Raw genomic sequence first — 461,373 nt, forward strand, 5'->3', positions numbered from 1 at the left:
TTGCAAAATATAAATAACTCAACTGATCCAAAACTAACAGAATTTTGGGACTATTTTACAAGTAAACTTAGATCTCAATTAACATCCGTCAGTTATTCAACTTGGGTTGAAAGTGCGAATCCCTTATACATAGATGGAAATAACATTTATATTTCAGTCCCAACAAAACTTCACAAAGACTACTGGGAACGAAATTATACCGAAAAAATTGCTATTTACTCATATGAACTAAACGGAATTGAACTCAACCCAATTATTGAAAATGATGATGAAGCCACAAAAAAAGAGGAACAAGAAATTGCTCCTCAAGTTGAACCGGCCACCGAAACTGCTCAACCAAAACATATATTCCATAATTCACATTTGAATCCGAAATATACTTTTTCATCATTTATTGTTGGTAGTGGAAACCAAATGGCTCACGCCGCAGCCCTTGCCGCAGCTGAGGATCCAGGTGGTGTCTACAATCCACTATTTATTTATGGAGGCGTTGGTTTAGGAAAAACCCATTTGATGCAGGCTATTGGACATCAAATGATCAAACTTGATCCAACTGCTAAAGTAAAGTACGTTACCAGCGAAACTTTCGCAAACGACTTTATTAATTCCATCCAAATGAGAACACAAGATGACTTTCGTCAAGAATATCGCAACGTCGATCTACTACTAATAGATGACATTCAATTTTTTGCCGAAAAAGAGGGTACTCAAGAGGAATTTTTCCATACTTTTAACGAATTGTACGAAAATGGTAAGCAAATTGTCATGACTTCTGATCGCTTGCCAAACGAAATCCCTAAATTACAAGCCAGATTGGTTTCCCGTTTCACTAGTGGTTTATCAGCTGATATCACTGCTCCTGATCTCGAAACTCGAATTGCCATCCTGAGAAATAAAGCCAAAGCTGAACACCTAGAGATTCCAAATGATACTTTGTCTTACATCGCTGCACAGATTGACACAAATGTCCGTGAACTTGAAGGTGCATTGATACGTGTTCAAGCTTATTCAACAACCAAAAACACTGATATAACTAAATCCGTTGCTGCTGATGCTTTAAAAGCCTTCAAACTATCTAATGATAAAAAAGGTTTATCAATCGCAAAAATTCAAAGCAAAGTTGCGAAATTTTATCATGTCTCCGTCCAAGATTTAAAAGGTAAGAAACGTGTAAAATCAATTGTTGTACCTCGACAAATCGCCATGTATCTAGCTCGAGAGCTGACAGACCGGTCACTTCCGCAAATTGGTATGGAATTTGGTGGAAAAGATCATACAACTGTTATGCATTCTTGTGATAAAATATCCGAATTGGCTTTAAAAGATGACGATTTAAAACGTTCCATCAACGAACTAAAAGATGATCTTAGAAATTAACATGTTCATAACTTTTGAGTTTTCCCAGAGTTATCCACACCTGTTAATAACATTCAAAAATCTTATAAATTCTAAGTTGTAGTGACTTATCCACAGTTTTAACAGGCCCTACTACTACTTCTATATTTATATTAATTAATTAAAAAAGGGAGTTACCTATGAAATTTTCTATTGATAGATCAAAATTCATTAACCAAACAAGTAACGTTCAAAGAGCAATTTCAACAAAGACAACTATTCCAATTTTGACCGGAATGAAATTAGACCTTTCTGAAAGTGGTTTAACTATTACTGGAAGTAATTCTGATATTTCAATTACTTCATTCATCTCAAAAGAAAATTCTGAAAATGATTTAAAAATTGAAAATACTGGTTCAATAGTTCTACCAGCTAGATTTTTCAATGAAATCATTAAAAAACTTCCTGGCGACAATTTTGAACTTGAAGTTTTAGAAAATAATCAGACTTTAATCAAATCAGGTGTTTCTGAATTTACTATTAACGGATTAGATGCCGTCAATTATCCACACCTTCCAGAAGTTGAAACTGATAATCAATTAGTTCTTCCAACAGATGTATTTAAAGAAGTTGTCAATCAAACTGTTATTGCTGTTTCAACACAAGAAAGTCGCCCAGTTTTAACTGGTGTTAACTTTTTGATCAGCAATGAAGGTCTAACTGCCGTTGCCACAGATAGTCATCGTCTTTCTCAAAGAAGAATCAATATTACTAGTGATGAAGATTATAATTTGATCATTCCTGGTAAAAGTTTGACTGAACTAGTTAGAACTATCAGTGATAGCGTTAAAGAAATCTCAATGTCGATCTCAGAAAATCAAGTCTTATTCAGTTTTGACAACATTATGTTCTACTCAAGACTATTAGACGGTAGATATCCTGAAACCGATCGTTTAATTCCAGAGGAATCAAGTACTAAATTGACTTTCGATTCTTCAAAATTATTAGCCTCAGTTGAACGTGCATCTTTGCTTTCACATGAAAGTAGAAATAACGTGATTAAATTAGAAATCAAAGCTGTGGATAAAAAAGCTACCCTTTATGGTAATTCTCCAGAAGTTGGTACTGTGGAGGAAGTTTTGGATTTCGATAATCTTGAAGGGGACGATTTGGAAATTTCATTCAACCCTGATTATTTGAAAGATGCTTTGAGATCATTCGGTAGCAATACCACAATCGAAATGAGTTTCACTTCTCCATTGCATCCATTTACGTTGAGACCAGTCGAAGATCGTGATAATTTCGTGCAACTCATCACGCCAGTTCGTACATTTTAATGTGAAATTAGCTAAATAGGCTGAACTTTTCGGTTCAGCCTATTTTTTTTTGTATTATATATTTAAACGCCGTAGTTTAGCGTAAGAACTTTTTTTGGACAATTTTAGTGGGTGGATACTCATTATCCGAAAAATTGCTCAAAACGGCTGATATTTCGTTCTAAGTTGTTTTTTATTGTGAAAACAACTATAATATTGGTATGTCATTAATGGATAAATCTAATAAATAGGGTGTTATTATGTCAGAAAAAATTAAGCTTGAAACTGAATTTATTACTTTAGGTCAACTTTTGAAAGATGAAGGCGTCATTGAGACTGGTGGCCAAGCCAAATGGTTTTTGAGAGAAAATTCAGTCTTACTTAATGGCAGTCCTGAGGATCGTCGCGGTAAGAAGTTGCGTTCTGGCGATGTAATAGTTGTCGGTGATCAAACTTTTGAAATTGAATAAATGTTTGTTAAAGAACTAAAACTTCAAAATTATCGTAACTACGAATCCTTGCAGGTCGAATTTTCGCCGAACATCAATGTGTTCTTAGGTGAGAATGCCCAAGGCAAGACCAATTTATTAGAGGCTATGTACTTTTTAGCTTTAACAAGAAGCCATCGAACATCAAATGACAAGGATTTAATTAAGTGGGGCAGTGATTTTGCTAGAATCTCTGGAACCGTGATAAAAGATAACTCTAGTCGCTTAAAATTAGATTTGGTGATTAGTAAATCTGGTAAAAAAGCTAAATTGAATAATTTGGAGCAACGTAAGTTGTCGACTTACATTGGCAATTTGAATGTAGTTCTTTTTTCACCAGAAGATCTTTCGATCGTTAAAGGTAATCCAGGAATCAGACGGAAATTCATTGATATGGAATTTGGTCAAATGTCGACGCAATATTTAAAGACAATGAGCCAATTTCGTTCGGTTTTAAAACAACGTAATGCGTATTTGAAGAAACTTCAGCATCATCAAGCAAAGGATTTGATCTATTTAGATGTTTTGTCCGATCAATTTGCAGCTTATTGTGCTGAAGTAGTTTTTTCACGCTTACAATTTTTACAAAAACTTCAAGGCTATATTGAAAAGATTCATGCAAACATAACTGAAGATCATGAAAAACTGGAAATTACTTACAGTACATTTTTCAATACTGATGGTAAAACACTTGAAAATATTTATGAAATTTTCAAAAATGTTTTCAAGAAAAATTATCAACGCGAGATTCAACGTGGTGTAACTCTGGCAGGGCCGCATCGTGATGATATCAAATTTTTAGTTAATGGAAAAAATGCTCAAGATTTTGGTTCACAGGGTCAACAGCGTTCGGTTGCACTGAGTTTAAAATTAGCTGAAGTTGAATTGATGAAGGACCAGGTTGGCGATTATCCGATTCTTTTATTAGATGATGTGTTGTCAGAACTTGACCACAAACGTCAAACCCATTTACTGTCGTCGATCAAACAAGGAATTCAAACGTTTATCACGACAACATCAATAGATGATGTAGATCCTAATTTGGTGAAGAATCCGAATATCTTAAATATAAATAATGGCAAAGTTCAACAGGAGGAGATTTAATGGCTGAAGACAGAAAAGCTGAGCTAGAAAAAAGAGAAGAACAAGTCGAAGAATATGATGCTAGTCAAATTCAAGTTCTTGAAGGACTAGAGGCTGTTCGTAAACGTCCTGGTATGTATATTGGCTCTACTAGTAAGCAAGGTTTACATCACCTTGTTTGGGAAATTATTGATAACGGTATTGATGAAGCTTTAGCTGGCTTCGCAACAAAGATTGAAGTTACTGTTGAACCTGATAACTCCATTACTGTTACTGATGATGGACGTGGTATTCCGGTTGATATTCAAAAGAAGACTGGTAAACCAGCTCTTGAAACAGTTTATACAATTTTGCATGCCGGAGGAAAATTCGGCGGTGGCGGATACAAGGTATCTGGTGGACTTCATGGTGTTGGTGCCTCAGTTGTTAACGCCTTGAGTAGTGAACTAGATGTGCAAGTTGTTCGTGGCGGAAAACGCTATGGCATCGACTTTAAACGTGGTAAAGTCAACAATGCTATGCACATTATTGGTGATGCTAAAGAATTTGAACATGGTACGAGAGTTCACTTTGTGCCAGATCCTGATATTTTTACTGAAACGACTGTTTACGATGATAAAGTTTTAACAACTAGAATTCGTGAACTAGCTTTCTTAAATAAAGGACTCAAACTTACATTTACAGATAAAAGAGCTGATACAGCTGAAAAATTGGTATTCCATTATGAAGGCGGAATTAGAAGTTACGTTGAATTTATGGATAAGGATAAAGAAGTTCTCTTTGATGAGCCAATTTATCTTGAAGGTGTTCAAGATGGTATTACAGTTGAAGTTTCATTGCAATATACCGATGAATATCATACTAATTTGATGACTTTCGCTAATAACATTCATACCTATGAAGGTGGTACTCACGAAGTTGGTTTCAAGACAGCTTTGACACGTGTTATTAACGATTACGCTCACAAAAATAAAATGTTGAAAGATACTGAAAAATTATCTGGTGAAGATGTTCGTGAAGGAATGACAGCTGTTGTTTCAATCAAACATCCAGATCCACAATTTGAAGGTCAAACTAAGACTAAACTTGGAAATAGTGATGCCAGAACAATTACTGATCGTTTATTTAGTGAACATTTCTCTAAATTCTTGATGGAAAATCCTGACGTTGCTAAGAAAATTGTTGAAAAAGGTTCTCTTGCTACCAAAGCTCGTCTAGCTGCTAAGCGTGCTCGTGAAGTAACTAGAAAGCAAAATGGATTGGAAATCAGTAATTTACCAGGTAAGTTAGCCGATAACGCCAGTAAAGATCCTGAAATTTCTGAATTATTCATTGTCGAGGGTGATTCTGCCGGTGGTTCCGCTAAAACTGGTCGCTCACGTTTAACACAAGCCATTCTACCTATTAGAGGTAAAATCCTGAACGTTGAAAAAGCTTCAATGGACAAGATTTTGGCTAATGAAGAAATTAGAACATTGTTCACAGCTATGGGTACAGGTTTTGGAGAGGATTTTGATATTTCCAAAGCAAGATATCACAAGATCATTATCATGACCGATGCCGATGTCGATGGTGCTCATATCAGAACTTTACTTTTGACATTGCTTTATAGATATATGCGTCCGGTCGTTGATGCAGGATATGTTTATATTGCCAAGCCACCTTTGTATCAAGTACGTCAAGGTAAGATGATGCAGTACTTTGATACTGATAAGGAAAAAGACGATTTTGTTGAACAATTACCACCAAAGCCAGAACCAAAGATCCAACGTTACAAGGGTCTTGGTGAAATGGATGCTGATCAACTTTGGGAAACAACTATGGATCCCGAGAATAGAAGATTGGATCGTGTTAACCTCGATGATGCTATCGAAGCTAATGAGATTTTCTCAATGTTGATGGGTGATAAAGTTGAACCTAGAAGAGAATTTATTGAAGAAAATGCACGATATGCTGAAGTAGATTATTAAGGGAGGATGGCAATTTAATGGCAGATCATAGAATAGAAAATGTTAACTTGACAGAAGTCATGAAGAATTCCTTCGTTGACTATGCTGCTAGTGTTATCGTGTCGCGTGCTTTACCTGATGTACGTGATGGTCTAAAACCAGTTCATCGTCGTATTCTTTATGGTATGAATGAGTTAGGTGTTACACCTGACAAACCATATAAGAAGAGTGCCCGTTTCGTTGGTGATATTATGGGTAAATATCACCCTCATGGGGACTCGGCTATTTATGAATCAATGGTTAGAATGGCACAGGATTTCAGTTATCGTTATCCATTAGTTGATGGACACGGAAACTTTGGATCTATTGATGGTGATCCACCCGCTGCTATGCGTTATACCGAAGCAAGAATGAGTAAGATGGCAGTTGAAATGTTGCGTGATATCAACAAAGATACTGTTGATCTTGTTCCTAATTACGATGGTGAAGAAAAAGAACCAATGGTATTGCCAGCCCGATTCCCTAACCTTTTGGTTAATGGTGCAACTGGTATCGCTGTTGGTATGACAACTAATATTCCATCACATAACTTAAAAGAAGTTATTGACGCACTTCATATTTTGATGAGAAATAAGGACGCTACTGTCGCTGACTTGATGAAAGTTATTCCTGGACCTGATTTCCCAACAGGCGGAATTATCATGGGTCGTTCTGGTATCAGAAAAGCCTATGAAAATGGTAAAGGAACAATTATTCTACGTGCTAAAGTCGATGTAGTTACTAAGAAGAGTGGCGCAGAACAGATTATTGTTACTGAACTTCCTTATATGGTTAATAAAGCTCGTCTTGTTGAAAGAATTGCTGAATTAGCTCGTGAGAAAAAGCTAGAAGGAATTACTGATTTGAACGATGAATCAGACCGTGAAGGTATGCGTATCGTTATTGATATTCGTCGTGATATGAGTGCTTCCGTAGTGCTTAATAATCTTTACAAATTGACACAACTTCAAATTTCATATGGTATCAATATGGTTGCTATTGTGGGTAAGACTCCTAGAGTCTTCTCATTGAAGGGCATCTTAGTTGAATACTTGAAGCATCAAGAAATCGTTATTAGACGTAGAACTGAATTTGAATTAAGACGTGCTAAAGCTCGTGCTCACATTCTTGAAGGTTTGAGAATTGCTTTGGATCATATTGATGAAATCATCAGTATCATCCGTGGTTCCCAGACTTCAGCAATTGCCAAACAAACGTTGATGGATAAGTACAAATTATCTGACAAACAATCACAAGCTATCTTGGATATGCGTTTGGTTCGTTTGACAGGTTTGGAACGTGACAAAGTTGAAGCAGAATATCAAGATTTGTTAGTTAAGATTGCTGACTTTGAAGATATTTTGGCTAAACCAGAACGTGTTGATAAGATCATCTATGATGAATTGTTGGAAATCCAAGAAAAATTCGGTGATGATAGAAGAACTGAAATTCGTGCTAGCGAAGTTGCTAATATCGAAGATGAAGATCTAATCGAAGAAGAAAACATTCTAGTTGTATTAACACACAATGGCTATATCAAACGTTTGTCTGCGGATGAATTCCGTGTTCAAAATCGTGGTGGCCGTGGAGTTCAAGGTATGGGGATTCATGATGATGATTTCATTGAACAAATGATTTATACATCAACACATGACCGTCTCTTGTTCTTTACAAATGCTGGTAAAGTTTATCGAATCAAAGGTTATGAGGTTCCCGAATATGGCCGTACAGCCAAGGGAATTCCGGTTATTAATCTTTTGAACATCGAAAAGGGTGAAAAGATTCAAACTGTTATCAATGTTGACCGTGATGTTGATGTCGATAATTCATATTTGTTCTTCGTGACTAAATATGGAACAGTTAAACGTACTCCGGTAACTGATTTTGCTAATATCAGACACTCTGGTTTACGTGCAATCACTCTTAGGGATGAAGATGAATTGACTAATGTCTTCTTAACAGATGGTGATAAAGTTATTATTATCGGAACTCATAAAGGTTATGCCGTAACATTTAAGGAAAGTGATGTTCGTCCAATGGGAAGAACTGCTGCTGGTGTTCGTGGTATTAAGCTTCGTGAGGAAGATTATGTTGTCGGTTCTTCAATTGCTGAAGAAGGACAAGAAATTCTAACTATTTCCGAAAAAGGTTATGGTAAGAGAACTTCCGTCGGCGAATATCCTGTTAAGGGACGTGGTGGTAAAGGTATTAAGACTGCTAACGTTACTGAAAAGAACGGTCCAATCGCTGGATTGACAGTAGTTGATGGCGATGAAGATATCATGTTGATTACTGACAAAGGTGTTATGATTCGCTTTGGTGTTCATAGCGTTTCACAAACAGGACGTGCAACCTTAGGTGTTAGATTAATCAAGGTTGATGATGATTCAATCGTTTCAACTATGGCTAAGATTGCTGATGACTCAGATGAGGAAGACGATGATTCATCTTCTGATAATGAGACACCAACTAATGACGAAACATCTGAAACAGATAATAATTAAAAATCAATCGTTTCTGCGTAATTTAGATATGTATCCTAATCGGGACGCGTGTCAGGCAGAAACGATTTTTTATTAGAATTTTTTCTAGTAATTGGTAGGGATTTATGATAAACTCATAACTTGTGAGTATAAAATTGCAGTTAATTTATGCTCCTTGTTCTTTAATTAGAACCATTAGACCATAAGGAGGTGTACAGTCCATGGCTGAAGCACATTACGAAATTACATATATCATTAAACCTGATATTGAAGAAGACGCAAAGAAGACATTAATCGATCGTTACGATAAGATTATTGCTGACAACGGCTCAAAAGTAATCGACTCAAAAGACTGGGAAAAGAAACGTTTAGCATATGAAATTGCTAACTACAAAGAAGGTATCTATCATATTATCAATGTAGATGCTGAAAATGATGAAGCAATTAACGAATTCGACCGTCTTTCAAAGATCGACGATAACATTCTTCGTCACATGATCGTTAGACGTGAAGATTAGTTTTGTTTCACGTGAAACATTTTAAGGAGGCAGATAAATGATTAATCGAGTAGTTCTAGTTGGACGCCTGACACGTGATCCTGAATTAAGATACACTGCCAATGGGGCAGCGGTTGCCAGTTTTACAGTTGCTGTAAACAGACAATTTACTAATTCTCAAGGTGAACGTGAAGCCGATTTTATTAATTGTGTTATTTGGAGAAAAGCTGCCGAGAATTTTGCTAATTTTACTAACAAAGGTTCTCTTGTTGGAATTGATGGACGTCTTCAAACACGTAACTATGAAAACCAACAAGGTCAAAGAGTTTATGTAACAGAAGTTGTCGTTGATAATTTCTCATTACTTGAATCTCGTTCAGAATCTGAAAAGAGAAACTCTGGCAATGGTTCTTCTAGCAACGCTAATTCAAATCAAGCACCTAGCTATAATCAACCAAGTCAATCAAATCAGTCTCCATATGGAAACAATAATAACCAAAGTAACAACAATAGTAATAACAATAATCAATCTAACAATTCAAACAATAATATGAGCGATCCGTTTGCTGACAATAGTAAACCAATCGACATATCAGATGACGATTTACCATTTTAATATAGAAGGGAGCAATTATAATGGCCCAACAAAGAAGAGGCGGACGTAGAAGACGTAAAGTTGACTTCATCGCTGCTAACCATATCGAATACATCGATTACAAAGACACAGACTTACTTAAGAGATTTATCTCAGAACGTGGTAAGATTTTGCCAAGACGTGTTACAGGTACAAGTGCTAAGAACCAACGTAAACTTACTGTAGCTATCAAGAGAGCAAGAATCATGGCTCTATTACCATTCGTTGCTGAAGACTAATTCTTCACAATTAATTAAAGATCACATTCAGGTGGTCTTTTTTTTATGCCCTCTTAGCGACTATGTCGCTTAGAGGGCATTATGTATGCGTTCGATAGAAACACAAGCAGTCACACAGTATCTCTATTAAAAGAAGTTATTAAGTGGATGTATGAAGTGAAGATAATAAAGAGAGTTAGACCTAAGAAGGGTTTAACTCTCTTTATTTTTTATAAATAAAATGATAGCGGTTACTAAAATGTCATATATAGTTGACATGAAGACTGATATGCCTTATATTAAAAATGTCAACTATATATGACTTTTAAGAAAACAGGTGAATCAATGAATCGGGTTCGTGAATATCGACGTGCTAAAAAATTATCGCAAATGGCCTTAGCGGAAGAAATTGGAGTTGCGCGTCAAACGATTAATTTAATTGAGAATAGTAAATATAATCCATCTTTAGATTTGTGCTTAAAATTAGCTTGGGTTTTGGATACTGATTTGAATACATTGTTTTGGAGGGATGAAGATGAAGAAAGTTAATGACCGAGTATTAAGATGGTTCTTTGGAATACCAGGTGTAATAGATGAACAAGTGAAATCAGAAATTGGCAAGCTTTCCGTAGAAGCATTGATAGCAGTGTTCATTTTTGAAGTACTGTTCAATATTGGGATTGGTACTTACATATATTTCGGTACAATAAAAGATCTTGAATCATTCCTCCTATTCATAATGACATTACATTTATTTTTAGTAATAGGTATTATCACATTCTTTACCAGTTTTAGACTGAAACGCAGGGGCATTCTTAATCAAGAGGTCACAACTAAAGAGGAAAAAAGAAATGTAATCAAATCAATTTTTAATAAATATCTGACAAAGCTGCCAATGACGTTTCTTCTTATCTGGTTGTTAGTAACATCCCTTGATTTTAATGGTCAAAACTTTATGAACACCTTATTGAGTTGGTCATCTATCCGTCAGGCTTTACAACCATCAGTAGTTTTAACGATTATCTTTATAAGTATTGATATATCTAAGGTTAGATTGCTAAAAGATGAAAGTTAAACTATACCTAAATTTTTACAAGCTCAGAGGGGGAAGATATGAATAAATTCGATAGATTCGTAATTAAATGGTTTTTAGGTTCAACGGCAGTGGTCGATGAAAGAACTAAGGGTGAATTGGGAATGGCCGCAATACGTGCAGCGTTTGCTTTCTTTGTATTTGAAATGTTGTTTGCTTTGGGATCGACTATCTATTTAATAAATGCGGATGTAAAAAACTATGAAAATACGTTATATGTAACTATGCTTATTCAAATAATTATGACCTTCGCTATTCTTATCGGATTCATTTCTATTCCACTGGCAAAGAAAAAATTGGGTAATAAAGAAATCAGTCCTGGTAAGAAAAAGAAAACAATGAAGACCATCAAGAATTATTGGATCAAAATGGCACCAATGGAGTTTTTGATTTATTGGTTAGTAAGTGTAGCGTTAAATGCAAATAGGAATAGTTTTTTTAATAATTTGTTTGATCCACGTCGAATTACAGACGCATTGATATTCACTGTGATTTTTAGTATATTTATGTATCTCAAAGAGCGAAGAAGTATTAATGTCGTTAAAGACGACAAATAATTGAAAAACACCGACATTTCCTTATTTATCTAAGGAGTGTGGGTGTTTTTGTTCCCAAGACTGATGTTATATATGAAGAAAGAAAAGGTTGGCTGTGATAAAATTAAGAGGTATATCTAAGAGGGGACTAATATGAAAAAGATAAAATCTAATCTGAAATTCTTCCTTTCTCGAGTTGACCATTCGACTCAACTAACGGCGATCTCTTTGATCGTGATGTTGCTATCGATTTTAGTAGTTGGATTGTTCCATGGTTCCATTAGTGGTTATATTCAAGCTATTTTGGTTATCATTTCATTAGTATTGTTTGTTTATTTGTTTTTATTATTAGGTGAAAAGGCCGGTAAGTACACAAATAACTTGCAGTATCGGATTGATCGGGGAACGGATAACAGTTTCGTTGAGTATCCATTGGGAATACTTTTGTATGATACTGATAAACAGATTCAATGGGTTAATCCCTACTTTGTAGAGAAGACGGGCTTTAATCCGTCAAACAGTATGAGTGTTAAAGATATATCAGCGGAATTGTCGAAATTGATCGATGAAGATAATCATGCCGATAGTAAGACAATTCAAATTGACGATAAGTACTTCTTAGTACAAGTCCAAAGTGAATTGAAAGTAATATATTTGTTTGAAATCACACATTATTCTAAAATTGAAAAACGTTATGAGGATAATCGTTCAGTAATCGGTCAAGTTTACTTGGATAATTATGCAGAAATAACACAGTCAATGAGTGATCGTGATGTATCTAATTTGGATAATTACATTACTAATGAATTGTCCAATTGGGCATCTAAGGAACAAATGTTTTTGAAGCGAATTGATGACGATCATTTCTTCATCATGGCCTATACAGGACGTATCTTTGATATGGAGAAAAATGGCTTTAAGATTCTCGATACTATTCGTGAGTTTACATCTCAACAGAACGTTCCACTTACTTTAAGTATGGGCTTCTCTTACGGTGTAGATGATTTGCACAAACTTAACGATGAAGCACAAAAGAATCTTAACTTGGCACTTGGCCGAGGTGGAGATCAGGTCGTAGTTAAGGAAATCGGTGAGAAGGCTCGTTTCTATGGTGGAAATACTGATCCAATGGAAAAGAGAACTCGTGTCCGTGCCAGAATGATCAGTGAAGCCTTACAAGAGTTATTGAAAGATAGCGACCAAGTTATTGTCATGGGTCATTCACACCCTGATATGGATGTTTTGGGGTCTTCATTGGGTATTAGAAGAATTGCCATGATGAACAATACACCATGTAAAGTTGTTATCAATCCAAATACTTTGCATTCTGATGTTAGTCGTCTATTGGGAATGATCGATAAAGATCCTGAAATCAAGAAGGACATCATTACACCAGATGAGTCAATCGCTATCAGAACATCGAAGACTTTGATCGTAATGGTGGATCATTCTAAGCAAAGTATTTCTATCAATCCTGATTTGTATAAGGGTGAGAACGAAAAGATCGTTGTCATTGATCACCACAGAAGAAGTGAAGAGTTCCCTGAGAATCCAATGTTAATTTACATTGAACCTTACGCTTCTTCAACAAGTGAATTGATTACTGAAATGCTTGAGTATCAACCAAAGAATAAGAAGGCCATCGAGAAGATCGAAGCAACAGCCTTATTAGCTGGAATTACCGTTGATACGAAGTCATTTTCACTCAGAACTGGTACTAGAACATTTGATGCGGCCAGTTACTTACGTTCAGTTGGTGCTGACGAGACAGTTATTCAAAATGTTCTAAAAGAAAATATTGATTCATTTATTCAGAGAAATCATCTAATCGAAACAGTAACAATGGTTAATGGGAACATGGCGGTTTGTTTTGGCGAAGAGGATAAGCCTTACGATCCAGTTATTGTTGCCCAGGCAGCTGATACATTGTTATCATTAGATAATGTTGAGGCTTCATTTGTAATTAGCAAACGTCCAGATGGTCGGGTTGGTATCTCAGCTCGTAGTTTGGGTAATGTCAATGTACAAGTCATTATGGAAAAACTTGGCGGTGGTGGACACTTGTCTGATGCCGCAACTCAGATTCCGGATTCAACAGTAGATGATGTTAAACGTCAATTAATTGATGTTTTGACAAGTTCCGACAAGAAATAAGGAGGGTCATTATGAAAGTTATTTTCCTAAAGGATGTTAGAGGTAAAGGTAAAAAGGGTGAAGTAAAGAACGTCGCTACAGGCTACGCCCAAAACTTTTTGATTAAGAATAATGAAGCTATCGAAGCTACTAAGGCTAATATAGCTAAATTGAAGGCTGAACAAAATCGTGAAGCCAAAGATTATGAGGCTGAAAAAGCTGAAGCTAAAGTTCTTAAAGGTGAAATCGAAAACGACAAGACTGTTGTTGAAGTTCTTGCTAAATCAGGTGCCGATGGTCGACTATTTGGTTCAGTAACAACTAAGAAGATTGCTGACGAACTTAGCAAACAATATGATATTAAAGTTGATAAACACAAGATGGAACTAACTGATGGTATTAAGTCACTTGGATATATTAATGTACCTATTAAGTTATTCGAAGGTGTCGAAGCCACAATTAGAGTTCATGTTGCTGAAAAGAAGTAGGATATAAATGAATAATGATATAACTTCAAGAATACCGCCCAATGATAGGGATGCTGAGCAAGCCGTATTAGGAGCGGTTTTTCTGAGCCAAGATGCTTTGATTGAAGCTATGGAATACGTTGAGGCTGATGATTTTTATCAACATGCCAATCAATTAGTATTTCAGGCCATGATGAATTTAAATGATGAAGAAGAACCAGTTGATGTCGTGACAGTTCAAAATGAACTAGATCGTCAAAATCAAATTGAAGATATTGGTGGGGTGAGCTACTTAGCTGAATTAGCTAATGCAGTTCCTACTGCTGCCAATACGTCTTATTATGCCAAGATTGTTAAGAACAAATCTGTCTTGAGACGCTTGATCAATGCGGCTACTAGCATTGTCTCTCGTAGTTTTGAAGAAGATGAAGATGTCGACAGTATCATTGATCAGTCTGAAAAGGACATCATGGATGTTTCTGAGAATAGAAATCATAAGGGATTCAGACGAATCTCGGATGTTGTAAAGTCTTCTTTCGAAGAGATTGACAAGTTATATGATCAGGATAGTGATGTTACAGGACTTTCAACAGGCTATAAGGATCTTGATGCGATGACAACTGGTTTACATAAAGACGAATTGATTATCTTAGCCGCCCGCCCAGGTGTTGGTAAAACTGCCTTTGCTTTGAACCTAGCCCAAAACGCAGCGACTAAGTCGAATGCTACCGTAGCTATCTTTTCTTTGGAAATGGGTGCTGAACAGTTAGTTAACCGTATGCTCTGTTCTGAAGGTAGTATTGATGCTAATTCACTAAGAACTGGTAAATTGGATGAGAATCAATGGAACAGTTTGGTTGTGGCCATGGGAAGTCTTTCTCGGACTAATGTCTATATTGATGACACTCCTGGTGTTAAGATGGCCGAAATTAGATCTAAATGTCGTCGTTTGTTAAAAGAAAGCGGCAAATTGGATCTTGTGATCGTCGATTATTTGCAATTGATCGAAGGTACTGGTCAAGAAAATAGACAACAAGAAGTTTCTGTTATTTCTCGTGGTATGAAAAAATTAGCAAAAGAACTTCATGTACCAATAATCGCGTTATCACAGCTTTCCCGTGGTGTGGAAGCGCGTCAAGACAAAAGACCAATGTTGTCAGATATCCGTGAATCTGGTTCAATTGAACAGGATGCTGATATCGTTGCCTTTCTTTATCGTGATGATTATTATCGTGATGAAGATGGGGATGACAATGATAATCAAGAGGATCCTGAGGATCAAGATGTAGGTGAAGTTGAAGTAATTGTCAGCAAGAACCGTTCGGGTCCTCGAGGAACCGCTAAGCTATTGTTTGTAAAGTCTTATAATAAGTTTTCATCAATAGCAAATATTCCAGAAAATTAAATAGTGTAGGTGTAGAAGAAATGACGACAGTTGTTGTAGTAGGTACCCAATGGGGCGACGAAGGTAAAGGTAAGATTACTGATTATTTTAGTGGCGAAGCTAACATTATTGCACGTTACCAAGGTGGAGATAATGCTGGACATACCTTAAATATCGATAATCACGTTTACAAGTTAAGATCTGTCCCATCAGGAATTTTGTATTCAGATAAGACTAGTGTTATTGGAAATGGTGTTGTTTTGAACCTCGAATCACTACAAGAAGAGTTAGGTCATCTTCATGATCAAGGTGTAGATACAACTAATTTAAAGATTTCTAATCGTGCACAGTTGATTCTTCCTTATCATATTGAATTAGATAAGTTACAAGAAAAAGCTAAGGGTGATTCTAAAGTTGGTACAACTAACCGTGGAATCGGACCTGCTTATACTGATAAAGCTTCACGTGTTGGTATTAGAATGGCTGATATTCTTGATAAAGACTTGTTTAAGGAATTATTGACAGAAAATCTTAAGCAAAAGAATGAACTATTCACAAAAATTTATGGTGTTGAACCAATGAATTTTGACGATATTTTTGAAAAATATTATCAAATTGGTCAACAACTTAAAAATCGTGTTATTGATACATCTGCCTATTTAAATAAAGAATTAAAGAACGGTCAAAATGTTCTATTTGAAGGTGCACAAGGAATCATGCTTGATATTGATCATGGTACTTATCCTTATGTAACTTCATCAAATCCAGCTGGTGGTGTAACTACTGGTGCCGGTATTGGTGCTCCTTTGATCGATAATGTTATCGGTGTAGTTAAAGCTTATACATCCCGTGTTGGTGCTGGTCCATTCCCAACAGAACAATTGAACGAGGAAGGCGACTTCTTACGTGAAGCTGGACATGAATATGGAACAGTTACACATCGTCCAAGACGTATCGGTTGGTTAGACTTAGTTGTTCTAAAACATTCATGTAATGTATCAGGTGTAACTCACTTGTCATTGAACTGTTTGGATGTTTTGACAGGACTTAAAGAAATCAAGATTTGTACAGGTTATGATTTGAATGGCAAGATCATTGATGAATATCCTGCTAACTTGAACGTCCTAGCTAAGTGCAAACCAGTTTACAAGACATTCCCAGGTTGGACAGAGGATATGACTCAAGCTAAGAGTTTGAAAGAATTACCTCAAGCAGCATTGGATTATCTTGACTTTATCAAAGATCAATTAGGTGTTGAATATGCCACTGTTTCAGTTGGTCCTGATAGAGAACAAACAATTGAAGTAAATGATGTCTGGAAAGATTAAAAAATATATAAACTAACTAAATTCAACGGTAGAGCACTGAGGAGAAATCCTTAGTGCTTTTTTTGAGCTTATTTTTTGTAATTATATCCAATGATGTTATTATAAATATAACAAGTTAATAATAAAGTAACAATAATGAGAGAAGGATATATTTATGACAACATACGGAGTAACTGGAGCAACAGGACACTTTGGACAAAATGCAATCAAGGAGTTGGCAAAATTAGTGCCAGCAGCCAATATCGTCGCCTTAGCTAGAAATACTCAAAAGGCAGAACAAATTGTCCCTGAAGGTGTAGAAGTTCGCTCAGGCGACTATACAGATGAAAAACAATTGGAAGAATCATTGAAGGGAATCGATCGTTTATTATTTATTTCATCACAACCAGGTGGACCAGTAGCTAGATTGACTCAACATGAAAATATTGTGAAAGCGGCTAAGAATGCCAAAGTAGGTTATATTGCCTACACTAGTTTTCCCCACGCTAATATTTCAGAGGCACCACTTGCAAGTGACCACAAAGCTACGGAAAAATTGATTTTAAAAACTGGAATTGATCATTCATTTTTACGTAATAATTGGTATCTAGAGAATGAAACAGCAACTATCAAAGCAGCATTTAATGGAAAACCATTTGTTTATGCAGCCGGGGATGGTAAAGTTGGTTGGGCTTTGGAATCTGAATATTCTGAAGCTGCTGCCAAGGTTCTAACTTCAAATACTCCGAAGGATATCTATGAATTTTCTGGAACTAGTCGAACATACCAAGATTTAGCAAATGCCATCAAGGGTGATTTCGATGTAAAATCCTTAAGTATTTCTGATTTTCAAAAGGATTTACAGGACTCAGGGATGGATGAAGGAACAGCTGAGATTGTGGCTTCAATTCAAGATTTGATTCGCCAAGGCAACTTGGATGAAAATAGTGACGATTTACCAAAAGTTTTAGGTAGGGAATTGACACCTTTGACCAAAGCGTTGGAGATTGTTAGTGAAAAATAATTGTCATCCCTTCTTGAAATGTCATACTATACTAATGAGTATTTACTAGGAGGAGAATATTATGAAATTTTCAAGTAAGTTAAGTGATGGTGTTCATATCCTAGCCTATGTGGACATTTTACGAGATGGTGATTTGTCTAGTAATGCTATTGCCAGTAGTATTGAATCTAACCCTAGTCTGGTTAGAAGAATGATGTCACGTTTAAAAAAAGCTGGATTATTGATGAGTCAACCAGGAAAGGTAGCACCAAAGTTGGGACGCTCAGCTAAGGAAATTAGTCTATTAGATGTTTATCGGGCCATTGAAGATAATCAAAAATTATTACACATTGATGAGAAAACTAATCCTCAGTGTATTGTTGGCGGGAATATTCAAGACACTTTAACAGGAATTTATGATCGTATCCAAGCTGATGCTGAAGATAGTATGTCTCAGATAAGTTTGCAACAGATTATCGACGGGATTTTAGAGAATAATGAAAAAAAGAAGCTATCTAATTCAAAATAGGTCATTTCATTGGTTAATTTAAACGGTTCTATTATTATCTTTTTTGAATTTTTTAATAAATAACGGCATTCATTTAGAATAAACGTATGTAATTACGTTTCTAAATGGATGCCGTTTTTAGATTTGTTCAAAACACTTTTCATGAAAACTATTTATTTAGTGTATCAGTTGAAATGATGCCTTTCTGAAAATTAATAAAGCGACTGCTGTTACGGCTGTAAGTTAACGTATAATAATATGTGTTATCTTTGCTTAATTGTTTTAAGTAAATACGAGTGTATCTGGGGATATCGGAAATTTGATAACCAACAATTGCAAAATTGCTGACACGGGAATTAGCATTACGAGCTAATTTAAATAGGCCAGTGTTACTTTTATCAGGGTTTAATCCTAAGTTAATAGATATCTGATTGAAGTTACCAGGATTAGCTGCGTTAGTAGCGGTAAGATTGGAATTGATAATGGCTGTTTTGAGACGCTGTGTGAAACTTTTGGCCTGATCAACACCAGCTTTACCCATATCAATGTCTTCAAGAAGATATTGTGGTGGATATTTGTTAGATTGGGTATTTAGATATTTGGCAGAGGTAATTGAATCGCCTTTGTGGTAAATTCGATAGCGATAACTAACAATGGTTTTAGTATCATCGTAACGATTGCAACTGATAGTTATGTACTTTCCGTGAATATCTTTACCAAAGTTGAGAATAGTCATATTAGTTATATAGCGATGAGGTTTCTTATTGACCCTTTTTAATAAGGCTTTTTCTTGATCATTGGACAAAAATGATAACTCATCTGTACTATGATAGTCATCATTGATAGTGCTAAGAATATTTAAGGCTTGTTGTTTATTCTTAGTCATATCGCCATCGTTTAAAGATACAGCTTTAGGGGCAATATCCTCATCAATATTTTTGGGATTAACGATCAATGAAAATGGGATAGTGATCTGTGCGATGCCATTAACTGTCTTGTCTTTGATCTTTCCGAGATTGAGGGCATAACTAGTGACGATCATTACTATCAGCACTAGAATAATTATCCATTTAATATATTTTTTGTTTAATTTTTTCAAAATATACACCCTTTATTTGCATAATAATTTACTATAATAATAACAAGATGAACTAGATATTTGGGGAAAATGATGAAAGATAAGAAAGATTTAAAAAGTAAGACGAAATCAGAACATTATCTATTAGTGAGTGCTGGTATTGTTGGTGCGATTACGGCTGCCATCTTTTTCATTATGCTTTCACGTGGAGTAGTCAATGCAGTAGTAACTTCAAAGATATCTAGTCAATATCAGGATAAAGAATTAGAGGTACTGAAAACTAATTTGGATTATCCTACTTTAAACTTTATTGGTAGGGTCATTAAGGTTAGTGATGGGCATGTGATTACACCTAGCAATATAAAAAAGTATCAACAACTGGAAGATTATATTCAAGCAAGAAAAAATCGTGCCAAAGACGTAGCCGCATTGTATGACGGTAAAAATAATTATCAGGATGATGTGACAAGTCAAAAAATCAATGATTTAGATGCGGCGCTTTTAAAAGAAAAGAATCAGGATGTTTATCAAAAGCAGCGTAATAAGTTAGATACGATTCAAATTTGGTTTGAACAAACTGAGGATGCAGATAAGTATCTGGATAAAACTTGGCAAGAATTCAATAATGATAACTCTAGTTTGAGTTTTAAAAAGATCTCAATGGTTAATACATATTTTAAATTAATTAAAAATAAGACGATTGAGAATCGTTGGAATGAAGCTGTCAACAAAATGGACCAGTATTTCTCTAAACACCAAGGTGAGAGTTCTCGTGTTGAAGCAGTTAAACAGGAGCTAGAGGCATTGAGAAGTGCTCCTCTGACGGAGAAGTATACACCGGCTAATGTTGATATCGTTTCTAGTTTGAATTTCTCAAGCGGCGCTTCAGATAGTTTAACTCAAGCAGGAATAACTGGGAAGACTGCTTTGTACTATAACACTAGCACTAATAAGTTAGCTTTAATGACTAAAGTTAACGGAAAGTATGTAGCCGAAGATGGTTATATTAATGTTACTAGTTCACAGGTCGGTTCCGGTAAATATACGATTAAAAAACTAATTAGTAATGGTAATTCAGATGCAATAATTACGGATAATACTAATAGCAATTATGGACAATACGTTACTAATGCTAGTGATAGTGATCTGGAAGATTTGGGAATAACCAATCCTGATAATACGACAGCTGACTTTAATTCGGCAACACCAGTCTTCTGGTTAAAGAACAATTCTGATTTGAATAAGTCAATTTACTTCACCAACAGTTCTACATTAGGCTTCATTTATGCAGGAAGTTCAAGTTATAACGAAGGTATGCAAATTAGTTCGTCAGACTTGTCTAATTTGATGTCACAAATCTCAACTGGAATAACATTCTATGTTAATTAGGGGCTAATTATGCGTAAAAGAGAAACTGGGTTACGAGAAAGAGTAACTAGAAAAAGACGAAAATGGCCATGGATATTACTAACAATTTTATTGTTACTAATTCTAAGTGTTGGAGCATTTTGGCTAAAGTATGGTTATGAAATAAGAAATACAATTGCGGATGGATATTCTTACAGTCAAGGATTGAAAGTGTCAGATTTTCATCCAAGTAATTCTACCGTTATATATGATCGTAACGGTAAAGAAATTAAGAAATTGTCCCGTTCTAGTTCTAGCTATACACCAATTAAGGATATTAATCCTGATATCAAAAAGGGACTAGTGGCGGTAGAAGATCAAAGGTTCTATATTCATCATGGTGTCGATATGTATGCCATTATGAGATCAGTTGTTTCGACCTTACTACATCGGCGAACAGAGGGTGGATCGACTTTAACACAACAATTGGTTAAGAACGTCATTCTGCAAGATCAATCACAAAATTTAAACCGTAAGCTCAAAGAAATGGTTATTGCTCAACAACTCGAAAAGAAATTTAGTAAGCAACAGATATTAGAGTTCTATATCAATAATGTTTATATGGGGCATGGATCATACGGTTTCAGTGCTGCGGCAGATTATTATTTTTCCGAGAATCAGAAAGATTTATCGATTGATAAATTAGCTTTGCTAGTGGGAATACCTAATAGTCCTCTTTACTATGATCCAGTTAGTGCGCCAAAACGTTCATTGAATCGCCGAAATACGATTCTGTATGTCTTTTATCAACGTGGATTGATCTCAAAGCACACCTACGAGACAGCAAGTAAGCGACCTCTTGGATTGAAAGTCAATAAACGTAAGTATGATAATGATGTTTCAAATAATTATGCTTTGAACTATGCCGTTTATAATGCCACCGAAGAATTAATGAAATCTTCTGGTTTTACGATGGAGTATGCTTTTAAAGACAATCAGGCCAGAAATGATTACTTTGCACGTTATAGACAAGAGTTTGAACGTGCCCGTGGTAAGTTGCTTGATGGTGGTTATACAATTAATACTACAATTGATATGGATGTACAAAATAAGATTGAAAGTTTAGTTAATAAGACATATGAATCTTACACGGGTCGGTCTGCTAATGGAAAATTAACACCACAAGTTTCAAGTACCGTTATAGATAATAAAACGGGTGACGTTATAGCGGTGATTGGTGGAAGAACAACACAAGATGATCAAATGAATCGGGCGATAAATGGATATAGTCAACCCGGATCAACTGCTAAACCGCTTGTAGCTTATGCTCCTGCTTTTGAAAGGGGATATTTACCACAAAGTACGGTCGTGGACTCGGCTATTGCTAATGTTCATAATTGGTACAGTGGCTACACTGGTAAGACGACCGTTCGTCATGCCTTAGAGAACTCAATTAATACAGTCGCCTATAAATTGGCGCTACAAGATACGAGTTATTCTTTCTACGATGATTTGACTAAGATGGAATTTGCCCGTCTGCGTCCAACGGAAGATAAGAATGCCATTGATGCGTTGGGTACGTTTAGTACCACTACCACTGAAATGGCTTCAGCATACAGTTCGTTTTCTCGAGGTGGACAATTTATTCATCCAAGTAATTTAACGAGTATTTATGATAATGACAACAATCGTTATATCTATCAAAATACTCATATGAAGAAAGATATTTATACTAAAAATGCTAGTTATATGATGATTAATACCATGCAATCAGTGATTAGTAACGGATTGGGTAAGGCCGCCGCATTAGATAATTATAAGTACACGGCTGGTAAAACTGGTACCAGTGATAATAATAAAGATTCATACTTTGTTGGTATGACACCTGACTTTACAATTGCTAATTGGACTGGAAATGATGTGCCATCTACTTCGTTGACTAGTAATGAACAGACATTGTCAATGCAGGCTTTTAAAGCTGAAGGTGAATATTTGGTTAGTCAAATGAAAGAAAAAGAAGAAGATTTTAAGAAGCCAAATACAGTTACTGTTAGTGGAAGTAATTTGTCAGTCAATCAGAGTAATGAGCAACCAACGATTCAAGATGTTATTGATAGTGATTTCTCTAAATATATTTCGGCTCAAGAACAAAAAAATACTGATCGTCTCTATAACCTCGATTATCGAATTATTTATCACTTATCGAAGAAAGAAGAGTATAAGCGAGAGGATAAGGTTCAATCATCCATCGATAAATATACTGATAATCCAATCACTAAGGAATCTCAATATGATAGCAAGTTAAGTGAATTGCAAAAGATTCGTTATTTGAATGCTAATGTTAAACGTCAATCGGCTAAAAATGACTTTAATCAACAGATCTTACAAATGCAAAAGGAATTGAACTTGAGTCAAGCAATGTTCCAAGCTGCTAAAGATAACAAGAAGATTGCCAAGTATCAATCTGAAAAAGAAACTATCGAAACCCAACGTGAACAAAAACGTCAATCGATGGTTGATAAGTTGATGCCACAATATAATTTTCAATTGCAAAAGGTTAAAGATGCTTATAAGAATAATGATTCTGATAAAGAGGCTCAAAAGCAAAAACTGGTAGACATTATGAATGAGATCAGAAGCTATGGTGGTAATGTTCCTGATGTTAAAATTACCGTTAATAGTAATTCCTCTTCAGATAGTAGTTCTAGTTCTTCCAATTAAAATAAATATGATTGGACTCAAAAAGGCGACCCTCGTGTGAGGTGTCGCCTTTTTGAACAACTATAGTTTTATGTTGAATAGTGGTAATGAGTTTTACGACTTGTGCAACTCTCTAATCAACATTTGTCCTTTTAGCAATGGCTGGTAAGATCAATCCTAATAGAATTAATGCTAATGGAGTGATGATGTTCAATGCTAATTGGAACCACCATGATGATGGATCTTGGGCCATATTCATTTTAGGAACCATACCCATGATACATGCGAAGGCTGTTAGGAAGAAGGCCCAAAGTCCAACTCCAAAGCCGACGTATCTGTTTTTAACGAACATATAATCAGATTTATATTTGTCCAATTGCTTAGTTAGCATCATATAGGCTAAGAATACCCATAGATAACGCATAGGCATAACAATTGAGTTAAGATTCAACAACCAGTTATATAGATCATTCATACCATTGATACCTAAGGCAGGCACGATGATAAGAATAGAAACTAGAATGGCTGTCATCTTGTAACCATTGATAGCAATACCACATTTGTTTTTCTTCAAAAGAGCCTTTGGAATATATTTCTTATCGGCATCTCCTAAAAGCATACGCAATGGGGCATCGATTGAAATGGCTAAAGCAGCTGCGCTGGCTAATGTGTTAGTAATTGCAAATGCCCATACGAACAAATTACCAACGTGGAAACTGTTACCTAAGAATTGGAAAGCTTGATAAGCACCGTTGGCCATAAGGTCGGCAGGAATGTGGTTAGAATTAACAATCATACCGATTGCGAATGAACCTAGAACGGCTGAAACGGCAACCATAACAGCTAAGATGATCATACCTAGTGGGAATTCTCTGGAAGCATTCTTAGTCTTATTAACATAAGGTGAGATCTTCTCAGCACCACCAACGGCGAAGACTAGCATTGAGATGGTTGTGAAGTACTGTAAATCGAATTTCGGTATATAAGTGTGAATATCAGTCATGTTAGGTGTGGCAATTTGTACATGAGTGATAAAAGGTGCACTGACACCAAGGATGATGAACAACATTGACATAGTAAACATAGCAATCCCGGCGATGCTACCGATACTATTTAATGTTGAGGCTCCTTTGCTGGCAATCCAAACGAAAACAAGGAAAATAATCAAACTTAATCCTTGTACGATGATTGGTGAAGAATCCTTGATAAAAGATCCATTACCTTTGAAAAGCCAACTTAGACTGACCATAATAATTTGTGGTTTTTGAGCTAAATAGGGAACGTGAACAACCCAATAAGTCCAAGCGGCAAAGTAAGCTAGTTTGTTGTTAGATAAAGTCCTGATCCAAGAACTAACACCTCCACCAGCTTCTTGAAACGCTGATCCTAATTGTCCCACCATCAAAGTGTATGGAACAAAGTAAAGAATCATAATTAAAATCCATGACGTTATAACAGCTAAACCTTGATTGGCAAAGTTGTTGATAACATTATTCAGACCCCAGACAGTAGTGAAACCAAGCAAAGCAATATTCCACCATCTGAAAGCCTTAGCATTCTTTGCATCTGACATAATCAAATCCTCCTACAAATGTGATTATACAGGAAACTTAAAGCAAAAAGGTTAGGAATAATAAGATGTTTTTTTGAAAATATCCTAGTATTATATTTGTGTAACTTTTTTTTAATAAAATTGACAGACAGTATTAAAAAATTATAATTTAGGAATACGGCCGTTACATATTTCTTTTTGATACATGGAATTAAGACTGTATAATTGTATTCTATCTACTATATAATGAAAGTGAATTTGTAGATAGCAAATTAAACGGAGTTAATTATGGATAACAACAATAATAATGGTTTACGAGGACGTCGAAAAAGAACGCGTAATAGCGCTTTGGCGTCTAACAATAATGGAAAAATTAAACGTCCACTTCTTAAGATAATTGGATTGGTCGCTTTAGTTACTTTCTTTGTAATGGGAGCATACGGTTTTAGAATTTATGCTCAAGCTCAGAATTCTTTGGGCAAGACATATAAAGCAATAGATGGAAAGAACGCTTCCGCTAAGATAGTTAGTAAGAAGCCTGTTTCAATATTGTTGTTAGGTGTAGATACAACGGATAACGGTGTTCGTGATACAGAAACAAATTATCGTGGTAATTCTGATACTATGATTATCGTAACGGTTAATCCTAAGACTAATAAAACGACAATGATGTCTGTACCACGTGATACGATGACACAGATTTGGAAGAGTGCCGATCATAATACGAAGAAAATTCAAAAAATAAATTCAGCATATAATATTGGTAATGAAGAAAGTGCTGTAGTTACAACTGAAAAACTTTTAAACGTTCCAATTGACTACTACATTAAGGTTGATTTCAATTCCTTGAAGGAAATTGTTAATGCCGTCGGAGGTGTAGATGTTGACGTACCGTTCAGTTTCTCGTATGGTGATACAGGTGAAAAGAAGTCACACTTTAAAAAAGGTAAGATGCATTTAAATGGTAAACAGGCCTTGGATTACTCAAGAATGCGTTATGAAGACCCACAAGGTGATTATGGACGTCAATTGCGTCAACGTCAGGTTATAACAGCTATTATTAAGAGTGCTGCTAGTGCAAAGACCTTTACACGCTATCAGAAGGTTCTAGACAGTATTTCTAGTTCAATGACAACTAATTTAAGTTTCAGTGATATGCAATCCATGTTCTTAAATTACAGTGGAGCAGCCAAGAGTATTGGATCTGACCATCTACAAGGATATGGTTCGATGATTGATGGTTCATCTTATGAAATAGCACCAACTAAGGAATTAAGACGAGTATCTAATAAGTTACGTAAGCAATTAGGCTTAGCTGAAGAACAATTGAATAATAAAGAAACCAGATTAAACGCGTATAATGAGAAGTTAGGCTTTTCATTTAATTACACAGGTAACCAACAGCAGAACTATACAACTACGATATCTTCTACAACTAGTTCTAAAGAATCAGGAAGCTCGTATGGTTCAAGCTTTGGAGAATCAAGTCATTCTACTGGTGGTTATGGTAGTAGTTCTAATGGTTCTAGCGGATCAAGTGGTTCTAGAGGCTTCGGTGGCTATTAATTAGTTAAATAATAAGCGGGGATGACCCCATTTGAATAAAGGCTGAGACAAATGTTTTCAGTCTTTTCTTATTGTATAAGGGAGAAAAATATGAGTGTTTTAGAAGTACACGGATTAACACAACAGTTTTTGGATAAAAGATTGTACGATTCCGCAGATTTACAAGTAAATAAAGAAGATCATTTAGGTATTATTGGTCAAAATGGTGTAGGTAAGAGTACCTTCATTAAGATTTTGACTGGTCAGATTGAACCTGATGAAGGCAAAATTACATGGAAGAAACATATGACGGTTGGTTATTTGGATCAACAGGCTAAATTAGCCTCAGGGATGACCATTTATGAGTATCTTCAAACAGCGTTTTCAAAATTATATGAAATTAGTGATCAATTAAACGAGATTTACATGAATGATCCAAGTGATGAAGATTTGGAAAAGGCTGGAAAACTTCAAGAAATCTTAGATGCCAACGATTTTTACGAATTGGATACAAAGATTGAACAGGTGGCAACTGGTTTAGGACTAGATGCTATTGGATATGAGCATGATGTTTCCAAACTTAGTGGTGGTCAACGTTCAAAGATTATCTTGGCTAAAATTTTATTGGAAAAGCCTGATATGATTTTGCTAGATGAGCCTACTAACTACTTGGATACTAACCATATTGACTGGTTAGCTGATTATTTGAATGACTTTCAAGGAGCATTTATTGTTATTTCCCATGATTATGGCTTCTTAGACCGCATTATAAACTGCGTGGCTGATTTTGAGTTCGGTAAGATCACTAAGTATACAGGTAGTCTCAAGCAAGCTCTTAAGCAGAAAGCTGCTAATAAAGAAACATATATGAAGGCCTACGTTAAGCAACAGGAGAAGATCTCTAAGACTAAGGCTTATATAAGAAAGTTTAAGGCTGGTTCTAGATCAAAGAGTGCTAAGAGTAGAGAGAAACAGTTAGCTCATATGGATGTGTTGACACCTCCAGGGAATAAAACTGCTTCCAGCTTTGGCTTCCCATACGTAGAAGTACCAAGTTCAAGAATGTTATTGGAAGTTAATGATCTAAAAGTAGGATATGATGGTAAACCTCTATTTGATAAGGCCCTCAATTTCTCTATCGTTAGTGGAGAAAAGATGGTTATTAAGGGATTTAATGGTATTGGTAAGTCTACTTTGATCAAGACTCTTTTGGGTATTCTCAAACCTATTGAAGGGAACTATGATTTCTCTGAGGTTGCTAAGATAGGTTATTTTAAACAGGATCTTGTATGGGAGAATAATCTTGAAAGTCCATTTAAATATATTAGTGACAAGCATCCAGACCAAGGTGGTAAAGAGGTTAGACGTGTTCTAGCTAGAACTGGTTTAACTAATCAGCAAATTATGTCACCATTACGTTCTCTTTCTGGTGGGGAGCAGACGAAGGTTAAGATAGGTGATTTGATGTTTAATACTTCGAATTTCTTATTTATGGATGAACCTACAAACCATCTAGATGATGAGAGTAAAGCTGCGCTACGTAAAGGTCTAAAGAATTATGATGGATCATTGATCTTAGTAACCCATGAGGAAGACTTTTATAGTAGTGATTGGATAAATAAAGTCCTAGATATTGAAAAGATAAAAGAAAATTAGAAGTTTTCAAAAAAGTATGAAAAAGTACTTGCATTGGTTTACCATTAACGGTAAGATATTATTTGTTGTCGCGATAGAGCAGACGCATCGATAATTGAATGATGATTTCATTCAATTGAATAATTATTTTAAAAGGTTCTTGACAAATTGTTACTGACTTGATAAAATAATTAAGTTGTCGATAAGCGTAAGCACTTAACCGACTGGTAGACCTTTGAAAACTGAACAAAGTTTTAACACTAAAATTGTGTAGGCCAACATTTATTTGTTGGATTTACAACGAAGTCAATTCGCTAGTATTTTTATTTATGAGTCACAAACTTTTAATATGAGAGTTTGATCCTGGCTCAGGACGAACGCTGGCGGCATGCCTAATACATGCAAGTCGAACGAACCATCCTGATGATTGAAGCTTGCTTCATGATTCAGACCTTGGTGAGTGGCGGACGGGTGAGTAACACGTGGGTAACCTGCCCAGAAGTGGGGGATAACATTTGGAAACAAGTGCTAATACCGCATAACAACTTAGATCACATGATCTTTGTTTAAAAGATGGTTTTGCTATCTCTTCTGGATGGACCCGCGGCGTATTAGCTAGTTGGTGAGGTAATAGCTCACCAAGGCGATGATACGTAGCCGACCTGAGAGGGTAATCGGCCACATTGGGACTGAGACACGGCCCAAACTCCTACGGGAGGCAGCAGTAGGGAATCTTCCACAATGGACGAAAGTCTGATGGAGCAATGCCGCGTGAGTGAAGAAGGTTTTCGGATCGTAAAACTCTGTTGTTGAAGAAGAACATATGTGAGAGTAACTGTTCACGTACTGACGGTATTCAACCAGAAAGCCACGGCTAACTACGTGCCAGCAGCCGCGGTAATACGTAGGTGGCAAGCGTTGTCCGGATTTATTGGGCGTAAAGAGAATGTAGGCGGTTTATTAAGTTTGAAGTGAAAGCCCTCGGCTCAACCGAGGAAGTGCTTCGAAAACTGGTAAACTTGAGTGCAGAAGAGGAAAGTGGAACTCCATGTGTAGCGGTGGAATGCGTAGATATATGGAAGAACACCAGTGGCGAAGGCGGCTTTCTGGTCTGTAACTGACGCTGAGATTCGAAAGCATGGGTAGCAAACAGGATTAGATACCCTGGTAGTCCATGCCGTAAACGATGAGTGCTAAGTGTTGGAGGGTTTCCGCCCTTCAGTGCTGCAGCTAACGCATTAAGCACTCCGCCTGGGGAGTACGATCGCAAGATTGAAACTCAAAGGAATTGACGGGGGCCCGCACAAGCGGTGGAGCATGTGGTTTAATTCGAAGCAACGCGAAGAACCTTACCAGGTCTTGACATACCATGAAAAGCTTAGAGATAAGTCTTTCCCTTCGGGGACATGGATACAGGTGGTGCATGGTTGTCGTCAGCTCGTGTCGTGAGATGTTGGGTTAAGTCCCGCAACGAGCGCAACCCTTATTATCAGTTGCCAGCATTCAGTTGGGCACTCTGGTGAGACTGCCGGTGATAAACCGGAGGAAGGTGGGGACGACGTCAAATCATCATGCCCCTTATGACCTGGGCTACACACGTGCTACAATGGTCGGTACAACGTGCTGCGAACTCGCGAGGGCAAGCAAATCACTTAAAACCGATCTCAGTTCGGATTGTAGGCTGCAACTCGCCTACATGAAGCTGGAATCGCTAGTAATCGCGGATCAGCATGCCGCGGTGAATACGTTCCCGGGCCTTGTACACACCGCCCGTCACACCATGAGAGTTTGTAACACCCAAAGTCGGTGGGGTAACCCTTCGGGGAACTAGCCGCCTAAGGTGGGACAAATGATTAGGGTGAAGTCGTAACAAGGTAGCCGTAGGAGAACCTGCGGCTGGATCACCTCCTTTCTAAGGATATGGTACTTTGGTACCAACGGAAATACACAATTGTTAAAACTTTGTTTAGTTTTGAGGGGTCTACCCTCAAACTCGTACCTTGAAAACTGGATATTAAGAATTAATGAATTAAAGAAACACCGAAAACTGCGCGGCAATCTTTTTGATTGCCAGCTGTGACGAAAGTCATGGCAAATTGTTTTAAATTACTTTTTGTAATTTAATTTAGGTTAAGTTATAAAGGGCGCACGGTGGATGCCTAGGCACTAGGAGCCGATGAAGGACGTAACTAACGACGATACGCCTCGGGGAGCTGTAAGTAAGCTTTGATCCGGGGATTTCCGAATGGGGGAACCCAAATATCGTAATGGATATTTACTTGCCTGTGAATACATAGCAGTCAAGAGGAACACGCAATGAACTGAAACATCTAAGTAGTTGCAGGAAGAGAAAGAAAATTCGATTCCCTGAGTAGCGGCGAGCGAAACGGGAATAGCCCAAACTAAAGAGCTTGCTCTTTAGGGTTGTAGGACTGATGTTGTGAGAACAAAAGGTTATGATAGTCGAACAAGTTGGAAAACTTGGCCAAAGAGAGTGAAAGCCTCGTAAACGAAATCTGATCCACTCCATTCAGTATCCTGAGTACGGCGGAACACGAGAAACTCCGTCGGAATCCGGGAGGACCATCTCCCAAGGCTAAATACTCCCTAGTGACCGATAGTGAACCAGTACCGTGAGGGAAAGGTGAAAAGTACCCCGGAAGGGGAGTGAAATAGATCCTGAAACCGTGTGCCTACAAGTAGTCAGAGTCCGTTTATGGATGATGGCGTGCCTTTTGTAGAATGAACCGGCGAGTTACGTTAACATGCAAGGTTAAGATGAAAAGTCGGAGCCGTAGCGAAAGCGAGTCTGAATAGGGCGACTAAGTATGTTGATGTAGACCCGAAACCAAGTGACCTATCCATGTCCAGGTTGAAGATGCGGTAAAACGCATTGGAGGACCGAACTCGTGTATGTTGAAAAATGCTGAGATGAGATGTGGATAGCGGTGAAATTCCAAACGAACTTGGAGATAGCTGGTTCTCTCCGAAATAGCTTTAGGGTTAGCCTCGAGGTTTAGGATCGTGGAGGTAGAGCACTGTTTGGACTAGGGGCCCGTCTTGGGTTACTGAATTCAGATAAACTCCGAATACCATTGATCTTTACTCGGGAGTCAGACGATGAGTGATAAGATCCACCGTCGAAAGGGAAACAGCCCAGATCACCAGTTAAGGTCCCAAAATTCATGCTAAGTGGAAAAGGATGTGGAAACGCATAGACAACTAGGATGTTGGCTTAGAAGCAGCCATTCATTCAAAGAGTGCGTAATAGCTCACTAGTCGAGTGATTCTGCGCCGAAAATGTACCGGGGCTAAGCATGATACCGAAACTGTGGATGTGTCGTAAGACACGTGGTAGGAGAGCGTTGTAATTGCATTGAAGCCATACCGTGAGGAGTGGTGGAGTGATTAGAAGTGAGAATGCCGGTATGAGTAACGAAAGACCAGTGAGAATCTGGTCGGCCGTAAGACTAAGGTTTCCTGGGGAAGGCTCGTCCTCCCAGGGTTAGTCGGGGCCTAAGATGAGGCCGAAAGGCGTAATCGATGGATAACAGGTTGATATTCCTGTACTAGTTTATTTTGTTTGAACGATGGAAGGACGCAGGAGGATGATGTGTGCACGCTGATGGATATGCGTGTCCAAGCAGTAAGTCTTGATATGAGTCAAATGCTTATATCTCTAAGGACAAGCTGTGATGGGGAGTGAAATTTTAGTAACGAAGCACAATAACTCACACTGCCAAGAAAAGTTCCTAGTTAGAAATAAACTACCCGTACCGCAAACCGACACAGGTAGTCGAGGAGAGTATCCTAAGGTCAGCGAGTGAACTCTCGTTAAGGAACTCGGCAAAATGACCCCGTAACTTCGGGAGAAGGGGTGCTGGTGTAACAGCCAGCCGCAGTGAATAGGCCCAAACAACTGTTTATCAAAAACACAGGTCTATGCTAAATCGTAAGATGACGTATATGGGCTGACGCCTGCCCGGTGCTGGAAGGTTAAGAGGATCAGTTAGCTTTTGCGAAGCTGAGAATTGAAGCCCCAGTAAACGGCGGCCGTAACTATAACGGTCCTAAGGTAGCGAAATTCCTTGTCGGGTAAGTTCCGACCCGCACGAAAGGCGTAATGATTTGGGCACTGTCTCAACGAGAGACTCGGTGAAATTATAATACCCGTGAAGATGCGGGTTACCCGCGACAGGACGGAAAGACCCCATGGAGCTTTACTGTAGCTTGATATTGAGTTTTTGTGTGACATGTACAGGATAGGTAGGAGCCGTTGATCTCGGAACGCTAGTTTCGAGGGAGGCATTGGTGGGATACTACCCTTGTTATATGAAAACTCTAACCTACATCACTTAGCGTGGTGAGGGACAGTGTCTGGTGGGCAGTTTGACTGGGGCGGTCGCCTCCTAAAATGTAACGGAGGCGCTCAAAGGTTCGCTCAGAATGGTTGGAAATCATTCGTAGAATGTAAAGGCATAAGCGAGCTTGACTGCGAGACTGACAAGTCGAGCAGGGACGAAAGTCGGACTTAGTGATCCGGTGGTACCATATGGAAGGGCCATCGCTCAACGGATAAAAGCTACCCTGGGGATAACAGGCTTATCTCCCCCAAGAGTTCACATCGACGGGGAGGTTTGGCACCTCGATGTCGGCTCATCGCATCCTGGGGCTGTAGTCGGTCCCAAGGGTTGGGCTGTTCGCCCATTAAAGCGGTACGCGAGCTGGGTTCAGAACGTCGTGAGACAGTTCGGTCCCTATCCGTCGCGGGCGTAGGAAATTTGAGAGGAGCTGTCCTTAGTACGAGAGGACCGGGATGGACATACCTCTGGTGTACCAGTTGTGCCGCCAGGCGCATCGCTGGGTAGCTACGTATGGACGGGATAAACGCTGAAAGCATCTAAGTGTGAAGCCCCCCTCGAGATGAGATTTCCCATTCCTTTATGGAAGTAAGATCCGTTAGAGAATATGACGTAGATAGGCTGCGGGTGGAAGTGTAGCGATACATGGAGCTGAGCAGTACTAATAGATCGAGGACTTAACCGAGTAAGAGTTTACAGCAGTTTGAAGTGTTTCAATTTTAATTCATAGTCTTAATATCTAGTTTTGAAGGTACGAGCAACAATAGTGTGGTGGCGATAGCGAGAAGGATACACCTGTTCCCATGCCGAACACAGAAGTTAAGCTTCTCCACGCCGAAAGTAGTTGGTGGGAAACTACCCGCGAGGATAGGTAGCTGCCACGCTAATGGTAAAGGGATCAACTTAGGTTGATTCCTTTTTTTGTGTCTTTAAGTATCTTACAATATGTAAATAGTCGAAGAGACCAGTCAAGATGATCCTAGCGGATAACTTGACTGGTCTCTTTTGATTTTTTGTATAAAAACCAATAATGGATATATTTAAAGCTTAAAGGTTAAATTGAGTTGTTAAATCTGCCACATGATTTTTACTTATATTTTTAACTTTCAATCAATTCAGAAATGCGTAATGCAGTTTATATTTAATAAAATTCCACTAATAATTTTTTGTTTTAAATTTACTAATTGTTAAATGATTATCCATCACAGTTTTACGATTGATATCAACCTTTTCGGTTACAGAGATTTTTTAATTTTTAGTCTATAAGAGCTGCATAAAGGTTTTAGTGAAGATTAAGGATCGCCATAAAATCGGTATGTGAATCAAAATCTGATTCAAAGGGAGATAAGGCGTTAATCGAAAGCACTAACCGGACTGAAAAAGTAAATAGTTCAATTCTTATTTATGATAGTAAAGGGACCATATTGATCAATACGTTTATGACTAAAAGTCTTAATTAGGAAACGTAATATCAATCTCAAATGTATTTATATAACTCATACATATGTAAATCGTTTTTTGATACTAGTATGCTTAAAGAAATTTTTTCAGATGAAAAATCTTTATAGATGATGGATTCTATCTGGGAAAGTCTTTTAATCAATATTATTAAAAATGTATTTACTAGTGTTCACACCACAATTAGTTTTTTGATCTCGGATTTGAAAGTAATTCTTGTCAGGGATGTTACTTATAATGAAATTCATTTCTAGTTAGTTGAGACTACTCGTGATAATTGGATTAAGGAAGATAATTAGAGATTGAAACAATTCCAACCAGAGAACATTGTTATGGAATATAGATTTTCTTGCATGATGATTTTGTAATTTTTAATAACCCAATTCAATACCTTGAAAATTTCAATCTTTTAATTGAAAGTGTAAAATTTTTTGAGGGCGAATTTTATAATCAAGTTAGCCACTTTAGAAAAATGACAAAATAAAAACACCAAGACGTAAAAATCAGGTATCATTGGAGTTCTCACACAAACAATGAAAGAGGTTTTTCGTCTTGGTGCTAGAACAGAATATCATAAATCGTCCTAAAGGACATCATTTAACTGAAATTGAACGTGGAAAGATTGCTTCCTTTCATTCAATTGGCTACTCGAATCGCCAGATAGCTAAAGCTATCGGCGTTTCACCTCAGACTATTAATAATGAAATTAACAGAGGTACTGTTGAGCAGATCAAGAAAGTTAATGGTAAAGTTCAACACTTGAATTGCTACTTTCCTGACACTGCACATCAAAAGTATGTAAAGAACCGTAAGCTTTGCCATCGTCCTTCTAAATTCGACCAAGTCACAGCCTTTTTAGGCTTCTTTGTAAGCCAGTTCATAGATAATGGATGGTCACCTGATACGGCCGTTGGACGAGCTAAGAACGAAGAATTATTCTTAGTAGATGAAATGGTTTGTACTACTACACTTTACAAATATATTGATGAACAACGACTTGAAATCCGGAATATTGATCTGGTAGAAAAGTCAACTAGACCGACTAAGCAACATACTTCAAAAAAGCATAAGCGTCTACTTGGTCGTAGTATTGAGAAACGCCCTAAAAGTGTTGATAGCAGAGAATCCTTTGGGGACTTTGAGATAGACACGATTGTGGGCAAAAGAAATGGCCATGAGAGTGTCGTCTTAACGCTCATAGAGCGTAAGACACGCTTTGAAATAATGAGACTTATTGACGGTAGAGATGCCGACTCTGTAGATTATGCTATGAAAGAGATCATAAAGAACTATGGTGATCTTATCAATTCAATCACTGCAGACAATGGCCCTGAGTTCTCTAATCTATCATCTGATATGGCTGGCGTTGCGGATGTTTACTTCACACACCCATATACATCTTGTGAACGTGGAACAAATGAAGTACATAATCGAATGATACGTCGTGACTTGCCCAAAGGGCTGTCACTGGATACAGTCAGCCCAAAAGTAATAAGAGACATAGAATTTAAGCTCAACAATATGCCTAGAAAGTTATTGAACTATAAAACGCCACAAGAACTCTTTGCTAGTTCCTGTGGCGCTTAAAGACATATTTATAAACTTCAAATACTGATATCACTTGGATTCAATTTATTTTGTCCAAGTGGCTAACTTGTTATTGAAATTTTCGAAAATTTTTTGAGTTTTATTTAAACGGATGATGAGAGACTATTCTAGTTTTGCAAATCTGAATCATTATAATGTGCAGTGCATTTACAATGGTTATTGATGGGATTATGATTTATATTATCGATGAAAGTATCTAATTAATCACAATAAAACAATTCAATAATATAGTATAGTGACGAAAGTTTACGTTTTGGCTAGTTGTGAGCTGTATGAATAAATATTGAATTCAATTGGACTTTCTGTTTGTATGTATTTAGCTATTATAGTAGAAATAGGATTGCCTCAAGCTAATTAAAAATTTTAGTTTACTGGTTCAATCTAAAGGTATTCGAATTACCGATATGTTTTTATGAAGAAAATATCTATGAACGACACACTTCACTGGAAGATTAAGGGCAATAATAGTTAGATACCTGAATTTTAATTATATAATTAAATGGATTATGCAAAGTTTGTTTATATCGTCTGTAAAATAATCCGAATAATACGAATTAATTTATAGGGAACACACGGCCGTCGGGTAACATTGAAGTCCGGAAATATATTAATATTTGTCTTTAAAAAAACCTACAAATTATTTGCATATTTTGGTTGACGTATCGTTCTGTAATTGGTATTCTAATATACGTTGTCTCACAGATTACCAACTAGACCAATTTAAATGATTGAAATTAGTTGTTGACAGAGATGATGAGCAAATGGTATCATAATTAAGTTGTCGCTTGGCGATGACAATTCAACAAGAAATGCTGTTAAATCAATTTTCTTGTTGACATCATATTGTTTAAATGATATGATAATTAAACTATTAAGCTAGTTAATAGCTGGTAGACCTTTGAAAACTGAACAAAGTTTTAACACTAAAATTGTGTAGGCCAACATTTATTTGTTGGATTTACAACGAAGTCAATTCGCTAGTATTTTTATTTATGAGTCACAAACTTTTAATATGAGAGTTTGATCCTGGCTCAGGACGAACGCTGGCGGCATGCCTAATACATGCAAGTCGAACGAACCATCCTGATGATTGAAGCTTGCTTCATGATTCAGACCTTGGTGAGTGGCGGACGGGTGAGTAACACGTGGGTAACCTGCCCAGAAGTGGGGGATAACATTTGGAAACAAGTGCTAATACCGCATAACAACTTAGATCACATGATCTTTGTTTAAAAGATGGTTTTGCTATCTCTTCTGGATGGACCCGCGGCGTATTAGCTAGTTGGTGAGGTAATAGCTCACCAAGGCGATGATACGTAGCCGACCTGAGAGGGTAATCGGCCACATTGGGACTGAGACACGGCCCAAACTCCTACGGGAGGCAGCAGTAGGGAATCTTCCACAATGGACGAAAGTCTGATGGAGCAATGCCGCGTGAGTGAAGAAGGTTTTCGGATCGTAAAACTCTGTTGTTGAAGAAGAACATATGTGAGAGTAACTGTTCACGTACTGACGGTATTCAACCAGAAAGCCACGGCTAACTACGTGCCAGCAGCCGCGGTAATACGTAGGTGGCAAGCGTTGTCCGGATTTATTGGGCGTAAAGAGAATGTAGGCGGTTTATTAAGTTTGAAGTGAAAGCCCTCGGCTCAACCGAGGAAGTGCTTCGAAAACTGGTAAACTTGAGTGCAGAAGAGGAAAGTGGAACTCCATGTGTAGCGGTGGAATGCGTAGATATATGGAAGAACACCAGTGGCGAAGGCGGCTTTCTGGTCTGTAACTGACGCTGAGATTCGAAAGCATGGGTAGCAAACAGGATTAGATACCCTGGTAGTCCATGCCGTAAACGATGAGTGCTAAGTGTTGGAGGGTTTCCGCCCTTCAGTGCTGCAGCTAACGCATTAAGCACTCCGCCTGGGGAGTACGATCGCAAGATTGAAACTCAAAGGAATTGACGGGGGCCCGCACAAGCGGTGGAGCATGTGGTTTAATTCGAAGCAACGCGAAGAACCTTACCAGGTCTTGACATACCATGAAAAGCTTAGAGATAAGTCTTTCCCTTCGGGGACATGGATACAGGTGGTGCATGGTTGTCGTCAGCTCGTGTCGTGAGATGTTGGGTTAAGTCCCGCAACGAGCGCAACCCTTATTATCAGTTGCCAGCATTCAGTTGGGCACTCTGGTGAGACTGCCGGTGATAAACCGGAGGAAGGTGGGGACGACGTCAAATCATCATGCCCCTTATGACCTGGGCTACACACGTGCTACAATGGTCGGTACAACGTGCTGCGAACTCGCGAGGGCAAGCAAATCACTTAAAACCGATCTCAGTTCGGATTGTAGGCTGCAACTCGCCTACATGAAGCTGGAATCGCTAGTAATCGCGGATCAGCATGCCGCGGTGAATACGTTCCCGGGCCTTGTACACACCGCCCGTCACACCATGAGAGTTTGTAACACCCAAAGTCGGTGGGGTAACCCTTCGGGGAACTAGCCGCCTAAGGTGGGACAAATGATTAGGGTGAAGTCGTAACAAGGTAGCCGTAGGAGAACCTGCGGCTGGATCACCTCCTTTCTAAGGATATGGTACTTTGGTACCAACGGAAATACACAATTGTTAAAACTTTGTTTAGTTTTGAGGGGTCTACCCTCAAACTCGTACCTTGAAAACTGGATATTAAGAATTAATGAATTAAAGAAACACCGAAAACTGCGCGGCAATCTTTTTGATTGCCAGCTGTGACGAAAGTCATGGCAAATTGTTTTAAATTACTTTTTGTAATTTAATTTAGGTTAAGTTATAAAGGGCGCACGGTGGATGCCTAGGCACTAGGAGCCGATGAAGGACGTAACTAACGACGATACGCCTCGGGGAGCTGTAAGTAAGCTTTGATCCGGGGATTTCCGAATGGGGGAACCCAAATATCGTAATGGATATTTACTTGCCTGTGAATACATAGCAGTCAAGAGGAACACGCAATGAACTGAAACATCTAAGTAGTTGCAGGAAGAGAAAGAAAATTCGATTCCCTGAGTAGCGGCGAGCGAAACGGGAATAGCCCAAACTAAAGAGCTTGCTCTTTAGGGTTGTAGGACTGATGTTGTGAGAACAAAAGGTTATGATAGTCGAACAAGTTGGAAAACTTGGCCAAAGAGAGTGAAAGCCTCGTAAACGAAATCTGATCCACTCCATTCAGTATCCTGAGTACGGCGGAACACGAGAAACTCCGTCGGAATCCGGGAGGACCATCTCCCAAGGCTAAATACTCCCTAGTGACCGATAGTGAACCAGTACCGTGAGGGAAAGGTGAAAAGTACCCCGGAAGGGGAGTGAAATAGATCCTGAAACCGTGTGCCTACAAGTAGTCAGAGTCCGTTTATGGATGATGGCGTGCCTTTTGTAGAATGAACCGGCGAGTTACGTTAACATGCAAGGTTAAGATGAAAAGTCGGAGCCGTAGCGAAAGCGAGTCTGAATAGGGCGACTAAGTATGTTGATGTAGACCCGAAACCAAGTGACCTATCCATGTCCAGGTTGAAGATGCGGTAAAACGCATTGGAGGACCGAACTCGTGTATGTTGAAAAATGCTGAGATGAGATGTGGATAGCGGTGAAATTCCAAACGAACTTGGAGATAGCTGGTTCTCTCCGAAATAGCTTTAGGGTTAGCCTCGAGGTTTAGGATCGTGGAGGTAGAGCACTGTTTGGACTAGGGGCCCGTCTTGGGTTACTGAATTCAGATAAACTCCGAATACCATTGATCTTTACTCGGGAGTCAGACGATGAGTGATAAGATCCACCGTCGAAAGGGAAACAGCCCAGATCACCAGTTAAGGTCCCAAAATTCATGCTAAGTGGAAAAGGATGTGGAAACGCATAGACAACTAGGATGTTGGCTTAGAAGCAGCCATTCATTCAAAGAGTGCGTAATAGCTCACTAGTCGAGTGATTCTGCGCCGAAAATGTACCGGGGCTAAGCATGATACCGAAACTGTGGATGTGTCGTAAGACACGTGGTAGGAGAGCGTTGTAATTGCATTGAAGCCATACCGTGAGGAGTGGTGGAGTGATTAGAAGTGAGAATGCCGGTATGAGTAACGAAAGACCAGTGAGAATCTGGTCGGCCGTAAGACTAAGGTTTCCTGGGGAAGGCTCGTCCTCCCAGGGTTAGTCGGGGCCTAAGATGAGGCCGAAAGGCGTAATCGATGGATAACAGGTTGATATTCCTGTACTAGTTTATTTTGTTTGAACGATGGAAGGACGCAGGAGGATGATGTGTGCACGCTGATGGATATGCGTGTCCAAGCAGTAAGTCTTGATATGAGTCAAATGCTTATATCTCTAAGGACAAGCTGTGATGGGGAGTGAAATTTTAGTAACGAAGCACAATAACTCACACTGCCAAGAAAAGTTCCTAGTTAGAAATAAACTACCCGTACCGCAAACCGACACAGGTAGTCGAGGAGAGTATCCTAAGGTCAGCGAGTGAACTCTCGTTAAGGAACTCGGCAAAATGACCCCGTAACTTCGGGAGAAGGGGTGCTGGTGTAACAGCCAGCCGCAGTGAATAGGCCCAAACAACTGTTTATCAAAAACACAGGTCTATGCTAAATCGTAAGATGACGTATATGGGCTGACGCCTGCCCGGTGCTGGAAGGTTAAGAGGATCAGTTAGCTTTTGCGAAGCTGAGAATTGAAGCCCCAGTAAACGGCGGCCGTAACTATAACGGTCCTAAGGTAGCGAAATTCCTTGTCGGGTAAGTTCCGACCCGCACGAAAGGCGTAATGATTTGGGCACTGTCTCAACGAGAGACTCGGTGAAATTATAATACCCGTGAAGATGCGGGTTACCCGCGACAGGACGGAAAGACCCCATGGAGCTTTACTGTAGCTTGATATTGAGTTTTTGTGTGACATGTACAGGATAGGTAGGAGCCGTTGATCTCGGAACGCTAGTTTCGAGGGAGGCATTGGTGGGATACTACCCTTGTTATATGAAAACTCTAACCTACATCACTTAGCGTGGTGAGGGACAGTGTCTGGTGGGCAGTTTGACTGGGGCGGTCGCCTCCTAAAATGTAACGGAGGCGCTCAAAGGTTCGCTCAGAATGGTTGGAAATCATTCGTAGAATGTAAAGGCATAAGCGAGCTTGACTGCGAGACTGACAAGTCGAGCAGGGACGAAAGTCGGACTTAGTGATCCGGTGGTACCATATGGAAGGGCCATCGCTCAACGGATAAAAGCTACCCTGGGGATAACAGGCTTATCTCCCCCAAGAGTTCACATCGACGGGGAGGTTTGGCACCTCGATGTCGGCTCATCGCATCCTGGGGCTGTAGTCGGTCCCAAGGGTTGGGCTGTTCGCCCATTAAAGCGGTACGCGAGCTGGGTTCAGAACGTCGTGAGACAGTTCGGTCCCTATCCGTCGCGGGCGTAGGAAATTTGAGAGGAGCTGTCCTTAGTACGAGAGGACCGGGATGGACATACCTCTGGTGTACCAGTTGTGCCGCCAGGCGCATCGCTGGGTAGCTACGTATGGACGGGATAAACGCTGAAAGCATCTAAGTGTGAAGCCCCCCTCGAGATGAGATTTCCCATTCCTTTATGGAAGTAAGATCCGTTAGAGAATATGACGTAGATAGGCTGCGGGTGGAAGTGTAGCGATACATGGAGCTGAGCAGTACTAATAGATCGAGGACTTAACCGAGTAAGAGTTTACAGCAGTTTGAAGTGTTTCAATTTTAATTCATAGTCTTAATATCTAGTTTTGAAGGTACGAGCAACAATAGTGTGGTGGCGATAGCGAGAAGGATACACCTGTTCCCATGCCGAACACAGAAGTTAAGCTTCTCCACGCCGAAAGTAGTTGGTGGGAAACTACCCGCGAGGATAGGTAGCTGCCACGCTAATGGTAAAGGGATCAACTTAGGTTGATTCCTTTTTTTGTGTCTTTAAAAAATGTTTTTTCAGAAATTATTAATATAATTTTTCAAAGTATTTATTTCAAATTAGCCAATGTGTCTATTTTAAGGAGCTTTTTATTTGGAAAATAAAAAGCCTTCAAAAATATCTTATTATTCCCTATGAAACAATGGTTAGCTTCTTCAAAAAGATTGATTCTTTCAACCTAATTTTTTACTTTTTATGAAAATTGTTTTTTTCTGAATTAAGGAACGCTCAAGGACTATACTTATTTAAAATAAGGCGTAAAATAACTTATTGGTATAGATAATAAAATATATTCATATTTCTATAAATATCTTGTCTATTTATTTAAGTTCTGAAACATTGTAGGTTACTTATTTAGGAAAATATTTATGATAATATAAATAAAAATTATAAAACTTTGGATATATTCTATTATAATAGAACTAATTATATCTATGGGGGTGGAGTTCTTGGATAGCTTTACTGACTTATTTTTATCAAAGTCCGAAATTGAAAAAATACAATTATTTAATAAAATAAAGTTAATAAGAACTAATCAATTAGCTAGTGCAGATCTTATTGGAACATATCGTAATCGTGATATTAAGGTAAAGGATATTAACTTACGAAAAGCTGCCTATCAAATGAATAAGAGTTACGGCAGTGTCTACAATACTTTTTTGGGGATTCAAGAAGATTTCAAACGAATCTTGAAGAAGAGCAAGTATTCGACTGAAGAGATGTTTGACGTTACCAGAGATGCTTATCATGCTTATTTAACGACTAATTCTGATGGTTATCTATTTTTAGATGCGATTGTAAAAGAAAAAGAAAGTTCATTTAAACATTTTTATCAAACACTTGATAGTAGTAAGGCAACAGTTTTACGTCATTTAAAGCCAATGAGAGGTTATTTAAAGCGTTTCGGTGTCAGAATAGCTTATGAACCAATGCGCTTTGTAGGTGATGAGGAATCAATTCGTTTGGCTATTGCGGCGTTATATTGGAATGCCACTAGGGGATATGTATGGCCATTTGAAGATTTTACACAGAAGACAGCTTTTAAAGTCGTTGATATTGCTTTGGACAAATATCGTCTCAAACCAACTAATCATATTACTAAGACTTTTTATGCTTATGTTGTCATGGCTCATTTGTACCGTATTTTGGCAGGTAATCATGTTAAAAATATGGATGCTTTGAATGTTATCAATTATCCTTTCCCTAATATTTTTGAAAGCGCCGGTTCAATGCTTGAGGGAGATACCGGTAGCAAAAAAGTTCGCGAATTGAAGCGTGCTATTAAAGAAGATGTTAGTTATGAGGAGCAAATGTTCCAATCAGCTGACTTTTATATTCTATTGATGTGTGTTCCAGCCACTTTTGAGGTTTCAGAAGATTATCTTCAATCTGTTTCTAAACAATTGGTTAGATATAATCCATTGTTTGCTAACTTTATTGATGATTTCTTGGAGTTAATTCCAATTGATGTTGAACAAACAATCTCTGACATGGCGATGTCACATAGTGAATTTTTGAGATATAAATATAATTTAACTACATGTATTATTGGTGTTCTAGCATTAGATCACAATTATATTGAGATTTTGAATCTATATTCAGGTTTTGGTGATGCTATTAGTAAATTAAATGATGAGGGATTAGAGAGCAAAATTTATTCAACTGTCCAACATTTAATGCTTCGTGATAAGTATCAATCATTGGATGGAAAAACAAAACAAATTTCAGAAGCTATTTATGCAATCGCATATAGATTCTTCTCACTTTATAATAAGAATATTCAAGTTAAAGTTTATCTTGAATTAGAATCATTCTTCCTAGTTTATTCAGACTTATCAGTGACATTACAATCATTACCATACGCTAAGATTGTCAGTGATCCTACAGAGGCTGATATTATTGTTACAGCTAATAGTGCTAATCCACCCGAAGATCAAATGGGAAAAGATGTATGTATCTATCGTTGGATGTATAACGGTGTAGATGGACAAATGGGCGGTTTATTAAACTTAATTTATAAAATCTGGACGGAAGAGAAAGTTAACGAAAATCCAAATCTTTAGTGAAAAAAGTTGCAACAAATTTCAGAATATATTATGATGAGACTTGTGCGATGAGTCGAGAGCCGTCGAATTAGGACGGCACTTATGAAGGTAGGGTATCGAGCACTACTCACCGGATTTGTGAGGGATATCTATAGAAACTGGATGTGAACCGGAATCTATTTACTCATTTTGAGTACTACCAAAAAAACCATGGTTAATTTATACCATGGTTTTTTTTATAGGAAAATTTATAGAAGAGGTGAAAAAATGCGAGCACAAAGAATGTGGTTACTACTTTTAAATATTGCGTTTAATTTGGTAATGGGTTTTATTTTACCAGTTAATACAATTTTTATTCATAAAAATTTGCATGAATCCTTGGTAACGGCGGGATTTACATTAATGGTTTATTCAGCCTTTATGATGATTGGAAATGCCATGGGTGGCGTTATGTTCGATTGTTTCTCTAAACGTGGTACTTTATACATTGGTTACATAATTTCTATTGTATCTTTGTTAGGTATGTCAGTTCATCATGTTTGGCCAACATATGCTATTATGCTATTTATTTTAGGATTCGGAATGGGACTAATTTATACGGCAGTTAACGCTTATACAGCTTTTGTGGCGGAACAAATGTCGGGGAATAGTCGAGTAATCTTTAATAATATGTATTTAGCATCAAATATTGGTATTGCCGTGGGTTCAACTGCAGTTGGATTCATATTCAAGTGGAGCATTTTCTTTACTTTCTTTATACCAATGTTGTTATTTGTTTTGAGCTCAATTATTTTACTATTTAAGGCTAATTTATTGGAACACGTTTCAGAACACGATGATTCTGATGAATTAACTAGTTACGATAATGATAACGTTGATCCAAAAATTGAAATTGGATCAGGACGGTTCAAATTAAATCTTTTCATTATCTGTGCATCAATCTTTATCGTTTGGTTAGGCTACTCACAATGGGACAGCAACTTGTCTGCTTACATGCTTAATCAAGGATACACAACACGTGAATACGGACTTGTCTTTACTATTAATGCTGGCTCGTTGTTAATTATTCAACCAGTTATGAATCGTGTCATCTCAAAAATATTTAAACTTTTAAAGTATCAAATTTTTATTGGAACTGTAATCATGGGTTCATCTTTCTTGCTATTACCAGGAGCTAAGACTTATTTAGCATTTGTAACTAGTATGTTGGTTTTAACGGTTGGCGAATCAATGGTCTTTCCAACTATTCCAGCTTTATTGAGTAAGATGTCGACGAATAAGAATCGTGGAACTTTCCAAAGCTTCTATAGTATCTTTGGTTCTTTGGGACGTGCAGTTGGTCCTTATGCTGGTAGTTTGATTATTACAGCACTATCATTCTCGACATTATTTGTCGGTATTACTATATCAATGATTATCGTAGCTGTGGCTATGATAGGCGTTAAAGAATTAGCGTAAGTGAGGGAATATCATGATAATTTTACTTTTGATATTGTTATTACTAGTCGTTCTAATTTTGAACGCCTTTTTTTTATTCATTCAAAAAAGAGGCTCAAAGGCTTTGGGAGCGGAAGCTCCGAAAGTTAAAATGGATGAAGGATTAGTTGAACAAACAGAAAAATATTTAAAAAAACCAAAACAAGAATGGCAAATAAATTCGAAATTTAATCACAGTAAGTTGTATGGATGGTTCACCGATAATAAAAGTTCTACAACGGTTATTTTGGTTCACGGATTTGGAGTAGATCATAAATCGTTGGATGTTCACGCTCAATTATTTGATAAATTAGGCTTTAATACATTACAAATTGATAATCAGGCTGCTGGTAAAAGTGAAGGTAAGTATCTAGGTTTTGGTCATATTGAGAGTTTAGATCTATTAGAATGGATCAAAGAAGTTAATGATAAACATCCTGATAGTAAAATTATTTTATTTGGTGCATCTATGGGTGCGGCTACTGTTATGTTGACGACACAGTATCAATTGCCAAAGAATGTTAAACTGGTGATTGAAGATTCTGGATATACGAGTGCTTCGAACATCTTGAGTTATCACTGTCAAAAAAGGTATCATATTAAAGGTAGATATTTGATTAAGGGAATTTCACTAGTCTCAAAAATACGAGCTAGTTTTTCATATGCACAGGCAGATTGTACAAAGGCTTTGGCTAAAAATACGTTACCAATTTTGTTTATGCATGGAAAAAATGATTTTACTGTACCATTTGAAATGCGTGAAAAGTTATTAACATGTGGAAAATTCCCGAGAGAATCTTATGAAAGTCAAGGGGTTCATATACGGAGCTACTACGTCGATTCTAAAAAATATCAAGGTGCTGTGGAAAACTTTTTGAAATTGTACCTCTAGGAGAAAATAATGAAAATTAAAGTTACTGATTTTATCGAAAATATTCAAGATGAAAAATTTAAACAAACTAAACTAAATATAAGCAAGGATGATTTACTACAAGAAGATCTTTGGTCATTAAATAAAGCTAAAGAACAGTTGGAAAAAGATTTAACTGATAATGAGCTTTCACAAGTGATTATTCATGTTGCCGATGCGGAATTTCCAATTGATTTTTATTTAGAAACTGGAATTATCAATTTACCATTTGCTGACGCTAAGAAAGTAACACATTTTTTTGATGATGATGCTGAAGTTGAAACAAAAATTTATCTCTCAACTAGTTGTGATTACTTGAATGCCTCTAAGTTCCATATTGATTTAATTTCTGAAAATAGCTTAAAAAATGATGAAATAAAGCACACAATGGATATAATGAAAGGGAACTATGAAACTTCTTTAGAGAATTTCTCTAAAAAAGATGAAGACGAAAAAGAGGAAAAATAATGAATTCAATGCTACTACTTTTAGTAATGGGAGTAGGAGCTGGAGTTCTTGGTGCAATTTTGGGGATTGGTGGCGGAATGATCATTACGCCAGTTCTAACTATTATGATGGGATTAGATATTAAGTATGCGATTGGTGCTAGTATCATCTCAGTTATTGCAACAAGTTCTGGCTCTACAATTGCGTACTTAAAAGACGACATGTTAAATTTGCGTGTGGCCATGTTCTTGGAAATTGCAACAACTGTTGGTGCCATCATGGGTGCCTTGTTAGTAGGTGTATTTTCCAGTAATTTCTTATATGTCTTATTTGGATTCTTCTTACTTTACTCAACTTACAATATGATTCGTAAGTTAATGGATAAAAAAGGTGAAAGTGTTTATACCGGTCACGATCCAATTGTCGATAAGTTTAAATTATCGAGTACTTATTATGATAAAGCGGAGCAAAAACAGATTGATTATTCAATGAAAAATGTTCCGGGTGGATTTATCATGATGTGGGCTGCTGGATTAGCTAGTGGTTTGTTGGGTATTGGTAGTGGTGCTTTTAAAGTTATCGCTATGGATACAATCATGAAAATGCCTTTAAAACCATCAAGTGCTACAAGTAATTTGATGATGGGTGTTACTGCTGCAGCTAGTGCGACAGTATATTTCTTTAATGGTTCAATTCGTCCCGATATTGCTGCGCCATTGGCAATTGGTGTTTTAGTTGGGGCAACAATTGGTGCCCGTTTAATGCAAGTCTTAAAGCCAAGGATCATCAGAATGATTTTTATTCCTATTATTCTTTACATGGGAGTACAAATGGCTCTTAAAGGATTTGGGGTGAATATCTAATGAATAATAATACACATGAAGAAACACGACAGGTTGAATTAGTAATTGGAAAAATTTTACGTATCGGTGTGGTCACTTCAGCAATCGTTATTTTAATAGGTATGGCCTTATACTTTATGGGTGGCAGTGGTTATGCTTCAGGTGAATTTCCACGTCGATTTATGGCAATCTTTGCTGGAGTTGCGGCTGGAAAATCATATGCTGTTATTATGCTAGGTGTTTTTCTACTTATTTTGACACCAGTATTACGAGTAGTTGTTTCAATATATGCTTTTTATAAGGAGCATGATAATTTATATGTAATTATTACTACGATCGTTTTGGTAATCTTAATCTTTGCCATGTTTATGGGATATCGTAGTTAGAGAACAATTGTAGTCTAAAAAGGAGTGTTCATATGGACCCACATTGTGTGGATCGATATGAGCACTCCTTTTATTATTGCAAACGTATATTTCAGTAAGAATTGGGAGATTCTCATGCTTTATTTTTATTTGAAAGGGAGTCGATTAGTGACCATGATATCGTACCCTTATAGATTCCAGCCTTGTTGCCTTTTTTCGCCGATAATAATATTCCACTATTATCAGTCCACGTATCAGCAATATTTTTGACTTGAGTATCATCAGTATCCTTTACATGTGTAGCAACGGGAAATTCTTTGTCAATATCATGATCTTTTCCATTAGCATCTCGATAAAATAAGTTACCTAATAATTTATTTTTATCCTCTGAAACTAAATCACTGGCTTTGGCCTGAACAGACCATTGGCTTCCTTTTTCTCGACTATCAACAACATTAATTTGCCATTTTCCAAGTCGTGGTAAGATTTCGTCAATGAAGGAGCCATTAATAGGTTTGAAAGAGACTATATTTTGTACGTAGTCAAACGCTAAATTACCACCAACAGTGATTTGACGTGTGCTAGTATTCCCGTCTTGATCTTTGACGTAAAAAGAAGCAGTATTGATTTTGTCTAACGAATAACTGGCTATAGGAAGTTCAAAATTACCAGATAAATCAGCAGTAATACTTTGTGTTTCTGTAGAATTATTATTTAATTTTTGATAAACTGTCAGGTTTTGATAGTAAGGATTATTATTGCTACCAGCATAGGTTACTTGTGCTGGAATATAAACATCTTGATTTTCTTTCACTTTAATAATATTAGGTGAGTCACTATATAGATTTAATTTTCTATATCTAATTTTGAATGGAATAGTGTTAGCATCGGTAATAAGATTATCACCTTCAAAGGAAGCATGAGCCGCAGGAACAGTCAAAGTTTCCGTGGCATTTTTTTCAGTTTTACCATGTAATTCAATAATAGCAGTTCTACTTTCAGGTGTGAGTTTATCGGGTAAGAGAAAGTTAAGTTTAGTGGCGTTAGAGTTGCTAAAGACACTTGGATTTATTTGATGTGGTTTATTGTCTGCTGAATTTGGATAAGTTATTGTACCACTAGTGAATTTAATATGGTCAGGGACATCTACCTTTGTACTAATTTTGTCCCAATTTTTAGTCCAACCTTTATAGTTTAATGTGTAAGTATATCTAATATCACTATTGGGATCGACAGTGTTATTACTTTCAGTAATTTCAGTTCCACCTTGAGAATCATCATAAATAGCTGGAACTGCCTCAGCATCAACGAAAGAGGGGATAGATTCGAAGACTAATAAGTTGTTCTCAGAATATTTACCGGTAGAACCGGTAAATCCCCAATAAAGTTTAGTGTTATTTTCTGTCAGTCCAAAATTCTTTGTATCAATATTGAAGGATGTTTGAACTACTTGATTAGGGTCAGTAATGGGGATTCCTGATTTGGGATCCTTATCATTGTAAGCATAAGTTATAGTTCCTTGTGAGTGGTCGGTATCACTTTTAGGCGTCCAAGTGATAGTGACATGATGCCACTTTCCGTCTACTAAATTGGAGTGGAGTTTATAATTTTTTCCATGATCCATGGTAAAGAATCCAGGGTAGTCGCCATCACTTTTATAAGTGGTTGCTAATGCGGGATAATTACCGGCAATGTGACGATCACCGTTATTTCCATCTCCAACGTTCAAATCGAAAGAAACCCCTTCACCAGTACCACCAATACTTGGTTTATACCGATTGACAAAAGTATCGAATTCTAAGGCCCAACTTTTTTGAATAGCAGTTTTGGCGAGCCTATCCGGAAAGCTTTGATTTTCGTGATCCCAATCAGCTCCCCAAACACCTAGGGCTTGTCCATTAACAGGAATTCCATCCGCGGAAAGTGCAATCGAGTTCTCTTTGTTTTTGTCATTTTGAAGAACAAAGGCCATACCATCACCAACAAATCCCGTAGAGCTAGTAGCGGGTCCAAAGTAAAGCCACATCGATGCCCTTTGGGGATGTTGAATATCAAAATAATTATCAGAATTCATGTTACTCCAAACGGCCCCAGTTTGATATTTATCATTAGTCATTTTGATGACACTGGTTCCTTTAGTATTGGGATCGGGATTAGTCGACTGAGTAATTTGAGCATTATTAGTCATACTTGAATTAAACATGTTATTTGAAGGTACGATGACAGGTCTACGTAATCGTTTTTCAGCCGCCGCTTGGAAGTTAGCAACGACGAAGGCGTCATTATTCCAATTTAAACCTTTGGGTGCTGTTGACAAAGCATTTTCATAATCTTTATTGTCATCAGCTCTAGCTATTTGAACGTAGGTAAATGAATAAATTATGAATAGAAATGTTGCTCCGATAAAGATTAATAATAGTTGTTTCAAACCATTATAATTAGTCATGAATATTCCTTTCATCTGACAAAATCATTTTACAAGAAAATTTTAACAAATAAATGAATATTTAACATGCTATATAGGGCTAAAACGTATTGTGTTTTTATATATATAAAATAAATAAATGATATTCAAGAATATCATTTATTTTGTGGTAAGTTTATTTATTGTTAAGTGAATCAATTAGTGACCAATTTATTTCACCAGAGTAATTACCAGCCTTATTTTGAGAATTGGACAACAAAAGAATTCCATCTTGAGAATTCCAATTTTCAGTTATGCTTTTCTCTTGAGTATCATCGTTATCTTTAGAGTTTTCGGCTATTGTTAGATCATTATTTAAGTATGATACTTTGCCAGTAGGATCTCGATAAATTAAAGCACCATCAAATTCTTGATGAGTTTTTGAATCCGTTAATTTGCTAGCATTAGCTTGAACGGACCAGGAGCTACCTTTTTCTCGGCTATCAATTACGTCGATTTGCCAATTATTCATACGAGGAATGATTTCATTTGGAGAAGTAAGATTCATGGTTTTAAAATTCAATTGTGGTGACACTGATCCAAATTGAACGGTTCCTCCTACGTTTATCTGCTTAGTGATAACGTTAGTTTTATTACCTAAATTATCTACGACGTAAAATTTTACGATATTTATTTTAGAGGACAATTGATCACTGCTTAAATGAAGCATAAAACCTGTAGCGGGATTGGAATCATTTAGTTTAAAACTAGGTAAATTCTTATCATTTATTGATGAATAGACAGTCATATTAGAACTGACTAAAGAAGTTCCGTCGTGATATTCCAATTCGGCGGGGATATCAACATCTTCGTGTTGACCAATTTTTTTAATGTCTGGAAAATTACTTTTTAGAGTTAGGTTACGTGCCTGTATGAAAAAGGGAATTGTGTTAGTATCGGTGATTAAATTATCACCCTCAAATGAGGCATGCGCGCTAGGAACATTGAGCTTTTCAGTAGCAATTGTTTCTGTGTGGCCCTTGAGTTCCACTATTGCTTTTCGACTGTCTTGATTGAGCTGTTCTGGAAGGACGGTTTCAATAGAGGCGGGGGCGTTAAGAAATTTATCGCTAGGTATTTGGTAAGTATTTCCAGTTGCGGGATAGCTGACTGTTCCACTTGTAAAATGAATGTTTTTAGGTACGTTCATTTTGGCATTAATACCATTCCAAGTCTTGGTCCAACCCTTATAGTCTAGATTGTAAAAATAGCTAACATCATCGTTGGGATAGACTTGGCTATCGTTTTTTTCAATGTCTCGATTCTGAGTATTGTCATGGATTTTGGTGGTAGCTTCTGCGTCAACAAATGAAGGAATCGATTCAAAAATCATTAGGTTATTTTCGTAATATTTACCAGTAGAACCGGTAAATCCCCAATAGAGTTTACTATCAGATTGAAGATTGAAGTTGGCAGTGTCTAAATGAAAGCTAGTACTTTTTATATTATTGGCATCAGGCATAGAGCCATCAGGATTTTTGTCATTATAACTGTAAGTCATTGTTCCCCCTGTGGGTGTCGTTTGACTGTTTACACTGATATCTGGAGACCACTTGATAGTGACGTGATGCCAATTACTATCAACTAGATTCTCTATACCAATAAAATTATCATGATGCATGGTGTAATAGTAAATTGGTGGATTGGTATTACCAGCTTTTTGTTTTACATAAGTTTTATACGAAGCAGGAAATCCGGTAGCAATATGTTGGGAATAAGTTCCAGGATTATTAGCATCAAAAGAAACTCCCTCACCAGAAATTTCATTGGCACCAGTTAATAGATTTTTATAAGTATCAAATTCCATAGCCCAACTGTTCTGAATAGCTGTTTTAGCAATATTTTCAGGATATAAATTTGTTTTATCCCAATCAGCTCCCCAAACACCTAGTGATTGACCATTTACAGGTATTCCGGTAGATGAGAGAGCAATAGCGTTTTCTTTTCTTTTGTCATTTTGCAGGACAAATGCCATTCCATCTCCGGGTACTTCTCCACCAGTGTTACCAAAATATATCCACATTGAGGCTATTTGTTCGTGACTTAAATCAAAGTAATTTCCTTTTTCAAAGTTACTCCAAACAGCACCAACTTGATAAGTACCATTGGTCAAACTGATAACACTAGTATCTTTGGTTGCTGGATTTTTTGAACGAACAATAGTGGCATTATTGTCGTAGCTATATTTTTTACCCGAAGGGCTGTCGATTGGTGCGTTGACTGGTTTAGGTGGAAATTTAGCAATCACAAAGTTGTTATTATCCCAATTAAGTCCCTTAGGTGTGGTAGCAAGGGCGTGTTCGTAGTCAGAATCACCAGTATCGGCTCCGGCGACTTTGGTAGAATAGATATCTAAAAACAGAATTAAAATACATAAAAAAATAGCAAAGATTAAAAATCTTTTTCGATAAAAAATATTCATATGGATCCCTCTCAATAGAAAATATCCTTATTTCATACAAATTGTACCAATGTGTTATGTATAACCTCAATTAATTTAAGTATTTTTATTGTTATTTGAGTTTAAAAAATATAAATATTTGATTATAAATTTTATATTATATGTGAGATATTTTAAATTAAGTTGTGCGAAATAGAATAGTTTACAATTCCTTAAATTAAGAATAAAATAGACCTAAAATGGAATAAGGAGGGATGATTTATATGGCAGAAAAGATTGCAATTGATGCTACTAAGCCAATCCCCTTGGATGATCACTTATGTTTCTCTCTCTATGCAACTTCCCGTGCAATTCAGAAGTTATATCATGATGGATTAAGCAAAAATAAATTAACGTATCCACAATATTTGGTATTGGTATCACTTTATGAGTACGATCATGTCACAGTTAAAAGACTTGGTGAATTACTCTCACTTGATTCAGGAACTTTAACGCCTTTGTTAAAGCGTATGGAAAAAGAAGGATTAGTAACTCGTCAACGTAGTAAAGATGATGAACGAGTTGTTAATGTAAAATTGACTGACTTAGGAACCTCTAAGCGTAAAGATATTAATGAGTTACCAGAAATATTGGTAGCAAAAAGTAATTTCACCGCTGATGAATGGAATACTTTAGAAGATTTATCTAAAAAATTATTTATGAATATAACAAAATAAGGATTCACCTTAATTGGTGAATCCTTATTTGTATAGCTTGTTATTTTAGTTTTTTAACTTTATTGAAAAGTGAATCGTTGTCTGGTGTTTTGTTGTCTCCAGTACGTCCAATATCATAATCGGAATCCTTCATAGCTTCAACCTTACCCATTAGATAACCATTACCAACTTGTGAGAAGAAGTCGTGATTACTTGTTCCAGTAGAAATACCGTTCATAACGATGGGATTAACATCTTCGGCATTACCATCAGGGAATAAAGGCTCTTGTCCTAAATTCATTAGGGCCTTGTTAGCGTTATAACGAAGAAAAACAAGAACTTCATCAACCCAACCGACTTCTTTATACAATTCTTTAGTATATTTCTCTTCATTGTCATAGAGAGTATAGAGTAGATCATACATCCAGTCTTTTAATTCGGATTGTTTATCTTCACTTAATTCGTTGAAACCTAATTGGAATTTATAACCAATATAAGTTCCGTGAACTGATTCATCACGAATAATCAACTTAATGATTTCAGCGACATTAGCTAGTTTGTTATTACCCAGATAATAAAGTGGTGTGTAGAATCCAGAATAAAATAGAAAACTTTCTAGGAAAACACTAGCAACCTTCTTTTGTAGAGGTTCACCATTTTGATAAATATCATTAATAAATTTAGCCTTTTTTTGAAGGTATTCATTATGATCTGTCCAATCAAAGATTTCTTCGATTTCTTCGGCACTATTCAAGGTACTGAAAATAGATGAATAACTCTTAGCATGAACTGATTCCATGAATTCAATATTATTGAATACAGCCGTTTCAGCTTGAGTACGAGTATCCTTTAGCATTGCCTGGATTCCGTCTTGTGATTGAAGAGTATCCAATAGTGTTAAACCACCAAAAACATGTCCAACAACAGTTTGTTCAGCAGGACTGAGGGTACGCCAGTCGTCTAAATCGTTGGAAAGAGGAATACGTGTATCCAACCAAAATTGTGAAGTTAACTTTTCCCAAGTTTCCTTGTCGATTTGGTCTTCTAGTTTATTCCAATTCATTGATTTGTAATATGTATCAACCATTATAAAAATTTCCTCCTAGATAGAGCAGCTTTCGCACTCGTTACTGCCGATTTCGTCATTATTTTCGGTAAATGTTCTGACGTAGTAAAGTGACTTGATACCCTTGTAGTAAGCGTAGTTACGTAAAATACTTAGATCACGTGTTGTTTGCTTAGTATCATCTGCAGCCTTCCAATCATAAAGACCAGCAGGAATTTCTGAACGCATGAAGAGTGTCAAACTCATTCCTTGGTCAATGTGTTCTTGGGCAGAAGCATAAGTGTCAATAACTTTGCGCATATCAGTGTCATATGCTGACTTGTAGTATTTGATAGTATCATTACTCAAAAGTGGTGCTGGGAAGTACAACTTACCATTTTTCTTCTCTTGTCTTTCTTCAACTAATCGAGTAATAGGTTGCAAACTAGCACTAGTGTTGTTGATGTAAGAGATAGAACCAGTTGGAGCAACGGCCATACGATAAGCGTTATAAATTCCATCACGCATAACGTTGTCTTTTAGTTTTGACCAATCTTCTGGTTGAGGAATGAAGATATCATTGAAGAGTTCTTTGACAGCGTCAAGTTTAGGCGCAAAGCTCTTATCTAAATACTTCTCGAAATAAGATCCGTCCGCATATTTTGATTTTTCAAAATTGGCAAAAGTCTCGTGGCGTTCTTTAGCGATATTGTTGCTTTCAACTAATGTCCAGTAATTAATTAACATGAAATAGACATTGATGAATTCAATTGCTTCAGGGGAGCCGTATTCGAGGTGTTGGCTAGCCAAAAAGGTATGAAGTCCCATTGCACCTAAACCGATAGAATGGTTCATCTTGTTACCATTTGCTACTGGTGGTACAGCAGTAATATTAGAAGCGTCACTGACAAAAGTTAGAGCTCTAGTCATGGAACGAATTGATTGTCCGAAGTCAGGACTTTGCATCATATTCAAAATATTAGTAGAACCGAGGTTACAACTAACATCAGTTCCCAATTTAACGTATTCTTGAGCATCATTTAGTTCAGAAGGTATCTGGACTTGTTGAATTTCAGTACAAAGGTTACTCATGATGATTTTACCGTCTATAGGGTTGTCACGGTTAACGGTATCAATGTTCAAGACGTAAGGATAGCCTGATTCTTGCTGTAACTTACTGATTTCGTCTTCTAGCTCACGAGCTTCAATCTTATATTTTTTGATACGGTCGTCTTTGACCATATTGTCGTATTCTTTAGTAATATCAACATATGAGAAAGGAATGCCGTAAACTTTTTCAACTGAATAAGGGCTAAAGAGATACATGTCTTCGTTGTTACGAACCAATTCGTAATACTTATCAGGCACGATAACACCTAATGAAAGAGTCTTAACACGGACCTTTTCATCAGCATTTTCTTTTTTAGCAGACAGAAAGTCGATGATGTCAGGATGGAAGACGTTCAAATAAACAGCACCAGCACCTTGTCTTTGGCCTAATTGATTACTGTAACTGAAACTGTCCTCCAACAACTTCATAACTGGTAGCACACCAGATGAAGAGTTATCAACGCCTTTAATTGGTGAACCTGATTCACGTAGGTTGGATAATGTTATACCGACACCACCACCGATTCGTGACAATTGAAGGGCACTGTTGATTGTTCTACCAATGCTGTTCATATCATCTGTTACTTGTAATAAGAAACAAGAAACGTATTCTCCACGGCGCTTACGACCAGCATTTAAGAATGAAGGTGTTGCAGGTTGATAACGTTGAGCAATCATTTCAGTGGCTAAACTCTTAGCCAAGGCTTGATCTCCATGGGCATACAAAAGGGCATTAAAAAGAATTCTCATCTCGTAATTTTCAAGATAGAGATCACCATCATTAGTCTTTAGGGCATATTGGTTATAAAACTTATATGCAGCCATAAAAGATTGAAATTGGAAATGTTGATCTAATAAGTAATCATAAAGACTAGCCACGAATTCATGTGGGTATTCGTCGATAACTTCTTTTTCAATAAAATTGTTATCGATTAGATAGTTAATGTGATCCTTGAAGGAAGCAAACTTCTTAGTATTTGGCTCAACATTTTCAGTGAAGAAAGCTTTAACGGCTTCTTTATCCTTGTTAAGCGGAATCTTATCATCTACGGGGATGTTGATTTCATTATTCAATTTAAAATAATGAAGTTTGGTTACATCTAGGTTATTTAATCCCAATTTCATTCACTACTTTCTTAAAGTTTTCGACGTCTTTTTGAGTACCATTGAATTCAAATTCAAAGACAACCGGAACGTCTAATCCATGGGCAATATCTTTTGCGGTGTGGTTATATAAAGTATTGAAGTTACGATTGCCACCACCAGCGACGCCAATACAGTTTTGTGCGTTATCTTTATACTGTAAAAAGTCGATTACAGGATCCATCATGTCGTCATCATAAGCAGGTACGATAAGAATAAATGGCCGACCCATTTGGTAAAAGGGGTCGGCGTCGGTTATTTCATATCCATCTATTCCTAGTTTATTAACGAACCTTCTAGTTTGTCCGGTGATAGAATAATAAGCTATTTTTTTCATGATTAACCTACAAGGTCTTTAAGACTGTCTGGGCGAAAACCGACGATAGGATCGCTGACAGAGTTCATAACGACAGGGACGCTCTTAAAACCTTGTTGTTTTAAAAGGTCTAGGTATTCTGGATCTTGATTGATATTTCTTTCTTCAAAGGAAACGTTGTGCTCCTTTAAGTATCTCTTAGTCATTTTGCATTGCATACAGTTGTTCTTGCTATATACGATTACGTTATTCATAGTGATTAACTCCTTTCAACTTGCTATTCCCAATTAGTATAATCATTTGAAATATTAAACACAATATATAGTATTCGACATAACGGCCAATACACGATATGGCGTGGTTATACTGTCATTATAAAAAATCGACAAACGTATGTGCCCACACAATTTTGACCGTTTTGTATCTCAATTTCAAATATTTTTTCGATTCGTGGTAAAATTAGCGTAATGACTATTATAAAGTTATGAAGTGTTTAAGACAATTAATTTAGTTGGGAGAAAACTATGAGTTCTTGGAATTTTGTGGGAATTATTGCATGGATTATTGTAATTGCACTATTAATCTTTGTTGTATTTAATATTAGAAATCGTCATTTAAAAATTCTTGTTCAACAAAAGAAGAAAATTACTGGAGTAACAATTTTAACAGATCTATTGGAAATTGTTGTCGTCATTTTAGCTGTTAGTGGGATGTTATACACTAGCTTATTTACCAAGGTTGATTTGAATGATAAGGATAACATTGTCGTTAGTTACAAATATAATCCGATGATCGTTCAGACAACGAACGATGGACAAGGCTATTACGTTAAAATTAATAAGCAGGAATCTAGTTCATCAACAGATGTTTATCAATATTGGTTGAATAATTCTAAATATACGGTCTCGAGTCAAAATGCTACTGTCTCGGATGCAACATTACCATTTACTGTTTCTGGATTGCGTTTGAATTGGCCAGTTAAGAAAATTAAGAAACTTGATTCTAAGTATCAGGATGCTTATGTTATAACAATGCAGGCTAAGTATAAGAATAATTTCAGAAATGGTTTAGGCTTAAAGGCCAACCGTTTTGCGATGGAATATCGTGTCTTAAGAGTACCTGCTAGTTCATTTATTAATGTTGAAAAATAAAGAAAACAGTTTGAGATATAACAACTTTATTAATTAAATATGGCAATATGAACGCGGAACATAATATGTCTTTTCCGTTCAAAACAAATAGGAGCAAGTAATCGAGTACGATTACCTGCTCCTATTTTCCTTAATGCTCATAGGCGGAATATGTCATATCCGCTCTTTATTTGAAAAAATTGATATTTTATAATTACTTAGCTTTTTTGATTTTCTTGATACTTACAACAATCTTGTTGTTTAATTCAGTTTTATTAGCATTATCTTTAGGATCATTTTTTACAATTTCCATTAAAGCAGAGTGCTCGTAAATTTTTTCAACTTTGCCTTGGAATGGGTAATCCATATCTTCATCAACGGAGCAGTCGTAAACAGTTCCAACCTTTAAATCTTCTATTTTCATATGTAAAATCTCCTCGGATTAATTACTTAACAGACTAGTATATTAATATAGTAGAAGAAATATTTCAAACATAGGGGTTCTATAATGGATAAAAAAATTATTGTAATTACCGGTGCAAGTGGTACCGGCAAGACTACCATTAGCAAATATTTGAAAAATACTTATCGTATACCAAGTGTCATCACTCACACTACTAGATTACCACGTGACGGCGAAAAAAACGGTATTGATTACTATTTTGAAACGGAAGATTCCTTTTTTAAGAATCATTATTTAGAAAAAGTTGAATATAGTGGTCATTGGTATGGATCTTCAGAGGAAAGTCTCAATAAAACTTGGGAAAATTATGATGCTGCAAGTATTGTAGTTGATACACAAGGAGCTATCTCTTATAAGGAAAGATACGGTGAAAATGCTATTGTGATATTTTTAGAAGTGGACTATGACACAGTTGCACAACGGTTAAAATTACGTGGGGATGATCATAAACGTCTTATTTCACGTATAAATAGCGATGAATTCCTGAGAGATTTAAGAATTCCTAAAGAATTAGAAGGAAAATCCTATAAAATTGTTAATAATGACATCGAAATCACTAAAAAAAAGGTCGATCAAATAATAAAAAGTGAAAAAGTAAATTAATTTGTCTTTTCACAAGAGGGTTATAAATGTTGATAAAACAACGTTTATAACCCTTTTTTTGCTAAAAATTTCAAAGTGTAACATTCTTATACAATTGTTGTAACAGTTCTGCAATATTCGGAGAGTAATATAGTGGTCGTTGAGTGATAAGAAATTAATAAATAATAAAAATTTAAACAATTAAAAAATATACCAATTCATGGGGGATTTCAATTTTGAATAATAACGTTAAAAAAAGTCTAATTTCATTTACAGCTGCTGCAGCAATGGCAGTTACAGGTTTAGGTCTATCAAACGCTTCTTCAGCTAAGGCTGCAACAACTGTCCAAAATGCTCCTTCAGTTGTACGTACAAAGAACAATTCAGCACTATTCAGCACACCATCTTCAGATTCAAAGATTTCTAACCGTATTCTTGGAACAAACACAAGCTGGCGTGTAGCTAAGGCTGTTGTAGATGACAATGGTACAACATGGTATCTTGTAGGTAACAACGAATGGTTAAGTGGTGCTGATGTAACAACTGCTAGTCAAGCAACTACAGAAGCTGCTGCAACAACAACTACTACTTCTACAACACAAGCAACTGCTGCTAATGTTATTAGTACAGCCAAGAAGTATTTAGGCACACCTTACGTATGGGGTGGTAAAACACCAAGTGGTTTTGACTGCTCAGGTTTCACATCATATGTTTACAACGAAGCAACAGGTAAGAACATTGGTTCATACACAGTAGCTCAAGAAAGTGCCGGTACACAAGAAGCTGTTTCTCAAGCATCAGCCGGAGACCTTCTATTCTGGGGTGGCAAAGGTTCAAGTTATCACGTAGCTATCTACTTAGGTAACAACCAATATATTGCTGCACCACAACCTGGTGAATCTGTAAAGATCTCATCAATCTCAAGTTACTTCATGCCTTCATTCGCTGTTAAGGTTCTATAATTCAAAATTGAAATAACCTTTTAAGACCACTTCGGTGGTCTTTTTTTTTGTACAATCGTATCATATGGTCTGTGTATTGGCAGGATCTTTTTACTTTAAATTTGATAAAATACAATTAGAGGTATTAATAATTATGAAGAATATAATCGATGTCATATATAATAAACTGCCACATATGTCAGTCACAGATAAAAAAATTGCACAAGTTATTTTGAAGAAGCCCCAAGACGTGGTTGACTATACAATTTCTCAGTTGGCTATTGAAGCTGAAGTTAGTGAAGCCTCTGTCTCAAGATTTTGTAAAAGCTTAGGTATTGACGGATTTCATCAATTAAAAACACGTTTGGCTCAGGTTTCTGATGATAGTAACGTATCATTTACAGTTGATGATGATATTCAGGCATCACTCAAAAATATTGCTGAAAAGAAAGATTCGGAAATCAGTAATACTTTAAAAAATTTGCCGACTGATAAAATTGCTGATGCTTTATCAATAATTAAAAATGCACGTTTAATTCAGGTCGTAGCCGAAGGAAATACTTATCCAGTAGCGATAGATGCAGTCTACAAATTTAATCAAATTGGATTGCTGGCAATGAGTGATGCAGCCTTTGAAACCTCGATTGCTCAAACACTGAATATGTCGCTTGAAGATATTCTGTTGGTTATATCAAATTCAGGTGAATCTAAGTCATTAATAAAGCAGATGGATGTGGCTCAAAAACGAGGTATCAAAGTTCTTGCCATAACTAACCGTTCTGATTCGCCAATCGCGCAAAGAGCAGATTTACATCTAAAAACTTATGTACGTGAACAAATATTTCAATCTGAGTATTATTTTTCAAGAATAGCGGCTTCAACTATGATCGAGGCTATTTTCTTATTATTGATTGGTCAGGATAAGGAAACTTTGGATAAAATTGCTCGACATGAGGAATTAATATCAGATCGTAAAATTTAATATCTTGCTTGACAGGGTATTTTTTTTATTTTATTATGAAAATGAATTTCAGAGAAAACAGTAACATGAAAATATATTTCTGATGAGGAGCCTAAAAATGGAGAAATTAATTGAAAAGGCGTTAAAAATGATTGAACCAAATATGATCGTCAGTTTTGGTGGCGGTAGAACGGTAGGTCGGTTGATAAAATCGATTGATACTTCCAAAATTTCGGTGGCTAGTCCTTCAGAACAGACACGTAATCTTTGTCAGTCTTTAAATATCCCCGTCATGCCATTGGAACAAATTAACCAATTTGATTTAGCATTTGACGGCTGTGATAGTTTGGACAGTCAATTAAATGTTTTAAAAAGCAATGGTGGTATTCATACATTTGAGCGATTGTATGCCAATCTAGCAAAGCGTTATATAATTATGGCTCCACAGACTCGTTACACAGAGAAATTGAATCCTCAGGTACAATTAACGTTAGAAGTTTTGGATATGGCAATACCACAAGTACTTGATGAGGTCTCCATGCTAGGTGGAAATGCCGAAACTAGGCAATCTCAGGATATGGCTGGGATGGTTCGAACACCAAATGGTAATGGACTGGTAGATTGTCATTTTGACGACTGGGATAATATTGATTTAATTAATTCTAGATTGTCACAGATGACAGGTGTATTGGGAACGTCTTATTTTAAGAATGTTGTAACAGATGCACTTTTAGCAACGGATGATGATGTAAAACATATCAAGAAAGAAGATTTATAGCTATGAAAAAATATAATTGGGGAATGATTGGCACTGGATGGATTGCTCATGAAATGGCAGATGCTCTAAAGGCTGTTAATGGTGAAATATATGGAGTTTCGAATATGAATGTCGAAAAAATGGCCAAATTTGCCCAAGAAAAAGGGATTCAACATCAATACAGCAATCCAACGGATATGATTAATGATCCTAATGTTGATGTTATTTATATTGCAACGCCGCACACATTCCATTACCAATATATTAAAGAAGCATTGAATGCAGGGAAACACGTATTCTGTGAGAAGGCTATTACGGTTAATGCAGAGCAATTTGACGAAGTTCAGAATTTGGCCAAAAAGAAAAATCTAATTTTAACAGAAGGATTTACGTTGTTGCATATGCCACTTTATCAACAAGTTAAGCAATTGATTTCTGATGGTAAAATTGGTCAAGTAAAATTAGTGCAAGTTAATTTTGGCAGTTTAAAAGACTATGATCCTAAAAACCGTTTCTTCAATAAAGAACTGGCTGGAGGGGCATTATTAGATATAGGTGGATATGCTACGGCATTTGCCAGAAGTTTTTTGAGTAAGCAACCAACAAATATTTTGACGACAGTAAAATATTTTGAAACAGGTGTTGATGAACAATCAGGAATTATCCTGAAAAATGATGATGAACAGATGGCTGTTATGGCTTTGTCAATGCGTGCTAAACAGCCAAAAAGAGGAGTGATCTCTGGAACAAAAGGATATATTGAGATCAGTAATTACCCTCGTGCAACTGAGGCAGATATTACTTATACAGCTGATGCTCATACGCAAACAACTGACAAAATTGTTGTTGGTAGCGATGACAAGGCTCTTCAATACGAAGTTACGGATATGCAGAAGTATATTGATAATGGTCATGATGATGGACAATTAGCTTTGTCGCATGACGTAGCTCACATCTTAAATGATGTTAGAAATGATTGGGGAATGAAGTATCCCTTTGAATAAGTAAAAAAATCAGCTTCATTTGGCTTGAGAATTTTTCTTATTATTTGATTAAAACAATTCAAAAACCTAAAACAGCATCCATTTAGAATTCTAAATGGATGCTGTTTTAAATTTTTAATAGTGAATGTTTTGAATCCATTCATTTGGTCCAACTTTACAATAGGATATTCCACGGGGAAGCTGGATTCTTTCGTCACTGGCCCATGTCCCAGCAGCTAGTCGGCGTCCTGTATAAGTGAATTCGTAAGTTTTGGAGTTAAATTTCCAAATATTATGGCCTATAGAAATTGTAATGGGGCGATTGATACCCTTATTGATCAGAGCAACATCATCAGTACTGACCCATTCGTTAGTTGCGACTCGATAATAATGATCGTTACCAGAATTCTTCCCAATTTTGTCGGTCAACCAATCGGTTTTAGCTTTAAGTCTAGGCTTCTTTATCCGAGTGAAGTCATAGGTGAAATCATCTTTTTGTTCACTTCTGGAAACCATAGTGGTTTTTTTAAATGTATGAACAAAACTAACAGCTTTAACTTCAGTTGTATTTTGAAAAGAAAATATTCCGACTATTGCTAAACATAAAGTAATTAATAAATTACGTTGTTTCATTTTATGAAACACCTCAGTTATAAATTAAGCCCCCATTCTATCACTAAATATAAAAGAAGAACATGTTACTTAGTATCGTGCTCTTGATGCCATTGTTCGATGTATTCTAACCGTTGCTTAAAGAGACGTTCTTTACCTTGCTCTGTTGGTCGATAGTAGGTGCTATTTTCAACTTCTTTAGGTACTGTCTTCATAGTTGTTAATTTATCAGCATAATCGTGAGCCAGCTGATAATCTTTTCCATAACCAAGATTCTTCATAAGTTTCGTAGGAGCGTTTCTGACTTGAAGAGGTACAGGAAGATTACCATACTTCTTAACGTCTTTCTGAGCTCTTAATAAAGCTTTATAAGTGGCATTGGATTTAGGGGCAACCGATAGATAGATTACGGTTTCAACTAAATGGACGTTACACTCAGGCATACCGAGAAATTGACAGGCTTGAAAGGCATTGATTGCGACATTTAAAGCATTAGTATCGGCCAGACCAATATCTTCACTGGCAAAACGAACTAGTCGTCTAGCAATGTAGAGGGGATCTTCGCCACCTTCAAGCATTCGAGTGACCCAATAAATGGCCGAGTCAGTATCACTATTACGCATTGATTTATGCAGGGCTGAGATGATGTTGTAATGCTCTTCACCATTTTTATCGTAACGTAAGGACTTGGTATTGAGTAATTGACGAATATCTTCCAAATTTACTTTGGCGGTTTTGTCATGAACCGTCGAATTGATGACAGCCATTTCTAAGGTATTCAAGGCTACTCGGGCATCACCATTAGCATAGTTACCAATCAATTCTAATGTGTCATCATCAATATCAACTTCTAATTTGGGAAAAGCTTTGGAATTGGCAAGAGTCTTCTTCAATAGATCAACTAAATCATCTTTAGTTAAAGACTTTAAGACAAAGACCTTACATCTTGATAACAAGGCAGAATTAATCTCAAAAGATGGATTTTCAGTTGTGGCACCAATCAAGGTGATACTACCTTTTTCGACGAAGGGAAGGAAGGCATCTTGTTGTGCCTTATTAAACCGATGAATTTCGTCGATAAAGACAATAGTCTTTTGTCCCATTTCTCGATTCATTTCAGCTTCCTTCATGACTTTTTTGATATCATTGATACCACTAGTGACAGCACTAAAAGTAATGAAGTTAGCTTTAGTTTTTTTAGCAATGATTTCCGCTAGGGTGGTTTTACCTACCCCAGGAGGTCCCCAGAAAATTAATGAAGGGATTTTATCTTGGTCGATGATTTCTTTAAGAATTTTGCCATCACCGATTAAATGTTGTTGACCGACAAAACCCTCTAGTGTTGTTGGGCGAACCCGATTAGCTAGAGGGCTATTGTTGTCGTTGCTTTTATTAGTAGCAAAGAGTGATTCCTGTTGCATTTTTTACCTTCTTTATTTGATAGCGTGCTGAATTTTTTTCTCATTGTATCCGAGTAAAATCAAAAACATGATTATATACAAACCTAATGGAATCAAAGCGTAATTCAAATTGATTGCCGAAATAGTACTGGCACTCTGAGTTTTATTGGAAACATAGCCTGAGATTTGAAGTGATTCAGCAGTGATTAAACCACCAAGTCCTAATCCTAAATTAACACCAAAATCGTCTGTCGACGCAAGAACACCTTCGGCTTGAATTCCCATTGAAGTACCATAACGAATCGTGTCCGCAATCATAATTGAAACTAAACCGATAATGAACCCTCCGCCGATTCCGTTGACGAAGATACCACTAAAGATAAGTGCTAAGTTCTTTGAGTAAGCACCAAAAGTAATAATTATTTGTCCGGTAAAAGCGATGATAATACCCAGTAACATTGTTTTCTTTTTACCTAATTTGACGGAAACAAAATAGATAGCAACGACTCCAATTAGGGCCGTTAATGTAAAACTGTTGGCTATTGAAACTAGGTTTTCATCGTGAAGGACATATTTGAAATAGTAAATAGTTGTCTGATTCTTAATGGAAGTAGTCAACCAATAAAGAAAGATAACAATTGAAATAACGATCCATGGCCGGTTCTGCTTAAGCATTCCCCAGACTTTAGAAATAGGTTGATGATTAATACTATCGTCAGTATAGCGTTCTCGAACATGGAAAAACGTGTTCAAAATTAAAGCTAAGGAAATGACACTAAAAAGGATAATCGTTCCCAAAAAGCCCTTTTGTTGGTCACCTTTACCAAAGATACTGACTAGGGGAATGGTAAAGACGGCTACAATGATTTGAACGGAACTACCAGAAAATTGTCTGATAACGCCCAACAACGTTGTTTCCTGTTCATTATCAGTCATAGTAGGCAAGATGGAAGTAATTGGTAAGTTAACAGCAGTATAAAAGAATCCTAATCCTAAATAGGTTACATAGGCCCAAATCAATTTTCCTGAATGTGGTAGAAAATTAGGTGTAACGAAAGTTAGGATTGCGAAGATGACATAAGGGAAGGAATACCATAGAAAGAAAGGTCGACTCTTACCCCAACGAGAATGGGTATTGTCGATCATAATTCCAATGATCAGGCTTTCAAAGACATCAGCTGCTCTGGCTACGACGAAAAGAATGGCAACTTCACTAGCTGTCAGTCCAAAAACGTCAGTATAAAAGAAGAGCAGATAGGTGGTCATCATTTGAAAGACTAAATTATCGGCGGCATCACTTAGGCCATAACTGATTCTTTCAGTTAATGAGGTGTTCCATTTGTTCAAAGGAGACCTTATTTCTGTGCAGTTAAGCGACGGTAGAGTTCACGGCCGACAATATCGTTTGTCCACATCCAAGCAATGTGACCGAGTGCTTCAGAGATATGTTCTTCAGTAGGTTGATCCTTAGGACTTGGGACAGTCTTCATCATAGGCATGATCCCAATATGGAAAGCAACCCAGATGGCTAATCCGAAAATTGCTCCAGAGCCTTTTCTGATAAATGGTTTATATTCTGCCAAAACTTCATAAATGATGGCAAATGATGTTGAGAAACCAAAGTGCATCATAAAACTTGCCCAAGGCATTTGGTGACCAGAATATGTGTAAGTTCCACGAGTGATTTTCTTAGGAATACCCATTTGTTCCATTAGAGTTTGAGGAGGATTCACTGCATCACGTTCGGCTGTACGTGGTGGCAAAACATTCTCCCAACCTAATTTAACAAATCCAGAAACTATTCCAGCAGCTGTTCCGGCGATGACGGCAGCCTTCAAGTTGGCTTTTTGTTCTTTATTCAAATGCATATTAATACCCCACTTCTATCATTATTTTAATTTTAGTATAAATCAGAGTAGAGACTAATTCAGGTAATTGGTCTTGCCAGAGTGGTAAAAAGTAGACAATGTGGAGTTTTAAACGCTTTGGTCATAAATTCTTCACATATTGTTATAAATTAATTCGTAATTTGGAAACCGTATATTCATAAATTCCCGTTATTATTTAAGCATAGTCAAATAACAAAGAGGTGACCGGATGAACAAACAATCCTTTTAGAAATAATCCTTTTTTAAATATACTTATTGAAAACATAAAATGAATAGAAATAAACCCCTTAAAACTTATATACAAAATTAAAACCCTTATAAACTCAAATAATATATCTCCCCCCCTAAAAGATATATTTCAATATAAAATTTGAAAGAAGTGACCCAATGAAATTGGAAGCTGTATTAATTAGATGATGAATTTTAGATTACTCACTTAACAAATAGAATAATCCCCTTATATTAATTAAAACCCTATTTTTTTAAAAGTTTAATCCCCTTATAAACACAATTAAAAAACTTTATTTATCTCCCCCCCTTAAGATAAAAAGTTAAAATAAGATATTTATCCTACATATAAATATCGTAAATAAAAGGTCTGCTTTATTGGCAGACTTTTTTTGATGTTCTTAAAATTTGTTTTTTGGGGGATGTACTTAGATTGTCGTCCTCCGCAACAATAAAATTTGGCTGGAACGCCATGGGCCGAATTGGAGCTAATTATTTCACACTTCGTGCAAAATAATGGATCTTCAAGCTCGACCTTTCCCTAAGCAATAAATTGCTAAGGAAATCTCATGGCTGAGCAAATTTTATTGTTGCTCCGGACTGAATCCCACTTTGTTAATTAGTTATTAATTGGATTATGTAGAGTTAGAAAAAAGGTAACCAATAGATCCGTTTATCAGTCTGGAGTAAAAGTTGAAAATGCGGTCAGCTTTTGCGGAAGACGGAATTCTTAATCAAACTTTCGAAATAACTATTAGATTTATTCGTTCTTTTCTAAGTTTGCTAAAGGATAGGTATAGGGTAGGTGAGCGGTTTGGAGTACTTGGTCCCAAGCAACTGGATAGCCTGCTCCGTGAGCACAAAAGACTGAATCGGGTGTGTTTTCTAAATCTGAAACTGGTTGATACTGTGCTTCCTCAATAATTTCATCAGCATTGTGACAAGGACGGTAACCGAGTACGATACATTCTAATTGTCCTTGCCCATGTGTGTAGGCCCGAACTTGTTTACTGTAACCTTGCATTTGAGATACTGGAGCAATTCCAGTTAAAACATTGGTTTGATTGTTGGTTACTTCTGGAGTATCAAAAGTTCCATTCATTTTTTGAATATCATTCATAGCGCAACCAACTTGATCTTGTTCAACTTCTAAACGAAATTGGTACCATGGTTCCAATAATTGGCAACCATCGTATTGTTTGAGCATCATCAAACCTTGTCTAACTGCTCTCCAAGTTGCTTCGCGAAAATCACCACCGACAGAATGGACATTGCTAGCGCGGCCACTAATGAGGGTTATTTTCATGTCAGTAATTGGAGCACCGATTAGGACACCGAGATGTTCTTTAGCACTTAAGTTAGATAATACTTGGTGTTGCCAGTTGCGACCTAAGGTATCAAGGTTACATTGTGAATCAAAGGTTAGACCACTACCTGGTTTAGCTGGCTCTAATAGTAAATGTACTTCGGCATAATGGCGTAGAGGTTCAAAGTGACCGATACCTTCAACTTTTTTGGTGATGGTTTCTTTGTAGAGGATACTACCTTGACTGAAGTCAACGTCTAAGTTAAATCTTTGTAAAAGTAATTGTTGAAGTACTTCTAATTGGACTTCACCCATTATTTGTACACGGATTTCTTCTAGCTGATTTGACCAAGTAACGTGAAGTTGTGGATCTTCATCTTCTAGTTGTCTTAAAGCGGTTAAGCAAGTATGTAAATCATTATCTTTAGGATCAACGGTATAAGTTAAGACGGGCTGGATCGTGGGATCACTAGCGTTATTTTCTTTACCTAGTCCTAAACCGGGAAAAGTATTCGTTAGACCAGTTACTGCACAAATCCCACCAGCAGGAATATTTTGTTGCAATTCAAACTTGGCACCATTATAAATGCGGACCTGATTAGCTTTTTGATCTTCAAATAAGACATCCTTGTTATGTAAAACTCCGCCGGTCACTTTGATCCAAGTTAAACGTTCATCATTTTCATCATGTGATATTTTAAAAACTTTGGCTCCAAAGTCATTATCATATTGAGTTTCGTTAGTCCAGTTTTCGAAGCCCTGAAGAAATTCGTCGATTCCGGAAATTTTCAAAGCAGATCCGAAGTAGCAAGGAAAAATTTGGCGTTTCTGGATCATTTGACGAATAGTGTCGTCTGTCAGAGTTCCTGATTCCAAAAATTGATTGAGGATATTATCATTTTGGAGAGCAATTTCTTCGTAGGTATCATCTGATAATTCATTAGAAAAAGTGATGCAGCCAGCTGAAAGTTTGTTCTGTAAATCTTCAAGTACTTGGGCTTGATCCACTCCAGTGGCATCGATTTTATTAACAAATATAAAGGTCGGAATATGATAGTTTTGCAATAAATTCCAAAGAGTTTTGGTATAACCTTGGACGCCATCCGTAGCCGAAACTACCAAAATGGCATAATCCAGGACACTCAAGACTTGCTCTGTTTGAGATGCAAAGTCGACGTGTCCAGGAGTATCCAAGAGGGTTAACCTCAAATTTTCGTATTGTAAATTAGCTTGATGAGAGAAGATAGTGATACCACGCTTCTTTTCTAAATCGTCGGAATCCAAAAAAGCATCGCCATTGTCAACACGACCTAATTTACGTAATTGACCAGTCTTATAAAGTAAAGCTTCGGAAAGGGTAGTTTTACCAGCATCAACGTGAGCTACGATTCCAGTTACGATATGTTTCATATGAATGAATCTCCTCTTAAAAAGAACTTATTATATATTTTACTAGCACTTTTGTCTAAAAACGACGGTTCGTCAAATTTTCTTCACAATTAATTATTATTTATTTCGTAATTTACTAATCATATATTCATAAATTCCCGTTATTATTTAAGCATAGTCAAAAGCAAAGAGGTGATCGATGATTATAAAAACTTCTCCACGAAATACTAAATTACTTAAAATGAAAAATTAAACTATAAAATAAATAATCTTTTTAAACTTTAATCTCCCTAAAAATAGATATATCTCCTCCCCAAAGATATAGAATTTTATAAACTTAAACAGAAAGAAGAAATTGTTATGAAAAAGACAAATACAAAAAGAGCTCGCCTTATGGCAAGCTCTTTTCTTTGTGTCAATAACATGAATTAGATTTGTAGGATCTGATTCATGTTATTTATTATTTTTAAAACTAGCAGCTTTTTCATCGTTGCAGTATAAGAAGTGTCCGGGAAGTACTTCTTGTAGTCTCTGATCGTCTTCAAATGGACGTTTGTGATCGAAATCGATTCTAGTTCTCTTAGTTTCAATTTCAGGATCAGGAACGGGAATAGCTGATAGCAAACTTTGTGTATAGGGATGAAGTGGATTGTTGTAAATTTCATCTGAGTCAGCTAATTCAACGATCTTACCACGATACATAACAGCAATACGATCTGAAATGTATTTAACCATTGAGAGATCATGGGCGATGAATAGGTAAGTTAAACCTTGTTTCTTTTGAATATCTTGCATCAAGTTAACAACTTGAGCTTGAATAGACACATCAAGGGCTGAAATAGGTTCATCAGCGATGATGAATTGAGGGTCAACAGCTAAAGCTCTAGCAATACCGATACGTTGTCTTTGTCCACCAGAGAATTCGTAAGGGTAACGAGTCATATGTTCAGGGTTCAAGTTAACCATGTCGAGTAATTCACGGACACGTTTGTCACGTTCGTCGTCATTTTTAACTAAGTGGTGAACATCAAGTCCTTCAGCGATGATATCTTTGACTTTCATTCTAGGGTTCAATGAGGCATAAGGATCCTGGAAAATCATCTGCATTTCACGACGAAATTCCTTCATCTTAGAACCATGACTCTTGATTTTACTGATGTCTTGGCCATTGAAATAAATATGACCATCAGTTGGGTTGTAAAGTCTGATAATACTACGACCAGTAGTACTCTTACCAGAACCAGATTCACCAACTAAACCGAAGGTTTCACCTTTATAAATATCAAAGGAAACATCATCAACGGCCTTAACCATGTTAGGTTTACCAATGTTAAAATATTGTTTTAAATTTTTTACGGATACAATTACTTGTCTTTCGTCAGCCATTATTTCACATTGCCTCCTAACTTCTTAAATTTTTCATAACGATTAAGGATACTTGCTGGTGGTGTCACCTTTGGAGCATTTGGATGAAGTAGCCATGTTGCGGCGTAATGATGTTTAGAAACTTTAAAGAACGGTGGTTGTTGTTCTTCATCGATTTCCATAGCGTAAGCATTACGAGGTGCAAAGGCATCACCCTTTGGTGGATTCAAAAGATTTGGTGGTGTACCAGGAATAGAGTTCAAACGATCTGATTCATTGGTATCTAGTGTTGGCATTGAATCTAGTAGACCCCAAGTATAAGGATGTTGAGGGTTGTAGAAGATGTCGTTGACTGAACCAAATTCAACCAAACGTCCGGCGTACATAACTGCTACACGATCAGCGATACCAGCCACAACACCTAAGTCATGGGTGATAAAGATGATTGAAGTACCAATCTTTTGTTGTAATTCTTTTAATAAATCAATGATTTGAGCTTGAACAGTAACGTCAAGGGCTGTTGTTGGTTCATCGGCGATTAGAATTTCTGGGTAATCAACGATGGCAATAGCGATAACGATACGTTGTCTTTGACCACCTGAAAATTGGTGAGGGTAGTCATTCATTCTAGCTTTAGGATTGGGAATACCTACTAAACGTAGAACCTCTTCAGCACGCTTGAGAGCGTCCTTTTTAGAAACGTTATTGTGGATCAACAATGGTTCCGCAACTTGCTTACCAATTGTCATAGTAGGGTCAAGCGATGTCATAGGGTCTTGGAAGATCATGGAAATCTTATTTCCACGAAGTTTATCCATTTCCTTATCAGTTTTTTGTAAGAGATCGTCTCCATGATAGAGCACTTCTCCCTTTGAAATTGTTCCGTTCTTAGCTAGTAATTGTAGAATCGAACGAACTGTGATGGACTTACCAGAACCAGATTCACCAACAATTGCTAAGGTTTCACCGGCGTTTAAGTGGAAGCTAACACCACGGATAGCATGAACGACACCATTATAGGTATCGAAATCAACATGCAAATCTTTTACTTCTAAAATTTTATCCATTGTGATTTCTCCTTAGTTAGTTTTCTGATGATTGTGGGTCAAAGGCATCACGTAGACCATCACCTAGAAGGTTTGTGGCAATCATGATAACACTCAAGATAATAGCTGGAGCCCACATTTGATATGGTAAGAATCTAAAGGCTTTTTGACCATCTGATAGAAGGGTACCTAATGAAGCATTTGGAGCAGGAATACCAATACCAATGAAACTTAGGAAAGCTTCGAAGAAGATGGCATTTGGAATAGTAAACATTGTTTGAATAATGATTGTTGATGAAAGGTTAGGAATTAGATGCTTTGTAGCAATCTTCATTGAAGGTTCGCCTAAAGTTCTAGCAGCTAAAATATATTCTTGTTCTTTCAATTGGAAGGTTTGCGCCCGGACCAGACGAGCCATCGTGACCCATCCAGTGATGGCAATCGCAATAACGATTGATGTCAAACCTGGTTTTAGGATGATCATCATTAAGATAACAACGATCAAGTTAGGAATAGATGAAACAATTTCAACGATACGTTGCATGAATGTATCAGTTTTGCCACCTTTCCAACCAGAAACGATACCGTAAGGTACACCGATTAGAAGGTCAACTAGAGTAGCAAGTACAGCAACGACTAATGAAAGTCTTGTACCATAGATAATTCTTGATAGAAGGTCACGTCCAAGGTAATCAGTACCTAAAATGTAGAAGGTACCCTTAGGAGCATCAGCTTGTTTATAAGCATCAACCATGTGTCCACCCATATTTTGATAACCATTCATACCAGGGATATTAAGGTTACCCAACTTAGGAGGCAAGTTAGACATGGTAACTTGTTGTGCATTTGGATTATGTGGGGCAATGATTGGAGCCAAGATTGAAATAACGACAATGATTGAGATTAGCGCTAAACAAACAACGGCAACTTTATCTTTGAACAAACGACGACGAACATCCTGCATATATGTAAGTGAAGGAGTACCAATTTTTTCTTGGTCTTTATTATTTTCGTCATGAATTAATCTGAATTTTTCCTTAGGAATTTGAGGAATCTGTTCCATTATTCTTTACCTCCGTTTCCTAGTCTGATTCTTGGATCGATGAGACCGTAAAGGATATCAACGATTAAGTAAACTATGATTAACAAGAATGAATAGAAGATTGTAAGCCCCATGATTGTAGGGTAATCATTTGTAGTAATTGATTTAACGAATTGTTCACCAATACCAGGAATTGAGAAGATATTCTCAACAACCATGGAACCAGTCATAACTGAAACAGCCATAGGTCCGATAATAGTAACAACTGGGATCAATGAGTTACGAAGCGCATGCTTAGCAACAACACCCCAACTTGAATTACCTTTTGACTTAGCTAATTCAATATAGTCACTACTCATAACATCCACCATTTCAGTTCTCATGAATCGAGCAACAGTACCTAATGGTAAGGCTGATAGAGCAAGTGTTGGTAGGATACTTGATTGGAAGTTATCCCAAAGAGCAACTGGGTAAATCTTCCATTTGTAGGCTAGGTAGAACTGAAGTAAAACAGCTAAAACGAAAGATGGAATTGATAGACCAAGGATTGAAATGAATGTTGCAAGTGTATCAACCCATGTATTTTTACGGATAGCAGCGAGGGCACCTAGAAGGATACCACCGATAGTACCAACGACCATGGCTTGGGCACCAATTTGCATTGATGGAGCAAGTCTTTGACCGATTAATGCTGTAACAGGTTCGTTATTGAATTGGAAAGAAGTACCAAGATTACCTTGTAATAATCCCCCAATGTAACGAATATATTGAACAAATACTGATTGATCCAGTCCATATTGGGCTTTAACGATCTTCAGTTGCTCCGCAGACATACGGTTTTGGTTGGAAAACGGAGTACCAGGAAGCATCTTCATCATGAAGAAAGTTATCGTCGCAATAATGAAAAGGGTCAAGAATAAATAAAGAATTCTTTTGAGAATATATTTAGCCATTATTTAATCTCCCTCAACATAATTATTTTTTGTAGGCTGTAACTAGATTATAACTACCATTTGGTGTGATTTGGTAACCCTTAACGTTACTTCTAGTTAAGTTAGCTTGATATGATTGATACAAAGGAATAGCGCCTTGTTCATCAGTTAAGATCTTAGTTGCTTGTAAGAGATCTTGCCATCTAGCTTCTTCATTTGTAGCGTCGGTAGTCTTAGATTTATTAATCAAAGCATCATATTGAGCATTTGAATACTTACCATTGTTTTGAACATTACCAGTTGTAAAGATATCTAGGAATGTAACAGGATCTGGGTAATCAGCGTTCCAACCAGTAACAACAATATCGAATTTACCAGATGTTGATTTATCTAGACGAGACTTAAATGGTACGTTTGATAAAGTGATCTTGATACCTGGCAAATTCTTTTCCATTTGTCCTTGAAGGTATTCGTTTTGTTTCTTGGAATTATCTGTATCGTCACCTAGGAGAGTGAAGCTAAGATTCTTTTGACCAGTTTCTTTGATTCCTTCCTTCCAAAGCTTTGTAGCTTCTTTAGGATTGTATTCTGTGTATTGATTTGATGATTGAAGCATCTTTTCTTTAGTGAAATCAACCTTGGTTGTTGGGTTGTATGACATACCGACAGGAACAATAGTATGTTCGATACCACCAGTCTTACCAAGAACATTGTTAGTTAATTGTTCACGGTTGATCGACATTGAGATAGCTTGTCTGATCTTGGCATTTCTGAAGAATTTGTATTTCTTTTGATTCAATTCAAGATAGAAGTTAGCTGTTTGTTTATCCATTGAGAAAGTCTTGTAACTGGATACTTGACGAGCTGTATCTCCACCAAGTTTTTCGTAACGGTTGATTCTGTTAGCATCGTAAAGGTTTAAACCAGTATTGGCATCCTTAACAACGTAATATTTCAAAGTCTTTAATCTAACAGCTTTAGCGTTCCAATACTTGTTGTTCTTAACTTCAGTCCAACTATTTTTAGAAACATTCCAGTTAACTAGTTTGAAAGGTCCGTTGAAGACCATACCAGTACTGCTCAAACCATATTTTTTGCCAGCTTTTTCAACTGCAGGTTTGTATTGAGGGTAGAAGGTTGAACTAGCCATCAAAGTATTAAAGTATGGAATAGCATTTTCCAAAGTTACTTCAAGTTTATATTTACCCAATGCTTTAATACCTAAAGTATTTACAGGCTTCTTACCGGCATTGATCTTGTCAGCATTTTTGATACCGGAATAAATATAAGCGTATTGTGAAGCAGTTTTTGGATCAACGGTTCTTCTCCAAGCATAGACAAAGTCATTAGCTGTAACAGGTTTGCCGTTTGACCATTGTGTATGTCTTAAATCGAAAGTATAAGTCTTACCGCCATTAGTTGGTTTAACGACTTTCTTAGCAATAGCTGGTTTCAAATCTTTACCATCGTATCGATAGAGACCTTCCATTGTGTTGGTTAAGTGTTGAGCACCAATAGCATCGGTGTTCATAGATGAATCCATGGTTGCAATAACATCTCCGGAGTTAATTGCAAGTGTGTTTTTACTGTCTTTTTCAGTAGCGGAACCACAACCGCTTAAAACTAATACGAATAGAAATATCGGTAACAATGCAAGTAAATACTTCTTAGATTTCATTGTTTAACCTCCCTAAAATTATTATTCTTAGAATGTACTAATGAACATTAAAAACAAATCGCCCTTAATTAGAAAAATTCTAATGTTTTATAAAATAATAATACATTATGTCTAAAAATGCAAAAAAAAATAGAGCCATCTATTTGTGAGATGACTCCATTTCGATGTAATTATTAAATCTTTCTAATTCTTCAGGACTTAGATTGGCGGTAATTAAAGATCCGTCGTTGGTAAATTCTTTTTTTGTTACTTGAGAATTTCTTAAAATTTCTTCAGTAACTTTTTGTTTGTCATAAGGAATTAGAAGGGTTGTTTCTTTATAATTAGCGAAAATCTTTTGTTTGATTAGTTGAATTAGAGTTTCAATTGACTTGCTATCGAGAGCGGAATAATAAATATTATCGCCTTCGATAGAAGGGAATTGTTGATCAGGTTTAAGATCAGCTTTGTTGAAAGCATAAATCATCGGTTTGTCGACCACGCCAACTTCTTTCAAAGTCTTTTCGGTAACTTCAAGCATATTCTTCCAGTGTTCATCACTAATATCAATAACTTGAATTAGAATATCAGCGTCCTGAGCCTCTTTTAGAGTAGTCTTGAATGATTCAACCAAGTTGTGTGGTAACTTGCTTACAAAGCCAACAGTATCAGATAACAAGAAACTAGTGTTGTCAGCTAGATCAATTCTGCGGACACTAGTATCTAGTGTGGCAAAAAGCATGTTTTTTTCAAAGACTTTACGGTCGTCAGAATCCTCTTTGTTAAAATTCAATAGACCATTCATAGTAGTCGACTTACCGGCATTGGTGTAACCAACCAGAGAAACCAAAGGTAGGGATGTATTAGTACGGCGTCTGCTTTGAACGTTAACAGTTTTATCAACTGTCTTTAATTCATTACGTAAAGCTGTGATACGTTTACGAATAACTCGACGATCAAGTTCCAGTTTTGATTCACCAGCACCACGGTTAGCCAAACCGCCAGAGGCAGATTGTTGATCCAATGGATTACCTGATGGATGAATTCTAGGAAGCTGATATTGTAATTTAGCAATTTCAACCTGAAGTTTAGCTTGTTTAGTTTGAGCTCGATTAGAGAAGACTTGCAGGATCAATTCGGTACGATCCATGAAACTCAATTTAGTTTCTTTTTCCAAGTTTCTAATTTGTGATGGTGTTAATTCGTCGTTTAAAACGATAATTTGAACATCGTCCGCATTGGCAATTTCCTTGATTTCAGTAACTTTACCAGAACCGAAGTAAGTTGCACCGCTGACAGAGTCAGATTTTTGAGTAATTGTATCAGCAACTTCCATATTGTTGGCTTCGACTAATGAAGCAAGTTCTTGCATTGTGTACTCGAAGTCAGGTTGTAGGTGACTAACTCCTGCCACAATAACGCGTGTTTTTTCGTATGTTAATTTAGATTCAGTCATAAATCCTCCTGGTGGCACTATTTACCCCAGGGATAATAATGCCTTTTTATTATTTGTGTGCAATGATATTTGTTCTTAAGCGCATGATCTCAATACCATCCTTTCAATAAACTGTTTAAATAATAACATGTAAGTTCATTTCACGCTATATAATAGGTAGAAAACGATTACTTAATTAAAATATGAATTAAAAATTGACTACTTAGAGTATAATTACAAATATATTTGTATTGGGGGAGCTTAATTATGAATGATAAGACTGAGAAATTAATGAGGTTAGTTGACACAGCCGCTCAAGAAGATGTTGTTAAAGCGGACAAAGATCTTTATGGTGCGATGATGAAAGCTTATAAAGATTTGAGTGAAGATAAGAATATTGTAAGTGTCAGTGGCAAGTTGAGTAGTCAAATTAATCGTTATTTATTAACACATCAATACAAGGCACCTAAGTCAGTTGTTGAATTGGGGACGAATTGTCAAATCAAGCGCAACTTTGTCCCGAAGAAAACTTCAAATGGACTCTTCCAGCCTAAGACCTTACGTGGTCGGTGATTTAAATCCCTGACAAACTTGTCGATATCTTGGTCAGTCAGTTGGTCTAGGTCGGTTCCTTTGGGGAAATACTCACGGATAAGTCCGTTGGTATTCTCATTGGTTCCCCGCTGCTGAGGCGCATGAGGATCTGGGAAATAGACTGGGATACTTAGCTCTTGACTAACTTCGCGGTATCCTGCGAATTCAGTTCCACGATCCGGCGTAAGCGTCCGAACTTGTTTGGGCGTCACAGTATGCAAGAGGTCAATCATCGCTTGTGTGACGTTCTTCGCGTTTACTTTGGGAACCCGCTGGGATAATAAATACCGAGATTTGCGGTCCACCAAGGTTACCAGGGCCGAACGCCCGGTTTTACCGCGAACGGTATCACCTTCCCAATGACCAAACCGGCTTCGATTCTCACATGAAACAGGTCGTTCATGAACGGAAGGGACGTCGTTAAATCGTCCTCGACGTTCCTTAATGGTTCCCTTGACCTTTCGGGTTTTACCACGGTGACGGAGCTTACGGGCAAAGCCACGAGCCCCGTGATTCTTACATTTGATGCCTAAATTATCGCGTTCAATCCCACGATAAATGGTGTTATAACTGACATGCCATTCACTGTTTTCGTGGACTAAACGACCGGAAATTTGTTCCGGGGACCACTGACGTTTAACAATACAGTGAAGGACAAAATCCCGTAACTTCAAATCAGTTAGAAGCTTAGGACGGCGGCTTTTTAGCCGCCGTCCCTGATAGTTCTCTTGGGCTTTGACGGCCGAGTATACCTTACGACCACCATTGCGCTTGATTTCGCGCGATACGGTGGTTTTAGAACACCCAATTTTCTCCGCAATAACTTGATAGGTATCGTTTAAAGTGATGCCCAACAGTATGCATTCTCGGTCTTTTAAGGTAAGATGGTTGTACGGATTCATAGCCTAGGATCTCCTTTAGATGATTGTTGTGGTGACTTCATTTTACAGGACTCAGGCTATGAGTTCTTTTTTATTTTCTTCTTACTCGTTGCACTTCAATTGTAAATTCGTCGGACAAAAATTACAAAAGCCTATCGCTGATCGTTGGGGCCATGTTAATCCAATGAATTTGGGTTAATAGTTTCGAAATGGGATGTGCTTAAAATTATGTCGTCCGTAGAAAATTTGTGGGCCGCTGGAACGTGGTGGACACGACTTGAAGCTAATTATTTTACACTTCGTGCAAAATAATGGATCTCCAAGCTCGGTCTTCTACTAACCTTGCTTCGCAAGCTAAGTAGAATTTCACCACTTAGGGCCCACAAATTTTCTACTACCGACTAGATAGTGGAATTTATTACTTATTCAGAAATAATTTGAAAATTTAAAAGAGCATCTATTTAGAGACGTAATTACGTACGTTGATTCTAAATAGATGCTCTTATTTTGGTTTTAAAATTTAGAAAAGGGATAATAAATAGAATCGTTTACCAGTCTGGAGTAAAAAATGAAAATGCGGTCAGCTGTGAAGTCATTGTTAGCGGCTTTGCCGGTTACAATGAGGCTGATCTTGAAGATCCAAAATGCCGCACAAAGTGCGGTATTTTTAGCTCCAAGTCATGCCCACAGCATTCCACCAGCATTTTTATTTTTTGCGGAAGATGGCAATTTTAATCAAAAACTTCTTTTACTATAAATAATGAAGTTCTATAATCGTAAATCGTTTTTTTTCTTAGGCTTGGGTTTACGGAAGAATCCCATTAGGAAACATATAATAGCTGAAATAATAAAAATAGCATCAATGAGGCCCCAGATTTGTTTGGTGGAGTGATCAATAAAAATAATTCCGACAACTAATAGGATAACGCCGTACCAAAAATTCATCGTTTTGTAAAATTGTTTATTCATTAAATATTCTCCTGAACCGTAATTAAGGTATACTTTAAATTATACACCATCGGGTAATAGTAAATTTTGGTATCTATTGAAGTAAAAATCGGTTATATTAAGTGGTGGGTGAGTAAATAAATGGATCATTCAAAACAAAGATTATTGCTTTCATTATTGGTTGAGTTTAGTAATTCATTTTCTAAACAAATCAATGAGTCAGCAATTAATCAAAAAATGGAACATTATATTAAAGATACTGTTCGAGAATTTGTTGAAAAACAATATCGTGGAACTATTTTTGATAAAGAATTCAAGCAAATGGTTGAAGAAGTTAATAATGCCAGAGATAATGAACATCTAGTTTTTAATTACTACACTGAAAAACTCTGGAAGGAGATAGCGCAATTGTCACAGAAGACAACTAGCTTCTCTAATGCCTATTCGATTATTGATATTCTAGGAAAAAATAAAGATGCCTTCTTTTAATTCAAAGAGGACATCTTTTTTTGATTAATTTTAATAACCTAAACTAACGTTGTGATTAGCTTTATTAACAATTTTTACTGAATTGAGACTGTCGAGGAATTTATTCAATTTTTCGATAGTTTCTTTTGGATTGTAGACAAAGTCTCTTGAATAATCGAGGTTGACTTTTTGACCATTTTTCAAAACTACATCTAAGCTGTTTTGGCTTTTAGCAATGGCGATAGAACTAGAGAATAGTCCTAGAGCTCCAGAAAAAGGAACTGCCATTGGTGTAGTGGCCTGTTTTAAATCGCCATTAACAGTGATTGATTGAATGTCCTTAACGGAAAATGATTTTAAAGGGCTTGATAGAGGCAATAGCATCATTAAGAGAACATTGTCAGGATTATTAACATCGTTGTATTTAATGGTTCCGTCGTTAACTTGCCAATAGTTGAATAATACTGATGAAGCTCTCCAATAGTGTCCCAAGAACACTAATAGAAAGAATGCTGTTCCAAAAATAAAACCGATACTACCTGATGAAAAGATATCACTAAACATGAATCCTAGTACTAAACCCATTATAAGACTTACAATAAGAGGTCTGAAACTAACTTTTTTCCCGAATTTCAACATAATAAACATTCCCTTCAAAATACATTAAATGGCCTGAATCTATGACTAAAACTTTGGTACTTTTGATAGCTTAAATATACATCTTTATTATAATACAAATAAAAAAATATCATGAACAACCGTTAATTTATTCTTGAATAAAAATATTAAATTAAAAATTTAAAGGGTTTCTTTGATGAGGCTCTTGAGTTTGCGAGATTTTCCAATCGAAAATTTTCTGGTTTCACCATTAGAAAAACCAATTTCTCTATTAGCAAAGTTGATGTGGTGAATGTTTTCAGGATTAATGAGACAAGAACGACTGATTTTAAAGAGAAAATCATACTTATCTTCTAGGTCAGTTAATTTTCCATAAAATTCAAATTTACCATTAGTTGAAAAAATATTGAGTCGATGAGGAATGTCAGAAGCCTCTACAAAAATAACTTCGGATTTGTCTAAGTTGTAGACTTGTGTGCCGACTTCAAAAGAGAAACCTCGTTTTTGGACAGTTCTAGTTTCATCAATTAACTGTTGGGCATAAGTTAAAGTGTCGTAGATTTCCTGACGAAAATTCTCCAGTGGCTGATCCTTTTCGATGAAGTCTATTGCGGCAACTTTTCGTTTTAAGGTTAAAGGTGCCAGTTCATCGTGGGTGGTGACAAAAATAATTTTTGCTTGAACATCAACTTTGCGAATCTCTTCAGCCAATTGGATACCATCAATTTTATTCTGTAAGTCGATATCTAAGAAATAGATACCACTTTGAGGTTCTTCTTTCTCAAGATAAGTGAGAACATCGTTGGGATTGTTGGCAGTTAACTCGATTTTGAATAAGTCACTGTGAAAAAGGATATAGTTTTTAATCAAAGTATGAAGTTGTTCAAGTTGAGCAGCATCGTCTTCACAAACAATTATTGGATACATAAGTTAATCCTCCTTGGTGATTAAAATAATATTGAAACGGAACCATTTTTGGCTTTGGTTAGATTGGATGAATAAATTAGAATATTTTTTTCGAAGTGTCTTGATGTGTAATCTATCAAAGTGCTTTTTCTCTTCTGTTGCTGTATTAGGCTGATTGGCAATGGAATTATAAATTAGAAAAGCCAATTGTTGGCCTTCTTGGTTAATACTGAGGTAGATTTCACCGTTATCTTGTTTTTGTGTGAAGTAGATGGCGTTATCAATAGCAGTGTCGAGTAGATTGATAAAATCAAAGATATTGATTGGTAAGTCGTCTAGGTCTTGATTGCAAGTGAAGTGGCAGGCGATATCTTTTTGATTGATAGTGTTGATTTTACTGATCAAAAGACTCTTCAAATAAGAATTGTGAACATTTTTAATATCTTGGAATAGATCCATCGACAGATTATTCAAATAATCATCAGAATAATTTTCCAATTTATCTAGAGCTTGATTCATTGCCTTGTGATCTTGTTCATCAACGACAGTTTTTAAACTGAATAGCAAATTTTTATAATCGTGCTTAAAATGACGTAATTTTAATTGATCACTTTCAAGTTGGTCAGTATAAATTTTGAGATTCTTAACTTGTTCTTCGGCAAATCTATCTTGATAGACTTTGCGATTTCTCACTCTACGATAAAGAAAGACTAGGATGACGAAAATGGATTGGATAACAATGAATAATAGAGTTCCTAAAATGAAATAAGGGTAATTTGTAAAACTTTGAACGAGAATTAGAACAGTAAAAAAGATTAGATAAACGTACCCTAAAATGATGGTTGTAAGTGGTGTCTTCTTATCTAAACGCTTATTTATATTGAATAAATTGTAAATTAGAATAAAAATAATTGAAATGACGATGATTGATAGATAAATGATAGTTAATTGAGGAAAAGAATTGGCATCTAAATTATCAACAGTAACGAGAACAGCAAAGATAACCGTGGATATAAAAATAGCTATGATTTTAACAGCTGCGGTGATAATGAAGACATTGAGCAAGTAATAGTCAATATCTTTAGATTTGCGAAGGTAGAGGTAAGTGAATATATCTAGTGGCAACTTAGTAAAGGGAAGCAAACTTTCTATAATTGTGAAACCGATAATGAAACTAGGATAGAGAATTAACTTTTTCTTATTGGAAAGGCGATTTTGATAGAGATTACTGAAAAGAAAGAAGAAAAGAAACCAGTTGGAGAAGATGGTGAAAATTCGTGGACTAATAATTGACATCTGCATCACCTCCTAAATCAAGTAGTGTGATGTTGAGATTGAACCAGTCATTATTTTTCCGATATTGAACGAATAAATTGGGATACTTTTTTTTAATATCTTGAACGTTGACCATTCCTAGACCGGAGTGGTTCTTTTTGGTGGTAAAACCCTCTTGCATCATAGTTTGAATTTTAGTTTCGGAGTGAATCGTGTTGTTGATTAAGAAGGATAACTGTTGTTTTTCTTTAACGATAGCGATTTGAATCTGAGCACCGGTTTGTCCTTTAGTAGCTTCGATGGCGTTATCGATTGAAATACCTAAAAGTCGAACGAGGTCAAAAATATTAATATCAACCTCCTCAATGGTATTGCGACATTCAAAGTGACATTTGATATTATCCTGATGAATCAGGGTTAATTTACTGATAAAAAGACTCTTCAAATAGGGATTTTGCACGTTGTTTAGATCCTTGAATAATTGCATTGAAAGATTGTCGAAGTAACCGTCAGAGTACACTTCTAGTTTTTCTAAAGCTTGTTTCATTGCGGTATAATCACCATCACTGGCAACAGATCGAAGTGTTGCGATACCATCTTTGTAACTGTGTTCGAATTCACGAAGATGAAGATGATCTTTTTCAAGTTGGTCGGTATACATTTTTAAATTTTTTAGTTGTTCTTTCGTTAATTCTCTTTTGTACGCCAGTTGTTGCGTTTGACTAGCTTTACCAAAGAGAAGTGCGATAAAAACACATTGAATAATAATGAATGCGAAAACACCGATGGTTAAATCGGAATAGGCCTTATTTTCTTGAATAAAGTGCATAAATACGTAAATTGCTATAAATAGATAAATTAATAAAAAACTGAGAAGCGATGAATGATCAATCTGCCATTTTTCTTCAATATCAAAACGTTTATAAAGAAAGATGAATACTACTGCGGTAATAAACTTGATTGAAAAGCTGGCGACTACAAAGAGCAGTATGCCTGAAATTGCATGAGTGGAGATCTTATCTACAATTATTGTATCGGCTAAGGTTTCATAAATTAAACGTATTAGGGATGATAATAGAAGGGTATTTATTAGAGTTAAATTCCATTTTTTATGATGCCAGAGAACTAGATAGACAAAGAAAAACGTGATTAGATATGAATAATCTTTCAAAAGCATTTCTGACAAAAATGACACTAAAATGAATGCCAGTAAATAATATTTTTTAAAATGAAATAGTGAATAGAAAACACTATAAAAAATAAGCCATGCCAATAATTTTCCTATAGTGTAGATTATTGTCCCCACCTGTAATACCCCCCTTTATATCGATATATTAATTATTGCATAATATTTAAAGAAACAATTTTTTTGTCGCGAAACGCACGAAATTCATTCATGAATCAAAACTCCCCAATTCAGGATATTGTTCACACTTATCTTTAAAGTAGTGCTATATTCTGGTCAATTAAATGAGAGGAAGTAATATCATGAGCTTTACGATAGGCAAATATATAGTGGGTATTGTGGTAATATTACTTGGTATTTATCAACTTCTTAATTCACGTAAGTATGTTCATGAGATTCAAAAAGACGGTAGTAAGACCACTTCTCATTTTGTAGGATATGCGGTGTGGTCTAGTTTCGTCGTTGGAATATTGATTATAGGTATGGGGATGTCAATTTTATCTATGAGATAGTTACGTCTAAAAAGTAATACGCAACAAAACAATTTCAAGTTGTTTTGTTGCGTATTTTTGTATCTCGAAAAATGGTCTTTTGATAGCATAAAAAGAAAAAGGATGAATCTCATGCGAAGAGGCTTTCGATTGTTGGCGTTAAGTTTAATAGTCTTGATAACTGGCTGTAGTGAGCAAGTAACTGGTAATGATTTGCCTGAAAAAATCAATTTAGAAACTAATTTTAAAACTGGTCTCGAGCAAAAACGATACGACTGGCGACGTCAAATTAGTCAAGTTCAGACAGTTAAACGGCAATATTCTGAAATTACCGATAATTATAAAGGTATTACTTTGGCCCAATTCAAACGTCAAAATCGTTATGTGGTTAAAGGAAAAGTTTTAAATTTACAAAAAATCAAATGGTTATCGCCACAGCCGGAAACTAAATTAACTTTAAGAGTTGATCAGGTAATTAGTGGCAATAAAGGCTTGAAAGGGAAGCGGATTTATCTGAATTTTCCTGGTGGCTTTGGTCGTGAACGTGACATTTACGCCCAATCGACGAATCCAGATAACGAAATCTTCTATCAGGTTCCTAACGCACCGATACCGGAGATTGGTTCCAAGATTATTTGTGGTTTATTAAGTGATGAACATCATACTAATTCGCGGTTAGATCGACTTTATCTTTCAGACGTTGAACATACTTTTTGGGTGAAAAGAAATGGGCAATACGAGTTGAATAATCCAGCATTTAAAAAAGTAAGACGTAATTTGGCTATTTTTCAACTAACGAAAGAATTTAATCGAGACAGTGTCAGTAAATAAGTTGTTTTGTTTCAGGTGATAAATTTAATTTTGCAGATGGAAAATCATTTAAAAAGATTTTTAATTTACCAATTGTTTCAGTGGGATGATCAACGTAATCGCGTGATAGATTCAAATTAATAATTTGACCATTATTTAGGAGTAGTTTCACTTCTACTGGATAGTGCATCATGACCATGAGGTTGTAGAGAAATCCACCTTCAGTAGCAACAAATAGTGCTGATGAAAGTAAATCATTGGTCATGGGCAATCCAGTGATTTGAATCGATTTAATTAGTTTTTTATCAATTACTTTATAGGTGTTCAATTTAGGAATCAGCATGAGTAGAAGACGTTTGAATGGATTGCTTTTATCGTTATAACGTATAAATCTGTCACTAGAGTCCCAGTAATTAAAGATAGTTGGCAAAACAATTAGGTAGTGACCGATAAAAACTATTCCAAAAACGACAATAGCAATTCTGATACCTAGAGTTTTAGAAATATTAAATCCAAACAGGCTGCCACACAATAAGGCCCAAAATAGACTCATCAATAAAGGCCGATAATTTAGTCTTTTTCCAAATTTCAGCATAAGAGATCAGTTCTTTCTAAACCATATCCATACCCAATTTGCCCCTAATTTACCATAATTATTTGGTTTAGGTTTCATAAATATAAAGGACATTCTGTATAAGAAATTCGTTAGAGAATCTTGCTTAAATAGTTGCATAGCGGGGTATATTTCGATACTGTATTAGTGTACTAGTACAGCAAGGATGTGTATCTGATGGAATATATCGAAAACATACCAATCTATTTACAAATTAAAGACTACTTGGAAGAAAAGATTATTACAGAGAGTTATTCACTGGGGGAACAAATGCCTTCAGTTAGGCAATTGGCCTTGGAATTGGCAGTGAATTCTAATACGGTTCAGAAGGCTCTCAAAGTAATGATCGAGGAGGGCGTCATTATTACATTACGTGGTAAAGGCAATTTTGTAACTGAGAATGCGGCAATAGTTGAAGAATTGAAGAATCAAATTGTTAATGAAACATTTGATTCAGCCTACGACAAGCTGCATTTGTTAAAAATGGATAATCAAGAAATAACTAATAGTTTTTCAAATTACGTAAAGCAAAAGGAGAAGAAACTTGAGTAATGTATTGAAAATTGAAGAACTTAACTATAAAAAAGGTAGCAAAATAATTCTTGAGGATGTCAATCTAAAATTAGATAGTGGCAAAATTATTGGGCTCCTAGGTGAAAATAGCGCGGGAAAAACCACTTTGATGAGAATAATTGCTGGAGTTAATTCCGTTCCAGAAGGCGTTATAACGGTTAATGGTAATACTAAAAAAGTTCTCATTAAAGAAAATGTTAGTTTGAATGATCATCTTGATGGTTTTAAAGCTACTAACAAAATCAGTGAAATCGTACATTTCTATGATGCGGTTTATCAAGATTTTTCAATTACAAAGTATGAAGATATTGCTAATTTTTTAGGATTAGACATGACTAAAAAGTTAGCGGCATTGTCTACAGGTACCAGAGGAAAACTGGTTATTGCTTTGACATTGGCTAGATCAACTAAATTGTATTTGTTGGATGAGCCTCTAAGCGGTATTGATAGTATTTCACGTAAGAAAATCATTAGCAGTATTATTCGTTGGAAAGACGATGATTCGACCATTATTATTAGTGATCACTATGTTACAGCTATCGCCAGTTTATTAGATGAAGTAGTAATTATTAAAAATGGCGAATTTTATAATCAAGTTAGCCACTTTAGAAAAATGACAAAATAAAAACACCAAGACGTAAAAATCAGGTATCATTGGAGTTCTCACACAAACAATGAAAGAGGTTTTTCGTCTTGGTGCTAGAACAGAATATCATAAATCGTCCTAAAGGACATCATTTAACTGAAATTGAACGTGGAAAGATTGCTTCCTTTCATTCAATTGGCTACTCGAATCGCCAGATAGCTAAAGCTATCGGCGTTTCACCTCAGACTATTAATAATGAAATTAACAGAGGTACTGTTGAGCAGATCAAGAAAGTTAATGGTAAAGTTCAACACTTGAATTGCTACTTTCCTGACACTGCACATCAAAAGTATGTAAAGAACCGTAAGCTTTGCCATCGTCCTTCTAAATTCGACCAAGTCACAGCCTTTTTAGGCTTCTTTGTAAGCCAGTTCATAGATAATGGATGGTCACCTGATACGGCCGTTGGACGAGCTAAGAACGAAGAATTATTCTTAGTAGATGAAATGGTTTGTACTACTACACTTTACAAATATATTGATGAACAACGACTTGAAATCCGGAATATTGATCTGGTAGAAAAGTCAACTAGACCGACTAAGCAACATACTTCAAAAAAGCATAAGCGTCTACTTGGTCGTAGTATTGAGAAACGCCCTAAAAGTGTTGATAGCAGAGAATCCTTTGGGGACTTTGAGATAGACACGATTGTGGGCAAAAGAAATGGCCATGAGAGTGTCGTCTTAACGCTCATAGAGCGTAAGACACGCTTTGAAATAATGAGACTTATTGACGGTAGAGATGCCGACTCTGTAGATTATGCTATGAAAGAGATCATAAAGAACTATGGTGATCTTATCAATTCAATCACTGCAGACAATGGCCCTGAGTTCTCTAATCTATCATCTGATATGGCTGGCGTTGCGGATGTTTACTTCACACACCCATATACATCTTGTGAACGTGGAACAAATGAAGTACATAATCGAATGATACGTCGTGACTTGCCCAAAGGGCTGTCACTGGATACAGTCAGCCCAAAAGTAATAAGAGACATAGAATTTAAGCTCAACAATATGCCTAGAAAGTTATTGAACTATAAAACGCCACAAGAACTCTTTGCTAGTTCCTGTGGCGCTTAAAGACATATTTATAAACTTCAAATACTGATATCACTTGGATTCAATTTATTTTGTCCAAGTGGCTAACTTGTTATTGAAATTTTCGAATTATTAAAAATCAAAAGATTAGAGATTTAATTCCGGTTGAGCAAATTCAATCTGACTATCATTTGGGAATCGAAGCATATTATGAAAAAGTTTATCTAGGGGAAATACAATGACAAGAATGCGAACCTTAAATAACCAATTATTCTTCAATCGTTGGAAGATGATTAATCTAGTATTTTTATTCGATTTGATGGTTCTCGGCATCATTATATTAATAGATATGATATCTAACAAGATGACTTTCAAATTAGTTAAGCTTGATAAATTGTATATGTACTATATGTTGATTGCTTTTTTTGCGTATGTTGTTTCTTTTGTGTTATTAGCGAAAGACAACGAGCGAGTGCTTTTTAGTAATAAATATCGGATGATTCCAATCACGGAATGGAAATTATACTTCAGCAATATTTTAAGCTCTCTTTTGACATTGGTTTACCTCTGGTTTTTAGAAGGCATAGTTAATACTATTTTTAGTTCTATTCAAGTAAATCATTTTTTGATAGGTAATGCTTTAACTAATATTTTATACACAGGATCCCTTTATAAGTTATCTAATGTAGATATGACTGTCAGATCTTTTATTATCGGCTTTCTTTCAATTGTTTTGATCTGGAGTGTTGTTACATTAGTGCACTTTTTAATCAGTTTAATTTCAGACAAGTTTGCTTTGAAAAAAAAGAAAATTATTAAATATGTTTTATACTTCTTGCTTACCTACTTATGTCTTATGATTTTCAATTCTACAGCATCGGCTGTATTTACTCTGATGTACGGTGATGGTTTTAATGTTTTGGAAAAAATAAATAGTATGTTGCTGACTAGTATCTTTATATTTATCGGTTGGATCATAGTTTTGACTTTAATGAATATCTATTTGTTAAAGAAACATATTGAGACGGATTACTAGGAGGCCAGTTATGAATAGTTCTTTAGGTGTAAGCAAGCATTTAATATGGAATAAATTTAAGTTAATGAGTTTTATTTTGTTAGTTAATATCATTGAGTTGGTTCTATTAGTGCCCTTGGATTGGGGATCGATGTTTTTACAAAGTTATCCCTTGGACAAAGTGATTTTTAGTTCACTGATAGTTTATTTGTTAGGGGCGTTATTCCTAATAAGGGAGAATGAACAGGTCTTTCTTAATAGCAAGTACAGTTTGGTTCCCGTCACAGAGATAAAAATCTATTTTAGCAATTTGATTACGACCTTTTTAGCTTATTTATATTTTGGGATTTTAGAAACAGGTATTTTTTTTACAGCTTTTTGGCTTATTGATAGTGATAGTCTGATTTTTCATTTGCAAAGTATTGTAAAGATGGGACAGATCAGTTTAATAAGTAAGGTTATTACTATGTCTTTACTAGCAATCATATTAATTTGGACCTTAAGTACCTTTGTTCATTTAGTGTCGCAATTGTTACCTTTACAAAATCAGAAATTAACTACAGTCATTTTTTATTTGTTAGTAGCGGTACTGGTCTTTTATATTGGTTATATTAATGTGTGGAATTTAGATACCATGCGGGTTGATTGGTATATTGAAGTGAAAAATCATATTTTTGGTAGGACGATTGGATTTGATTTAATTGGAATAGTTGTCTTTACCATTCTTAATATAACGATATTGAAAAAGCATAGTTCCATAAAATAATATTCATTCATGATTAGGAAACCCCATATTGAGGTAATTATTTTATTTTTTAATGGTCAATAGGGTAATATGGAATCAATCTGAGAGAAAGGAAGAAAGATATGTGAAGTTCAATAACGATTTTTATAAAAGTAAATATTTTTGGTTAGGATTAGTTGGAAGTTCATTCACCACAGTTTTTCCATGGGGTAATGTTTGTTCAGTTCAGGGGATTTTTTACTTAATAATAATTGTTATAGGGACGACATCGATGATTGGATCAATTTTTAATTTCTCTAGATACTTTTCATAACGGATGTATAACGATGATGAATGCAGTAGAATGGAATTAATGAAGGAAGCTGATTCCATGAATGGAAAAATTATCGGTATTTTAGCAATTTTAATTGGAATTTGGCAAATAGCCATCGCTCAGAAAATGTATCAAGATATCAGAAGAACGGTTAAACAACCTAAATTGACCATTTTTTTTGGAGTGACGGTTTGTCTAATTATTGGCGTTATATTCTTGATGGTTGGCGGATCACTACTGCGATAAAGCAAATAGCGATTTCTAATCGTTAGCGTGATGAATCTAAATGATTCGTCACGCTTTTTTTATGTTTTGACAACCGATAAGTGCGTGTAAAAAAGACTGGTTCGACAATATAATCTGGGTGTGATCAAGAAACAGTTGGGATTAAATTTTGAAAGAAGGTAATTTCTATGATCAAATTTGGTAAAAGAATAAATTATAGACCCTTAATGATTAGTTTAGTTTTAAGTTTGTTGCCGGGATTCATAATTTCAATGATGTTAAGTAAGGTTGGTGGTTTGATATTAGGTATCGCTATTTTCTTGATATCATTTATTGGTTATTACTTCAGGATTCTGCCAGTTCTCTTCAATTATTGGGAAGTCGGAAGTAGTTATGTTCAATATATAGACCTAAATAGTAATTCAGAACGTTTCAAAGCTTTGTTACTGCCATTTTCAATTCATGAAAAGACGATTGATTTTAATTCTATTAAGTCAGTAACTATTCAAGGTAATTTATCTGAATCAGAAGAAATGCCGATGGCGATCCCATATAGCGGTTATTTGGCTGTTATTACGGCAATTCTTTCAATTATTCGTAATCCAGTCGATATAACTTTTACATTGACCGATGGAACTGTAGTTACTGTCAGTGCCGCGCGTGACTTGGTTTATGGGAAAGATAAAGCTATTGAAAAGTTAGAGGAAACATTTGATCAGATGTCCGCAGCAAAAATCAAAGTTATTGATCAAACTAATCATAAAGTTAAATTGATTTAATAGATAAATCAAAGGTCATTCTCGTGTCCTTAGTGGTTATAATTTAATTAATGAAAAGGGTGTGGGAGAAGTGAATTTAGCCAAAAATATCGTCAAATATCGTCAAAGAAATAAAATGTCGCAAGAACAGTTAGCTGAGGCTTTAAATATTTCTAGGCAGTCAATTTCCAAGTGGGAGACAGGTGAAAATTTACCTAGTATTGATAATTTAATTTCTTTAAGTGGATTATTGGATATTTCTTTGGATGAGTTGATAACTGGGGAACCGTATCTCCATTTTCCATTTGACTATGGTAAACCCAATAATCATTGGCCACAGATCATTTTAGTGCTAGTTATGGTTATTTTTACGGCAAGTTTAACTACACTTTTTGGTAGAACTTCGTTAATAAAAATATTTGATATTATTTTTGGAATCCTAATTTCTTATACTTTTGTGACAAGAATGAGTTTCTATGATTATAAGAGATATTGTAATTATTGGACTTTGCAAAAAAATGGAATTACTTACGCGGTAGATAGTGAAGACGATATTTCTTTTGGAAAAGACTTTCTTATGCCATTGATGGGGCTTTTGAATATACGTTCAACTAAATTCATACCTTATAAACGAATTAAGAGTATGGAGATTTATTTAAAGTTGTACGGATATAATCCCAGTAAAGAATTGACGTTAATGGGTGGTGCTGGAATTTCGGCAAGTTCCATGGTGGAACAGTTTGAATTAAGGATAACTTTACTGGATGGTAAAAAAGTTAATTTGAATCTTAATCAGTATTATTGGAAAGACAGTAAGGAAAGAAAAATGTTAGGTACAATTGTTACCTTTCTCAAGCGAAAGCATTTTGAATTCATTGATACACAGGGAATTGCTGAGCTTTTACGAGATGGTGATGGCAGTTTGACGCAAGAACTTTATGAACAACGAGATGAAAATTAAAAAAGAACGCTAATTTTAGCGTTCTTTTTGATACCACCATTTGATATAGTTAATTTCTTTTTTTCTGATTTGATAGCCATGTTTTTCGTAAAATTGATGAGCAGATTCTCTTTCGAAACCGGAGACAAGACGGATTCCCAAACTACCTTCGGATTTGGCCCATTTTTCGGCGGTTTCTAATAAAGCTGAACCTATTCCAATATGTTGATATTGGTTATCAACGGCTAGAGTAATGACATTCTTGAGACTTTGATGATAGGTGTTTTCATAATCACTCATTTGAATATATCCGACTACTAGTTCGCCTTTGCAGGCTACGAATAATTTACTATTAGGTAAAGATAGAATTTTGGCGACTTGTTTGATAGTTTCGTCTAATGGAAAATCATATTCTAGGCTATCACTATTGATGCGGTGAATCGCTTTTGCATCATTGATACTAGCTTCTCTAACATTCATTTTTGGGCCTCCCAGCTCTATAGTAATTAGTTATGTCCCATCAGATAAATTGCTAAAACGACGAAGAAAGTAGAGATGATTCCTAAATACCAGATAAGAATTACTTCAGATTTAGGGAACTTATGATGAGTTCTCATGCCAGTACGAACTCCTTCAATCATTAAGGCGACAGGCGAATAGACACAAAGAGCAGTTAAACTAAAAGCAAACATATTGACCCAGGCGTGACCGGCATTCTTTTGAACAAGGCTGAATAAAAGTGTACCCATTAAGATAATTGTTGGAGTTACTTCAATTGTTTTACGCATAATTTTTTCCCCTATAATATCGTTTATCTTTATTAGGCTCTCAATAGATATTTTTAGCAACTAATTTTGAACGAAAAATGAATTCATTGTGTACATAACTTTATACGACCATCAAATAGGTAGTTAAGGACAGAAATGAGATAGAGATTATTGCTAAATACCAAATGAGACGTGATTCGGAACGTGAAGATAATTTATGCTTTTTCACTCGGATACTCTCTATTACTAAGGCCACGGGTGGATAAATGCATAGTCCCAATAAACTAAAGGCAAATGGATTGATCCAAGGTTTTCCAGCAGATCTTTGAATAAGGCTAGAGATTAATATGATAAACAGAATGAAAGTCGGACTAACTTCGATAATTTTACGCATGAGGATCGCCCTCTTGAGATAATTCTTTATTTTCACCGCTATTAAGTATCTAGAAATCTTTTTAAGCAAACTATACCGTCTAAAAAGTGAATCTGTTTTGTATATTGTTTAAAATGTAAAACATGTTATACTAAAAATGTAAAAAGTATTTGACATTTTTACGGAGAATACAATGAAAAATATAATTAAACAAAAGCGAAAAGAATTGAAACTATCACAAGATGAGTTAAGTAAATTAGCAGGTGTGACTAGGCAAACTGTTAATGCTATTGAAAATGATAAGTATGATCCCTCTTTGAGCCTAGCTTTTCAGTTAGCTGCTATTTTACATATTCGAGTTGATGAATTATTCAGATTTGGAGATGAACGTGATGACCAATACTAGAAAATACTTCTTCAGGAGAGCTATTTTGGTAACTCTTTTAGCTGCATTCTTTTTACTATGGTTATTGTCTAGAGTGACTTTGAATCAGGATCTGTCACCGGTTTTCTTTGTACTGATAACAGTGCTCTTTATTTATCAACAGAAACGTTTAGATAAGGGTGGAAGTACTAATATTTTTAAAATAGCTCGGGATGGCTTTCCTCAGGGATTAAAACATGATGATGAGCGTGAAGCTAAGAATGCTTTGACAGCAAGTTTCTTTAGTCAAAGATTCACGGCTGGCTTCATTATTTTGGTAATTGGGATCTCATTGATTCTGGCAAGCTATAAAGTGATTGATGAAAATATCTTCAATATTAACGCCTTTGGTATCTTAGGAACCACAATATTGATAGTACAAGAGTGGAGTTTTTACTACGAATATAGTCGTTTAGACAAATAAAAAATTTAAAAATAAAAAAACAGCATCTATTAGGATAGACATGCATTCTGGCCTTTAAAACCAAGTGCTTGTGTTCTCAAATAGGTGCTGTTTGTTTATACTTTTAGTTCTTTCTTATTAAAGTTATCCATATCGGTAATTAACTGATTAACTTTTTCAATACTGCCAATGTAAACACCACTAGCTAGTGGGTGTCCGCCACCGCCGTATTTTTCAGCCATGCCATTAATTGAAATTGACTTAGAACGTAAATTGACGCGGAAACGATTCAAATCTTTTTCACTGACAACAATCCAAGTTTTAACTTTGTCGATTCGACCGATTAGAGGGACTGCATGATCTAATTCGCCATCGTCTAAATGAAATTGATCCAAAGTATCCTTGCGAATCACAATATAGCCGAAACCAGAATCAGTTATTTGTAAGTTATCCAAAATGTAGGCTTCTAATCGAGCCACTTGAAGTGACATTTGGTCTTCTTGCAAACTAATTTTAGAAATATTGATACCAGTTTTAGCTAATTTAGCAGAAGTGATCAGTGTACGGTAGCTGGTTTCACCATTTAAGAAACGGACAGTATCACCGATAATTCCTGAATATAGTTTGGCAGCAATCTTTTTAGTGAGTTCAAAATTAGAAATTTTTTCAGTAAAAGAGAAAATCATTTCGGCACAACTAGAGAAAGTATCATCGACCCAATTCATATCACCGAAAGGGTCAACATTGGGATGATGATCAATTTTAATGATTTCAGCAGCTTGTTTATAGGCACCATTATTGTCAATTCTTCGCGCGTTAGCAGTATCCACTGTAATAACTAAGGCATCTTTGAAAGTAGAATCAGGAATATTTTGCATTTGACCAATCCAATTCAGGACTGGCAAATCGATTCCCGTGACGTAAATATTTTTTTGAGGGAAGACTTCATGAAGAATGGCGGCTAAGCCAGTTTGTGAGCCAATCGCATCTGGATCTGGATTGCGATGTCTGAGAATAATAATTGTACTATACTGTTCAACCTTTTTTAAAATGTCATTAATCATAAGACTACACCCCAACGATTATTAAATTAATTATGAATCAAACTTACCTAAAATTAACCTTTAATCGTTAGGTAAGTCAATAAAAAAACTTTAAATAAAAGAATATCCTAAAAGATACTATAGCACTTAGTCTAACAACGACTTACAAAAATGTAAGGAAATGTAAGAAGAATCGCACGACCCAAATTACCCGAGCAGTTATGATAGATATATCAAATGGAGGGAAGAACAAATGCAAAAAATTGTCGATGTACAAAATGTTGAAAAGATTTATGGAAAAGCTGGGGAAAAACAATTCAAAGCTTTGTCCGATGTTAATTTTGAAGTTAAGCCTGGCGAATTCGTTGGAATTATGGGTGCTTCAGGTTCAGGTAAAACAACACTTTTAAATATTCTATCTACATTAGATACACCAACAAGTGGTCAAGTTGAGATTGCTGGTGAAGATATTACTAAGTTGAATAATAATCAAATGGCTGACTTTCGTGCCAATAAGATTGGTTTCATTTTCCAAGATTTTAACTTGTTAGAAAATTTAACAGCCTATGAAAATATTGCTTTGCCATTAGCATTACAGAATACAGCTGCTAAAAAAATTAAGCCAGCTGTTCAAAGTATTGCTGAAAAATTAGGTTTAACTGATATTTTGAATCACTATCCAACTGAATTATCCGGTGGTCAAAAACAAAGAGTTGCCGCCGCTCGTGCTCTGGTTCATGAACCATCAATCGTTTTTGGTGACGAACCTACAGGTGCTTTGGATTCTAAGAGTGCTCGTGCTTTGTTAGATACTTTGACTAAGATCAATCGTGAAGACAATGTATCGATTCTTTTAGTAACACATGATCCATTTTCAGCTAGTTTCTGTGATCGTATTTTATTCATTAAAGATGGTGAGATTGGTCAAGAATTAAAGAAAGAAGAAAATTCGCGTGCTGAATTTTATCAAGAAATCCTAGATTCATTAGGAACATTTGCAGAATAGGGGAGGAAAATATGTTAAACAAATTAGCTTTAAGTGGAATTAAGCACCGTCTCCGTGACTACACCGTTTTATTTTCAGGTTTGATGATTGCATCGGCTATCTTCTATATGTTTATGTCTCTAGCAACTAATCAGGCTTTTCTAAGCTCCAATTCTCCGGCCGCTGCTACTAGTTTCATCTTCGGTTTCGGAATTGTTTTACTAGCAATTATCACAATTGTTTATGTTAATTACGCTAATACTTTCTTACTGAGTATGCGTCAAAAAGAGTATGGGATGTTTATGATGCTCGGTGCCAAAAGTAGTAAGATTTCACGGATGATTTTTGTCGAAACATTTGCTATTGGTGCCATTTCAACATTGATCGGTTCGGCCATTGGTATTTTTGCCACGGGATTTGTAGGTAGATGGTTAATTGGTTTACTAGATATGAGAGTTAAACACTTCAGCAGTTTCTATTTACCAGCTTTACTTTGGACTTTGTTATTCTTTATCGTGATTTTCATGTTTTCAGCTATTAGAAATTCAGTATCTCTACGTCGTACCAAAGTTCTTACTTTATTAAATCGTGACAGTCAGCCAGTTAAAATTAAACGTAACGGCGTTATGAAAGCAATTCAAGCTTTACTTGGTTTGATCTTGCTGGCAATTGGTTACTTGACTATGTACTTTTCTGGTCATAATCCTGGGTTTATCTATCTGGGCATTCCAATTGCCTTGGTAACAATTGTTGCTGGTACTTACTTTACAATCAATGCTTTTGTTACGGCAATTATTATTATGTTGAAGAGAAATATCAAGTACTCACAAAAAGGATTGAATAATTTTACTCTTTCACAGTTAAGTTTCCGTATTAATGATTACACTAAGATTCTTTCAATGGTTTCAATCATGTTTGCTTTAGCTTTAGGTGCTATTACTGTTGGTTTAGGTTTTAACAACCAAATTGATAACGTCGTAAATGGTCAAAACTATTATGATGTTCAAGTGACGAATCCTAATGCTACTCAAGAGAAGAATATTAAACAATTAAGCATTCAGAAAAAAGATACTTATAATTTTAAATCTGACGGTAAAGCTGTTTACTATCGTAGCAGTCAATTTAAGAGTCAACCAATTGGTTATGCCAATATGAATGTTGATACAATGGTATTCCGATTAAAGAAATCTTCAGATCCAGCTAAAAATTCAAATGCGGCTTATGAGTTAATGAATACACGTCTTCCCAAATATAGAACTATGGAAGCTAAATTTGTTAGTGATGCTCAATACGATAGTATCAAAGGACAAGAATCAACAACTGTATTGATTAAAACCACCTCGTTCAAGAATAATCTTGCTATGATCAAACAGATTTCAAAAGATGAAATTAAACGTTTCCCAGAACTTAAAAATGCTGGTGGTGACAAGTATTCTGCCTATACATTAGTTAATGGTTTCTTTTCTGGACTAGAATTCATGGGATTCTTCTTAGGAATTGCTTTCTTGGCTATGTTAGCTAGTTGCCTGATGTTCAAGATTCTTTCTGGAGCTAACGGTGACGTTAAACGTTACAATATGCTTTACAAAATTGGTACGAGACAAAAAGTCTTACGCAGTACAATCAATAAGGAAATTGGTGTGTTATTCTCAGTTCCAGCCATCTTAGGTATTATTCATGTGTTAATTGGTTTACAACTATTCGTTAAACTTTTGTATAAACCTTATACAAATATTGAGATACCATTTGCAATTTTCCTAGTTTTATATTTAGGATATTACTTCTTAACAAGATATCTTTATAAGAAGATCGTTCTTAAATAACAGTTTCAGTTCCTTCCGGGGAACTGCGATCGACGGGTATTAACCTTTCGATCGCAGCTTTCCGGAAACGGAAAGCACTTCCCCCCAATAAATAATTTCAATTGTTAGACATGTCTAACACCCTTAATAAAGTAGAGCAGGGATCACTCAACAAATCCTCAAATCTACAATTTAAAAATGAGGCTGTGACATAAGTCTCAAAAAATAAAAGCTGATGAATGAGATTCTTATTTCATTCATCAGCTTTTTCTGTATCATTATGGTAGATTGCAACAATTAATCGAATTTTTCGGACAAGTCACCAAAGAAGACTTGGAGTGGCGTTTTCCACCCTAAACATTTCCGGGGACGCCAGTTTAAGTACTTTGAGATCATAGTCAGCTCTTCGTCCGTAACGCTCTCAATTGGCTGGTTCTTTGGAATGTGTAGCCGAATCTCGCGGTTCAACCGTTCGTTGGTTCCGCGTTCATGTGGCGCATACGGGTGGGCAAAATAATGGGCAATTCCGCAGGCTTCAATTTCCTTGAAGCCTGCGAATTCCTTACCGTGATCACTGGTGATTGACTTGACCAAGCCGCGCAACTCCTCGTTAAGCTCTAGGATTGCCTTAGTCATAGCTTTACTATCACGTCCCGGTAAACGACGAATAATCATTAGTCGGGACTTACGATCAGTAAAGGTAGCTAGGACCTCGCCCCTGGTTTTTCCTGATAGGATGGTATCGACTTCAAAATGACCAATCTCTTGACGCAGGTTAGCCTCGTCCGGGCGTTGGTTGATAAACTTCGCCCCACGTGTGTACTGACCACGACCGTCGTGGCTCTTTCGGTACCGCACACCGTGGTCTGGAAGGACCTCGCGTTTGATGTCCAACCAGCCCTTGTCCAGCCAGTTATAGAGGGTTTTGAATGGCATTTGGAGAATATGCGCGATGACTTCAAAACTCCACCGCTGTTCGAGAATGATCCCACGGACGAATTCTCTTAAATTCTCTGTTAGAAGAGTTTTCCGCCCCCGGTGAGTTAGCTTCTTTTCGCGGTCTTCCTGAGCTTGATCAGCGTCATAGTATCCCTTAGGACAGCGCTTTAGTTCATAGTTGATGGTTGAAGGAACTACACCAACTTCTTCAGCAATTTGTTTTTGTGAGTAACCAACCTTAAGCAGCGTTTGGATGACAGTTCTATCCGATAATGTTAAAATGTGACTCATGGGTAATGGACTCCTATTGTTTATAGTTTTGTCACTTAAAACAATACCGGGTCCATTGCCCTTTTTCTATCCAAATTTTTCGTCTGGGTAGAATTCTATTTAATCTTACAATCTACCTTATATAAAAAAAAGAGAAGATACCTCGCACGCATCTTCCCAAAATTTATCACTCCAAAAGGAGATCAAAAACCATGAATAATTATAACATAGACCAAATGACATTAAGTATTCCTTTAGATTACAAACCAAAAGAAAATCATCCAGCTAGATTTATCAACGATCTTGTCGAATCGCTTAATATTGAAAAAGTCTATTCTAGCGGGAGGCCGCGAGAATATGACTTACGTGCAATGCTAAAATTGATACTTTTTGCGTACTCTCGCAGTGTAATGACTAGCAGAAAGATTGAAGAATTTGCTGAAGAAAATATCGTTGCTAGATGGCTTACACAATATCAAGTTCCCTCATATAGAACCATATGTAGATTTAGAATTTCAGATGAGATTGAAACTTTACTTGATGATAGCTTGACGAATTTAACTAGTGTTTTAAAACAAAATGGTCTGATTGATGAAGTGTCCTTTATTGATGGTACGAAAATATTGGCAGATGCCAATAAATTTTCGTTCGTTTGGAAAAAGAATACCATCAGATTCGATGATATGAATAAATCTCAAATTCAAAACTTATTGTCCGAAATAAACGAGGTACGATTAGGTATCGTCGAAAATCCTTCGGATCTTTCTGACGATGCTCTAGAGGAAGTACAAATAAAACTTGAATTACATCTTGAAGATTTAAACGCCAGAATAGAAGCTAATCCTAAAAAATCTCCTAATCCTGATAAACAAGAACGCCGAAAATTAAAATCATATTCCCGAAAACTTGATAACCGTATTGATAAAAAATCTGAACACGAAAAACAGATGAAGAAATTCGATAAAAGAAATAGTTATGCTAAAAGTGATGAAGACGCAACATTTATGAGAGTCAAGGAAGATCCCATGCTGAATGGTCAATTAAAACCTGCATACAATGTTCAGATAGCCACTAGTAATCAATTCATTACAGGTGTTGGAATGTTTCAAAATCCAACTGATACAAGAACATTGATACCATTTATAAAACAGCTTGAAGAGAACCATACGCTTGGCGACGTGATCGTCGCCGATGCGGGATATGGTTCTGAAAGTAACTATCAATTTTTAGATGATAACTATAAGAAATACGTTATTCCGTACTCTACTATGCTCAAAGAGAATTCAAAGAAATGGAAAACAGATGAAAAGAAGGTAATGAATTGGAATTACTACGAAGACGATGATTATTATATAAATCCTCAAGGTGTCCGTTTCAGTTTTAATGCATATCGAATAAGAACTGATAAATATGGATTTAAACGTTACTTTAAAGAATATATTTCCGAGATATTTGATGATGATCACAATAGGATTCCTCAGGCGTTCACGCCTGGTGGGAATCGTAAAAGAATATACATCAATCCTTCATTGGAATATTTTAAAGCTAGCATGAGAAGTAAACTTTCGATTCCCCAATATGCTGATATTTATGCACGTAGAAAAAATGACGTGGAACCAGTCTTCGGAAATATGAAGGCTTGTTTAGGTTTCAAAAGATTCCATGTTAAAGGATTGAATAAAGTTAAAAAAGAAATGATGATCGTAGTAATGGCATTGAATATCAGGAAACTGGTATCAATGTCATTTTTTATTTGTATTTTTAGAGAACAAAAAAGTTCGATGTGGAATTTTTTCAAATTCGCATCGAACTTTTAAGATAAAGAGACTGTTTTGTCACAGCCTCATTTTTCTGTAATTATGATGGAAAAACGTCTTGTTCGAAAAAAAATATTTAAAATTATTTTATCAAAATTATAGTTATGATAACATTAATCTAATAGCTTTTTAAGGCTATATTTCAAGAGACATCTTGTCCAATAATAATTTCACAAAAGAAATATTTGTTGCAAAAATGTGAAATACAGATTAAAATTTTCCTAATAAACAAAAATAAAATTTAACAATAAGGGAAAGGGGAACTAAATTATGTCAATGATTGAATTCCGCAATGTGCAAAAATATTATGGAAATTTCCATGCATTGAAAGATATCAATTTAAAAATTGATAAGGGGGAAACCGTTGTATTAGTTGGTCCCTCTGGATCAGGTAAAAGTACACTGGCTCGTACAGTCAATGGTCTAGAAACAATTCAAGAAGGACAGTTGATCGTCAATGGCCGTGATATTTCCGACAAGAAAACTGATATTAATCGAATTAGAAAAGATGTAGGGATGGTTTTCCAGCATTTCAATCTCTACGCTAACAAAGATGTACTAGAAAATGTCATGCTAGCTCCAAGAACTGTTTTGAAGCTCAGCGAAGAAGAAAATAAAAAAACAGCTATGGCTTTATTAGATCAAGTTGGATTAGCTGATAAAGCTCACAACATGCCTTCACAGATCTCTGGTGGTCAGAAACAACGTGTAGCAATCGCCAGATCACTAGCTATGAAACCTCGTTGCATGTTGTTTGATGAACCAACAAGTGCTCTAGATCCAGAAATGATCGACGATGTATTAGGTGTTATCAAATACGTTACTAGTCAAAGTGACATGACGTCCTTGATCGTTACTCACGAAATGGGTTTTGCTCAAGAAGTTGCGAACCGTGTTATTTTCATGGACAACGGTCAAATTCTTGAAGATGATCCAACAGATATCTTCTTCAAACAACCAACTAATGATCGTGCTAAGCAGTTCTTGAGTAAAATCATTCAACATTAAGGAGGAATTGATGATGAAACGTCTAAAATATTTAACTCTAATTTTCACCTCATTGCTCCTAGCGTTGGTTTTAAGTGGCTGTGGCTCTAAGCCGCTTTCAGATCAAAATGTTTTGACTAATGCTAAAGAAAGTAAAACCATTACTTGGGGTGTTAAAGCCGATACAAGATTGATTGGTTTAATTGATGTAAAAGATGGTAAGGAAAAGGGATTCGAAATTGACTTGGCTAAAGCTATTACTAAGAAAATGTTAGGTAAAGATGGCAAGGCAAAGTTTGTAACGGTTACTTCACAATCTAGAATACCGTTGTTGAAGAATGGTAATATCGACGCCATCATCGCTACAATGACTATAACGCCAGAAAGACAAAAAACAATTGATTTCTCTGACTCATATTTTGATGCTGGACAGTCAATTTTAGTTAAAGAAAATTCACCAATCAAAAAAGTAGAAGATTTAAACGGTAAGACCATTATTGGTGTGGTTGGTTCTAATTCAGTTGAAAATGTTAAAAAATTTGCTCCAAAAGCTCGGGTATTACAGTTACCTGATTATGCACAAGCCTTGACGGCCTTGAAATCAGGCCAGGGAGATGCTTTGACGACCGATAACGTTATCTTAGCTGGTATGGCCGTGAATAATCCTGGCTATGTCCTAAGAGGTAAAGCCTTTACTACAGAACCATATGGTATTGGTGTCAATAAAGGTCAAAAAGATTTTAGAGAGGCAATCAATAAAGCCTTGAGTGAAGTAGAAAAAGACGGTACTTACAACAAATTGATTATGAAGTGGTTTGGTAATGTACCTGGATTCAATTACAAGGAGGTGCTACGTCATGATTAATCTTTTAACTCATAATTGGAGTTCTTTTATCACTGGATTTGGTTGGACGGTTTTATCCAGTGTTTTGGCTCTGTTCTTCAGTTTAATTATTGGTTCTTTAGTAGCCATCCTTGAGGTACTTCCCAATAAGTTTTTCAGAATCATTGGAAAAATCTATGTAGAGATTTTCCGTAATATTCCACTGTTAGTTATCACAATGTTTTTCTACCTAGTTATCCCGCTCTACGTAGTCAAAATTAATGGTTTTACGGCAGGGACGATTGGATTGACAATTTATACATCTGCCTTCATTGCTGAAACAGTTAGAGCTGGTATCAATTCAGTTGATATCGGACAGATGGAGGCCGCTCGATCACAAGGTATGACTTTTTGGCAAGCTATGCGTTATATCGTTCTACCACAGGCCTTTAAGTTAGTTATTCCACCGTTGGGCAACCAATTTGTAAATTTGGTCAAGAATTCTTCAGTTTTAGCCTTCGTGGCTGGATTCGATTTGATGTATCAAGGAAATGCAATCGCATCACAAACATTCGATACAGTTAATACTTATCTGATTGTTGGTTTGTTCTACTTGATTATTACTTTGCCAATTAGTTACTACATGCAATATCTTGAAAGAAAACTAGCTTAGGAGGAGAATATTATGCAAAATTGGATGAATGCTTATTCATGGGTCAACATCAGATTTCTTCTCCAAGGTTTAGAAATCACGATTTTGATCTCCGTTGTATCGGTGTTACTCAGTTTTATCATCGGTTCGGTTTTAGGAATTATTCGTTATTCCAAAATCCGTTACGTTTCTAAAATTGTTGGAGTGATTATTGACGTAATTCGTAATTTGCCGTTACTATTGATCATTTTCTTCGTTTACTTCGGTTTACCAGCCTTTGGATTCAAACCGGATACGATTCCAGCTGCTATTTTGGCAATGACGGTCTTTGAGTCAATGATGATTGCTGAAATCATCAGATCCGGAATTATGGCGGTTGATATTGGACAGATGGAAGCCTCAAGATCAATGGGAATGACTTATATTCAAGCAATGTGGCATGTTGTTTTACCACAGGCTTATAAGAAAATGATTCCAGCAATGGTTAGTCAGTTTATCTCTTTGATCAAGGATACTTCTTTGGCAACTATCATTGTGGTGCCAGAGTTAATGCAACATGGACAAGTAGTTTACGGACAAAATCCAAATTACATTATTCCTGTCTTTGTCATGATGGCTCTAATGTACTTCGTAGTTTGTTACGCTTTGTCCTTACTATCCAAATATATTGATCATAAAATGGCCTAAAATAATTTATTAGTTGACAGAATAAAAAAAGCCGTTTATAGTGAGTGTCAATCAAATAAACAAATATAAGTGTCTGAATCAAGTAGTGATGTATCTGGGTGTAAGAAAGCCGGTGGTTGATGCGAACCGGTCAGGATGCATTTATGAAATACCAGGCATGACTTGGTTTTCCAAGCGGAAAAAGAGATCCGTTATTCTCAAGAGTGGAGAGGTGTTTTTGAATACTTCTCAAGCTGGGTGGTACCACGGTAAATCGTCCCTGTTGCATTGTTGCAGCAGGGACTTTTTTTATACCAAGGGGTAAGTAAAATGATGATAAATACATGCGGGGGCAATCCTCGATATTAATTCTTCAAGTAAATTACGATAAAAATTTGGAGGAATTAATTATGAGTAAAAAGAGTATAGATTTTAAAGAAGCCATCATCATGTTGGCAGTAATGTTAATCATTTTAGGAGTAGGAGTTATCAAATTTGGTCTTTCGCCACAGACTCCCGTCCTAGTAGTAATTGGATTGTTAGTTTTATGGGCCAAACTTCGTGGCAGTAGTTGGGATGATATTTCCGATGGAATTGTCAGTGGAGTTAAGAATGGTATCATACCAATCTTTATCTTTATTCTGATTGGTGCTTTGATTGGAACTTGGATCGCAGCCGGAATTATTCCGTCAATGATGGTAGCTGGTTTCCATATGATTTCTGTTCGTTGGTTTATTCCATCAGTATTTCTAGTTTGTGCTTTAATTGGAACTTCAATCGGTAGTGCTTTTACAATTATTTCTACAATCGGAATCGCACTTTTCGGTATGGGTCAAACTTTAGGCATGAATCCTGCTTTAGTTGCCGGGGCTATCATTTCCGGAGCCATCTTCGGTGACAAGACTTCACCACTTTCAGATTCAACTAATTTAGCCGCTGCTATTGCGGAAGATGATTTATTCGATCATATCAAGAACTTGATGTGGACTACTATTCCGGCATTCCTTATTTCTTTGATACTTTACGCTGTGATTGGTAACAGTGGCACCAACGCCGGTATGGGTAAAATTAATACAACATTGAATGTTTTAAATAGCAATTTCGTAATTTCATGGTGGGCTATTTTACCAATCGCGTTGTTATTCATCTGTGCCATTATGAAAGTTCCAGCTATCGCTACTTTAATTTTGAATGTTACCGTAACTGTAGGTATGATCTTCATCGAAAAACCCAATACACCGGTTAAAGATATTGCTGGTTTTATCGAAAATGGTTTCGTATCTAAGACAGGAAATGCTAGCGTTGATGCCTTATTAACTCGTGGAGGAATTACTTCCATGATGGGTACAGTCTCATTGATTTTCTTAACATTGTCCTTAGGTGGACTATTAATGAAGTTTGACGTTATTCAAACAGCTATGGCTCCATTGGCGGAACGTCTTAAGACACCAGGTTCCGTTATAACTGCTACAATTCTCTCTGGAATTGGCGTTAATATCTTTGTTGGTGAGCAATACTTATCAGTTATTTTACCTGGTAAAGCCTTCAAAACGACCTTTAATAAACGAGGTTTAGATAATTTAGCTTTAAGCCGTGTACTAGAAGATGGTGGTACTGTAATTAACTACTTAATACCATGGGGTGTTGCTGGTGCTTTTGCTGCCAATACCTTAGGTGTACCAACATTGTCATTCTTACCATTCTGTTTTTTCAGTCTACTTTCACCAGTTCTTTCCATTATTAGTGGATTCACAGGAATTGGATTAAGAAAGCTTCCTGAAACTAAAAAGGCGAGCAATGACAAAGTAGTTACAGCTTAATGATTTAATTTTATTCATTTGTTAGGGAGGATATTATGGAAAAAGAATTGACTCAAAAACAAGAGAATGAAATTCAGCGGCAATTTGATATTTTGGTATCAAATACAACTAGTGTCGTTGAGAAAGCAGAATTAAAAAATAAGATTAAAATTTCAGTAGTTAATAATAAACCATTATAAAAGGTAGATTGCAACAATTAATCGAATTTTTCGGACAAGTCACCAAAGAAGACTTGGAGTGGCGTTTTCCACCCTAAACATTTCCGGGGACGCCAGTTTAAGTACTTTGAGATCATAGTCAGCTCTTCGTCCGTAACGCTCTCAATTGGCTGGTTCTTTGGAATGTGTAGCCGAATCTCGCGGTTCAACCGTTCGTTGGTTCCGCGTTCATGTGGCGCATACGGGTGGGCAAAATAATGGGCAATTCCGCAGGCTTCAATTTCCTTGAAGCCTGCGAATTCCTTACCGTGATCACTGGTAATTGACTTGACCAAGCCGCGCAACTCCTCGTTAAGCTCTAGGATTGCCTTAGTCATAGCTTTACTATCACGTCCCGGTAAACGACGAATAATCATTAGTCGGGACTTACGATCAGTAAAGGTAGCTAGGACCTCGCCCCTGGTTTTTCCTGATAGGATGGTATCGACTTCAAAATGACCAATCTCTTGACGCAGGTTAGCCTCGTCCGGGCGTTGGTTGATAAACTTCGCCCCACGTGTGTACTGACCACGACCGTCGTGGCTCTTTCGGTACCGCACACCGTGGTCTGGAAGGACCTCGCGTTTGATGTCCAACCAGCCCTTGTCCAGCCAGTTATAGAGGGTTTTGAATGGCATTTGGAGAATATGCGCGATGACTTCAAAACTCCACCGCTGTTCGAGAATGATCCCACGGACGAATTCTCTTAAATTCTCTGTTAGAAGAGTTTTCCGCCCCCGGTGAGTTAGCTTCTTTTCGCAGTCTTCCTGAGCTTGATCAGCGTCATAGTATCCCTTAGGACAGCGCTTTAGTTCATAGTTGATGGTTGAAGGAACTACACCAACTTCTTCAGCAATTTGTTTTTGTGAGTAACCAACCTTAAGCAGCGTTTGGATGACAGTTCTATCCGATAATGTTAAAATGTGACTCATGGGTAATGGACTCCTATTGTTTATAGTTTTGTCACTTAAAACAATACCGGGTCCATTGCCCTTTTTCTATCCAAATTTTTCGTCTGGGTAGAATTCTATTTAATCTTACAATCTACCAAAAATAAAAAAATAGAGCAGAAATGTTCTGTTTTTTTATTTTGGGTTTGACAGAATGCCAATTAATCGTAAGCTTAAGACTGTTAAGCTTAGAAAGACAAGCAAATTTAGGGAGATTATTATGAAGAAAATTAAAATAGCTATTTGGGGAATTAACGTTGTTTTAATTGCAATTATTCTTTTTCTAGTTTTGGGAAACGGCTTCAAGAATAATGACAATAAAAATAATTACAGTACTTATACTGTTCAACGTGATAATACTAATTATTTCAATGGTATTGTCCAAGAAACGGACAAAAAGGTAGTCAGCGACGAGCCTAAGTCAGAAGACGAAACTTTAGTCGCAACACGTGTTACAAATGGTCAGCACGTAACTAAGGGTCAGGTGTTATTCAGCTTTTATAAAGATATGAGTAGTGATATCAGTAGTGTTAACGCCGAGATTCATCAGGCACAATTAGCCATTCAAGAGTACAATTCGTCAGATAAAAAGACGGATGATCAGATTGAATTAAGCAAGAATCAAGAAATGTTGACAGAAGCTCAAGCTAAATTAGCTAAACTTAATCAAGCACAAAATCGCCAAGTGACTGCGCCAATTGATGGTACTTACTACAAGGACGATTCTGGTCGTGAGTTCATTTATGGTGCTCCTGTTATTCAAGGTAACGTCAACGAGTATAGTCTAGATAAAATTAAAGTTGGTGACGATGTAACAGTAGTTGAGAACGATGGAACTAAAATTTCAGGAAATTATGAACAGAAGGATAGCATTCCTTACAGCACACATAATGTTTCCTATTATCATTTCCGCGTTTCAACAGACGAGAAATTGCCATACGGGATGCATGTTCAATTGAAGACTGAATCAGATGGCTATAAGATTCCGGAAAGTGCTGTTTGGTCAGGTGATACAGTTTATCTTTTGAAGAATAATAAGAAACATAAACGTATTCTTACCATGACGAAAAAAGGTCACTATTACTATGTAATGGACGGAATTAAAACTGGCGACAAATTAGTTTTGAAATAGGACGGTGGAGTAATGCTAAAGGTTACTAATATAGGTAAAGCTTATGGCAAATTCACTGCTCTAGAAAATATCAATCTGGAAGTAGCCGATGGAGAGTTCCTGGCTATTATGGGCCCTTCTGGATCAGGTAAATCGACTTTGATCAATATCCTAGGATTGTTGGATCAAAGTTATACTGGTGAATATTTGCTAAAAAATAAGAATTATAAAACAGTCAGTGATAACTTTCTGTCACGAATCCGAGGCGACCAATTGGGATTTGTTTTTCAGAATTTTAAACTATTGACGACTTATAATGTCTACGAAAATATTGAAATACCGCTTATTTATAGTAAGAAAGAACAGAATAATAAGCGTGAATTAATTGAAGACGTGATAGAAAAAGTTGGTTTGAAAGGTAAAGAAAAGAATCGTCCTTCTGAATTATCTGGGGGTCAACAACAAAGAGTTGCGATTGCCAGAGCCATTGTCAATCATCCTAATTTGGTGATTGCTGATGAACCAACAGGTGCCCTAGATTCGAAGACTAGTAAGGAAATCATGGATATCTTTACTAAACTAAATCAAGATGGCACGACAATTATCATGGTAACTCACGATAGTGAAGTAGCTGAATACGCCATGAGAACTGTATATATTCGTGATGGTCGTCTATACAACGATGAAAAGAGCGTGAAAAAATCATGACAGATAAAATTTTGATCGCTTTTAAATCAATTGGGAAGAATAAGAATCGTAATTTTCTAACTATGTTAGGAATCATAATTGGAATTGCCAGTGTTATTTGTATTTTGGCAATTGGGGATGGCTTTGCACATACTGTGACTAAAGGTATGGGTAATCATAATACTCGTAACAAAGTCGTTATTATGTACCAACCAACCACAGATGATAATACTGATGGAGGATTCACTAATAATGATGAAGCCGTTTTGGAGAAAATACCTGGAGTTGAACAGGTTAAATTAGCTAGTAGTGTCGTTGAAGCGGGTGCTAAAGCTCAATATAAGACTAAGAATGTAACAATGAGTTTGAATAAACAACCCAAACATTTGAAATTAGTAAAAGGTGATTATTTTCAAATGAGTGGGGCTTCAAACGGAGTTTATATTTCAGAAGATTTGGCTCACAAATTATTCAAAAAGAATGTGCTAAACCGTTTGATTTCAATTGATGGCACAGTTTTTGTTGTTCAAGGAATTTATCACATCAGTGATATGAATTATCGTCCAGATGCTTATGTTTCTAAGACAATCTTTAAGCAACTCTTTGCTAATCAAATTTCCAAAGATGAAGCTCGTTTGTCAGTTGAACCTAAGGCTAATAAGAAGTGGATCGGCAAAAGAGCAGTTAAACAGATGAAGAAGATGGGTGAACAAAAGAATATCGGTACCTATAAGGTTTCTAACCCAGATCAAGTAAGTAAACAATTCACAAAAATTTTAAATGATATTACTTACTTCATTGCCTTTATTGCTGGAATATCATTATTGATTGCTGGTATTGGAGTTATGAATGTAATGTACATAACGGTGTCGGAACGCCGTAAAGAAATCGGGATACGTCGAGCTTTTGGTGCTACTTCGAATGATATAAGAAATCAATTTTTGATTGAAAGTGTTGTTTTATGTGTAATTGGGGGAGTTATAGGAATTATTTTCGGATACTTATTAGTAGCGATAATTAATGCATTCTTACCATTCAAAGCCGTTATAACGGCTTATGCATTAATTCTCTCCTTATCAGTATCGACTGCAGTTGGATTGATCTTCGGATTCATTCCATCAAATAAAGCTGCTAAATCAGAATTAGTAGGACTCTTGAAAGAAGAATAGGGGAAAATATGAAAAGATTATATGAATTAGATAAGGTGTCACGCTTCGGGATATTCCTGATATACTTCTTTATGACAGTTGCCAGTATGCTAGTGACTGATTCTAATTTGAGCCAGATGCCAGCAATGGGTAAGTATTTGAAATTAGTTCTCTTTGCTTTAGGAGCATTGATAATTTTTGCAGTTATCTATGGTTTGTTTGTCCTATTGTTAAAGAATAATAATAATTACAAACCAGCTTTATTAGTTAACATGGCGCTATGTTTGGCTCTAGATGGATTGTTGTCAGCAATAGTTTATCTTATTGCTGGTAAAAGTAATATTTGGGTCAACGGGATTGTTGGGTTTATTAGTTTAGGTGGATTAGCACTTCTTAACTGGAAGACTTTAGAAGTACCACAGTCTGATAAAATCAAAATCACAGTTTTAACAGCAATCGTGTTTGTTCTGTCATTATTTTAAAAGGTGAGATAAATGAATGATTATTCGCAAATTAAAACAGAGTTAGATCGTTTAGATATTCAATTTCAATTAATCGAACATCCAGCTGTTTTTACGGCTGAAGAAGCTGATAAATATGTTGCCAATATTCCTTGTATGAGAACTAAGTCATTATTTTTAACCGATAAGAAAAATACGGATTATTACTTAGTTTTTGTAAAAGATAATCAGCGTTTGAATATGAAAAAATTTGCCCAGATAGTAGATAAGAAGCATCTCAAATTTGCGTCAGATCAATCTTTATTAGAAAAATTGGGAATTAAATCAGGCTCCGTTTCTATTTTTAGTTTATTGAATAATGAAGCTAAGGATGTACAAGTTTATTTTGAAAAGTCAGTTGTAAGTGGATTACCATTGACCTTTCATCCGAATGACAATACGAAAACAATGTTGTTAAAACCAGAGGATCTATTCAAATTTTTGAAGAGTATCGGATTTTCTTATCAAATAATTGAATTGTAAAAAGTCAGGACAGATTGTCTTGGCTTTTTTGCTACAGTCAGTCCATGAGATAATGCCTACAAAAAATTCCGAAGAATATTGCGCTGGACAGTTTCAAAAATTAGTTGATAAAAATTTTTCCTTATGAATTTCTAACAAATAATTCTGTATTTTATATAAACAAAAAGCGGTACAATAACGCTTTCTTCCATGCGATAATTGGTGCGAGGAGAAAATGCGATGAGAAAAACACTAATGATTTTGACCTTGTTAGTATTCGTATTACCGCTTTCCGCGTACAGTGTTAATACAATTAAGAATTCTTTGCATCATGATTCTAATACTAGTTGCATTACGACAAAAGAAAACCAACGTAAATGGAGAAGACAAACTGCTAAGGCGAATATTATTCATAGCGAAGGTAATGGCAGGGAGAAAGTTCCTGTTGGAATATCTTTAGATGATTTGAAAAATTATAACCAAGCTGTCATCGAGGGAACTATCTATAATCTGGAGAAAATGCGAAGTCCACAAAGTATGGCTTACACCAAGGCTTCAGTTCATATTGATAAAGTTATTAGTGGCGACAAGTCCTTGAAAAATAAGATCGTCTATTTAGCTTTAGATGGTGGTTTAGTCTCATTCGATGATTGGTATAGTGAAAGTAAACATAAAGCGTATGGTCACAATATGTTGGTTAAAAATGATGCATTTCCTTTGCCAATAATTGGATCCAAAATTATCACAGGTTTGATTCCTAACAACTTGGATGAACCAATTGAACTGAATAATGATTTAAAACGAAGTGGTTTTACTAGTAAGAATTCCTTTACTATCAATACACCACAGTATAATTTCTGGGTAAAAGGACCTAATGCCAAAGAGTATCGTTTAAATAATCCGACATTACGTAAAAAGAACATTAATGGTGATTATTTGGTGGAATCTTTACAGCAATTGACCAAAGAAATTAATAGAAAATTTAACGATGAGAAGCCAAAAGAGCACCAGTAATCATAGATTACTGATGCTCTTTATTTAGTTGTTCATTAATTCATTTAGCAATTCTTTAGCTGACTCGTGAAGACTATCTTTAGATTTGTCATAACCTAGGTGGGTATAAATTTCTCCAACATAAACTTTATCTTGATAGAGCTTATTGAAGACTTTATCGATGATCGGACGTGTACGTTCCTCTTCTTGTACTGGTCCAAATGGATTAGCAAAGAAAGTTGTACTCATTCCGATTTCGTCAGTTGTTCCTAAGGCCTTACGTTTTCCAGAAATGAAGGTAGCCTTAGCTTTTTCTTCATCGGGGAATTGATGCAAACCGATTTCAGCATCGTAATTGTTAGCGTAAACCCACATGTCGATAGAATGATGCTCAACTACGTGTTTATAGGTATTGGCTGGTAAAATTACTCGAGCATTTTTTAATTCTGGATTCAAGTAGATGCCTCGATCCATATTATTGAATGCTACAGAACTGCTCAAATCATCAAGACGGACAAAGGCACCTGTTTCAGTACCTTGAGCGTAAACATTACCTTTTTCATCAAAGGCAAAACTACCCATGTCATCAAAAATTGTTTCGATATTAATGATTTTATCATCGGCTACCTCTTGAAGAGCTTCGATTGATTCAGACTTGCCAGCACCGGAATCTCCAAAAAAGACAACTGATTTAGTTTTACCATTTGAAAAACTAATTTTGACCATCGAGCCGTGAATTGGTAAGTGATTTTCGTAAATCATGTGGAGATTATGAAGAGTTAAACACATCTTCTTCATATAGCCAAAATAAGTTGTTTTATCGTTATAAGGGACTTCACCGATCCAAATATTGTTAGCTTCATCATGATAATAATGACTGACGTCACCTTCAGTTTTATTTAAACCGAATAATAGAATTTCATCAGGCTTTTGACCAGCGATACTTTCCCTGTCGGCTACTTCAAATAAGTTAGCTAGAGCAATGCCACTAACAAAATAATCACGATGGAAGTAAATGAAAGTCAAACTTTCACCAATTTTGGCGGGGAAGCAATACCAGTCCTTTTGAGTACCGTCGAATTTTTCAATAGGATTATCGAATACTTCACTGAAAGTACCTTCACGTTTATTACTCTTAGTGTGCATCATCATTGGTGGACGAAGCATTAAGGTATCTAAAAACCTGATGCTTTCGAGTGATTGATACTTTTGAGGAGTATCCCATTTAATTGTTTGTGTAAGGACACAGGCATTAGTTCCGGCATTTACTTGTCGATAAGTGCGATTAGTAAATCCTTGAAGTTTTTCCTCAATAGCACGGTAAAGATGAATAACGACCTCATTAAAGTGATTATCAATATTCATAAAGTCGCTTTTAGCAATGGCACTATCGTGTTTATTGATCAAAGAAACTCTGAAGTAGGAACGATAGTATGAATAAAAATCTTCAATACTTTTCAGAATTTGCTCATTATCATATTTTTCATAGTTATCTTTATCGTCGATCAAAATGGCTTTCAAAATACTGATATAAGTTTTGGCATCTAAGCCTTCGACCTTGTTGGTAATGGCTAATTGACTTTCGTCTAAATATAAATGAACGAGATTGTAAAAGCCTTGGCTATTAATTAATTGAAAAACATCTTGAATGTATTCCTCATTATAATTAATCACAGCAACTGAACGATCTGGATTTATGTAAAAGGCATTAGATTCAATAGCCTTGGATGATAATTCTGACATACTAGGTTCTCCTTTCAATTCATGAACTTAAGTAACATTTTATATTAATTCTCTGTAAATCGATAGTATAAAATTAAAACGAATTTAATGGAAATCCTATTTTGTGACTGATTTGTAGGCAAAAAGCTGTGGAGATTATTTTTATTCGAAGAAAAAAATTATTTTATTAGAAAATATGTAATACTATCAAAACCCTAAATAAAAATAAACAGCATCCATTTAGAAGCACAATATAATGTGCCAATTCTAAATGGATGCTGTTTTAAGTTTCTGGATTATTTGAGACAAATAACAATTTGATTGATTATTCACCTAATATTTGGCTGTAACTTGTAACGGTATTAATACCATTATCACGTTCAAGCATTGTTAAACTGGAATTCTTAGGACTTTGTGTTAAGTCAAATTTACCATGACCATAACGCTCTGTAATAGAACGGATAGTTGTTCCATGTGTAACTAGTAGAATCTTGTCACCATCTTTAGCAATTTGATCAATTTTTTCAAAACCGCGATCAACTCTAGTCCAGTATTCTTCAGCATTTTCAGCATCATGGAATGGATCGGCTTCTTTCATGAAATCTCTTGTAGCATCAAGTCCATATTTGGAAAGGATATCACCAAAAGTTCTTTCACCATGTGGTTGACCAACGATGAACCAAGCTTCAGAAGAATTCATACCTTCGAAGTAGCCGTAGAATTGTTCTCTGAATTCCATTAATTTAGTGGGATTAAGTTGTTCACGGTTTTTATTGTCATCAACGATCAACTTGCAAGTGTCAATTGCTCGACGTGCGTCTGATGAAAAAGCAGCATCAAAGTCAACATCTTTTAAAGCTTTAGCAGCTTTCTTAGCAACTTCTAGACCCTCAGGTGCAAGGGGAGTATCAGACCAACCTTGCATTTTATTGTATTTATTAAACCAAGTTTTACCATGGCGAATCATGTAAATTTGGTATTTAGCCATTAGTGCCCTCCTCAAAGTTTGTAAGTTAATTTTACTACACTAGAGAAGAGATTGATTGTATTTTGTAACTCGGTTAACACCATTATCACGTTCTAGCATTGTTAGACTGGCATTTGCCGGTACGTCATTTAATTCAAAATCACCGGCTTTGTAGCGATATGCTAATCCTAAAATAGTAATACTGTGAGTCACTAATAGAATTTTGTCACCATCTTTGGCAATTTGATCAATTTTTTTAAATCCACGTTCGATTCGATTCCAATATTCAGTGGCATCTTCAGCATCATGTAGTGGATCAGCTTCTTTGACGAAATCCATTGTTGCATCAAAACCGTAATTTTGAACGATTTGAGCGAAACTTTTAGCATGATGTGGTTTACCAATGACAAACCATGACTCATCAATTCCACGGCCTTCGTAGAAACCATAAAATTGTTCTCTAAATTCTGACAGTTCTTGGGGTACTAGGTCGTTTCGGTTTCTTCTGGTAATAATCCGACAAGTGTCAACGGCACGCTTCATATCTGAAGTCAGTGCTGCTGCAAAATTCACATTTTTCAAGGATTCAGCAGCCTTTTGGGCAACTTCAACGCCATCGTCGGTCAATGGTGTATCGGACCAACCTTGCATTTTTTGATATTCGTTATACCAAGTTCTTCCATGTCTAACTAAATAAATTTGATATGCCATTATACATGCCTCCTAGTACAACAATTCTACTATAAACGAAGCTCATCTTTAGTAATTTTGCTTGTGATTGTGTAAAGTAAACTTATGAGTGGATTTGGAGGTAATCATATGAAAGTAGCTGTGATTGGAGCAAACGGTAAGGAAGGTTCTTTAATTGTTAAAGAGGCAAAAGGGCGTGGGTTGGATGTCACTTCCATTGTTCGTGATAGCAAAAAATCGCCAACTGATAAGTATTTAGTTAGGGACGTCTATAGCTTGACAGCTGATGATGTTAAAGACTTTGACGTATTAGTCGATGCTTTAGGCTTCTTTGACCCTAATGTTAAAGAATATGTACCAGCCACGAAACATTTAATTGAAATTCTAAATGGTAGTAAAACAAGATTATTGGTTGTTGGTGGAGCAGGATCACTCTATCTTGATTCAGATCATACCAAACAACTTTACGAACAAGATGATTTTCCTGAAGCGGTTAAGCCTTTGAGTGAGGAAATGGGCAAGTCGTTGGATGAATTACGTCAAAGTTCAATTAATTGGACTTTCATTAGTCCAGCTGCCAGTTTTGATGCTAAAGGTGAACGGACAGGTAAGTACGTTTTAGCTGGTGAGGAATTGACCCTTGATAAAAATGGTAAATGTGAGATTAGTTATGCAGATTTTGCAATCGCTATGGTTGATGAAATCGTTAATGCAAAACATCAAAAAAAACGCATTAGCGTTAGATGGTAGGTAAAAAATGAATATTCTTGTAACTTATATTAGTATGACAGGACGCAATGAAAAGATTGCTAAACATCTTCTTGATTATTTGGAAGAACACAATGCTGATGTGACTCTCGAACAAATGATTGAAACAGATGCTTTTGCATTGGACAGTTATGACGCCGTTATAGTAGAAACTTATACTTATAACGATGGTGAGATTCCAGATGAAGCGCAAGATTTCTATGATGATTTAAAAGATGTTGATTTGAATCATACCAAGTTTGCTGTTTTAGGTTCTAGTTCTAAACAACATCTTCATTTTGGACGTGCAGTCGATTACTTTACGATGCAACTTAATTCCAGCAATGGTGAGCAAGTTGCCGATTCAGTGAAGATTGATCAGGATCCTGATGAAGATGATTTTAGAAGGGTGGATCAATTAGCAGATTATGTTTTAAAGAGTTTGAAGTAACAAATAGGCGCGATAATCAAAATTGATTATCACGCCTATTGTTTTATACGTAATTTTGAAATTCAGTTTTGTTATGAACTTTTTCAGAGAAATCAGTAAAGATTTGTTTTGATAAATATTTGGATGTAAGCTGATTCCTGAGACAACTTTTAAGAGAGGGTATAATGAATAAATCGTCTCTCAAAAGGAAGGAATTTTTACATGCCAACTCGTTACGACAAAGAATTCAAACAAAACATCATCAACCTATATAAGCAAGGCGAATCAGCTGCCCAACTGGCCAGAGAATATGGCATTGGCTATTCAACCGTTCATAAGTGGATCCAGGGCCAAGCCAAAACTCAATCCGGTAAATCGCCAGACGAAATTAAAGCGATGGAAAAGCGGCTGGCTTCCCTGTCTGAGGAGAACGAAATCCTAAAAAAAGCCCTGGGCTTCCTTGCGCAGAAGTAACCAATATTTTTGATTACATTCACCAAGAAAGCCATCACCACCAGGTAACTAAGATGTGCCGAATCCTCGGTGTTTCCAGAGCTCAGTATTATCGTTATCGATCCCCAAAGCCTTCAAAACGCCGGGCCGAAGATGCGGACTTAAAACAACGGATTCTGCGGATCTTTGCGGAATTTAAGCAGCGATACGGTGTTATGAAGATCCACCATGAATTGAATCTGGAACTTCAACCACTGCAGCGTCGGTGCAGCCCAAGACGGATTTCCCGGCTCATGAAGGAACTGGATATCCACTCCGTTACCGTCAATAAATGGAAAGCGGCTTCGGCTTCCAAAACCAAGGTTGAACAGCGTCCCAACTTGCTTAAGCAGGATTTCTCGACCACTGGTTTAAATCAAAAATGGACCGCTGATATGACCTATATTCAAACGAAGCGTAATGGCTGGTGTTACTTATCAACCATCATGGATCTGCACTCAAGACGAATTATCGGCTATTCATTCTCAAAAAAGATGGATACTGATTTAGTCTTAAAGACCCTGGAAAGCGCGGTTAAAAATCGAACCATTACTGGGGACCTGATTATCCACACAGACTTAGGATCACAGTACACCAGCGATGATTACAACCAACGGTTAACAGAACTACATATCCGCCACTCTTACAGCCGTAAGGGGTGTCCATACGATAATGCACCAATGGAATCTTTTCATGCTTCCCTCAAAAAGGAATGTGTTTATCCAGTGCCGGTCTTTGAGAATTATGAAACTGCCGCTGCTGTCCTTTTTGAATATGTGCATGCTTTCTACAATAGGAAGAGAATTCATAGTTCACTGGGCTACCAGACCCCCTTACAAGTTGAAATCGCAACACTTGCGAGCCAAATGGCCGCCTGATTTAATGCTTTCCAGGGTTCAAATAAGTTATTAATCACGATTAATGATTTATTTGAGCTGTGGAAGGTAAACGCGGTTCTGAATGTCTCTTAAAACCTGTCTCAAATATTGACTTCAATCCACCCTTCTTGATGCGACATTATGATGACACCTTTTGAGTTCAAAAGTTTAATAATGTACATAATGGAAAAATAAATTTAAAAACATCAAAATTTTACAAACAATTCATCTTTTGTCCACCTTTAACACTCATGATAGAGAAAAATGTTATTAAATAGATTTTTATATAAAAGTTAAACTATACTTAAAAAATATATTTGGCTAATATAATATTTTTAGAAAAAAGTGTTTAAAGACAATAGTTATCAGTGTTAGCTATTGTATAATACAAATTGAGGTGATGAAGGCATGATTAATACACCATATACTTTCCAGGATACTGATGCGTTTAAGAGTACTGAACGCTTAATTATTAAAGGCCGTTTTTTTGCGACCGCAGTTTCAGATTCGTTTAATACATTTAAACCTAAAAAAAGAAATATTCATAAAATATTAAATATCAAAAACAAATTATTAGTTCCCGAATTATTGGAAGTTAAACGCCAAAGAATGTCTAAGTCTGTTTTTGCATTCTTCCGTGGAACTGTTGACGTGATGCATTACGATCTTTCACGAAATGAGAATAGTGGTATTCGTGTTTTGGTCGGTGGGGATGCTCATTTAGGAAACTTCGGTTTCTATGGTTCGTCTGAAGGACAGCTATTGTTTGATATGAATGATTTTGATGAGGCTCATTTAGGTCATTGGGAATACGATTTAAAACGCTTGTTGGTGAGTGCACTTTTAGTTGCTCGTTCACATGGCTTTGATGAGAATGATGTTCAAGAGTACCTCTTAACAGTCGTTGATACTTATTTTGATACCTTGAAGCACATGACAAAAATTTCGGAAATGAAACGTTTTATCTTGCCTAATACACTTCAAAATATTACGGAGATATTCGGTAAACTCAAGGATAATGAAGAATATTTCCAAGAATCTTTTAACAATATGATTGCTAAAAGTATCAAGAAGGCGCAAAAGAGTAATTCTAAATTAGTTATTGAAAAATATACCGAAGTAAACGATGGTCAGCGCCGTTTTGTTGAAAATAAACCGGTCACACAACACATAAGTAAAAAAGATTATAAGAGTGTTGCACGTGGATACGAAAAGTATAAGAAAAACCAACGTAGTGATGTTAGACTGTTTTTAGAAGACTTTAAAATTATTGATATTGTTCGCCATAGTGTCGGAGTTGGCAGTGTTGGTACACTTTGTTATTTAATTTTATTGAGAGATTTGGATAGTAACTACTTAGTTTTACAAGCCAAACAGGCTTTACCTATCTATAATAATGACGAGTTGTATTTTGATAGTAAAGTTAGTCAGGGTCAGAATATTGTTAACAGTCAATTGATCTTGCAAAGTGCGTCTGATCCGTTTTTAGGGGCCTTTGATACTGAGCAATATAGTTTTTATATGCGTCAATTCAAGGATATGAAATCATCTATTAATTTAGATAAACTAGATTTTGAATCTTTCAAGGATTATACAAAAGTCTGTGTTATTCTCCTTGCCAGAGCGCATTCACATTCACCAAACTATCCTTTGATTATAGGATTTGGTGAAGAGTATGCTGATATAGCTAACTCACTAATGAATTTTACTAACAGTTATGCTCAACAAGTGGAGTACGACTTTGAATCATTCCAGAAGGATTTAAAAGATGAAGGGTAGTCATTTTAATGAAAAGGAAATTTTATAATCGCGATTTAAGCTGGATACTATTTGATAATAGAGTAATTGATCAGGCCTATGATAGTGATGTACCACTTTTAGAAAGACTACGTTTTTTGTCCATTGCTTCAAACAACTTAGATGAATTCTTCCGAGTAAGAATGCACAATATTGATAGTATGGTTATTAATAATAAAACTGAAAAGAGAACAGATTTAACTGGTGATGAAGTTCTTAATTTGGTTTATGAATTTAATTCTAGAAATATTGCTAAGCAGTACAAAAAATATGAAGCATCAATGCAAGATGCGCGTAATAGAAAATTGTTCTATATATTAAAATACGATGAATTAAAGGATTCTGAAAAGAAAACTGTTAAAAAATACTTTAATAAAAAAATCTTGCCACGGATTGATATGCAAAGATTCTCCAAGACTTACAAATATCGCCGTAATCTGAATTTATTGATGGAAACGCCACATCACATTTATACTAGTCCGATTCCTGAGGATTTGGATCGTTTAGTGGAGACTGGCATTGAAAATCACTATATTTTGATTGAAGACGTTATTCGTAATGTTGCGACCGATTTGATTAGAAAATATAAGATCAAGAAGACTTATGTTTTCCGAGTTACTTACGATCAGAACAAACCATATGACTTCTTAAGTAAAGATATGACTGATGATGAATACTTGAATAAGATGATCAATTACGTTGATACCAGAGAATTGCGTAATATTATGCGAGTAGAATTCGCCTGCAACGGCGAAAGCCATAGTCGTGAGTATTTTGCCAAACTATTTGATATCAGTAAGAAAAGTGTTTATAAGATACCAGGGCCAGTTGATATTAAATTCTTGAATACACTTTTCAAGCGTTATCGTGATCATAAGGATTTGATTTTTCCACCTTTCAAGGCATTAAAGTGGAATCCATCTAAGAACATATTGGATTATTTGAAACATTCCTCATTGCTAGTTCAATATCCATATGATTCGTATAGTGTCTTCATTGATTATTTGGAAGCAGCCGTCCATGATTCTAAGACAACTAAGATTCTTATCACAATTTATCGTACGGAAAAAGATTCTGATTTGTTGAGACTTTTGAAAGAAGCCGCAGAAAAAGGTATCGAGGTTACCGCTATTGTTGAACTGAAGGCTAGATTTGATGAAGTTCATAATATTGAGGTAACCAAATTTCTACGTGAAGCTGGCGTTCAAGTTTTATTCGGTGACAAAGTTAATAAAGTCCATTCAAAGATTTGTTTGGTATTACATGGCGACAATAGAGGGTATGTTCAAATTGGAACGGGAAATTACAATGCAATCACTGCTAATGGTTTTTCCGATTTGAGCTATTTTACAAGCAATCAAATGTATATCGATGATGCAACAAGATTCTTTGATTACCTAATTAATGAGACCAAAGTTGAATACAATCTATTAGTAACATCACCAGATGGTATTAAGAAAATGATAATTGAGAATATTCGCTTGGCTACTGAAGCATATTTGCGTGATGGTCAAGGTGGAGTCTTCATGAAGGTCAACGGTTTAACTGACGTTGAGATCATTAATGCAATCTACAAGGCTGCTCGACAAGGGTTACCATTTAGAATGATTGTTAGAGGTCCATGTTCATTGAAAATCGGTATCTGTGGACCAAAAGAAGATATCCGTGTGAAGAGTATTGTGGGGCAGTTGTTGGAGCACAGTCGGATTTTCAAATTCCAATATGGTAGTGATCATACTGATGTTTGGATTTCGTCAGCTGATATGATGACCAGAAACTTAGATCGTCGTGTCGAATTAGCTGTTCCAATTGTTGAGGAAAAATCAAAATTGAAATTAAATAAGATTATCAATACCTTCTTGAAGGATACAGAGAATTCTTATTGGTTAGATTCCGATGGTGATTATGTCAAAGAAGAGAAAGATAATGGAATTTCTGCACAACAGACTTGGCTAAGCCGCTTGAAGTGGAGAAAGTACATTAAAACAAATTAAAATTTGGGGATTTTTATAGAATTCGTCATGAGTTCTATTTTTTTTTGCTTTTAATTGATTGTATAAAAATAACCACCCATTTCTGGGTGGCTATTTTTGTTAGATTTGAAAGACTAAGTTTAACATGTTTTCTTAGTTATTGCTAAGTTTGGATTTTTTGTTTGATAACAATAATAACCAAACTTCTATGAAATATAGTGGAAACGCGTTCCACAAGGGCAACCTCCTGTGGTTTGCTACGATACCGAAATCACACGCCAAGTGCGCGTGTAATTCCGATATCTAGGCAAATCCTCGGAGGCTGAGCGCCCTTGTTCCACGCTCTAACGCTCTAGTCTTTGAAATTGCCGCTTTCAACGTCTTTGATGAATTGTTCCAAATGGTCGAAGTATACTGGAGCATTATCGATCATATGATGGTGTCCACCATTTGGTGTTGTTACTAGACGTGCATGTGGAATTTCTTTTTGCATAATCTTAGCTGTTGCGATTGGCATTGTTTCATGTTCACCGAATGTCAACAATGTTGGTACTGTGATTTCTTTAAGGTGCTTTCTGAAGTGCCAGTCTTTTAACTTACCTGTAATAACGAATTCGTTGTCACCTTGGAATGTGTTGTAAACAGCTGTAGCTGTTGTGTCGATTAAATGTCTGATGGCTGTTGGTTGTTTACGATCAACGTATTCAGCATTTAAGATATCAACGTAGCTTTGGTATGTAGGATCTGAGAGATCGTTTTTAGCTTCGATATCTTGCATATATTTAACTTTGTCAGGACCTAATGTGTCTAAACGACATTGGTTAACGCTCTTAACGTATTCGTCAATTTCATCAACCATACTTGAAATGATGGCACCTTTAAGGTGTTGTCCATATTTAGCAGCGTACATTTGAACTAATGCGCCACCCCATGATTGTCCGATTAGATAAAAGTTATCTAAACCTAGCTTTTGTCTAACTTCTTCAACTTCTTCTAGGAAGTAATCGTATGTCAGATATTTTTTAGCGATTTCGGGATCGCTATAGTCGGGTTGATCTGAATACCATGATCCTAGTTGATCGTACATAGTTACTTGAACGCCTAAGTCGGCTAATTTTTCACCGAAGTTTTCCCAATATTCGTGGTTTCCACCGGGTCCACCATGAAGGCAAAGCAATTTGATATCGCCATGACCTTGAGTGTTAGTCCAAAGATGGTAGCCATTGTCTAATGTTAAAATTGTTGTTCCTTGTTTCATAAGATAAGTCACCTTCCTGCAAATGATAGTTATAAGTATATATCTATATCTAAGGTTATTTCAAATATTCTATAATATAATTTTAATAATTCTAACAAAAATCTTATTTTTATTATGAGAAATTATAGTGTAAATATTTTAAATGGATATAACATATATGATAAAATTGGTATACGTTTATAAAGGGGCGATATGATGAAAAAGTGGGTTATTAGTCTATTGTCTGTGGGGATGCTTTTGGGAATATTTGGTGTGTCAGGAATTAGTGACTCAGACTCGCCAAATACGGTTGAAGAAACAGTTCAAGCAGATACTAATAGTAATAATGAACGAACAATTAATTATGCGGTTTATCCGGGGAATTCTAGTTTACTCTCACCAATGGATGCATTCTTCACCAAAAGTGCAGATATAACATCTAATGATGATGGTAGCTACAAGGTTACATTGACAGCGGAAATTTCAAATTTAACTAGCTTAAAAGTAACTACAATTGATAACCAACAACCAAGTGTTTCAAGTACTTACACTAAAAATGCTAAAAAGTATGTTGATATTAGTTTTAATATTAAGAGTTTAAGCGAATTAGATAAGCCAATTTCAGGAACTATACAGACAAAATTGCTAGATCTAACTGTTGATAAATCAACGGTCAGTTTTAAGTTTGATTCCAGTAGTTTGGACGGTCAAAAATCTAATACATTTTTGAATAGTTTGAAGTCGATCACTGATGCAGAAGACGAAACTAAATCAGTTTTAAATGACGCGCAAAACACAGCTAATAATATCAAAGGTGATTTGAATGGTGCTAATGATATTATTACTACACCTGATACTACTAGTTCACAAACAACGAATACTACTACTGCTAATAGTGACGGTAGTCAAGCAACCAATAATAAAACGGTTATTAAAGAATTAACTTATAAAGTTGCTAAAAACGATGGTGATGGATCGATGATTTCACCATACTTTACAAATACAGCTAAAGTGATGCAAAATCCCGACGGAACTTATTATGTCGAGATGACGATCAAGTACCCGAAGAAGTTCGGTAATAACGCGATTCAATTGAACTATATTAATCATGAGAAACCGACTAATTTAAGTTTTACTAGTTCAGGGGACAGTAATTATCTTAAATTTGATTTTCCAATTAATAATTTGGGTGATTTAGGCGAAGTAATCTCAGGTAACGCGACTTTAAACTTACCAGACTTTAATCTTGATAAGGATTTGAATTTCGATTTGAACTTTGACGGTTTCAATCCTTCAGATATTTCAGGAATCGTAAGTAGTTCTGATGTTTCTGGATTGTTGTCAGATTTGAGTAGTTTAAGTAATGCTAAGAATGTCAAGACTGACAAAGCCACTAATGACAATAGAGTACTTGGTACGTTACCTCAAACTGGTGAACAAACGAATGCAGCTTTGGGTATTATCGGTGGCTTGATCTTGGTACTCTGGATTGTTTTATTGAAAGCAACATATTTGAAGAAATAGGTCTATAGTAAATTTTTGAAATAAAATAACAGCATCTATTTAGGACGTGATGTAATACGTTTATCCTAAATGGGTGCTATTTTAGATTTTTGAGTCAATAAAGTAGTCATGTGCCAAATTTTTTACATAAAATTGTATGATTAAGAAAAAATCAATTTGAGGGTACTGCGATGGATAGTTTAGATGAAAAAGATGTTGTGGCCCTATGTGGTCAAGTAGGAGCAGTGCTTCTAGAGAATGGGGCTGAAACCTCACGGGTGGAAAATACTGTAGAGTATATCGGTCGAGCAGTAAATTTACCGATAATTTGTCATGCAACGATGACAGCTGTTTTTGTAAACTCAGAAAAGAGTGCTACAACGAGAATCTTTAAGGTTCGTGTAGGTGATTTCAATCTTCAAAAAGTTGATCGTATCAATACGCTGTCACGTGAGTTTTCACAACATAAAATGACCTTCAAAGAATTAAAAGAATCTGTGACCGAAGTTGAGTACGATACGTCAGATTTTAATTTATTTGAGAAGTGTTTGGGAGCAGGTTTAGTTTCAGTCGCACCAATGTTGTTATTCAAGGCAACTTGGTTTGATCTGTTTCTGTCATTTTTTGTCGGTATCTTAGGATATTTAGTGGCAAGAGTTGTTGGACAACACTCTAAAATCCCTTATATAGCTGTAGCCATGGGTGGTTTGAGTATCAGCATCTTAGCACATATTTTGTTAGATATGGGAATTGCTTCAAGTGCTAACAATATCATTATCAGTGCTTTAATGCCTTTGGTACCGGGAGTTCCAATGACTAATTCATTGCGAGAAATTATTGAAAAAAACACTATTTCTGGTTTAGTCAGGGCAACTGATGCCATTATGGCAGGAATTTCAATTGGTAGTGGTGTGGTTATCGGTCAAATTTTGATTAAAGCTGTCTTAGGAGGGTAAAATGCAAATATTATTAGGATTTATTTTTGGTTTTTTATCTAGTGTTGGTTTTGGCATTGTGACCAATAATCCTAGAAGAACTTTGATGCCAGCAGGATGGGTAGGGGCAATTGCTTGGGTCATTTATATTGTTGCTGGTTGGTATGATCACGGAGTAATTATGCCTAATCTTTTGTCAGCAGTTGTGATTGGTTTGTTAGGTAATTTGGCCGCTATTCTAGTCAGAGCACCAGTAAATATTTTTTATGTACCTTGTTTGGTTTCACTAGTGCCAGGAGCAATTATTTATGACAGTATGAAGAATTTTACTTTAGGGTATGATAATTTAGCTGCACACGGATTGATTAAAGCTTTAACAGTTGGACTCTCTTTAGCAATTGGATTCATTATTGCCGAAGCCATTTCTAATAAAATCTATCCACCTTTAAAAAAATATTTAGAACAAAAAAACCGCTGATATTGTGTCAGCGATTTTATTTTCCTGAAGGGGGAATTTGTTATTCAGATTCTTTAGAATCATTAGTCTTATTATTGTTGGACTGTTGTTTCTTCCATTCAGCATTAGTCATCAAATCATCAACGTTTAAAGTGATTTTATCGACTTCTTTACCAGTCATTTCTTTGACTGAACGAGAAATGCTGTTCACGATTCTATCAAAAATTTGGGGTGCTGGTTTGCCATATTCTAGAATGGCTTTTAATTCGAATGATAACTTGTCGTCATCATTGTCAACGTCTACACCTTTGGTAGGATTATCAATAAAACGATCAGTTAAGTTACTGATGGCACCGCCATTTAGAGAGAGTACACCATCAATTGAATTGGCTGTTTGGCTAGCGATTTTCTCTAAAACTTTATCTGAAAAGTTTAATTCTTTTTGAATTGAATTTTCTTGATGATTGTTTGCTTGAGCGTTAGTCATATTTTTTTCCTCTTTTCTAATTTACACGGTTACTTTCGTTATTTTTATTCTGCTGCTGCCATTCTTTTTTAGTCATGACATCACTGATGTAAACATTAGTTTCGATTACTTTAAGTCCGGTCATACTTTCGATAGCAGAACTAACTTCATGGAGAATATTTTCAAAGACCTGATGTGCATCTTTACCATATTCAAGAATAATTTCTAAGTCTAAAGCAGTTTGTTTCTCACCGACATCAACATCGATTCCTTTAGTGATATCTTCTTTACTACGAATCTTATCGGCAATATTGTCAAAGACATTACCATTCATGGAGAGAATACCGTCGATATCGCGGATTGCCATTCCAGCAATTTTAGCAATTACGTCTTCGTTGAATTTCAACTTACTATTCTTTATTAAGTCGGCGTTTAGCGGTTGTACTGCCATGTTATTACTCCTTTATTTGTAAAATTTTGGTAATTTTAGATCTTAATGAAGATTTGTCTTCTGCGGACCCAGTTATGGTAGCGATTAAGTAGCCGACCATCCCGGCCAAGACTATTAATAATAAATTTCCAAAGCCGAGAATTATCCAAATGGCAACCAATACGCTTCCAATAATGGAACCAATTATGCCTCTTTTCATATTCTTATCCTCACACAACTTTTACTTTGCCACGATTCAAATTAGGTTTTAAATCAACAGTTGTTTTCTTAATAGGAATACTTAAATGTTTGGCCAATTGTTCATTAGCGATACGTTTAATATTTTCACCTTGTCGATGTAAGTTTTGTTCTTCAGTACTAAACGCTGAAATAAACATTTTGGCTTGACGATTCTTGCCTAAAATTTTGAGATCAACATCTACGTCAGTGAGATTAGGAATTTCTTTGACCTTATTTTTAACCATTTTTTCAATGGAAGACTTAGAAATCCGTAATTTACCATTAGCAGAGTCGAAACTAACTTCTTGGTGTTTGACCGGTACGAAAATTCCATACATCAATAGAACCAAGAAGATCAGAGTAGAGATACCGGCTAAAATCAGTGAAGTGTAGAGTAGAAAGTCTCTTGGAAGTTGAAAACTTTTGATTACTTCTACCACTGGTTTAAGCGGATAAGCCAAGGCAACGAACCAAAGTACTTGTAGTAATCCTAGTATAGAAGCAACTATTAGAATACCTTTCGATATTTTTTTCATAAGTTTCCCCTTACTAACTTCTTCTCATACTACTGAAAAGCCAAGTGGTTAATAATACAACGACTATAGCTCCAACAATAGCTGGTACGATTGCCATACCTGCAATACTTGGACCCCAAGCTCCGAGAATTGTTTCACCGAGCCAAGCTCCAACTAAACCTCCAATAATGTTACCAACCCAGCCCCAAGGCATATCTCGGTTGATAATCATACTAGCAATAGCCCCAATAACGGCGCCAACTATAATGACCCATATAGTATGTAGCACTTTAACCATCCCTTTCTTTCAAGAAAATTAATATTTTCTTTTATTTATAGATTCATCTTAAAGAATTACTTGTGAACTTGTCCACAAATAACTAATCGAAACCATAAAAGAATATTAATTAAAAAAATTTGAATGATTTTAAGTAAACTTGATGGACATCAAGTTTTTTAATTACCTTAGCCAGTAGAATATGTCTTGTAAGTTGAGAGAGCGAAACGAAGATGTTCAACTCTTGAGGATTCTCTCAGAAGATTGGATAAATACGAGAAGGGAAGATTAAAATGAATAAGTTAAATATATGGATACAGAAACATCAAAATAAAATGACCGCTTCAATTGCCATTCTAATTGCAGTGAGTTTGGTTGCTAAATTTTTATTGAAACTACCAATACTTAGTACAGCCGCAATGATTATTGCCAGTATAATCGGAGCTATTCCAGTAGCTCTACATGCAATATCTGCATTACAAAACAAGGTTATTAGTATTGAATTACTAGTAACAATTGCAGTTGTTGGAGCTTTTATCATCGGGGAATATGAGGAGTCAGCGGTTGTTACATTCCTATTCCTCTTTGGTAATTACTTAGAACAAAAGACTCTAGAGAAGACTCGTTCTTCAGTTAAAAGTTTAACGAAGATGGCACCAACTACAGCCGAACTGGTTAATGAAGACGGAACAACTGAAGAAGTCGACGTTGATGATTTGGATGAGGGTGATCATGTTGTTGTTAAGCCCGGTGGCCAAATTCCTGTTGATGGAAAAATTATCGATGGTACAGGTTATATGAATGAAGCTTCAATTACTGGCGAATCAACTCCAGTTGAGAAGAGTATTGGTGATAATGTATTCGCTGGTTCGATCACTGATAACGGGACAATAACTATTGAGACGACATCTGTGGGGGAAGATACTACCTTTGGTAAGATCATCGAATTAGTTGAGGAAGCGCAAGATAGTCAGTCACCTGCTGCTCGTTTTATTGATAAATTTGCGACATATTACACGCCAGCCGTGTTGATTATTGGTATCTTAGTTTGGGCAATCACGCAAAATTTCCCATTAGCTATCACTGTTTTAGTTTTAGGATGCCCTGGTGCCCTGGTTATCGGAGCTCCCGTTTCAAACGTTGCTGGAATTGGTAACGGTGCTAAAAATGGTATTTTGATGAAGGGTGGCAATGCCGTAAATACCTTCTCCCATGTTGACACCTTGGTATTAGATAAGACAGGTACTTTAACAACCGGAAAGATGTCAGTTACTGATGTAACAAATTTTGGTAAAGATAAGAATGAAATGATGGCTTTACTTTCAGCCGTTGAAAATACCTCAGACCATCCTTTGGGCCAAGCTATCGTGAAGTACACTCATGATTTAGGTGTCACAGATGACGTTAAGTTACCTGAATTAGATACCGTCAAGGGTCAAGGTTTAGTCGGTCAAAGTGATGAATTTAAGATTTTAGTTGGTAACGAACGTTTAATGAAAGCTAATAACGTCCAAATCACTAAAGAACAAAGAAAAGCTATTAACGCTCGGATGAATGATGGAGATTCTGTCGTATTGATGGCTCTTGATCAAGAATTACGTTTAGTAGTCGGTGTGAACGATCAATTGAGACCAGATGCTAGAGAAGGACTTCAAGCATTAAAGGATGCTGGATTGAAACGAATCGTAATGCTAACTGGTGATAATAAAGTCGCTGCTCAACGTATCGCTGAAAGATTGCCAATCGATGAAGTACATGCCGAATTATTACCTGAAGATAAAGTTGAATTTGTTAAGAAATTTAAAGAACAAGGTAGTACCGTAGCCTTTGTTGGTGATGGTATTAACGATAGTCCTTCACTTGCAACAGCCGATATCGGAATTGGGATGGGTACAGGAACAGATGTTGCCATTGAAACATCAGATATTATTTTGGTTAAGTCTAGCTTTGATGCTTTAGCACATGCCTACAAGTTATCTAAGAAAACTGTCGCTAATACAAAAGAAAATATCATTATTGCGGTTGGAACAGTTGCCTTACTATTACTTGGTTTAATCGTTGGTGTAATTCATATGGGTAGTGGAATGTTTGTCCATGAATTAAGTATCTTAGTAGTTATTTTCAACGCAATGAGATTAATTCAAAATAAATCTTCAAAACTTGATTCAAATCAAGTTCTTAAAACAGCAAACTAAGTAAGATAGTGTTTGTAAGTTAGTTGAGCAAGTAATTGTCAGAGATTACTTGCGAGCTATAAGTGTTTCAACTTGGAGCATTTATAGCTCGTAGGTATTCGACGACGATGCTGGCGAAAGATTTAAAAATATGGAGGAATCAATTATGGCAAAAGCAATTTTACAATTAGGTGAATTAACATGCCCATCATGTTTAACAAAGATTCAAAAGGGTGTTGAAAACCAAGATGGCGTTTCAAATGTCAAGGTTCTCTTCAACGCTGGTAAAGTTAGAGCAGATTTTGATGAAGATAAGACTTCCGCAGATCAAATTTCCAATGTAATTACAGACTTAGGATATGAAGTTAAAAAGGTTAAAGTTAAGGAGAGTAAATAATGGCAGAACAAACAATCGACGAAAAGTTTGCAGCAGAACAAAAACAAGTTGATGCAGATCACCACAAACCAACCGCAGGGGCAATGACAGGACATATCGTTTCTAATCATTTCTTACTAAATATCAAATTGCACCAAATCAAATGGTTCGTTAAAGGTGCAAATGCTGAAAACTACAAGGCTGTTTTAAAACAAACAATTGATGAAAATAATGCTTGGTATGATAAGATAGCCGATGAATTGCTAGATGAGGGTGAATTGCCACCATCAACAATGAAAGAATATACTGAATATTCAATGCTTGAAGAAGACGGTAAGAATAAGTACATGAAGGCTGAAGATATGATTCAAACAGTCGTTAATGACTTTGCTACAGACAACATGTTTGTGACACGTGCAATTAAGTTAGCTGAAAATGAAGATCGTCCATTCATGGCTCAAGTTCTAGTTCAATTACTTGGTTTTAACAATCACCAAATCAGAATTTATCAGGCACTTCTTGGTAATTCAGCTAAAGAAGGCTTTGAAGAAGAAGACGATGAAGACTTCGATTAAGGAGAAATAATTAATGGCAAAATTAGCGCATGATCATACAGCAGAAGATTGTGTTGAGTTAGTTCCAATATTCAAAACCTTGTCACAAGAGGATATTGAGACGGTAGCTACCTTAGTTACCCATCATCACTACAAGAGTGGCGAGTATATCTTTTCCGCTGGGGATGTCGCTGATTCATTGATTATTGTGGCCCACGGACAGGCTAAAGTTTTCCAAATGTCCACGAGTGGTAAAGAACAAATGTTGCGAGTTTTGCAGACAGGCGACTTTGATGGAGAAGCAACACTATTCTCCGATGCCGAACACAGTAATTTTTCTCAGGCCTTGATGGATACGGACGTGTGCCAGATATCTCGTCCAGACTTTCAAAAGTTAATGCAAAAGGCTCCAACCTTAGCTGTTAATATGGTCAATGCTCTAGGTCGCAGAATCGTTCAATTGGAACAACAGACTGCTGAAGCTACTACAGCTAGTGTAGAGAGTCGCTTGGCTAATTATCTGTTAGAAACCAGTGCTGGTTTAGACGAAGACGTCTTTACCCTGCCACTTAAGAAAAAAGATATCGCTACTTACCTTGGAACTACTCCCGAAACAATTAGTCGAAAGTTAAGTGCTTTGACTAAACAAGGTATGATTGAAAAAATTAGTAATAATAAATTTAAGATTTTAGATGCAGATCGATTAATGATGATCGATTAGAGAGCGAAGCAGGGGCGTTCAGCTCCCGAGAATCAAGACTACTATCTCAGTCGACGGCGAAGCGTCGGCAGAGATAGTTGACTTGACCGGAAGGAGTTGCCCCTGCGTAGCTCGTTTCCACTATGTTGCAAAGAATAATGAGTATTAAAAATAAAATGGACCGAACAAAAGTCACCCATGAAAATGGGTGACTTTTGTTGTTTTATCTTAAATAAAAAGACTTAATATTAAAAAATGATTAAAAATGTTTTTAAAACTGGCAAATTACAAGTTTAATCCGAACAAGCCCGGAATCTTTCAATGGCAGTCTGTTGATGATGTATTTTTAATGGTCGTTGATTAATTAGTTCAAGTGCTGCTAGGATCTCATCAGTCGTTACTTGGCTAAAATTGGTCTTTTTCGGGAAGAACCAGCGTAACCGTCTATTAAAATATTCATTGGAACCTCGCTCCCATGGTGAATATGGATGGCAAAAATAAACTTTGATCTGATAATCCTGTTCTAAGGCCTGATAATTGGCAAACTCTTTACCATGATCAACAGTAATGGATTTTACTTGGGGACCGAAGGCCCCCATAAACTTGCCAAAGGCGGTGTTTAGAGCCTTAGCCGTTCTATTAGGGGCTTTGATGGCCCATAGAAGTCGGGTCTTACGTTCTACGAATGTAACCAGACATGATCGTGACTCACCTCGACTAGAAAGCACCGTATCTACTTCCCAATGACCAAAAGCTAACCGTTGATTAACAGTTGTTGGCCGTTGTTCGATGGAAGTCCCACTTGTAAATTTCCCACGATTTTCGCTCACTCGGTGCTGGCGGACATTCCGATTGGGTAGATCAGTCAATTTGAAGGGGAGCCAGCCACGATTAAGCCAATTATAAATTGACGCAGTGCTCAAGTTATAAGCGGCCGCAATGGTTTCTGGTGACCAGGTTAATCGTAAGTGATTGGTAATTAAAGTCGCTAATGCTGCCGTCAGCATCGAACGACGACCGCAATTCCGCCTTTTGCGATCTGCATCTTGCTGAGCTAATTCTGGATCATAAGGTTTAACCCGGTCCAACTCATAGCTAATCGTAGCTTTGGTGACGCCTAAGGCGTCAGCCATTACTTGGTAAGATTTATTCCCCTCATTGACCAGTTGTGCTAGTGCGCCACGTTGAAAACGTGATAAAGTAGATGTACCCAAAGTAATCACTCCCTATATTGGTTGGAATTAGCTACTACCATTGTAAGTGATTGCTTTGGGCTTTTTAATTTCTGTTCGGATTAATTATAGAATTTGCCAACTTAATAAATATTATAAATGCTTTGATACAGGAAAAATAGACGAATAGTAATATTAAAAATTATAATTGTTATTGAAAACATATAAACTATCTGCTAATATTCTCTAATATAAATTTAATATTCCTAATGCATTTCTAATTTTACCTCTAATCTGGTTTGTTAATGAATACATTACCAATGTTTTTGAAGGAGGATTTTTTATGGATCTAGATGAAAAAGATACAGCGACGACTTTGGTTGAAGAACCCAAAGTCAGTGAAGGAACGTTTGACGATTATTCGACACAACGAGTACCTGAAGCAGAACGAGATCCAATGTGGAAAATCCTCATGGTTCAAATTGGTGGGTTTGTTTGTCTAAGTCAATTCATGCTGGGTGCCGAATTGGGTTATGGAATGAGTTTTAGAGATGCTGTTTTATCAACCGTAATTGGAAGTGTAATTCTACAATTTATTGCATATGGTTTAGGACTAGCCGGACAAAAGGAAGGTTTAGCAACTAGTCTTTTGTCTAAATGGTCAGGGTTTGGAACGATTGGGTCAGCCGTTGTTGGATTAACTTTTGCTATTAGTCTAATTGGCTGGTTTGGGATTCAAAATTCTGTCTTTGCTCAGGGAATTGTTTCAATTGTTGGTAAAAATGCTAATTTTGGAATTGTTTCAACAATTACGGGATTAGTCGTAACATTGTCAGTAATTTTTGGTTTCAAGGGTTTAAGTTGGACAACTAATATTTCTGTACCAGCTTTTCTAGTTGTCTTAGGTGTTGCTATTTATAACATGATGCAGGGACATACGATTACAGGGTTGGTTACTATGGCTGCTCCAGGGGCTGCAATGACATTGAGTTCAGCTATTACAATGGTTACTGGTAATTTTATTGTTGGTGCCATCATTATGCCAGATTTAACTCGTCGTTCAAGAAATGGACGAGATGTTTTCTGGATTTGTGTTATCGGAACTTTGGTTGGTGAATTAGGAGTTAATGTTATTGGAGTTTTGATGGCACATGCTGTTGGCACAAGTAAAATCATGCCTATTATCTACCAATTAACCGGAATGTTTGGAATTGCCTTGATTGTACTTTCATCAGTTAAAGTTAATGATTTGAATTTATATTCTGCTAGTTTGGATATTGTTAATTTCTTTAAACAAGTTTTTCATATCAATCTAAATAGAGCATGGGTAACAATTGTTGCTGGTTGTTTAGGAACATTTCTTTCAGTTATTGGTGTTATCGATAAGTTTTCTTCATTCTTGACCGTTTTAGGAGTTGTTTTTCCACCAGTTGCCTCAATCATGTTCGTGGATTATTGGATTCTTAAACGTGATAGAAAAAGTTTGGATGAGAGTAGGGTCCAAGGTAAGTTACCAGAGGACACCGAGAAATTTCCCATTGTTACCATTGTGGCATGGGTTGGTGGTTCATTGATTGGTTACTTTGTAACTTGGGGAGTACAGTCATTGACCGTTATCGTGGCTTCAGGATTGATTTATTACGTAGGAATGAAACTATTCGGAAAGAAAGCTACTACTGAAAAAGCTTTAAACTAATAATTAATGAAAGAGACGATATAAATGAGTAGAGAACTTTTTGCAAAGGATATTAAAGAAATCGCTATTGGAGCGGCCTTATTGGGATCTGGTGGTGGTGGTAATCCCTATATTGGTAAACTGATGGCTATTTCAATGATTAAAAAGAATGGTCCGGTCACATTACTATCTCCAGAAGAAGCCCCTGATGATGAGTTATTTGTATCTGCGTCAGGTATTGGAGCCCCAGCGGTATCAATGGAAAAATTTCCTAATGGTAAGGAATTTAAACAATCATTTGAAATGATGGAAAACTATTATGGAAAAAAGATCTATGGAACATTCCCTATTGAAGCCGGTGGTATTAATTCTATGATGCCTATTGTCGCTGCTAGTGATATGAATATTCCAATGGTAGATGCTGACGGAATGGGTAGAGCCTTTCCTGAATTGCAGATGTCAACCTTTGTCTTGGCAGGACATGAAGTTACACCAATGGTTTTAGCGGATGAACGAGGTAATACTAGTTTGATCAATACAGTTAATCCTGTTTGGGCTGAAAAAATTGGTAGGGCAGTTACTGTTCAGATGGGCGCAACTGCAACTAGTGCTAGTGATGGGTTAACAGGTAAAGAGTTACGTGAGGCTGGAGTTCTAGGAATTGTAACAACTAGTCAGAAGATTGGTCATCTGATTGAGAATTCAAATGAGTACGATTCAGTAGAAAATGCCTTGAAAGAATTACTAAAAATTACACATGGATATCGTTTGTTTACTGGCAAAATTGTTGATATCAAACATGTAACTAAAGATGGATTTAATTTTGGAGAAACTAGTATTCAAGGATTAGAAAGCAATACAACAATGACTGGTAAGATTTCTTTCCAAAATGAAAATATTATTTTTAAAGTAAATGATAAGGTATTAGCAACGGCACCTGATCTGATAACAATGGTTGATATTGATACATTACAACCTGTTACTAATGAAGAGATTCGTTATGGTAAACGAGTTCATGTTTTGGGTTTGCCCGCAAATGAGAAATGGCGCACTCCAGCCGGTATTGCATCAGTTGGACCACGTTATTTTAAATATGATGTTGATTATGTACCAATTGAAACTAGATACCAAAGTTTTGTAGAAAGTGGGGATGAACAACATGTATAAACTAGGAATTGATGTTGGCGGGACGAATACAGATGCGGTAATTTTAGATCATAATTTGAATGTTGTCTCCAGTATTAAAACACATACTACAAAAGATATTGAATCAGGTATCGATGAAGCGATTCATCAAGTCATTTTTCAAAGTAAAATTGATGTTAATAATATTAGTGAGGCCATGTTAGGAACAACTCAAGCAACTAATGCTATTGTGGAAAGGCATAATTTAGGAAGAGTAGGAGTTATTAGAATTGGTTATCCGGCTACTGCTTCGATTTTGCCTTATACTGAATGGCCTGATGATATTACGAAAATTTTATCCAATACTTATTCCCTAGTTCATGGTGGTTATGAATTTAATGGCGATGAAATTTCAGCATTTGACGATGAAGAGATTGTAGATGTGTTACAGAGTTGGCGAGGAAAAGTCGATGGTATCGCGGTAATTGGTGTTTTTTCTTCTATCAATAATGACCAAGAACAAAAGGTTGAAGAATTAGCTCATCAAATTTTGGGAGCGGACATTCCGGTATCTTGTTCATCCTCAATTGGTTCAATTGGATTAATTGGCCGTGAAAATGCAACTGTATTAAATACGGCTTTATTCAAAGTTATTAAACTGGTAACTGATGGTTTCTTTAATGCCTTGAGACAGGAGGGGATTACCCAAGCAAAACAATACCTCTGTCAAAATGATGGGACATTAATGTCAATGGATTATGCTAAAAGCCATCCAATTTTAACAATTGGTAGTGGCCCAACAAATAGTATTCGTGGTGCAGCATATTTATCAAAGCAAGAGAATGCTTTAGTATTAGATATTGGTGGAACCACATCTGATATTGGTGTATTGGTCAATGGTTTTCCACGTGAATCATCTAAATCAGTAACCGTTGGAGGAATCCAAACCAATTTCCGTATGCCAGATATTTTGTCAGTTGGTCTAGGTGGAGGAAGCATTGTTCGGCGATTAGACGATGGAACAGTGACCATTGGACCTGATAGTGTAGGTTATGAAATCACTGATAAAGCTAAAGTATTTGGTGGTGATATCATAACTACAACTGATATTGCAGTTAAATTGGGGATGTGTTCAGTAGGTAATCCCGAATTGGTATCTGATCTAAATGATGAATTTGCTCAACAGGCAATGGCTAAAATTAAGGAAATTCTGGAAGATGGAATTGATCGTATGAAAACTAGTTCCAAAGATGTCTCAGTGATTTTAGTTGGTGGCGGTTCAATTGTCGCTCCAGAGAATCTTAATGGTGTAGCAAAAGTTTATACTGATCAATATGGTGGAGTAGCTAATGCCATTGGAGCAACTATTGCTCAAATTGGCGGCGAGTATGAGAAAGTTTACCAATATGTAGAAATTGAACGAGCAATAGCGATTAAAGATGCTGAAAAACAAGCGGAATTGCAGGCGATTGAAGCAGGTGCGGTAAGTGAAACAATTAATACTGTTTCGATTGAGGAAGTACCGTTATCATATGCGCCAGGTGATACTACTAGAGTTAAAGTTAAAGTGGTTGGTAGTAATCATTAATAAAAATTTTAAAATGAATTCTAAAAATGGAATGAATCGACTATGTATAGTTAAGTTGATTCATTCCATTTTTTAGTTATGTGTTTTAATTATGATTATTCATAAAATTATTCAGTTATTTTTTTATTTTATTATAACACGAACTATATTTCGAATTATGCTGACATTGTTCGTAAATAGATGCTATCTTTAATTCAATAAATTAAATAAAGGTAGGAAGTTTATCTATGTTTACCCCTGAGGAAATCTTAGAGAAAAGCATTAATGCCGGTGTGGGAAAATTGAAAAAAACACTGGTTGCCAAAATGATACTTGGTTTTATCGGTGGAGCTATGATTTCCATTGGGTTCTTGGCTTATGTTAGAGTTACTGCTTCAATTCCGAAAGATTTGGCTAGTGTTAAATCATTAGTCGGCGGAACAGTTTTTCCTATCGGATTGATTGTTATTCTGTTAGCTGGTGGAGAATTGGCTACGGGGAATATGATGGCAGTTGGAGCATCGTTTTTATCTAAGAAAGCTTCAATATTAGATTACGTAAAGAATTTATTAATAATTACATTATTTAATTTTATCGGAGCAATTTTTGTCGCTTATTTCTTTGGTCACGTGGTCGGATTGACTCATGTTGAACCATTTAGACAAGCTGTGATTGCTGTGGCTGCTAGTAAAACTAGTGCTGGATTTTGGTCAGCGTTTGTATCAGGAATTGGCTGTAACTGGCTAGTTGGTTTGGCCGTTTGGCTTTCGTTTGGAGCTAAAGACGGAGCTGGCAAGATTCTTGGTATCTGGTTCCCAATTATGATTTTTGTGGCCGTTGGTTTTCAACATAGTATTGCCAATTGTTTCATTATTCCTGCGGCTATTTTCGAAGGTGGAAGTACATGGAGCTTATTTTTGAAAAATTTTGTTCCAGTTTACTTAGGTAATATTATCGGTGGATTGATTTTCGTCGCTGGATTTTATTATCTCAGTTACAAGAAAGATAAATAAGAACAGATTAGTTTCCAAGTGTTTTTTTTTAGATTTTTCATAGATTAGATTTAGAAATGTTTTAGATGAGTAGCAAAAAACCTCGGTCCATTTTAGGACACGAGGTTTTTTGCTTCTATTATTATTTTTGTAAGTCAGATAATTTTTCGAAATCTTCATCGCTTAATTTTACGTTAGCAGCACTTAAATTGTCTTTTAAGTGGTCTACTGAACTAGTTCCAGGAATAGGAATAATATTGTCAGAACGTTTCAACAACCAAGCTAAAGCAATTTGTGCAGGGCTAGCATTATATTTCTTAGCAATCTCGTTTAATGGACTATTAGCTTGAATAAGATTACCAGTATCAAGAGGGAACCAAGGTAGGAAGGCCATATGGTTCTTTTTAGCATAATCGACAATGGCATCGTCATCTTTATGATGACCAACGTTGTACATATTTTCTACAGCATCGATTTTAGCTATCTTTTGAGCAGCCTTTAATTCGTCAAGTGATACTTGGCTGATACCGATATGTTTAATTTTACCCTCATCTTGCATTTTCTTTAATTCACCAATTTGATCCTCAATTGGAATATGTGAGTCAATTCTGTGCAAGAATAACAAATCTTCGTGATCACGGTTGAACATACGTAATGAAAGTTCTACTTCTTGGCGAAGGAAGGCTGGAGTCCCAACAGGAACCCATTCATTTTCACCTGTTCTAACTTGACCAACTTTATCTGAAATAAAAATCTTATCTGAATCAGAATATTCTTTCAATGCTTTTGCCAAATATGAATCGGCATTCCAAGGTCCATAAGAATCTGCGGTATCTACAAAGTTAACACCTAAATCAAAAGCATTTTTGATCAATTCAACAGCTTGGGCAGGATCTTTATATGGTCCCCAAACGCCTTTACCAGTTAATTGCATAGTACCGTAACCTAAACGATTAACGATAAAGTTATCGTCAAATTTAAAAGTACCCGCATTAGTAGCATTAATCTTATCCATTAAAAATCCTCCTATTTGCTAAATAATTTACACTGTTACGTTAATCAATTTGTTCATTTTATACAAACATTTGCTCCAAAAAAATATAAATTTGAGCAGGCTGTATATGATAACTTAATATTTTTGAATTACTAAAAAAATAGTGGTAACATTATATAACTTTAATTTAAGAGGTTATTATGACAGATAAATCTATGGTTAATGAACTAGACGAAAAAAAGCTTGAACAAGCACATTTAGAAGATGTGGTTGGAAAGATTAAAAAGTCTGAGGGTCAACTCCGTGAACACATGGAAGTTGCTGAAGAAGATTTAAAAGTTATCAATAATGCTTTTGATGACATTCATTTAGGCATAGATGGAGATTCAATCTCTATGGATGCCGCACTTTCTATTCATCAGCAACAACAGATGTTGGACGAAAGAAACAATAGTTGGCAACAATCCAAACAACGTTTGGGTATTTTGAAGAAGTTGGAAAAGAATCCATTCTTCGCCCGCTTAGATTTTCAAGAAAAAGGAGAACCTAAGAAGGAAACGGTTTATATCGGTTTAAGTTCCTTCACTGATAAAAATGATCATTTCTTAGTTTACGATTGGCGTGCTCCGATTTCTTCGATTTACTACGATGGTAAATTGGGCAAAGTCACATATATGACACCCGATGGGGAACAAGAAGTTGATCTCTTTTTGAAGCGTCAATTTCTAGTTGAAAACGGCAAGATCAGAGCTTACTTCGATACCCAAGAAACAATCGGTGACCAAATGTTGCTGGAAGTCTTGGACGGTAAATCTTCAACTCATATGAAGGGGATCGTTAAGACAATTCAAAAGGAACAAAACAAGATTATTCGTGATACTAAGTCGAAACTCTTGTTTGTTCAAGGTGCAGCTGGTTCTGGTAAGACCTCAGCTATTTTGCAAAGAATTGCATTCCTATTATATAGATATCGTGGAACGTTAACTTCTAGTCAAGTTGTTATGTTCTCACCAAATTCGCTTTTCAACGACTATATCAAAGATGTTTTGCCTGAAATGGGTGAACAGAATATGGTGCAAATGACTTATAAACAATTCTTAGCACGCCGTTTGCCCAATTTGACCGTTGAAAGTTTAGCTCAACAATTTGAAACGGTTGTTGATGCTGACAATAAGAATATTGGAAAATTTGTTTCGGATGTTGAGTTCTTCAATATTATGACGAACTATAGTAAGTTGTTGGACCAAAGTGGGATGGCATTCAAGGACATCAAATTCCAAGGGAAAGTCTTCATTTCTAAAGAAAAGATTCAAGAAATCTATTACAGTTACGGTCCTCAATACAATTTGGGTAATCGATTAGATGCGACTGTTGACCGTTTGATCAAATTACTTCACCGTAAGATTGGTGCAGAAATGCGTTCTAAGTGGGTTGCTGAAAGAATTGAAAACTTGAGTAAAGAACAGTTGCAAGCACTTTACAGTACAGCTGACCAAGAGTTTAAAAATGGTGATGAAGAAAATAGATTTTTAGCTCGTAAGATCGTCACAGCCATGTTGCAAGGTGTCTACAAGAATATCAAACGTTTGAGATTCTTGAATGTAGCAGCCAATTATCTTAACTTTTTAAAAGCCGTTCCGCAAATTGCAGATTTAAGTAAGTGGGATATTACCGAAGAACAGTGGAAGAATTACGTTGATAACTTTGTTAAATCATTTACTAATAAACAAATTTCAATGAACAATTTGAGTCCATATTTGTACTTGTATGACTTGGTAACAGGTCGTCATGGTGAATTGGAAATGAAGTTTGTCTTTATGGATGAAATTCAAGATTACACACCATTCCAATTGGCTTATATGAAATTCAAATTCCCACGTGCTCGCTATACCATGTTAGGGGATTTGAATCAGTCAATCTTTACTAAGAAGAACAGTCAAACTCTGCTTTCTGAAGCTCAGAAATTATTTGAAGCTGATGAAACTCGAGTTGTTCAGTTGGTTCATTCATATCGTTCGACAAAACAAATTACGGACTTTACGAAGGCAATTTTGACAAATGGTCAAAAAATCGAACCATTCAATCGTGATGGGGACTTACCTAACATGTATTGTGCGCAAGATGAACAGGAATCGTTGCAACAGGTTAAAACACAATTGGCTGAAAATGACGAACACAATTTCACAACAGCTATTATTGCCAAAACTTTGGAAGACGCTGAGCATTTGCATGATCAACTCAAAGAAAATGGCGTTAAATCTACTTTGATTCGTTCGGAAAATCAGCGTTTGGCCGCTGGAACGATTGTCTTACCATCATTCTTGGCTAAGGGTTTAGAGTTTGACGCGGTTATCATGTGGGATGCTTCAAAGGACAAGTTCTCTGAAGATGAGCAACAGTTAGTTTACACAATTGCTTCACGTGCAATGCACAAGTTGACTATCACATCAATTGGCGAGTTTTCACAACTACTTCAACGAGTACCGGAAGAATACTATCAGTTGATGAAATAACCGAGGTTCTATAGTTAGGTGGGGTGGAAGATGCCGTCCTCCGCAGAAATTGGGAATGCATTGGAACGCTATGGACACGATTTGAAACTAATTATTTTACACTTCGAGCAAAATAATGGATTTCCAAAGTCGGCCTTATTGTAACCGGCAAAGCCGGTAACAATAATTTCATAGCTGAACGCATTCCCAATTTTCGCTCTGGACTGAATAACGAGTTTTATCCTTATATCTTAATCAATTCAGAAATCAAAATAGCATCTATTCTGGAGTACTGACCTCTACTTTTTAGCAGGGATTAGAATTCAGAATGGATGCTATTATTTTGGATTAAAAATTTAGAACATTAAATCTCAATAGAACTAATATTTAGATCGGAGCAACAAGCGCTATTGGTCTCAGCTGTGAAATTCTACTTGGTGATTTATCACCTAGTAGAAGACTAGTATTTGAGACAATTGTGAATTTCAATTGGCTCAAATCTATGTCCACAGCGTTCCAGACCAATAGCGCTTGTTGCGGAGGACGGCATACTTAACAACAATAACAACAACTACACCGCCTAAAATCACTAGTTGTTCTTAATAATATCCTTAAAGAAATCAACTGTAATATCGAATAATGGCTTTAAAATAGCTAAGATTAATAACAATAAATCCACAAACAATAGTTGTACTAACCATGTGACTGACATATTAGTTGTGAAGTGGAAGTAAAGTGCAAATAATCCTAGGAATACTGCCACGAAAACAAAAATGTAAGTAATCGCTAGTCTTGTGATTCTTTCTGAATTTGTTTCTTTATTTTCCACGGCTTTTTCCCCCTCAAATATAAATAAATAGTTTAATTGTTAACGCTTACATTATAACATTTTAGGGCTTTGTATGTATATTTTGTAAAATATTTAAAGGATTAAAAACTTGCACTCAACCTTTCGAAATAGGTATAGTTGAGAGTATTGTAATTGAAAATTTTGATTGGAAGTGAGAGAGTGACCCAGTCAACTTACTGGAATCGCATTGCCGAAAAAGCTAAGAAGGAAAATCGTCCTTTCTTCAGTTTGGCACCAATGGAGGCTGTAACCGGATCAGTCTTTAGAAGAGTAGTTCAAAAAGCCGCTGCTCCGGATGTTTTTTATACTGAATTTACCAACGCTTTAGCCATCACGCATCCTTTGGCTAAAGAAGCAACTAAGGGAAGATTGTATATTGACCCTAAAGAGGACCCTAAACCAATTGTTCAACTATGGGGTAACTCTGGTGAAGATTTCGCCAAAGCAGCTGTAGAAGTCAAAAAGCAAGGTTATGAGGCAATTGACATCAATACTGGTTGTCCTGATATTGCCGTAATCAAAAATCATAGTGGAAGTGACTTGATTCGTCATTTTGATACTGCTAAAGAAGTTATCGAGGGCGCTCGTGAGGCTGGATTACCAGTCAGTGTCAAAACTCGTTTAGGCTTCAGTGAGATTTCTGAATATAAAGAATGGATTCCTTTCTTATTGGAACAACAAGTTCCAGTTTTAACAGTTCACGTTAGAACTAAGGAAGAAATGAGTAAGGTTCCAGCTCACTATGAATTGATTGACGACTTAGTTAAGATGCGTGATGAAATTGCACCAGATACGTTGTTGCAAATTAATGGTGACATCATGAATTATCAAGAAGGAATCAAGTTGGCTCAAGAACATCCTGGTGTAGATGGAATTATGATTGGACGAGGGATTTTCTCTGATCCGTTTGCTTTTGAAAAAGAACCACAACAACATTCAAGTACTGAACTTTTGAATTTGTTACGCTATCAGCTCGATTTGTACGATGAATTTGTAGCTAAGGGAATTCCAGGTCATTTTGCACCATTACAACGTTTCTTCAAGATTTATGTTCGTGGAATGAAACATGCCGCGGAAATCAGAAATGATTTGATGCAAACAAAGACAACTGATGATGCCCGTAAAGTTATTGATAAAATTGAGAATAATGAATATTAGAGCGGGACATAACATGTTCAGCTTTCGAGCATTAAAGGAAATAGGACCAGGTAATCGTATTTGATTACCTGGTCCTATTTGTTTTAAGCGGAAAAAGTTATGTTATGTTCCGCGTTTATGCTGCATATTTAATTAAATATGCAGTTTTGTTTAACTTAATAAGGTTAGAGTGACGCGATTCAAACAATTTATCATAAGTTGGATTTTTTTGATAAAATTCGTTGCTACAAAACTTACTGCAATGCTATTCTGACAATAAATTGATGAGAGAGAAAAATTGATATATGAATTCCATGAAAAAAAATATATTTTGGTTAACTGTATCTTTTAGTTTAATTGGCAGTTTCATTAATACATTTCTTCCCGAATTATTTGGGTATAAATTCATGATTATTGTTCAATCACTCCCGATTGTAGTAAAAATACTAATTCAATTAATTGTACTTATATTAGTATTTTTAACTTTTCCTTACAAAAACAAGGAGAAATAAAGCTTGTATTAATTGTTTTCGGAGGGTTTTGTAATCACCGATATTAAAGAGACTGAATAATGTTTTTTTTAATCTACTGAGAATTGAAACATTCATATTATGAAAATAATGAATACTAAAAAAGCGAAGTCACGTGACTTCGCTTTTTGTTTAACTTAATAAGGTTAATGTGACACGGTTCAAACGTTTCGACAGTTCAAACAATTTGTCATAAGTTGGATCTTTTTGATAAAGAGCAATCTTATCTTTCAATTGTTTCTGTTCGAATTGTGAGAAGTAGAATTTCAAGTCATGATTACCATAGAGAGTAGCTAGTAAGGCAAAGGCTTCGGGAGAAATTTTATCTGCCGTCAAAATTTCCTTTCGAAGATCAGCTACCAATTCACGTTTCACACTGCGGTTAGGTAAGTAGTTATTTGTTTTAAAAACTAATCCGGTAACTGCTTTGGTTACATCGACTTTGTTGACGAGTGAGTCACCAATTTCGTTGTAAATGATTCGTGTGATTTTTTCATTTGTAGCCATGGCTCTCAAAACATGAGTGACACTTTTACCTTGATTCTTGTTGATGATCTGGAAGAACTCGTTGAGGTACTTCTTGTCGTCAGGCAAAACTTTGTTAATGATGACACTGTTGTCAGTTAGATCGATGATATCGTTTAAAGCTAAGTCAAAAAATGAGCTTTCAGCTAGATAGGCACGACGTCTGGTATTCTTAAAGATTCGGATACTACCTTTTTCATTACACGATAAAATAAAATATTTTTGAGGAATATTTAACTCCATAAAGTGCTCCTTCAATTCGACACTAACTCATTTTGTTTGGCCAGTGTGGCTTTAATTTCTGGTATTAATTCGTCTTCTAAAAGATTATAACCTTGTTTGGTAAAGTGCAAACCGTCTGTCTGTAGCAAATCGTCCAGATTAGCGCTATTTGCCATATCATGAAGCAAATCGATATACGATACGTCTAGTTGTTTACTCAAATGTTCCGTCACCAGTTCAAATTGGAGTTGACGAGTCCAAGGTTGCTTGGGATTCTTGCGCCAGTCCGCAAATGGTGGAGAAAGTAGAATAACTTTTTGACTACCTAATGTATCAATCATACTCATTAAGTTGGCAGCAAATTTGCCAGGCTTAATTTCATCGTCTACCGAAATATCGTTGATACCAAATCCTAAAATAATGATTCTAGGGTCTAATTTTTTTACGCGATCAACTCGTGTCATAGCATTATTGGTTTTGTAGTCGGCAATCGACATATTAATAACCTCGTAGCCTTGAAAGTCTTTACGAATGCGTTTAGCCAACGTATCAGTAGCTTTGCCATCGCGTAGACCCATCAGGGTTGAGTCCCCAAATAATACTATTCTCTTCATATATTATTTCCTTTTGGCAGATTGCAAGAAATAACTTGAACGAATTTAGTGACGTAAATTAAGCAAGAAGATCTCGATTGGTGTATGCCAATTAAGACATTTAAGTGGCCGTGAATTCAAATACCAATTAATTTGAATCAGCTTGTGATCGCTTAACTCTTCAATGGCTTGGCCTTTGGGAATAAAGCGTCGTAAAACTCGGTTACGGTTCTCATTACTACCGCGTTCATGTGGTGAATAGGCATGGGCAAAATAAACCTGTGTACCAGTTTGCCGTTCAATTGTCTGATAGTTAGCGAACTCTTTACCATGATCTACGGTAAGCGTCTTGAGCTTGTTTTGAAGTTGACTAGCTAGTTCAAGTACGGCTTGAGTCATGGACTGACTGTCGCGACCATGGAGCCGTTTAACAATTGTCAGGCGACTCTTACGCTCCACAAAAGTAGCCACAGCTTGACCTTTACATTTGCCAGAAAGTACGGTATCAGCTTCAAAGTGGCCGAATTCCTGGCGAGTTTCGACTTTATGAGGACGCTCCTCAATGGAGCGGCCGTGACTGAACGTACCACGCTTTTCTTTAGCACGATGACGACGAATTCCATGATCAGGCAAATCGGGCAACTGTATATCAAGCCAGCCTTGATCAATCCAGTTATAGACCGTCTTGTAGGCAATCCCAACCACATGGGCAACTTGTTCAGGGGACCACTTCTGGACTTGAATCTTTTCCTCGACCAAGTGTTTAAGGTTTTTAGTGAGCGAAGACTTCCGCCCCCGTTGACTAACCTTTCGTTCAAAGTCAGTTTGCGCTAGCTCAGCCTGGTACTCACTATTTAGCCGGTGAAGTTCGTTAAAGATGGTGGTCTTACTAAAGCCTAAGTAGTTAGCGATGTATCGCAAGGAACGTCCTTCATTATGAAGCGTTTCAATGACAACACGGTTCTGGAATGATAAAATAGTGGTGCCCATTAAGGTCCTTCTTTCTAATGGAATGTTGTGGTAACACCATTAAAGACCTTGATGGGTTTTTCTGTCCACTTAAATGTTCAACTTAAATTTTACAATCTGCCTTTTTTAAAAAAGTTCTATACTATACTAGAATACCAGAAAATAAATAAAAGTTAATTACTATATTAGGTAGGTTTAACAATATGCAAAGTTTAGCTAACTATGATGAGTTCTCAAGAAAAGAGTGGGAAAACTTTCATGGTGAATATAAGAAACAAGCCATTACTGATGGAGAATTGCGGAAGATCAAGTCTCTAGACGATGAAATTTCAATCGATGATGTCCGCTCAGTGTACGCTCCGATTCGCCATTTACTACATATTTACTTAAAGAACTATCGCAAATTAACCAAGTTAAAGAATGAATTTTTAAATAATAAAACGCGCAAGGTTCCATTTGTAATAGGTGTCTCCGGTTCGGTTGCTGTGGGAAAGAGTACGACCGCTCGATTGTTGAAGATTATGTTAGAGCGTTCTTATCCACAATATAAAGTGGCACAGATGACAACGGATGGTTTTTTGTATCCCAGTAAAATTTTAAAAGAACGTCATTTAATGGATAAAAAGGGATTTCCAGAAACATATGATATGTCCAAACTGTTAGATTTCTTAGGTGAAGTCAAAACTCGTGGTGGTAAAATACGATATCCTTTATATTCACATAACATTTATGATATTATTCCTGGAAAATACGAAGAGTTAGATAATCCAGATATTTTGATCGTTGAAGGGATAAATGTATTACAATTGCCTCAGAACGAACAGATCTATGTCAGTGATTTCTTTGATTTTTCAATTTATATTGATGCAGAAGTCGATGATATTGAGGAATGGTTCTTAAATCGTTTTGAGACACTTTTAGATTTAGCGAGAAATGATCCTAACAGTTATTACTATCAATTCACTCAGATTCCTGAAACTGAAGCGATGAAAATGGCAAGAAATGTGTGGAATACGATTAATTACCCTAATTTGCGTGATTATATCAAGCCAACTATGAACCGAGCTGACCTTATTTTGCACAAATCTGAGGATCACCAGATCGATAAAATTTATCTCAGAAAATATTAAGCGTTAACAATATATGACATGGAACTAATTTTCGTATACAATAGAATAAATAAAAAAAGTGGGGGAAATTGATTTGAGCAAGCAATGGCCAGATGCTGATAGCATCATTGTTCTAGACTACGGTAGTCAATACAATCAATTGATTACTCGTAGAATCAGAGATATTGGCATATACTCTGAATTACTACCAAATACTATTACTGCTGCAGAAGTTAAAGAAATCAATCCTAAAGGTATTATCCTTTCTGGTGGACCTGATAGTGTCTACGACGAAGGCGCCTTTACAATCGACCAAGACATTTACAAGTTAGGTATTCCTATTCTTGGTATCTGTTATGGTATGCAATTGATGTCTTATAACCTTGGCGGTAAAGTCGAATCAGCAAGCAACCGTGAATATGGTCACGCTGATATTACAGTTACTGATAAAGATGCTGTACTATTCAAAGACTTACCTGAAAAACAATACGTTTGGATGAGTCATGGTGATCTTGTTAAAGAAGCTCCAAAAGGCTTCAAAGTAGTTGCTACAAGTAAAAATGCACCTATTTCATCAATCGCTGATGATGAACGTAAGATGTACGGTGTACAATTCCATACCGAAGTTAGAAATACTGAATTCGGTTCAGAAATCTTGAAGCATTTTGCATTCGACGTTTGTGAAGCAGAAGCTAACTGGTCAATGGATGATTTCATTGATCAACAAATTCAAAAGATTCGTGAAACTGTTGGTGACAAGAAGGTTCTTCTTGGTTTATCCGGTGGTGTTGATTCTTCTGTTGTTGGTGTATTGTTGCACAAAGCTATTGGTACACAATTGACAAGTATCTTCGTTGATCACGGTCTTCTTCGTAAGAATGAAGCCGATCAAGTTATGGACAGTTTGAAAGGTAAGTTTGGTTTGAACATCATTAAAGTTGACGCTCAAAAACGCTTCTTAGACAAACTTGCTGGCGTAACTGATCCAGAAAAGAAACGTAAGATTATTGGTAACGAGTTTATCCAAGTGTTTAACGATGAAGCTCAAAAGCTTGATGGTATTGACTTCTTAGCACAAGGTACACTTTATACTGATGTCATTGAAAGTGGTACAAGTACTGCTCAAACAATTAAATCTCACCATAACGTTGGTGGACTTCCAGAAGACATGCACTTCAAGTTGATCGAACCACTTCGTACATTGTTCAAGGATGAAACCCGTGAATTAGGTGAAAAACTAGGTATGCCACACGAATTAGTATGGCGTCAACCATTCCCAGGCCCAGGCCTTGGAATTCGTGTTATCGGTGAAGTTACCGAAGAGAAGTTACAAATCGTTCGTGATAGTGACTGGGTTCTTCGTGACGAAATCGCTAAGAACGGCCTAGATGAAAAAATTTGGCAATACTTCACAGTCTTGCCAGGTATCAGAAGTGTTGGTGTCATGGGTGATGGTAGAACATACGATTACACAATCGGAATTCGTGCCGTTACATCTATTGATGGTATGACAGCTGACTTCGCTAAGATTCCTTGGGATGTACTTCAAAAGATCTCAGTTAGAATCGTAAACGAAGTAGATCATGTCAACCGTGTAGTTTATGATATTACTTCTAAGCCGCCCGCAACTATTGAGTGGGAATAAAGAGCCAAGTTAACTTGAAGGCGGATACCTATATATCAGCCTTTATAACTCGGAACTAATGGCAAAAAACATGTAAATTAACATGGTTTTCAGCCAAAATTATTGTAAAAAATTAGAGTCTAAGACAAATCATGTTGATAAGGCTTAAAAATATAGAGCATCTCTGATTAATTTCAGGGATGCTCTTTTTATGATAAATATTCTTATATTCTAAATGTTTAATTTTCTTAAATAAATGAATATTTTGTTATGTTAAATCAAAATAGAATATACCACTCTGATTAGCTAAAATAAAACTATCAAAAATAAAAGGGGATTTTACATGAGAAGAGGAAACTATTCTGCAAAAAAGAAGTGGTATCAAAAGAAAAGAGGATGGATAGTTATCGCGGCTATTATTCTAGTATTTGCTGGAATAAATGGAATTAAGAATACGAATACAGATAAATCGGATAAAAATAAAGTGTCACAGGTTGCTAAGGATAAATCTAATTCGAAGAAATCAACTAAAGAGGTATATTCTGAAAAAATAGAAAATACTGAAAAATCAGCAGAACCGCAAAAACCTGTTGTACCAACTGAATATAAATCAGCATTAAGAAAAGCTGAATCTTATGCAGATAATATGCATATGTCAAAATTAGGAATACAAAAACAATTGACATCAGAATATGGTGAAAAATTTTCAACTGAAGCGGCTCAATACGCTATGGAGAATATAAAAGCAGACTGGAATAAAAATGCTTTGTTTAAGGCTAAGTCGTATCAGGAAGACATGTCAATGTCACCAGAATCAATAAGAGATCAATTAACATCAGAGTATGGAGAACAATTTACTGCTGAGGAAGCAAACTATGCTATTAGTAATTTGAAATAAATTGATTTTGGGTAGGAAGGAAATATTCAAATAGTTCATAAAAAATGTAAGTATTAATCAATTTATAAATACTTCGTCTGGCGATATGACAACCGACATCAAAGTAAAATAGCAATTCTGAAATTAATTCAGAATTGCTATTTTTTTATTTTAATTATTTAGAGATTAAGTTAATCTAACCTGTTATCAGAATTGTTAGGAATAGCATCTTTAACAAAATTTTTATTTTTGCGGGCATGAATTAATAAGTACCAAATCAAACCAATAATGATTGTAATACCCATTAGGCAGAATAATCCTCGATAACCAGTCAGTGGTTCAATTATACCTAAAGCATAAGGGCCAACTCCCAGACTTAAATCAAAGAGAATGAAGTAGGTGGCTGTTGCTTGGGAGAGTCTTTCGATAGGAACACTTTTTGCAGCGACGGTTTGACAGGTGGATTGAAAATTACCAAATCCTAAACCAATTAGAAAGGCAGATACCAAGATCATCCAACCAGAACTGGCTGTGGCCAAAAGCATCATTCCTAACATATTAATAATTGCTGAAGGAATGATAACCGCATTTTCACCGAAATGATCAATAATTCTGCCGGTGAATGGACGAGAAATTAAAATTGCGGCGGCGTAAATCAAAAAGAAGACGGATGAGTAACTAGCTAAGTTTAATTCTGTTGTATAAAAACTTAAATAAGCTTGAATAGCTGCGTAGCCTAAACCAACAATAAAAATTGTACTAGCGATTGGTAAAGCTTTAGGTTCAATAAAATCATGAATAGTGATTTTAGGATGCCTATTTGTGAAATGAAAAGCAATTTTACTGCCATTAACAAAGAGACAAAAAATCAAAGCTAGAATTGCTAGAATAGTTTCCATCATAAACATTACATTAAAATTAAAATGTTGTTCTACTAATAATCCAGCAAAAGGTCCAACAGCAGTTGCTAAAATTGTACTTAGACTAAAGTAACCGATTCCTTCACCAGTTCTTGCTTTGGGAAATAATAAAACGACAGCAGTATTAGTTACGGTGCTGACCAAACCGATGGCTATACCCTGAATCAAACGAACAACTATTAGAAAGAGAATTGAATTAGCCATTTGATATAATAAAGTTGCTGGAATTAGAAGAATGGTACCAGCGACCATCAATTGTTTGTTACTGAAGATATGTGTCAAGTAACCACTGGAGAAACGGGAAATAAGAATTCCTATGACGGTGATACCGACAATTAGTCCTGTGATACTAGTAGGAGCTTGGAATTTTTTAACTGAATATAGACCAACGGTTACCATTAAACTATAGTATCCAGTCATAACGAAAAGATTGGTTAATGCAAGTAGCCAAAAGTCACGGCTAAAGAGTGATTCATGATTATTCAATATAAGAGCCTCCGTTTTTCTGAAAACAACAGATTCTATCTTACATAATGGAGTTAAGTCCATGTCAAATAAAAAATTATATTCAATTGGAACGTTTTCCAAAATAACTGGGTTGAGCCCAGATACAATTAGATTTTATGAAAAGAAAGATCTTATCCATCCTGAACATGGTCCCAGACGGTTGCGACAATATACTGATGCCCACGTGGATCATGTGGCATTGTTGCTAAGACTAAAAGCGGCTGGTTTTACTTTGGATGAAATTCATACTTATACCAACTATCGTGGTCAAGGGCCAGAAACCATACCAACACGTTTGAGATTGATGAGGGAAAAAGTTGAGTCCTTACATGAAAAACAGTCCGACATTGAGGCTAGTATCAAATATTTAAATGAAAAAATGGAATTTTTAAAAAAACAGCAACAAGATAATTTAATAAAGTGAACAGAAATAATAACTATAATGTCTGACTTGTAGTTCTAGGTCCTCCTTAATTAGAAGTAAATTTAAATTTTTTGATTAAATAATAATAAAGTATGTTATTCTTTTTGTAGAACATATGTTCGTATAGGAGAAAAACATGATTTTACATAAAATTAAGAGTATTCGCACAAATAATTTCAATGATCCAGAAATGTTTTCAAAAGTTATGGATCTGTGGTCTAAGTCGGTGGTTAATATACCAGAAAATAAAATTAGGTACGGTATTTATCATAACTATCAATCTGATTATAGGGGCGACTATTCCTTAACTACAGCAATTGAAGATAAAAATGATATGTCTGGGATTTTAATACCTGATTCTAATAAGTACATTACTTATACTGACGATTCAAATGATGTTCCCAAATTGTGGAAACAAGTATGGTTAGACGAGGATAATAAAAAAATTATTAGAAAATATGATTATGATTTTGAAAAATATTATCCTGATGGAACGGTTGAAGTATATATATCCGTTAAGTAAGAATTGTAAAAATAGGTCTTGGGTTCAAGTGGAATACATTATTGAATAAATCGAAATATATCAATAATTCATTAAGTGACCATGTAGCAATAATTTTTGCTAGAACAATACCAAATGTTTATAGAGCAATTCTATCAAAATTTATTTAAAACGATTATGAATTCAAAATCGATAGCTTTTTATTAGTAACTTCAACTGCAAGAATATACAATATGTTTAACCAGAAGAACCGGAGGATAGACATATGACACGTAAAGTTATTCTATTCATCGCGGAAACTTTAGATGGATATATTGCAGAAGAAAATGGCAACATCGATTACTTGATTGATAATGATTTTACATCTGGTGAAGACAACGATCGTGAATATGAGAAATTAGTTAAACATGTGGATTCAGTAGTCATGGGACGCAAGACTTATGACCAGGTGGCTAATAAATTGTCACCAGATAGTTATCCCTATGATGATTTTGATAATTATATAATGACTCGCCAGCCAATTGATGATGTCGGCAATCTGCACTTTGTAGATGGTGATATTGTTGATTTGGTTAACGGACTAAAGAAGAGGTCGTCTTCAAAAGATATCTGGATCATCGGTGGCAGCAGTATCATTGCCCCATTGGTTAACAGTGATCTAATTGATGTTTATCAAATAGGAATCGTTCCTATTATTCTGGGAAAAGGTATTCCTTTGTTCTCAGATAAAACAAAGTTTAAAGAATTAAGTTTGGTATCGGCTAAAAAAGTTAACGGTATCGCTTATCTTGAATATAGCAAGTAAAAAATAAGAGCATCTCTGATTGAAGTCAGGGATGCTCTTTTAGTATTTAAAATAATTAAGTTAAAAGTGTACCGATAAGATAGGTTACGATCATCGTTCCCAAACCAACAAGCAGATTTCTTAAAATACCTTTGATGACATTTGATTTACCCAATCTACTACTGATATATCCTGTGAAAGTCAAAGCGATAATTACTGAAAACATAGTTCCTGAAACTTTATATGGATAGGGAATAAAAGTAATTGCCATCAGCGGTAATAATGAGCCAATAATAAATGAGAAAAATGATGAGAAAGCTGCCTGCCAAGGGCTGAAGTAGTCTTTGAATTCAATATTGAATTTGGATTTTAACGTGGCAGCTAGAGGATCTTGTTCCATTAGACTAGAAGAAACTTGTCTTGATAAATCTAGACCTAACCCTTTATTTTCATAATAACTGGCCAGAGCATTTTCTTCACGATTAGGATTTGCAGCAATCATTTCTTCTTGCAATTTAACCATATTTCTTTGGGTATCTCTTTGAGTACTAACCGAGACATATTCGCCTCCGCCCATTGATAGGGCTCCAGCAAACATACCAGCTAATCCAGAAATGAATAATGTCATTTGACTTTGTTGTGCACCAGCTACTCCAGTCACAATTCCGGCTACGGAAATGATACCATCGTTAGCTCCTAAAACACCGGCTCGAACTACGTTTAATCTTTCGGATAAACGTAATTTTTTAATTTCCCTGGGTACGATTGAATGTAGTAAATAATTACTCATAATTGGTCTCCTTCTGTTAGATCATCGGAAATTATAATGTCAATGCAAACGTTTAACTAAATATATTATATTTTTGAATAGAAAGAAAGATAAATTTTTAAAAGGCAAGTAATATGCTCAGTAAAAAATCATAAAATTGTGGGAATGATTTCACATATAAATATTAACTTAAAGGCATTTTTAGAGGTTTAAATAATCTACTAAAAATGCCTTTTCTAGTAGAAGAAAAATTTTTTAATAAATTTATCTAGAAAGACGACAAGTGTAGTCGAATAGGCTTTTTTCACGTAAACCTATCCCTAAGGTCAGAGTCTCATTTTAAATTTTGAAATGTTGTTAAATCGGTATTCCTGAAATTTAATGCAAAAAATATTTCAAAAAAATGTTCTTTTTAAAAATGATTGTGAAAATTTCTACATGTCAAGCAAAATGCTCTCACTGACACAATTATTTCTAAAAAAATAAAATTTTAATCAAAAAGCCTATTCTAAGGCCTTTAGTGAGAGTGATCTTGTGTTTTAATACTCAATTTGAAATGGAGTGTTGACTTGAACCGTAGGGGTCATAAATATAATGGCACCATAACAAAAATGCAAACGCTCACAAAGGAGAGATTATCATGAAATATGACGCACTTGGAATGATTGAAACTAAAGGTTTAGTAGGTTCTATTGAAGCGGCCGACGCAATGGTGAAAGCAGCTAACGTATCTCTTATCGGAAAAGAATTAGTTGGTGGAGGACTAGTTACTGTCATGGTTCGTGGTGATGTCGGTGCTGTTAAGGCCGCTACCGATGCTGGTGCCGCAGCCGCTCAAAGAATTGGCGAACTATTATCAGTTCACGTAATTCCTCGTCCACATGCAGAAGTTGAGAATATTTTACCAACTCCAAACACAAAATAAGGAGTAAGTGACAATGGATATTAATAAGGAATCTATCAATGGACGCATTAATCTTGCGGATAGTAAGAAAAATGCATTAACTAAAAAATTCCACACTACAGGATTAATTAATGGTGCAATTTCTGGATTAACATACGGTATCTATTCAACTCTGGTAATGGTTGCTAGTGGTTATGATCCATTAGTCAGTGCCGCTGGATTTTTGGCAGCACCGTTTGTCTGTTCAGGACTAAATGATTTTATTGCCGGATTGTGGTTGTTGATCTACAACGCTAAAAAAGGTCGTTTGAAGGAGTTAGGCAGAACTCTCAAGACTAAACCAGGCAAGATGTTGGTTATCGGATTCCTTCTTGGGGGACCAATTGCTAACGGTGCTTACTTAGTTGGTTTAGCAATGGCTGGTGCTTATGCAATTCCAATTTCTGCCACATGTAGTTTGTTCGGTGCTTTGTTTGCTTGGATGTTTTTGAAGCAAAAGCCAACCAAACGGGTTGTTTTGGGTATGGTGCTCTGTGTATTTGGCGCAATTATTATTAATTTTGTAAAACCTGAAGGGGCACCTAACTTCACTCTTGGAATTATCTGTGCTTTGATTGCCGCCGTTAGTTGGGGACTTGAAGGTGTTTTCTCTAGTTTTGGTGGTGCAATGATCGATACTGACGTTGCTGTTAACTTGAGAGAATTAATTTCAGGTCTAGTAGTTCTAGTTCTTATGGTTCCAGCTGTAGGAGCTCTTAAATTGCTTGGTGGAACAATTTCAGCCGGAATTCCACTTGTTTGGTTAGCTGTAGCTGGACTAAGCGCAGCCATCTCATTCGTTACTTGGTACAAAGCTAACGCAACTGTTGGATGTGCAATCGGAATGTCACTCAATGTTACTTATGCTTTCTGGGGAGTTCTATTCTGTGTTCTATTCTTAGGCCAGACTTTGACTCCAACAATCGTCATTGGCTCAATCGTTATTGTTCTGGGTGCCATTATTGTAACGATGAATCCTTTAGATCTATTTAAAAAGGGAGGCGTTGAACAATGAGTTTACCAAGTAGAATGGCCGTTTTGAATTATATGAATAGTCACGAAGCTGTTGATGTTAAGGCAGTTATGACAGCTTTGAAACCACTATACGGCAATGAAAAACAGTTTAACGAAGAATTATATATGGAACATTTTATGGCTTTAGAAGCCAATGGTTTGGTTGAGTTGGATAGTTATGAACTAGATAAAGACGACAACCTAATTATGAATTATCGAATCAACGCTGATGGTCGTGATGCTGTTGCAAAATATGTTGATAAAAAGTATAGCAACTAAACTAAGAGGTTGAATTTATGAGATATAAAGGTGATGAAGCATTGGGACTCATAGAGACAGTCGGTTTGGTCCCTGCATTGAAAGCGGCTGATGAAATGTTGAAAGCTGCAGAAGTTGAATTGATTTCATATGAAAACATAGGATCCACTTTAGTTACGGTTATTGTAAAAGGCGATGTTGCGGCAGTTAAGTCTGCTGTAGAAGCTGGTGCCAAAGCAGCGTCAGAGATCGGTAAACTTACAGCCAGCAATGTTATGCCACGTCCGATACCGGGTGTTGGCGACATTGTTTCAGTTCATGATATTGATCAATAACTTAGGAGTAAACAGATATGGAGAATTATAAAGCAATAGGATCAATTGAAACATTTGGTTTGGTGTTTGTTCTACAGGCTGCGGATGCTATGTGTAAAGCTGCGGATGTCGATATTGTCGGATATGAAAATGTTGCTTCAGGATATATTTCTGTAATTGTTCAAGGTGATGTTTCAGCCTGTGAAAGTGCAGTAGCCGCGGGAATCAAAGCTGTAGAAAATATGGGTGCTGAAGTTTATAGCTCGGTAGTCATTCCTAGTCCTCATCGCGACCTAACAAAAATAATTGATCGATATGCATTGAATAAACTATTGCCTGAATAATAAGGGAGCAATAATTATGCAATTAATAGACAATGATTTGAAGTCATTACAGGAAGCAAGAATCGTCTCGGAGACAGCTAGGGATTCGTTTGGAATGTTAAAAGGATATGGTCAGGATGAATTGAACCTTATTCTAAAAAAAGTAATCGATGATTTAACTAAAATTTTGCCAGATTTGCTAAAAATTGAGTACGCCAATAAATCTATCGGATCATGTGAAGATAAGTTAGATTTGTACAATCAGTTCATTGAACTATATAAGAAAGATATCGACAATAAAAAAATTGTTGGACCACTTTTATTTAATGATAAGAATCAAATTGAAAAGATGGGTGTGCCCTTAGGTCCGGTAGTTACACTCCTACCAATTGAAAATACCGTTTTATACAGTATTTATGCGTTATTGATAGCTATTAAATCAGGAAATACTTTAGTAATGGTTCCACATCCGAAGATGTCATCAATTTCTTCAAAAATATATCCCCAGATCCAACTGATCTGTACTAACGCAGGATTACCGCAAGGATTTCTCGGATATATGAACAATGTGACTTTCAATGGTGTAAAAGAGTTAACTGCCAGTTCAGAAGTGGCTGCTGTGATCAATGTTGGTTGTGCTGAATATTACGATCAGGTCAATATTCCAAGTAAACCAGTATTTTACGCAGAGACAGGGTCAACGCCAGTCTTCATTCAAAAGACAGCTGATATTGCAAAAGCAAGTTCGCAGATTATTAAAAGTAGAGCTTTTGATAATGGATTAGCTCCATCTTCAGAACAATTCGTTGTTGCTGAAAGCTCCATTTCTGAAGATGTCAGAACACAATTGATCAACGACGGAGCTTACTTCATGAATAAAGAAGAAGAAGCTAAGTTGAGACAAACATTGTTCCGTAAGGGTACAGAGGTTAGTGAAGAATATATCGGCAAAACTGCTAAATGGATCGCCAATCGATCAGGATTTTCAATTCCAGATGATGCTTTGGTATTAGTATCTGAACAGCCTTATATCTTCGAAGATGATCCCTTCGCTGTGAAGTTAAAATGTCCAATCATGGCCTTCTATAAAGAACCTGATTGGCGTCACGCTTGCGAAAAATGTATTCATCTTTTAAAAGAAAAACGCAATGGACACACGCTAGTTATTCATTCTAAAGATGACAAAATCATCAAAGAATATGCTATTCAAAAACCAGTTGGCAGAATGATTGTTAATGATTCCGCCTATCTAGCTGGTGTAGGGATAGGTTCAAGTTTTCCACTTTCAATGTTTTTAGGTGGTCAAACGACCGGTAGAGGTTGCACTGCTAAAAATATTGTAGCTGAAGACTTAACTTATCAAAGAATGATTTATTACAACGGTGATTCCGAAATTTCATCTGACGATAAAAATTTTGAAGAAGATGTTCTAAAGAAGTTCCTTAATAAGATTCTAGAAAATTAATTCCACGAGAAGTGAGGGAATGATATGAATATTAAAGATTTTTCAGCAAAGTTATCTGAAGCTACTAAAGACTTAAGCGATGAAGAACGCCAAGCATTAGTGAAAATGTTTAGTTCAGTTTCAAATGAAGTATCTAAAGATGCTGAAACAACGCCTAGTAAAGTTGTTGTTGAAGATGAAGAAACTGAAATTCCAGACGGAATTACAAGTAGATTGAAGGCTCTAAAAGACAACTATTTGAAGCAAGTTCCTTCAATCACAACTTATCGTGCACGTGCCATTACTAAGATTGCTAAAGAAAATCCTGGTATGCCAAAGATTATGTTACGTGCCAAATGTTTCAAGTACTGTTGTGAAACAGCACCTTTAGTTATTCAAGATAATGAATTGATCGTTGGTGCCCCAAATGGAGCTCCTAGAGCTGGTGCCTTTTCACCTGATATCGCTTGGAGATGGATGGAAGACGAAATTGATACGATCGGTACAAGACCCCAAGATCCTTTCTACATTTCTGATGAAGACAAGAAAATCATGCGTGAAGAACTTTTCCCATATTGGAAAGGTAAGTCAGTAGATGAATATTGTGAAGATCAATATCGTGAGGCCGGCGTTTGGGAATTATCAGGCGAATCATTTGTATCTGATTGTTCATACCATCAACTAAATGGTGGTGGAGATTCTAACCCTGGTTACGATGTTATCTTGATGAAAAAAGGTATGGTCGATATTCAAAATGAAGCAAAAGCTCATCTTGAAGAATTGGATTATGAAAATCCAGATGATATTGACAAGATTTACTTCTACAAGTCAGTTATCGACACAACTGATGGTGTAATGATTTATGCCAAGAGAATGTCAGAATACGCTAAGAAAATGGCTGATAAAGAAAGCAATCCTAAGAGAAAAGCTGAATTGCTAAAAATTTCTGAAATCAATGCCAAGGTACCTGCACACAAACCAGATACTTTCTGGGAAGCTATCCAAGCTGTTTGGACAGTTGAATCACTACTTGTTGTTGAAGAGAATCAAACGGGTATGTCAATTGGTCGTGTTGATCAATACATGTACCCAATGTTTAAACATGATATTGAAAGCGGTAACATGACTAACTATCAAGCGTTTGAACTTGCTGGATGTATGTTGATTAAGATGTCAGAAATGATGTGGATCACAAGTGAAGGTGGATCTAAGTTCTTCGCTGGTTACCAACCATTCGTTAACATGTGTGTCGGTGGTGTGACACGTCAAGGACTAGATGCAACTAATGATTTGACTTACTTATTAATGGATGCCGTTCGTCACGTTAAGGTTTACCAACCTTCACTAGCTTGCCGTATTCACAGTAAATCACCTCGTGCATATCTAAAGAAGATCGTTGATGTTGTTAGAGCCGGAATGGGATTCCCAGCATGTCACTTTGATGACACGCACATTAAGATCATGCTTGCCAAAGGTGTCTCACTTGAAGATGCTCGTGATTACTGTTTGATGGGATGTGTTGAACCACAGAAGTCTGGTCGACTATATCAATGGACATCAACAGCTTATACACAATGGCCTATCTGTATCGAACTTGTTCTAAACCATGGTGTTGACCTGTGGTACGGCAAGAAGGTTTGTCCAGATATGGGTGATCTATCGAAGTTCAAAACATACGAAGAATTCGATGCCGCCGTTAAGGAAGAAATTAAGTACATTACTAAATGGACTGATGTTGCAACTGTTATCTCACAAAGAGTTCACAGAAGCCTAGCACCTAAACCATTAATGTCAATTATGTATGAAGGTTGTATGGAACATGGTAAGGATGTATCTGCTGGTGGCGCAATGTACAATTACGGACCAGGTGTTGTTTGGTCAGGATTAGCAACTTACACAGATTCAATGGCTGCAATCAAGAAATTAGTCTTTGATGATAAGAAATACACACTTGAAGAATTAAACAAGATTCTTGTTTCTGATTTTGAAAATAACGATCAAGCTCGTAAGGATTGCTTAGCTGCTCCTAAGTACGGAAATGATGACGACTATGCTGATTTAATTGCTGCCGATATCATTGCTTACACAGAAGAAGAGCATAAGAAATATAAGACATTGTTCTCAAACTTGAGTCACGGAACATTATCAATTTCCAACAATACACCGTTTGGACAAATGACAGGTGCTTCAGCTAATGGTAGAAAAGCTTGGACACCATTATCAGATGGTATTAGTCCTACACAAGGTGCCGATTATAAAGGACCTACAGCTATTATCAAGTCTGTTTCGAAGATGTCTAACGATTCAATGAATATCGGAATGGTTCATAACTTCAAGATCATGTCTAGTTTACTAGATACCTCCGAAGGTGAAGAGAGCTTGATTATGTTGTTGAGAACAGCCTGTGCTTTAGGTAATGGACAAATGCAATTTAATTATCTGGACAATAAGACATTGATTGACGCTCAGAAACATCCAGAACAATATCGTGATTTGATTGTTCGTGTTGCTGGATACAGTGCTTTCTTCGTTGAATTATGTAAAGACGTTCAAGATGAAATCATCAGTCGTACGGTACTTACTCACTTTTAATTAACAATCAGGAGATGAAAACAATGGATACAAATGTGGATGGTGGCATTGAACGTCAGGCAATGATATTCAATGTTCAGAAATATAGTTTGTATGATGGACCAGGTATAAGAACCATTGTATTCATGAAAGGTTGTCCATTAAGATGCAGATGGTGTGCTAATCCTGAGGGTATGAACCGAAAATACGAAGTTATGTTCAAAGAAAGTTTGTGTAGCGATTGTATGGCATGCGTTGAAGCCTGTCCCCGTGGGATCCACTACATAGATGAGAATGGTCAACATCGTGTTAGACGTGATATTTCTTGTATTGGTTGTCACAAATGTGAAGAAGTTTGTCCAATGAATGCACTCCATATTACCGGAGCCATTAAAACCATACCTGAATTAATGAAAGTTATTCATGAAGATGATGCCTTTTATCAACAATCAGGCGGCGGCGTAACTTTGAGTGGTGGTGAATGTACTTCACAACCTGATGCCGCATTAGCTTTATTGAAAGCCTGCAAAGCTGACGGAATCAATACAGCTATTGAAACTTGTGGACACAGTCGTATGAACAAATTGATGGAAATGGCTGATTATATTGATTTGTTCTTGTATGACATGAAACACATGGATCCAGTAAGACACAATGAGTTAACAGGAATAAGCAATGAAAGAATTTTGGCCAATTTGAAAGAACTTTTCGAACGTGGTTATCAAGTTAAGATCAGAATGCCAATGCTAAAAGGTGTTAATGATAGTGAAAAAGAAATCCATCAAATTATTGATTTCTTAATGCCATATCGTGATTACCCTAACTTCCAAGGTATTAATTTATTGCCATATCATAAGCTCGGAGTTAACAAGTACGGACAACTAGGAATTGATTATCCAGTCAAAGGTGATCCAAGTTTATCCGACGAAGATTTGGACCGCATCGAAGGTTGGATCAAAGAATACGATTTTCCTGTAAAAGTTATAAGACATTAATACTAGATGAAAGGAGGGAATCATATGAATAAATTCAGTATGAAAACAGAAATAATCAGTGGAAATAATTCAATAAGTGAACTTTCCAATATGCCGATCAAAAATGCTTTGGTTGTCTGTGATCCATTCATGGTCAAGTCAGGTAAGATTTCGGCAGTAACAGATGCACTAGATAAATTAGACGTTAAATATGATATTTTTTCCGAAGTAGTTCCTGATCCTTCAATTGATGTAGTTTCAGGTGGATTATTCAAAGGAATATCATTGAAGCCTGATACGATCATTGCTCTGGGCGGTGGTTCAGCAATGGATACTGCCAAAGTAATCAAGCATCTCATGGACAATATCGAGATCAAGTTGATCTGTATACCTAGTACCAGTGGAACTGGTAGTGAAGTTACATCCTTTGCAGTTATCTCAGACCCCAGCGTCAATGGTAAATATGCTTTGGTAGATGAAGATATGATTCCAGATATTGCTATATTAGATCCAAGTTTAACTATGAGTGTTCCAGCAACAATCACAGCTGACACGGGGATGGATGTAATCACACACGACTTGGAGGCCTATATATCACTGAATAGTACCAGTTTCACTGATGCGTTGGCTGAAAAATCTATTCGAATTGTTTGGAATGAATTACCTAAAGTTGTCAAAAATGGTAACGATGTAGAAGCACGAAAGGTCGTTCATGATGCATCTTGTATGGCGGGGATGGCTTTCAGTGGAGCTTCATTAGGAATTTGTCACAGTTTGGCTCACGCCTTAGGTGGTCGCTTTCATAAAGCTCACGGAAGACTGAACGCAATGTTATTACCTTATGTCATTCAATATAATTCTGGAATTGATGGATCTGAAGAAACTGAAGCATTACACCGATATGCACAAATTGCTCGAGTGTTAAATATTTCATCATATACAGATAGATCAACTGTTAATTTATTGATTGGTAATTTGAAGAGATTAACTGATCAACTTTCAATTCCTAAAACAATTGCTCAATTAGGAATTGACGAAAATGAATATAAATCAGCAGTTCCAGATATGGCTAAAGCAGCATTAAAAGATAGATGTACGGTAACTAATCCTGTTGTTCCTACACAAGAAGATTTAGAAAATATATATCTTAAGTTAGTTAAAGGAAGCTAAAGATATGTTTATTACGGAAAGAGAATTACAGGGTCTCTATCACAAAGCAGAATTTTCAGAATATATGATTTCCAAGAACGACAGGTTAACGCCTGAAGCCAAGAGTTTTTTAACCGGTAAAGGAATAAAAATAATCGAAAAAGATCATTCAAAAGACATCCAAAAGAAGCCAGAAACATATAATCAGACAGCTACTGAAGAACTTTTAAAGCTGGATTTACAAGCTGCTATCGTTGAGGCTTATGAAATAGATGTCAAATTAGGCAACGGTATTTATGAAGTATATGAGTTGCTTGATCAAGAAATGCCACCAAATTTACAGATATATTCATGTGACGCAAGTGAAGTACTTAGTAAACCTATAACAAAAGAAACGTTAAGAAACCCTAAGTATAAAGTGATTATTTTACTTAAGAAGTGTTTATCAAGAATATGTGAAATTCAATTAGATTCGAAAGATCAATTGAATTTAGTAAAGATAGAGCTGGTCGATCAGATTCGTAAACTAATGGAGGATTAATTATGGGTGAAAGTATGCAGGCTTGTAATAATTTAGTTTCAAAATTTGAAGCCGTTGTTGCCAATCCAGTAATTGATGAAAGCAAAATATATTACACAGGTGTTGATCTAGGAACTGCTTGTGTAGTTCTAGTAGTTATGAATTCTGAATATGAACCAGTTGCAGGGGCATATGAATATTCAGATGTTGTAAAAGATGGAATGATTGTTGATTATTTTGGAGCCATTACTTTAGTAAAAAAATTGAAAAAGAAATTAGAAGATCTGCTTGATACAGAACTTGTTTATTCTTCCGCAGCCATTCCACCGGATACCGAATCACTGGATGGTGGAGCAATTAAAAATGTAATTCAAAGTGCAGGTTTTGAAATTACATCTATCTTAGATGAACCAACAGCCGCTAATAATGTTTTAAACATTAAGAATGGAGCAATTGTAGATATAGGTGGTGGAACGACTGGAATTTCCATTTTAAATAATGGAAAAGTAGTCAAAATATCCGATGAAGCAACTGGTGGAACTCACTTAACTTTAACTATCGCTGGAGCAATGAGTACTTCGTTTGAAGACGCGGAACTGTATAAGAGAAATAAGAATAATCACAAAGAGTTATTACCGATTTTAAAACCAGTTATTGAAAAAATTTCGACTATCATAACGACTCAGATTGCTGGATATGACGTGAAAGATTTGTATTTAGTAGGCGGAACTGCTTGCTTAAGCGGTATTGAAAAGATCATTGAGAAGAAAACAGGAATAACAACACATAAACCAATAAATCCCATGTTTGTTACTCCTTTAGGAATTGCCAAAAGTTGTACAAATGAGGTCATAGATTAGGAGGCAGTAGATATGGAATGTAGAATTATCAAGTCACCTAGTGAAGGAACCATGGCGATATTGAATCGTCGTAAGGGTTCTGGAATTAGAGACAAAATCGACAACATCGACGCCGTCGGTTTGGTTCAAGGAAGATTGATCGAAATGGTTGTAGCCTCGGATATTGCTGAAAAGGCTGTTGGTGTTACCACTGAAGATATCAGGGGTAGCTGTCCTCAGAATATGATCATGCTCGCCATCTTTGGCGATACCGCCTCCGTTACTTCAGCAATCGAAGAGATTAAGAAAACATGGGAAACTGAGCAATGGTAATAGCTAAATTAATAGATAACGTCTGGGCAACTAGAAAAGCTGATAATATGAATGGTTTAAAACTAATGTTAGCGGAGATAACTGGCGGTAGAAAAAACGGAGAACAAATTGTGGTTTGTGATGTAATTGGCGCCGGTATTGGGGATAGAGTCATCGTAGCCAGTGGCACTGCAGCAAGACAGGCTTTGGGGGATAACAGTATACCAATAGATTCAGCTGTAATCGGAATTATTGATGATAGCTGTAAACCAGTCTGAGGGGGTGTTGGTAAATGAAAAAGGCACTATGTGCAAGCACTATTGAAAGCGCTTACTCGAATGATCAAACAAACATTGAGATTGATCAAAATACCATCATCACACCTTTAGCCAAAGATTTAATTGAAGAGTATGGCTTAAATGTAAAAGTAATTGAACCAGAAGAGAAGAAAAATACGAGTTCTAAAAATATTTCCGAAGAATTGATCGTATCAATAATAAAAAAGATATTGAAAGATTCTTTGAATAACCGGTATGTAATGAAATTTGATTCTAATGGATTAAAAGTTATCGACGGAAGCAGCATACATTTTACTGATATTCCTAACTGTATAAATGGTGGTTCCGGTCAATATTGCAGTATTTTTTTCGGAAATTCTAATAAAACAAAGTTTGGCCTAGTCAGACTAAATCATACCGAACTAACTAAAACCATTGGAAATGATACTTATCTGTACATATCTAAAGGAGCATTAGACATCTCCATTGATGAGAATTCGTGTGTATCAAAAGAGGGCGATATCATCTTCATTTCTAAAGGAGCCAACGTTACTGTCAAAGCTCTTAAAGATGTCGAACTTGTTTATTCCTTAACTGAATAATTCATATAAATTGATGGAGGTAATTATGCAAGCATTAGGGTTAATAGAAACCAATGGACTAATCGCCGCTATTGAATCCAGTGATGTCATGTTAAAAACAGCTGAAGTTGACTTAGTGTCAAAAGAATTCGTCGGTGGCGGATTGGTAACAGTATCAGTTGTTGGGGATGTCGGAGCTGTAAAAACAGCCGTTGATGCTGGAGCCAGTGCGGTCGAACAACTGGGAGATAATTTCCTAGTTTCGAAACACGTCATTGCCAGACCTGATTCAGAAATCGAACCACTTTTGGATGATCCAAAGGCAAAAAAAATTCCAGAAGAAGTTGTTGAAGAAGATTCAGTCGAAAGCGAAGAAGAGATACCAAAGGAAAAACCAGTCGGTTTTAAACCAGAAGAACTAGAACCAAAACGAATTGCTGAACTTAGAAAAATAGTAAAAACTAAAACGAACTTGAACATATCAGATGCCGATTTACAAAAGATGAGTAAGAAGCAGATTATTACTGAAATATTGAATTCTGATAAGGAAGGTTAGTAATTATATAGGAGAGCGAACATGGAGAATTTTGATAAAGATTTAAGATCAATTCAAGAAGCCAGAGACCTTGCCAGAGCGGGCCATCAAGCCGCAATTGATATTTCAACTTTTAGTCAAGAACAAATCGATGCCATTCTAAAAGCAATGAGCGTTGCTGGAGAAAAACATGCTGTTGAGTTAGCTCAATTGGCAGTTGAAGATACTGGCTTTGGTAATGTTGCCGACAAGACTTATAAGAATCATGCCGCAGCAACTTTGCTATATGAACAAATCAAAGATGAAAAAACAGTTGGTATTATCAGTAAAGATACTGAATTGAAGACTATGGATGTTGCAGAACCAGTTGGTTTGGTAATGGGAATCGTACCATCAACTAATCCGACTTCAACTGTTATTTTCAAATCGATGATTGCTTTGAAAGCTAGAAATGCAATTGTCTTTGCCCCACATCCAGCTGCTGCTAAGTGTACTTTTAGAGCCGCAGAAATCATGAACGAAGCTGCTAAGTCTGCTGGAGCACCAGATAATATCATCACTTGTGTTTCTAATTCAACAATGGGTTCAACCAATGAATTAATGCATGCTAAAGAAGTTAAATTGATTATTGCTACAGGTGGTCCAGGAATGGTTAAGGCAGCCTACAGTTCAGGGAAACCTGCTATTGGGGTTGGAGCTGGTAATTCTCCTTCCTATATTGAACGTAGCGCCGATGTAAAAGAATCCGTTTCACAAATTATCGCAAGTAAATCATTCGATTACGGAACAATTTGTGCATCAGAACAATCCATTATCTGCGAAAAGTGTAATAAAGATGAAGTCGTCAGCGAATTAGAAAAACAGGGCGGATACTTCATGGATGATGCCGAAACAGAAGCTGTCTGCAACTTGTTATTCAAGAATGGTGGACACGCAATGGATGCTAAATTCGTTGGTAGATCACCACAAGTTATTTCTAAAGCAGCTGGTTTCGAAGTTCCTGCCGATACAAAGATTTTGATTGGTAAACAATCTGGTGTTGGTGAAGGCAATCCACTTTCATACGAAAAACTAACTACAGTATTAGCATTTTACGTTGTGGAAGATTGGAAGGAAGCTTGTCAATTAAGTATCGAACTTCTTCAAAACGGAATTGGACATACAATGAATCTTCACACTAATCGCGAAGATATTGTCTTGAAATTCGCAGCTAAACCAGCTTCAAGAATTCTTGTAAATACTGGTGGTAGTCAAGGCGGAACAGGTATCAGCACTGGTTTACCAATTTCCTTCACGTTAGGTTGCGGAACATGTGGTGGAAGCTCTGTTTCAGAGAATGTAAGTCCTAAACATTTACTTAACATCAAGAAAGTAGCCTTTGGTTTGAAAGATGTAACAACTTTGGTTGAAGACGATAAAAGTTTTAATCATCCCGAGCTCAAAGATGTTGTTAAGGAATGTGTAAATAAAACTCAATGTGACAGTTCACTAGAACATGTAACAAAAGATATGTCAGATAAAGAATTAAAAGTACTAACTGAATTAGTTAGAAAAACATTATCTGAAATGAATGCGTAGGTGTCGACATGGAAGACTATGAAGAATTATTAGGTAAATTGGTTGAGAAATTATCTGGACCAAATGTTTCAGAAGATGTGATTGCGGAAATTGCTAAAAAGGCTACAACAGATGAAAAAACAATTCCAGTTGGAGTATCTAACCGTCATATTCACTTATCACAAACGGATTTAGATAAGTTGTTTGGAAAAGGTTATCAGCTAACTCCTTTAAAAGATCTATCACAACCTGGACAATATGCTAGTAAAGAAACAGTTATTATCTGTGGTCCTAAAGGATCAATCAGTAAAGTAAGAATTCTTGGTCCAGTCAGAGCTAGAACTCAGGTTGAAGTTCTAAGAGGTGATACTTTTAAATTAGGTATCAAAGCACCACTTAGAATTTCAGGTGACTTACTAAATTCAGGACAAGTTACTGTTGTTGGCCCTAAGGGATCAGTTGAATTAGACGAAGGTGTCATTGTAGCCCAACGTCACATTCATATGTTGTCAAGCGATGCTGAAAGATTCGGTGTCAAGAATGGTGATATCGTTACTATCGTTATCGAAGGCAATCGTGGTGGGGAACTCAACAATGTAGCCATCAGAGCCAATGATAAATCTGGTTTAGAGTGCCATATCGATACTGAAGAAGCAAATGCTTTAGGAATGAATTCTAAAACTAGGATTCGTATTAAATAAAGAAAAATTTGGAGGAAATTATAATGAAATCTGATGCATTAGGAATGATCGAAACAAAAGGACTAGTAGGTTCAATTGAAGCAGCCGATGCTATGGTAAAGGCAGCTAATGTTACTTTAGTAGGAAAAGAATTCGTTGGTGGCGGAATTGTCACAGTTATGGTTAGAGGCGACGTTGGAGCTGTTAAAGCTGCTACAGATGCTGGTGCCGCAGCCGCTCAAAGAATTGGTGAATTGTTATCAGTTCACGTAATTCCTCGTCCACACGCAGAAGTTGAAAATATTCTACCAAAGACAACAACTACAGCTGAATAAAAAATATTATTATAAGTAGTCAATTTTTTCTCAAGTTATAACTCCATATTCACACTCCGAAAAATTAGAGCTGAACTAGCACATTCAGCTCTTGAATAAAAAGCCAGCAACTCTTTCAAATCAGAGTTGCTGGCTTTTGCTTTAATTTAAATTTACATCCTGTATTGCATTAGAATAAGTCCAATCTAAGATAGGATTATTTCATTGGCTCCATAAGTTTAAAGACACATTGATTAATCCTACACCATTGGCAATCAGAGTTGCAGTACGCTTATTACCGTCCCAGAATAAAGTTTTCATCTGATCCGGTTTATAAAACGATGATTTTGATCTTCACTCAAATGGTATTTATCATCGTATTTCACGTTACCCACCTTTAATATAATGATTTATATTGGAACAACAGAATATGAATTAGATTAATTTTCAACGATAGGTATCAGAATTTCAGTGACAAACATGTTGATATCAGTAGTAGTCCAGTAGTCGACGACGAATCTTTCATATACATTTGGACCGCAATTGTAGCCATTTTTCTTAGCCCAATTTTCCATATCAGCGTATTTTTTATACATTTGAGAGTGGTCACCAATGTAATAAGATGAAATGAAAGTTTTTCCGCCAATATTTTCCAATGGTAGGTTACTGTCATTATTTCGGACAGGCTTTTGCATGATAGTAACTCGGTTAGCTAATTCTAAAGATTTCTTTTGACAGTCATCAAAAGCTAGAATTACAGGACCGGTGATTTCAGCGTTGTTCTCCTCTAAATACCTGATCCAAGGAACATTGATTACAGACTCTTTATAATCATAATCAAAATCTTGATCTAAAAAGAAGTATTGAGATGGTTGAATATATTTGATATTGATAGATTCAAATTTATTACTGGTCACATTCATTCCTTCATGAATCAATTCCAACCAATCCATTAAGGCTTGACGAGAATTTTGAATTCTTTTTTCTTCGTCTTCTAAAAATGATATTTGATTTAAAAAATTTCTTTCATGGAACAAGCAACTATTGTTGTCACCAACACCATTCATATCCTGTAATTTAAATCCCATCTGTTTGTAATATTTGAGGATTGGCATTAGTTGAATAGTGGAGTCGCTGTAGTATCGATACCCGTTGGATGGACAAATGTAGTCTGGTTTGAGAATGCCTAATTCTTCGTAGAAAATTAAAGTTTTGCGGGAAACTTTGCATATTTTTGCTGTTTCACCTATGGTATGCAAATTTTTTGAGTCGACCATTATTAACCTCCATGATAAAAACCGTTCATAAGTGTATTATATAACAGTACAGATGTAAACGCTTACAAGTTTTTCGAGACAAATTATATTTAGACTGAATATATAATGAATATTGACTAAATCTGTTTAAAAAAATGGTCATGATTTTTGGCATATAAAAAATATAATATTAGTCTATATTGCCTGTTCTTCTTTGTTTAGCGTTGCTGTAAAATGATAAATAAGAGATGGTATGTGGTCGTCTTTGGTGAAAATGCAAAGCAAAAAGTGATAGCTGATGTTATAAATAATGTCTTTAAATCGCTCAAAAGTGCATTAAATCACGAACTGATGACACAGAAGAATCATTTTTAAAATTTGTGAACCGATTACTATCGAAACAGGAGAATAAAAATGGCGGAATTGTTAATAAAGGAACTTCATGTTGAAGTTACAGATGAAGAGAAAAAAACTAGCAAAGAAATTCTCAAGGGCGTTAATTTAGAGATGAAGACTGGTGAGATCCATGCCATCATGGGACCGAATGGAACGGGTAAATCAACTTTGTCTCAAACCATTATGGGCCAAAAAAATTATCATGTGACTCACGGTGATATTCTGCTAGATGGTCAAAGTATTTTAGATATGCCGGTCGATGAACGTGCTCGTAAAGGTTTGTTTTTAGCAATGCAGTATCCAGCTGAAATTCAAGGTGTTACGAATGCTGAATTTTTACGTGCTGCGATCAATGCTAGACGACCAGAAAATAACAAAATCTCAGTTATGGACTTTATTAAGGAATTAGACAAGAATTTGGAATTGCTAGATATGAGTGAAGCTATGACAGAGCGTTACTTGAATGAAGGCTTTTCCGGTGGTGAAAAGAAACGTAATGAAATTTTGCAATTATTGATGATCAAACCAAGTTTTGCCTTATTAGATGAAATTGATTCTGGACTTGATATCGATGCGCTTAAGGTTGTTTCAAAAGGTGTCAACTCCATGCGTGGCGATAATTTTGGAGCTTTGATCATCACTCATTATCAAAGATTGTTGAATTATATCAAACCGGATGTTGTTCATATTATGATGGATGGAAGAATTGTAAAGACTGGTGATGCACAGTTGGCTCAAAAACTTGAAGATGAAGGTTATGCTGGCTTGCGTGATGAATTAGGACTTGATGTGAATCTGATTGACGACTAAGGGGATATTATGACACTAGAAAAATTTGCGATGACAACAGATGAGCCAACTTGGTTCACTCAAAAAAGACAGGCATCTTTTGAGTTGATTGATAAGTTGCCCTTGCCTAAAATGCAACGTTTTAATTTTAGTAGTTGGCAATTGGCGCCATCGACTGAGGCGATTATTAAGACCAATGTGCCAACAATTTGTGATGATTATATTTTGATGGATATTTTTGATGCTATGACAGCGTACCCAGAAATGATCCAAAAGTACTTCATGAATAAAGTTATAAAATCTGACGAAAATAAGTTGACCGCTTATCATACAGCATACATGAATCAAGGTATTTTCTTGTATGTACCTGAGAATACGGTAGTTCAAAAGCCAATTGAAATTGAATTGAAACAGAATTCCAATCAACCTTTTGTTTCACATATTTTAATTGTGGCAGGTGAAAACTCGAAGTTTTCCTTTATCCAAAGAACTAGAACAGAGGGCGATGCCAAAAGTGTTGCTAACTGTGTAGTTGAAGTAATGGCAATGCCTAATAGTGAAGTGAGGTATGCGGCAGTTGATGAAATGGGAGAGAATGTTACTTCTTATTTAAGTCGTCGTGCCTATGTGGATCAAAATGCTTATGTTGATTGGTCAATCGGTTTGATGAATTCTGGCGATACAGTAGCTGATTTTGATACTGATTTGTTTGGTGAGGGTGCTCATTCAGAAATTAAGGTTGTTGACATCACTTCAGGACAGCAACAAGAAGGTGTGAATACTCGAGTTACTAATTATGGTAAACATTCCATTGGTAACATTAACCAACGTGGAGTTATCATGGATCGTTCACGATTAATTTTTAATGGAATTGGTCACATTATCAAAGGTGCTTCGGGTGCTAATGCCGAACAACAGAATCGCGTTATGATGATGTCGAGTAAAGCCCATGGTGATGCTAATCCAATCCTTTTGATTGATGAAAATGATGTTTTAGCCGGACATGCGGCAAGTGTCGGTCAAGTTGATCAAAGACAGCTCTACTATTTGATGAGTCGAGGAATTGATAAAAAAACAGCACAAAGAATGGTTATTCGAGGATTTTTGGGTGACGTATTAGTTTCGATTCCTTCCAAAGCTATTCGCGAGGAATTAGTTCAAACGATCGAGAGGAAATTAGCCGATGGACAAACAATTGCAACAAATTCGTAAGGATTTTCCGATTCTCAATCAAAAAGTAAACGATGAACCATTAGTATATTTAGATAATGCCGCTACTAGTCAGAAACCCAATCAGGTTATTGATGAGGTTGTTCGTTATTATAAAAATGATAATGCTAATACTCGTCGGGGCGTGCATACCTTAGGTGAGAGGGCTACTGAAGAATTTGAGACTGCTCGTCAAAAGGTACAACAGTTTATCAATGCTAAGGAGAGTCGAGAAATTATTTTCACTAAAGGTGCAACTGACAGTTTGAATTTAGTCGCAAGTACCTATGGCGAAGACAATATTGCAGCTGGTGATGAAATCGTCATTTCCATTATGGAGCACCACAGCAACTTGATTCCTTGGCAACAATTAGCTAATCGTAAAAAAGCTATTTTGAAATATATCGGTTTAACAGCTGATGGCCAATTGGATATGGAAGATGCTAAAAAGAAGATTACCGATAAAACTAAAATAGTTTCCATAACTCATGCCAGTAATGTTTTGGGTGTGACTAATGATATTAAACAATTAGCACAAATTGCCCATGCCCATAAAGCTATTATGGTGGCTGATGGTGCGCAAGCAGTTCCACATATGCCAGTGGATGTTCAAGATTTGAATGTTGATTTCTATGCTTTCTCCGGACACAAAATGTTAGCTCCCATGGGAATTGGTGTTTTATATGGTAAAGCTGATTTGTTAAAAGTTATGTCTCCTTACCAATATGGTGGAGAGATGATTGATTTTGTAGAGAAATATCAAAGCACTTGGACCGATATTCCCTGGAAATTTGAAGCGGGGACACAGAATGTATCTGGTGCAGTCGGACTAGGTAAAGCGATTGACTACTTGAGCAGTATTGGTATGGAAAATGTTGAGAACTATGAAAAAGATTTGGTTGCTTATGTTCTGCCTAAGTTGCTTGAGATTGATGGATTGACTGTTTATGGTCCCCACGATGATGATCATCACAGTGGCGTTATTTCATTTAATTTACAAAACTTACATCCCCACGATGTAGCGACCGCCCTGGATATGGATGGAGTAGCAATTCGAGCCGGACATCATTGTGCTCAACCACTGATGAAATATTTGAATTTAGTAGCGACCGCTCGAGCAAGTTTTTACATTTACAATAATAAGCAGGACGCTGATGAATTAATTCAAGCAATCTGTGACACAAAGGAGTTCTTCAAAGTATGAGTTTAAATGGTTTGAACAGTTTGTACCGTGAAGTTATCTTGGATCATTCTGAACATCCACATCATAAGCAAAGTTTGTCTAGTGCGACGAACAAGATTACTTTGAAGAATCCAACTTGTGGTGATGTGATCAATTTAGAAATTAAATTAGATGGCGATAAGATAACTGATATTGGCTTTACTGGTGAAGGCTGTACGATCAGTCAGTCCTCTGCTAGTATGATGACCGATGCAGTCCTCAATAAAACAACAGCTGAGAGTTTGAAAATGGCCCATATTTTTTCGGATATGGTCATGGGTAAAGAACACTCTCAAGCTGATTTAGATAAATTAGGCGATGCTGCAATTTTATCCAGTATCATGCAGTTCCCCGCTAGAATTAAGTGCGCCACATTATGTTGGTGGGCATTGAGAAAGTCGTTAGGAGATGAAGACGATGATTGATTTAAATGATTCAGATTACGAATATGGTTTTCACGATGACATCAAACCAAAATATTCAACTGGTCGAGGCTTAACTGAGGAAACTGTTAGACAAATATCAGCTGAAAAAAATGAACCACAGTGGATGTTAGATTATCGCCTGAAATCCTATGAAGCTTACAAAAAATTACCCATGCCAACGTATGGTCCGGATCTTTCAAAGCTTGATCTGAAAAATATGCTTTATTATCAAAAAATGACTGATAGAAAGTATCGTGACTGGGAAGATGTTCCCGACAAAATGAAAGAAACCTTTGATCGCTTGGGTGTTCCAGAGGCTGAAAGAAAATACTTAGGTGGATCGTCAGCTCAATATGAATCTGAAGTGGTTTATCACAATATGCGCGAAGAATTTGCTAAATTGGGAATCATTTTTACTGATTCAGATACGGCCTTAAAGGAATATCCAGAACTATTCAAGAAATGGTTTGGAAAATTAGTGAAACCAACTGATAATAAATTTGCGGCCTTAAATGGAGCTGTTTGGTCAGGTGGATCGTTTATCTATGTACCGAAAGGTGTTAGAACCGATATCCCAATTCAATCATACTTTCGTTTGAACTCGGAAAACTCTGGTCAGTTTGAAAGAACATTGATCATTGTTGATGAAGGGGCTAAAGTTGATTACGTTGAAGGTTGCACCGCACCAAATTATTCATCTGACAGTTTACATGCGGCAGTAGTTGAAGTTAACGTGCAAAAGGATGCTTATTGTCGTTATACTACGATTCAGAATTGGTCAGACAATGTTTACAGTTTGGAAACCAAACGTGCCGCTGCCGAAGAGAACGCTACGATGGAATGGGTTGATGGCAATTTAGGTTCTAAGGTTACGATGAAGTATCCGAGTGTTTATTTGAATGGTGAAAATGCCCGAGGCACGATGTTGTCGATTGCTGTGGCAAGTAATGGAATTCATCAAGACTCTGGTGCCAGAATGATTCACAATGCTAAAAATACTTCTAGTTCAATTGTTTCAAAATCAATCGCTAAAACTGGTGGTTCAGTTGATTATCGAGGTACGGTCCGTTTTGGAAAGCACTCTGATGGCTCAAAAGCTCATGTGGAGTGTGACACAATTATTATGGATGATCAGTCTTCATCTGATACAATACCTTATAATGAAATTGATAATGCTAACGTTTCAATGGAACATGAGGCTCGAGTTTCTAAGATTTCAGAAGAACAGCTTTATTATTTAATGAGCCGTGGAATTTCTGAGGAAAAGGCTACTGAAATGATTGTTATGGGATTCGTGGAGCCATTTACAAAAAAACTCCCAATGGAATATGCCGTCGAATTAAACCGTTTGATCAGTTTTGAGATGGAAGGTTCAATTGGTTAAAGGATAAGATTATGACAGAAAAAAAGGATCTAGTTATGGAGGCTTTAGAGGATGTGATCGATCCGGAATTAGGAATCGACATCGTGAACTTGGGTTTGATCTACGGAGTAAATATTGAGCATGAGAATAAAGCCGTGGTGACAATGACCTTGACGACAATGGGATGTCCTTTGAGCGATATGTTGCATGATTCGATTGTAGAGGCTGCCGAAACAGTTGAGGGAATCAGTGAGTGTGAGGTTGAGTTAGTTTGGTATCCAACTTGGGATATCTCCAGAATGAGTCGTTATGCTCGAATTTCACTGGGAATCTTTGGGGGATAACCGATTTAACTGGATTTGTGGTTGATTGCCCACAATTTTTTTACTATCGACTGATTTCCCTGATTCTAATGTTATTGATGTTTTGAAATTTTTGAAGAAATTTAAATCAAAAGAACGACCTCCATTAAATATTCAAGATATATTCTTTACTTGAATCCCTTAATAGAGGCCGTTCTTGTTTTATTAAGCTAAACATTTTATAAAATTATTAGCTTCAAGTCACGCCCATAGCGTTCCAACACATTCCCAATTCTTACGGAAGACGGGAAGTTAAGCACATACAAACTATAGCCTACCTTCAAATTGACTTTTGATTTTTATTTCAGAGATGTAACAAAATTTACAAAATATTAAAAGAGTTGTAATGAAAACGTATAAAGAAAATTCACAAATAGCTCGTATAATTGACTTTATTAAATTTTTACGATTAATGGGATGAGGTAATCTTATACGAGTCAAAAGAAGAAGATTCAAAAAATATTTGAGAGTTCTTTTGATTGCAACAATAATAATCGTTGGTAGTTTGAGTTATTTCTTCAATAATTCATATGCATCAACTATTATTGACAATTTTAAAACTGAGCAGGCAATTAAAAAGAAACAAAAAATTATTCAAACCAATCTGACTAACTATCTGAATACAGTTACCAAGGATGGTACTGCTAGTGTTAGTTTTTACAATTTAGGTGCAGAAAGTGGCAGTGCCGCGGCTAATAGTAAGTATGCCAAACTTTATCAAGCTGGTAGTTTGGAAACTGAATCGAACGCTCATGCAGTTAAAACAGCTGCTAGTACATATAAATTGTATTTAACAGCTTACTTGATGAATCAAAAGTCGAATGGTAATTTTAGTTGGACGACTGAAAATACTGATAATTTTGACAAAATGATCGTTAACAGCGAAAATGATTTTGCGGAAGCACAAATTGACAAGTATGGTGCTAGTACGATCAGTACCTTCATTAAAAAACAAGGTTGGTATCCATCAGTTTTCCAAGATGGACAGGCTGCCAAAACAACTAGTTATAGTTTGCAACTACTGCTAGAAGATTTAGTCACCGGAAAAGGTGCCTATGAAAATGAATCTGATCAAGCAAAAATTTTGGATTTAATGGGTAAGCAAATTTACCGTACAGGAATCCCTGCTGGAGCATCCGCCGCTGATAGTGGAACAACTGTCCAAGACAAAGTTGGATTTCTGAATGATACTAACAACGATGCCGGCATTGTGACGTTACCAAATGGACAAAGATATATTTTAGTAGTTATGACGAATGGCCATAATCAAAGTGGTTTGAGCGGTTTTTCAAGAATTGCTGAAATCACAAAGAATGTACAGAAGATTGTTTATGGCTCAGATGCCGGAAACAAAATTGAAAATTATTCTTAACAAAAAGTCGAGGTTATCCTCGGCTTTTTTTGTCTAGAAGATTTTGTTATCTATATAGTAAAAGTGGTACGATTCAATTTTTATAAAGGGTACGTATTTATTTTAAAATTGATAGGGTTTACAATGGACTCATAATCTTTAACAAAATGTTTTAAATAAATTTTGGAGGCATTAATTATTATGGCCTATAAAACTATCAATCCTTATACAAATGAATTAGTAAAATCTTATCCAGATGCAACGGCAGAGGAAATTGAATCTGCCTTGAGTACTGGGTATGCACTTTATAAAAAATGGCGGAATGAATCGGTTAGCAGTAGAGCTGTTACATTACATACAATTGCTGATCTATTACGTGAAAACGAAGATGAATTAGCTAAAATTGCTACAATCGATATGGGTAAACTTTACGCTGAATCAAAAGGTGAGGTGGAACTTTGTGCAATCATTGCTGACTACTACGCTGATAATGGTGCCGATTTATTGAAACCTACACCAATTAGTAGTCGCAACACCGGTGATGCGGAGATCTTGCACCAAGCTACTGGTGTTTTGATGATGGTTGAACCATGGAATTTCCCATACTATCAAATTATGCGAGTCTTCGCTCCTAATTTTATGGTTGGGAATCCTATGATTTTGAAACATGCTTCAAATACACCGGGATCAGCTGCAGCCTTTGAAAAGATAGTGCTAGAAGCTGGAGCACCTAAGGGAAGTTTGACAAATCTTTTTGCTAGTTATGATCAAGTTAGTGGTATTATTGCTGATCCACGTGTTCAAGGGGTCGCATTAACGGGGTCAAAACGTGGCGGTCAATCAGTTGCTGAAACGGCTGGCAAGAATCTTAAAAAGAATTCAATGGAACTCGGTGGATCTGATGCTTTTGTAGTCTTGTCAGATGCTGATGTTGATAAAGCTGTTGATCTTGCTTGGAGAGTTCGTATCTACAATGCTGGACAAGTATGTACTTCAGATAAAAGATTTATCGTAGCTGATAATTTGTACGATGAATTCTTGAAGAAACTTAAAGAAAATTTTGAAAAATTGGTTCCAGGAGATCCCATGGACCCTAAGACTACGATTGCTCCTATGAATTCCAAACGTGCTAAAGAAAAACTTCAAAGTCAAATTGACAGGGCTATTGCCGGTGGTGCTAAAGTTTATTACGGTAACCAACCAATTGATTTACCAGGTCAATTCATTCAACCAACTATTTTGACTGATATAGATAAAGATAATCCAGAATTCTATGATGAAATGTTTGGACCAGTTGCCCAAGTCTTCAAGGTAAGTTCCGATCAAGAAGCCATCGATTTAGCTAATGATTCCAAATTAGGACTAGGTGGAATAGTTGTTTCGGCCGATCCACAACATGGAAAGGCTGTTGCCGAAAAGATCGAAACCGGAATGGTCTTTGTTAATTCGTTCTTAGTTTCTCTTCCAGAGTTACCGTTTGGTGGTGTTAAAGGTTCAGGTTATGGTCGTGAAATGAGTCAACTAGGATTAACTGCCTTCACAAATGAAAAATTAATTGTAACTGCACAAGATCCAGATTGGAATAATCCGGCTGGTGGTTTAGCAATCTTTAAAAAATAGCTAATAAATAATACTTGATCGAGAGATCGGGTATTTTTTTTTGAAAGTATTGTCGGGCAAACTACTGATATGATCCAATAGGTACTTTTTGGTTAGTGTAGAACTAAAAAGTGGGTACTATTTTTTTGATTTAGCAGGGTATATATTAACAACATGTTCTTTACAGATAATTGGAGGAAACAAGATGATTAATTCATTGAATGATCGCGTAACACTAAATAACGGTACAAAAATTCCTGGATTGGGATTAGGTGTATTTCAAATTCCGAATGAAGACACGGCTAAGGTTGTGGCTGAAGGAATTAAAAATGGTTATCGTCTAATCGATACTGCCCAAGTTTATGGTAATGAGGCCGGTACTGGAGAAGGTATTCGTCAAGGATTAAACGAAACTGGTTTATCACGTGAAGACTTATTTGTAACTTCAAAAGTTTGGAATGATCATTTAACGTACGATCAAACCGTTGCAGCCTTTAATTCTAGTTTGAAAAAATTAGGCTTAGATTATTTGGATTTGTATTTGATTCACTGGCCTGGCAATGATTCATTTAAAGAATCCTACCAAGCGCTTGAGGATCTATATAAGTCAGGAAAAATTAAGGCCATTGGCGTAAGCAATTTTGAAATTCATCATTTGAAGGAATTGACAGAATATGCTGATATAACTCCTGTTTTAGATCAGGTTGAATCACATCCAAAATTGAATCAAGACAAATTGCACGAATATGCAAAAACTCAAGATATTAAGATTCAAGCTTGGTCACCACTTATGCAAGGCCAAATTTTGAAAGATGAAACTTTAAAAGCTATTGCTGACAAGCACAATAAGACAGTAGCTCAAGTGATTTTGAGATGGGATATTCAAAGAGATGTACTACTAGCTGTTAAGTCGGTTCGTTCTGAAAGAATGCAAAGTAATGCCAATGTATTTGACTTTACATTGGATGATTCTGATATGGAAACTATTAATAATATGAATGAAGATTTCCGAGTTGGTCCAGATCCAGATGAATATAATTTTGAAGGTTAGTTATATAAGACTTTGCTATTAGGATTGGTCAGATTAAAAGGCGTTGCTGGAATTTATGGCTGTACGATAAATAGAGTTGATAGGCATTTTGCCATCAACTCTATTTTTGTATACCATTTATTAATAAAACTATTTTAGAACATCAAAAAGACACCATCCATACCTTTAGATGTTCTACCCTCTACAGCTTCACAATGAAAGGAATTTGAATGATGTCCCTAAGTAATAAGTCTATACGAAACGCTCTTGAAATGAAAGATGAGAATATTATCTTTACTGAAGACTCAAAATTTATGTTAGTTAATGGCATCAAGTCCTTAGTCTATTTTGCAATGCTAACTAAACAGATTGACCGTTGTCTTAACTGTGGCCTTGCAGGCCACTTAGTTAAGAATGGATTTAATAAAAATATGATAGTCGCTCCATCATTATCATTACGTCCAACGTATATAAGTCTGAAACGTCAAAAGTATAAATGTAAATCTTGTAACTCTATCTTTGTAGCCAAAACTAGTTATGTTTGGGAATATTGTCAAATCGCACAACCTGTTAGACAAATGATCTTATCAGAAACTGCTTTTAATACATCATTGAAGGATATCGGCAGACGTTTTAACGTCTCCGATAAGACCGTTCAACGTATCATCGATGAAGAAGCCAAGATGCACAAGAAATCACTTCCTGAACATCTTCCTAAGCACTTGGCATTTGATGAATTTATGTCTACTGACAAGATGAGCTTTATTTGGTTAGATAGCGATAATCATCGTACGGGTGATATCTTGCCCAGAAGAACTTCATATCAAATCAGTAAATACTTCAGTCGATTTCCTTTGAAAGTCAGAAGACAGGTAAAAACTATTTCTTTGGATTTAAATGCCGGATACATTAATTTAGTACCAAAGTTGTTTCCAAAGGCCAAAGTCGTTGTTGATAGATTTCATATCGTTCAGATGATGAATCGTTCTCTCAATTCAACTAGAATACAGGTAATGAAACGAATGCCTAAAAGAAGTAAAGAATACTTGTTCATGAAGAGAGATTGGAAAAAATTCTTGGAATCATTCGATTCCATCGAAAAGATAAACCCTAAGTATCAGTACAGTGTTGGTTATTATGAAACGGATCTAAATTTAATCACAAAGTGTTTAGATTTGGACGAAGGTTTCGCCAAGTCCTACGAAGTATATCAAGATATTTTAAAGGCTATTAGAACAGGCGATACTGATACAATGAATCAGATACTACTCAATTATCATCCACTCAATACCGCTATGGATCAAACAATGACATCATTAAGAAAATATCGTAAACAAATATTAAATGCACTGAAGCTTAAATATTCCAACGGATTTTTAGAGGGAATCATTGGAAGAATAAAAAAGATAAAAAGTAGTGCCTATGGATATCGTAGTTGGAACAACTTTACTGAACGTATAAATATTCAAATGTTTTGGCTTCGAGCAAGCTCATCAGCCAAATAAAAAAACAGCTAGACCATTTATGGTCTAACTGTTAACTTGAACCGCCATCAACTTGATTTGACGAACAGCCGAATTTATTCTAGCAACGCCTTTTAGAATTAATTACTGATGTTTACGATTGTTCCACCAGAAATAACCAAAGAACCAGATAATACTGAACACGCTCAAAATGGCGGTTATCATCAAGATGGATTTTTTCATACTTGAAGGTAGGCAAACCTTGAAAATATTTGACAAAGTGATGATCCAAATCATAGGACCAGCCGCAATCATGACTGGACGCCATTTGGCTTTAACTAAGAATAAGGCAGCGACGGAACCTATGATAACAAGGCCGTTGATAATAATAATTAAGTTATTAGTAATGGGAATGTTAAACATAACCGGCTTAGTAAATTGGATGACGGTAAAGATTAAGACAGTTAAAAGACTGACTATCCAGGCGCTCGCAAAACTGACAGCCTTGTGTTCAAAAATTTTGGCGTAAATAGTTTGATGGATGAACCAGAAAGCTGCGAAGATAAGGAATGTCATGAAAATTCCGTTTAAAATGAAAGGTACGAGATTCAATTGTTGTTCCTGACCATTCAGCTGAATAATCAATGTCCAAATGGCTGTGATACTAAAGAGACCGCCCAAAAATTTCAAACGATCACGAAGACTAATTTTGGTAAAACTAGCGGTTAGTTGATTGGCAGTTTCAGTGGGAGCCTGTCCGAAATAGTCTTCAGCGTTAGATCCATCATTTTGAGCATCAATAATATCTTGAAGAATCTCTAACAACTTATTTTCAACTTCGTAGTCGTCATAGAATAACCCAGCAGTGCGGACGTAAATTAATAAGTTGCTGTAATATTTTTCGTTAGCAGGATTGAGCTTTTTACGTAAATCATTGTTACTGGAAATTAGTTCCTGTACCTCATCAGATTTAGTCATCTTGTCCACCTTTTTTCGAAATGATTTGATTAACTACTAACTCTAGTGACTGCCATTGGTCGGCAAATTCAGCCATCTGTTTTTTGCCTTGTTTAGTTAAGGAATAATATTTCCGTGAAGGTCCCTCCAAAGAAGGCTTACGTTGACTGTTTAAATCACCGCGTTTTTCTAGTTTTTGAAGTAGCGGATAAACGGTGCCACCGATTAAATCGGTAAAACCTAATTTATTTAATTTTTGGACTAACTCGTATCCGTAAACTTCACCGTCAGAAATAACAAATAAAACACAGCCTTCTAGAATACCTTTGAGTAATTGAGAATTGTTCATGCTTATGACCTCACTATTATGTAATACATACTACTCAACAATATCTAATATGTAAAGCATAGTAGTATCTTTGGTAAAATAGGCCTGAAAATTGTGAAGTGGGGAAGAAATGATGGATAGTGAAGAACTTTTAAAATCAGATATTATTGATAAACATGTGCGACAGAATTTAGGACTCAGTTGGCTTAACTTTGCCGTTCTATTTTGTGCCACAATCATTGCCTGTGTGGGTTTAAATATGAATTTGACGGCTGTAGTTATTGGAGCTATGTTGATTTCACCAATTATGGGACCCAATCATTGGAATGGGTTATGGTTTCGGTATTCGTGATACGAAACTGATCCGAAAAGCAGCGACGCTCTATCTAATTGAGTTGGTGGTTGCACTGTTGGCGGCCACGATTTATTTTTCACTATCGCCAATTAAAGATGCCAGTGATCAAATTATTGCACGAACTCAACCAGCTATTTGGGACGTTTTAGTGGCCTTTTTCGGTGGTGTTGCCGGGATTATCGGTTCCGCTAAGAAAGATCCGGGAAATATTTTACCTGGAGTAGCGATTGCAACAGCCTTGATTCCACCTCTATCAACGGTGGGATATGGATTGAGTCAATTCAAATGGTCCATTGTTTTCAGTGCTGGATATCTGTTTTTGATCAATACCTTTTTCATTGCTTTGGCAACGATGATTTGTACTTTGATCTTTAATTTTAGGACCAAAAGAGCAACTGGTATACCTCTTAAAAATCAGATATTGATTATTGCGGCGGCAATAATCATTACTATTCCCAGCTTGATTTCGGCTTCGACTTTGGTCAAAAAGACCTACAATGAGACCCAATTGACCAGTCTTGTCGATAATGAATTGCCAGAATTGTATGTTGTGAATAAGCAAATCACTAATGGAAAAATCAAATTGGTCGTTATCGGTAGTCATTTGAGTCACGCTGAGATAAATAACTTAGACGATAAGTTAAGCGACTATCAATTAGGGAGTTACAAATTACAATTTCAACAATTATCTAAGGGGAATTACTTAAGTGTGAACGCCTTTAAGAAGTATGTTGATCAGGAAAAGAATGACAGTACACAGAATACAGCAACTGATAATAGCGATAAAAACTTGTTGAAACTGAAGCAACAATTAACTAAGAAGTATCCAGATGATATTTCTAAAATTTATGTTGGTCAATTGGCAAGTAAAACAAAGAGTAAAGAATCAATTATCTTGATTAAGTTGAATAAAGATAGTGAATCAAAACAGGATGAAGTTAAGAAGTATGCAGAGAACTTAGCTGATAAGTTGGGGATTGAAGCGACTGTTCACTTTACTTTAGATTAGAATTTAGGTACTAAAAAATGCTTTCGATGAAAAATCATCGAAAGCATTTTTAATTGCAAGACAAGATAGACATTGTACTTTGCTGAATAGTAGAAACAAGCTCTCTATGCAGCAGCTTCTGCTTCTTGTTCTTGTTTTAGCAATTTGTTGTCGTAACGTTTGATAAATGGGAACCAAACAACGAATGATACCAAGGCACAGACGATAGAAAGGACAGCACCTTTCCAACTAGCAGTACCAATAAATCCACTCAAACCAACTGGTGTAGGCCATGGTTGTTGAGTAATAATCTTAGGAACTAATTTGGATGTGATAGCAAAGTAACTAACAAGTCCTGAAACAATTGGAGCACCTAAGAATGGAATAAATAGATCAACGTTATAAACGATAGGTAAACCGAATAGTAAAGGTTCATTGATATTGAAGATAGCTGGAACAAGTTCAACCTTACCAATTTCCTTTAGTTGAGCTGATCTAGAGAAGAATGCTAACCAAATGGCAACACCTAAAGTAGCACCAGAACCACCAATGATAACGAAAGCATTCAATGGATCACCGGCAAAGAAGTTGCTGGCACCTTTAGTATTAGCAATCATATTGGCTAAAATAATTGGTGTATAGAATGAACTCATGATTGTAGCACCGTGAATACCGAACCACCATAGGAAGTGGATAAGGAAGATGATAATCAAGAAGCCCCACCATGTATTTGTAATATCACTGATAAATGAAAATGGAATGTATAATACCTTGAATATATCAGTTCCTAAAAGAACAAAGATCAAGTTAAGTGCCATAACAACAAAGGCAACACAGGCACCAGGAATCAATGAACTGAATGAGTTAGAAACACCAGCTGGAACTGATGCTGGCATCTTGATTTGCCAGTTATGTTTAACAGTAAAACGATAAACTTGAACTGTAATCCAACCAACAACTAAACCGGTAAAAATACCTACAGCAGCGATTCTTGTAATACCACCAGTAGATACGGCGTAACCACCACCGATGATGTTATCTGGTTTTAGAGATTGTTGAAATTGAATAACACCGTTTTTCCAAATTAATTGGGGAACGGTAATGAAGAATGCCATTAAAAACATAAATAAAGCATTTAGTGGAACTAGATTCAAATTCTCTTCTTTTGCATAAATTTTAGTATAAGAGAATGTGAATTGACCTGCGAAGATCAAAGCCAAAATACCCATTGTAGCATTATAACCAGTTTGGAATAGATTAGAGAAACGACCTAAACTGCTTGCATATACTGCTGCAAACCCAGGAATTGGAAAGGCCTGGGGTAAAACATTCAAAATAAGAAAAATGGAACCAATAATGGTGAATGGAATAACACTATAACCGGCATCCATGATGGCTCTAACAAATCTAGTAGCCGCAAATTTACCAGCAAGGTTAATCATTCGATCCTTAAAAGAACCTGTATCCTCACTTGACATAAAAATCCCTCCTTCAAAAAGTTACATTCATTATACTAATGCAAACGGTTTCAAATGTAAACCGGTTTTACTAATAAAATTAATAAAAAATCTTCCATACTCCAATTGTATCAAGATGTCAAGGCTCATTCGAATCTCTTTGTGATCAGAATTGGTATACCTGTGATAAGTGGAATTTTATATGAAAAAAAACTTCTATACCGTTTTGACAGTATGAAAGTTTTACGAATGTATATTTGAATTATTTCATTTGTCAATAATATTTATAATCAGGATAGTGATTATTTTTTAGTTAATGGAGACACAAAAAAAGCGCTAGGTGACCACACCCAACGCTTCTTTGGATACAAGATAACCGAGAATAGTTACCTATAAATGCTGTATCAATTTAAGTATAACAGAGTCAATGTGAAAAGAATAGCCATTTTTATGTAAATATCGGTAAGACTTTTTGTATTCTATTACATATTTATTAACTAATTTTTTCCGATAGATATATAATTGTAGAAAACAAGTCGGGGGTCAGAAATATGGCACGCAAAGTTATTCTATTTATTACACAAACATTAGATGGCTATATTGCCAATTCTGATGGCAAGATTGACTTCTTATGGAATGATAAATTTTCAACAGGTAGTGTTGTAGACCGTGAGTATGAAAAATTATCCAAACGGGTTAATACTGTTATCATGGGTCGGCATACATATAACCAAATCGTTAACGGTATGTCACCCAATGATTATCCCTATGCCGGCTATGAAAATTATGTGATGACGACGCATCCATTGCCAGATGAAGATAACATTCACTTTGTTAACGGCGAGGTGGCAAAATTAGTCAGTGACTTGAAGGCTAAATCATCCAAAGGTGATATTTGGATCATCGGTGGCAGCAACGTGATAGCACCGCTAGTGAATGCTGATCTAATTGATATCTATCATATAGGCATTGTGCCCATTATATTGGGTAAGGGAATTCCACTATTCTCCGACCGAGTTGTTCCTAAGGAATTGAGTTTGGAATCTGTAAAAAAAGTGAATGAGATTGTGTACGTTGAATATTCTCGTTAGAAGTTAAAAAGATGTTATAAAAAATAGAGATACCGTTGTTAAGCGGCACCTCTATTTTTTTATATTATTTTAAAATATTGTTATTTTTTTGATTATTAAACTATCTAAAAAATTATAAAATAATTTTTTTGAAAGTGCTAAAATCAAAGCTATATATAGTATGTAGGATTATGCGTTTGATTTGAATTCGGGGAGGTTCTTTTATTCATGAATAAAAAAGCAAGATATATAAGTGGAGCTGTCGCAGTAGCACTTCTTACCGCGGGTTCACCAATTATAGTTCCTATGTTGAATCCAGTAGGCGTTGTTAAAGCGGATACGGATATAATTAAGGGACATAATGTCACGAATGAAAGTTTGTCACCTAGTGATATGTTAACCACTTTCAAAAGTCAATTTGATGATCGCTATGTCGCTAGTTCACAAAGTATTACTTCAGTTTTAAATAGTTTAGCGGAAGATTCAGAAAATAACTTCAACTATTTCGATTTGAATAATCCTAAGTATATACATGATTTTCAAAATAGTGGTCACATAGCAATGCTTAAGGATACTAGTAAGACGCCGATACCATCGAGCTATTTTTATTCAGGAAGTAACAATAATTACTATTATCGCGATATGTTAGTTGCTATGACTATAGCTGATAAAGATGGAAATAATATAGATATTTCCGATACAGATAAATTAAAGAATCTAACTATGAATGATTCTGAATTTCCATTAACAGCAACAATCCATATAAGTGAGAGCAAAGATAGCGATCTTGCTCCATTGACATCCCTTGCTACAGTTACTGATCCATCGTTATTGGAATTTAGTTTCAAGATTTCTTTAAGTAGATTTGATATATCTAAAAATCAAAGTATGGTTCCAATTACTGTGGGTTCTTCATTATCATCTTTGTCAACAGAGGGTAACGGACTTAAGATTACTGATAATTATACCAATGATCCTAAATACACAAGTAGTCTAACCAGTGCTGAAAAACCAATGCTTGGTCAAAGTTTGTTTACTAGTAGGGAAAAGGCCGCAGAATATGCAGCAGAGTCGGATTTTGATCCAACCAGTACAGATAAGGGTAATGCATCACCGGATCAGTTCAGTGATGGCAAGATTATTTCAAATGGAACTTACTATCAAACGGTTTCTTATAACCTTAGTGGAGCCGATTCAGCTATTGAAGATATGTTAACAGGTGACAAATCTGATGTAACAGGTGCTGCAGTGAGTCCTTATCAAACATTTATCAATGGAAGTAACACGGCAGCGACTCCCGGAACGGATTATGTTTTGAATCGTGATACGAAGACTATTACGGTAATTAGAAAATTATCTACTAATGCAACGATCAATGCTAAATTATCAATTCCACAAGTTAAAGTTAATTCTTTAATAAGTGATGCAAAGCCAACAGCAGCTGACTATTTGAGTGATCAATCAGGTGAAAATACTGCAAATGATATTCCCACAAGTAATGTTGAAGTAGGATCAGAGTACTACACTGACCCAAGTTTAAAATCTAATTATAAAGCTACAAGTGATGAAGTTTCCGCAACTAATTTCCTTAAACCTGGTAAATATTACCGTACAATCAAATTTACATTAAAAAATGGCAGTATTAGTGATTACGATGCTCTTCCTTTAAGTATAGATTCTGATTCTAAGGGGAATACTGTAACTTATGTTCAAGAAGTTGATGTTAGAAATGATGCTACAGCAAATTATGATAATCCATTGGATGCAAAAATTGGAGATACAAGTAATACCGTAAGTAAAAATGATACATTGATAAGTACTGATTCTTCAACTGGATTAAGTACTAATCTGATACAGGATAATGGCATAAGTTTTGGCAATAAATATTATCGATATACTCCTGGAAAGGAAGAGACATTACAAAATGAAGTCTTGAATGGCAGTAATGATGATTCACTGACTGATGGCGTAGTAGATAGTAGTGGAAAATTTGCTAAATCAGGGGATTTTTTGAGAACGATTACTTATACTCTTGTTGCTAATTCTGTTGATACGAATACATTTGATACTACTAATTCTAAATATAAGTTGGGTACAGATTCAAAAGGAAACGATACGATAACCTATGTACAGAAGGTTCATGTTTCTCAAATACCTGTAATAGTTAGTATTAAAGACTTGATTGTACATCTATGAGCTAAAAATTATAGTGATCAATTAGAGCTGGCTAGAGAGAGCATAGCAGAAAATGATATAACCACTGATGGGAGTTCTAGCTCTTCGTTATTGGATCCAGCTAACGACCCAGACCCAATTGAGAGTAAATTACCAACAGGAATTGTTTTAGGTGATGATTACTATACAGATCGTAGTTTGAAGTCTAAATCTTCTACAGGATTGTCTTCGGCAGGAACTTATTATCGTAAAATTACATTTTATCTTACCGCCGATGTTAATACACTTTCTTTTGGTGATAATATTCCGTGGGCAAAAGATGAGGATAAGAACAGTGTAACGTTTGTTCAAAAAATTAGAGTACTTACAAATGTAGTCACAGCCTCTGTGCCTTGTTTTATGTCGCAAATAGGTAAAGAGGTTATGTCTCAAACAATGGAAGATCAGTCGATTACTACAGAAGCTGATGCTACTTTAAGTTTGACGACTGATTCAGTAAGTATTGCATATCTAGAGAGCAGTGATAATAAGTTTTATAGTAGTGAAGATAATGCTCAAGAAGGAATAAATGCGATAACTTTTAGTCGGTTCAACAATGTATTCACAGTTCCAGGAACGTATTATCGTAAAGTTATTTTTCATTTAGAGGCCGGTACGGATGCGAAAAATTATGTTTTTCCTAAGATAAATGATTTGGATCCAGTGTTCTCTACGGCTGATGATGGTAAAATTCCAACGGTTGAATATTTACAGAAAATTGTAATAAATTCACCAGAACTAATAGTGCAGACTGATCATTACGCATCTGATATTGTAACTATAGGTGAAGATATGAGTAAAGTAATGGATGACAGTATACTTACTTCTTTAAGTGCTAATGGGAGTGTTATTGCAAATGGAACGGTAGGAACAGAATATTTTGATGACGCTACTCATGCCGTGAAAAATGAAGATCCGGTAAGTGGTACTACTTTTACAGAGGCTAAACCTTACTATCGTAGAGTTACTTTCAAATTACCGGGTGATATAAGCAAATATACTTCGTTTTCTGGTGAAGAGGGTGTTGACTATACAATAGATAAGAGTAACAACACCATTACTTACGCTCAAAAAATAAATGTGATAGATCCTAGGGTAACAGTAACGATCCCCGATATATCAATTAATGTTAATGCTCCAGTGTCATCGATTGATGATGATACAAAAGGCATAAGTTTCATATCAAATGAAACAGGTAAATCAATAGTTAGTCAGGATAAGATATTTGTATATTCTCATAGGGATCCGACGAGTGACAGTGAACCTGATTATTATTTCAAAGATTCGAGTCTTACAGATATAATAAAAGATATACAAAATCAGAATTGGATGTTCAAAGACGGTAATCGGGTCTTTACAGCCCCAGGAAAATATTATCGTCTGATTATGTTTACTGCTGAGAATTTACCTGACTATTATACGTTTAGCGATACTAATAATGGTTCGACGGAAAAATCAAATAATAATACTACGGTAGGCTATTATATTCAAAGAGTTAACGTAGGCTATCCAGTAACGGTGAAGATTGATGATTCTGTTTCCTCTAAAGTTGGTAGTGATATAACATCAGTTGATGCTGGTAATTATGATTTAATTTCAAGTGAAGAATCAGGAAAATCGATTGTAGATACTAGTGCTACTTCATATGGGACAGAATATTATGATATTTTTGATGATGTAAAAGATATTTTAGATAAAAAGGTTGAACCTATTTCGGATGTGACAGATGGTGAAAAATTCACTAAATCTGGAACTTATTATCGAGTAATTAAATTTGTACTAAAGTCTGGCGAAACCCCTAGTAATTATTCTTTTGGCAATGGTAAATTGTCTAGTGATGGTAAAAGTGTTGAGTACATTCAGAAAGTGAATATTGCGACTGGTGAAGTTACAGCTGTTATTGATCGGGGAGAAACAAAGTTTGGTGAAACCTTACCTTCTGACAGTTTAGGCGCGAAAGTCGACTTGGTACTCAGTGATGGAGGGGGATCGATAATGTCCGATGGCAAGATTACGTATGGTAACAAATATTATAAGAGTATCGATGAAGCATTGAGAGGTAAGAACCCACTGGATACGGTTTCTAATGCTGCAGATCCTTATTATCGAACAGTAACCTTTACGTTAAAGAATCCTGTTGATTCATATACGTTTAGTGGTGATCACCTTATTGATAAAGATAATAATACAGTAACTTTTGCTCAAGAAATTAAAGTGGAACCTGCTAATGCAGTGTTCTCAGTAAAACCGTTAGATGATATAGAAACAAAAACTTCGACAACAGATCAAAAGGTAACTCAAACTGATGGTTATACTTTGGTAGGGTCAACGTCTGTTAAAGTTGGGAATATATATTACAAGTCACGAGATGGTGCACTAAAAGATGCTTTAAACCCTGGAATGGATAAATCACTTATAGCGACTGATGCTACAAGTGGAAACTACCTCAATGAGGGAGATTGGTATCGTCTAATATACTTCACAGTCAACGATGATTTCTTCAACAATTATGAAGTGTCAGATGACAATATGAAGAAGGTCGATAATCATACGGTGGTTTATGCTCAACCAGTAAACGTTAGTCATTCTACTGCAGTAACAAAGCCTGAAATTACTAATGGAAAAGCAATTGTTGATAATAGTATTAATACTGTTCAGTCTGGGGTAAATAAATTATTAGATAGCAATAACGTAGTAATTTCAGAAAACCCAAGCTTTGGCTCAGATTATTATGATAATTATGATGATGTTTTTGATGCTGATGCCGCAAAGTCAACTCGTGTAGTTAATGGGGAATTCAAGAAAGCTGGAACCTATTATAGAAAAATCACCTTTACATTGACTGATGATGCTTTAGCAGCTAATAACTTTGATGCAAATGCACATGTCTCTGGTAATACTGTATCTTATGTTCAAACAGTGAACGTTGCTGCTAAAACTAATATCAATATAGATGCTGATTCAACTGTTAACGTAACAGCTGGTTCTGCCGAAAGTACATTGACCAATAATTACAAATTAACTGATGACGATAATAATAGCGTTGGAACTTTATCAACATCAAATAAAATTGCTTATTACGGAGAATTATCTGATGCGTTAGCTCAAAATACAAAAACTGATAGTGACGCTATTAGTGGTGGTAATTTCAATGCAGGTAAGTATTACCGTCTACTAGTCTTTACACCAAATGCTGGAGTGAATAAGGACAATTATAGTTTGAATAACTCTAATTTGGCTTGGTCCGCAGATGGCACAAAGATACTATTTGCTCAAGAAATTAACGCTAGTGCAAATGCAGTTTCGAAGTACAATATTTCTACACCTAAAGTGACAATTGGCTCTTCAGAAGAAGATTCTGAAACTTCAAATGGTAATCAAATATTTGATCATTCTGGTAAAGAAATATCTGCCAGTGTTACTTTCGGAAAAGACTACTATGCTAATTCGGGAGACGTTTTTGATAAAAATGCTAAACCGGTAGATGGAGTAGTTGTAGATGATAATTTTGTCAAAGTAGATACGTATTACCGTGAAATTATCTTCCACTTAAGTCATGCAGATATAGTTAATAACTCATTTGGTAATGCTAAAGTTGATACAAATAACAACACTGTATCTTATGTTCAAGCTGTGGTTGTATCACAATCAAATGTAGCCAGAATCAATGTAAATCCAATATCAGTTAAAGTTGGAACATCAGTTGATTCGGTTAAGAATACAGATACATTAACTGATGTAACTAATAACTCATTAGGAACAGCCACTGTAGACAATAGTAAATTCTATGATAAAGCTACAGATGCTTTGAGTGGTACTAATGAAGATGTTAATGCAACAACTGATGGTCTCTTTAACAAGGGAACTTACTATCGCTTGGTAACATTTAAGACAGTTTCTGATTTTGCCAAGAATTACACTTTGAGTGATACAAATGCCAAGACAAATGCTGACGGTTCAGTCACTTACGCTCAAAAGATCGATGTAAAGGCTAGTGGTGTTGTAAAACATAACTTCGGAGATATTAGTGCAAATATTGGTGAATCAACAGATAAAATAGCTGTTGCAACTGGTACATTAACTGATGCTTCTGGTAACGAGATCAAAGCGTCAGTTTCTGCTGAGTCGATTTACTATGATAATTATGATGACGTCTTCTCAGGTACTGGAAAAGTAACCGAGGGTATTAATGCCGATAAACAATTCACTAAAGCTGGAACTTACTATCGTAAGATTAGTTTTAAACTAGATAGTTCAGTAGATATTAAGAATTATGACTTCGGTTCTGATGCTCATGTTTCTGGCAACACTGTATCCTTTGTTCAATCAGTAGTTGTCGGTGAAAATGCAGCAAGTATAACAGTTGGACCATTAAATATTAAGACTGGTACAAGAACCAATGATCAATCAGTTACAAGTACTGATGGATACGTTCTAAGAGCTGGAGATGATAGCTTTACTGATCCAACATTGGGGATGACTTACTATAAGAGTATTAACGGAGCTTTGGGTAAATCTAATGGTGATGAAGTTGATCCTAATGCGGTAACCGCCGTAACTGATGGTGCTTTCAATAAAGGAACTTATTATCGTCAAGTAGTGTTCAAAGTTGGTAATGATTTTGTTGATAAATATAATTGGGCTGATACTACAAATGCCATGTATAAAGATGGAACAGTAATCTATGCTCAACAAATTAATGTCAAAGATAATGTCGTTTCAAAACATACAATTGAAGATGCTAAAACTAACGTTGGTGATTCAGTCACTGCCGTAACTTCAACTGGTAATGCTTTGATGGATGCATCTGGAAACAAACTTGATGCAACTGTTTCATATGGAACGGACTATTACGATAATTATGATGATGTCTTTACACCAAATGCAGCCAAGACTAAGGATATTGCTAATGGTGCCTTTACTAAGGCTGGTACATACTATCGTGTAATTAACTTCAAGGTTAGTCCTGAAGCTATCGCCCAAAATGATTTCGGTAGTGAAGCCCATATTTCTGGCAACACTGTATCCTTTGTTCAAGCTGTTTCAATTGATAACAAAGTTAATATGGCTGTTAATATCAATGTCACTCCAACAATCACAGTTAGTGCTGATACGGCTACTAATGATTCTAAATTGACTAAGACAACTGGATATACTTTGAGCAATAATTTAGGTACTGTCCTTGCTACGGTTTCCGCGGGAGATAAGTACTATACAGATGTTCAGAGTGCTTTGAAACAAGGTGACACTGGTTTGGCTGACGTTAACGGCCAATTCACGAAGGCTGGCACGTATTATCGTGTTATTACTTTCAAACCTTCCAAAGCTATTGATGCTAATAGTATTTCTAATCCAAGTGCACGTGTGAATGCTGATGGAACCATCAGTTATGTTCAAGCTGTTACGGTTACGAAGAATGCTGCTAATATCAATTCTTCAGTTGGTGAATTAGATCTAAGAGCGAATGCTGAAAAAGATAATCCTGCTTTGATTAACACTAAGGAATACTCTTTGAAAGATGTTGCTGGTAACTCCTTGGTTGATAAGACTAAAGGCACATATGGTGTCGAACTTGGTCAAACATTCTACACAGATAGTGGTTTGACTCAAAAGACTACTGATGCTAGTGGTGCTAGAATTTCTAAAGCTGGAACTTACTATCGTGCTGTGAAGTTCTATCTAACTTCTGGGGCTGCTGCTGCTAATCAATTTGAGAGTATTGGTGGAACTTATGATGCAACTGACAACAGTGTGACATTTGTTCAAATGATCAAAGCTTCAGCTGCTCCAGTTACTCCATCTAACCCAGCTATTGCCAAAATCAATAATGTGACTGTCGATAATGGTACTTCAATGACTGATAAAGCCTTACAGAATACTGATGATGTTTACATTGTTGATAAGAATGGCGACTCAATTATTGCTGATGGCGGCATTAAATTTGATACGACCCTTTACGATAGTGTAGGTAGACCGGTAACTAATTTGAAGACTGCTGGTACTTATAGCCAAGTAATCACGGTTAAGTTGGAAAGTAATGTCAGTGCTTATACCTTTGGTGAGGGTTATAAAGTTGATCCAACCAATAATACGATATCTTATGTCCGTACAGTAACTGTTAAAGCTGCAAGTTCTACTGGTGGAAATAGCGGTAATACGGGTGGCAGTACTGGCGGTAACAGTGGTTCTTCAACTGAAACTGGTGGTTCGACCGGTGCTGAAACTGATGAAGATGATGATTGGAATTACTCACCAATTCAAGGTGTAGTAACAACTAAGACTGATCATCTATTCTACACATTGAACAATCAAGATAATGACAAGATTCCTAATCGTGTATTAGGTAAGGATTCGTCCTGGAAGACCGATCAAATCCGTGTCAATAAAGCTGGAGTTACACAATATCGCGTTGCAACAGGTGAATGGATTTATGCCGACGATGTAGTGCTTAATCAAAATAGCTCTGAAGATGGCGATTGGACTTATACTCCAGTTCAAGGTGTGGTAACAACTAAGACTGATCAAAAGAAATATCAATTGAATAATCATGAGAATACGGCTATCGCAAATCGTGATTTGAAGGAAGACTCTTCATGGAAGACCGATCTTTATCGGACAAACAAAGAGGGCGTAAGACAATATCGTGTTGCAACAGGCGAATGGATCGATGCGGATGATGTTAACTTCAATCAAAATGAAGACGACTTTTGGACATACGAATCTGTAAGTGGTGTCGTTAAGACAAAAGCTGGTCAAACTGAATATCAATTGAATGATCATGAGAATAAAGCTATCGCTCATCGTGATTTGAAAGAAGAAACATCATGGAAGACTGACCTATACCGTACAAATGAGGCAGGGGTCAAACAATATCGTGTCGCAACGGGCGAATGGATTGATGCTAATGATGTTGACTTTATAAATAATAATAAGAATGATGAAGGTTGGATTTACACTTCAATTAGTGGAATCGTCACAACTAAACCTAATCAAGCAAATTACCAATTGAATAACCAAAATAATTCCGCCATTGCTGGTCGTGAATTGGTTAGAGATTCATCTTGGAAGACCGATCAATATCGGACTAACCGAGAAGGAATCAAACAATATCGAGTTGCAACAGGTGAATGGGTTGATGCTAATGATGTTGTCTATGAAGATGCCGTTGATACTGGTGTTTTCAGGGATGGACGCAAAATTAGTGGTGTCATTAATCTAGATAGAACGAATATTTTCTATGATCTCTATTCTAGAGAAAACGAAATTATCGAAGATTATTCTCTAGGTGAAGAAACATCATGGAAGACTGATTACAAAGCTCAAGATGTCAATGGTGATACTTATTATCACGTTGGCGACAATGAGTGGATTAAGGCTGAAAAGGGTGTTCATTTTAATAATTACGCTTGGTATTAAAGAGTAAAGTAGTTTTTGAGTATTAAGAAAATAGCACTAGGTAATTATCCGATTACCTAGTGCTATTTGTTTTTGGTAGAAAAAGTTATGTTTAAATAAAGTATTCTTTGTAATCTTTCACGTAATCTGTGATTGTACGAGGTGCATGACCAAGAATCTTATTAGTTTCATCAGTAACTGTTTTGGCATTGCCTAATTGAGTGATTAAGTAAAGCATGACCATTACGTTGACAAAATCTTTTTTCAAGCCACGTTGCAACATTGTTTTGCGGAATTTCAATAAACTAGGTTTGCTGTAAGTTATTTTAACGCCAAGGACTTTAGTCATAATTTCAGCTATCTCATAGTAAGTGAGAGCGCTAGGACCAGTGATATTCAATTTCTGGTGAAGATACTTGTCGTTTAAAAGTGCAATTCCAGCAACTTCGGCGATATCTCTAGTATCAATGAAACTAGTGCGAGACTTACCGGCAGGAATAAAGAGGTCATGATTCTTAACGATATCCTCTCTATGTGTTGTATTTAGATTTTGCATGAAAAAGCTAGGTCTAATAAAGGTATAAGGTAAATTTAATTCTTCAATCATGTTTTCGATTTGATGATGCGGTGTTCGTTTATTCTTTTCGACTCCAAAGAGTGAAATGAAAACAATCTGTTCAATATGCTGTTTTTGAGCATATTTTAAGAAAGGTAACATATCAACTTTAGGATTGGCCAATTGTGGTGGTCTAACGAAGAAAACTTTTGATACGCCTTTGAAAGCTTGAGGAAAGGTCGATGAATCTAAGAAATCGAAATGTTTCAATTCCAAATTAGGGATGTTATCGAACTTAGGACGATCTTTAGTTAAATTGTGTACTCCCGCAGTAATTTCGACTTTATTAGTAGAGCTCAAATACTTAATAAGTGGAAATCCAATATTGCCATTCCCGCCAATGACTAAAATTCTCTCCATAATTTTGCCTCGTTTAATAATTTCTTTTATATGACTAACATTAGTCGTCTTAAAAAAATTATCAATATAAGTAACAAAGTACTTGCTATAAAACGCGTTCGAGGGTCTACATTATAGATGAATTCAGAAAGGAAAGTGACAAAGATGTTTGCATATGTACAAATTTTTAACGGTAAGAATAATGTTTCGTATGGTTATGTTGATCTTTCTTTTTCAAAAAATGTGTTATCTGTTTCGGCTTTGAAGGGAAATCTACGTGAGCATAATATAAAGATCACTGCATCAGAAATTAGTGATATTTCGTCAGGTAAGTATCAGAGTTGGAATCAAATGAGTTTCATGTATCAAGGTTTGAAGTATGTCTTCATTTACAGTGGTTATGGTGGCTACAATTATTTGGAAGATCACCTTATGACTGAAATGATAGAGTAAAAAAACCAGTGTAGTTTCCATCTTTTTTGATGGATGCTGCACTGATTTTTTTTAATAACCATGGTTCTATGTTTAATGGTGGAAACGAGCTACGCAGGCCAATTTCTTCCGGTTTGCTACAGTCCTGAAATTGCCCGCACGGCTCGCGGGCGATTCCAGGACTTAGGCAAATCCTCGGAAATTCCCGAGCCTGCTCCGCTCTCTACTGAAATGAGCTACACAAGGGTAACTCCTTCCGGTTAAGTCAACTTTCTCTGCCGGCGCTTCGCTACCGACTGAGAAAGTAGTCTTAATCCTCGGGAGCTGACCGCCCTTGTTCCGCTCTCTACTGAAACGAGTTACACAAGCCAGATTCCTGTGCTTTGCCTGACTTCACAAACTGTCTGCTTCGCAGCCAATTCGCAAAGTCCTGCAAATGCTCAGAATCTAAGCGGGCTTGTTCCACTCTCTGATTTTTATGCTCGGTGCCAAGCGGCGTAGCCGATTGTTGGGAAGATTCCTATTAATCGGCTGATTTGCTCGCGGTCGAATTTGAATTCGATGGCTGGTAATAATGCATTGACGGCATCTTGAGCTTGATCACTTACTTCGGTTACTCCGATTAAATGACCGTCTTTATCATGAATTTGTTTACTTTCAGCGATTGGTTCTTTGTCTACTTGGTAGTACCAGTAGTTGGCTAGGTCATTTGTACTGATTTCGTAGCCCTTCTTTTCGGCTTCATCGACTGAAATTCCGGCTTGGGCAATCCGTGGTGATGTGAAGACAACTGACGGGATAACGGGATACTTGATGGCATCGGTTGTTTGTCCGGAAAATAGTTTCATTAGATATTTGGATTCGAAGTAGGCAGCTGGTGTGACTTTTGGTAGGTCATTGGAAACAACGTCTCCGGCAGCATAAATATTATCTACATTTGTTTGCAGATGGTCATTTACGAAGACTCCAGTTTTATCAAATTTAACACCAACTTTGTCGAGGCCTAATTCATCTAAGTTAGGAATACGGCCAGTTGCGTCTAAGATCCAATCGGTATCAAGGGTTTGATTGTCACCATAAGTTATTTGATATCCGGAATCAGTTTTGGTGAAGGCCTGAACGTTAGAATTTTCAATAAATTTAATGCCGCGTTCTTTTAAGTCGTTAACTACTTTTTCAACGTAAGGTTGATAGAATTTTCTCAATACTTTATCTGAATGAAGCATAACGGTAATGTCAGCACCAGTTTCGTTGGCGATGGTAGCGAATTCCATCCCGATATAGCCAGATCCGACAATTGTAATTTTCTCAGGTAAAGTCTTGAGGTTTAAAAAGTCTTCACTGTCATGAGCTAATTCAGTGCCAGGAATATCTAGACGATGTGGTCTGAGGCCAGTTGCGATAACGATTTTTTCAGCTGTGACTTCAGTTTTGCCATCAACAATTACAGTATGATTATCTTTAAATTGAGCGTGGCCATGAATAATTGTAGCGCCAGCATTTTCCAAACGGTCGGTTAATCCTTGAGGTAACACATCGATAATTTCTTGTTTATGTTCAATGTTTTTAGTCCAATCAATCTTTAAGTCGCCTTTGAGGATACCATTCATCCGTTGAGCTTCGCGGGTCATCTTGACGGGTTCGTCAATTGTGATTTTAGCATTACAACCACGGTTGGGACAGGTTCCACCAACGAGTCCGCTCTCGATGACGCCGACGGAGACACCGGTTTCTGCTAAAGGGGCACCACCATCAAAAGTTGCATGACCAGCACCAATGTAGAGTACATCATAATCGAATTTTTTTGACATTAAAGTATCCTCCAAAAAATTATTTTATACTTCCAATGTAAAACATTTCGTATACCATGACAATTAATATGGTAGCCGCTTATGAAATTTCTTTGGCAGAAGTAGTGGGGTAGGATTAAAATGATCAAAAAGGAGAGTCAGAATATGGATGTTGAAATAAAACGTGATGGTTTAACTTTACGTGGGACATTAGTTAAACCACAAACTGAGGAATTCAATTTAGTAGTTTTGATGCATGGTTTTACTTCCAATCGTGGAGTTGATCCAGATCAACTACTTTATCAATTGGCACAACGTTTTGAAGCTGAAGGTATGGCTACTTTGCGTTTTGATTTTAATGGTCACGGACAAAGCGATGGTCGTTTTCAGGATATGACGGTTTTGAATGAAATCAGTGATGGTAAAGCCATTTTGGATTATGCTCGTGGTATTAAGGGTGTTAAGAAGTTGTATCTTTTGGGACATTCTCAAGGTGGAGTTGTTGCTAGTATGATTGCTGGTTATTATCATGACAAAATTGATAAATTGGCACTTTTGGCACCGGCCGCAACTTTAAAAGATGATGCCCTAAAAGGTGATACACAAGGTTACACATATGATCCACAAAATATTCCAGATACTTTACCAATCAAAAAAGGTTTAACATTAGGTGGTTTTTATCTTCGAACAGCCCAAACCTTACCGATTTATGACGTTGCTAAAGAGTATCAAGGTCCAGTTTGTTTGTTGCATGGTTTGAAAGATACCGTAGTCGATAAAATTGCTTCAACTAGATACGATGACGTTTATCAAAATGACCAGTTACATTTGTTAGATGATGCTGATCATGGTTTTTCTATTGGAAATTCTCGTCAAGAAGCCTTGAATATAACGACTGAATTCTTTTTAGAGAGAGCGGAATAAGCCCGGTTAGATTCTGAGCATTTGCAGGACTTTGCGAATTGGCTGCGAAGCAGACAGTTCGTGAAGTCAGGCAGAGCACAGGAATCTGGCTTATGTAGCTCGTTTCCACAATAAAGCATAGAACTTTGGTTATTTATAAATAAAAAATCAGTACAAAAAAACTCAGCGTAAGACCATCAATATGGTTAATACACTGAGTTTTTTTAGTCTTTAAACTTTAAGATTTTCTCAACAGGCTCACGTTTTGATTGATAAGTGTTGATTGTAGCATCTTTAGGATAACCAATAGAAATACCAATAACCAAAGTTTCGTCGTCAGGAATTTCCATTGCCTGGCGGATAACGTCTGGAAAACGGACGCTGGTGTACGTTGGAATTGTATCTAGTCCCTTATCTTTAGCCGCTAACATCAAAGTTTGGGCAAATGAACCGGCATCGAAGACGGACCAAAGTGAAGACCCTTTAGGAATCGTAAGAAAAATTATTGCGGGTGAATGATAAAGATTAGTGCTGACACCACTCATTTTCTCGTGAGCTTCATCAAAGTTTTTAAAATGGTGGACAATTTCATGACGCCATTGTTTCATATTGATTTGAGTCTCGGAACTCCAGTCATCACGGTGCATGACTGGGAAGTCGGGATTACCTTTTTCTGAATCTTTTTGGACGTAAGTATCCTTAATATTTTGGAGAGTTTTGCCTGTAGCGACGTAAACTTTCCAAGGTTGGGAATTGACCCAAGAAGGGGCACGTTGGGCGAGCTTAATAATTTCTGTTAAATCTTTTTGAGTGACTGGTTGATCTTTGAAATCACGAACCGAGTGACGATGATTAACGACATCTGTAAAATCCATATTTTTCTCCATTTCTTTTTAGTATTACTAAAAGCTATAGTAATCCATTATTAATAAGTATTTAACATTATAATAGTCAATCCGTATAATGAAATCAATGAGTTAGGAAATGAGGTAGTCGTTTGGAATCAAAATTAAACTTAGATACGCCAGCATATGATGAGATTCAGAAAAATATCGATGTAAATCAAAAATTAGTTCAAGAATTGAATACTGGTGCGCATGATATTGATGAAGTTCGCAAAGTGGTCAGTCAAATCATTAATGAGAAGGTTGATCCATCGACTGAAATTCGTTTACCTTTTTACACCGATTATGGACGTAACTTGCACTTAGGTAAAAACGTCTTCATTAATGCCGGCGTAACTTTCACTGATTTAGGTGGAATTTATATTGGAGATAAGGTTTTGATTGGACCGAATGTGACGATTGTTTCAGTTAATCATCAGATTGATCCTAGTCAAAGACGACATCTAGATCTAAAACCAGTTTACATTCACGATAACGCTTGGTTGGGCGCAAATGTCACTGTCACGCCGGGAACAATTATTGGTGAAAATGCGATCGTAGGGGCTGGAGCTGTGGTGACAAAAGATGTTCCTGCTAATACGATTGTGGCTGGAGTACCAGCTAAAATTATTAGAAAAATTGAGGTAGAAAATTAATGAGTTTAAAAGATAAAGTAGTTGTAATTATGGGAGCTTCTAGTGGTATTGGTGCCGCTACCGCAAAACTTTTGGCTAGTGAGGGTGCTAAAGTAACTATCGCCGCTAGAAGAATGAATCGTTTGGAGGAAATTAAAAAAGATAATCCTGATGGTGATATTTTAGCAGTAGAAGCTGATGTTACTAAGGCTGATGAAGTTCAAAATGTTATTGATAAAACTGTAACTGAATATGGTTGTGTTGATGCTTTGTTCAATAATGCAGGAATCATGCCAGTTAATAACTTGGACCAAATTGCTCGTGATGAATGGCAAAATATGATGGACATCAATGTTAAAGGTGTTCTAAATGGTATTGCGGCAGCTCTACCAATTATGAAAAAACAAAAGAGTGGTCATGTGATCACCACTTCATCAGTTTTAGGCTATGAAGTTTTGCCCGGTTATGCGGCTTATTCAGGTACTAAGTATGCCGTTCGTGCAATTATGGAAGGACTTCGTCAAGAAGAACATCAGAATAATATTAAGACGACAATTATTGCTCCAGGTTCTGTTAAGACTGAACTATTCAATTCTATTAATAATGATGAAGTACGTAATGGTTTGAAAGGGGCTATGAAGCAACCTGGTTCAGAAATGATGGCCCTTCAACCAGAAGAAATCGCCCAAGCAGTTGCTTTTGTAATTGATACACCAGCTAATATGGCTGTAAATGAAATGGTAATTCGTCCTACAGGACAAGAAGTATAAACAAACTTATAATAGAAACGGTTACAAACAAGGAGGATTTTTATGACAGTTTTTGATGAAACATTTACGATGAATAATGGTGTGAAGATTCCTAAATTAGCATTAGGTGTTTGGGAAATTCCTGACGATCAAACAGCTGATGCTGTAAAGAGTGCGGTTAAGATTGGCTACAGACATATTGATACTGCTCAAGCATACGGCAATGAACGTGGTGTCGGTGAAGGTGTTCGCAATGCTGGAATACCTCGTGACCAACTTTTCGTTAATTCAAAAGTTGCGGCCGAAATCAAAAATTACGATGAAGCTAAACAATCAATCGATGAAACTTTAAGCAAGATGGGCTTAGATTACTTGGATATGATGATCATTCATAATCCACAACCTTGGAAAGAAGTTAACCAAGGTAACGACCGTCACTTTGAGGGTAATTTGGAGACATGGCGTGCAATGGAAGACGCCGTTAAAGCAGGCAAATTAAAGACTATCGGTGTTTCAAGTTTCCAGAAAGAGGACTTGGATAATTTGATTAAGAATAGTGATACTAAACCTGCCGTCAATCAAGTTCAAATCCATATTGGTGATACACCAACTGACATCATCAAGTATTCACAAGATAACGGGATTGTTGTTGAAGCATTCTCACCAATTGCCCACGGTGCTGCTATGAACAATGATTTGATCAAGAAGATGGCTGCTAAATATAATGTTTCAGTACCACAATTGTGCATTCGTTATGACTGGCAATTAAATGTTGTCGTTTTACCTAAGACAGCTAATCCAGATCATATGAAGTCGAACGCTGATATCGACTTTGAAATTTCGGACGAAGACATGAAGACTTTGGCAAAACTTGACCAAATGGAATATGGCGATGCTAGTGTATTCCCAGTCTTTGGTGGGAAACTATAAAGAACTATTAGTATAAAAAACGTTTATATTAACTCATGTATATGGGAAGTAAAGTGCCTCATAATTGTTAGAAGAGAAATCTAATAATTATGAGGCACTTTTTTTGATATTTTTTCTAGTACAGTTAAATTTCACGTATCTTAAAAATAGTTAATAATCAAAATCACTATTTTTCTATATTGAAATCTCAATTATAGTGATTTAAAAATAATAACTTTTGTTTATATTTCAGTCGATAATGAAGAAAAGGCATAAAAAAATAAAATGATTTTAGAAAAATGGTGTATTCAAACTCCAATTAAGTCAAAACAGTGTTTGTTTTATAAAATTAAGTCATTTGAAATGTATAAGTTTATCGAAATATTGGTTATATTTTTTTTGATAGTGGTAGATTGCAACAATTAATCGAATTTTTCGGACAAGTCACCAAAGAAGACTTGGAGTGGCGTTTTCCACCCTAAACATTTCCGGGGACGCCAGTTTAAGTACTTTGAGATCATAGTCAGCTCTTCGTCCGTAACGCTCTCAATTGGCTGGTTCTTTGGAATGTGTAGCCGAATCTCGCGGTTCAACCGTTCGTTGGTTCCGCGTTCATGTGGCGCATACGGGTGGGCAAAATAATGGGCAATTCCGCAGGCTTCAATTTCCTTGAAGCCTGCGAATTCCTTACCGTGATCACTGGTGATTGACTTGACCAAGCCGCGCAACTCCTCGTTAAGCTCTAGGATTGCCTTAGTCATAGCTTTACTATCACGTCCCGGTAAACGACGAATAATCATTAGTCGGGACTTACGATCAGTAAAGGTAGCTAGGACCTCGCCCCTGGTTTTTCCTGATAGGATGGTATCGACTTCAAAATGACCAATCTCTTGACGCAGGTTAGCCTCGTCCGGGCGTTGGTTGATAAACTTCGCCCCACGTGTGTACTGACCACGACCGTCGTGGCTCTTTCGGTACCGCACACCGTGGTCTGGAAGGACCTCGCGTTTGATGTCCAACCAGCCCTTGTCCAGCCAGTTATAGAGGGTTTTGAATGGCATTTGGAGAATATGCGCGATGACTTCAAAACTCCACCGCTGTTCGAGAATGATCCCACGGACGAATTCTCTTAAATTCTCTGTTAGAAGAGTTTTCCGCCCCCGGTGAGTTAGCTTCTTTTCGCGGTCTTCCTGAGCTTGATCAGCGTCATAGTATCCCTTAGGACAGCGCTTTAGTTCATAGTTGATGGTTGAAGGAACTACACCAACTTCTTCAGCAATTTGTTTTTGTGAGTAACCAACCTTAAGCAGCGTTTGGATGACAGTTCTATCCGATAATGTTAAAATGTGACTCATGGGTAATGGACTCCTATTGTTTATAGTTTTGTCACTTAAAACAATACCGGGTCCATTGCCCTTTTTCTATCCAAATTTTTCGTCTGGGTAGAATTCTATTTAATCTTACAATCTACCATTCTTAAAAATAATTGATATCATTTACTATCAAATGACCTTAAATAGCTAATTGTGAGGTAGAAAAAAGCTGAGAATAATATTCCCAGCTTTTTTAAGTATTATATTTCGAAAACTCCATTATTGAATGGTAACTCAACAACAACGTTATCAGTTAAAGTGAATTCTTTTACGCTTTCAAAGACTTTCTTAAAATCAGTGGCTTCATCATTGCTGAAAAGTTCCATGATTTTCTTCATGATGTCAGCTTTATCCATTGATGTGTGGAATTTGTAAAAGTCTAAAACTTTTCCAGTAGAGTTCATGGCAACAAAAGTACTACTATTCTTATTAGTATATAAGTAACAAACGTTATCCAAGTAACCAGTAGCTTCCTTTTTGTAAAGTTTTAAGTTATCCAATCCAATATTTGATAATTTAACAAACTTAGTTTGTTTATCCATTGCTATACCTGCATTTTCTATTTTATTTGTAATATCTATGTATAAGTTATTTTGAGTGCGTTTAGAGCTTTTGTCAAATTGAAGGAGTTAGCATTACCTAGTTTGGAATGCAAGTGGTTTACATAATTTGTAACACAATTGTAACTTATGAAGAAACTTTTAACGTGATATATTAAATACCTGTTGTTAAATATGTAATTAAATATAGGAGTGTGCAAATGCCACGTAATTTAAAAGAAGAAATTGTATTCACAGCCATTATGGCCGGATTGATGGTGCTAGTAATGACGGGATATAATGTTGCCATGGCTCAGGGGCTCAGCAGTGGGTTGCCAATGGCAATTTTAAGCGCCTATCCACTAGGTTTAGGTGTAGCTATCGTATTGGATCTACTAATTGTTGGACCAATCGCTAAAGGATTAGCTTTCAAATATATTATTAATGATTATATGAAGAAAAATACTGTTTTGATCGGTATCACAATCTCAGTTTTGATGATTTTTGGTATGGTAACTTTGATGTCATTCTTCGGAATCGCCGTTGAAGGCAAACTATCTCAAGGACATGTTCTAGCTACTTATGGTCATACTTGGATCTTTAACTTGATTGTTGCTTTACCTCTACAACTATTGATTGTTGGACCAATTGCTCGTGGAGTATTAGGTAAAATGCAAAAGACAGTTGCTAAAGTTGAAGAAACAGAAGCAGAAACAAAGGCAGCTAAAGAAGAAATTTAATTTAGATCCGTTAATCTAAAAGGCTTCATTACATTCAATTGTTGAGTGTGATGAAGCCTTTTTCTATGAAATTAAATTAATTCCGAAATCACGTTGAGAACTTGATAATTGGCATATTTTCCCAATTCAGTGAGAAAATCATCAAGTTCAGAATTAGAGTGAAAGGCACCGTGAATCATGTAATTCATTTGGCCCGATATTTTGTAGTGATGACGGATAAAGTTTCGTTTGGAATCAACGAAATTGAGATATTTTTTATTACTGCGGAAATCCATCTTAGTTTGAATAAAGACTTGAAAATTGTAGCCCATTTTGTCTAAATCAACTTCAATGGTATATTTTTTAATGATTTTTTCATCTTCAAGTTGTTCAATTCGAGCAGCAACAGCTGGTGGAGTGAGATTAACGAGTTTAGCTAATTTGTTTTTCTTAATGCGGCTATCTCGATTGAGATGTTTTAAAATTTTAAGATCAGTATTATCCACTTTATTCAATTCTTTCTGTATTTAAGATTCAATATATATTATACGATAGTAGATTTTTACAAAAGAAATAATAATTTTTACTTAGCTTTGTTAAAGGCAGTCATTAGACGGAATCCGATGGCTGCTATTTTAAATTCTCCAAAAATTGCTTGAATGAGTGTGTAATAATGTAATCTTTTCGGTAAATAAAAGAAATTGGCAAAGTTGAAAATTGTTCCGGTAGTTCGACTTTCTTGAGAATTCCCTGATTGAAGTAGGGTTGGACAACTTTTTGCGGTAGGAGACTGATACCTAAACCAGCGCTAACACTGGCAATAATAGCATTTAGGTAATTAAATTCGATAGGATGATGGATCATGATCTGCTTTGAATCTAGCCAACTTTCCAAAGTTTTGCGATAAGCGCAACCGACTGGAAAAACCAATAAAGAAGAATTTTCAACGTCGATATCGGATGTATTAGCGGTCACTAAACAGAGCTTCTCAGCCATCAAAGGTAGACTAACAAGTTTTTGATCACTAACTTTACCACCAATAATTGCACCATCTAGTTCGTAATTGAGAACTCTTTGCGCACTTAACAAGGTCGTGCCAGTCTCGATTGAGAGTTCAACTTGAGGATTCTGCTGATGGAATTTAGACAGTATTTGAGGCAGAAAAGTCGAAGCCGCAGTTTGTAAAGTGCCAATTTTCAAATTACCATGGATCTCTTCGGGATGTTGCAATTGATTGATAGCATCGTCAGTTAGGTTGACTATTTTAATAGCTTTGGCGTAGAAGTCTTTACCATTGTCAGTCAGAGTAATACCACGATTGGTTCGAAAAAATAATTTAGTATTCAATTCGTTTTCCAATTGTCGTAATTTGGCAGAAATATTTGATTGCGCGTAGCCCATTTCTGCGGCAGCACCGGAGATACTGCCTTTTTGAGCGATAGTAATAAACATTTGTAGAGTATTTGTATTCATAGTTAACTCCTGATATATGAATTTTGGTACGGCTAGTTTCTCGTTGTCATAGTTTATTATATATCCAAGCGACCATATACTGTTCTTGTAAGTTAATTCAAACAAAAAATGAGGTCGCTAAATATGAGATTTTCAACAGTCAAAGTAAACGGGTTAGATGTTTTTTATCGTGAAAGTGGTGATAACAGTAAACCAACATTCTTGTTATTACATGGGTTTCCAACTGCCAGTCATATGTTTAGAAATTTGATGCCAATGTTAGAGAATGATTTTCATGTGATTGCTCCAGATTTCATCGGATTCGGTCAATCAGCTGCACCAGAACATACAAAATTTGATTATACTTTTGCTAATTTAACTAATTATGTTGATGGATTCTTAGATGCTATGGAAATTGATAAATTTTATCTTTATGTGTTTGATTATGGTACACCGATTGGTTTTAATATTGCTGCTAAATATCCAGAAAGAATTTTGGGAATCGTTAGTCAAAACGGTAATATTTATCAAGAAGGATTAGGTAAGAAATGGGAAGGCCGTAAGGATTATTGGCAAAATCCTACACCAGAATTACGTGAGAGTTATAAGTCAGCATTCCAACCAACAACGATTAAAGGTCAATATACTGGTGGTGAAAAAGAGAGTAGCGTATCTCCGGATGGTTATACTTTGGACATTCACTACACAGAATCTCCCGATTATGCTGAAAGACAATCGGATTTGATTTTTGATTATCAAAGTAACGTGGCTAATTATCCTAAGTATCAAAAATATGTTAAAGATTATCAACCTAAGATCATCGCAGCTTGGGGTAAAAACGATCCTAGTTTCGTCTATCAAGGTGCTCAAGCCTTTACCAAAGATGATAAGAATGCAGAGGTACATTTGTTAGATGGTGGTCACTTTGTTTTGGAAACACATTGGCGAGAAATTGGTCAATTGATATTGAATAAATGGGCTAAATAAAGAATAAATATAGCAGGTAATCGTATTTTGATTATCTGTTTTATTTTTTAAGCAGGAAAGACCATATTCCAAACTTTTTTTCGTATTTATAAGTATAGGGAGTTGATTGCAAATTAATATCAATATATACTTCGTATATACGGAGGCGATGATATGAGTGTTAAAGCAAGAAAAGTAGGTAATTCTAAAGTTTTTACTATACCTCAAAATATAAAACCGACCGATGGAGAATATGAAGTATTTCAAGGTCGTCATGGTTCAATCGTGTTCTCCCCCAAGAAAACCAATATTTTTAAAGATAAAAAGTTCCTTAAAGAACATGATCTTAAACAAAAAGAAGAATTCAACGATGAATCAATAGGAGAGGAAGAAATTGACTGAATATATTCCTGAAAAACAGGACGTGGTGTGGTTAAATTTCAACCCATCATCAGGTAAAGAAATTGGGAAAAGACGTCCGGTCTTAGTTTTGAGTAATAAAGAATATAGTAAGGTTACAAATTTGGTTTTGATTTGCCCAATAACTCATGCCAAGAAGAATCATTTAAGAATGACAGGCTTGCTTATTCCCATTACGGAAGTTCCAGGAATAGATGGATTTATAAATCCTCTACAGATACATACCTTTGATTATCAAGCTCGCAAGATTGATAAAATTGGAGAGTTAGATGATAGTACCTTTTTTGATGTTATTAGAATAGTTAATGACATAATTGAATAAAAGCAAAAAGAGTAACGTTTCTTAAAATAAGTTTTTACTCAAATTGGGTTAAAGCGTGATTGTGCTTAAATTCCCATCTTCCGCAAGAATTGGAAATGTGTTGGAACGCTATGGGCATGACTTGAAGCTAATAATTTCACCTTCGGCAAAATTATGGATCTCCAAGATCAGCCTTATTGTAAGCGGCAAAGCCGCCAACAATAATGTCATAGCTGAACACATTTCCAATTCTTACTCCAGACTAAATAACATTTCAATTATTTTTCTTGAAGTAAGCATGTTCAGTACGTGATTTTGTAAAATGATTTAATTTAATAAGATGAAAACAGCCTCTATTAAGGGATTCAAGTAAAGAATATATCTTGAATACTTAATGGAGGCTGTTCTTTTAATTATCCTGTTGTAGTTTAGAATGTCTGATTCCATAGGCAAAGTAGAAAATCACACCTAAAATTAACCAGAATGAAACGGATACTTTAGTTAAGTTTGGTAACATGACAATGAAGTAAACACTGAATAGCCCTGAAAGTATTGGTAATACTGGATATAATGGCATCTTGAAATCGTCGTTTGGAATGTCTTTACGATGTCTCAAAGGAATAACGCCAAATGAGATAAAGGCGAATGCTAATAATGTTCCAGCATTAATCAATGAAGCTAATTGTGTTAGTGGTACTAAAGCTGCGAAGAATGTTTGAATAATGGTTGCGATGATAATAGCGTTGGTTGGTACGGCGCGTTTGGAACTAACATGGCCTAAGAACTTAGGTAGTAGGCCGTCACGTCCAAGCGCATAAACTAATCTAGAACCACCGAAAAACATAGTGATCATAGCTGTAAAAATACCAATCAGAGCGCCTAAAGTGATAATTTTATTCCAAGCGCCTAGATGAATAACTTTCAACGCATAGGCTGCGGGATCGTCAACATTTAATTTAGTATAGTGAACGATTCCTGTTAGAACGAAAGAGAAAGCTACGTACAGTACAACTGCTACAATAACAGTTCCAATAATACCTTTGACAACGTTCTTACCGGGGTCAACAGTTTCAGCTGAATTAGCTGCCAAAGCATCGAAGCCGATGAAAGCAAAGAAAACAGTAGCAGCAGCAGTAGAAATACCACCCAGACCGAATGGTGATGAATGAAATTTAGCTGGATAGAATGGTACGTAATTGGATGTCTTAATATAAAAGACACCGACTACGATGAAGAGAATGATGATTGCCACTTTAACGACTACGGCAATATTTTCAATTCGTTTAGATAAGTCAACACCGTGAAAAATAATGAAAGAAACAATTAAAACGATAAGACCAGCAGTTAAATTAATAACGCCACCTTCTAAAGGTCCAGCTTGTAAGGCTTTAGGTAGTGTAATGCCAAAGGCAGCTAAAATGTTGTCATTAAAGTACGAGGCAAAACCGGTAGCCTCGGCTGAAACTGCCAAAAAGTATTCAAGAATTAAAGCCCAACCGAGTAACCAACCGACGAATTCACCATAGATAACAGAACCAAAGGAATAGGCTGAACCGGCAACTGGCATAGCGGACGAGAATTCAGCGTAAGCCATACCGACCATTCCAGAGACTAGCGCTGCCACCAAGAAAGCAATAACAACAGCTGGTCCTGCATGTAGTGCTGCTTCGTGCCCTGGTAGGATGAAGATCCCTGTACCAATAACGGCACCAATTCCAAGTGCAACTAAGTCTTTAGCGTGTAAAGTTCTTACCAAGTGAGAATCGGCTTTGACATAGTTTTCAACACTTTCTTTTTTAAAAATATTTTTCATGAAAATCCCCCTAATAAAAAAGAAAAACGTAATTTTTATTATTACTCAAATATTAAATGAGTACAACTTATTTTTTAACTTTATTAAAGAGAAATTAAGAAAAATTGACATCTGATGAGCAAGATATGTGAAAGAAAATCGTATTTCGTGAGACAATATAGTTGTAAATTATATTTCCAAAAGAGTATGATTTATCAAATTAAGATAAATTAAAGAGCTAATGGAAAGGATGACATTATGTTACAAATCATGGGGTTATCATCAATCGTATTATTAACACTGATTTTTAAAAAATTGGAGAGTACTCCAGCAGTGTCTCCAGTTAGAATTAATCGTAAATAATTGAATATATTGAATACAGAGGGAACTTCGTTAACGTAATTTGTTGATGAGGTTCTTTTTTAGTATTGGTTGATAATTTTTTGAAGTTCATTCAAGTAGGAATTTTTTAAAGCTTGAGGATAATTAATTTTGACGTTATTACCTAATGAAAGAAGATATTGAATCATGTAGTCGAATTCTTCCTGATTGTAACCGCCATAGAGGTAATATTGACGGTCAACTTGTTTCAGTTTCATATTAGGGTAGTTATTCTTTTGAAATAATTCGACACCAAGCGGAGTCAAACTACATTCAAAGGGGATGTTATGGTAGTTTTTTTCATAATCATCCTGAATTTCTTGCATTTGTGTATGAGTTAGAGTTGTTTGGGTATAGTTGGGTGAACAGTTTTTCATTTGGTCACAACGATAAGTGGCCCAGTTTTTACTTTCAAAGTTGTAAATATTACAGAACCAAATTCCGTGACGATATAACAAATCAGATACTTGAATTGTTTGTTTTCTATTATGGAAGGTTAAATTCAGAGCATTTTCTTCCAAAATTGACTGCAAAATAATATTTAAATCCAGCGGAGCCGAAATAGAAGGTATCTTATAATATTGAACTGATTTTTGTAACTTGATGACGGCCTGCTGCTGAATTTTAGTTAGAGTCGCCATCAGTTTGTCAGAGATATGCTTATAAGGCTTCTCAAATGGGGTGGCAGAGAGGGAACTTAGGGCGTTGAGAGCAAAGAAAATAGCATTGATCTCTTCGAGATTGAAGGTTACGGGGATCAATAGTTGGCGATTAACGATGTGAAAACCACCATAGCGGCCATTTTCGGTGTAGAAACTTAGGCCCATGTTTTCGAGATCAGTGATATCACGCAAGGCCGTTCGTTTAGAGATTTGAAATTCGGTTACTAGGTCATTGATATGAAAAATTGATTTGTTGCTTAGAAAAATTAATTCTTGGTTGAGTCGTTCAGCTTTATTCATTTTTATTTCCTTAATGGTGTCATAGATTGTCACCATTGAATTGTAGTATTAACTTATCAATTAAGACAAGGACAAATTAAAAATGAAAACATTAATTATTAACGCTCAACCAGATTTTCGTAATGGAGATCATTACTCAATTAAACTTCAACAATTATTTCTCAAAAAATTTCAAGTAACCTTCCCTAAAGAGACGGTCGATTTAATCAATCTTTATGACATGGAGATTCCTCAATTAACTACGGATCAACTTTTAGGTATTTGGGAAAAACAAGCTAATCACATTACTTTAAATAATGAAGAAAAACGAATTTTTCAAATAAATCAGGATTTGATTCAACAATTTAAATCCCATCATCGTATTGTTATTGTCTCACCGCTCCATAACTTCAACGTGACTTCTAAAATGAAGGATTACATTGACAATATTCTAGTGGCACATGAAACTTTCAAATATACAGCCGAAGGTTCAGTTGGTTTGATGACAGACAATTATAGAGTGATGTTACTTCAGGCTAGTGGCTCGATTTATACAAACAATGACCGTTATACGCCATTGGAGTTCTCAAGAATGTATTTGCAAGGTATCTTCGAAGAACTCATGGGCTTCGATAATTTTTTGATTGTGCGTGCTCAAGGGTTACAAACTAATGGTATTGACGTAAGTAAAGCTATGGAGCAGGCCAAGAATGATTTGAATATTGAATTTGCTAAATTTTACGAGCAATAAAAGTGTTCTTTTACGCCTGAACCATGGCATAATGAAGCTAGATTCGACAAATTATAAAGTGAGGTTGATTAGATGAAGCAATTTACACTTGAGGAATTAAAAAAATATAATGGTGAAAATGGCCAACCAGCTTATGTAGCTATCGATGGAGTTGTTTATGATGTAACTGATGTGGAACCTTGGCAAGGTGGAAAACATCATGGGAACGTTGCTGGTAATGATTTGTCTGAGGCTATTATGAAATCACCACATAAACATTCTGTTTTAGCAAAATTAAATGAAGTTGGAAAATTGGAGGAACGCTAATAAGCGTTCTTTTTTATTACCATTCATAAGTTAAACTTATCAATTGGCTTTAAATTTGAAATTGGTTGAAATACGGTTTGCCTGTAAGATATCACTTGTAAGTTAAGTTGATGAAGCAAGTAAGAGGTAAGTTGTATAAATGAATAATGAAGTTATCGTATTGTTTGGTGCCGGTTCAATCGGTGAAGCAATTATTAGAAGAGTCTCGGCCGGTCGTAAGTTATTACTAGCTGATTACAATGAAAATAAATTAACCGAGATGAAACAACATTTAACGGAAGCAGGCTTTGTAGTAGAAACAATCAAGGCAGATCTTTCTTCCAGAGAGTCTATTAAAGAAGTAGTTGCAAAGGCCCAATCTCTTGGCGATATTATGGGATTGGTCAATGCAGCTGGTGTTTCACCTTCACAAGCTAGTCCTGAACAAGTTTTGAGAGTAAATCTTTATGGAACTTCGGTTTTATTGGAGGAATTTGGTAAAGTAATGGCTCCCGGCGGAGCAGGAATCGTGATCTCATCACAATCGGGTCATCGTTTGCCAGCTTTGTCACTAGAGGATAATCATGCTTTGGCAATGACACCAACTGAAGAACTATTAAATCTATCAATTTTACAACCAGATGTTATCAAAGATTCATTGGTAGCTTATCAATATGCTAAACGGACCAATGTTTTACGAGTGGCCGCTGAATCAGTTAAGTGGCAAAAACGTGGTGCTAGAATCAATGCAATTAGTCCTGGTATTATCATGACGCCGTTAGCCATTGATGAATTGAACGGACCACGTGGTGCAGGTTACAAGCAAATGTTTGATTCAATGGTTACGAAACGTCCAGGTACGCCAGACGAAATTGCTAATTTAGCTGAATTATTAATGGATCGTCGTGGTGCCTTTATTACGGGGAGTGATTTCTTGGCTGATGGTGGTATTACCGCTCAATATTGGTACGGCAATGTTTCAGAAGTACGTAATAGTGGAGCACAAAAATAAATTTTTGAGGAGATTTTAATTATGAAAGCAGCGACCTTTGTAGAACCAGGAAAAATGGAAATTAGAGAATATGCTAAACCAGAAATTCAAAAATCAACTGATGCAATTATTAAAATTGTTCGTGCTTGTGTTTGTGGATCTGATCTTTGGTGGTATCGTGGTATTTCAAAACGTGAACCAGGTTCAACTGTCGGACATGAAGCCATTGGTATCATTGAAGCCGTTGGTTCAGAAGTTAAAGATGTTAAAGTAGGCGACTTTGTGATTGCTCCATTCACCCATGGCTGTGGTCATTGTGCTGCTTGTCTAGCTGGTTTTGATGGTGATTGTTTGAATCAAGAAGCTGGTGGCAATGGTGGTTATCAAGGTGAATACTTGAGATTCACTAATGCTAACTGGGCTTTAGTTAAGATTCCTGGTCAACCAGAAGATTACTCTGATGATATGCTTAATAATTTCCTAGCTTTAGCTGACGTTATGGCCACAGGCTTCCATGCTGCAACTAGTGCCGAAGTTAAAAAAGATGATACTGTCGTCGTTATGGGAGACGGTGCCGTTGGTTTGAGTGGTGTTCTTTCAGCTCATCTATTGGGTGCTAAGAGAATTATTGCCATGAGCCGTCATGAAGACAGACAGAAGTTAGCTAAAGAATTCGGTGCAACCGATATTATTCCTGAACGTGGAGATGAAGCAGTTGCTAAAGTTATGGAATTAACTGGTACAGGTGCAGATGCAGTTCTTGAATGTGTTGGAACAGAACAGTCTGTTGATACAGCTGTTAAAGTAGGCCGTCCTGGTGCTGTCGTTGGACGTGTCGGTGTACCTCAAAAAGCTGAAATGAATACTAATAATCTTTTCTGGAAGAACATTGGTCTACGTGGAGGGATTGCCTCAGTAACAACTGATGATAAGAATATATTGTTGGATGCTGTTTTGAGTGGCAAGATCAACCCCGGAAAAGTCTTTACTAAGAGATTTACACTTGATGAAATTCAAGATGCATATGAAGCAATGGATAAACGTACGGCTATCAAATCTTTGATTGTTGTAAGTGATAAATAGGAGAAAATAATGAAAAAAGTTTTAATCATTGGAGCAACTGGTACAATTGGCGGTGCTGTTCGTCAAACATTATTGAATGATACTGACAATCAATTAACTTTGTTTGCTAGAAGCGCTAGTCGTTTGAATACTAGTGACCGCGAAACAGTTTTAGCTGGGGATGTAACGAAAGATAGCGATTTGGATAAAGCTATTGCTGGTCAAGATGCCGTCTTTGTCGCTTTAAGCGGTAATTTAGGTCAATTTGCTAAAAAGATTGTTGCAGCAATGGATCGCAATAATGTTTCACGTTTGTTGTTCATTACATCAATGGGGATTTATGACGAAATACCGGCCTCAGTTGGTGCTAGTGGTAATTTGAGAAGTAATTCAATGTTACGTTCATATCGTGAAGCGGCCGATGTAGTTGAAGGTTCTGATTTGAACTATACTGTTATTCGTCCTGGCTGGTTTACTAATGGTCCTGTTGATTATGAAATCACGAAGAAGGGTGAACCCTTTGGTGGACATGACGTTTCGATCAGCTCAATTGCTGATTTTGTAAAGAATGCGATTGCTGATGATAGTTACTATTCACACGATAGTGTTGGTTTGAATACAAAATAAGAAAAAGTAGCCTCTTTGACAGAGACTACTTTTTTTTAGGATAAATTAAATGGTAACAAATATAGTCAAAAGCGGTGACTAATAACGTAATTGAGAAAAGCCATCCAAATGGATCTTTGAAATTAAGACTGATATCGAAATTGTAAACTCCATGATTGATGGCAACATTCTTTATAGCGTATGCAATGATTAAAGCCCATAACACTGTAGTTAAGATAGAAGTATACTTACGCATATTATCATTTCCTTTTAGTGAAATTGTTTATAATATTAATAATAGTTTAGGAATATGTAAATTAATAGTAAAAGTTGAGGTGTAAAAATGTTTCAACAGATGCAATACCTTATATCAATTGTAAAAAATCATAGTTTTACGCAAGCAGCGGTTGATTGCAATATTTCGCAATCGGCCATTTCACAACAAATGAAAGAATTAGAGAGTCGTTTGGGCGTGAAATTGTTGAATCGGAAAGGGCGTAGCTTTGAAGTAACTGAAGCCGGCCAGTATTTTTATACACATAGTCAAGATATTTTGGCCAATGTGGATCAATTGATTAAAAATACTGTCAAGATTGAAAAGAATGACGAAGTAGAACTTCATGTTGGTTATTTGAGAAGTTTTGGAACAACCGAATTTTTACAGACAGTTTCTAAATTTACGCAAGAATTTCCTAAAGTTAAAATCAAGATTAGCAGCGGGACACATGAAGAACTCTATGAACTGTTGCGTACAGGTAAACTAGATTTGAATTTCTCAGATCAACGTCGAGCTTTATCGAATGAATATCAAAATGAATTTTTGACGTCTAGTGAATTTATGGTTGCGGTAAATCATTCTTTGCCAGTCGATGATAGAAAAATTGATATTGCCGATTTGGCTGATATACCATGTATCTTGATTCTAGATGGTAATCAACAAAAAGCCGAGGAAGAGTATTACCGAGACATTTTAGGAGTAAAAAGTGAATTTGTTGTGGCTAAGAATTATGATGAAGCCCAGATGTTGATTGCTTCTAATCAAGGGTACTTGATAATTAATCGTCGAATGCGTAAGCAATTGGATCAAGATATTGTGAAGATGATTCCTTTAATAAAAGGTGATCGCAAGTTAATTCAAAATTATTACGCCTATTGGCAAGCCGATAATTCTGGGTATTATATCGAAACGTTTGCGGATTTATTGAAGCAAAGTTTTGCATAACTTTTACTTATGAATAGGCCTTAGTTTTAGAATAGTTTAGATATAAAAATGTTGGTATCATGCTCTTTGTAAGTTAAGGAAGCGTGATAGAAATGACAGATAAAGAAACAATTATGCAATTATATCGTGATGAAAATACGGCAATGGTAAAAAAGGATATTAACCGTTTAAATGAAATCTTAGCTTCATCAATGACTTTGACTCATATGACTGGTTACGTGCAACCAAAATTAGAATGGATCGATCAGATTCAAAACGACGAAATGCAGTATTTATCTTCTAAAGAAGATGACATCAAGAATATTGAGATTAATGGTAGCAAGGCTAGTTTAGTGGGTCAAAATCAGGTTCAAGCTAAAACCTGGGGTGGAGGTGTAAACACTTGGCCTCTACAAATGAAAATGTACTATGAGAAAAAGAATGGCGAATGGATTATCACTAATCAAGTTGCCAGCACATACTAAAAAAGATAGCTGATTGAAATTAGCTATCTTTTTGATATTATTTAACGATATTTATTTTAATACGATCCAAAGGAATTTCACGTGGAACAAACTCTTCATCAGTTTGTCCTAAAGTTAGTGCAAAAACACCTTTGAATCCAGTAGGTAGAACGTTGTTAGGAATTGAACCAACACTAGACATATTGTAATTAGCACCTAATCCTTGATTTTCAGCGGCCAATTCCATGTTGTGAACGATAGCCCCAGCTGAGACATCCTCCATGGCATCAGGGTCTTCAGCAGAAACCACAATAACGGTTGGAGCATCATAAATACCACTCATTTTACTTAATACACTTGAGTCCTGAATGACTGTTAGACGATAATTGTTGTATTCACCCATACCAACGGGACTAGCATTAGCGGCAAGTAAAATTTTATTTAAATGTTCATCAGTAATTTGACCGGTGTAATGACGAACAGCCTTGCGTGAACGGATCATTTTTTCAGTTTCCATATATCAACACTCCCTTATTATGTTTCTCTTTCTATAATAATATAAATAAATTTATATGGATCAAAATGCTGCAATCAATTTTTTTTGACAAAATTCGGTTATAATTGTTTCATTTTTATAGAAAGTCGTATAAAGTTAATATTATAGTAAATTAGAAAAATATTAAAAATAAATTAGAGGTAGCTCATGTCTGAAATTAAACATTTTTATGAAACATTTCATCCAGCACACTACGATATTTTTATAGATATCGATCGTGATGCTAAGACCATTTCCGGAACAACTAAGATTAATGGTGATGCTAAAGAAAAGACAGTCTCAATTAACCAAAAATACTTGAATATCAAATCAGTTGAAGCTGATGGCGAAACTGTACCTTTCAAAGTTGATGACGAGAATGAAGGAATTCACATCGATCTTGAAAAGACAGGTGAAACTACTTTAACAATTAGTTATGATGCTAAATTGACTGATTCAATGATGGGTATTTATCCTTCATATTACGAATTGAATGGCGAAAAGAAACAAATCATCGGTACACAATTTGAAACAACTTTTGCTCGTCAAGCCTTCCCATGTGTTGATGAACCTGAAGCTAAGGCTAAATTTGATATCGCTATCAAATTTGACGAACAACCTGGCGAAACAATTTTGGCTAATATGCCAGAAATTCGTAACGAAGATGGTGTTCACTACTTCGATACAACTGTACGTATGTCAACATATCTTATTGCCTTTGCCTTCGGTGATCTTCAATCTAAGAAAACTAAGACTAAGAGTGGTGTAGAAGTTGGTGTCTTTGCTACTAAGGCCCATAAGGCTAAGGAATTAGACTTCACTCTTGATATTGCTAAACGTGCAATTGAATTCTATGAAGACTTCTATCAGACACCATATCCACTTCCACATTCATGGCAATTGGCACTTCCTGATTTCTCAGCTGGTGCTATGGAAAACTGGGGACTTGTAACTTATCGTGAAGCATACTTATTACTTGATCCTGATAACACATCAATTGATACAAAGATGTTAGTTGCTACTGTTGTTACTCATGAATTGGCTCACCAATGGTTCGGTGACCTTGTAACTATGAAGTGGTGGGATGATCTCTGGTTAAATGAAAGTTTTGCCAATATGATGGAATACGTTGCAGTTGATGCTATTGAACCTGACTGGCATGTTTGGGAAATGTTCCAAACATCTGACGTTCCTGCCGCCTTACAACGTGATGCAACTGATGGTGTTCAATCAGTTCACGTTGAAGTTCAAGATCCAGCTGAAATTGATGCTTTGTTCGATTCAGCCATTGTTTACGCTAAGGGTGCCAGAATGCTCGTTATGGTGCGTGCTTTACTTGGTGACGACAACTTACGTAAAGGTTTGAAGTTATACTTCGAAGCTCATAAGTATGGTAATGCCAAGGGTGCTGACTTGTGGAGTGCTCTAGGTGAAGCTTCAGGTATGGATGTTGGTAAGATTATGAACTCATGGCTAGAACAACCTGGTTACCCAGTAGTTTCAGCTAGTGTAGTTGATGGCAAACTTACATTGTCACAAAAACAATTCTTTATCGGTGAAGGTAAAGAAGTTGGTCGTCAATGGCAGATTCCTTTGAACAGCAATTATGATGTTGCTCCTAAGATTATGGCTGATCAAACAATTACTTTAGGCGATTATGAAGAACTACGTAAAGCAAATGGTAAGCCATTCCGTCTAAATGTTGGAAATAACTCACACTTTGTTGTTAAGTATGACGAAACACTTCAAAAAGATATCTTCGATAATATCGATTCAGTTGATACTATTTCTCAACTTGGATTGCTTCAAGATCTCCGTCTTTTGGCTGATGCTCGTCAAATTTCATATGCTGATGTTGTACCAATGCTTGAAGATTTCTCAGAGAGCAAGTCATCAACAGTTACAGCTGCAATGTATCGTATTGCCAATAACTTGAAGAAATTCGTTAAACCTAATACTGATGAAGAAAAAGCTTTGCAAGCCCTCTATGCTAAATTGAGTGCTAAACAAGTTGCTCGTCTTGGCTGGGAACCTAAGGCTGGAGAATCAATTGATGATCAATTGACACGTCCATACGCTTTGAGTGCTGCTTTGTATGCCAAGGATGAAAAAGCTATCTCTGAAGCTCATAAGTTATTTGTTGCTAACAAGGATGACTTGGCAGAATTACCAGCTGATATTCGTCTCTTAGTAATTAGAAATGAAGTTAAGAATTATGGTAGCGAAGAACTAATCAATAGCTTGTTGAATGAATACAAGACAACTTCAGATCCAAGTTACAAGAACGATTTATCTGTTGCTATTCCAAGTACAACTGACAGCAAGTTGATTGGTGAAATTGTTGATAAGTTCGAGGATGCTGATATTATCAAACCTCAAGATCTACGTGCATGGTATCGTGGTATTTTGAATAATGATGAAGGTCAACAGGCTGCTTGGGATTGGATCAGAAGTGACTGGCAATGGTTGGAAGATACTGTTGGTGGTGACATGGAATTTGCTACATTTATCACTGTCACATCATATGCCTTCCATACACCAGAACGTTTCGAAGAATTCAAGAAGTTCTTTGAACCTAAGATCAATACACCGGGATTGACTCGTGAAATCACAATGGATATCAGTATCATTGAGACTAAGGTTAACTTGGTTGAAGATGAAAAAGATGCTGTTAATGTAGCTATCAAAAATGCTTAATTTTTGATTATAAAAGATTAAAATATTTAAATAAAAAGTTTGGAGAAATGACAAAAAGGGCTCTTTGTCAAATCGTATTGATGAATAGTTTTTGTATAGAAGGCAACCTCATGTAGGTTGTCTTTTTTTATGCGCAAATGAGTCTTATTCTCTTAAGAAAATGGTCAAGATTTCTGAAGCCATAACTGATATGTTTGAGTTTTTTTATCTTTCCAATGGTCCCTTCAAGAGGACCATTGGAGTACGGCATTGTGCAACTATTCTTTACATAATTTAAATTCTTACGTAACGTTGAAATAGATGTATCCATAGCGGTATTATTCTTTTTATATCCATAGATGGTTTCTTTGAGTAATGATATATCGTGTTCATGTATCGCTTTCTGAATACCTTGATAAATATCATAAGTATTTTTAAAAACTGGTAGATTGTCAGTGGCTATATCAATAACGTTTCGCGTTGTAGTATATTCGTTGATTCCAAAAATATATTTTACTTTCTTGTCGTCTACATCTGCCTCAGGCAGATGATAGAGACGCCAATTAGACTTAAGTGCTTTATACAAACGGGAATGTTTATCATTTATTTTTTTAAGACAACTGATTCTAACTTGATCCAATGCCCGGCTACATAGCTGAACTATATGAAATCTATCAACTATTATTTGAGCATTGGGAAAAATTCTATGAATGACCGACTGATAATTAGCATTCAAATCAATAGAGACAGTCTTAACGGCTTGCCGTTCTGACAAGCTATAGTTATTTATAAAGTGTTCAATAACTGTTTTAGAGAGTCGATCATGAATCAGCTCAATTAGATGATGTGTTTGTGCATCAATAGCTATAAAAGTAAATATACCGTTAACTGAACGAAATTCATCAAAACACAGGTTTTTTGGAAGACAATCACATCTATTTGGTAATTTGGTATTGTCATATAAGACTCTGCTTACTGTATTTACTGATACTCCGATGATCTTAGCTATTGATGTTAAAGTAAAGGATTCCTTTGCCATAACGAATATTCTGTTTTGAACTTGTTTAGTCATAGTATGATTTTTGATTAATAAATCACTGTGGGCACCGCAGGTGCCACCACAGTTCTTACAAATATAACGTTGTTTATTGAGCATCAAATGATACTCAATACCGTTAAAACTGGCTAATCTAGCATTAGTTTTTCTTTTTCCATTTTTGACTAATGAATTTAAACCACATTGTGGACATCGATACAGTTTATAAGTTAAATCAGCGTTTACGATCTTTATATGCTTTATAACGCCACGATTTTTAATCGTAGCGTCCTTGACTGAAACATTACTTATATTATTGTCTTTTATATCGAGTGCACATAGTATAGAATTGTCTTGGGACATTATTGTTTTCTCCATGTTTGATTGGGTTTGGTCGCTTAAATCTTAACATGAGAACAGTGATGTTCTTTTTTTATTTTCTAGAGATTAAAAAACTGGTATTGATTATTCATCAATACCAGAAAGTATAGAACCAGAATTTTCTCAAATCATGATTTTTTTTGTATATGAAAACGTATAAATGGAAAATTTATAGTTTAAATATATTTTCATTAGATATAACATTGGATTATTAGGCAAATTTATAAAAAAAATAATAGCTATGGAATTTATTTTCTATGTGATGGAAACAAAGGTAAGTATGAGGAAGAACTTTTTTAAAATTTTATTCTTGATAGTTTCATTGGGTTTGGCTATCAGAGGCGGCGAAATAGTAGTTCAGGCTGGTACATCGCAACAAGATGCTATGCAGGAGGCACGAGATGGCTTAGCTATGGCTCCAGATAATCTTGGATTGAATGAGACACAGTTTTCGTATGGTGATTTTTCAGGTTTTGGTAGTAGTGCTAGAAATAGTGCTATTTTGCAAAACTCTTCGATGCATTCTACTGGAACGTCTTATGATCCATTGATGGCGATTAGAATGACTAATTACATCAATCAAGAAGGTGCTATTTGGTCTAATGTTGATAATGGAAATTACGTTAATATCAATAATAAGCAGACTTTATCATGTTGGTTATATTTTGGACCATCACAACACATTCATAGTGGCGATTCGTTTGGTGATGGAATGGCTTTTGTACTACAAAATCCAGCTAATGGTATTTCATCATTTTCCCACAATGGTACAACTATTGGGACAGGTGAAACCTTAGGAGTTTGGGGTATGGATACTGACAAATCGATTGACTCAATTCAAAAGATTGCTGATACGGCTATTCAAGATAGTTGGGCTCTGGAGTTTGATACGAATGCTAATAAATCGAAAGTTTCTAATGATGATTTTGATGATGAGAGTGATATTACAGGACAACACATTGCTTATGGTTATCCAGGCGATGCTAGTACATATGTTAAACACTCAGCAGATTTTATTGGTTCAAGTAACTACTATTCTATGAACCATTCTGGTGTTCGAAATATTACAACATTGCATGATGGCAATTGGCATCATTTAACAGTTTCTTGGGATCCAACTACGTTTAGAATTACTTATAAGTATAATGATAAAAATTTGGATGGATCCAAGAGTGATACACCGCTAATATCAACTAGTGATCCAGTTCATGCGACTGAATTTGGTGGAAAGAGTGCCATGACTAATAAGCTGCAATGGGGGTTCACGGCTACTAGTGGTTCAGCTTATGAGCCTAATTTGATTGCGTTGGAATCTATTCCTTCATCTGTTGAAGGGACAGTTACTTCAGATATCACTGATAATACTCAAAATAGAACTTTTTCTGAGACTGATACTAATCGAAATGTTAATTCGGGTGATAGTTTGAGCTTTAATTACCATCTACGTTTTGATAGTGGAGAAAATAAGTGGTTGAATGATGTGGCACAAATTACTTTTCCAAGCAATGTTACTTTTAAGAATGGTGACGCTAATCAAGTACTAGGTTATGTAACTTATAATGATGGTAGTGATGCTAAGGCTGAACCAATTTATGCTAGTGAAATTGATCAAGATACTGGTAGACTTAAACACAGTATAGCTAAGGATCTATATGTCAGTTCTGATGGAACTTATCGACCTTCTGAGGCTACGATTACGGTAAATGGAGTGGCTAATGACGTTACTAGTACTACTAAAGTTGATTCTGTTAGTGCCCATTTTGATAGTGATAATTTAATTACAGATACTGATACACCTGATTTTACTATCAAAAAGGCTAAGGCTATCGGTTTAACCTTGGATCAAAGTAATCTAACAGTTGATAATAGTCATGACGCAAATATTACTGGAACGGTTTCATATGTTGATGGCAGTACTGTTAACAATTCTGATATCACGGTTCATGAAAATTTGAATGGTAAAGATAAAGACTTAGCTACTTCCAAATTAGACAGTAGTGCTGCCAGTGGTAAATTGAATTTGAATATTCCATCCGCTGATTTAACCCAAACGACTAATACTTTAAAAGTTTATGTTGAAGATGCTGATGGAAATGTTTCAACTACATCGACGGTGGTTATTACGAAAAAGGGGAGTTTGTCATTAAAAGTTGACGACTATTCTTTTGGGACTATTAATCAGGCTACAGCATCAATGCTGATTCCTAGAAAAGGTGACTGGAACATCGTTGTAAATGATGGTCGAGAAAATGGAACAACAAATCCTTGGCATCTATCAGCCACTACTTCTGGCTTATACAATGGTGACACAGCTTTTAATGGCAATTTAGTTTTCAAAAACTCTAGTGGCTCAGAACAATCATTAACAGGTTCAACGGGTGTTAATATTGCTAACGGTTATAAGAGTGCTGACGGGAATCAAGTTACTAATGTTGGAAAATCTTGGAATGATTCAGATGGTATTTTATTGAAGACGACGGGATTTAATTCAGCTGGACAATATACTGGAAAAATGAATTGGGTTCTTTCAGAACGAAAATTACAAGAACAAGTTAGCCACTTGTCCAAAAAATAAATACGAAATATATCAGTGCCAGAAAAGTGCATTTCTAAACTCCACAGAAACTAGTGAATAGTTCCCGTGGAGTTTTGTAGTTCAACAACTTTCTAGGCATATCATTGAGCTTTGATTCAATAGAGGATACTAAATCTGGAGCAATAGAATCGAGATTAGCAAATTCAGGACCATTATCTGCGGTTATCGAGTTGATAATGTGACCGTAATTATGTTTGATCTCTTCCATAGCGTAATCAACAGAGTCGGCATCTCTACCGTCAATAAGTCGCATTATCTCGAATCTGGATTTACGCTCAATAAGTGTTAAGACTACGCTCTCGTGACCATTTCTCTTACCAACGATAGTATCAATTTCAAAGTCACCAAAATCTTCTCGCAAGTCAACGCTCTCAGGACGTTCCTCGATACTTCTACCCAATAGACGCTTATGTTTCTTCGAAACGTGTAGCTTGGTAGATCTATTCATTTTGTCGGTTAAGTCTATATTACGTATCTCTAAACGTTGTTCATCGATGTACTTATAAAGAGTGGTAGTTGATACCATTTCATCTTTAAAGAATAACCCATCGACACGTGATCTACCTGCGATTATATCTGGAGACCACCCCTGTTTGAACTGTTCTACAAAGTAGCTTAGGAATTGTTTAACTCGATTAAACTTAGAAGGTCGATGACACTGCTTACGCAGCGTGTCATAACGTAATTGAGCGGTATCAGGGTAATAATCATTAGAGAAATATTGTTTTCCATTAACCTTTTTAACCTGTCTTACGGTCCCTCTGCGGATCTCATTATTAATAGTTTGAGGGCAAACGCCAACGGCGTGAGCAATCTTACGATTTGAGAATCCCAAAAGGTGAAGCGAAGCTATTTCACCACGTTCAATTTCAGTTAAATGGTGTCCCTTAGTTCGTATTATGGTATCATTTTCTTGCATCAAGACGAAAAACCTCTTTCATTGTTTGTGTAGGAACTCCAATGATACCTGATTTTTTCGTCTTGGTGTTTTTATTTTGAGCTTTTATTGAAAGTGGCTAACTTGATTATAAAATTAGCCATTGGGTTCTTTCAGAATCGATTTAAAACAAAAAAAGACTCGAAAACATAGCATATGAGGGCTGACGTTTTCGGGTCTTTTCTTTGAAATGATGATATTACTAGCTTATTAAGCTATATGCAAATAATTTGATTCAAGTGGAAATAAAAAACGTAAAACTAGATGATAGTTTTACGCTTTTTATTTAGTTATTATTTCCAAAAATTTGAATGATACTCAAGAACAAGTTAATGAAATCAAGTACCAAGTTAACTGATGCAAGTAATGCAATAGCACCAAGGCTCTCTGATGTAGCATTGTTTTGATAAATACGTTTGATATTTTGAGAATCAAAAGCAATGTAGAACAAGAAGAGGATGATGATAATTCCACTAACGAGCATCATTAAGGCTGTACTCTTGAAAATGAAAAGATTAATTGCTTCAACCACGATGATTGAAATAAGACCAATCATTAAAGTACGGCTCCACTTAGTCAAATCTTTCTTGGTAACGAAACCAATAAAAGCTGAAACAACGAAGATAGCCGATGTAACGGTTAACGTTTGAATGATACTCTTAGCTGAATACATGTAGAAAATTGGAACACCAATAAATGATAGTGTGAACAAGAATCCTAAGTAAGTTAAAAAGGTTAAGAAATAAGATCTTGTTGCGAAACGACTACATAAACTGATGAATCCCATCGGAACACCGATCATTAGAATTAATGAAATAATACGGTGATTTGCCATACCTTGGAACAGGGCCATGGATAAAGCAGTGTTCTTAGCGATTGCTTGAGCACAAATCATCCAAAAAGCAATTCCCAAGCCAGTGTATAAGTAAACTAGGGATGTGAATCTAGCCAAACCAGTGGCTTTTACTTTGTCTATACTTTGCATAGTTTCCTCCTTAAAGACTCTATAATTATTGTACAATAGCATAACATTTATTGATATTAGTAGTAAATATTATGGAATTATTATTTTGATTCTTATTAAGAAGTATGCCATCCTCCACAGAAAAACCGATTGGCTGGAACGATGTGGACATAGATTTGAGCTAATTGAAATTCGCAATTATCTCAAATACTAGTCTTCTACTAGGTGATAAATCACCAAGTAGAATTTCACATCTGAGCCATCGGTTTTTCTGTTCCGGATTAGATTTATTTTTTATCTATTTTCAATGCTTTAATGGGTTACTTTGCAATAAACATTGGTTTAGTATCTAAGACAGTGGTGGAATAAAGACTGTTAAAAGTAGAAGGGAAACTGACAATGGCAATTCTAATAAATGACGATAAGAAATTATTTACACTTCAGACTCGAAATAGCACCTATCAAATGAAGGTGGGCGAATTTGGTTATCTTTATCATCTTTATTATGGAAAGAGAATTGATCATCAAGATCTTTCATATTTGCTATATGATGGGCCTTCTCACTTTACGCCTTATCCGTATGAATCAAAGAATCGAGTTGGTTCCTTAACATTGATGCCGCAAGAATTTCCAACTGTTGGAACAGGAGATTTAGGTAGTGTAGCTTTGGATGTTGAGAATGCTGACGGTACGCGAATTATTGATTTAAAGTACAAAGGCTACGAAGTTTTAGCTGGTAAATACAGTTTGACCGAGTTACCTTCGTTTTATTCTCATAATAATGATGCACAAACGTTAAAAATTACATTGGTAGATGTTATCTCCGATATTGAAGTTGAACTCTACTATGGAGTATTCGAAGATAAGGATGTTATCACACGAGCTGTGGTAATCAGTAATCTTAGTGAAAATGCAATCCAGCTAAAAAAGACTCAATCCCTATCACTCGATCTTATCTCAGGTCAGTATGACTTAATCCATTTTCACGGTCGTTGGGCAGATGAACGTAATTTTGAACGTGTCTCTTTGACTCATAATGTAACGACCTTTGGATCGGACTATGGAATATCAAGTGCTAAAGAAAATCCTGGTTTTATTCTTTTAAATAAAGATACGACTGAAGAAACTGGCGATTGTTACGGATTTAATCTAGTTTATAGTGGTAATTTTCAAGCAACAGCTGAATTGGGTACTTTGGAACAGAGTCGTGTTACTTTGGGACTCGGTGATAATGAATTCTCATGGCAGTTGGATCCAGGAGCAATGTTTGAGGTTCCTGAAGCGGTTATGAGTTTTTCTAGTACGGGATTGACGCAACTATCACATAACTTTCATGATGCGATACGAGAAAATCTTTGCCGTAGTAAATATATCAACGGTCCACGTCCAGTTTTGATCAACAATTGGGAAGCAACTTATTTTGATTTTACTGGTAAAAAATTATTAGAGATTGCGACTGCAGCCAAGGATATCGGTGCAGACCTCTTTGTTATGGATGATGGATGGTTCGGGAAGCGTTCGGATGACAATAGTTCTTTGGGAGATTGGTTTGTAAATGAACAAAAATTAGGTTGCTCGTTGAATGAATTGGTTACGAAGATCAATGCCCTAGGAATGGAATTTGGAATCTGGTTTGAACCGGAAATGGTTAATGAAGATAGTGAACTCTACAATGCTCATCCCGACTGGGTTTTGAATTTTCCACACCGCAGACCACTATTGAGTAGAGGGCAGATGGTTTTGGATATGTCGAAAGAAGCGGTTCAAAATTATCTTTTCGATCGGATATCTGGTGTTCTAGATAGTGCTAATGTTAGTTATATTAAGTGGGACATGAATCGCCCAATCACTGAATGGTACTCTAAAGATTTGACTGATAGTCGTCAGGGAGAACTACAACATCGCTATGTATTGGGACTTTATAAGTTGTTGGGTCGATTAACTCGGAGATATCCAGATGTTTTGTTTGAAGGTTGCTCTAGTGGTGGAGCTCGATTTGATCTGGGGATGTTAGCGTATGAACCTCAGATTTGGACTTCGGATAATACAGATGCTATCAATCGCTTAAAGATTCAATATGGTACTAGTTTCTTCTATCCTATATCGACGATGGGGTCACATGTTTCGGCTAGTCCTAATCATCAGAATGGACGAGTAACGCCATTTGAAACTCGAGCCAATGTAGCAATGGCGGGAACATTTGGCTATGAGTTGGATGTTACTAAGATGAGTGATGCGGATAAAAAGCAGGCTAAGGCTTATACTGATTTCTACAAAAAGGTTCAAGAAATGACCTTCGAAGGTGATTATTATCGTCTAGTCAGTCCGTTTGATCGTGATAATGATGCTGTGGCTTGGCAAATTGTTGCTAAAGATCAATCGAAAAGTTTGGTTACGATTGTGGCAACGGATGTAGTTGGTAATCCTCCGTTCGTCTATATTAAATTACGTGGTTTGAAGTCTAATGCTAAATACAAAATCAAAGATAATATTTACAGTGGTGATGCTTTAATGAATGCTGGATTGAAATTGATGCAACCAAAGGGTAATTACCCTTCAGAACAAATTTATATTGAAGAAGCTTCCAATTCTAAATGAGTTGGAAGTTAGGTTCTGCCGTCCTCCACAACAAGAAAATTTGGCTGAAACGCCATGGGTCGACTTGGAGCTAACTATTCCGCACTAAATCCGTAATCATTATAAAATTTAAATAATAAATAGGAACGGCCTCTATTAAGAGATTCAAGTAAAAGATATATCTTGAATGATTAATGGAGGCTGTTCTTTTAGTTTAAGATAACCACTTAGGTACGAATTTAAACCACATAAACCAATAGTGTGTACATCAGAATAGGGATGTGGTGTAATACATTTAACGAAAGGGTTGTTCGATGTGAAAATAAAAGTAGATATTTCGCCACAATACTTGGAAAAAGAAATTGTGATTCGTGCGAATAAAAATGATGATGAAGTTCAAGAAATTTTACATAACATCAAAGAAGTTGAAACTAGATTTCACAGTCTCAATGGTTATTTGGACGATACTATCTATTCACTGCAACTCAGAGAAATTTTATTTTTTGAGACTAACGATCGAAATGTCTACGCGCACACTAAAGACAATGCCTTTTTAATTCATTATCGGTTATACGAATTGGAACAGAATTTGCCGGATAATTTTTTGCGGATATCTAAGTCAGCTATTTTGAATGTTAATGAAATTCTCTCGTTAACGCGTTCGGTAACTGGTAATGTTGTTCAATTTCGTGATTCTTACAAGCAAATTTACGTTTCAAGGCGATTTTTAAAGAGTTTGAAGATCAAATTGAATCAAAGGAAGGTTTAATTATGAAAAATAGAAATGGAATCTTTTGGGGCTTATTCTTATTATTAAGTGCCGCCATTCTAGTTGTCAGTCAATTGCATCTAATTACATACACGTTCAGTTTTTGGACAATCATAGCAACGATATTTTTAGCAGCAGTTTTAATTAAGAGTTTAGTGTACTTTTCAATTTCAGGAACGGTTTTTTCCTTAGCGTTCTTGGGAATCCTGTATGCGAAGCCTTTAGGAATTACGGCGATTGTTCCTTGGACAATATTGGGAGCTGCCTTGTTAATAACAATTGGTTTATCAATGATTTTGAATCCATTATTGAATAGACATCGTCCCTGGATGAGATACAGAAAAGCCTTTACTAGAGGTCATCGTGGTCCTTTTTTTAGCTATGAGTATAAATCCGGGCCTGATATGAAAACAATCGATAAGCCAGATGTCGATGTTTATGTCAAAATGGGTAACAGCGTTAGATATGTGAAGTCGGATGATTTTAAGACAGCTAATATTGATGTGAATATGGGCGAAGCTAAAGTTTATTTTGATCATGTGACTGTTAAGGATACGGCGATTATTAATGTTAATGTTTCTTTAGGTGGAGCTGAATTATACATTCCTAGTAATTGGAATATTATCAAGGGCGTAAATAACAATATGGGAAACATCACGGAAGATGGTGTTCGCAACGTTGATGAAGATAGTCCAGATGTTACAATTTCAGGATTAGTTTCCTTAGGTAATTTAAAAATTAGTTATATTTAAAAATAGAGTCGCAATTATGCGGCTCTATTTTTGTGAAACGACGAAATATTAAAATAGGAGAGCAAAGTTGATGTTCTATTTTAGCAAAATGGCAAAATATTAAAATAGAAAAGCAAAAGTAAGTTTCTATTTTATAAAAATGGTAGTCTAATAAAATAAAGAAGAGGGGGAGAACTGATGGAGAACTTCACAGTCTACAATGAAGAAATTGATGAATTACCGATAGTTATTGATTTACCACATAGTGGGACGCAAATCCCCGCTGATATTCAAAAAAAGATTATTCCAGATCGACTTTTGCCTAATGTTGATTGGTTTTTATCTGATTTATATGACTTTCTACCACAAAGTGGATTTACTACTTTACAAAATAATGTGCATCGCTATATGGCAGATCCAAATCGAGACCTTACTATGATTGATCAAAATGGTGATTATCGTTACGAAGCAGTTTATAGTAAAACGACTTTCGGCAAGGATATCTATCAAGATCCGTTAACACCAGATCAAATATCTCAACGAATCGAAACTTTTTACAAGCCATATCATCAACAATTGAAAAAATTAATTGATCATAAATTGGGGAAGTTTGAAAAGGTATATTTATTCGATCTCCACAGTTTTGCGGAATATCCACATGAAGACGTTAAAACAGATGATGTTGTCTTGGGTAATCGGTTTGATACGACCTCTGATATTAAATTACGTCAATTTATGACGGAACAATTCAATCAAAAAGGTTATTCAGTTTCCAATAACCATCCGTTCACAGGTGGTTATATCACGCCACATTACGGTCAGAATCCGCGTGTAGAGTCGATGCAAATTGAGTTGGCCTATCATATGTATATTGAAAATCGTTACTTTGGTGAAGAAGAACTGTCCGGAGTTGATGTGGGTACATTCACAACAGCTAAGAATAGTTTGCAAAATATTTTTATGGAATTGCTTAATTATATTTTATCCAAATAAAAAGCTCGTACTCTGTTCAAAAGCAGAATACGAGCTTTATTTTTATAGTAGGTGAATATTATTTTCGTCACATTTCTTACGTAAGTCTTCAGGCCAAACTGCAGCTTGAACTTCACCAACGTGAGCTTTACCAAGTAACAACATGCAAAGACGGGATTGTCCGATACCACCACCGATTGTGTATGGTAATTCGCCCTTCAATAAGGCTTGATGGAATGGTAATTTAGCACGATCTTCAGCGTGAGCCATCTTTAATTGTTCCTTCATTGATTCTTCAGAAACACGGATACCCATACTTGAAATTTCAAGGGCATGTTGTAAAGGTTCATACCAGAAAAGAATGTCACCATTTAATTTCCAGTCATCATAATCAGGAGCACGGCCATCATGACGTTTGCCACTCTTCATAGGTCCACCGATTTGCATTAAGAAGACACAACCGAGTTCTTTACAGATGGCATCTTCACGTTCCTTAGGAGTTTTGTCAGGCCAACGGTCTTCTAGTTCTTGAGTTGTAACAAAGTGAATTTCGTCAGGTAGGTGATGAACTGCTTTAGGGAACTTATACCAAACTTCGTGTTCCATATGTTTGATAACTTTGAAAATTTGTTTAACCGTACTTTCCAAAGTTTCAGTTGTACGTTCATCTTTAGCGATGATTTTTTCCCAATCCCATTGATCAACATAGATTGAATGAATGTTATCGAGGTCTTCATCTTTTCTGATAGCATTCATGTTAGTGTAAATACCTTCATGCATGTCGAAGTGGTAACGTTTCAAAGCTAGACGTTTCCATTTTGCTAGAGAGTGAACAATTTCGATAGTTTCACCGGGAATACCTTTCATCGTAAAGGAAACAGGTGATTCGACACCATTAAGGTTATCGTTCAAACCAGTACCTTTTTCGACCATCATTGGTGCGGATAAACGGGATAAGTTTAATTCTTTACCGAATTCATCTTGAAAAGTTTCACGAATATATTGAATCGCTTTTTGAGTTTCTTTAACAGATAGTTTTGGATCGTAATCCTTAGGTATAATTAAGTCCATTTTGAGTCCTCCAATTGATTGATAGTTCCATTTATGCAAAATAAAAAAGTCTTTCATCCTAGTTATTAAATTAATAATAACTGGGACGAAAGACTTTTCGCGGTACCACCCAAGTTGCCTATATAAAAATAGACCACCTCAATAAGAGCACAAACATGCTCCACCGATGGTAACGTACCGGTTAACGTCTGTACTTACTTTGACATAGTCATTTCGGCCAGAAACATAAGAAAGTGTTATTCAGTAATTCCATTTACTAATTGGGTTCTCACCATTCCCAATTCACTGTCAGTGTGGAAAAACTTACTCTTCTTTCTTGTCGTTTTTTATCTTGTGACACTTATATTAGCATTAAATTTGAAAATGTAAAATAAAAATTTGATAAAAACTAATTTTAGAGAGACTAATTAGAATTGCTCTAATGTAGAGAAATTGTAAAAACTAACTTTTCAAATATCTAAAATTTTAGATTTACAGTTGGCCTACCAAACCTATCCCAATCACCCTAAGTCAAAGGAACTATTAGAGGGATATTCTAAAGTAGTGAATGATATACATCAGAGTTTAGAAATGTCTCAAAAATTAGTTGATGACGTTCAAAACTTGGTTAAATAGTTAGAACATATAGTCTGGAATCACGGTCAGGATAAGGATAGTCAGTGTGAAAATTTTCTAAAGTGACTTGTTGAAAGCCTTTTTTTTCATAAAAATAGTGTGAACGTTCTTCTTTTTCTGGTGTATCCAAAACAATACGTTGGAATGACTTTAGTTTGGCATGGGTCAATAAAGTTTGATAAAGTTGGGCACCTAAATGGTGAGGTTGACCACGATATTGTGGATAAGTGAAGAATTTTTTTAGGACTGCAGTTTTATTGTCTAAGGGCAAAAAAGCAATGGAACCTACAATTTGATTATTGTCTAAAGCAATCCAAAAATTACCGCCATTTTTTTGATAGTAGGTTGGAATTTGAAAAATATCGTCCTGTTCAGCCATTTTGATATCTAACTTGGCTTCGATGTTTTGACAATAATTAATTAAATCGACTAACTGAGCTTGATTCTTAGGATTATTTTGATAAGGAATTATTTGCATGGAAAGCCTCATTTCTTAATGATGGTTCAATTGTAATATGAGATTCTTAATATGTATAATTGATATTAAGAATAGATGTTATCAAAATAACTGATAGTTAGGACAAAATTATGGATATACGTGAGTTAACCACTTTTAAAATGATCTCGGAGACACGCAATTTTTCAAAGGCAGCTGAATTATTAGGTTATACTCAGTCGAATATTTCAATGCAGATCAAAAATTTAGAAGCAGAATTAGGAACTAAATTATTCGAATACCAAAAGCGACAGGTCATAATCACGCAAACTGGAATAGAACTTCTACCATTGGTGACGAAGACATTAGAGAATTTTTCTGAAATCAAGACTTGGAATCAAGAAGTAGAACAGACAGGGATTCTAAAAATTGCGGCACCAGAATCATTAACTATTTCTATGGTGGCACCGATGTTGAAGGGGTTTAAACAGAAATATCCTCAGGTTCAAATTGAATTGCAAAATGCGACTTGTTTACATAATGAAGAAACATTGTTGCGTGGTGAAGTGGATGTGGCTTTCATGATGTGGCCTAGTCGTCCAAGTAAGAAACTGATTGATCATGATTTAGGCGAACAAGAAATGGTTTTAGTGGTACCAACTGATAGTAAAGTTTCATTTCAAAAATTGCTCAATGATAGAAATACTCAATTTATCATCAATGAACCAGAGTGTAGTTATCGCAATCAATTTGAGACCGCTGTTTGGCAACAACATCAACGTCAATTTAGAACTACTAGCCTAGATGGTATTGCGGCTATCAAGGCGGCGGTGGTTAATGGATTAGGATTTAGTTATTTACCATTAACAATGGTAGAAAATGAAATAAAGAATCAAAAGTTACGAATTGTCAAAACTGATATTGTGAATCATGTTCATGCTCATTTGTTGACTAGAGATTATAAAGAGAAATCCAATTTGATTTCTGAATTTATTAAAATGTTTTAGATAGAAAAAATATGGCGAATTTTATAATCAAGTTAGCCACTTTAGAAAAATGACAAAATAAAAACACCAAGACGTAAAAATCAGGTATCATTGGAGTTCTCACACAGACAATGAAAGAGGTTTTTCGTCTTGGTGCTAGAACAGAATATCATAAATCGTCCTAAAGGACATCATTTAACTGAAATTGAACGTGGAAAGATTGCTTCCTTTCATTCAATTGGCTACTCGAATCGCCAGATAGCTAAAGCTATCGGCGTTTCACCTCAGACTATTAACAATGAAATTAACAGAGGTACTGTTGAGCAGATCAAGAAAGTTAATGGTAAAGTTCAACACTTGAATTGCTACTTTCCTGACACTGCACATCAAAAGTATGTAAAGAACCGTAAGCTTTGCCATCGTCCTTCTAAATTCGACCAAGTCACAGCCTTTTTAGGCTTCTTTGTAAGCCAGTTCATAGATAATGGATGGTCACCTGATACGGCCGTTGGACGAGCTAAGAACGAAGAATTATTCTTAGTAGATGAAATGGTTTGTACTACTACACTTTACAAATATATTGATGAACAACGACTTGAAATCCGGAATATTGATCTGGTAGAAAAGTCAACTAGACCGACTAAGCAACATACTTCAAAAAAGCATAAGCGTCTACTTGGTCGTAGTATTGAGAAACGCCCTAAAAGTGTTGATAGCAGAGAATCCTTTGGGGACTTTGAGATAGACACGATTGTGGGCAAAAGAAATGGCCATGAGAGTGTCGTCTTAACGCTCATAGAGCGTAAGACACGCTTTGAAATAATGAGACTTATTGACGGTAGAGATGCCGACTCTGTAGATTATGCTATGAAAGAGATCATAAAGAACTATGGTGATCTTATCAATTCAATCACTGCAGACAATGGCCCTGAGTTCTCTAATCTATCATCTGATATGGCTGGCGTTGCGGATGTTTACTTCACACACCCATATACATCTTGTGAACGTGGAACAAATGAAGTACATAATCGAATGATACGTCGTGACTTGCCCAAAGGGCTGTCACTGGATACAGTCAGCCCAAAAGTAATAAGAGACATAGAATTTAAGCTCAACAATATGCCTAGAAAGTTATTGAACTATAAAACGCCACAAGAACTCTTTGCTAGTTCCTGTGGCGCTTAAAGACATATTTATAAACTTCAAATACTGATATCACTTGGATTCAATTTATTTTGTCCAAGTGGCTAACTTGTTATTGAAATTTTCGATAGAAAAAATATTATTAATGATGCCTAACAATTACTGATTAAAATTTTGGTAATTGTTAGGCATTTTTTATATTATTAAGGAAGATGCTTGAATTTAATATTTATTCATTGTAATATTAGCTACTAACGTTTTAATTCAACTGAAGAATCATCGGAGGGTCTGTTTTTGAGGCTGGACAAGATGCTAGGTAGCTATTGCTACTAAGTGTCTTGTTTTTTTTTACTGGATTGGAACTAAATAAAAGGGGGGAATTTAATGAAAGTATTAATGCCATATATCAGGCGTTATCGAAAAGATGTTTACATTGCGCTTATCTCAGTCATAGCCTTAGTGTTTGCGACACTTTGGCAACCACGATTGTTGCAAGTAATTATGAATGCAATTTTGAAGGGCGATAAGGATACTATTTTTCAACAGGGAATAATTTTGATTATTTTAGCGATAATCGGAATTATTGCTGGGGTTGTCAATACGATTTATTCGGCTCATGTTGCATTGGGTGTAGCGACTGATTTACGTTCAGATTTGTACGATAAAGTGCAGTCCTTCGCTTATGCAGATGTGGAAAAGTTTTCGGCGTCAAACTTAGTTGTTAGAATGACAAATGATATTAATCAGATTCAGCAAATTGTCATGGCGACTTTTCAACAAGTGAGTCGGATTCCGTTGCTGTTTGTCGGAGCCTTCATTTTAGCCATGATCACAATGCCACAACAGTGGTGGGTCTTGATTGGTATGATGATTATTGTCATAGCAGTTAGTTTATACACGTATAAAAAAATGAGTGGCTATTTTGCGAAAACACAACAAGATATTGAAAATGTTAATACGGTAGCTCGTGAGAATTTGATGGGTATTCGTGTTGTTAAGTCATTTGTGCAGGAACCGCATGAAATTAAAAAGTTTTCAGCTGCTTCGGATAGTCTGACGAAAGTTACAGCTAAAATCGGTTATACTTTTGCCATTTTGATGCCAGCATTCTTCTTAACAGCTAATATTGCCGTAGTTTTGGCGGTTTATCTAGTTGGACAAAATATAACAATTCATCCTACTTATTTAGCTGCGATTACTAGTTTTATTTCTTATTTAATGCAAATCCTATTTGCAGTCATCAATGGTGGTTTCTTAATGATTGCGGCTTCTAGAGCTAATATTTCTCTAGGACGTATCGGTGAAGTCATGAAAACTGATCCTAGTATGTCATACGTTGAGGGTAATTCTGATCCAGTTGAAGGTGATATTGAGTTTGATCATGTGACCTTTACTTATCCTGGCGATGATGCGCCAACATTGAGGGATGTTAGTTTCAAAGTTAATGCTGGTGAAATGATTGGTATCGTTGGTGCAACTGGATCTGGTAAGACGACATTGGCTCAATTAATTGCCCGTTTATATGATCCTGATTCCGGTACGATCAAAGTTGGTGGAGTTGATGTGCGCCAACTTTCTGAAAAATCTTTACGTAAAACGGTTGCTTATGTTTTACAGCGTTCGACATTGTTTTCAGGAACTATTTCAGCCAACTTGCGCCAAGTTAAAGAGGACGCTACACCAATTCAAATGCAGTGGGCAGCCAACGTTGCTCAAGCTTCTGAATTTATTGAACGGTTACCTTTAACTTATGATGCACCAGTTGAAGAACGTTCTTCTAACTTCTCCGGTGGTCAAAAACAAAGACTATCGATTACCCGTGGTGTCATTGCACAGCCGAAGATTTTAATTTTGGATGATGCTACATCAGCTTTGGATGCTAAATCAGAAAAATTAGTTCAAGAAGCTTTGGATAGAGATTTAACTAAAACTACTACAGTAGTGATTGCTGAAAAAATTTCTTCAATTTTACGAGCAGATCGAATTCTGGTTTTGGATAGCGGTCGTATTGTTGGAAATGGTAATCACAAAGAATTAGTAGCTCATAATTCGGTATATCAAGAAATCTATCGTACGCAAAAGGCTAGAGAGGGGGCAAGATCATGAGAGATTTAAAGAATGCAGGAAAGTACTATTGGCACTATTTAAAAAAATACTGGTTTGGTTTTCTCATGACGGCAATACTGATTGGTATTTCAACCGCATGTATTGTTATTGCTCCAACTTATCTTGGTCGCGCGGTTTCTGAGTTAACAACCTACTTGCAACAGTGGACGAATACTGCGACTCGTGGGAATGCCAGTTTAGGTTCTTTCCATAAAACTTTGTGGGTTTACTTGGTCTTATACTTGGGTGATGCCAGTACTTTATTGATAGCCAGTATGATTTTGGCTAGAATTACAGCTTATTCAACTGGTACCATGCGTGTCGGGTTATTCCGCAAGATGCAACGAATGCAAGTACAATATTTTGATTCTCACAGTGATGGGGACATTTTGGCACGCTACACTTCTGATTTGGATAACATTTTTAATGCGATGAATCAGGCTTTAATTGAAATTTTCTTATCCGTAGCCCAATTTGTCGGTATTCTAATTGTTATGTTTAATCAAAATGTGACAATGGCCTGGGTAACGATGGGATCAACTCCAATCGCCTTAATCATTGCGGCAGTTGTTATGAAAAAAGCAGGTGTGGCGGTTAATCATCAACAGGATGATATCGGTAAGATGAACGGTTATATCAATGAACAAGTTACCGCCCAAAAAGTTATTATTACTAATGGTTTACAAAAGGATTCAATCGCTGGATTTAGAAAACATAATCAAAAAGTTCGTCAATCGGCTATGTCCGGTCAAATTTGGTCAGGTGTTTTGAATCCTTTGATGCAGGGCATGGCCTTGTTGAATACATCCATCGTTATTTTCTTTGGCTCATGGTTTGCTTTAAACGGAACTTTATCAACTGGTGCTGCTTTAGCTTTGGTCGTTGTTTTCGTTAACTACGCACAACAGTATTACCAACCAATCATGTCATTGACTAGTTTGTACGGAATGATTCAATTAGCTATCACAGGTGCTCGTCGTGTTGATGAAGTTAGAAGTCAACCAGATGAAGTTCAACCCGCTGACGGTAAATCATTAGCTGGAATTAAAAATGAATTGCAAATTGATGATGTTCACTTTAGTTACTTACCGGGTAAAGAAATTTTACATGGAGTTTCAATTTCTGTTCATAAAGGTGAAATGGTAGCTCTAGTTGGACCAACGGGTTCTGGTAAGACAACTGTTATGAATCTCTTGAATCGTTTCTATGATGTGGATAGTGGAGGAATTACGATTGATGGAACTGATATTCGTGAATTTTCTTTGAAAGAACTACGAAAGAATGTTGGTATCGTCTTACAAGATCCACAATTATTCTCAGGAACGATTGCGGACAACATTCGATTCGGTGACCCTGAAGCAAGTATGGAACGTGTTATCGATGCTGCTAAACAGGCTAATATTCATGAGTTCATCGCCAGTTTGCCTAAGGGTTATGAAACAGAAGTATCTGATGAGCAAAGTATTTTCTCAGCTGGTCAGAAACAATTGATGTCGATTGCCAGAACGATTTTGACTAATCCCCAATTATTGATTCTGGATGAAGCTACTTCAAATGTTGATACTGTCACGGAAGCTAACATTCAAGCGGCAATGGATCGAGTTATTCAAGGTCGGACTAGTTTCGTTATTGCTCATCGTTTGAAGACAATTTTGAACGCTGATAAGATTGTTGTTCTAAAAGATGGTACGATTATTGAACAAGGTAATCATGATAAATTGTTGGCAGAGGATGGTTTTTATGCCGGACTTTATCGCAATCAAATGGTGACAGATTAAATTACGTAAATAAAGAACAAAATGGCCAGTGACTCGAAAAAGAGTTGCTGGCTATTTATTGTGGAATAGAGTATAAAAGTGCCTTTTTTACTGGAAACCCGTAAACTTGAGAAAAGGTTAAGAGGTAAGGGAGATGAAAAGGAAACGTCAAATTCTAATTAGTACTCTTTTTAATATGATGCTGATTTTCACCGCCATGAGTTTAGATCAATCAAACTTTGATAAAAGTACTCCTGAAAATGAAATTATATCTAAAGTTATTCCTACGGTAACCACTGCAAAAGCGGCAGTTACTCCATATCACGAACCAACTTCTGATCCAATAATTTTGTTGTTTATTTGGTTGACTTCGGGTTACAATTTGCAACCAGAAAATCAATATACTTATGTGAATAATTCTAAAACTCTGTATACCGACTCAGGTCGATCAGTTGTTGATGCCTTGTTAGGTTTGTTGGCGAGTCCACATTATACTTGGTATCAGTCGACCGATGGGCAGAATTGGACACAAATGTCACAGACAACCAAAGAGTTAACAATAACGCCAACTAAAGTAGGAACGGTCTATTATCAACAGATGACACGTTGGTATGGTTTAATTCCAGGTTTACTGGATACCATTGTTTATTCTAAAGTGGCCTTTATAACTACTTTTCCAAGTCCTATTAATGCTACTGCCTTGAGCGTGAAAGCTAATGATAATTATTTATACAATAATCAGTCCAGTGCGGCTACAACCTATGTAACTGGGACTCCAACACCTAATAATGCAACGGGAAATATAACTTGGAAGGTTAACGATACTAGTTTAGCAACGGTAGATAGTAGGACGGGACTAGTAACGGCTAATACCAATAGTAAATCTGGAACAGTTCGAGTGACTGGAACAATGAGTAATAGCGATGGCACCAGTGTTAGTGGTTATGTCGATATTAAGATTGGTGGAGGATTGGACGATCAAACAGTCGATGAAGGTAAGAAAGCGACTTTTACGGTACAAGGGAAATTCGATGAAAAACCAACTAATGTTGTTTGGCATAAAGTAGATATTGCGGGTAAGGATACTGTCGTAACTAACAATAATAGTGATGTTTTAACGTATACAACTGCTAATACAGTTTATGCTACTGATAATGGAACTAAATACTATGCAGTTTTGACCGTGACAAGTGGTGATAGTACGACGACCGTTACTACTAATAAAGCTAATTTGAGTGTTAGAAAAAATGTCGTTCCCGATATTTCCATTAATAATACTATTTTCAACAGTAATTATGAGGACCACAATAGTGAGAATACAATCATAAATAATGTAGCCGAGAATGATAAAGTGATTCATCGAATCACGGTCAAGGATAGTAATTTGAATTCGGCTTTGACAAGGGCTGAAATACAAATTAAGTTACCTAAGACTTCGGTAATTGATAATGTTAAGGTGAATAATCAAGATTTTACAGATTATATTAGTGTGTCTGATCCGGATAATAATCAGAGTACAATTCTGATTTTGCGTAATTTAAATTTCGTAACCACAAAGGATTTCGCAATTGAAATCAATTCAACAGTTGGGAAAAATGAAATTTTATCGTTCAATTCTAATGTGAGTGTGAATGGTTATGATACTGATGATAATCTGCTAGGACAGTACCTGCCAGCTCAAAGTTTGCAATTGAATTTTGCTGACAATAGTATCAATTTACAGGCGAATGATTGGAGCTATAAAACAATTAATTCATATACGACTGATACTTTACTTGATAGGGATAAGATTGAAAGTAGTCATTTGGAAGTAGATGATAAACGCCGTAATAAACAGGCTTTAACTTTATATTTGTCACAAAAAAATCCTTTTAAATCTGATGGAAAAGTACTAAATTCCGAGATGCGTTATTATCAACAAGATGGTAGTTATGAAGTTCTGAATGAAAATGGCACGCTAGTTTCTGAAACTGTTAATGGCCAAAGACTTGATTCAGTTGCTTGGCAAGAACATGAAGGACCAAAGTTATATATCAGTGATGGAGTCCATGAAGCTGGTAATTACACTACCCAATTGGAGTGGTCACTAGTCGAGTCAATTAGTTAGAGCGTGGAACAAGGGCGCTTAGCCTCCGAGGATTTGCCTGGATATCGGAATTACACGCGCACTTGGCGTGTGATTTCGGTATCGTAGCAAACCACAGGAGGTTGCCCTTGTGGAACGCGTTTCCACTATATTGCATAGAATATTGGTCATTCATTAAATAAAAGCAAAAATAAAGCGAGTAATCAAAATACGATTACCCGCTTTATTTGTTTTAAGCTCAAAAGACTACGTTAGCCTTTGTTAATAGCCTCTTTGAATTTGATACTTAATGAATTATCAATGTAATGAAGTTGTAGAACAATTTCAAACCGTAAAGAATGATTACTGCACCACAGACCATGTTAATAGTCCGTAAAACTTTGGCGTTGAATTTATCTTTAAACTTAGCGATGACTAGATTTAATCCGATAAACCAAACAAATGAAGCGATGACGACACCGCCAATGAAGATTGGATAACTATTGACTGGTAATGTGACTTGAAAAGCCCCCAACATCAGTGATCCATCAATGATTGCTTGTGGATTGAACCAAATCATAACAAATGCTGTTGAAATGGTTTTGAACATGGTTAATTCGGTATCTTTACTGCCAATTTCGGAAGCTTCAGCCCGTAAAAGATTAATCCCCATATAAATTACGATTAAACTTCCGAAAAGAAGAATAGCAATTTTAAGCCATTCAAATTGCTTCATGATTGCTCCAATGCCAAAGAAACAGGCAATTGACAGAGCAATGTCAAAGAAAGCCACAAAAAAGGCAGCGATGTATGAACGGCGGCGTGATTGAGTTAACGCATTATTGATTACAAATAAATTTGCTAAACCAATCGGCGCTTCAATCGCGAATCCCATAGTTAGTCCTTGTAGAAAAAAGTTCATAATTTTACCTCCCTTGCCAACCAAATTATGGTTTATAATTTAAGCACAATAATGATTATATAAGTGTTTTTAAAAATAGTAACCAACCAAGTTATTTTTATAAACCCAACCAAAGGAGAAACAAATGCGAAGAGAATTTCCAGTCGTGATCGATTGGCAACCAGACAAAAAAAGTTCAGTGCCGATTTACCGTCAAATTGTTAAATATGTTTGTGATAAAGTCGCCAGTGGACAGTGGCAAATCGGTACTAGATTGCCGTCACAGCGGGATTTAGCCAAAATGTTTCACGTGAATCGGAGTACTATTTCAACGGCTATTGATGAATTGACTTCATATGGAATAATCTCCGGTAAACATGGTGCCGGAACTCAAATTATCAGTAATACTTGGTCGTTGATGTTGCCAACAGCTTTAAATTGGAAAAAATATATTTCTGCCGGCTATTTTCAAGAGAATACGCGTCGTATCCAACAGATCAATCATTGGGAATTTGCTCCTAAGATTACTCGTTTAGGAACAGGGGAGTTGGACCCTCGACTTTTCCCTCGAAAAATGTGGTCACAAATCATGCAAAAATTGAGTACCGAAATAACATCTTTAGGATATGCGGAACCCTTAGGCTTGTTAGAGTTGCGGACAGCGATTGCTAAACATATGCAAAAATTAGGCATCAATGTTGGAGTAAAAAACATTTTGATTACTTCTGGTGCGTTGCAAGCTTTGCAACTGATTGCTTCATGTTTATTGGAGGATGGCAGCACTGTTTTCACCGAGGCACCAAGTTATTTGAAATCACTTCAAACTTTCCAATCCATGGGCCTAAATTTAAATGGTATACCTATGGATAGAGACGGAATGGAATATTGGCGTATTGAGAAACGTTTGAAAGATAAGGAATCAGTTTTGTATACAATCCCGACTAATCATAATCCCACGGGGACCACGATGTCAGATTTCAGACGTCATGAATTGATGGAATTCTGTATACAAAATAGACTCCCAATCATAGAAGATGGAGTCTATCAGGAATTATGTTTTGACCAGCAACCGACCGCTTTGAAAGCTATGGATAAAAACGGAATGGTCATGTATTTAGGTAGTGCTTCAAAAGCTTTGGCACCGGGATTGAGAATTGGTTGGGTCATTGCCTCTGAACCAGTTATTCAGAGATTAGGAGACACCAAGATGCAGATGGATTATGGAGCCAGTTCCTTATCGCAATTGGTATTCGCCGAATTTTTGAATAGCGGTTTGTATGATGAATATCTAATTGATTTGAAAAGAGAATTGAAGAAACGCCGAGATAATACCTTGAAAATTTTGGAAGATAATTTTCAGGGAGTTGCTACTTGGAATAAGCCGATTGGTGGATTTTATATCTGGTTGACGTTTAAAGATGATATTGAGGCTGAAGATTTGTTTGATAAGGCCCTGGACGAAGGGATTCTTTTGAATACTGGAGATATTTATGATTTCAAACGAAATCATTCTATTCGATTGTCATTTGCTTATACCACTTGTGAGGAATTTAGTGCGGCTATGGGGAAGTTGAGAATGCTCTTATGAAGTAGGATGTCTTTTATAGTGTTTCTCGGCTAAGGTGGATGTAAGCTGATTCCTGAGACAACTTTTAAGAGAGGGTATAATGAATAAATCGTCTCTCAAAAGGAAGGAATTTTTACATGCCAACTCGTTACGACAGAGAATTCAAACAAAACATCATCAACCTATATAAGCAAGGCGAATCAGCTGCCCAACTGGCCAGAGAATATGGCATTGGCTATTCAACCGTTCATAAGTGGATCCAGGGCCAAGCCAAAACTCAATCCGGTAAATCGCCAGACGAAATTAAAGCGATGGAAAAGCGGCTGGCTTCCCTGTCTGAGGAGAACGAAATCCTAAAAAAAGCCCTGGGCTTCCTTGCGCAGAAGTAACCAATATTTTTGATTACATTCACCAAGAAAGCCATCACCACCAGGTAACTAAGATGTGCCGAATCCTCGGTGTTTCCAGAGCTCAGTATTATCGTTATCGATCCCCAAAGCCTTCAAAACGCCGGGCCGAAGATGCGGACTTAAAACAACGGATTCTGCGGATCTTTGCGGAATTTAAGCAGCGATACGGTGTTATGAAGATCCACCATGAATTGAATCTGGAACTTCAACCACTGCAGCGTCGGTGCAGCCCAAGACGGATTTCCCGGCTCATGAAGGAACTGGATATCCACTCCGTTACCGTCAATAAATGGAAAGCGGCTTCGGCTTCCAAAACCAAGGTTGAACAGCGTCCCAACTTGCTTAAGCAGGATTTCTCGACCACTGGTTTAAATCAAAAATGGACCGCTGATATGACCTATATTCAAACGAAGCGTAATGGCTGGTGTTACTTATCAACCATCATGGATCTGCACTCAAGACGAATTATCGGCTATTCATTCTCAAAAAAGATGGATACTGATTTAGTCTTAAAGACCCTGGAAAGCGCGGTTAAAAATCGAACCATTACTGGGGACCTGATTATCCACACAGACTTAGGATCACAGTACACCAGCGATGATTACAACCAACGGTTAACAGAACTACATATCCGCCACTCTTACAGCCGTAAGGGGTGTCCATACGATAATGCACCAATGGAATCTTTTCATGCTTCCCTCAAAAAGGAATGTGTTTATCCAGTGCCGGTCTTTGAGAATTATGAAACTGCCGCTGCTGTCCTTTTTGAATATGTGCATGCTTTCTACAATAGGAAGAGAATTCATAGTTCACTGGGCTACCAGACCCCCTTACAAGTTGAAATCGCAACACTTGCGAGCCAAATGGCCGCCTGATTTAATGCTTTCCAGGGTTCAAATAAGTTATTAATCACGATTAATGATTTATTTGAGCTGTGGAAGGTAAACGCGGTTCTGAATGTCTCTTAAAACCTGTCTCAAATATTGACTTCAATCCATTTGAATCTAATCTAATAAATAAGGACTTCTATAGTGTTACGGCTTATATTCCAAATTATTGGAAACAAATTGACAAATACTTTAATGAATTAGATATTAATGGCAAATCTATAGTAATTGATTATTTGGAGAATTATTCTATTAATGGTTTTTCTCTTTCCGAACATATGATAAGTATCTTGCTAAATAATTCATCTCAAAAAAGTGAAGATTTTAGAATAGATTATTATGAAAAGTTTCTTAGAGGTATATATTCTAATGAATATTATGATTTTAGAGTCGAATCACAGGATTTAAATGCTTTATGGCTTATAGATCATGTGTCTAAAAATCATAGTGTATATCTAGGATTCATTGATAAACAAATTTTTGGATTTAATGAAACTTTATTTGAAAAATTAATTCAAAATTTAGATTCGATGGACAAAACATTAATGCTTAATGATTATCGTTATTTAATCGATGAAACGGGAGTCGGATTACTTAAATACTTAATAGAAAAGGACAAATTAAATCTTACTGATGGACAATTATTGAAGTTTAAGAAAACAAAAATAGTTCAAAGAATTTATTGTAATTTAATTTTGAATGGATTTAGAGTTTCAAAAGAAACAAGAGATGAAATCGTGAGAAATATTAGCGAAACATACAAATTTTATGGTAAGGAAATGAACATATTTCTATCGAAATATAAGAAAAACTATGATAAGAAATCTGATTTTTATATTGATGGTATTTATTCTGACGCAAAGTTGACAATTAATGAATATAATGATTTTTTACCTATAAGGATTTCAAAGAGTAATGAAGAGATTGATGGGCTTATATCAAAACTAAAAGAAGTTACCTTTAAGAGTAATGCGGATATACAAATTGACATAATGGATCAAGATAATGAAATAGATAAGTCTTTAAGTAATTCGAAAATATGGATAGAAAACAAAGATGGAGTTATTTACTTTCTAAATGAAATGATCAATGACGATAAATTAAGAAAAACGTATAGAAGATCAATCATGAAGTCAGTAATTTATGGTTATACTACTGATCACATAAAAATTGAATTCATAAACAATTATTTTGATATAGAAAAAAGCAATAATAAAGATATATTTGATTTTTTGGATGAGGAACTATTTACAGAAATTATAAAAAAAGAAGACTTTGATAAAATTGAAGGTCGCTTTATGTCCTTTAAAATGAATGAGTTAAATACAAAGTATAGTAACACCGATACTATAGAGAATAGGAACATAAAATTAGATGAATTTATAAATACTGATCTAGGTCACTATACTCATATTATTAAACAAATTTCTACAGATGATTTGAAAAGAAATGAAACCTTAATAAAATCGAAAATAGGATCTGTAAATAATAAATATAGACCTTATTTGAAGGGAATGTTTATTGAATTATTTGATGATGAAATTAATTTTGAGTCAATAAATACATTTTTGGGTTTTTCTCATAATTATGAATTTGTTTTAAATGGTAAGTACATTAGAAAATTTTCGAATCTGGTAAAAAAATGCTTTTTTGAAAATAAAATAAGAGATAACTTTGCTATATATAATATGAGTATAGCGCTGGTTGAGAATATTGATCCATTAGAGAATAATCAACATATTGTGACTTTGAACAAAAAACAAAGTGAGTTTGATGAACAAATATTTAAGCGTATATTAAATTTATTCTTTAAAAAGAAAATTAAGTCAAAATTTAAAGGCAATTGGGTAGAATTCTTTTTAAGGGAATGCGGGTATACTCAATCTCTCATTAATTTTATAATATATTCTGCGAATGATATCGATATTAGCAATTTAAGGATATTAAAAGATTTACTTAAACAGAATATGAATAAAAAATTAAGTAAAGTCAGAAGTACCTCTTTCTATAGTATTCAAAATATAAATTTGTTGGATGTAGAAAAAATAGATATTATTATTGATTTGTTAGAAATACTGCTTCAAGAAAATGTTATGAGGGAGGATACTTATTTTATGAATTCAATGAATTCCTTTTTAAAGACGTTGAAATCGGATAGATTAGATAAACAAATAAATAATGTGATAGATATTTTGACGAGATTTGTTCCTTCAAGTGAGATAGAGGAATTAAAAAGTGAATATTTATAAATTATTGTCAAGGAAGGGATCTACTTTGGAATGTTAACTGTATACAAGCCGTTAGATTATTCTTCAGTCAAAAAATGATACAATCCCAAATCCAATTCATGCTCCAATCGAAGTGTAAATTCAACTAATTTGGTTGGCTTACCATCGCTGTTTTCTTCAACAATATCTTTTGCAGTAAGAATACGTGCGGAACCAAGATAGTAAAAATCTTTACCATCGATTCTATCGTTGTTAGATTTTCTCACGAATAGTTGGATCATCCCAAAACCTTTATGTTTGAGAATTTCACTCTCGACTGTACTGGACATTGAACGTCCACTTTTAGAGAACAAAGGTAGGGTTGAACGATCCGAAAAGGTATTTTCATATACCATTTTATTTTGAACTTTCACAGTTTTCTTTAAAGATATGAAAACAGGAAGAAAACGCCCATCATCTCTCAAGCCATAACCACCGATGTTTATATAGTTAGGCTCATTTTTCCAGTTCAACATTTTGATAATATCAGGACGGTAATATTTTTCGCCAATGGTAAATCGATTACGATAAATTGCTGGATTCTGATGTACATCCCAAAGTTTAGCGTCTAAGGTATCTTCAAAATATTTTCTAAACGCTTGTGATTGCAACATTTGTTGGAGTTCAGAAGTAAATTTCCATTTATCACCGATACGGTCAGTTAATACAACTTGGCCGTATTTTTTTTGTTTTACTTTTGAAAAGTAACTGAAATCTAAGACAGAAGCTACGTTGTCTAAGGTTTCACTGTCACAGAAAATATTTTGAGATTGAAGTTCAGATAGGATTTCTTCGTCAGTTAAAGTATGTTGGAATAACAATTGTTTCAAAATCCACGCTTCAACAGGACGTTTAGATACAGTGATTTCCGCAGAAATAAATTTTAAAAATGAATATTGTTCTTTAGTAAGTGAAGCAGAAAAATTAGCTTCAAATTTATTTTGCATGTCATAAACAGTCTTGAATTTATCAATTATATCGGGAACGTCAACACTGCCTAGTTTGGCGAAATCTAATAACATAGGTGACCGCAAGCCAATTTTATCTTTAAGACTTTGATAGGCAGTTTTGAAGCGATTCATGTCATTCAATTTAGCTTTTGAAACAGCGGCCAAAATTCGATTACGAGCCACTTCTTCAAAATGGATTGTGGAAACACCAGAAATGCTGGGGCTAACAATCTGTTTGAGTATTTTTTCTTTATTACTAGTGTGAGAGCGGTCAAATGCCATTGGAATCATATAATTTTCATCATAATTACCGATAAAATCTAAAATCGTCACGAATTCTTTATGAGCAAATTTACGTAATCCACGGCCTAGTTGTTGTAGAAATATGATGCTGGATTTTGTAGGACGCATCATGACAATTTGATTGAGGATAGGAATATCCACGCCCTCGTTAAAAATATCAACTGTGATGATGTATTGGAGTTTACCATCAGTCAATTCTCGAACGGCTTTTTCCCGAGCTTCAACCGCATCTTCAGCGGAGACAAATTGAGAATTGATACCTTTATTCGTGAGTTTAACAGCCAATTCACGACCTTCAGCGACACGACTAACAAAAATTAATCCGTGTACATTATCGCCACGAGGACCATAGTAATTAGTTTTGTCGATAATGTAATTTACACGTTCATCAGATACTAAATATTTCAAACTAGTTTTGTCATCGATAACTTCACCGTTTTTCTCATAGTCAGTTACACCGATGTAGTGAAAAGGTACAAGTAGGTCGTTGTCCAATGAGTCTAACAGTGAAATCTCATAAGCCAACTGGTAATCGAAATACTTGTAGACGTTGGTTCCGTCAGTTCTTTCAGGAGTAGCCGTCATTCCCAACATGAATTGTGGTTGGTAAAAGTTCATCAAACTTTGGTACATTGATTCTTTTTCACCAGGTTGATTTTGGCTAACACGATGAGCCTCATCGATAATAATGTAGTCGAATGCAGTGGCTCCCAATTGTTCACGGACCGATTTTTTAGAAATCATGTTAACCGTTGCGAAAAGATAACGCGCAGTTACTTCTTTTTGATTACCGCTGAGAATACCATAGTCGTTGTCAGATCCACCTAAAATTTCTTTAAAACTGGACATAGCTTTACGCAGAATTTGTTCACGATGAACGACGAATAGTAGTCGCTTAGGATTAAATTGTTGGACATCAAAAGCGGCTAAATAAGTTTTACCAGTTCCAGTCGCTGCCACAACTAGTCCCTTTTTAGCATGTTCGACATCTCGTAAGTGTTTCAGAGCTTCCAAAGCTGGCTGCTGCATTTCGTTAGGAACAATTTTGTCTGCTGATTCAATTTGTTTCTTATTTCGATAAGTTGAATAGTTAGGTTGCCAATTTTGGCGGTAATCTTTTATCCATGATGATGTCAAAGGAACGGCTTGTTGCCAAAGAATATCTAGTTCGTTTTTAACATTATGAATAACGTCACCACGTTCAGTCGAAGTGATACGCAGGTTCCATTCGAAATTCTTTTTCAAAGCGTTTTGCGTTAGATTGGAACTACCGATTAGGGCACTTTCGTAAGTGTCATGATTGAAATAATAGGCCTTCGTGTGGAAGCCATCTTGATCCAGAACCTTAACGTCGAGATTAGGGATTTGTAATAGATCATCGAAGACATCAGGATTGTTAAAACCTAAATAAGTTGAAGTGATAAGTTTTCCACGGACACCGTGTGTAGCAATGTCAGCCAGAATACTCTTAAGATCCAATAGACCACCCGAAGTAACGAAAGCCACAGCAATAGTAAAAGATTTGGCGTTACGTAATTCGTCTTCCAAAGTATCAAGCACGGTCCCATTTTGATTAGTTATCAATGCTGGTTGATAACGAGATAATGATTGTGTCGAGTTGTCAATAAAGCCAAAGTTTATGCCTTGGTTAATTTCATAATCAGTGTCCATATAATTTCACTTCCAATTTGTAATTGTTCTAATAGACAAGTATATCAGAGCAGTTAAATTTTATAGATGATTTGTGTACAATGAAGGGCAGAGGAAGTGTATTTTATGAATCAAAATGAGAACTCCCAAACCAATTATTTTATAATAGATTCCAGCTCCAGTATTGAACACAATGATGTGGATTTTAAATACTACAGCTATCAAAATCATAATAACAATCAGCTTCACAAAGGTGATCTAATCATTTATCGTCGTTCTGGCAGCGCTTCAGAATGGGGCAATGAATTTTACCTTTATGGTGCCGGAAAATTTGGCGAAGTTGTAAGACAAGATCCGGCTACTGGCAACGATATTGTCACGATTGAGCAACCTTATCTATTCTCCCATCGTCTCATGAAACAAAATTTACGTACCTTCGATTGGACATTCCGAAAGTTCAAAGGTAAATGGTCTAATTTTTTCAATATGAATGGCATCACGCAGATAAATGAGCATGATTATATGGGTTTATTAGCGCGTCAAAAAAATATGGTGTCTGAACCAAAGTTGTCGGATGCAGAGGAATTATTGGCGGTAAAGTGTTATCGGGCTGAGAAGAATGAATTGTATTTTATCAATGATGAAGCTAAGGGTGTTAAAGCTTACAATGCAGTCCAAAAGTTTTTTGCGGATAAAGTAAAATTTAATTATCATTATAAATCGGCGGTGGCAGGTCCAGTGGATGAGGATGATTTGGTTGTAGCAAGAATTGTTCCTTGGGAAGCCAATAAGGAAATTCGCTTGGATCCACGTAATGGAATTAGTTTTACCAAAATGTTAGCTGAAGCCTTTACAGCAGGATATTTCACCTTTAACGATAAGGGACATATTGTTATTTCTAATGTTGCGTCACCGGAGGTAGAGACTAATAAATTATTAAATAAATATAAGAATAGAAAAATACATATGAACTACCAATATTCTCCTAATAAAGAATATTTAGAATATCATCGTGAACATGTTTTTAAAAAATAACCCTATTGACGAACAACGAACTTCCTTGTATTATATGGACAACAACTTTTAATTAAGTCCAGTGAGACTTGGAAAGTACAATCGCTTATGGGGAGACCCTAACTAACTTTCTTTGTCGCACTGGCAAGGGAAGTTTTTTTATATCTTGAATTTTTAATCAGATCCAGAGAGGTCTCAAAGGTTCAGTCTAAATAATCAATCTAAGACAAAACTTGAGGGATGCTGGATAAAGCATCCCTTTTTCTGTCTCAAATATTGTGAAAGTTTGGAGAATATTATGAAAAGATATCTAGTTTTTGAAGATGGTACATATTTTGAAGGTAAGGCCTTCGGTAGTGATGTTGAAACAATTGGTGAGTTAGTTTTCACAACCGGTATGAGTGGATATCAAGAAGCTATCACTGACCAATCTTACAACGGACAAATTATTAATTTTTGTACACCAATGATTGGTAATTACGGAATTTCTAAAAAGTTTAACGAATCACCTAAATCATACATCAAAGGTGTTTTAGCCCGTGAAATTGCGGAGGTTGTCGGTAATTACCAAAGTGAAATGACTATCGATCAATTTTTGAAGGAAGAAAATATTCCGGGAATTCAAGGAATTGATACACGTGCTATCACTTTGAAAATTAGAAAAGCTGGAGCTTTAAAGGCAGCCATCGTCGACAGTTTGAATTCAGGATTGATTGACCAAATCGCTGATTGGCAATTGGATAGAGACCAGTTGAATAAGAGTATTACCGAAACTTCACAAGTATTTGCAGGCAAGGGCAAGCATGTCGTGATGTTAGATTACGGCTACAAACAAAGTATTGTCGATGAATTACAAAGACGCGACGTTAAAGTAACTGTTGTGCCAGGTAATGCCTCAGTTGCGGATATCGAAAATTTAAAACCCGATGGAATTCTCTTGAGTAATGGACCTGGAGATCCAATTGATCACACTGATATTTTGAGTAACATCGTGGAACTCGAGAAGAAGTATCCAGTCTTCGGTATCTGTATGGGACATCAACTTTTATGTTTAGCCAATGGTGCTAAAACTTTTAAGATGAAATTTGGACATCGTGGTTTTAATCATCCTGTTAAAAATTTAGAAACAGGCAAAATTTATTTCACTTCTCAAAATCATGGTTATGCCGTTGATCCTGAATCCATCGCTAATACAGATTTGAAAGTGACCCAAGTTGAATTGAATGACCAAACAGTTGAGGGGGTTGAACATACTAAATACAATGCCTTTTCAGTTCAATTCCATCCGGATGCAATGCCAGGACCACACGATGCTGACTTCATCTTTGATAAATTTTTGGAAAGACTAAACAAATAGTTGGAGGAAAAATTAATTATGCCAAAAAGAACAGACCTTAAAAAGATTATGATCATTGGTTCTGGTCCAATCATCATTGGACAAGCTGCCGAATTTGATTATTCAGGGACTCAAGCTTGTTTAGCCCTTAAAGAAGAAGGTTATGAAGTTGTTTTGATCAATTCCAATCCAGCTACGATCATGACCGACAAACATATTGCTGATAAAGTTTACATCGAACCAATTACTTTGGAATTTGTGGAAAAAGTTTTAGTTAAAGAGCACCCGGATGCTATTTTACCAACATTAGGTGGTCAAACTGGGTTGAACATGGCTGTTCAATTGCAAGAATCAGGAATTCTTGATCAATTAAATATCGAAATTATTGGAACTAAATTAAATACTATTAACGAAGCCGAAGATCGTGAAGAATTTAAACGCTTAATGCAGAAGCTACATGAACCAATTCCCGCTTCGAAAACAGCCTATACTTACCAAGATGCCAAGGATTTCACTGATCAAATTGGTTTCCCCGTGATTATCAGACCAGCTTTCACAATGGGCGGAACCGGTGGTGGTGTTGCGCATGACGATGTTGAATTAAAGGAAATTGTTGAGCGTGGATTGAAAGCTTCACCATCAACTGAATGTTTGATCGAACAAAGTATTGCCGGCTTCAAAGAAATTGAATTTGAAGTAATGCGTGATAGTGCGGACAATGCTTTAGCCGTTTGTCATATGGAAAATGTTGATCCTGTAGGAATTCATACCGGTGATTCCATCGTTGTTTCACCAATTCAAACTCTTTCAGATACTGAAGTTCAAAAGTTACGTGATGTTTCGCTAAAAATTATTCGTGCGTTAAAAATTGAAGGTGGATGTAACGTTCAACTAGCTATCGATACTAAGACAAGTAACTATTACATCATCGAAGTAAATCCACGTGTCAGTCGTTCTTCAGCTTTGGCTTCAAAAGCAACTGGTTACTCAATTGCCAAGATTGCTGCCAAAATTGCTGTCGGATTAACACTAGATGAAATCACTAATCCAATTACAGGAAAAACTTTTGCACAATTTGAGCCAGCTTTGGATTATGTTGTTTGCAAGATTCCGCGTTGGCCATTTGATAAATTTTCTAAAGCTGACCGCACAATTGGAACGCAAATGAAGGCTACCGGTGAAGTGATGGCCTTGGGTCGTAACTTTGAAGAAGCACTTCAAAAAGCTGTTCGTTCTTTGGAAATTGACCAACATGATTTAATCATGGATTCACTCAAAGATAAGTCTACTGAAGATTTGGAAACATACGTCCAAACACCAAAGGATGATCGTCTATTTTACCTAGCTGAATTATTACGTCGGGACGTTTCTTATGAAAAAATCAATCAACTAACAGCCATCAATCCTTTCTTTTTAGCCAAAATGAAAAATATCATCAACTTTGAAAAAGAATTGACGAATGGATCATTGACCAAGGAGATTGTAACCGATGCCAAACGTTTAGGTTACTCGGATAGAACAATTGCCCGTCTGAATGATTTGCCAGAAGATGTTATTCGTTCCTTTAGAATTCAAAGTGGAATTTTGCCAACCTACAAAACTGTCGATACTTGCGCCGGTGAATTTGAGGCTGAAACTCCATACTTCTACAGTACTTATGAAACTGAAAATGAATCAGAAAAAATGTCTAACAAGTCAGTTCTAATTTTAGGTTCAGGTCCTATCCGAATCGGACAAGGAATCGAGTTTGACTATTCGACTGTTCACTGTGTCAATGCGGTTCAACAGATGGGGTATAAAGCAATCGTTATTAACAATAATCCTGAAACAGTCTCAACTGACTATTCAATTGCAGATAAATTATATTTTGAACCACTAACCTTAGAAGATGTCTTGAACGTCTGTGACTTGGAAAAACCAATCGGTGCTATCGTTCAATTTGGTGGTCAAACTTCAGTTAACTTGGCCGAACCTTTGAAAGAAAATGGCATCAAGATCTTAGGTACACAAGTTGAAGATATCAATCGTGCCGAAGATCGTGATTTATTTGACCAAATTATTAAGAAACTAGAAATCCCTCAACCAATTGGTGGCACAGCTACTTCACCAGCAGGTGCATTACAAGTTGCTCAAAAAATTGGTTATCCGGTTTTGATTCGTCCAAGTTATGTTTTAGGTGGGCGAGCAATGGAAATTATCAAATCAGATGCCGAATTGAACAAGTACATGAAAGAAGCTGTACATGTATCAAATAATCATCCGGTTTTGATCGATAGTTACTTAACTGGACGTGAATGTGAAATTGATGCTCTAAGTGATGGCGAAAACGTCTTGTTACCAGGTATCATCGAACATATCGAACGCTCTGGAGTTCATTCAGGAGATTCAATGGCTGTTTATCCGCCACAAAATATTCCAGATTCAGTACAAGATCAAATCGTCGAGTATGCTAAACGTTTGGCAAAAGAATTGCACTGTGTCGGAATTATGAATATTCAATTTGTTATTCACGATAATCAAGCCTACGTAATTGAAGTAAATCCACGTGCCAGCCGAACAGTTCCATTCCTAAGTAAAGTTACCGGAATTCAAATGGCCAGAATTGCTACTAAATTAATTTTAGGAGCCAACTTCAATACACTAGGATTAGAACCAGGACTAGCACCAGAATCAAGATTGATTCATGTTAAAGCACCAACATTCTCCTTCAATAAATTAAACGATGTTGATAGTGCTTTAGGACCAGAGATGAAATCAACCGGTGAAGTTATGGGATCAGGAATCGACTATACCGAAGCTTTGTATAAAGCCTTTGAAGCAACTAATCAACATATCAAAGATGCCGGAAATGTTTTAATCACCGTTAATGATACAGACAAAAAAGAAGCATCTACCTTAGCAAGAAGATTTGAAGAAGTAGGTTTCCAAGTTTTAGCAACCAAAGGAACCGCCGATTACTTCAATAAATTAGGCATCAGAGCTAAAGCCGTACCAAAAGTAGGCGAATCATCTAAAGATATTATCTATGACATCACACACAACAAAGTACAATTGTTGATCAATACAATCGGAGACAAACGAACACATACCTCAGACGGATATATCATCAGACAAAATGCCGTCTTAAATTCAGTACCACTTTACACATCATTAGATACAGCCGACGCTATTTTAAGAGTGTTGGAGAAAAGATTTATCGGCGTAAACGCATTATAAAGAGAGCGAAGCAGGCCCGGGAATTTCCGAGGATTTGCCTAAGTCCTGGAATCGCCCGCGGGACCGTGCGGGCAATTTCAGGACTGTAGCAAACCGGAAGAAATTGGCCTGCGTAGCTCGTTTCGATAGAGAGTGTAGTAAGCCCGTTTAGATTCTGAGCATTTGCAGGACTTTGCGAATTGGCTGCGAAGCAGACAGTTTGTGAAGTCAGGCAAAGCACAGGAATCTGGCCTACGTAACTCGTTTCCACTATATTGCAAAGAACAATGGTTATTTAAGAATTGTCCAGAGCTAGCCAAAAAAAAATCCTCAAAATAATTCTCCCCAAAAATAAAAAGTCGTCCAGAAAAGGACGGCTTTTTTTTGCGTTACTTATTAACAATTTCAACCTTACTACGACCATCACCAAGTTTCTTAATCAAAACCTGTTGACCAATAGTTTGTTTCATAGATTCAATATGACTGATAACACCGACCATACGATTTTGACCAATAGTTTCCAAAGCAGTCATAGATTTTTCAAGGGTTTCATCATCAAGTGAACCGAAGCCCTCATCAACAAATAAGGCATCAATTTGGACTCCGTTAGAAGATGATTGAACGACTTCACTAAGTGAAAGGGCAATAGACAAAGCGGCAATAAAGGTTTCACCACCAGATAAAGTGTCGGATGAGCGTGATTTGCCGGTTTCGTTATCAAAAATATTGATATCTAGGCCGTGATCACGCATTTTATCGCTAGGATCATCAGACAATTCAAAAGTATAACGATTGTTAGAAAGTAGATTGATAAAATGATCGTTAGCGTAATTGAGAACTTTTTGAAGGTAGTTCTGTACGACGTAAGTTTCTAGTTTCAATTTACTGTCGTTGTTACCTTGACCGTTCACAATATTGTAGAGATCGGATAATTGACTGAATTTCTTCGCAAAGTCGCCTTGTTGCGCAATGATATCTTTAATACGTTTCAAGTTCTTGTCAGCATCTTGGAAAGTTCGTTTAGCATTGGCAACTTGAGAAATTAGTTCATCCTTTTGGGTTTGTAGACCAGTTAAAACTGTTCGAAGAGTCTCTAAGTCAGGTTTTTCTTTGTCGGCCAACGCAGTGGATAATTCATCGATTCGTTTTTCCAAACGAGTTTTTTCTTGTTTGTAGTTAGAAATTTTAATCTGCAAATCGGAAAGAACGCCATCATTTATTTCGGTAATCCAAGTACGTAATACTTTGATGTCGTTAGTTTTAGCATTAGAGTCACTTAAAACTAAATCGATGCTCTTTTGTAATTTCTCAATAGTGACTTTTTGTTCAGCAGCTTGTTTTTCAACATCATCTAACTGGGTTTTGTTGTTGGAATACTTAATCTGGCTATCTTGAGCTAACTTTTGCGTTTCAGTAACTTGTTCTTGATAGTCCCTAACAGCCGCATCTAAAGCTTTAATCTCTTGAGTGATTTCCTGACTAGAACGTGTTTCATCGCCAAGCTTAGCAAGGATTTGTTTGAGATCTTTTTGGTTAGCTTCCAAAGCTGTTTTTTTGGTGGCCAAATCAAGTTTAAATTCATTTTGTTTGTCAGCAACTTTCTGACTGTCTTTAGTTAATTTCTCAATTTCAGCAGTTAGCTTGTTGGCAGCAGCTAATTGTTCAGTAAGAGAGGCAATCTCTTTTTCAAAAATTGATTTTAAGGATGATATATTAAATTCGGTATCAAAAGTTAATTCAGATTTATTTGTCAGTTCCAAATAAGTTTCGTTTAATTTTTGAGTAGCAGTTTTAAGGTTATCTTGAGCGGTGTTTAATTCAATGGTTGTCTCGGAGATATTGTTATTAAGTGTTTCCACTTCTTTTTGGGCAGAAGCAAATTGATTCTGTGATTTATCAACTTGTTCCATTGAAGCTTTTAATTCGATTTCATCGGCGTCGATAGTTTTAATCATATGAGAATGATCAATGGAACCACAGACAACACAGGGTTCTCCATCGACTAGTTCTTTTTGAAGTTGAGCAATCATTAGAGCCTGACGATGACCTTTTTTCTCTTCAAAATCAGCTTGAGACTGTTGAAGATTTTCTGTTTTCGACTGTAGTTGTGACTTTAACTCATCTAAATGAGTTTGGAGACGATTGACGTCCTTTTTATCGTTGAACTTTTGATTCTCCAAGGGAGTGAGGATTTCGACAAAATTATCTTTTTCATGTGTTAAGGCATCTTTTTGTGTTTGAAGTTTATCACTATCGGTTAAGGACTCTTTTTTAGCGTCAATTTGTGAAGTGATTTTTTGAAGCTCTTCATCCTGTTCAGATAAATTTTCTTGTAAAACTGATAATTCAGGTTCTTGTTTAGTGATTTCCTTACGAATTCTTTCAACCCGTTCAATGTCAGGAATCAAAATTGCTAATTTCTTACTTTGTTTTTCTTTTTGATCAAAATCATCTTTTTGAGCAGTTAATTCTTCGCTTTTATTTGTAGCTGATTGGTAATCTTTTTGAGAGAGTTTCATTTGGACAGTTAATTTTTGACTTCCATCATTGATCTTTTTCAACTCGTCATTCTTACTGTCGAGATCACGTAAAGTATCCTTCAAACCGTCTGCCCATTGTAATTCCGAGACATGTTGTTGCTGAGCAGAAATTTCGGTTTCCTTATTGACGATATTCAATTGATAATCGTGCTTAGCAGTATCTAAATCGGAGAACTGTTTGTCCAAATCTTTGGCACTTTGAAAATTTTTGTCAGCGGTTTGAACTTGTTTGTTTAGTTCAGTAGCCTGTTTTTCCACAGAATAAAATTCAGCTTGTCGCTTGTCTACAAAACTTTCAAGTACGACAATTTTTTGTTCATCAGATTCATGACTTAGCTGTTCTTTTTCTTCATCGGTCCAATTATCTGAGTCTAACTGTGCGGCCAAATCAGTGGCAAAAGTTTCATTCTTCTTTTTGTCGGCAGAGTAGAGTTCTTTTAACTTGCTGGTAAAATCAGAATAGAGTTGAGTACCAAAGATCTTTTTGAGAATGGCTTCTTTAGCATCAGTTTTGGATTTCAAAAATTCAGAGAAGTCGTTTTGAGGTAAAAGGATGATTTTCTTAAATTGTTCAGCCGAAAGATTGAGAATTTCGGCGATAGCAGTTCCGACATCACTGGGCTTAGCGGCAATACTATCAATCTCAGTACCGCCAACTTTATCCACAATAGCCAATTTGGCAATCGGCTTTTTATCCACAAGATTGTCGCCACGCTGACTTTTAAGCCACTGTTCCGGACGACGAACGATACGATAGAGATTATTTCCCTGTTCAAAATAGAAAGTCACTTCGGTTGCCTTATCGTTGGGAGCAAATTGACTGCGCATTTCTCGAGCATCACGACCATCAGTTGTAGTACTACCAAAGAGAGCAAAGGTCATAGCATCGAAAATTGTTGATTTACCAGCCCCAGTGTCACCACCAATAAGGAAAATGGGGGCTTCGTCCAGTTTTCGAAAGTCGATACTGGAGTTTTCATGGGGTCCGAAATAATTCATCTGTAAGTAAATAGGTTTCAAAATTATTTCTCCTTTCTTAAATCAACAAAAATTTTATCCACAATATGTTTCTGAGTTTTAGATAAATCGTTTCCAGTTATGCTGTGGAAAAATTGATCAACTGTTTCATCAGGACTCAATTCACTAATGTTTTGCACAGCCTGATCTTGTTTATCTTGATAGACGTTCTCGTAATCGAGTTCAACAACTGTTCCATAGATTTCCTGTAGTTGGGCGCGGACGTTGATGTGTTTGCTACGGTCGAAATTTTTTACGGTGATAGCAAACCAAGCACTGTCGATTGGTTGTTGTTTATAAAAAGTAGGATCAGTTAAAGTGTTCCATTCCTCCTCCAAAACAATCAGGTCAGTTTGAGGTTTGATTTCTTTGAAAGTATGGGTGATTTTGTCATTGTCAATTTCGACAATATCGACACCTTTACCCTTATTTTTAATTCGAGCTTCTTTGACGTTGAATTTTACGGGACTACCAGAATATCGAATAGTTTCACTTGGGGAAGCAAAACGAGTGTGAATGTGTCCCAGCATAACGTAATCAAACATTTGAAATTGGTCAGCGGTTAAAGTGGCGAGTCCGCCAACAGTTGAGGTAGTTTCACTAGTTAATTCGATTTTATCTTCTTTGTTTGGTGTAACTGCAAAGTGAGTAATGAGTAAGTGCTTTTTATTGGAATCGAAATTCTTTTGCATGTCTGTTAAAACAAGATTCATGGCATCAACAATTGAGTGAATTTTTTTTGTGTCTTCTTCCAAAACGCCTTGTTGATGGTAGTAAGCTCGAACATCCATTGGATCAAAGAATGGCAACATAAAGATTTGAACTTTAGGAGTCTCAATAGGTTCGAAAGCTTCACTGACTAAAGTGTTGAGATGAAAATTGTTATATTCCATCCAATCACGGCCATAATTGAGTCGTTTAGCACCATCGTGATTTCCTGAGATAGCATAAATGGGTAGATGATGTTCAATATTGATTTCTTTAAACATTTTATTCAAAGTTGTGACGGCATCGACATTGGGAATGGCACGGTCATAAATATCACCGGCAATAACAATACCGTCGACGTGTTCTTCTAAGGCGATGTTTAAGATTTGTTGAAAGGCGGCTTTTTGTTCATCGAGTAATGAGTAGCCATTTAAAGTCCGACCAATATGCCAGTCGGCAGTATGTAAAAGTTTCATAATTATTCCTCCATGAAGATTATGTTCTATTTCCTTTTTACGTCGAAAAATTGCATTTATCAATATCAAATTACGAAAAAGATTTTTAATTCGTACTTGTCTTTTGTTCATTGTGAACGTAACAAGTATGTTGAAAAGCAATTAAACAATCGGAGGAAATATATGATGCATTTAATTTTACAGATTATTAGGTGGGGTTCATTGGCTCTTATAATTGTTACGTTTTATAACTTATATCGGAATTGGAATTTTGACCCAGAAGCGGAAGAATTGAAAGATAAAACAGCAGAAGAGCTCACCCAGGCCAAAGATAAATTTGAAAAGGATAGGGGGAGTCAGATCAGCGGAGCTATAGTAGCCGCATTAATGTTTGTTGGGATACCGTTTCTTTCAATATATACTAACACTGCCTCTATCGTTGATAATGAGTATAGTGTGACTGGAAAGAGGCCTTATAGTATTCATATTGTTTCGAAAAATCAGATGTACTATCGTTTTTCTAATGGTACGCAATGGCTTTACTACACGAGAAAAGGTGATACATTGTCAATTACGGATGATGATGTTCAAACTTTGTTTACTAATGGCGACACTATTTCGTCAGTTAAATTCAAATTGAGCGATAATGATAAGATTGCTAAGGAAACGGTTAAAGATCCGGTTTACGGTGATACTAAGGTTACTTTGAAGTTGATTGAATAGGAAAGTGTGACAAAACGCTGTCAGTTTTTGAACATTAATGTAAATAAGGACGGTAACTCGATTTTGAGTTGCCGTCCTTATTTTGGATAGTTTTGTTCTGTTCTGAATAACCATGGTTCCATGATGAATAGTGGAAACGAGCTACGCAGACCAATTTCTTCCGGTTTGCTACAGTCCTGAAATTGCCCGCACAAATCGCGTGCGATTCCAGGACTTAGGCAAATCCTCGGAAATTCCCAGGTCTGCTTCGCTCTCTAATCGTTTAGATTGTAACGTAACTTCATATGTTCTGATCCCATTGTAACCATATCTCCGAGTAACTTGGTTTGTTTTTCAAAGGCTACGTCGGCTAATTTCTTGTTGGCTGCTTCTAGATACTTTTTGGCATCACTTTGATTGGCGATTTCCTTATCGGTATCATTTTGGATCTTACGATATGTACTCATAGCATCTAATTCATAATCGTTTCTCATATCAACATATAGATCGTAATCTGTATCGCCTAATAGGGCAGTGGTACAGCTTAACCAGTACATATTATTCATGTCGAATTTACCTGTGGCATTTTTATATTGTGCTGGGGTGTCTTCGACGTTGGCATAGAATGGAACTACGGTATTAAAGGTATTTGCACCATATGCTAACCAGTGGATTCCGGCAATCTCTGCGGGAACGTTATTTCTGATTTGGAGAATGTGTACGTCATGATTTCTGTTGATACCGATTGGTCTGAAGAGTTTCTTTTCAGCATCAGTACCTGATCCGTAAACATCATACTTAGTATTTTCAAAGTGGGAACTTAAAACAAATTTTACATCTTCGATAGAAATTTTACGGTTGGCGTGGCAGATGAATGGTAGGTCTTGATTCATTGGGTCATCTGGGGTGTCATCAGGACTGAAGAACTTTTGTCCAGACCAAGCACGTGGATTGTTATAAACGGTATCTTTGACTGATGAACTACCTAAGATATGTCTTAAGTTATATTTGTCAAAATCAGGATTCAAATTGTTTTGATCGATAAGATCTTTCAAATCATCTGAACAAAGTGTATCGGCTGAATCGAAATCGAAATTGTCGATGTTCATACGATTAGGTGCAACGACATAAGCGTCATCAGGGATACGAACGGCTGCCCAGTGGTGTCCACCGATTGTTTCTAACCACCAAACTTCTTCATTATCAGCAAAAGAAATTCCGTTTGGTTCGTAAGTTCCATATTCTTCTAGTAAAGCGCCGAGACGTTTAACACCATCTTTAGCACTGTGAATATATGGAAGAACTACTGTTACAAGGTCTTCTTCACCAAGTCCATTTTCAACAAATGGATCTAATCCCAAGACACGTGAATTAGTAGTGATAGTTTCAGTCGCTGACATAGCAACATTTTCACTGTTGATTCCGGCAGCGGGCCAGATTCCGTTTGTCAAAATTGAGTTAGGAATTGAAGTGTAACGTAGAGGATTGTCAGGTAAAGATACGTTGACTTTACTGATGACTGATGTGTAATCCTTAGGTTGATCTTCAGGGTTAACTACAACAAAACGTTGAGGGTCAAGTGCCTCATGACCATCGTCGTTTCTAGAAATAATTGTTGAACCGTCAATAGAAGCTTTTTTACCAACTAAAATTGATGTACATGAACCTTTAATACGCTTTTCCATTATTAAATCGCTCCCTTTATGGTTATTGATATCTTAATTATAACTGGTTTAATAATTGAAACCAAATGGACTAGTTATTAATTTGCGCATACCTATCATAATATTCATTAATGATCGTTTGGGTGAAATTTTTAATTTGATCAGATACCACTACTTCTGGTTTAACTAACAAAGAGTGAATCTGATAAGTAAAATACTCTTTTAAGTACTGTTCTCCCTTTTCTAAGCTTATCTGGTTAGTTCTAACATTATTTAAAATACCGTGAATATTGATTTGATTTTGAAAAAGTAGAAATTCTGCAGAAACATCACTAATGAGCAATTGTTGCTGTTGAGCTACCTGATAATATTTTTTCAAGGCCTGAAAGTATTCTTCGTAACCTTGGTTAAATTGACGATACATTTGCGGATAAGCTTGTTTTAATTGTGTTTTGAATAACTTCGTGGTTGATCCCATTAATAAGAGCGAATTCAGAATGGTTGGTAATAAATTTTTGCCTTCAACTTTTGTGGGAATAGAATTTTTTTGTAAAAACTCTAAATGCCGATGAACAACCGATTGAACGATTTCGTCTTTATTTTTAAAGTAGATATAGAGTTTAGCACGACTGATGCCTGCCATTTTTGCTAAATCTACCATTGAAAAGTTATCGAACCCTTGTATAAGAATAATATGATTAAATTTGATAATTAGTTCTTCTTTTGGTGTCATGCAATAATACCTCCAAAAATAATTATATCATTTATTTGACAATATAGACACTTTATAGTATTGTTTGTCTAAATTGAATGAACAGAGGACATAAATTATGAAAAAAGTAGTTGTAACAGGTGGTACAGGATTCGTCGCAGGATGGGTGATCGTCGATTTTCTCAATGCAGGATATGAGGTCAGTACCAGCGTGCGTTCAATGAAGAAGGCAGATCGTCTAGAAAATGAAATTGCTGGAGCTGTTTCTAAGGATGAAATGAAGAATCTTAGTTTTTTTGAAGCAGATCTAACTAGTGACAAGAATTGGGTAGAAAATATTAAAGGTGCCGATGGCGTGATTCACGTTGCTTCACCAATGGGTAATGGAACTCAAACAGTTGAAGAATTAGTAAGTGTTGCTAAGAATGGAACATTGACAGTTTTAAAAGCAGCCAAAGAAGCTGGCGTTAAAAGAGTAGTAATGACTAGTTCACAAGCAGCATCTACTCCTGAAAGTGGCAGTACTGCTATTTTGGATGAGAGTTTTTGGACAGATGTTAAAAATCCAGACCTAGATCCTTATCGTATTTCAAAAGTTGAGTCTGAAAAGGCTGCTTGGAAATATGCCAAAGAAGAGGGGATAGAATTAACAACAATACTTCCGGGCGCAATCTTTGGCCCAATTTTGTCAGACAAAGCTGTCAGCTCTAATCGAATTCTTTTGCAAATGTTAAATGGATTACCAATGACACCACATGTTCCATTAGAAATTTCAGATGTTAGAGATTTGGCAAGATTGCACCGTTTAGCCTTTGAAAATTCTGTTGCCATTGGAAAAAGATATCTAGCCGCTTCTCAAGTATTACAGATGGCAGATGTGGAAAAGATTTATCAGACTAATTTTCCATACAAAAAAATCAAAATCAGAATGATGCCTAATACAGTGACTAAATTATTATCTCGTTTCATTCCTAGTTTGCGAGCATTGGTACCAATGTTGGATCGTAAATATCGTCATACGACCGCCGCTGCAGAAAATGATTTGGGTTGAACACAGCATAAACCAGTAGAAACAGTCATGGATGCGGCCAAAACTTTGATCAAATTTGGACTTGATAAATAGTTTCAAAAAACAATTGACCTAGACCACACTCTAAGTACTATTGTTAAATCGTTGAGAAAAACGAAAGGAACTTAAAAACTTATGAAACAACTAAATATTGGTAACACAAATTGGAAAGCTTCGGCTGTTGCACTAGGAATCATGCGCATGGAAGCTTTGTCAGCTACAGATGCAGCTAAAACACTTGAGGCTGCTGTTGATAGTGGTATTAACTATATTGATTCAGCCGATATCTATGGTATGGGCAATTCCGAAAAAGTTTTCGGGCAAGCTATGAAAGAAGCAAATATCTCGCGTGATGATGTTTATATTCAATCAAAAGGTGGAATTGTTTTTGATCCAGCTCGCAGTCACGGAAGTTTTGTTTTCGGTAAAAGATATGATTTTTCAAAGAAGCATATTATTGAAGCTGTTGATGGAATTCTAGATAGAATGCAAATCGATTATCTAGATTCATTCCTATTACATCGTCCAGATCCATTGATGGAACCAGAAGAAGTAGCTGAAGCTTTTGACGAATTACAAAGAGACGGAAAAGTAAGACACTTTGGTGTATCTAACTTCAATCCCCAACAATTCCAAATGTTACAAGAAGCCGTTGATCAAAAATTATTGATTAATCAATTACAATTTAGTATTGCTCACACAGGAATGATCGATTATGGAATGCACACAAATATGACCGATGCTCGTTCCGTTAATCATGATGGAGGACTACTAGAATTCTCCAGAAGAATGGGGACAACAATCCAAGCATGGTCACCATTCCAATATGGGATGTTTGAAGGAACATTTATAGGCAGCGACAAATTCCCAGAATTGAATGCTAAGTTACAAGAATTAGCAGATAAGTATGGGGTAAGTAAGAATGCCATAGCAGTAGCATGGATCTTAAGACACCCAGCAGGAATCCAAGTGTTGATAGGAACAATGAATCCAGAACACGTAATTGATAGTGCAAAAGGTGCAGATGTAGAACTTACTAAACAAGAGTGGTACGACGTATACTTTGCTGCCGGCAATGACTTGCCTTAGAGAGCGAAGCAAATCCTCGTGGGTTCCCTTGCGCAGCTCGTTTCAATAGAGAGCGAAGTAAGCCCGTTTAGATTCTGAGCATTTGCAGGACTTTGCGAATTGGCTGCGTAGCAGACAGTTCGTGAAGTCAGGCAAAGCACAGGAATCTGGCTTACGTAACTCGTTTCCACTATAAAACATAGAACAATAGTTATCTAAATAAGAACATCAAAAAAAACGCTAAACTTCCTCTCAAAAAATAAGGAAGTCTAGTGGTTTTTAATTTATTTAGGCAAATCAATTCCAGCACCAGTAATGCCAGAGAGATACTTCTCCAACAAAACATTTTTAACATGAAATTGAGCACCTGGTTTAGTATAAGTAGCGACCTGAATAACCAAAGTGCCGTCAGGTTGATTGGAAAATCCAACAATATAGGGTTTTTTAGTAATCTGCAATTTTTTCAAATCCAAATCCTGATTGATCTGATTAATGATTTTAGTGATTTCCTCAAAAGGAGCAGCACTAGAAACTGGAATTTCCATCAAAGCCTGCATATTATTACGAGATTTATTGCTGACGACAGTAATATTTCGATTAGGGATGTAATTCAAAGTTCCATCAACACTTTGAATTTGGGTTGTTCGAATGCCAACATATGTAACTTGTCCTTCGACGTTATTGACTGTGATTGTATCGCCCACACTGATTTGTTGTTCCAAAAGGATGAAAAAGCCATTGACCATATCGGAGACGAATCCTTGAGCGCCAAGACCAATCGCCAAACTGAAGATTCCGGCACCGGCGATTAGGGTACCAACGGGAATTCCAATAGCTGATAATAAAGCGTAGATCCAAAAGAACATCAGGATATATTTAAAAATATTGAGAACCAAAGTATAAATGGTATCTAATTTTTTGGGCGAGATACCACGTTTGTAATTACGCAGTCCTGTTTTAAAAATATGACGAATGATCTTTTTACCGATCCAATTGATCAAAAGTAAGACGACTGTTAATAGAACTAATTGGAAAACAACTGAGATCACATGTTGTAACACTGATTCCCAATCGACCTTTAGAAAAACTTTTTTAATAAGAGTATTTAAGTTAAGGGATGTATTCAAAATTTCAGTTCCTTTCAAAAAGTAGCTGAAATAATGATAGCATAAACAAAAAGACAGCTAAATGAAGTGCCCTAAAATTGTTAGACATAATCTAACAACTTTAGGAGCACTTTTTTTATGACCAAATACTCTTCAGATTTCAAAGCTAAATTAGTAAATGAATACCTTGATGGACAAATTTCTATACTTGGATTATCGAAAAAATATGGAATGCCCAGTAAATCACCGATTTATCGCTGGATCCATGAAGCGGAGGCGAATGGACTTGATTATTTGATAAGTAAGAAATCCCATAAAGAATATTCTCAAGATTTCAAATTATCCGTGATAGAATATTATAAATTACATGAGATCAGTCGCCTTGATACTGCAATTTATTTCAAGATATCACCTAGTCAAGTTGATTCATGGATCTATAAATATAATCAATATGGTGTTATTGGATTAAGGCGTCGTCCCAGAGGGAGACGACCGTTAATGGCCAAGAAAAAGAAGAAACAAACACGTTTAAATTCCACAAAAGAAGAGAAATATAAACAGGAAATTCTTGATCTAAAAGCTAAACTACATGATGCCGAAATGGACCGTGATATTTTAAAAGCACTAAAGACCTTGCGAGAAAACGATCACAACTCGAAAAAGCAAAATTAGTCAAATCATTACTTAAAAAATACAAGTTGAATGAGTTATTAACTAAGGTCGATCTACCAAGATCAACTTATTATGAACGCCTTAGTAAAACTGATAAAACAGATAAATACGCTCAACTAAAAGATTTTATTGTTAAAACATATCACGATTCAAACTCAACCTACGGTTATCGTCGAATCTGGAAAGAGTCTCTCAAGGTCGGATTCAAAAATTCTCCAGAAACAATTCGGCATTTAATGACCAAACTTAAATTAAAAGTAGTTATTTTTTCAAAACACACATCCGGTTACTGTTCCTATAGAGGTAACCTTGGAAAAATAGTTCCTAATACAATCAAACAGAAATTTACTGAGACAGAACCTTTAAAAGTATTACATACAGATGTAACTCAAATACGTTTGCGTAAAGACAAATGGGGCTATATATCCGCCGTGCTGGACCAGGCCAGCGGCGAAATATTATCTTATTCAATAAGTTTGAGCCCTAATAAATTACTAATATTAGATACTCTAGAAAAATTGAAGCAAAATATAGTTCCCTCTTTAAAACCAATCCTTCACTCTGATCAAGGATGGCATTATCAACTCAAATATTATCGAGATACCCTAAAAACAATGGGTATTGAACAAAGTATGTCTCGAAAAGGCAATTGTCACGACAACGCCCCAATTGAGAGTTTTTTTAATCTGCTCAAAAGAGAATGTCTTTATAGGTATAATATCGATGACCTAACCGAATTAAGGAACATAGTCGCTAAATATATCAATTGGTACAACAATAAACGTATTTCTTTAAACAAAAATGGATTGTCCCCTGTAGAATACAGGGAACAATCCATGATTTTTTAAAACTTATAAAAATGTCTAACTTTTTTATTGCACTTCAAAACCGATTGGTTAGGCTGCCTCTTTATTTAACTTAAGTAACTCTTGGGAACGAAATCTTCAACTGCGACGTATAACTTGTCGGACAATTCCTTGTATAATTCGTGTTCTCCAGTTTGTAAGGTAAAGTTCAAATTGTCGCAAGATTCGATTAACTTAATTGCGGCCGCAATCTTTAGGTCATCATGAGAATAGTCGATGTTACTGTTTCCCGTAATGGAGATATCTAATGTAGGTTCTTCTTTTCCTAAAGTGTAGTCTTGAATGTTTTCTGTGATCAAAATTTGTACCCTCAGTCTTTGGATTTCATTGGACATACAAGATAACACAGAATTAGTTATATTTATAGATGAGTATACGGATCGTAAATATTAAATTATAAATGTTGATATATCAAGAATGCTTGTAACTCTAGCTTTCAATTCTGTCACTATATCGGTATAACTAATGAAAAAAGGGGGCTGAATGAATGGATTTTGGATCGCAGATAAAAAAGTTACGTACCAGTAGGAAAATGACTCAAGAACAACTAGCTCAGAAGTTGAATGTTTCACGACAAACAATTTCTAGTTGGGAGAATAACCGTAATTTACCTGATTTGGAAATGGTCGTTATGATTGCTAAAACGTTCAAATTATCTTTGGACCAATTAATCTTAGGTGATCCGACAATGACGACAAAATTGATGAACGACAGTAGTGAGGTTCGGAAAATGCGGATCAATTTATACGTAACAATAATTATGGTTTTAGCTGGAATGGGTAGTTTTTTATTATTCAAGATAATTGGGTCATCACTAGATGGTAACGGCGTTTTACATGAACCATTCTTTTTGATTCCTGTAGGTTATCTATTCTTGATGATGGGGTTGATTAGTGGACTTATCTACCTACTTAAAAAATTACGTAAACGAAACTAAGATATTTCACTTCGCAAAATTTGTTCCATAGTTTTATTGTGGGCCAGCTCATCAATCAATTTATCCAAATAACGAATTTCCTGGACTAGGGGATCTTGGATATTCTCAACGTGAATGCCGAAGATGGACCCTTTGATTAAAGCGGTATTTTCGTTTATGTGTGGAGCGTTTTGAAAAAAATTTGCTAAGGTTGCACCAGTCTCAATTTGTTCGGATAATAATTGATCGTTATAACCAGTTAACCAGTAGATTATCTGGTTGACTTCGGATTGTGAATGACCTTTGCGTTCAACTTTTTGAATATAAAGTGGGTAGAGATCTCGAAATGCCATTTGGGTGATGTCTTTCTTCTTCATATATACCTCCGTTAACCTTTTTAGTTAGTGTAACAAAATAAAGTCGGTTACCACCTGTACTTTGATTTAGTATGGTAAAGTAGGTTTACTTAGATTAGATAATAGAAGGGAAACAATAATATGACATATCCACAATTGGATTTAGAAAATGCTACAGGCAGTGTAGCCACAATTAAAACAAATCACGGAGTAATCAAGGTTCAACTATTTGATGAATTAGTTCCTAAGACCGTTAAGAACTTTATTGAGTTGGCTCAAAAGGGTTACTACAACGGAATTATTTTCCATCGTGTTATTCCTGACTTCATGATTCAAGGTGGAGATCCAACTGGTACTGGTGCCGGTGGTGAAAGTATTTATGGTAAGAGCTTTGAGGATGAATTTAGTGACCAACTATATAATCTAACTGGTGCTTTATCAATGGCTAATGCTGGTCCTAACACTAATGGTAGTCAATTCTTCATTGTTTCAAATGAAAATATGCCTAAGCGTATGATCAAAGAAATGGCCGGAGCAGGTTATCCTGAAGAAATTATCGCTGCTTATAAGAACGGTGGTACACCTTGGCTGGATCATCGTCATACTGTTTTTGGACAAGTTATTGAAGGTATGGATGTTGTTCAAGAAATCAGCCGTGCTAAACGTGATGGTAATGATAAGCCTAAAGAAGATGTTGTTATGGAAAGTGTCGAAATCAGTAAGTAATAGAATTCGTTTCTTGAAGAAATGAAGTAGTTAATTCCTGATAAGTATTTTTAAAATAAGAATTCTTGAGAAAAACTAGATTGATGGGATGTTCAATTTTGAACCCTGGAAAATCTAGTTTTTTTAATTGCCCATTTTTAATCTCTGCGGCGACAAGTGATTCATAGATAAAAGTGATACCGGGAATCTGTTTGAGCAATTCAATGATGGTATTAGGACTGGCAATCTCCATTACTTTAGTGAAGTCACTGATCTTATAATTTTGAGTGGCTAACCAATTTTCAAAAATGTTACGGCTGCCGGAACCAGGTTCTCTGATCAGTAGTGTTTGGTTGAAGACATCCTCAATGGTTGAAATATCGAGTTGTTGGTGGGAGATACAAACAAAATTTTCTTTTTGTAAGAAGAAAGAATCGAACTCAGTGGTATCAAAATTTCCTTCAACTAGACCGAAATCAATTTTACCATCACGGATATTTTGTAGGATATGATCGGTATTCTTGATTTCAGTAGTAGAGATTTGGATTCTGTCACTTAAATGATTCAAGAATTTTGGTAGTAGGGTTGAACTGAGGGAAAGAGTACAACCCATATTGAATTTAGTAGGCGTTTTTAAAGAGTTGAGAACTTTTTGACTTTCAAATTCAACCTGTTTGGCATAATCGGCTAACTTTTGGCCGATATCGGTTAAGTGGATGCGGTTGTGATCGCGGATGACTAAAGAAAGATTTAGTTCATTTTCGAGTGAAGTTATTTGTTGTGAAACAGCCGGTTGAGTAATAAATAACACTTGAGCTGTCTTAGTAAATGAATTGGTGTCAGCCAAAACGACGAGAGTTTGATAACGTTTATCTAACATAATTGCTCCTATTATAAATTTTGCTTATGTAAAAGTAATAAATACTAATTTTTACTTATGACAATTCTATATTATCCTCTTAAACAGGAGGATTAACTTATGTATTTAAAATTTTTTGAAAAAAGCTTCTATTATGCATTCTTTATGACTTTATTGTGTTCGGTTGTTGGTAGCTTCTTAGGTGGCTTACCATACTTAACAGTGATTGGTGCATTAGTACTTTCACTGATATTAGGGATGCTGTTCCAGCTTTATCGTCCCGCAATTCAAAAAGCTGAGAGCGGAATTGGGTTCATTTCTAATAAATTTTTACGATTAGGAATCATCTTATTAGGATTCAAATTGAATTTGATTGATTTGGCCCATGCGGGTGTAAAAACAATTCTTTTTGCGATAGTAATTGTCAGTGGGATGGTTGTCTTGACATATAACATTGCTAGAAAGTTTGGAGTCAGCAAACGATTAGCCATTTTAACTGCTAGTGGAACTAGCATTTGCGGGGCAGCAGCTGTGATGGGTATTTCACCACAAATTAAAGTGTCCAAAGATCAAGAAGCAGATAAACATAATGATGAAGTATTAGCGGTAGCAATCGTTGCTATCCTAGGTACAGTTTTTACTTTAATTGAAATAGCAATTAAACCATTGTTACATATGACTTCGATGCAGTTTGGAGTTATGGCTGGAGGATCACTTCATGAAATAGCTCATGCAATTGCAACAGGTAGCGCCGGTGGATCAGTTAGTCTAAATGCTGCCATCATTACCAAACTATCTCGAGTATTACTACTAGCACCAGCCGCACTGATAATAGGTATCTGGTATCAACACCAAGATAAAACTAATGAAGGTGAAAAAGGTAAATTACCAATACCTTGGTTTATGGCAGGATTCTTGTTAGCAAGTGTTATTGGTACTTTTGTTCCTATGTCTAGTGCTTTATTGAATACATTAGTTAAGTTGGCTTATCTAGTACTAGGGATGGCAATGGCCGCTTTAGGGATGAGTGTTAATTTCAAAGCTTTCTTAAGTAGTGGCCGGAATGCTGTTTTGGCTGCCTTATCGGCATCAGTAATTTTATTGACCTTTACAATTGTAGTTAGTAAGATGTTCTTCTAAAATGACTTACTTTTCCTATGGAAGAGTGGTCTTTTTTGTTTGTTCAAAACAAGACACAAAGTCAATGGACATGTTTGGAGATCGTGATATAGTAATAAACATAAAAGTCATATCGAAGTTATATTTATTAATCAATAGGAAGAAACCGAATTGTTTTTAGTTAATTAACAAAAAATAATAAAAAAGGGTTGCAAGGTCGTAACTGAACGGGTAATATATATCTTGTTGTTGCGACAGAGCAATGGCATCAATGCTTTCAAGCTTAATTGCTTCTCCGTTGATTCCAAATTATTTTAAAGAAGTCCTTGACATGTTCTTGTTACTTCGATATAATAATTAAGTTGTCTGTTAGATGACTCCTAACTGTTTATCAATTCGTTGATAATTAGTTAGAAAAAATTATTTTAAAAAGTTCTTGACAAGTTATTGTCTCTTTGATAAAATAATTAAGTCGCTGATGAGCGTAAGCGCTTAATCAGCTGGTAGACCTTTGAAAACTGAACAAAGTTTTAACACTAAAATTGTGTAGGCCAACATTTATTTGTTGGATTTACAACGAAGTCAATTCGCTAGTATTTTTATTTATGAGTCACAAACTTTTAATATGAGAGTTTGATCCTGGCTCAGGACGAACGCTGGCGGCATGCCTAATACATGCAAGTCGAACGAACCATCCTGATGATTGAAGCTTGCTTCATGATTCAGACCTTGGTGAGTGGCGGACGGGTGAGTAACACGTGGGTAACCTGCCCAGAAGTGGGGGATAACATTTGGAAACAAGTGCTAATACCGCATAACAACTTAGATCACATGATCTTTGTTTAAAAGATGGTTTTGCTATCTCTTCTGGATGGACCCGCGGCGTATTAGCTAGTTGGTGAGGTAATAGCTCACCAAGGCGATGATACGTAGCCGACCTGAGAGGGTAATCGGCCACATTGGGACTGAGACACGGCCCAAACTCCTACGGGAGGCAGCAGTAGGGAATCTTCCACAATGGACGAAAGTCTGATGGAGCAATGCCGCGTGAGTGAAGAAGGTTTTCGGATCGTAAAACTCTGTTGTTGAAGAAGAACATATGTGAGAGTAACTGTTCACGTACTGACGGTATTCAACCAGAAAGCCACGGCTAACTACGTGCCAGCAGCCGCGGTAATACGTAGGTGGCAAGCGTTGTCCGGATTTATTGGGCGTAAAGAGAATGTAGGCGGTTTATTAAGTTTGAAGTGAAAGCCCTCGGCTCAACCGAGGAAGTGCTTCGAAAACTGGTAAACTTGAGTGCAGAAGAGGAAAGTGGAACTCCATGTGTAGCGGTGGAATGCGTAGATATATGGAAGAACACCAGTGGCGAAGGCGGCTTTCTGGTCTGTAACTGACGCTGAGATTCGAAAGCATGGGTAGCAAACAGGATTAGATACCCTGGTAGTCCATGCCGTAAACGATGAGTGCTAAGTGTTGGAGGGTTTCCGCCCTTCAGTGCTGCAGCTAACGCATTAAGCACTCCGCCTGGGGAGTACGATCGCAAGATTGAAACTCAAAGGAATTGACGGGGGCCCGCACAAGCGGTGGAGCATGTGGTTTAATTCGAAGCAACGCGAAGAACCTTACCAGGTCTTGACATACCATGAAAAGCTTAGAGATAAGTCTTTCCCTTCGGGGACATGGATACAGGTGGTGCATGGTTGTCGTCAGCTCGTGTCGTGAGATGTTGGGTTAAGTCCCGCAACGAGCGCAACCCTTATTATCAGTTGCCAGCATTCAGTTGGGCACTCTGGTGAGACTGCCGGTGATAAACCGGAGGAAGGTGGGGACGACGTCAAATCATCATGCCCCTTATGACCTGGGCTACACACGTGCTACAATGGTCGGTACAACGTGCTGCGAACTCGCGAGGGCAAGCAAATCACTTAAAACCGATCTCAGTTCGGATTGTAGGCTGCAACTCGCCTACATGAAGCTGGAATCGCTAGTAATCGCGGATCAGCATGCCGCGGTGAATACGTTCCCGGGCCTTGTACACACCGCCCGTCACACCATGAGAGTTTGTAACACCCAAAGTCGGTGGGGTAACCCTTCGGGGAACTAGCCGCCTAAGGTGGGACAAATGATTAGGGTGAAGTCGTAACAAGGTAGCCGTAGGAGAACCTGCGGCTGGATCACCTCCTTTCTAAGGATATGGTACTTTGGTACCAACGGAAATACACAATTGTTAAAACTTTGTTTAGTTTTGAGGGGTCTACCTGGCGCTTTCGGGCCTATAGCTCAGCTGGTTTAGAGCGCACGCCTGATAAGCGTGAGGTCGATGGTTCAAGTCCATTTAGGCCCATTTTCTCTGTTATAATTGAATAAGTACTATGGGGGTTTAGCTCAGCTGGGAGAGCACCTGCTTTGCAAGCAGGAGGTCATCGGTTCGATCCCGTTAACCTCCATTGACAGAGATGTCATACTCGTACCTTGAAAACTGGATATTAAGAATTAATGAATTAAAGAAACACCGAAAACTGCGCGGCAATCTTTTTGATTGCCAGCTGTGACGAAAGTCATGGCAAATTGTTTTAAATTACTTTTTGTAATTTAATTTAGGTTAAGTTATAAAGGGCGCACGGTGGATGCCTAGGCACTAGGAGCCGATGAAGGACGTAACTAACGACGATACGCCTCGGGGAGCTGTAAGTAAGCTTTGATCCGGGGATTTCCGAATGGGGGAACCCAAATATCGTAATGGATATTTACTTGCCTGTGAATACATAGCAGTCAAGAGGAACACGCAATGAACTGAAACATCTAAGTAGTTGCAGGAAGAGAAAGAAAATTCGATTCCCTGAGTAGCGGCGAGCGAAACGGGAATAGCCCAAACTAAAGAGCTTGCTCTTTAGGGTTGTAGGACTGATGTTGTGAGAACAAAAGGTTATGATAGTCGAACAAGTTGGAAAACTTGGCCAAAGAGAGTGAAAGCCTCGTAAACGAAATCTGATCCACTCCATTCAGTATCCTGAGTACGGCGGAACACGAGAAACTCCGTCGGAATCCGGGAGGACCATCTCCCAAGGCTAAATACTCCCTAGTGACCGATAGTGAACCAGTACCGTGAGGGAAAGGTGAAAAGTACCCCGGAAGGGGAGTGAAATAGATCCTGAAACCGTGTGCCTACAAGTAGTCAGAGTCCGTTTATGGATGATGGCGTGCCTTTTGTAGAATGAACCGGCGAGTTACGTTAACATGCAAGGTTAAGATGAAAAGTCGGAGCCGTAGCGAAAGCGAGTCTGAATAGGGCGACTAAGTATGTTGATGTAGACCCGAAACCAAGTGACCTATCCATGTCCAGGTTGAAGATGCGGTAAAACGCATTGGAGGACCGAACTCGTGTATGTTGAAAAATGCTGAGATGAGATGTGGATAGCGGTGAAATTCCAAACGAACTTGGAGATAGCTGGTTCTCTCCGAAATAGCTTTAGGGTTAGCCTCGAGGTTTAGGATCGTGGAGGTAGAGCACTGTTTGGACTAGGGGCCCGTCTTGGGTTACTGAATTCAGATAAACTCCGAATACCATTGATCTTTACTCGGGAGTCAGACGATGAGTGATAAGATCCACCGTCGAAAGGGAAACAGCCCAGATCACCAGTTAAGGTCCCAAAATTCATGCTAAGTGGAAAAGGATGTGGAAACGCATAGACAACTAGGATGTTGGCTTAGAAGCAGCCATTCATTCAAAGAGTGCGTAATAGCTCACTAGTCGAGTGATTCTGCGCCGAAAATGTACCGGGGCTAAGCATGATACCGAAACTGTGGATGTGTCGTAAGACACGTGGTAGGAGAGCGTTGTAATTGCATTGAAGCCATACCGTGAGGAGTGGTGGAGTGATTAGAAGTGAGAATGCCGGTATGAGTAACGAAAGACCAGTGAGAATCTGGTCGGCCGTAAGACTAAGGTTTCCTGGGGAAGGCTCGTCCTCCCAGGGTTAGTCGGGGCCTAAGATGAGGCCGAAAGGCGTAATCGATGGATAACAGGTTGATATTCCTGTACTAGTTTATTTTGTTTGAACGATGGAAGGACGCAGGAGGATGATGTGTGCACGCTGATGGATATGCGTGTCCAAGCAGTAAGTCTTGATATGAGTCAAATGCTTATATCTCTAAGGACAAGCTGTGATGGGGAGTGAAATTTTAGTAACGAAGCACAATAACTCACACTGCCAAGAAAAGTTCCTAGTTAGAAATAAACTACCCGTACCGCAAACCGACACAGGTAGTCGAGGAGAGTATCCTAAGGTCAGCGAGTGAACTCTCGTTAAGGAACTCGGCAAAATGACCCCGTAACTTCGGGAGAAGGGGTGCTGGTGTAACAGCCAGCCGCAGTGAATAGGCCCAAACAACTGTTTATCAAAAACACAGGTCTATGCTAAATCGTAAGATGACGTATATGGGCTGACGCCTGCCCGGTGCTGGAAGGTTAAGAGGATCAGTTAGCTTTTGCGAAGCTGAGAATTGAAGCCCCAGTAAACGGCGGCCGTAACTATAACGGTCCTAAGGTAGCGAAATTCCTTGTCGGGTAAGTTCCGACCCGCACGAAAGGCGTAATGATTTGGGCACTGTCTCAACGAGAGACTCGGTGAAATTATAATACCCGTGAAGATGCGGGTTACCCGCGACAGGACGGAAAGACCCCATGGAGCTTTACTGTAGCTTGATATTGAGTTTTTGTGTGACATGTACAGGATAGGTAGGAGCCGTTGATCTCGGAACGCTAGTTTCGAGGGAGGCATTGGTGGGATACTACCCTTGTTATATGAAAACTCTAACCTACATCACTTAGCGTGGTGAGGGACAGTGTCTGGTGGGCAGTTTGACTGGGGCGGTCGCCTCCTAAAATGTAACGGAGGCGCTCAAAGGTTCGCTCAGAATGGTTGGAAATCATTCGTAGAATGTAAAGGCATAAGCGAGCTTGACTGCGAGACTGACAAGTCGAGCAGGGACGAAAGTCGGACTTAGTGATCCGGTGGTACCATATGGAAGGGCCATCGCTCAACGGATAAAAGCTACCCTGGGGATAACAGGCTTATCTCCCCCAAGAGTTCACATCGACGGGGAGGTTTGGCACCTCGATGTCGGCTCATCGCATCCTGGGGCTGTAGTCGGTCCCAAGGGTTGGGCTGTTCGCCCATTAAAGCGGTACGCGAGCTGGGTTCAGAACGTCGTGAGACAGTTCGGTCCCTATCCGTCGCGGGCGTAGGAAATTTGAGAGGAGCTGTCCTTAGTACGAGAGGACCGGGATGGACATACCTCTGGTGTACCAGTTGTGCCGCCAGGCGCATCGCTGGGTAGCTACGTATGGACGGGATAAACGCTGAAAGCATCTAAGTGTGAAGCCCCCCTCGAGATGAGATTTCCCATTCCTTTATGGAAGTAAGATCCGTTAGAGAATATGACGTAGATAGGCTGCGGGTGGAAGTGTAGCGATACATGGAGCTGAGCAGTACTAATAGATCGAGGACTTAACCGAGTAAGAGTTTACAGCAGTTTGAAGTGTTTCAACTTTAATTCATAATCTTAATATCTAGTTTTGAAGGTACGAGCAACAATAGTGTGGTGGCGATAGCGAGAAGGATACACCTGTTCCCATGCCGAACACAGAAGTTAAGCTTCTCCACGCCGAAAGTAGTTGGTGGGAAACTACCCGCGAGGATAGGTAGCTGCCACGCTAATGATAAGGGATCAACTTAGGTTGATTCCTTTTTTTGTGTCTTTTTTTATTAATAATTAGTCTACAAGTATAGTCTAAAAAAACTTCATTAAGCCAAATTAGACTTATAAATTAGACTTATAATATAGAGGTAAGAATTATTAGTAAAGGGGGAAAACATTACTATGGTAAAGTTTTTACGTACTAATAAGATTGCTTCAATTATTTTGGCTATTATTAGAGTGTACTTAGGTGTTCTATGGACAATGGCTGGATGGGAGAAAATCACCGGTGGTGCTGCTGGAGCTGTTAAAGGCTTGCTCAGCAATGCTGTTAAGAATCCTGTTAAAGGACCTACAGGTAAAGTTCTTTACCCTTGGTTCAATAACATGTTAAGTGCCATATTACCTCATTACAAAGGTATGAGCATGATGGTTTCTTGGGGTGAGTTTCTTGTTGGTTTAGGTCTTATTTTTGGTTGTTTAACAACGGCAGCAGTATTCTTTGGACTGATGATGAACTTCTCGTACATGTTGGCTGGAGCTATTTCAGTTAACCCTGAATATATTTTTCTAGAATACTTCATTATTATTGCTGGGTTTAATGCAGGTAAGATAGGATTAGATTACTGGGTTATTCCTTGGATCAGAACACATATCTTTAAACAAAAGAAACAATCAGGTATTTGGGATTAAAAAAAACTTGTTGGTTGCATAAATGTAAATCAGCAAGTTTTTTTGTGCCAAAAAGTACTATAATGTTAAACTATTAAATCTATTAAGAAGAGGCAGATTGAATGACAAGAATCAGACCCGTTACAGAGGATGATGCCCAGGCATTATTGAATATTTATGCGCCCTATATTACTGATACAACCATAACTTTTGAAGATGTTATTCCATCTGTTGAAAACTTTAAACAGCGTATTCATGATATTTCTCAGAATTTTCCTTACCTAGTGGCGATAGATGATGATAATAAAATATTAGGCTATGCTTATGCTCATCTATATGGACCAAGAGCCGCTTATGCATGGACTGTGGAAGCTAGTATTTACGTTGATAAGAATTTTAAGGGACATGGATTAGGAACGGAACTCTATCAAAAACTTGAAGATATTTTAAAAAAACAAGGGGTCGTCAATTTAATGGCCTGTATTACCGAGGAAAATATTAATAGTATCAGGTTTCATGAAAAGAGAGGATATAAAGCAGTTGGAACTTTTCATAAAGTTGGTTTCAAGTTTAATCGTTGGTTAGATGTAACCTGGTTACAAAAAGATTTGAATGATCGTCCTCAAAAAATGTCGTCAGTTATTCCTTGGAAAGAACTGGACTAAATATTTGACCTAGAGTTAACTCTAGGGGGTATCATAACCATGTTCGAATGGAAGGAGCATTTTTTATGACGAAATTAACAGATACATTTGAAATTTATAATGGTGTGAAGATTCCTAAAGTTGCTTTTGGTACATGGCAGATCCCTGCGGAGGATGCTCGACAAGCTGTTCATGATGCTATTGATACTGGTTATAGACATATCGATACAGCTTTGGTTTATCAAAACGAAAAGGAAGTTGGACAAGGTATTAAAGATTCAGGTGTTAAACGTGAGGACTTGTTCGTAACTTCTAAATTACCAGCTGAAACTAAAAATTATGATGATGCTTTAAATGACTTTGAAACTACAATGAAGAATCTTGATTTAGATTACTTGGATCTTTATTTGATTCATGCTCCATGGCCATGGGGAAAAATTGGTGCTAATTACGACAAAGAGAACCAGGACGTATGGCGTGCAATGGAAAAAATTTATGCTTCAGGTCGTGTTAAAGCAATTGGTGTTTCTAACTTTAATGTGCATGATTTGGAAAATGTTTTACAAATAGCTAAAGTTAAACCTATGGTTGATCAAATTCAATATTATGTTGGTTTTACGGAACCTAAGATCACTAAATTTGCGCAAGCACATGATATCTTGGTTGAAGCCTATTCACCATTAGCAACTGGTGGCTTGATTCATAACCAAGACGTTCTCAAGATTGCTGAAAAATACAATGTCAGTGTTCCACAATTAGCTATTCAATTTGTTATTCAAAACGGAGTATTGCCTTTACCAAAGGCAGTTCACAAGGCTCATATTGAAGACAATGCTAAATTAGACTTTGAAATCAGTGCTGAAGATATGGAAACTTTGAATAATATGTCGGATACAGCACCATCACATTTCCACAATCCTACTCAAGGATAAGAATGGAGACTGTGGACATAACATGTTCGGCTTCAATAGTAATAGGGTAGGTAATCATATTTGATACCTATCCTATTTTTTAGCGATGATTTAATAAATGGACAAAAATTCCTACATCATGATAATATAAAAATATACTTATATTATCGATAAGATTCTAAATAGTAGGAGATGAACTATGAAAATAAATAATGATAACTTAATGAGACTTTTAGCTTCAGATGTGGAACCAAAGATCAGTATTATCTTACCAATTCATCCAGAAACTCCTCAAATTGAAGAAAACATTCTTAACTATAAAAACTTATTGAAAGATGTTAAAAAAGATTTGGAATTGAATTATCCAAGACGCCAGTGGGACCAAGCAGTTGAACGGTTGGAAAATTTATTGCTGGATCGCCAATTATTTAGTACTTCCAAAAAAGCTCTGATTATTTTTGCTAATAATGAGGCTATGGAAATTTCACGCATGGAACATCAAGTTTTACCTAAGGCACATGTTGGGACAACGTTCCTAGTTCAGGATCTGCTCTTGCCTGAAGAGAGTGGTGCTGATCCAGAGTATTTGATCAACCTCAGTCGTGATCGAATCAATGTGTTTAATATGGATAGTCTTAAAGAAGTTGAACTTGAGGGAGTTCACAGTAATTTTGCGGACTATTATCCAGATTTTGATGCTAATGCTAATCTGAATTCCGGTTCATATGGCGGAAAGAATGCGATTTATCATGGTCATCGAACAAAATCAGAAGAGCAGCAGAAAGATCAATTGATCTATTACCAATATTTAGATCGTAAACTGGGATCAATGTATCAACGTGAGGGCACGACTTTTCTTTTAACAGGTCTACCAGAAGTGTTAGATGTTTACTTAAATAATTATGGGAATAGTAAATATATCGATGGTGTGATCCACAGTTCAATGCTTAACTTATCGCATAGAGAAATGTTGGAAAAAGTTAATGAGTATAAGAATTTTGAAACTGTCGCATTGATAGAAAAAATCAAACATGATTTGCATCGAGCAGACAATCAAGAGCGCTTGATCAGTGATTTAGATACAATTAATTTTGCTTTAATGAATCGAGATATTAAGTCACTGATTTCATTCAATGATGGTACTTCTTATTCTGTAGAGCATAATAAAATGTTAGTTCAATCTATTTTGAATAAAACCAATTCGCAAGTGGTTTATTCACAGGATGCAACAGTACCAAGTATGAGTGCCATTGTGTACTAAAAAAGGAATCTCAGGCTGAATAACTTGAGATTCCTTTTTGGGCTGATTAATTAATCTTTAGGTTCATTTTTTCTTAAGATACGAGCGGGATTTCCAACAACAATAACGTTATCAGGGAAGGATTTTGTAACAACTGATCCTGCACCAACGATGACATTGTTTCCTAGAGTTACTCCTGGAAGAATACTTGCGCTGCCTCCGACCCAAACATCGTTTCCAATTGTAATTGGGGCAGTTCTTTCGGCTTCAGTACGACGAACAGCTGGGTCCATGGGATGCTTTGGTGTATATAAGCCGACTTTGGGACCGAATTTAACATCATTACCGATAGTGATTTTACCTTCATCACAAAGCATGACATCGTGATTGGCGTAGAAGTGATCACCGATAGTGATATTAACACCGTAACTAAAGTAAATTGTTGGTTCAACGAAAAATCTGTTACCAACTGATTTCATTAAACTTTTAATTTTAGTGTTTCTTTGATCGTTGTCAGCAATCAAATTATATTCCATCAATTTTGTTCGTACATTGTTACGCAAGTTGACCAAAGGTCTTGATTCTAAGTAAAGTTCTCCATTTATCATCTGCTGATACGCAGGGTCTTGTTCAATTTCCATTCTCAAATCTCTCCTCTTTTAAATAAAAGTGTACATTAAGCATAGCATAATTTTTGAAAACACTGAAATATGAGTGAAAATGGATCGACTGATGTAAGAAAATGAAAATGAGTGATTAAGAATTTGGCTATATTTCTTAAAAAAGAGTTAGGATAGAGCTGGAACAAAATTTTGAAGTCGGGGGTAATTTGGTATGACAAATGTATTGGTAGTTGGTGCAACTGGAATAATTGGTCAAAAGGTTACAAGACAACTTTTAGATAAAACGGATGATTATTTAACATTGTTGGCTCGTAATACTAATATCTTATCAATCGATGAAAAACGTGAGCGTGAGGTTCATGGGGATGTGTTGGACGATAAGGTTTTGAATGAAGCTTTGGATGGCAATGATATTGTTCTAATGGCAACGGATAGCAATCTGGGCTTGTCGGTTCAAAGAATTATTGATGGGATGAAGATGAAAAAAATTAAGCGTCTGATCTTCATTACATCAATGGGTCTTTACAATGAAATGCCTGTTACTGATGGTGCTTCAGGTAATTTAGCACAGGATGCTCTTTTGCAGCCATATCGAACAGCCGTTAGTTTGATTGAGGATTCTGAATTGAACTATACGATTCTTCGAGCAACTCGTTTAGATGCTGGTAAGGATATTAACTATGATCTAGTTGATAAGGGTGAGGCACCAACTAGTGAGAATGTTTCTTATGATAGTGTTGTCGATTATGCAGTTAGATTGGTTAACAATGGCAAATTGGAATCTCATAAGAATGTAGAGATTAGTCGTAGAGCTGTTGCTGCTAAGTAATAACTATTTGATTTTAAGTGGAGCTGGATTTTTTCTGGTTTCACTTTTTTATTTTAAATAACCATTGTTCTATGTTTAATAGTGGAAACGAGCTTCGCAGGCCAATTTCTTCCGGTTTGCTACAGTACTGAAATTGCCCGCCAAGTATGCGTGCAGTTCCAGTACTTAGGCAAATCCTCGGAAATTCCCAGGCCTGCTCCGCTCTCTGATCTCTTGACCTCAACCTGACTTTAGGGTATAGGATACTAAATAAGAGGTGTAATTATGGCAAAATTAATCATTTAGGCAAATTCTATAATTAATCCGAACAGAAATTAAAAAGCCCAAAGCAATCACTTACAATGGTAGTAGCTAATTCCAACCAATATAGGGAGTGATTACTTTGGGTACATCTACTTTATCACGTTTTCAACGTGGCGCACTAGCACAACTGGTCAATGAGGGGAATAAATCTTACCAAGTAATGGCTGACGCCTTAGGCGTCACCAAAGCTACGATTAGCTATGAGTTGGACCGGGTTAAACCTTATGATCCAGAATTAGCTCAGCAAGATGCAGATCGCAAAAGGCGGAATTGCGGTCGTCGTTCGATGCTGACGGCAGCATTAGCGACTTTAATTACCAATCACTTACGATTAACCTGGTCACCAGAAACCATTGCGGCCGCTTATAACTTGAGCACTGCGTCAATTTATAATTGGCTTAATCGTGGCTGGCTCCCCTTCAAATTGACTGATCTACCCAATCGGAATGTCCGCCAGCACCGAGTGAGCGAAAATCGTGGGAAATTTACAAGTGGGACTTCCATCGAACAACGGCCAACAACTGTTAATCAACGGTTAGCTTTTGGTCATTGGGAAGTAGATACGGTGCTTTCTAGTCGAGGTGAGTCACGATCATGTCTGGTTACATTCGTAGAACGTAAGACCCGACTTCTATGGGCCATCAAAGCCCCTAATAGAACGGCTAAGGCTCTAAACACCGCCTTTGGCAAGTTTATGGGGGCCTTCGGTCCCCAAGTAAAATCCATTACTGTTGATCATGGTAAAGAGTTTGCCAATTATCAGGCCTTAGAACAGGATTATCAGATCAAAGTTTATTTTTGCCATCCATATTCACCATGGGAGCGAGGTTCCAATGAATATTTTAATAGACGGTTACGCTGGTTCTTCCCGAAAAAGACCAATTTTAGCCAAGTAACGACTGATGAGATCCTAGCAGCACTTGAACTAATTAATCAACGACCATTAAAAATACATCATCAACAGACTGCCATTGAAAGATTCCGGGCTTGTTCGGATTAAACTTGTAATTTGCCTTTATTTTTCACTTTCAGGTAACACTAAGAGGGTGGCTCAAAAGATTCAAGCGTTGACTGGCGCTGACATTGTTAGTTTGGAACCTCAAGTTCCTTATCCGGCGGGTTATAGTAATTACGTACCGGTGGCTCAAAATGAATTTGAACAACGGCTTCACCCAGAAATAAAAACGAAACTTCCGGATTTGGATAAATACGATACAATCTATTTAGGATATCCAACTTGGAATGGTCGTGTACCAATGATTTTTTATAGTCTTTTTGATAAATACGATTTTTCAAATAAGACGATTGTTCCTTTTACAACAACTGGTGGTTCTAATGTTGATGAATCAATGCCTTACGTTAGAGAATTAGCTGCTACAAGTAAGGTAACGGACGGTTTCAGATACAATAATAACGATACCCAATTGAAAGAGTTCATTGAACAATTTGATTAGGAGGTAGTCCTATGAATATTTTGATTTTAGGAGCTAATGGAAAAATTGCACGTTTAGTTGAAGAGCAGTTGTTGAGTGATAAAGCTTTCTCAGATATTAAATTAACGCTGTTCTTGCGTGATAAAATTCGAGCTGATGATTTAATAGCTAATCAATCAATCGCTATTGAAGGGGATGCCAGAGACAGTTCGGCTGTGGAAGTTGCAGTGGAAGATCAAGATATTGTTTTGGACTTAACGGGAGCTACGAAATCAATTGTTCCGACGCAAAATATTATTAGAGCTATGCAGGCTAATGGTGTTATGAGAGTAGTTTCTATCTGTGGCTTAGGAACTCATAGTAAGGCAACCAGTCAAATTGGAATGCAGGTTGCACATCTGTATGAGCAATCAGGGTTGGATTACACGATTTTAAGATTGGCTTGGTTGAATAATGTAGATGAGGTACGTTATCAGGTTACGCAGCCTAATAAGCTGGTTCAGGGTAATAGTATTTCACGTAAGAGTGTAGCTGAACTTATTTTAAAAATAATCGATGATCCAGCATACTTATCGAAAAAAGATGTAGGTGTTAGCGACGGGATCAAACGTGATGCACCAATTCTTTAAACAAATCAAAAAGCTTCTCAAAACTATTTCTAGTCTTGAGAAGCTTTTTTTGTCGGGATTCTTCGATTAATTAACTGATTATGTGTGCAATGTGGGAGAAGAGTTAATTAATGGAGTTGCATTGACTACTTCAATTTAGAAGAAGTCAATGTTAGATCACTGAATAATTCGTTATTGGCAGGACTGAAGTCGAAGCCTTTAACACGATTATTAACTGGTTGCCATACGTAGTTGAATTCTTCTGGTACAACACCAGCTTGATCGTTCATGTATTCTTGCCATTGTTTGAATGTCTTAGTACGTGTCTTGTCATTCCAAGCAGATGAATCGTTCATCTTGTTGATCAATTCAGTATTCTTCTTGGTTACGAAGTGACCCATGTTGAATGGAGCAGTTTCACCATAAAGTTGTGATTGTGATGGTTCAGATGATAATGACCATGCAGCTGTCCAAAGGTCAATTTTGTTTTGACTTGGTTTTTGTAGCAAGTCATAGAAGCTATTCATTTCCATTGGTTTGCCACCGTATAATTTAACGTTCAAACCAACTTTGTGCCATTGTTGTAGATAATCTTGGTATGTAGCTTCTGTAATAGAGTTACCACTCATACCACCGAAGTAGATAGTAAGTTTCTTACCCTTTGGATCAGAACGCCATTTGCTACCGTTACGCTTCTTGTATCCAGCGTCATCAAGTAACTTGTTGGCTTTCTTAAGATTCAATGAGTAACCTTTAGCTGACTTATCGTAGTACTTAGTAAATACAGGTGGAATCAAAGTGTTACCACGCCATGCAACACCATTACCAAACTTCTTAGCAACATCATCGACGTTTAGAGCGTACATCATAGCTTGACGTAGACTCTTGTTAGCCATCTTCTTATTAGAATCGGCAACGTTCTTACCAGTCTTAGTATCGAAATGGCCTAAGTTAAAGGCAAAGTAACTGTATGATAGGGCAGGTTGACCAACTTTTGTATAACCTTTAAGGTTCTTCAATTTCTTGTATGAAGTACCACCAACTTCACCAGAAGCTGAAGGAACTACGGAGTCATACTTCTTAGATTGAATGGCCTTAACAATGTTGTTTGATGAAACAACGTTGATAGTAATGTGTCCGATTTGGGCTTTCTTACCATAGTAGAACTTGTTTGGTACCCAACTTGTTGATTCACCAGTAACAATCTTATCTAGCTTGTAAGGACCAGTGAAGATAGGGTTCTTACGGATTTGTTCTGAAGATGCAAGTTTAGCAATAGGAACATTTTTGATGTATTCGTAAGGTTCAGCGGAGCCCCAAATGAATGAGTTACCAGAGAATTTCATACTTGGTGACATATGCTTGAAGTGAATAACAACTTTCTTACCTTTTTCACCATCTGGCATTTCGATACCAGAGATAGTACTTGCTGTTCCCTTATGATATGCAGCCATACCTTCGATATTTTCAAAGTCAGATGAATATTGACTTGTTGTTGATTCTTTATTGCCAAGAACTTCATATGCGTACTCAACATCCTTAGCAGTTACAGGGTCACCATTTGACCATTTACCATTACTACGGATTGTAATTGTAGCTGTCTTAGCTTTACGATCAAGCTTTTGATTAGCAAGACCACCATCGATAATCTTGTAGTTCTTATCGACGTTGAACAAGTTGTTCAAACCACCAGGAGAGAAGACATGTGAGTCAGCGGCGTTTGAAGCAAGGACTGGATCTGAGATTCCTTGGAATGGTGAGTCAGCGACTTCGGCCAACTTCAAAGTACCATTCTTAGTTGCATTTTTATCTGTAGCAGCACTGTTCTTAAATGATGACTTTAATTTAATTTGAGCAGTTGTACCGGATGAAGAACTGCTGCTATTTCCGTTAGAACAACCAGCTAATGTGACGGCAGCCAAAAGTGTCACAGCTGAGAGAATAACCTTATTTTTAGTTTTAACCATTGTGTTTCCCCCTTAAGTTAAAAAAACCTATATTCACCAATTACAGAATTGGCTAAGAAAATTTGTATCCAGAAGACTTATAAAACCCGTGATTAGGAAAAGGCACCATCTCCCTTAATTTTTTGTAAAATTACGAAATAATTATTGTTCTGCATCTCCCTGACGTTGAGAGGCATCAGCTGAACGTCTAACAACTTGACCAATGTAACTAATTGATAAACAAAGGACGATAATCAACAAGGCAGCTGGTAACCATGTCCACCAATATTCGGTGATGTTATTAGGATCATTAGCATTAGCAATCAAAGTACCAAGTGATGGAGTTTGAATTGGAAGACCAAATCCCAAGTAGGAAAGACCTGTTTCAACACCAATGTTTTCAGCAAATGATAAAGTTGTATCAACGATGATCAATGATGAAATGTTAGGCATGATCTCTCGGAAAATAATCTTGAGACTGCTAGTACCAGAAGTCTTAGAAGCAGCAACGTAATCTTTTTCAGATTCTGAAAGAGTACGTGAACGAATCAAACGTGAAGTACCTTCCCAATAGAAGATAGAGAAGATAAGTGTCAATGAAACAGCATTGTAGTTTTTAATGATAGTAACTAAAACAATTATCATCATTGTCATTGGTAACATCATCATGAAGTCGTACACACGTTGCATACCCCAATCAATGTAGCCACTGAAGTAACCTGAAATTAATCCCCAGCAAATACCAAAGGTTGAAGAAATAATTGTAAGTCCGATAGCAATACCGATTGAATTACGTGAACCAACGATAAGCTGCTGAGCGATTGAACGACCACCAGCATCAGCACCGAGAGTATAACCATTGGTTCCTGGACTGATATTGTAGTTCATGATGTTGGTCTCCATCATTTTTGGAGTATTAATGAATAGTGATGCAATCATAACGAAGAGTATAAAGCCAACAACGATAAACAAGGCGATGAAAGCAGGTCGGTCAGCCTTGAACTCGTTCCAAACAATCTTGGCAGATGATGGAGTAGCTTCTTCGCTAGCTTCTTTAGTTAAACGGTCTAAGTCAGCCGCTGAAATATTTGAATGTTTATTTAGATTCTCTTCCATAAATTAACGGCCCCCTTATTCGATTCTGATTCTAGGATCAACGATACTTAGGATGATATCTGAAAGTAGCGTACCCAATAGATTCAAAATTCCGTAAATTAAAACTAAAGCAGTGATAACGGTGTAATCACGATAATTGATTGAATTGATAAATAGTAGTCCCATACCTGGATAAGAGAAGACTGTTTCAGTAAAGATAGAACCATTTAACAATCCAGTAATTGAATAACCGGCAAATGCGGCGATAGGTAATAATGAATTTCTAAAAATATGATGTTTGTAAATATCTTTTTCAGGAACACCTTTAGAACGAGCAGTTCTGACATAATCGGAACGTTTGGCGTCGATAACTTCTGAACGAAGGTATTGAACAACATTGACAGTTCCAAATAGTGCACCCAAGATACTTGGTAATAAGATGTGGTACAAATGAGATCCAGCGGTTGGAAGTCCTGGATTAGCGGTAGCTGAAACGGAACCTGTAGTTGGGAACCAGCCTAGAACGTAACCGAAGATCCAGATACCAATAACTAAAACAACGAAGAAAGGAATACTGTAAGTTACATATGTGTAAATTCTGACGATATTGTCAGGAAGTTTACCTTCATGTTTAGCAGCAAACATACCCATTGGTAGAGCAAAACAGTAAGTAAGAACTGTTGTAAGTAAGGCTAACCAAATGGTATTAACGGCACGGCTACCAATTAAACGAGTAACTGGTTCTTGATATTGATAACTGTTACCCAAGTTACCGTGGAATAGATGGACAACCCAATTCCAATATTGTTGATACCAAGGATCGTACAAACCATTCATTTCCATCAAATGATGAAGTTGAGCAGGATCGGATTTAGGATTAATGGAACCGGTGAAAGGATCACCAGGCATTGCCTTAGCTAATAGGAAAACTAAAAGACTAAGAATAATAACTTCAGGAATCATAATCATGATACGACGGAGAACTGTTTTCCACATTATGCCTTCACCTCTCCTTCTTGTTTGATGATCTGGTTGGCAACTTCTTTTGGTAGAGCAACTGAATGAGTTGGACTAATTGGAACTAGTGGGAAAGCTTTACCATCTTTGTCGTAATACTTGTCTTGTTGTTCACGATAGACTTCTTCAACGGCTAAACGATTAGCACGATGTTGTTGTCTGTTGTTAACACTTGTTTCAGGAATGGCAGCTAGTAAACGCTTAGTGTAGATATGAACGGGATGATTATAAATATCATCACGAGTTCCAATTTCAACTAGACGGCCACGGTTCATGATAGCGATGTTGTTACACATATGTCTGACAACACCTAAATCATGGGAGATGAATAGGTAAGAAATTCCAAATTCACGTTGAATTTTCTTCATGAAATTTAGAACTTGAGCTTGAACGGAAAGGTCCAAAGCGGAAACCGGTTCATCGGCGATGATCAATTTAGGATTAGTAGCAACGGCACGAGCGACTCCGATACGTTGTCTTTGACCACCAGAGAATTGATGAGGATACTTGTATAAAGCATCAGGATCCAAACCAACGATATCTAGTAGTTGTAAAACTCTTAATTTCTCTTCATCTTTACTTAAATGCTCGAAATTTCTTAATGGTTCTGCGATAATATCTTCAATTCTTTTTCTAGGATTCAAACTAGAAAGGGAATCTTGGAAAATCATTTGAACGTCGTGGTTGTAATCAAGTTCCTTACGGTTGATTTTTTTGGTAATATCTTTACCTTGATACATGATTGAACCGCTTGTGATTTTTTCTAGGCCAACAACTGATTTACCAGTCGTTGATTTACCTGAACCAGATTCACCAACTAATCCGTAAGTTTCACCAGCTTCAATATTGAAACTGATACCATCGACAGCCTTTACAGAATCAGTAATTCGATTCCAAAATCCAGAACGGATAGGGTAGTGAACTTTTAAATTTTTGATTTCAACTAAACTCATGCTTTCACACTCCCAACCTGATCTGGAAACGAGAAGTTCTTGTAACAAGTACAACGAACTTCATGTCCAGGTTCTATTTCATGCATTGTTGGATTTTCTTCGTGTTCTTCAGGTTTGACCCAAGGAATACGTGATGCAAATCGATCACCAATCTTAGACATCTTTTGTAATGAGGGAACATTACCTTGGATGACATATAAGTCATCGTTTTGATTGTCACGTTGAGGCATTGATCTTAATAGTGAACGTGTATAAGGATGCTTTGGAGTATTGAAGATTTGTTCGACGCTACCTTCCTCAACAGTTTGTCCAGCATACATAACTGCTACACGGTCGGCGGTTTCAGCAACAACTCCCAAATCATGGGTGATCAAGATGATACCGGCATGATTTTCAGATTGAATCTTTCTTAAAACATCTAAAATTTGAGCTTGAATTGTTACATCAAGAGCTGTCGTTGGTTCGTCAGCAATGATTAAATCGGGTTTGCAAGCAATAGCAATCGCGATAATAACACGTTGACGCATACCACCGGAGAGTTGATGTGGAAATTGATGAGCAGTCCGTTTGGGATCAACAATTCCTACTTCTTTTAATAGTTCCAAAACTCGATCGTGTTTTTGTTCAGCAGTTAACTTAGTATGGTAAGTCATGACTTCACTAATTTGATCTTCAATCCTTTTTAGAGGATTTAAAGCAGATAGTGGATCTTGGAAGATCATTCCGATTTTAGCTCCTCGGAATTTGTTGTATCCAGCTTCATCAAGTTTTAAAAGGTTAGTGCCTTCAAAATCAATTTCACCTGAAATTTTTGTTTCGGATGGATCATGCAAACCCATAATAGTTGTGGCTAAAGTACTTTTTCCACATCCAGACTCACCAACAATGGCAAGAATCTCGTCATGATGAACTGTGAGATTAATATGAGAAATGGCATCGTAGTATTTTCCGTTAATCTTAAAAGCAGTATTAACATCTTTAATATTTAGAAAATCTGATGTAGTTTCCAAGATATCCCCTCCTGATTCTAATAATCTTCTTATATAGACCCTAAGGTGCAAAGATACATTCGTACCAGTGCCTGGTTGAACCTTTTTAATAATTGAGTTCGATTATAGTTAATCATTTTCTAATTTACAACCCCTAAAATTAAAATAATATTAAAAAACTTTATTATTTATTCATAATTGAGTTATAAACTTTGTTTTATCTGTATGAACAGACTATACAATTAAATTAGAAAGATTAGAAAAAAGTTAACTTATAAATGACGATACGTATATTTTCAGGTCATTGTTCTAATTATTGGTATCAAAGAGATTAATAGAATATGGAAGAAGATAAAACGGACTAATTAATTGACGTTATAACGCCAGTGGTTTGAACCAATTATCTTAGAAATAAAAAGGAGCTTCAGAAAAATTAGTTTCTGAAACTCCTTTAAAGAAATTTTTTATTATTTTCATGAAAAATTAGTTAGCAAAATGAGTTGAAACGCTACCATTAACGTGTCAAAATATGAAAACACGGTAGTTAAAAAGTGAATTATGAATGAAAATGGTGGTAATATATCCATGAAGAAGGGTGATCCTATGCGTCAACAAATGCGTCATCAAAAGAAAACTAAGAAACCGTTAATTTTAACAATCATCATTTCATTACTAGTTTTAATAGTCCTATGTGTTATCTTCTTTTTTCCATTGAACAATATGTTACGTAATGCAACAGGTAATGATACTCCTAGTGACAAAGCTGTGAAATCAGAACTAGTTAAGAGAGTTAAGGCACGTAAAACCGGTGATTCTAAGAAGGATGAGAAGATTGACCGAGCCGCTTCCGTTTTAGGAAAGAAAAAAATGTCTGAAATTATGTCGGCCGCCGATAGTCAGGATAAAACAGCAACTCTTATTGAGGATTCGTCTGCTTTAACGAAGGAACAATCACAAAAGGCCGCACAAGAAATTTTCTCCAATAATGAATATTCAGGCTTGAGAACTGCTATTAATAATGGAAATTGGTATCAGGCTTACCAGCAATATCAGAAACTTTCTAATAATGGAGAATTGAATCAGTTACAACAAGATATAAATCAAAAATAAAGATAACAAAAAAGTGCAAAGCAATGTTTGCACTTTTTTTGTGATTTGAAATAAACTATATAGTGATGGCATATTTCAAATGAATAATCTTAAGAATTTTCTGGGAATGTGGAAGTATCCGTATTATCGTTATCAGCATCATAGAAAAATGCTTGAATAGGGATGTTGTATTTATTATGAATTAGTAATATCTCTTTTTGAGTGAATCCTAAATCATCATTTTTTCTACGAATGGTGGATGTTGATTTGTCAAGAAGCTTGGCAATATCATTTTGCTTGATGTTCTTTAACGTAAAATATGCTTTTAAATATTGATTGCTATACATAATAAATTCCCTTTTTTTAAGTTTTCCTTAATCAAGGACAAGAACATGTTAAACTAGAAATTCTTTTTTTTCAATAACTTTTTTTGAAAAAGCCATATTTTAAGTTAAAATATCATATATGAAAGGTATAGGTTATATTTGAGACATGATGACGATTGGAAAGTATTTGCGTAAAAAAAGACTTTTGAAGAATTTGACGCTTCAGCAGGTGGTTGATACTACGAAAATAGAGTATGGCTGTACCACATCAACCTCAGTCTTGAGTGCAATTGAAACAGATAAGAACAAAATCATTGATGGTGAGCTCTTATTTGTGTTGTCAGATTTTTATGAGATTGATTTACGAGAATTACAAAAATTAATTCTAAAAAATTTGCAAATTAAATAAGCAAAAAATTATCTTCAAAACTTAGTTGTATTAGCAGATACTTCTATATAAATAAATCTATATTTTTTAATAATTATATTAAATATGGTTAAAAACAAAATAAATGAATGCCGTATGATTGCTCACTTGTAGAGATGCTTAGAAGACAAGTGAGTTTTTTTTGTGCCAAAAGTTTGAATGATAAATCACAAGTGAAATAGTTCACATCTACGAAAAAATAGGTACAATAAAAGCAGAGGATTCGATTTATGTGAACGGCATTACTGATATTGAGGGCAAAATATCTTTAATGAACGGATGATGACTTATGGAATATTGTGTAACCACCAAAAATAATGACAGTTGGTATATTGGTACCAACAATTTCGACCTCTTCAAGGCAGATAAGACTGAAGCAATAATGTTTCAAGGCAATGGTTATCTAGGTATAAGGGCAACTGCCGAAGAAAGAAACTTAAACGAGAGACGTGACATGTTCGTGTCTGGAACGTTTGATGCGTTCAATGATGAAGTTACGGAACTTCCTAATTTGCCTGATCTATTAAATATGGAGATCATAATCAATCAACGAGCATTTTCATTAAGCACAGGATTGATAGAAAATTATCATAAGCATCTCAATTTGAAGAACGGTGAGTTAATTCGATCATTTGATTGGTTAATTGATGGTAATAGAATCAGTTTTAAGTTTTCACGTTTTGTTTCAATGAATGATGTTCATTTATTTGTTTCAAAATTAGAAATTACTTCTAATCAAAGTGATTTAAATATTAAACTCAATTCAGGGATTGATGGTCAATATTCCAATAGTGGAACTCAACACTTAGTTGAAGGCGATAAACGTTTGTTTGATGGTAAAATTCTGCAATTACAGGAAAAGACGCAACAAACGAATATTGGTTTTGCTTTTAATGTGACACAAAAGGCCTATATAGATGAGGTATTGTTAAAAGTTAAGCCCGATATTAGAATGGATCGCCGTCAAATTTTTGACGAATATAATGTTGACATGGCTAAGGGTAAAAGATTCACTTTTGTTAAATATGCTAATGTCTATACGACTATTGATAGCGATGTGGGTAGTGACACTATTTCAGATATATCTATAGATGCAATTAAGCGTGCCAGTTTACTTAATTATGGTGAATTACTGAATAAATCAGCCAATACTTGGAATATCAACGTTTGGCAACGTAGTTTGATCAGTATTGATTCAGATGATGTCAAACCACAAGTAGCAATCAATTTTGCTCGTTATCAGTTGGCGGCCAATACTCCTAAAGATTCAAGAATGAATATTGGAGCTAAAGGTCTGACTGGCGAGGGGTACAAAGGCCATACGTTCTGGGATACAGAAATTTATATGTTGCCATACTTTACTTTTACAATGCCGGAGATGGCTCGCAATCTGCTGAAATATCGTTATTTAGGACTAGATGGTGCCAGAAAGAAGGCTAAGGCTAATGGTTACTGGGGAGCTCAATTTCCTTGGGAATCAGCTTGGTCGACTGATGGTGAAATGACGCCACCTTGGGGATCAGCTGATATTGTAACGGGAAAGCCAATGCGAATTCTTTCAGGTTCTTTGGAACAACACATTACCAGTGATGTGGTTATTGCCGTAATGCAATACTTGTCGATTACTAAAGATGAGAGATTTGCTGAAGAAATGGGTTATGAAATTATTTTAGATGCTGCCAAGTTTTGGGCTAGTCGGTTAGAATGGGATCCTGCACGTAAGAAATTTGTGATCGATAATGTAATTGGACCTGATGAGTACAAGGAACATATCGATAACAATGCGTTTACCAATTACACTGCTTTCTGGTGTATTCAAAAAGCGATTGCAGTGATTGATGTATTGAAAAATTCTAATCCGGAAATATATAATGGATTGAATTTGAAATTAAAGCTTGATGAATCTTATCAAGACTGGATTTCTAAGGTTAACTTGATTTTTCTACCCAAACCTAATGAATTCGATGTTATTCCAGAAGATGACACATATTTACAAAAGAAAATAATTGAAACAGCTCAGTATCAATCCGACGGAGGTCATGCGAAGATCTTCAAAGATTATAATTTACAACAGATTAATGATTTACAAGTTACTAAGCAGGCTGATGTCTTATTGTTAGTCTTCTTATTTGAAGATTTATTTAGTGACGATATTAAACTTGTCAATTGGAATTACTATGAACCCAAGACCACACACGATTCATCACTATCTTTTTCAACTCATAGTATTTTGGCCAGTGATTTAAATTTGGCTGATACGGCTTATGATTATTTTGAAAGAGCATGTGAAGTCGATTTAGGGACTGGCGCCGGCAAATCAAATCAAGGGTTACATATGGCCTCAATTGGTGGTATTTGGAATATGATTGTTGAGGGCTTTGGTGGTGTTAGAGTTCTTGATGGTCAATTAAGAATCGAACCGCATCTTCCAAATAAATGGAATAGTTTGCATTTTGAAATTAATTGGCAAGGTAGTTTGTTAAAGATTGATGTGTACAAGGATACCTTCCAAGTATCTGTTTTAGGAGACGCTATTACTTTTATTAACCACAATGAGATTTATCACGTTGCTGCTAATTCAAAAATAGAAATCCCTATATCGATTGAAGTGAACGTAGAGGATTAAAGAAAAGTCTTATCAATTTCGTTGAGGAGTTGATAAGATTTTTTTGTTGATTAACTAATTAATTTTATATTTTTGAATAATTAAACCGCTTTCTATAATAGAATTAACGTAATAGTATAGGAGGAGAAATTATGAAAAAGGTAGCAATCATCACAGGTATTTCTTCAGGGATGGGAAAAGCGGCAGCGTTATATTTTAAAGAACAAGGATTTGAAGTCTACGGTGGTGCTCGCCGAATTGAAAGATTGGTTGATTTAAAGGAGCAAGGTATTCATACACAGAGTCTAGATGTGACTGATGCCATTTCAGTGCGTGCTTTAGTGGATCGTGCTATTAGTGAACAAGGACAAATTGATGTTTTAGTGAATAATGCTGGTTACGGTGAATTTGGTCCGATTGAAGAGGTACCGATAGAAAATGCTAAAAAGCAGTTTGATGTCAATGTCTTCGGGGCTGCTCAAATAACAAAATATGTTTTGCCGCAAATGAGACAACAAGGTTCAGGCCGAATTGTTAATATTTCTTCAGTTGGTTCTAACATTTATAGTCCACTTGGTGGTTGGTACTACACTACTAAAGCTAGTTTGAACATGTGGAGTGACGTTTTAGATCAAGAGGTCAAACAATTCGGAATTCGTTCAGTTATCATTCAACCAGGTTTAACCAAATCTGAATGGAGTAAGATTGCTTTTGAAAATGCTAATAAGAACTTAATTGAAGATTCACCATATGAAAACATGCTTGATAAAACAGAAGAACTCTTCTCAAAGATTACTTTCAGTGAAGCAACAGCCGAAGATTTGGCAAAAGTATTCTACAGAGCTGCGACTGATATTAAACCAAAACGCCGTTACTATCACTCGATCGTTGATCATGGGATGGTCTTAGTGGCTAGAACGATGCCTAATACTTATCGAGCAGTTTTATCCAAAATGATGAAGGGGATTTAATATGGCATTTTTTGGATTCAAAGATATTGATAAATTATCAGAAGTTGATATGGCCATTTATCGCTATATTGTTGATCACGATGAACAAGTTCCTTTAATGAGAGTACGTGACTTATCTCAAGGGGCACATGTTTCCAATTCTTCAGTCATGCGCTTTATTCATAAAATTGGTTATAGTAGTTTCCCCGAGTTCAAGGTTTCATTTAAAAGTGAGAATCAAGATTTAATGCGTTCAAAAAGTGATGTATTGAATATTATTGATCGGAATGCTTTTCCCAATGACATTGAAAAGACAATTAAGTTGGTAGCTCATTTGATGCTAGATGCTGATAATATTGTTTTCTTTGGAATGGGAGGGTCTGGTGCAATTGCTGAATATGCTTCGAGACAAGCAGCGTCACTAGGATTCAATTCATATGCAGTTAAGGATCCGTTTTATCCTTTGATCCAACAATTACACAATACTTCTAATAATGTCATCGTTACGCTATCAGTTTCAGGGCGGACTAGTGAAATTTTGGAAACTTTAAATAACTTTGTTAATAGTCCAGATACTATTTTAGTTAGTATAACGGGAAATATTGAAAGTCCTATTGCTAGAATTGGTCGCTATGCACTTAGTTACAATATTCCAGAAACTAGAATTCATAAATACTACGATTTAACAAGTCAGGTACCGTGTGTTTATATTGTTGATGGTTTACTAATGGAATTACATAATCAAGACATTGATCGAAAAATAGAATAATGGAACATGTTGTACCGCGATTGGAATATTATTCAAAGCTTAGGTACAGCAATTCAAAGCGCTTACAAAGTATTCAAAATTTGTAAGCGTTTTTCTATACTGGTATTTGTAATCAAATAAAGGGGGATTCATATTATGATGAACAGTTTCAATGCGTTCATGGAAAAACACATTGTTCCGTTTGCTACTAAGTTAAACGAACAACGTCACATCGCTGCTATCCGTGATGCTTTCATGTACACATTTCCAATCACAATGGCTGCTTCAATTGTTATTTTGATTAATAATCTTGTCTTTTCAAAACAAGGTTTTATTGCACAGATTTTATTTTTACCGAAATTTTTCCCACATTTGGAAGATGCTCAAAGGCTTCTAAACTCTGTAACTAACGGAACAATGAATATTCTTTCAATTTTCATTGCTTATCTGGTTGCTAGAAATTTGGCCAAGTATTTTAAAGCCGATGATATGTTAGTTGGATTGACAGGAATTGCTGTCTTTATGATTATGTACACACCTTCAATTATGAAGGGCGGAGTTACATACCTACCAACAACATATCTTGGTGCCCAAGGCTTGTTTGTTGCCATGCTCTGTGGTGGCTTAGTTGGTGAATTCTTACCTAAGCTTACTAGAATTAAGAAACTACAAATTAAAATGCCTGATATGGTTCCGCCAGCTGTTGCTCGTTCGTTTAATGGTTTAATTCCAATTGTTTTTGTCATTATGGCTGCTTCAATTTTGAATTTTCTTATTCAATTGGTTGCACCACAAGGTATCAATGATGTGATTTATAAGTCTATTCAAACACCGCTTACTCATATTGGTGTCAATATCTATGGTGTTATTATCATTGCCATTGTTCAAAATTTGCTATGGCTTGTTGGTATTCATGGTCCAAATACTTTGAATGCTTTGAGATCAATTATTTTTACTGAAGCTGATATGAGTAATCAAACATATATCAATCTTCATGGTGTCGTAGGTGTCCCACATCGTGTTACATGGGGAATTTTAAACGATGTTTTTGCTAACATGGGTGGTTCTGGTATGACTCTAGGTCTTATCATTGCAATTTTCTTAGTATCAAGAAGAAAAGATTATCGTGCTATTGCTAAATTAGCTTTCGTTCCAGGACTATTTAATATCAATGAACCTTTGATGTTTGGTCTACCAATTGTTTTAAACCCAATCATGGCTATTCCATTCGTATTAACACCTGTTGTTAATATCTTGGTTGGTTACTTTGTAACTGTTGTCTTTAATTGGATACCATCGCCGGCGATTAGTATGTCTTGGACCACTCCAGGACCATTGATGCCGTTTATAGGAACTGGTGGTAATTTACTAGGACTAGTAATTGGATTTGTTTGTTTAGCAATTTCTGTAGCTATGTACTTCCCATTCGTTTTGGCAGCTAACAAGATGGCTGTTCCTGACGATGACGAAAATAAAGAGGAAAAAATCGAAAAGGGTGCCGAAGATGAAGATATCAACGGTACTGTAGAAGCTTAATTATAAATATATAACGATGATGTAACGCATTTGAGGAGGACAAATTTATGACTTTAGAAGGAAAATCATTTCCAGACGGATTTTTATGGGGTGGCGCTGTAGCTGCTCATCAATTAGAAGGTGGGTTTGATCAAGGGGGCAAAGGTATCAGTACAGCTGATGTAATGACTATCGGAGCCAACGGTGTGCCTAGAAAAATTACTGATGGAATTGATCCTAATGAATTTTATCCTAATCACAATGCAATTGATTTTTATCATCGTTATCCTGAAGATATAAAATTATTTGCTGAAATGGGCTTCAAGTGCTTTAGAACATCAATTGCCTGGACAAGAATTTTTCCCAATGGTGATGATGAACAACCTAATGAGGCTGGATTAAAGTTTTATGACGATATGTTTGATGAACTACACAAATACAACATTGAACCTGTAATTACATTGTCTCATTTTGAAATGCCATATCATTTGGTCAAAAAATATGGTGGTTGGCGCAGTCGTAAGGTAATCGACTTCTTTGTTAAATTTGCTACAGTTGTCTTCAAACGTTATAAGAATAAAGTTAAATATTGGATGACATTTAATGAAATCAATAATCAAACTGATTATGAATCAACACACGCTTTGTTCACTGATTCAGGAATTGTTCCTAAACCAGAAGAAAATAATGAAAAATTAATGTATCAAGCCGCTCATTACGAGTTAGTTGCTAGTGCTAAAGCTGTCAAAATTGGTCACGAGATCAATCCTGATTTTCAAATTGGTTGCATGATTGCGATGACTCCAATCTATCCACTCACATCTAAACCAGAAGATATTCTATTTGCTCAACGCGCGATGCAAACAAGATTCTGGTTCGCTGATGTTCACGTAAATGGATTCTATCCACAATGGTTGTTGAATCATTTCCAAGAACGTAATTTTGATTTGGATATGACTGACGATGATTTGCAAGTGTTAAGCCAAGGTAAAGTTGATTATATAGGATTCAGTTATTACATGTCCTTTGCTGTCAAAGATACTGGCAAGCTTGAATACAATGAAAGTCATGATCGTGTTAAGAATCCTTACGTTAAGGCTAGTGAATGGGGTTGGCAAGTTGATCCCGTTGGCTTGAGATATGCTCTAAACTGGTTCAATGATCGTTATCATTTACCATTATTCATCGTCGAGAACGGACTTGGCGCTATCGATAAAAAGACTAGTGACAACAAAGTTCATGATGATTATCGAATTGACTATATGACTGATCATATCCATGCAATGAAACAAGCTGTTTTGAAAGATGGTGTTAATTTGATTGGTTATACACCTTGGGGCTGTATCGATTTGGTAGCCGCAAGTACCGGTCAGATGTCTAAACGCTATGGTATGATTTACGTTGATGAGAATGATGACGGAACAGGTAGTTTGAATCGATACAAGAAGGACTCATTCTACTGGTTCCAAAATGTCATTAAAACCAATGGTGCGGAGATAGATTAATATGAAAAATTATGTAGGTTTAGATATTGGAGGAACTTCAGTTAAGTATGGTTTAGTTGACGAAAATGGAGTTGTATCTAATAAAGGACATTTTAAGACTAACGTTGATGACCAAGCTGGTTTGTTGAAGGACTTGGTAACAGCCGTTAAAAACATTCAATCAGTTGATAAGAATGTTTTAGGTATCGGTGTCAGTATGCCTGGTGTTGTCCAAGCAGATGGTTTCCTAACAACTTCTGGAGCTGTGAAATGTTTTACAGGTATCAATTTGGCCCAATTGTTAGAGGAAAAAACAGGTTTGCCTGCCAAAATCGAAAATGATGCCAATGCTGCAGCGATTGCTGAAAAGTGGATTGGCTCAGCTCAAGGAATTCACGACTATATTGGTTTAGTTCTGGGAACTGGAGTCGGTGGTGCGATGATTATTAATGATCAAATCTATCGTGGCGCTCATGCTCGTTCTGGTGAATTCGGTTGGATGATTGTTGAAGATGATGATATTGATGTTGAGATGGGCAGTCTAAATTTCCGTGGTGCGACTGTCATTGGCTTGATCAGACGATATAATCAGTTCAGTGATCAACCAGTTGAAGATGCTCGCCTAATCTTTAAACGTGCTGACGGTGGGGAAGTTTTAGCTCAGAACATTTTGAAGAGTTACTATCATAGTCTGGCAAAGGGAATTATCAATTTGGAAGTTTCCTTTGATCCAGCGGTAGTAATTGTTGGTGGCGGAATTAGCGCTAATACTGAATTCATCGAAAATCTGAATAAGACGATTGAGGAAGTCAAGGCTACACATAATAGTATTAAGGATATAGATTTACCACTTGTCAAAGCAGCTAAATTGAAGAATGATGCTGGGATGATTGGTGCAGTTTATCAATTGATTCACGCATAGAAACAGAATGGCTTGCCCCCGTTAGGTTTTTATAAAACGTGAAAAAAATCAGCGACTCTGTATTTTGAAGTCGCTGATTTTTTGTCCAATTTGTATATTTCCTCCTTGTCATAATTACTATCAACAATAACTAAAGATGATAGGATTTGTGTCGAACCAAAAGTATTTTAAATATTAAATATTTTTATCTGATGGGGGTGAGAATATGAATGATTGGTTCAATAAAAGGATTATGCCAGGTATGATGAAATTTGTTAATACCCGTGTCATAACCGCAATAAAAAATGGTATGTTAGTTTCCTTGCCATTCATCATGGTAGGTTCTGTTTTCTTGCTACTGAGTTCATTTCCAGTTCCAGCGGTTGCTAATTGGATGAATAAGGTTGGTCTAACGCCATATTGGACACAGGCTTATAATGCTTCATTTGGTGTTATGGCAATCTTTGCCGTTGTTGGTATTGCTTATAATTGGGCAAAAGATGCTGGGTTCGAACCACTTCCAGCCGGAATGACAGCTCTGGTCAGTTTTCTACTGATTATGCGTCCAACTACGGCAGTTATGAATGGTACTAAAACAGTTATTGCTGCAAAACAAGCACCTACAATGTTAGGTGGATTTATTGATAGAACTTGTCTAGGCGGTCAAGGGATGATTGCTGCAATCTTAGTTGGATTGTTGACAGGTTGGATCTACTCTTGGTTTTTAAAACATCATATAACAATTAAATTACCTGATGCCGTACCACCCGCAGTTGCTGAATCATTCATTGCTTTGATTCCAGCTTTTGTAATCGTGACAGGCTTCTTACTTGTTTATATCTTCTTTGATTTAGTAGTACACGAAACTGTAACACAATGGATCTATACAACAATTCAAACACCTTTACAAGGAATAACCGATACAGCCGGAGGTGTCTTCTTAGTTGGTATTTTGGTACCATTCTTGTGGTTCTTTGGTGTTCATGGTTCCATCATTGTTGGCGGAATTATGGGACCACTACTACAAGCTAATGCACTCCAAAATGCTCAAATTTTTAAAGCTCACGGTGTTGTAACCCAAGCCTTAGGTGGACATATCTTTACACAATCATTGATGGATCAATTTGGTACCGTTACGGGTGCCGGAATGACATTTGGATTAGCTGTCTATCTTTTGTTCTTCGCTAAGTCAGTACAATTAAAGAGTATTGGTAAATTGGCATTTATTCCAGCTATCTTTAATATCAATGAGCCGATTCTCTTTGGCTTACCAGTTGTATTGAATCCAATCATGTTGTTACCATTTATGTTCATGCCAACATTTTCAATGCTTTCAACATACTTCTTAATTAAGATTGGTATCCTACCATACTTGAATGGTGTACAAGTACCATGGACTACACCACCAGTAATTTCAGGATTCTTGATTGGTGGTTGGAAAGTTATGATTTGGCAAGCTATCATCATTATCGCATCATTCTTTGTTTACTATCCATTTGTACACAAACAAGATGCAATCCTTTATAAACAAGAACAAGCTGAGGCTAGTGCTAAAGCTTAATATATTAGGTTAATAAAGACTCATGAGTATTGTAAGCTCATGAGTCTTTTTATAATCTCTCAGTTAAATAAATTAAAATGATGAAATTATTTATAACATTGATATTGATTTATATGATTGAGAGTAATAATATATTGCCCAAGGAAGCACGAAAACAATGTGCTGAAAGTGGGGAGATTATATGGGGAAATATTTGAATACTAAAAATCATTGTTTAAATATAGTTTGGATTATTATCAATGCAATATTATCGGCAATTACGGCAGTTTTACTGACATATTCGACAAATGCTATTTTTGATAGGAATATCAAAAAATTGTTTTTCTGGTGTTTAATCAATCTTGCAGTATGGATTCTATTATTGTTGAGTGATTACTATCAGGCATTCTTTCAAGAAAAATTTGTTCAAAAGATTTGTGCAGATCTGCGTGTGAAGATTGCTACCGATATGTCAGAAGATACTTATTCACATTTTCATAAAATGAATACGGGTCAATATATTTCCCAATATACAAATGATGTTGGGATGATTGAAAAGAATTATTTGAACAATCTCTACTTGGTTTTGTCCAGCATCTTTGCGGTCATATCATCGGCGATTGCGTTGGCTCTTTATAGTTACTATTTACTGGCGGCAACTGTAGTATTAGCAGGAATTCTCATGACTTTGCCTAATTTACTTTCTAAGCCAATGGGGAAGGTTACTGAAGAATTATCTAGTTCCAATGAAAATTTAAATAGTGAAATTTCTAATATTTTGAATGGATTCGACGTGCTTTATAGTTATAATCGCTTGTCAGTTTTGCCCAAATTGGTTAATAAATATGCTCGACAATATTCGAAAAATAAAGTTGATTATACAAAGACTTCTAAGCGTGTTGAGAATTCAATTGGTAGTATAAGTATCTTCTGTCAGGTAGGAATAGATTTATTAACCGGTATTTTAGCAATTGGACAAATAATCCCTATGGGAGCTATTAGCTCCACCGGTAATTTGGCAGCGACTTTATTCAATTCGTTATCTCAAATTGGCAGTGAATATACGCAAATTAAGGCAACTAATTCTATTGTAGAAAAATTGAAAGTTAATTTAACTCAACAAAAGAAAGCTATGGATTCTCAATCAGAGTTACCAAGCTTTGAAAAGAATATCCAGATTAAAAATTTATCTTATTCGGTTGGTGGAAAGGATATTTTTAAAGATCTTAATTTATCAATAAATAAGGGTGAAAAGGTGCTGATTACTGGAAATAGTGGAGTCGGCAAAAGCACGCTCTTAAAGATAATTAGTGGACAGATTAAGAATTATGAAGGACAAGTTTTAATTGATGGTTTAGATTTAAAGAAAATTGATTATAAATCATTAAATAGAAATATTACATATATTGATCAGAAACCATATCTTTTTGCTGAAAGTATTAGGAATAATGTGACTCTTTGGAGACAAAATATTGAAGAAAAACTTTTCAAGAATTCCCTAAATATGTCCAAAGTTGATTTTCTTAATAATGATGATGCGGTTGTTCAGGACGATGCCTCGAATCTATCGATAGGACAGCAACAAAGAGTGGCTTTGGCAAGATATTATATTAAAGGAACACCGATTGCGCTATTAGACGAAGGTACATCAGCGTTGGATTATGATACGTCTTCAATAGTAGAAAGAAACTTGCTAGATGACCAGAAGAGAACGGTAATCGAAGTAGCCCATAAGTTTAATAAAGAGAACGAAAAGTATTTTACTCAAACTATAAATTTGGAAAATGTTTAATGGCTTATTACGCAAAAAATCGTATCAGTAGATTGATTCTACTAATACGATTTTTTTAATCTAATGCTTGTTCAGCTTGTTTTGCTTGGACACGTTCACTTATCTTCATAAATGGTAAGTAGAAGAACACGCCAATTATGATAGTAACTATTTGAACTAGGACGGCTCGCCAATCACCGGCAGTTGCCAGATAAGCTGATAATAGTGGTGGTGTGGTCCAAGGAACCATAACGACTACTCGATTCATGAATCCAATTGCAGTACAGAAGTAGGCGATTAGAATACCGATAACTGGAGTTAATACAAATGGAATCATCATAGGGATGTTGAAGACGATTGGATATCCGAAGATAACTGGTTCATTAATGTTGAATAGTCCAGGAGCAATGGCTAATTTGCCTAATTCTCTACCTGATTTTTGTTTGGAGAATAGGAAAATAGCAATCAATAAACAAATTGTTGATCCGGTTCCCCCCATCATTCCGAAGGTATCACGGAAAGTGTTAGTCAAAATGTATGGTGCTTGATGTCCAGCAGCAAAAGCAGCTGTGTTTTTGTTCATATTAATTAATAGGACGGGATCAAGTAAGGTACCATTGATAACTGTTTGGTGAATACCAAGTGTGAATAGAAAGTTACCAATCGAGTAGATAAACAACATTCCAAATAGACTGGTATTAACTTTTCTAAGAGGTTCTTGAATAACATTAGTAATCAATGTAACAAGATCTGTGTTTCCAAAAACGGCTAGAAGTGCAGCAATTAAAGCAAATAGGCTGGCCGTTAAAATAGCAGGAATTAAGGAATTAAAAGATGCAGATACGGCAGGTGGGATGTTATCACCTAAATTGATTTGTAAATGTTTAACATTTGATAATTTAATAAATACTTCGGTAGCCAATAAACCAACGATAATACCACTGAACATACCAGTTGTTCCTAAATTACTGAATGAAAGCATGCCAGATACGTCAACGGCCTTTTTAGCACCATTAGGAATTACACTTAATGAAATTGGCATTGTCATAATTAAACTAGCTAGTGAAATAATAGCAGCGGCAATAGGATTACTATAACTTTTGTTACGTGCCAAACAGAATCCAATTGCAGGAGCTAACATTAGACCAGCAATGTTTAGAGTACCGTTAGAAATTAAGTTTCCCCAAACTTGTAAATTGGTTAGGGTAGTACCACTTGCCAGTTTAGGAAAGACAACGTTATTAATCAAAACTCCAACACCAGCAAGGATGAATAGGGGCATGATAACAGTGAAAGCATCACGTAATGATCTCAAGTGAACTTCAGATCCAATACGTGCGGATACAGCAGCAAATTTATCTAAAAATTTTTGACCTTTGCTTTTACTAGCATCCATCTTGATCACTCCATTCTATAAAATATTTCCATTTGATTTGATAACTTCTTTAAACCAATTGAAACTCTTTTTAGGAACTCGTTTCATATCTCTAAGATCATGATTGCCACGGTTTACGTAAACCATTCCATAACGTTTTTCCATATTTCCTTGTGAACTAGGAATGTCGATCAATCCCCAACCGAGGTATCCCATGACGTCTACACCGTCAATACTTACAGCATCTTTCATGGCTTGAATGTGATCTCTGTGGTATCTAATACGATAATCATCGTTGATAGGATTCTTGCCGTCCCATTTTTCACTAACGCCAATTCCGTTTTCGATTGGGAAGAGTGGGAGGTGTGTTTCATTAGAAATAGTGGTTAAAACAGTTCTAAATCCTAATGGATCGATTTGCCAGTCCCATTCGTTAGTTAAAAGATAAGGATTAGGTTTATGACCCTCGATACTGTAAAAGTTAGGGCAGGTATTTATTGGAATTAGTGTGCTGTCGATAGTTGAAGTCGAATAATAGCTGAAACTGATAAAATCACTCTTAGTATGAGAAATAATTTCCATTTCTTTAGGGTCCAAAATATCATCGAGCTGATTTAATTTCATATAATGGAGAACTTCGTCGGAATATTTTCCTTCAGTGAATAGACGAATTAGGTTGTTATCTGCAAATTCTAGGAATTTACGCGTAGCGGCAACATCTGTAGGTAATGCTGTTGCAGGATAAACTTCTTGATAGGCTAGCATGCCACCAATTTGTGTATTTGGATAATTTTCATGAACTTCATTAGCAATGGCAGCGTGGCAAAGGAATACGTGTTGTTGAATTTGATATAGATCTCTAATTGAATTGTCACCTTTGTAACCACTAATTTTGAAAGCTTCAGGAACACTGTAAAGATTTTGTTCGTTGAAAGTGATCCAGTATTTAACTTTGCTACCAAAACGTTTGAGCATTTCCTTTCCATAGCGGATAAAAGCATCAACTACATGCTGACTAACGAAACCATTATATTTTTCAGCAAGATGTAGTGGCATATCAAAATGGTACAAGCAAATCATTGGTTGAATATCATTAGCCAATAATTCATCAATTAAATCATTGTAAAATTTGATACCTTCTTCATTAAAATCGCCGTCACCTTCGGGGTTAACACGACTCCATGAAATTTGGAATCTGTAACAATTCATACCCATTTCTTTCATCAATTTGATGTCTTCTGGATAACGATGATATTCATCAATAGCGACTTTCCAATCTGAAGCATCATCAGTAGCCTTACGAATATCGTAAACAGATTTACCTTTGCCGCCTTCGTTATAAGCCCCTTCTGTTTGCATACTAGAGGTTGAATTGCCCCATAAAAAATCTTTTCTTAATTCATTCATAAAAATTATCCTCCTTTTACAACACGAATTGTACACGCTTACAGTTAACTTGTAAACCCAAATTATTAAATTGGATTATCACGTTTTCAAACCAGATAAACACGGGTATTATATAGTTAAAGATAATATTGAGGTTAGAAAACTATGTCGAAATATGAGGAAATAGCTAACGATATCATAGAAAAAATTAGATCTGGTATTTACAAATCGGGCAATCCACTTCCTGATCAAAAGACGATGGCAACAGAATATTCAACGAGTCGAATGACACTACAAAAATCATTGGCAATATTAAAAACTAAGGGTTACGTTTATAGTCAACAAGGTTCAGCAACTTATGTGAAAAATAATGCTGACAGTATTGCTAACATGGATATTGGTGTAGATCAGTACGTTGGTACTTCAAGTCTATTAGGGAAGGATCACAAGGTAGTTAGTAAAATAATTGAATTTAATTTGAGATACCCTAATGATGATGAACAAAAGGATTTGAAGATTTCTGCTACTGATGCAATTTATGATATAAAAAGATTGCGAATAGTAGATGATGAACCATATGCATTGGAATTCACCAAGATGCCAGTAAATGTTATTCCGGGAGTTAATGATGATGTTTTGCATAAGTCAATTTATGGTTATATTCAAAAAGATCTGAAATTAACAATCGGTGCGGCAGATAGGACCATTATGGCAAAAAAGCCTAATAGTGAAGATATTAAGTATCTGAAGATAGATAAAACAGATCCAATTTTGAATGTAAGCCAAGTAGTTTATTTAGACGATGGAACTCCATTTGAAAAGTCTTCGACGGATAGATCTTATGACACTGGTGGTTATAGGGTATTTCTTTCACATAAAAGTGATTTTTAATAAAAATAAAAGAGTGTTCATATCATTTCCAATGTAAATATTGGTTGATATGAACACTCTTTTTTTATTTTTGGTAACAAATAATAGAACAACTCATTAGTCCAGACCAATCGGGCTTTTTGTGGAGGACGGCACGTATCTAAGAATTTCTTATTTTAACCTTAATTAATCATCAAGACCATACCACCGTTGCGATGCTATAACTTAACTATGCTTTTTAACAGCAAGTAAATAATCGCAATAGAGGTGAACTCTTGGCAACGAAGAAGAAAAAGAAATACCTATATGAAGTCGATTTAATGCGAGTTCTCTTTATCGGCGGAGTTCTACTTAACCATACGACAACAGCTTTTAAGAATAATGTCGGCAATGGTTCAGGTAGTCAATTATTTATCGAAGCAACCCACTTGATGCTTCACTTTACCAGAATGGGTTTTATGTTTATGACCGGACTCGTTTTGGTTCTAAATTATTATAATCGCGATAATCATTGGCTACACTTTTGGAAAAAACGTTATATCAGTGTTGGTATACCTTACATTGGTTGGAATGCAATCCTAATGTGGTTTGCTACCGTTACAGCTGGTGTAGCGATAAGTTGGCCGGATTATTATAAAAATTTAATTGATGCCATCATTCATGGTAACAAGTATTACATGTATTACATCTTAGTAACGTTCCAGTTGTATCTAATTTTCCCATTGATAGTTTATATGTTTAAAAAATTACCAAAGCATCACACTGCTATTCTAGCAGCTAGTGCAATCATTCAACTGTTATTAGTGATAGGAATCAAGTACTGGCTGCCAGGTGTCGACCGTGACAGTTGGTGGTACTTATTTAGAGCTTATGGAATGAACGTTTTGGTTTATCAATTCTACTTTATAGCCGGAGCCTTTGTGGCGATTCATTATGATCAGGTAGATAAGTTTATTGAAAAAAATCATCGTGTGATTGGTTGGTCAACTTTGGTTATGGCTATTGGAACAGTGTTCTTATTCTTTGGTAACCAGAACATTCTAAAACTAAGTATGAGCGCAACTGAATCGATTCATCAACCGTTTATCTTCATCTACGATACGTTCATGATTGCCTTTGTTTTCTGGATTGGGCGGCAATATGCTCATGCTCGAAACAATGGATTACCAAAGATAATTGATCGTATGGTAAGTAATATGGCCAAAGTATCCTTTGGAATCTACTTGGTACAAACAATTCCAATTACATTGTTATATGGGATTCTCAGCATGGTTAAAGTTCCATCAATCGTCATGTTGTTGCTATTACCATTAGGATACGCATTTGTATTAGGCGGAGCCTTTCTTATTTCATGGTTCTGCTACAAAGTTCCCCCATTTGGAGTATTAATTGGACGTCCACAATGGCATTTAAAAAAAGGAGTTAAAAAATATGTCAGAAATAACGAATCTATTAAACAAACAGTTAAAGAATAATAAAAATGAAAAAATTATTAAAGATGAGACCACAAATAAATGGTTCACAGGGCTTGAGTTTGGAGAAGACGTTAATGATTTAAAAAAGACGTTGATCGACTTGCACATAGGATTAGGTGATGTCGTCTTGGTATGTTTACCAAATACGGCCGCTTATCCGGTCTTAACACAAGCTCTTTGGGAAGTGGGCGCAATTATGCATCCTATTTCGGCCACGACACCTGAAAGAGAACTACAACAAGAATTGAGTGATCATGATTACGTGGCCTCAATTGTAGGCGAAAACTTGGTTAATGCTGTTCTGGATGAAAGAATGACTATTGTAACGGCGTTACATTTACAAACTTACTCAATTTTACACATCATTCGTGATCGTAAATTGATGGGCCACGAAGCTGCACTTCCAAAGGAAGATGATCTAGCTTTGATCCTCAATACTTCTGGTACTACAGGCAAGCCCAAGCGAGTTGGGTTGACGCATCGTATTTTGAAGAATGCTGCAGAACATGATATTGAAAGTCACCAAATGAACCAACATGACACAACAATGATAGTTATGCCGATGTTTCATATCAATGCTCAAGCTATTTCAATTCTTTCGACTAGATTGTCTGGTGGAAAAATTGTTGTAACTGAGAAATTTAGTGCTTCCAAATTTTGGAATCAGATTCGTGATAACGGCGTTACATGGGTTTCAGTTGTTCCAACAATTGTAAATATTCTATTGATAAATAAAAATTCTCTAGCGGCTTATAGTAATGATATTAAATTACGTTTTGTAAGATGTTCATCATTTGCTTTACCACTTGATAAATTAACTGAATTTCAAACTAAATTCCATACGAGAATTCTTGAAGGATACGGTATGACGGAGACTGCTAGTCAATGTACAATTAATCCTTTCGATGCACCTAAAGTTGGTTCAGCGGGTAAAGCCTTTAAGACTGATGTCGCTATTATGGTTGATGGAAAAGTGGTATCTGAAAGTAATCAATTAGGTGAAATCGTGGTTAAAGGTGACCATGTTATTAGTGATTACTTAGATCCACATCCAGATTCATTTAAAGATGGTTGGTTCTTAACTGGTGATTTAGGTTATCTCGATAATGACGGTTATCTTTTTGTTAAAGGTCGTAAGAAGGACATTATCAATCACGGTGGTGAAAAAGTTGCGCCTGCCCAGGTTGAAAATATTCTGAGCCAATTAAATTTTGTCAGAGAGGTTTCAGTTATTGGAACTCCTGATACTCTATATGGTGAGGCCGTTACGGCAGTTGTCATCACTCGTGGAGATCAGGATGAAGAATTGGAGCGTCGCAAGATTATGGCGCATGCCAAAGCTAGCTTGGCGAATTATGAACAACCAACACGAATTTTCTTTGTAAAGGATTATCCTCGTAATGCTACTGGCAAAGTAATTCGCTTGAAGTTACGTGAACAAGTAATGTCAGCGTTAGTAGGTAAGCGTGCATGAGCAAAAGAAAACGGACTCTAAAAAAGATTTTAATCAGTGTCGTTCTACTTTTCTGGGCTGTAGTTGCTTTGTATGGTTTTAAACAGACTGATACAAGTAGTTCCAGTTCAGGCTTACAAACGGTAACAGTTGGTTATCAAAAAGGTGATCCTTTCGATATTGCCAAACAACGTGGTGAGTTTGTTAAGAAGATGAAGGCCAAAGGCTATAGAGTGGTCTTCAAAGAGTTCCAAGATGGTAATTCTCTAATGCAAGCTTTGAAAGCAGGTAGTGTCGATTACGCTAGAACTGGTGATACACCTCCAGTCTCTGCCTTATCAACGGGAACTAAGTTGACCTATGTAGCGGCTGGATCTTCTAAAGCCAAAGGTTCAGGAATCCTGGTTAAGAAATCTTCAAGTATTTCTTCAATAAAAGATCTGAAAGGTAAGAAGGTTGCTTATACCAAAGGAACTAGTTCACAGTACATGTTATTGGCAGCTTTGAAGAAGGCTGGAATGAGTGCTAGTGATGTTACTTGGGTCAATATGGATCAATCAAGTGCCAGCGTAGCCTTTTCTAAAGGTAAGGTAGATGCTTGGGCTACTTGGGATCCTTACACTTCACAAGCTGAAACTAATCAGAATGCCAAAGTACTAGTTGATGGTTCTGGAATAACGAATAATCGTGACTATGTATTATCAACACAAAGTTATGCTAAGGAAAATACTGAGGTTTCTAAATATTTAATTAAGTATCTAGAAGAGGATATGCAATGGGCTAACAACAACCATAGCGAACTCATAACGATGATGAGTAAGTCCTTGAAAGTTTCTAAAGCAGTAGTCAAGAGAATGGTAGAACGCCGTACTTATGGTATCTACACTATGAATGCTATTTATGCTAAGGAAGAACAAAAGATTGCTGATACCTTCTATGATGCAGGACTGATCGATAATAAAGTAACTATTAGCGATTCAGGTGATTATAAGTAGAATAATATTGAATTAAGGAAGTCGACTAAATAGTCGGCTTTTTTGTTATAATGTTAAAAACAACTTATAACTATAGTATAACGATAAAAATGAGCTTTATTGTAATTGCAACCGAGGGTTTCTGTTCAATGAGATCCACTTAAGATATGCTTTTAAATATTAAACGAGGTGGACTTAATGAAAATAGGCAAACAATTACAGGATCAACGTAAGCAACATAATATGTCACAAGAGGATTTAGCAGCTGAATTAAATATTTCTCGTCAAGCAATTTCTAAATGGGAAAATGGAACTTCTTTACCTAGTTTCACCAATGTGATTGCTATAAGTGATTTGTTTGATATTTCTTTGGACAAGCTTATTAAAGAGGATCCGGCATTAATCAATAAATTTGAGCATGAAAAGATAGGATTAACCAAAGTAGAAACAATTATTACGGTCGGATTTGTGTTGGCATTTATAGTCTTAGGAGTTTGTTATTTTTATGGAGTTACTTCACATGAGATGATGGATTGGATTTCGTTATTTGAATTAGTTACTGGTATTGGTTTTTTAACTAATATTAAATGGAAATTATTCAATAAATCACTCAATAAAAGAGCAGTTATTTTTGGCATATTACTATTAGCTTTATTTTTGATACCTCAGATTATGCATGCTACTCCTGAAATTATTAAAGGAATAGATCAAGGTATTTCTTACGGTAGTTAATAACGAATGCATAACGATATATTTTTTATAAAGGAGTCGACTTTAGGTCGATTCTTTTTGTATATTTAAGTGACAAAGTAAAAGCAACCTCTAGGTTCTCGTCCAATTAGATAATTACATCTAGAATTGTAACTAAATAAAGGGGGCACCAAAATGAAGATTGGTGATCAGTTACAAAAACAGCGAAAATCACATCATATGTCACAGAACGAATTGGCAGAGAAACTTCATTTAACCAGACAATCGATTTCAAAGTGGGAAAATGGAACGACGTTGCCTAGCTTTGCTAGCGTAATTGCCATTAGTGAAATATTTGGTGTCTCTTTGGATGAGTTAATCAAAGGAGATGTTGCTCTAATGGATAAACTTAAAGATGATGGAAAGATTAGGTTGACCAAGCTTGAAACAATAGTCATTACGGGACTCGTATTCGTAGCTATTGCTCTGGCAATTATTTATGGAACGGGAATATCCATGGATGATGTGAGTGATTGGATGTCAGGATTCTCTTTAATATTTTTTATTCTCTTTGCCAATAGCATTAATCGAAATAAGTTTAATGAAAGTCTTAATAAGAAGGCTGTGATTTTTGGGATTCTATTATTAATTACGATTGTAGTGCCATTTATTATGGGAATCTTTAGTGGTTTCTTACAGGAATCGATTAGATTACAGAAAAATGTTTAAAGAAATAGCCCCAATAGCTCAAAATCGAGTTATTGGGGCTATTATCGTTAATCTTCAGAATTAAAGTCAATCATGGGAAGTGTCATAGCTGGGAAACCACTTGCTGCAGTCATCATTGAGACTAATGGGCGTAAATAAGATAGTAAAATCGTTGCAGCATCTGTTTGTAAAATTTGCAAAGCGTCAACATTGGATATGTCATCATCAACTTTAAAATACGAAGATATTTTACTAGATATTTTATATGGCACCTGGTCTTGATCAAGATTGACGAAAAGACTTAAGTAAACGGGAACAGCTGAGCTCCAATCTATTTCTAATTCCGGAGGCATTTCGATCATAGTTTTAATGTCTAATTGTTCGAGGCCGTCGACGATGTCGAACTGTTCGTTAACTTTGAGATCGAATTCCGAAACAGTGGGATCATCAAATTCTAAATATCGATCAATTTTATTCATGATTCTCCTCCATTCATTTTCGTAAGTTTAGCACGTTGCCGAAAAAAACGATATTTATCTGCCATTCCAATAAAAAAATCGACCTTGAAGGGTCGACTTTTTAAGCGGTTTGTTTTTGAATTTCCTTTTCACCTAGAATTTCGTTGAGGACTCGATCGGCTACAATACCGATTTGACCAGCATTACGATTCTTAGGACAATCTTTTTCATAGTAATTAGTTGATTCTTTCATAACGACGATGCGGTCGGCCATACGAGCAGCCTCATCGACATCGTGGGTTACAAGGATAGTTGTAAGATGCTGCTTTTGACAAACATCAAGGATCAAATCCTGCATTTTTCTTCTAGTTAAGGCATCTAATGCGCCGAGTGGCTCATCTAACAATAAAACTTTAGGATTAGTCATCAATGCTCTAGCTAGGGCAATTCGTTGCTTTTGACCACCTGATAATTGATTAGGAAAGTGATCGGCGTAATCGCCCAATTCAACAAGATCTAATAATTCTTTGGCATGTGCTTTAGTATTTTTATCTTTAGAGCCAAATGATAAATTGTCTAAAACATTCATCCAGGGAAGTAAACGATCTTCTTGGAACATCATTCTCATAATGGAGCGAGAGTTGTCTTCACCAACAGTGATCGACCCACTAGTTGGTTTTTCTAATCCAGCGATCAACCTTAAGAGGGTACTTTTACCGCCACCACTCATACCAACTAAGGCAATGAATTCACCTTGATTAATATTGAGGTTTACATTTTCCAAAGCGGTTAGATCTTGATACATTTTATTAACATTTTTAATTTCAATCATTGAATTTTTATTCATTTAAACGTTGCTCCTTCCAGTTGTTTGCCATTCTAGTAGTAAACTTTCAAAGCCTTTAGCGACTAAGTCAGAAATTTTACCTAAGATGGCGTAGACGACGATACATAAAATAACAGTTTCCATATCCATGAAATCTTCAGCATTATTAGCCATATAACCAATACCAGAACTGGCTGAAATAGTTTCGGCGACGATTAATGTAGTCCACATCACACCTAAGGCATAACGGATACCAACAAGAATTTGTGGTAAGGCAGCTGGGAAAATAATTTTGAAGAACATTTGGCTTTTGGAGAGTTCATAAGATTTCCCCATTTCAATCAAGTCGGGATCGACGGAACTGATACCGTGGAATGTATTGATATAGACTGGGAACATTGTTCCAATAGCCACTAGAGAGATTTTGGCTGATTCATTGATACCAAGCCATAAAATAATTAATGGGATAAGTGCCAAATGAGGGATATTACGAAACATCTGAATAGAGGAGTCGAATAGTAAACGACAAGTCTTTGACATTCCGTTGATAAATCCGAGGATAAAACCAACTCCACCACCAATCAAAAGACCGACAGTTGCACGATAAAGACTGATACTTAAGTTTTTAGGCAGGTCACCACTTTGGGTTAGCTTGATTCCATCTTGAAGCACCGCTAGAGGTGATGGTAAAACGGAACTTGATAACCAACCTAAAGTAGAACTGACCTGCCAAAAAAGAATTAGAATAATCGGCAAGAGAAATGGTAATAATTTAGTTACGGGAAGAACGAACTTCCTCTTTTTGCGTGCTATGGTCAAAGAATCTTGCATCGACTAAGCCTCCTTTAATTGTTGAGTCACTTCTTGAGCTAGAAGTGTACGTTGAATTTTTCCAGTAGCATTCTTTGGTAATTGACTACTAAAGATATACTTTGTGGGACGTTCAACAGGTAATAACTGCTCATTTGCTAATTCATTCAACAATGCGAGTTGGTGTCGATGATCTTGACTGATTTCAGTTGGGACAATAACAGCAGTAACAGTCTCACCGTAGATTTTGTCAGGAACACCAATTACGGCCATTTCACGGACAAATTTCAAAACGTTAAGACAATCTTCAACGGCAAGCGGATTTACATTTTCACCACCACGGATAATCATTTCTTTGCTACGGCCAGAAATTTGGAGATAACCATCTTCATCCAAGGAACCCAGATCTCCGGTTAAAAGCCAACCATCATGGAAAGCTTCAGGTTGAGGATCGAGATAGTGTGTAATAATACTTTCACCTTTAATGGCAATTTCACCTACTTGACCGACAGCCATCTCTTCATAATTGGTACCGAGAATCTTTAATTCAGTACCAACTGGCAAACCAACACTATTTTGAAGAGGCCGGTCCAACGGATTTTGAGCGATTTGGCTAGCTGCTTCAGTCATACCGTAACTTTCAATTAAAGGAACGTTGAAACGACGATTGAATTCCTCGTGAGTACTAGGCAATAACGGTGCTGAAGCGGTTCTGAGAAATCTCAGATTGTTGTCAGTTGGTTGTTGGTCACGCTGTAGCAGAATGGCGATAATAGCTGGTGTGAGTGAGACCCAAGTTACCTTTTCACTACTGACTTCTTTCCAGAATAAGTGGGCACTGAATTTAGGACGGAAGAGTAACTGTCCATGAGATAGACGAGTAGCTAGGTTGGAGATAACCAAAGCATTGATATGAAACATTGGCATCAAGATAAAAGTGCTATCGTGACTAGTGAGTAACTCGCTATCAATGACGTGGAAAGCACCAGCTAAGAGTTGATGGTGTGTTAAACCGACCCGTTTAGGTTTCCCTGTTGTACCAGAAGTATGCATGATAACCGCTAATTGATCATCATCGGGAGTTTCATTGAGATGTGCAATGTGTTTGTTGCGGATAAAAATTTGTACTTCAGGTTCATGTAAAGTGGTTAAACGGGGTTGATTAGTAAAAGTATCTTTTAAGATAGATAGTTCTTTAATATCTTCATTAAGAATAATTGCTGAATAATTATATTGATCTTCCAGTTCACTAATTTGAATTTCAGTAGAAACCGGATTAATGGGTTGTACAATAGCACCAATGTCCCAAAGACTTTGAATAACGATAGAGTAGGAAACCGAATTAGACAAAGCAACTAAGACGATATCGTTATGACCAATTCCTTTGTTTTGCCAATAGTTTTTCCAAACATTTTCTTCTAAGTTAAGTTGACTACCAGAGTACCAGTGCTGACCAGCATCTTGCATCAAAGGACGAGAAGAGCCATCAATTAATTGTTGTTTTAATCTTTCTGTAAGTTCTGACATAAGTAATACCAAGTCCTTTCACTTGTTTAATTGTTCGATTGAATAAACATAGTTTACAAGGAAGATAGAGAAGTAACTACTTAGTTTCGATAAGGTTTTTATAAGAAGATCTTAGAAAGAGGAGAGGATTCCACAGACTCGGAAATTTCAGGACTGTAGCAAACCGGAAGAAATGGATCTGTGGAATCCATTTAAGCAGCATACTTGAGAAAAGTAGCCAGACCGAGAAGATCTAAATCAATAAAAAAATAGAACACTGCCGTCCTCCGCAAAAAGAAAATTTGGCTGGAACGCCATGGGCCGGCTTAGAGCTAATTATTTTCTACACCGTGTAAAATACTGGATCTCTGAGCTCGATTATTCTCTAAGTAATAAATCGCTAAGGAAATCTTATGGCTGAATCAATTTTCTTGTTGCTCCAGACTAAATCCCGCTTTGCTTAGTAACTACTGTAAAATCTAACCAATAAAAAAATCCAATCCCAGAAAGGATTAGATTTTATCAAAAATAATTTTAAAAATACTACCGCGAGGATGATTATCCAAAACTTCAATAGTACCGTTATTCAATTTGACCAGTTGTGCCACAATAGATAGTCCCAAACCACTACCCTTGATTTCGTTAGAATGAGAGGTATCAACCCGGTAGAATCTTTGGAAAATAAGTTTCTTCTGATCATCAGGAATACCCATACCAAGATCAGTAACCGATAATTCAACTTTATTATTAATATCCTTTAAACTTAAGTTAATAGGGGTATTGTCATCAGAATATTTATTGGCGTTGTCTAAAAGAGCTACAATAATTTGTTTCAAAGTATCAGAGTTTCCAGAGATATGTAAATTGGGATCAATATCTAAAATCATTTTGTGAGGGATCGAAGGTTCGTAGTGTTGGCCAATTTGTTCAGTGATCTCTGATAAGTTTTCATCCTGTAGAATAACCTTGGCTCGATCGGCTCGAGATAGGTGTAAGAGATTCTCAATTAAATTCTGCATTCTTAAGGATTCCTCGTCGATGAAATCGAGTGATTCAGGAATGACTTCGGGATGTTTGTCACCATGACGTTTGATTAAATTGATATTGCCTCGAACTGCCGCAATTGGTGTACGCAATTCATGTGAGGCGTTGGAGACAAAGTCTTTTTCACGCTGTAATCGTTGATTTTGGGCAGTCAGTAATTCATTAAAAGCGTTACCTAACTCGTGAATTTCTTGTGGACTCTGTGGTACTTCTAAAGTAGGCTGATCAACTTCAGAATTTTTAGTCGTATTCTTAGTTTCTTTGACTAATTGAATGGTAGGAGCACTTAATTTGGCGGCTAATTGATGTGCCCACCAGGTTCCAAAACCTAACGTAATGAAGACAACAATACTGATAATGATTATTAAGAGAATTAAACTATTGATCAATCGATTTAAACTGACCCAAATTTGATAAGTTGTATTAGAGTCTTTTTGTGAAAAGAATAAAAAGAATCCAAAACTTTTGACGTAAACAACATTTTTGCCAAAAATACTGAATTTCTTTTGAGCAATAAATTTCTTGGAAGCCGAGGAGGTCATAATAACTTGTCCCTCCCGGCCTGATGTTGCAGTGATAGATGACTTATTAGTTTTGACTCTGATAACGGTATTTTGTTTGGAATGACGATTATTTTGATTATTCCAGTGGATAAAACTAGGAATATCGTCAATGTTAGCTCGATTCAAACTCATCATTTGCCCTTGAGCCTCATGAACTGTCATCAGGGATTGTTGTACACCAACAATAATTAAGATTAAGGCACTGATTGATAAAGTAATGATAATGACTAATTTCTTAATGCCGTTGTTAATTAGTTCTTGATAAGTGAGTTGCTTGTCATTCATTCTGTCACATCCTCAAGTGAGTAACCAACGCCTCTGATAGTTTGAATAAGAGGTTTATTTTTTTTGCCATCGATTTTACTTCGTAAGTAACCGACATAAACATCAACAACATTTTGTTGACCCAAGAAATCTTCACCCCAGACGTTATCAAGTAATTCGTCACGAGTGAAAACTTTGCCAATATGTTGAAGGAAGAATAGCAAAAGATCGTATTCACGTCTAGTTAGTTGAACAATTTCGTCACTTCGAGTTACTTGATGTGACTTAGTATTCAAAATCAAATCAGCAATTTGATAAGTTTGGTCAGGTTCTGATAGATGTTCAGCACGTCTTTGAATAACGCGAACCCTTGCTAGTAATTCTTCGATTTCAAAAGGTTTGGTGATGTAGTCGTCAGCACCATTATCTAATCCGGCAACTTTGTCACCAATGTAATCACGAGCCGTCATAACGATAACGGGAACCTGATCATGCTTTCTGATACGACGTAAAACTTCCATACCATCGAGTTTAGGTAACATCCAATCTAAGAGAATCAGTAACAGGTCGTTTTGATGTTTTTCGTATAAGTCCATAGCTTCAGCACCGTCATTAGCGATAACTGTTTTAAAATCCTCAAATTGTAATTCTTTACTAACGTAACTCGAAAGACTACGTTCATCTTCAACAATTAAAATCGTGTTTTTCATTAACAAATCTCCCAAATAATTATTTAGTTTATTATAAACACCTTTTAATAAAGAAAGCTAAAAATTCCAATTGGTTAGTCTTTAACTTTACTGAGTGGTAAGAGAATATAGCATTTTTTTGAATCGGTTTATGTTACACTACCAATTGATCAGTTAAAAAGGATGACTTAAATGGAAAAAGCAATTGAGATTCTCAAGAAGAATAACTACAAGGTAACTAAACAGAGAACAGACTTAATTAGTTATCTGAAAAATTTTACAATTCATTACGTTGCCATCAACGATATTGCCAATTACATGCGCAATCTCTATCCTGGCATGAGCAATAATACAATTTATCGTAATCTAAAAGAATTTGCGGATATTGGATTGGTTGAGTATCAGGAAAAAAATAAAACACTGGTAAAGTATCAATGTGATTTTGAACACCGCCATCACCACCATTTTGTCTGTAAAAATTGTGGCCGGGTAACAGAGCTGAAGGCTTGTCCAATTGAATTTTTCACCGATCAATTACCAGGTTATACAGTTGAGGGGCATGCCATAGAAGTTTATGGATTGTGTGCTGACTGTACTAAGAAATTGGAGAAAAAAGAAGCATAAAGTAAACAGATTGTTATTCTAGTTTAGAAATTTAAAACAGCACTTATTTAGGATAAACGTAAATATATACGTTCCTAAATAAGTGCTGTTATTTTATTCCAAATATCACTCTGGAACCCTTAAATTATATTTAGTGGCTCAAGCGCCAGTTCTTATAACTTAGACCTAAGAAGTAAGCAATTACTTCAAAAGTTGAGATAAAGAAGGTTACGGGCCAGTTTGTTATAAATGCCAAGTATAATCCTAACCAAACTCCGATTAATGAGAGTCCAACGGAAACAATAATCATTTTAGGTACCGAGTGAACTATATATTTAGCAGTAGCGGCTGGTAATGTTAATAGTACAAAGACTAATAATGAACCAACGATTTGTGCACCAATACTTACACTCAAAGCCAAGGTAATTAAGAAAGTAATTGAGAGTAATTTAGTTTTAAGTCCAGCGGCTTGAGCACCAATGTGATCAAAAGAATCGAAGGATAGTGGTTTGTAAAAGATGATGAAGATCAAAATAACAAAAATGGCTAGAATCAGTAGTTGATGAACTTCTTTAGCACTGATACCAACGATACTTCCAAACAGGATATTTGTGGCATAACTGCTTGATTCAGAGGATAACGATAGAAAAAGAATTCCTAAACCTATAAACAATGAAGAAATAGCACTGATTGAAGCCTCACGACGGGATGACTCGCTACTTAAACTACCAACAGCAATTGAACTAACTAGAGTGAAAAGGATCATTCCCGCTAAGGGAGAAATGCCGATTAAGATACCAAATGATGCTCCAGCAAAACCTATTTCTGACAATGTGTGAGAAAGAAAGGACATGTTTCTCGAAACTACGAAAACACCTACTAATCCGGCTGTTATTGCAATAAAAGTACTGGCAATAAAAGCCTCACGCATAAATTCATATCCAAACATAAAATTATCCCTCCATCTCGAACATATCTTTAGAAACCTTTTGCACATCGATAGGTTCAATCGTCTTATTTTTAAAGAGAAGAGCCTTTTTAGTGTATTTCTTTGTTAAATCATAATCATGAGTAATGAAAATGACAGTTATATGGTACTTATGGTTCAACTCTTGAACTAAATCCATCAGTTGGGTTTTGACTTCTACATCTAAACTGGCTGTCGATTCATCCAAAATTAAGATTTTAGGATCATTCAATAGTGCTTGAGCCAGATAAGCTTTTTGTTTCTCACCACCAGAGGCCAAACCTAATGGTCGATCCTTGATTTCCGTTAGACCAGTTCTTTTGAGAATAGTTTTAATTAAAAGATTGTTTTGACGGCGTTTTTCAGGATTTAGTGTTACTTTCAAATTCAAACGAATGAATTGTTCGATACTAAGTGGATAGTCAGAATCGACATTTCGGAATTGCGGAACGTAACCAATCGTTTGACTGGAAGTCTGAATGGTACCGCTAGAAGGTTTTTCTAAACCAATAATTATTTTGACAAGGGTGGTCTTACCTGAACCATTAGGACCAACTAAGCTGATGAAATCACCATCGTTGATTTGAAAGTTTAAATTCTCAAAAACTAATTGATTACCGAATCTTTTTGATAAATTTTCTACTTTGATCATAATTATTTCTCACTTTGTAAAATTTTGTTGAGGTCCTTATATTGTGACAGCATCCACTGTTTGTAAGTTTTACCCTTAGGAAGGGTTTCTGTAACTTTTAGAACGGGAATATCATTAGCCTGAGCCTTTTTAACGAAATTATTGATAATTTTGCTGTCAGTCTGTGTGTTGAAAACTAAGAAGGCAATTTTTTTATTTTTAATACCTTGATTCATCTGTTTGATATTGGCTGGAGTAGGATCCGTGCCATTTTCAATAGCTTTTTCAAAAGATTTATTGGCAACTTTAAAGCCGATTGATTTAAGTGAATAATCGAAAACTGGTTCACTGACATAAACATTTTTATTTTTGGAATTTTGTGACTTCTGACGCAATTTTGTTAATTCGTTTTGAACGGGTTGAAGTGAACTGATGTATTTCTGAGCATTATCTTCAAAATAAGTTTTGTCATCAGGATCTTTTTTTGCTAATTCTTTGGCTAAATATTTAGCATACTTAGGCATGGTTTGTGGTTTGTACCAAATATGAGGATTGTCGCCGACTTTTTTGTTCATGACGTTTTCACCAATTTTGATGAAAGTACTATTGTCATTTTGATTTAGTTTGTTCATCCAAGAATCATAGCCTAGGCCGTTAGCAACAGTGATATCTGCATTGCTGACTTGCTTGGCTACATTAGTGGTTGGCTCATAATCATGAGGATCGATTGCAGGATTATTAATAATAGAAGTAACGGTTCCTTTATCTCCAACGACTGCTTTAGCAACTTCAGCGTAAAAATCAGTCGTGGTAACGATTTTAATTTTGGAATCGTTGGATTTAGTGGCGGTCTTATTTGAACAACCAGCTAAAACAAATAGAAAGATGAGAAGTAAGAAACTTAATAGGCGGTATTTTTTTAAATTCATTTTTAAACTCCTTAATGATAAATATTACTATTCAATCATAAATTAAGTGTCTTTAAATGTAAATGATAATATTTATCATTTACGCCATTAACAAAAAATAATTATAAGCTCCTTATAGCACAAAAAGGGATGCAATCCTAAAATTATGTACCAAAAAAGCCTGCCAATTCGTAATTCAACTGACAGACTTCTTTTATTTATTCAGAATATTTTTGAATGTTTTTAGCTAACTTAATTATCCTACTTTTGATGTCATCACGAGCGTCACGAAAATCCTCCATGACCTCGGCCTCATCACCAGTACTTTCAGCAGGATCATTGACGGGCCAATGTAACCAACGAGTTGACTGGGGAATAATGCATTTATCACGTGCCTCACCACAAAGTGTTATGACAAGATCAGCTTGATTCATAAAATCATTATCGATTAATTTGGATGTTTGTTGTGAAATATCAACGCCATCTTCCGCCATAACTTTTACAGCTAATGGATTGAGACCACCGATACGGATACCAGCGCTTCTAACGTCCCATGTTGGCAAATATTTCTTAGCATAACCTTCAGCTATTTGACTCCGACAGGAGTTTCCGGAACAAAGAAAATATAATTTTTTATTCATTATTTTTTATTCCTAGTTTAATTTGACATTCAGGGCAGAGACCATAAACTTCCATATGATTACCAGAAATCATGTATCCGGAAATTTCAGCGGTCTTTTTTTCGAGCCCTTTTTCGGTGTCACTGAATCCTGGATACGTAACGTCTACAATACGTCCACAATTAGTACAAATAGCGTGGTAATGGGGTGTTCCGAAGTAATCATAATGAGTACTTCCATCACCATTCTGAAGTTCCACGACTAAATGATGGTCAACGAAAGTATTGAGGGTATTATAAATCGTAGATGCCCCCATATTGGGTAATTCCTTACCTAAAGCATCACGAATTATTTCAACAGTAGGATGATTATGATGGCTAACTAAGTAGGCCAAGATAATGTGACGTTGGGGAGTAACCCGAAGCTTGTGATCCTTTAGGATTTGTAACGTTTCTTCCATTACGGCATTACTAGCCATGAGCAATCTTCCTTTCTACTTGAGAATCATTACAAAGTAATTATATTACTAAAGTTTGAAAAATGGCAATAATTTGAGTTTAATTGTGAAACCATTTTAATGACGTGAACAGTTTACTTTTCAGAAAATAAGAGGTATTATGTACTCGTTAATAGATGAGAACCATTCCAATGTAATGAAAAATTAAGGAGTGAGTACCATGCCTAAAACAAAGAAGAAACAAAGTTTGGCCGAGAAGATCAACGTAATGCGTGCCAGTGTAATGGGCGCTAACGATGGAATTATTTCCGTTGCTGGTATCGTTATCGGTGTTGCTAGTGCACAAAGCAATAATCATGCTATTTTCCTATCTGGAATTGCCGGTATGCTAGCCGGAACTATTTCAATGGCAATGGGCGAATGGGTTTCTGTAAGTACCCAACGTGATACTGAGAAACGTGCTATTGAAAAGGAATCTGCTCAATTAGATGGCCATTATGATGAAGAATTTAGTTATATTCGTGATAAATATCAATCTACGGGTATTTCAAAAGAATTGGCCACTCAAGCCACAACGGAAATGTTGAGCGATGATCCTTTGGATGTAGCGGTTCGTGAAAGATACGGTTTCAATCCCAAGGAACAAACAAGTGCCATTGCGGCGGCATTGGCTTCGATGATTTCATTCCCAACGGGATCAATTTTACCCTTAGTATCAATTACGATGTTTCCCCAAAGTATTAAATTATTTGCAACTGTGATTGCTGTTATTATCGCCTTAATGATTACTGGATATGCTGCCGCAACTCTTGGTGGAGCTAAACGTAGCAAGGCTGTTATTAGAAATGTCGTTTCAGGATTGTTAACTATGTTTGTAACCTATGCGATTGGATCACTATTTGCACATTAGTAAGGAGGAAGAAGAATGAAAACTATGTCAGTTTCAAAACCAAAGAAGCAAAAGAAAACAATGGCGGAACGTTCGAATACCCTTCGTGCTGGTGTGTTAGGGTCCAATGATGGTATTTTGACCGTTGTCGGAGTACTGTTTTCAGTCGCCGTTGCTACAACTAATACATTTACAATTTTTATTGCTGGTTTGTCAGATCTGTTGGCATGTGCTTTTTCAATGGCTTCTGGGGAATATGCCTCAGTTAGCTCTCAAAAGGATACTGAAAGAGCTGCAATTGAAAAAGAACGTGAATTGATCAAAACCAATTATCAAGACGAATTAGATGTAGTAGCCAATTACTACGTAGAACGTGGCGTTAAAAAGAATACTGCTGACAGCATTGCCAAAGAATTAATGGAAAAAGATGCCCTAGGAACAGTAGTAAGAGTCAAGTATGATCTACAATTAGGACATTATATGAGCCCATGGGATGCTGCATTTTCATCACTAGTATCAGCAGCATCAGGTGGAATTTTCCCATTAGTAGCAATGACATTATTACCTGCAACAATAAAGTGGCCAGGAACAATTTTAGCTGTAACATTATCAGTCGCTTTAACCGGATATTTAAGTGCAAAGTTAGGAGACGGATTAGTTAAGACTGCTATTATTAGAAATGTTATTGTAGGAATAATTACTATGGCAATACACTATTCAGTTGGATTAATGCTATAAAACAAAGAGCGAAGCAAGGACGCCCAGCTCGTTTCCACTATATTGCCAAGTACATTGGTTATTCCAAAATAGAAGGAAACTACATTATCGAATAGAAAAGCTACAATTAATTATTAATAAAATAGAAGAAAAAATAGGATGCACCCAATCAAAAGAAGAAAGGGTAGCATCCTATTATTTTGTCTTCAACATGAGATCTAAAGATTTTTGTAATTCAGCCAATTGTTTTTCGTCAGTACAATTGGAATTACGACGAATATTTTGTGCGATAACCAATTTCATAGCTTTATCAACACTAGACTTAACAGCAGACAATTGCATAAGGACTTCATTACAAGCCTTACCTTCGTCCATCATCCTAAGTACAGCATCAAGTTGACCACGAGAACGTTTAAGACGACTAATAATCTTTTTACTAGCGACTTCTTCGGGCGTTTGTGTCATAAGTAACCTCCCAAATTGATTTCATGTTCCAATTATACCTATGCGGGTACCGGGTAGCAAATAATTGCTTTATTTTTTCTACAATCATTGATAAAACAAAATAGTTGCCAAAAATTACCCTAGGGGGTATATTATTTTACATAGATATGAGAAGGAGATTGAATGATGGCTAATATTACAGAATTATCAGATAAGACATTCAATGACGAGACAAGCAAAGGCCTAGTCATTACAGATTTTAATGCAGACTGGTGTCCTCCATGTAAAATGATGAACCCAATTCTTGAAAAGTTATCATCAACAGATGAGTTAGGCGACAAGATTAAATTTACATCAATGAATGTAGATCATAATCCAGACACACCAAATAACTTTGGAATTCAAGGAATCCCTACATTTATCATCAAGAAAGATGGTAACATAGTAGGACGCATGGTTGGATATCAACCAGAGGAGAAGTTCCGATTAGAGTTAGAGAAATATATGTAGAGAGTGGAGCAAAGGCGTTCAGCTCCTGAGGACTGAGATAGTTGGTCTTGCACAGGAATCTGATTTGCATAGCTCGTTTGCACTATACATGGTTATTTAAAATAGAACTAATTGACTCCAGAATAAAAAGTTTCTCCAAAGAAATTGTTAAACCAATAAATATAAAGACTACTTAAATATAAATATAAGAAATACACTAAAATTAGACGAATATAAGTAATAAATTATGGGCAAATCAGTAGGCGGGTTTGTCTATTTTTTTGTCCTAAAAAGGTACTATTGGTACGTAAATAAATAGAAAATTTTCTTGTAATCGATTACAAGTGCTGGTGCTATAATGATCCTGAAAAATATATAGAGGCGATTATTATGATGCAATTTGGAAAAAAAGTAAATTTCAGACCATTATTAATTAGTTTGTTTGTTGGCTTTATACCTGGAAATGTTGCTTATGTGTTCTTTCAAAATGGCTGGGTAGGTCTCTTTGTTGGGCTTTGTTTCTTTAGTATTATATTTTTTGCTCACTATTATCCTGAGCTACCCGAATTGTTCAGTTACTGGCAATTCGATGGGGAAACTCTTAAATACAATAATATGGCTAGTCCTAAAAAGAGATTAGTTATGATGTTTTTTCCAAGCTTTGCCAAAATGGATACCGTCAAGAAATCTCAAATAAAGTTGGTTAAATTAATGGGGGATGTTAAAAATCAAACAGAACTTCCTTCAATGGTTCCATTTTCTAATGCTTATAGTATTTTCTATTCACGTTTATCAATGATGAAGAATCCTGTAGGCATCGAGATTACAACTACTGATGATAAAAAGATCTATTTGAACGCCGCCAGGGATTATGCTTATGATAAGGAAAAAATAGTTAAGGAAATTAATAGTTTTATGGGTGATTTTTCAAGTTTAAAGAGTGTATGAGAAGATAGTTTGATTTGCTCAAATCATTACGAATACTTTGAATTTGACCGTCTTTCATCAGTAAAACGTGGTATATTGTCATATAGAAAAACGGTTACATAGTTTATTCAAAGGGATGATGAATAATGGATGATGTACCAAAGACGGTTGGACAAATAAGTTGGTTCGAGGGGGAAATTATTACCATTGATTTTGGTCGATCAGTTCAATTCGATCCAAAACAATATTCGGAACTAACTGACTTGGGGCGTTGGATAGATGCTGATGATCTATCGAAATTTTATTTAGTTAAAAAGGCTGAGGCAATCTTTCCAGATGATACCATTAATCAAGTTTTAGGTAGATTGAACTTGAATGGTTATGAATTGATTCATAGCAATGCCACATACGCATAGGCGAAGCGCCTTCAAGTATTAAGGAAAATAAGAGCAGGTAATCACACTTGATTACCTGCTCTTATTTGTTATTGGAAAGTTACATATCTTTGATCCCAAATATTTTCGAAAAATGAAATTGTGTCTTCGGCAATCATATAATTGTTGTCAAAAGTGGTTGTCATATCATGTTCCATGATGATTTTGTATCCCAATCCATGTGCCATGATAATTGTGGCATTACAACAATATTCCGTTTGGGCACCACAGACTTCAATTGTTTTGATGCCATTATCTTTAAGAACTTTCTCTAAATCAGTTTTGTAAAAGGCGTTGGGGTGGGTTTTCTCGACAATTTTGTCGTTATCTTTTCGATCCAGTTTGTCAGATAAATTCCACAGATCACTGTCACGCTCTAGGTCCTGATCATGATGCTGAATAAAAATAATAGGTAAATTGGCTTGTCGATATTCCTTGATGCGTTGATTGATATTATTGATTAAATCATTGAAATTGTAACTGTATTGGAGAGCTTTCTGCATATCTATAACTAAAAGTGCTTCCGCCAATTTTGGCATAAGACCACTTCCCCTAAAGTTTTTTATAACTTGAGACTAACATTAACGCAATCGATATGAAAGCGATATCCGTTGCTTTTCATCGCATTAAAAAATTGGCGGCTGTGATTAATTCGTTTTATAATGAGGAATAATAAATTTTAAGGTAAAAAAATGAAAAAATTAAAAATAGTTTCTATTATTATAGGTGTAATTCTTGTTATCGTTCTAGCAATAGGGGGAGTCTTTACCTATCGAACTCAGCAGGCGTTGAAATCCTTGGATACAAACAAAAATAGTGTTTCTAAGAAAATCAGTCAGGGTAAACCTTTTTCTATCTTACTTTTGGGGGCCGATACAGGTGCTGATGGTCGTGTTGATCGTGGTAACTCGGATACAATGATGTTATTGACTTTGAATCCAAAGAAAAAGAATACCGTTGCCTATTCGATTCCACGTGATGCTTTGGCTGAAATGGTCGGTGATAAGCAAAAAAATGTTCAGAAAATAAATGCAGCATACAATATTGGTCTCTCCGATATGGCTAAAAATACAGTTGGTAGTTTATTGGGTGTGCCAGTTGATTATCATGTTGCAATCAACATGGATGCATTAAAGAAGACAGTCGATTTTGTTGGTGGTGTAACCGTCAAAAGTGATTTGAAAGTTTCCTTTGATGGCGTAACGATTCCTAAAGGGACACATCATTTGAATGGGAAGCAAGCATTAACTTATGCTCGGATGCGTTATCAAGACCCACGTGGTGACTATGGCCGTCAAGTTAGACAGCAACAAGTTTTAAAAGCCGTCGTTGATAAGTTAGAATCACCAAAATATTTAGTGAAAATTCCAGATTTAATTACGGATTTAGGAAAAGATATAAGTACAGATTTAACTTCAAAAGAAATTGATGAGATTATTTTGAAGTATCATAGTAGTGCTGACAATATGGATTTTAATCAGATTCAGGGCAAAACGGCTTGGATCAATCAAAGCTCTTATCAAATCTTACCAACTTCAACTATGCAAAATGCTTCTAATAATTTAAGAGACAATTTAGGTTTGGAGCCTCAAACTTTGAGTAATACTGAAACGAAACTGAATGCTAAAAACAAAAAATTCTTCGCGAACGAAGATGATATTGACTATGATACATTCGGCTTGGATACAACGCATTATACTGATAGTACATATTAGAAAATTAAAAATTAAATAAAAAACAACGACATCTATTCAGAATATAATCTTCTGCGTATTAATACGGGAAGAACAAATTCTTATAATAGATGTCGTTTTTTTAATATTAAGAAATATTTATAACGTTATATCGGCGGTGATTGAGCTGGTTTTATATGGGAAACGTGATTCGGAAATTTCAAATGGTTGACCATCGTCAAGATAGCTTAACTGACGAATTACCAAAACAGGCTGTTCGATTTTAGTAGCAATACCAGTTTCAACATCTTCTTGAGAAGCAGCTCCGGCACTAATGATTCTATGGCTACCTTCAATACTTAATCCATCTTTTTGGAGATGAGCATAAATGGAACCTTCTAGAACCTTTTCCGTCAAAGTGGTAATAGAAGTAGGCATAACAGTGTGTTCATATGCGAATACTTCTCCATTAACAAACCGTACACGACAAATGACATAAACTGGTTCGGTTGGTGCAATGATTAGTTGGTTAGCTTCCTTAGCAGTAGGGATACGAGCCGATAGTTCCAAAACCTTACTAGTAACTTTTTTACCTTGATTAGTTAAGGTAGCACCAAACGGTTTATCAATAGGGGAAACTTTACCGAATTTACTAGAATTGATTTCGGGACTGTAATCCTTTCGGACAAAAGTTCCGGAACCTCTTTTTGAATAAACCATACCTTCAACGATTAAAAGCTGTAGAGCCTTGTGGACCGTTATTCTTGTTGTGTTGTAATCTGTTGCAATTTGATTTTGGTCGGGCATCAATTCTCCAGGTGCGTATTTACCGGAATTGATCTCTTTTCTTAAACCGTCAGCAACTTCCTTATATTTGTACGCCATGATATCTTCTCCTAAAACTCACTCTTCACCCTAAGTTTATCATTAAAATAAAAGTTTTTCGCTTTATTTTAAAAGTATATACTTTTAAAAAATAAAGTGTTTACATTGAAAAAAATATTGTATACCGTAAACGTATTCAAAAAACTTGGGGTGAAAAAAATGACAAATAAATTACCGGAAAATTTCTTCTGGGGTAATTCAACTTCAAGTATGCAAACTGAGGGTGCTTGGAATGTCGGTGGTAAAGGTAAATCCGTTTATGATGTGAGACCAGCTACAGAGAATTCTTCTGATTGGCACGATGCTATTGATGAGTATCATCGTTACAATGAGGATTTTGATTTGATGGCCAAGCAAGGAATGAATTGCTACCGTTTCCAAATTTCTTGGAGCCGTGTAAATCCTACTGGCGATGGTGATTTCAATGAAGAGGGCATTGAATTCTATAATGAGTTGATTGATGCTTTGTTAGCCAAGAATATTACACCGATGATTTGTTTGTATCATTTCGATATGCCATTGAATTTGGCCGAGAAATATAATGGATTTTTGTCACGTCATGTGGTGGATGCATTTGTTCGTTATAGTACTGAAATGGTTAAACGTTTTGGTGATCGTGTGAAATATTGGATTACATTTAATGAACAAAATCTTTATTCAATGAGTGAAGCTTTCAGAATTGCTGGCTATTTAAAGGGCGATGAGACTGATGATGAGTTGTATCAAATCAGTCATCACGTTATGTTGGCTCATGCAGGTGTTGCTAATTACATTCATGAGAATACGGATTGTCAAATTGGTGGGATGTTGGCATACAGTGAGGTCTATCCAGCATCACCAAATCCTAAAGATATTTTGTACGCTCGTCAAATCAATGAGTTTCTTAATCGTAATTTGTTGGACGTATTCGTTTATGGACGTTATTCAAATGAAGTTTTGACCTTTGTCAAAAATCACCACATTAATATGGATTATCAACCAGATGATGATAAAGTTTTAATCAAAGTAACATCCGATTTCATTGCTTTCAGTTATTATCGTAGCGATACGATCAGTTCTGAAATGGTTCCTGAAGGAACTATTCCAAATTATTACCTTGATAAAGGAGTCAAGAAGAATCCTTTCTTAGAGACATCAGAATTTGGTTGGCAAATTGATCCATTAGGTTTCAGAGATATTTTGACAAAAGTCTACAACGAATATGGTGTACCAATGTTCCCAATTGAAAATGGAATCGGTGTTCGTGAAGAATTCGATGGCAGCAAAATTGAGGATGACTATCGAATTAAATATCACCGTGACCATATTCAAGCTATGGAAGATGCAATTTTTGAGGACGGCGTTGAAGTTCTAGGCTACTTGGGGTGGGGGTTAATTGATATCCCTAGTTCAAGTGGAAATATGGACAAGCGTTACGGAACGGTTTACGTCAACCGTACGAACCATGATCTCAAGGATATGAAACGTGTGCCAAAGAAGAGTTATTGGTGGTTGAAGCACGTTATCAAAACTAATGGAGGTGATTTAGCAGATTTGAAGTAATTAACTGATTTAAAAAACTTTTTCGGGAGCGAAAGTATGTCATTACAGAATTCAAAAGCTGCAGATAAGTTTGCGACCTTTGCAGCCAAAATGGGTGCCCAAATTCATTTACGTTCATTACGTGATGCGTTTGCCACTATCATGCCGCTATATATTCTTGCTGGATTAGCGGTTCTATTAAATAACACGGTCTTTACTTGGATCTTTAAAGGTAAGACATTATTGCATGTTCAATATTGGGGAACCTTATTGAGTAATGCGACACTAAATATTTCAGGTATTTTAATTGCAGCTATGATTGGTTACTGTTTAGCTAAAAACAGACGTTTTGACAATCCAATTTCTGCTGCATTGGTATCAATGTCTGCTTTGGTAACTATGATGCCAAATACAGTTAAATTAATTCCAGATGGTGCTAAAAAAGCAGTCGATGTTTCAGCTGTTTTACCATTTACTAATCTAGGTACAGGAGCAATGTTTGCCGGTGTTATCGTTGGTTTGATTGCTACTGAAGCCTTTGTCAGAATCTCTAGAATTAAGAAGTTACAAGTTCATTTAGGTGAAAATGTTCCACCAGCTGTTGGTAAATCATTCGATGTTTTGATTCCTATGATCATCGTCTTATCATGCTCAGCGATTATTTCAGCACTACTTTACAATTTATCAGGAATGAATTTGATCAACTTGATCACAACATTCATTCAAGAACCACTCCGTCACATTGGAACAGGTATCTGGGGAGTTATCATTCTTTACTCACTAGGTAACTTACTTTGGTTATTCGGTATTCACCAATCAGTTATTTACAGTTCAATTCTAGAACCACTTTTGATCATCAATATTACACAAAATATTGCCGCATATAATGCCGGTAAAGCAATTCCTAATATTATCAATGTTTCCCAAGTTCAAACTTACGGTTTGATGGGTGGTTCTGGTTCAACACTTTGTTTACTAGTTGCTACATTCCTAGTTGGACACAGTGCTGTAACTAAGAACGTTGCTAAATTATCAATTGCACCTGGATTCTTTAACATCAACGAACCTGTTATCTTCGGTTATCCAATCGTTTATAATATTTCACTAGCTATTCCATTTGTACTTGTACCTGTTATGGGTCTTGTAATTAGTTATGTAACAACTGTTTTAGGTTGGATGAGCCCATGTGTTATCCAAGTTCCATGGACTACGCCAATTGGATTCAGTGCCTTCCTAGCTACTGCAGGTGACTGGCGTGCTGTTGTTATTCAATTGATTACCTTTGTATTAGGCGTTCTAGTATACATTCCATTCGTTATGATCAACGATAAGGTTCTTTCAAAAGAAAACCAAGGTATGGACGTCAAAGAAGCTTAGTTAAATATTTCTTAACTTATACTCTATGAATTTTTTAAATTCATAGAGTATTTTTTTGCTTAAAAAAGCTAATCAATTTGATGAATAATACGTGAAACTAATATGCCATTTGCAATAAATATTAGTAATGAATAAGTAAGTAGCTATTTTTATGATATTAATTATTAGAGAATGTACGTTTTAAAATTTGAACAAAGTTTTATCTACATGATGAAATTTTCAAATTAATTAAAGGCCGTTTGATTTGTTGGTAGGCTTCATATGAGCTCTTCAAAAAAATTATTATGAAAATAGCAATTCTAAATTTTATGAAAAAGGTTTGTGATTAATATATGTATATTAGTAAAAGATTAATATGATCGTATTTAAGATTAAAATTCTTAAATTCAAATTAATGAGTGATAAGTGACAAAGCCTATGGCAAATAAGAAAGACAGGCGTTTATTAATCGTGAACACTTCGAAGAATCACTATTTCCGTTTAAAATAGCAATGTGAGCTATGTCACAAAATACTATTGATTTTTGTAAATGTAACCGTTATCATGAAAATGAATCGATGGAAAAGGAGAAAATAATGTAGCGATGGTAGGTGTTATTAAAGAATAAAGGGTATGAAGAACCTTCTATAAAGAATTGAAATCATTGCTGAAGAATTAAGCATTCTTTCTACAGTGGTTTTGGAATCACATAAATTGGAGGGAGGAACTTGAGATGAAAAAGAGCTTATCTCAGTCTGCTTATGGTGGCATATCGGGTGAAAAATATGTACCGTATGTGACTGATAAAGATAATCATGGTGGCAGCTCAGTTGTAATGATCATGGGTGCCATATTAGCAGTTATTTTTGCCGCTTCAACAGCATATTCAGGTATGAAAGCTGGATTAACCGTTGCGGCTGGTATTCCTGGATCAATTATTGGATCAGGACTTATTGCCGCTTTTGCTAAAAAGAAGGGCATGCTGGGGAAGAATTTATTACAAGGAATGTCTAGTGGTGGTGAATCAATCGCCAGTGGAATGATTTATGTTTTACCCGCCATTATTATTATTGGTGGTCGTGTCAACTTCATTGCAGGAGTTTTAGTTGGAGCTTTGGCTGTATTATTTGCAATTGGTACAGCTTCATTAGTTGAAAATTATTTAGTAGTTGAAGAACACGGAAAATTAGTTTATCCAGAATCGATGGCCATTTCAGAAGCCTTAGTTGCTTCCGAAGCTGGTGGTGATTCTTTGAAATTCATGGGAATTGGTTTTGGTATTGGTGGTTTATTGACGCTTTTAACAACACAAGTTTTCGGTTGGGTCAATAGTACGATCACTTATGTAGGTAATTCCTTCTATCGTTGGAAGATGTCGACAGAAGTTAATCCCATGTTAGCCGGTATTGGATTTGTTGTAGGACTGGATGTTGCTTTGACGATGTTTGCTGGTTCGATTCTATCCAACTTCGCGATAACTCCGTTAATTGCTAACTTTACTCAAATGGCAACTAATAATGCGAAGGATTGGAATGATGTAACAGTTCTTGTTAACCAGATGGGCGTTGATCAAGTTGCCGGTTCCTATTCGAAATATATTGGTGCTGGTATAATGCTTTGCGGTGGTATTGTCGGAGCTGTTAAGTTGATTCCAGTTATTGTTACATCCATTAAGAAAACTTTGAATGCCAGAAACGGTGGTAATGATGATCGTAACATGTTAGGTATTTGGTCATTAGTAATCGCTGTTGTTGCAATTTTTGTTGTTGGTTTCTTCGTTTCTGGTAACATCGCTATGGCTATTGCTGGTGGAATTCTTTCTATTATTTTGGCATTACTATTCGTTATTGTATCTGCTAGATTAGCCGGAACGATTGGTTGTTCAAATGCACCGGTTTCAGGAATGACAATTGCTTCATTAGTTATCATGACATTAGTCTTTGTTATCTTTGGATGGAAGAGTAATGCTGATAATCAGATCCTTCTATTGTTTGGTGTCTTCATTGTTACCGCCATTTCTGTTGGTGGTGCTTATATGCAGACTCAAAAAGTTAGTTTCGTTATCGGTGGTAATAAGAATGAAATGATGAAATACTTCATGATCGCCGCAATGATTGGTGTTATCGTGGTTGTTGGTACTACCGTTATTCTTGAACCTCAACTAAAGATTACAGGTTCAAATCCACCATTCGGTATGCCACAAGCAAACTTGATTGCTACTTTGACAACTGGAATCATGTCAGGAAATCTTCCTTGGATCATGATCATTATCGGAGTTGTCATGGCGATTGTTTGTTGGATGTTAGGTCTATCAATTATGACAGTTGCCTTAGGATTTTATCTACCAATTTCAACAACTTCAATTATCCTAGTTGGTGCTTTGATCAAATTATTAATTGATAAAGTAACAAAAGATAAAGAGTTGAAGAATAGACGTATCCAAAGTGGTGTCAGTTTATCATCAGGTTTAATCGCCGGTGGTTCAATTATTGGATTGATCGGAATCATCCTACATGTTACAGGGGTACTTGGAGACAAGACTCCAGCCGGCTTTGCTGGTAGTAATGAAATGGGCTTGATTTTGTTAGCAGTCTTGATTATTGCTATTATCATTCCATTGTTAAATATCAAAAAGGAAGCAAAATAAGTAAGGGGCGATGAAAATGGCTAAACGTCCAGAGTTAACTGAAGAAGATTTGAAACACATGGTATTTCAGAAAAATCCTGAAGTAACCTATAAGAGAAAAGCAGGGATTATAACAATTGTTCGGGAACAGAATCATCCGATTCAAAAATTTTTCCGTAAATTGCATATGCATATTCCTGAAGAGTCTTATCTAGAAATGGATGAGTATGGCAGCTATGTTTTCACTAAGGTTAATGGACGTCGTAACGCCTATGAAATTGGTAAAGAGCTCGCTGAAAAGTTTCCAGATACTGATAAATATCGTTACACAAGATTAGTTTTATTTTTGCAACAAATTGAGAGTGTCGACCACCTAATAGAACGAGTATCATAATAATTAAATAATCATAATTTTTATTAATGGGGGATATTAAAATGACAGATCGTATTGAATTATCAGCATGTACATCAATCATGGTTGGTAAGAAAGCTTCAATGGATGGAGCAACTTATATTTCAAGAAACGAAGATCGATTGAATGCTATTTATAGAAAGCGTATCATCGTTCAACCAGCTGTTTCTGGACGTGACGCAACTTATGTTTCACCATACAATAAGATGACAGCACCATATCCTACAAGTGGCTACCGTTACACATCAACACTTGATGCTGATCAAAGTACAGGTCCTAATGAAGAAGATGGTTTCAACGAAAAGAACGTTGGTATGAGTGCTACAGAAAGTGTTTATGCCAATGAAAAAGTTTTAGCTTTCGATCCATATGTTAAAAATGGACTAGCTGAAGATTCACTAGCAACATTAGTTTTGCCATACATTAATTCAGCTCGTGATGGAGTTAAATATCTTGGTAGATTAGTTGCTAAGTATGGTTCTGCCGAAGGTAACGGACTTCAATTCAATGATAAAGATGAAGTTTGGTACATGGAAGTAGTAACAGGACATCAATGGGTTGCTGTACGTATTCCTGATGACTGTTATGCCGTAGCCGCTAACCAAGTAGCTATTCAAGATATCGATTTTAATGACCCTGACAACTATATGTGGGCTGACGGAATTCAAGAGTTTGTTTCAGAACATAACTTGAATCCAGACTTTGATCGTTGGGACTTCAGACATATCTTCGGAACAGATACTGAGAAGGATCATCATTACAACACACCAAGAGTATGGTTTGCACAACGTTATTTGAATCCATCAATTGAACAAGATCCAGAATCAGCTGAACTACCATTTATCAGAAAAGCTGAAAAGAAGATTGCCGTTGAAGACATTCAATATCTATTGAAGTCACATTACAATGAAACAAAATATGATCCACTAGGTAGTGGTAGCGAGCATGACAAGAAGACATACCGTGCTATTTCACTATCAAGAACAGCAAATTCTCACATTCTTCAAATGAGAGATTCAGACAAGAATGGAGCTGCTGGAGTAGAGTGGACAGGATTTGGAATTCCAAGCTTCTGCCCACAAGTACCATTCTTTACAAATGCTAATGATATTGATGAATCATACAGTTATACACCAGAGAAGATGGATTTAAAGAGTGCATATTGGATGTATGAAGCTTTAGCAATGGTAGTAGAAAGCCATTATAAGGAATTTGTAGAACCAAACTTGGATTATCAAAAAGCCTTATCAGAATGGGCAAGAAGAAAGATTGCTGCAGTAGATGAAAAAGCGGTTAAGATGACAGGAGATGCCTTAACAGATTATCTAACAGAGCAAAACCATGAGATTGTAAAACATTACAATGAAGAGACAATGAAACACCTAGCAGATTTGGTAACACAAGGAACAGAATTAAGTAAACTAACATTCAAGATGGATCCAAATCTATAGAGAGCATAACAGGGCGGTTAGACTACGAGGATTTGCCTAAGTCCTGGAATCACCCGCGAACCGTGCGAGTAATTTCAAGACTGTAGCAAACCGGAAGGAATTGGCCTGCACAGCTCGTTTCCACTATCAAACATAGAACCATGGTTGTAAAAAAAACAGAAGAATGATTATTCCAAACAGAGCCAACAATCCCGGACAAAACCAAGAATTCATAACATATCAAAATCCTTCAATCCAAAATTAAAGATAAGACATAGATAACACTTGCGTTTAAAAAGAGCTCTGTAAGAAATAGACGCAGTAAGAATAATCATTCTATCTAAAAACAAAAAAACGGCAAATGTTGTATCAAACATTTGTCGTTTTTTCTTTTCAGAAAATACTAATCGTAATAAAATAGTGATGAATTTAACAAATAAAAAATGTAAACTTATAAATAATATGGTAAATCGGGAGTAATTTATATGAAAGAATTACGTTTTAAAAGTGTTTTCGACATAATTGGACCGGTTATGGTGGGCCCAAGTAGCTCACATACTGCGGGTGCAGCCAGAATTGGTAAAGTTGTTCATGATATTTTTGGTGAGAAACCTGACAGAGTAACTATCTATTTATATGAATCTTTTGCTAAAACTTATCGAGGTCATGGAACTGATGTTGCTTTAGTTGGTGGGCTTCTTGGTATGGAACCAGATGATAAAAGATTGGCAGATTCTTTAAAGATAGCTTATGAACAAGGAATCAAAGTTGCTTTTGTTCCAAAGAGTGACAAAGTTGATCATCCTAATACAGCTAAAATTAGATTAGTTAAAGGTGATCATGATTTAACTGTGACGGGGGTTTCTATTGGTGGAGGAAATATTCAAATTTCAGAAATCAACGGTTTTAAGATGTCACTTAGTTTAGGAACACCAACCTATATCACGGTACATCAAGATGTTGCTGGGATGATTGCTAAAGTTACTGACGTTTTCTCAAATTTTGACATTAATATCGGAACTATGACTGTTACTAGAACTTCTAAAGGTGAGAAGGCCATCATGATCATTGAAGTTGATGAACGTCGTCAACGTGATGAAATTTTACAGAAATTACGTGTATTACCAAACGTTGATAATGCTACATATTTTGAATAGGAGTAACACTGATGTTTTATACAATTAAAGAATTAGTCAAACAAAGTGCTGGTTATGATTCTGTCGCTGACCTAATGGTACAAACAGAAATGGAAAATACTGATCGTAGCAAGGAATTTATTCGTTCAACGATGGAACATAATCTGGAAGTTATGGAAAACTCTATTAAAGAAGGCGTTGCTGGTGTTAAATCGGTAACCGGTTTAACTGGTGGTGATGCTAAAAAGATGAATGCTTATATCGAAAAAGGGGATTTTTTGAGTGGCAAACCAATTTTGGAAGCTGTTCGAAATGCGGTGGCTGTCAATGAAGTCAATGCCAAGATGGGCTTGATCTGTGCGACTCCAACCGCTGGTAGTGCCGGTGTTTTAGCTGGCGTTCTAGTAGCGACTAGAGATCGACTCCATCTAACTCGAGATCAACAAGTTGATTTCTTATTTACTGCTGGAGCTTTTGGATTGGTAATTGCTAATAATTCATCAATTGCTGGTGCTGAAGGTGGTTGTCAGGCTGAAGTGGGTTCCGCTGCCGCAATGGCTTCGGCGGCCTTGGTTTGTGCTAAAGGTGGGACAGCCCAAATGGCAGCCGAGGCTATTTCCATTACTTTACAAAATATGATGGGCTTAGTTTGTGATCCTGTGGCTGGATTAGTGGAAGTACCTTGTGTTAAACGTAATGCCTTAGGGGCATCTCAAGCAATGATTTCAGCTGATATGGCCCTGGCAGGAATCACAAGTGTTATCCCAACCGACGAAGTGGTTGAAGCTATGCATCAAGTGGGACAAAGGATGCCTTCTATTTTTAAAGAAACCGCTGAAGGTGGTCTAGCAACAACACCAACAGCTTTGAAGTTAAAAAAAGAAATTTTTGGTGAATAGAAAAACGTAATTTATTAATGATGTACAAAAATCTACTATATTTTAGGAGTCTACTTTTAGATAAAAATACATATTAACTTTACGAATGTTTTATCATTTTCTACGATATCCACAGCTGAACATATGATTTGAAACTAATTTTGTGGGAAGACAAATCTCAAATAATGGCACTTAAATAGATTTTTAAAGTTGAAAGAGCAAATCTTTCAGCTTTTTTGATTATTCAGAAGTAAACTATTATATAAGAAAATTTTTTAATGGAAGGAATTTTATTAATGAAAAGACATACGCATGCAGCATGTACCTCAGTTATGGTGGGTAAAAAGGCCTCAATTGATGGTTCTAATTACATAGCTCGGAATGAAGATAATTTTGTAGCTAATTGGCCTAAGAAGTTTTATGTACAAAAGGCGGTTCAGAATCGTCATGAGACTTATGTTTCACCATACAATAAACTAACTGTTGAACTGCCAGAAAATGGTTATACGACTTCTCCAGATGCTAATCAGGATGAAGGTTATTATGAGGAAGATGGTATCAACGAAAAGAATGTAGGAATGAGTGCAACTGAAAGTGTTACTGCTAACGAAAAAGTTCTGGCATACGATCCTTTGATTGAAAACGGAGTAGCTGAGGATTCCATAACTACTTTAGTATTGCCATATATCAATTCCGCACGTGAAGGCGTTGAATATTTAGGGAATTTGATTGCTAAGTATGGTTCTACCGAAAGTAATGGTGTTGAGTTCTTTGACAAAGATGATATTTGGTATATGGAAATTGCTACAGGTCATCATTGGGTTGCTATTCGTATTCCTGACGATTCTTATGCCGTAGCCGCTAATCAAATTGGTATTGAAAAAATTGATTTTTCTGATCCAGAGAATTATATGTGGTCTGAAGGTATTCAAGAGTTCGTTGCTAAAAATAATTTGAATCCAGACTTTGATAGTTGGAATTTCAGACATATTTTTGGAACTGATACTAAAAAGGATCGTCACTACAACACACCACGTGTTTGGTACGGTCAAAAAATGTTGAATCCATCTATTGAACAGAATCCAGAATCATCTGATTTGCCATTCTTGAGAAAACCAGAGAAAAAGATTTCTGTTGAAGATATTCAAGCTATCTTGGCATCACATTATAATGAAACAAAATTCGATCCTTTGGGTAGTGGTAGTGAAGAGGACAAGAAACGTTATCGTGCAATTTGCTTATCAAGAACTATGAACTCACATATTTTGCAAATGCGTGAGACTGATAATGGTAACCAGGCAATTGAATGGAAGGGCCTAGGGATGCCTTGTTTCAGTGCTTACGTACCATTCTTTACCAATGCCAATGCAATTGATGAATCGTACAGCTTTGTACCAGAAAAAATGAATTTGGATAGTGCTTATTGGTTATACACAGCCTTGGAGTTTGTTGTGGAAAGTCACTATCAAGAATTTGTTGAACCAAACCTAGATTATCAAAAAGAATTAGCTCAATGGGCACGTCAAAAGATAGCAGAAGTGGACAAAGAGTCCCAGAATCTTTCAGGAGCTGATTTAACAGATTACTTGACTGATCAGAATAAAGTTATTGCTAAACACTTTAATGAAGCTACTAAAGCCCATCTGGCTGATTTAGCTACACAAGGAACGGAGTTAAGTAAATTAACATTTAAGATGGATCCAAATCTTTAGAGAGTGAAGCAAGGACGACCAGCTTGTTTCCATAATAACAACAAAACAACCTAGTGCAATGACCACATTTGATGGTTATCGTTCTAGGTTGTTTTTGATTTAAAAATATTATTTAACTTGATAACGTAAAATGGTTTTACGTTTATCGGGGGCTACACGTCGAGCATCTGACAAATAGATTTCACGATGAATTTTAGATGCGCGTTGCTTATTTTGTTTAGAAACAAATTGATCAATTTGTTCAAAACTAGCGGGTTCGTCATCGTAACTACCTACGTGTAAAATTTGAGCTACTTTCACTGCGGGATAAGTTTTAATCTCTAATTTATCTAATTCTGAAGGATTCTTCTTTTCTTTAACGGTCTCTAAAGCTGTAGCAATTATGTTATCTGGTACAAAATCAGGAATACGGATCATAATATCATAACTAAATTCGTTTTTATCCAGATGGTCTAGTTGCTGTCCTTTAGCGGTTAAAGACCAAACGCCTTCTAGTGGAAAAACGACATAATCGTCAAACTCTAAATTTTTATCAACGGCATATTTTCTATAAGCCGCTTTGATGCCGTAGGCTACAGGATATAGCGTCTGAATTTTCTTGCTGAATTCAGGTCCATTAGGATCACCTATGCCGTGAAGGGAAGTGAACCTCTGACTTTGAATTGATAAAATTTGAGGATTTCTTTTAGTTGAATATAATTCTTTTTCTTGTTTGCGCCATTCATATTTCATGAAAGTTGGCCTCCAGAATACTGTTTAAAATGTATTCTATACTTTTATCATTGGGTAGCCAATGGTGTCTTTGACGTTTCTGTTTGTTGTTGTAGAGCAATCAAAGCAGAACCGCTACTGATAGTTTCATCTGGTTCGGATTCGATACGGAAGTAGTCTTTACTATTAGTAATGATGACCATGACGGTATCATCGAGTCCCTTATCTTGGATGACTTTAGGATCAAAGGTACCTAATAGATCACCTTTAGCGACTTCTTGATTCATTTTAACGGCAGTAGTAAAACCTTTTCCATTTAAAGAAACTGTATCAATACCAATGTGGACTAATATTTCAATACCGCTATCAGTTGTTAATCCATAAGCATGACCGGTCTCAGCCACAACGTTTAACTTACCCGATTGGGGAGCGTAAATGTTGATTTTTCCAGTTGCCTTAGGTTTGATAGCAATTCCTTCACCCATCATCTTAGATGAAAAAACAGGATCGTTGACAGTTTTCAAATCGACGGTTTGACCATCAATCGGTGCATAAACAGTATTATCTTGAACAGGATCTTTATCTTTAGTATCAGCTACTAAGATTTCCTTTGGAATAGCAAACATATTAGTAGCAATAAATGCTATTACAACGGTTAATAAAGAAACAATTGTGTAAATGATTAAATCACGAGCATTGTAAATGTACATTAGATAAGAAGGTACAACGGCCAATCCATATGAGTTGGCAGCGACTTTGAAAATACTTAGAATAGCTGCACTGAAGCCGCTAGTTAGGACTGTGACAATCAATGGTCTGAAGTTGTATCTAATAAGAATACCAAAAAGCGTTGGTTCAGAAACACCGAATAGTTGTGATGAAAAGGCTCCAACAAAGGTTGCTTTAGCTTTTTTAGATTTAGTCCTCATAATCATAGCCAGAGCAACACCAACATTGGCAAAGCCATACATAGCTTCCAAAACAATTAATGGGTTCAAATGAGTTGCGGCTAGAAGTGATGTTTCGATAGCAATCATCATTTGATGAATACCAACTAGGACCATTAGTGGATAGGCAGCACCAATCAAGAAACCACCAATACCAAATGGTAAACCAATAACACCTTCGACACCGGCAACCATGAGATTTTCAATCCAATGAACAATAGGTCCAACGCCAAGAATCATGATACCAAAAGTTAAAAGCATGGTTAAAAAGGGCGTGATAATCTGATCTAACACATTAGGAACATGTTTGTGGAAATAATTTTCCATTTTGGCACCAATAAAACCAGCAACTAAAGCAGTTAAAACAGATCCTTGACTACCAATAACGGGGATGTGACCGAAAAGCATAATAGCTTTAGCAGAACCACCGGCAACATCATAGGCATTTGGTAGATTAGGTGAGACAAGCATCAAACCAATAACGATACCAATGATGGGAGTTCCTTTGAAGTATCTGAAAGTGGACCAAACAATTAAAGCTGGTAAAAATGAGAAGACAGTTCCAGTTAAAACAGATATTACGGTATTGACGTTAGCAGGAATATCTGATGGAACGGCACCGAATAACTTTAGAACTTGTGCATTAGTGAAAGCACTCTGGAGTCCTAAGAAAAGACCAGTTGCGGCAATAACCGGAATGATAGGAATGAAGATACCAGATAACATTGCCATGAATCTTTGCAATTTAGTTTTATTGGAATTATCGTCATTTTCTGTAGTATCGACGTTATCTTTTCCGTAAATAGCATTAACAGTGCCTAATTTATCTATTGCGGCATAGACATCATTAACTAGACCAGTACCGATAATAACCTGATATTGACCTGAACCAAAGAAGACACCTTTGACGAGATCAAGATTTTCAATTTTTTTATCATCAATTTGTTTGCGATTCTTAACAACGAAACGTAGTCTTGTTTGGCAATGTGTAACAGATTCAATATTGTCGACACCTACAAGGTCAACGATTTGTTGTGCTAATTTACTATAATCTTTAGCCATGGTTTTTCACCTCAATGAGAACTGCTTGATATGGAAGCAATTCCTCTGATTTTAGATCTGAATAATTGTTTAAAAGAACTTTACCTAAGGGAAGCTGAATTTGCTTAGCTTGAGAACTAAGATTGACGAATACTTGTGCGTGTTGACCGCGTTGATAAGTGATGACGCTTGAAGTGGAATTCTTGATTGGAATGAAGTCACCATTCAATAGGTCATCATTAAGTGATGAAGTCTGTCTGATTTGGATCATTGCACGATAAAAGTTCAAAATCGAAGTTTCATCTTTATCTTCAGTATGCCAATTTATTTGAGGATTATGTTTGCCTAAACCAATCCAGGTTTTGTGACCAGTATTGAACCCATCATTGATTTCATTACTCCAAGGATATGGCAGACGAGCGTTGTCACGAGAACGATCATTGACAAATTTAAGTGCCTCTTTAGCACTGAAACCCTCTTCAATAGCTCGATAATAGTTATCAGGACTAGAGATGTCATTGAATTGTTTGATAGAAGTTCTCTGCGCGTTTTGAACTCCTAGCTCTTGACCTTGATAAATGAAGGGGCAACCTCTGAGAAAAAAGAAGAGCGTTGCTAGAGCTTTAGCACCAACTTTATTGCGATAGGCGGGATCCTTAATGTACTTGTTGATACTACGTGGTTGATCGTGGTTCTCTAAGAAATTAGCACCCCAACCGTACTTTTGAATCGCCAACTGACTCTTGATAATGGCTTCATTTAATTCTTGGACAGTCCAGTTAGTTTGGTGATACCATTCTGAACCGGAACGGACATCAATGTCAGCGTAATGAAAATCAAAGATCATTGAGAAATAACCTTTTTTGCCGATGAATTTATCTAGTTGGTCGTATTGAACGCCACTAGCCTCACCAATTGTCACAGCATTAGCTGGTTTGAAGGTATGTTCATTCAACTCATTTAGAAAGACGTTAATACCGGGACGATTTTCAGCTTTACGCTTAACTTTACCTAGACCATCATTACCGTCAGGTGTAATTGAGGCAAAATCTTGATCCTTTTTGATAAAAGTGATGGCATCAATTCTGAAACCGGCAATACCTTTTTTTAGCCACCAATTGATCATGTCGTAAAGGGCAAAGCGTAATTCTTTATTTTCCCAGTTTAAGTCAGGTTGTTGTTTAGAAAAGACATGATGATAATAAAGATTGTTTTCGCCAGGTACTAATGTCCAAGAGGAACCTTTTCCAAAATTGGAACGCCAGTTGTTAGGTGGTAAATTATTTTTACCTTCTTTAAAAATATAAAAATTGCGGTAGGGACTATTGGGATTTTTAATAGCATCTTGGAACCAATAGTGTTGATTAGAAGTATGATTGAGCACTAAGTCCATAATAATTTTGATGTTCAAATCTTTGGCTTTTTGAATTAATTCATCTAAATCCTTCATAGTGCCAAACATTGGATTGATGGCCTTGTAGTCTGAAATATCATAACCATTATCGACCATTGGTGATTGATAAACTGGGGATAACCAAATAGTTGTGATTCCTAGAGTATGAATCTTGGGTAATTCTTGAATGATACCGCGAATATCACCGATACCATCGTTATTTGAATCTTTGAATGAGGCGGGATAAATTTGATAAAAAATTTCCTTCTTCCACCAATTATTATTTGTTGATAGCATAAATATTTTCTCCATTCATATATGGAATCGATTCCATATTAGTTATAAAAAAATGCTTAAGCACTTTTTCGAATTATCAATTTTAATTTTAAATCTTCATTAGTAATATTCTCAGGAACATCTTGACCTGTTAAATTTTTCAATAAGATATTAACGGCCTTGTTAGCCATAGCACTGATTGGTTGTCTAATGGTTGTTAGGGGAACGGCTGCAAAACGAGCAAATGGTTGATCATCGTAGCCGATAACAGCAATATCTTTTGGAACTGAGATATTATTTTTTTGTAGTTCATCAATTAAACCGATTGCAACTTCGTCTGAATTAGTAAAGATTGCATCTGGTAAAGTATTCTTGGAATTCTTAATGAGGTTACGTGCAATTTCTTGTCCATCGGTGGCAGTGTGCTTTTGAGAAAAAAGCCAATCCGGATCGATAGAAAGTTGGTGTTGCTTAGTAAAATCTTGAAAAGCTTTAGTTCGAGAATATCCATGACTCTTAACGGTATAGTTACCACCAGTAACGTAGACAAAATGGCGGTGTCCCTGAGTAAAGAGGTAATTTAAAGCATCAAGTGTAGCCTGATAATGGTTAAGAGTGACAGATTGAATATCTCGATATTTGTTTTCTTCATTTAATAAAATCACTTTTTGTGGATAAGCTTGGGCAAAAGAACGAACCAGCTCATGATTTTCCACAGAGGCAAGGATGACACCATCGACTTGATGGTTCTTTAACTGATCCAAAAAACGTTGTTCGGCAGCCGAATCGTCATGTGTTTGTGAAACCAAAACTTGGTATCCATATAGATTGAGTTTTCTTTCAATTGCGTCAAATAATTCAGCAAAGAAAGGGTTAGCTAATCTTGAAACAAGTACACCAATATTTTTGGTTGATTGGGAACGTAATTGAGTAGCGATAGCACTAGGTGTGTAGTCTAATTCATCAATTGCAGCCTGAATTTTTTTACGTTTATCTTCAGAAACATAAGGGTGATCGTTAAGGTAACGAGATACAGTTCCTACACCGACACCAGCTTTTTTTGCGATTTCTTTAATAGTTGCCATTTATATCTATCCTTCGTTTAATGGAATCGATTCCATGTATTAATTTAACAGAAAATTTCAAAATGTCAAGCGCTTTCAATCATGGAAATAATCAGTAAATTTTTGTATAACTTTTTAATATACCACAATTAAAACGCTTTCTCACCATTTTTTTGCTATATCATGAGCTTTTTTACCCAAAGTGACAATTTCAGGCCTATAATAGAAATTGGGATGTTTTCGTTTGAGTTTTAAAATCAATGAAAGGTAGCGAAGGTATGCAGGTATATAAAAATTCCGCAGAACTAATAGACCAAATTAAAGAGAGTTATCATAAGTTCATTGATGAATATGAGGGTATAACAGATGATGTTGCCGATGAAAGAATTGAGCAAGTGGATAAAACGCCACGTGAGATGCTCTCATATCAAGTCGGATGGATTAATATGATTTTGTCATGGGAAAAAGCTGAAGCTGGTGGGGAAAAGATTACTACTCCAACTCCTGGATACAAATGGGATCAAATGCGTGAGCTTTATCATGATTTCAATATCAAGTATGGTTCAGATGGCATAGATAATGAGAAGGAAGAATTAAGCAGTACTGTAGATGAACTTATTTCATGGGTCGACAAAATGTCACATGATGAATTGTTCAAACCAGGTGAACGTAAGTGGGCTACAACTAAAGCAATGTGGCCTGTTGCTAAGTGGATCAGAATCAATGCTGTTTCACCATTTAATAATTACAGTCGTCAGGTTAGAAAATGGAAGAACTTTAATTTAAGAGATAAGAGTACCGTTAATTCATAATTAGGAAAGTCCGTATTAACTAGTTTTTTGTATAGTTGATATGGACTTTTTTGTTAAGTCTTATCTACCATAACAAGCACTATTGGATTGGAACGTTATCGACGTATATTTGAGACTAATAACGCTTGTTGTTCTAGACTGACGAACTGTTCTGTTATTTTTTACTTCTAATTTCTTTTGTACGTGACTCGCTCTATTGAGAATTGAAAAGCATGATAGTTTTGACATCGAATCGTGTCCATAGCGTTCCAATATATTTCTAACTCTTGTGGAGGACGAAAAATAAGGATAATAAAAAAAGCCATCCACTTGAATGACTTTTACAATCCGAAATCTATTAGGAAATAACCAATTGTTCCAATAATGATCAACATAGCAAAGTTGATAATTGTGAAATACAATAAGTATTTTCCTGGATTTTTCTTAAAGAAAAATCGATATTGTTTGAAAGCCAACAAGTTAGCCAATGAACCTACTACAGTACCAAGACCACCAATATTCGTACCTAAGAAAATAGCATGGACGAATTTGGAGAACTTAGAAACTAAAATTGTGGTTGGCACGTTACTAATGAATTGACTAGTAATGATTGAAGTTAAATATGTGCTTGTTCTTGTTTGCAAAAATTGATGCAAGTTGTTAACAATTGCTGGTTCACGGTTAATATTACCAACGGCAATGAAGAAACACATGAAAATTAAGACAATTGAGTAATCAACCGATTCAAGAATATGAGGGTTGATAAAGATGACTAATAATATTGCGGCAATCAAAGAACCCCACATAGGAATTACAGAAAAAATTCCCAAAAAAATAATCACTGTGACAGCGACCGTTAAAGTTAAACTTGGAATGTTTAGTTCAACAGCAGGCAACTCGGTTAATTTGATTGGATCTTTAGCGAAGAAACGAGTCGACAGAAAAATTGCTAGGAAAGTGACAATCGTTATCGGTGTAGACATGATAAAGAATTGTTTGATTCCTAGATTAAAGTGCGTCAACAGGAATAAATTATGAGTATTACCAAATGGTGTAAACATACTACCAAGGTTAGCGGCCATAGTAATAATGATAACCGGAAAAATCGGATTTACTTTAATATGCTTAGATAGTTGGTAAAATAAAGGAACTAAGGTTAAAATTGTAACATCATTAGTTAAGAACATAGCTCCAAAGAATGCTAAAGAGGCTAACATGAATATCATTTGACGTGTAGTTTTCGCTTTGTGCGTCATATACGCGGCATAATATTTTAGAAAGTCCAAATAGTCATAAATCTGGATTATAATCATCATAGATAATAGTGAAGCAAGTGTCTTCCAATTAATATCCATCAATTGTGGTGGACTAATAAAGATCGATGTTAGAATTGCTGCTGCCCCAGCTATCCATAGCACCTTATCTGAAAATACACGTTTTAATACAGCCATTTATGTTTTCCCCTACAAAAAAGAAGTACCCTATCTAGTATAAAGATAAAGGTAGAGTTAAAAAAGATAATTATGTAAAATTCGACGAAATATTTTTGAAAAGTTAAATAGTATAAAAATTATTCATATGAAAAGCATAATATATCATAACCTAAGTATACTAAATATCAATTATAAGGAGTGTTAATATATGCAAATAATTTTATCAATCTTACTATTCATTGTGGGGATTGCTATTATGGCAGTTTCTTTCAAGGCAAAAAAAGAAGTAGTTTATTATGCACTCCTTGCTATTGGCCTGATTTTGTTCTTTGCCGGCATCCATGTTATTTTCCCAAAATAAATAATGCCAAGTGGACATGAGACTGATATAATCTAGTCGTATCAAATGGGGGAGGTAATTTCCATGATTCTAAAAAAGACAGCGCTTCTGGTTCTAGTTTCAATTATGCTTAGTGTGATTGAAATGACTGTTGATCCAGCATTTATTCTGGGTAGAGCATCTTTGATGTTCTCTGGATCGTTGATGTTTTTACTATCATTGCTATTTGTTAGACGTTTGTGGAAATATGCAAACTTAAAATGAGCTCAAAAAAGGAATCATCTCCAATATGAATGGAAATGATTCCTTTTTTTGTTTCATAAATGTTTCACAGGGAACACTAGTAATCCCCGTCAGCAATTTTTTCTAAGGTAGTTTTAGATGGAATGAAGAACAAATTACCAGTGATTGGAGTACTGAAGTCCAGTAAACGGTCACTCTTAGTAAACATATTGGTTAGCATACGATTGGTGATTGCAAAATCTTTGGAATAACCAATGAAGTAGGTGCCAGTTACATCTTTAGCTGGATCTGAGAATGGTACATTCATTCTGACAATCTTGTGTTCAACACCGCCTTCTTCATCTTTGGAAACGACGTTGTGAGCGTTAGGCAGCTTTTCTTCATCAGCTAATTCGCGATCGGAGAATTTGTGGCGACCAATAGCTTTTTCTTGATCCTCAGTTTTTAATTTTTTCCAAGCATCCATATTATGGATATACTTTTGAGCAAAGGCGTATGAGCCATTAACAAACTCAGGATCTTGGTCTTCGTCAATTAGAGTGTAATCCATTGATTCAATTCCAGCTGGATTCTCAGTTCCATCGATGAAACCAACAATTGAACGTCCTTCCATATATCTGAAGCCATGAGTTTCATCCTCAACGGTTGTGATAGGACGTAAAATTTCCATGAATTGATCCATTAGTTCATAACAAACGGCCATTTTCTTGGAACGAATATGAATGAATAAATCGCCAGGTGTCGAAACAGCTGTATATTTAGGTCCTTTGATTTCTTTAAAATTTTCTAGTTCTTTAGGCTTTGGAGCATTTGGGAAAAGGTAATCCCATGCATCTGATCCAAATCCCCAAGCAATATGTACTTGAGCTTCGGGGTCACGAATCCGCATACTGTTAATAATTGAATTAGACATATCGGAGAATTCAGCAATAGCATCACGGCTAGCTTCTAAATCGTCACGCTTCAACATCAATGTTGTAAAAATAACACTTTCCCCGGCGTCTTTATATACGTCTTGGGCTTTTTTAATATCTACAATCATGAATCTACCTCCAGAAAATCTGTTTATACAGTCAGCTTATCATATTATTCAAAAAGTAGTTATTATTAAAATTCGTAAAATAAAATTCTTGATAATGTTAAAAATTAAGATAATAATAATTTTAATAAGGTCGGTGAAAGGAAGAAAATATATGTGTACTAGTCTCAGTCTTGAAGCTTTAGATGGCTCAAAATTTTTAGCCAGAACAATGGATTTTGCCTTTGAATTAAATGGTCGTCCAACATTTTTACCAGAAAATTATCAATGGGTTTCTTCATATGATAAGAAAGAATATAACAGCAAATACGCTGTCATGGGAACAGGTGCTAAGTATGGCGCCAATTACATGGTAGCTGATGGTTTCAATGAATACGGTTTGTCAGCCGCTGAATTGTACTTTGCCAACGCTGCTAAATATGACAAGGAACCTGTTGAAGGGGAAATGAATCTGGTTGCTGAAGAATTTATTCTCTGGGCTTTGGGGAATAATAAATCAATTGAAGATTTGAAAGAGAATCTCAAACAAGTTCATTTAATCGAATCAGATCGTGGTGTCATGAAACAAAACCAACCACTACATTGGATTTTTAGTGACACTACTGGTGCTACTTACATTCTTGAACCAGAAGGAAATGGCTTAACTCTTCAAGAAGATAAAGTTGGAGTTATGACTAATACTCCAGATTACAATTGGCACAAGACTAATTTGGCCAACTATTTAGGTGCTCAAACGACTAACTTCTCTGCTAAGACATTTGGTGACCAAGAAGTTATTCCATTAGGTCAAAATGGTACATTCAGATTACCTGGTGGCTATACTGCTGTCGATAGATTCGTTAGAACAGCTTTCATGCGTCAAAATACTGAAACACCTAAGGATAGCCATCAGGCTGTTAATACTATCTTACATATGCTTGATAGTGTAACAATTCCTCGTGGTGTTAATATCAAAGCCAACGGCGAATCAAGCTATACTCAATATCAAACAGCATTGGATTTAACTAATAAGATCATGTACTTTGTTCCTTATGGTAATCGTAAGGTTTATGCTACTAAGATGACTGATGACTTGATTAAAAATCAAAAAGAACCAAAAGAATTCCCAGTTAACTTAGATCAAGAATTCGAAGCATTAAATTAATAGATTATAAAATTTAGAATATATTCTCAAAAAAAGAGTGTCCATATTAACCGATATGTGAACACTCTTTTTGTTATTGATATGAATAAAAATAAGAGACCAATATTTTTCTGGTATGTAAATGAAACTGATTATAAGGTATACTGAACCCGAAAGATAGTTACCATGTATAAAATTGGGCCGCTCCAATTTATGAAACGAGGAAAATTATGGCAGATTTAGTTTATCAAAAAATTATTACATCTTTAAAGAAGTCAATTGATGACGGTGAATATTCCGATATGCGCTTGCCCGATGAACGCTCTCTTGCAGAAAGCTATAGCGTCAGTCGAAGTTCTATCAAACGTGCTTTAGGATTAATGGCTGATCAGGGAATTATTTTTAAAAAAAGAGGTTCGGGTACTTTCGTCAATCCACTATATTTAAAACAGGAATCATCGTTTAGTTATAGTGGTAAGAATTTGGGTATCACTGATAGTTTCAACGCAAACGGACAAAAGCCGGGTGTGAAGGTATTAAAATTCGACGTAGTTCATCCTGACAAGGATTTACAAGACAACTTGTTTTTAAAGCCGAGTGAATTCGTTTATTCATTTGAACGTTTACGCTTTTTGGATGATGTCCCATTTATGATCGAAACAGGTTATATTCCTATTAAATTAGCTCCGGAATTATCTGAGCAAATTGCTTCCGAATCTATCTTTAATTATGTAGAGTCTGAGTTGGGAAAAGAAGTTAATAAAACTTACTTAACAATTTCGGCGCAACCATCTGATGAAGAAGGGAAGAAATTGCTGAATTTATCCGCTAATGAACCCGTGGGTCTCATGGAAGGTATTTTCTTCCTAGATGATGGAACTCCGTTCGAATTTTCGACAATGAAGCTTCATTACAAGTATTTTAAGTATGATTCATTCGTTGATCTGGGTAATTAGTAAGCATTTTCAATAATTGGGTCGAACCAATTATAAAAGTGGTTGACTTTTACTTGAAAACTAGTTATGATTACATTGTAAAAACTTAAGGAGTGTGCTGGTAATGACTGATTACTCATCAAAAGAATATTTAAGTTTAGTTGATAAATATTGGCGTGCAGCCAACTATGTTTCTGTTGGACAATTATATTTAAAAGATAATCCTTTATTAAGACGTGAATTAAAAGCTAGTGATGTTAAAGTTCATCCAATTGGACATTGGGGAACTATTGCTGGTCAAAACTTTATTTATGCTCATTTGAACCGTGCTATTAACAAGTACGGACTAAAAATGTTTTATATTGAAGGCCCAGGCCATGGTGGGCAAGTTATGGTTTCTAACTCATATTTGGATGGAAGCTATACTGAAACTTATCCTGAAATTACAGAAGATACTAAGGGTATGCAAAAGCTTTTCAAGCAATTCTCATTCCCAGGTGGTGTTGCATCTCATGCTGCCCCTGAGACACCAGGATCAATGCATGAAGGTGGAGAATTAGGTTATTCTCTATCACATGGTGTTGGTGCAATTCTTGATAACCCTGATGAAATTGCTGCAGTAGTTATTGGTGATGGTGAATCTGAAACTGGCCCATTGGCTGCTTCATGGTTCTCAAATGTCTTCATTAACCCTGTTGATGATGGTGCTGTTTTACCAATCTTGAATCTAAATGGTTTCAAGATTTCTAATCCAACAATCTTGTCACGTAAGAGTGATGAAGATCTAACTAAGTACTTCGAAGGTATGGGTTGGGATCCAATGTTCGTTGAAGGAACAGATCCTCAAAAGATGCATCCAGAAATGGCTAAGACTGTTGATGCTGCTATCGAGAAGATCAAGAGTATTCAAGAAGAAGCTAGAAAACATCCAGCTTCAGAAGCTAAGATGCCTAAGTGGCCTGTTATTATCTTCCGTGCACCTAAGGGCTGGACTGGTCCAAAGACATGGGACGGCGAACCTATTGAAGGCTCATTCAGAGCTCACCAAATTCCAATTCCTGTTGACCAAAATGATATGCAACATGCAGACAAATTGGTTGAATGGTTGGAATCATACAAACCAGATGAACTATTTGATGAAAATGGTACTTTGAAGCCAGAGATCGCCGCAATCACACCTAAGGGTCAAAGCAGAATGGCTATGAACCCAATTGTTAATGGTGGAGTTGATCCTAAGCCTCTTAAATTACCAGACTACAAGAATTATGCTTTGAAGTTTGATAAGCGTGGTGCAACAAATGCTCAAGATATGATTGAATTAGGTAAATACTTGAACGGTGTTATTAAAGATAATCCTGATAACTTCAGACTATTTGGACCTGATGAAACAATGTCTAACCGTTTGTATGGTGCATTTGAAGCAAGTCCTCGTCAATGGATGGAACCTGTTCATGAACCTAACGATCAATACGAAGCACCAGCTGGCCGTATTATTGATTCACAACTTTCAGAACATCAAGCTGAAGGATTTAACGAAGGTTATACTTTGACAGGTCGTCATGGTATCTTTGCAAGTTACGAAGCTTTCTTAAGAGTTGTTGATTCAATGTTGACACAACATTTCAAGTGGTTAAGAAAAGCTAACGAATTGGGTTGGAGAAATAAGTATCCTTCACTAAACGTTATCGCTACATCAACTGCTTTCCAACAAGATCATAATGGTTACACTCACCAAGACCCAGGTATCATTACTCACTTGGCTGAAAAGAAACCAGAATATATTCGTGAATACTTCCCAGCTGATACAAACTCATTGCTTGCTGTTATGCCTAAGATTTTGGATGATCAAGAAAAGATCAACTTATTGGTAACTTCAAAACAACCAAGACCTCAATTCTACTCAATTGAGGAAGGTGAAGAGTTAGCTGATAAGGGACTTAAGGTTATTGACTGGGCATCAAATGACAACGGTGATCCTGATATCGTTATCGCTTCTGCCGGTACAGAACCTAACCTTGAATCATTGGCTGCTATCAGTATTCTAAGAAAAGAAAAACCAGAAATTAAAATTAGATATGTCAACGTCGTTGATCTATTGAAGTTGAGATCACCAAGAGTAGATCCTCGTGGTTTAACTGATGAACAATTCAATTCAATCTTCACAGTTGACAAACCAGTCTTGTTTGCCTTCCATGGTTTCGAAGACATCATTAAAGATATCTTCTTTGACCGTGCAAATCACAATCTATACGTTCATGGTTATCGTGAAAATGGTGATATCACAACACCATTCGATATGCGTGTTGTTAATGAGATGGATAGATTCCACTTGGCTGAAGAAGCTGCTGTTGCTGTACAAGGCGACGGTGCTAGCGACTTTGCTGACGAAATGGAAGCTATTGTTGATAAACACAACAAGTACATCCGTGAATACGGTGACGATTTACCAGAAGTACAAAACTGGACATGGGAATAAAATATTCAATCCTGAGTATTAAGGAAAAAAGAACTAGGTAATCATGTTTTGATTACTTAGTTTTTTTTTTGAAGAATTATGAATGAAATTAAAAAAGCTATAAGTTAACCATAATAAATAAGTGTTCACGAATAGTTAACAACTGTTTGTAAAGACCGTCACATCAACAGTTATAGACTAAATAAATTTAAAAATAATTGAATAAGTTTAATTTTAATATTCAAAAGAAAACATCTTAGAAAACTTTGAACGTTTTCTGAAATCCTAGGCAGAGTAGAGTTCTAGCTTTAATTTTTTCTAAGATAATAATATGGTTTATTAGAAAGAAAAATGCAAACTTTAAAACGGCTGTAAGTACTGATCTAATGGGTTGTAAATCACTTTTTACCATGATACTATCATCTATGGAAAAAAGAGAAAGAACACTTAAGGGGTGGATATTATGACAACAAGAAACGTAAAATTCATGAAAGTTGCACTAATGGCGGTAGTGGCCATGTTATTAATGATTTTATTCGTTTTACAAAGCCGATACTCCATTCCAGTTGCTGGTTTAGCACTAATTGCTTTAGCAGTATACTCAGAAGATAGAATTTCAAAGCATCACACATTTAAATATACTATTTAATCAAATAGTACTCGTAAGTTAAGGAAGCCCAATGGGCTTCCTTTTTTTGTCTCGAAAAAACTCATCATTGTATAAATTATATGGTGCTATAATTACTTTAATTAAAAAGGGGGCTGAAATGATTTGAATAGGGGACATAAAATAAGTATTTTAATTAGTTCGCTAGGGTTATTTATGGCCTTAGGATTATTCGCCAATGGTACTGAAGCACAGGCACAGTCTGATCCAATTAATTTAGATGATACGAATGTAACACTTAGTAGTACAAAATATGCTGGTACTGACGGAACGAGTCAGTGGTATATCTCTAATGATGATGTTTTACATATCAAATCAGGAACCCTCGCTAGTGGTTCTTTGGGAAAAAGTTTAGTAGTTGATGAAACTAAATATTCTAAAGTTAAATTTGCTGACGAAAAACAAGATATAAAAAGAGTTATTTTTGATGGAAATGTTTATTTGCCACAGGATTCATCTTGGCTTTTTACAGGTTTGGGAAATAATTTAGATGGAACTTCTGGCTTAATTGAAATTAAGAATGCAGATAGATTAAATACTAGTAATGTAAAAGATATGAGTCATATGTTTGATGGCTTGAGTAGTTTGAAATCCGTTGATGTTTCGACTTGGGATGTCTCTGGTGTTATGGATATGAGTTATATGTTCAATAATACCGGTCTAGCAACGATTAACGTTGCCAATTGGGATACTGGTAATGTCTTGAGTATGAAAAATATGTTCAGTTCTAATCCTGAATTAGAGTCTTTAGATATTTCTAATTGGAATGTTGTTAATGTGAAGAATATGTCAGCTATGTTTATGAGAGCTGATCAAGTAAAAACGTTGAATATTGCTAACTGGAATATTATCAATGTTGAAAAAATGAATCATATGTTCAGCGGCGCCAAAGAATTAAAAGAGTTAGATTTTAGTCGTTGGGATAATAAACGTGTTAAGACGACAGGTTTGTTGTCAGAAACTAATTTGAAAAGAATAGTTCTTTCACCTAACTTTTCCCTCAAACATTCATATTTGGGACAAGATCAGAATGGTAACGATAATTTGCAGACATGGTTGATTACCGATAGAAATGGAAATAAACGTGTTGTTAAGAGTAAACAATTGATTAAAGCTAGGTATGTTGGGATTGCCAGCAGCGCTAAAAATTTGGCTGTGTTCGATGTTAATATTCCTAATAATCTCAATCAACATCTAGTTAACAGAAATGTTAAAGGAACTCTTAAAAATGGGATTGCGACCTTAACAATTAAAATTCCGCAAAAGAGTGGTTATAAGGTCAACAAAAGATTAATAACTTTTACGGTTAACGTAGCTAAATTACAGCCTACAAAGGGCCGTTACATCGTTTCTTCACCAGAGAGGTAACTTATACGAAAAGTGATTCGAAGGGTCAGACAAGCTCTGTGGACCATCTAGTGACAACATTACCTGATAAGAAGGTTGAAGTTCATAATGATGATGTTAAGAAAACAGCTGATAAGTTAGCTCCACAAACGAATTGGTTAAGTGATAAAAGTATGAAGGATGGTTCCACATATTATCGCGTGGCGACTAATAAATGGGTCAAAGATGATGAAGTTTACGTTTATCAACCACAAACATTTATTGTACAAACAGGCAATTAAAACAATGAATTGGTTGATGCACAGGGACAGACTGTACCTCAAAGAAATCTTTCAGCTCAAACAAGTTGGCGGGTAGATCGTTTAGCATATTTAGATGGAAAAACTTACTATCGCGTGGCAACGAATGAGTTTGTCCCTACTACAGACGTTACTATTGTAAAATAAAATTAATGTTAAAGTGTCGTCTGCAAAATCTCCTGTAGACCGCCGGAACACTGAGGGTCTACAAGAGATCTTGCTACCGACTAGTGAACGTTTTGTTTCAATTAATTTGAAAAATGAAAATAGCATCTATTCTAGAACGACAATCTTTACTTTTTAGTAGGGATTGAAATTCAGAATAGATGCTATTTATTTTGGAACGTGGAGGACAGCGTATTTAAACTTAATCTGCATAGGGAAGTGAATCTGCCGCTACGTCTTCTTTGTTCAATAAGATGATATTTTCACCTTTTTGTTTACGACGTTCGATATCCTTTTCGCCCCAAACACAAAGATCTTCGAGAATTTTGTTAAGTGATTCGCCATATTCAGTTAAAGAATATTCAACTTTTGGTGGAATCTGACTGTAGACTTTACGATTAATAATGCCATCATCTTCCAATTCTCTTAACTGTTGAGTCAACATTTTTTGAGTGATATTGGGGATGGCTCGACGCAATTCTCCAGTTCGCATGATGCCATGTTTGAGATGGCAAAGAATAATAGGTTTCCATTTACCACCGATAATTCTCATTGTGTCTTCAACGCCAATGTTATAAATTGCTTGTTTCATAAAAGCCATCCTCCTTAGTATTTGTATAGTAACATCACTATTTAGTCTTAGCAATTTTCTACTTCTGGTTCGACTTCAGGACTGTTCTCCATTTTAATAAGAACAGCAATTAAAATGATTCCGACTGCTAGCATCGCAATTCCTAACCATGGTGTATTGATAAGTTGATTGTGAGCTACGGCTTGTCCACCGATTGTTGAACCTAAAGTGATTCCTACGTTAAAGGCCGAAATATTTAACGCAGAAGCCAATGGGACCTCGTTAGGCGTATACTTTTCAGCTAATTGAACAATGTACAGCTGCAAGCCAGGAACGTTCATAAAGGCAAATAAGCCTAATAAGAGAATAGCTAGTAAACCTAAGAAATGAAGATTGATAACTAAGCGGGTGATCAATAAGGCTACTCCTAAACCAAGAAACATTTTCAAAAGAGCAGTTAGAGGTCGTTTGTTAGCCCATTTGCCGCCAAGAGTGTTACCAATAGCAACAGCAACTCCGTAAAAAATTAGAATGATGACAATGGCGCTTTGTGACCAACCCATATTTTTATTTAAAATAGTTGTTAAATAAGTGTAAACGGGGAATGTTGCTCCATAGCCTAAAGCTGTGATGAGCAGAATCAAGAGTAATTGAGGTTGTTTAAGAATCTTCCAGATACCCTTAACACTGGTTGGTTTTGGTAATGGTAGTTCATTTGGCACTAGGATAATATTTGTAATCAAGCCGACTAATCCTAAGGCGACTAAGAAGAAAAAGGACATTCGCCAGTTAAACGTTTGACCGATAAAAGTTCCTAGTGGAACACCCGTAATTGTAGCAACTGTTAAACCAGTAAACATGACGGCAATAGCAGAAGCACGTTTGTTAGGTGCTACGACGTCGGCTGCAATTAATGATGCAATTGTCATGAAGATTCCATGAGAAAGAGCTGCAATAACACGACCAGCTAATAGAATGGCAAAACTAGGTGCGAGAGCAGCCAGAGTATTTCCGATAATGAAACTGATCATGATACCTATCAATAATTTTTTACGATCCCAACGATTGGTGATCAAAGCTAAGATGGGAGCGCCAAACATGATTCCAGTAGCATAAATGGAAACTGTCAGACCTCCTTGTGCAAGTGAGATGCCAAATGTTTTAGTCAATAGTGGCATGATTCCTACACTGATAAATTCTGTGGATCCGATAGCAAAAGCACTGATAGCCAATGATAAAAGAATCCAAGTTGATGAAACTTTCTTATTCATAATTATTTCCCTCCTACAGCGAATAATGATTATGTGTAACATTATATGGGGTTGGGAGAAATAAACAATTACGTACTTTAAAGTGCAGTAGGTACTAAAAAGTACCTTTAAAAGTTAAATTAGATTATTTTAATAAAATTATTGACATATTAATTTTTGGATGTTTAACTAGAGACTGTAAATTGCAAACGAGGAGAACTTTATTATGAAAATTAGTAAACAGTTGTCACATTTGAATAATCAATTTGCCTTTAGCTTTTTCTTTAGATAGCGTTTGTATTCAGTCTCTGGATGCGAACGCGTAAGTGTTCGTATCTATTGATTGGCTAAAGCTATTAAACATGTCTTTGAAGCCAGATAGATACGGGTTGAATCTAGCTGGAGATAAATTGCGCCCGGGCAAACCAGTTAGATTCAATTACGAATCTAGCTGGTTTTTTTATATTCTCAGGAGGATTTTTCATGAAAAAATATTTAATCGGATTAATAACAATTATAGCGGCAGTTGTTTTAGCGGGATGTGCAAATAGTTCAGCCACAAATAAGAAAACAATCAACGTGGGAATTTTACAAGTAGTACCTCACGGCTCATTAGATGAGGCACGTAAAGGTTTTAAAGAAGAATTAAACCAAAAAATTAAGCAGCATGATAAATCAATAAAGGTTAATTATAATTACCAAAATGCGCAAGGGGATCAAGCTAATTTAAATTCGATGGCTCAACAATTGACGCAAAAGAAGAACGATTTGATTTTAGGAATCGCAACTCCTTCAGCACAAGCACTTGCTAAGAAAACTAAATCAACACCAATCGTCGTCACAGCAGTAACCAATTTGAAGAGTGCTGGACTAGTGAAGGATGATCGTAAACCAGCAACTAATGTTACTGGTACCAAAGATTTGGGTCCCGTGGATAAGCAAGTCAAACTGTTAACAACTTTAACCAAGAGTTCTAAACCTATCGGTGTTATGTACAATTCATCTGAAGAGAACTCAGTTTTACAAGTAAAAATGGTAAAAGAATACGCTAAGAATCATCATATTAAATTAAATGTGGTCAGTGTTACAAGCACTAATGATGTTGTCAGTGCACTGTCCGGAATGGCTGATAAGGTTTCTGGAATTTACTTGCCAACTGACAATTTAATGGCTAGTTCCATGAAGACAATCGGTAAAAAAGCTCGCGAAGCTAAGTTGCCAGTTGTTACAGGTTCAATTGAAATGGCTGAAGATGGTGGTGTTGCTACATATGGTATCAACTACCGTGATTTAGGTAAACAAACCGCTAAGATGGCTTACAGAATTTTCATTGAAAAGAAGAAGCCTCAAGATATGCCAGTTGAAACTTCACATACTTTGAGACTTTACATTAATAAAGCTAATGCCAAGGCTATCGGCATCGATCCAAGCAAAATTACGAAACCATAGGTGATAAAAATGATTATATCTAGTTTAGGACAAGGTCTACTGTGGGCGCCTTTAACAATTGGCGTCTTCATTACATTTAGAATTTTAGATATACCTGATTTGACAACTGAAGGTAGTTTTCCTTTTGGAGCAGCTATTACAGTCAGTTTGATGATCAAAGGACAGTCAGCAATCGTAGCCACAATTGTCGGCTTTTTAGCGGGATGTGTCGCAGGATTAGTTACAGGAATTCTTGATACTAAATTGAAGATTCCTTCATTACTAGCCGGAATTTTAACGATGACCGGATTGTATTCTATCAATATGCATATTATGGGAAAATCTAATGTACCTTTATTAACTCAAAAAGTTTTAACAGGCTATTTACCAGCTGGTTTGACGGTTGATATGCAAACTATCATCTTGGGTATTATTGTAGTTGCTATCGTGATAGCAGTACTTTATTGGCTTTTCAAAACTCGTTTGGGTTTATCGTTGATGGCAACTGGTGATAACAAGAATATGTCTGCTGCCAATGGTATCAATACTGATGGAATGATTATTTTTGGTTACATGATCTCTAATGGATTGATTGCCTTGTCAGGCGCACTGATTGCTCAAAACAATGGTTATGCTGATATTGGTATGGGAATTGGAACTATTGTTATCGGACTAGCTTCTGTTTTGGTCGGAGAAATTTTTCTACGTGGTAATAATATTTTGGTTAGATTGTCAGCCATGGTCTTAGGTGCTATCGTTTACCGGTTCCTTTTGACTGTTGCGATGAGTTTAGGATTCCCAGCCGACGACTTAAAAATTCTATCAGCGATAATTTTAATTATCGTTATCTGTGTACCAATTATTCAGAATCGAATCAGAACTAAACGCCAATTGAAAAAGTATTTAGCACAAATGGAGGCCGAAGATGATGGAAGTATTACAAGTAAAACATCTGCAAAAAGTATTCTTTCCCGGGACTAGAAATGAACGTCATGTTTTAAAAAATATTAATTTGAATGTTTATGAAGGCGACTTTATTTCAGTTATTGGGAATAATGGTGCCGGCAAGTCTACTTTGATGAATGCCATCGCCGGAACTTTAAGTGCTGATGCGGGTGAAATTGATTTAGTGAAGCATAACGTTTCTAAAAAATCAGTAGCCTATCGATCACAATGGATGTCACGAGTTTTCCAGGATCCTAAAATGGGAACCGCCGGAGATTTGACTGTGATGCAAAATTTAGTTTTGGCACAAAGTCACACGAAAACAATCAGTCTAAAGAGGTATCAGAAAAAAGCAGCAGAAGAAAAATACTTAGCTTTATTGAGAACACTCAATATGGGCTTAGAAAACTTCTTAAATACGCAAGTAAAGTACCTATCAGGAGGTCAACGTCAAGCACTGTCACTTTTAATGGCAACTTTAAGTAAGCCCAAATTATTATTACTAGATGAACATACAGCGGCATTAGATCCCAAAACTAGCCAAGAAGTAATGTCAATCACAGATAATATCGTCAAAGAGCAGCAGTTAACTACAATGATGATTACACATAAAATGTCAGATGCTTTGAAATATGGTAATCGTTTGATCATGGTACAAGATGGACAAATCAAGCTAGATGTCAGTGGTGCTCAAAAGAATAATTTGGATAAATCAGAATTGCTACAGGCTTTTGAATAAAAATATGTTATCTTCTTATTATCTCCTTTCTAAATTTTTAAAATAAAAATAATGGCATCTATTTCTAGAACATCGATTTTACTTTTTAGTAGAAATTGAAATTCAAAATAGATGCTATTTATTTCAGACGGCGAATTTTATAATCAAGTTAGCCACTTTAGAAAAATGACAAAATAAAAACACCAAGACGTAAAAATCAGGTATCATTGGAGTTCTCACACAAACAATGAAAGAGGTTTTTCGTCTTGGTGCTAGAACAGAATATCATAAATCGTCCTAAAGGACATCATTTAACTGAAATTGAACGTGGAAAGATTGCTTCCTTTCATTCAATTGGCTACTCGAATCGCCAGATAGCTAAAGCTATCGGCGTTTCACCTCAGACTATTAATAATGAAATTAACAGAGGTACTGTTGAGCAGATCAAGAAAGTTAATGGTAAAGTTCAACACTTGAATTGCTACTTTCCTGACACTGCACATCAAAAGTATGTAAAGAACCGTAAGCTTTGCCATCGTCCTTCTAAATTCGACCAAGTCACAGCCTTTTTAGGCTTCTTTGTAAGCCAGTTCATAGATAATGGATGGTCACCTGATACGGCCGTTGGACGAGCTAAGAACGAAGAATTATTCTTAGTAGATGAAATGGTTTGTACTACTACACTTTACAAATATATTGATGAACAACGACTTGAAATCCGGAATATTGATCTGGTAGAAAAGTCAACTAGACCGACTAAGCAACATACTTCAAAAAAGCATAAGCGTCTACTTGGTCGTAGTATTGAGAAACGCCCTAAAAGTGTTGATAGCAGAGAATCCTTTGGGGACTTTGAGATAGACACGATTGTGGGCAAAAGAAATGGCCATGAGAGTGTCGTCTTAACGCTCATAGAGCGTAAGACACGCTTTGAAATAATGAGACTTATTGACGGTAGAGATGCCGACTCTGTAGATTATGCTATGAAAGAGATCATAAAGAACTATGGTGATCTTATCAATTCAATCACTGCAGACAATGGCCCTGAGTTCTCTAATCTATCATCTGATATGGCTGGCGTTGCGGATGTTTACTTCACACACCCATATACATCTTGTGAACGTGGAACAAATGAAGTACATAATCGAATGATACGTCGTGACTTGCCCAAAGGGCTGTCACTGGATACAGTCAGCCCAAAAGTAATAAGAGACATAGAATTTAAGCTCAACAATATGCCTAGAAAGTTATTGAACTATAAAACGCCACAAGAACTCTTTGCTAGTTCCTGTGGCGCTTAAAGACATATTTATAAACTTCAAATACTGATATCACTTGGATTCAATTTATTTTGTCCAAGTGGCTAACTTGTTATTGAAATTTTCGATTTATTTCAGACTAGAAGATTTGGAAGTTAAATCTTGATAGAACTAGTATTTAGTCCGGAACAACAAGAAAATTGGCTCAGCCATGAAATTTATCTTAGCAATTTATTGCTTAGATAAAGGTCGATCTTGAAGATCCACAAAGTGCAAATTTATTAGCTTCCAGTCGTCCCATGGCGTTCCAGCCAAATTTTCTTGTTGTGGAGGACGGGAATAAATCACCAAACAAAAAAACAACCACTGCAGGGGAACAGTAGTTGTTTTTAGTTTTAAGGGAAATTCACAAATCAGGGAGGAAAAGTGAATTATATTTTTTATTATGAGATTTTTATCTATTATAGTTTTCTATATGTTTAAAAAGGGGGGATGTAAGTTAAGCTCGATTGCTTTCCTTTAACTTACAAACTATATGATAAACACTAAATGTGAAGAAAATGTGATAACAATATTCTGAAAATTAGAAGATTGTACCTTAATTCAAGTAAATTTTCTTCAAATCTCTTATCTCGGAAGGAGTTACCTGTAATTCATCTTTGATATAATTGTTTATATTACCAGACATTTTGGCGATTTCATCTTCGGCTGTAGCTAAATAATCAGAGTGAACCGTCATTAAATCACGTACGGAACTCAAAACATCTTTGTCAGTATAACCCTTGTTTTGAAGATCTAAGATCAGGTTGTCAACAAAGCCCTTATTGACCTTATTAGTTAATAAATAATCTTTCTTGATTTCCTCCATGGGAACACCAAGGACAGTCAACAAGTAGACAGCTCCCATACCAGTTCTATCCTTACCAGCACTACAGTGGAAAAGTAAAACGTCATCATCTTGGTCATTAGTTAATAATTTATCAAAAAATGTTCGATATGCGCCTTTAGCTTGGTCACCTGTGATAATATCACGATAAACGTCTTTCATGTGGTGGAAGCCATTAGTAGGATCACCACCGATTTCAGGAATGAAATTATCATTTTGAACCTTAGAAGCTTCAGTTTCATCGGCTTCAAAAACTGGATCGAAGACATATTCTGCGCCATCAGGAACACGGTCTGGTTTATCGTTTACTTCCTCATGTGAACGAAAATCGACATCATACTTTAAACCATAGTTACTTAAAAAACTAAGGTCATTGTCTGATAAGTCACTTAAACCAGCTGATCTGAGGACTTTATGGAACTTAAGTGTTTTGCCATCGACAGTTTCGTAGCCACCTAGTTCACGAAAATTGACACCTTTTTCAAGGTCTAGAACGCGCTTATTATTTTCAACCATACCTTTAACTACCTCTGCATATTTTTCTAATAATCATTATATCAAAAAGGAAGAGTCATCCTATCATGAAGTTTATTATTGCACCTGGAAAATATAGTAATAATGTTAGCTCGACTAAGATTGGTCAGGCCATTTATAGTGGCATCTCGCGTGCTATGCCAGATGCAAAAATAATTACCATGCCCGTAACTGATAGTAAAGATGGAATGCCAGCATTAATAGAACATACTATTGGTGGATATTGGGATGAAGTCTCTTATTTTGATGCTTTTTGGGAAAATCGAACGGGACGTTATCTTGTTACCCAGATCGGTAGTCAACTTACCGCTATTATGGATTCAGAGCAAGTGGTTGGGGTTGATTTAGCAAAAAATAAAAACCGAAATGACTTGTTTCATGCAACAAGTTATGGGTTAGGAGAATTTATTATAGATGCAGTTACTAGTGGAATCAAAAATATTGTGCTCTGTTTAGGCAAGACAGCTGTAGCTGATGGCGGACTAGGAGCTTTACAAGCTTTAGGATCCAAGATTTATGATGAAAATGGTCAACTGATCCCTGAAGGTGAAAATCCTTTGATCAATGCCTTTCGTATCGATATGGAAGATGTTTATCAACTATTGGGTGGAAGAACCCGTTTGACCGTTTTATTGAATTATTCAGGTCGGAAATTATCGGATAATGTTGAGTATTTGAATGAAGCACAGGAAAGTTTTTTGGAAGATAATTTAGTTTTTATCACTGAAAAAATGAATCAGAAGTATAATTTAGATATACACCCAATGCCTCATTCTGACTCGATTAAGACTTTGGCTGGTGCTTTTGCAATGATTAATGCACGTATTTCAAGATCATCATTTGAATGGGTGGCCAAGGTTACAGGAATGGAAGAAACAATTCGTTCCACTAATATCCTAATTACTGCCACCGATAAAATTTCCCGTGAAGCAATGCATGATGATATGCTGTATCACTTGAGTCGAATTGCTGGAGCTCAAAGAGTTCCGACTTTTGCTTTATGTAATAATTTTGTTGATGATTTCCAAAGTTATGAACAACTTTTCACAGGAATATTTTCAACTCAAATGACAGAATATGATGATGAAATGACGATGTTTGAGAATTACGAATCCGTTTCAAATCAGTTAGTACGGACATTAATGGCTTTCAAATAATTTTGTAAAATATTGAATAAAATATATGAATGCATTAATCTTACATTAGAAGGTATTCAATAAGTGCATTGGAGGATTGAATTATGGAACAAGACTATAAGAAGATTTTGGTTCCTGTAGATGGATCAAAAGAAGCAGAAATGGCTTTTAAGAAGGCTGTAACAGTTGCACAAATGAACGGTGGACACATCGATGTTTTGACAGTCTTAGATACAAAGCAATTCATTGGTTTACATGGTGGTATGTTGAACGGTGATGTTATCTATCAACTTTCCGAAGATGCTCAAAAGTATCTTACAGAATTAAAAGATGGTGCCATTAAAGATGGTTTCAAAGAAGAAGACATTGACATCCACGTTCGTTTCGGTGAACCTAAGACTGTTATTTCCCAAGAATTCGTTGAAGAATATAAGAATGACCTGATTATGATCGGTTCAACAGGTATGAATGCCGTAACACGTTTATTGGTCGGCTCGGTATCCGAATACGTTACAAGAAATGCTAGAACGGATGTTATTATCGTTAGAACAGATATTGATAATAAGAGATTTACTGATAAAAAGAAAAAATAATTTATATTAGGCTGGCAGATGCCAGCTTTTTTAGTTTGGAGAAAAAGATGAGATGTGAGTGGGCCAACAGTTCTGAAGCAATGCAGGCATATCATGATAATGAGTGGGGTAAGCCAAGTCATGACGAACAATATTTTTTTGAAATGTTGACATTAGAAGGAGCCCAAGCAGGATTATCTTGGGCAACAATTATTAAACGACGTGCGACATATCGTCAGGCATATGATAATTTCGAAATAGACAAAGTGGCAGCTTATGATCAAGAAAAAAGGGACTCAATGTTAGAAGACAAAGGGATCATTCGTAATCGTTTGAAAGTTGACTCTTCCATCAATAATGCTCGTGTGATTCAAGAGATGCATCAAAATGGTGAAAAATTTTCCAATTATATTTGGAATTTTGTTGATAATAAGCCAATAATTAATCATTATAGTGATATGAGTGAAATGCCTGCTCAAACTAAGTTGTCACAACAGATCAGCAAAAATTTGAAAAAACGTGGTTTTCGATTTGTGGGACCAACGATTATCTACTCATTTTTACAAGCGGTGGGAGTTATTAATGATCATATGGACTCCTGTAATTACAAGTAGAAATTAGTATAATGGCATTAAGGGGTTCTTTTTCTATGTATGTCGTCCTCCACAAAAGGTCGAGTGGATGACAGAATCCTAAACGAACCATACAATTGAAGAGAGAACCATTAAAGACGGAGGATGATTATGAATTCTGAGACTATTAGCAAATTAGCCGAAAAGCTTTATGAAGATAGAAAAAATATTGAAGATAAATCACAAAAATTTGACGCACAGGCTGTGTATGACATTTTGGATTCACTTGAAGTTTTGAGAAAACCAATTAAAGAATACTTTGATATGACCGAAGACGATTACTACCAAAATGAATCTGACCATCGTTTAACTTTACAAAATCCTGATCATAAACTTAGTGAACTACATGATCGTGTTCAGGTTAACCATGTTGATGGTTCTTTAGCTGGTCATAAAATTAACTTTACATATAACCATGAGGATCCATATGCAAATGGCGATTATAAGGTTAAGACCGATATCAATTTAGTCAGTTTTGCATTTACCGTTATCGGAGCAGTATATGACAATACCATTGTCGCTGATGTTAGAAATTCAGTTTCTAAAGATGCAATTCTTTCAATCGGACTAGCAGCACATGCTGTTGAGGAATGGCAATAATGGAATTAATATCAGTCAATGATTTATCATTGCAACGAGAGGGCTACTTTGCATTCAAGCATGTAGCTTTTTCTTTATCTCAAAATGAGATAGTTGGTATTAGTGGCGAAAATGGTAGTGGTAAGACACAGCTTTTAGAAACGATAGCAAATTATGAACGGGCCGATAGTGGCAAAATTAAATATACTCCTGGTGTCAGGATTGGTTATATGCCACAAAATGATCCACAAATTGTTGAACAGACGGTTAGAAAATATCTTGAGGACATCAGACGTTTATCCAAAAATTTGGCTGTGCGTAAGGATCAATTGGATGCGATGGTTACTTATATGAAACTAGCTCCATATTTGGATCGAACAGTTGATCAACTCTCATTAGGTTTGAAACGTCGAGTTAGTTTTTTGGCAGCGGTAGTTGGACACCCCAATGTTTTGTTGTTAGATGAGCCCTTTGCTTTTCAAAGTAATGAAACAGTTCAAAATATGTTGAGTATGTTGCAAGATTTAAAAGATAATGGTTCAGGAATCTTATTAGTAGGCACAGAGCAAAATGGTGAAATATCTGAAATATTAGACAGTAGTTATCATTTTGAAAATGGTAAATTACGACAGTTACAAAGTTTAAAAACTAAAAACAGTCAGTTATTTTTCAGTGTTCATCATAATTCTATTGCTTTAACACATGATTTGAGTGGTTATATGATGAGGAATACTAATGGAGTAGTCGAAATGAAGGTTCCCTTAGATCAAAGGGACACTATTATTGGCAAAATGATTGCCCTCAATTATCAATTTGAGGAGGCACATGATATTGAAAATTAAAGTATTGCTAAAAAATTATTTACAATTTATTTTTCAAGATTTTCTCTATCTAACATTATTATTCTCTATCATTGTTTTTGGCTTAACAGCAGATCACTTATTAAGTATTGATTATCATGAGAAATATAGCCTATTATTAATAGGGATGTTTTTTTATCGTTATTTTCAAGGATGAATCTGTATCATAATGATAAAGTTTATAATCATTATTTAAGACAAAAAGTGAACAGCTACTGGTCAGAGGTTATCAGTCAATTTTTAGCGGTATTAATTTTAAATATAATTTCAGGAATATTGATTTTTATATTTAGCTTAATTCTTTGTAAAAATATATTTTTAGATGTTGTCGGAATAGTTTCGCTAATTTCTGTGGGATTTTTGGGCAGTTCAATTGCGACCCTGTTCAAGACACAATGGCAGAAACATTCTAGTTTGGGACAAATTGGAACCTTAGTTTTTGTCTACCTAGCCTTATCAGGTAGCGTCGTCAACATTTTTAAGAATATTGAGATGATTTTTCCACCTCTTTCAAGAATGATTGTTAGTCTACATAGTAATTCTTCTATTGTTAAATTATTGCCCCTAGCAGGACAAACTTTTTTATACGCCTTAATACTATTTGTTATTAGCTGGTTTATTTATAAAAAAAATAAGAAAAGTTGAATAAAACTATTGCAATGAGGTATTCTTTTTTGTTTTAATATCCTGATGAAGTGAGGAGGCAAAATTTTATGAGCAATATTTATTTACGTCAATCAACACTTGACGATTTGCCAAGAATTATTGATATCATCGGTGGCGCCAAAAGAACCCTACGGGACCGTGGTGTTGATCAATGGCAGGTAGGTTATCCCGATGAGAAAATCCTAGAACAAGATATTCAAGAAGATATAAGTTATGTTTTAATACTAGATGGTGAGGTAGTTGGAGTAGCTGCTTTGCAACAAGGTTACGATAAGAACTATCAAGATATGACTTCAGGGTCATGGTCTAAAAATTCTGATGTGACTTATTCCATTATTCACCGTATAGCTGTTGAACCAGGCCATCAAGGACAACATCTTTCGGCTGCTTTGATTCAACAACTATTAACAATCTCACATTACCTGGGTTACAGTGATGTCAGAATCGACACTCACCCTGACAATTTGGTGATGCAACATGTTATTACAAGTAATGGGTTCATTGAAAAAGGAACTATTACGATGGATGAAGATCATGGTATTAGAAAAGCTTATCAAATTCTTCTAAAGTAAGCGTCAAAGGATTATTTTTCATATCTTTGATATATAATTGAGCCATAATGAGACCATCGTGAGATGGTTTTTTTGCTATAATTGTTTCCAGAGTATGGGATATTGGAGATCATAAAATTGAAAATCAAAAATATTGCAAGCAGAATGTTGACACCAAAGCCATCAGAATTCATATCAGCACACACTGATATGTTTTTGAAACGACTAAAGCCACGTCCTTTTGTTGTTGATTATATAAAGGGCGTTTATGATAATAACGTAAAACCAAATGTTACCAGTGATACAGTAACCTTGTCCGTTTTAACTGACACACATGCCAAAGCAATTGCTAGTGCGTCTTATTACGGGATCAATGGTGCACGTCATATTATTGAAGCCAATAATGTTAGTGATGCTGTCAACTTGGACTTGAATGTTCATCTGGGAGATTTAATTGATGGAAGTGATAAACCTGAGATCAGTCGAGGATTATTGCAATTTGCTGTTGAAAATTATCAAAAGAGCAAAGCACCGTTTTATCTTCTTGAGGGTAATCATGATGAGAATGATAAATATGATGAACACAGATTCTTTGGTTCAGCATCGTTTCATCGGGATGATTATGACTCGTTAGTAACAAAGTATAATTTTGAACAACCAGATATTTTTAGATTGAATCCAGTATCTAAAGTGGGCTGGTATGATAAGGGCGGTATACGAATTGTCTTTATCGATACCAGTGATATTCCTTATATACTTAGTAATGGTTCTAAGAAATATGATTTTAAGAAGGTTCGTGGCGTCAGAGAACAACAGTTAGAAGATTTGATCAAAATCTTAGAGAATACTATTGATAAGCATGTTATTGTAATGGGGCATGCTAATATTGTGAGTCCAAGTGGTCGGAGTGCTTTGAACTTCAATGGTGACTTGGTTCAACAATTATTAGTAAGCTTCAACAACAAAACTTCTGGTCAATTGAAAAATGAATTAACAGGAGATTTTGGTGTGAATTTACGCTATGATTTCTCATCTACAGGCATTTCTAAGGTAACAACTTATATTTGTGGTCATATGCATTATGAAAAAAACTACAAAGTTTCTGAAATTAATCATATAATATTAAATTGTTCGGCCTTAATGGGTAAGAAACATGGTTTAACAACTGACTATAACAAGAAGTGGGACAGACGTTATAATGAAATCTCAGAATTAGCGGGCTATTTCATTAATATCGACCCGAACAAATTGCGCTTACAAATTTTCGGTTACGGAGCCGCTACAAGATATGTAAGTTTTGAAATATAAGGGAGAATTTTTATGTGTGGAATTGTCGGATTCGTAGATAAAAATATTACAGACAAGAAGCCTGTAATTGAGGCTATGATGGATACGATCAAGCATCGTGGTCCAAATAGTTCAGGTGAATTATTGGATGGCGACGCTGCTTTAGGTTTCCGCCGCTTGAGTATTATTGATATTAGTAGTGGTATGCAACCTATTTACAACGAAGATAGATCAAAAGCTGTTATTTTTAACGGTGAAATTTATAATTACAAAGATGTTAGAAAAGATTTGAAAGAAGCAGGACACGTTTTTACAACTGATACAGATACTGAAGTTCTTCTACATGGTTTTGAAGAATGGGGTATTGAAGGTTTACTTAAGAAGATCCGTGGAATGTTTGCTTTCGTAATTTATGATTTAAAGACTGGTGACATTACTGGTGCTAGAGATTTCTTTGGTATCAAGCCACTTTATTACTATAACCGTGAAGGTACATTTATTTTTGGTTCAGAAATCAAATCCTTCTTGAAAGAACCAAACTTCAAGAAAGAATTAAACAAAGCTGCTTTGAAGCCATATTTGACTTTCCAATATTCAGCTTTGAACGAAACATTCTTCAAGAATGTCTTTAGAATTCCTGAAGGTCACTACTTTACATATAAGAATGGCAAGTTAAGTATCAAGAAGTACTGGGATATGTCCTTCAAAGAGAACAATTTGTCATTTGAAGAAACTGTTAAGAGAATTGACAAGTCTATTCGTGAATCAGTTAATGAACACTCTATTAGTGATGTACCAGTTGGTTCATTACTATCTAGTGGTGTTGATTCAAGTTACGTTACAGCTGTTTTGAAACCACAACATACGTACTCAATTGACTTTGATACAAGTACATATGAAGAAGGTACTGCAGCTAAGATGTTGGCTGATAAATTGGGTCTAGAAAATACTCGTGGTATCGTTACAAAAGAGGAAGCGGTCAAATCAATTCCATTAATTCAATACTATATGGATGAGCCAGATTCAAACCCTTCATGTATACCACTTTACTTCTTGACTAAGTTAGCAAGTAAAGATGTAACGGTTATTCTTTCAGGTGAAGGAGCCGACGAATTGTTTGCCGGTTATGCAAATTATGGTTTCCATTCACATTCAAAAGTTATCCGTGTTGTAGCGGAAGATTTGAAACACTTACCAAAGGGTGTTAAGTATAAGTTAGCTCATGGTTTGAAGAAATTACCTAATTTCCCAGGCCGTTTGCATTTGTATGAATCAACTGCCAAAGCAGAAGAATTCTTTATTGGACAAGCCAAGATTTTCAACGAAAAAGAAGCTGCTGACTTGGTTAAGCCTGAATTCGAGAAGTCACGTTCCGTTAAAGATATCGTTATGAGAAGTTACAGCAAAGTTAGTGGTTATAACGATGAAGTTAAGAAGATGCAATATCTTGATCTTCACCAATTCATGTCAAATGATATCTTGCTTAAAGCTGACCGTATGAGTATGGCTAACTCCATGGAATTACGTGTACCATTCTTGGATAAAGAAGTTGCTAAAGTTGCTGCAGGAATTCCTACTAAATATCTTTTGAATAGTAAGGATAGTAAGTATGCTCTACGTGTAGCTGCTGAACGTGCTTTGCCTAAGGAATGGGCTAAACGTGAGAAACTTGGATTCCCAGTGCCAATTCGTGACTGGATCAAAACTAAGGAAGTTTACGAACAATTCCGTGATTTATTCAGTGCTGATTTTGCTGCTGAATTCTTCGATCAAGATGCTATTTTGAAAATGCTTGATGGTTGCTATCGTGGCGAAAATGATGATCGTCGTAAAGTTTGGACAATTTATACTTTCTTGATTTGGTATAAAGTATTCTTTATCGATGATGGTAAAAAACCAGATGTTGATCCTAAAGTTTTAGTAAATTAATATTTGAAAATAAAAATAATGTGATCTAATTATCACAGCAACATGAACAAAGAGACCGCAAATTCAGATTGATGAGTTTGCGGTCTTTCATTTAGATAATCAAAAATTAGTATAATAATTTAAGAAAATAATAAGCCTCTCAGATTTAATATAAATGACACTCTCGTTGTGATAAATTGAGTATGGTATAATTTTGTGTGAAATGTGTGTAATTTTAAAAATAGAATTAATAATATAGTAAGAGGTTGATCCCTATCGAAACTGAATCAGGAAAAAAATTCACGCCCATTCTCTTGGGTAGTGATATGAATGTTTACGGAATGGCACGTGCTTTCCATGAACTCTATGGGGGCAGTGTTAAAGCCTATGCCGAAATCCAATTGGCACCAACAAGATATACAAAAATCTTAGATTTGACTCTTTACTCAGGCTTTTCTGAAGATCCTGTTTTCATTGAAAAAATGCGTGAAATTGCTAAAGTTTACCAAAACCATGAAGAACCAGTTATTTTAATTGGCTGTGGGGATGGTTATGCCGAACTTATCAGTAAGCACAAGGAAGAATTGTCTAAGACATTTGTATGCCCTTATGTCGATTATGATTTATTAAAATCATTGAATAATAAAGAGAGCTTTTACCATGTAGCCGATGAACATGGTTTGCCTCATCCACTAACAAAGATCATTACAAAAGATATGTATGAGAATAAGAAGGATCTTGATGTTCCTTTCGATTTCCCAGTAGCTTTGAAACCAGCAAACAGTGTGGAATGGTTGGATATTCATTTTGAGGGTCGTAAAAAGGCTTTCATAATTCACTCTCAAGAAGAATATATGACTATCGTTGGCAAGATTTATGATAATGGCTATACATCTGATTTGATTCTCCAAGACTTTATTCCTGGAGATGATTCTAATATGCGTGTGCTCAACGCCTATGTTGACCAAGATCATCATGTTAAGATGATGTGTTTAGGACATCCAATTTTGGAAGATCCAACACCACAATCAATCGGTAATTACGTAGCTATCATTCCTGAATTTAATCAGGATGTCTATGATCAAGTTCAAAAATTCCTTGAGGATATTGAATTTACCGGCTATGCCAACTTTGATATGAAATTTGATTCTCGTGATAATACTTTCAAATTCTTTGAAATCAACTTGCGTCAAGGAAGAAGTAGTTTCTTTGTTACGCTCAATGGCTATAATCTTGCTAAATATGTGGTGGAAGATTATATTGAGGGTAGTTTAGAAAACGAACCAACAGTTTATGCCAACAAGAATAAAGCGCAACATAAATTGTGGTTAGGTGTGCCAGTCAAAGTCTTTAACAAGTATGCAGCTGATAATGATGCTACTAAATATGCTGATGAATTAATCAAGCAAGACCGCGTTGGAACAACTGTTTTCTATAACAAAGACAATTCCTTTAGACGTTGGTTACTTTTGACATACATGTTCCACAACTATGTTAAGAGATTTGATAAATACTTCCAAGAGAATAAAGGACGCGACTTTAAATAACCGAGGGGGCTTAATATATGGATGAATTAAAAGAATACAAAGTTAGAAAAATTGAGTATTCCAAGATTTTAATCTGTGTCGATTCAGATGATTTTGAGTCATCAAAAAATGCCTTTAATTATGCTTGTTCGTTAGCTAAACACTATAACTCCGAGCTAGGCATTGTTTCCGTATTGGAAACAGGTGACTTGAATATTTTTCAATCGCTAGACCCAGAAGTACTAGCAGAACGTCGAGAAGAGATCAAAGAACTTCTTGAAGTTTATGGTCAAAAGGCTAAAGAATACGGTGTTAAAGATGTTCACATGATGGTAACTGAAGGTGGACCTGGAACAGTTATTGTAGACAAAGTTATTCCTAAATTCCAACCTGACCTAGTAATCGTTGGTGTTGAAAAGAAGAACCGTAACCGTAATACAATCGGTTCACAAGCTTCTAAGATTGTGAATAGCGCTGGCGTTTCTGTTAGTGTCATTAGATAAAAATAGAGAGCGAAACAAGGGCGGTTAACCTCCGAGAATTTGCCTAAGTACTGAAATTGCACGCGTACTATGCGGGCGATTCCAGTACTGTAGCAAACCGGAAGAGGTTGCCCTTGCGTAGCTCGTTTCCACTATTCGTAATAGAACAATGGTTTATAAGAATAGAAATAATCTACTATAAAAATAGTAAACAACAAAGAGCTCAATGCAACAGTTATCAAAAAGGTAACCGTGACATTGAGCTTTTTTAGATGATAGAAATTGCGCTTTTTATCATTTTTATATTTTATTCAAAATGATAAAAATGAAAATTATTCTAATAAAAAGTAATTAGTGCTATAGTAGTCTTTAAAAATAATAGGCGGTGAACAAATTTGTTAATGAATAAAGTTATCGGTGGTGCAGGGGATTTAATTAATGCTAAACCCGCCGATTATAAAGATAATCTATACTTAGCTGTTAATGGTGCTTGGCAAGAAACAGCAACTATTCCACCTGACAAATCTCGTACTGGTGGTTTTACAGATCTTGATGAGGGTGTTGAAAAGACCCTTATGAAAGATTTTCATGAGTTTGCAAATAATGAAGAAGAAGTCGATGATCCTCGTTTACTTCAAGCTGTAAAGCTATATCGTCTTGTTAATAATGTGGATCATTTAAGTAAATTCCATCAACAACCAATATTGAAAGATATGCAACGTATTACTGATTTGAGCAATGTTAAGGATCTAGGGGATAACTTGGCTCAATTGTCAAAAGATGGCTTTGCTCTACCAATCGATATCAGTATTGACGCTGATATGAAAGATACAGCCAAGAACGTTGTTTATATTGATGGTGCTGGTTTGATTTTGCCTGATAAAACTTATTATGATGAAAAGAATGAATCAGGTAAACAATTGTTAGCTAAATACGCTGACGTTGCAGGACGTTTGCTTTCAATGATCGGTTATAAACTGGATGAAGCTAAGGAAATAGTTGAGAAGGCTTTGAAATTTGATAAGTCGTTGGTTCCTATCGTTAAGAGTTCTGAGGAATGGGCTGATTATACTAAAGTTTATAACCCAATGAAATTTGATGAATTCATTACTAAATCTGATGTCCTAGACTTAAAGAGTTTGGTAGTTGATTCAGTTAATGATACACCAGAAAAAGTTATCGTAACTGAACCAAGATACTTGGATAATTTGAACAAGCTTGTTAATGCTGACACTTTTGAAGATATTAAAGCTTGGATGATGGTTAAATTCCTTACCGGTAATGCTTCGATTCTGGATGAAGAATTCCGTCAAGTTATCGGTGAATACAATTTGGCACTCAGTGGTGCTAAGGAGTTAAAGAACAGAACTAAGTATGCTTACAATTTTGCTGCAAGTATTTTCAGTGAGGTAGTTGGTGTATATTACGGAAAGAAATACTTTGGTGAAAAAGCTAAAGAAGATGTCCGTAGTATGGTTAAGAAAATGATTGCGGTTTATGAACAAAGACTTTCTGAAAATACTTGGTTGAGTGAAGATACTAAGAAGAAGGCCATTATCAAACTAGATAAGATCGTTATTAAAGTTGGTTATCCTGATAAAATTGATGATCTTTATAATAAATTTGAAATCAATGAAAATGATTCTTTGTATGACAATGTTTCTAGAATTAGAAAGACAATTGCTCAACACAATTTGGATCAATATCACGAACCGGTTGATCGTACAAAATGGTTGATGCCAGGACATATGGTTAATGCATGTTACGATCCATCTAGAAATGATATCACCTTCCCAGCAGCTATTTTGCAAGCTCCATTCTACAGTTTGGATCAAACAAGTAGCCAAAACTTTGGTGGTATTGGTGCCGTTATCGCGCATGAAATTTCACATGCTTTCGATAATAATGGTGCTCAATTCGATGAATACGGTAATATGAATAACTGGTGGACTGACGAAGATTATGCTAAGTTCAAGAAACTTACACAAAGTATGATCGATGAGTTCGAAGGTATTCCATATGCTGGTCACAAGGTTAATGGTAAATTGGTTGTTAGCGAAAACGTTGCTGATGTCGGTGGACTACGTTGTGCCCTGGAAGCTGCTAAGAGTGAAAGTGACTTTGATGTTAAAGCTTTCTTTATCAATTGGGCTCGTGTTTGGAGAAACAAGTCAACACAACAATTGACAGAAATGTTCCTTTCAATTGATGTCCATGCCCCAGCTCCATTACGTGCTAATGTTCAAGCACAGAATATGGATGAATTCTATGACGCCTTTGATGTTACTGAAAAAGACGGTATGTGGATTGATAAAGATAAACGAGTTAATATTTGGTAAAAAAATCTGAAAAATCGAGGGATGAAAATTTAATTTCATCTTCTCGATTTTTTGTTTTGAAGGGAAACATCATTAAATTAATTTTAATAATATTAGAATAAGTGCTATAGTATTTACTAAATCAAAACGCGGGGTGAAAGTATGTTAACAAGTAAAATTATGGGTGGAGCCGGAGATTTAACTGAAGGTAAGCAAGCCGATTATAAAGATAATTTGTATTTGGCCGTCAACGGGGCCTGGCAGGAAAAGGCTGAAGTTCCTGCTGATAAATCTAGTGCTGGTGCTTCAATGGATTTAGACCTAGAGATTGAAAAGGAATTGATGGATGACTTTCAACAATTAGCTGAAAATGATACTGAAGTCGAAGGAAATGAATTCTTACAAGCTATTAAATTGTACCGCCTCGCTAAGAATACCGATTTCTTAAAAGAATTACATGAAAAACCAATTCTGAAAGATCTTCAAAAAATTGAAAATTTAAAATCTTTAGCAGATCTAAATCAACAATTGGCACAATTTGGTAAAGAAGATTTCATATTACCAACTAATGTTTGGGTCGATGCCGATATGAAAGATACAGTCCATAATGCTGTTTATGTTGATGGTATAGACTTGATTTTGCCTGATAACACATACTACGCAAGTGATAATCAGTCTGGTAAAAAGCTTTTGGTCAAGTACGCAGAAGTGGCCAATAAACTTTTAGTCATGATAGGTTATTCAGAAAAATTGGCTAAAGAAACAGTTGATAAGGCCTTAACCTTTGATAAGAGTCTGGTTCCAATAGTTAAGACTTCCGAAGAATGGGCCGAGTATTCCAAGATTTATAATCCAATGTCCTTTGAAGAATTCATTACTAAGTCGCAAAATCTTAATCTGAAGGAATTAGTAGTTGAGCAAATCGGTGCTACTCCAGAAAAAGTGATCATTGTTCAGCCTAGATTTTTGAAGAATTTAGATCAGTTGGTAAATGATGATACTTTTGAAAATTTGAAGGCTTGGATGCTGGTCAGATATTTAGTAACAAATAGTGAATCCTTGGATGAAGATTTCCGCCAAACGGTAGGAGAATACAAGCTGGCTCTTAGTGGAGCTAAGGAATTACAAAGTAGGACTAAGTTTGCTTATCATTTAGCTGAGGATAACTTTGATGAAGTCATTGGTATTTATTACGGCAAGAAGTATTTTGGTGAAAAGGCTAAGGCTGACGTGAGAAATATGGTTGAACGTATGATTGATATTTATAAGCAACGTTTAGCTGACAATACTTGGCTTAGTCAAGCAACCAAAGATAAGGCTATTTTGAAGTTGAACAAGATTGTGATTAAAGTCGGTTATCCGGATAAGATTCAAGAAGTCTTTAAGCAACTAAAGATTGATGAATCAGAATCCTTATATGACAACATCACACGGATTAATCGTATTGTTCGTCAAAATGAATTGGCTAAATTTAGTAAACCAGTCGATCGTACGGTTTGGTTAATGCCTGGTGAAATGGTTAACGCATGTTACGATCCGTCGAGAAATGATATTACTTTCCCAGCAGGGATCTTGCAGGCGCCATTTTATAGCTTGAAACAAACAAGTAGTGAGAACTTTGGCGGTATTGGAGCAACGTTTGCTCATGAAATTTCCCATGCTTTTGATAATGACGGTGCCAAATTTGATGAGTACGGTAATATGAAGAACTGGTGGACTAAGGAAGATTACGCTAAATTTGAGAAATTAACGCAACAGATGATTGATCAGTTCAATGGAATTCCATTCTCTGGCGGTAAAGTAAACGGCAAATTAGTAGTTAGTGAGAATATTGCCGATGTCGGTGGATTACGTTGTGCAATCGAGGCTGCCAAGATGGATAAAGATTATAGCGCTAAGGAGTTCTTTATTACTTGGGCTAAATCATGGCGTTTTAAGGCAACTCCAGAATACAATGAAAGATTATTGGCAACTGACGTTCATGCACCACAACCTTTACGTGCCAACGTTATGTCACAGGATTTAGATGAATTCTATGAAGCATTCGATGTAAAACCAGGCGATGGTATGTGGATTGATGAAGATAAGAGAATTAATATCTGGTAATCACGATTCCAAAAATAATAGCGTCTATTCAGGATACACACTTTAATGTGTGATTCTAAATAGGCGCCTTTTTTGTAGTAATTTTATACTGATTTTTTTGACCTCATGGTTCATTCGAGAATAAAAAAGTACTCGTTCATGATATTACTGCATTTTTATTTTCAATAAGAACTATTTTAAAGATACGAAGATAGGGGGAAAAGATAATGAGTAAAAAAAGGAATATTTGGAAAGCTGTCTTAATAATATTATTAGTACCGATTACGATATTTATAGTAGATATGATTTATCCAATTTTTAAATTTGATCAGAAATATATACAGATGTTTTTGGACACATTGCTCATCTTGATCGCAGTAACATGCAATTTTAAATTTTGGAAGCTAAAAGTAGATTTATTTAGCACAAAACATATAGTACGCCAAATTTTAAATATTTTGCCATTGCTTATTCTTATGCTCTTTTTTAGAAAGTTTTCTAATCTTGGATGGCCCAAGACAGGGTGGCTTGCTTTTGTAACTATACTGTTAGTGGGGATTGGTGAAGAGTACGTTTATCGTGGCTTATTAATCGCACAGTTAGAGAAAGTGTTAAATTCGAAGCCTTTTTTAATTGTCCTAATAAGTTCGTTGAGTTTTGGAATAATTCATATAGGAAATATGTTAAATGTTACTAACAAGTGGATTGTAGTAGCCCAAATGATTGTAGCGGCCGCATCGGGGATGTTGTATGGAACGCTTTATTATGAGACTCATAATTTATCATTAGTTATTGTGTTTCATATTATTGATGATCTACCAACCTTCTTTTCCAAAGGGACAGCAACCGCTGAATCGTTAATGCCACAGAGCCACGTTGGCGGTTTTCTTATGATAACATTTGTGTTATTTCTTATTTGCAGTTTAGTCGCCTTTTTACAAATAAAATTGAATCGAGTTCATTTCAAAAAGAGAAGTAAGTGAGATTGAAATAAAACGGGAAGCTTCCGTTCTAATCAATCTTCAATAAGATCCAAAATGTTTTTTCTATGAATTTATTTGTGGGTTTTTAACTTAAAGTTACATTTGCTTTCCACTATAATAGAAGTATTAAGAAGGGTGAGAGCATAATGGCGTATATCGAAGTGAAAAATAAATCAAAAAAATATCAAATGGGAGAAACAACAATTGTCGCAAATGATAAATTAACCTTTGATGTCGATAAGGGCAAGTTAACCGTCATTTTGGGACCTAGTGGTGCTGGTAAGTCGACAGTTCTAAACATTTTAGGTGGTATGGATACGCCAACTGATGGACAGGTCGTTATTGATGGCACTGATATTGCTGAGTTTTCTGAACGTGAATTGACTACCTATCGTCGTAATGACGTGGGATTTATTTTTCAATTCTATAATTTGATTCCTAACTTAACAACGAAAGAAAATGTTGAGTTGGCTTCAGCAATTGTTAAAGATGCTCTAGATGCGACTGATACTTTGAAGGCCGTTGGTTTGGGTAATCGAATTGACAATTTTCCCTCTCAATTATCTGGTGGGGAACAACAGCGTGTCGCCATTGCCCGTGCTTTAGCCAAGAATCCAAAGTTACTTCTATGTGATGAACCAACAGGAGCTTTGGACTATGAGACAGGTAAGCAAGTTTTGACACTTTTACAGGATGCTAGTCATAAGGACAATAAGACCGTGATCGTCATCACCCACAATTCAGCTTTGGCTAAGATGGCTGATAGGGTAATTCGGATTCATGATGCCAAAGTGCAGTCGATTGAAGATAATAAGACACCCACACCAGTGAAAGATATTGAGTGGTAATCATGAAACCATTAACTAGAAATATGATGCGCAGTATCAATAAGGCTAAGGGACGTTTTATTGCAATTATTCTGATTATTATGTTAGGTGTGTTGATCTTTGTTGGTGTCAAAGCGACAGGACCTAGTTTGAATGATTCATTGAATAAGACGATTGCCGATAAAAATTTATCAGACGTGCAAGTGTTGTCGACGACTGGTTTTGGAAAAAAAGATATTCAGCTGGCTGAAAAGGTTGCGGGAGCCAAAGCTAAAACGACGAAATTTAAATACGTTATGGGTGGCAAATCTAAAGTTGCGATTGCTTTGTATGGCTATGATAAAAACGCTAAGCAGAATCAACTGATTATTAGAAATGGACGTTTGCCTGAAAATGATCATGAAATTGTTTTAGATAAAAATGCTCGTAATAAATATGATTATAAAATAGGTGATACCTTTAAATTTTCTAAAAATGCTGATTTAAAGCGCCGTTCTTACAAAATTGTTGGTTTTGCTGACTCACCACAATACATTGATAATCAGTCACGTGGTGTTACGAATATTGCCGATGGACAAGTTAGTTTGTTCGCCTATATTCCTAAGAATCAAATGAACCTTTCGACCGCAACTTTATTGAATATTCACTTCAATTCCTTGAAAGATAAGAATACTTTTAGTAACAGTTATAAAGATGCTGTGGACAAAAAGGTTAAGGCTTTAAAACACGAATTTAAATTACGCCCTCAGCAAAGAACAAAGGAAGTGGCTGGCAGTTATCTAGCTACTTTGAATCAACAACAAACAGCTCTAGATCAATTGGAAAAGGTTGATCCTACAGCGGCAGCTGTGCAACAAGAAAAGTTAGATGCTGCTAAAAAGAAGATTATGAAACAAACTAAGACAACTTATACTTGGCAAACGCGCCAGGATTTGACTGGCTTTTCAGCCTATGGCGAGAGTTCTGATCGAATCGCTGCGATCGCCAATGTCTTTCCAGTCTTCTTTTTCTTAATTGCAGCTTTGATCACTTTTACAACAATCACAAGAATGGTCGAAGAAGCACGTGGAGAAATCGGAACCTTCAAGGCTTTGGGTTACAGTAAATGGTCGATTGCACGAAACTACATTTACTATGCTTTGTCAGCTGGTCTAATTGGAGCGGTATTAGGGGCTGTGATTGGAACAGAGACCTTGCCTCGAATTGTACTGTCAATGTATAAACAATATATTGCTTTAGATTGGGTTATTGGCTCAACCAGGCAAACGTTATTGATTGCCTTGATTTTCTCCCTATTGGCAACTGTTGGAGCTGCTGTAATCGTGGTTAGAAGAGAATTAGATGAGGGTCCAGCTTCATTGATGTTACCTAAATCTCCTAAATCGGCTAAAAAAATACTATTGGAAAGAATCAAACCCCTTTGGAATCATCTGAGTTTCAACCGAAAAGTTAGTTATCGAAATCTTTTCCGTTTCAAATCTAGAATGTTTATGACTATCATCGGGATTGCCGGCGGAACAGCTTTAATTTTAACTGGTTTTGGACTTCAGAATTCAATTACTGCTAGTGGTGACCTACAGTATAAGAATATTTTCAGTTATCAAGCAGTTGTCAAAATGAATGATGACGCTAATTATAGTAAAGTTGATAAAATCCTGAATCAGGATAAAACTTATCAGAATAATACTAAGATCAATTCGACAACGGCTAAGTTGAAAGCTGGAGAAAAACAGGTTAATGATGTTAATGTTTATACACCACTGTCTGTGAAAAACTTTAAAAAATATGTTCATTTGACTGCTAATTTAGATAAAGACAAAGTTGTTTTGACTAAGAAGACTGCCAAACTTCTTAATGTGGAAAAGGGTGATCAGATTCATGTGACGATGACCAGTGGTAAGAAGCTCAATTTAAAAGTTGGTGCTATTACTGAAAATTATGTGGGTCATTTCTTATATTTGAATCCACAAATTTACCAGGATAAAATTGGTGATTTGAAACCTAATACCTTATTGCTTGGTTTAAAGAAGCAGACTAGTGCGCAGAGAAAACATTTGGCTAACCAATTATTAGATTCTAAAGAAGTGATGGGAACTAGCTATACGCATGATGTCTTTGATACAGTTTCCAAGATGTCGAGTCTGTTACGTCCAATTATTTTAATTCTGATTCTCTTATCGGGAATATTGTCATTTGTTGTACTTTATAATTTAACGAATATCAATGTCTCAGAACGAATCAGAGAACTTTCTACTATTAAAGTTTTAGGCTTCTATAATAATGAAGTTACGATGTATGTTGTTCGGGAAAATATAATTTTAACAATAGTTGGTATTATTATTGGATATGGAGTGGGTAATTTATTGACTGCTTATATCTTGAATCAAGCCGCGACAGAACAGGTTATTTTCCCATTAACGATTCATTGGTTCGGTTATATTGTCGCTACATTGTTGATGATAATTTTCACAGCAATTGTTATGCTAGTTACACATCGGAAATTAAAACACATCGATATGATCGGTGCATTGAAATCTAATGAATGATTGAAGGTAAATTTATGTCTTTGGAAAATGATAAAGTTCTCGTCATTGGGGGAACTTCAGGGTTTGGTAAAGAAGTCGCTATCATGGCTCAACATAAGGATGCTGATGTATATGTCATCGGCCGTGATCAAGAACGTGTAAATCAGTTACGTTACGAGGAGAATATTCAAGGTAGTTCATTAGATGCACAGGATGAAAAACAGTTGAAACGTTTCTTTGAAAAGTATGGTTCCTTTGATCATGTGGTATCAATGCTAGGTGGCGCTATGAGTGGTGGTTTTCTAGATAGTTCAGTCGCCACTATTAAAAAGGCAATTGATGATAAATTTTTTGCTAATTTGCAACTGGTACAAATTGCTAGTAAACATTTAAACAAGAATGGTTCAATCATTTTGACTTCAGGTTCAGGTGGTCATCCCTATGACGCTTCGGGTGCGATTGTAGGGAATCAAGCTATTAATACGATGGTTGATGGTCTAGCTGTTGAAATGGCTCCAGACTATCGAGTAAATGCCGTATCACCAACTTGGACACCTACAGGATTGTGGCGTGACTTGAGTTCAAAGCAACTAGCTAAGCAAAAACATAGTTTTGTGGAAACAGTGCCATTAAACCGTGTCGCTACAGTTGAGGAGGTAGCCTCAGCTTATATTTACTTGATGGAAAATGATTTTATTACAGGTCAAATTCTAAGAGTCGATGGTGGAGTTGACTTGTAGAAGATGCTATACTTGAAGTCAACTTTAAGTAGAAGGTGAAATAATGCCAGTAAATGAAGCAGAAGAGACAACTAAATACCGAATCAGTGATTTTGCTGAAATGGTGGGATTAAATAGTCCTACATTGCGTTATTATGAAAAAGAAGGTCTGATCAATCCTCATCGAACTGATAATGGCATCCGTTACTATACCGATCAAGATATTCGCTGGGTCAATTTTCTTTTGCATCTCAAGAGTACTGGAATGTCAATTGAACAATTGAAGCGCTATGTCAGATTACGTGCGCAAGGTGATTCAACCATCAATCAACGAATTGAGTTATTAGAGGAAGTTCGTCGTAATTTTGAAGTTGAGTATCAAAGATTGCAAGATGGTTGGACGATTCTCAATGATAAATTGGATTGGTATAAGGGTAAAGAAGGCGGACACATTGAAGACAGTGAAAGCTTTTCTAAATATTTACAGAATTTGAATCATGGTTATTTAGAAGATAGATAAATTAGAAATCTCAAAAATATTTATTTAATATTTTTGAGATTTTTTTTGTATTTATCCTTGACTTAAAGTTAACTTTAAGTTGTTTAATGTATTTATCAACTTGATACGAGGAGGAATTGATTATGGCAAAGAAACAAACTGCTGGACGTGACATGTTGGGTGATTTTGCCCCACAATTTGCAGCATTGAATGACGATGTATTATTCGGAGAAGTTTGGAGTAAAGAAAACGAACTTTCTGCCCATGATCGTTCATTAATTACTATTGCAAGTATTATTTCAGCTGGAAATATTGAACAATTAGACGCACATTTAAAAATTGGTAAGAAAAATGGCATTACAAAAGATGAAATCGTTGCGGAAATCACTCATTTAGCATTTTATGCTGGATGGCCAAAGGCTTGGAGTGCTTTCAATCGTGCAAAAGAAATTTGGAAGGAAGATTAATTATGGCAAAAAATGAAGAATTAAGAACAGATGGAGTTTTTCCTGTTGGAGACAAAAATGAAGCTTATGCTAAATACTTTATTGGACAAAGTTATTTGAATAGTTTAGTAAAACCAGAAGACAATATTGATTTTGGTGTTGGAAATGTAACTTTTGAACCAGGTTGTCGTAATGATTGGCATATTCATCATGATGGTTTTCAAATTTTACTTGTTACTGGTGGCGAAGGCTGGTACCAAGAGTGGGGTAAGCCGGCTCAACTATTAAAACAAGGTGACGTCGTTGTTATTAAAGAAGGCGTTAAGCATTGGCACGGAGCAACTAAAGATAGTTGGTTCAGTCATGTTGCTATTACTAAAGGAAAATCAGAATGGCTTGAAAAGGTTACTGATGAAGAATACAACAAACTATAAAAATTAAAATGATTAATTGAAAAAGAGGACTGAAAACAGTCCTCTTTTTTTACACATAATTTACATTAAATAGATTATATATATACATAATTCCAACATACTATAGCTAATGACTTATATGGAGGGTTAAATATGTCTACATTATTAACAAATGTTTGTAAACAATACGATCAAGGAAAGACGGTTCTAAAAAATGTTACCGCCGAAATCGAAACGGGTGAATTCTTCGTAATCGTTGGACCATCTGGTTGTGGTAAGAGTACTTTACTACGTATGATTGCTGGACTAACTCAAATTAGTGATGGTGAAATTAGCATTGATGGTCAAGTAGTTAACAATTTACCACCCAAGGATCGTAACTTAACAATGGTTTTTCAAAGTTATGCTTTGTTCCCATTTTTAAGTGTTTGGGATAATGTTGCTTTTGGTTTAAAGGCTAGAAAACATGACCAATCCGAGGTTGAAGAACGTGTTAACAATGCTTTGAAAATGGTTAACTTGGAAGATTTGAAAGATAGAAAGCCTCGTGAATTATCTGGTGGTCAAAGACAACGTGTGGCTCTAGCTCGTGCCGTAGCCAGCGATGCCAAGATCTGTTTAATGGATGAACCATTATCAAATTTAGATGCTCAATTAAGAATTAAGATGCGTCAAGAAATTTATGCTCTACAAAGAAAATTAGGTATTACTTTGATCTATGTTACTCATGACCAAGTTGAAGCAATGACAATGGCTGATCACATCATGGTTTTACATGACTCAAAAGTTCAACAAATCGGTACACCAGCCGAAATCTACAAGACACCAGCTAATGAGTTTGTCGCCGGATTTTTCGGGGTTCCACCAATCAATATTCTTTACGCAACAAAGATTTCAGACAAAGCTATCCGAGTTAACAATGATTTCCAAGTTGATCTTGATCAAACTGTTACTGAAAAGAAATTAAAGGTTGGTATCAGACCAAATGAATTAGTTGTGGAAAAGGCCGACGAATTATCTGCTAATGCAACAGTGCAAAATGTGGAATTTTTAGGGGACGAAAAGATCGTTTATGCAACATTCAGTAATGGTAATGAAGTATCAGCCATTGTTCTAAGTGATGCTCATTTCGATATGTTTGAAAATATCAAAATTTCTTCAACAAACAATGTTCTGTTATTCAATCAAGACGGAATCAATGTAACTGCAAATAGGGAGGATCTAATCAATGCTTAAGACTTCAGCAACTGATGTCATACCTGAAAAGAAAGTTGAAGCAAAACAAAAGAGCAAATTCAAACTGACTGCCAATGATAAATACTATGCTTCTATTTTCGCCGGTCCATCACTATTTCTTTTAGGACTTTTCGTTTTTTATCCAATGTTTCGAACACTCTATATTAGTTTGTTCTTAACTAATACTTTCGGTAATACAACGCTTTTCGTAGGTTTGGAAAATTATGTAAAACTAATTTCTTCACCAGATTTTGTTTCCAGTATGTGGGTAACACTGGTCTATGTTGTTGGGGTAACATTCTTCACAATTGCTATGGGTCTATTATTAGCCAATCTGGCAAGTCAAAAGTTACCGGGAATCGCTATTTTCCGAACACTTTATTCAGTAACAATGGGAGTTTCAGTTTCAGTTGCTGCTATTTTCTGGCTATTTATTTTCAATCCTTCTGCAGGATTCTTCACATTATTAACAAAGATGTTGAATTTACCAACAATCAATTGGTTAGCTAATCCAACTAATGCGATGTGGGCAATTATCATTACAACCGTTTGGATGCATTTAGGTTTTGTTTTCTTGGTTTTCTTGGGTGCTATCGAATCAGTGCCGACGACACTTTATGAAGCAGCTGATGTCGAAGGTGTTTCTAAACATTATCAATTTTTCCATATTACTTTGCCAATGATTTCCCCAACATTATTCTTTATCTCAACAATTACAATTATTGGTTCATTTAAGAGCTTTGGTTTGATCGATCTTATCACTAAGGGTGGTCCAACTAATGCAACCAACATGCTAGTTTACCGTATTTATAATGATGCTTTCTTTGGCGGAAACTATGCTAAATCAAGTGCAGAAGCAATTATTTTAACTGTGATTATTGCCTTCTTTACTTACTTGCAATTCAAATTCCTAGAAAAGAAGGTAAATTACTAATGGCGAATATTGATGAACGTAATGTTTTGAAAAATATTTTTAATTATTTTCTTTTAATTCTATTGGCTGTAGTTATTCTAGTACCGTTCTTCATTGGTATTTGGACAAGCTTTTTACCAACAGCTGATATTTTAAAAGGTAATTATTTCAGTACTAATATTTCACTTACCAACTATATCGATGCCTTTACAAATACACCAATCTTACGTTATCTGGGTAACACGATTGTTGTAGCGACAATTACAATGTTTGCTCATTTACTTTTCTGTTCAATGAGTGCCTATGCCTTCGTTTTCCTAGATTTTAAGTATAAAAAATTCTTCTTTGCCTTATTTATGATTACAATGATGCTACCATCTGAAGCGGCTATTATTCCTAATTTTCAAACAGTAAAAGCTTTAGGATTATTGGATCATTATTCAGCAATGATTGTTCCATCTTTAACATCAGCGTTTGGTACATTCATGCTGCGTCAATCTTTCATGCAAACTCCTAAGGAATTGAAAGAAGCAGCTGACATTGAAGGCTTGAATCATTTCCAAATTTTCTGGAAAGTCGTTCTACCATATAACCGTATCAGTTTGATTACTTTAGGTGCTTACAGCTTCCTAGGAGCCTGGAATTCCTATCTATGGCCAATTTTAGTTACATTCAGTAATAATTCACGTGTTATTCAAAACGGTTTGAAACAATTACAATCAGAGGAAACGTTTAACAACTGGGGTATGATTCAAGCCAGTGCCGCAATTATTGTTATTCCAACGATTCTTGTTCTATTCATTGGACAACATTACTTCAAGTCAGGATTGAATGAAGGAGCTGTCAAATAATGTCAAAATATAAAAAATTAGTTCTGCCTCTGATCCTAGTTTTGGCGGTTGCTGTGGTAGCAATGTTTGGAAAAACATTATCAACTAAGTCAGCGGCAGTAAAGGATAATCGTACAGAAGTTGTCTTTTGGCATGAAATGGGTGGACCTGCTGAAAAGTCATTAATGAAGATCGTTGATGGTTTTAATAAATCACAAACTAAGTATCGCGTTGTTCCTAAGTATCAAGGTTCATATGATGCCGCAATTCAAAAGATTTTACAGACTCATGGTACTGGAACTTCTCCAGCAGTTTTCCAAGCTTTTGATATCTCAGCTGCTCAAATGATGCATAGTAAATTCACAGTACCTGTTCAAGATTTCATTGATAAAGATGGCTTTGATGCAAATAAGATTTCACCAGTTGCTCGTTCATTCTATGCTAATGATGGCAAACAACAAGCAATGCCTTTCAATACTTCACAACCAGTTCTTTATTACAATGCTAGTTTGTTAGAGAAATACGGAATTACACCACCACCAGTATCACCTTCATATAGTGATATCACACGTGTGGCAAAACAACTTTATGAAAGATCACATCATCAAGTTAAAGGAATGACGGTTCAAATCTATGGTTGGTTATTAGAACAAGCAATGGCCAATGCTGGTGTAGGTCTCACTAATAACAACGATGGTCATACAGGTATTCCAACTAAGGCAACTATTAACAATGATGCTTCAAAGGAATTCTTTGAATGGATTCGTGAAAATCAAAAAGCTGGCGATTTCATGAATTATGGTTCAGGTGCTATGGCTGGAACTAACCAAACTACAGGTTTCTTAAATGGTAAGGTCGGTATTTATATTCAGTCTTCAGCAAGTATCAGTCAATTGAACAAGAAGAATAAAAATAAATTAGGAATCACATACTTCCCACATCCAGATGGCAAAAAAGCTAATGGTGTTGCTATTGGGGGTGCTGCTCTTTGGATCTCAAATGATAAACCTAAAGCGGTTCAAAATGGTGCTTTTGAATTTATTAAATATTCTCTAAAACCAGAAGTACAAGCTCAATGGCAAAAAGATACAGGATACCTCGCCTTAAATAAGGATTCACAACAAACATCAATTCTTAAAGGACTTTATAAGCAACATCCAGAGTCCAAAGTGCCTAGTCAACAATTACAAGAAGCAGTTCCTAATCACTTCAATTCAGGTATTTTGATGGAAGGAATGCAAAAGACTCGTCAAATTGAACAATTTACAATGGAAAGTATTTATAACGGTGGCGATATTACCAATGCCTTGAAAGATGCTGATAAGAAAATCGACGATAATTTAACAACTACTAATCGAGCTAATGGTTATCACTAGATACTTAGTTTAATAGGGATGGGATAGTCTAATGTCTAAGCATAAAAAACTAATTGTGTCTGTAGCAGTCACAGTCATTCTGGGTGTTGTCTTGATAACTTTCTTTGGAAAGAATGTCTTTGCACAATCAAAACCGCAAGACAATCGTACACAAATTGTTTTCTGGCACGAAATGGGTGGTCCTGCCGAGAAGACTTTATTGAAATTAGTTAACAATTTCAATAAATCACAGAATGAATATCAAGTAATACCTAAGTATCAAGGCTCATATGACACTGCAATTCAAAAAATATTTCAAACTCATGGGACGAATACATCTCCAGCAGTTTTCCAATCTTCAAATGTTTCTACGGCTCAAGTTCTTCATAGTGAGTACACTACGCCGATTCAAAAATTTGTTGATCAAGATCATTATGATCTAAGCAAAATTTCACCAGTTGCTCGGGCTTTTCATGCTCAAGGTGGTAAACAACAGGCTATGCCTTTTAATACATCTCAACCGGTACTTTACTATAATGCTTCATTATTAGAGAAGTATGGGATTACACCACCGTCAGTTTCACCTTCATATAGTGAGATCACCAAGATTGCTAAAGAACTTTATGAGAAATCACATCATAAAGTTAAAGGAATGACGGTTCAAATTTATGGGTGGTTATTAGAAGAAGCAATTGCTAATTCTGGTGGAATGTTTGCTAACGAAAATGATGGACATACCGGAATACCAACTAAAGTTAATATCAATACTCCTGAATCTGTTGAATTCTTTAAATGGATTCGTGAGAATATTAAAGATGGTGATTTTATGGATTATGGATCCGGTTCAATGGCAAGCACAAACCAAACTTCGGGTTTCTTAACCAATAAAGTAGGAATGTACATTCAATCATCAGCCAGTATGAGTCAATTGAACAAAAAGAATAAAAACAAGCTGGGTATTACTTATTTCCCACATCCAGATGGGAAAAAAGCTAACGGTGTTTCTATTGGTGGAGCTGCACTTTGGATTTCTAATGATAAACCCGAAGCAATTCAAAAAGGTGCTTATGAGTTTATCAAGTATACAGTTAGACCAGAAGTTCAGGCTGAATGGCAAAAATCAACTGGGTATATGGCTTTAAATAAAGATTCGCAAAAAACATCAATTTTGCAGAAATTCTATGCTAAGCACCCAGAAGGTAAAATTCCGGGGCAACAGTTAAACAACACAGTTCCTAATTATGGTAATTCTGGAATTCTATTAGAAGGAATGCAGACGATTCGTAAGTTGGAAGAAGACGCGATGGAAAAGATTTACCGTGGTGGCGATATTGAACATATTCTAAAAGGTAATGAAAGAACCATTAATGATCTGGTTTATAGTCAAAATCGAGCCAATGGTTTAACCGAGAAATAAACAAAAATACGTTGTCAATTCAAAATAGAATTGGCAACGTATTTTGTTTCAATTATGATTTTTATAACGGAACTTCAAACTAAAGAGATTAGGTGGTAAGGCCTGTAAGAAAGTGATTCCTAGAATTAATAAAGCACCAATCAGTTCAGCTCCACTTACTTTAGTATTCAATAACGTTACGGCTAGAACGGTTGCTGTTAAAGGTTCAAAAGCGCTCAGCATTCCTGTAGTTGAAGGAGTTAAATAGTTTAAACTCTGTAAATAGAATAAATATGAGAACATAGTTCCACCAGTAATAATGAAAATGATGGCAATCCAAGCAGTACCAGTTAAAGTAGGGACATTAGTTAAGTCGGCGAAAGGTGCAAAGACGATGCCACCTAACAACATAGACCAACCGGTGACAATTCGTGCATCAAAGCGTTTTAATAATTCCCTTGGCAAAAGCGTATAGGAAGCTTGACTCAAGCCGGCACACACTCCCCAAAAGATTGCTGCTGGCGATAACATTAATTGACCGATGTGACCGTGTGTTACTAGAAGGAAAGTTCCTAATAAAGCTAAAGCGATAGAAATAATATCAATTCTTCGTGGCCACTGTAATTTTCGTAGTGATAAATAAAGAATGATGAATAGTGGTCCTAAAAATTGCAGAACTGTGGCAGTAGGTGCATTGCCATATTTTATAGCCATAAAATAAGTATACTGGGCCGGTAACATACCTAATAATCCAAAGGCCAATAATTGAATAACGTAGCGTGGCTTTTTTAGAATAGCGAATAATTCTTTCGAATCAGCAAAATAACACCAAATGACAAGCATCAAACCGGCAAAAATTAAACGAATACCGACGATCCATTGTGTAGGGATGCTTTCTTCAGTGAAGAGGTATTGGGCAATACTACCAGAGAATCCCCATAAAACCGGCCCCATAATTGCATAGAAAAATCCTTTTTGTTTGTCAGTCATATAAAATCCCCCAAGACTCATGTTAATCCTTACTGTAACATAACTATTTTTATAAAAAAGGGCTTGCTTAAACACGGTATGGATAAAAGCCTGTATAATTTAGGCTAGTACAATACAAGGGGGAAAGCCAATGCTAAAGATAGATCATATTAGTAAACAATTCGGTGAGTTACAAGCTTTAAAGCAGGTAACGTTTGATGTTGCCGATGGTGAAATTCTAGGGTTGATTGGTCAAAATGGAGCTGGAAAATCAACTACCTTTCATAGTATTTTGAACTTTCTGAATTACCAAGGTTCCATTACTTGGAATGATAAACCAATTACCGAGAGTGTTTTCGACGAAATTGGCTATCTTCCAGAAGAACGTAGTTTAATGCCCAAGTTGACGATTGAACAGCAGATAATTTATTTAGCTCGATTGAAAAATAAGTCGACCAAAGAAATTAAACCAGTAATTGATAGCTGGTTGAAAAAATTTGCGGTCAAGGGAAATAAGAAAGATAAAATCAAAGACTTATCTAAAGGTAATCAGCAAAAGGTACAATTAATTTGTACTTTGATTCATGATCCTAAGTTAATTATTCTAGATGAACCGTTTAGTGGACTTGATCCCGTTAATTCTGATTTATTGAAACAAGCTATTTTGGATGCTAAAAAACGTGGTGCCGCGATTATTTTTTCTAGCCATGATATGGAAAATGTTGAAGAGATATGTGATAAGTTGGTAATGTTGCGTAATGGAAAAATTGTCTTACACGGAACTGTTCAAGAAGTACGTGATTCCTTCGGCAAGACTAGAATTTACGTTACAACCGATAAAACTATCGATGAGTTGGCTATGTTGCCACATGTAGTTGCGGCCAAACCATTAGAAAAAAGGCGTTTTGTTCTTTATTTAGATGAGGAATCATCGGGTAAAACCATTTTTGATGAATTAACAAACGGTCAGTACATTGAAGAATTCAGTCAACAGGCTCCAACTCTAAATGAAATTTTTAGAAGGAAGGCCGGTGAGAAAGATGAATAAATTATGGATTGTAACTTTTGAAACTTTTCTAAGACAAGTTAAATCGTGGAGTTTCGTCATGTTGATTCTGGGCCCATTTTTAATGTTAGGCATTACAATAGGAGCTGGATACGTAGGAGCTTCTAGTGGTGCCAATAGTTCTAATGTGGCAATCATCAGCTCACAGTCAACGTTACGAAAGAATTTCTTAAAAGAGAATTCAGATAATATCGATAAAAAAGTTACTGATGAAAAAACTGCTGCTAAGAAAATGAGAAAAGACAACTTAGCAGGTTATATCGTTTTAAAAGCTGACAATAAACAAGTGACAGCTAAATATGTAGGAACAACTTCATTGAGTTCGTCAATGAAATCAAAAGTAAATTCCTTCTTGGCTCAAACACAACAACAGTTGAATATGGCACAGGCTAAATTATCGAGTCAACAGTTGCAAGCTTTGCAACAACGACCTAAATTGACAGAGCATATCCAAGAGAAAGCTGGAACCGCTAATTTAGGAAAAATCATTTCTTTCTGGATCACAGTTATTATGGTTTACATGATTCTGATTACTTATACGAATATTACAGCACAGGAAATTGCTTCGGAAAAGGGAACCAAAGTTATGGAGATTATTTTTTCCAGTACTACAGCTTTGAAATATTTCTTAGGTAAAATCTTTGGTGTTCTGTTAGTTATTTTGACACAGATTCTTGTTTATCTGATTGGTGGCTGGGGTGCGTACATCTTTGCTGAGAATTCATCGCTAACCAAGTCATTTGTTGACGAATATCAATCGCTGATTAATTCAGTTATGCATAATTTGTTGAGTATTAATTTGATTTACCTATTATTAGGAGTGGTAATTTATACTATCTTAGCGGCCTTTTGTGGAGCTTTAGTTGCGAAAGTAGAAGATGCGTCTAAAGCTGCGCAACCAGTTGTTATGTTGAATCTGGTGGCATTTTTTGTCACATTTCCATTTCAAAATAACGTGGATTCAATCGTTGTTAAGATTTTGTCTTACGTTCCATTCTTCTCATCGTACTTCATGCCGCTACGTTTGATTAATAACAACGCTAGTGTCATGGAAATAACAATTTCACTATTGATTCTCTTAGCAAGTATCATCTTGTTGGCAACGTATATTGGTAAAATCTATCAAGGCTTGATGTTGCAGACAGATGATTCTAGTTTTTGGAAGAGGTTTAAACGAGGATTGTCTTATAAATAGAAAAAGAGCTATAACTTCTGTTGTGAAGTTATAGCTCTTATTTTTGTTTTGCCAAGTTCTGAAAATGCTCAAAATCTAATCGGTTTGTTCCACGTTCTTTTAGAAGAATGCTCCGTATAACTTAACGGCACAAACTGCACCCAAAATTGGAGCGACAACTGGAACCCAACTATATTTCCATTGTGAAGAACCTTTTGGATTTAAAGGTAATAAAGCATGCAATAGACGTGGTCCTAAATCACGAGCTGGATTCAAGGCTGGACCTGTTGGTCCACCAAATGAAACAACTAAACACATAACTAAGAATCCTAATCCGATAAAGTCGGTACGTGGATCGATGTGATCTGATGTCAAAGCAACGGCACCAAAAACTAAAATAAATGTTCCGATAAATTCATTAATAAATCCATTGATACGACTGTTTTCAGCATCGATAGTTGAGAATGTTCCCAAGATACTTTCGACGTTTTCGGTCTGATTGTAATAAGGTTTGTAGGCGGCAACGATCATTAATTGACCGAAGATGGCACCTAAGAATTGAGAGATGATATATGGACCAACTTCAGCCCATGGGAATTCGTCATTAAAAGCAAGTGCTAATGTCATGGCCGGATTAATTTGTCCACCAGAAATGGGACCAAACATCATGGCTGGAATCATAACACCGATACCATAACCAAATCCAATCAAGATCCACCCACCGTGGAAACCTTTTGTTCCTTTTAATTCAACGTTGGCAACAGAACCGTTACCGAGGGCAACCATGATGGCTGTTCCGATAAATTCAGCGACGCAACGTACTAACAACGTATAGTGCATAATAGATACTACCCCTAAATATAATTTGAATTTTCTCATTAGATTTATATTATAGTTAGTAAAACACGAATATTAAAATTCACTCAAAAATGGGTCAATCGTTTTTAATTCGCTCTAATTTGTCTTTCAAGAGTGCAAATTAACATAAAAAAATTGTCCCACCAATACGGGGCAACCATCACTAACATAAATAGTAAAATAAATCAAATAATGAGCAACGTGTAATATTGTATCATACATTCCGAATATTTTTTGACAAACAATTAAATATTGAGCAGTTTTTGCTATATAGTAGAAACATAACCTAAAATTAAAAATGAGGTAGAAAGATGAAAGTTCTTAGTTTAGTTAATTTAACCAAAAAGCAACGAGAGAAGATTGAGTCAATTTCTAACATTGATTTACAAGTTGTATCTCCCAAACAGGTGACACCAGAAGATCTTGATGGTGTGGAAGTACTTTATGACTGGTCCAATACGTTGAAAGACGCTGTAGTTAAAAGTGAAACTTTAAATTGGATTCAAGTTGTTCGTGCAGGTGTTGATGCACTACCATTGCCTGAATTGAATAATAAAGGTGTTATTTTAACTAATGGTTCAGGTGCTAATGCGATTAATATTGCGGAACAAACTTTGGCCTATATGTTAATGTTTGTTCGTCGCATGAATTTAACAGCCAGACATCAAGATGCAAGAGAGTGGAAACACGATGAAGGTTATGACGAAGTTTATAATAAGACTGTCATGATCGTCGGTGTTGGCCATATTGGTACTTTGATTGCCAAATATGCTAAAGCTCTAGGTATGAAGACAATCGGTGTTCGTCATAGCGACAAACCTGCTGAATACATCGATGAAATGATTCCTATGTCAGAACTTTCTAACAGAATCAACGAAGTTCACTTTGTGATCAATGCTTTGCCAGACACTGATGAGACTTTGGGTATCTTTAATAAAGATTTATTTGATGCCATGTCTAAAAAGGCCTATTACATTAATATTGGTCGCGGAAAAACAACTAATATGGATGATTTAGTTGAGGCTTTGAACGATGAAGCTATTGCTGGTGCAGCTTTGGATGTAACTACACCTGAACCATTGCCAAGTGATAGTCCACTTTGGGATATGAAGAACGTTATTATTACACCACATGATGCAGGGGCGAGCGTTCATTATGAAGAACGAGCCTTTGATATTTTTAAGCGTAATCTTAAGTCATATGTTGAAAATGGCGAAGTTGTTGAAAATGTAGTTAATTACTCACTAGGTTATTAAAATGTTTTCGCTTACAGAATGAAAGTAACTTGAGAAATTCGACAGAAGTATTTAAAATTGGGTTAGATATATGAAAGGAAAAATAATGTTATCTAGTGACTATTTTATAGGATTCATGTCGATTTTCTTGTTTTGGCTCTTACTTTCACTTTTGGAAATAATTTTAAACATGAGAAACACGATAATAGAATTATCTTTCTTTTCTGATGAAAAACTAAGTACATTAGATAGAAAACTAGATCAGCGCTTTGGAGCCCGATTTCAAGGACTCTTTGAATTTATTGAATTTTTGATTATCGGTTATATCGTCTATGCAGTGTTGACTGATTTGAGATTCCAAGGGTTTCAATTGGATGCATCATTGTTTGGGCAGATTATCTTTTTATCTGTTATTGTTGTAGCCGTAATGGTGGGTGACATACTTTTGATTGCTAAGGATTTACATATCTATAAATTTATTAAGCACTCAGTTGCTCTATCTAGAAAGAACTCCAATTAAAAAGGTACTTCCGTTTAATGAAGTGCCCTAAAATTGTTAGACATAATCTAACAACTTTAGGAGCACTTTTTTTATGACCAAATACTCTTCAGATTTCAAAGCTAAATTAGTAAATGAATACCTTGATGGACAAATTTCTATACTTGGATTATCGAAAAAATATGGAATGCCCAGTAAATCACCGATTTATCGCTGGATCCATCAAGCGGAGGCGAATGGACTTGATTATTTGATAAGTAAGAAATCCCATAAAGAATATTCTCAAGATTTCAAATTATCCGTGATAGAATATTATAAATTACATGAGATCAGTCGCCTTGATACTGCAATTTATTTCAAGATATCACCTAGTCAAGTTGATTCATGGATCTATAAATATAATCAATATGGTGTTATTGGATTAAGGCGTCGTCCCAGAGGGAGACGACCGTTAATGGCCAAGAAAAAGAAGAAACAAACACGTTTAAATTCCACAAAAGAAGAGAAATATAAACAGGAAATTCTTGATCTAAAAGCTAAACTACATGATGCCGAAATGGACCGTGATATTTTAAAAGCACTAAAGACCTTGCGAGAAAACGATCACAACTCGAAAAAGCAAAATTAGTCAAATCATTACTTAAAAAATACAAGTTGAATGAGTTATTAACTAAGGTCGATCTACCAAGATCAACTTATTATGAACGCCTTAGTAAAACTGATAAAACAGATAAATACGCTCAACTAAAAGATTTTATTGTTAAAACATATCACGATTCAAACTCAACCTACGGTTATCGTCGAATCTGGAAAGAGTCTCTCAAGGTCGGATTCAAAAATTCTCCAGAAACAATTCGGCATTTAATGACCAAACTTAAATTAAAAGTAGTTATTTTTTCAAAACACACATCCGGTTACTGTTCCTATAGAGGTAACCTTGGAAAAATAGTTCCTAATACAATCAAACAGAAATTTACTGAGACAGAACCTTTAAAAGTATTACATACAGATGTAACTCAAATACGTTTGCGTAAAGACAAATGGGGCTATATATCCGCCGTGCTGGACCAGGCCAGCGGCGAAATATTATCTTATTCAATAAGTTTGAGCCCTAATAAATTACTAATATTAGATACTCTAGAAAAATTGAAGCAAAATATAGTTCCCTCTTTAAAACCAATCCTTCACTCTGATCAAGGATGGCATTATCAGCTCAAATATTATCGAGATACCCTAAAAACAATGGGTATTGAACAAAGTATGTCTCGAAAAGGCAATTGTCACGACAACGCCCCAATTGAGAGTTTTTTTAATCTGCTCAAAAGAGAATGTCTTTATAGGTATAATATCGATGACCTAACCGAATTAAAGAACATAGTCGCTAAATATATCAATTGGTACAACAATAAACGTATTTCTTTAAACAAAAATGGATTGTCCCCTGTAGAATACAGGGAACAATCCATGATTTTTTAAAACTTATAAAAATGTCTAACTTTTTTATTGCACTTTATAAGGAAGTACCTTTTTGAGTCTAATCATATCTTTTAAAACTAGTTTATTTTCGATGATTGGTTCGGAATAGTTATCAACAAAAAAGTTGGAATCAATGTTAACAACTCGGAAACCACATTTTTGATAAAGGTATAGTTGTGCAAAACTAGTGCTGCCAGTACCAATTTCAATTGTTTTATAATTATGATTTTTAGCCCAATCACAAGCAAAGTTAACTAAATCCTCACCTAAACCATGATTACGAAAATTTTCATCCACAGCAATATTCACAATTTCCACTGTTTGTGGATGAGTGTCTAACAGTAAAATTACACCCAATAAACTTTTTCCACAGACTAATTCAAATTTGTGGGCCCGCGGCAAATAGCTTTCAATTATTTCTTGAGACGGATCGGCCTCTAAAAATAGTTGCATGTGCTTATTGGTAATTTGGTTGATAGTTTGAATTCTATTTTCTGATTTGTCCATCGCCTTGTACCAAATACTTTGTCGTTGTTAATTCGTTGGCACCCATAGGACCTCTGGCATGAAGTTTTTGTGTACTGATACCAATTTCTGCGCCAAAGCCGAATTGTTGTCCATCAGTGAATCGAGTTGAAGCATTAGTATAAACAACTGCAGCATCAATTTGTTTCATGAATTGACGACTGCTACTGTAGTTTTCAGTAATAATGGATTCACTATGTTTAGTGTTGTATTTGTTGATATGCTTAATAGCATCATCAATTGAGTCAACGATTTTAACGGCAATAATATAGTCATCATACTCGGTACCCCAGTCCTCTTCGGTAGCAGGTACAATGTCAGGCACAATGGCTTTAGATAAAGTGTCACCACGAACTTCAACACTGTTAGCTTGTAAGGCATCATAAAGTTCAGGCAAGAATTGATTAGCAATATCACGATGTAAAATTACTTTTTCAGCGGCATTGCAGACGGAAGGGCGTTGAACTTTTGCATTGATGATAATCTTGAGGGCTTTGTCTAGATCAGCATCCTTATCAACATAGATGTGGCAATTACCAGCACCAGTTTCAATAATAGGAACTTTAGCTTTGTCGACGACCATCTTGATAAATTTCCCACTACCGCGAGGAATTAAAACATCAATGTATTGATTCAACTCCATCATCTTTTGAGCTGTTTCATGACTGACATCATCGATTAATTGAACAGCATCTTGATTAATACCGACTTTTTGAAGAGCATGACGTAAAGTTTCTGAGAGGGCAATGTTAGAATTGATGGCTTCCTTACCACCGCGCAGAATAACAGCGTTACCGGCTTTGAAACACAAACCGGCAGCATCAACGGTAACGTTAGGACGAGCTTCGTAGATCATCCCAATAACACCTAAAGGTACACGTTCTTGAGTAATGTCGAGTCCACTAGTTGTTTGCCAACCGCGATCCACTTTACCGATAGGGTCGGGTAGTTCGACCACCTGACGTAAACCATTAGCCATATCATTGATGCGATCAGGTGTTAACAATAGACGATCGAGCATCGCTTTTTTAGTACCATTTTCTTTAGCTTTGTCGTAGTCCTCTTTGTTGGCCGCAACAATTTCTTTAGTATTCAATACTAAACTGTCAGCCATAGTCAAAAGGGCCGTATTTTTTTCTTTGGAACCTAGTTGTCCTAATTCAAAGGCAGCATCTTGGGCTTTTTGGCCCATTTCTTCGAGATTAGTCATTGTATCCTCCTAAAACGCTTTCTAATGTTTTAAGTATATCAGTTATTGGAAAAAGTAGTTATAGCAAAAAAATAGTGGACTTATGTCCACTATTTTCTTGTCTAAGTAATTTTAATTTATTTGCGTTGTGTTTGCTGTCAACGTAATTAGTATTCTACTCTAATTTATGTGGCTGTCAACATATTTAACTGTTGCTAATATTTTGACTAATTTTACCAATCATTTCTAAAAAGAGACGTTGTTCTTCAGTACTCAAACCCTTAGTAGTAGTTTTTTCTGCTTCTAATAAGATGGCCTGAAGTTTTTGAGCCAGTTGTACGCCACTGTCAGTCAAACTAACAAGAGTTATACGTTTGTCTTTTTTAGATTTAGAGGTTGTTACTAAGCCAGTTTTGGTCATGCGACTGATCGATTTGGCAATAGTTGAATGATCAACGCATAAAGTGGTGACTAATTTATTTTGTGAAATATTATTATTTTTGAATAATTCCAGTAAGATCATATCTTGACCAGGGTAGAGTCCTAAGGGACGAATCTTTTTAGTAACGAGGTTCTTGTAACTGGTAATCAAAGTAACGATAGCTTTGACAATTGGATATTCGTTATTCATATTTTCCTCCTAGGGATCATTGAATGTTTTTGGAGAAGAGAGTCCCAACTGCATCACCGGAAAGAATATTGAAGATAACATCAGGATTTTTACCATTTGTAAGGACCATCTGCTGGTTATGTTTCAAAATTAGTTCTGCGGCTTTTAGTTTAGTTGTCATACCACCAGTGCCGTATTTGGTTCCATGTCCACCTGCAGCTGCAATAATATCAGGATTAATTTTACTAATACTGTTGATTAAATGAGCATCGGGAACTTTAAGCGGATTTGCCGAATAGAAACCATCAATATCTGACAACATAATTAACAAGTCAGCATCAACCAAATTAGTTACGATAGCGGATAATTGATCATTATCGCCAAATTTAGTGTGATGATCCAACTCGGAAACGGTGACAGTATCGTTTTCGTTGACGATAGGAATAGCATTGTCCATAGACATCAATTCTTGGAAACTATTCATCACGTTAGTATGACTTTCGGGATAATCGATTATATCACGAGTGATCAACATTTGGGCAACTGACATCCCATATTCGTGAAAGGCCTCGTTATAAATTTGCATCAATTCAGCTTGACCAACAGCTGCGACGGCTTGTTGTTTGGAGATTTTAATTGGACGCTTATCGATTCCCAGTACTCCCATACCGACACCAATAGCTCCAGATGAAACGAGAACGACATCTTTACCATCTTTCTTTAAAGTGCTAAGTACATGAGCTAGTTCCTTAATAACTTCTAGATTGATTTTGCTATTTTGACGAATCAGAGTGCTAGTACCAACTTTGACTACGATTCGGTCACCATAAATTTGGCGCTTATTTTGCATTTTTTCCATCCTTTAAAAATAATTGATTAAGATTGTTGACTATTTACCACTAATATTATTATGCTAAGGCAAGAAGTGAAATAAGAAAAGGGTGTATTTAAATTGTATAAAGTATTAATCGTACTTCACGAAGGCGACGACTATATCAGAATGAATAAAGTTTACATTGAAAGTATGCCCGTGGCTGGACAATACATTATTCATACGGATGGTTTAGCTTATTATGTAGAGGAAGTAACCACTTTTGTCGGTTATGTAAGTAGTAAAGGAGCTATTGCAATAGTAGTTGTTCATCCAGCCCCTAAAGATTCAGCTGTTAACAAGTTATATGGTGTAGATATTGAACGGGATTTAGATGATCCTGAATATAATAAAAAATAAATAGTATTTTGAGATTCCAAATCAAAAGAACAGCTTCTATTAAGTATTCAAGACGTTATATATTTGAATGTTTCTTGATGGAAGTTGTTCTTATTTTTTATTGTTTAAACTTCATAGTTGAGTACATTCCCGATTTTTGTTCCGGACTGAATTCTGTTTCTATTATTTATATTGAGGTAATTAATAGATAGCTATCTGTTAGTTAAATTAAAAGCAGCATCCATTTTTTTAGAAATTTGGAAAAGAGACAATACATAGAATGTGTTTACTAGTTCGAAGTAGCAAATCCAATTGGTCTCAGCCGTGAAATTGTCCTTAGTGGATTTTCCACTTAGGACAAGACCAGTATTTGAGATAATTGTGAACTTCAATTAGCTCAAATCTGTGTCCACAGCGTTCCAGACCAATTGGATTTGTTGCGGAGGACGGAATATTAATTCTAAAATTAATAAAAAAACGTAATTTACAAATGTAGGCTTGTAATTCTGCTACTTTAGTTTTAAATATAAAATAGTAAGTCTATATTTGTAAACTTTATTTTCGAGAATTGGTCTTATCCAATGTTTATGCGTTTTAGAGCAAAAAAATAAAGGCCTACCACTAGCCTTTATTTTGCGAGAAATTTAAACCAGAGCCTACCACTAACTCTGATTCCTAAGCAGTTGAGAAGGAGTACTACTCTAAAAGGATAACAATGAAACATTGTTAGGTTAATACATCTCGCCTATATAACCAAATTAATTATAAGTCTGATATAAATTTATTTCTACAATTCAGGAAAATAATTTGAGCAAAAAAATAAGATTTTAAAAAGAATCATAAATTAAATACACTATTTTGCTGTATTTGATGACGTCAATGACAGGGGATACATTGAATGTCATAATCTAAGTACATGTAGAATACTGATATTATATAAGTTGTTCAGAAAAGTATAAGTATTTTATATAAAATTGGAAGCATATTAATGACATTTTGATACATAATGGACATTGATAAAGAGAGATTATTGCATATTGAGGATATTTTATAGAGAAGGGTGGTATGACTTTGAAAGAAGTACGCATTTCTAGTGTTGAACGTGATAACTTTATTCGATCAGTAGAGGAATCTGTTGGATCTTTTAACTTGGGTTGTGAAGGATCATTAATAAATCTAGTATTCAAGCACTTGGAGTTACTAGAGTATAATGACAGTTTGGAAGACGAGTTGAATAACTTCCGACATGATTTGATTGAATATGATCTCAACACGGGTCATCGTCACAATCGTGATGTAGAAGAATTATTGTTTAAAATTAAAAATCGTAATTTGCCATATATATAACATACTGTAGGAATATTTTATATTCCTACTTTTTTTGTGTCTGATGAGATATATTATGATCATGAGGTGCAAAATGTTAAAAATAATTCCTAGATCTATCCAAGATGTGCCAACATTAGAAGTTATACAAGAAGAACTAATTAATGAACCTTTACCATTAGTGATTTTCTATCATGGTTGGCGATCGGCTAAAGAACAAGTTTTAACACAGGCTAGAAAGTTAGCACAGAAGAATATTCGGGTCGTTTTACCTGATGCACCTAATCATGGGGAACGTCATGCGGATGTTTCTTCAGTGCCTTCAGTGACTTTCTGGAACAGTATTCAAGGCAATCTCAGCGAATTCTCTCTTATTTGTCAGTATTATCAAAAAAATAATTTAATCAAAGATCAAAAAATCGGTGTTGGTGGTTACTCAATGGGTGGCATCACTACGGCTGCTTTATTGACACAACATCCAGAGATTACCGCTGCAACAGTAATCATGGGTACACCTAACTTAAAAGGGTATGCTCAATTGATTATTGATGATGCGAAAAAACGTAATTTATACATGCCAGTCGATTTTGATAAATTAATAGCTTGGATCGATAATTATGATCTCAACAGTCAACCTGAAAAGATTAATCGTCGTCCGGTTTTATTTTGGCATGGAACTAAGGATCCACGAATTCCTTATCGCATGTCAAAAGATTTCTTCGATAATTTACAGGGAAAAACTTATGGCGAACAAGTAGCTTTTATTACTGGTTACAGAGCGGGGCATTTGGTGGAACCGAGATTAATGGATAAGATTGCTAACTTCTTTGAGTATTATTTGGAATGATTTGTTTTGGGTACAAAGATAAATAAGATACAAAGATTGATCAATCCTAAGATTACTAAAACGATGAAAGCATGTTGAGTACCGATGGCAGTTGATGCAGCAGTACTCAAATGAGAATTATTTTGGCTTTGAGCAATAATTGCGGATACGATTGAAGTACCAGTGGCTCCAGCAAACTGTTGAAGGGTATTGAATAGAGCATTACCGTCGGCTTGGTCGTTATTTGAAAGGTATTTGAGACCATCCGTCATAATATTACCAAAGGACATGCCCATGCCTAACATATAGATAATGTAGAACCAAATAATCATCGTGTTATTTAATTTCAGACTGAAGATCGTGAAGATAATCAGAGAAATGTTAGCTAAGGTTACACCGGATAGAATGGGAATTCTGGCACCGACTTCATCCAGAATCTTTCCACCTAAAGGAGCTAGAATAGCACCAACGACACCAGCGGGAAGCACTGCTAAACCAGCAATCGTGGCATTATTTCCATTAACTAATTGAATATAGTTAGGCAAAATAAAAGCAAAGCCCAAAGATAGGATTTGAAATAAGAAGAAACTGAATAGGTGACCACTGAAAATGTGATTCTTGAGGACACCTAAATTTAATAATGGCTCAGCCAGACTGTTGGAGCGGAGAATGAACCAGACTAAACCAATAATTCCAATTACAAAAGCTAAGATAACGATTAAGCTCATTTGACTCATGTTACTGAAACCAAAGATAAGACCAGTAAAAGTTAGAATCAAAGCAATTAAACTTGGCAAATCAAATTTGGACTTTTGCAAGGGAATTTTTTGATTGATGTTCTTAATTCCTAAGAAGAAGGAAATAATCAAGATAGGTAGTAAAATAATGAAAATATAACGCCAACCAAGGGAACTGACAACTAAACCACCAAGAGTAGGTCCAATTGCAGGGGCCACGGCTGTGATCAAGGCTCCTAGTCCCATCATCAAACCGATTTTGCTTTCAGGAACGTTCTCTAAAATAATATTGAACATCAAGGGTAGAGCAATTCCAGTTCCTAGTCCTTGAATAACACGTCCTAAAAGAAGTGCAGGAAAAATAGGAGCTACGGAATCAATTAGAACTCCAAGAATGAAGAAGAGATTTGCGTAAATAAATAAAGTTTTAGTTCTAAAATTACGTTTAAAAAATGATGATAAAGGAACAATAATGGCAACGGCTAATAGATAGATTGTAGTCATCCATTGAACCGTTGAAGTAGTGATGTTGAATTCCTTCATCAAGGTGGGAAAGGCAATGTTCATTGAAGTTTCAACAATGACCCCACAAAATGACATTAGTCCTGCTGCAATAACTGCTAGTAGAACTTTTAACGGTATTTTTTCTTGTTTTTCCATTATTTTTCCTCCTGAAAGGCTTGAAATTTGAGAAATTTTTCAACAGTAGTTAATTCTTCAGTGGTGAAGTTTGCTTCTATTGCTTGTTGCTGATGTAGCATATATGTACTGATTTTTTCTTCAAGTGCATGCGCTTTGTCAGTTAAGTAAACTGATTTTTGACGAGCATCTAATGTTGACGGTACGCGAAGAATTAGATCCTTTTTTTCCATTCGTTGGAGAGTGATAGTAGCGGTTGAACGCTGAATGTAGAATTCCTGTTCAATATCACGTTGGAATAATTCTTGATCTTTATGGTGACTTAGAAAGTCAATAATCGACATCTGAACCCAAGTGGTGTCGTACTTTTTAGCAAAGGCATCAAAGCGACGAGTTAGTTGAGTGGATGCAATCTTTAGTAAGGTATTGGTGTTTTTTGATGTCATAAGAAACCTCTTCAAAATAATCGTTAGATGTCTAACGATTATCTATCTTACTCTCCTATTTTTTTGAATGCAATATAAAATATATTCTATTCAATAGAGATTAAATTCTATACTAATCATAATTAAAAAAATCCTGTGAGGCTTATATGTAACTAGCCTTACAAGATTCTTAATGTCTATAAAATTTTGTATCTCATTTCAAATAATTTAGTATGTAAAACTTTGCCACTAGTAGTTTTAGGAATTTTATCAACTAAACGAAATTCAGTAGGAACCTGATAATCTATTAAATTGTGTCGACCAAATTCCTCTAGAGTAGCGCCACTAAGATAAGCATTCGGTTTTAATTCAATGTAAGCCACTGGAACTTGTTTTTCTAAATTATTATCAATTCCAACAATACAAATATCGACAATGCCGTTGATACTACGGTAAATATTTTCGATTTCACGTGGATAAATAATTTTATTGCCTCGATAAATCAATTCAGACTTGCGTCCTTTGACGTAAAGAAAATTATCTTCATCTAAATAACCCATGTCACCAGTTTTAAAGAAGCCATCTTTAGTAAAGCGTGATTGATACAATTGACGTTTATTGAGATAACCGATGGCGATGGTAGGCGATTTAACTTCAATACAACCAATATTATCTTGATTGATGTTGGTAATTATTATTTGTTCTGTAAAAAAAGGTTGTCCGCAGGATCCAGTCTTTGCTTCAGCATCATTAAAACTTAAAGCAGCAATATTGGAAGTTGTATCAGTCATTCCGTATGATTGCAAAACAGGGATGTTAAGCATGTTGCAACGCAAGATAGTCCAATTATCGACTAAACCGTATCCTAAGAAAACACAACGAAATTTAGAATTGTAGTTTTTTCCTTTAGGCAAAGTATTTAATAAATCCCGCAACATTGTTGGTGTTAACGAAATTATGGTGGCCCGTTCGTTGATAAGAACCTTGTTTATCTGATTAATATCAAAGCCGTCAATTAAGTAAACACCAATACCATAAATTAGTGAGCGCATAATGACAGAGAAACCAGGAGCATTGAAAATTGGTAGCGTTAAAACCCAAATATCTTGTTTACTAATGCCTAAACTCAAAGAAGTTCCCATAGCAGAGAAGAAAAAATTGCCATAAGTCAGCATAACACCGATATCATTGTTATCATTAGGGGTGTAGAGAATAGCTGCAACCTGATTATTGTCGAATTCAGAAACTGGCACGTAATCAGAACTTTTGTTAAGACTTAAAATATCGGACATTAAAGTCTGTGACCAGTTAATTTTAGTAACTGCTTCTGTTGGAGCAGAATCGCTGATCAAGATAGTTTTAGGCTTACAATCGTGGATTTGATAGTTCAATGAATCAAAGGAAAGCTCAGTGTCAAGCATGATTGTCCGTGCACCTAATTGTTGAAGTGCTAGAATGGCAACGTAACCGTTGAAACAATTATCGGAAAATAATGCTACAGGATCATTTTTACGAATTCCGCTAGTGAATAATTTGCTAGCAAATAGCTGAACACACACATTTAGTTCTTCAAAGGTGAAATCTGCATGTTCTAGGATTAAAGCCACCTTATTTGGGTCTAATTTTGCACGTTTGACTAGCCAGTTTTCCAAAATGTGACCTCTTTTCCTTTAGTAATTTGATATTATTAAAATTGCTATAACTTGATTGTAAAACATTTGAAGAATAAAATTTTAACTAATTATGAAAAAAATTGAGGTAAAAAATGAGTTTGCTAAATGATTTAGGAATTGAAGTAGTTGAAGAAGGAAAACATAAAGTAGTTTTGCAGATGGATATCAATGACGAACATCTACAAATGGAAGAAAAAAAAGCTGGTAGCATCAATGCCATGCTGTCGGAAACGGCCGCTAGTATTGGGGCTAATTTGAATATGGAAAACAATGATACAGCTGCCATTTTGAGTGTGTCGCTCCATAACCTCAATTCATTGAAAATCGGTAAGATTCAAGTAGAAGCAATCTCAATCAGAAATGGTAGTAATATTCAAACATGGCAAGCTACGATTCATTATGAGGATAGTGCTATTACCAACAGTTTAAGTACTATTACCTTAAAAAAAATCCAGATCTAACTTAATGACGATAGATTCTGGAGTTTATAATTTCGAAAAAGGCTAGTACAACTAGACTTAATCCGAATAATTGATAAATAAAAATAATTGTTTTAGAAGGGTTCAGAATAAACACAATACCTGCAAGCATTAGAAGGGCTGAGTAAAAATAGTCCAAGTAGGGTGTTATCTGAACTCTTTTTGTCATCTCATGAGAATCCCGAAATTGGTTGATGCCATTGACTAATAAGATGATACCTAAAACTGGTGGCACTAGATTAACAAAGAAACGTGCAAATAGCAAAACCCCTAGAGCCAAAAATAAAGCGCCAACTCCTAATCCGATAGCGATATTGTTTTCCCCTGTACTCTTACGAATGCTTAAACCATCGATAATTGATAGTACGCCATAGATAGCAATGTAAGTGGAAACGATATAGATGATGATGTCGAAACTTTTTATCGGTGCAATGACAATTAAGACACCTGCCACCAATAAAAAAATAAATCGCAACCAACGATAAAGTTGGAACTGCTTAACCATATTGTGATCCCCCTAAAAATGTCTAAATATATGATAACAGAAAATTGAAAAAATAGAATTACTGATAAGAATAATATTCACAAACTGAGTTATCAAAATATAAGTAAATTGATATGTCGGGACGTGAGCATATTGCTTTTATTGTGAAAATGTTATGGTACGGTATAGGTAACTGATACTAGGAGGGACAATTATGAGTATTCGTGCATCTGATAAAATGGTTGAAGTTTTAGAAAAATGGGGTGTCGATAACATTTACGGAATACCGGGTGATTCCGTTGATACAACAATTGATGCTTTGTATCGTTCACAAGATAAAATTAAATTTACACATGTTTTGCATGAAGAAGTGGCTGCATTGTCAGCTGCCGCACATGCTAAATTAACAGGCAATTTAGGCGTCTGTTTGTCGATCGGTGGACCAGGGGCAATTCATCTACTAAATGGTCTGTATGACGCTAAAATGGATCATGCACCTGTTCTAGCAATTTTAGGACAGGTTCAATCAAAGTTATTGAATACTGATTTTTTCCAAGAAGTTGATACGCACGTTTTGTTTGAAGATGTTGCCGTCTACAACAAAATTATCATGGATCCACAATCGTTACCAAGAATCATGGATGAAGCGATTAGAACAGCCATTGCTAAAAAAGGTGTCGCTGTTTTAACAATTCCAGATGATATTCCAGCTCATATGATTAAGGACAACTTTACTCCCAATGTTGATAACTTCAAGTTAGACGATTATAAAGTTAATGATGATCAGATCAAACAAGCTGTAGAAATAATGAAGATTCATTCTAATCCGATCGTACTAGCTGGTGTTGGTATTAAAGATGCAAAGGCTGAAACAAAAGAGTTTATTGAAAAATATAAATTGCCAATCATTTTGACGATGCCTGCCAAAGGGATGGTGGATGACGATCATCCATATAACCTAGGCCAATTAGGTAAATTGGGAACTAAACCAGCCTTTGAAATGATGCAAAAAGCTGATTTGGTAATTATGTTAGGAACTGATTATCCTTACGCACCATATTTGAATAAGAAAGTCGATGCCATTCAAGTCGATATCAATGCTGATCGTCTAGGAAAACGTCGTCACGTCAACTTGGCTATTCAAGGTGATACTAAAGAAGTTTTGAGTCGTTGGAATGAATTAGGTGAACCAGTCAAAGAACGTCACTTCCTAGACTTGGCTGTATCAAAGATTGGTCAGTGGCACAGTTGGATGCATGACGTATATTCTAAGAAGCATGATGGTGTTTTGCCATCATTGATGTTCCACAATCTTAGTAAGAGTGCACCTCGAGACACTGTTTGGTCAATTGATGTCGGTACTTCAACTGCTTTTGGCGCTAGATTCTTAACTGCTAAATCTAGTCAGATGTATACCATTTCAGCTTGGTTAGGAACTATGGGATGTGCTTTGCCAGGCGCAATTGCGGCCAAGATGGATATGCCTGATCGACCAGTTTATGCGATTGCTGGTGATGGTGCTTTTTCAATGGTAATGCAGGACTTTGCAACGGCGGTGAGATATAACTTGCCAATGCTATTTGTAGTTTTGAATAACAAACTCCTAGCCTTTATCGAATATGAGCAACAATCAGCTGGACAACAAAATTACGGTATTAGTTTACCAAATATTGATTTTGCCAAGTTTGCTGAAGCCTGTGGCGGTATCGGTGAGAGAATCACAACTGATGAACAGTTCTCTGAAGCAATTGCCAAGTATCGTAACCCTGAAAAACCAGTTCTTTTGGATGTAGCAGTTAATGATGAGGCTCCACTTCCTGGTAAAATTATGATGGATGAGGCCCAAGGCTATGCTAAATTTGGTTTTGGTCACGTTGTTGATAAGAAGAGCTTGCCAGAATTACCACCAATGAAAGAAATTTTACGTTCATTCTTATAAAATCGAGATGCAAAAACCCGCAAATCTTTTTAGATTCGCGGGTTTTTGTGTGTCTAGTTATTAACGTCTGATATCAACATCATCAGCTTTAACAAATTCATCAGTAGCGACACGATAGTACTTTACACCATTAATGTAAGTAGTAGCGTCGGCTAACCAATTAGAACTAGCACCAAGAGTGCGTTCCTTAACTAGTTGACCCTTGTCGTTGTAAATGTTTTTAGCTGAATCAGCATGAGTTGTAACAACCAACTTGGCTGGTGTGTAAACATAAACATCATCGGCTTTAACAAACTTGTTAGTAGCAACACGGTAATATTTATCACCATTGATATAAGCAATACTGTCAGCTTTCCAATTAGAGTTGGCATTGAGGTCGTAGTTTTCGACTAATTGACCTTTAGCATCATAAACTTTTTTACTTGAATCAGAATGAGCTGCCACGGTCATCTTAACTGGTGAATATACATAAACATCAGTGGCCTTAACAAATTCGTTAGTAGCGACACGATAATACTTTTCACCTTTAATGAAGTAAGTCTTTCGATCGGTGACCCAGCTTGAACTTGGAGCTAATGTCTTATTAGCAATCAAATCTTCTTCGGCTCTGTAAAGTGGTTTAGCAGAGTCATTGTAAGTTCTGATGTACAAATTCAAAGCTTCATATGGGTAAGCTTGAATAGTTTTGACGAATTCATTAGTAGCGACACGGTAATAAGTTGTTCCACCAATTGTAATAACGGCATCGCTCTTCCAATTAGTGTGGTGAGGAAGAATGCGATTCTTGATTGCTGCCATTGTATTGTTAGAATCGAGACCATAAACTTGAACATCAGGTTTGTCAGCATAAGTAGTAATTGTCTGATTTTTCATTTCAAGAGTAGCTTCGTTGCCAGTAACGTTTGAATTATTGTTATTTGAAGGAATCTTTGTGTAAATGACCTTATCAGCAGTACTAATGCTGCCATCAGGATTGATAACGGCCTTAACTGTTTTGACGTTTGAATTGTAACCATCAATTGTTGGTACAGCAACTTCTAAGGTATCTCCGACTTTACCGCTTAAACCAGTAACCGTTTGAGTGGTATCTTTAGAATCTTTAGTTGCAGGGATATTTAAGGATTGATTGTTAATTGGGTTACCGGTGTATGTAACTTTTTCATCAGGTGTGACGGTTCCATCAGGGTTCATAGTACCGGTGATAGTAGATTTATCCGGAGTATATCCTTGAACATCGGGAACCTTGATAGTTACACCGTTTTTGTTGTCGACTGTACCGGTTAAATCAGTAATAGTCTTATCACCATCGGGTGTGCTGATAGTGATTCTACCATTGTTAACAGCATTAGGAGTGTAATTGACAGTTTCACTTGGTGTAACAGTTCCATCGGAGTTCATAGTACCAGTGATAGTAGATTTGTCAGGAGTATAACCTTGAACGTCAGGAACTTTAATGGTTACTCCATTTTTATCATCGACAATACCAGTTAAACCAGAAACAGTTTTATCACCTTTAGATGTACTAATAGTAGTTGAGGCATCTTTAATATTGTTTGGTGTGTAGTTAACGGTTTCGTTAGGAGTAACGGTTCCATTAGGATTCATAGTACCAGTGATAGTAGATTTATCCGGAGTGTAGCCTTGAACGTCAGGTACCTTAATAGTTACTCCACCTTTTTTATCAACAGTACCGTTTAAATCTGAAATTGTTTTACTACCTTTAGGTGTATTGATAGTAGTTGAGGCATCTTCAATGTTATTAGGAATGTAATTAACAGTTTCATTAGGAGTAACAGTTCCGTCAGGATTCATAGTACCAGTGATAGTAGATCTATCAGGAGTATATCCTTGAATATCGGGAACTTTAATAGTTACTCCGTCTTTTTTGTCAACGGTACCGGTTAAACCAGAAACAGTTTTATTACCCTTGGATGTGCTGATAGTAGTTGAAGCGTCTTTAATATTGTTAGGAGTGTAGTTAACAGTTTCATTAGGAGTAACGGTTCCATCAGGGTTCATAGTACCGGTGATAGTAGATTTATCAGGAGTATAACCTGGAACATCAGGAACTTTAATGGTTACTCCGTCTTTTTTGTCAACGATACCGGTTAAGCCAGAAACAGTTTTATCACCCTTGGATGTAGTGATGGTAGTTGTGACATCTTTAATATTGTTAGGAATGTAATTAACGGTTTCATTAGGAGTAACAGTTCCGTCAGGATTCATAGTACCAGTGATAGTAGACTTATCCGGAGTATAGCCTTGAACATCAGGAACTTTAATGGTTACTCCGCCTTTTTTGTCAACGATACCGGTTAAGCCAGAAACAGTTTTATCACCCTTGGATGTAGTGATGGTAGTTGTGACATCTTTAATATTGTTAGGAGTGTAGTTAACAGTTTCATTAGGAGTAACAGTTCCGTTAGAATTCATAGTACCAGTGATAGTAGATTTATCCGGAGTATAGCCTTGAACGTCGGGGACCGTGATAGTTACTCCACCTTTTTTATCAACAGTACCAGTTAAACCAGAAATAACTTTACTACCTTTAGGTGTATTGATGGTAGCAGTACCGGTATCTATCTTTTTAGGGGTGTAAGTTACGACATCTGTAGAAGTGATGGAACCACCTGGGTTCATAAGTCCAGTAAGTGTAGATTTGTCTGCTGTATATCCCTCAACGTTAGGAACATTGACAGTTACAGTTTCACCAACTTTACCACTAAGATGATCAACGTGCTGATCACCGAGATTAGATTTAATTGTAGCTGGTGAGTCTGTATATGCAACGCCAACATAGTTGACTGGTTCTTTAACTAAAACTGTTTTACCGTCAGGTTGGATAACACCTTTAACAGATTCGGGGCTAGTATAACCTTCCTTAGTTGGAACTTTGACATCAACAGTGTCGCCGACATTACCAGAAATTCCGTCAACAGAAATATCTGGTAGCTTCGTAGTGCCATTTTGAGTTGCTTTGATTGTTGCGAAAGCATTAGTTACTGGGTTACCTGTATAAGTAATGTCCTGATTTGGATCTAAGGTAATAGTTCCATCAGAATTAATAGTACCAGTAATTTGAGAGGGACTTGTTGTGTAACCATCTACCTTAGGAACATCAATTTTAACTGGCCCAACAGGACCAGTGACACTGACAGTTCGGTTAGGTAAATTAGACTTTATGGTTACAGTATTAGTGTATTGTTTTTGTGAATAAGTTGGATTGTCAAAATCAACATCACCTTTGGAATTAATAGTTCCGGTTATAGTACTAGGAGTGACATCATATCCAGCAACGGTTGGAGTATCAAAAGTAACTTTATCACCGACTCGTGGAGCTTTACCAGCATCATTTTTAATACCGGTGATTTCCTTTGTGGAACCGTCTGGTAATGTTACAGAAGCAGTCCATTTATTAACAGGATCGCCTGTATAAGTAATGTAATAGTTGGTTGTGGCAGTGGTGTCGTTAATGATTGTTCCATTGACTGTAGAAATGTCAGATGTATATCCAGGGATTTGAGGAACGCCAACATTAGTAACCGCACTGTTAAGAGTTCCCTCAACAGAAAGATTTTGATTACCAAGGTTAGAAGGAATTGACATTGTGGCGGTAATCATTTTGACAGTTTCACCTGACTTGGGCTCTAAAGTGAAACTAGGGGTAATTTGTGAATAGAGTCCCAAGTGTTTTGCCATTATTGTTTGCTGTCATTGTTGAAAAGATAACGCTGTCTTTACTGTCATACCAGTGATTTGATTTCATTGATGGAAGATCTGTATAATTTTTAAAACGATCAAATGGAGATAAAGTAATACTCTTTAAATTTGTACCATCGAACATTCCTTCACCTTTAGAAGAGTCTCCAGTTTCATTATCAACAGTACTTAAACTCATGCTCCAACTACTTAAATCTAATGTTTCTAGACTTTTATCATTTTGAAACATACCAGTTAAGTTTTTATGATTATAAAATTGCCAGTATTTAAGACTGATTGTTTTGAGGTTAATGTCGTTTTTGAACATGAATGAAGCATCAGAAGATTTAGCCATGGCTGTATCGGTTTTAGTAGGTAAGTCAATTTCAGTGACAGAGCTGTCATTCAAAAACATTTTGCTAGAGTTTTGAACAACATAGAAATTAAGAGATGAAAGATCTAATTTTTGATTATCGCTAGTATGCGTTTCTCCCACATTTGTTGCATCCACTAAATTAGTATCATTATCAAACATACCAGAAGTGTTGGTTGTATTAGAAGTATCAAGATTATCGATATTTTCAATATTCTTTAAATTAGTAAGGTTAGCAAACATGTGGTTCATATCAGTAGCAGCTGTAACTTTACCATCAAAAATAATGGTGTTGATACTGTCAGCATTAGTTGCCCACGGAGAAGTTGGGGTAGTTGATTCAGTTGTAGTACCAGTAGTTGAACTGCCGGTAGATGTTTTATCAGTTGATTCACTAGTCTTGTTAGTTGTAGTTGCAGTATTGTCAGCTAAAGCAGTTGTGGATGATGCTGTACCAAGATGAAGAACGCCATCAGCAGAAATATACCAAGGGGTAGTTCCTTGGGTACTTTCAGCGATATTTCCATCAGGTAAAGTGGCAGCTTCTGGTGTAATTGAAAGAAGTTCTGCCTTAACACCTAAATTGGTCAATTTGGTTTTTGAAATCGCTAAATTAGTAGCTAAAGTTTTTTCGGCTACAGGAGTGTCTTTAGATTCAGTTGTAGAATTGACATTTTCAGTAGTATCAGCTTTTGAAGTATCTGCCTGTGTACTATTAGTTGAAGACGTACCTGCTTCAGGAGTAGCTGTTTGTGTTTCAACAGTCCCTGATGATTTTGTATCAGTAGTTGAACTTACTGGAGTAGCATTTGCTTTAGGTGTAGCAGTAATCTGATTTGCTCTTGTTTCTTTGGCAGTATTGTCAGTAGTAGTGCTGGCAACTGCAGCAAGTTTATCTGTGGCTGATTGAGTTTCCGTCGAAGGGGCTTTAGCAGTCAAAGTTGTTTGTACTTGGTTATTAGTTGTATCAGCTTTAACCAAAACACTTGGTGCACTTAGTAGGAACAATCCCCCTGCGATTGAAAGGCTACTAAGGACAACCCAATTTTTCTTTGATTTAACGAGGCGCTTTTTCTCGATAGTATTTGGATCATGCTTTAATTGTTGGAATCTCATAATTATTACCCCTTTATTCTATAAAGAATATAAAATATCACGGTATTGATTATAGTTCTCTGCTATTTTTATAATTTTTCAGAAACGATAAATAATTCTTAACAAAAATGAAATATTTAATGTCACTAAAAGTATTAATGAAAAAATTATATTTGTGATAAAAATAAATCATTTATACACAATGGTATATACAGAATTAATATGGATCTAATTTATCGAAAAAATATATAGCTAGGTTATATATTGAAAATTCAATCTTCCTAGTTTTGATACTGCTTTCAGCTTTTATAAAAATCTTGCAAGTAAATTAAAAAAACATTAAAATAAGACGAATTATATAAAATAGTAATTTGAATTATTTAATACAAGATTTCTTGTAAGAAGGGATGTTTATATATGAGAAACCTTTTTAGGCGTTTAACCCTAAAAGAAGATCCGAGTATCTATGAAGATAAAGATTCACATCTAGTGAGAGTTTTAACTGTTAAGGACTTTTTGGCTTTGGGAGTGGGGACAATCGTTTCAACTTCTATCTTTACTTTGCCAGGGGTTGTAGCGGCTCAACACACGGGTCCGTCAGTTGTCTTTTCTTTTATTATTGCGGCCATTGTAGCCGGGTTAGTAGCTTTTGCTTATGCGGAAATGGCGGCAGCAATGCCATTTGCAGGTTCAGCTTATTCATGGATCAATGTTATGTTTGGAGAATTTTTTGGCTGGATTGCTGGCTGGGCTCTGTTGGCAGAATATTTCATTGCTTTGGCATTCGTTGGCTCAGGGCTGTCAGCCAATTTTCGAGGGTTACTAGAACCGATTGGAATACATTTTCCCAATGCGATTGCCAATACTCTTGGCAGTAATGGTGGCGTTTTGGATTTAGTCGCTGTTATTGTAATTGCGGCCGTGGCATGGTTACTTTCTCATGGAGTTAGTGGTGCTGCTCGAGTTGAAAATATTTTAGTAGTTTTAAAAGTTTTAGCAATTTTAGCTTTTATTGTCGTTGGATTAACGGCGATTCATATTGAAAATTATGTGCCATTTATTCCTAAGTACCATTTAAATAGCGATGGAACCGCCTTTGGTGGTTGGCAGGGAATTTATGCCGGTGTTTCGATGATTTTCCTGTCCTATATTGGTTTTGATTCAATTGCGGCTAATTCAGCCGAAGCTAAAGATCCGGGTAAGACGATGCCACGCGGTATTTTAGGTTCATTGTTGATTGCCGTGACTTTGTTTATCGCGGTGGCCTTAGTTTTAGTGGGAATGTTTAAATACTCTTCATACGTTAATAATGCAGAACCTGTTGGTTGGGCTTTACGTCAAGCTGGACATCCATTGGTGGCTAGTGTGATTCAAACCATTGCAGTTGTCGGGATGTTTACAGCGTTGATTGGTATGATGTTGGCAGGTTCACGTTTAATTTATTCCTTTGGCCGTGATGGAATGTTGCCTAAGTGGTTAGGAAAACTTAATCAGAAAAAACTTCCTAACAATGCATTATTGGTTTTATCAATTGTTGCTATTATTTTAGGTGCTGTCTGTCCATTTGCCTTTTTGGCACAATTAATTTCAGCAGGTACCTTGATAGCCTTCATGTTCGTTTCATTAGGAATCTACCCATTGAGAAGAAGAGAGGGCAAAGATATTCAAGATCCAGATTTTAAAATGCCACTTTATCCAATTTTGCCAGCTCTAGGCTTTCTGGGTTCACTGATTGTTTTCTGGGGCCTAGATATTCAAGCAAAACTCTATGCCGGCGGTTGGTTTGCCATCGGTCTAGTTATTTACTTTGCCTATGGAATGAGACATTCAACATTAGGCAAAAAATCTCAAGAAAAACAAAAAGAAGCTGCCAAGTAAATGGCAACTTCTTTTTGTTTCTCGCCCCGAACGATTGTTGATCATCCAATCCATCGAATGGGTTCGAGTAATAATTTTGCATACTTAGTATAACAAGAGATCAAGCAAAAATAAAGTCAAATTCCAATCGAATTTGTTATACAAAATGTATAAAACGAGAAATATCTTACGAAACATATCTTTATCAAGCACTATAATTAAAAAAATCATGCCAATTGCAATAATTATCAAAAATAATAAACATTTAGTGTGTCACTTTTTCAGATTAGAACTATAATGAACTCGTAACTAAGGAGGTTGTTGAATTATGGCAGAAGTAGATCCATCAAAGATGGCTGATGCAGCCATTGCAAAAGAACCAGAAGTATTGAACCTAAAGATGAGCGAGGCTTTCGACTGGAGTGATGATAAGACAGTTGTCCGTGACGCTATTTGGGATTATTTCATGGAAAACAACGATCACGACACAGTTAAGGCTGAAGAAGCTGAAAAACCATTCTTGGATATGAAAGATGCAGATGTCCGTGACTGGATTGAGAAGAACCTCAAGAAATAAAGCTAATCTTTAAATTTAAATAGTACCAACCTTCCTTTAGAGTACGAGAAGCGTTCTCTAAAGGATTTTTTTTTGCAAATTTTAATACAAAATTATCATGATATATAAAAACCCACTTCTGACTTCAGAAGTGGGTTTTGCGTTATTTCAGTATATGTTTATAAGTATCAATATGGTTTTTCCAGTAAGGAGCATTTTGCTGATTCATTAAATCATTGAACCAGACAAATTTTACATAAGGTACGTGTTTAGTTAGCTCTTTCTTGCCATTGTAATAGTCTGGATCACTGACACGAATAAGATTAGCATGATAGTTAGCGTACATCATTGATTGATAAGTATAACCACAAACAATTAGCGTTGCTAACAAAATCAAATTAATTAAATAATTCTTTATTCGCAATTCATCTAGAGCAGATAGAACAAATTTCATTCCGATTAAATACATTAGTACGTAAGATAGGAAGTAACCGCGACTGTTCACCGGTGAAGAAACGAATAACAATTGTCCGGCAATAACACCAGTTAGCAGATAATAGAGCCACATCTTAGGATCATTTTTAAAGAAGACCCAAATACAATAACCGATAAAAATCATTAATGCAATACTGACTAAACTTTCCGGCACGGCAATGCTAGCACGAACCGTTTTGTAACCATACATAGGATTTAATTGAAAGTTCTTTCTAAAGAAATTGTTGATAACAATGTAGTAAATTAGGAAGATAACTGCAAAGACAGAAACAGCTAATTTATTTTCCAATGAAATATTAACTCTGATTGCTAAAATAAAAATAGCTAGGAGGATAGCTATCAAAAGGATGAGGTTAAAAGTAATTAACCAGAAATGAGTAACCTTTGAATAGGTATCCCAGATTGTATTTAAACTATATGAAGTTTTTCGATAAGTACTGGCCTCATGATATCCCTTGTGGGTGAACATGATAATGGCTGAACCAATTGTTCCTATAAAGTAGGTAATATGATAACTCTTAAGTTCTTTTTTCCAATAAGAATATCCCAAAACTAATATTCCTAATGCTAATTGAGTGATATTCCAGACTTCATTGAATAAACCACCAGCTAAGCCTAACAATAACAATAAAATAGAAACGATTGGAATAAATTTTTTTGCGACGCCTTTATCGATAACGATGATATAAAGCAATCCCATGACGACAGGTGGAACATAATTAACGAAACCGGCATTCCAGCCTAAGATATTATTGATAAAAGCATCTTGCATAGTAAAAATGAAGAGAAATGATAATAGAAGTGATGTGATAGTCTTTTTAGATAAATACCAGATACACCATAAAAGTAAAGTCCAAAAGATTCCGTAAGCTAAAATAGCTACTGACAATTTGTGCATGGTGACGATTTCCAGGAGATTACCTAGATAGCGGCCATTGCTACTACCGCCGTAAGTGGCTTGGGGACCATAGAACATGTGGTTCATTAAGTATTTCCCCATTTTCCCCAACCAGAAATAATCATCTCCAGATGGAATCACTAAGAATCGAAAAGCACAGAAGTATATAAATGAGATTCCAAACATTATTATTGTAAAGATTTTTTTGAGTGGACTATTACCACTTATTTTTTTGGACATGAGGTTGATTAGATCCTATCTATAATTATTTAAAATTTATTCACTAGATGTGAAAATATTAGAAAAATCGGATGAATACTTATTGATCGTAAATTGCTTGTACTTGTCTAAACTACGATGCTTCAAAGTGAGAACCATTGTATTGTTGATAATATGATTATTAGTACGAATACAGGGCTTAATTCGATATATTAAAGCGTATTCGTGCAGATTCTTCATTTTATAGACATCAATAGAAACCGTTTGGTAATTATCCCAATCAAAGGGGCCATCTTTTTGATCAATGGCCCTTCGAGCTAGCTTAGTGAACTGTTTCTTTTGGTAATCATTTAAATGATGTGTTTTATCATTTTCTAAAACAATCTGTTTGCCAGAGAAATAGAAGTAGGGAGCTGAATAATAACTGCGGTGAATTTGGGGAATAATAAAGGCCGCCAAAAGTAAAATTAGGCAAAAGAATAGGACGATCTTGTCCAGAAAATTATGTTTTTTAGCTTTAACTATGTTATCTCCCCCCTATACTTAATTCCTAGTACATTAAATGTACAAAATTAAAAATCTATTTTAATTATGCCTAGCCGAAAATCCCGTGACTTTAGTTATGGGATGGATAGGCTCACTCAACGTCCGTTTGGACGCTTTTTTTGGAGTGCATTGTATTTTTGATTGTTGATATAGTTTTCCACTACATCTTTACTCATATTGCCAAGCGTACTCATATAGTAGCTGGGAGACCACAAATGACCACCCCAATATTGTGATTGTCGAATTTCTGGATGTCGTTTGAGAAAGATAAATGCACTACGCCCCTTTAGTGCTTTGATAGCGCTGGTTGGCGCCTTGCTAGGTGGAAAACTGATCAGTACATGAACATGATCTGGCATTACTTCCATCTTTTCGATTACAATTCCGTTGTCTTTTGCAACCATTCGCAATATGTCTTTCATTTCGTCTACCAGCTCCTTAGTTGAAAAAGTCTGGTGGCGATACTTAGTTACCCAGATTAAATGGTAATGGAAATTATAGATATAACGGCGAGTATAAATAGCGTCTTGAATCTTTTCTTTTGTCATTAAGAGCACCTCAATTATTATAGTCATTGGCTGATGATATAATATTATTATACCAATAAAGGAGGTGAAATAAAATGAAATCAATGGCACAATTGGAATACCATTATGGATTGAAGGTTCGCATTTATCCAAGTGATCATCAGAAACAAATAATTAAGGTTAATGGTGATGCTAGTCGTTCTATCTACAACGAAATGGTCGCAATTGACAAAGAGCTTTGGCAATTAAACCGAGTCAAACTACCAATTGATACGGTACAAGATCGCATCCAACAGCTAAAGCTTCGACGAAACGCCAAACAAATGTCGAATCATTTCCAATTTTTGGAAGACAAGCGCATTGACAGTCTTGCAAAAGCTAATGCAATCCAAAACTACTACAAGGCTTGGAAAGCCTTTCGGAAGGTACATGGCACCGGCGTTCCAAAGTTCCATCGTAAAGGTTACGTTTGGCGGTATCAGACTAATTGCCAATATCGAAAACAAAAAACCGCGCTGTTAACCAATGGAACCGTCCGCTTTGAAGATCGTAAACATATTGTGATACCCAAACTAGGACGCTTACGTATCAAAGGTTCTCAGCGGCGACTATTGAATCGTCAAAGTGAAATCCGTATTGGAACAGTAACCATAACTAAAGATGCGGCCGATAGGTTCTTTTTATCGCTGCAATTAGGTTCAGATACGCCTTTTGTTTCTAAACTTAACCGCGCTAATAGGCAAATTGGCATTGACCTAAACACGGAAAACTTTCTAACTACTAGTGATGGTCAAACCATAGCCAACCCACGCTACTATCGAACGATCAAAGGTAAACTAGCCAAGGCACAGCGTATTCTTTCACGTCGACAACGACGGGCTAAGAAAGAACAGCGTTCTTTGCGAGAAAGTAAAAACTATCAGAAGCAACGTTTGTTAGTAGCTAAAATCCATGCACGGGTATTTGACCGACGCCATGATTTTCTTCAACGAACGTCTACAACACTGATCAAGAACCAAGATCTCGTTGTAGCTGAAGAATTGAGAAGTAAAAATCTACTGAAGAATCATGCTTTGGCAATGAGCATTGCTGACGTTGGCTGGCGGTCTTTCCTGAACATGTTGGCTTACAAGGCGGATCTCTATGGGCGTCAATTCATTACGGTCGACCCTAAAAACACTACCCAAACCTGCCATGACTGTGGCTTTGTCATGGGCAGTGGTGGGACTAAAAAGCTAACACTGGCAGATCGTAAATGGATGTGTCCGCAATGCCATACTCATCATATTCGTGATCACAATGCAGCATTGAATATTCTGGAAAAAGGATTCCAGAAACAACAAAAAGCCTAGCCCAAAGGCTAGACTTATTCCTATGGCAACCTGGGAATGTAAAAGGCATTGGTAATTAGATAGTCACTGTCCAAACAACTACGGCTGTTTGGATAAACCATCCGTATCTATGCAAATTGTGGTTCAGATACTCAATATAGGGGTGTCTGCTCACAAGCCATCGACTTTAGTCGATGGTGGTTGACATAACGTTCTTCGATTTGATTTTCTTCTGATAATAGATTTTTTATGCTGAGTCGAGTTTCAACTAGTTTATCATTTAATTTATCACGATAGTATTGTTGTACCAATTGTTTCATAGAATCAATTTGGTAGTCAGTACCATCCCAATTTAATTTACCATCTTTTACGAATTTTTTTGCAACTTCATCAAAAGATTTTTGAGTCCATTTAGTATTTTTGGTGTGAGTTGATCTTTTTTCTAGTTCATGCAAGACATCCATTGCCTGGCCTTCAAAGGATAATACTTGATCAACATAAATTTTTTGGAAATATGGATTAGAGATACGGTCGATTTCTTCTAAGTTGGTTTCATAGTTGACTCCTTTAGAAGTAAATATTTGAAATAATCCTGGGTAAATTTCCTTAAATATGCGGTCCTCGACACTGGATTCGTCATCTCGTAAGACATGATCCTTTAACTTAGTTATATGTCTGACAACAACGTCGTCAGGGTGAAAATCGCCATTAGTTACATCGATTAATTTTTTGAAGGTGACGTTTGACTTGTAGCCATAGTTATTGATGATTGTTAGAACTTTATTTTCTAAGACATCTTTAAGATCACCATAGTAAAGGTAGTCGTTGCTCGTGTTAAGTACTGTTGATAAACGATCCATTGTCGTCTTCTTGGGCAGCCCACGGCCTTTTTCCCATTCATTAATAGTACTCTTGCCACTGACACCAATAATATCGGCTAATCCTTGCATACTTAGATTTTTACTTTTTCTTAATTTCATCAGGCGAACACCAAAATCGGATTTTGAAATATTCATATAATTTAACATCACCAATCTTTTTTAATTTAGATTATTGTTAGTACAACTAATGTACAAAAAGATAATAAAGTGGTATATAATATAATGTACAATTAGTTAATAGTATTATTTTATTAAAGTACAGAGAAAAAAGCATTTCCATAGCCCACATGACTAAGAAATGCTTCTTCCATTATTATTAGTAATGACTAATTAGAAATGTTAGTTGCAAAGTTTGGCTCGCAGGCACATGCGTTAGCAATTCTTTGATGTAGATTAATGCTAATAATTTTGAGCTTTGATTTATATAAAAGGGCTACGAGTTAACGTAGCCCGGTACGCAATTATCATAGGATTGATTTGTCAGATGTACCAACGTTTAGTTATTTGAGGGAGTAACTTACTTAATAAACTACCGCATTTATTAAGAGTATAAGAGTCCATCTGTGACAAATACATGAATTCATGAAGACTGTTTAAATTACTTTTTAATATTTGACTGATTCCACCCTAGAAATATATTAATGATGTAATTTTTAGCAAATGAGGATTATTATGTGCGTTCAATTCGAAATATAATAGTCACGTACTTTTTTATGATAATACTAGTATAGAATATTCGCAATATTTTTATAGTATGTATCAACTTTTAGCCGTATAGCCATATAAACAGTGAGTAGTTAGAATAATTTGAATTAAGAGGTGATGCCTATGGTTAAGCGCTTTAAGTTTATTCGGGATAAACGCAATGAAATGGGGTTAACCATAGAACAATTGGCTGATCGAGCTCATGTATCTCCAGATTTGATATCACGTTTGGAACGAGGTAATAGAGATGACGTGTCTCTTTCTCGATTAGAGAGTATTTTAGACGCTTTGAATCTAAAATTAGGTGATGTCTTTGATCAAACTGAACTAGATGAGCAGAGTAACCAATTTGTACAGGCTTTTTATTTAATGGATAGTGAAAAGAAAAAGCAGTATGCAAAAGTCTTTATGGAGATTATAGACTTGAATAGTTGATTCAAGTCTTTTTTTATATTTTAACCTATTGGCTATGGAGTCCATTGGGAATTATCGCCACCATCAGGAGCAGCCATATTTGAATATTTACCAGTAAGATTTCCATTTACATCGTAAAAGTCACCATTGGGTTTAACCACTGTTACAATTGGGTTATTTAAATTGTTCAAATAGACGTGATAACCATCTGGCTTAGCCTCAACACTAAATGATGCGGGAGAAGCCCCACCATTGGCATGTGCAACTAAACTTCTAGCTTGATCTGCAGTAGTGATAACTGCGGTTACCTGCTGATTTGTAGTTGCTTGTTGATTGTTGTTAGAAGTAGCTGTGCTTTGGCTTTGACCCTGATTAGTGTTTTGAGTTTGTTTTGAACTCTGCTGGTTATTTGAATTTGATGTTGTATTTTGGTTGTTAGTGGAAGAATTTGTTTGTTGATTTTGTTGTGTCTCATCATTGTTGGAAGTAGATGCTTCCTTTTTTGATGAGGCCTTTTTTTTCGAAACTTTTTTCTTAGAAGAACTCTTCCTGGCTTTTTTATGTGATTCTGTTTTGACAGTTGAATCTTTTGAGCCAGCGGAATTTTGACTATTGTTAGAACAACCTCCAAGTGCTAATACGGATGCTACCAATAAAAGACTACTCAATATTTTGAGGGTAGTATGTTTCATGTCGTTATTTCTCCCTATATCCAAATTTTGAAATAAATCTTAATACCGATTTCATTGATCACCACCTTAATCCGTACAATTCATTATTTTATAGCCGACACAGAATATTAGCAACAAAATCTATTTTTAATAGATTTATTGCCACGATGTAAATCTAATAAAAAGCCCCTTAGCTGGAAGCTCTACGAGACTGTCTGGATATATGCAAAGATGAATAGTACTCATATCGTCTTTGTAATAATTCTGTAACATTATTGTAGCATTTATGTAACAATTAGCAATATCAAATCAAAAATTATTAATTCTGTACGCAAAAAAAGGGCCTCCATTCTTTTGGAGGCCCACTATATCAGGGAGGTAATTATATTTAGTTTATTTATATATTATAAGTTAGTATCCAATATTCTTGTTTACCAAGTACTATATTAGATTATAAATGTGAAGAAAATGTGAAATATACAAATATTAATATAATTGTTCCGATTATTGTGTAACAGATGTTGCAAATTCAGGCTCACTACTTACATTATTTCCAGCGTCATTTTGATTTAAATGCATATTTGAACTTTGTGCCCATTCATTAGTTGATACTTGATAGAAGGTATGACCGTATTTATTTTGAACCATTTGGCCAATTTTCCAGTTAGATCCTTCAGGTAATTGACGGTCTGAGAAAGAGTCCATTGAAGTATCATATAAATCAGCGGGACCATTAACAACAGTACCAACTACTGGTTGCTGTTGTTGTGTGGTAGTTGAAGCAGCATTGGTTGTAGCGTTATTTGTAGTGTAACTTTGATTAGGTTCAGTCACTTGAATGTTCAAGTCATTAGCAGCGACCCATTCATTAGTAGCAACTTGCAAATAAACATTTCCATTAACATTTATGGATGCACCAAGTTTCCAATTAGTTCCAGCTGGTAAAGTTACCCCAGTAATAGCTTGGCCTTGACTGTTAACTACAGCAGAAGCCCACTTTGTCGTTCCAACTTTAGTGGCGTTAACATCAATTTGGTTGCTAGTGTCTGAACTAAGATTAGTTACTTGATGGGATGAATTACTGATATCAATGCTATCAGCAGCAATCCACTCGTTAGTAGCAACTTGATAATAAGTAATGCCATTGATTTGAGTTGAAGGACCAAGTTTCCAAGAGCTGAAGTTAGGAAGATAAGTACTTGTAATAGTTTGACCCTGGTTGTTAACCAGAATACCGCTACCACGACGAACAGTACCAATCAATCCGCTTTCTGTTGATGTTTCTGCCGCACTCACGTCTTGAGGCGACAAATTAGACAGAACAGTTGGGGCAATTAATAATGCCAGTGCTGAGCCGAGTAGAACTTTATTCTTTTTCATCTTTTAAACCTCCTCGTCTTATTTTGCGGTTCATAGTAAACCTATAATGCAATCAGATTTTAATCAATACGTTTAAAAAACTGTTAAGAGAAACGTTACGTTTTCTTTAGAATTAGCTCAATATTTCTGTAATATATTTGAAATAAATGAATTTATATATAGAAAAAAAGAGTGATGCCGACTTGATATATCGGTGTCACTCCTTTTTTATAACCATATTTCTTGGAAATCAATGTGCTAGAACTTTTTTATTGAATCTTACCATCAGATTCTCTAACGGTTGAACGTCCATCTTTAGCAGCGTTCTTAATAGCACGAATAATATCATTGTCACTCCAAGCATCAACGTTCTTAACACCAGAGTCAGTTAATTGTTGTCTAGCTTTGGCGATGTCGGAATCAGTAATGGTTTTACCATCGACTTCTTTCTTTTCAACATCGAAGTCGCCACCTTTAGCAGCTGGATTATTGCTTTGGTCGCTTGATGAGTCAGCACTACTATTGTCAGTAGAATTGTTGTTGTCAGTTGTAGTTGTTGTAGAACTATCATTATTAGTATTACTGTCAGTATCGGTACTATCTTTAGTATCAGTAGGTAATGACTTAAGTAGGGTATTGGCTTGTGTGTAAAGATCTGAATAATACTTACCCTTAATACCCTTGAATGTTGTGATTTGTTCTAGTAAAGCTTTAGCTTGATCATTAGCACCTTGTTTGATTAATTCTTTAGCGTTTTTGATATCAGCCTTGAAGTTACTACGATTGAATTGAATCTTCTTTACTTGTTTAGTTAATTTCTTAGCTCTGGAAACCATCTTCTTGTTTCCGTTATCTTGATCCGTAACCTTATTCAAAGCTGATCTGGCAGAATCAAACTTACGTTGGTTCATAAATCTCTTCGCCTTGACCAAGTTTTGAGCTTGGATCTTTGAGTCATGTGCTTTGTCAGTTTTTTTCGCCTTAATTGCTGAATCAAAGTGATCAGCGGCCTTTGAATATTCTTTATCGTCTACGGCATCGTTACCTTTAGTCATTTCTGTCTTGTAAGTATCACTACTATTATTAGACTTAGATGCTGAAGAGTTGCCGTTACTGCAGCCAGCTAGCAATAGTGCTACCCCTGTTGTTGCTAGTAATAAAGCTTTTTTCATTTTTGAAATTCCTCCATATAAGTGCTGGTTGAATTATAACATGTTGAGAAAAATTTCAAAAAAAATTTCCGCTTTGGATACTTTCAACCGTTACTATCTGTGTAAGTTACTTAAACCGGCCGATTAGTTCTTACAAAATATAAAAAAGAGGTAATTAATAATGTGGAAGAAAACAGCAATCGTCGTAACAATGGCAAACGAAAAGTATCCAAAAGGTAAGAGAGCAATTAACTTTAATAATATAGTAGAAAACCCAACTCAAGAACAAATTGATCTCCTCACGCAAGGACTAGTTCTACTATCAGATGGCGATGCACTTTATGGAACAGAAGTAATTAAACACAATACAATGGATGCAGAATAGGGGCGTAAATTATGAAAAGATTACAATTGAAATTTAAAACAGCAGATGGCCACAGTAAGAATTTAGTTTTGAGTTATGTTAAAGCTGATTTAGATCCAGAAACAGTCAAGACAGCGATGGACAAAATTAGTGCCAGTAAGCTATTTGAAAAAGGTGCTATTCAACTTTATCAAGAAATCACTGGTGCCAAATATGTTGAACGTGTTGAAAACAAAGTATTCTAAGCCTTTTCAGATTTTAGTAAAAATTATTAAAATATTTAAGGTATAAACCTTGAGCCTACGTCTTATTTAGAATAGAATAAGAGTAGGCTCTTTTGGGTTAACAAAATTAATCTAGTCATTGTTTAAACGTTAATTACATGACAATTAGAGTTTTTTTCTTGGAAAAAATTCGATTTTGACTGTAAATGTGTATGGAATGTTACAAAATCGTGATATTTAATACAGAAATGTTACAAAAACAGTGACTTTTTAAATTTCAGTTGATTCACAAGCCGGAGTTTCATATAATGGTTGTCAGTGGGATAGCCCACGACAATTAAAAATAATAAATTCTTGTAGTCCAGGGGAGGATTAACATTGAAAAAATCTATTAAATATGCAGGAATCGCTGCTGCTACACTTCTAGCTGTTGCACCAGTTGCTGCTCCTGTTGTTTCAACTGTTTCAGAAACTACTGTAAAAGCTGCTACAAACGCAACTTATACAAATGCTGCAGATGCTAATGTTTGGTTGAATCAATTTGCCGACAAGACATATGCTACAGATGCTACAATTCCATCATTTGGTCTGACTGTTGGTAACAACCAATCACTTTTAGCTGATGCCGTTGCTTCTGATCCATTGATCAAAGATGCTCAAGTAAGTACTGCAAATGAAAACAATACTTTTGCTAAGGCAACTGACACAAAGATTACTTCAGTTCAAGTATATGCTATTGATGCAAATGGTAATGTTGACAGTAGTGCAATGTCACAAAGTGATGTTAACACAAGATTAGCAAACAGATTGGGTGGCGGTGTTCAAGTTCAACTTGGATACTCATACAAGACTTCAGCTGATGCAGCTGCTGCTACTGGTACAAAGACAATCAACTTCAAGTATGCTAAGGCTGCTGCTACAACATCAGTTACAAAAGCTGCTGCTACTTACACAACACCAATCAGTGTTGAAGCTGGCTCAAAGGTAGCTAATACACAACTACAAAGTTCACTTAACGTTTCATTAAAGGATCAAAACGGTAAGGAACTAGTTGGTAATACTGATGAGGTTGCTTCAGTAACACCATCAAACCAATACTTTACAACACTTAAGGCTGCTGAAGGTTCAGCAACTGAAGGTGATGCTGATGTAACTAGTGGTACATTTAAAGCTAACACAACTTATTATCAACGTATCACTCTTAAGGCAACAAAAGGTAGTGCATTAGACACATACCTAGCAGCTCAAGCTAAAACTGCAGACGGTTCATATACTATTAATGGTATTTCATATGCAAATACAAATAATGGTGCCATTGTAGCAGCTACAGACGGTGCCACAGTAACATTTGTTCGTACAATTAATGCTGGTTCAACAGAAGCAGCTGGTTGGACAACAACAGATACTACAGGTGTTGTTACAACAAAGACTGCTCATAACTACTACACACTAAAGAATGATGACAACCAAACAATTGCTAACCGTGCTTTAGGTGCAAACACACCATGGAGAACTGACAAGGTTCGTACAAATGCTAACGGTGAAAAACAATACCGTGTTGCTACTGGTGAATGGATCGATGCTGATGATGTTGTTTACTCAAACGGTAACGACAACAACAGTAACAATGGTTCAGGCTTGACAGATATCAAGACTGTTTCAGGTGTTGCTACTTTGACAAAGGCCAAGGGTTACTTCATGGCATTGTTCAACGATGAAGGAAAGGCTTATGATAACAAATATCTTGGCTCACCTTCAGCATGGAGAGTAGACAGAACTGCTAAGGGTGCCGATGGTAAGACTTACTACCGTGTTGCTACTAGCGAATGGCTACAAGCCGGTGAAGGCGTTTCATTCAAATAATTTTTAATTATTGAATATTAAGAGAACTCGCATATGCGAGTTCTTTTTTTGTACCATTTTTAGAAAACGGTTGCATATATCCCATCACATTAGCTAGAATTGTTATGTTGGAATTTTATCGACAATGGGGGGCACGCAATTTTGGAATCAAAATATGAGGTACTAACGAAACTGAACGATTTGAATTACAGTCGCTCGTTGCCAATCAATACTAGTGATATCTCGCAACAAGTTAATCTTAGTCGATCGGTCACTAGTCACTATTTGAATCAGTTATTGGAAGATGGATTGGTCGTAAAGATTGAGGGGAGACCAGTTCTTTGGGATTTAACTGGATCAAAATCAAATAAGGGAATTTCGCCATTTAATGATTTTATCGGTTCGAATGGTAGTTTGAAAAATGTTGTTTCTCAATGCGAGGCAGCAGTTAACTATCCACCCAATGGTTTGAGCATTATCATTACTGGTAACAGTGGTGTAGGTAAGAGCTTTCTAGCTAAACAGATTTATAACTATGCCGTTTCATCGAAATCAATTGCTAGTAATGCTCCGTTTCTGACTTTGAATTGTGCTGATTACGCCAATAATCCAGAATTGTTATCGAGTATTTTGTTCGGTTACGTTCGAGGTGCGTTCACAGGTGCCAATGAGGACAAGAGTGGTCTGTTGGAACAGGCTGATGGTGGATATCTGTTTCTTGATGAAGTTCATCGTCTATCAAGCGAGAATCAGGAAAAATTATTCAGTTTTATCGATAGCGGCTCGTTCATGCGCATGGGTGAAAACAAGCAGACGAAGACTTCTAGAGTTCGTTTCTTATTCGCCACCACGGAAAAAACAGACGACGTTTTACTGGAAACTTTCCGTCGACGAATTTCAATTGCGGTTCACTTACCGGATTACCACAATCGGCCTCGAAATGAACGTTTGAGTTTAATCTATTCAATTTTTTATCATGAAGCTCAAAAGATGCAAAAACCTTTGAAGATTGATGATGGGGTAATTGAATCTCTGATCAATTTAAAGACTGATGGAAATATCGGTCGTTTGAAGAATATGATCCGAGTTAGTTGTGCTAATGCCTATAAGGACCAGAAGGATAATGCAGAAATTAAGATCCGGTCTGATGCCGTCATGCTCAAGCAAAAAGCATCCGATACTGGAAATTTCGTCGATATAGATCCGACTCATCAATATAATTTTTCCGAAGTTTCGATTAGCGATTCTTATCAAAAGAGGATGGAACAGATTATCTGCAATCTGGGTTCTTCGGATGTAAATGACTTTCAATTTCAAAGTAAGAAAGCCATCCACGATATTGAAAAGTTAGAACAGTCAGTGAAAATCAATGAGTTGGATCAGCCAACTTTCTTGAAGTTTCAAAAACAAATGAAAATAGTGATTGAACGTCGTTTCGGAATTAAAAATATTGCCGATATCAGTTCGATTATTTTTAAGTTGTACCGTTCAAATTTCTTATTATCAGAGGAAACCTTGAACGAGTTGGACAAGAAATTACAGAGTCTGTGTCCACGTTCAGTACATGTGGCAGATTGTTTCTTTAAGAGTCTTCATTATCAATTGACGCCAAAGTACCATTCGTTAGGAATTGTTTTGGCAATTCTGTTGAGTGAACATGTCGATGAATCCTTGAAGTTACGAGGATTGTTGTTGGCACATGGGGAATACACGGCTACTAGTATTCAGGCGGTCGTTAATCAACTCTGTGGAAATTACATTTTTGATGCCATTGATATGCCGATTGATACCGGCTTGGCTGATATTGTTAAGAAGACTAAGACGTTATTCGATTCTTACGATACTTCTAACGGTACGGTGATGATCGTCGACATGGGTTCACTTAATCAACTTTATTCAGAGATTAAGAATCATTTGAATGGTGACTTACTGGTTATCGATAATTTAACTACTGCAACAGCTTTGGACGTAGCTTTGAAAATTCAGAGCAAAGAGAAGTTTAAAGAGATTGCCGCAGCGGCCGAAAGTGAGTATGAAATTCACAGTCAGTATTATTCGGGTTATTCGAATAAGAAGAATATCATTATTTCTTGTATCTCTGGTTTGGGAATTTCTGAAAAAATCAAAGAGACAATGTTGCCTTATTTCCCCAAGGATATTCAGATCAATACCTTGGATTACTATGATTTGAAGAAGAATATCCATCAAAATGATAATCACTATTTTGATACGACTTTGTTTGTATTGACGACAACCAGTTTGCCGGACGATTTCAACATTCCCAATATCAATATTTATGATCTGTTGGATGCCAAAGGTGAACAGAAGTTGACTAAATTGTTGACGCCATATTTAAAAGCTGATGCAATTGACGATTTGAATCAAGAGTTATTGCGTTTCTTCTCGATTGAAGGAGTCAGTGAGCGTTTGAGCTTCTTGAATCCTAAGATCATTATCAAAGAAGTTGAAACAGTAATTTATAAGTATGAGAGTTACTACAATCTTAAATTGGATGGGAAAGTTAAACTTAATCTTTATATGCATATTGCTTTGATGATCGAACGTTTAATGATTCGTAAATCACAAAAAATGCCAGAGATTAAACCAACTGAAGATGAACAAGAGTTTATTTCGATTTCCAAGAGTATCTTCCAACCTTTGGAATTAAAGTACAATGTGGAAGTTAATGACTATGAATTATCACTGATGTATGAAGTGTTCAAGCAACTGTTTTAGTGTTCAAAATAAAAGAGGGCTAGTGTTTAACGTTAAACACTAGCTCTCTTTTTGTCGTCAAAATAGGCTTTTTAAAAGTTGGCATGAAACTTGCTTATATAAAGGTGAAGACAATGCAAGGAGTAAGGGGATATGAATAAAATTTTAATCGCGAGTCATGGTCATTTAGCCAGTGGCGTTCAGAGTTCATTGGAAATATTAACAGGTATGGGAAATAAGGTCACAGTAATCGATGCTTATGTTGATGATCATGACTATGTACCAGATATTAAAAAGTTCATTGACGGGCTAGATGGTCAAACGGGAATTATTTTCACTGATTTATTTGGAGGAAGTGTAAATCAAAAGGTCATGCTTGAAGTTGCTGACCACGAAAATGTTTTTGTGATTACTGGCACAAATTTACCAATTGTTTTGTCAGTCGTTTTGGAAAATGAGGCAATAACCAAAACAAAACTGGAAGAATTGATTGCAGCTAGCCAAGTACAGTTAGTTGAAGAACCAAAAGATGATACAGATTTATCAGATGACAGTTTTTTAGAATAATTGGAGGAAGAAATTATGATTGCACAATTAAGAGTAGATGATCGTTTAATTCACGGACAGGTAGCCCTAGTTTGGACTAAAGAATTGGATACACCAGGAATCGTCGTTGCTAACGACAATGCAGCTAGTAACGAAATGGTTCAAATGACTTTGAAGATGGCTACACCAACAGGTAAAAAGCTTTTGATTAGATCAGTTGATGATGCCATTAAAGTTTTCAACAATCCCAAGGGTAAAGGAATGCGTATGTTTGCTTTAACTAACAACGTAGCCGATGCCTTGAAGATTGCTCAAAATGTTTCTGATATTGATGGTATTAATGTAGCAAACGTTGGTCGTTTCGCTGATAAATCAGAAGGTGAAACCCATCAAGTTGGTAGTACGTTGATGTTGAGTGACAAGGAATTGGCAGCTTTGAAAGAATTAACTAAATTAGATGTTCCGGTCTTTCAACAAGTTGTTCCAAGTAATCCTAAGTCTTCAATTGCTTCAATGCTTAAAAATAAATAAGGCCTGAGGGGGAAATAATTATGTATAGAGAAGCGTTTTTAGCCGCTTTGACCGTTTTCGTTTGTTACGGTGGAAATTGGCTATTCGGTCAAACAATGATTGAACGTCCACTTGTTGTTGGATGTATTGCCGGTATTATTTTTGGAGATATGCGTGCCGGAATTATCATGGGGGCTTCACTGGAAGCTATCTTCATGGGAGCTGTTGATATCGGTGGTGCTTTATCAGCCGAACCAGTTACCGCTACGGTTTTAGCCACAACATTCTCAATTGTATTGAATGTTAATGAAAAAGCTGCCTTGGCATTGGCTGTGCCTATTGGAGTTTTAGCCGCTTTTATTTCTATGTTTATGAAGAACGTCGTAATGAACTTATTCGCACCACTTGTTGATAAATATGCTAAGGATAACAATCCTCGTGCTATGGCAATCATGCATTATTCAATGTGGTTTATTAATTACTTTGTATTCTCACTAATTACATTTTTCAGTGTTCTTGAAGGGGCAAAACCAGTTCAACATATGATCAATAGTATTCCCGATAATCTGATGGCCGGACTTTCAGCTACTGGAGGACTATTACCAGCCGTCGGATTCGCTATTTTGATGAGAATGCTTTGGAGTAAGAAGTTGGCTCCATATTTCTTCTTAGGTTTCATCATGGTAGCTTATCTCAACTTACCATCCGTTGCTGTAGCTGCTTTAGGTATCATCTTAGTTCTAGTAATTAGTTTCAAAGACAAACAATTATTGGATATGGAAAACAAACAAAAGGAATTAGAGAAGAGACCAGTAGCCGCTGCCGGAGCTGGAGTTTCTAACAACGAAACAGCTGAGGAACAAGAAGAGGAGGACTTTTTCTCATGAAATTAAACGAAAATATTTCAAAAGAAGATCGTAAGATGTTAAATGGTATCTTCTGGCGTTCATTCACCGTTTTTGCCAGTCGTGCCGGTGCTACAAAAGCTCATGCTCCCGGTTTTATTTACTCAATTACGCCTGCTTTGAATCGTTACTACAAAGACGATCCTGAGGGCAGACGTGAAGCCATGATGCGTCACACAACTTGGTACAACATCACTCAAAATGTTGGTACCTTCGTTATGGGATTAGTTGCTTCCATGGAAAAGAAGAACGCACAAGAAAAAGACTTCGATGCAGAATCAATTGTTGCCTTGAAAACTTCCTTGATGGGTCCACTATCAGGTATTGGTGATTCAATTTTCTGGGGTGTTATTCGTGTTATCGCCGCGGGCGTTGGTATCAGTTTGGCTACACAAGGTTCAATCTTAGGGCCAATCTTATTCCTATTGATTTACAATATTCCTTCAATTTTAACGAGATATTATTTAACATACATGGGCTTCTCACTAGGTTCATCCTTCATTGAAAAAATTTATGCTAACGGAAGCATGAAGATTTTGAATAAGGCCGCAAGTACATTGGGTCTTCTAATGATTGGTAGTATGACTGCAAGTATGGTTAAGTTTGAAAGTAAGCTATCTGTTCCTATTGCTGGTGGCAAGCCAATCTTGATTCAAACTTATTTAGATCAACTATTCAAGGGTTTGATTCCATTGAGTATCACACTTCTTTGCTACTGGTTATTGAGCAAGAAAGTTAACGTTAACTGGATTCTATTAGGCGTCTTAGTTCTGGCTATTATCCTAGGACTACTTGGTGTTGTTTAGTTGATGACTCAATTGGATGCCATCACAGTAATTACAAGATTGTTGATGGCAACAGTTTTTTCCGGAGCCATTGGGATCGACCGAGCCTATAAACACCGACCTGCCGGATTAAGGACGCACATCTTGGTTTGTTTAGGAGCTTGTATCATCGCAATGATTCAGAAGAACTTAGGCTTCAATGCATTAGCAGTTGCTCAACAATATCCTCAATACAAAGGAATACTGCGAGTAGATGAAGCTAGACTGATAGCGCAAGTTGTCAGTGGAATTGGATTCCTCGGTGCAGGAACGATAATCGTTGAAAATCATTCAATCCGAGGATTGACCACAGCAGCTAGCCTTTGGGTCGTAGCTTGTATCGGAATCGCAATTGGCATGGGTAACTATATTATTGCAATAAGTGGATTTTTGGTGGTGTTTGGTGTGGTAGCATTTTTGAAAAAGATTATCCGGATCAGTCCGGTACGAAAACTAAAAGTTGAATATAAGCAAAAAGTAGAAACAAAGGAATTTATCGATGGTTACTTTAAGAAAAATAAAATCTCCGTTGAAGATGTGAAATTCCGCGTTTCCAAATTGAATAACAACAATAGTATTTATACCAACATTTACTCGATTGATTTTGGCAAAAATGTTGATTACGTAGATATCGTTGAGAATCTATCAATGAATGAAAATATTGTTAAGGTGGAGACTATTAACGTGTAATGGTTTTGTGAAGTATGCCGTCTTCCACAAAAATTGGGAATGCTGTTGGAACGCTATGGGCACGATTTGAAACTAATTATTTTACACTTCGTGCAGAATAATGGATTTCCAAAGCCGGTAACAATGATCTCATAGCTGAACGCATTCCCAATTTTTGCTCCAGATTGAATCTCACTTTGATTGTTTAGCTTGAGATGAATAAATTGGTCTATTATTTTTCATCTTAAAAATTAATTTTAATTCGAAAGAAACGTCCGTATAGCCAATTTATATTGGTTAATACGGACATTTTTTAGTGTTGATAATTTTGAGGTAGAAAAAACATAAAATAAGAAAAGTGAAACTAGTCGGTAGCAAAATCTTTGTGGACGGACGGCATCCAGCACCAACCAAAATTTAAATTATAAAGATTTGTTCAATAAGTACACTTATAGTAGAAAAAACAACTCCCTTTACGTTATGATGAAACTTGAATAATGAAAAGGGAGTTTTTATATTGAAGAGCTTAAAGAAAATAAGTATCTTTTTAGTAGCTTGTCTTTTAGTACTTAGTTCATTCTCATTTGTCGGGATAAAGAACGTTCAAGCTGCTGATACAGATCAAGCACAATATACGATAGGAACAACTAAAAATATTCCTTCCGCTGTTGCCGAGATGGGTAAAGATTTAAATTCTTATACGAACAACAATTTAAATGTTGATATGAAAGCTTATGATTCTACTAAAGAGTTAAACAGTGCCATTGCCGATGGAACGGTTAATGCAGCTGTGACTGATTTGGTAAATTATGCAGCAATTTCTAGGAAACATTCCAATTGGAAAATTGCTGGTACTATGCCGGGTTATTATGGTTTAGTTGCTAACAAAAAATATAAGAACGTTAAGAAATTAAAGGGTAAGACAGTTGCGGTTGATAAAACTGATTATTCAATGTTCTATCTAAAGAAAGCTTTGAAGAAGAGCAGATTAAAATTATCTAGTGTTAAATTAAAGCAAGTTGATTCTGAAGCAGATCGTGTCAGTGCATTGAAGAGTGGTAGTGTCGATGCTGCCGTTTTGCAAGATCCATCGATGACTGAAGCTAAGGTCAATGGTGCCAAGGTTTTAAGTAAAGATAAGATCAGTGCCGATAATGGCAATGTTTTGATTGTTAATAATGATTATGCTAAGAAGAATATTTCTAATACTAATATTCTATGCAACGTTATCAAGCAAGAAGTTAAAAAAATCAATAAGAGTAACATGTACATCATGCTTAACAAGACCTTTACTAGTTATGGAACTAGTGACAAGGCTGTTGCCAAGTTGAATAACCTGGATGTTAAGTTTAAGACAATACATAAGGTTAAGAAATCTGATTTCAAGAAAGCTTTCAAGTATGCTAAACAACAAAAGTTATATAATGGCAAGATTAATTATAAGAAAGCTAATATGAAACTTAGACAAGTGAAGTAATCAAAAAAAGTTCATCTAAGGATGAACTTTTTTCTTGCCCAGCTAATAATGGTAAAATATTCTTATTATTTAATTGATTTGAGGAAAATATCTTGAAGAACAAAAGACTAATCTATGTTGATACGATTAGAGTCTTTGCGATGTTATTGGTGGTTTTGGCACATTCATGTGCTGATGATTTAGCTAATCGTCAACCAACCTTAAAGTGGGGCGTCGTAAATTCCATCGTTATAGTGACAGAAATTGCAGTACCACTCTTTTTCATGATCAGTGGTGCTATGGTTTTAAATAGTAGAAAAACTTATGATTTAAAATACCTATTCAAGCATCGTCTAGTCAGAGTTGTCGTACCATTCTTACTTTGGTCAGTCGTGTCAGCTTATTTGGCTCGTGCCATGTCAGGTCCAGTTGATATGGGAGATTTTACCAATACATTGTTGATGATGTATCATAAGCCAGTTTTGATAGCATATTGGTTCATGTATCCATTGATTGCCTTGTATTTGCTGTCACCGTTTTTGAAAGCTATTGCCGATAAAATTGATGACAAAATGTTAATGTATTTACTAATTCTTTGGGTCATCATTGATATTGCATTGCCAACATTAACAACCACAACGCCTAAAAATATTGGAGTTTACTTCAATTCCTTTGATTTAGGACGGGTTGTTGTTTCTAAGGATATTGGATATTTCTTTATTGGTTACCGAATTTCCAAGATCGATAAGCATACCTTAAAACTTAATATGAATATCTTAATTGCGGCCGTGTTAATGGCGATTAATATTCTAATCAGTTTTATCAGCTTGAAACCAAGTCTACAATTTTTGAATACTATTGCTAACATCAATACACCGATTATTGCGGCATTAGTCTTCATGCTTTTCAAACGTTTTGAAACAAGTTATGGTAAGGGATTTGCAAGAGTGATTGAATTGATAGCACCGTTGACCTATGGAGTCTATCTAGTTCACGGATTATCGATACAAGTAGTTATGAAGTATTATGTAAATGCTAACTTCCTTTACGTATTCGTTTTAGCAACTGTCTTATCGCTATTAGTAATTTTGATTTTAAGCAAGATACCAGTTGTAAAGAGATTGTTCACTTAGAAAAATTAAAATGGCATCTATTCAGAATTTCAATTCCCGTAATAATTAGGGAAAATGAAGAATCTGAATAGGTGCCATTATTTTTGCTCATCATTGCGGGTCATTTTTTCACTCATTAATGTATAATGTAACTAATATTAACTTTAAAGGTGGTATTGCAATGCTTGAAAAAGTACAAGGAATCGTTAAAGTAACTCAAGACGATCGCTACGTTGTTTTCTTATTTGATAACTATGAAGTTAACCGTAAAATGCTTCAAGACAAATACGTTAAAGGTCAAACTGCTTGGTATACTGATGCCAAGGGTACAGGTGAAGATGGAAAGGAATTTTATCGTATCGCTGAAGATGGCGAATGGATTGAAGCTGAATACGTTGAATTCATTCCTACTGAAGATTAGTGATTTGAAATCATTAAAAAAGTTTAAAAATATTCAAATTTCTTAAGGTTTTATTGTCGAATTCTAAATTAAATAGTAGTCTAAGCATTAGATATACAAGAATTTGGGAGGAGACAAATTATGAATAAAAAATGGGTTGCCTCGACGGCATTAGCAAGTTTTTTAGCCGCTGTGGGTATTTCTTCTAATACTTCTCCAGTTAAGGCTGCTGTTTCTGATGATGAGGGTAATCAAACTGATGACCAAGATCAAAATACATCTGAGACTAAAGACACTACTGTTGCTAGTGTAATGGACAAGAGTGGTGCACCAATTAATGAGGATGCAGCCGATGCTATTGAGGCTAATCAAAAATCAGGCAGAAGTAGTGTTTTGCCTGCTAATGCAGTTGCTGCATTGACACAAGCTGGAACAACTAAGGGCGCTTCGACTGCTCAACAAAAGGCTTATTTAGCCAAGGTTGCTCCACAGGCACAACAAGTTGCATCAAAATACAATCTGTATGCTTCAGTAATGATGGCACAATCTATTTTGGAAAGTAGTTGGGGTACTTCAGTATTATCATCGCAATATAATAATTACTTTGGTATTAAAGGAGACTATCAAGGTTCATATGTCTCACTACCAACCCAAGAGTGGAGTGCCGATAAAGGTTACTACACTATTTATGCTAACTTTAGAAAGTATCCTAGTGTTTATGCATCTTTTGCCGATAATGGTGATAAGCTACGTAATGGTATTCAGGGAAACAGTGCTTTCTATAAGGGTACATGGAGAGAGAATACCTCTTCTTACAAGGATGCTACAGCTTGGTTACAAGGACGTTATGCCACTTCGCCAACTTATGCGGCTGTATTAAATAATATAATTGAGAGTTCTAATTTGACACAATATGATGGAAAAGCCAGTACAAATGGTACTGACAATGGAAATGCAATTGAAGGTACACAAACAAAATTAAACGATGTTGTAACAATAACTAATAAGAATTCGGCACATGTTTATATAAATGCTGATAAAATAGCTGCTAATCGTACTTTAGCTAATGGCACTAGATGGATAGTTACATCAAAAGTCGTTAAGTCTGATGGGACAACTTATTATCAAGTCTCGACAAATGAATACGTGAAGGCTTCAGATGTTCAATTAGATTCTGAAAAAACTAATCCACCAGTTAATATTGCTGATACAGCAATTATTATTAACAAGAGCGGTTCTGTAGTTTATCGTTTGCCTAACTTGAATACGGCCACAAATCGAGTTTTGCCATATCAATCTGCTTGGATCACAACTAAGTATGTGTTGGATAATTCGGGTAATAAATTCTACTTTGTAGGTAACGATTGCTATATTAAAGCAACCGATGTTTCCTTGAAGTCAACACAATCAAATGGTGACTATACTAAGGATAAAGTAGTATCATATCCTGATATCGTTAATATCACCGCTAATCCAGGGGCTAAAGTTTATGATGATAAACATAATCTTTTGGCGGTCAGTCTTTCAAATAGAACTGATTGGAAGATTGATCAGAAGTCTACTCATTCTGATGGTTCTATTTGGTATCGTGTAGCTACTAATCAATGGGTTAGTGCTAATGATGTTCAAGTTAAAGGATCTAACTATGTAACTAGTGTTAGTGGTATGGCTAGGATCAACTATATCCCCGGATATGGTGTTAACGTCTATAACAGTCCTGCTGCCAATAATAAATTTACGGGAACTCGTCTAGCCGATGGTACGACTTGGCGTGTAACCTCAAAACAAATCGTTGATGGTCAAACTTGGTATAAAGTAAATGCCGGTTGGGTCAACGGGAAGTACTGTATTTTCAGTGCGGATTAGAAGCCCTCAGAGGCTTCTTTTTTTTGTACAAATTACGTAAATTTTTTTGAAAAAGTTATATATTTCGGTATCTTCAAAATATACATTCTTGTTATATTGTTAACGTACTCACGAGATGTGAGAAAATATAACAGGAGGGATTATCCTGATGAATGAACCAAATTTGGAAGTGATGTCAAAAGTGATATCGAAGGGAAAAACCAGTTTACTGAAACTTTGTGAAAATTTTAAAGTAGATTATAAAATTGAGGCTTTATTGGATATTTCAGATACTGCTATTCCGGGAAATACAATTGTAGTTCATGCTGAGTTAGATACCTTTATAGATCCACGAACGACTAAACAAATTATGAATGAGATGTATTTAATTAATGGAATAGGTTTTGCCATGACCAAATTCTTGGTAGATTTCTATGGGATAACGCATTACACACCCTTTGTGTATGGGGATGTGGCTTATATGCCAATGACTGGTGCTAGTCGAAACAATGCTGATTGGATTGCTGTTCACTTTTTGGAATGCTATGAACAAGTAGAAAAGAAAGCTTATTTTGTTACGAAAAGTGGGCATAAGATTCAATTAGGCTTTCCAAGAGGAATTTTAGAAAGAAGATTACACAATGTCTATTTTTTAATGAAGTGTTCCCTAAGAATATTAGGGATGATGATCAATATTGGCAGTTGTCATTTGGAATATGAATGTAATAAACTATTTTCGATGTATGATCGATGTCGGTGTGACTTACATTCTCGAATTTGTTTATTAAACAGTTTGCCAATGTTTTATTGGAATCTAATTGAATTTATGCTGATGAATCAAGGAATCGAAGGTTTAGGCCAAAATGAAACAAAGAAGTACTATCATCAGAATTTGACCAGAATCAAAAAATTATATTAATTGCCAAAATCAAAAAAGAATGCCGTTTATGGGCATTCTTTTTTGATTAGTCGGAAAGAAACTATATTTTTAGGGCGTTTTAGCAACTAAATTTTCTAGTTCAAATTAGTTATTCTAGTGTTACCACAAGCGCTTGTGAGTAAAACTAGGAGATACTCACAATGAATCTAGAATTAGGCTTTCAGCAGGCATTAGAGAATCAACAATTAATTTATGGAGCTTTGAAGCGAGTTCATATTTATGTGACTCGTTGTGATTATGAAGATTATTTTCAAGAAGCAGTGATTATTTACGCACAGACTTATTTAAAATATTGTCAGAGAAATCAAGATCCAGATAAATTTAAACCGTATGTGTTTCAAAAATTAGTTTGGCGTTTAACCGATATGTTGCGACAAGAGAAACAGTATTTTGATTTTCATAGTTTAGAAGAATTCGATTTTCAGAGGGTACCGGAATCAGAAATTACTCAAATTGATTTTGTTGATTGGCAAAAATTATCTGAATTGGAAAAAGAAATATTGCAAGAACATTTCATGAATGGGATTTCACTCAAAATAATTGCTCAATATCATCATCAGACGACTCGTAACCTCAGATACCAACGAGATAGGCTTTTGAATAAATTACGAGCAATGAATTAAAAACGAATTTTACTATCTGTTTACATATTTGTTACTTTTGTCAAAAATGCTTTGAAAATTGTTATAATTTATGGGTTAAGGAAATTAACATTGGGAAGGAAATATATATTATGGTTTCGAAGAAATTAATTACAAGTTTAGCTACTTCAGCTACACTTGCAAGTGTCGGTTTTGCAACTGTTGGACAAGTGGTTCCACAACTAGGTTCACAAGTTCAAACAACACAAGCTGCAACTTCAGCAATCAACGATTACATCAATAATAACAACATTAAACCAGTTTCAATTCAATATCGTGCAGGAACATTTAACAAGATGTTCGGTTACGAGAACGGTGTTGGTAAACCAGAAGGGGTCGTTATTCACGAAACTGCAACACCTGGTGCTACAGCCGAAAATGAAGTTTCATACTTCAGTTGGTCATGGCCAACAACACAAACTTATGTTCATGCTTTTGTTGATGATAAAGAAATTATAAATATTCATAGTGCTGACTATGGTGTTTGGGGAGCAGGTCAAACTGCTAATAGCAAATACATTCAAGTTGAGTTGTGTCGTGTAAATACAACAGATCAATTTGCTAGATCCGTTGCTAACCAAGCTTACTACGCAGCCTTTAGATTAGTTCAATATGGATTACCATTTACACCTGGTAAGACAGTTCTTTCACATAATGATGTTTCAAGAATGTACAAAGAAACAAATCATACTGATCCAGTTGGCTACTTTGCTCAATGGGGTTACAGCATGGATCAGTTCTATGACTTAGTTGGTAAGTATTATAACCAATTAAAGGACAGTAACACTAACAACGGTGGAAATGCTAATACTAATAATGGTAACCAGGCAAGTAACATTGGAATTCTTAGAGTTAAAGATGGTTCGAAAGAATATATTTCTCTATATTCATTGAATAATGATACTATGTCTAGAATTACGAACCGTGCTTTAGGTACTGGTACTGATTGGCAAATGGATCAAACTAAAGTAGTCAACGGTACTAAGTATTATCGTGTTGCTACTAATGAGTGGGTTCCTGAAAGTTCAGTTGGACAAATTATCAAACCACTAGCATAATTTCAATATAAAATGAAATATTCTTTGATAAGAAATTATTACAAAAGACACGCTGAAAAGCGGGTCTTTTTTTGCTATGATTATTTCATAATAGGGGTTAGTCTGGAAGTTGTATAATTGTCTTCAGAAAGGCATTGAGTGAACAATATGGTTAAAAAATTCTTAGCGGTTCTTGGAATTCTTTGTTTGTTCCTAACGATCTTAGGATGTAAGCCAAAGGAAACTGATGAGATAGTTTCCAGTAACAAAACTTGGTATTTGTATCAAGATCAGGGAGAAAACGATACTGTTTCAATTAAATTTTTAAAGAACCAACGAGCAGAAATTAAAGATGTTTCTACTATTAATGGAAAGGTCGGTATTAACCGATTTGATAATCAATTTAATAATCCAAAATACGTTTTAAATCGTGATGGTAGAACAATTACCTTCAAAACGGCTAAAAAAGATTTAGTCCTAAAAATTGAAAAAACTTATCATGAGAATGTTTACGGTAAGCATATGAAAGGCTATTCGGTGTCTTCTGGTGGTGATACCTATAAATTTGCTTATATTACTAAGGTAGACAAACCGTCTGCTAATGCTAATTCTAATAAAAAAGATTTATCTCAAAGTATCTCCGCTAAGCAAATGCCAGATCATATCATCGATGTTAATAGTAATTCCAAACCGTTAACGGCTAATAATGCGATGATAGGTAATTATAATTTCAAAACAATTATTGATTATCGCCGGACTGATGGGAATCTGACAATCAATCAGAATGGAACTTATCAGTTAACTTTGACGGAACATTCGGCTCAGAAGTTAAACGATGATACTGACAGTAAGGTCGTCATGGAAACGTTAATTGAAAGTGGGCAGGTACAGAGTTTATATGGTAAGTACTATTTAACTCCAAAGAATCTATTGACGATTAATTACTATTATCATGGACAGAATACTGATCGACTTTTGCCTAAGAGTGTTAATTTGAAAGTTAATTCGAAGGCTACGGGAAATCAAATTAAACGGGCCAATATCAGAATTGAGACGGATTCTAATCAGTTGTATTTGTATTCGGGAGACTATACGGTCCGTGTTCAGGATGGTCAAAGTAATAAGAATGGTAATTTGTTAACTAAGTCAGATACAGCACAAACTGATTTGAGGACGGCTATTACACAAACCCAGGACTATTACAATAAATATAAAGAAAGTCCATTATCATCGAATGCTGATTTAATGCAATTGGCAGGGGCCATTTCGGATAATAATGATAAAAAAATTGGCAATTTAGGGGTCAATTTTGGTGGTCAGTATGGAACTAACTTACAACCGACTGACTACCAGGGAATTAGTGTTAATGGTAGTAAACAGCCATTAATGCAGTATATGTTTTTAGTATCACCTTCAGCTTATTCTCAAAATGGACCAGCTGTTACAACTACTAAGGGTAAATTCTTAGTTTATGGTTCATTGGATAATCGATTATTTCTTTTGAAACAACCAGATAAAGATTCAACAACAGTAACTTGGACTTTAGTTAAGGACTTTCCATTGAAAGTTCCAAAATTAAAATTCAGTTTAGATTAAGCCATGGAGGGGAATATGACTTATTTATTAATGCTTGCCGTATCGGCGATTGAGGTAATGATTATTTATAAAATAAGATATGCCTATAGTCGCCTGCCAATCTTTGCCATAATGGTATCAATTATCACTATAACGGCGTTATATTCAATTTCAATTTTGTCAGTGAATAAATATTTGCGAGCTTACACATTCAACTTTGCAACGGTGGATTTGGTCTTGTTAGTGATTATGTTAGTTTATATGTATCAAATGAAACGTGATTTGCGAGACTTACCAGTTGCTAAGCAACCAGATTTTTTGGTCATTTTAGGTAATAAATGTATGGGATCACGAGTACCGCCAATTTTAAGTGAACGCTTGGAAAAAACAATTCAGTTGTACAATAATTTTGAACGTAAGCCCCAAATTATTGTCAGTGGATCTAAGAGTTCAGAATCTTCATATGAGACCGAAGCAGAGATGATGCGTAAGTACTTAATAGACCACAATATTCCAGAATCAGCTATTATTAAAGAAGATGAGTCAATCAATACGGTACAGAATCTAGAGTATTCAGCGATTGAGATCCATCAAACTTGGCAGAAAAAAACACGGCCAAGGGTTATTATAGTAACAAGTGATTATCATATCCCCAGAACTAAATGGCATGCCAAAAGATTAGGCTTAGAGGTTCAATTTGCAGCAGCTTGTACCGTTAGAATGTTGAAATGGCCAGCAATGTTTCGTGAGTTTACGGCGATCGTTTGGTATCATCGCTATTCATTGTTGACGTTATTGGGAATGGATTTGGTATTTTCACTAAGTATGTGTATGTGAGGAGTTTTATATGAGTTTGTACGATAAGTTCGTTGATAACAAACGATTGAGAAGATTCACTCTATTAGCGTTAGTTATATTGCTGATCTATCTTTTTAGAGGAATGATGAGTTTATTTCTATTAACTTTTACTTTTACCTTCTTGTCAGTTCAATTAGTTCGAGCCATTCAAAGAAAGTTTCCCAGAATTAAACCGATTTGGGTGATAGCACCGGTTTACTTGATAATTATTGCATTATTGGTTTTTGTCATTGCTAACTATGTGCCACAGTTGATTACACAAACGGCTAAAATGTTTTCATCATTACAGAAGTTTTATGAAAGTAAGGAAGTTCGTTCGAATCCTTATTTGAATGTTATTTATAATTATTTGCAACAAATTAATTTGGATAATCAAATTAAGGGAGCCATCACGCAAGTTGTAAACTACATCAGCAGTGTTGGTGCAGTCGGATTCAATATTGTTGTCTCATTCTTATTGAGTTTCTTCTATGCTAGTCAGGTAGAACAAATGAATTCCTTCGGAAGACAATTCTTGGACAGCAATTATGGTTGGGTATTCTCTGACTTAAAGTATTTTGGACAAAAGTTTGTCAATACTTTCGGTGTTGTTCTGGAAGCACAATTGATGATTGCTGTTGTCAATACGGCTTTGACGACAATTACTTTGTTGTTCATGCAAATGCCAGGGATTATTGCCTTAGCTGTGATGGTCTTCATTTTGTCACTGATTCCAGTGGCTGGAGTTATTATTTCAATGATTCCATTGAGTTTTATTGCCTACACAGTTGGTGGTATTAGATACGTTATCTATATTATTATTATGATTGTTATTATTCATATGATTGAAACGTATTTCTTGAATCCACAATTCATGTCCAGTATGACTCATTTACCAATTTTCTTTACATTCGTTGTGCTGATCGTTTCAGAGGAATTGATCGGTACGTGGGGATTGATCATTGGTATACCAATTTTTGTTTTCTTCTTAGACATTTTGGGTGTTCATTCAATTACCAAGAACTCCAAAAAGAAAAGAATAAAATTAAAGAAAACGTTATAATTAACTTTAAAGAAAACTTGTCATATATAATGAAGATAACTAACTGACGTAGATAGGAGATTAAGTTATGTCATTTTTTGATAGAAAAAAGAAAGACAACGATGATAATTATTCTGATCCGAATAATTCTTCTTATCAGATACCTCAACAACCAGACCAAAATAATTTTGATCCTAGTCAAGGCCAATTCAATAATGACCCGAATATGGGGATGGGGACTCAATTTATACCTAACAATCAAGATTTTAATAATGGCAACAATAATTATTACTTTGGGGCACAAGAACCTCAATCTCAAGCGCAGGCACCTGTTCAACCAAATCAGCCAGATAATGAAGATTGGGAATACACTGAACAAAGTTTACAAAATACTTTGGATCAAAGTGCTGACCTTAAGTCGCAATTACGTAGTCAATTATTAGCTGACCGTAGTTATTGCAACCATCTTTTAAGAACAGTTGGTAGTGATCAAGTAGATGAGAGAAGACAAGCAACAGACCGCATCAATGATATCAACGATTCATTAAAAGAGTGGTTCGGAACTGATGAGATGGCCAATGAGATCTATTTAGATCCTAATACAAATTATTTCGTCTTTACCGATGATTTGCCTGCCAATCCAGATAGTAACGTCACAGCAATGTGGCAACAGATGACAATGACTTTAGCTGATCGGGGATTATTGGCTAATGCAATCTCTGTTACTTACAATGACCAAATCGATGCAACTTGGATGAATTATCAGAATGCTGGTTTTGTTGATGGAAATGCTTATTTATTGAATATGTACAATGATTTACAAGGTCGTAATTTAAATGTTTCTATCACGCCCGCTGAAATACCATTTGATGCAGATTATCGTGTTCAACATGTGACTGATAAAGTTGATAAAATTTTGGATGCTAATGATAAATTAGTCATGGAAGTTTCTCGTGATTCCAATCATCAATTACAAATTATTCGTCACTACAAAGATGATCAACTATTGAGTCGTGACATTTTTGATGTTAATGGAGTTATTTCGGCTACCCAATTTTACGATCATCGTAATGCCAATAAAGTAGTTCGCGAAAACTTCTATCGTCAGGATGGAACACTTGTCTTGATTAAGAGTTATACAGGTGACGAACCTTATATTCAGCTCTTCAGTGAAGGCAACGTCTTGATAAGTACATTTGACAGTGATGAAGATTTAATCGTCTGGTGGCTTAAAAACCAGGCTTTGAAGCAGAGCACATCGACTATCTTTGTTTCAATTGGATCGGACTTCTATAAGAAACTTTTGTCACTACGTGATAGTGGAATTGAAGTTATTCCAATTGTGATGAAACAGAGTGAAAATGCTGATCAAATTTCCAACTTGATTGATGGCACTGATAAAGTTTCTGCAGTGATTGCGGGAACTGATCAAGTAAATACTTACTTGAATAAGAATGCTAAGAATAAGATGGACATCACAACTTTAAAGGAAATTGAAACACCAATTTATAAAGAACAAAAATAAATTTTCATTAAAAATATTTTTTCATGAGAATGATGCCAAAAATTAGTCTTTTGGGCTAAATTAAGTGTCACTCTCTTTTTTTTATTGGCAATATCGTGTAAAATGTAGATTGTTAAAGAAATGAAAAGAGGATCATATAAATGGCAAAATTAGTTTTCATTCGTCACGGACAAAGTGAATGGAATTTATCAAACCAATTTACTGGTTGGGTTGATGTTGACTTAAGTGAAGAAGGTGTAAAGCAAGCTCAAAATGCTGGTAAACTTCTTAAAGAATCTGGCATCCAATTTGACCAAGCTTATACATCAGTATTGACACGTGCTATCAAGACATTGCACTACGCTCTTGAAGGCTGTGACCAATTATGGATTCCTGAAACAAAGACATGGAGACTTAACGAACGTCACTACGGTGCACTTCAAGGTCTTAACAAAGCTGAAACAGCTGAAAAATACGGTGATGAACAAGTTCATATCTGGAGACGTTCATACGATACATTACCTCCACTATTGAAAGCTACTGACGAAGGTTCAGCAGCTAACGATCGTCGTTACGCAAACTTGGACCCAAGAATCATTCCTGGTGGCGAAAATCTTAAAGTTACTTTGGAACGTGTAATTCCATTCTGGGAAGATGAAATCGCTCCTAAGCTATTAGACGGCAAGAACGTAATCATCGCTGCCCATGGTAACTCACTACGTGCTTTGACTAAGTACATCGAAAACATCAGTGATGCTGACATTATGGATGTTGAAATGACTACTGGTGAACCAGTTGTTTATGACTTGGATGACAAGTTGAACGTTGTAAGTAAGAAGAAGCTTAACTAATTTTTGATTAGTTGAATATTAATAAAAAACGCCTATATACAGAGTAAATCTGTGTGGGCGTTTTTTTGTATAAATGGTGAATAAAGGAGATAGTAAAATTTTTAGACGAATAAAACAAGACGGACCGACCTGTTTAATTTATGAATTCATTAATGGTTGGATTGAAGTCAATATTTGAGACAGGTTTTAAGAGACATTCAGAACCGCGTTTACCTTCCACAGCTCAAATAAATCATTAATCGTGATTAATAACTTATTTGAACCCTGGAAAGCATTAAATCAGGCGGCCATTTGGCTCGCAAGTGTTGCGATTTCAACTTGTAAGGGGGTCTGGTAGCCCAGTGAACTATGAATTCTCTTCCTATTGTAGAAAGCATGCACATATTCAAAAAGGACAGCAGCGGCAGTTTCATAATTCTCAAAGACCGGCACTGGATAAACACATTCCTTTTTGAGGGAAGCATGAAAAGATTCCATTGGTGCATTATCGTATGGACACCCCTTACGGCTGTAAGAGTGGCGGATATGTAGTTCTGTTAACCGTTGGTTGTAATCATCGCTGGTGTACTGTGATCCTAAGTCTGTGTGGATAATCAGGTCCCCAGTAATGGTTCGATTTTTAACCGCGCTTTCCAGGGTCTTTAAGACTAAATCAGTATCCATCTTTTTTGAGAATGAATAGCCGATAATTCGTCTTGAGTGCAGATCCATGATGGTTGATAAGTAACACCAGCCATTACGCTTCGTTTGAATATAGGTCATATCAGCGGTCCATTTTTGATTTAAACCAGTGGTCGAGAAATCCTGCTTAAGCAAGTTGGGACGCTGTTCAACCTTGGTTTTGGAAGCCGAAGCCGCTTTCCATTTATTGACGGTAACGGAGTGGATATCCAGTTCCTTCATGAGCCGGGAAATCCGTCTTGGGCTGCACCGACGCTGCAGTGGTTGAAGTTCCAGATTCAATTCATGGTGGATCTTCATAACACCGTATCGCTGCTTAAATTCCGCAAAGATCCGCAGAATCCGTTGTTTTAAGTCCGCATCTTCGGCCCGGCGTTTTGAAGGCTTTGGGGATCGATAACGATAATACTGAGCTCTGGAAACACCGAGGATTCGGCACATCTTAGTTACCTGGTGGTGATGGCTTTCTTGGTGAATGTAATCAAAAATATTGGTTACTTCTGCGCAAGGAAGCCCAGGGCTTTTTTTAGGATTTCGTTCTCCTCAGACAGGGAAGCCAGCCGCTTTTCCATCGCTTTAATTTCGTCTGGCGATTTACCGGATTGAGTTTTGGCTTGGCCCTGGATCCACTTATGAACGGTTGAATAGCCAATGCCATATTCTCTGGCCAGTTGGGCAGCTGATTCGCCTTGCTTATATAGGTTGATGATGTTTTGTTTGAATTCTTTGTCGTAACGAGTTGGCATGTAAAAATTCCTTCCTTTTGAGAGACGATTTATTCATTATACCCTCTCTTAAAAGTTGTCTCAGGAATCAGCTTACATCCACAAAAAAGTATTTAAGAAAAAAGAAGATCAATAAAAATAGTTAATCTAAAAAGCACAAAGTCTAGTTGATGACTTTGTGTTTTTATATTATCGAGTCTATTATTTTTGAACTGGACTGATATTGTGTACAATGATATGTGAGAGGGGGTAATAATATGGCAATGAAACCCCAGAAAATCGTTAAAATACTACGACAACATGGTTTTGTTAAAAAGTCGCAGAATGGATCGCACTTAAAAATGTATAATCCCGATACCAATGTGACGCTACCAGTACCAATTCATCATGATAAAGAGCTCGAACATGGAATTGAGAGCAAAATTTTGAAACAGGCTGGCATTAAGGTTACCGATATTTAAATAAGGTTATGTAATGGACTTTTCGTTGAAAGAGTCATTACATAGCCTTATTTTTGTATCAAAACTTAAATTAATACAACAAGTTAAAAAAGTGCTGACGAATCTAGATTTGGATGGTATTTTTTTAAACAGAGGAGGAGGCCTATGAAAATTAAGTATCAACTAATCGATGATTATGCCGCTGATGAAATTGGAATTTGCATGCATCCTAAGAATCATGGATTGATTTCAACTATTGAAAAGAATTTGGAGACGAAATATTTAGAAGTAATTGATCCTAAAAACAGCCGACAGTCAAAATTAAGAATTGAAGATGTTCTTGTCATTGAAGCTATGGATAATTTGTCCAAACTTTATACCACTGACAAAGACGTTTTTTATTTGAAGGGTAGATTGAAGAATTTAGAATATTTAACAAAATATGGAATTTTGAGAATAAGCAATTCAGTTATGATCAATTTGAATAAAATCGTCAGTTTTAAAAATGGGAAGTACGCGCGCTTAGAAGTTTACACTGCCAATGAAGAAAGTTTTGTTGTCAGTCGACACTTTGGTAAAAAAATTCGGGAGTATTTAAGATGATTAAACAATATAAGAATCGCTTTATTCAAGGAACTCTACTGACAATTATTTGGATTGTTTTTCTAACCGGATTTACAAGGCAAACAATGGAGGTAACGTTCTTTTGGAATATTTTGCTAATTTCCGCTAGTTTGAGTGTGATATTTGGTGTTATTTATCCGTATATTTGGAATTACAGTACTTGGATTGCGCCAATTAGTATTATTCTGTCTTCGGTAATAAATTTTTTGACAGGTTATTTTGTTTTATATCTTTATTCAAAAGTTCTTTTTCAACTAATATTGCCATATTGGTTAGCAGTCCTATGTGTGACGCTACTTCTTCATGTAATCTTTTTTTATTTTTATAGAAAATATCAAAATGAAAAAATGGCACGGGAGTTGAATCGATTGCATCAACGTTAATGCTTTGGTTGCCAACGACATTAAAAGAAGTCTACTATTAGAAGTGTACTTTTTTGAGAGAGGCTTAATTATGAAAAGCAAACATAATATTTTGACATTGTTTGCGACCAGTTTCATGTCGTTCATGCAATTGCTTGATGCCAGTATCGTTAATGTGGCGATACCTAGCTTAACCAAAGATTTACATGTACCAATGAATCGGGCCGAATGGATTGTGTCGGTTTATCTGATTATGATTTGTATGTTATTACTGTTCTGGGGAAGAATGGCTGATCAAATCGGATATATTAAAATTTTCCAAATGGGAACTATTTTCTTTACGATTGGCTCATTAATTTGTGCTATGAGTCCATCGTTATACACATTATTATTCGGGCGAATTGTCCAAGGACTTGGAGCCAGTATGAGTATGGCTACTAATATTGGTATTATCGCGATGATCTTCCCAATGAGTCAGCGCGGCCGAGCTTATGGTATCAACAGTATCATTGCCCAATTAGGAAATATCTCAGGACCTGGTTTAGGCGGGTTAGTACTAAGTGTTTTATCTTGGCATTGGATTTTCATTATCAATATTCCGATTGGAATTATTGTTTATATTTATGGTCGTTTTATGTTCCCTAGGGAAAATCGTAGGGTTAAAACAGTATCTTATGATTGGATTGGTCTAATAACCTATGCCGTTGCAATAGCTACTTTCTTTGTCAGTATCTTTATGGGACAAGATATTGGTTTCAGCAATCGAGCCGTTATACTGACTTTTATAATTAGTTTGGTATTTTGGATTGGATTTTTCTATGCCGAGAAACATATTAAATCACCGTTGATCAATTTCAAGATTTTTAAAATATCTCGTTTAACTTTAAGTCTAATTAGTGCTTTGATAGTATTTTCAATTGGATATTATGCTAACGTTATAATGCCGTTTTATTTAACTGACTTTAGATCATTAAGTACGTCATTGACCGGATTGATTATGATGGCAATCCCGTTTGCTAACGTAATTGCTGCACCGATTGCAGGTTACTTTACGGATAAATATAACGCCGCTAGTGTCTCGATTGTTAACTTGTTCATCTACGCCATTCCCATTATATTTTTGATGCGGGTCTCAAAAACAGATAGTTTGATTGTTTTCACGTTCATGTTACTGTTCCTTGGAATTGGTAATGGTGGATTTCAAAATAATCCAATGATTATGGGTTACGCACCCCAAGAATACCAGGGAATTGCTGGTAGTTTAGCTGCCTTATTTAGAAACCTTGGTATGGGTATTGGTGTCAGTATAGCGACGACTAGCCTATATTATGGTATGAGTTTAAAAGCTGGCAAGCAGATTGCTTATTATCCAACAGCTCATCCAAGGTGGTTTTTAAGCGGCATGCATTTTGCTTATTTGACAGCATTATTATTACTAATTGTCGCAATCATTTTGGTTTATCTGATTCATCGAATTGATAAGCATAACGACGCTATGAATAAGAAACAATAGCTAAATTAGAAATCATTATTACAGAAGAATCTCAAAAGTAACAATTCGGATAAATTAATTGCTAACTTTGTCTCACTAACTTTCTTTCTAGTATAATATAGTGAAAATAGATAGTAAGAAAGGCGGTAGGGCAATGGAACCAATTTATAATTTTAGGGAAACTGAGATGAATGGTGGGATTATTAATTTCAGAGATTATCAAGGTAAGGTTCTGTTAATCGTTAATACCGCAAGCAAATGTGGTTTAGCACCGCAACTTGAATCAATTGAAAAACTTTATAATAAATATCGAGCTCAGGGTCTTGAGGTTCTGGGACTTCCTTCTAATCAATTTCATCAAGAACTTGATAGTGATGAGGAGACAAGCGATTTTTGTCAAATGCATTACGGAGTGACTTTTCCCATGACTCGTAAAGTAATTGTGAATGGTCTGGATGAAGATCCACTATTCACATACTTAAAAGATCAATCAGGGAAGGGTCGAATCAAGTGGAATTTTACTAAGTTCTTGATTGATAAAGAGGGTAATCTGTTGAAACGTTTTGCTCCAATCACAAAACCTGAAAAAATGGAAAGTTTAATTATAGATGCTCTAAAAAAATAGATCTCACAATCGTGAGGTCTATTTCTTTTCCTTTGTAAAATTCAACATATATTCAACTGCTTCATCTAAGGATTTTAGGTGATGTTTTTGACGAATTTCTTCTAATTTTTTCTGTGATTTCTCACTTAATTTTGAAACAGAAACCTTTTTCTCTGGTTTACTCATTGTCTAATTACCTTTCTAATGGGAGTGCTTTAATTAATAATTCTAATATAGAGGCATGTTTTAAGGCAAATAAGTTGTTTTATTTACAAATTAAATAAATTGTGCTAAAAATTTTCTAGTGGTAGGCTTACTTCAACGTTAGTTCTATAAAAATAGATGGGATATATTTATATTGTGATTTCGTTTATCAAACGTTAATTAAGTGAAATGGTGGTGAGAATATGTTTTTAGCGATAAAGGAAATTCTCCACAATAAAACAAGATATTTCTTGGTTGTTTTCACAGTCTTTCTAATCAGTTATATGGTTTTTTTTCTAACTAGTTTAGCTGTAGGATTGGCAAGGGGAAATAGAACGGCAGTCGATCAATGGAATGCCGAATCTGTAGTTGTTTCAAGCTATTCTAATAAAAGTTTGACAGTGTCAAATATTCCCGAAAGTTCTTATAAGGACTATGAGAGTAAAAATGTTGTACCGGTTGGTCAGATGACAGTCGTTACAAAACTTAAAGGGTCAGATAAGAAAATTAATACCAACATTTTCGGTGTAAACTGGAATAGTTTTATCAGTCCCAAATTGACGGCTGGTCGAATGCCGAAGAATGGTAAAGAGGTCATTGCTGATTCAAAATTGGAAAATGATAATATTAAGCTTAATTCTGAGATAAAGATCAATGGCAGTAAAGATCTCTACAAGGTTGTTGGTTTGACCGAGGATAATAGTTTCTTCACGGTACCAATCATCTTTACTAATATGAATACTTTTAGAACTTTGAAGTACGGTTCGAATCAAGCAAAGAATATCAGTGCCTTAGTAATTCGTGATAAGACCAAGATTAAAAAATCAGGATTGTCACAAATTACGATTCCTGATTTGATTAATCATATTCCAGGATATACGGCACAAATTATGGTCTTTGCCTTTATGATAGGTGCAATGATTATTATTACTTTCTTGATTATCGGAATTTTCATGTACATCATAACGATTCAAAAGATTAGTCTCTATGGTGTCATGAGAGCCCAAGGTATCAGAACAGCTCGGATCATAGCGGCGTTATTCTATCAGATTTTGATTTTAACCGCACTTGGAGCTGGTTTGGCCTTAGTAGCGATTGCCGCAACTCAGTTGGGATTACCAAAGACAGTGCCGTTCTACAGTAATTGGCCAGCATATGGATTATTGACCTTAGCAATTATGGTCATGGCGCTATTAGGTGGAACTCTATCAATGCGTAAAGTTTTGAAAATCGATCCATTATCAGCTATCGAAGGGGGTTAAACTTATGCATTTAATTGAAGTTAAAGATGTAGTTAAACAATACGGTTCAGGTCGAACCTTAGTCGAAGCATTACATAAAACTAATTTTACCCTCGATGAAGGTGAATTCAACGCTATTATTGGACCATCTGGTTCTGGTAAAACGACGTTATTAACCATTTTGGGACTATTGCAAACACCAACCTCCGGTGAAATCTATGTCGGTGGAAAAGATGTTACTAAGTTGAGTTCTAAAAAGAAAACCGACTTACGTTTTAATAAGTTTGGTTTCATCTTACAGGCATCCAATTTGATTCCCTTTTTGACAGTTAAAGAACAATTCAAATTAGTTGATAAATTTACCTCCAGCCATAGGGAGACAATGAATCAGGCTGATTTGTTAAAAATGCTAGATCTGACTGATGTAGCAACTAATTATCCTAGCAATTTATCTGGTGGTGAACGTCAACGCGCTGCAATTGCCAGAGCTTTATATAATAATCCTGACGTGATTTTAGCGGATGAACCAACGGCTAGTTTGGATTCAGAAAGAGCTAACCAAGTGGTAAGTTTATTAGCTAAGATTGCTCATGAATATCATCGAGGTGTGATTATGATTACCCATGATACACGTTTGTTAACGCCGACCGATCGGGTATTCGTTATGCGAGATGGTACCTTAACGGAACAGAAAAAGGGATAAAAAGGACCTCAACCGATTTGGTTGGGGCTTTTTATTCGTCACACAAAGATCGTTCGATTAAATTGTGATCAACATGAGTATCACCCCAAGTACAGATGGCATCCAAGATAGGAATCAGGGATTTACCGTTTTCACTTAAATGGTATTCAACGTGTGGTTCAGCAGTTTTAAAGTCATGTCTGATAATGAGTCCGTCAGTTTCCAGTTCGCGTAGTTGATTAGCTAATGTTTTATGTGAAACATTTTGAATATGTCGTTGTAATTCACCAAAGCGACCCTGACCAGTTTCGGCTAATTCATAGAGAATGATGATTTTCCATTTTCCTTGAATCATTTGCATAGTGGCATCAAACTCGTTTAAATATTTTGCCATAAGTTTCCCTCTTAGTTTTCCACAGCTAGTAACCTGAAAGTGCGTACTTGTTGTTCATAATACCTGCAATTATACTTTAAAGCGTTGAAAAAATCTTTTTAAGTATCGAGGATATAAATATGAAAAAATTAGTTGTAATAACAGGTGCAAGTTCAGGTTTTGGTGCTGAAATTGCTAAAATTTTTAATGCTGATGGGTTTCCATTGTTGCTACTAGGACGTAGAATGGAAAAACTTCAAGAAGTAGCTACAGGTATGGAAAACGTCATGCTTGATTCGGTTGATGTTACTGACTATAAACAATTTGAAAAGGCCGTTCGCAAAGCTGAAACTAAATATGGTAAAACTGACCTTTTGGTCAATAATGCCGGTGTCATGCTGTTAGGAAATGTTCAAAATCAAAATCCGCAAGAATGGCAAACAATGTTGGACACTAATGTTATGGGTGTTCTGAATGGTACGCAAATTGTTTTAAATGACATGCGTGAACGCAAACACGGTACAATTTTGAATATGTCATCAATTGCTGGTAAGAAAACATTTGTTAATCATGCTGCTTATGTAGCCTCCAAATTTGGTGTTCATGGCTTGTCTGAAACTATTCGTGAAGAAAACTCTGCTAAAAACGTTCGTATCATGATGGTAGCTCCAGGTGCCGCTGAAACAGAATTGTTAACACATGTGACAAGTAAATCAGCTTTGAAGGATTATGCTGCTTGGGAAGAAACCATGGGTGGAGTAGTACTTGATCCTAAGCATGTTGCTGAAACAGTCAAGTTTATGTATGACATGCCTCAAGAAGTTAATATTCGTGAAGTTGATATTGCGGCTACACGTCAAGATTCATAGAGTAAAAAAGTCTCGATTATAAAAGTTCGAGGCTTTTTTACTGCGCTAATTTAATGGCACGGATATTGACGATGATGATAGAAGTTTTGTCGAAAGTTACTCGACCTTTTTGTGGTTCAATTTTTTGAAGGTAACCTTTGAGATGCTCATAATAACCGGATTCTTCATTGAAATAATTCACATCTACCCTTAAATGGTGCGTGTGCAAATAGTTTAATTGTTTCGTAATATGCTTTTCTTCAGTTACAGTGGAGTATTTTTTACGAGTATAGTCCTTAGTTTTTTCTTTAATGAGACCACTAAAACCTTCTAAAGCACTAAAAGGTGCAAATTGTGCAGCACGATCAATCTGTTCCATTGGTAAATGACGTTTAGAAGGACTATAAGGTAGGTCCATAATGTCTTGATATGCAGAGGTATCGTTAAATATTTGCTGCTCAATCAGTTTTTTTTCGTCCATTAAGCATGATGACCTCCAATCTGATTGTTTCTTTCAATTGTAGTTGAACCTTCTACTAGATCAGAAGCTTTTAAGATAATGTTGCGACTACCGAACTTCTTTTGTAAATCCAGAATAGTTTCCTGAATTTTACGATCGCGATTGCGTTTGATTTGGGAATGCCTATCTTGAATAATTTCCTTTGAAGTATTGGAAAACAAATCCGTCTGTTTAAAAGTTATTTGTTGTTGGGCCAATTTTTCATCAGTTAAATTATTAGCAGTGAGGGTGACACGTCGAATTAGTAATTTACTGTTAATGTTGTCTTCATAAAGCTTTTTGAAAATCTGACGTAGTTCATTAGATGAAGAAGTGAAGGCAGACATTTTAACGTGGTTGTGATCTGGCTTAGGGGTTTTGCGACCATAATAATCATCAACTAGATCACCATTGAAACTGTTGTCGATCTGCAAGCTTTTAATATCGTAATTGACGATCAAACCAACACAATTAGTTACTAATTTTTTTTGAACTAAATCGAGAGCTAGATTATCACTCATGCCACGAACAATCTTTAAACCGTCATCATAGGATGTTGGCTTCATTAGAACTTGACTGGAATAAAGTCCATGATTGTCAGAATGGTAATTCTTAATATCGGTGAGAGTGGTTGTTTCATGACCCCAAGCATGGTCGATCAATAATTCAGCGTTCTTTCCGAATTCACGATAGAGGATTTCTTCGTTCATATCGTCTGACAAGCTTCCTAGAGAACAACGAGCAATATCACCCATTGTTTTCAGTCCTAAATTCTCTAAACGTTTAGAGTAACCACGACCGATACGCCAAAAATCAGTTAGAGGTTGATGAGCCCAAAGCAGTTGACGATATTGATGTTCATTCATTTGAGCAATTCTAACGCCGTCTTGATCAGCAGGGATGTGTTTAGCTACAATATCCATCGCTACTTTAGCCAAATAAAGATTGGTGCCAATACCAGCGGTAGCCGTAATTCCAGTTTCAGTTTGTATCTGTTGAATAATCGTTTTTGCTAATATGTGAGCTGTGATGTCGTGTTGCTCTAGATAATCAGTAACATCCATTAGAACCTCATCGATTGAATAGACATGGATATTTTTGGCTTCGATAAAACGTAGATAAATGCCGTAAATTTCAGCACTCTTTTGCATGTAAAAATTCATTCTTGGTTTAACCACTTTATAGCCAATTTTGAGAGTTGGTGATTTCAATAAGTGTTGGCGGTCGATAGAAGAATACCTAGTTAGACTGTGATGGGGAGCATTATTCATTTTTTCTCGATTAAGTTTGTAGACCATTCTTTCAACTTGAAACAGTCTAGGCCGTCCTGGTACACCGAATTTTTTGAGAGCTGGAGAGACTGCTAGGCAGATGGTTTTATCAGTTCTTGAGTTGTCCGCAACAACTAAATTATCGTTTAAAGGATTTAAATCGTGAGCGATACATTCAACTGAAGCGTAGAACGATTTCAAATCAATTGCCATATAAGTTCTTTCCTTAGTCATTGCCAGTCACCTCTTTAAATATATCCAAACGTATGTTCTTTTTACGATTATACCATTACAATTTGTACGTTTAAACGATTAAGTTTATAATTGAAAGGTAGATAATTATTTTCAGTAAATATCATATTTATACGCTATGAAAGTAAGACATTGCACATTGTGTGGGTCTTATTTTTTATGGAATTTGTAGGGGAAAGAAGTAAGGATATGAGTAGGAATAGAAAAATTCTGGTTACGTTCGCGTTAGTTCTGTCGAATATGATGGCTGGACTTGATGCAACTATTATTAATACTGCCTTGCCAGCAATCATTAGTGATTTGCATGGTATTCAGTATATGGGCTGGATCGTTGCAATTTTTCTTTTGGGGATGGCCGTTTCGACACCGTTATGGAGTAAATTTGGTGAGAAATGTGGAAATAAAGTTGCTTATATTACGGCGACAATTGTCTTCATGATAGGGGCGCTATTCCAAGGATTAGCTCCTAACATTATTTGGTTTATCACCGCTAGAAGTGTCATGGGAATTGGTGCCGGAGGGATGAACACAATTCCTTTTATCATCTATTCACAAATTTTTAAGAATATTAAACGTCGTTCGCAAGTTATTGGAATTGCCTCAGCTGGTTTCAGTGGAACATCAATTATCGGTCCCTTAATAGGTGGCTGGATCGTTGATACTTTCAGCTGGCATTGGGTATTTTATATTAACTTACCGTTAGCATTGCTTTCTATCATCATTATTGCTTTCTTCTTTAAAATCAAAGAAAATCTTAATCATGCCAAAGTTGACTATCACGGTGCCATCCTGATGGTTCTGGGATTGTCTTCAATTT

General features: G+C 36.0%; 421 protein-coding genes, 2 tRNA genes, 9 rRNA genes, 3 pseudogenes and 1 other annotated feature (1 of these 436 only partly in view). Of the genes and pseudogenes, 300 read left to right on the forward strand and 135 right to left on the reverse strand.

The features are described 5' to 3' along the window. From dnaA to ACI6PB_RS00090, 18 genes are all read left to right on the forward strand, one after another. The gene (gene dnaA, locus ACI6PB_RS00005; protein WP_025085418.1) at nt 1–1,377 is read left to right on the forward strand and encodes a chromosomal replication initiator protein DnaA; all 1,377 of its coding nucleotides are present in this window, start codon (nt 1–3) and stop codon (nt 1,375–1,377) included. A 158-nt stretch (nt 1,378–1,535) separates the two neighbouring features. After that, the gene (gene dnaN / locus ACI6PB_RS00010; protein WP_025085417.1) at nt 1,536–2,672 is read left to right on the forward strand and encodes a DNA polymerase III subunit beta; all 1,137 of its coding nucleotides are present in this window, start codon (nt 1,536–1,538) and stop codon (nt 2,670–2,672) included. 239 nt (nt 2,673–2,911) lie between these two features. Continuing rightward, a complete protein-coding gene (yaaA, locus tag ACI6PB_RS00015; protein ID WP_025085416.1) occupies nt 2,912–3,121 on the forward strand; it encodes a S4 domain-containing protein YaaA in 210 nt (69 codons plus the stop codon). Beyond that, nucleotides 3,122–4,243: a DNA replication/repair protein RecF gene (recF, locus tag ACI6PB_RS00020; RefSeq protein ID WP_404327551.1), complete on the forward strand. Its 1,122-nt coding sequence runs from the start codon at nt 3,122–3,124 to the stop codon at nt 4,241–4,243. Next, nucleotides 4,243–6,192, forward strand: a complete 1,950-nt coding sequence (gyrB, locus tag ACI6PB_RS00025; protein WP_404327552.1) for a DNA topoisomerase (ATP-hydrolyzing) subunit B — start codon at nt 4,243–4,245, stop codon at nt 6,190–6,192. Before recF ends, gyrB begins: the two co-directional genes overlap by 1 nt. 17 nt (nt 6,193–6,209) lie before the next feature. Beyond that, a complete protein-coding gene (gene gyrA / locus ACI6PB_RS00030) occupies nt 6,210–8,714 on the forward strand; it encodes a DNA gyrase subunit A (protein WP_309510599.1) in 2,505 nt (834 codons plus the stop codon). 200 nt (nt 8,715–8,914) lie between these two features. Continuing rightward, a complete protein-coding gene (rpsF, locus tag ACI6PB_RS00035) occupies nt 8,915–9,211 on the forward strand; it encodes a 30S ribosomal protein S6 (protein ID WP_025085412.1) in 297 nt (98 codons plus the stop codon). A gap of 37 nt (nt 9,212–9,248) precedes the next feature. Continuing rightward, nucleotides 9,249–9,806: a single-stranded DNA-binding protein gene (ssb, locus tag ACI6PB_RS00040; RefSeq protein WP_025085411.1), complete on the forward strand. Its 558-nt coding sequence runs from the start codon at nt 9,249–9,251 to the stop codon at nt 9,804–9,806. A gap of 20 nt (nt 9,807–9,826) precedes the next feature. Next, nucleotides 9,827–10,063, forward strand: a complete 237-nt coding sequence (gene rpsR, locus ACI6PB_RS00045) for a 30S ribosomal protein S18 (RefSeq protein ID WP_025085410.1) — start codon at nt 9,827–9,829, stop codon at nt 10,061–10,063. 324 nt (nt 10,064–10,387) lie between these two features. Next, nucleotides 10,388–10,591, forward strand: a complete 204-nt coding sequence (locus tag ACI6PB_RS00050; RefSeq protein ID WP_404327983.1) for a helix-turn-helix transcriptional regulator — start codon at nt 10,388–10,390, stop codon at nt 10,589–10,591. Continuing rightward, on the forward strand, nt 10,578–11,117 hold the full coding sequence (locus ACI6PB_RS00055) for a DUF3278 domain-containing protein (RefSeq protein ID WP_025085626.1): 540 nt from the start codon (nt 10,578–10,580) through the stop codon (nt 11,115–11,117). The genes ACI6PB_RS00050 and ACI6PB_RS00055 overlap by 14 nt, the downstream gene beginning before the upstream one ends. Before the next feature lie 38 nt (nt 11,118–11,155). Then, nucleotides 11,156–11,692 (forward strand): hypothetical protein, encoded by a 537-nt coding sequence (locus ACI6PB_RS00060; RefSeq protein WP_309510597.1) that lies wholly within the window; start codon nt 11,156–11,158, stop codon nt 11,690–11,692. A gap of 132 nt (nt 11,693–11,824) precedes the next feature. Beyond that, nucleotides 11,825–13,825 carry a DHH family phosphoesterase gene (locus ACI6PB_RS00065; protein ID WP_025085629.1) on the forward strand — a complete coding sequence of 667 codons (2,001 nt, stop codon included), beginning with the start codon at nt 11,825–11,827 and terminating at the stop codon, nt 13,823–13,825. Nucleotides 13,826–13,836: 11 nt separating this feature from the next. Next, nucleotides 13,837–14,292 (forward strand): 50S ribosomal protein L9, encoded by a 456-nt coding sequence (rplI, locus tag ACI6PB_RS00070; RefSeq protein ID WP_025085630.1) that lies wholly within the window; start codon nt 13,837–13,839, stop codon nt 14,290–14,292. A 7-nt stretch (nt 14,293–14,299) separates the two neighbouring features. Further along, the gene (dnaB, locus tag ACI6PB_RS00075) at nt 14,300–15,676 is read left to right on the forward strand and encodes a replicative DNA helicase (protein ID WP_404327553.1); all 1,377 of its coding nucleotides are present in this window, start codon (nt 14,300–14,302) and stop codon (nt 15,674–15,676) included. Between the two features lie 20 nt (nt 15,677–15,696). After that, nucleotides 15,697–16,983: an adenylosuccinate synthase gene (locus ACI6PB_RS00080; protein WP_404327554.1), complete on the forward strand. Its 1,287-nt coding sequence runs from the start codon at nt 15,697–15,699 to the stop codon at nt 16,981–16,983. Nucleotides 16,984–17,137: 154 nt separating this feature from the next. Then, nucleotides 17,138–17,986 carry an NAD(P)H-binding protein gene (locus ACI6PB_RS00085; protein ID WP_025085632.1) on the forward strand — a complete coding sequence of 283 codons (849 nt, stop codon included), beginning with the start codon at nt 17,138–17,140 and terminating at the stop codon, nt 17,984–17,986. 61 nt (nt 17,987–18,047) lie between these two features. Then, nucleotides 18,048–18,494, forward strand: coding sequence for an Rrf2 family transcriptional regulator (locus tag ACI6PB_RS00090; RefSeq protein ID WP_025085633.1), 447 nt, complete (start codon nt 18,048–18,050; stop codon nt 18,492–18,494). A gap of 148 nt (nt 18,495–18,642) precedes the next feature. Here ACI6PB_RS00090 and ACI6PB_RS00095 read toward each other — a convergent pair whose 3' ends face one another. Next, nucleotides 18,643–19,572: a hypothetical protein gene (locus ACI6PB_RS00095; RefSeq protein ID WP_025085634.1), complete on the reverse strand. Its 930-nt coding sequence runs from the start codon at nt 19,570–19,572 to the stop codon at nt 18,643–18,645. Nucleotides 19,573–19,644: 72 nt separating this feature from the next. On the opposite strand from ACI6PB_RS00095, the gene ACI6PB_RS00100 reads away from it, so the two are divergent. Continuing rightward, nucleotides 19,645–20,940 (forward strand): hypothetical protein, encoded by a 1,296-nt coding sequence (locus tag ACI6PB_RS00100; RefSeq protein ID WP_025085635.1) that lies wholly within the window; start codon nt 19,645–19,647, stop codon nt 20,938–20,940. A 9-nt stretch (nt 20,941–20,949) separates the two neighbouring features. Next, nucleotides 20,950–23,619, forward strand: coding sequence for a transglycosylase domain-containing protein (locus tag ACI6PB_RS00105; protein ID WP_404327555.1), 2,670 nt, complete (start codon nt 20,950–20,952; stop codon nt 23,617–23,619). 112 nt (nt 23,620–23,731) lie between these two features. Here the strand turns inward: ACI6PB_RS00105 and ACI6PB_RS00110 are convergent, their stop codons facing one another. Next, entirely contained in the window at nt 23,732–25,171 is a 1,440-nt protein-coding gene (locus ACI6PB_RS00110) for an amino acid permease (protein ID WP_404327556.1), read from the reverse strand. A gap of 267 nt (nt 25,172–25,438) precedes the next feature. Between ACI6PB_RS00110 and ACI6PB_RS00115 the strand changes: the two genes are divergently transcribed. From ACI6PB_RS00115 to ACI6PB_RS00185, 15 genes are all read left to right on the forward strand, one after another. Beyond that, entirely contained in the window at nt 25,439–26,716 is a 1,278-nt protein-coding gene (locus ACI6PB_RS00115) for an LCP family protein (protein WP_025085638.1), read from the forward strand. Nucleotides 26,717–26,806: 90 nt separating this feature from the next. Further along, nucleotides 26,807–28,351, forward strand: coding sequence for an ABC-F family ATP-binding cassette domain-containing protein (locus ACI6PB_RS00120; RefSeq protein ID WP_025085639.1), 1,545 nt, complete (start codon nt 26,807–26,809; stop codon nt 28,349–28,351). Between the two features lie 324 nt (nt 28,352–28,675). After that, a 16S ribosomal RNA gene (locus tag ACI6PB_RS00125) occupies nt 28,676–30,242 on the forward strand. A gap of 216 nt (nt 30,243–30,458) precedes the next feature. After that, nucleotides 30,459–33,376: ribosomal RNA gene (locus ACI6PB_RS00130) — 23S ribosomal RNA — on the forward strand. An 82-nt stretch (nt 33,377–33,458) separates the two neighbouring features. Further along, nucleotides 33,459–33,575, forward strand: a 5S ribosomal RNA gene (rrf, locus tag ACI6PB_RS00135). Together the 16S, 23S and 5S rRNA genes form the textbook arrangement of a ribosomal RNA operon. Nucleotides 33,576–34,701: 1,126 nt before the next feature. Next, complete coding sequence (locus ACI6PB_RS00140; protein WP_059075255.1) at nt 34,702–35,736, forward strand: IS30 family transposase; 1,035 nt, start codon at nt 34,702–34,704, stop codon at nt 35,734–35,736. 1,029 nt (nt 35,737–36,765) lie between these two features. After that, a 16S ribosomal RNA gene (locus ACI6PB_RS00145) occupies nt 36,766–38,332 on the forward strand. A 216-nt stretch (nt 38,333–38,548) separates the two neighbouring features. After that, a 23S ribosomal RNA gene (locus tag ACI6PB_RS00150) occupies nt 38,549–41,466 on the forward strand. 82 nt (nt 41,467–41,548) lie between these two features. Next, nucleotides 41,549–41,665: ribosomal RNA gene (gene rrf / locus ACI6PB_RS00155) — 5S ribosomal RNA — on the forward strand. 483 nt (nt 41,666–42,148) lie between these two features. After that, nucleotides 42,149–43,771: a helix-turn-helix domain-containing protein gene (locus ACI6PB_RS00160; protein WP_235700329.1), complete on the forward strand. Its 1,623-nt coding sequence runs from the start codon at nt 42,149–42,151 to the stop codon at nt 43,769–43,771. A gap of 249 nt (nt 43,772–44,020) precedes the next feature. Beyond that, the gene (locus ACI6PB_RS00165; protein WP_025086078.1) at nt 44,021–45,211 is read left to right on the forward strand and encodes an MFS transporter; all 1,191 of its coding nucleotides are present in this window, start codon (nt 44,021–44,023) and stop codon (nt 45,209–45,211) included. A 13-nt stretch (nt 45,212–45,224) separates the two neighbouring features. Then, on the forward strand, nt 45,225–46,121 hold the full coding sequence (locus tag ACI6PB_RS00170; RefSeq protein WP_404327557.1) for an alpha/beta hydrolase: 897 nt from the start codon (nt 45,225–45,227) through the stop codon (nt 46,119–46,121). A gap of 9 nt (nt 46,122–46,130) precedes the next feature. Continuing rightward, entirely contained in the window at nt 46,131–46,607 is a 477-nt protein-coding gene (locus ACI6PB_RS00175) for a hypothetical protein (RefSeq protein ID WP_025086080.1), read from the forward strand. After that, entirely contained in the window at nt 46,607–47,449 is an 843-nt protein-coding gene (locus ACI6PB_RS00180; RefSeq protein WP_034544395.1) for a sulfite exporter TauE/SafE family protein, read from the forward strand. The genes ACI6PB_RS00175 and ACI6PB_RS00180 overlap by 1 nt, the downstream gene beginning before the upstream one ends. Further along, nucleotides 47,449–47,814 carry a DUF1634 domain-containing protein gene (locus ACI6PB_RS00185; RefSeq protein ID WP_025086082.1) on the forward strand — a complete coding sequence of 122 codons (366 nt, stop codon included), beginning with the start codon at nt 47,449–47,451 and terminating at the stop codon, nt 47,812–47,814. The genes ACI6PB_RS00180 and ACI6PB_RS00185 overlap by 1 nt, the downstream gene beginning before the upstream one ends. 112 nt (nt 47,815–47,926) lie before the next feature. On the opposite strand, the gene ACI6PB_RS00190 is transcribed toward ACI6PB_RS00185, so the two are convergent. Together ACI6PB_RS00190 and ACI6PB_RS00195 are read right to left on the reverse strand one after the other, a co-directional pair. Beyond that, a complete protein-coding gene (locus ACI6PB_RS00190; protein WP_404327558.1) occupies nt 47,927–50,239 on the reverse strand; it encodes a lectin-like domain-containing protein in 2,313 nt (770 codons plus the stop codon). Nucleotides 50,240–50,393: 154 nt separating this feature from the next. Beyond that, on the reverse strand, nt 50,394–52,679 hold the full coding sequence (locus ACI6PB_RS00195; RefSeq protein WP_056955727.1) for a lectin-like domain-containing protein: 2,286 nt from the start codon (nt 52,677–52,679) through the stop codon (nt 50,394–50,396). 242 nt (nt 52,680–52,921) lie between these two features. Here ACI6PB_RS00195 and ACI6PB_RS00200 point away from each other — a divergent pair, with 242 nt between their 5' ends. Then, on the forward strand, nt 52,922–53,374 hold the full coding sequence (locus ACI6PB_RS00200) for a MarR family winged helix-turn-helix transcriptional regulator (RefSeq protein WP_051564155.1): 453 nt from the start codon (nt 52,922–52,924) through the stop codon (nt 53,372–53,374). A gap of 40 nt (nt 53,375–53,414) precedes the next feature. Here the strand turns inward: ACI6PB_RS00200 and nrdF are convergent, their stop codons facing one another. The 4 genes from nrdF to nrdH are packed head-to-tail and all read right to left on the reverse strand — an operon-like array spanning nt 53,415 to nt 57,221. Further along, on the reverse strand, nt 53,415–54,440 hold the full coding sequence (gene nrdF, locus ACI6PB_RS00205) for a class 1b ribonucleoside-diphosphate reductase subunit beta (protein ID WP_056955726.1): 1,026 nt from the start codon (nt 54,438–54,440) through the stop codon (nt 53,415–53,417). A 15-nt stretch (nt 54,441–54,455) separates the two neighbouring features. Next, a complete protein-coding gene (gene nrdE / locus ACI6PB_RS00210) occupies nt 54,456–56,633 on the reverse strand; it encodes a class 1b ribonucleoside-diphosphate reductase subunit alpha (protein ID WP_162256974.1) in 2,178 nt (725 codons plus the stop codon). Beyond that, a complete protein-coding gene (gene nrdI / locus ACI6PB_RS00215; RefSeq protein WP_056950835.1) occupies nt 56,614–56,988 on the reverse strand; it encodes a class Ib ribonucleoside-diphosphate reductase assembly flavoprotein NrdI in 375 nt (124 codons plus the stop codon). The genes nrdE and nrdI overlap by 20 nt, the downstream gene beginning before the upstream one ends. 2 nt (nt 56,989–56,990) lie before the next feature. Next, nucleotides 56,991–57,221, reverse strand: a complete 231-nt coding sequence (nrdH, locus tag ACI6PB_RS00220) for a glutaredoxin-like protein NrdH (protein ID WP_025085015.1) — start codon at nt 57,219–57,221, stop codon at nt 56,991–56,993. 270 nt (nt 57,222–57,491) lie between these two features. Between nrdH and ACI6PB_RS00225 the strand changes: the two genes are divergently transcribed. Further along, a complete protein-coding gene (locus ACI6PB_RS00225; protein ID WP_025085016.1) occupies nt 57,492–58,118 on the forward strand; it encodes an LVIS_2131 family protein in 627 nt (208 codons plus the stop codon). Between the two features lie 193 nt (nt 58,119–58,311). Here ACI6PB_RS00225 and ACI6PB_RS00230 read toward each other — a convergent pair whose 3' ends face one another. After that, nucleotides 58,312–58,521 carry a hypothetical protein gene (locus tag ACI6PB_RS00230; RefSeq protein WP_025085017.1) on the reverse strand — a complete coding sequence of 70 codons (210 nt, stop codon included), beginning with the start codon at nt 58,519–58,521 and terminating at the stop codon, nt 58,312–58,314. An 84-nt stretch (nt 58,522–58,605) separates the two neighbouring features. Between ACI6PB_RS00230 and ACI6PB_RS00235 the strand changes: the two genes are divergently transcribed. The 5 genes from ACI6PB_RS00235 (at nt 58,606) to ACI6PB_RS00255 (ending at nt 62,805) form a co-directional block, all read left to right on the forward strand. Next, complete coding sequence (locus ACI6PB_RS00235; protein ID WP_025085018.1) at nt 58,606–59,163, forward strand: guanylate kinase; 558 nt, start codon at nt 58,606–58,608, stop codon at nt 59,161–59,163. A 215-nt stretch (nt 59,164–59,378) separates the two neighbouring features. Continuing rightward, nucleotides 59,379–60,104, forward strand: a complete 726-nt coding sequence (locus ACI6PB_RS00240) for a C40 family peptidase (RefSeq protein WP_025085019.1) — start codon at nt 59,379–59,381, stop codon at nt 60,102–60,104. Nucleotides 60,105–60,237: 133 nt separating this feature from the next. Continuing rightward, nucleotides 60,238–61,065 carry a MurR/RpiR family transcriptional regulator gene (locus ACI6PB_RS00245; protein ID WP_404327559.1) on the forward strand — a complete coding sequence of 276 codons (828 nt, stop codon included), beginning with the start codon at nt 60,238–60,240 and terminating at the stop codon, nt 61,063–61,065. 97 nt (nt 61,066–61,162) lie between these two features. After that, nucleotides 61,163–61,822 (forward strand): ribose-5-phosphate isomerase A, encoded by a 660-nt coding sequence (locus ACI6PB_RS00250; RefSeq protein WP_404327560.1) that lies wholly within the window; start codon nt 61,163–61,165, stop codon nt 61,820–61,822. 2 nt (nt 61,823–61,824) lie between these two features. After that, nucleotides 61,825–62,805 (forward strand): Gfo/Idh/MocA family protein, encoded by a 981-nt coding sequence (locus ACI6PB_RS00255; RefSeq protein ID WP_025085022.1) that lies wholly within the window; start codon nt 61,825–61,827, stop codon nt 62,803–62,805. Nucleotides 62,806–62,919: 114 nt separating this feature from the next. Here the strand turns inward: ACI6PB_RS00255 and ACI6PB_RS00260 are convergent, their stop codons facing one another. The 11 genes from ACI6PB_RS00260 to hflX form a co-directional block, all read right to left on the reverse strand. Further along, nucleotides 62,920–63,417: a hypothetical protein gene (locus ACI6PB_RS00260; protein WP_025085023.1), complete on the reverse strand. Its 498-nt coding sequence runs from the start codon at nt 63,415–63,417 to the stop codon at nt 62,920–62,922. 65 nt (nt 63,418–63,482) lie between these two features. Continuing rightward, nucleotides 63,483–64,817 carry a replication-associated recombination protein A gene (locus tag ACI6PB_RS00265; protein ID WP_025085024.1) on the reverse strand — a complete coding sequence of 445 codons (1,335 nt, stop codon included), beginning with the start codon at nt 64,815–64,817 and terminating at the stop codon, nt 63,483–63,485. 12 nt (nt 64,818–64,829) lie between these two features. Beyond that, on the reverse strand, nt 64,830–66,143 hold the full coding sequence (locus ACI6PB_RS00270) for an MFS transporter (protein WP_404327561.1): 1,314 nt from the start codon (nt 66,141–66,143) through the stop codon (nt 64,830–64,832). An 8-nt stretch (nt 66,144–66,151) separates the two neighbouring features. Further along, nucleotides 66,152–66,664, reverse strand: a complete 513-nt coding sequence (locus tag ACI6PB_RS00275; protein ID WP_025085025.1) for a DUF1440 domain-containing protein — start codon at nt 66,662–66,664, stop codon at nt 66,152–66,154. 1,009 nt (nt 66,665–67,673) lie between these two features. Next, complete coding sequence (locus ACI6PB_RS00280; protein ID WP_404327562.1) at nt 67,674–69,629, reverse strand: GTP-binding protein; 1,956 nt, start codon at nt 69,627–69,629, stop codon at nt 67,674–67,676. Between the two features lie 432 nt (nt 69,630–70,061). Next, a complete protein-coding gene (locus ACI6PB_RS00285) occupies nt 70,062–70,994 on the reverse strand; it encodes an ABC transporter ATP-binding protein (protein ID WP_025085027.1) in 933 nt (310 codons plus the stop codon). Continuing rightward, the gene (locus ACI6PB_RS00290) at nt 70,994–72,040 is read right to left on the reverse strand and encodes an ABC transporter ATP-binding protein (RefSeq protein ID WP_025085028.1); all 1,047 of its coding nucleotides are present in this window, start codon (nt 72,038–72,040) and stop codon (nt 70,994–70,996) included. The genes ACI6PB_RS00285 and ACI6PB_RS00290 overlap by 1 nt, the downstream gene beginning before the upstream one ends. 16 nt (nt 72,041–72,056) lie before the next feature. Next, complete coding sequence (locus ACI6PB_RS00295) at nt 72,057–73,082, reverse strand: ABC transporter permease (RefSeq protein ID WP_025085029.1); 1,026 nt, start codon at nt 73,080–73,082, stop codon at nt 72,057–72,059. Continuing rightward, nucleotides 73,082–74,014, reverse strand: coding sequence for an oligopeptide ABC transporter permease (gene opp3b / locus ACI6PB_RS00300; RefSeq protein WP_025085030.1), 933 nt, complete (start codon nt 74,012–74,014; stop codon nt 73,082–73,084). Before opp3b ends, ACI6PB_RS00295 begins: the two co-directional genes overlap by 1 nt. Before the next feature lie 22 nt (nt 74,015–74,036). After that, nucleotides 74,037–75,671, reverse strand: a complete 1,635-nt coding sequence (locus ACI6PB_RS00305; RefSeq protein ID WP_404327563.1) for a peptide ABC transporter substrate-binding protein — start codon at nt 75,669–75,671, stop codon at nt 74,037–74,039. 139 nt (nt 75,672–75,810) lie between these two features. Beyond that, nucleotides 75,811–77,106, reverse strand: a complete 1,296-nt coding sequence (gene hflX / locus ACI6PB_RS00310; RefSeq protein WP_025085032.1) for a GTPase HflX — start codon at nt 77,104–77,106, stop codon at nt 75,811–75,813. A 246-nt stretch (nt 77,107–77,352) separates the two neighbouring features. Between hflX and ACI6PB_RS00315 the strand changes: the two genes are divergently transcribed. Beyond that, nucleotides 77,353–77,658, forward strand: coding sequence for a bacteriocin immunity protein (locus ACI6PB_RS00315; protein WP_404327564.1), 306 nt, complete (start codon nt 77,353–77,355; stop codon nt 77,656–77,658). Here the strand turns inward: ACI6PB_RS00315 and ACI6PB_RS00320 are convergent. After that, nucleotides 77,583–78,581, reverse strand: coding sequence for an IS30 family transposase (locus ACI6PB_RS00320; protein ID WP_056955655.1), 999 nt, complete (start codon nt 78,579–78,581; stop codon nt 77,583–77,585). The two genes, ACI6PB_RS00315 and ACI6PB_RS00320, sit on opposite strands and share 76 nt — an antisense overlap. A 547-nt stretch (nt 78,582–79,128) precedes the next feature. Between ACI6PB_RS00320 and ACI6PB_RS00325 the strand changes: the two genes are divergently transcribed. Further along, nucleotides 79,129–79,317 carry a hypothetical protein gene (locus ACI6PB_RS00325; protein ID WP_404327565.1) on the forward strand — a complete coding sequence of 63 codons (189 nt, stop codon included), beginning with the start codon at nt 79,129–79,131 and terminating at the stop codon, nt 79,315–79,317. A gap of 11 nt (nt 79,318–79,328) precedes the next feature. On the opposite strand, the gene ACI6PB_RS00330 is transcribed toward ACI6PB_RS00325, so the two are convergent. Next, the gene (locus ACI6PB_RS00330; RefSeq protein ID WP_056950867.1) at nt 79,329–79,529 is read right to left on the reverse strand and encodes a hypothetical protein; all 201 of its coding nucleotides are present in this window, start codon (nt 79,527–79,529) and stop codon (nt 79,329–79,331) included. Nucleotides 79,530–79,649: 120 nt separating this feature from the next. Between ACI6PB_RS00330 and ACI6PB_RS00335 the strand changes: the two genes are divergently transcribed. After that, nucleotides 79,650–79,997: a hypothetical protein gene (locus ACI6PB_RS00335; RefSeq protein ID WP_025085034.1), complete on the forward strand. Its 348-nt coding sequence runs from the start codon at nt 79,650–79,652 to the stop codon at nt 79,995–79,997. A 30-nt stretch (nt 79,998–80,027) separates the two neighbouring features. Here the strand turns inward: ACI6PB_RS00335 and ACI6PB_RS00340 are convergent, their stop codons facing one another. From ACI6PB_RS00340 to ACI6PB_RS00355, 4 genes are all read right to left on the reverse strand, one after another. After that, complete coding sequence (locus ACI6PB_RS00340) at nt 80,028–80,615, reverse strand: hypothetical protein (RefSeq protein ID WP_056955725.1); 588 nt, start codon at nt 80,613–80,615, stop codon at nt 80,028–80,030. A 159-nt stretch (nt 80,616–80,774) separates the two neighbouring features. Then, nucleotides 80,775–81,521: a response regulator transcription factor gene (locus tag ACI6PB_RS00345; protein WP_025085036.1), complete on the reverse strand. Its 747-nt coding sequence runs from the start codon at nt 81,519–81,521 to the stop codon at nt 80,775–80,777. A gap of 3 nt (nt 81,522–81,524) precedes the next feature. After that, nucleotides 81,525–82,796, reverse strand: a complete 1,272-nt coding sequence (locus ACI6PB_RS00350; RefSeq protein WP_404327566.1) for a hypothetical protein — start codon at nt 82,794–82,796, stop codon at nt 81,525–81,527. Next, nucleotides 82,783–84,081 carry a GHKL domain-containing protein gene (locus tag ACI6PB_RS00355; protein ID WP_056955724.1) on the reverse strand — a complete coding sequence of 433 codons (1,299 nt, stop codon included), beginning with the start codon at nt 84,079–84,081 and terminating at the stop codon, nt 82,783–82,785. The genes ACI6PB_RS00350 and ACI6PB_RS00355 overlap by 14 nt, the downstream gene beginning before the upstream one ends. 182 nt (nt 84,082–84,263) lie before the next feature. On the opposite strand from ACI6PB_RS00355, the gene ACI6PB_RS00360 reads away from it, so the two are divergent. Beyond that, a complete protein-coding gene (locus ACI6PB_RS00360) occupies nt 84,264–84,473 on the forward strand; it encodes a hypothetical protein (protein WP_025085039.1) in 210 nt (69 codons plus the stop codon). A gap of 132 nt (nt 84,474–84,605) precedes the next feature. Then, nucleotides 84,606–85,283: a hypothetical protein gene (locus ACI6PB_RS00365; RefSeq protein WP_309510581.1), complete on the forward strand. Its 678-nt coding sequence runs from the start codon at nt 84,606–84,608 to the stop codon at nt 85,281–85,283. Here ACI6PB_RS00365 and ACI6PB_RS00370 read toward each other — a convergent pair. Continuing rightward, nucleotides 85,273–85,815: a hypothetical protein gene (locus tag ACI6PB_RS00370; RefSeq protein WP_152319105.1), complete on the reverse strand. Its 543-nt coding sequence runs from the start codon at nt 85,813–85,815 to the stop codon at nt 85,273–85,275. The genes ACI6PB_RS00365 and ACI6PB_RS00370 overlap by 11 nt on opposite strands. A 237-nt stretch (nt 85,816–86,052) precedes the next feature. On the opposite strand from ACI6PB_RS00370, the gene ACI6PB_RS00375 reads away from it, so the two are divergent. The 8 genes from ACI6PB_RS00375 to ACI6PB_RS00410 all read left to right on the forward strand — a co-directional run bounded on the left by ACI6PB_RS00375 (nt 86,053) and on the right by ACI6PB_RS00410 (nt 92,151). Then, entirely contained in the window at nt 86,053–86,427 is a 375-nt protein-coding gene (locus ACI6PB_RS00375) for a GntR family transcriptional regulator (protein ID WP_025085042.1), read from the forward strand. After that, the gene (locus ACI6PB_RS00380) at nt 86,420–87,073 is read left to right on the forward strand and encodes an ATP-binding cassette domain-containing protein (protein WP_404327567.1); all 654 of its coding nucleotides are present in this window, start codon (nt 86,420–86,422) and stop codon (nt 87,071–87,073) included. The genes ACI6PB_RS00375 and ACI6PB_RS00380 overlap by 8 nt, the downstream gene beginning before the upstream one ends. 68 nt (nt 87,074–87,141) lie before the next feature. Next, nucleotides 87,142–88,176, forward strand: coding sequence for an IS30 family transposase (locus ACI6PB_RS00385; protein WP_059075255.1), 1,035 nt, complete (start codon nt 87,142–87,144; stop codon nt 88,174–88,176). Between the two features lie 196 nt (nt 88,177–88,372). Continuing rightward, entirely contained in the window at nt 88,373–89,170 is a 798-nt protein-coding gene (locus tag ACI6PB_RS00390; RefSeq protein WP_309510579.1) for a hypothetical protein, read from the forward strand. 10 nt (nt 89,171–89,180) lie between these two features. Beyond that, the gene (locus ACI6PB_RS00395) at nt 89,181–89,915 is read left to right on the forward strand and encodes a hypothetical protein (protein ID WP_309510578.1); all 735 of its coding nucleotides are present in this window, start codon (nt 89,181–89,183) and stop codon (nt 89,913–89,915) included. A 349-nt stretch (nt 89,916–90,264) separates the two neighbouring features. Continuing rightward, nucleotides 90,265–90,453, forward strand: a complete 189-nt coding sequence (locus ACI6PB_RS00400; protein ID WP_143442725.1) for a hypothetical protein — start codon at nt 90,265–90,267, stop codon at nt 90,451–90,453. Nucleotides 90,454–90,620: 167 nt separating this feature from the next. Beyond that, nucleotides 90,621–91,211 carry a hypothetical protein gene (locus ACI6PB_RS00405; RefSeq protein WP_309510577.1) on the forward strand — a complete coding sequence of 197 codons (591 nt, stop codon included), beginning with the start codon at nt 90,621–90,623 and terminating at the stop codon, nt 91,209–91,211. 70 nt (nt 91,212–91,281) lie between these two features. Then, a complete protein-coding gene (locus ACI6PB_RS00410) occupies nt 91,282–92,151 on the forward strand; it encodes a helix-turn-helix transcriptional regulator (protein ID WP_309510576.1) in 870 nt (289 codons plus the stop codon). A gap of 15 nt (nt 92,152–92,166) precedes the next feature. Here ACI6PB_RS00410 and ACI6PB_RS00415 read toward each other — a convergent pair whose 3' ends face one another. Both ACI6PB_RS00415 and ACI6PB_RS00420 read right to left on the reverse strand, forming a co-directional pair. Beyond that, nucleotides 92,167–92,610 carry a GNAT family N-acetyltransferase gene (locus tag ACI6PB_RS00415; protein ID WP_404327569.1) on the reverse strand — a complete coding sequence of 148 codons (444 nt, stop codon included), beginning with the start codon at nt 92,608–92,610 and terminating at the stop codon, nt 92,167–92,169. 26 nt (nt 92,611–92,636) lie between these two features. Further along, a complete protein-coding gene (locus ACI6PB_RS00420; RefSeq protein WP_309510574.1) occupies nt 92,637–92,918 on the reverse strand; it encodes a LasU family protein in 282 nt (93 codons plus the stop codon). 545 nt (nt 92,919–93,463) lie between these two features. Between ACI6PB_RS00420 and ACI6PB_RS00425 the strand changes: the two genes are divergently transcribed. Continuing rightward, entirely contained in the window at nt 93,464–93,676 is a 213-nt protein-coding gene (locus tag ACI6PB_RS00425) for a helix-turn-helix transcriptional regulator (RefSeq protein WP_056950903.1), read from the forward strand. 25 nt (nt 93,677–93,701) lie between these two features. Then, a complete protein-coding gene (locus ACI6PB_RS00430) occupies nt 93,702–94,118 on the forward strand; it encodes a hypothetical protein (RefSeq protein ID WP_404327570.1) in 417 nt (138 codons plus the stop codon). Between the two features lie 95 nt (nt 94,119–94,213). On the opposite strand, the gene ACI6PB_RS00435 is transcribed toward ACI6PB_RS00430, so the two are convergent. Continuing rightward, the gene (locus ACI6PB_RS00435; protein ID WP_056955691.1) at nt 94,214–95,161 is read right to left on the reverse strand and encodes a bifunctional oligoribonuclease/PAP phosphatase NrnA; all 948 of its coding nucleotides are present in this window, start codon (nt 95,159–95,161) and stop codon (nt 94,214–94,216) included. A 232-nt stretch (nt 95,162–95,393) separates the two neighbouring features. On the opposite strand from ACI6PB_RS00435, the gene ACI6PB_RS00440 reads away from it, so the two are divergent. Both ACI6PB_RS00440 and ACI6PB_RS00445 read left to right on the forward strand, forming a co-directional pair. After that, nucleotides 95,394–96,146 carry an ABC transporter ATP-binding protein gene (locus tag ACI6PB_RS00440; RefSeq protein WP_025086267.1) on the forward strand — a complete coding sequence of 251 codons (753 nt, stop codon included), beginning with the start codon at nt 95,394–95,396 and terminating at the stop codon, nt 96,144–96,146. Nucleotides 96,147–96,157: 11 nt separating this feature from the next. Continuing rightward, complete coding sequence (locus ACI6PB_RS00445) at nt 96,158–97,948, forward strand: FtsX-like permease family protein (protein ID WP_025086268.1); 1,791 nt, start codon at nt 96,158–96,160, stop codon at nt 97,946–97,948. Nucleotides 97,949–98,224: 276 nt separating this feature from the next. On the opposite strand, the gene ACI6PB_RS00450 is transcribed toward ACI6PB_RS00445, so the two are convergent. Further along, nucleotides 98,225–99,157: an IS30 family transposase gene (locus ACI6PB_RS00450; protein ID WP_404327571.1), complete on the reverse strand. Its 933-nt coding sequence runs from the start codon at nt 99,155–99,157 to the stop codon at nt 98,225–98,227. A gap of 191 nt (nt 99,158–99,348) precedes the next feature. On the opposite strand from ACI6PB_RS00450, the gene ACI6PB_RS00455 reads away from it, so the two are divergent. The 7 genes from ACI6PB_RS00455 (at nt 99,349) to ACI6PB_RS00485 (ending at nt 106,080) form a co-directional block, all read left to right on the forward strand. Beyond that, on the forward strand, nt 99,349–100,953 hold the full coding sequence (locus ACI6PB_RS00455) for an IS1182 family transposase (RefSeq protein ID WP_025086411.1): 1,605 nt from the start codon (nt 99,349–99,351) through the stop codon (nt 100,951–100,953). A gap of 270 nt (nt 100,954–101,223) precedes the next feature. After that, on the forward strand, nt 101,224–101,961 hold the full coding sequence (locus tag ACI6PB_RS00460) for an amino acid ABC transporter ATP-binding protein (RefSeq protein WP_025086274.1): 738 nt from the start codon (nt 101,224–101,226) through the stop codon (nt 101,959–101,961). Nucleotides 101,962–101,974: 13 nt separating this feature from the next. Further along, a complete protein-coding gene (locus tag ACI6PB_RS00465; RefSeq protein ID WP_404327955.1) occupies nt 101,975–102,805 on the forward strand; it encodes a glutamate ABC transporter substrate-binding protein in 831 nt (276 codons plus the stop codon). After that, a complete protein-coding gene (locus tag ACI6PB_RS00470; protein ID WP_025086272.1) occupies nt 102,798–103,436 on the forward strand; it encodes an amino acid ABC transporter permease in 639 nt (212 codons plus the stop codon). The genes ACI6PB_RS00465 and ACI6PB_RS00470 overlap by 8 nt, the downstream gene beginning before the upstream one ends. A 12-nt stretch (nt 103,437–103,448) precedes the next feature. Then, complete coding sequence (locus tag ACI6PB_RS00475; protein ID WP_025086271.1) at nt 103,449–104,102, forward strand: amino acid ABC transporter permease; 654 nt, start codon at nt 103,449–103,451, stop codon at nt 104,100–104,102. Nucleotides 104,103–104,491: 389 nt separating this feature from the next. After that, nucleotides 104,492–105,901, forward strand: a complete 1,410-nt coding sequence (gene nhaC, locus ACI6PB_RS00480) for a Na+/H+ antiporter NhaC (RefSeq protein WP_025086270.1) — start codon at nt 104,492–104,494, stop codon at nt 105,899–105,901. Between the two features lie 35 nt (nt 105,902–105,936). Then, nucleotides 105,937–106,080 (forward strand): hypothetical protein, encoded by a 144-nt coding sequence (locus tag ACI6PB_RS00485; RefSeq protein ID WP_156407832.1) that lies wholly within the window; start codon nt 105,937–105,939, stop codon nt 106,078–106,080. 17 nt (nt 106,081–106,097) lie between these two features. Here ACI6PB_RS00485 and ACI6PB_RS00490 read toward each other — a convergent pair whose 3' ends face one another. After that, nucleotides 106,098–107,030, reverse strand: coding sequence for an IS30 family transposase (locus ACI6PB_RS00490; RefSeq protein WP_034544610.1), 933 nt, complete (start codon nt 107,028–107,030; stop codon nt 106,098–106,100). 238 nt (nt 107,031–107,268) lie between these two features. On the opposite strand from ACI6PB_RS00490, the gene ACI6PB_RS00495 reads away from it, so the two are divergent. The 6 genes from ACI6PB_RS00495 to ACI6PB_RS00520 all read left to right on the forward strand — a co-directional run bounded on the left by ACI6PB_RS00495 (nt 107,269) and on the right by ACI6PB_RS00520 (nt 111,970). Beyond that, nucleotides 107,269–108,180, forward strand: coding sequence for an efflux RND transporter periplasmic adaptor subunit (locus ACI6PB_RS00495; protein ID WP_025085977.1), 912 nt, complete (start codon nt 107,269–107,271; stop codon nt 108,178–108,180). Nucleotides 108,181–108,192: 12 nt separating this feature from the next. Further along, nucleotides 108,193–108,867, forward strand: coding sequence for an ABC transporter ATP-binding protein (locus ACI6PB_RS00500; protein WP_025085978.1), 675 nt, complete (start codon nt 108,193–108,195; stop codon nt 108,865–108,867). After that, on the forward strand, nt 108,864–110,015 hold the full coding sequence (locus ACI6PB_RS00505; RefSeq protein WP_025085979.1) for an ABC transporter permease: 1,152 nt from the start codon (nt 108,864–108,866) through the stop codon (nt 110,013–110,015). Before ACI6PB_RS00500 ends, ACI6PB_RS00505 begins: the two co-directional genes overlap by 4 nt. A gap of 8 nt (nt 110,016–110,023) precedes the next feature. Continuing rightward, on the forward strand, nt 110,024–110,476 hold the full coding sequence (locus tag ACI6PB_RS00510) for a hypothetical protein (protein ID WP_025085980.1): 453 nt from the start codon (nt 110,024–110,026) through the stop codon (nt 110,474–110,476). Nucleotides 110,477–110,488: 12 nt separating this feature from the next. Next, nucleotides 110,489–110,977 carry a prolyl-tRNA synthetase associated domain-containing protein gene (locus ACI6PB_RS00515; RefSeq protein WP_025085981.1) on the forward strand — a complete coding sequence of 163 codons (489 nt, stop codon included), beginning with the start codon at nt 110,489–110,491 and terminating at the stop codon, nt 110,975–110,977. A 219-nt stretch (nt 110,978–111,196) separates the two neighbouring features. After that, nucleotides 111,197–111,970 (forward strand): hypothetical protein, encoded by a 774-nt coding sequence (locus ACI6PB_RS00520; RefSeq protein WP_404327572.1) that lies wholly within the window; start codon nt 111,197–111,199, stop codon nt 111,968–111,970. A 24-nt stretch (nt 111,971–111,994) separates the two neighbouring features. Here the strand turns inward: ACI6PB_RS00520 and ACI6PB_RS00525 are convergent, their stop codons facing one another. The 3 genes from ACI6PB_RS00525 to ACI6PB_RS00535 all read right to left on the reverse strand — a co-directional run bounded on the left by ACI6PB_RS00525 (nt 111,995) and on the right by ACI6PB_RS00535 (nt 115,349). Beyond that, a complete protein-coding gene (locus tag ACI6PB_RS00525; protein WP_025085983.1) occupies nt 111,995–113,692 on the reverse strand; it encodes a phosphoenolpyruvate carboxykinase in 1,698 nt (565 codons plus the stop codon). Between the two features lie 304 nt (nt 113,693–113,996). Beyond that, nucleotides 113,997–114,659 carry a histidine phosphatase family protein gene (locus ACI6PB_RS00530; protein WP_025085984.1) on the reverse strand — a complete coding sequence of 221 codons (663 nt, stop codon included), beginning with the start codon at nt 114,657–114,659 and terminating at the stop codon, nt 113,997–113,999. Nucleotides 114,660–114,698: 39 nt separating this feature from the next. After that, nucleotides 114,699–115,349, reverse strand: coding sequence for a histidine phosphatase family protein (locus tag ACI6PB_RS00535; RefSeq protein ID WP_025085985.1), 651 nt, complete (start codon nt 115,347–115,349; stop codon nt 114,699–114,701). A gap of 108 nt (nt 115,350–115,457) precedes the next feature. Between ACI6PB_RS00535 and ACI6PB_RS00540 the strand changes: the two genes are divergently transcribed. From ACI6PB_RS00540 to ppk1, 6 genes are all read left to right on the forward strand, one after another. Then, on the forward strand, nt 115,458–116,078 hold the full coding sequence (locus ACI6PB_RS00540; RefSeq protein WP_404327573.1) for an NAD(P)-dependent oxidoreductase: 621 nt from the start codon (nt 115,458–115,460) through the stop codon (nt 116,076–116,078). A gap of 7 nt (nt 116,079–116,085) precedes the next feature. After that, complete coding sequence (locus tag ACI6PB_RS00545) at nt 116,086–116,526, forward strand: flavodoxin domain-containing protein (protein WP_404327574.1); 441 nt, start codon at nt 116,086–116,088, stop codon at nt 116,524–116,526. Nucleotides 116,527–116,727: 201 nt separating this feature from the next. Further along, nucleotides 116,728–116,979 carry an IS3 family transposase gene (locus ACI6PB_RS00550; protein ID WP_002816285.1) on the forward strand — a complete coding sequence of 84 codons (252 nt, stop codon included), beginning with the start codon at nt 116,728–116,730 and terminating at the stop codon, nt 116,977–116,979. Between the two features lie 17 nt (nt 116,980–116,996). Further along, on the forward strand, nt 116,997–117,875 hold the full coding sequence (locus ACI6PB_RS00555; RefSeq protein WP_309511212.1) for an IS3 family transposase: 879 nt from the start codon (nt 116,997–116,999) through the stop codon (nt 117,873–117,875). A 408-nt stretch (nt 117,876–118,283) separates the two neighbouring features. Further along, nucleotides 118,284–119,654 carry a DUF2252 domain-containing protein gene (locus ACI6PB_RS00560; protein WP_025086293.1) on the forward strand — a complete coding sequence of 457 codons (1,371 nt, stop codon included), beginning with the start codon at nt 118,284–118,286 and terminating at the stop codon, nt 119,652–119,654. 8 nt (nt 119,655–119,662) lie between these two features. Then, nucleotides 119,663–121,666, forward strand: a complete 2,004-nt coding sequence (ppk1, locus tag ACI6PB_RS00565) for a polyphosphate kinase 1 (protein WP_404327575.1) — start codon at nt 119,663–119,665, stop codon at nt 121,664–121,666. A 331-nt stretch (nt 121,667–121,997) separates the two neighbouring features. Here ppk1 and ACI6PB_RS00570 read toward each other — a convergent pair whose 3' ends face one another. Next, nucleotides 121,998–122,903, reverse strand: a complete 906-nt coding sequence (locus ACI6PB_RS00570; RefSeq protein WP_025086295.1) for a proline-specific peptidase family protein — start codon at nt 122,901–122,903, stop codon at nt 121,998–122,000. 192 nt (nt 122,904–123,095) lie between these two features. On the opposite strand from ACI6PB_RS00570, the gene ACI6PB_RS00575 reads away from it, so the two are divergent. The 3 genes from ACI6PB_RS00575 (at nt 123,096) to ACI6PB_RS00585 (ending at nt 125,798) form a co-directional block, all read left to right on the forward strand. Continuing rightward, on the forward strand, nt 123,096–124,406 hold the full coding sequence (locus ACI6PB_RS00575) for an LPXTG cell wall anchor domain-containing protein (protein WP_081784525.1): 1,311 nt from the start codon (nt 123,096–123,098) through the stop codon (nt 124,404–124,406). A gap of 170 nt (nt 124,407–124,576) precedes the next feature. Continuing rightward, nucleotides 124,577–125,341 (forward strand): threonine/serine exporter ThrE family protein, encoded by a 765-nt coding sequence (locus ACI6PB_RS00580; protein WP_025085566.1) that lies wholly within the window; start codon nt 124,577–124,579, stop codon nt 125,339–125,341. Between the two features lies 1 nt (nt 125,342). Then, nucleotides 125,343–125,798: a threonine/serine exporter family protein gene (locus ACI6PB_RS00585; protein WP_404327576.1), complete on the forward strand. Its 456-nt coding sequence runs from the start codon at nt 125,343–125,345 to the stop codon at nt 125,796–125,798. 40 nt (nt 125,799–125,838) lie between these two features. Here ACI6PB_RS00585 and ACI6PB_RS00590 read toward each other — a convergent pair whose 3' ends face one another. The 4 genes from ACI6PB_RS00590 to ACI6PB_RS00605 form a co-directional block, all read right to left on the reverse strand. Beyond that, nucleotides 125,839–126,264 (reverse strand): Asp23/Gls24 family envelope stress response protein, encoded by a 426-nt coding sequence (locus ACI6PB_RS00590; protein ID WP_404327577.1) that lies wholly within the window; start codon nt 126,262–126,264, stop codon nt 125,839–125,841. A gap of 16 nt (nt 126,265–126,280) precedes the next feature. Continuing rightward, complete coding sequence (locus tag ACI6PB_RS00595; protein ID WP_025085563.1) at nt 126,281–126,694, reverse strand: Asp23/Gls24 family envelope stress response protein; 414 nt, start codon at nt 126,692–126,694, stop codon at nt 126,281–126,283. 209 nt (nt 126,695–126,903) lie between these two features. Continuing rightward, nucleotides 126,904–127,449: an alkaline shock response membrane anchor protein AmaP gene (gene amaP / locus ACI6PB_RS00600; protein ID WP_025085561.1), complete on the reverse strand. Its 546-nt coding sequence runs from the start codon at nt 127,447–127,449 to the stop codon at nt 126,904–126,906. A gap of 13 nt (nt 127,450–127,462) precedes the next feature. Continuing rightward, nucleotides 127,463–127,717, reverse strand: a complete 255-nt coding sequence (locus ACI6PB_RS00605) for a GlsB/YeaQ/YmgE family stress response membrane protein (protein ID WP_025085560.1) — start codon at nt 127,715–127,717, stop codon at nt 127,463–127,465. Nucleotides 127,718–127,998: 281 nt separating this feature from the next. Here ACI6PB_RS00605 and ACI6PB_RS00610 point away from each other — a divergent pair, with 281 nt between their 5' ends. The 4 genes from ACI6PB_RS00610 to ACI6PB_RS00625 all read left to right on the forward strand — a co-directional run bounded on the left by ACI6PB_RS00610 (nt 127,999) and on the right by ACI6PB_RS00625 (nt 131,530). Continuing rightward, nucleotides 127,999–129,900 (forward strand): heavy metal translocating P-type ATPase, encoded by a 1,902-nt coding sequence (locus tag ACI6PB_RS00610; RefSeq protein WP_404327578.1) that lies wholly within the window; start codon nt 127,999–128,001, stop codon nt 129,898–129,900. 145 nt (nt 129,901–130,045) lie between these two features. Further along, on the forward strand, nt 130,046–130,276 hold the full coding sequence (locus tag ACI6PB_RS00615) for a heavy-metal-associated domain-containing protein (RefSeq protein ID WP_025085558.1): 231 nt from the start codon (nt 130,046–130,048) through the stop codon (nt 130,274–130,276). Then, nucleotides 130,276–130,830 (forward strand): ferritin-like domain-containing protein, encoded by a 555-nt coding sequence (locus ACI6PB_RS00620; protein ID WP_404327579.1) that lies wholly within the window; start codon nt 130,276–130,278, stop codon nt 130,828–130,830. Before ACI6PB_RS00615 ends, ACI6PB_RS00620 begins: the two co-directional genes overlap by 1 nt. Nucleotides 130,831–130,843: 13 nt before the next feature. Continuing rightward, a complete protein-coding gene (locus ACI6PB_RS00625; protein WP_309510569.1) occupies nt 130,844–131,530 on the forward strand; it encodes a Crp/Fnr family transcriptional regulator in 687 nt (228 codons plus the stop codon). A gap of 272 nt (nt 131,531–131,802) precedes the next feature. On the opposite strand, the gene ACI6PB_RS00630 is transcribed toward ACI6PB_RS00625, so the two are convergent. After that, nucleotides 131,803–132,723, reverse strand: a complete 921-nt coding sequence (locus ACI6PB_RS00630) for an IS30-like element ISLsa1 family transposase (RefSeq protein ID WP_404327580.1) — start codon at nt 132,721–132,723, stop codon at nt 131,803–131,805. Between the two features lie 301 nt (nt 132,724–133,024). Here ACI6PB_RS00630 and ACI6PB_RS00635 point away from each other — a divergent pair, with 301 nt between their 5' ends. From ACI6PB_RS00635 to ACI6PB_RS00650, 4 genes are all read left to right on the forward strand, one after another. Further along, nucleotides 133,025–134,377: a purine-cytosine permease family protein gene (locus tag ACI6PB_RS00635; protein ID WP_404327581.1), complete on the forward strand. Its 1,353-nt coding sequence runs from the start codon at nt 133,025–133,027 to the stop codon at nt 134,375–134,377. A gap of 24 nt (nt 134,378–134,401) precedes the next feature. Beyond that, nucleotides 134,402–135,523: a DUF917 domain-containing protein gene (locus tag ACI6PB_RS00640; RefSeq protein ID WP_404278995.1), complete on the forward strand. Its 1,122-nt coding sequence runs from the start codon at nt 134,402–134,404 to the stop codon at nt 135,521–135,523. Next, complete coding sequence (locus ACI6PB_RS00645) at nt 135,516–137,069, forward strand: hydantoinase/oxoprolinase N-terminal domain-containing protein (RefSeq protein ID WP_404327582.1); 1,554 nt, start codon at nt 135,516–135,518, stop codon at nt 137,067–137,069. The genes ACI6PB_RS00640 and ACI6PB_RS00645 overlap by 8 nt, the downstream gene beginning before the upstream one ends. A 227-nt stretch (nt 137,070–137,296) precedes the next feature. Further along, nucleotides 137,297–138,061, forward strand: a complete 765-nt coding sequence (locus ACI6PB_RS00650) for a formate/nitrite transporter family protein (RefSeq protein ID WP_404327583.1) — start codon at nt 137,297–137,299, stop codon at nt 138,059–138,061. Between the two features lie 121 nt (nt 138,062–138,182). On the opposite strand, the gene ACI6PB_RS00655 is transcribed toward ACI6PB_RS00650, so the two are convergent. Beyond that, nucleotides 138,183–139,055 (reverse strand): aldo/keto reductase, encoded by an 873-nt coding sequence (locus ACI6PB_RS00655; RefSeq protein ID WP_404327584.1) that lies wholly within the window; start codon nt 139,053–139,055, stop codon nt 138,183–138,185. A gap of 179 nt (nt 139,056–139,234) precedes the next feature. On the opposite strand from ACI6PB_RS00655, the gene helD reads away from it, so the two are divergent. Next, a complete protein-coding gene (helD, locus tag ACI6PB_RS00660) occupies nt 139,235–141,547 on the forward strand; it encodes an RNA polymerase recycling motor HelD (protein WP_193322521.1) in 2,313 nt (770 codons plus the stop codon). A 568-nt stretch (nt 141,548–142,115) separates the two neighbouring features. Here helD and ACI6PB_RS00665 read toward each other — a convergent pair. Continuing rightward, nucleotides 142,116–142,355: a hypothetical protein gene (locus ACI6PB_RS00665; protein WP_025085553.1), complete on the reverse strand. Its 240-nt coding sequence runs from the start codon at nt 142,353–142,355 to the stop codon at nt 142,116–142,118. 180 nt (nt 142,356–142,535) lie between these two features. Here ACI6PB_RS00665 and ACI6PB_RS00670 point away from each other — a divergent pair, with 180 nt between their 5' ends. Continuing rightward, entirely contained in the window at nt 142,536–143,534 is a 999-nt protein-coding gene (locus ACI6PB_RS00670) for a tRNA-dihydrouridine synthase (protein WP_025085552.1), read from the forward strand. Between the two features lie 641 nt (nt 143,535–144,175). Here ACI6PB_RS00670 and ACI6PB_RS00675 read toward each other — a convergent pair. Genes ACI6PB_RS00675 through ACI6PB_RS00685 form a run of 3 tightly spaced genes read right to left on the reverse strand, consistent with a single transcriptional unit; the run spans nt 144,176 to nt 146,373 of the window. Next, entirely contained in the window at nt 144,176–144,811 is a 636-nt protein-coding gene (locus ACI6PB_RS00675) for a GPP34 family phosphoprotein (RefSeq protein ID WP_025085550.1), read from the reverse strand. 11 nt (nt 144,812–144,822) lie between these two features. Continuing rightward, nucleotides 144,823–145,404 carry a GDSL-type esterase/lipase family protein gene (locus tag ACI6PB_RS00680; protein ID WP_081784524.1) on the reverse strand — a complete coding sequence of 194 codons (582 nt, stop codon included), beginning with the start codon at nt 145,402–145,404 and terminating at the stop codon, nt 144,823–144,825. Nucleotides 145,405–145,449: 45 nt separating this feature from the next. Then, a complete protein-coding gene (locus ACI6PB_RS00685; RefSeq protein WP_404327429.1) occupies nt 145,450–146,373 on the reverse strand; it encodes an IS30 family transposase in 924 nt (307 codons plus the stop codon). A gap of 182 nt (nt 146,374–146,555) precedes the next feature. Here ACI6PB_RS00685 and coaA point away from each other — a divergent pair, with 182 nt between their 5' ends. From coaA to ACI6PB_RS00700, 3 genes are all read left to right on the forward strand, one after another. Beyond that, nucleotides 146,556–147,482: a type I pantothenate kinase gene (coaA, locus tag ACI6PB_RS00690; RefSeq protein WP_025085548.1), complete on the forward strand. Its 927-nt coding sequence runs from the start codon at nt 146,556–146,558 to the stop codon at nt 147,480–147,482. Between the two features lie 73 nt (nt 147,483–147,555). Then, nucleotides 147,556–149,106 carry a glutamine-hydrolyzing GMP synthase gene (gene guaA, locus ACI6PB_RS00695; RefSeq protein ID WP_309510562.1) on the forward strand — a complete coding sequence of 517 codons (1,551 nt, stop codon included), beginning with the start codon at nt 147,556–147,558 and terminating at the stop codon, nt 149,104–149,106. A gap of 322 nt (nt 149,107–149,428) precedes the next feature. After that, complete coding sequence (locus ACI6PB_RS00700) at nt 149,429–149,983, forward strand: Ltp family lipoprotein (RefSeq protein WP_404327585.1); 555 nt, start codon at nt 149,429–149,431, stop codon at nt 149,981–149,983. 170 nt (nt 149,984–150,153) lie between these two features. Here the strand turns inward: ACI6PB_RS00700 and ACI6PB_RS00705 are convergent, their stop codons facing one another. Next, nucleotides 150,154–151,368, reverse strand: a complete 1,215-nt coding sequence (locus tag ACI6PB_RS00705; RefSeq protein WP_404327587.1) for an MFS transporter — start codon at nt 151,366–151,368, stop codon at nt 150,154–150,156. A 61-nt stretch (nt 151,369–151,429) separates the two neighbouring features. On the opposite strand from ACI6PB_RS00705, the gene ACI6PB_RS00710 reads away from it, so the two are divergent. The 3 genes from ACI6PB_RS00710 (at nt 151,430) to ACI6PB_RS00720 (ending at nt 153,120) form a co-directional block, all read left to right on the forward strand. Further along, entirely contained in the window at nt 151,430–151,813 is a 384-nt protein-coding gene (locus ACI6PB_RS00710) for a MerR family transcriptional regulator (RefSeq protein ID WP_404327588.1), read from the forward strand. Nucleotides 151,814–151,949: 136 nt separating this feature from the next. Continuing rightward, entirely contained in the window at nt 151,950–152,336 is a 387-nt protein-coding gene (locus ACI6PB_RS00715; protein ID WP_404327589.1) for an effector binding domain-containing protein, read from the forward strand. A 244-nt stretch (nt 152,337–152,580) separates the two neighbouring features. Continuing rightward, nucleotides 152,581–153,120 (forward strand): dihydrofolate reductase family protein, encoded by a 540-nt coding sequence (locus ACI6PB_RS00720; RefSeq protein ID WP_309510559.1) that lies wholly within the window; start codon nt 152,581–152,583, stop codon nt 153,118–153,120. 55 nt (nt 153,121–153,175) lie between these two features. Here ACI6PB_RS00720 and ACI6PB_RS00725 read toward each other — a convergent pair whose 3' ends face one another. Next, the gene (locus tag ACI6PB_RS00725; RefSeq protein WP_404327590.1) at nt 153,176–153,889 is read right to left on the reverse strand and encodes a VIT family protein; all 714 of its coding nucleotides are present in this window, start codon (nt 153,887–153,889) and stop codon (nt 153,176–153,178) included. Between the two features lie 619 nt (nt 153,890–154,508). Between ACI6PB_RS00725 and eutM (ACI6PB_RS00730) the strand changes: the two genes are divergently transcribed. Genes eutM (ACI6PB_RS00730) through eutM (ACI6PB_RS00815) form a run of 18 tightly spaced genes read left to right on the forward strand, consistent with a single transcriptional unit; the run spans nt 154,509 to nt 168,495 of the window. Continuing rightward, nucleotides 154,509–154,793, forward strand: coding sequence for an ethanolamine utilization microcompartment protein EutM (eutM, locus tag ACI6PB_RS00730; RefSeq protein ID WP_025085267.1), 285 nt, complete (start codon nt 154,509–154,511; stop codon nt 154,791–154,793). A gap of 13 nt (nt 154,794–154,806) precedes the next feature. Beyond that, entirely contained in the window at nt 154,807–155,826 is a 1,020-nt protein-coding gene (locus tag ACI6PB_RS00735) for a DMT family transporter (RefSeq protein WP_025085268.1), read from the forward strand. Next, complete coding sequence (locus ACI6PB_RS00740) at nt 155,823–156,104, forward strand: hypothetical protein (RefSeq protein WP_025085269.1); 282 nt, start codon at nt 155,823–155,825, stop codon at nt 156,102–156,104. The genes ACI6PB_RS00735 and ACI6PB_RS00740 overlap by 4 nt, the downstream gene beginning before the upstream one ends. Before the next feature lie 17 nt (nt 156,105–156,121). Further along, nucleotides 156,122–156,418 (forward strand): BMC domain-containing protein, encoded by a 297-nt coding sequence (locus ACI6PB_RS00745; RefSeq protein ID WP_025085270.1) that lies wholly within the window; start codon nt 156,122–156,124, stop codon nt 156,416–156,418. A 17-nt stretch (nt 156,419–156,435) separates the two neighbouring features. Beyond that, complete coding sequence (locus tag ACI6PB_RS00750) at nt 156,436–156,741, forward strand: BMC domain-containing protein (RefSeq protein ID WP_025085271.1); 306 nt, start codon at nt 156,436–156,438, stop codon at nt 156,739–156,741. Between the two features lie 16 nt (nt 156,742–156,757). Continuing rightward, nucleotides 156,758–158,185 carry an aldehyde dehydrogenase family protein gene (locus ACI6PB_RS00755; protein ID WP_056955921.1) on the forward strand — a complete coding sequence of 476 codons (1,428 nt, stop codon included), beginning with the start codon at nt 156,758–156,760 and terminating at the stop codon, nt 158,183–158,185. Nucleotides 158,186–158,209: 24 nt separating this feature from the next. Continuing rightward, the gene (gene cutC, locus ACI6PB_RS00760; RefSeq protein ID WP_025085272.1) at nt 158,210–160,756 is read left to right on the forward strand and encodes a choline trimethylamine-lyase; all 2,547 of its coding nucleotides are present in this window, start codon (nt 158,210–158,212) and stop codon (nt 160,754–160,756) included. A gap of 23 nt (nt 160,757–160,779) precedes the next feature. Further along, entirely contained in the window at nt 160,780–161,730 is a 951-nt protein-coding gene (cutD, locus tag ACI6PB_RS00765) for a choline TMA-lyase-activating enzyme (protein WP_404327591.1), read from the forward strand. A gap of 24 nt (nt 161,731–161,754) precedes the next feature. Next, nucleotides 161,755–162,879, forward strand: coding sequence for a 1-propanol dehydrogenase PduQ (locus ACI6PB_RS00770; protein WP_404327592.1), 1,125 nt, complete (start codon nt 161,755–161,757; stop codon nt 162,877–162,879). Nucleotides 162,880–162,883: 4 nt separating this feature from the next. Beyond that, nucleotides 162,884–163,399 (forward strand): hypothetical protein, encoded by a 516-nt coding sequence (locus tag ACI6PB_RS00775; protein WP_025085275.1) that lies wholly within the window; start codon nt 162,884–162,886, stop codon nt 163,397–163,399. 2 nt (nt 163,400–163,401) lie between these two features. Beyond that, nucleotides 163,402–164,238 (forward strand): ethanolamine utilization protein EutJ, encoded by an 837-nt coding sequence (gene eutJ, locus ACI6PB_RS00780; protein ID WP_404327593.1) that lies wholly within the window; start codon nt 163,402–163,404, stop codon nt 164,236–164,238. 12 nt (nt 164,239–164,250) lie between these two features. Then, nucleotides 164,251–164,550: a BMC domain-containing protein gene (locus ACI6PB_RS00785; RefSeq protein ID WP_404327594.1), complete on the forward strand. Its 300-nt coding sequence runs from the start codon at nt 164,251–164,253 to the stop codon at nt 164,548–164,550. Then, the gene (locus ACI6PB_RS00790; RefSeq protein WP_025085278.1) at nt 164,544–164,807 is read left to right on the forward strand and encodes a EutN/CcmL family microcompartment protein; all 264 of its coding nucleotides are present in this window, start codon (nt 164,544–164,546) and stop codon (nt 164,805–164,807) included. Before ACI6PB_RS00785 ends, ACI6PB_RS00790 begins: the two co-directional genes overlap by 7 nt. 14 nt (nt 164,808–164,821) lie before the next feature. Further along, entirely contained in the window at nt 164,822–165,409 is a 588-nt protein-coding gene (locus ACI6PB_RS00795) for a hypothetical protein (RefSeq protein ID WP_404327595.1), read from the forward strand. Nucleotides 165,410–165,434: 25 nt separating this feature from the next. Further along, on the forward strand, nt 165,435–165,944 hold the full coding sequence (locus tag ACI6PB_RS00800; protein ID WP_404327596.1) for a BMC domain-containing protein: 510 nt from the start codon (nt 165,435–165,437) through the stop codon (nt 165,942–165,944). A gap of 21 nt (nt 165,945–165,965) precedes the next feature. Next, complete coding sequence (locus ACI6PB_RS00805; protein WP_404279022.1) at nt 165,966–167,501, forward strand: acetaldehyde dehydrogenase (acetylating); 1,536 nt, start codon at nt 165,966–165,968, stop codon at nt 167,499–167,501. Between the two features lie 8 nt (nt 167,502–167,509). Further along, nucleotides 167,510–168,181, forward strand: a complete 672-nt coding sequence (pduL, locus tag ACI6PB_RS00810; protein WP_404327597.1) for a phosphate propanoyltransferase — start codon at nt 167,510–167,512, stop codon at nt 168,179–168,181. A gap of 23 nt (nt 168,182–168,204) precedes the next feature. After that, complete coding sequence (eutM, locus tag ACI6PB_RS00815) at nt 168,205–168,495, forward strand: ethanolamine utilization microcompartment protein EutM (RefSeq protein ID WP_025085283.1); 291 nt, start codon at nt 168,205–168,207, stop codon at nt 168,493–168,495. Between the two features lie 419 nt (nt 168,496–168,914). Here eutM (ACI6PB_RS00815) and ACI6PB_RS00820 read toward each other — a convergent pair whose 3' ends face one another. Further along, a complete protein-coding gene (locus ACI6PB_RS00820) occupies nt 168,915–169,751 on the reverse strand; it encodes a MerR family transcriptional regulator (protein WP_025085284.1) in 837 nt (278 codons plus the stop codon). 393 nt (nt 169,752–170,144) lie between these two features. Here ACI6PB_RS00820 and sufC point away from each other — a divergent pair, with 393 nt between their 5' ends. The 10 genes from sufC to ACI6PB_RS00870 all read left to right on the forward strand — a co-directional run bounded on the left by sufC (nt 170,145) and on the right by ACI6PB_RS00870 (nt 180,981). Continuing rightward, on the forward strand, nt 170,145–170,936 hold the full coding sequence (gene sufC / locus ACI6PB_RS00825) for a Fe-S cluster assembly ATPase SufC (protein WP_025085285.1): 792 nt from the start codon (nt 170,145–170,147) through the stop codon (nt 170,934–170,936). A 9-nt stretch (nt 170,937–170,945) separates the two neighbouring features. Continuing rightward, nucleotides 170,946–172,127 (forward strand): Fe-S cluster assembly protein SufD, encoded by a 1,182-nt coding sequence (gene sufD, locus ACI6PB_RS00830; protein ID WP_025085286.1) that lies wholly within the window; start codon nt 170,946–170,948, stop codon nt 172,125–172,127. Then, entirely contained in the window at nt 172,099–173,328 is a 1,230-nt protein-coding gene (locus ACI6PB_RS00835; RefSeq protein ID WP_404327598.1) for a cysteine desulfurase, read from the forward strand. The genes sufD and ACI6PB_RS00835 overlap by 29 nt, the downstream gene beginning before the upstream one ends. Beyond that, nucleotides 173,325–173,771, forward strand: coding sequence for a Fe-S cluster assembly sulfur transfer protein SufU (gene sufU / locus ACI6PB_RS00840; protein ID WP_404327599.1), 447 nt, complete (start codon nt 173,325–173,327; stop codon nt 173,769–173,771). Before ACI6PB_RS00835 ends, sufU begins: the two co-directional genes overlap by 4 nt. Then, complete coding sequence (gene sufB / locus ACI6PB_RS00845) at nt 173,764–175,155, forward strand: Fe-S cluster assembly protein SufB (protein WP_371125776.1); 1,392 nt, start codon at nt 173,764–173,766, stop codon at nt 175,153–175,155. Before sufU ends, sufB begins: the two co-directional genes overlap by 8 nt. Before the next feature lie 11 nt (nt 175,156–175,166). Next, a complete protein-coding gene (locus ACI6PB_RS00850; RefSeq protein WP_025085289.1) occupies nt 175,167–175,478 on the forward strand; it encodes a metal-sulfur cluster assembly factor in 312 nt (103 codons plus the stop codon). Nucleotides 175,479–175,971: 493 nt separating this feature from the next. Continuing rightward, nucleotides 175,972–176,868 (forward strand): serine hydrolase, encoded by an 897-nt coding sequence (locus tag ACI6PB_RS00855; protein ID WP_404327600.1) that lies wholly within the window; start codon nt 175,972–175,974, stop codon nt 176,866–176,868. Nucleotides 176,869–177,048: 180 nt separating this feature from the next. Then, nucleotides 177,049–178,467, forward strand: coding sequence for an NAD-dependent succinate-semialdehyde dehydrogenase (locus ACI6PB_RS00860; protein ID WP_056955920.1), 1,419 nt, complete (start codon nt 177,049–177,051; stop codon nt 178,465–178,467). A 184-nt stretch (nt 178,468–178,651) separates the two neighbouring features. Further along, a complete protein-coding gene (locus ACI6PB_RS00865; RefSeq protein WP_404280818.1) occupies nt 178,652–179,497 on the forward strand; it encodes an aldo/keto reductase in 846 nt (281 codons plus the stop codon). Nucleotides 179,498–179,748: 251 nt separating this feature from the next. Beyond that, entirely contained in the window at nt 179,749–180,981 is a 1,233-nt protein-coding gene (locus ACI6PB_RS00870) for an ISL3 family transposase (RefSeq protein ID WP_309510550.1), read from the forward strand. Nucleotides 180,982–181,083: 102 nt separating this feature from the next. Here the strand turns inward: ACI6PB_RS00870 and ACI6PB_RS00875 are convergent, their stop codons facing one another. Both ACI6PB_RS00875 and ACI6PB_RS00880 read right to left on the reverse strand, forming a co-directional pair. Next, on the reverse strand, nt 181,084–181,917 hold the full coding sequence (locus tag ACI6PB_RS00875; protein WP_025085449.1) for a hypothetical protein: 834 nt from the start codon (nt 181,915–181,917) through the stop codon (nt 181,084–181,086). Further along, the gene (locus ACI6PB_RS00880; protein WP_404279055.1) at nt 181,910–182,245 is read right to left on the reverse strand and encodes a PadR family transcriptional regulator; all 336 of its coding nucleotides are present in this window, start codon (nt 182,243–182,245) and stop codon (nt 181,910–181,912) included. Before ACI6PB_RS00880 ends, ACI6PB_RS00875 begins: the two co-directional genes overlap by 8 nt. Before the next feature lie 109 nt (nt 182,246–182,354). Here ACI6PB_RS00880 and ACI6PB_RS00885 point away from each other — a divergent pair, with 109 nt between their 5' ends. Together ACI6PB_RS00885 and ACI6PB_RS00890 are read left to right on the forward strand one after the other, a co-directional pair. Then, nucleotides 182,355–182,576 carry a hypothetical protein gene (locus tag ACI6PB_RS00885; RefSeq protein WP_404327601.1) on the forward strand — a complete coding sequence of 74 codons (222 nt, stop codon included), beginning with the start codon at nt 182,355–182,357 and terminating at the stop codon, nt 182,574–182,576. Then, complete coding sequence (locus tag ACI6PB_RS00890) at nt 182,551–183,588, forward strand: DUF389 domain-containing protein (RefSeq protein ID WP_404327602.1); 1,038 nt, start codon at nt 182,551–182,553, stop codon at nt 183,586–183,588. Before ACI6PB_RS00885 ends, ACI6PB_RS00890 begins: the two co-directional genes overlap by 26 nt. A gap of 104 nt (nt 183,589–183,692) precedes the next feature. Here ACI6PB_RS00890 and celB read toward each other — a convergent pair whose 3' ends face one another. After that, nucleotides 183,693–185,045, reverse strand: coding sequence for a PTS cellobiose transporter subunit IIC (gene celB, locus ACI6PB_RS00895; RefSeq protein ID WP_025085451.1), 1,353 nt, complete (start codon nt 185,043–185,045; stop codon nt 183,693–183,695). 530 nt (nt 185,046–185,575) lie between these two features. Between celB and ACI6PB_RS00900 the strand changes: the two genes are divergently transcribed. The 3 genes from ACI6PB_RS00900 to ACI6PB_RS00910 all read left to right on the forward strand — a co-directional run bounded on the left by ACI6PB_RS00900 (nt 185,576) and on the right by ACI6PB_RS00910 (nt 195,724). Beyond that, on the forward strand, nt 185,576–186,115 hold the full coding sequence (locus tag ACI6PB_RS00900; RefSeq protein ID WP_054643016.1) for a dihydrofolate reductase family protein: 540 nt from the start codon (nt 185,576–185,578) through the stop codon (nt 186,113–186,115). Nucleotides 186,116–186,322: 207 nt separating this feature from the next. Next, the gene (locus ACI6PB_RS00905) at nt 186,323–188,290 is read left to right on the forward strand and encodes a hypothetical protein (protein ID WP_404327603.1); all 1,968 of its coding nucleotides are present in this window, start codon (nt 186,323–186,325) and stop codon (nt 188,288–188,290) included. A 90-nt stretch (nt 188,291–188,380) separates the two neighbouring features. Further along, the gene (locus ACI6PB_RS00910; RefSeq protein ID WP_404327604.1) at nt 188,381–195,724 is read left to right on the forward strand and encodes an SLAP domain-containing protein; all 7,344 of its coding nucleotides are present in this window, start codon (nt 188,381–188,383) and stop codon (nt 195,722–195,724) included. 91 nt (nt 195,725–195,815) lie between these two features. Here the strand turns inward: ACI6PB_RS00910 and ACI6PB_RS00915 are convergent, their stop codons facing one another. Beyond that, nucleotides 195,816–196,679 (reverse strand): NmrA family NAD(P)-binding protein, encoded by an 864-nt coding sequence (locus ACI6PB_RS00915; protein WP_404327605.1) that lies wholly within the window; start codon nt 196,677–196,679, stop codon nt 195,816–195,818. Between the two features lie 144 nt (nt 196,680–196,823). Between ACI6PB_RS00915 and ACI6PB_RS00920 the strand changes: the two genes are divergently transcribed. Next, on the forward strand, nt 196,824–197,111 hold the full coding sequence (locus ACI6PB_RS00920) for a hypothetical protein (protein WP_404327606.1): 288 nt from the start codon (nt 196,824–196,826) through the stop codon (nt 197,109–197,111). 455 nt (nt 197,112–197,566) lie between these two features. On the opposite strand, the gene ACI6PB_RS00925 is transcribed toward ACI6PB_RS00920, so the two are convergent. Next, entirely contained in the window at nt 197,567–198,901 is a 1,335-nt protein-coding gene (locus ACI6PB_RS00925) for a dihydrolipoyl dehydrogenase family protein (protein WP_404327607.1), read from the reverse strand. A 144-nt stretch (nt 198,902–199,045) separates the two neighbouring features. On the opposite strand from ACI6PB_RS00925, the gene ACI6PB_RS00930 reads away from it, so the two are divergent. Further along, the gene (locus ACI6PB_RS00930) at nt 199,046–199,804 is read left to right on the forward strand and encodes an alpha/beta hydrolase (protein ID WP_404327608.1); all 759 of its coding nucleotides are present in this window, start codon (nt 199,046–199,048) and stop codon (nt 199,802–199,804) included. Nucleotides 199,805–200,007: 203 nt separating this feature from the next. On the opposite strand, the gene ACI6PB_RS00935 is transcribed toward ACI6PB_RS00930, so the two are convergent. Continuing rightward, nucleotides 200,008–200,658 carry a nitroreductase gene (locus ACI6PB_RS00935; protein ID WP_404327609.1) on the reverse strand — a complete coding sequence of 217 codons (651 nt, stop codon included), beginning with the start codon at nt 200,656–200,658 and terminating at the stop codon, nt 200,008–200,010. A 122-nt stretch (nt 200,659–200,780) separates the two neighbouring features. Here ACI6PB_RS00935 and ACI6PB_RS00940 point away from each other — a divergent pair, with 122 nt between their 5' ends. From ACI6PB_RS00940 to ACI6PB_RS00950, 3 genes are read left to right on the forward strand one after another with little or no spacing between them, the layout of a single operon-like run. Then, nucleotides 200,781–201,323: a sugar O-acetyltransferase gene (locus tag ACI6PB_RS00940; RefSeq protein ID WP_025085459.1), complete on the forward strand. Its 543-nt coding sequence runs from the start codon at nt 200,781–200,783 to the stop codon at nt 201,321–201,323. Next, nucleotides 201,323–202,072, forward strand: coding sequence for an SDR family oxidoreductase (locus ACI6PB_RS00945; protein ID WP_404327610.1), 750 nt, complete (start codon nt 201,323–201,325; stop codon nt 202,070–202,072). The genes ACI6PB_RS00940 and ACI6PB_RS00945 overlap by 1 nt, the downstream gene beginning before the upstream one ends. A 42-nt stretch (nt 202,073–202,114) precedes the next feature. After that, complete coding sequence (locus tag ACI6PB_RS00950) at nt 202,115–202,981, forward strand: aldo/keto reductase (protein WP_404279080.1); 867 nt, start codon at nt 202,115–202,117, stop codon at nt 202,979–202,981. 401 nt (nt 202,982–203,382) lie between these two features. On the opposite strand, the gene ACI6PB_RS00955 is transcribed toward ACI6PB_RS00950, so the two are convergent. Both ACI6PB_RS00955 and ACI6PB_RS00960 read right to left on the reverse strand, forming a co-directional pair. Then, nucleotides 203,383–204,315, reverse strand: a complete 933-nt coding sequence (locus ACI6PB_RS00955) for an IS30 family transposase (protein ID WP_404327571.1) — start codon at nt 204,313–204,315, stop codon at nt 203,383–203,385. Between the two features lie 218 nt (nt 204,316–204,533). After that, nucleotides 204,534–204,875, reverse strand: a complete 342-nt coding sequence (locus ACI6PB_RS00960; protein ID WP_404327611.1) for a hypothetical protein — start codon at nt 204,873–204,875, stop codon at nt 204,534–204,536. A gap of 218 nt (nt 204,876–205,093) precedes the next feature. Here ACI6PB_RS00960 and ACI6PB_RS00965 point away from each other — a divergent pair, with 218 nt between their 5' ends. Beyond that, a complete protein-coding gene (locus tag ACI6PB_RS00965) occupies nt 205,094–205,612 on the forward strand; it encodes a DUF2798 domain-containing protein (protein ID WP_025085598.1) in 519 nt (172 codons plus the stop codon). Between the two features lie 71 nt (nt 205,613–205,683). Here ACI6PB_RS00965 and ACI6PB_RS00970 read toward each other — a convergent pair whose 3' ends face one another. Beyond that, nucleotides 205,684–206,097: an Lrp/AsnC family transcriptional regulator gene (locus ACI6PB_RS00970; RefSeq protein WP_025085597.1), complete on the reverse strand. Its 414-nt coding sequence runs from the start codon at nt 206,095–206,097 to the stop codon at nt 205,684–205,686. Nucleotides 206,098–206,221: 124 nt separating this feature from the next. After that, nucleotides 206,222–207,064: a LysR family transcriptional regulator gene (locus tag ACI6PB_RS00975; RefSeq protein ID WP_034544237.1), complete on the reverse strand. Its 843-nt coding sequence runs from the start codon at nt 207,062–207,064 to the stop codon at nt 206,222–206,224. A gap of 123 nt (nt 207,065–207,187) precedes the next feature. On the opposite strand from ACI6PB_RS00975, the gene ACI6PB_RS00980 reads away from it, so the two are divergent. From ACI6PB_RS00980 to ACI6PB_RS00990, 3 genes are all read left to right on the forward strand, one after another. Beyond that, the gene (locus ACI6PB_RS00980; RefSeq protein WP_404327612.1) at nt 207,188–208,030 is read left to right on the forward strand and encodes an alpha/beta fold hydrolase; all 843 of its coding nucleotides are present in this window, start codon (nt 207,188–207,190) and stop codon (nt 208,028–208,030) included. A 153-nt stretch (nt 208,031–208,183) separates the two neighbouring features. Next, nucleotides 208,184–208,411, forward strand: coding sequence for a type II toxin-antitoxin system PemI/MazE family antitoxin (mazE, locus tag ACI6PB_RS00985; RefSeq protein ID WP_025085595.1), 228 nt, complete (start codon nt 208,184–208,186; stop codon nt 208,409–208,411). Beyond that, entirely contained in the window at nt 208,404–208,751 is a 348-nt protein-coding gene (locus tag ACI6PB_RS00990; RefSeq protein ID WP_404327613.1) for a type II toxin-antitoxin system PemK/MazF family toxin, read from the forward strand. Before mazE ends, ACI6PB_RS00990 begins: the two co-directional genes overlap by 8 nt. Nucleotides 208,752–209,139: 388 nt before the next feature. Here the strand turns inward: ACI6PB_RS00990 and ACI6PB_RS00995 are convergent, their stop codons facing one another. Continuing rightward, on the reverse strand, nt 209,140–210,543 hold the full coding sequence (locus tag ACI6PB_RS00995) for an APC family permease (protein WP_404327614.1): 1,404 nt from the start codon (nt 210,541–210,543) through the stop codon (nt 209,140–209,142). 401 nt (nt 210,544–210,944) lie between these two features. Beyond that, the gene (locus tag ACI6PB_RS01000) at nt 210,945–211,865 is read right to left on the reverse strand and encodes a helix-turn-helix transcriptional regulator (RefSeq protein WP_404351090.1); all 921 of its coding nucleotides are present in this window, start codon (nt 211,863–211,865) and stop codon (nt 210,945–210,947) included. A gap of 82 nt (nt 211,866–211,947) precedes the next feature. On the opposite strand from ACI6PB_RS01000, the gene ACI6PB_RS01005 reads away from it, so the two are divergent. The 5 genes from ACI6PB_RS01005 to ACI6PB_RS01025 all read left to right on the forward strand — a co-directional run bounded on the left by ACI6PB_RS01005 (nt 211,948) and on the right by ACI6PB_RS01025 (nt 215,560). Continuing rightward, the gene (locus ACI6PB_RS01005; RefSeq protein ID WP_056955961.1) at nt 211,948–212,595 is read left to right on the forward strand and encodes an FMN-dependent NADH-azoreductase; all 648 of its coding nucleotides are present in this window, start codon (nt 211,948–211,950) and stop codon (nt 212,593–212,595) included. A gap of 72 nt (nt 212,596–212,667) precedes the next feature. After that, the gene (locus ACI6PB_RS01010) at nt 212,668–212,901 is read left to right on the forward strand and encodes a cytochrome b5 domain-containing protein (protein ID WP_025085591.1); all 234 of its coding nucleotides are present in this window, start codon (nt 212,668–212,670) and stop codon (nt 212,899–212,901) included. A gap of 139 nt (nt 212,902–213,040) precedes the next feature. Next, the gene (locus ACI6PB_RS01015) at nt 213,041–213,892 is read left to right on the forward strand and encodes an SDR family oxidoreductase (protein WP_404327616.1); all 852 of its coding nucleotides are present in this window, start codon (nt 213,041–213,043) and stop codon (nt 213,890–213,892) included. 21 nt (nt 213,893–213,913) lie between these two features. Beyond that, nucleotides 213,914–214,954 (forward strand): zinc-dependent alcohol dehydrogenase family protein, encoded by a 1,041-nt coding sequence (locus ACI6PB_RS01020; RefSeq protein WP_404327617.1) that lies wholly within the window; start codon nt 213,914–213,916, stop codon nt 214,952–214,954. 9 nt (nt 214,955–214,963) lie between these two features. Beyond that, entirely contained in the window at nt 214,964–215,560 is a 597-nt protein-coding gene (locus ACI6PB_RS01025) for an NAD(P)H-binding protein (protein WP_404327618.1), read from the forward strand. A gap of 25 nt (nt 215,561–215,585) precedes the next feature. Here ACI6PB_RS01025 and ACI6PB_RS01030 read toward each other — a convergent pair whose 3' ends face one another. After that, entirely contained in the window at nt 215,586–215,795 is a 210-nt protein-coding gene (locus tag ACI6PB_RS01030; protein WP_025085587.1) for a hypothetical protein, read from the reverse strand. A gap of 87 nt (nt 215,796–215,882) precedes the next feature. Between ACI6PB_RS01030 and ACI6PB_RS01035 the strand changes: the two genes are divergently transcribed. Both ACI6PB_RS01035 and ACI6PB_RS01040 read left to right on the forward strand, forming a co-directional pair. Then, complete coding sequence (locus tag ACI6PB_RS01035) at nt 215,883–216,761, forward strand: LysR family transcriptional regulator (protein WP_025085586.1); 879 nt, start codon at nt 215,883–215,885, stop codon at nt 216,759–216,761. Between the two features lie 92 nt (nt 216,762–216,853). Continuing rightward, the gene (locus ACI6PB_RS01040; protein WP_404327619.1) at nt 216,854–217,225 is read left to right on the forward strand and encodes a nuclear transport factor 2 family protein; all 372 of its coding nucleotides are present in this window, start codon (nt 216,854–216,856) and stop codon (nt 217,223–217,225) included. A gap of 37 nt (nt 217,226–217,262) precedes the next feature. On the opposite strand, the gene ACI6PB_RS01045 is transcribed toward ACI6PB_RS01040, so the two are convergent. Continuing rightward, nucleotides 217,263–217,721, reverse strand: coding sequence for a nitroreductase family protein (locus tag ACI6PB_RS01045; protein ID WP_404327620.1), 459 nt, complete (start codon nt 217,719–217,721; stop codon nt 217,263–217,265). A 186-nt stretch (nt 217,722–217,907) separates the two neighbouring features. Between ACI6PB_RS01045 and ACI6PB_RS01050 the strand changes: the two genes are divergently transcribed. Beyond that, complete coding sequence (locus ACI6PB_RS01050; RefSeq protein WP_404327621.1) at nt 217,908–220,436, forward strand: M1 family metallopeptidase; 2,529 nt, start codon at nt 217,908–217,910, stop codon at nt 220,434–220,436. Between the two features lie 127 nt (nt 220,437–220,563). On the opposite strand, the gene ACI6PB_RS01055 is transcribed toward ACI6PB_RS01050, so the two are convergent. Next, entirely contained in the window at nt 220,564–221,814 is a 1,251-nt protein-coding gene (locus tag ACI6PB_RS01055; protein WP_056950777.1) for an ISL3 family transposase, read from the reverse strand. Nucleotides 221,815–222,112: 298 nt separating this feature from the next. Here ACI6PB_RS01055 and ACI6PB_RS01060 point away from each other — a divergent pair, with 298 nt between their 5' ends. Next, nucleotides 222,113–224,407 (forward strand): hypothetical protein, encoded by a 2,295-nt coding sequence (locus ACI6PB_RS01060; RefSeq protein WP_404327622.1) that lies wholly within the window; start codon nt 222,113–222,115, stop codon nt 224,405–224,407. A gap of 34 nt (nt 224,408–224,441) precedes the next feature. Here the strand turns inward: ACI6PB_RS01060 and ACI6PB_RS01065 are convergent, their stop codons facing one another. Next, entirely contained in the window at nt 224,442–225,347 is a 906-nt protein-coding gene (locus ACI6PB_RS01065) for an IS30 family transposase (RefSeq protein WP_404327623.1), read from the reverse strand. Nucleotides 225,348–225,651: 304 nt separating this feature from the next. After that, nucleotides 225,652–226,350, reverse strand: coding sequence for a Bax inhibitor-1 family protein (locus ACI6PB_RS01070; RefSeq protein ID WP_309510539.1), 699 nt, complete (start codon nt 226,348–226,350; stop codon nt 225,652–225,654). A 378-nt stretch (nt 226,351–226,728) separates the two neighbouring features. Between ACI6PB_RS01070 and ACI6PB_RS01075 the strand changes: the two genes are divergently transcribed. The 4 genes from ACI6PB_RS01075 to ACI6PB_RS01090 all read left to right on the forward strand — a co-directional run bounded on the left by ACI6PB_RS01075 (nt 226,729) and on the right by ACI6PB_RS01090 (nt 231,399). Then, entirely contained in the window at nt 226,729–228,927 is a 2,199-nt protein-coding gene (locus ACI6PB_RS01075; protein ID WP_404327624.1) for an alpha-galactosidase, read from the forward strand. 295 nt (nt 228,928–229,222) lie between these two features. Further along, nucleotides 229,223–229,675, forward strand: coding sequence for a LytTR family DNA-binding domain-containing protein (locus ACI6PB_RS01080; RefSeq protein WP_404327625.1), 453 nt, complete (start codon nt 229,223–229,225; stop codon nt 229,673–229,675). Nucleotides 229,676–229,677: 2 nt separating this feature from the next. Continuing rightward, nucleotides 229,678–230,427, forward strand: coding sequence for a LiaF transmembrane domain-containing protein (locus ACI6PB_RS01085; protein WP_025086052.1), 750 nt, complete (start codon nt 229,678–229,680; stop codon nt 230,425–230,427). Nucleotides 230,428–230,604: 177 nt separating this feature from the next. Further along, nucleotides 230,605–231,399 (forward strand): N-formylglutamate amidohydrolase, encoded by a 795-nt coding sequence (locus ACI6PB_RS01090; protein ID WP_404327626.1) that lies wholly within the window; start codon nt 230,605–230,607, stop codon nt 231,397–231,399. A 42-nt stretch (nt 231,400–231,441) separates the two neighbouring features. Here ACI6PB_RS01090 and asnA read toward each other — a convergent pair whose 3' ends face one another. Both asnA and ACI6PB_RS01100 read right to left on the reverse strand, forming a co-directional pair. Then, the gene (gene asnA / locus ACI6PB_RS01095; RefSeq protein WP_025086054.1) at nt 231,442–232,449 is read right to left on the reverse strand and encodes an aspartate--ammonia ligase; all 1,008 of its coding nucleotides are present in this window, start codon (nt 232,447–232,449) and stop codon (nt 231,442–231,444) included. A 78-nt stretch (nt 232,450–232,527) separates the two neighbouring features. Continuing rightward, nucleotides 232,528–232,778, reverse strand: a binding site (T-box leader). Between the two features lie 278 nt (nt 232,779–233,056). Next, nucleotides 233,057–233,542 (reverse strand): GNAT family N-acetyltransferase, encoded by a 486-nt coding sequence (locus ACI6PB_RS01100; RefSeq protein ID WP_025085818.1) that lies wholly within the window; start codon nt 233,540–233,542, stop codon nt 233,057–233,059. Nucleotides 233,543–233,652: 110 nt separating this feature from the next. Between ACI6PB_RS01100 and ACI6PB_RS01105 the strand changes: the two genes are divergently transcribed. The 5 genes from ACI6PB_RS01105 (at nt 233,653) to ACI6PB_RS01125 (ending at nt 241,599) form a co-directional block, all read left to right on the forward strand. Beyond that, on the forward strand, nt 233,653–234,507 hold the full coding sequence (locus ACI6PB_RS01105) for a LysR family transcriptional regulator (RefSeq protein ID WP_404327627.1): 855 nt from the start codon (nt 233,653–233,655) through the stop codon (nt 234,505–234,507). 129 nt (nt 234,508–234,636) lie between these two features. Next, nucleotides 234,637–235,671: an IS30 family transposase gene (locus ACI6PB_RS01110; RefSeq protein WP_059075255.1), complete on the forward strand. Its 1,035-nt coding sequence runs from the start codon at nt 234,637–234,639 to the stop codon at nt 235,669–235,671. 342 nt (nt 235,672–236,013) lie between these two features. Next, entirely contained in the window at nt 236,014–237,735 is a 1,722-nt protein-coding gene (locus tag ACI6PB_RS01115) for an ABC transporter ATP-binding protein (RefSeq protein ID WP_025085817.1), read from the forward strand. Then, the gene (locus ACI6PB_RS01120; protein ID WP_404327628.1) at nt 237,732–239,513 is read left to right on the forward strand and encodes an ABC transporter ATP-binding protein; all 1,782 of its coding nucleotides are present in this window, start codon (nt 237,732–237,734) and stop codon (nt 239,511–239,513) included. Before ACI6PB_RS01115 ends, ACI6PB_RS01120 begins: the two co-directional genes overlap by 4 nt. Nucleotides 239,514–239,646: 133 nt before the next feature. Next, nucleotides 239,647–241,599 carry a hypothetical protein gene (locus ACI6PB_RS01125; RefSeq protein ID WP_404327629.1) on the forward strand — a complete coding sequence of 651 codons (1,953 nt, stop codon included), beginning with the start codon at nt 239,647–239,649 and terminating at the stop codon, nt 241,597–241,599. A gap of 265 nt (nt 241,600–241,864) precedes the next feature. Here the strand turns inward: ACI6PB_RS01125 and ACI6PB_RS01130 are convergent, their stop codons facing one another. Then, nucleotides 241,865–242,479 carry a LysE/ArgO family amino acid transporter gene (locus ACI6PB_RS01130; protein ID WP_025085815.1) on the reverse strand — a complete coding sequence of 205 codons (615 nt, stop codon included), beginning with the start codon at nt 242,477–242,479 and terminating at the stop codon, nt 241,865–241,867. Between the two features lie 124 nt (nt 242,480–242,603). On the opposite strand from ACI6PB_RS01130, the gene ACI6PB_RS01135 reads away from it, so the two are divergent. The 4 genes from ACI6PB_RS01135 (at nt 242,604) to ACI6PB_RS01150 (ending at nt 247,571) form a co-directional block, all read left to right on the forward strand. After that, a complete protein-coding gene (locus tag ACI6PB_RS01135; RefSeq protein ID WP_404327630.1) occupies nt 242,604–244,046 on the forward strand; it encodes a PLP-dependent aminotransferase family protein in 1,443 nt (480 codons plus the stop codon). A gap of 116 nt (nt 244,047–244,162) precedes the next feature. Continuing rightward, entirely contained in the window at nt 244,163–244,414 is a 252-nt protein-coding gene (locus ACI6PB_RS01140) for a transposase (RefSeq protein ID WP_404327631.1), read from the forward strand. 17 nt (nt 244,415–244,431) lie between these two features. Then, nucleotides 244,432–245,310, forward strand: coding sequence for an IS3 family transposase (locus ACI6PB_RS01145; RefSeq protein ID WP_309511212.1), 879 nt, complete (start codon nt 244,432–244,434; stop codon nt 245,308–245,310). Between the two features lie 59 nt (nt 245,311–245,369). Further along, complete coding sequence (locus ACI6PB_RS01150) at nt 245,370–247,571, forward strand: hypothetical protein (protein ID WP_404327632.1); 2,202 nt, start codon at nt 245,370–245,372, stop codon at nt 247,569–247,571. A 56-nt stretch (nt 247,572–247,627) separates the two neighbouring features. Here the strand turns inward: ACI6PB_RS01150 and ACI6PB_RS01155 are convergent, their stop codons facing one another. Next, nucleotides 247,628–250,513 (reverse strand): DUF3427 domain-containing protein, encoded by a 2,886-nt coding sequence (locus ACI6PB_RS01155; protein WP_404327633.1) that lies wholly within the window; start codon nt 250,511–250,513, stop codon nt 247,628–247,630. Between the two features lie 105 nt (nt 250,514–250,618). Between ACI6PB_RS01155 and ACI6PB_RS01160 the strand changes: the two genes are divergently transcribed. The 3 genes from ACI6PB_RS01160 to carB all read left to right on the forward strand — a co-directional run bounded on the left by ACI6PB_RS01160 (nt 250,619) and on the right by carB (nt 256,058). Further along, nucleotides 250,619–251,527 carry a hypothetical protein gene (locus ACI6PB_RS01160; protein WP_404327634.1) on the forward strand — a complete coding sequence of 303 codons (909 nt, stop codon included), beginning with the start codon at nt 250,619–250,621 and terminating at the stop codon, nt 251,525–251,527. A gap of 277 nt (nt 251,528–251,804) precedes the next feature. Beyond that, nucleotides 251,805–252,863, forward strand: coding sequence for a carbamoyl phosphate synthase small subunit (locus tag ACI6PB_RS01165; protein WP_404327635.1), 1,059 nt, complete (start codon nt 251,805–251,807; stop codon nt 252,861–252,863). A gap of 18 nt (nt 252,864–252,881) precedes the next feature. Then, nucleotides 252,882–256,058, forward strand: a complete 3,177-nt coding sequence (gene carB / locus ACI6PB_RS01170; RefSeq protein ID WP_404327636.1) for a carbamoyl-phosphate synthase large subunit — start codon at nt 252,882–252,884, stop codon at nt 256,056–256,058. A gap of 368 nt (nt 256,059–256,426) precedes the next feature. Here the strand turns inward: carB and ACI6PB_RS01175 are convergent, their stop codons facing one another. Continuing rightward, nucleotides 256,427–259,597: an AAA family ATPase gene (locus ACI6PB_RS01175; RefSeq protein ID WP_404327637.1), complete on the reverse strand. Its 3,171-nt coding sequence runs from the start codon at nt 259,595–259,597 to the stop codon at nt 256,427–256,429. 2 nt (nt 259,598–259,599) lie between these two features. Next, the gene (locus tag ACI6PB_RS01180; protein WP_404327638.1) at nt 259,600–260,778 is read right to left on the reverse strand and encodes an exonuclease SbcCD subunit D; all 1,179 of its coding nucleotides are present in this window, start codon (nt 260,776–260,778) and stop codon (nt 259,600–259,602) included. A 162-nt stretch (nt 260,779–260,940) separates the two neighbouring features. On the opposite strand from ACI6PB_RS01180, the gene ACI6PB_RS01185 reads away from it, so the two are divergent. Then, nucleotides 260,941–261,480 carry a hypothetical protein gene (locus ACI6PB_RS01185; RefSeq protein ID WP_404327639.1) on the forward strand — a complete coding sequence of 180 codons (540 nt, stop codon included), beginning with the start codon at nt 260,941–260,943 and terminating at the stop codon, nt 261,478–261,480. 254 nt (nt 261,481–261,734) lie between these two features. Here the strand turns inward: ACI6PB_RS01185 and ACI6PB_RS01190 are convergent, their stop codons facing one another. Then, nucleotides 261,735–263,144, reverse strand: coding sequence for a C69 family dipeptidase (locus ACI6PB_RS01190; RefSeq protein WP_056955733.1), 1,410 nt, complete (start codon nt 263,142–263,144; stop codon nt 261,735–261,737). 70 nt (nt 263,145–263,214) lie between these two features. Continuing rightward, complete coding sequence (locus ACI6PB_RS01195; protein WP_404327640.1) at nt 263,215–263,856, reverse strand: TetR/AcrR family transcriptional regulator; 642 nt, start codon at nt 263,854–263,856, stop codon at nt 263,215–263,217. 97 nt (nt 263,857–263,953) lie between these two features. On the opposite strand from ACI6PB_RS01195, the gene ACI6PB_RS01200 reads away from it, so the two are divergent. Beyond that, nucleotides 263,954–264,886: an NAD-dependent epimerase/dehydratase family protein gene (locus ACI6PB_RS01200; protein ID WP_404327641.1), complete on the forward strand. Its 933-nt coding sequence runs from the start codon at nt 263,954–263,956 to the stop codon at nt 264,884–264,886. A 153-nt stretch (nt 264,887–265,039) separates the two neighbouring features. Further along, nucleotides 265,040–265,993, forward strand: coding sequence for an aldo/keto reductase family oxidoreductase (locus tag ACI6PB_RS01205; RefSeq protein WP_404327642.1), 954 nt, complete (start codon nt 265,040–265,042; stop codon nt 265,991–265,993). Between the two features lie 263 nt (nt 265,994–266,256). On the opposite strand, the gene ACI6PB_RS01210 is transcribed toward ACI6PB_RS01205, so the two are convergent. Further along, nucleotides 266,257–267,099, reverse strand: a complete 843-nt coding sequence (locus tag ACI6PB_RS01210; protein WP_025085541.1) for a mechanosensitive ion channel family protein — start codon at nt 267,097–267,099, stop codon at nt 266,257–266,259. A 117-nt stretch (nt 267,100–267,216) separates the two neighbouring features. Here ACI6PB_RS01210 and ACI6PB_RS01215 point away from each other — a divergent pair, with 117 nt between their 5' ends. Beyond that, entirely contained in the window at nt 267,217–267,750 is a 534-nt protein-coding gene (locus tag ACI6PB_RS01215) for a helix-turn-helix domain-containing protein (RefSeq protein WP_158136989.1), read from the forward strand. A 5-nt stretch (nt 267,751–267,755) separates the two neighbouring features. Then, nucleotides 267,756–268,598 (forward strand): annotated as a pseudogene (locus tag ACI6PB_RS01220) (IS3 family transposase); the annotation flags it as partial. Between the two features lie 65 nt (nt 268,599–268,663). Here the strand turns inward: ACI6PB_RS01220 and ACI6PB_RS01225 are convergent. Next, complete coding sequence (locus ACI6PB_RS01225) at nt 268,664–268,915, reverse strand: hypothetical protein (protein WP_054643849.1); 252 nt, start codon at nt 268,913–268,915, stop codon at nt 268,664–268,666. Nucleotides 268,916–269,103: 188 nt separating this feature from the next. On the opposite strand from ACI6PB_RS01225, the gene ACI6PB_RS01230 reads away from it, so the two are divergent. Beyond that, nucleotides 269,104–269,553 (forward strand): helix-turn-helix domain-containing protein, encoded by a 450-nt coding sequence (locus tag ACI6PB_RS01230; protein WP_025085543.1) that lies wholly within the window; start codon nt 269,104–269,106, stop codon nt 269,551–269,553. Here the strand turns inward: ACI6PB_RS01230 and ACI6PB_RS01235 are convergent. Next, entirely contained in the window at nt 269,550–269,909 is a 360-nt protein-coding gene (locus ACI6PB_RS01235; RefSeq protein ID WP_025085544.1) for a DUF2200 domain-containing protein, read from the reverse strand. The two genes, ACI6PB_RS01230 and ACI6PB_RS01235, sit on opposite strands and share 4 nt — an antisense overlap. A 120-nt stretch (nt 269,910–270,029) precedes the next feature. Between ACI6PB_RS01235 and ACI6PB_RS01240 the strand changes: the two genes are divergently transcribed. Beyond that, the gene (locus tag ACI6PB_RS01240; RefSeq protein ID WP_025085545.1) at nt 270,030–270,614 is read left to right on the forward strand and encodes a peptidylprolyl isomerase; all 585 of its coding nucleotides are present in this window, start codon (nt 270,030–270,032) and stop codon (nt 270,612–270,614) included. On the opposite strand, the gene ACI6PB_RS01245 is transcribed toward ACI6PB_RS01240, so the two are convergent. Then, nucleotides 270,604–271,473, reverse strand: a complete 870-nt coding sequence (locus ACI6PB_RS01245) for a LysR substrate-binding domain-containing protein (protein WP_404279195.1) — start codon at nt 271,471–271,473, stop codon at nt 270,604–270,606. The genes ACI6PB_RS01240 and ACI6PB_RS01245 overlap by 11 nt on opposite strands. A gap of 99 nt (nt 271,474–271,572) precedes the next feature. On the opposite strand from ACI6PB_RS01245, the gene ACI6PB_RS01250 reads away from it, so the two are divergent. The 10 genes from ACI6PB_RS01250 to ACI6PB_RS01295 all read left to right on the forward strand — a co-directional run bounded on the left by ACI6PB_RS01250 (nt 271,573) and on the right by ACI6PB_RS01295 (nt 281,762). Next, nucleotides 271,573–272,592: a YeiH family protein gene (locus ACI6PB_RS01250; protein ID WP_404327643.1), complete on the forward strand. Its 1,020-nt coding sequence runs from the start codon at nt 271,573–271,575 to the stop codon at nt 272,590–272,592. Between the two features lie 600 nt (nt 272,593–273,192). Then, nucleotides 273,193–274,759, forward strand: a 16S ribosomal RNA gene (locus ACI6PB_RS01255). 84 nt (nt 274,760–274,843) lie between these two features. After that, nucleotides 274,844–274,918, forward strand: a tRNA-Ile gene (locus tag ACI6PB_RS01260). Between the two features lie 30 nt (nt 274,919–274,948). Beyond that, nucleotides 274,949–275,021: transfer RNA gene (locus tag ACI6PB_RS01265), tRNA-Ala, on the forward strand. A 153-nt stretch (nt 275,022–275,174) separates the two neighbouring features. After that, nucleotides 275,175–278,092, forward strand: a 23S ribosomal RNA gene (locus ACI6PB_RS01270). 82 nt (nt 278,093–278,174) lie between these two features. Then, nucleotides 278,175–278,291: ribosomal RNA gene (gene rrf / locus ACI6PB_RS01275) — 5S ribosomal RNA — on the forward strand. Nucleotides 278,292–278,457: 166 nt separating this feature from the next. Then, entirely contained in the window at nt 278,458–278,967 is a 510-nt protein-coding gene (locus tag ACI6PB_RS01280) for a DoxX family membrane protein (RefSeq protein WP_404279199.1), read from the forward strand. 101 nt (nt 278,968–279,068) lie between these two features. After that, the gene (locus ACI6PB_RS01285; RefSeq protein ID WP_025084577.1) at nt 279,069–279,611 is read left to right on the forward strand and encodes a GNAT family N-acetyltransferase; all 543 of its coding nucleotides are present in this window, start codon (nt 279,069–279,071) and stop codon (nt 279,609–279,611) included. A 65-nt stretch (nt 279,612–279,676) separates the two neighbouring features. Further along, on the forward strand, nt 279,677–280,522 hold the full coding sequence (locus tag ACI6PB_RS01290; protein WP_025084576.1) for an aldo/keto reductase: 846 nt from the start codon (nt 279,677–279,679) through the stop codon (nt 280,520–280,522). Nucleotides 280,523–280,700: 178 nt separating this feature from the next. After that, nucleotides 280,701–281,762: a hypothetical protein gene (locus ACI6PB_RS01295; protein ID WP_309510529.1), complete on the forward strand. Its 1,062-nt coding sequence runs from the start codon at nt 280,701–280,703 to the stop codon at nt 281,760–281,762. A 50-nt stretch (nt 281,763–281,812) separates the two neighbouring features. Here the strand turns inward: ACI6PB_RS01295 and ACI6PB_RS01300 are convergent, their stop codons facing one another. Beyond that, complete coding sequence (locus ACI6PB_RS01300; RefSeq protein WP_404327644.1) at nt 281,813–282,382, reverse strand: sugar O-acetyltransferase; 570 nt, start codon at nt 282,380–282,382, stop codon at nt 281,813–281,815. Between the two features lie 193 nt (nt 282,383–282,575). On the opposite strand from ACI6PB_RS01300, the gene ACI6PB_RS01305 reads away from it, so the two are divergent. The 4 genes from ACI6PB_RS01305 to ACI6PB_RS01320 all read left to right on the forward strand — a co-directional run bounded on the left by ACI6PB_RS01305 (nt 282,576) and on the right by ACI6PB_RS01320 (nt 285,558). Continuing rightward, nucleotides 282,576–283,193 (forward strand): NAD(P)H-binding protein, encoded by a 618-nt coding sequence (locus ACI6PB_RS01305; RefSeq protein WP_025084573.1) that lies wholly within the window; start codon nt 282,576–282,578, stop codon nt 283,191–283,193. A gap of 382 nt (nt 283,194–283,575) precedes the next feature. Further along, nucleotides 283,576–284,496, forward strand: coding sequence for an IS30-like element ISLsa1 family transposase (locus ACI6PB_RS01310; RefSeq protein ID WP_404327580.1), 921 nt, complete (start codon nt 283,576–283,578; stop codon nt 284,494–284,496). After that, nucleotides 284,468–284,950 carry a flavodoxin gene (locus ACI6PB_RS01315; protein ID WP_404327645.1) on the forward strand — a complete coding sequence of 161 codons (483 nt, stop codon included), beginning with the start codon at nt 284,468–284,470 and terminating at the stop codon, nt 284,948–284,950. Before ACI6PB_RS01310 ends, ACI6PB_RS01315 begins: the two co-directional genes overlap by 29 nt. A gap of 11 nt (nt 284,951–284,961) precedes the next feature. Then, the gene (locus ACI6PB_RS01320; RefSeq protein WP_025084572.1) at nt 284,962–285,558 is read left to right on the forward strand and encodes an NAD(P)H-binding protein; all 597 of its coding nucleotides are present in this window, start codon (nt 284,962–284,964) and stop codon (nt 285,556–285,558) included. A 125-nt stretch (nt 285,559–285,683) separates the two neighbouring features. On the opposite strand, the gene ACI6PB_RS01325 is transcribed toward ACI6PB_RS01320, so the two are convergent. The 5 genes from ACI6PB_RS01325 to ACI6PB_RS01345 form a co-directional block, all read right to left on the reverse strand. Beyond that, the gene (locus ACI6PB_RS01325) at nt 285,684–287,504 is read right to left on the reverse strand and encodes an oligopeptide ABC transporter substrate-binding protein (protein ID WP_404280829.1); all 1,821 of its coding nucleotides are present in this window, start codon (nt 287,502–287,504) and stop codon (nt 285,684–285,686) included. 141 nt (nt 287,505–287,645) lie between these two features. Beyond that, on the reverse strand, nt 287,646–288,599 hold the full coding sequence (locus ACI6PB_RS01330) for an ABC transporter permease (RefSeq protein ID WP_025084570.1): 954 nt from the start codon (nt 288,597–288,599) through the stop codon (nt 287,646–287,648). A gap of 15 nt (nt 288,600–288,614) precedes the next feature. Beyond that, complete coding sequence (locus tag ACI6PB_RS01335; protein ID WP_025084569.1) at nt 288,615–289,574, reverse strand: ABC transporter permease; 960 nt, start codon at nt 289,572–289,574, stop codon at nt 288,615–288,617. Beyond that, a complete protein-coding gene (locus ACI6PB_RS01340) occupies nt 289,574–290,548 on the reverse strand; it encodes an ABC transporter ATP-binding protein (RefSeq protein ID WP_056955821.1) in 975 nt (324 codons plus the stop codon). The genes ACI6PB_RS01335 and ACI6PB_RS01340 overlap by 1 nt, the downstream gene beginning before the upstream one ends. Further along, nucleotides 290,545–291,561 carry an ABC transporter ATP-binding protein gene (locus ACI6PB_RS01345; protein WP_404327956.1) on the reverse strand — a complete coding sequence of 339 codons (1,017 nt, stop codon included), beginning with the start codon at nt 291,559–291,561 and terminating at the stop codon, nt 290,545–290,547. The genes ACI6PB_RS01340 and ACI6PB_RS01345 overlap by 4 nt, the downstream gene beginning before the upstream one ends. Before the next feature lie 561 nt (nt 291,562–292,122). On the opposite strand from ACI6PB_RS01345, the gene ACI6PB_RS01350 reads away from it, so the two are divergent. Further along, complete coding sequence (locus ACI6PB_RS01350) at nt 292,123–292,647, forward strand: hypothetical protein (protein ID WP_025084567.1); 525 nt, start codon at nt 292,123–292,125, stop codon at nt 292,645–292,647. Between the two features lie 89 nt (nt 292,648–292,736). Here the strand turns inward: ACI6PB_RS01350 and ACI6PB_RS01355 are convergent, their stop codons facing one another. Beyond that, nucleotides 292,737–292,973, reverse strand: a complete 237-nt coding sequence (locus ACI6PB_RS01355) for a helix-turn-helix transcriptional regulator (RefSeq protein WP_025084566.1) — start codon at nt 292,971–292,973, stop codon at nt 292,737–292,739. Between the two features lie 145 nt (nt 292,974–293,118). On the opposite strand from ACI6PB_RS01355, the gene ACI6PB_RS01360 reads away from it, so the two are divergent. From ACI6PB_RS01360 to ACI6PB_RS01400, 9 genes are all read left to right on the forward strand, one after another. Further along, the gene (locus ACI6PB_RS01360) at nt 293,119–293,361 is read left to right on the forward strand and encodes a RodZ family helix-turn-helix domain-containing protein (protein ID WP_156407828.1); all 243 of its coding nucleotides are present in this window, start codon (nt 293,119–293,121) and stop codon (nt 293,359–293,361) included. Nucleotides 293,362–293,668: 307 nt separating this feature from the next. Next, nucleotides 293,669–296,005 (forward strand): glycoside hydrolase family 65 protein, encoded by a 2,337-nt coding sequence (locus tag ACI6PB_RS01365; RefSeq protein WP_404327646.1) that lies wholly within the window; start codon nt 293,669–293,671, stop codon nt 296,003–296,005. Between the two features lie 131 nt (nt 296,006–296,136). Further along, on the forward strand, nt 296,137–296,955 hold the full coding sequence (locus tag ACI6PB_RS01370; RefSeq protein ID WP_404327647.1) for an SDR family NAD(P)-dependent oxidoreductase: 819 nt from the start codon (nt 296,137–296,139) through the stop codon (nt 296,953–296,955). A 1-nt stretch (nt 296,956) separates the two neighbouring features. Further along, complete coding sequence (locus ACI6PB_RS01375) at nt 296,957–297,703, forward strand: MurR/RpiR family transcriptional regulator (RefSeq protein ID WP_025084563.1); 747 nt, start codon at nt 296,957–296,959, stop codon at nt 297,701–297,703. 138 nt (nt 297,704–297,841) lie between these two features. Beyond that, entirely contained in the window at nt 297,842–299,218 is a 1,377-nt protein-coding gene (locus tag ACI6PB_RS01380) for a PTS sugar transporter subunit IIC (protein ID WP_404327957.1), read from the forward strand. A gap of 47 nt (nt 299,219–299,265) precedes the next feature. After that, nucleotides 299,266–300,702, forward strand: coding sequence for a 6-phospho-beta-glucosidase (locus tag ACI6PB_RS01385; RefSeq protein ID WP_025084561.1), 1,437 nt, complete (start codon nt 299,266–299,268; stop codon nt 300,700–300,702). A gap of 1 nt (nt 300,703) precedes the next feature. Further along, entirely contained in the window at nt 300,704–301,603 is a 900-nt protein-coding gene (locus tag ACI6PB_RS01390) for an ROK family protein (RefSeq protein ID WP_025084560.1), read from the forward strand. 205 nt (nt 301,604–301,808) lie between these two features. Continuing rightward, nucleotides 301,809–303,143, forward strand: a complete 1,335-nt coding sequence (locus ACI6PB_RS01395) for a PTS sugar transporter subunit IIC (RefSeq protein ID WP_309510517.1) — start codon at nt 301,809–301,811, stop codon at nt 303,141–303,143. A 181-nt stretch (nt 303,144–303,324) separates the two neighbouring features. Continuing rightward, entirely contained in the window at nt 303,325–304,914 is a 1,590-nt protein-coding gene (locus ACI6PB_RS01400; protein WP_025084558.1) for an ABC transporter ATP-binding protein, read from the forward strand. A gap of 55 nt (nt 304,915–304,969) precedes the next feature. On the opposite strand, the gene ACI6PB_RS01405 is transcribed toward ACI6PB_RS01400, so the two are convergent. Together ACI6PB_RS01405 and ACI6PB_RS01410 are read right to left on the reverse strand one after the other, a co-directional pair. Further along, the gene (locus ACI6PB_RS01405) at nt 304,970–306,289 is read right to left on the reverse strand and encodes a PTS sugar transporter subunit IIC (protein ID WP_404327648.1); all 1,320 of its coding nucleotides are present in this window, start codon (nt 306,287–306,289) and stop codon (nt 304,970–304,972) included. Between the two features lie 15 nt (nt 306,290–306,304). Beyond that, nucleotides 306,305–307,675 carry a glycoside hydrolase family 1 protein gene (locus tag ACI6PB_RS01410; RefSeq protein ID WP_082603700.1) on the reverse strand — a complete coding sequence of 457 codons (1,371 nt, stop codon included), beginning with the start codon at nt 307,673–307,675 and terminating at the stop codon, nt 306,305–306,307. A gap of 144 nt (nt 307,676–307,819) precedes the next feature. On the opposite strand from ACI6PB_RS01410, the gene ACI6PB_RS01415 reads away from it, so the two are divergent. The 6 genes from ACI6PB_RS01415 (at nt 307,820) to ACI6PB_RS01440 (ending at nt 313,845) form a co-directional block, all read left to right on the forward strand. After that, nucleotides 307,820–308,545, forward strand: a complete 726-nt coding sequence (locus tag ACI6PB_RS01415) for a GntR family transcriptional regulator (RefSeq protein WP_025084556.1) — start codon at nt 307,820–307,822, stop codon at nt 308,543–308,545. A gap of 254 nt (nt 308,546–308,799) precedes the next feature. Continuing rightward, nucleotides 308,800–309,999, forward strand: coding sequence for an acyltransferase (locus ACI6PB_RS01420; RefSeq protein WP_056955824.1), 1,200 nt, complete (start codon nt 308,800–308,802; stop codon nt 309,997–309,999). Further along, entirely contained in the window at nt 309,956–311,473 is a 1,518-nt protein-coding gene (locus ACI6PB_RS01425; RefSeq protein WP_025084555.1) for an AMP-binding protein, read from the forward strand. Before ACI6PB_RS01420 ends, ACI6PB_RS01425 begins: the two co-directional genes overlap by 44 nt. Beyond that, nucleotides 311,470–312,447: an aliphatic sulfonate ABC transporter substrate-binding protein gene (locus tag ACI6PB_RS01430; protein ID WP_404327649.1), complete on the forward strand. Its 978-nt coding sequence runs from the start codon at nt 311,470–311,472 to the stop codon at nt 312,445–312,447. The genes ACI6PB_RS01425 and ACI6PB_RS01430 overlap by 4 nt, the downstream gene beginning before the upstream one ends. A 177-nt stretch (nt 312,448–312,624) precedes the next feature. Next, nucleotides 312,625–313,158, forward strand: coding sequence for a helix-turn-helix transcriptional regulator (locus ACI6PB_RS01435; protein ID WP_025084553.1), 534 nt, complete (start codon nt 312,625–312,627; stop codon nt 313,156–313,158). A 153-nt stretch (nt 313,159–313,311) separates the two neighbouring features. Next, on the forward strand, nt 313,312–313,845 hold the full coding sequence (locus ACI6PB_RS01440; protein ID WP_309510513.1) for a helix-turn-helix transcriptional regulator: 534 nt from the start codon (nt 313,312–313,314) through the stop codon (nt 313,843–313,845). A 47-nt stretch (nt 313,846–313,892) separates the two neighbouring features. On the opposite strand, the gene ACI6PB_RS01445 is transcribed toward ACI6PB_RS01440, so the two are convergent. The 6 genes and pseudogenes from ACI6PB_RS01445 to ACI6PB_RS01470 all read right to left on the reverse strand — a co-directional run bounded on the left by ACI6PB_RS01445 (nt 313,893) and on the right by ACI6PB_RS01470 (nt 320,005). Next, a complete protein-coding gene (locus ACI6PB_RS01445; RefSeq protein ID WP_025084552.1) occupies nt 313,893–314,303 on the reverse strand; it encodes a protein-export chaperone SecB in 411 nt (136 codons plus the stop codon). A 100-nt stretch (nt 314,304–314,403) separates the two neighbouring features. Further along, nucleotides 314,404–315,036, reverse strand: a pseudogene (locus ACI6PB_RS01450) (ABC transporter ATP-binding protein); the annotation flags it as partial. 93 nt (nt 315,037–315,129) lie between these two features. Continuing rightward, entirely contained in the window at nt 315,130–315,939 is an 810-nt protein-coding gene (locus ACI6PB_RS01455; RefSeq protein ID WP_404327650.1) for an ABC transporter permease subunit, read from the reverse strand. Between the two features lie 3 nt (nt 315,940–315,942). Further along, nucleotides 315,943–317,445 (reverse strand): AMP-binding protein, encoded by a 1,503-nt coding sequence (locus ACI6PB_RS01460; RefSeq protein WP_404327651.1) that lies wholly within the window; start codon nt 317,443–317,445, stop codon nt 315,943–315,945. 491 nt (nt 317,446–317,936) lie between these two features. Beyond that, entirely contained in the window at nt 317,937–319,316 is a 1,380-nt protein-coding gene (locus ACI6PB_RS01465) for a cell wall metabolism sensor histidine kinase WalK (protein WP_025084549.1), read from the reverse strand. Next, entirely contained in the window at nt 319,313–320,005 is a 693-nt protein-coding gene (locus ACI6PB_RS01470) for a response regulator transcription factor (protein ID WP_025084548.1), read from the reverse strand. Before ACI6PB_RS01470 ends, ACI6PB_RS01465 begins: the two co-directional genes overlap by 4 nt. 171 nt (nt 320,006–320,176) lie before the next feature. Between ACI6PB_RS01470 and ACI6PB_RS01475 the strand changes: the two genes are divergently transcribed. Then, a complete protein-coding gene (locus ACI6PB_RS01475) occupies nt 320,177–320,608 on the forward strand; it encodes a Fur family transcriptional regulator (protein WP_025084547.1) in 432 nt (143 codons plus the stop codon). A gap of 130 nt (nt 320,609–320,738) precedes the next feature. Here ACI6PB_RS01475 and ACI6PB_RS01480 read toward each other — a convergent pair whose 3' ends face one another. From ACI6PB_RS01480 to ACI6PB_RS01500, 5 genes are all read right to left on the reverse strand, one after another. Further along, nucleotides 320,739–321,536 (reverse strand): metal ABC transporter permease, encoded by a 798-nt coding sequence (locus tag ACI6PB_RS01480; RefSeq protein ID WP_056955825.1) that lies wholly within the window; start codon nt 321,534–321,536, stop codon nt 320,739–320,741. A 4-nt stretch (nt 321,537–321,540) separates the two neighbouring features. After that, nucleotides 321,541–322,206 (reverse strand): metal ABC transporter ATP-binding protein, encoded by a 666-nt coding sequence (locus ACI6PB_RS01485; protein WP_034543816.1) that lies wholly within the window; start codon nt 322,204–322,206, stop codon nt 321,541–321,543. Nucleotides 322,207–322,208: 2 nt separating this feature from the next. Continuing rightward, nucleotides 322,209–323,114: a metal ABC transporter solute-binding protein gene (locus ACI6PB_RS01490; RefSeq protein WP_025084544.1), complete on the reverse strand. Its 906-nt coding sequence runs from the start codon at nt 323,112–323,114 to the stop codon at nt 322,209–322,211. A gap of 197 nt (nt 323,115–323,311) precedes the next feature. Next, on the reverse strand, nt 323,312–323,734 hold the full coding sequence (gene arsC, locus ACI6PB_RS01495) for an arsenate reductase (thioredoxin) (RefSeq protein WP_025084543.1): 423 nt from the start codon (nt 323,732–323,734) through the stop codon (nt 323,312–323,314). After that, nucleotides 323,727–324,191 (reverse strand): Fur family transcriptional regulator, encoded by a 465-nt coding sequence (locus ACI6PB_RS01500; RefSeq protein ID WP_025084542.1) that lies wholly within the window; start codon nt 324,189–324,191, stop codon nt 323,727–323,729. Before ACI6PB_RS01500 ends, arsC begins: the two co-directional genes overlap by 8 nt. A 199-nt stretch (nt 324,192–324,390) precedes the next feature. On the opposite strand from ACI6PB_RS01500, the gene ACI6PB_RS01505 reads away from it, so the two are divergent. Both ACI6PB_RS01505 and ACI6PB_RS01510 read left to right on the forward strand, forming a co-directional pair. After that, on the forward strand, nt 324,391–325,080 hold the full coding sequence (locus tag ACI6PB_RS01505; protein WP_025084541.1) for a VIT family protein: 690 nt from the start codon (nt 324,391–324,393) through the stop codon (nt 325,078–325,080). Nucleotides 325,081–325,095: 15 nt separating this feature from the next. Beyond that, on the forward strand, nt 325,096–325,797 hold the full coding sequence (locus tag ACI6PB_RS01510; RefSeq protein ID WP_034543814.1) for a VIT family protein: 702 nt from the start codon (nt 325,096–325,098) through the stop codon (nt 325,795–325,797). A gap of 174 nt (nt 325,798–325,971) precedes the next feature. Here the strand turns inward: ACI6PB_RS01510 and ACI6PB_RS01515 are convergent, their stop codons facing one another. Beyond that, nucleotides 325,972–326,241 carry a metal-sensing transcriptional repressor gene (locus tag ACI6PB_RS01515; protein WP_025084539.1) on the reverse strand — a complete coding sequence of 90 codons (270 nt, stop codon included), beginning with the start codon at nt 326,239–326,241 and terminating at the stop codon, nt 325,972–325,974. A gap of 165 nt (nt 326,242–326,406) precedes the next feature. Between ACI6PB_RS01515 and ACI6PB_RS01520 the strand changes: the two genes are divergently transcribed. The 3 genes from ACI6PB_RS01520 to ACI6PB_RS01530 all read left to right on the forward strand — a co-directional run bounded on the left by ACI6PB_RS01520 (nt 326,407) and on the right by ACI6PB_RS01530 (nt 328,052). Continuing rightward, nucleotides 326,407–326,730 (forward strand): co-chaperone YbbN, encoded by a 324-nt coding sequence (locus ACI6PB_RS01520; RefSeq protein WP_034543812.1) that lies wholly within the window; start codon nt 326,407–326,409, stop codon nt 326,728–326,730. A gap of 369 nt (nt 326,731–327,099) precedes the next feature. Further along, complete coding sequence (locus ACI6PB_RS01525) at nt 327,100–327,657, forward strand: magnesium transporter (RefSeq protein ID WP_025084537.1); 558 nt, start codon at nt 327,100–327,102, stop codon at nt 327,655–327,657. A gap of 125 nt (nt 327,658–327,782) precedes the next feature. Next, a complete protein-coding gene (locus ACI6PB_RS01530; protein ID WP_025084536.1) occupies nt 327,783–328,052 on the forward strand; it encodes a hypothetical protein in 270 nt (89 codons plus the stop codon). Nucleotides 328,053–328,120: 68 nt separating this feature from the next. On the opposite strand, the gene ACI6PB_RS01535 is transcribed toward ACI6PB_RS01530, so the two are convergent. Then, nucleotides 328,121–328,609, reverse strand: a complete 489-nt coding sequence (locus tag ACI6PB_RS01535; protein WP_056955826.1) for a cysteine hydrolase family protein — start codon at nt 328,607–328,609, stop codon at nt 328,121–328,123. 153 nt (nt 328,610–328,762) lie between these two features. Here ACI6PB_RS01535 and ACI6PB_RS01540 point away from each other — a divergent pair, with 153 nt between their 5' ends. After that, nucleotides 328,763–329,785 (forward strand): LCP family protein, encoded by a 1,023-nt coding sequence (locus ACI6PB_RS01540; protein ID WP_404327653.1) that lies wholly within the window; start codon nt 328,763–328,765, stop codon nt 329,783–329,785. Nucleotides 329,786–329,902: 117 nt separating this feature from the next. On the opposite strand, the gene ACI6PB_RS01545 is transcribed toward ACI6PB_RS01540, so the two are convergent. After that, a complete protein-coding gene (locus ACI6PB_RS01545) occupies nt 329,903–330,628 on the reverse strand; it encodes a GntR family transcriptional regulator (protein ID WP_404327654.1) in 726 nt (241 codons plus the stop codon). A gap of 159 nt (nt 330,629–330,787) precedes the next feature. Between ACI6PB_RS01545 and ACI6PB_RS01550 the strand changes: the two genes are divergently transcribed. The 8 genes from ACI6PB_RS01550 (at nt 330,788) to ACI6PB_RS01585 (ending at nt 341,699) form a co-directional block, all read left to right on the forward strand. Continuing rightward, the gene (locus ACI6PB_RS01550) at nt 330,788–332,170 is read left to right on the forward strand and encodes a glycoside hydrolase family 1 protein (RefSeq protein ID WP_404327655.1); all 1,383 of its coding nucleotides are present in this window, start codon (nt 330,788–330,790) and stop codon (nt 332,168–332,170) included. 36 nt (nt 332,171–332,206) lie between these two features. Continuing rightward, nucleotides 332,207–333,526, forward strand: coding sequence for a PTS sugar transporter subunit IIC (locus ACI6PB_RS01555; protein ID WP_025084532.1), 1,320 nt, complete (start codon nt 332,207–332,209; stop codon nt 333,524–333,526). A 712-nt stretch (nt 333,527–334,238) separates the two neighbouring features. Continuing rightward, nucleotides 334,239–336,152 (forward strand): OPT/YSL family transporter, encoded by a 1,914-nt coding sequence (locus ACI6PB_RS01560; RefSeq protein ID WP_404327656.1) that lies wholly within the window; start codon nt 334,239–334,241, stop codon nt 336,150–336,152. Between the two features lie 16 nt (nt 336,153–336,168). Further along, entirely contained in the window at nt 336,169–336,525 is a 357-nt protein-coding gene (locus ACI6PB_RS01565) for a PqqD family peptide modification chaperone (protein ID WP_025084530.1), read from the forward strand. A 41-nt stretch (nt 336,526–336,566) separates the two neighbouring features. Continuing rightward, nucleotides 336,567–337,994, forward strand: coding sequence for a C69 family dipeptidase (locus tag ACI6PB_RS01570; protein WP_404279258.1), 1,428 nt, complete (start codon nt 336,567–336,569; stop codon nt 337,992–337,994). 464 nt (nt 337,995–338,458) lie between these two features. Beyond that, entirely contained in the window at nt 338,459–339,130 is a 672-nt protein-coding gene (sdaAB, locus tag ACI6PB_RS01575; protein ID WP_025084528.1) for an L-serine ammonia-lyase, iron-sulfur-dependent subunit beta, read from the forward strand. 11 nt (nt 339,131–339,141) lie between these two features. Continuing rightward, on the forward strand, nt 339,142–340,008 hold the full coding sequence (gene sdaAA / locus ACI6PB_RS01580; RefSeq protein ID WP_025084527.1) for an L-serine ammonia-lyase, iron-sulfur-dependent, subunit alpha: 867 nt from the start codon (nt 339,142–339,144) through the stop codon (nt 340,006–340,008). 275 nt (nt 340,009–340,283) lie between these two features. Further along, nucleotides 340,284–341,699, forward strand: a complete 1,416-nt coding sequence (locus tag ACI6PB_RS01585; RefSeq protein WP_404327657.1) for a C69 family dipeptidase — start codon at nt 340,284–340,286, stop codon at nt 341,697–341,699. Between the two features lie 108 nt (nt 341,700–341,807). Here ACI6PB_RS01585 and ACI6PB_RS01590 read toward each other — a convergent pair whose 3' ends face one another. The 4 genes from ACI6PB_RS01590 to ACI6PB_RS01605 are packed head-to-tail and all read right to left on the reverse strand — an operon-like array spanning nt 341,808 to nt 347,152. After that, a complete protein-coding gene (locus tag ACI6PB_RS01590) occupies nt 341,808–342,431 on the reverse strand; it encodes a GyrI-like domain-containing protein (RefSeq protein WP_025084525.1) in 624 nt (207 codons plus the stop codon). Between the two features lie 47 nt (nt 342,432–342,478). Continuing rightward, nucleotides 342,479–344,419, reverse strand: a complete 1,941-nt coding sequence (locus ACI6PB_RS01595; protein ID WP_404327658.1) for a PTS beta-glucoside transporter subunit IIBCA — start codon at nt 344,417–344,419, stop codon at nt 342,479–342,481. Continuing rightward, nucleotides 344,412–346,088 carry an alpha-glucosidase gene (locus ACI6PB_RS01600; protein WP_056955827.1) on the reverse strand — a complete coding sequence of 559 codons (1,677 nt, stop codon included), beginning with the start codon at nt 346,086–346,088 and terminating at the stop codon, nt 344,412–344,414. Before ACI6PB_RS01600 ends, ACI6PB_RS01595 begins: the two co-directional genes overlap by 8 nt. 56 nt (nt 346,089–346,144) lie before the next feature. Then, the gene (locus ACI6PB_RS01605) at nt 346,145–347,152 is read right to left on the reverse strand and encodes a LacI family DNA-binding transcriptional regulator (protein ID WP_404279271.1); all 1,008 of its coding nucleotides are present in this window, start codon (nt 347,150–347,152) and stop codon (nt 346,145–346,147) included. Nucleotides 347,153–347,391: 239 nt separating this feature from the next. On the opposite strand from ACI6PB_RS01605, the gene ACI6PB_RS01610 reads away from it, so the two are divergent. Continuing rightward, nucleotides 347,392–347,943 carry a ClbS/DfsB family four-helix bundle protein gene (locus ACI6PB_RS01610; RefSeq protein WP_051564350.1) on the forward strand — a complete coding sequence of 184 codons (552 nt, stop codon included), beginning with the start codon at nt 347,392–347,394 and terminating at the stop codon, nt 347,941–347,943. 320 nt (nt 347,944–348,263) lie between these two features. Here ACI6PB_RS01610 and ACI6PB_RS01615 read toward each other — a convergent pair whose 3' ends face one another. Continuing rightward, nucleotides 348,264–349,373, reverse strand: coding sequence for an SLC13 family permease (locus ACI6PB_RS01615; protein WP_025086340.1), 1,110 nt, complete (start codon nt 349,371–349,373; stop codon nt 348,264–348,266). A gap of 190 nt (nt 349,374–349,563) precedes the next feature. On the opposite strand from ACI6PB_RS01615, the gene ACI6PB_RS01620 reads away from it, so the two are divergent. Both ACI6PB_RS01620 and ACI6PB_RS01625 read left to right on the forward strand, forming a co-directional pair. Continuing rightward, nucleotides 349,564–349,716: a DUF6095 family protein gene (locus ACI6PB_RS01620; RefSeq protein WP_156407848.1), complete on the forward strand. Its 153-nt coding sequence runs from the start codon at nt 349,564–349,566 to the stop codon at nt 349,714–349,716. A 63-nt stretch (nt 349,717–349,779) separates the two neighbouring features. Then, a complete protein-coding gene (locus ACI6PB_RS01625; RefSeq protein ID WP_025086339.1) occupies nt 349,780–349,959 on the forward strand; it encodes a hypothetical protein in 180 nt (59 codons plus the stop codon). Nucleotides 349,960–350,035: 76 nt separating this feature from the next. On the opposite strand, the gene ACI6PB_RS01630 is transcribed toward ACI6PB_RS01625, so the two are convergent. Continuing rightward, nucleotides 350,036–350,980 (reverse strand): Dyp-type peroxidase, encoded by a 945-nt coding sequence (locus tag ACI6PB_RS01630; RefSeq protein WP_404327659.1) that lies wholly within the window; start codon nt 350,978–350,980, stop codon nt 350,036–350,038. A 151-nt stretch (nt 350,981–351,131) separates the two neighbouring features. Here ACI6PB_RS01630 and ACI6PB_RS01635 point away from each other — a divergent pair, with 151 nt between their 5' ends. From ACI6PB_RS01635 to ACI6PB_RS01660, 6 genes are all read left to right on the forward strand, one after another. Then, nucleotides 351,132–352,121 carry a choloylglycine hydrolase family protein gene (locus ACI6PB_RS01635; protein WP_025085407.1) on the forward strand — a complete coding sequence of 330 codons (990 nt, stop codon included), beginning with the start codon at nt 351,132–351,134 and terminating at the stop codon, nt 352,119–352,121. Between the two features lie 209 nt (nt 352,122–352,330). Next, nucleotides 352,331–353,056 carry a GntR family transcriptional regulator gene (locus ACI6PB_RS01640; RefSeq protein ID WP_404327660.1) on the forward strand — a complete coding sequence of 242 codons (726 nt, stop codon included), beginning with the start codon at nt 352,331–352,333 and terminating at the stop codon, nt 353,054–353,056. A 103-nt stretch (nt 353,057–353,159) separates the two neighbouring features. Continuing rightward, entirely contained in the window at nt 353,160–355,511 is a 2,352-nt protein-coding gene (locus ACI6PB_RS01645) for a phosphoketolase (RefSeq protein ID WP_056955917.1), read from the forward strand. A 442-nt stretch (nt 355,512–355,953) separates the two neighbouring features. Next, complete coding sequence (locus ACI6PB_RS01650) at nt 355,954–356,139, forward strand: hypothetical protein (protein WP_025085405.1); 186 nt, start codon at nt 355,954–355,956, stop codon at nt 356,137–356,139. A 123-nt stretch (nt 356,140–356,262) separates the two neighbouring features. Further along, nucleotides 356,263–357,525: a BspA family leucine-rich repeat surface protein gene (locus ACI6PB_RS01655; protein WP_404327661.1), complete on the forward strand. Its 1,263-nt coding sequence runs from the start codon at nt 356,263–356,265 to the stop codon at nt 357,523–357,525. 50 nt (nt 357,526–357,575) lie between these two features. Further along, complete coding sequence (locus ACI6PB_RS01660; protein WP_404327662.1) at nt 357,576–357,785, forward strand: hypothetical protein; 210 nt, start codon at nt 357,576–357,578, stop codon at nt 357,783–357,785. A gap of 385 nt (nt 357,786–358,170) precedes the next feature. On the opposite strand, the gene ACI6PB_RS01665 is transcribed toward ACI6PB_RS01660, so the two are convergent. Further along, nucleotides 358,171–358,560, reverse strand: coding sequence for a helix-turn-helix domain-containing protein (locus ACI6PB_RS01665; RefSeq protein WP_025085403.1), 390 nt, complete (start codon nt 358,558–358,560; stop codon nt 358,171–358,173). 47 nt (nt 358,561–358,607) lie between these two features. Further along, complete coding sequence (locus ACI6PB_RS01670) at nt 358,608–359,810, reverse strand: MFS transporter (RefSeq protein WP_404327663.1); 1,203 nt, start codon at nt 359,808–359,810, stop codon at nt 358,608–358,610. A 462-nt stretch (nt 359,811–360,272) separates the two neighbouring features. Between ACI6PB_RS01670 and ACI6PB_RS01675 the strand changes: the two genes are divergently transcribed. The 4 genes from ACI6PB_RS01675 (at nt 360,273) to ACI6PB_RS01690 (ending at nt 364,181) form a co-directional block, all read left to right on the forward strand. After that, nucleotides 360,273–361,238: an ABC transporter substrate binding protein gene (locus tag ACI6PB_RS01675; protein ID WP_404327664.1), complete on the forward strand. Its 966-nt coding sequence runs from the start codon at nt 360,273–360,275 to the stop codon at nt 361,236–361,238. A 9-nt stretch (nt 361,239–361,247) separates the two neighbouring features. After that, nucleotides 361,248–362,198, forward strand: a complete 951-nt coding sequence (locus ACI6PB_RS01680) for an ABC transporter permease (protein ID WP_404327665.1) — start codon at nt 361,248–361,250, stop codon at nt 362,196–362,198. Next, nucleotides 362,143–362,901 carry an ABC transporter ATP-binding protein gene (locus tag ACI6PB_RS01685; RefSeq protein WP_034544190.1) on the forward strand — a complete coding sequence of 253 codons (759 nt, stop codon included), beginning with the start codon at nt 362,143–362,145 and terminating at the stop codon, nt 362,899–362,901. Before ACI6PB_RS01680 ends, ACI6PB_RS01685 begins: the two co-directional genes overlap by 56 nt. A 245-nt stretch (nt 362,902–363,146) precedes the next feature. Continuing rightward, on the forward strand, nt 363,147–364,181 hold the full coding sequence (locus ACI6PB_RS01690; protein WP_059075255.1) for an IS30 family transposase: 1,035 nt from the start codon (nt 363,147–363,149) through the stop codon (nt 364,179–364,181). A gap of 556 nt (nt 364,182–364,737) precedes the next feature. Here ACI6PB_RS01690 and ACI6PB_RS01695 read toward each other — a convergent pair. Continuing rightward, complete coding sequence (locus ACI6PB_RS01695) at nt 364,738–365,541, reverse strand: tyrosine-protein phosphatase (RefSeq protein WP_025085400.1); 804 nt, start codon at nt 365,539–365,541, stop codon at nt 364,738–364,740. A gap of 65 nt (nt 365,542–365,606) precedes the next feature. On the opposite strand from ACI6PB_RS01695, the gene ACI6PB_RS01700 reads away from it, so the two are divergent. The 26 genes from ACI6PB_RS01700 to ACI6PB_RS01825 all read left to right on the forward strand — a co-directional run bounded on the left by ACI6PB_RS01700 (nt 365,607) and on the right by ACI6PB_RS01825 (nt 392,324). Beyond that, entirely contained in the window at nt 365,607–366,716 is a 1,110-nt protein-coding gene (locus ACI6PB_RS01700) for a glycerate kinase (RefSeq protein ID WP_404327666.1), read from the forward strand. A gap of 83 nt (nt 366,717–366,799) precedes the next feature. Beyond that, complete coding sequence (locus ACI6PB_RS01705; protein ID WP_025085399.1) at nt 366,800–367,288, forward strand: universal stress protein; 489 nt, start codon at nt 366,800–366,802, stop codon at nt 367,286–367,288. A gap of 47 nt (nt 367,289–367,335) precedes the next feature. Beyond that, complete coding sequence (locus ACI6PB_RS01710) at nt 367,336–367,881, forward strand: DNA-3-methyladenine glycosylase I (RefSeq protein ID WP_025085398.1); 546 nt, start codon at nt 367,336–367,338, stop codon at nt 367,879–367,881. Nucleotides 367,882–368,010: 129 nt separating this feature from the next. Continuing rightward, nucleotides 368,011–368,499 (forward strand): hypothetical protein, encoded by a 489-nt coding sequence (locus tag ACI6PB_RS01715; protein ID WP_025085397.1) that lies wholly within the window; start codon nt 368,011–368,013, stop codon nt 368,497–368,499. Beyond that, nucleotides 368,499–369,320, forward strand: coding sequence for an ATP-binding cassette domain-containing protein (locus ACI6PB_RS01720; RefSeq protein WP_309510500.1), 822 nt, complete (start codon nt 368,499–368,501; stop codon nt 369,318–369,320). The genes ACI6PB_RS01715 and ACI6PB_RS01720 overlap by 1 nt, the downstream gene beginning before the upstream one ends. Beyond that, nucleotides 369,310–369,495 (forward strand): hypothetical protein, encoded by a 186-nt coding sequence (locus ACI6PB_RS01725; protein ID WP_404327667.1) that lies wholly within the window; start codon nt 369,310–369,312, stop codon nt 369,493–369,495. Before ACI6PB_RS01720 ends, ACI6PB_RS01725 begins: the two co-directional genes overlap by 11 nt. Then, nucleotides 369,492–369,983, forward strand: coding sequence for a hypothetical protein (locus ACI6PB_RS01730; RefSeq protein ID WP_193322517.1), 492 nt, complete (start codon nt 369,492–369,494; stop codon nt 369,981–369,983). The genes ACI6PB_RS01725 and ACI6PB_RS01730 overlap by 4 nt, the downstream gene beginning before the upstream one ends. A 68-nt stretch (nt 369,984–370,051) precedes the next feature. Continuing rightward, nucleotides 370,052–370,576, forward strand: coding sequence for a GNAT family N-acetyltransferase (locus tag ACI6PB_RS01735; protein ID WP_056955912.1), 525 nt, complete (start codon nt 370,052–370,054; stop codon nt 370,574–370,576). A gap of 117 nt (nt 370,577–370,693) precedes the next feature. Beyond that, on the forward strand, nt 370,694–371,863 hold the full coding sequence (locus tag ACI6PB_RS01740) for a metallophosphoesterase family protein (protein ID WP_404327668.1): 1,170 nt from the start codon (nt 370,694–370,696) through the stop codon (nt 371,861–371,863). Between the two features lie 12 nt (nt 371,864–371,875). Further along, nucleotides 371,876–373,771, forward strand: a complete 1,896-nt coding sequence (gene asnB, locus ACI6PB_RS01745; protein ID WP_025085393.1) for an asparagine synthase (glutamine-hydrolyzing) — start codon at nt 371,876–371,878, stop codon at nt 373,769–373,771. A 305-nt stretch (nt 373,772–374,076) separates the two neighbouring features. Beyond that, a complete protein-coding gene (locus tag ACI6PB_RS01750) occupies nt 374,077–375,297 on the forward strand; it encodes a carboxylate--amine ligase (RefSeq protein WP_051564121.1) in 1,221 nt (406 codons plus the stop codon). Nucleotides 375,298–375,314: 17 nt separating this feature from the next. Then, on the forward strand, nt 375,315–375,779 hold the full coding sequence (locus ACI6PB_RS01755) for a universal stress protein (RefSeq protein WP_025084749.1): 465 nt from the start codon (nt 375,315–375,317) through the stop codon (nt 375,777–375,779). A gap of 380 nt (nt 375,780–376,159) precedes the next feature. Further along, nucleotides 376,160–378,097 (forward strand): M13-type metalloendopeptidase, encoded by a 1,938-nt coding sequence (locus ACI6PB_RS01760; protein WP_309511201.1) that lies wholly within the window; start codon nt 376,160–376,162, stop codon nt 378,095–378,097. A gap of 141 nt (nt 378,098–378,238) precedes the next feature. Beyond that, nucleotides 378,239–380,182, forward strand: coding sequence for a M13 family metallopeptidase (locus ACI6PB_RS01765; protein ID WP_404327669.1), 1,944 nt, complete (start codon nt 378,239–378,241; stop codon nt 380,180–380,182). 206 nt (nt 380,183–380,388) lie between these two features. Further along, nucleotides 380,389–381,144 (forward strand): CPBP family intramembrane glutamic endopeptidase, encoded by a 756-nt coding sequence (locus ACI6PB_RS01770; protein ID WP_404327670.1) that lies wholly within the window; start codon nt 380,389–380,391, stop codon nt 381,142–381,144. 146 nt (nt 381,145–381,290) lie between these two features. Continuing rightward, a complete protein-coding gene (locus ACI6PB_RS01775; protein ID WP_404327671.1) occupies nt 381,291–381,992 on the forward strand; it encodes an ABC transporter ATP-binding protein in 702 nt (233 codons plus the stop codon). 2 nt (nt 381,993–381,994) lie between these two features. Further along, complete coding sequence (locus ACI6PB_RS01780; RefSeq protein WP_404327672.1) at nt 381,995–384,517, forward strand: ABC transporter permease; 2,523 nt, start codon at nt 381,995–381,997, stop codon at nt 384,515–384,517. A gap of 14 nt (nt 384,518–384,531) precedes the next feature. Beyond that, nucleotides 384,532–385,236: an SDR family oxidoreductase gene (locus ACI6PB_RS01785; RefSeq protein ID WP_309510497.1), complete on the forward strand. Its 705-nt coding sequence runs from the start codon at nt 384,532–384,534 to the stop codon at nt 385,234–385,236. Between the two features lie 43 nt (nt 385,237–385,279). Then, nucleotides 385,280–385,735: a MerR family transcriptional regulator gene (locus tag ACI6PB_RS01790; protein WP_025084756.1), complete on the forward strand. Its 456-nt coding sequence runs from the start codon at nt 385,280–385,282 to the stop codon at nt 385,733–385,735. 122 nt (nt 385,736–385,857) lie between these two features. Continuing rightward, nucleotides 385,858–386,181 (forward strand): carboxymuconolactone decarboxylase family protein, encoded by a 324-nt coding sequence (locus ACI6PB_RS01795; protein ID WP_025084757.1) that lies wholly within the window; start codon nt 385,858–385,860, stop codon nt 386,179–386,181. A 2-nt stretch (nt 386,182–386,183) separates the two neighbouring features. Beyond that, nucleotides 386,184–386,594, forward strand: a complete 411-nt coding sequence (locus tag ACI6PB_RS01800; protein WP_025084758.1) for a cupin domain-containing protein — start codon at nt 386,184–386,186, stop codon at nt 386,592–386,594. A 132-nt stretch (nt 386,595–386,726) separates the two neighbouring features. Next, nucleotides 386,727–387,809, forward strand: a complete 1,083-nt coding sequence (locus ACI6PB_RS01805; RefSeq protein WP_404327673.1) for an ABC transporter ATP-binding protein — start codon at nt 386,727–386,729, stop codon at nt 387,807–387,809. Further along, on the forward strand, nt 387,802–388,743 hold the full coding sequence (locus ACI6PB_RS01810) for a carbohydrate ABC transporter permease (RefSeq protein ID WP_025084760.1): 942 nt from the start codon (nt 387,802–387,804) through the stop codon (nt 388,741–388,743). Before ACI6PB_RS01805 ends, ACI6PB_RS01810 begins: the two co-directional genes overlap by 8 nt. Then, on the forward strand, nt 388,743–389,573 hold the full coding sequence (locus ACI6PB_RS01815; RefSeq protein WP_025084761.1) for a carbohydrate ABC transporter permease: 831 nt from the start codon (nt 388,743–388,745) through the stop codon (nt 389,571–389,573). Before ACI6PB_RS01810 ends, ACI6PB_RS01815 begins: the two co-directional genes overlap by 1 nt. Then, nucleotides 389,573–390,928 (forward strand): ABC transporter substrate-binding protein, encoded by a 1,356-nt coding sequence (locus ACI6PB_RS01820; RefSeq protein ID WP_404327674.1) that lies wholly within the window; start codon nt 389,573–389,575, stop codon nt 390,926–390,928. Before ACI6PB_RS01815 ends, ACI6PB_RS01820 begins: the two co-directional genes overlap by 1 nt. A 31-nt stretch (nt 390,929–390,959) precedes the next feature. Continuing rightward, nucleotides 390,960–392,324 (forward strand): ABC transporter substrate-binding protein, encoded by a 1,365-nt coding sequence (locus tag ACI6PB_RS01825; protein ID WP_404327675.1) that lies wholly within the window; start codon nt 390,960–390,962, stop codon nt 392,322–392,324. A gap of 48 nt (nt 392,325–392,372) precedes the next feature. Here ACI6PB_RS01825 and ACI6PB_RS01830 read toward each other — a convergent pair whose 3' ends face one another. Next, entirely contained in the window at nt 392,373–393,293 is a 921-nt protein-coding gene (locus tag ACI6PB_RS01830) for a DMT family transporter (protein WP_025084764.1), read from the reverse strand. Nucleotides 393,294–393,423: 130 nt separating this feature from the next. On the opposite strand from ACI6PB_RS01830, the gene ACI6PB_RS01835 reads away from it, so the two are divergent. Continuing rightward, entirely contained in the window at nt 393,424–394,320 is an 897-nt protein-coding gene (locus ACI6PB_RS01835; RefSeq protein ID WP_025084765.1) for an ABC transporter ATP-binding protein, read from the forward strand. Further along, entirely contained in the window at nt 394,313–395,533 is a 1,221-nt protein-coding gene (locus ACI6PB_RS01840) for an ABC transporter permease (protein ID WP_025084766.1), read from the forward strand. Before ACI6PB_RS01835 ends, ACI6PB_RS01840 begins: the two co-directional genes overlap by 8 nt. Before the next feature lie 99 nt (nt 395,534–395,632). On the opposite strand, the gene ACI6PB_RS01845 is transcribed toward ACI6PB_RS01840, so the two are convergent. Next, a complete protein-coding gene (locus tag ACI6PB_RS01845) occupies nt 395,633–396,352 on the reverse strand; it encodes an MIP/aquaporin family protein (RefSeq protein WP_404327676.1) in 720 nt (239 codons plus the stop codon). A 329-nt stretch (nt 396,353–396,681) separates the two neighbouring features. Here ACI6PB_RS01845 and ACI6PB_RS01850 point away from each other — a divergent pair, with 329 nt between their 5' ends. From ACI6PB_RS01850 to ACI6PB_RS01865, 4 genes and pseudogenes are all read left to right on the forward strand, one after another. Next, nucleotides 396,682–397,626 carry a D-2-hydroxyacid dehydrogenase gene (locus tag ACI6PB_RS01850; protein ID WP_025084768.1) on the forward strand — a complete coding sequence of 315 codons (945 nt, stop codon included), beginning with the start codon at nt 396,682–396,684 and terminating at the stop codon, nt 397,624–397,626. 70 nt (nt 397,627–397,696) lie between these two features. Further along, nucleotides 397,697–398,125, forward strand: a complete 429-nt coding sequence (locus tag ACI6PB_RS01855) for a hypothetical protein (protein WP_404327677.1) — start codon at nt 397,697–397,699, stop codon at nt 398,123–398,125. A 73-nt stretch (nt 398,126–398,198) separates the two neighbouring features. Continuing rightward, the gene (locus ACI6PB_RS01860) at nt 398,199–398,732 is read left to right on the forward strand and encodes a helix-turn-helix domain-containing protein (RefSeq protein WP_025086434.1); all 534 of its coding nucleotides are present in this window, start codon (nt 398,199–398,201) and stop codon (nt 398,730–398,732) included. A gap of 5 nt (nt 398,733–398,737) precedes the next feature. After that, nucleotides 398,738–399,580, forward strand: a pseudogene (locus ACI6PB_RS01865) (IS3 family transposase); the annotation flags it as partial. Between the two features lie 24 nt (nt 399,581–399,604). Here the strand turns inward: ACI6PB_RS01865 and ACI6PB_RS01870 are convergent. The 4 genes from ACI6PB_RS01870 to proB form a co-directional block, all read right to left on the reverse strand. After that, complete coding sequence (locus ACI6PB_RS01870; protein ID WP_404327678.1) at nt 399,605–400,087, reverse strand: GNAT family N-acetyltransferase; 483 nt, start codon at nt 400,085–400,087, stop codon at nt 399,605–399,607. Next, on the reverse strand, nt 400,068–401,315 hold the full coding sequence (locus ACI6PB_RS01875; protein WP_025084771.1) for a glutamate-5-semialdehyde dehydrogenase: 1,248 nt from the start codon (nt 401,313–401,315) through the stop codon (nt 400,068–400,070). Before ACI6PB_RS01875 ends, ACI6PB_RS01870 begins: the two co-directional genes overlap by 20 nt. A 184-nt stretch (nt 401,316–401,499) precedes the next feature. After that, nucleotides 401,500–401,925, reverse strand: coding sequence for a MarR family winged helix-turn-helix transcriptional regulator (locus tag ACI6PB_RS01880; RefSeq protein ID WP_404280860.1), 426 nt, complete (start codon nt 401,923–401,925; stop codon nt 401,500–401,502). Nucleotides 401,926–401,941: 16 nt separating this feature from the next. Beyond that, a complete protein-coding gene (gene proB / locus ACI6PB_RS01885; protein ID WP_404280862.1) occupies nt 401,942–402,754 on the reverse strand; it encodes a glutamate 5-kinase in 813 nt (270 codons plus the stop codon). A 102-nt stretch (nt 402,755–402,856) separates the two neighbouring features. Here proB and ACI6PB_RS01890 point away from each other — a divergent pair, with 102 nt between their 5' ends. From ACI6PB_RS01890 to ACI6PB_RS01900, 3 genes are all read left to right on the forward strand, one after another. Then, entirely contained in the window at nt 402,857–403,135 is a 279-nt protein-coding gene (locus tag ACI6PB_RS01890; protein ID WP_025084774.1) for a hypothetical protein, read from the forward strand. 1,050 nt (nt 403,136–404,185) lie between these two features. Beyond that, nucleotides 404,186–404,461 (forward strand): hypothetical protein, encoded by a 276-nt coding sequence (locus ACI6PB_RS01895; protein ID WP_148299151.1) that lies wholly within the window; start codon nt 404,186–404,188, stop codon nt 404,459–404,461. A gap of 73 nt (nt 404,462–404,534) precedes the next feature. Beyond that, complete coding sequence (locus tag ACI6PB_RS01900) at nt 404,535–405,287, forward strand: alpha/beta fold hydrolase (protein WP_025084776.1); 753 nt, start codon at nt 404,535–404,537, stop codon at nt 405,285–405,287. Here ACI6PB_RS01900 and ACI6PB_RS01905 read toward each other — a convergent pair. The 3 genes from ACI6PB_RS01905 to ACI6PB_RS01915 form a co-directional block, all read right to left on the reverse strand. Then, the gene (locus ACI6PB_RS01905; protein WP_034543904.1) at nt 405,275–406,663 is read right to left on the reverse strand and encodes a DHA2 family efflux MFS transporter permease subunit; all 1,389 of its coding nucleotides are present in this window, start codon (nt 406,661–406,663) and stop codon (nt 405,275–405,277) included. The genes ACI6PB_RS01900 and ACI6PB_RS01905 overlap by 13 nt on opposite strands. Next, a complete protein-coding gene (locus ACI6PB_RS01910; protein WP_404327679.1) occupies nt 406,663–407,088 on the reverse strand; it encodes a MarR family winged helix-turn-helix transcriptional regulator in 426 nt (141 codons plus the stop codon). Before ACI6PB_RS01910 ends, ACI6PB_RS01905 begins: the two co-directional genes overlap by 1 nt. A 176-nt stretch (nt 407,089–407,264) precedes the next feature. Beyond that, nucleotides 407,265–408,719: an AMP-binding protein gene (locus tag ACI6PB_RS01915; protein WP_404327680.1), complete on the reverse strand. Its 1,455-nt coding sequence runs from the start codon at nt 408,717–408,719 to the stop codon at nt 407,265–407,267. 113 nt (nt 408,720–408,832) lie between these two features. Between ACI6PB_RS01915 and ACI6PB_RS01920 the strand changes: the two genes are divergently transcribed. Then, nucleotides 408,833–409,201, forward strand: a complete 369-nt coding sequence (locus ACI6PB_RS01920; RefSeq protein WP_025084780.1) for a PaaI family thioesterase — start codon at nt 408,833–408,835, stop codon at nt 409,199–409,201. Nucleotide 409,202: 1 nt separating this feature from the next. Here ACI6PB_RS01920 and ACI6PB_RS01925 read toward each other — a convergent pair whose 3' ends face one another. Beyond that, entirely contained in the window at nt 409,203–409,724 is a 522-nt protein-coding gene (locus tag ACI6PB_RS01925; RefSeq protein ID WP_309510490.1) for a DUF308 domain-containing protein, read from the reverse strand. A gap of 193 nt (nt 409,725–409,917) precedes the next feature. Between ACI6PB_RS01925 and ACI6PB_RS01930 the strand changes: the two genes are divergently transcribed. Then, nucleotides 409,918–411,642, forward strand: coding sequence for a pyruvate oxidase (locus ACI6PB_RS01930; protein WP_404327681.1), 1,725 nt, complete (start codon nt 409,918–409,920; stop codon nt 411,640–411,642). A 60-nt stretch (nt 411,643–411,702) separates the two neighbouring features. Here ACI6PB_RS01930 and ACI6PB_RS01935 read toward each other — a convergent pair whose 3' ends face one another. Both ACI6PB_RS01935 and ACI6PB_RS01940 read right to left on the reverse strand, forming a co-directional pair. Next, a complete protein-coding gene (locus ACI6PB_RS01935) occupies nt 411,703–415,341 on the reverse strand; it encodes a beta strand repeat-containing protein (protein ID WP_404327682.1) in 3,639 nt (1,212 codons plus the stop codon). Then, nucleotides 415,301–416,830, reverse strand: coding sequence for a BspA family leucine-rich repeat surface protein (locus tag ACI6PB_RS01940; protein ID WP_404327683.1), 1,530 nt, complete (start codon nt 416,828–416,830; stop codon nt 415,301–415,303). The genes ACI6PB_RS01935 and ACI6PB_RS01940 overlap by 41 nt, the downstream gene beginning before the upstream one ends. 396 nt (nt 416,831–417,226) lie before the next feature. Here ACI6PB_RS01940 and ACI6PB_RS01945 point away from each other — a divergent pair, with 396 nt between their 5' ends. Both ACI6PB_RS01945 and ACI6PB_RS01950 read left to right on the forward strand, forming a co-directional pair. Beyond that, nucleotides 417,227–418,687, forward strand: a complete 1,461-nt coding sequence (locus ACI6PB_RS01945; protein ID WP_404280872.1) for an APC family permease — start codon at nt 417,227–417,229, stop codon at nt 418,685–418,687. 307 nt (nt 418,688–418,994) lie between these two features. Beyond that, nucleotides 418,995–419,243: a hypothetical protein gene (locus ACI6PB_RS01950; RefSeq protein WP_025086369.1), complete on the forward strand. Its 249-nt coding sequence runs from the start codon at nt 418,995–418,997 to the stop codon at nt 419,241–419,243. Between the two features lie 142 nt (nt 419,244–419,385). Here ACI6PB_RS01950 and ACI6PB_RS01955 read toward each other — a convergent pair whose 3' ends face one another. The 3 genes from ACI6PB_RS01955 to tnpA form a co-directional block, all read right to left on the reverse strand. Next, entirely contained in the window at nt 419,386–420,702 is a 1,317-nt protein-coding gene (locus ACI6PB_RS01955) for a hypothetical protein (RefSeq protein WP_404280875.1), read from the reverse strand. A gap of 189 nt (nt 420,703–420,891) precedes the next feature. Further along, nucleotides 420,892–421,293 carry a hypothetical protein gene (locus ACI6PB_RS01960; protein ID WP_404280877.1) on the reverse strand — a complete coding sequence of 134 codons (402 nt, stop codon included), beginning with the start codon at nt 421,291–421,293 and terminating at the stop codon, nt 420,892–420,894. Nucleotides 421,294–421,475: 182 nt separating this feature from the next. Further along, the gene (gene tnpA / locus ACI6PB_RS01965; protein WP_404280879.1) at nt 421,476–421,928 is read right to left on the reverse strand and encodes an IS200/IS605 family transposase; all 453 of its coding nucleotides are present in this window, start codon (nt 421,926–421,928) and stop codon (nt 421,476–421,478) included. A gap of 74 nt (nt 421,929–422,002) precedes the next feature. Between tnpA and ACI6PB_RS01970 the strand changes: the two genes are divergently transcribed. After that, on the forward strand, nt 422,003–423,259 hold the full coding sequence (locus ACI6PB_RS01970; protein ID WP_404280882.1) for an RNA-guided endonuclease InsQ/TnpB family protein: 1,257 nt from the start codon (nt 422,003–422,005) through the stop codon (nt 423,257–423,259). A gap of 131 nt (nt 423,260–423,390) precedes the next feature. Here the strand turns inward: ACI6PB_RS01970 and ACI6PB_RS01975 are convergent, their stop codons facing one another. Next, nucleotides 423,391–424,266 carry a helix-turn-helix domain-containing protein gene (locus tag ACI6PB_RS01975; protein ID WP_404327685.1) on the reverse strand — a complete coding sequence of 292 codons (876 nt, stop codon included), beginning with the start codon at nt 424,264–424,266 and terminating at the stop codon, nt 423,391–423,393. 681 nt (nt 424,267–424,947) lie between these two features. Between ACI6PB_RS01975 and ACI6PB_RS01980 the strand changes: the two genes are divergently transcribed. After that, nucleotides 424,948–425,259: a helix-turn-helix domain-containing protein gene (locus ACI6PB_RS01980; RefSeq protein WP_054643565.1), complete on the forward strand. Its 312-nt coding sequence runs from the start codon at nt 424,948–424,950 to the stop codon at nt 425,257–425,259. Nucleotides 425,260–425,291: 32 nt separating this feature from the next. Here ACI6PB_RS01980 and ACI6PB_RS01985 read toward each other — a convergent pair whose 3' ends face one another. The 3 genes from ACI6PB_RS01985 to ACI6PB_RS01995 form a co-directional block, all read right to left on the reverse strand. Next, nucleotides 425,292–425,930: a hypothetical protein gene (locus ACI6PB_RS01985; protein WP_404327686.1), complete on the reverse strand. Its 639-nt coding sequence runs from the start codon at nt 425,928–425,930 to the stop codon at nt 425,292–425,294. 483 nt (nt 425,931–426,413) lie between these two features. Beyond that, nucleotides 426,414–427,289 (reverse strand): SLAP domain-containing protein, encoded by an 876-nt coding sequence (locus ACI6PB_RS01990; RefSeq protein ID WP_025086344.1) that lies wholly within the window; start codon nt 427,287–427,289, stop codon nt 426,414–426,416. A gap of 248 nt (nt 427,290–427,537) precedes the next feature. Then, nucleotides 427,538–428,440 (reverse strand): hypothetical protein, encoded by a 903-nt coding sequence (locus ACI6PB_RS01995; RefSeq protein WP_404327687.1) that lies wholly within the window; start codon nt 428,438–428,440, stop codon nt 427,538–427,540. A gap of 160 nt (nt 428,441–428,600) precedes the next feature. On the opposite strand from ACI6PB_RS01995, the gene ACI6PB_RS02000 reads away from it, so the two are divergent. From ACI6PB_RS02000 to ACI6PB_RS02100, 21 genes are all read left to right on the forward strand, one after another. After that, complete coding sequence (locus ACI6PB_RS02000; RefSeq protein WP_056953378.1) at nt 428,601–428,804, forward strand: hypothetical protein; 204 nt, start codon at nt 428,601–428,603, stop codon at nt 428,802–428,804. Nucleotides 428,805–428,815: 11 nt separating this feature from the next. Beyond that, nucleotides 428,816–429,028, forward strand: coding sequence for a DUF2922 domain-containing protein (locus ACI6PB_RS02005; protein ID WP_025085390.1), 213 nt, complete (start codon nt 428,816–428,818; stop codon nt 429,026–429,028). A gap of 357 nt (nt 429,029–429,385) precedes the next feature. Beyond that, complete coding sequence (locus ACI6PB_RS02010) at nt 429,386–430,870, forward strand: hypothetical protein (protein WP_404327688.1); 1,485 nt, start codon at nt 429,386–429,388, stop codon at nt 430,868–430,870. Nucleotides 430,871–431,011: 141 nt separating this feature from the next. Continuing rightward, on the forward strand, nt 431,012–433,585 hold the full coding sequence (locus tag ACI6PB_RS02015) for a sigma 54-interacting transcriptional regulator (protein WP_404327689.1): 2,574 nt from the start codon (nt 431,012–431,014) through the stop codon (nt 433,583–433,585). Nucleotides 433,586–433,717: 132 nt separating this feature from the next. Beyond that, on the forward strand, nt 433,718–434,131 hold the full coding sequence (locus ACI6PB_RS02020; RefSeq protein ID WP_056953384.1) for a PTS sugar transporter subunit IIA: 414 nt from the start codon (nt 433,718–433,720) through the stop codon (nt 434,129–434,131). Between the two features lie 15 nt (nt 434,132–434,146). Continuing rightward, nucleotides 434,147–434,641 (forward strand): PTS sugar transporter subunit IIB, encoded by a 495-nt coding sequence (locus ACI6PB_RS02025; RefSeq protein WP_056953386.1) that lies wholly within the window; start codon nt 434,147–434,149, stop codon nt 434,639–434,641. A gap of 20 nt (nt 434,642–434,661) precedes the next feature. After that, a complete protein-coding gene (locus ACI6PB_RS02030) occupies nt 434,662–435,507 on the forward strand; it encodes a PTS mannose/fructose/sorbose/N-acetylgalactosamine transporter subunit IIC (protein ID WP_404327690.1) in 846 nt (281 codons plus the stop codon). Further along, entirely contained in the window at nt 435,504–436,331 is an 828-nt protein-coding gene (locus tag ACI6PB_RS02035; protein ID WP_309510479.1) for a PTS system mannose/fructose/sorbose family transporter subunit IID, read from the forward strand. The genes ACI6PB_RS02030 and ACI6PB_RS02035 overlap by 4 nt, the downstream gene beginning before the upstream one ends. Before the next feature lie 3 nt (nt 436,332–436,334). After that, nucleotides 436,335–437,039 (forward strand): MgtC/SapB family protein, encoded by a 705-nt coding sequence (locus ACI6PB_RS02040; protein WP_025085384.1) that lies wholly within the window; start codon nt 436,335–436,337, stop codon nt 437,037–437,039. Between the two features lie 496 nt (nt 437,040–437,535). After that, nucleotides 437,536–438,495 (forward strand): ABC transporter substrate-binding protein, encoded by a 960-nt coding sequence (locus tag ACI6PB_RS02045; protein ID WP_404327691.1) that lies wholly within the window; start codon nt 437,536–437,538, stop codon nt 438,493–438,495. A gap of 92 nt (nt 438,496–438,587) precedes the next feature. Further along, the gene (locus ACI6PB_RS02050) at nt 438,588–439,607 is read left to right on the forward strand and encodes an acyltransferase (RefSeq protein WP_025085382.1); all 1,020 of its coding nucleotides are present in this window, start codon (nt 438,588–438,590) and stop codon (nt 439,605–439,607) included. Nucleotides 439,608–439,767: 160 nt separating this feature from the next. Further along, entirely contained in the window at nt 439,768–440,007 is a 240-nt protein-coding gene (locus ACI6PB_RS02055) for a hypothetical protein (RefSeq protein ID WP_025085381.1), read from the forward strand. 120 nt (nt 440,008–440,127) lie between these two features. Then, nucleotides 440,128–441,852, forward strand: coding sequence for a glucosaminidase domain-containing protein (locus tag ACI6PB_RS02060; protein WP_404327692.1), 1,725 nt, complete (start codon nt 440,128–440,130; stop codon nt 441,850–441,852). A 148-nt stretch (nt 441,853–442,000) separates the two neighbouring features. Beyond that, the gene (locus tag ACI6PB_RS02065) at nt 442,001–442,750 is read left to right on the forward strand and encodes a hypothetical protein (RefSeq protein WP_056955789.1); all 750 of its coding nucleotides are present in this window, start codon (nt 442,001–442,003) and stop codon (nt 442,748–442,750) included. A gap of 161 nt (nt 442,751–442,911) precedes the next feature. Then, nucleotides 442,912–443,394 carry a sigma-70 family RNA polymerase sigma factor gene (locus ACI6PB_RS02070; protein WP_025085378.1) on the forward strand — a complete coding sequence of 161 codons (483 nt, stop codon included), beginning with the start codon at nt 442,912–442,914 and terminating at the stop codon, nt 443,392–443,394. Nucleotides 443,395–443,504: 110 nt separating this feature from the next. Then, a complete protein-coding gene (locus tag ACI6PB_RS02075; RefSeq protein WP_025085377.1) occupies nt 443,505–444,470 on the forward strand; it encodes an N-acetylmuramoyl-L-alanine amidase family protein in 966 nt (321 codons plus the stop codon). A 147-nt stretch (nt 444,471–444,617) separates the two neighbouring features. Beyond that, a complete protein-coding gene (locus tag ACI6PB_RS02080) occupies nt 444,618–446,045 on the forward strand; it encodes a hypothetical protein (RefSeq protein ID WP_309510475.1) in 1,428 nt (475 codons plus the stop codon). Nucleotides 446,046–446,060: 15 nt separating this feature from the next. After that, complete coding sequence (locus tag ACI6PB_RS02085) at nt 446,061–446,861, forward strand: YdcF family protein (RefSeq protein WP_309510474.1); 801 nt, start codon at nt 446,061–446,063, stop codon at nt 446,859–446,861. Nucleotides 446,862–446,871: 10 nt separating this feature from the next. Then, nucleotides 446,872–447,924, forward strand: coding sequence for an AI-2E family transporter (locus tag ACI6PB_RS02090; protein ID WP_309510473.1), 1,053 nt, complete (start codon nt 446,872–446,874; stop codon nt 447,922–447,924). A 67-nt stretch (nt 447,925–447,991) separates the two neighbouring features. Next, nucleotides 447,992–449,428, forward strand: a complete 1,437-nt coding sequence (locus ACI6PB_RS02095) for a hypothetical protein (protein ID WP_404327693.1) — start codon at nt 447,992–447,994, stop codon at nt 449,426–449,428. A gap of 140 nt (nt 449,429–449,568) precedes the next feature. Then, nucleotides 449,569–450,258, forward strand: coding sequence for a 2,3-diphosphoglycerate-dependent phosphoglycerate mutase (locus ACI6PB_RS02100; RefSeq protein WP_056955788.1), 690 nt, complete (start codon nt 449,569–449,571; stop codon nt 450,256–450,258). A 279-nt stretch (nt 450,259–450,537) separates the two neighbouring features. Here ACI6PB_RS02100 and ACI6PB_RS02105 read toward each other — a convergent pair whose 3' ends face one another. Both ACI6PB_RS02105 and ACI6PB_RS02110 read right to left on the reverse strand, forming a co-directional pair. Beyond that, nucleotides 450,538–451,428, reverse strand: coding sequence for an IS3 family transposase (locus tag ACI6PB_RS02105; RefSeq protein ID WP_309511209.1), 891 nt, complete (start codon nt 451,426–451,428; stop codon nt 450,538–450,540). Nucleotides 451,429–451,433: 5 nt separating this feature from the next. After that, on the reverse strand, nt 451,434–451,685 hold the full coding sequence (locus tag ACI6PB_RS02110; RefSeq protein ID WP_002816285.1) for an IS3 family transposase: 252 nt from the start codon (nt 451,683–451,685) through the stop codon (nt 451,434–451,436). A 236-nt stretch (nt 451,686–451,921) separates the two neighbouring features. Between ACI6PB_RS02110 and ACI6PB_RS02115 the strand changes: the two genes are divergently transcribed. From ACI6PB_RS02115 to ACI6PB_RS02135, 5 genes are all read left to right on the forward strand, one after another. Further along, nucleotides 451,922–452,125: a type II toxin-antitoxin system HicA family toxin gene (locus tag ACI6PB_RS02115; protein ID WP_025086359.1), complete on the forward strand. Its 204-nt coding sequence runs from the start codon at nt 451,922–451,924 to the stop codon at nt 452,123–452,125. Nucleotides 452,126–452,269: 144 nt separating this feature from the next. Continuing rightward, complete coding sequence (locus ACI6PB_RS02120) at nt 452,270–452,707, forward strand: LytTR family DNA-binding domain-containing protein (RefSeq protein ID WP_309510472.1); 438 nt, start codon at nt 452,270–452,272, stop codon at nt 452,705–452,707. After that, a complete protein-coding gene (locus ACI6PB_RS02125; RefSeq protein ID WP_309510471.1) occupies nt 452,704–453,111 on the forward strand; it encodes a hypothetical protein in 408 nt (135 codons plus the stop codon). Before ACI6PB_RS02120 ends, ACI6PB_RS02125 begins: the two co-directional genes overlap by 4 nt. Before the next feature lie 70 nt (nt 453,112–453,181). Beyond that, a complete protein-coding gene (locus tag ACI6PB_RS02130) occupies nt 453,182–454,603 on the forward strand; it encodes an MFS transporter (RefSeq protein ID WP_404327694.1) in 1,422 nt (473 codons plus the stop codon). A 133-nt stretch (nt 454,604–454,736) separates the two neighbouring features. Then, entirely contained in the window at nt 454,737–455,207 is a 471-nt protein-coding gene (locus tag ACI6PB_RS02135) for a glutathione peroxidase (protein ID WP_404279340.1), read from the forward strand. A gap of 18 nt (nt 455,208–455,225) precedes the next feature. On the opposite strand, the gene ACI6PB_RS02140 is transcribed toward ACI6PB_RS02135, so the two are convergent. Next, the gene (locus tag ACI6PB_RS02140) at nt 455,226–455,372 is read right to left on the reverse strand and encodes a hypothetical protein (RefSeq protein ID WP_156407838.1); all 147 of its coding nucleotides are present in this window, start codon (nt 455,370–455,372) and stop codon (nt 455,226–455,228) included. A gap of 221 nt (nt 455,373–455,593) precedes the next feature. On the opposite strand from ACI6PB_RS02140, the gene ACI6PB_RS02145 reads away from it, so the two are divergent. Both ACI6PB_RS02145 and ACI6PB_RS02150 read left to right on the forward strand, forming a co-directional pair. Then, complete coding sequence (locus tag ACI6PB_RS02145; protein WP_025085878.1) at nt 455,594–456,652, forward strand: FtsX-like permease family protein; 1,059 nt, start codon at nt 455,594–455,596, stop codon at nt 456,650–456,652. A gap of 4 nt (nt 456,653–456,656) precedes the next feature. Next, nucleotides 456,657–457,334 (forward strand): ABC transporter ATP-binding protein, encoded by a 678-nt coding sequence (locus ACI6PB_RS02150; protein WP_025085877.1) that lies wholly within the window; start codon nt 456,657–456,659, stop codon nt 457,332–457,334. A gap of 31 nt (nt 457,335–457,365) precedes the next feature. Here ACI6PB_RS02150 and ACI6PB_RS02155 read toward each other — a convergent pair whose 3' ends face one another. Further along, on the reverse strand, nt 457,366–457,707 hold the full coding sequence (locus ACI6PB_RS02155; protein ID WP_025085876.1) for a helix-turn-helix domain-containing protein: 342 nt from the start codon (nt 457,705–457,707) through the stop codon (nt 457,366–457,368). Nucleotides 457,708–457,826: 119 nt separating this feature from the next. Between ACI6PB_RS02155 and ACI6PB_RS02160 the strand changes: the two genes are divergently transcribed. Then, nucleotides 457,827–458,555, forward strand: coding sequence for an SDR family oxidoreductase (locus ACI6PB_RS02160; RefSeq protein WP_025085875.1), 729 nt, complete (start codon nt 457,827–457,829; stop codon nt 458,553–458,555). A gap of 37 nt (nt 458,556–458,592) precedes the next feature. Here ACI6PB_RS02160 and ACI6PB_RS02165 read toward each other — a convergent pair whose 3' ends face one another. Both ACI6PB_RS02165 and ACI6PB_RS02170 read right to left on the reverse strand, forming a co-directional pair. After that, entirely contained in the window at nt 458,593–459,015 is a 423-nt protein-coding gene (locus ACI6PB_RS02165; protein WP_025085874.1) for a hypothetical protein, read from the reverse strand. Continuing rightward, nucleotides 459,015–460,538 carry a LytTR family transcriptional regulator gene (locus tag ACI6PB_RS02170; RefSeq protein ID WP_025085873.1) on the reverse strand — a complete coding sequence of 508 codons (1,524 nt, stop codon included), beginning with the start codon at nt 460,536–460,538 and terminating at the stop codon, nt 459,015–459,017. Before ACI6PB_RS02170 ends, ACI6PB_RS02165 begins: the two co-directional genes overlap by 1 nt. Before the next feature lie 207 nt (nt 460,539–460,745). Here ACI6PB_RS02170 and ACI6PB_RS02175 point away from each other — a divergent pair, with 207 nt between their 5' ends. Beyond that, nucleotides 460,746–461,373, forward strand: the 5' portion of a protein-coding gene (locus ACI6PB_RS02175; RefSeq protein ID WP_404280917.1) for an MFS transporter. 845 nt of this gene lie beyond the right edge of the window; 628 of the gene's 1,473 nt are visible here — the first part of the coding sequence; its start codon is at nt 460,746–460,748; its stop codon lies off the right edge, out of view.

It is taken from the genome of Companilactobacillus paralimentarius, assembly GCF_963227125.1.
Classification (GTDB): domain Bacteria; phylum Bacillota; class Bacilli; order Lactobacillales; family Lactobacillaceae; genus Companilactobacillus; species Companilactobacillus paralimentarius.

Excerpts from the sequence above, each read along its gene's own strand:
- ACI6PB_RS01985 (WP_404327686.1), bottom strand. The coding sequence starts at position 425,930 with ATGAAACATACTACCCTCAAAATATTGAGTAGTCTTTTATTGGTAGCA.
- ACI6PB_RS00755 (WP_056955921.1), top strand. The coding sequence starts at position 156,758 with ATGCAATTAATAGACAATGATTTGAAGTCATTACAGGAAGCAAGAATC.
- ACI6PB_RS01700 (WP_404327666.1), top strand. The coding sequence starts at position 365,607 with ATGAAGTTTATTATTGCACCTGGAAAATATAGTAATAATGTTAGCTCG.
- ACI6PB_RS00950 (WP_404279080.1), top strand. The coding sequence starts at position 202,115 with ATGACAGTTTTTGATGAAACATTTACGATGAATAATGGTGTGAAGATT.
- ACI6PB_RS01330 (WP_025084570.1), bottom strand. The coding sequence starts at position 288,599 with ATGGAAGAGAATCTAAATAAACATTCAAATATTTCAGCGGCTGACTTA.
- ACI6PB_RS01190 (WP_056955733.1), bottom strand. The coding sequence starts at position 263,144 with ATGGAAAAGCGTATTAAAGGTTCATGTACATCAATTTTAGTTGGTAAA.
- ACI6PB_RS00445 (WP_025086268.1), top strand. The coding sequence starts at position 96,158 with ATGTTAAACAAATTAGCTTTAAGTGGAATTAAGCACCGTCTCCGTGAC.
- ACI6PB_RS01510 (WP_034543814.1), top strand. The coding sequence starts at position 325,096 with ATGAAAACTATGTCAGTTTCAAAACCAAAGAAGCAAAAGAAAACAATG.
- ACI6PB_RS01635 (WP_025085407.1), top strand. The coding sequence starts at position 351,132 with ATGTGTACTAGTCTCAGTCTTGAAGCTTTAGATGGCTCAAAATTTTTA.
- ACI6PB_RS00955 (WP_404327571.1), bottom strand. The coding sequence starts at position 204,315 with ATGAGTCACATTTTAACATTATCGGATAGAACTGTCATCCAAACGCTG.
- ACI6PB_RS01440 (WP_309510513.1), top strand. The coding sequence starts at position 313,312 with ATGAAGATTGGTGATCAGTTACAAAAACAGCGAAAATCACATCATATG.
- ACI6PB_RS01285 (WP_025084577.1), top strand. The coding sequence starts at position 279,069 with ATGACAAGAATCAGACCCGTTACAGAGGATGATGCCCAGGCATTATTG.
- ACI6PB_RS00405 (WP_309510577.1), top strand. The coding sequence starts at position 90,621 with ATGATCAAATTTGGTAAAAGAATAAATTATAGACCCTTAATGATTAGT.
- ACI6PB_RS00875 (WP_025085449.1), bottom strand. The coding sequence starts at position 181,917 with ATGACTAAATCTGATGAGGTACAGGAACTAATTTCCAGTAACAATGAT.
- ACI6PB_RS01155 (WP_404327633.1), bottom strand. The coding sequence starts at position 250,513 with ATGGACACTGATTATGAAATTAACCAAGGCATAAACTTTGGCTTTATT.
- ACI6PB_RS00800 (WP_404327596.1), top strand. The coding sequence starts at position 165,435 with ATGCAAGCATTAGGGTTAATAGAAACCAATGGACTAATCGCCGCTATT.
- ACI6PB_RS01185 (WP_404327639.1), top strand. The coding sequence starts at position 260,941 with ATGATGCATTTAATTTTACAGATTATTAGGTGGGGTTCATTGGCTCTT.
- ACI6PB_RS01340 (WP_056955821.1), bottom strand. The coding sequence starts at position 290,548 with ATGAGTTTAGTTGAAATCAAAAATTTAAAAGTTCACTACCCTATCCGT.
- ACI6PB_RS01800 (WP_025084758.1), top strand. The coding sequence starts at position 386,184 with ATGGCAAAAAATGAAGAATTAAGAACAGATGGAGTTTTTCCTGTTGGA.
- ACI6PB_RS01540 (WP_404327653.1), top strand. The coding sequence starts at position 328,763 with ATGAAAAAATTAAAAATAGTTTCTATTATTATAGGTGTAATTCTTGTT.
- ACI6PB_RS00105 (WP_404327555.1), top strand. The coding sequence starts at position 20,950 with ATGCGTAAAAGAGAAACTGGGTTACGAGAAAGAGTAACTAGAAAAAGA.
- ACI6PB_RS01090 (WP_404327626.1), top strand. The coding sequence starts at position 230,605 with ATGGAGAACTTCACAGTCTACAATGAAGAAATTGATGAATTACCGATA.
- ACI6PB_RS00615 (WP_025085558.1), top strand. The coding sequence starts at position 130,046 with ATGGCAAAAGCAATTTTACAATTAGGTGAATTAACATGCCCATCATGT.
- ACI6PB_RS00470 (WP_025086272.1), top strand. The coding sequence starts at position 102,798 with ATGATTAATCTTTTAACTCATAATTGGAGTTCTTTTATCACTGGATTT.
- ACI6PB_RS01165 (WP_404327635.1), top strand. The coding sequence starts at position 251,805 with ATGAAAAGATATCTAGTTTTTGAAGATGGTACATATTTTGAAGGTAAG.
- ACI6PB_RS00080 (WP_404327554.1), top strand. The coding sequence starts at position 15,697 with ATGACGACAGTTGTTGTAGTAGGTACCCAATGGGGCGACGAAGGTAAA.
- ACI6PB_RS01730 (WP_193322517.1), top strand. The coding sequence starts at position 369,492 with ATGAATCTGTATCATAATGATAAAGTTTATAATCATTATTTAAGACAA.
- arsC (WP_025084543.1), bottom strand. The coding sequence starts at position 323,734 with ATGAATAAAAAATTATATTTTCTTTGTTCCGGAAACTCCTGTCGGAGT.
- ACI6PB_RS00995 (WP_404327614.1), bottom strand. The coding sequence starts at position 210,543 with ATGAAAAATATTTTTAAAAAAGAAAGTGTTGAAAACTATGTCAAAGCC.
- ACI6PB_RS02130 (WP_404327694.1), top strand. The coding sequence starts at position 453,182 with ATGAAAAGCAAACATAATATTTTGACATTGTTTGCGACCAGTTTCATG.
- ACI6PB_RS01395 (WP_309510517.1), top strand. The coding sequence starts at position 301,809 with ATGAATGATTGGTTCAATAAAAGGATTATGCCAGGTATGATGAAATTT.
- ACI6PB_RS01350 (WP_025084567.1), top strand. The coding sequence starts at position 292,123 with ATGAAGAAGGGTGATCCTATGCGTCAACAAATGCGTCATCAAAAGAAA.
- ACI6PB_RS01020 (WP_404327617.1), top strand. The coding sequence starts at position 213,914 with ATGAAAGCAGCGACCTTTGTAGAACCAGGAAAAATGGAAATTAGAGAA.
- ACI6PB_RS01835 (WP_025084765.1), top strand. The coding sequence starts at position 393,424 with ATGCTAAAGATAGATCATATTAGTAAACAATTCGGTGAGTTACAAGCT.
- ACI6PB_RS00500 (WP_025085978.1), top strand. The coding sequence starts at position 108,193 with ATGCTAAAGGTTACTAATATAGGTAAAGCTTATGGCAAATTCACTGCT.
- ACI6PB_RS01400 (WP_025084558.1), top strand. The coding sequence starts at position 303,325 with ATGGGGAAATATTTGAATACTAAAAATCATTGTTTAAATATAGTTTGG.
- ACI6PB_RS01490 (WP_025084544.1), bottom strand. The coding sequence starts at position 323,114 with ATGAATTTAAAAAAATACCGCCTATTAAGTTTCTTACTTCTCATCTTT.
- ACI6PB_RS00580 (WP_025085566.1), top strand. The coding sequence starts at position 124,577 with ATGGATAGTTTAGATGAAAAAGATGTTGTGGCCCTATGTGGTCAAGTA.
- ACI6PB_RS00645 (WP_404327582.1), top strand. The coding sequence starts at position 135,516 with ATGTATAAACTAGGAATTGATGTTGGCGGGACGAATACAGATGCGGTA.
- ACI6PB_RS01245 (WP_404279195.1), bottom strand. The coding sequence starts at position 271,473 with ATGTTAGATAAACGTTATCAAACTCTCGTCGTTTTGGCTGACACCAAT.
- ACI6PB_RS00400 (WP_143442725.1), top strand. The coding sequence starts at position 90,265 with ATGAATGGAAAAATTATCGGTATTTTAGCAATTTTAATTGGAATTTGG.
- ACI6PB_RS01955 (WP_404280875.1), bottom strand. The coding sequence starts at position 420,702 with ATGAACCACATGTTCTATGGTCCCCAAGCCACTTACGGCGGTAGTAGC.
- ACI6PB_RS01765 (WP_404327669.1), top strand. The coding sequence starts at position 378,239 with ATGTTAACAAGTAAAATTATGGGTGGAGCCGGAGATTTAACTGAAGGT.
- ACI6PB_RS00520 (WP_404327572.1), top strand. The coding sequence starts at position 111,197 with ATGAGAAAAACACTAATGATTTTGACCTTGTTAGTATTCGTATTACCG.
- ACI6PB_RS00290 (WP_025085028.1), bottom strand. The coding sequence starts at position 72,040 with ATGGATAAAATTTTAGAAGTAAAAGATTTGCATGTTGATTTCGATACC.
- ACI6PB_RS01000 (WP_404351090.1), bottom strand. The coding sequence starts at position 211,865 with ATGAATAAAGCTGAACGACTCAACCAAGAATTAATTTTTCTAAGCAAC.
- ACI6PB_RS02100 (WP_056955788.1), top strand. The coding sequence starts at position 449,569 with ATGGCAAAATTAGTTTTCATTCGTCACGGACAAAGTGAATGGAATTTA.
- ACI6PB_RS00655 (WP_404327584.1), bottom strand. The coding sequence starts at position 139,055 with ATGGATAAGATTAATGCTACTAATGCGGGTACTTTTAAATTTGACGAT.
- gyrA (WP_309510599.1), top strand. The coding sequence starts at position 6,210 with ATGGCAGATCATAGAATAGAAAATGTTAACTTGACAGAAGTCATGAAG.
- ACI6PB_RS00265 (WP_025085024.1), bottom strand. The coding sequence starts at position 64,817 with ATGCAACAGGAATCACTCTTTGCTACTAATAAAAGCAACGACAACAAT.
- ACI6PB_RS01335 (WP_025084569.1), bottom strand. The coding sequence starts at position 289,574 with ATGTGGAAAACAGTTCTCCGTCGTATCATGATTATGATTCCTGAAGTT.
- cutD (WP_404327591.1), top strand. The coding sequence starts at position 160,780 with ATGGATACAAATGTGGATGGTGGCATTGAACGTCAGGCAATGATATTC.
- tnpA (WP_404280879.1), bottom strand. The coding sequence starts at position 421,928 with ATGACAAAAGAAAAGATTCAAGACGCTATTTATACTCGCCGTTATATC.
- ssb (WP_025085411.1), top strand. The coding sequence starts at position 9,249 with ATGATTAATCGAGTAGTTCTAGTTGGACGCCTGACACGTGATCCTGAA.
- hflX (WP_025085032.1), bottom strand. The coding sequence starts at position 77,106 with ATGACTGAATCTAAATTAACATACGAAAAAACACGCGTTATTGTGGCA.
- ACI6PB_RS01980 (WP_054643565.1), top strand. The coding sequence starts at position 424,948 with ATGGTTAAGCGCTTTAAGTTTATTCGGGATAAACGCAATGAAATGGGG.
- ACI6PB_RS00375 (WP_025085042.1), top strand. The coding sequence starts at position 86,053 with ATGGAATATATCGAAAACATACCAATCTATTTACAAATTAAAGACTAC.
- ACI6PB_RS01710 (WP_025085398.1), top strand. The coding sequence starts at position 367,336 with ATGAGATGTGAGTGGGCCAACAGTTCTGAAGCAATGCAGGCATATCAT.
- ACI6PB_RS00915 (WP_404327605.1), bottom strand. The coding sequence starts at position 196,679 with ATGGAGAGAATTTTAGTCATTGGCGGGAATGGCAATATTGGATTTCCA.
- ACI6PB_RS01565 (WP_025084530.1), top strand. The coding sequence starts at position 336,169 with ATGGCTAAACGTCCAGAGTTAACTGAAGAAGATTTGAAACACATGGTA.
- ACI6PB_RS01055 (WP_056950777.1), bottom strand. The coding sequence starts at position 221,814 with ATGTCCCAAGACAATTCTATACTATGTGCACTCGATATAAAAGACAAT.
- ACI6PB_RS01130 (WP_025085815.1), bottom strand. The coding sequence starts at position 242,479 with ATGAACTTTTTTCTACAAGGACTAACTATGGGATTCGCGATTGAAGCG.
- ACI6PB_RS00485 (WP_156407832.1), top strand. The coding sequence starts at position 105,937 with ATGGAAAAAGAATTGACTCAAAAACAAGAGAATGAAATTCAGCGGCAA.
- ACI6PB_RS01850 (WP_025084768.1), top strand. The coding sequence starts at position 396,682 with ATGAAAGTTCTTAGTTTAGTTAATTTAACCAAAAAGCAACGAGAGAAG.
- ACI6PB_RS01320 (WP_025084572.1), top strand. The coding sequence starts at position 284,962 with ATGAATATTTTGATTTTAGGAGCTAATGGAAAAATTGCACGTTTAGTT.
- ACI6PB_RS01735 (WP_056955912.1), top strand. The coding sequence starts at position 370,052 with ATGAGCAATATTTATTTACGTCAATCAACACTTGACGATTTGCCAAGA.
- dnaN (WP_025085417.1), top strand. The coding sequence starts at position 1,536 with ATGAAATTTTCTATTGATAGATCAAAATTCATTAACCAAACAAGTAAC.
- ACI6PB_RS02125 (WP_309510471.1), top strand. The coding sequence starts at position 452,704 with ATGATTAAACAATATAAGAATCGCTTTATTCAAGGAACTCTACTGACA.
- ACI6PB_RS01240 (WP_025085545.1), top strand. The coding sequence starts at position 270,030 with ATGACATATCCACAATTGGATTTAGAAAATGCTACAGGCAGTGTAGCC.
- ACI6PB_RS01405 (WP_404327648.1), bottom strand. The coding sequence starts at position 306,289 with ATGGATGCTAGTAAAAGCAAAGGTCAAAAATTTTTAGATAAATTTGCT.
- ACI6PB_RS02110 (WP_002816285.1), bottom strand. The coding sequence starts at position 451,685 with ATGCCAACTCGTTACGACAAAGAATTCAAACAAAACATCATCAACCTA.
- ACI6PB_RS01930 (WP_404327681.1), top strand. The coding sequence starts at position 409,918 with ATGAGTATTCGTGCATCTGATAAAATGGTTGAAGTTTTAGAAAAATGG.
- ACI6PB_RS01465 (WP_025084549.1), bottom strand. The coding sequence starts at position 319,316 with ATGAATGACAAGCAACTCACTTATCAAGAACTAATTAACAACGGCATT.
- ACI6PB_RS01300 (WP_404327644.1), bottom strand. The coding sequence starts at position 282,382 with ATGGAAATTGAACAAGACCCTGCGTATCAGCAGATGATAAATGGAGAA.
- ACI6PB_RS01805 (WP_404327673.1), top strand. The coding sequence starts at position 386,727 with ATGTCTACATTATTAACAAATGTTTGTAAACAATACGATCAAGGAAAG.
- ACI6PB_RS00960 (WP_404327611.1), bottom strand. The coding sequence starts at position 204,875 with ATGGATAAACAAACTAAGTTTGTTAAATTATCAAATATTGGATTGGAT.
- ACI6PB_RS00775 (WP_025085275.1), top strand. The coding sequence starts at position 162,884 with ATGTTTATTACGGAAAGAGAATTACAGGGTCTCTATCACAAAGCAGAA.
- ACI6PB_RS00495 (WP_025085977.1), top strand. The coding sequence starts at position 107,269 with ATGAAGAAAATTAAAATAGCTATTTGGGGAATTAACGTTGTTTTAATT.
- ACI6PB_RS00570 (WP_025086295.1), bottom strand. The coding sequence starts at position 122,903 with ATGAAACAAGGAACAACAATTTTAACATTAGACAATGGCTACCATCTT.
- ACI6PB_RS01600 (WP_056955827.1), bottom strand. The coding sequence starts at position 346,088 with ATGCTATCAACAAATAATAATTGGTGGAAGAAGGAAATTTTTTATCAA.
- ACI6PB_RS01820 (WP_404327674.1), top strand. The coding sequence starts at position 389,573 with ATGTCAAAATATAAAAAATTAGTTCTGCCTCTGATCCTAGTTTTGGCG.
- ACI6PB_RS01010 (WP_025085591.1), top strand. The coding sequence starts at position 212,668 with ATGAAGCAATTTACACTTGAGGAATTAAAAAAATATAATGGTGAAAAT.
- ACI6PB_RS00185 (WP_025086082.1), top strand. The coding sequence starts at position 47,449 with ATGAATAATAATACACATGAAGAAACACGACAGGTTGAATTAGTAATT.
- ACI6PB_RS00870 (WP_309510550.1), top strand. The coding sequence starts at position 179,749 with ATGAAAGATGAGAATATTATCTTTACTGAAGACTCAAAATTTATGTTA.
- nrdI (WP_056950835.1), bottom strand. The coding sequence starts at position 56,988 with ATGAAAAAAATAGCTTATTATTCTATCACCGGACAAACTAGAAGGTTC.
- ACI6PB_RS01970 (WP_404280882.1), top strand. The coding sequence starts at position 422,003 with ATGAAATCAATGGCACAATTGGAATACCATTATGGATTGAAGGTTCGC.
- ACI6PB_RS01715 (WP_025085397.1), top strand. The coding sequence starts at position 368,011 with ATGAATTCTGAGACTATTAGCAAATTAGCCGAAAAGCTTTATGAAGAT.
- ACI6PB_RS01615 (WP_025086340.1), bottom strand. The coding sequence starts at position 349,373 with ATGGCTGTATTAAAACGTGTATTTTCAGATAAGGTGCTATGGATAGCT.
- ACI6PB_RS00275 (WP_025085025.1), bottom strand. The coding sequence starts at position 66,664 with ATGCATTTGAATAAAGAACAAAAAGCCAACTTGAAGGCTGCCGTCATC.
- ACI6PB_RS00115 (WP_025085638.1), top strand. The coding sequence starts at position 25,439 with ATGGATAACAACAATAATAATGGTTTACGAGGACGTCGAAAAAGAACG.
- ACI6PB_RS00395 (WP_309510578.1), top strand. The coding sequence starts at position 89,181 with ATGAATAGTTCTTTAGGTGTAAGCAAGCATTTAATATGGAATAAATTT.
- ACI6PB_RS00090 (WP_025085633.1), top strand. The coding sequence starts at position 18,048 with ATGAAATTTTCAAGTAAGTTAAGTGATGGTGTTCATATCCTAGCCTAT.
- ACI6PB_RS00110 (WP_404327556.1), bottom strand. The coding sequence starts at position 25,171 with ATGTCAGATGCAAAGAATGCTAAGGCTTTCAGATGGTGGAATATTGCT.
- ACI6PB_RS00190 (WP_404327558.1), bottom strand. The coding sequence starts at position 50,239 with ATGACTAATTATAATGGTTTGAAACAACTATTATTAATCTTTATCGGA.
- ACI6PB_RS01035 (WP_025085586.1), top strand. The coding sequence starts at position 215,883 with ATGTTTCAACAGATGCAATACCTTATATCAATTGTAAAAAATCATAGT.
- eutM (WP_025085267.1), top strand. The coding sequence starts at position 154,509 with ATGAAATATGACGCACTTGGAATGATTGAAACTAAAGGTTTAGTAGGT.
- nrdE (WP_162256974.1), bottom strand. The coding sequence starts at position 56,633 with ATGAAATTGGGATTAAATAACCTAGATGTAACCAAACTTCATTATTTT.
- ACI6PB_RS02070 (WP_025085378.1), top strand. The coding sequence starts at position 442,912 with ATGAATCTAGAATTAGGCTTTCAGCAGGCATTAGAGAATCAACAATTA.
- sufU (WP_404327599.1), top strand. The coding sequence starts at position 173,325 with ATGAGTTTAAATGGTTTGAACAGTTTGTACCGTGAAGTTATCTTGGAT.
- ACI6PB_RS02025 (WP_056953386.1), top strand. The coding sequence starts at position 434,147 with ATGATTGCACAATTAAGAGTAGATGATCGTTTAATTCACGGACAGGTA.
- ACI6PB_RS02165 (WP_025085874.1), bottom strand. The coding sequence starts at position 459,015 with ATGGACGAAAAAAAACTGATTGAGCAGCAAATATTTAACGATACCTCT.
- ACI6PB_RS01125 (WP_404327629.1), top strand. The coding sequence starts at position 239,647 with ATGAAAAGGAAACGTCAAATTCTAATTAGTACTCTTTTTAATATGATG.
- ACI6PB_RS02135 (WP_404279340.1), top strand. The coding sequence starts at position 454,737 with ATGGAACCAATTTATAATTTTAGGGAAACTGAGATGAATGGTGGGATT.
- ACI6PB_RS02055 (WP_025085381.1), top strand. The coding sequence starts at position 439,768 with ATGCTTGAAAAAGTACAAGGAATCGTTAAAGTAACTCAAGACGATCGC.
- ACI6PB_RS00170 (WP_404327557.1), top strand. The coding sequence starts at position 45,225 with ATGATAATTTTACTTTTGATATTGTTATTACTAGTCGTTCTAATTTTG.
- ACI6PB_RS00935 (WP_404327609.1), bottom strand. The coding sequence starts at position 200,658 with ATGGATTTTACAGATGTCGTTAATCATCGTCACTCGGTTCGTGATTTC.
- ACI6PB_RS00305 (WP_404327563.1), bottom strand. The coding sequence starts at position 75,671 with ATGAAATCTAAGAAGTATTTACTTGCATTGTTACCGATATTTCTATTC.
- ACI6PB_RS02085 (WP_309510474.1), top strand. The coding sequence starts at position 446,061 with ATGACTTATTTATTAATGCTTGCCGTATCGGCGATTGAGGTAATGATT.
- ACI6PB_RS00745 (WP_025085270.1), top strand. The coding sequence starts at position 156,122 with ATGAGATATAAAGGTGATGAAGCATTGGGACTCATAGAGACAGTCGGT.
- ACI6PB_RS00880 (WP_404279055.1), bottom strand. The coding sequence starts at position 182,245 with ATGAACAATTCTCAATTACTCAAAGGTATTCTAGAAGGCTGTGTTTTA.
- ACI6PB_RS01640 (WP_404327660.1), top strand. The coding sequence starts at position 352,331 with ATGGCAGATTTAGTTTATCAAAAAATTATTACATCTTTAAAGAAGTCA.
- ACI6PB_RS01070 (WP_309510539.1), bottom strand. The coding sequence starts at position 226,350 with ATGCAAAGTATAGACAAAGTAAAAGCCACTGGTTTGGCTAGATTCACA.
- ACI6PB_RS01945 (WP_404280872.1), top strand. The coding sequence starts at position 417,227 with ATGAGAAACCTTTTTAGGCGTTTAACCCTAAAAGAAGATCCGAGTATC.
- ACI6PB_RS00250 (WP_404327560.1), top strand. The coding sequence starts at position 61,163 with ATGGAGAAATTAATTGAAAAGGCGTTAAAAATGATTGAACCAAATATG.
- ACI6PB_RS01860 (WP_025086434.1), top strand. The coding sequence starts at position 398,199 with ATGACCAAATACTCTTCAGATTTCAAAGCTAAATTAGTAAATGAATAC.
- ACI6PB_RS00640 (WP_404278995.1), top strand. The coding sequence starts at position 134,402 with ATGAGTAGAGAACTTTTTGCAAAGGATATTAAAGAAATCGCTATTGGA.
- ACI6PB_RS01900 (WP_025084776.1), top strand. The coding sequence starts at position 404,535 with ATGTTAAAAATAATTCCTAGATCTATCCAAGATGTGCCAACATTAGAA.
- ACI6PB_RS01570 (WP_404279258.1), top strand. The coding sequence starts at position 336,567 with ATGACAGATCGTATTGAATTATCAGCATGTACATCAATCATGGTTGGT.
- ACI6PB_RS01905 (WP_034543904.1), bottom strand. The coding sequence starts at position 406,663 with ATGGAAAAACAAGAAAAAATACCGTTAAAAGTTCTACTAGCAGTTATT.
- ACI6PB_RS00885 (WP_404327601.1), top strand. The coding sequence starts at position 182,355 with ATGATGGATAGTGAAGAACTTTTAAAATCAGATATTATTGATAAACAT.
- rpsR (WP_025085410.1), top strand. The coding sequence starts at position 9,827 with ATGGCCCAACAAAGAAGAGGCGGACGTAGAAGACGTAAAGTTGACTTC.
- ACI6PB_RS00535 (WP_025085985.1), bottom strand. The coding sequence starts at position 115,349 with ATGGCATATCAAATTTATTTAGTTAGACATGGAAGAACTTGGTATAAC.
- ACI6PB_RS00925 (WP_404327607.1), bottom strand. The coding sequence starts at position 198,901 with ATGTCAAAAAAATTCGATTATGATGTACTCTACATTGGTGCTGGTCAT.
- ACI6PB_RS01455 (WP_404327650.1), bottom strand. The coding sequence starts at position 315,939 with ATGCAAGATTCTTTGACCATAGCACGCAAAAAGAGGAAGTTCGTTCTT.
- ACI6PB_RS01785 (WP_309510497.1), top strand. The coding sequence starts at position 384,532 with ATGTCTTTGGAAAATGATAAAGTTCTCGTCATTGGGGGAACTTCAGGG.
- ACI6PB_RS01630 (WP_404327659.1), bottom strand. The coding sequence starts at position 350,980 with ATGATTGTAGATATTAAAAAAGCCCAAGACGTATATAAAGACGCCGGG.
- ACI6PB_RS01235 (WP_025085544.1), bottom strand. The coding sequence starts at position 269,909 with ATGAAGAAGAAAGACATCACCCAAATGGCATTTCGAGATCTCTACCCA.
- ACI6PB_RS02145 (WP_025085878.1), top strand. The coding sequence starts at position 455,594 with ATGTTTTTAGCGATAAAGGAAATTCTCCACAATAAAACAAGATATTTC.
- ACI6PB_RS00515 (WP_025085981.1), top strand. The coding sequence starts at position 110,489 with ATGAATGATTATTCGCAAATTAAAACAGAGTTAGATCGTTTAGATATT.
- ACI6PB_RS01375 (WP_025084563.1), top strand. The coding sequence starts at position 296,957 with ATGGCATTTTTTGGATTCAAAGATATTGATAAATTATCAGAAGTTGAT.
- ACI6PB_RS01475 (WP_025084547.1), top strand. The coding sequence starts at position 320,177 with ATGGAAAAAGCAATTGAGATTCTCAAGAAGAATAACTACAAGGTAACT.
- ACI6PB_RS01445 (WP_025084552.1), bottom strand. The coding sequence starts at position 314,303 with ATGAATAAAATTGATCGATATTTAGAATTTGATGATCCCACTGTTTCG.
- ACI6PB_RS01065 (WP_404327623.1), bottom strand. The coding sequence starts at position 225,347 with ATGCAAGAAAATGATACCATAATACGAACTAAGGGACACCATTTAACT.
- ACI6PB_RS00330 (WP_056950867.1), bottom strand. The coding sequence starts at position 79,529 with ATGAATAAACAATTTTACAAAACGATGAATTTTTGGTACGGCGTTATC.
- ACI6PB_RS01995 (WP_404327687.1), bottom strand. The coding sequence starts at position 428,440 with ATGAAAAAAGCTTTATTACTAGCAACAACAGGGGTAGCACTATTGCTA.
- ACI6PB_RS01875 (WP_025084771.1), bottom strand. The coding sequence starts at position 401,315 with ATGACTAATCTCGAAGAAATGGGCCAAAAAGCCCAAGATGCTGCCTTT.
- ACI6PB_RS01950 (WP_025086369.1), top strand. The coding sequence starts at position 418,995 with ATGGCAGAAGTAGATCCATCAAAGATGGCTGATGCAGCCATTGCAAAA.
- ACI6PB_RS00415 (WP_404327569.1), bottom strand. The coding sequence starts at position 92,610 with ATGAATGTTAGAGAAGCTAGTATCAATGATGCAAAAGCGATTCACCGC.
- ACI6PB_RS00795 (WP_404327595.1), top strand. The coding sequence starts at position 164,822 with ATGAAAAAGGCACTATGTGCAAGCACTATTGAAAGCGCTTACTCGAAT.
- ACI6PB_RS00050 (WP_404327983.1), top strand. The coding sequence starts at position 10,388 with ATGAATCGGGTTCGTGAATATCGACGTGCTAAAAAATTATCGCAAATG.
- ACI6PB_RS01720 (WP_309510500.1), top strand. The coding sequence starts at position 368,499 with ATGGAATTAATATCAGTCAATGATTTATCATTGCAACGAGAGGGCTAC.
- ACI6PB_RS01550 (WP_404327655.1), top strand. The coding sequence starts at position 330,788 with ATGACAAATAAATTACCGGAAAATTTCTTCTGGGGTAATTCAACTTCA.
- ACI6PB_RS00585 (WP_404327576.1), top strand. The coding sequence starts at position 125,343 with ATGCAAATATTATTAGGATTTATTTTTGGTTTTTTATCTAGTGTTGGT.
- ACI6PB_RS02170 (WP_025085873.1), bottom strand. The coding sequence starts at position 460,538 with ATGACTAAGGAAAGAACTTATATGGCAATTGATTTGAAATCGTTCTAC.
- ACI6PB_RS00820 (WP_025085284.1), bottom strand. The coding sequence starts at position 169,751 with ATGGTCGACTCAAAAAATTTGCATACCATAGGTGAAACAGCAAAAATA.
- rplI (WP_025085630.1), top strand. The coding sequence starts at position 13,837 with ATGAAAGTTATTTTCCTAAAGGATGTTAGAGGTAAAGGTAAAAAGGGT.
- nrdH (WP_025085015.1), bottom strand. The coding sequence starts at position 57,221 with ATGAATAACGTAATCGTATATAGCAAGAACAACTGTATGCAATGCAAA.
- ACI6PB_RS02160 (WP_025085875.1), top strand. The coding sequence starts at position 457,827 with ATGAAAAAATTAGTTGTAATAACAGGTGCAAGTTCAGGTTTTGGTGCT.
- ACI6PB_RS02065 (WP_056955789.1), top strand. The coding sequence starts at position 442,001 with ATGAATGAACCAAATTTGGAAGTGATGTCAAAAGTGATATCGAAGGGA.
- ACI6PB_RS01120 (WP_404327628.1), top strand. The coding sequence starts at position 237,732 with ATGAGAGATTTAAAGAATGCAGGAAAGTACTATTGGCACTATTTAAAA.
- ACI6PB_RS01305 (WP_025084573.1), top strand. The coding sequence starts at position 282,576 with ATGACAAATGTATTGGTAGTTGGTGCAACTGGAATAATTGGTCAAAAG.
- ACI6PB_RS01365 (WP_404327646.1), top strand. The coding sequence starts at position 293,669 with ATGGAATATTGTGTAACCACCAAAAATAATGACAGTTGGTATATTGGT.
- ACI6PB_RS01795 (WP_025084757.1), top strand. The coding sequence starts at position 385,858 with ATGGCAAAGAAACAAACTGCTGGACGTGACATGTTGGGTGATTTTGCC.
- ACI6PB_RS00595 (WP_025085563.1), bottom strand. The coding sequence starts at position 126,694 with ATGGCAGTACAACCGCTAAACGCCGACTTAATAAAGAATAGTAAGTTG.
- ACI6PB_RS01750 (WP_051564121.1), top strand. The coding sequence starts at position 374,077 with ATGAATGTTTACGGAATGGCACGTGCTTTCCATGAACTCTATGGGGGC.
- coaA (WP_025085548.1), top strand. The coding sequence starts at position 146,556 with ATGCAAAGTTTAGCTAACTATGATGAGTTCTCAAGAAAAGAGTGGGAA.
- ACI6PB_RS00440 (WP_025086267.1), top strand. The coding sequence starts at position 95,394 with ATGCAAAAAATTGTCGATGTACAAAATGTTGAAAAGATTTATGGAAAA.
- ACI6PB_RS01555 (WP_025084532.1), top strand. The coding sequence starts at position 332,207 with ATGTCATTACAGAATTCAAAAGCTGCAGATAAGTTTGCGACCTTTGCA.
- ACI6PB_RS02060 (WP_404327692.1), top strand. The coding sequence starts at position 440,128 with ATGAATAAAAAATGGGTTGCCTCGACGGCATTAGCAAGTTTTTTAGCC.
- ACI6PB_RS00700 (WP_404327585.1), top strand. The coding sequence starts at position 149,429 with ATGAGAAGAGGAAACTATTCTGCAAAAAAGAAGTGGTATCAAAAGAAA.
- ACI6PB_RS00280 (WP_404327562.1), bottom strand. The coding sequence starts at position 69,629 with ATGAAACATATCGTAACTGGAATCGTAGCTCACGTTGATGCTGGTAAA.
- ACI6PB_RS01815 (WP_025084761.1), top strand. The coding sequence starts at position 388,743 with ATGGCGAATATTGATGAACGTAATGTTTTGAAAAATATTTTTAATTAT.
- ACI6PB_RS02075 (WP_025085377.1), top strand. The coding sequence starts at position 443,505 with ATGGTTTCGAAGAAATTAATTACAAGTTTAGCTACTTCAGCTACACTT.
- ACI6PB_RS02095 (WP_404327693.1), top strand. The coding sequence starts at position 447,992 with ATGTCATTTTTTGATAGAAAAAAGAAAGACAACGATGATAATTATTCT.
- ACI6PB_RS00180 (WP_034544395.1), top strand. The coding sequence starts at position 46,607 with ATGAATTCAATGCTACTACTTTTAGTAATGGGAGTAGGAGCTGGAGTT.
- ACI6PB_RS00725 (WP_404327590.1), bottom strand. The coding sequence starts at position 153,889 with ATGAGTAATTATTTACTACATTCAATCGTACCCAGGGAAATTAAAAAA.
- ACI6PB_RS00260 (WP_025085023.1), bottom strand. The coding sequence starts at position 63,417 with ATGAAACAACGTAATTTATTAATTACTTTATGTTTAGCAATAGTCGGA.
- ACI6PB_RS01935 (WP_404327682.1), bottom strand. The coding sequence starts at position 415,341 with ATGGCAAAACACTTGGGACTCTATTCACAAATTACCCCTAGTTTCACT.
- ACI6PB_RS01390 (WP_025084560.1), top strand. The coding sequence starts at position 300,704 with ATGAAAAATTATGTAGGTTTAGATATTGGAGGAACTTCAGTTAAGTAT.
- ACI6PB_RS01135 (WP_404327630.1), top strand. The coding sequence starts at position 242,604 with ATGCGAAGAGAATTTCCAGTCGTGATCGATTGGCAACCAGACAAAAAA.
- ACI6PB_RS01940 (WP_404327683.1), bottom strand. The coding sequence starts at position 416,830 with ATGAGATTCCAACAATTAAAGCATGATCCAAATACTATCGAGAAAAAG.
- ACI6PB_RS01430 (WP_404327649.1), top strand. The coding sequence starts at position 311,470 with ATGAGCAAAAGAAAACGGACTCTAAAAAAGATTTTAATCAGTGTCGTT.
- ACI6PB_RS00860 (WP_056955920.1), top strand. The coding sequence starts at position 177,049 with ATGGCCTATAAAACTATCAATCCTTATACAAATGAATTAGTAAAATCT.
- ACI6PB_RS00475 (WP_025086271.1), top strand. The coding sequence starts at position 103,449 with ATGCAAAATTGGATGAATGCTTATTCATGGGTCAACATCAGATTTCTT.
- ACI6PB_RS00610 (WP_404327578.1), top strand. The coding sequence starts at position 127,999 with ATGAATAAGTTAAATATATGGATACAGAAACATCAAAATAAAATGACC.
- ACI6PB_RS00530 (WP_025085984.1), bottom strand. The coding sequence starts at position 114,659 with ATGGCTAAATACCAAATTTACATGATTCGCCATGGTAAAACTTGGTTT.
- ACI6PB_RS01595 (WP_404327658.1), bottom strand. The coding sequence starts at position 344,419 with ATGGCTAAAGATTATAGTAAATTAGCACAACAAATCGTTGACCTTGTA.
- ACI6PB_RS00425 (WP_056950903.1), top strand. The coding sequence starts at position 93,464 with ATGAAAAATATAATTAAACAAAAGCGAAAAGAATTGAAACTATCACAA.
- ACI6PB_RS02115 (WP_025086359.1), top strand. The coding sequence starts at position 451,922 with ATGGCAATGAAACCCCAGAAAATCGTTAAAATACTACGACAACATGGT.
- ACI6PB_RS01480 (WP_056955825.1), bottom strand. The coding sequence starts at position 321,536 with ATGTTTGGATATGAATTTATGCGTGAGGCTTTTATTGCCAGTACTTTT.
- ACI6PB_RS01610 (WP_051564350.1), top strand. The coding sequence starts at position 347,392 with ATGAAAGGTAGCGAAGGTATGCAGGTATATAAAAATTCCGCAGAACTA.
- ACI6PB_RS01370 (WP_404327647.1), top strand. The coding sequence starts at position 296,137 with ATGAAAAAGGTAGCAATCATCACAGGTATTTCTTCAGGGATGGGAAAA.
- ACI6PB_RS01840 (WP_025084766.1), top strand. The coding sequence starts at position 394,313 with ATGAATAAATTATGGATTGTAACTTTTGAAACTTTTCTAAGACAAGTT.
- ACI6PB_RS01415 (WP_025084556.1), top strand. The coding sequence starts at position 307,820 with ATGTCGAAATATGAGGAAATAGCTAACGATATCATAGAAAAAATTAGA.
- ACI6PB_RS00545 (WP_404327574.1), top strand. The coding sequence starts at position 116,086 with ATGAATATTCTTGTAACTTATATTAGTATGACAGGACGCAATGAAAAG.
- ACI6PB_RS00245 (WP_404327559.1), top strand. The coding sequence starts at position 60,238 with ATGAAGAATATAATCGATGTCATATATAATAAACTGCCACATATGTCA.
- ACI6PB_RS01060 (WP_404327622.1), top strand. The coding sequence starts at position 222,113 with ATGAGGAAGAACTTTTTTAAAATTTTATTCTTGATAGTTTCATTGGGT.
- ACI6PB_RS00710 (WP_404327588.1), top strand. The coding sequence starts at position 151,430 with ATGTCAAATAAAAAATTATATTCAATTGGAACGTTTTCCAAAATAACT.
- ACI6PB_RS01410 (WP_082603700.1), bottom strand. The coding sequence starts at position 307,675 with ATGAATGAATTAAGAAAAGATTTTTTATGGGGCAATTCAACCTCTAGT.
- ACI6PB_RS00635 (WP_404327581.1), top strand. The coding sequence starts at position 133,025 with ATGGATCTAGATGAAAAAGATACAGCGACGACTTTGGTTGAAGAACCC.
- ACI6PB_RS00560 (WP_025086293.1), top strand. The coding sequence starts at position 118,284 with ATGATTAATACACCATATACTTTCCAGGATACTGATGCGTTTAAGAGT.
- recF (WP_404327551.1), top strand. The coding sequence starts at position 3,122 with ATGTTTGTTAAAGAACTAAAACTTCAAAATTATCGTAACTACGAATCC.
- yaaA (WP_025085416.1), top strand. The coding sequence starts at position 2,912 with ATGTCAGAAAAAATTAAGCTTGAAACTGAATTTATTACTTTAGGTCAA.
- ACI6PB_RS01230 (WP_025085543.1), top strand. The coding sequence starts at position 269,104 with ATGGATTTTGGATCGCAGATAAAAAAGTTACGTACCAGTAGGAAAATG.
- ACI6PB_RS01005 (WP_056955961.1), top strand. The coding sequence starts at position 211,948 with ATGAAAACATTAATTATTAACGCTCAACCAGATTTTCGTAATGGAGAT.
- sufD (WP_025085286.1), top strand. The coding sequence starts at position 170,946 with ATGACACTAGAAAAATTTGCGATGACAACAGATGAGCCAACTTGGTTC.
- ACI6PB_RS01075 (WP_404327624.1), top strand. The coding sequence starts at position 226,729 with ATGGCAATTCTAATAAATGACGATAAGAAATTATTTACACTTCAGACT.
- ACI6PB_RS00720 (WP_309510559.1), top strand. The coding sequence starts at position 152,581 with ATGACACGTAAAGTTATTCTATTCATCGCGGAAACTTTAGATGGATAT.
- ACI6PB_RS01045 (WP_404327620.1), bottom strand. The coding sequence starts at position 217,721 with ATGGAAACTGAAAAAATGATCCGTTCACGCAAGGCTGTTCGTCATTAC.
- ACI6PB_RS01295 (WP_309510529.1), top strand. The coding sequence starts at position 280,701 with ATGAAAATAAATAATGATAACTTAATGAGACTTTTAGCTTCAGATGTG.
- ACI6PB_RS00965 (WP_025085598.1), top strand. The coding sequence starts at position 205,094 with ATGCCACGTAATTTAAAAGAAGAAATTGTATTCACAGCCATTATGGCC.
- ACI6PB_RS01665 (WP_025085403.1), bottom strand. The coding sequence starts at position 358,560 with ATGAAACAAGCAATTTATAACATTGGCGTTGAAGACACAATGAGAATT.
- ACI6PB_RS00230 (WP_025085017.1), bottom strand. The coding sequence starts at position 58,521 with ATGAAAATAGAAGATTTAAAGGTTGGAACTGTTTACGACTGCTCCGTT.
- ACI6PB_RS01825 (WP_404327675.1), top strand. The coding sequence starts at position 390,960 with ATGTCTAAGCATAAAAAACTAATTGTGTCTGTAGCAGTCACAGTCATT.
- ACI6PB_RS01650 (WP_025085405.1), top strand. The coding sequence starts at position 355,954 with ATGACAACAAGAAACGTAAAATTCATGAAAGTTGCACTAATGGCGGTA.
- carB (WP_404327636.1), top strand. The coding sequence starts at position 252,882 with ATGCCAAAAAGAACAGACCTTAAAAAGATTATGATCATTGGTTCTGGT.
- ACI6PB_RS00320 (WP_056955655.1), bottom strand. The coding sequence starts at position 78,581 with ATGAATCCGTACAACCATCTTACCTTAAAAGACCGAGAATGCATACTG.
- ACI6PB_RS02020 (WP_056953384.1), top strand. The coding sequence starts at position 433,718 with ATGAATAAAATTTTAATCGCGAGTCATGGTCATTTAGCCAGTGGCGTT.
- ACI6PB_RS00225 (WP_025085016.1), top strand. The coding sequence starts at position 57,492 with ATGAGTTCTTGGAATTTTGTGGGAATTATTGCATGGATTATTGTAATT.
- ACI6PB_RS00620 (WP_404327579.1), top strand. The coding sequence starts at position 130,276 with ATGGCAGAACAAACAATCGACGAAAAGTTTGCAGCAGAACAAAAACAA.
- ACI6PB_RS02090 (WP_309510473.1), top strand. The coding sequence starts at position 446,872 with ATGAGTTTGTACGATAAGTTCGTTGATAACAAACGATTGAGAAGATTC.
- ACI6PB_RS01530 (WP_025084536.1), top strand. The coding sequence starts at position 327,783 with ATGGATGATGTACCAAAGACGGTTGGACAAATAAGTTGGTTCGAGGGG.
- ACI6PB_RS00055 (WP_025085626.1), top strand. The coding sequence starts at position 10,578 with ATGAAGAAAGTTAATGACCGAGTATTAAGATGGTTCTTTGGAATACCA.
- ACI6PB_RS00505 (WP_025085979.1), top strand. The coding sequence starts at position 108,864 with ATGACAGATAAAATTTTGATCGCTTTTAAATCAATTGGGAAGAATAAG.
- ACI6PB_RS01360 (WP_156407828.1), top strand. The coding sequence starts at position 293,119 with ATGATGACGATTGGAAAGTATTTGCGTAAAAAAAGACTTTTGAAGAAT.
- ACI6PB_RS01050 (WP_404327621.1), top strand. The coding sequence starts at position 217,908 with ATGTCTGAAATTAAACATTTTTATGAAACATTTCATCCAGCACACTAC.
- ACI6PB_RS01385 (WP_025084561.1), top strand. The coding sequence starts at position 299,266 with ATGACTTTAGAAGGAAAATCATTTCCAGACGGATTTTTATGGGGTGGC.
- ACI6PB_RS01560 (WP_404327656.1), top strand. The coding sequence starts at position 334,239 with ATGAAAAAGAGCTTATCTCAGTCTGCTTATGGTGGCATATCGGGTGAA.
- ACI6PB_RS01515 (WP_025084539.1), bottom strand. The coding sequence starts at position 326,241 with ATGACACAAACGCCCGAAGAAGTCGCTAGTAAAAAGATTATTAGTCGT.
- ACI6PB_RS01325 (WP_404280829.1), bottom strand. The coding sequence starts at position 287,504 with ATGGTTAAAACTAAAAATAAGGTTATTCTCTCAGCTGTGACACTTTTG.
- ACI6PB_RS01880 (WP_404280860.1), bottom strand. The coding sequence starts at position 401,925 with ATGAATAACGAATATCCAATTGTCAAAGCTATCGTTACTTTGATTACC.
- pduL (WP_404327597.1), top strand. The coding sequence starts at position 167,510 with ATGGAAGACTATGAAGAATTATTAGGTAAATTGGTTGAGAAATTATCT.
- ACI6PB_RS00335 (WP_025085034.1), top strand. The coding sequence starts at position 79,650 with ATGGATCATTCAAAACAAAGATTATTGCTTTCATTATTGGTTGAGTTT.
- ACI6PB_RS01670 (WP_404327663.1), bottom strand. The coding sequence starts at position 359,810 with ATGAATAAGAAAGTTTCATCAACTTGGATTCTTTTATCATTGGCTATC.
- ACI6PB_RS00510 (WP_025085980.1), top strand. The coding sequence starts at position 110,024 with ATGAAAAGATTATATGAATTAGATAAGGTGTCACGCTTCGGGATATTC.
- ACI6PB_RS01085 (WP_025086052.1), top strand. The coding sequence starts at position 229,678 with ATGAAAAATAGAAATGGAATCTTTTGGGGCTTATTCTTATTATTAAGT.
- ACI6PB_RS01040 (WP_404327619.1), top strand. The coding sequence starts at position 216,854 with ATGACAGATAAAGAAACAATTATGCAATTATATCGTGATGAAAATACG.
- ACI6PB_RS01645 (WP_056955917.1), top strand. The coding sequence starts at position 353,160 with ATGACTGATTACTCATCAAAAGAATATTTAAGTTTAGTTGATAAATAT.
- ACI6PB_RS01355 (WP_025084566.1), bottom strand. The coding sequence starts at position 292,973 with ATGTATAGCAATCAATATTTAAAAGCATATTTTACGTTAAAGAACATC.
- ACI6PB_RS01755 (WP_025084749.1), top strand. The coding sequence starts at position 375,315 with ATGGATGAATTAAAAGAATACAAAGTTAGAAAAATTGAGTATTCCAAG.
- ACI6PB_RS01680 (WP_404327665.1), top strand. The coding sequence starts at position 361,248 with ATGATTATATCTAGTTTAGGACAAGGTCTACTGTGGGCGCCTTTAACA.
- ACI6PB_RS01775 (WP_404327671.1), top strand. The coding sequence starts at position 381,291 with ATGGCGTATATCGAAGTGAAAAATAAATCAAAAAAATATCAAATGGGA.
- ACI6PB_RS01280 (WP_404279199.1), top strand. The coding sequence starts at position 278,458 with ATGGTAAAGTTTTTACGTACTAATAAGATTGCTTCAATTATTTTGGCT.
- ACI6PB_RS01780 (WP_404327672.1), top strand. The coding sequence starts at position 381,995 with ATGAAACCATTAACTAGAAATATGATGCGCAGTATCAATAAGGCTAAG.
- ACI6PB_RS01015 (WP_404327616.1), top strand. The coding sequence starts at position 213,041 with ATGAATAATGAAGTTATCGTATTGTTTGGTGCCGGTTCAATCGGTGAA.
- ACI6PB_RS00675 (WP_025085550.1), bottom strand. The coding sequence starts at position 144,811 with ATGGAGTTAAATATTCCTCAAAAATATTTTATTTTATCGTGTAATGAA.
- ACI6PB_RS01845 (WP_404327676.1), bottom strand. The coding sequence starts at position 396,352 with ATGCACTATACGTTGTTAGTACGTTGCGTCGCTGAATTTATCGGAACA.
- ACI6PB_RS00835 (WP_404327598.1), top strand. The coding sequence starts at position 172,099 with ATGGACAAACAATTGCAACAAATTCGTAAGGATTTTCCGATTCTCAAT.
- celB (WP_025085451.1), bottom strand. The coding sequence starts at position 185,045 with ATGTCAAGTGAGGATACAGGTTCTTTTAAGGATCGAATGATTAACCTT.
- asnA (WP_025086054.1), bottom strand. The coding sequence starts at position 232,449 with ATGGACTTAATTATACCTAAGGATTACGATCCAAAACTATCTGTTAAA.
- nhaC (WP_025086270.1), top strand. The coding sequence starts at position 104,492 with ATGAGTAAAAAGAGTATAGATTTTAAAGAAGCCATCATCATGTTGGCA.
- ACI6PB_RS02030 (WP_404327690.1), top strand. The coding sequence starts at position 434,662 with ATGTATAGAGAAGCGTTTTTAGCCGCTTTGACCGTTTTCGTTTGTTAC.
- ACI6PB_RS00740 (WP_025085269.1), top strand. The coding sequence starts at position 155,823 with ATGAGTTTACCAAGTAGAATGGCCGTTTTGAATTATATGAATAGTCAC.
- ACI6PB_RS01025 (WP_404327618.1), top strand. The coding sequence starts at position 214,964 with ATGAAAAAAGTTTTAATCATTGGAGCAACTGGTACAATTGGCGGTGCT.
- ACI6PB_RS02155 (WP_025085876.1), bottom strand. The coding sequence starts at position 457,707 with ATGGCAAAATATTTAAACGAGTTTGATGCCACTATGCAAATGATTCAA.
- ACI6PB_RS01485 (WP_034543816.1), bottom strand. The coding sequence starts at position 322,206 with ATGATCAAAGTAGAAAATTTATCAAAAAGATTCGGTAATCAATTAGTT.
- ACI6PB_RS00420 (WP_309510574.1), bottom strand. The coding sequence starts at position 92,918 with ATGCGTAAAACAATTGAAGTAACTCCAACAATTATCTTAATGGGTACA.
- ACI6PB_RS01990 (WP_025086344.1), bottom strand. The coding sequence starts at position 427,289 with ATGAAAAAGAATAAAGTTCTACTCGGCTCAGCACTGGCATTATTAATT.
- ACI6PB_RS00060 (WP_309510597.1), top strand. The coding sequence starts at position 11,156 with ATGAATAAATTCGATAGATTCGTAATTAAATGGTTTTTAGGTTCAACG.
- ACI6PB_RS01925 (WP_309510490.1), bottom strand. The coding sequence starts at position 409,724 with ATGGTTAAGCAGTTCCAACTTTATCGTTGGTTGCGATTTATTTTTTTA.
- ACI6PB_RS01525 (WP_025084537.1), top strand. The coding sequence starts at position 327,100 with ATGATGCAATTTGGAAAAAAAGTAAATTTCAGACCATTATTAATTAGT.
- ACI6PB_RS01685 (WP_034544190.1), top strand. The coding sequence starts at position 362,143 with ATGATGGAAGTATTACAAGTAAAACATCTGCAAAAAGTATTCTTTCCC.
- ACI6PB_RS01675 (WP_404327664.1), top strand. The coding sequence starts at position 360,273 with ATGAAAAAATATTTAATCGGATTAATAACAATTATAGCGGCAGTTGTT.
- ACI6PB_RS01505 (WP_025084541.1), top strand. The coding sequence starts at position 324,391 with ATGCCTAAAACAAAGAAGAAACAAAGTTTGGCCGAGAAGATCAACGTA.
- ACI6PB_RS02150 (WP_025085877.1), top strand. The coding sequence starts at position 456,657 with ATGCATTTAATTGAAGTTAAAGATGTAGTTAAACAATACGGTTCAGGT.
- ACI6PB_RS02120 (WP_309510472.1), top strand. The coding sequence starts at position 452,270 with ATGAAAATTAAGTATCAACTAATCGATGATTATGCCGCTGATGAAATT.
- ACI6PB_RS00315 (WP_404327564.1), top strand. The coding sequence starts at position 77,353 with ATGAATGATAAGACTGAGAAATTAATGAGGTTAGTTGACACAGCCGCT.
- ACI6PB_RS00525 (WP_025085983.1), bottom strand. The coding sequence starts at position 113,692 with ATGTCAGAATTATCATCCAAGGCTATTGAATCTAATGCCTTTTACATA.
- ACI6PB_RS00450 (WP_404327571.1), bottom strand. The coding sequence starts at position 99,157 with ATGAGTCACATTTTAACATTATCGGATAGAACTGTCATCCAAACGCTG.
- ACI6PB_RS00770 (WP_404327592.1), top strand. The coding sequence starts at position 161,755 with ATGAATAAATTCAGTATGAAAACAGAAATAATCAGTGGAAATAATTCA.
- ACI6PB_RS01470 (WP_025084548.1), bottom strand. The coding sequence starts at position 320,005 with ATGAAAAACACGATTTTAATTGTTGAAGATGAACGTAGTCTTTCGAGT.
- rpsF (WP_025085412.1), top strand. The coding sequence starts at position 8,915 with ATGGCTGAAGCACATTACGAAATTACATATATCATTAAACCTGATATT.
- ACI6PB_RS02000 (WP_056953378.1), top strand. The coding sequence starts at position 428,601 with ATGTGGAAGAAAACAGCAATCGTCGTAACAATGGCAAACGAAAAGTAT.
- helD (WP_193322521.1), top strand. The coding sequence starts at position 139,235 with ATGACAGATAAATCTATGGTTAATGAACTAGACGAAAAAAAGCTTGAA.
- ACI6PB_RS00165 (WP_025086078.1), top strand. The coding sequence starts at position 44,021 with ATGCGAGCACAAAGAATGTGGTTACTACTTTTAAATATTGCGTTTAAT.
- ACI6PB_RS00465 (WP_404327955.1), top strand. The coding sequence starts at position 101,975 with ATGAAACGTCTAAAATATTTAACTCTAATTTTCACCTCATTGCTCCTA.
- ACI6PB_RS01460 (WP_404327651.1), bottom strand. The coding sequence starts at position 317,445 with ATGTCAGAACTTACAGAAAGATTAAAACAACAATTAATTGATGGCTCT.
- opp3b (WP_025085030.1), bottom strand. The coding sequence starts at position 74,014 with ATGGCTAAATATATTCTCAAAAGAATTCTTTATTTATTCTTGACCCTT.
- ACI6PB_RS01030 (WP_025085587.1), bottom strand. The coding sequence starts at position 215,795 with ATGCGTAAGTATACTTCTATCTTAACTACAGTGTTATGGGCTTTAATC.
- ACI6PB_RS01975 (WP_404327685.1), bottom strand. The coding sequence starts at position 424,266 with ATGTTAAATTATATGAATATTTCAAAATCCGATTTTGGTGTTCGCCTG.
- ACI6PB_RS00255 (WP_025085022.1), top strand. The coding sequence starts at position 61,825 with ATGAAAAAATATAATTGGGGAATGATTGGCACTGGATGGATTGCTCAT.
- ACI6PB_RS01625 (WP_025086339.1), top strand. The coding sequence starts at position 349,780 with ATGATTCTAAAAAAGACAGCGCTTCTGGTTCTAGTTTCAATTATGCTT.
- ACI6PB_RS01535 (WP_056955826.1), bottom strand. The coding sequence starts at position 328,609 with ATGCCAAAATTGGCGGAAGCACTTTTAGTTATAGATATGCAGAAAGCT.
- ACI6PB_RS01830 (WP_025084764.1), bottom strand. The coding sequence starts at position 393,293 with ATGACTGACAAACAAAAAGGATTTTTCTATGCAATTATGGGGCCGGTT.
- ACI6PB_RS00715 (WP_404327589.1), top strand. The coding sequence starts at position 151,950 with ATGATTTTACATAAAATTAAGAGTATTCGCACAAATAATTTCAATGAT.
- sufC (WP_025085285.1), top strand. The coding sequence starts at position 170,145 with ATGGCGGAATTGTTAATAAAGGAACTTCATGTTGAAGTTACAGATGAA.
- ACI6PB_RS00865 (WP_404280818.1), top strand. The coding sequence starts at position 178,652 with ATGATTAATTCATTGAATGATCGCGTAACACTAAATAACGGTACAAAA.
- ACI6PB_RS01160 (WP_404327634.1), top strand. The coding sequence starts at position 250,619 with ATGAATCAAAATGAGAACTCCCAAACCAATTATTTTATAATAGATTCC.
- ACI6PB_RS01810 (WP_025084760.1), top strand. The coding sequence starts at position 387,802 with ATGCTTAAGACTTCAGCAACTGATGTCATACCTGAAAAGAAAGTTGAA.
- ACI6PB_RS01545 (WP_404327654.1), bottom strand. The coding sequence starts at position 330,628 with ATGGCGTACAAATATAAGGAAGTTGCTGACGGTTTAAGAAAAGAGATC.
- ACI6PB_RS01605 (WP_404279271.1), bottom strand. The coding sequence starts at position 347,152 with ATGGCAACTATTAAAGAAATCGCAAAAAAAGCTGGTGTCGGTGTAGGA.
- ACI6PB_RS00750 (WP_025085271.1), top strand. The coding sequence starts at position 156,436 with ATGGAGAATTATAAAGCAATAGGATCAATTGAAACATTTGGTTTGGTG.
- ACI6PB_RS01500 (WP_025084542.1), bottom strand. The coding sequence starts at position 324,191 with ATGGCTAGTAATGCCGTAATGGAAGAAACGTTACAAATCCTAAAGGAT.
- ACI6PB_RS00085 (WP_025085632.1), top strand. The coding sequence starts at position 17,138 with ATGACAACATACGGAGTAACTGGAGCAACAGGACACTTTGGACAAAAT.
- ACI6PB_RS00930 (WP_404327608.1), top strand. The coding sequence starts at position 199,046 with ATGGATGTTGAAATAAAACGTGATGGTTTAACTTTACGTGGGACATTA.
- sufB (WP_371125776.1), top strand. The coding sequence starts at position 173,764 with ATGATTGATTTAAATGATTCAGATTACGAATATGGTTTTCACGATGAC.
- gyrB (WP_404327552.1), top strand. The coding sequence starts at position 4,243 with ATGGCTGAAGACAGAAAAGCTGAGCTAGAAAAAAGAGAAGAACAAGTC.
- ACI6PB_RS01770 (WP_404327670.1), top strand. The coding sequence starts at position 380,389 with ATGAGTAAAAAAAGGAATATTTGGAAAGCTGTCTTAATAATATTATTA.
- nrdF (WP_056955726.1), bottom strand. The coding sequence starts at position 54,440 with ATGGTTGATACATATTACAAATCAATGAATTGGAATAAACTAGAAGAC.
- ACI6PB_RS01435 (WP_025084553.1), top strand. The coding sequence starts at position 312,625 with ATGAAAATAGGCAAACAATTACAGGATCAACGTAAGCAACATAATATG.
- ACI6PB_RS02035 (WP_309510479.1), top strand. The coding sequence starts at position 435,504 with ATGAAATTAAACGAAAATATTTCAAAAGAAGATCGTAAGATGTTAAAT.
- ACI6PB_RS00805 (WP_404279022.1), top strand. The coding sequence starts at position 165,966 with ATGGAGAATTTTGATAAAGATTTAAGATCAATTCAAGAAGCCAGAGAC.
- ACI6PB_RS00785 (WP_404327594.1), top strand. The coding sequence starts at position 164,251 with ATGGAATGTAGAATTATCAAGTCACCTAGTGAAGGAACCATGGCGATA.
- ACI6PB_RS00460 (WP_025086274.1), top strand. The coding sequence starts at position 101,224 with ATGTCAATGATTGAATTCCGCAATGTGCAAAAATATTATGGAAATTTC.
- ACI6PB_RS00945 (WP_404327610.1), top strand. The coding sequence starts at position 201,323 with ATGAGTTTAAAAGATAAAGTAGTTGTAATTATGGGAGCTTCTAGTGGT.
- ACI6PB_RS00200 (WP_051564155.1), top strand. The coding sequence starts at position 52,922 with ATGGCAGAAAAGATTGCAATTGATGCTACTAAGCCAATCCCCTTGGAT.
- ACI6PB_RS02080 (WP_309510475.1), top strand. The coding sequence starts at position 444,618 with ATGGTTAAAAAATTCTTAGCGGTTCTTGGAATTCTTTGTTTGTTCCTA.
- ACI6PB_RS00195 (WP_056955727.1), bottom strand. The coding sequence starts at position 52,679 with ATGAATATTTTTTATCGAAAAAGATTTTTAATCTTTGCTATTTTTTTA.
- ACI6PB_RS00625 (WP_309510569.1), top strand. The coding sequence starts at position 130,844 with ATGGCAAAATTAGCGCATGATCATACAGCAGAAGATTGTGTTGAGTTA.
- ACI6PB_RS01425 (WP_025084555.1), top strand. The coding sequence starts at position 309,956 with ATGTCAGAAATAACGAATCTATTAAACAAACAGTTAAAGAATAATAAA.
- ppk1 (WP_404327575.1), top strand. The coding sequence starts at position 119,663 with ATGAAAAGGAAATTTTATAATCGCGATTTAAGCTGGATACTATTTGAT.
- sdaAB (WP_025084528.1), top strand. The coding sequence starts at position 338,459 with ATGAAAGAATTACGTTTTAAAAGTGTTTTCGACATAATTGGACCGGTT.
- ACI6PB_RS00175 (WP_025086080.1), top strand. The coding sequence starts at position 46,131 with ATGAAAATTAAAGTTACTGATTTTATCGAAAATATTCAAGATGAAAAA.
- ACI6PB_RS01215 (WP_158136989.1), top strand. The coding sequence starts at position 267,217 with ATGACCAAATACTCTTCAGATTTCAAAGCTAAATTAGTAAATGAATAC.
- ACI6PB_RS00100 (WP_025085635.1), top strand. The coding sequence starts at position 19,645 with ATGAAAGATAAGAAAGATTTAAAAAGTAAGACGAAATCAGAACATTAT.
- ACI6PB_RS01910 (WP_404327679.1), bottom strand. The coding sequence starts at position 407,088 with ATGACATCAAAAAACACCAATACCTTACTAAAGATTGCATCCACTCAA.
- ACI6PB_RS01620 (WP_156407848.1), top strand. The coding sequence starts at position 349,564 with ATGCAAATAATTTTATCAATCTTACTATTCATTGTGGGGATTGCTATT.
- ACI6PB_RS02140 (WP_156407838.1), bottom strand. The coding sequence starts at position 455,372 with ATGAGTAAACCAGAGAAAAAGGTTTCTGTTTCAAAATTAAGTGAGAAA.
- ACI6PB_RS01250 (WP_404327643.1), top strand. The coding sequence starts at position 271,573 with ATGTATTTAAAATTTTTTGAAAAAAGCTTCTATTATGCATTCTTTATG.
- ACI6PB_RS00285 (WP_025085027.1), bottom strand. The coding sequence starts at position 70,994 with ATGGCTGACGAAAGACAAGTAATTGTATCCGTAAAAAATTTAAAACAA.
- ACI6PB_RS01195 (WP_404327640.1), bottom strand. The coding sequence starts at position 263,856 with ATGACACCAAAAGAAGAACTAATTATCAAATTTAATCATATTATTCTT.
- ACI6PB_RS00370 (WP_152319105.1), bottom strand. The coding sequence starts at position 85,815 with ATGAGTCTATTTTGGGCCTTATTGTGTGGCAGCCTGTTTGGATTTAAT.
- ACI6PB_RS00920 (WP_404327606.1), top strand. The coding sequence starts at position 196,824 with ATGTTTGCATATGTACAAATTTTTAACGGTAAGAATAATGTTTCGTAT.
- ACI6PB_RS00065 (WP_025085629.1), top strand. The coding sequence starts at position 11,825 with ATGAAAAAGATAAAATCTAATCTGAAATTCTTCCTTTCTCGAGTTGAC.
- ACI6PB_RS00120 (WP_025085639.1), top strand. The coding sequence starts at position 26,807 with ATGAGTGTTTTAGAAGTACACGGATTAACACAACAGTTTTTGGATAAA.
- ACI6PB_RS01100 (WP_025085818.1), bottom strand. The coding sequence starts at position 233,542 with ATGCAAATAATTCCTTATCAAAATAATCCTAAGAATCAAGCTCAGTTA.
- amaP (WP_025085561.1), bottom strand. The coding sequence starts at position 127,449 with ATGAAAAAAATATCGAAAGGTATTCTAATAGTTGCTTCTATACTAGGA.
- ACI6PB_RS00390 (WP_309510579.1), top strand. The coding sequence starts at position 88,373 with ATGACAAGAATGCGAACCTTAAATAACCAATTATTCTTCAATCGTTGG.
- cutC (WP_025085272.1), top strand. The coding sequence starts at position 158,210 with ATGAATATTAAAGATTTTTCAGCAAAGTTATCTGAAGCTACTAAAGAC.
- ACI6PB_RS00680 (WP_081784524.1), bottom strand. The coding sequence starts at position 145,404 with ATGAAGAGAATAGTATTATTTGGGGACTCAACCCTGATGGGTCTACGC.
- ACI6PB_RS01380 (WP_404327957.1), top strand. The coding sequence starts at position 297,842 with ATGAACAGTTTCAATGCGTTCATGGAAAAACACATTGTTCCGTTTGCT.
- ACI6PB_RS00550 (WP_002816285.1), top strand. The coding sequence starts at position 116,728 with ATGCCAACTCGTTACGACAAAGAATTCAAACAAAACATCATCAACCTA.
- ACI6PB_RS01290 (WP_025084576.1), top strand. The coding sequence starts at position 279,677 with ATGACGAAATTAACAGATACATTTGAAATTTATAATGGTGTGAAGATT.
- ACI6PB_RS02040 (WP_025085384.1), top strand. The coding sequence starts at position 436,335 with ATGACTCAATTGGATGCCATCACAGTAATTACAAGATTGTTGATGGCA.
- ACI6PB_RS00235 (WP_025085018.1), top strand. The coding sequence starts at position 58,606 with ATGGATAAAAAAATTATTGTAATTACCGGTGCAAGTGGTACCGGCAAG.
- ACI6PB_RS01760 (WP_309511201.1), top strand. The coding sequence starts at position 376,160 with ATGAATAAAGTTATCGGTGGTGCAGGGGATTTAATTAATGCTAAACCC.
- ACI6PB_RS01105 (WP_404327627.1), top strand. The coding sequence starts at position 233,653 with ATGGATATACGTGAGTTAACCACTTTTAAAATGATCTCGGAGACACGC.
- ACI6PB_RS00650 (WP_404327583.1), top strand. The coding sequence starts at position 137,297 with ATGTTTACCCCTGAGGAAATCTTAGAGAAAAGCATTAATGCCGGTGTG.
- ACI6PB_RS00435 (WP_056955691.1), bottom strand. The coding sequence starts at position 95,161 with ATGATTAATGACATTTTAAAAAAGGTTGAACAGTATAGTACAATTATT.
- ACI6PB_RS00685 (WP_404327429.1), bottom strand. The coding sequence starts at position 146,373 with ATGGGCACCACTATTTTATCATTCCAGAACCGTGTTGTCATTGAAACG.
- ACI6PB_RS01180 (WP_404327638.1), bottom strand. The coding sequence starts at position 260,778 with ATGAAACTTTTACATACTGCCGACTGGCATATTGGTCGGACTTTAAAT.
- asnB (WP_025085393.1), top strand. The coding sequence starts at position 371,876 with ATGTGTGGAATTGTCGGATTCGTAGATAAAAATATTACAGACAAGAAG.
- ACI6PB_RS01920 (WP_025084780.1), top strand. The coding sequence starts at position 408,833 with ATGAGTTTGCTAAATGATTTAGGAATTGAAGTAGTTGAAGAAGGAAAA.
- ACI6PB_RS01695 (WP_025085400.1), bottom strand. The coding sequence starts at position 365,541 with ATGGTTGAAAATAATAAGCGCGTTCTAGACCTTGAAAAAGGTGTCAAT.
- ACI6PB_RS00735 (WP_025085268.1), top strand. The coding sequence starts at position 154,807 with ATGGATATTAATAAGGAATCTATCAATGGACGCATTAATCTTGCGGAT.
- sdaAA (WP_025084527.1), top strand. The coding sequence starts at position 339,142 with ATGTTTTATACAATTAAAGAATTAGTCAAACAAAGTGCTGGTTATGAT.
- ACI6PB_RS01205 (WP_404327642.1), top strand. The coding sequence starts at position 265,040 with ATGAAACAACTAAATATTGGTAACACAAATTGGAAAGCTTCGGCTGTT.
- ACI6PB_RS00360 (WP_025085039.1), top strand. The coding sequence starts at position 84,264 with ATGAGCTTTACGATAGGCAAATATATAGTGGGTATTGTGGTAATATTA.
- ACI6PB_RS00590 (WP_404327577.1), bottom strand. The coding sequence starts at position 126,264 with ATGACTAACGCTCAAGCAAACAATCATCAAGAAAATTCAATTCAAAAA.
- ACI6PB_RS00295 (WP_025085029.1), bottom strand. The coding sequence starts at position 73,082 with ATGGAACAGATTCCTCAAATTCCTAAGGAAAAATTCAGATTAATTCAT.
- ACI6PB_RS00980 (WP_404327612.1), top strand. The coding sequence starts at position 207,188 with ATGAGATTTTCAACAGTCAAAGTAAACGGGTTAGATGTTTTTTATCGT.
- ACI6PB_RS00340 (WP_056955725.1), bottom strand. The coding sequence starts at position 80,615 with ATGTTGAAATTCGGGAAAAAAGTTAGTTTCAGACCTCTTATTGTAAGT.
- ACI6PB_RS00905 (WP_404327603.1), top strand. The coding sequence starts at position 186,323 with ATGAATAAAAAAGCAAGATATATAAGTGGAGCTGTCGCAGTAGCACTT.
- ACI6PB_RS01855 (WP_404327677.1), top strand. The coding sequence starts at position 397,697 with ATGAAAGGAAAAATAATGTTATCTAGTGACTATTTTATAGGATTCATG.
- ACI6PB_RS01870 (WP_404327678.1), bottom strand. The coding sequence starts at position 400,087 with ATGGACAAATCAGAAAATAGAATTCAAACTATCAACCAAATTACCAAT.
- ACI6PB_RS02005 (WP_025085390.1), top strand. The coding sequence starts at position 428,816 with ATGAAAAGATTACAATTGAAATTTAAAACAGCAGATGGCCACAGTAAG.
- ACI6PB_RS00325 (WP_404327565.1), top strand. The coding sequence starts at position 79,129 with ATGAAAATGCGGTCAGCTGTGAAGTCATTGTTAGCGGCTTTGCCGGTT.
- proB (WP_404280862.1), bottom strand. The coding sequence starts at position 402,754 with ATGCAAAATAAGCGCCAAATTTATGGTGACCGAATCGTAGTCAAAGTT.
- ACI6PB_RS01590 (WP_025084525.1), bottom strand. The coding sequence starts at position 342,431 with ATGAAATATGAATGGCGCAAACAAGAAAAAGAATTATATTCAACTAAA.
- ACI6PB_RS01790 (WP_025084756.1), top strand. The coding sequence starts at position 385,280 with ATGCCAGTAAATGAAGCAGAAGAGACAACTAAATACCGAATCAGTGAT.
- ACI6PB_RS00345 (WP_025085036.1), bottom strand. The coding sequence starts at position 81,521 with ATGTATCCAATAATTGTTTGTGAAGACGATGCTGCTCAACTTGAACAA.
- ACI6PB_RS00350 (WP_404327566.1), bottom strand. The coding sequence starts at position 82,796 with ATGTCAATTATTAGTCCACGAATTTTCACCATCTTCTCCAACTGGTTT.
- mazE (WP_025085595.1), top strand. The coding sequence starts at position 208,184 with ATGAGTGTTAAAGCAAGAAAAGTAGGTAATTCTAAAGTTTTTACTATA.
- ACI6PB_RS01520 (WP_034543812.1), top strand. The coding sequence starts at position 326,407 with ATGGCTAATATTACAGAATTATCAGATAAGACATTCAATGACGAGACA.
- ACI6PB_RS00900 (WP_054643016.1), top strand. The coding sequence starts at position 185,576 with ATGGCACGCAAAGTTATTCTATTTATTACACAAACATTAGATGGCTAT.
- ACI6PB_RS01585 (WP_404327657.1), top strand. The coding sequence starts at position 340,284 with ATGAAAAGACATACGCATGCAGCATGTACCTCAGTTATGGTGGGTAAA.
- ACI6PB_RS00975 (WP_034544237.1), bottom strand. The coding sequence starts at position 207,064 with ATGAATACAAATACTCTACAAATGTTTATTACTATCGCTCAAAAAGGC.
- ACI6PB_RS01115 (WP_025085817.1), top strand. The coding sequence starts at position 236,014 with ATGAAAGTATTAATGCCATATATCAGGCGTTATCGAAAAGATGTTTAC.
- ACI6PB_RS00540 (WP_404327573.1), top strand. The coding sequence starts at position 115,458 with ATGAAAGTAGCTGTGATTGGAGCAAACGGTAAGGAAGGTTCTTTAATT.
- dnaB (WP_404327553.1), top strand. The coding sequence starts at position 14,300 with ATGAATAATGATATAACTTCAAGAATACCGCCCAATGATAGGGATGCT.
- ACI6PB_RS00790 (WP_025085278.1), top strand. The coding sequence starts at position 164,544 with ATGGTAATAGCTAAATTAATAGATAACGTCTGGGCAACTAGAAAAGCT.
- eutM (WP_025085283.1), top strand. The coding sequence starts at position 168,205 with ATGAAATCTGATGCATTAGGAATGATCGAAACAAAAGGACTAGTAGGT.
- eutJ (WP_404327593.1), top strand. The coding sequence starts at position 163,402 with ATGGGTGAAAGTATGCAGGCTTGTAATAATTTAGTTTCAAAATTTGAA.
- ACI6PB_RS00890 (WP_404327602.1), top strand. The coding sequence starts at position 182,551 with ATGGGTTATGGTTTCGGTATTCGTGATACGAAACTGATCCGAAAAGCA.
- ACI6PB_RS01200 (WP_404327641.1), top strand. The coding sequence starts at position 263,954 with ATGAAAAAAGTAGTTGTAACAGGTGGTACAGGATTCGTCGCAGGATGG.
- ACI6PB_RS00850 (WP_025085289.1), top strand. The coding sequence starts at position 175,167 with ATGACAGAAAAAAAGGATCTAGTTATGGAGGCTTTAGAGGATGTGATC.
- ACI6PB_RS01140 (WP_404327631.1), top strand. The coding sequence starts at position 244,163 with ATGCCAACTCGTTACGACAGAGAATTCAAACAAAACATCATCAACCTA.
- ACI6PB_RS01705 (WP_025085399.1), top strand. The coding sequence starts at position 366,800 with ATGGAACAAGACTATAAGAAGATTTTGGTTCCTGTAGATGGATCAAAA.
- ACI6PB_RS00490 (WP_034544610.1), bottom strand. The coding sequence starts at position 107,030 with ATGAGTCACATTTTAACATTATCGGATAGAACTGTCATCCAAACGCTG.
- ACI6PB_RS00575 (WP_081784525.1), top strand. The coding sequence starts at position 123,096 with ATGATGAAAAAGTGGGTTATTAGTCTATTGTCTGTGGGGATGCTTTTG.
- ACI6PB_RS00455 (WP_025086411.1), top strand. The coding sequence starts at position 99,349 with ATGAATAATTATAACATAGACCAAATGACATTAAGTATTCCTTTAGAT.